We start from the raw sequence: 461,373 nt of genomic DNA, 5'->3' as shown, positions 1-461,373 counted from the left end.
CGGCAGTATGAACACGTTGCCATCCTGGCTTTGGTTTAATACCACGGTTTCGGTTTTGCTTGCATCATCCCATTTATAAGTAATGCCCAAAATAGGGTTGCCGGCACCAAAGTACCATTGATTAAAGAACCAGGTAAGATCGCGGCCACTGGCTTCTTCCAAAGCTAAACGCAGTTGGTGGGCCTCACCGTTTTTAAAGGCATTTGTTTTAAGGTAGATGTTCAATCCTTTGTAGAAAGCATCGTTACCTAAATAATTACGCAGCATGTAAAGTATGCTGCCACCTTTTTGGTAGGTAACGGCATCAAACATGTCTTCTTTATCATGGTAATGGAAACGTACAAGATCTTTACTGCGCAGGTTTGGCTGGCTCAGGTAGTTTTCGCGATCGTCCTGAATATGGGCATCACCGGCATCTTTACCATATTTGTGTTCGGCCCATAGGGTTTCGCTGAAATCGGCGAATGACTCGTTAACAGTCAGGTTGCTCCAGCTTTCGGCGGTAACGTAATCTCCAAACCACTGGTGGAACAGTTCGTGAACGATGGTACTGCGGCCTTGCCCATAGTAATCGTCGAGCAATTCGCGTTTAGTAGCTTGCACATAATCACCATGTAAGGTTGCAGATGTATTTTCCATTGCACCGCTCACATAATCGCGCACTACGATTTGCGAATATTTATTCCATGGGTAATCAACCCCCAATGTTTTTGAGTAAAAATCTATTACCTCCGGCGTAAAGCCGAAAATATCCCTTGCATAAGGCGCATATTTAGGTTCAAGATAGTAGCTAACCTCTTTACCTTTCCAGGTGTCCTTAGTGATCTTAAAATCACCCACAGCCATCATAAATAAATATGGCGAGTGCGGCAACTCCATCTTCCAGGTATCGGTACGGGTGCCGTCTCCGTTAACCTTTTGCGAAGCCAGACGACCGTTTGATAAAGTAACGTACTTGGCCGGCACCGTCATGCTGATCTCATCAGTAGTTTTTTGGTTGGGTTTATCGATTGTTGGGAACCAAACGGACGAACCTTCGGTTTCGCCCTGTGTCCATATCTGTGTTGGTTTGTCTTTCTCGGTACCGTCTGGATTAATAAAATATAAACCTTTGGCATCGGTTATTGCCGCGCTGCCTTGTACTTTAAGTTCGTTAGGTTTGGCAGTGTAATCTATATAAACGGTGTAACTCTCATTATTGCGGTAGGTGCGGTCAAGCTTTATCTTAACCACCATGCTATCATAGGTAAATTTTAACGGCACGTTCTTACCATTCTTTACTATGGCAATGGTTTTAAGGTCCATGCCCTTTGCATCAAGCGATAATGAATCGGTAGGATAGAAGTGCGGTTTTAAGGTAACCCATTCTTTGCCGTACATGTAGCGCTTTTTGTAATCAAAACGCACGTCAAGCTTGGTGTGTACAAGGTCGCTGTATTTGGTAGGCGTTTCCCGGTAAATTTTTAATGCAGGGTCATCCTGCTTTGGTGCAGCTTGCTGTGCAGATGCGTTTAGGGCAAACGCGCCCAAACTGCCAATGAGAGCGGCAGCATAAATAATTTTCATATAGTTAATGGTTTAAATAATATGCATGCATATTAAGGCTAAGATAGCTTTATGCAATGAATTTAAGACGACAAATTTAAACTAATGTTACAGCTAAAACAGCTTTAAATAGTGTGTAATATTGGTGGTAACAAACCTGTTATATTTTAACTTAATATGCAGTTTTAATATGTAAGTGCTATTTTAGCCTTAACCAATTGTGTGCTCAACATTTACCTTGTTTAACCTGGAAACGGTGATGCCAAAATTAAACTACCTGTAATATATGAAAAACTTAAAAGCTTACCTATTGGCGGCTGCTGTTATGGCCGGTGTACATACTGCCAATGCGCAAGGCGGTTACACCAACCTGTTTGACGGCAAAACACTTAACGGCTGGAAAATATTAGCCGGTAAGGCCGAGTACAAAGTGGAGAATGGCGGCATCACCGGTACTGCGGTGCTTAACAGCGGCAACACCTTTCTGGTGACTGAAAAAGAATATGGCGATTTTATTTTAGAGATAGATGTAAAAACCGAAAGTACCATCACCAACTCGGGAGTGCAGGTACGCAGCCATTTTGACCCCGCCGGGCACGAAGGCAAAGGCCTTGTTTATGGTAAACAATGCGAAGTAGACCCCAGCGACCGCAAATGGACCGGCGGTATCTATGACGAAGGCCGACGCGACTGGCTGTACCCGATGGAACTAAACGCCAAAGCTAAAGATGCCTGGAAGAACGGCCAGTTTAACCACATCAAAGTGGAATGCATTGGCAACAGTATGAAAACCTGGATAAACGGCATTGCTACCGCTTATGTGGTAGATACGCTTGATGCCCGCGGCTTTATAGGCTTACAGGTACATGCTATTGATAACGAGGCACAGGCCGGTAAAAAGGTATACTTTAAAAACATCAAAATAAAAACTACAGGCTTAAGGCCGGAGCCATTTAGTAAGGGCGTTTACGTAGTCAACCTGCAATCGAACAGTTTAACGCCGTATGAGAAAACTGATGGCTGGAAGTTGTTATTTGACGGCAAAAGCAGCGCCGGCTGGAGAAGTGCATCTGCTGCAACCTTCCCGGCTAAGGGCTGGAAAATAGCTGATGGCAAATTATCGGTAATTGGAGCCAACGGTGGTGAAGCAACTAACGGTGGCGATATTGTTACCGATAAAATCTATGGTGCCTTTGATATGTCGTTCGAGTTCAGGATGAGTAAGGGGGCAAACAGCGGTGTTAAGTATTTTGTAACGCTTGATGAGAAAACCAAAGGCTCGGCGATAGGGTTGGAGTACCAGGTGCTTGATGATGCCGTACACCCCGATGCCAAGCTGGGCCGCGACGGCGACCGCACACTTGCCTCGTTGTATGACCTCATAACTGCCAAAAAGCAGCCGCGTTTTGTACACCCTATCGGTGCCTGGAACACCGGCCGAATCATTGTTTATCCAAACAACCACGTAGAGCACTACCTCAACGGCATAAAAGTGCTTGAATATGAGCGCGGCTCAAAAGAGTTCCGCGACCTGGTAGCCATCAGCAAATACAAGATCTGGAAAGATTTCGGCGAAGCCAAAGAAGGCCACATCCTGCTGCAGGATCACGGCTTTGATGTGGATTTCAGGAGTGTGAAGATAAAGGAGTTGAAGTAGGAACAATAACTCTTAAGCTGGCGCCAGCTTTCAGCTTGTGCCTAACCATAACGTCAGCTTTCAGCTGATGGAAGCTGAAAGCTTTATTCCTGCATGTCACGGGATACGCTAATCCCGCGACGGCAACAAAAAAAGGGATAAGGCCTAAAAACCATATCCCTTTTTATTTATCCTGACTCTAAAAGTTTCGAATCGCTTAGTAACGGTAGTATTCCGGTTTAAATGGACCTTCTACGGTTACACCGATATACTCAGCCTGATCCTGGTCTAAAACTTCCAGTTCAACACCAATTTTTGCAAGGTGTAAACGGGCAACTTTTTCATCAAGGTGTTTTGGCAGGGTGTAAACTTTGTTTTCGTAAGCATCGCCGTTGGTCCAAAGCTCTAATTGAGCCAAAGTTTGGTTGGTGAAGCTGTTGCTCATTACAAAGCTTGGGTGACCGGTTGCACAACCTAAGTTAACCAGGCGGCCTTCTGCTAACACGATAACATCGTTACCATTGATGGTATATTTGTCAACCTGTGGCTTAATTTCAACTTTGGTATCGCCGTAAGCACCGTTTAACCACGCCATATCGATCTCGTTATCAAAGTGACCAATGTTACAAACGATAGCTTTGTCTTTTAATGCACGGAAATGCTCTTCGCGAACAATGTTTTTGTTACCGGTTGCAGTAACTACAATATCAGCCTCGGCAATAGCGGTAGAAAGTTTTTTCACTTCAAAACCTTCCATTGCAGCTTGCAAAGCGCAGATAGGGTCAATTTCGGTAACAATAACGCGGACACCTGCATTACGCAATGAATCTGCAGAACCTTTACCTACGTCGCCGTAACCACAAACCACACCAACTTTACCGGCCATCATTACGTCGGTAGCACGGCGGATAGCGTCTACCAATGACTCGCGGCAACCGTATTTGTTATCAAACTTTGATTTGGTAACAGAGTCGTTGATGTTGATAGCAGGCATTGGCAAAGTACCGTTCTTCATACGCTCGTACAAGCGGTGAACACCGGTAGTGGTTTCTTCAGAAAGGCCTTTAATGTTAGCAATCAGCTCAGGATATTTATCCAAAACCATATTGGTTAAGTCGCCACCATCATCCAAGATCATATTCAATGGCTTGCGATCTTCGCCAAAGAATAAAGTTTGCTCAATACACCAGTCAAACTCTTCAGCATTCATGCCTTTTTTAGCATAAACCGAAGTGCCCGCAGCTGCAATAGCAGCAGCAGCATGGTCCTGCGTTGAGAAGATGTTACATGACGACCAGGTAACCTCAGCGCCAAGCTCGATCAAAGTTTCGATCAAAACAGCGGTTTGAATGGTCATGTGTAAACAGCCGGCGATGCGTGCACCAGCCAGAGGCTTGCTTGCGCCATACTCGGCACGAAGAGCCATTAAGCCCGGCATTTCTGCCTCAGCCAGTTCAATTTCTTTGCGACCCCAATCGGCCAGCTCAATATCTTTTACCCAATACTTGGTGTAAGCAGTCTCTACTGATGACATAGTGTTTAATTTTTTGTTGCAAAGGTAAGTAATTGAGGCGAAAGGCGAAAGTGGTTGGTTAGTGATTGGTGATTGTAATAATAGATACCAAGAGATATTACTTCCATGTGAAGATCATTAATAAAAAAGGCGATGAATTAATCATCGCCCTTATATATCAGGAGTTTCAACTAATCTCCAACCTCCGGTAACTAATCTCTAAACTACAAATTCAAGCTCAAATATAAAAAAGGCGATGAATTAATCATCGCCCTTATATATCAGGAGTTTCAACTAATCTCCAACCTCCGGTAACTAATCTCTAAACTACAAATTCAAGCTCAAATATTGCTTAGGGTTAACGGGCTGTCCGTTCTTGCGGATCTCATAATGCAGGTGCGGCCCGGTTGAGCGGCCCGTTGAACCTACTTTGCCTATCAGCTGACCAACATCAACCCTTTGACCTTCCTTTACGTTTATCTTTGAAAGATGCCCGTACCAGGTCTCGATATTGTTGTTATGGCGGATCTTTACACAATTACCATAACCACCGGCCCTGCCTGCAAAAATAACCCTGCCGCTGGCAGTACATTTTACGGGGTCGCCTTTATGCCCGCTAAAATCGATACCCGGATGAAACTCGCTCCCACCAAAATCAAAGGGATTGCCGCGCGAACCAAAAAATGACGTGAACGAACTTAGACGCGGGTAACCCATAGGAGTATAGGCTATGGTAGTAACCAGCCTGTCAAGGTAATTGTTAAAATCAGCATACAGTTTGGTCTCGCTTTTAGGCTTCTCGTCGATGTTAAGTTTGCGGAAGGAGATATTGCGCAAACCGCGTTTGCTCATATACTCGTTAATGCGTTTTAGCTTTGACTGTATATCTGCCAGGTATGATACCGCTTTACTTCGCTGGCCGTCTTTTTGTGCCGTTTCAAGCAGAGCGTTCTGCTCAGTCTTGTCAATTTCACCTTGTAATGTAGCTATTTGCGATTGCAACCTGCTGTTCTCATGGCGTTGCTGTTCTGTTTGCGTGCTTAAGCGAATGATCGCTGTCATGAGCACCATTACCACAATAAGTACAGCAGCTACCGTAAATTTTAGCGAATTTACATGCTTGGCCTTAACCTGTACAATGCGTGGCTGGGCCTCATTTCTGTTAAAAAGAAATCCCATACCTAAATGTTCTGTTTTAAGTTTAATTCAATAGTTTTATTAGGGTTAAAAACTACAGATTGCAATATAGTAATACCGGCAAAAAAATATACCACACTTACCCTCGCCATCCATCTTTCAATATTTTATAACCGAAACGTCAATTAATACGGTTTATTCTGATTACGGGTTGTTTTTATTTTGAATTTGGTACTTTTGCACTGAATATTAGCGAAGTAAAAATTATGATGTACCCAGAATATTTAGTTGCGCCAATGCGCGAAGAATTAACCCGCGTTGGTTTTGAAGAATTGAAAGATGCAGAGCAGGTTAATGCTGCTATTAAAAGCGAAGGTACCACTTTTGTAATGGTGAATTCGGTTTGTGGTTGTGCCGCTGCTAACGCACGCCCTGCTGCACGTATGGCTGCTGCCAATGCAAAACATCCGGATAAACTGGTAACTGTATTTGCCGGCATGGAGCGTGAAGCTGTTGATGCAGCCCGTAACCTGATGTTGCCTTATCCACCATCATCGCCATCAATGGCTTTGTTTAAAGATGGTAAATTGGTACACATTATAGAGCGCCATCAGATAGAAGGCCGCCCTGCACAAATGATCGCCGATAACCTGATCGACGCGTTTGAGCAATACTGTTAGTTAGTGATTGGAGATTAGTGATCAGAGATCAGTAATTTTGTAATACATAATATAAAAGCCCGGTGCAATGCATCGGGCTTTTTTAATGAGTTATTTCTTGTCGGTTATTTTAAGGTTCTTCCAGTCGCCAGGGGAGCCGAAGCCTACCCAATAGGCAATTTTTGTACCACCGGTATGAGTGAGCGGAGTAATTACAAGAGCGGGCGTAGCGGAATTATTTACATACACGCTTACCTTATCCGCCATTACATCTATTTTGGCGTGGAACCAGCCATTAGGGTCTGGTGCCGGCGTTACAGCTAACTCGTATTTGTTGGGATATTTCTCGCGCAGTATTGGCCAATCAAACAGCGGAGGGGCAATGTATTGTACACCATGGCTTCGCCTTATAGCGTCATCAGCCTTAAAATTAAACGGACGGAAATAGATTGATTCATAAGTACTATCGTTTAAACCATGGAAGGCCACACCTACAAAACTGCCCTGTAATTTATCGTTGCCTTTTACATCAAACTCAATAGTGCCGTATGTAAACCGGCGATTATTAAGCCATACAAAGCCGGCGTTATCTACGCCGTTCACCTGCACGGTGCCATCGTCTTTAATGTTGAGCTGACGGTTTACCACAGTAAAGTCTGAAGCTTTGGGTTTAACCTGCGCAAAGCAATTACTTGCACCAAAATATAAAGCCAGAAAGAGAAGTTTTCTATTCAAATGCATAAAACAAAAGGTGATAGTGAAATACTTTTAATGACCCAATGACCCAATGACCCTACTACTCCGTTTTTAAACTTTTCACCGGGTTTATCATAGCAGCTTTAATGCTCTGATAGCTTACAGTAAGTAAGGTAATTGCCAACGCTCCCACGGCTGTTGCAGCAAATATCCACCATGATAGATCCGTTCGGTATTTATAATCCTGTAGCCAGCCTTGCATAAAATAGTAGGCCGTTGGTATGGCCAGCATTAAGGAAATGGTTATCAGTACCACAAAATCAACAGACATTAAGCGCCATAATGTAAATACAGATGCACCTAATACCTTGCGAACGCCAATTTCTTTGGTGCGCTGTTCTGCCATAAAAGATGCCATGCCAAATAAGCCAAGGCAGCTTATAAATATAGCCAATATGGTAAAGAAACCGGCCAGTTTACCTACGCGTTCTTCAGTAGCAAATTTTTTGGCATATTCTTCATCAGTAAATTTGTAATCAAACGGACTGGCCGGGTCGTACTTTTTAATTACGGCCTCTATCTTTGCCAATGCTTCATGCGTGCCGACTTTAGGGTTCAGCCTAATATTCAATACATCGCCTTTCTCTTTAGACATACCAAAAATGGTGGTCTTAACGGGTTCGTAAGGAGATGTCATCACCAGATCCTTAACAACGCCGATGATTTTAAATTCAGTATCCCATTTTACAATTTCTCCTATCGGATTTTTGAAACCCAAGAATTTAGCGGTAGCTTCGTTGATAATAATGGCAGTAGAGTCTGATTTGTAATTTTCGTTAAAATCACGTCCCTGGATAATTTTCCAGCCTGCGGTTCTGCCAAAAGTTGGACTTACGGGTATAGTACCAAAATCATCCTGCTGGCCCGGCGCTTTTCCGCGCCACTGCATACCGCTGTTGTTTGACCAAACCGCTGTTAACGGACTGCCGGATTCTGCCGCGTCTATCACGGTACCGGTTTGTATCAGGTCGTTCCTTACGGCGGCAAAGCTTTTGTGTATGGCATCAGTACGCATATCGGCCTGTAACAGACCGGTACGGTTGTAGCCAACCGGCCTGTTCTTGGTATGCTGTACCTGCAGAAACACCACAATGGTGCCAATAATAAGTGTTACCGAAACGGTGAACTGCAACACCACCAGCATCTTACGCGGCAACGCGGCAAGCTTGCCGGCTTTAAAGGTTCCCTTTAGCACTTTAACCGGTTGGAAAGATGATAAGTAAAATGCAGGATAGCTACCTGCTATAATACCAGTGAGTAAAGTAAAGCCTATGCCAGTTACCCAAAACAGCGGTTTATCCCAAAGTACCGACATGGTTTTGTTGGCAACCTGGTTAAACCAGGGCAATGCCAGCACCACCAATAATATGCTTACCGCAAAGGCAAATGCCGCTACCAATAACGATTCGCTGAAGAACTGGGCTACCAATTGCGCACGCAATGAACCTACGGTTTTGCGAATGCCTACCTCTTTAGCACGTTTTTCTGAACGGGCAGTGCTTAGGTTCATGAAATTGATACAGGCCAGCAGTAATACAAACGCACCGATAATACCAAACATGACAACGAATTGGATGCCACCGCCTGTATTTACGCCATTTTTGAACTCGCTATGTAAATGCCATTTGTCCATAGGGTGCAGAAAAACGGCCGGCTTAAATGCCGCACCAACATCATCGCCCTGCAAAATGATGTTCTTAAGCTTCAGGTCTTTAATGCGTGCCGAAACTTTGTTGATATCGGCCCCCGGCTGCAACTGTGCAAAAATCTGGAACGAGTTATTGCCCCAGCGGGTTGAAGCCCTTTTTAACCATGGTTGCGAAGCAACGTATCTATCCCATGGTGCTATCAGCTCCATATCGCTGAAGGTGGTATTTGCAGGTAAGTCTTCGTAAACACCGGTTACCTTGTGGTCGTACTGGTTGTTTATGCGTACTACCTTGTCCATAGGGTCGGTGTTACCAAACAGAGCTTTTGCCAGTTTTTGGGAGATAAGGATAGAGGTAGGTTCTTTCAGGTTATCCCGGCTGCCCTTGATCATTTTTAGGCTCAACATATCGGGCGCTTCTGGCTGCATGTAGTTGCCATGGGTTACCAGCTTTTGTTCGCCATACGATATACCGAGCGAGAACGTCCAGCTTGATAGCGAAACATATTTAAAATCGCTCTTGTACTCATCTCGCAGCATTGTGCCTAAAGGTATAGGCATAGAGTTGCTGGTTAACACTTCGCCGTTGATGGTCTGGTTTTGCATTACTCGTACAATGCGGTCATGATTTTTGAAGTATTTGTCGTATGATAATTCATCAAATACCCAAAGACCTATAAGTATGGCTACCGCCATGCCGACAGATAGACCGGCAACGTTAATAAACGTGTGCGTTTTATTTTTGATAAGATTGCGCCAGGCAATTTTCAGGTAATTCTTTAGCATGATAAATAAAGTTTAATAGGTACGTTGCAAACAAGCTTGCTTTAAGTACCAATGCAATAATGTGCCAAACAAGTAAATATTTGATTACAAGTTAATTGCGAGATTTATAAATACAAAAATTGTTCGTAATCGAACACCGGTTGTTCGATAGTGCGCAAAATTTTTTGCCTTGTTTATCAGGTAGTTAAATGCATCTTTTTGTAACGGTTATGCATTGGATAGGATGTTTTTAAAGATATCCGAATGCGATAAAGTTAAAGCTTATTTTTACCGGCAAAATATATATTGATGAATTTTTCTGAAAGCACGGTGCAGCTGCAACACCAGGGCGTAAAGTTTTCAATTAGCGTTTTGGAAGCAACCAACCCAAAATCGTTAGTGGTTTTTGCAGCGGGGCGCGGAGGCAGTCCAACGAGGCATCTTCCGTTGCTTGGCGCTATTGCCGACCAAGGATGTACAGTTATAGCCCCGCATTTTGACATGATACCAGGGCAAACACCTACTAAGGAACAACTGGATTCGCGCATTGGTAAGCTTGAAATTGCCTTGACTAAACATATTACACCCGCAGCAATACCTATTATAGGCATCGGGCATTCTATCGGGGCAACATTGTTGCTTGCACTGGCGGGGGCAAAAGCGATGACCTTTTCAGGAGATATTGTTGAGACTAAATTCAAGAGCCAATTTAATGGGTTGGTGCTTCTTGCGCCGGCTGTAGATTTCTATTTGCATCCGGGAGCATTACACACGTTAAACACCGGGGTATATCTGCGAACAGGTGCTAAGGATACTGTCACACCGCCCGAAAGAACAATTTTGTTTAAGCAGATGCTTGAAAAGAGGCACGAAGTAAGGTTTATTTTGGACGAAAATGCAGGTCATTTTAGCTACATGGATCAATTGCCACCTAATGTGGAGGACATCCAACCCGAACGCGAGATTTTTTTATCTGCTTTAGCCAGCGATGTAACGGAATATATCGTAACCCTAAATTGAGATAAGCCATTGTTAATTCAAGCTACTTTAACGGCTTATCTATTTAAACAATTTATCCTAACTTAACGCCGTGTTTTACTAAACCAATAGCAATTAACATGAAAGTATTAAGCAAGGCAATTTTAGCCTTATCGGTAGCTGCAGTATTTGGCCAGCAAAGCATGGCACAGAACAGCATCCCCAAAGATTATTTATCAAAGGAATTTCATGCAGGAAGACGCGATGCTTTACGCAAGCTGATGCCGGCAAATTCGGTAGCGGTGATCTTCGCATATCCCGAGCGCGTTTTTTCCAACGATGTAAACTATGTTTACCATGCAAATCCCGATCTGTATTATTTCTCGGGCTATAAAGAACCCGATGCTGCATTATTGGTGTTTAAAGACCTGCAGGGAACCGGTGATACAGCCTTTAATGAAATATTATATGTGCGCAAACGCGACCCACAACAGGAGCAATGGACCGGCCGCCGTTTAGGTGTTGATGGCTCTAAATCACAACTGGGTTTCAAACGAGTTTACAACAGTAACGAATTCAGCAAGATGCCGGTTGATCTTAAAAAGTTCACAACCGTTGTTTACGATAATTTGCCTGATGCTGCCGGTGGTGGTTTGCAGGCGATGATAAAGTCGTTTAAAACCAAAGCCGGTGTAAAAGACATTGATAAAGGTTTAATCACCGATGTTAAGGTGGTAATGTCTTACGCCAATACACATAATCTGGAGCAGATAATAAAATACCTGAAGCCGCGGATGCAGGATGACGCTCACAAGAATGAACCGTTGCTGCAGCAAATCTCTGTAGGGATGGATTCTGTTGCGCTTGAGGGTGTAAAAGCGAAATTGAAGGCACAATACGGTACATCAAATGTTTTTACAGAATACACCACTGCGCTTCGCGGTATCAAACAGCCGGAAGAAATTGCCCTGATGAGCAAAAGCGCACAGCTATCGGCCATTGCGCATGCAGAAGTGATGAAAGCCATTAAGCCGAGCATGAGCGAGCGCGAACTGGAAGGTATATTGCTGTATGTACACAAAAAGTATGGTGCAGAGGATGAAGGCTATCCGCCGATAATAGGCGTAGGTGCTAATGCCTGCATTTTGCACTACGAAGAAAACAATGAGACCGTTTTAAACAACCAAATGGTGTTATTAGATGTAGGATCTGAGTACCATGGCTATTCTGCCGATGTTACCCGTACAGTACCACCAACAGGCAAATTTACCGAGGAGCAAAAAGCAATTTACCAGGTTGTTTATGATGCACAGGAACAGGTTATCAATATGTGCAAAGCCGGGATTAAATACAGCGATCTGGAGAAAAAAACAGGTGAGGTGTTAGCAGCCGGTTTGATCAAGTTAGGGATCATCAATGATGCTAAAGAACTGCGTACCTATTACCCGCACGGTGTATCGCACCATGTTGGTTTAGATGTGCATGATAAAGGGCCATACGCTGGTAACTTGGAAGCAGGCATGATCATCACGGTTGAACCGGGTATTTACATCCCGGCAGGCAGCAAATGTGACAAGAAATGGTGGAACATTGGTGTGCGTATTGAAGACGACATCCTGATAGGCAAGGATAAATTTACCAACCTGTCCGCCGATGCACCACGTACATGGCAGGCGGTTGAAAAGATGGCCGCACAAAGTAGTATATTTGACGGTGCGAAATTCCCGCCGCTTAAATAGGAAGATTTAATTATATATGAAAACCGCCCCCAAAAGGGCGGTTTTTTTGTTGCTATTAAACTGCGCAAGGTCCATTTTCCACTAAACTTTTCTTTATTTACAGGTATCTGATCGGTTGGCCCGTTATTAAAAATTAAATTATTGTGTAACCTTAACAGGAATAGGCATTACATAGTAAAATGCGCTGCGATCAACATCGGTTATTTTAACTTCCATAGGGGAGGCAACCTTATTGATATTTACGTTGATGCTGCCGTCGGGGTTCACAGGCAGGGTTACAAATTTTTTTGAATCAGCTAAGGCTGGTGTAATAGTGGCTTTAAACAAGTTGGCTGTTAGCACAACTGCAATAATAGTAAGGACGGTTTTGGTGTAAAGGTCGGTTTTCATGTTGCTAAAGTTTTGAGTTTAAATATACTCTCAAATAGCTGAAAACGAAAAAGCCTTCCGGGTTTGGGAAGGCTTTTGAGCGAAAGACGAGATTCGAACTCGCGACCCCGACCTTGGCAAGGTCGTGCTCTACCAACTGAGCTACTTTCGCGTTGGGGTGGCAAAAGTATAATTTTAGATTTAATAGCAAAAAAATATTTTAAAATTTTTCGGATCCGGGCGGAATGTTGGGTGTTCACGTTCACGCGCATGAACACCGTGAACACTCGTGAACATCTGATGTTCAATTTTTTGCGACTGACATTATTCCGTTAGTGTTTTCTTAATCATTGATAATCAGTGGTTTGCGACTGGCGTGATTTTGTCAGTGTTAAAACATTATACCGTCTGCAAGTAGCAGGCCGTTGTTGGTGTTGTCATCAACAACAGTGGGCTTGGGTTAAGTTATTGCTTTGATTAGTGTCAGTCTGCTCATTGCCGCAGGGGCTACTTGTTTTTCGCGGTTGTTTATTTTTAAGGGGCGCTCAAGAGGGCTTCGCCGTTTTGTATTGATACAAAAGAAGTAAAAGATCAAGTCAGCAAATAGGCTTCGTTGCCGCACAAGCCATTGCCCTGCAAGCGCGAAGAACCACGGGCTGCAAAATCTTGCCGCCACTTCGTTCACTAATGGCCATCTCTTCTGGCAAGTATTGCTATGCCCTTGCCGTCGCACGAGGCCAGTTTGTTCTGCAGGCTTTGGCCCGAAGCTTTTTTGCTGACAGGGTAGCGGTATTAATACCCGCGTCAATTGTGAGGAACGAGGCAATCTCTTTAGGACAAGCGGCTCTGTAAGTAGGGGATTGCTTCGTTTCTCGTAATGACGCGTTGGTCGAAGCGCCCCTAAACCCGATTGCAGCGGATACCGGCCCCGCGCTTAAGGCCTGTGCCGTATGAGCGCAAAGCGGGGCTGGCTGAAAATAGTAGTACTGGTTTTGCTTTGCTATACTTAATTATCGCTTTCATAACACACCCTAACCCCTCTCAAGAGGGGGAATTAGCAGGCGCCCCGCTCTCGCTCCAATCTCTCGCTCCCCATCAACCAAAAACTTTTTTACTCAAGCGCTTGAAAATCAAAAAATAGTGCCTACCTTTGCAGTCCTTAAAATAAGGATAAAACTGTAAAAACAAAAAGCAAAGAATGCCTACTATTCAGCAATTAGTTAGAAAAGGTAGAGTAGCTCTGGAAGACAAGAGTAAGTCTCCGGCGTTGGACAGCTGTCCACAGCGAAGAGGAGTGTGCACACGCGTGTATACCACTACCCCTAAAAAACCAAACTCAGCAATGCGTAAAGTTGCACGTGTGCGCCTTACAAATGGTAAAGAAGTTAACGCCTACATCCCTGGTGAAGGCCACAACTTACAAGAACACTCAATTGTTTTGATCCGTGGTGGTCGTGTTAAAGACTTACCTGGTGTACGTTACCACATTATCCGTGGTGCATTAGATACATCTGGTGTAGCAGGCCGTAACCAGCGTCGTTCTAAATACGGAACTAAACGCCCTAAACCAGGACAAGCTGCTGCAGCCCCTGCAAAAGGTAAAAAGAAATAATTAAGGAGGATAGAATACAATGAGAAAGTCAAAACCAAAAAAGAGAATTATCCTTCCTGACCCAAGATTTAACGATACTTTGGTTACAAGGTTTGTAAACAACATGATGTATGATGGTAAAAAATCTACCGCATACGCTATATTTTATAATGCAGTTGACATAGTTGAGAAAAAAACCAGCGAAAGCGGTTTAGATACCTGGAAAAAGGCGCTTAACAACGTTATGCCTGCTGTAGAGGTTAAAAGCCGCCGTGTAGGTGGTGCTAACTTCCAGGTTCCTACCGAGGTTCGTCCGGAGCGTAAAATCGCTTTAGGTATGAAATGGTTAATTAGCTATGCACGCAAACGTGGCGAAAAAACCATGATGGAGAAACTTGCCGGCGAGATCATCTCTGCTGCTAAAGGCGAGGGTGCTGCTGTTAAGAAGAAAGAAGATACGCACAAAATGGCTGAGGCTAACAAAGCGTTCTCACACTTTAGATTCTAATGAATGAATTAGTGAATGATTGAATGAGTGATTTATTGAAAAGGTAACAATAACCTAATCAGTAAATTGCTTATTCGCAAATTCACTCTATCACTCATTCACTCATTTAAAAAAAAGACATGTCAAGAGATCTTAAATACACAAGAAATATTGGTATTGCCGCTCACATTGATGCGGGTAAAACCACTACTACAGAGCGTATATTATACTACGCCGGTGTTAGCCACAAAATTGGCGAGGTGCACGAAGGTGCAGCTACAATGGACTGGATGGCGCAAGAGCAGGAGCGTGGTATTACAATTACATCTGCAGCTACTACTGTAAACTGGAAATACCGTAACCATAACTATCACATGAACATCATTGATACGCCGGGCCACGTGGATTTCACCGTAGAGGTGAACCGCTCGCTGCGTGTATTAGATGGTTTGGTGTTCTTATTTAGTGCGGTTGATGGTGTTGAGCCACAGTCAGAAACTAACTGGCGTTTGGCTAACAACTACAACGTACCACGTATTGGTTTTGTTAACAAAATGGACCGTAGCGGTGCCGATTTCCTTAACGTTGTAAAACAAGTTAAAGAAATGCTGGGCAGCGTTGCTATCCCTTTGCAATTGCCAATTGGTGCCGAAGACCAGTTTAAAGGCGTGGTTGACCTGATCAACTTCCGTGGTATTGTTTGGAATGAGCACGATAAAGGTATGACCTTTACTGAAGTGCCTATCCCTGACGATATGATAGATGAGGCAACTGAGTGGAGAGAGAAATTATTAGAAGCGGTAGCTGAGTTTGATGATTCATTAATGGAGAAATTCTTTGATGATCCAACCACTATCACTGAGCGTGAAGTATTAGACGCGTTACGCCAGGCTACTTTGGCTGGTAAGATCGTTCCGATGACTTGTGGTTCATCTTTCAAAAACAAAGGTGTACAAACCATGCTTGATTACGTGATGGAGTTAATGCCTTCACCTTTGGATTCTAAGGGTGTTGTCGGTACTAACCCTGATACTGGTGCAGAAATATTGGTTAAACCGGATGTTAAAGAGCCATTTGCCGCTTTAGCGTTTAAAATTGCTACCGACCCATTTGTAGGTCGTTTATGCTTTATCCGCGTTTACTCTGGTAATCTTGATGCCGGTTCATACGTGTACAATATGCGTTCAGAGTCAAAAGAGCGTATCTCCCGTATATTCCAAATGCACGCTAACAAGCAAAACCCTATCCCTAACGTAGGTGCTGGTGATATTGCTGCGGTAGTAGGTTTCAAGGATATCAAAACAGGTGATACTCTTTGTGATGAGAAAAACCAATTGGTTCTTGAGTCAATGGTGTTCCCTGAGCCGGTTATCGGTTTGGCAATCGAGCCTAAAACTCAGGCCGATGTTGATAAGTTGGGTATGGCTTTAGGTAAATTAGCTGAAGAGGATCCAACATTCCGCGTACAAACTGATGAAGATACTGGTCAAACAGTTATCTCTGGTATGGGTGAGCTTCACTTAGATATCCTGATGGACCGTCTTAAACGCGAGTTTAAGGTAGAGGTTAACCAGGGTGCTCCGCAAGTAGCTTACAAAGAGGCTATCACAGGTACTGTACAACACCGTGAAACATACAAGAAACAAACTGGTGGTCGTGGTAAATTTGCTGACATCCAGGTTGTTATTTCACCTGCTGATGACGAGAAAGAAGGCTTACAATTTGTTAACGAAATTGTGGGTGGTTCAATCCCTCGCGAGTTTATCCCATCTGTTGAAAAAGGCTTTAAATCAGCCATGGACAATGGTGTATTGGCAGGTTACCCGCTTACCAGCTTAAAAGTTCGTTTGATCGATGGTTCGTTCCACGCGGTCGATTCAGATGCATTGTCATTTGAGATCGCTGGTCGTTCAGCATTCCGCGAAGCTTTACCAAAAGCAAAACCGGTATTGTTAGAGCCTATCATGAAGATCGAGATCCTTACCCCTGAAGAAAACATGGGTGATGTTATCGGTGACATGAACCGTCGTCGTGGCCAGCTGCAAGGTATGGATACCCGTAACGGATCACAGGTTATCAAAGCAATGGTACCACTTTCTGAGATGTTTGGTTACGTAACTCAATTACGTACTATTACTTCAGGCCGTGCAACTTCAACCATGGAGTTTGACCACTACGAACCAGCTCCACGTAACGTACAAGACGAGGTTGTGGCTAAATCAAAAGGCCGCAAACAAGTTTCTGTAGAATAAGTATAGAGATTGGTTGATTGGTGATTAAAGATTAGTTGCCAATCAACTTTAATAAATAACCGATCGTTCCTAATAAATAGCTCTTAGGGATGGTTACCAAAAACAAACAAAATGAGCCAAAGAATCAGGATCAAATTAAAATCGTACGATTACAACTTGGTTGATAAATCAGCTGAGAAGATCGTAAAAACAGTAAAGCCAACAGGCGCTGTAGTTAGCGGACCACTTCCGTTACCAACCGAAAAGAAAATCTTTACTGTATTGCGTTCACCACACGTAAACAAAAAAGCTCGCGAGCAATTCCAACTATGTTCTTACAAACGTTTATTGGATATCTACAGCTCTAACTCGAAAACTGTAGATGCTTTAATGAAGCTTGAATTGCCAAGCGGTGTTGAAGTTGAGATCAAAGTGTGATAGTTCCGGAAGATCTGAATAAAAAAGCCATCAGTTGATAAGACTGATGGCTTTTTTATTAAAATACTTTACCATTCTTAGCGACAGGAAAGAATCTAACAAATTGCGTGATCTTGGAAAGATGCTTCACTACGTTCAGCATGACAAATGTATTTATTGCTGCTCAGGCATGCCATTTGGGTCCATCCACATAAATTCCCAGTGGTGGCCATCGAGGTCGGCTACGCTGTGTTGGTACATAAAGCCGTAGTCTGTTGCAGGGTTAGGGATCTTGCCGCCAGCCGCTTCTGCTTTGGCAACCATTTCATCAACCGCTTCTTTGCTTTCTAATGAAATACATATCGAGCACTCTACCTCATTGTGCGCATCAATAATGCGTTTCTCAGTAAAGGTCTGGAAGAACGTGCGGGTCAATAACATTACGTAGATGGTATCGCTGATGATCATACAGGTTGCTTTCTCATCAGTGAATTTTGGATTAAAGGTGTAGCCCAGCTTGGTAAAAAATTCAATTGATCTGTTAAGGTCGTTAACCGGAAGGTTTAAAAAGATTTGAGTTGCCATCAGTTTCCTGATTTAGTTTATTCAAAGGTAGGGTGTTACCTAAAACAAGCCAATGTGCAAAAACGACAAGTTAAGGGGCTGATTGCGACGTTTCTTTACATAACCCCGAACTTAGGGTGTTCGCCAAGGAAATCTAACCAAACACCTTCTAATTCCTCTACCAGTTGCGGGCGGATGGATATGCCTGATGCCTGCGGCGTCCAGTTCTGATCGGCAAGCGCGCCGGTCTTTAAGATGTTTAAGTTTAATATAGGTTCTTTATCAGGATTCAGCAAAACATCAAACTCAATATTGATGCGGTGATAAATGCGCCCCTTGCGCGATGCCAGGAAAGGCTCAGATGAAACATACCCGGAGGCGAAGATGCCCTTCGGCTCAACACCCACGCGTACCACATAAGCACGATCGCCAGGCTTAATGGACTTGTGGCTGGCAACACTCCAATTATCTTCCACCTTTTCGCCTGCTGCAAGTCGGGCGATGTCATTGTCAAGATTGGCCCATTCGAATTTATAGGGGTTCCAGCCAAAGAGGTAGGCAGCGACGCCTGATCTCCTAAAGGGGGACTTATAAGTAATAGTTGATGTTTTATCTGTCATCATATCCTACTCCGCCTTCAGGGGGCTGGGGGCTAACCTTTACCGGTTAATTCATCCAGCTTATTACGCTCGGTTTGCAGTTCGCGGGCAAGTTTCTTTTCCTTTTCGTTGGCTTTGGCTTTGTAATTTTTATATTCTTCGTCCAGCTCGTTATAAAGCTTAACCCGATATTTCGCTTCGCGGCTATGCGCGCCGGATCTGGCTATCACAATGGCAGCAATGGCACCAAACACAATTACCAAGCCCCACATGATCAGGTTGTAAGTGCCTTTTTCAATAGGTATGCCCAATAGGCTTACTTCATTCACTTTGGCTTGCGAGGCCGCTAATGATTGATCTTTATTACTTGATGATCTTTTTAGCGTATCAATGGTTTTAGCCTGCGCTGTTGCAGTTTCCTGTGCATCTTTCAATTGCTTGCGGGTTGCCTTAAGCGTATCGTTATAATTTTTTACCAATGCACCTACAAGCGGCTGCTGGTAGTTGTATATTTTGGTTAGCAGATAGGCATACTGGCCGTGCAGACTTTTATCTACCGGTTTTTGCGGTTGCGGCGTTGTACTTACTGGCGATGCAACAGGAGTTTGGGCAGTAGTTGCTGGTCTTTTATACGGATTTGGCTTTAAAACAGCATTGGCCTTTTTGGTAGTATCCTGTGCATGCGCGGCATTGCCAAGGTTAAATATCAGGGTCAATAACAGTAATATACGCAAGTTAGAAAGCTTCATCTTTTAAAATTTGATTTGGGGATATGATCTATTATTTTCAAACGTAAAAATTTAATTTAAAGTTTCTGTTATCTGCAACCAATAAAATGCCTCATCATTGGCGAATGATGCACAATTAAGGGATGATAAATGCAAAGCATTATATTAGCCCTCTCAAAGTTATGCTATGCAGATAGGAATGATAGGTTTGGGCGATATGGGTAAACTATACGCTAAAGCTTTTGCCGCAGCCGGATACAAGGTAGTAGGATGTGATATGCCTGCCAATCGCCAAAGGCTGGAAGACGAACTTGATCCGTTGGGTATAACCCTGATGGATAACGGTAAAGATGTAGCACGCATAAGCGATCTTATCATCTATTCTGTAGAGGCCGATAAGCTGGCACAGGTAGTTGCCGAATATGGCCCGGCCACCAAATATGGCGCCATTGTAGCAGGGCAAACTTCTGTTAAACATCCGGAGATAGCGGTTTTTGAGAAACACCTGCCTGCAGATGCCCGCATTGTTACCTTTCATGCTATGCACGGTGCCGGATTTGAACCTAAAGGGCAGAAGCTGATCCTGATACCTCACCGTACTGACAAGACCGGCTATGAAGATATGCTGGCCCTTTTTAACGCTGTGGGTAGTGATGTGGTTGAAATGAAAGACTACCATGAGCACGACCAGATAGTTGCCGATACGCAGGCGGTTACCCACGTAGGTTTCGAAAGCATGGGTACTGCATGGAAATCAGCCGGGTTTTTCCCTTGGGAGAATGCTTCTTATGTAGGGGGAATCGATAATGTAAAGATCCTGACCACGCTGCGTATATTCAGTTACAAAGCGCACGTTTACGCAGGATTAGCGCTGCTTAACCCGTACGCTAAACAACAGGTAAGGCAATACGCCATGTCAGAATCTGAGCTATTTAAGCTGATGATAAAAGAGGAGGAGGCCGAATTCAGGCAGCGCCTTTACAAAGCCCGCGACTTTGTATTTCATGAAAGTCGCAAACCCATTATGCTGAACGATGCCGTAATGCGCGAGTTCTCCCTTTCAGATAATTCGCACAAGCAAAAGCCAAACTCACACCTTAGTATATTAAGCATGGTTGATGCCTGGTATCACTTGGGCGTAAACCCTTACGATAACCTCATCTGCCAAACGCCGCCATTCCGTTTAAGACTGGGTATTGCGGAATACTTGTTTAAGAACGAGGATCTGCTGGAAGAATCAATCGAAACTGCATTATACGATAAAACCATTCGTGGTGATGACTTGGAATTTCACTCGGCTGTGCGTGAATGGAGCTCCATAATTGGCTATGGGGACATGGAAGGTTATAAGAAGCACTTTAATGATGTGCAATCTTTTTTTACCGGCAGGCTGGAGGAGGGAAACAGGCAAAGCGCTGAACTGATTAAGCGGCTGATGACATAGTAAGCAATGTCCTTATTTATCATAATGAAAAGCCATCACTTCTAAATAGACTTGCTTGTCAGGATCTTGGGGTAAACGAAAGATATAGCTAAATGAACTTTCGCCTCTACGACCGTTATCTTTAACATAATAAGGGTGATTTCGAGTTTCTGTTGAAATGTTCTTCATGACGCTTGTAAAATCATTGTTTTTGACGAACATCATTATCGCAACTTTGGAATCTCTCCACGAAAGATAACGATCAAATAATTGAGATATCGTCTCTAGAAAAGCTTTAAATCCATGCCAAAATTTACATTCCGCAACAAATAGGTTGGAGCCATCTTTTGCATATTTCAATATAATATCAGTTTTACCACTTCTATTAAAGGTTTCACCTGACACTGAAATAGAATCGTATCTAGTTTCTAGCAATAAAAGAAATATATCTCTTAAAGCTTCTTCATCTTTTCCGATATATAATGATGGCTTTCTTTCCATCCCTTTACCTGTATCATAAACTATTTTGAGAATATCTTCATACATAACAGTGCTTACTAAAGGCTCAGAAGAGTATTCCTTTTTTGGGTCGACTTTAGGTTGAGGTATATCTCTTTTCCTTATTGTTGGGGCTGTGAAAACTGAACTGGTATTTTGATTGATTGGTATATTGATTGCAGCGTAAAAATCATTTTCTTTCTGATACTTTGTCTTTCTGTCGTCAAAGTAGGTCTTTACCAAGTTTGGTAAAACGGAGTTCCATTGACGAGCCTCGTAATTTACATTGTCCAAATTCACAAAGGCATTTTTTCTACCTTCATTTTTTTCTCTAAGAAATTCTTCAGGATTTTGGCTGGTCATTTTGAAGCTAAACGATACGTTTTGCTGGGATTCATCTACCGTTATTTCATTTGATGTTAAGTGCCTTGTCGACGGAGCTATCGAGAAAAGCTTAGATGAGCCGGTAAACGGATATGTAATTTTGAATTTATACGATTCAACTTCATGTTTTTCTCCAAAAAACCTATCCTCTACCCACTCTTTGGAAACAACAGGGATATCAATTATTTCTTTTTGGAAATCTATCGCCAAAGGCTCCAAAACATATTTATCTATTAAATAGTCTTGAAATTGCTTTTCGTCTACACCTAAAATATATTCTTTGCTTTTTCCCTCAATTTCGGTCTTGATGCTGACTTTCAATCTATCACAGTAATCGAAGATGCTAATTTCACTAAATGATCTCATAAATCTTAAGGCGATTAATTAAGCTATAAAATTAATAATCATAGCTTTCATATTTAGCCATTTGCAAGCGCAAGACGTCTTCAATAAATATTGAAAAATAATTCAGTAACTATTTGACAGTTAATACAAAATTTCTATCTTTGCCGTCCCTTAAGAGGGACAAATTTGCCTTGAACGAAGCCCTACTGCTTCGATGGGCACAAATAAAATAAATAAAATGTCAGGAATTATTGGTAAAAAAGTAGGAATGACCAGCATTTTCGACGAAACAGGCAAGAATATTCCTTGTACTGTGATCGAAGCTGGCCCTTGCGTAGTAACCCAGGTAAAATCTGTAGAAACAGACGGTTACGCCGCTGTACAATTAGCGTACGGCGAGAAAAAAGAGAAGAACACCTCTGCTCCCCTTAAAGGCCATTTTGAAAAAGCCGGCACTACTCCAAAACGTAAACTTGTTGAATTTAAAACATTCGAAGATGAAAAAGCTCTTGGTGACACTGTTACCGTTGAGATATTTTCAGCAGGTGATTTTGTTGATGTAGTTGGTACTTCAAAAGGTAAAGGTTTCCAGGGTGTTGTTAAACGCCACGGTTTTGGTGGTGTAGGTATGCAAACACACGGTCAGCACAACCGTTTACGCGCTCCAGGTTCACTGGGTGCGTCATCATGGCCATCACGCGTATTTAAAGGTATGCGCATGGCCGGCCAAACCGGTAACGCTCGTGTTAAAGTACAAAACTTACAAGTAGTTAAAGTTTTTGCTGAGCAAAACCTAATAGTAGTTAAAGGTTCCATACCTGGAGCTAAAGGTTCATTCGTTATAGTGGATAAGTAAGATGGAAGTTAACGTATTAAACGTATCAGGTAAAGAAACAGGTGCCAAGGTGCAGCTTCCTGAGTCCGTATTCGGTGTTGAGCCAAACGATCATGCTATTTACTTAGATGTAAAGCAGTTCTTAGCAAACCAGCGCCAGGGTACGCACAAAGCAAAACAACGTAATGAAATTGCAGGTAGTACCCGCAAATTACATAAACAAAAAGGTACAGGTGGTGCACGTGCAGGTAGCATCAAATCACCTCTATTTAACGGTGGTGGCCGTGTATTTGGCCCGCAACCGCGTGATTATAGCTTTAAATTGAACAAAAAACTTAAAGCATTAGCACGTAAATCAGCTTTAACTTACAAAGCACAGGATAGTAATATCGTGGTTTTGGAAGATTTTAATTTTGACTCTGTTAAAACTAAAAACTATGTTAAACTGGTAGAGGACCTTAACCTTACCAATGAGAAAATTTTATTGGTATTGCCTGCTGCAAATAACAATGTGTATTTATCAAGCAGAAACCTGAAAAGAGCAAAGGTTGTTACTGCCGATCAGTTAAACACTTATGATGTGTTAAACGCAGGCAAACTTTTGTTAACAACCGGTTCTGTAAAAACTTTGGAGGAAGCATTCGCTAAGTAATTATGGAAATTTTAAAGAAACCTCTACTTACTGAAAAGGTAACTCAATTAACTGAGAAGCTTAACCGTTATGCATTCAAAGTTGATCACAGAGCTAACAAAATTCAGATCAAGAGCGCAATTGAAACTATGTATGGTGTTAACATTACAGCAGTTAACACAATGAAATATGTAGGAAAACTGAAAACCCGCAACACAAAAGCAGGTGCAGTACAAGGCCGCTCTGCCACTTACAAAAAAGCCATCATTACACTGAAGGATGGTGAAACAATTGATTTTTACAGCAATATATAATAAGACATGGCAGTAAAGAGATTTAGACCGGTTACACCGGGTACCCGCTTCAGGATTGATGTATCTAACTCAGATATTACAACAAACGTTCCTGAAAAATCTTTGGTTGTTGCAAACAACAAAAGATCAGGCGGCCGTAACCATAGCGGTAAAATGACTATGCGCTACCTGGGTGGTGGCCATAAACAAGCATATAGGTTAATTGATTTCAAACGTAACAAGTTTGATATCCCTGCAAAAGTTGCAACTATTGAGTACGATCCAAATCGCTCAGCACGTATAGCATTGCTACACTACGCTGATGGCGAGAAACGTTACATGATTGCACCAGAAGGCTTAACAGTTGGTATGACAGTAGTATCTGGCGAAGGTTCTGCACCAGAGGTTGGTAACACCATGCCTTTAAAGAACATCCCATTAGGTTCTATCATTCACAACATTGAGCTTAACCCTGGTCAGGGTGGTACTATTGCACGCAGTGCAGGTACTTACGCACAGTTGTCAGCACGTGATGGCAAATACGCTATCATCAAATTGCCTTCAGGCGAAACACGTATGATCTTGTCAACTTGTTTGGCAACTATCGGTACCGTGTCAAACGGTGAAAAAGCTAACGCAGTGTTAGGTAAAGCCGGACGTAAACGTTGGTTAGGTCGTCGTCCTCGCGTTCGTGGTGTTGCTATGAACCCGGTAGATCACCCTATGGGTGGTGGTGAAGGCCGTGCATCAGGTGGTCACCCACGCTCACGCAAAGGTTTATTAGCTAAAGGCTACAAAACCCGCGATAAGAAAAAAGGATCAGATCGTTACATCATTGAAAGAAGGAAGAAATAACAATGGCACGTTCAATTAAAAAAGGGCCTTATATTGATCATAACCTCGACAAAAAAGTGTTGGTGTTAAATGAATCAAATAAAAAATCGGTTGTAAAAACATGGTCACGTCGTAGCATGATTTCTCCTGATTTCGTTGGTCATACATTCGCAGTACACAACGGTAACAAATTTATACCTGTGTATGTAACAGAAAACATGGTGGGTCACAAGCTGGGAGAGTTTGCCCCAACCCGTACATTCCGTGGTCACGCAGAAAAGAAAAAATAACACGCAATGGAAGCAACAACAAAAATCAAAAAGTCTGTTCTGATCAGGCAACAAAAAGAAGCTGCTAAAGCTCAAACAGGTGGCGCTTCTGTTGCAAAGTTACAGGACTGCCCAACCTCGCCACGTAAAATGCGCCTGGTTGTTGACCTGGTTCGTGGTGTAGAAGTTAACAAAGCTTTAAGCATCTTAAAATTTACTAACAAGGAAGCTGCAATACGCGTAGAGAAACTTTTGTTATCAGCTATCAAAAACTGGGAAGCTAAAAACGAAGGTGTACGTTTAGAAGATACTACCCTTTATGTAAAAGAAGTATCAGTAGGTGGTGGCCGTCAGCTAAAAAGATTGCGCCCTGCACCACAAGGTAGAGGTTTCCGTATCCGCAAACGCTCTAACCACGTAACACTTGTAGTGGATAGTAAAAACGATAACAACTAATTTAAGATGGGACAAAAAGCACATCCAATAGGTAACAGGTTAGGCATTATCCGTGGTTGGGATTCTAATTGGTTCGGTGGAAATAACTACTCCGATAAATTAGTTGAAGACGAAAAAATCCGCAAATACTTATCAGCCCGTATCAATAAAGGCGGCGTTTCTAAAGTAGTTATCGAACGTACTTTAAAACGTATTACTGTAACTATACACACTGCCCGTCCGGGGATTGTGATAGGTAAAGGTGGCCAGGAGGTTGACAAGATCAAAGAAGAGTTAAAGAAATTAACAAAAAAAGATGTTCAGATCAACATCTTCGAGATCAAACGCCCTGAGCTTGATGCTCAGTTAGTTGCCGAAGGTGTAGCTAAACAACTTGAAGCACGTATCTCTTTCCGTCGTGCCATGAAAACTACAATTGCTTCAACCATGAGAATGGGTGCTGAAGGGATTAAAGTGATGACATCAGGCCGCTTAGGTGGTGCTGAGATGGCCCGTACCGAACAATATAAAGAAGGAAGGATTCCGTTACATACCTTCCGCGCTGATATTGATTACGCTTTGGCAGAAGCATTAACTACCTACGGTAAAATAGGTGTTAAAGTATGGATCTGCAAAGGCGAGGTATATGGAAAACGCGACTTGTCTCCGAATATCGGAAGCACAAGCAACCCAAGTGGTAAAGGTGGACGCCCTGAAGGCGCAGCAGGCTTTGGTGGCCGCGACAATGCTCGTGGTGGCGAAAGAGGCGGCGAACGCAGAGGTAGCGACCGTAAGCCAGGTGGCGACCGCAGAGGCGGTGGCCAGGGTGGTAACAACCGCGGTGGACAAGGCGGCAATCGCCCGGGTGGTCCAAGGAGATAATTTCATTAACAAAAGTAGAATGTATATCCGTGAGGATATAAAAGCTTAACAAAATGCTACAGCCAAAAAGAACTAAGTTCAGAAAGATGCAAAAAGGCAGGATGAAAGGTTTAGCCACCCGTGGTGCTGAACTTTCATTCGGATCTTTCGGTATAAAATCACTCGAAGCGGCATGGATCACCAGCCGTCAGATCGAGGCTGCACGTATTGCTGTTACACGTTACATGAAACGTGAAGGCCAGGTTTGGATCAGGATTTTCCCTGACAAACCTGTAACCAAAAAACCAGCAGAGGTACGTATGGGTAAAGGTAAGGGTGCACCTGAATATTGGGTTGCCGTTGTACGCCCAGGCCGCATGATTTTTGAAGCCGAAGGTGTGCCTTTGGAAATTGCTAAAGAGGCGTTACGCCTTGCAGCACAAAAATTACCAGTGCAAACCAGATTTGTAACACGTAGAGACTACGTAGAAGCGTAAACAGTAGGTTGAAAAGTTGTAAATGTTAAAGGTTGTAAAGAGTTGATTGCAGCCGCTATTAGGTAACACTAAAACATTTGAACTTTTAAACATTACAACAACTAATTTAAAAAAATGAAGAACTCAGAAATTATAGAGCTTTCAACCGAAGAATTGGCAGCGAAACTGGGCGAAGAGAAACAAACTCTTACCAAGCTTAAATTCGCTCATGCGGTTTCAGCTATCGAGAATCCTTCACGTATCACTAAAGTACGTAAAGACATTGCTCGTTTAACTACTGAATTAACAAAACGCAAAGCGGCAGCAGCCACTGCTAAAAATTAATTTTAAGCGTCGGAAAAAATGGAAAGAAATTTAAGAAAAACACGTACCGGCCTTGTAGTTAGCAATAAGATGGAAAAATCTATTGTTGTTGCCGTAGAACGTAAGGTGAAACACCCTATCTATGGTAAGTTCGTAAAGAAAACTACCAAATTTATGGCTCATGACGAAACAAATACCTGTGGTATTGGCGATACCGTATTGATTATGGAAACCCGCCCGTTGAGCAAAAACAAAAACTGGAGGTTAGTTCAAATTATAGAGAGGGCTAAATAACATGGTACAACAGGAATCAAGATTAAATGTAGCTGATAACAGCGGCGCTAAAGAAGTTTTAGTTATCCGCGTATTAGGTGGTACCGGTAAAAGATATGCCTCTATTGGCGATAAGATAGTGGTTACCGTAAAAAGCGCTTTACCATCAGGTAACGTTAAAAAAGGTACTGTATCTAAAGCCGTAGTAGTTAGAACCAAGAAAGAGATACGCAGGAAAGATGGTTCTTACATCCGCTTTGACGATAACGCAGCAGTTTTGTTAAACAACCAGGATGAGCCAAGAGGTACACGTATCTTTGGCCCAGTTGCAAGAGAACTGCGTGAGAAACAGTTTATGAAAATTGTATCATTAGCACCGGAGGTATTGTAATATGGAAAGCAAAAAGAACACAAAGCCAGCCAAATTAAAGATCCGTAAAGGTGATTTGGTACAGGTTATTGCCGGTGATGCTAAAGGCTCACAAGGTAAGGTAACTGAAGTTATCATAGACAAAAACAGGGCAGTGGTTGAAGGTGTGAACATGATTTCAAAACACACTAAACCAAATGCAGCCAACCCTAACGGTGGGATTGTAAAGCAGGAAGCTGCTATACACATTTCAAACCTGGCGCTGGTTGAGCCTAAAACAGGTAAACCAACCCGCGTTGGCCGTAAAACAAACGATGCCGGCAAATTAGTAAGGGTATCAAAAAAATCAGGGGAGGAAATTAAGTAATGACTTACACACCAAGATTAAAATCAAAGTATAAAGAAGAGATCCGCACTGCGCTGAAAGATAAGTTTCAGTACAAAAGCGTAATGCAGGTTCCTAAATTGCAGAAAATTGCCATTAACCAGGGTGTTGGCGGTGCCTCTACAGATAAAAAACTTATCGAGAACACCATCACTGAGTTAACTACCATCACCGGTCAGCAGGCAGTTGCTTCAAGATCAAAAAAGGATATCTCTAACTTTAAATTGCGTAAAGGTATGCCAATTGGTGTACGCGTTACTTTACGTGATAACACAATGTATGAGTTTTTGGACCGTTTAATTGCTGTTGCCCTGCCACGTATACGTGACTTTAAAGGCATCAACGATAAAGGTTTTGATGGCCGCGGTAACTATACTTTAGGTATTACAGAGCAGATCATCTTCCCTGAGATCAACATTGACAAGATCAACAAGATCCAAGGTATGGATATCACTTTTGTAACCTCTGCTACCAACGACGTTGAAGCATTGGAGTTACTTAAACAATTTGGATTACCATTTAAAAATCAAAATAGCAATGGCTAAAGAAGGCGTAAAGGCTCGTGAAGTAAAACGTGCCAAATTAGTAGCAAAATTTGCTGAAAAAAGAGCAGCTTTAAAAGAGGCTGGTGATTACGAAGCATTAGACAAATTGCCTAAAGCAGCTTCTCCGGTAAAACTGCACAACCGTTGCAAATTAACCGGCCGCCCTCGTGGTTATATGCGCCAGTTTGGTATTTCGCGTGTTACATTCCGCGAAATGGCATTAGCTGGTAAAATACCGGGAGTTAAGAAAGCAAGCTGGTAATATAAGCTTGAAGGTGAGAGGTGAAAGGCCAAAGGATGAAACAATCCTTTTACCTTTAACTTTTCACCTTTTAACTAAAATAGGATACGCAAATGCATTCAAAATATACATTCGTATGTTTTGAATTTTTTTGTAATTTTGCGGCTCCAAATTTTTACGAATTAACCGGTAGAAGGTCGGCAGGGATGTTACCTGCAGGAAACCACTACCATAAACAACAATAATGAATACAGATCCAATCGCAGATTATCTTACAAGAGTAAGGAATGCTATTAAAGCCAACCATCGGGTTGTTGAAATTCCTGCATCAAATCTGAAAAAGGAAATCACTAAAGTGCTTTTCGAAAAAGGTTACATTGCTAACTACAAGTTTGAGGAAAATGGCCCGCAAGGAACCATTAAAGTGGCGTTAAAATACCACCCGATAACTAAAGTTCCTGCTATCCGCAGCATTAACCGTATCAGTAAACCAGGTTTGAGAAAATACGCAGGTATGGACACCATGCCACGTGTATTAAATGGTTTAGGTATCGCTATCCTATCAACTTCTAAAGGTGTTATGACCGATAAAGAAGCACGTCAGCAAAACGTGGGTGGCGAAGTTTTATGCTACGTATATTAATAGGAGGAAATTAGAAAATGTCAAGAGTAGGAAAAGCACCTATAGCACTTGCAAGTGGCGTAACAGTTAGCGTATCTGATGATAACGTAGTAACGGTTAAAGGCCCTAAAGGCGAGTTGCAACAGGCAATTGATAGAGATATCACTATCGAGCAAGAAGGCAGCCAGTTATTGGTTAAACGCCCTTCAGACCAAAAGCGTCACAAAGCGTTACACGGTTTATACCGCGCGCTTTTAAATAACATGGTAATAGGTGTAACTAACGGTTATACAGTAACGCAAGAGTTAGTGGGGGTGGGTTACCGCGCTACCAACCAAGGCAATACCTTAGACTTAGTGTTGGGTTTCTCTCACCACTATGTATTTGAGTTACCAAAAGAAATTAAAGTTTCAACCACTGCTGAGAAGGGTAAAAACCCAACCATCATCCTGGAATCTATTGACAAACAATTGATTGGCCAAGTAGCTGCGAAGATCCGCTCGTTACGTAAGCCAGAGCCTTACAAAGGTAAAGGTATCAAGTTTGCTGGCGAAATATTGAGAAGAAAAGCAGGTAAATCAGCATCTAAAAAATAATCGTCATGAAATTATCAAGAAGAGACAGAATTAAAAAAGGTATCAGAAAGCGTCTTTCTGGTTCAGCAGCCCGCCCACGTTTATCTGTATTCAGAAGCAACAAAGGCATCTATGCACAAATTATTGACGATGTAACAGGTAAAACTTTAGTATCGGCTTCATCTCAATCAAAAGAGTTTTCAGCCAATGGTACTAAATCAGACCAATCAGTAGCTGTAGGCAAACTTGTAGCTGAGAAAGCTAAAGCTGCCGGTATTACTGATGTAGTGTTTGACAGAAATGGTTACCTGTACCACGGCCGTATCAAATCACTGGCTGAAGGTGCACGTGAAGGTGGTTTAAACTTTTAATAAGAAAGAGAAATGTCAACAATCAACATAAAAAGAGTAAAATCAAGCGAGATCGAATTAAAAGACCGCTTGGTAAGCATACAGCGTGTTGCCAAAGTAACCAAAGGTGGCCGTACTTTCAGCTTCTCTGCCATTGTGGTAGTAGGTGATGAGAACGGCGTAGTAGGTTACGGCTTGGGTAAAGCTAAAGAGGTAACTGAAGCTATTGCTAAAGGTATTGATGATGCTAAAAAGAACCTGGTAAAAGTTCCTATCATCAACAACACTATCCCTCATGATCAGATCGGTAAATTCAGCGGTGGTTTCGTATACATCAAACCGGCTGCTAACGGTACCGGTGTAATTGCTGGTGGTGCGATGCGTGCGGTATTAGAATCTGCAGGTGTACACAACGTACTTGCAAAATCAAAAGGTTCATCAAACCCGCACAACGTGGTTAAAGCAACCGTATCTGCATTGGCTCAATTGCGCGATGCACACACTGTAGCACAACAACGCGGTATTAGTTTAGGTAAAGTATTTAACGGATAATCAGTTATGTCGAAAATTAAAATAACACAAATAAAAAGCGTTATCGACAGAAGCGAGCGCCAAAAGAAAACCGTTGAGGCCTTAGGCCTTAAGAGAATTAACCACAGTGTGGAAGTTGAAGCTACTGCAGCTATAATAGGTATGGTTAGAAAAGTTAACCACCTGGTAGCCGTAGAAAATATCTAATATCATGAATTTAAGTAATCTGAAACCTGCAGAAGGTTCTACTAAAAATAGGAAAAGAATTGGCCGTGGTACCGGTTCTGGCCGTGGCGGTACATCAACCCGTGGTCATAAAGGTGCCGGTTCACGTTCAGGCACATCTACCAAGGTGGGTTTTGAAGGTGGCCAGATGCCATTACAACGCCGCGTACCTAAGGTAGGTTTTAAAAACCCTAACCGTGTAGAGTATGTTGGTGTAAATCTTGACGTGTTGCAATCATTAACTGAAAAATTCTCATTATCTTCAGTTGATTTTGATACGCTAAAACAACATGGTTTGGTTTCACGTAACGACGTAGTTAAAATCTTGGGTCGTGGTGAGTTAAAAGCCAAATTAGAAGTTAAGGCACATGCATTTACTGCTACTGCTCAAAAAGCAATTGAAGCAGCAGGTGGTACCATCGTTAAGTTGTAATTTCAATGAAGAAATTTTTCACCACATTATCCAATATCTGGAAAATTGAGGATCTAAGAGTGCGTATAACAAACACACTCTTATTTCTCTTGATCTATCGTGTTGGTTCATTTATAGTGTTGCCGGGTGTAAACGCGGCATCGCTTAACTCATCACAAAACAAAGAAGGCCTGGTTGGCTTGCTTAACATGTTTGCAGGAGGTTCGTTTTCACGTTCCTCTATTTTTGCATTGGGTGTTATGCCTTACATCTCGGCTTCAATCGTGGTGCAATTGTTAGGTATTGCGGTACCTTACTTTATTAAGTTACAAAAAGAAGGTGAAAGCGGTCGTAACAAGATCAACCAGTGGACACGTTATCTAACTATCCTTATCACAGGCTTACAAGCTATCGGGTACCTGAAATCACAGGTAAGTGCTGATGCTATGCTTATTTCAAACCCTTACTTTACTATACTAAATACTTGCGTTTTGACTGCAGGTACCCTGTTTGTAATGTGGCTGGGCGAGAAGATTACTGATAAAGGTATTGGTAATGGTATATCATTAATTATAATGGTGGGTATTATTGCCCAGTTACCTGGAGCGTTTGTTACAGAGTTTAACAACCGTACTACTGGTGCAGGTGGTTTAATTACCTTCATTGTAGAGATTGTTGCTTTGTTAGGCGTAATTATGTTCACTATACTTATAGTACAGGGTACACGCAAAATTGCGGTACAGTATGCTAAGCGTATTGTGGGTAACAAACAATATGGTGGCGTTCGTCAGTACATACCTTTAAAGGTAAATGCTGCGGGTGTTATGCCTATCATTTTTGCCCAGGCATTAATGTTTATACCAGCTACGGTTGCACAGTTTTTCCCTAACGCAGCTTCAAACGGTATCCTTATCGCTTTATCAAACTACAACTCTTGGGAGCATAACTTGGTATTTGCGATATTGATCATCCTGTTCACTTACTTTTATACTGCTATTACCATTAACCCTAAGCAAATGTCTGATGACATGAAGAAGAATGGTGGCTTTATACCAGGTGTTGCACCAGGTAACCCAACTACCAGCTTCATTGATGATGTTATCTCAAAGATCACTTTGCCGGGTTCTATCTTCCTTGCTATTGTTGCCATTATACCGGCACTTGCAAGCATGATAGGTGTGAGCAGCATTTTTGCAAGATTTTTCGGCGGTACTTCACTGATCATTTTGGTTGGTGTAGTATTAGATACCTTACAGCAGATTGAAAGCCACCTGTTGATGCGCCATTACGATGGTTTGATGAAAACAGGCAGGATCAAAGGACGCACTGCCGTTCCTGCTGCTTCTGGTGCAACGCCGCCTGTTATTTAATATAATACATGTCAAAGATCCATTATAAGTCTATCGAAGAGATAGAACTCATAAGAGAAAGTTCTTTACTTGTTTCTAAAACACTCGGGGAGATAGCTAAGGTTATTGCCCCGGGTGTTACTACTTTAGAGCTAAACACATTGGCCGAAACGTTTATACGTGACAATGGAGGTGTGCCGGCTTTTCTCAATTACAACGGCTTTCCTTTCTCTTTATGTATTTCGCTTAATGACCAGGTAGTGCATGGTTTTCCAAGCAAACATGCACTTGTTGAAGGCGATGTAGTATCTGTTGATTGCGGTGTGGTGCTGAATAAGTATTATGGCGACTCGGCATATACCTTTCCTATCGGCGAGATACCTGAAGCTACCGCTACACTTTTACGTGTAACTAAAGAATGCCTTTACAAAGGTATTGAAAAGGCGACCACAGGAATGCGTGTAGGCGATATTGGTTTTGCGGTGCAGGAGCATGCAGAGAACCATTGCTTTGGTGTAGTTAAAGAACTGGTGGGCCATGGTGTAGGTACACATCTGCACGAAAAGCCCGAAGTGCCTAATTATGGCAAGCGCGGCGCTGGTATTAAACTGGAAGAAGGCATGGTGATCGCTATTGAACCAATGATAAACGCTGGCCGCGCTGGTGTTAAGTTCTGGAGCGATGGCTGGACGGTATCAACCGTTGATAAAAAACCATCAGCACATTATGAGCATACGGTGGCTGTAAAAAAGGGCCAGGCTGATGTTCTTTCAACCTTTTCATATATCGAAAAAGTTTTGGAAGAAAAAAATAAATAATCAAAAATTTTTATTAATTTTGCGTCCCGCTTTGGTGGGCGGATAAACAAGTAATAATCAATAAAATATGGCAAAACAATCCTCGATTGAGCAAGACGGTACAATTCGCGAAGCATTATCTAATGCGATGTTTAGAGTTGAACTTGAAAACGGCCACGAGATTATTGCGCACATATCCGGCAAAATGCGTATGCACTACATCAAAATTTTACCTGGCGACAGAGTAAAATTGGAGATGAGCCCATACGATTTAACAAAGGGTAGAATAACCTATAGATATAAATAAGCAACGAGATGAAAGTTAGAGCATCCATTAAAAAACGCAGCGCTGATTGCAAGATCATCCGCCGTAACGGGAAACTTTATGTTATCAACAAAAAGAATCCTAAGTTCAAACAGCGTCAGGGGTAATTAAAAACAAATTGGAACAAGTCCGTACAACGGTAGCCGCCGTTCGGTTGTTCACTCAAAACACAAATTAGAAATATGGCAAGGATCTCAGGTATTGATTTACCAAAGAACAAAAGAGGCGAGATAGGCTTAACCTACATTTACGGTATCGGCCGTACAACAGCCCAAAACATTTTAACCCAGGCAGGTATTGATTTCAATACTAAAGTTCAAGATTGGTCTGATGATCAACTTACTGCCATCCGTACTATCATCAACGATCAGGTAAAAGTTGAAGGTGCTTTACGTTCAGAAGTTCAATTGAACATCAAACGTTTAATGGATATAGGTTGCTACCGTGGTACCCGTCACCGTAAAGGTTTACCTCTACGTGGTCAGCGTACTAAAAACAACTCACGTACCCGTAAAGGTAAACGTAAGACAGTTGCTAACAAGAAAAAAGCTACTAAATAATAAGTGATTAGTGATTGGAGAGTAGAGATTAGTTCCTTACTCTCTGATCATTAGGAATATAATTAAACGAAAAGACTGATGAGTCCGAGTTATTCGATAATTCAGTAATTCATCAGATCAATAATTAAGAAAATGGCTAAAACTAAAAAAGTTACCAAAAAACGTATCGTTGTTATCGAGCCTGTTGGCGAAGCGCATATCAACGCTACTTTTAACAACATCATCATCACCCTTACCAACAAAAACGGCCAGGCTATTTCTTGGTCATCAGCTGGTAAAATGGGTTTCAAAGGTTCTAAAAAGAACACTCCTTACGCTGCCGGTCAGGCTGCTGCAGATTGCGGTAAAGTTGCTTATGACCTGGGTTTACGTAAAGTAGAGGTGTTTGTTAAAGGCCCTGGTTCAGGCCGCGAGTCTGCTATCCGCACCTTACAAACAACCGGTATCGAGGTAACTACTATTAAGGACATCACCCCGCTTCCGCACAACGGTTGCCGTCCATCAAAACGCAGAAGAGTTTAATTCACTAATTTTTAAAGCTAAGATTCAACAGCTGCGGGCTGTTTGATACTTTAAAACACACATATAATGGCAAGATATACAGGCCCAAAATCAAAGATCGCTCGTCGTTTCCGTGAACCAATCTTCGGTCCGGATAAGGCGTTAGAAAGAAAAAACTATGGCCCAGGTATGCATGGCGCTTCTAAAAGAAGAGGCAAGCAATCTGAGTACGCAGTACAATTGATGGAAAAACAAAAAGTGAAATACACTTATGGTGTATTAGAGCGTCAGTTCGAAAACTTATTCCACACTGCGTCTGCTAAAGAAGGTATTACCGGTGAGAACTTGTTAAAGTTCTTAGAAGCACGTTTAGATAACGCTGTTTACCGTTTAGGTATCGCTCCTACACGTTCTGGCGCACGCCAGTTGGTAGGCCACAAACACATTACTGTTAACGGTAATGTAGTAAACATTGCTTCTTACCAGGTTAAGCCGGGCGATATTATTGCCGTACGCGAAAAATCAAAATCTCTTGAAGCTATCACTACTTCAGTGGCAGGCCGCAAGATCAACAGATATAGCTGGTTAGAGTGGGATGCTGCCGAATTATCAGGTAAATTCCTTAACTATCCAAACCGTGATGAGATTCCTGAGAACATCAAAGAGAACCTTATCGTCGAGTTATATTCAAAGTAATAACGATATTTTCCAGGAGAATGATTGGCATATTCTGTCAATCATTTTCGTGGTTAAATCCAACCCAAGTAGTAACATAAACCCAAGATATAAATGGCAATTTTAGCATTTCAAAAACCAGACAAGGTTATCATGCAGAAATCGAACGATTTTGACGGCACATTTGAATTTCGCCCGTTAGAACCAGGCTTCGGTGTAACCATTGGTAATGCTCTGCGTCGTATCTTACTTTCTTCATTAGAAGGTTATGCTATTACATCTGTACGTATTTCAGGTGTAACGCATGAGTTTTCAACCATCAAAGGTGTTGTTGAAGACGTAACCGAGATCATCCTGAACCTGAAACAAGTTCGTTTCAAGAAAACAGGTGATTCTGGCGATAATGAGAAGGTATTTGTGATCATTAATGGTCAGGATGCCTTTACTGCAGGTGACATCACTAAATTCTCAAATAACTTTACTGTTTTGAACCCTGATCTTGTTGTTTGCAACATGGATTCATCAGTAACGCTTGAGGTTGAATTAACTGTTGCTAAAGGCCGCGGTTACATCTCAAACGAAGAGAACAAAAACCCTGATGCAGCAGTAGGTGTGATAGCTATCGATTCTATCTTTACGCCTATCAAAAACGTTAAATACACTTTAGAGAACTATCGTGTAGAACAAAAAACCGATTACGAGAAACTTATCCTTGATATTTCTACAGATGGTTCAATCCACCCGGAGGATGCATTGAAACAAGCTGCTAAGATCCTTATCCAGCACTTTATGCTGTTCTCTGATGAGAACATGATGCTTGAAGCGCAGGCTAAAGAAGAAACCAAAGAGGTTGATGAGGAGATCCTGCACATGCGTAAGATCCTTAAAACCGAACTGGTTGACCTTGATCTTTCAGTACGTGCGCTTAACTGCTTAAAAGCTGCTGATATCCGTAGCCTTGCAGACTTAGTTTCTTACGATGTTGCTGATATGTTGAAATTCAGAAACTTCGGTAAAAAATCATTAACTGAAATTCAGGACCTGGTTAAATCAAAAGGCTTATCTTTTGGCATGAACCTGTCTAAATTTAAGTTAGACGAAGAGTAATAGAGATTGGTGATTAGAGAAAAGAGATTTGGTCTCGTCTTTGATCACCAATTTTTTTTATAACAGATCAGAGAGGATACAGTGACTAATCTCTGATCACTAATTAACCAGTCACTAACAACGCGTAATTCCGAGGGCTTGACGATAACCCGCCGCCCAACGGTATGCACGTGCCACAAACAACAAAAAAATGAGACACGGAAAAAAAGTTAACCACTTAGGCCGCACCGACAGCCACCGCAAAGCAATGATGTCTAACATGGCGTCATCACTTATCCTGCACAAACGTATCACCACTACTTTAGCTAAAGCGAAAGCTTTACGTGTGTATGTTGAGCCTTTGTTAACAAAATCAAAAAACGATACTACCCACTCTCGCCGTACAGTGTTTAGCTATTTACAAGACAAAGACACTGTGAACATCCTGTTCCGTGAAATTGCTGAGAAAATTGCTAACCGCCCGGGTGGTTACACTCGTATCGTTAAGTTAGAAAACCGTTTGGGTGACAACGCTGAAATGGCGATCATCGAGCTGGTTGACTATAACACTGTTTACGGTAAAGACGTAGCTGCCAAAACCGAGAAAAAATCACGTCGTCGTGGTGGTTCTGGTAAAGGTAAAGCTGCTGCCGCAACTACTGAGGCTGCACCTGCTGCAACCGAAGAAACTGCAGTTGAAACTGCGCCTGTAGCCGAAGCTGCTCCGGCAGTTGAGGAAGCCCCTGAAGCGGAAGCTCCTAAAGCATCTGACAAAGAAGAGAACGCTGAAAAAGGCAAGTAATTGATATTACTTCTTTAAGTTAAAAAGCCCTGGTGAATTTTCATCAGGGCTTTTTTGTTTTAATCGAGCATCTCTTCATATACTGCTTTTCATAATATTTAAAACCCCTGCGGCTATATTAGGTTTGTACTATATCAAATCTAAGAATATGGCAAATGTTGCAGATCAACTGGTAGAGATGTTGGTGAACGCGGGTATCAAACGTATATACGCCGTAACCGGCGATAGTTTGAATGAGGTGAATGATGCAGTGCGCAGAGAAGGCAGCATCCAGTGGATACATGTTCGCCATGAGGAGGCCGGTGCATACGCAGCCGGTGCTGAGGCACAGCTTACCGGTAACCTTGCCTGTTGTGCAGGCAGCAGCGGCCCGGGGCACGTGCATTTGATAAATGGCTTATACGATGCCCACCGGTCTGAAGCGCCGGTTATCGCCATTGCATCAACCGTTGCCAGTTTTGAATATGGTACCGAATATTTCCAGGAAACCAATACTATTAAATTGTTTGATGATTGTAGCCATTACAATCAGGTTGCTACTACACCCAAGCAGTTCCCAAGGATGATGCAGTCGGCCATACAGGCTGCCCTGCACCGTAAGGGTGTTGCAGTGGTTGGCCTGCCGGGCGATGTTACCAGTATGGACACCGAGGAGATTACATCATCAACAGTGAATTATAATCCTGTCCCGGTAATACGCCCATCTGATGAAGATATACAGAAACTCGCCGAACTGCTGAACAGCTATAAAAAGATCACCATTTTCTGCGGTATTGGCGCCGGCGAAGCTCATGACGAGATTGTTGCTTTATCCAAAAGGTTGCATGCCCCGGTTGCTTACTCCTTCCGTTCAAAAATGGAAATTCAGTATGATAACCCTTACGAAGTTGGGATGACCGGACTATTAGGTTTACCATCTGCTTACCACGCCATGCACCAGAGCGAATTGCTGGTTTTGTTGGGTACAGATTTTCCTTATACACCTTTTATGCCTACCGATTGCAAAATAGTGCAGGTAGATATCAAACCAGAACGCATTGGCCGCAGGGCTAAGGTAGATGTTGGGTTAAATGGTGATATCAAGGATACGCTTACCGCATTACTGCCACTTGTTAAACAAAACGAAGACGATAGTTTTGTTAAAGAGCAAATGGAGTTTTATGGAGATGTGAAGAAGAACATGAAGATATATGTGGAGGATAAAGGCCGAAAGGATAATATTCATCCCGAGTATATCGCCAGTCTGCTAGATGAGATAGCAGCTACCGATGCTATATTTACTGTAGATACGGGCATGTCATGCGTGTGGGGATCACGTTACATTAATGCTACCGGTAAGCGCAAGATGATAGGGTCGTTTAATCACGGCTCAATGGCTAACGCAATGCCGCAGGCTATTGGTGCAGCATTGGCTTTTCCTAACAGGCAGGTGGTTGCGCTGTGCGGCGATGGCGGCCTTTCAATGCTGTTGGGCGATCTTGCTACTATAACGCAGTATAACCTGCCGATTAAGATTGTCGTTTTTAACAACCGTTCGTTAGGTATGGTTAAATTGGAGATGCAGGTGGCTGGCTTACCAGACTGGCAAACCGATATGCATAACCCTGACTTTGCCATGGTGGCAAAAGCTATGGGTATCCGAGGCATCACTATTAACGATCCTGATGAAGCCAAACATGAACTTCGTGAAGCATTCCTGTACAACGGCCCGGCAGTGATCAATATCATGACCGATCCTGCAGCTCTGGCAATGCCGCCTAAGATAGAATTAAGCCAGGTAAAGGGTATGGCATTATCCATGACCAAACTGATGTTGAATGGTCGCACTGATGAGGTGGTAGATACCATCAGATCTAACTATAAACATTTCAAAGACCTGATCTAACCGCATGAACCAACGCCGGCAGCGCATTTTGCTTTTTGTACTTTTATTGATCACTGTCGGTTTTGTGGCGTTATCGGTGGTTGTGCACATCTATCCTGATCTTTCAATCGATGTCCGGTTCTCACGTGATATACAGGAACATCAGAACGAAACGATCGATGGCTTAATGTATGCCATTAGCACACCTGGTTACATGCCAGAGTCTGTGATAATGGTGTTAGGTACAGCTTTAATATTTTTTTTATTTAAGTATAAAAAAGCAGCGGGCTTTGTGCTGCTCACCAGTTTAAGCGGATTGGTAAGCACCATTGTTAAGGCCGTTGTGAACAGGCCACGACCATCTGATACACTCGTGCGGATTGTAAAGAAAACGGCGCAGCAGAGTTTCCCCAGCGGGCATGTGCTATTCTACGTGGTATTCTTTGGTTTTATGATCTTGCTGATGCTGCAGTTGGAGAAAGTGCCCAAATGGATTAGGTATCCGGTAATTGTTGTGAGTACATTTTTAATTTTCACCATACCGATATCGCGCATCTATCTCGGAGCTCACTGGTTTACAGATGTAGTAGGCGGGTTCCTGTTGGGCTTGCCGTGCCTGTATGTATTGGCTTATTATTACCTGCGCAAACCGGCCGACAGGCAGGAGGCCCCGGTTGCCGAAACCAAATAAATTATTTATTTTCAGGCAACTAAATCCTGAAAGCAATGACCAGTACTTTACCTGTAAAGCAGCGTATCCAATCCATTGATATTCTGCGCGGCGTTATCATGCTAATAATGGCGTTAGACCATGTCCGTGATTTTCTGCATCAGGGCGGTGCCTTTTCCGATCCTACCAACCTAAAAACCACTACGCCCTTCCTTTTCTTTACCAGGTTTATCACCCATTTTTGTGCGCCTATATTTGTTTTCTTAAGCGGCGTATCGGTTTACCTGGTAAGCACTCGTCGTAGCAAAAGCGAATTGATCAGCTTTTTGATAAAGCGCGGGATATGGCTTGTTTTCGTAGAACTTGTATTGATATCGTTTGCTTTTTCGCTTAACCCGCTATTTAATAGCTTTGCCTTGCAGGTGATATGGGTTATCGGTATCAGCATGATATTGTTGGGTTTATTGATCTGGCTTCCGGTACGGGTTATAGGCGCTTTAGGAATACTGCTGATTGTAGGACATGATATAATCACTACAATGACGGTGGCACCCAACACCACCGAAGACGTGTTATTAAAAGTATTTTTTACCGCCAGAGGAACCCTATTCTTCTTAGATAAAACCCATATCGTATTTGACCTGTACGCAATACTGCCTTGGACAGGGGTGATGTTCCTTGGATATTTATTTGGAACGCTTTACAAAAACGGTTACAATCCGGCAAACCGAAAGCGTTTTTTGCTTGTTAGCTCGGCCTCTTTGTTTGCATTGTTCATCGTATTAAGGATAGTAAACGGATATGGCGATCCTGCGCCCTGGTCAGTACAGAAAAATACGGTATTCACAGTAATATCTTTCCTTAATATAAGTAAATATCCGCCATCGTTGATGTACTGTTGCCTAACCCTATCAGTAGGATTGCTGGTACTGGCCCTTACAGAAAATGTTTCAGGAAAGGTATCGGAATTCTTTAAAACTTATGGCAGTGTGCCATTTTTCTATTATATCCTGCACTTTTACCTTATACGTATTATCACAATTATCGTGTTCTTTTTGCAAGGGTTTAAAACATCGCAGATCATTACGCCTAATGACCCTTTCCTGTTTACGCCACCTGGCTTAGGCTTTAGCCTCAGTGTTGTTTATCTGTTTTGGTTAGGTGTTATATTAATACTTTACTACCCGTGCAAGTGGTTTTCAAAATACAAGAAAACACATCGGCAGTGGTGGCTTAGCTATTTGTAAAACTATAGATATTGGCTAAGCACCTGCTGCAGTTGCCCTGCCTGCATTACACCGCTTTGGCGCCACTTGGTTTGGCCTTTTTGGAACACCATCAAAGTAGGAACACTTTGCACGTGATATGCATTGGCTGCCGCGGGGTTTTTATCGATATCTATTTTGATAATGGTCACCTTATCACCTAATGCATCTTTTACCTGTTTCAAAATAGGTGGCATCATCTTACAAGGGCCGCACCACTCCGCCGAAAAATCTACAAGTACCGGTTTTTCTGATGCGATGATATCATTAAAGTTTGCCATTGGTTATTCTCTTTTTTTAATTACAACGTATGCATAAATAATACGTTTGCTAAAGTGTATATTTTCTGGCAAAAAAGATATGTTAAATAATGTCACTAAGTGGTGACTTTATTTTTATATTTGTTACAACGTTATCGTTTAAATGCTTAAATGACAATCACGGCCAATTTGGTCGAAAGAAATAACCTCCTAAATCTTGTGCAATCAAAGGCTTTCTCTATATCGAGAGGCCTTTTTAGTTTAAGCTATCTTACTTAACCGTTGTTGCTCATAAACCGCTTCCACCATTTAGAGTTGAACGTACTTACCTCCGTCGGTTGGCCGGGTTCAGGTAAAAAGAGTTCGATGTTCTTTTGCTCAGCAAATTTCTCTAACAACTCAGCAGGCTCATACCAGGCATGCAGGGCAAGGTTAAATGTAGCCCAATGGATTGGCATCATCACTTTTCCTTTTAGTGCTAAATGAGCGTTCGAAGCGTTATTGGGCCCCATGTGAATGTCCGGCCAGTATTTGCCATAGGCACCTATCTCGAGTATGGTAAGATCGAATGGACCATAAGCTTCACCTATCTTCTCAAAATCAGGAGACCAGCCTGAATCGGCGCCGAAATAGATATTATGTTTTGGGCCTTTGATAACAAAGGAGGCCCAAAGTGTTTCGTTACGATGTGTTATGCCGCGACCGGAAAAATGCCTGGTAGGGCAGGATGTAATACTTAAGTCTTTGATGTTAAATGTATCGCCCCAGTCCATTTCCTTTACCAATTCCGGTTTTACGCCCCATGCCGTGAGGTATTTACCCACGCCAAGGGATGTGATAAAAGGAATATTTTTATCAGCCAGGAAACGGATAGTAGCTTCGTCCAAATGATCGTAATGGTCATGAGAGCATATTACCAGGTCAATAGGAGGCAGATTGGCTAATGCAAGCGGCGGCTGGAAAAATCTTTTAGGACCCATCAGTTGCGTAAAGGATACACGCTGACTCCAAACCGGATCTGTTAAAATACGGATGCCATCAATTTCAATGATAAGGCTGGAGTGTCCTATCCAGGTAATGCGCAACCCTTCTGACGGAGGTGTTTGATAAATGCTCATGTCAGTTTTAAAAGGGCCCAAAGTTTTTTTGGGAACGGTTTCGGCTTTGTTATTAATATATTCCCTCATCATGGGAAACATGATATTGAAACCGCCCTCGGTGGTTGAAATTGTATTTTGGTATTTGGCGCCTTCTTTACGCGACCGTGCTAAACTCATCCAACAAGTATAGGGTGTTTGACTATTAAACAAAATGGTCAGTATTGTTTTTACTTTCAGATGTAAAAAGGCTACTGTCTAAAGAAAGTGATCACAGCATCTGCAACCTGCTTAAGTTGCAACGTAAGAACATCCTTTAAATACGGTTGTGAAACGTTGAAGACATGATCTGCACCATGGATCACAAGCAACTCGGCATTAGGATTGGCAGCTTTAAGCAGTTCTGCATGTTTAAGTGGCACACTTGCGTCAGCATCACCATGTATAATGAGCCATGGCTGAGTTATCTCTGCAGCACGGTGCTGAATGTTTAACCTAACCGGATTTTTATCCAGGTCTTCGAGCATGGTTACACGATAAGGCATATCCTGACCTGTACGTGCATTTTTCATGTATATAACACCCTGCAACCTCCATTGATCTTCGATTTGTTTGGGCCACAGTTTATCGAAATGGGCAATTGCTGCCAATGTCGCCAAGTTTTTTATACGGTTATCCTCCGCTGTTTTCACGATACTTACACCACCGCCAAGACTATGCCCTATCAGGAAAACGCCATCCGCAACAGGTATAGCTGCGCCGCTGCAGGCAAAATCTATAACATTATTCAGATCATCAAGTTCGATAGAAAAGGTGTTATCGCCAAAAGCTATCAAGTCGGCAAATTCAGTCAAATGCTCCGGTGTGGTACCGTTGTGTGAAAAATTAAATTTCAGGTACCGAAAGCCATTTTCAGCAAATCGGCGAGCCACTAAATGATGTGCCCCCCAATCTTTAAAACCGCGGATCCCATGGGCAAATATCACCAACGGAGCCTTGGGATCAAGATCATCGTAAGTGAGATCGGCCGTGATAGGCCTGCCTTTAGCGCCGGGTATAGTATATTGCTCGGTGAGAATCATAGCGTAAAGCTAAACTTTCTTCCCGTTAAATGTAATCCCGTAAAGATCGGTACGACGGTCTTTCAGGTTTTGTACGCTGCCGTATTCATGCAGTTCGCCCAATATGGATAAGTCTACATCTGCTATCACGATCATTTCGCTGTTCGGTGTCGCTTCAGACTGGATACCATTGGTAGGAAAACCAAAATCAGACGGCGTAAACACCGCCGACTGCGCGTAAGAGATATCCATGTTGTTTACATTAGGCAGGTTGCCTACGCAGCCTGCAATGGCTACATAACATTCGTTCTCCACGGCACGGGCCTGCGCGCAAAACTTAACGCGGTTATAGCCGTTTTGGGTATCGGTTAAGAAAGGTACAAACAGTATCTGCATATCCTGGCTGGCCAAAATACGCGATAGCTCCGGGAATTCTACATCGTAGCAGATCAATATCCCTATCTTGCCGGAATCGGTATCAAACACCCGCAGATCGTTACCACCACGCATACCCCATGAGCTTATCTCTGAAGGGGTGGGATGTATTTTTACAGTCTCTTCCATACTGCCGTTGCGGCGGAAGAGATAGGAAACGTTATACAAATGCTCACCTTCTACCTTAGGCATGCTTCCGGCTACAATATTTACATTATAAGAAACAGCGAGCTTTGAAAACGCTTCGGTTATAGGGTCTGTAGACTTTGCCAGCTCGCGCATTGCTTTAGCCGCATCCATATGGTTGTACTCGGCCATTAATGGCGTGTTAAAAAGCTCTGGGAAAAGGATAAAATCAGACTGGTAATCACTCACCGCGTCAATAAAGTACTCGGCATGTTTCATCAGCTCGCTGATGTTGTTGTAAGGGCGCATCTGCCATTGCACCAGCCCGATACGCACAACTGTTTTATTATTGATAACTGAGCTTACCTCCTCATAATAAACATTGTTCCATTCTATTAATGTGGCAAAGCCTTTTGAGCGGGCATCCTCAGGCAGGTAATTGCGTAATATTTTGCGAACGTGAAAATCATTAGCCAATTGGAACGATAGGGTAGGGTCGTATATTTCCTTATACTTTACCTTATCGATATACTGGCGAGGCGTAAGATCGTTCTGAAATTTTTGATAGTTTGGTATACGGCCACCAGCGATGATGCTCTTCAGGTTCAGCTTTTCGCACAAAGCTTTGCGCGCTTCGTATAAGCGGCGTGCAAGGCGCAAACCACGATATTTTGGGTGTACAAATATCTCAATGCCGTAAAGTACATCACCCTTGTCATCATGCGTTTTAAAGGAGCCACCAGCGGTTATCTGCTTATAGGTATGTGCATCGCCATACTTTTTATAATCTACAATGATACTCAACGCACAACCTACCACTTCGCCGTTTACGGTAACGCAAACCTGCCCTTCGGGAAAAAGCTTGATCAATTTTTTGATTGATGCGGAGTCCCAATAGTCCTCATCCATATCCAGGTAGGCCGACTTCATTGATTTTTTCAGCTCCTGGTAATCCTGTGCTTCCAGGTTGCGCAATTCAATACTTTGCAGATCCATAGTGCCTTTTTAACCCATTTTTAAGCTGATTGTTTTATTGACTCAAAACCTCAGATAATTAGGAACCCATCCAATACCTTATTTTCTGTGCCACCATGCCCAAAGCATTAACACCGGCTGTAACAACAGTCTTATCCATGCAATTACCGGTGTTACCATCAATGCGCCAACCTGTAACGGAGCATCAATAAGCATGCTGATATGTACCGGCAAAAAAGCGGCTAAAAGTAATATTAAACCCCATGAGGCAACCTTACGGGTTTTAGGCCGTATCATTAACAACGCTAATAAAATTTCAAATGCACCGGCCAAATAATTGGCGATAACCGGCAATGGAATGTATGGCGGAATGATACGTATGTAGCCCTCCGGATGGATGAAATGATTGAGCCCGGCAAGAAGGTACAAAAGCACCAAAATGCTAAGACTGATTTTTTTAATTATTCGCATTTTATGTTGTTCAATCGATTGATTAATAACCGATTTTATAAAAATACGCAATTTTATTGCGGAAAATACATTATTTATAACCATTCTAAATACGCCTGTTTGACAAATAATTGACATTGCAACCAATAGGGTGTGTTACTTTTGTTGGGCTTAAAAATAAACTGCTTTGGAGTATCTTAAGGTAATTGCGTTTACACATAAACAGATCGAACTGAAAGAACTCGGTAAATTGGTTATCTGCCAGGAGAACCTTACCGATAAACTCAGAGCAGTTAAAGCGCACTTCGGTATTGATGAGATCTTTTACTTATCCACCTGTAACCGTGTAGAGTTCGTTTTTTCTACGGCTGTGCAGGTTAACAGAGAATTTGCTGAGTCTTTTATATCAGAAATGCGCATAGGGCTTTGTCCGCATGCTACACAAACCTTTTTAGATGCGGCTTCTATCTACGAAGGTAAAGAGGCATTAAATCACCTATTGCGCACCTCGTGTTCATTGGAAAGCCTGGTTATAGGTGAAAAAGAAATTTTAGCGCAACTGCGTAAAGCTTACGAAGATTGCCGCGAAGAAGGCCTTACCGGTGATAAACTTCGTTTGGTAATGGAATGTGTGGTTAAAACAGCTAAAGAGGTTTATACCAATACTAATATCTCTAAAAATCCTATTTCAGTTGTATCATTAGCTTACCGTAAGTTAAAGGACCTTAAGCTTTGTTCAAACGCGCGGGTGCTTATTATAGGTGCAGGCGAAACCAATCGTAATTTATCCAAGTACCTGCAAAAGCATAAATTCAGCAATTTTGCGGTATTTAACCGTACGCTTGAAAAAGCACAGCAGTTAGCTGCCGATCTTAACGGTGAAGCATTTGAACTGGCAGAACTGGTAAATTACAAAAAAGGTTTTGACGCCATTATCACCTGCACATCAGCGGTAGAGCCCATCATCACCCCGGAAATTTATACTTCACTGCTTAACGGTGAAGCCGGCAAAAAAACTATTGTTGACCTTGCCATCCCTAACGATACCGCCCCCGAAGTATTAGAGCAGTTTGATGTTAACTTTATCGAGGTCCACTCGCTTAACGAAGTTGCCAAAAAGAACCTGCAGGAACGCTACCACGAACTTGTTCATGCAGAAGCTATCATAGAACAAAACATCACCGAATACTTTGTAATGCTTAAACAGCGCAAAGTAGAACTGGCTATGCGCCAGGTTCCCCAAAAGATCAAAGAGATACGCCACAATGCGGTTAATACCGTTTTTGCTGATGAGGTGCAAAGCCTGGATGATGAATCCCGCGCCATCCTGGAAAAGGTGATCAACTACATGGAAAAGAAATATATCAGTGTGCCTATGATCATGGCAAAGGATATATTGATCAATCACTAAGATTTTCGAGAGCTTAAAGCTGTTATTGGAAGTCTCAGGGGTAGAAATCTAAAAACATGTAATTTATTTCTACATTGCCAATGTAAGTTTTATCGCAAAGTAACTCTTGATAAGCATAAGGTAAGTTTTCATCTTACTCATCACTCCGTCAGCATACTCTCATATCCTTATTTAATACATAATTACTGCCTCTAAAAAATTAAATTTGCATTGTAAAAATTTAACCTTTTGGACAGAACAGTAATTATCGGCACACGCGGAAGCGAACTTGCACTATGGCAGGCAAATTTTGTTAAGGACCAACTTGCAGCATTGCACATCCCTGCAGAACTTAAGATCATTAAAACACAGGGAGACCGTATCCTTAACCTTAGCCTGGATAAACTGGAAGGCAAAGGCTTTTTTACCAAAGAATTAGAAGAAGAACTACTGGCAGGCACCATAGATATTGCCGTGCATTCGCATAAAGACCTGCCTACAGAAAATCCGCCGGGACTTATCATTGCAGCAGTTTCAGAACGGGAAAACCCGGCTGAACTGCTGATGATATTAAAGGACTGCGTTGATGTACGCCAAAAGCTGTCGGTAAAATATGGTGGCATTGTGGGTACGTCATCCAATCGCCGTAAAGCACAACTGCTTGCCCTGCGCCCCGATCTGGAAATAACAGACCTGCGTGGCAATGTGCCTACCCGCATTGGCAAATTACGCGATGAGAAATATGACGCCATAATGCTGGCAAAAGCCGGTGTTAGTCGTTTAGGTATCGATCTGAGCGAGTTTCATGTAGAGGAGTTAACCCCGACGGAGTTCATCCCTGCACCTGCACAGGGTGTGCTGGCCATACAGATACGTGATAACAATAAAATCCTTTTTGATGCGCTGCAGGAATTAAACCATCCAGAAGTTGCCGAGCAGCTTGCATTAGAGCGTGGTGTATTAAAACAATTTGGTGGCGGGTGTCACCTGCCATTGGGTGTTTACTGCCGTAAAGAGAACGGACAATACCAGGTATTTACTTCAAAATCTGATGATGAAGAGGAATTTCCTGATCGCCTATTTATAGAAACACCAACGCTTGAAGGTGTTACCGAACGTATTTTAGCCAAGTTTGCTAAAGACAGAAAGTTCCCTGCAAAGGTGTTTATCTCAAGGGATATTTCAGCAAACAGCTACTTCCGCCGTGCGTTGCAAAAGCATAAGATCACTATCGAAGACCGCTCGCTGATCCGTACAGTTCCGGTTATCACCCGTTTCGATTCTTATATTCTTAAGAATATCGACTGGGTGTTTTTCACCAGTAAAAATGCAGTTGAATATTTCTTTAAACTGCAGCCGCAATTTCCAAAAAAAGTAAAATTTGGGGTAATGGGTGCGGGTAGCGAAGATATGCTTCGTCGCAATGGTCACTTTGCTGATTTTGTTGGAGAAGGTACCGATACCGCTGATGTAGCTGCCGATTTTGCTGTGTTGGCAAATGGTAGCACAGTTTTATTCCCGGGAGCAGATAACCCAATGAGGAGTATTCATCAGGGATTATCCGCAGATACCAAGATCATTGATCTGCCGGTTTATGAAACCGTTTTAGAAGAAGATATAGAGGCCAGTGGTGCCGACGTGATGATATTTACCAGCCCAAGCAATGTTGACGCATACTTTGCCGATAACCTGCTTGAGCCCGGCCAGAATGTGATAGCCATAGGCAAATCAACCGGTAAAAAGTTTGATGAGATGGGTGTTAAATACGTGCTGCCATTCTCTCCGGATGAGGTAGGATTAGCCGAGGCAGTGTTTGGGATTTAAATGTTCACTGGTTCATTTGCTCATTAGTTCATTGGTGACGCTTTAAAGTCCGCCTGCAACTAATAAACTAATGAATCACTGAACTAATGAACTAAAAAGATGCTACAACGACCAAGAAGAAACCGCAAAAGTGAAGTTATCCGCCAAATGGTGCAGGAAACTCATGTAAGTGCGGCCAATTTGATATTTCCGCTTTTTATTGTTGATGGTGAGAACCAGAAAACTGAGGTAGCTTCGATGCCGGGTATTTACCGTTATTCTATCGATAACATGCTGCGCGAGGTGGAGAGCTGCCTTAAGCTTGGCTTAAACTCTTTCGACTTGTTCCCGAATATCGATGAGGCGCTGAAAGATAAGTTTGCTACTGAAAGTCACCGCGACGAAAGCCTGTACCTGCGCGCTATCCGTGCGGTAAAAAAGGAATTTCCTGAGGCTTGCGTGATTACCGATGTAGCTATGGATCCATATAGCAGCGATGGCCATGATGGTATTGTAGAGAACGGCGAAATAATAAACGATGCCACTTTAGAGGTGTTAGGTAAAATGGCTTTGGCACATGCACGCAGCGGTGCTGATATCATTGCGCCTTCAGATATGATGGATGGTCGCGTAGGCTACATCCGCAAGGTGTTGGATGAAAACGGCTTCACCAATGTGTCGATCATGTCGTATTCGGCAAAATATGCAAGTGCGTTCTATGGTCCGTTCAGGGATGCATTAAACTCTGCGCCTAAGTTTGGCGATAAGAAAACCTATCAAATGAATCCCGCTAATCAGCAGGAGGCTTTGATTGAAGCCCGTTTAGACGAAGCAGAAGGTGCTGATTTCCTGATGGTGAAACCCGGTTTGCCTTATCTGGATGTAATCAAACTTTTAAAAGATAATACCCAATTACCTATTGCAGCCTACAATGTAAGCGGCGAATACGCTATGATCAAAGCTGCCATACAAAAAGGCTGGCTAAACAATCAGCGTGCCATAACCGAAGTGCTGACGAGCCTTCGCCGTGCAGGTGCAAGCGCGATATTGACCTATCACGCTAAGGAAGTGTTGGAGAATAAGTGGCTGTAGAAAAGCCCCACCTAAGCCCTCCCCGAAAGGGAGGGCTTAATGAAAATGTTAAAATGTTATTCCAAAAGTCTCCCCTTTTGGGGGAGATTTAGAGGGGGCTATATAAAATGAGTATACCTGATATCAGCAGAGCCAACTCTGCCGAATTGTACGAGAAAGCGAAAACGTATTTCCCTGGAGGTGTAAATTCACCGGTGAGGGCATTTAAATCTGTTTACGGTACGCCGCTGTTTATCGAAAAAGGTAATGGCAGCCATATTTGGGATGCGGATGGTAACGAGTTTATCGATTTCTGCTGCTCTTGGGGGCCGCTTATCTTGGGTCACGCAAATCCTAACATACTTGAAAAGGTTACCGAGGTGATGCAAAAGGGTATGTCATTTGGTGCGCCAACTGCACTGGAGAATGAACTGGCAGAATTGATCCTGAACAATAATAGGTTTATTGAGAAGATCCGTTTCACAAGCTCGGGTACCGAGGCGGTAATGTCGGCCATCAGGCTGGCGCGCGGTTATACCAAGCGCGATAAGATCTTAAAGTTTGAAGGCTGCTACCACGGTCACTCAGATAGTCTGTTGGTTAAAGCAGGTTCGGGTTTGGTTACCTTTGGCGAAACCTCATCTGCAGGTGTTCCAAATGCGTTTGCCAACGAGACTATCGTTGTAGCATTAGATGATACCAAAGCTTTAGAGGGCGCATTTGCCGAGTTTAAAGGCGAGATAGCTGCGGTGATCATTGAGCCTATCCCTGCTAATAACGGTCTGTTGCTGCAAAGCCAGGAGTACCTGCAATACCTGCGCGACATCTGCACCCAAAACGGTACTATGCTGATATTTGATGAGGTGATCTCCGGCTTCCGTGTAGGTTTTGAAGGCGCTGCAGGCGTTTACGGTATTCAACCGGATATTATTACTTACGGCAAGATCATTGGCGGCGGTTTGCCAGTTGGTGCTTACGGTGCATCTGCAGAAGTAATGGATCATATATCTCCTGTAGGTTCAGTTTATCAGGCCGGTACATTATCGGGCAATCCAGTTGCTATGGCAGCAGGTATTGCACAGTTGAGCCAATTATTAAAACCAGGCTTTTACCAGGAACTGAATGATAAAACGGCAACGTTTGTGAACGATATACTGGATTTCGTAAACGGCAAAGGTTATCCCGTTAAGTTATTTAATATCGGGTCTATATTCTGGTTTGCATTTACAGATCAGGAGAGCATTAGCACTGCAGAGCAGATTGACCCTAACAGCATGGTTAAGTTCAAAGAAATGCACCGCGAATTGCTTAACCGCGGCGTTTACATGGGCCCATCAGGTTACGAAGTTGGCTTCATATCATCGGCCCATACAACGGCTGACTTGGAAACAACAAAAACAGCTATATTTGATAGTTTAGATATTGTATTTAAATAGTAGTAAGCAATAGGTAGTGAGCAGTTTGCAGCAAAGCAATCTGTAAACAAAAGACTGCAAACTGAGAACTGAAAACTTCAAACTAATATGAAGAAGACGCTGGTAATATTTTATGCAATTATCATTTACGCCGTTGCCGAGTTGATATGGTGGGGCTACATGCTGGTTAACCTGAACCCAAGCCGCAAAGGCATGATAACGGGTGAGGGGATGATGTTTATCATGGTGTTTTTGGTGGGTGCTTACTTCCTGCACAAATCACTGAATAAAGAAGTGAAGCTGCAGGAACAAAAGAAGAATTTCTTGTTGTCAGTAACCCATGAACTTAAATCACCACTGGCATCTATCAAGATATTGCTGCAAACTATCCAGAAGCGCGATCTTTATCGTGAGCAGATCTTAAACTTTATTGATAAATCGCTTTTGGATGTAGAGCGGTTGGATGATATGGTTGAGAATATGCTGCTGGCAGCCAAGATCGAGAACCGTTCTTACAGTTTCCCTAAAGCGGAATTTAACCTATCCGTATTGGTAGATAGTATTGTTAACCGCTTACAGATAAGCAAGTGCGATTGTAACCAGCAAATAATTGCAGCGGAAATAGAACCGAAGGTGATGATTACCGGCGACAAGTTTGCCTTAACATCTGTAGTGACCAACCTTATTGAAAACGCGGTGAAATATTCAAGCCCCTGCGAAACGGTATTTGTAAAGTTGTTTGAAAAAGATGACCGTATCATATTCCAGGTAGCCGACCACGGTATCGGGATAGCGGATAGCGAGAAAAATCGCATCTTTGAAAGGTTCTATCGTGTGGGTAGCGAAGATACCCGTAACACAAAAGGTACAGGTTTGGGCTTATACATAGTTAAAGAGGTGTTAGATAAGCATCAGGCCAGTATTAAGGTAAAAGATAACCGCCCTGCGGGTAGTGTATTTGAAGTAGTATTTGCATAAACATAAACCTAAGCATACATGAGCATGCCAAACAGAAAAAGAATATTGTTAGCCGAAGATGAAGAGCATTTGTTAGAGGCCATTAAGTTAAACCTGGAGCTGGAAGGTTATAAAGTTTCTACAGCAAACAATGGGAAAAAAGCGCTTCAGATTTTTAAGGAAGAGCGTTTTAACCTGGTAATATTAGATGTGATGATGCCCGAGATAGACGGCTTTGTGGTTGCTGAAACCATCAGGTTAGAGAACTCTGAGGTGCCTATCATGTTCCTTACCGCAAAAAACACCAACGAGGATAAAATATCAGGCCTTAAAAAAGGTGCGGATGATTACCTTACGAAGCCTTTTAACCTGGAAGAGTTGATCCTGCGTGTTAACAATCTTATCAAGCGCAGCCTCAAAGGTGATGATCTGAAAGAGTTTAACAGCTACAAGATAGGTGATAAAACTATCCACTTTAACTCATTTGAGTTGATCAACGAGGATGGCAGCATCACGGCTTTAACCAAAAAGGAAACCATGCTGCTGAAGCTGTTGATAGAGCGCCGAAATGAAGCTGTGTCGCGAGAGCAGATCCTGGAAACGGTTTGGAACTATGATGTTTACCCATCAACCCGTACCATCGATAACTTTATCCTTACGTTCCGTAAGTACTTTGAACCAGATCCAAAGAACCCGGTTTATTTCCACTCTATACGTGGTGTAGGTTATAAGTTTACTGATAATCACTAATAGTACTGCATGTTTACAAACAGGGCAAGGATATTAGTTATAGGGATGTTTGTGATACTGATGGTAGTTGCCATTAAGTACCAGGTATATCAACTGGCGGCGGCAGCCGCCATGTTTGTTGTAGTACTGATATATGGATATTTTAAGCAGGGCACAATTGTGCTGGCTGCAAAAGCTTTCCATAACAAGGAATATGACAAGGCCGAAGAATTATTAAAGCAGGTGTACAAACCCGAAGTGCTTAGCAAAAAGCGCCGTGGTTTTTATGAGTTTATTTACGGCGGGGTTTGTCTGCAAAAGCAGGATTTTGACGCGGCCGAACAACATTATGAACTTGCAGCACTGTTTCCGCTGCGTAACGCTAATGACCATGTAGCCGCCTTGGTGCACGTGGCCAACATTAATGTGCGTAAAGGCAATTGGGACAAAGCGAAGGCTTACCTGCAATTAACAGAAAAATACAAAGACAATATAACTGCCAAAATGAAGGATGTGATCCAGAAAGTAAGGCAGGAAGTACAGAAGCATTAAGAATTGACAAAGGATTTGTAGATGAAAGACAAAGGATAAAAGACGTCCTTGTTCCTTTATCTCCATGTCCTTACTCTCCAAAGAAATGAAAGATTCCTTATTTATAAAAGCCGCATTTTCAGAAAAGACAGAACGACCACCCGTGTGGATGATGCGCCAGGCAGGCCGTTTTATGCCGGAGTATTGGGAAATTAAAAACAAATACTCGTTTTTGGAGATGTGCAAAACACCGGAGATCGCTGCGGATGTTACCATGCTGCCGGTTGATCTGTTAGGTATTGATGCGGCCATATTGTTCTCGGATATTCTGGTTACAGGCGAGGCCATGGGTGGCGACCTAAGCTTCACCGCAGGTGTAGGCCCGAAGTTTGCCAACCCGGTGCGTACCCAAGCAGATGTTGATGCTTTAGAAACAAACGTGGGCGACAAGTTACATTATGTTGCCGATGCTATCAAAGTTATTCAGCAGCGTTTAAATGGGAGCATCCCGCTGATAGGTTTTGCTGGTGCGCCGTTCACCGTAATGAGCTACCTGGTTGAAGGTGGATCATCAAAAGATTTTAAACTAACCAAACTGATGCTGCATAACCAGCCCGAGCTGGCGCACCAGTTACTTTCAAAAATCGCTATGGTTACTGCCGATTACCTCAACCTGCAGATTGCTGCCGGTGTAAACGCTGTACAGATATTCGATAGTTGGGCGCAGGCTTTATCGTGGGATGATTACACCGAATTTTCTCATCGCTATATCCAGGAGATCATCAGTAAGTTGAACCGGAAGGATATACCGGTGATTTCGTTTTGTAAAGGCAGTTCAGTATTTGCACCGCTAATGGCTAAGGCAAATCCGGATGTGATCTCTATTGACTGGAACGTGGACCTGTTAGATATGAAGAACAGGTTGCCACAAGGCATAGCCGTACAAGGTAACCTTGATCCACATATACTTTATGCTGATAAATCGGTGATCAAAGACCGTATCCATCGCCTGTTTGAGCGTATGCGCGGGCAGGAGGGCTTTATCTTCAACCTGGGTCACGGCATTATGCCTGATATTCCATTTGATAATGTAAAGTATGCGATTGAGGTAGTAAAAGAGTTTAGATATTAAATCATAATAAATAATTATGTCATTGCGAGCGACAGCGTGGCAATCTCTTCACGTTCAATACTCATGCGACGAGATTGCCACGTCGCTACGCTCCTCGCAATGACACGGTTTGCTAATAGGCATCATGTACCAATACGTTTTAGCCATACATATCATATTTGTAGTCTGCTGGATGGCGGGGCTTTTTTACATGGTACGCCTTTTTATCTATCACACTGAGGCACAAGAAAAACCTGAGCCTGCCCGCACCATTCTTTCAGAGCAATTTGAATTGATGGAACGCAAGTTATGGTGGATAATCACCACGCCGAGTATGTATCTGGTGGTTATTGCCGGTGCTTTAATGATACACCTCCACAAGTGGTACATGATATGGCCGGGCTGGCTTATCATTAAGCTATTGTTTGTTGTCGGTCTGCTGGTTTATCACTTCATCTGCCAAAACAAAATGAAGGCCATGGCCAGTGGCAAATTCACTTGGACATCCACCCAGCTCCGTTTATGGAACGAACTGGCTACCATAATTCTCTTTGCAATTGTTTTCCTGGTTGTACTTAAAAATTCTTTAAACTGGATCTTCGGTGTTGTAGGCATTATCGCTTTCAGCGTTATCCTGATGATGGCTGTGAAGATCTATAAGCGTTTTAGGGAAAGGAAGTAAATATCCATTCGTGTTTCTTATTATCTTAGACTAACTTAAACTTCTAACTTTTAGAAGTTTTATTTTTTTATCACCACATGCAACCAAAACATCAACACTAACATCTTACTAATAAATAAATGATGTTTTTGGAACCTAAGCACACGATTAACGAACTGGTAAGCCGATGTATAGCCGGGCAGCGCAAAGCTCAGGAGCAGCTGTACAAACAGTTTGCCTCAAAAATGCTGGGCGTTTGCATGCGCTATGCTACCGACCGTATGGAGGCCGAAGATATGCTTCAAAATGGTTTTGTGAGGGTGTTTGCTAAAATTGCGGACTATCGTGGCGACGGCTCTTTTGAGGGCTGGGTGAGGCGCATTATGGTGCACAGCTCGATAGAATACTATCGTAAGCATCATAAAATGATGCAGGTGGTAGAGTTAGGTGAAACGGTGCAGGAACCGTCGGCAGAGGCAGCAGCAGCAAGTAGTTTGGAGGCCAAAGACCTGCTGGAGCTTATTAAAGCACTATCGCCGGGTTATCGGATGGTATTTAATATGTACGCCATTGACGGCTATTCGCATAAAGAAATAGCGGATATCATGTGCATTAGCGAGGGGGCATCAAAGTCGCAATTGTCAAGGGCAAGGGCGATACTTAAAGAACAGGTTTTAAAGTTGGACAACAAAAAATATAACTATGCAGGATAAAGATCTCGACCGTTTGTTCAGCGATAAGCTGAGCGATCTGGAAGTTGAACCATCGCGCCATGTATGGAAAGGCATTTCTGCTGATTTAGATAAAAACAAGCGCAAACCTTTGGGTATTTACCTAAGCATTGCCGCAAGTTTACTGGCAATGTTAACGGTTGGTATCTATTTTTTGGGTAACAAAGTGCATGTAAATCAAAACCAGCAGGTAGCGGCAGTAAAAGGTGTAAAGAAACCGGAACCGGCTGGAGAAAGAACTAACGACATTAAAGATGTTAAAGTAATTGAACCCCTTATTGCAAACGTGGTTAAAGAACCGGTAAATAAGGTTAAGCCAACATCGAAGGTAAGAGCTGTTGTTGACAGGGATTTCCGACAACCGGAGCGTGAGTTGTTGCCGGTAAAGGCAAAACCACTGGAAGTTACTGAACCGCAGGAACAGCTTGCACAGTTGCCTTCGCAAAAGCCTTTAGGCATTAAATTTACGGTGCCCGATAAAGATGTGCCGCTTGCAGAGAAGATAGATGAACATTTAGCGCCATCAACATTGGCTGCCGATAAGGAATCGGCTAAAACAGAACTTGCTGCTGCACCGGTACGCAAACACAAAATACGCGGCATCGGCGACCTTTTAAACGCAGTTGTAAGTAAGATTGATAAACGAAAAGATAAGCTGATAGAATTTTCAAGCAAAGACGAAGATGAACCGAATGTTACAGGCCTTAACCTCGGTTTCATCAAAATAAAAAAACAAAGTAGATAATTTTAAAGTACATTACAGAACATGAAACGCCTTCTCTTTACCATCATTATAGGCTTGGCCGCTACATCGCTTTTTGCCCAAACCACCACTATTGATTCCGTTAAAACTGATACCACCAAAAGCAGGCGCACACGCATCCGACTTGGCTTCGGCGACGATGTAGCGCAGGTGAATATCAACGATACCACCCGCCGCGCGTCAAAAGCGCCGGGTTTTTCATTCGGGCTTACCTTTACCCGTTTTGACATCGGTTTAACAACATTGAATGATAATGGCAGCTTTACGCTATCACCAACTAACAGTTTCTTAAATTATCGCTCATGGCGCAGCAGTAGTATCGGTTTTGATGTGCTGCAGTTAGGTTACCGCTTCAGCAGTTCGTTCAGGTTCTATGTAGCCGGTGGTTTTGACTGGACTAATTTACGCCTGCGCAACAACATCACCATACAACGCGGCGGTAATGCGCTTACTTACACCCAGGATGATGTGCAGTACAGCAAGAACCGTTTATCCGCTACATACATCCGCATACCTATCTCGTTTGATTTCCGTACGCATGATGATGCCGACGGCCGCAGGTTCCATTTTGTGGTTGGTCCGGACCTGGGCATTCGTATCAGCAATAGCCTAAAACAGGAAAGCAGCCAGGGTGATACCAAACTGAGCGGCGATTATCATTTTGCTAAATTCCGCTATGGTGCGGCAGCGCGCATAGGTTACGGAGCTATTGGCATATTCGCTAAATACTATTTCAACAACATGTTTGATAACAGCCCGGCGCAGGACGGCCTAAAACAATTTAATTTCGGTATGAGCGTGGGTTGGTAAGCAGCGCATTATAGAATCTTTTAAGGGATGTTCATTATAATGAATATCCTTTTTTTATGTCTGCAAATTGCCTCTCCGCGGAAGTGCCTTTAATATTTATCTTTGGCCTTTATGGCTAACGAAACTTTTTTACGGGCAGATGGCGTAAGCAGATCATATGGCGGGGCAGTACAATCAGGAGTAAGCAATATCTCACTGGATGTAACGCCTGGTAAAATTACGGCCATTATAGGCGAAAGCGGTAGCGGGAAAAGTACGTTGCTACGCCTGCTATACGGTTTGCTCTCTCCTGATAGCGGCACCGTATCTTTTAACGGTGAACGGATTTGGGGGCCTGAAGAAAAACTTATCCCCGGCCATGATGCCATGAAAATGGTTACCCAGCATACTGATGACCTTAATTTATTCGCCCGGGTATGGGACAATGTTTCGGCTATGCTGCCCAATACCAATGTGCAGGCCAAAGAGGAAAAAACGGAGCAGGTATTGCGACAGTTGAATATGATGCACCTGGCTCTAAAACGTGTTTCCGACCTCAGCGGCGGCGAAAAACAACGCGTAGCGATTGCAAGAGCCATTATCACGCGCCCGCAGATTTTATTGCTTGATGAACCATTTAACCAGGTTGATACATCTTTTAGAGAAGGCCTGCAACACGATATCAGGCAGATAGTGAAGGAAACTGGCATTACCGTGATCATGGTGTCTCACGATCCTGCTGAAGTGCTTTCCATGGCCGATGAACTAATAGTGCTTAAGAATGGAGAAATTGTTGAAACCGGGCATCCAAAGGAGCTTTATAACAATCCGAGGAATTTATATACTGCTGAATTACTAACCAACTGCAATGTACTTACTGCCGATGAAGCTAAACAATGCGACATTAATATTGATAAACAAACCGTTGTAATTTACCCTGAGTGGATACGCATTGCCACCATGCTTAAAACCAACGAATGGCAGGTTAAAGAAGTGCTTTTTAAAGGTTTTTATGAAGATCTGATATTGGAAAGTAACGACGTTATTCTCCGTGCTGTAAATAATGAGCCTGATGCTTACAGGGAAGGTGATGTGGTAGGTATAAAAGTGAAGAAGTGGTTAGAGTATTAATGGATGTGCAAATGTGCAGATTACAGATGTGCAGATGCCATTAAATCTAATTTCATGTATACTGCAAAAGAATGGTGCAGATCACAGATATACGCAGTTTTAATTTGCATATCTGCACATCTGTAATCTGCACATCTAAATGGCTTATATCTCGAAAGATGCCAGGCTAACAAACTGCTGTACGCGTGCGTTAACTTCTTCCTGGCTTAAGTTCTTGATTTTCTCGGGGCCAAATTTCTCAACGCAGAATGATGCCAGTGCAGATCCGAAGATGATGGCGTTTTTCATGTTGTTGAAATTTACCGTACCTACTTTAGCCATATAACCGATAAAACCACCGGCAAAGGTATCACCGGCGCCGGTTGGGTCAAATACTTCGGCAAGTGGAAGGGCAGGGGCCGAGAAAACGTGATCTTCATGGAATAACAATGCCCCGTGTTCACCTTTTTTAATGATGAGGTATTTTGGGCCAAGCGTTAAAATTTTGCGCGCAGCTTTCACCAATGAGTATTCGCCTGATAACTGGCGTGCTTCCGCATCGTTGATAATTAATACGTCAACCATTTTAATGGTTTCCAGCAGGTCGTCCATTGCAATATCCATCCAAAAGTTCATGGTGTCCATCGCAATTAGTTTAGGGCGGTTTTTAAGGCGGTTGATAACCGTTTGCTGTACCTGCGGGGTTAAATTACCTAAGAACAAATATTCGCAGTCCTGGTAGCTTTCCGGGATGATAGGGTCAAAGTCGGCCAGTACGTTAAGGTCGGTCACCAGGGTATCGCGGCTGTTCATATCGTTGTGGTACTTGCCGCTCCAGAAAAATGACTTTTCGCCCTGCTTTATCTGTAAGCCTTCGGTATCTATGTGGTGGTCATTAAAGCCTTTTATCTCTTCCTGGGGGAAGTCGTCGCCTACTACGGCAACAATTTTTATCTGGTCATAAAAGTAAGAAGCGGCCAAACTTGCGTAGGTAGCAGAGCCTCCAATGATTTTATCGGTTTTGCCGAAAGGGGTCTCGATTGCGTCAAACGCCACAGTACCAATGGTTAACAAACTCATGTAAAATATTTTTAAAATTTTTTTGTGCAAATATTGTGAAATATCATCAGAAAACATACTTTTGCACTCTCCAAACCGGAAAACACTCCTGAATAGCTCAGCCGGTTAGAGCATCTGACTGTTAATCAGAGGGTCGCTGGTTCGAGTCCAGCTTCAGGAGCCAAAAGCCTCACAGCAATGTGAGGCTTTTTTATTTGCCGCTTGCCCCGTCATTTTTTGCTATTTTTATATCGCTTTTGCTTTATCATCCCCCAATGGAAAAAGAAAATCCCGGCGCTATGCGCAATAAAGAGCAAACACGCCAAAAGTTTTTGGCTGCGGTTGAGGAGATTCTCACTACCAAAGGGTTTGCTGCGCTTAAGGTGAACGATATCGCCAGGGCCGCCGGTTTAGATAAAAAGCTTATCTATAAATATTTCGGGGGTAAAGACCAGCTCATAGACGAGTACATCAGGCTTAAGGATTTCTGGAGTAACGTAAAGGGTGATGAAGTGCCCGATCTTAGCGGTGGCGGTGCCAAGTTTGTTGAAGCAATGGTGCAATCGCAGTTTGATTATGTTTACAAGGACGAAGCATTTCAAAAGATCTTATTGTGGACATTGACTGAAGAACGGGACTCACTCAGAAAACTGATAGACGCCCAGGAGGCCAATGGCGAAATGCTAATGCAATATATCACCGACCCGCATTTTGGCGAGCGTTCAGCGCAGTTTCGGGCTATAATGGCAGTCATCATATCCGGTACTTATTACCTCGACCTTTTTTCAAAGGTAAACGGCAGTAAGTTTTGTGGCATCGACGTGAATGATAAAGCTGGCAGGGAAGAGGTGAAAAAGGGTTTATCATTTCTCATCAGATCGGTCTACAAATATTTATAGGGGATATTCTGTGCGCTTTTTTAACTAAAAGATACCAAATAATGTTGTTAAGCTTATCTTAGCGGCCATAACTGATCAGCTATGAAGATTACAGCCTGCCGTTTGCTACTCCTTTTTCTCTTAATTCCTTTCTTATCAAAAGCCCAGACAGAAACTGAACTGAACAGCGGCTGGCGATGCATCAAAGCCGACGAGCTAAAAGCCAATGGCAGCCAGGTAAGCGCGACTGACTACAACGTTAACCAGTGGATGCCCGCCACGGTGCCGGGAACAGTACTTACAACACTGGTGAACAACCGTAAAATGCCCGATCCATTTTATGGAATGAACAATAAACAGATTCCCGATATTTATTACAAAGGCAATGCGTACTATACCTATTGGTTTGTTACCAACTTTACCCATAAAAAGCCTGCAGCAGGACGGACAGTCTTCCTTAACCTGCGGGGCATAAATTATACCTGCGAGATCTTCATCAACGGGCAAAAGTTAAAGGCTGATGATGCCCAGGGAATGTTCCTCCGTCAATCGCATAATATTACGCAGTACCTTAAAGCAGATGGCAAAAACAGGCTGGCTATTTTGGTACACCCCGCGCCGGTTGCCGGTAAACCAAATGGCGGCCAGGGTGGCGACGGTACCATTGCACGCAACGTAGGTATGCAATACACAGCAGGTTGGGATTGGATACAACCCACTGCCGACCGTAATACTGGTATTTGGGATAAGGTGACGATACAGGAAACAGGCAACGTGCGCATCAATGCGCCGCACGTGGTAACGCTTGTGCCCGGTGTACGCTTGCCCGGCGCTAAGCAGGATGCAGCTATCATCAAAACCTCAGCAGAGTTACAGAACAATACGGCTAAACCGGTATCAGGCTTATTGAACTATACTATTAACGGTCAAACGGTAAGCAAACAAGTTACTCTGTCGGCAAATACAACTACCGAAATTGCCTTGCCGGCGCTTACCATGAATAATCCTAAACTTTGGTGGCCTAACGGTTATGGCGAACAGTATCTGTATCCATCAAACTTTGAGTTTACAGAGGGTGGAAAAGTTCTCTCTGATAAACAAGAGATGCAGGTAGGCATCCGCCAGATTGATACCAAATGGAACGAGATCACCAATAGCAGGCAGATTGCTGTTAACGGGCAAAAGATATTTATTAAGGGTGGTAACTGGATCATCTCTGACGCTATGCTGCGCTTCAGCGATGCCCGTTATGATGCCGAAGTACGTTATCACCGCGATATGAACCTTAACCTCATCAGGATATGGGGTGGGGCAATGATAGAGCGCCCGGAGTTTTATGCCGCCTGCGATAAATATGGTATGCTGGTGTTTCAAGATTTTTGGATGTCTGGTGATTGTAACGGTCGTTGGATAGACCCGGCCAAAACTGATGACCAATGGACACGCCGTAAATACCCGGACGATCATTCGCTGTTTTTGCGTTCGGCAGAAGACCAGATCAAAATGGTACGTAACCACGCATCGCTGGCAATATGGTGTGGTGGCAACGAGATCCCTCCGCCTGATGATATTTTAGTGCCGCTGCGCGATCAGTTGTTACCCAAACTGGATGGTACACGCTGGTTCATAGATTATTCAAATTCGGCAGAGATGTCTTACAACACCGACGGTGGCAACGGTGATGGCCCTTACGGTATACAAAATATCAACACTTTTTGGCAGCATAAAACCTTTCCGTTTAACTCAGAGGTAGGGTCTGTTGGTGTAGGCGATTACGAATCATTACAGCGTTTTATTCCGGCTGCAAATTTAAAGGCGCCAAAGTTTGATGGTAAAAAGGAAAGTGTAGACTCTGTATGGGATTATCACAAATACATAGGGTACGAGAATTCGATAAAGCCTTACGGTGAAGCTAAAGACGCCCGTGATTTTGCAATGAAGGCGCAACTGGTAAACTACGACCAATATCGTGCTTTGATGGAAGGCTTTAGTTCTCATATGTGGGAATGGTATACCGGTTCAATCATCTGGAAAACCCAAAACCCATGGACCGCGCTGCGCGGACAGATGTACGATTACTACCTGGATGCTAACGCTTGTTTATATGGTTTACGTAGCGGGTCAGAGCCTGTGCACGTAGCCTATAATCCTGTAGATGGAAACATTATTGCGATCAACAACGGGTTCAAGAATTTGAATAACCACATGCTGGTAGTTAAAACCTATGACATGGCCGGCCGCGACTCGCTTCTGACGCAGGTATTTATTTCTATCGGCGCGTCATCATACCAAAAGGTTCTGTCGTTGAAATCACAGGTAGATGCCTTGCGCAAAAAAGACGGCGTTTTCCTGAGCGTTCAATTGCTTGATGAACGCAAGCAAGTTCAAAGTAATAACTTTTACTGGCTACCCAATATGGATGGCGAATATTCCGGTTTGCAGTATATCAAGAAAGCAAAGCTGAATGTTTTTGCAAAGCAATTAGCTAATGGCAAGGTTGAAATAAGCCTAACTAACCCCAAAGGTGGTCCGGTTGCATTCTTTAATCGCCTTGCGCTGATCAATAGCACTACAAAACAGCGCGTATTACCGGCATTTACTGCAGATAACTACTTGTCTGTAATGCCCGGCGAAAGCAAAAAGGTTGTAATAGAATACCCTCAAACCGTAAAAGATAGACTTCAGTTACAGTTGTACGGCTGGAATGTTGATGAGCAGATCCTTGACATAAATTAGTGATCTGTTATATTTAGTTAACGGTCAGGTCAGTAGTGATGGTTCCTGCGGTGTAATTACCATTAGCAATTTGCGACGCTGTGATGGTAGTTTTGCCGGCTTTCTTTACAGTGACTATGTTGCCGTTTATAGAGGCTATGGTAGGGTCGGCGATAGTGTACAGAATGGAGCCGCTGCTATTGCTGGTGGGCGCCGTAAGCGCAAATGCTGCGTCAGATACAAGTTTTGTAACCGCCGGGAAATTATTGATGGTAGGAGCAATCCTGTTCACCTTAAAATCTGCGGCAATGGCCAGTTGAGTAAACTTGTCAGATTCTTTTTGAGTGGCAGTAATAGTTGTAATGCCGGCACCTTTAATTGATACGGTTGAGCCATTAATAGTCGCCACATTGGTGTTGCTACTGATGTAAGTAAAGGGCTCAGGGCTGTTTGTTGTGGGCGGTGTTATATCAAAATCGGCGTCGCCATAATTTTTATCGGCAAATGCAAAATCAGATTGTGTGGTTTGCTGGCGTTTGTAATCAACGGTTTTTTTGCAGGCAGAAGAAATAGTTGCTATCAGGATTACCGCTATCGTAGCTTTTAGGATGGTTTTCATTTTTTAGTGATGGGATTTTAGCTTAAACTGGCCTGTTCTACGAAAAAGGCGGCATAAAGGTTTGAGTACATGCCTGCCATTCTTTCGATATCAATAATTACCTTTACTATTATGAAATACCTTATCCTGATCATCACTATTTTAAGTTTAAACGTTTCCGCCCAAACTTATAAACAGCGTTTGGCTGCACATCGCGAGCGCTACAAAGCAGATTTTTTGAGCGATGCCCATTCGCCGCTTAAACAGGAAGATCTAAATAATTTAAATTTCTATGATGCCGATAGCACCTACAAAGTATCAGCAGATGTACAGTTAACTCCCGGCGAGATTCCTTTTCAAATGCCTACGTTTAGCGGCACCGCGCAAACTTATGTACGATTTGCCAAAGCGAAATTCAACTTGCAGGGCAAAGCCTGTGAGCTCAATCTTTACCGAAGTATAGCTCTTATGCAAACGCCGGCATTGGCCAACTATCTGTTTTTACCATTTACGGATGATACCAACGGCAGCGAAACATATCATGGTGGGCGCTATATTGATATGCAGACCACGGACATCAGGAATGGTAAAATGGAGATAGATTTCAACAAAGCTTACAACCCGTATTGCGCTTACAGTGCCGGCTACCAATGCCCAATACCCCCACGCGAAAACTATTTGCCGCTAAAGATAACAGCAGGCGAAAAGCTTTACACCGGCGAGAAAAAACACCGTTAACTGCTTATGAGTTTACCCGCGCGTTGCCTGCCAAATAAACCAAACGTTTAATAAAACATAGGCACCCAGGATGATCCTGCTGCTAACGAAGTCAAATCTTTTAGCACGTTTGAACTCATCTCTTTTAACAAGTAACAGGGAATATGAAGTACAAACTATCGTTACAAGTATAGACATGAGCGTAAGGCCGTGCAGCATATCAACCAACGTAAAACTGCTTGTTTCGGGTAAGGATGCATCCACAATGTATTTATTACCCACAACAGCGAACAGCGCACCTACGCCAAGCCCGAATCGTGAATCTATACTATCCGAGTGGATGTAAAACGAGATAAACGAAATAAGGAAGGCCACATACATTCCAAGGAACAATTTCCAGAAAAGCCCCATAGCATCACGACTGATAGTGAGTACAACCTTAAAGTTGCTGTATTCGGTATGGGGTTTAGCAGCGCTCTCATCGCCGAAGGCGGTCTCATATTTTTTAATGCCCGTAGTTATATCAATGCTGTCAATGTTCCATCCCCGTAAGGTAAAACGCGGGTCAAAGTGCTGGCCAATGGTATCAGCCTTAAAAACCAATGATTTTGATTCAAATTGAGAGTTTTCTATGGAAAAGCGGAGTTTCTGCTTATCAAAAGGGAAATTGTTGGTAGCCCATGAATCCTTCATGGTGGCCTGCAATTTCATCAGCATGTAGATACGGTTGTTACTTGAGTCGACTGTAGAAAAGGCCGTTGAGACTGACTTGGCCTGTGGTACCTCCAGGTTGTGCAAAAAATCAAAGCCTTTGTTTTTGTATTTAAGCCAAAGCCACATATTGATGTTGTACTCTTTGTCTTTAAAGTTAATGTCATGAATGCTGGTGATGTAGACGCCCGTTTTAACCGTATCCGGCTTTTTTATTTGCGCATTTGCTGTAAGGCAAAGCACGAAGTATATGATAAAACTTGCTGTAATATATTTAAAGGCATTTAGCATAAGCATATAAACATCAAAGAGGCAAAAAGTTGAGGCTCTTTCGCATTTTTTTATTCTAAAACGCTCTGTTATCTAACTGGTTAAAACATTTTATCATGGCGATAGTTGAAGTATTATTTGTGGATAACGGGAGTAAAACAACCACTAATTATAATAGCCGTTTAAGGCAACTTATAATTACCGAATGATTTAAGATAAAAGTAAATCCGTTGGTTGTTTATTCTCGTTAGTTGATGAAGATACCAATACTAAATTAATGAAAAATAATATCAAAAACAGGGTAAGCGAGATCATTACTAATATCAGGCTCGCCCGCGAGAGACTTAATTACACGCAGGATTACCTGGCTATGCGTATGAATGTTTCACAAAATGCCTATTCTAAAATAGAATTGGGTTACTCTAAACTCACCTTGGCCAGGTTAATGGAAATATGTAATATCCTTGAAATACCATTAAGCGATATGATAGAACCAGAAAAAAAGCAGGTTAATTACCGCCTGGTGTATAACCCGGCCTTGCAGGCGCAGGCAGTGTAAAGTACATTATCTATTCAATTATATAAATAAACGGCCCGGCTTTTTGCGGGCCGTTTTCGTTTTAATATAAGGGCTTAGTTACCGGCTTAAGATTTTTAATGCTAAATTAGCTAATTAGTTACTTACCCTATTAATGTCAAAAAACAAGTTACCTACCATTAAGGAGATAGCCAAGCGGCTCAATGTGTCTGCATCTACCGTATCACGGGCGCTGCATGATCATCCAAGTATCGGTTTGGTAACTACCATGCGGGTACGCAAAGTAGCGCAAGAGTTAGGGTACGAGGCCAACAAGATGGCCATCTACTTTAAAGAGCGCAAAACCTACACTATCGGGGTGATCATCCCCGATCTTTCCGAGCCATTTTTTTCCGCCGCGCTTACCGGTATCGAGGATGCCGCCGAAGCCAGTAATTACAACGTTATTATAGGCCAGTCATTAGACAATTTTGAACGTGAGAAAAAAATAGTGGAGAATATGAAAGACCATAGGGTAGATGGTATACTGGTATCACTTACCAAAGAAACCTCTACTTATGAACATTTCGACGGGCTTAAAAAGTATAACATCCCGGTGGTTTTCTTTGATCGCGTACCCAACCGCAAGGATATCAATTACGTTGCCTGTAATCTGGTAGCCGGTATGTTGCAAGCTGTCTCCAAGTTAGTTGCCATGGGGCATTCGCGAATAGGGTTAATTAATGGGCCTGCTAAACTGGCTGCTACCCTGCAACGGCTGGAAATTTACTTCAGGTGTTTGAAGGAAAATAACCTGCCAATGGATCAGGATATCATTGTATCAACAACGCTGGCAAAAAGTGATAATTTAAAAGCCATCAATAAACTGATCAATTTAGAGGAGCCGCCAACGGCAGTGATTGTTTTTAACGATTATGTACTGCTGGATTGCATTGCTGCCGTTAAAACCGCCGGGCTGAAAGTAAATAAAGACATCAGTTTTATCAGTTTTGCCAACCTGCCCATTTGGGAATATATGGATAGTGTGCCACTTGCCTCTATTGAACAATTCGCCAATAAACAATCATCTATGGCTGCGGGTTTTTTATTTAAGCTTATTAACAACGCCGCTTCGCCCAACCCGGTAGAGCTTCCGCTATTACAACATATCATCGACTCTGAGATGGTAGAGTACAATCGTTCAAAATAAATCAACGTAATTTTCGATCTGCAACAAATTATTTAGGGTTTAAGCTCCTAAATCGCTAATAATAATTTGTTTACAACGCGCCTTATGCAAATTACGCAAACGGTTGCGTTGAGTTTGCGCAAACGGTTGCGTAATCTATGCAAACGTTTGCGCAATTGTCAGGGCGGGGTCACGGGCTTTTGTTAACAGTAATTTTACGTCACTTTTACAAATAAGCAACTAACCATTCTGTACTAAACAAACTAATCGTCACAATATGATCAGAAAACTTCTACTCATCTTTTGTTGCGTTCTGTTGATTTCTTCGCAGGGCTATGCCCAATCTGCCAAGGTCACCGGGCGCGTTGTATCCGCAAAGGATAACCAGCCGCTGCCCGGTGTAAGTGTAGCAGTAAAAGGAACCTCAAACGGAGCCATGACCAATGTTAACGGCGACTTTACCGTTAATGTGCCTCCCGGAAAATCAACCCTTGTTGTCAGCTTTATCGGTTACACCCCAAAGCAGGTTGAGGTAACCGCAGGCCAAACCGGTGTACAGGTATCACTTGCAGAAGACATACAGCAACTTAATGATGTTGTTGTTGTGGGTTACAGCAGCAAAAAGCAAAGCGAGTTAACGAGTGCTGTAACCGTGGTGAACGCTAATAAACTTAAAGACGTTACTGCAAACAACGTAGGAACGATGCTGCAAGGTAAGGTAGCCGGTTTGCAGGTAATTAACAGCAGCGGTGTGCCGGGTGCCAATCCAGAGATAAGGCTACGCGGTGTGTCGTCCGTTAATGCCAATCAAAGCCCGCTATTTGTGGTTGATGGTATTATTGGCGGTAACTACGACCCTAATGATGTTGAAAGCATTACAGTATTGAAAGATGCGGCATCAACCGCATTGTATGGTTCGCAGGCAAATGCCGGTGTTATCATCGTTACAACCAAAAAAGCCAAAAGCGGCCAAACCAGGTTTGAGGCAAAAGCATCTTCAGGTTTCCGCACCGCAGATTTTGGTAAGCTTAATGTGATGAACAGCAACGAGCTTTATGATTACCAGAAAGAATTTTATCGCGATTACATTGTAGGCGCTACAGATAACAGCTACAAAATTGACCTGGCTAAATTTTATTCAGAACGCCCGCTATCTCTGCGCAACCAGGATTATAACTGGCCGAAACAATCTTTCAAGGCAGCGCCGATGTACAACTTCTACTTATCGGCAAGCGGTAAAACAGAAAAAAATGATTACTACGTAGGTGCATCATACTACAATGAGAAGGGTACTTTCTTAAATACCAATTACCAGCGTATCAACTTACGTGCAAACTCAACCTACCATTTCTCTAAAAAGCTTGATATCACCAATAATATCAACTTAAGTGGTAATATGGGCAAGAGTTATGATTACATGGATGTATATTATTCTTTCCTGAATATGCCATGGGATAACCCATATGATGCAAACGGAAATGCAATTTACGTTGATGGTAATTCTACATTTAAATGGTGGTCGAGAGATAAGATCAACCCAATTAATACCATAAAAAACTCAGACCATAGCTACAAAGGTTTCGATCTGAACTATGACCTGGGGATTAATTACCGCATCACAAACTGGTTAACATTTGCCAGCACCAACAGGGTAGCTGCTGGTTTCAACAAGGGCATAAATTACGTGTCGCCTACTGCGGCCGGTACTTACCATGGAACCGGTTACCTGGATGAGTTGAATACACTTAACTATGGCATAGTATCAAACCAGTTATTAAAATTTGATTTTAAACTGGGTGACCATAACCTGAGCGGTTTTGCCGGTGCAGCATTTGAAGGCAGCAATACCGAATATTCAGGCGCATCAGGCAAAGGCTTGCCTGAGGGCTTGCGCGTGCTTAACGTAGTATCAAACAACCAGTTGGTTAATGGCTACAACGCCAAGGCTTACCTGCAATCATTACTATCACAGGTTAACTACAATTACAAGGAGAAATATTTCTTATCTGCATCAGTACGTTATGATGGTTCATCAGCATTTGCGCCTACCAAGCAGTATGGAACCTTCCCATCGGTATCCGGCGCATGGCTGGTTAGCAACGAGGATTTCCTGGCAGGCAATTCAATACTTAATAATCTTAAAATACGAGGTAGTTATGGTGTAACCGGTACGCAGGATATTGGCGCATCAAGATACCTTGGTTTGTTCTCGCTTACTACGCAATACAATGGCCTGGTAGGTGCGGTGCCTTATCAGTTGGCCAGCCCTAACTTAACCTGGGAGAGCAAACACCAAGTTAACCTTGGTGCCGATATCGGTCTATTTAACCGCTTAACCTTAACGGTTGATGTTTACCGCAACAACACCAAAAACCTGCTGCTGCAAGTATCGCAGCCGCTATCTGTTGGGTTTGAGACCAAATGGGAAAATGCGGGTAACGTGATCAATAAGGGTATTGAGGTTGGCATTAGCTCTACCAATATCCGCAACAAGGATTTTGAGTGGAACACTGATTTCAACATCAACTTTAATAATAATAAGATCTACGGCTTGCCTGCACCGATCGTTAAAACCGGCTCATGGAGCATCTCGCAGATCTACCGCAACGGTGGCAACCTGTATGAGTTTTACATGCCAAAATGGTTAGGCGTTGATGCGCAAACAGGTGCGCCAGTGTGGGAGAAAATTGTTTATGATAACAATGGCAAAGCTGTTGCCAGCGAAAGAACATCAGATTACTCGCAGGCTACCATACAGGAAGTTGGTTCTGCACTGCCTAAGTTCCAGGGTGGGTTTAACAACAGCTTGCGTTACAAGAACTTTAACTTGAGAGTAAGCACTTACTTTAATTATGGTAACAAAGTGTTCAGTAATAACCTTAGGTTTATGATGAACGACGGACATGAGCCATACTACAACCAGATAAAATTACCTTCAGGTGCAAAAGTATGGAGCGGCCCGGGCGACACACAGGCAACAGAGCCAAGTCCGCAAAACTCAGCTAACTCAACTGAAACATCTACCCGTTACTTAAAAGATGGCAGCTATTTTACCATCCGTAACATTGCGTTGTCTTACACGCTGCCGAAGCAATGGGCAAAAAGCATCAACATGGATGGCATAACAGTGGGCTTCACTGCTGATAATGTGGCTACATTCTCCAACTTCCTGGGGCAGGATCCGCAAACAACCATACAACCGGGCAGCTTTGCAACCCCCGGCGTGTCTGACTTTAAGTATCCTAACAATCGCCAGTATTTGTTTACAGTTAACTTTAATTTTTAAGCAGGTATATCCTGATAAGATCATATAGTATGAAAAATAAATTTTTCGCCCTGCTAACGCTCGCTATGGTTGCTGCAAGCAGCTGTAAAAACTTAAACGTTAACCCCAGCGATGCCATAAGTACAGGTACCATTACCACCACATCAGACGGCCTCACCAATGCCCTTAATGGTGCTTATGCGTTATTGAAAGACCACATAGAGTTTAATGGTACCATAGATAACAATAATATGTACCTGCGCCAGTTTTATCACCTGAGCGATTTTGCCAGTGATGATATCGTTTGCGGCCAGGTAACAACCGACCCTTTGTATTACAGCTTTAGCTTAGGCCACTCGCCGTCGCAAGGCAACACACGTTATTACTGGTATGTATCTTACAAGATCATCACTGGTGTAAATACGGTGATAGATGCCATCGAAAAATCCGGAAAAACTGATGCTACCACCAACCAGCTTTTGGGTGAGTGTTATTTTCTGCGGGCATTTTGCCACTTTAACCTCGTAAGATTATTTGGTAAACCATACAGCGTTGATCCAAACTCGCCGGGTATTATCCTGCGCACCAATTTGACAGACGAAGCGCAAAAAGCCCGCTCAACCGTAAAAGAAGTTTATGATTCAGTTACCGCCGATACCGAAAAGGCAGCAGGGTTAATGACCCAGAGCCGCGGCGTGCAATATGCATCACAAGAGGCTGCATGGTCGTTACTGGCGCGTGTTAACCTTTACAAAGAAGATAACGCAAAGGCAATTGAATGGGCCAACAAAGTGATCAATTCGGGTAAATTTACTTTAACTACTAAGGCTACTTATCCAAGCCTGTTCGCAAACGCTAAAACCGGTTCTGAAACCATCTTCTGTATCGCCTTTACACAAGTTGATGATTACGGCAAATTCGGTTCTATCGCATCCATGATCTATTCAGACGGTAACTCGGGCTGGGGCGAGGAATACGCCTCATCATCCCTGCGCGACCTGATGAGCGCCCACCCGGAAGATGTGCGCTGGTCGTACATTGTTCCTTCGAAGGATGCATCGGGCAACGTTCAAAAGAAGAATGGTATCGAGATGTATTACATCAGTAAATTCTCTTTCCAGGATGGTTTACCTAACCTGAGCTCGCCAATTATGTTCAGGCTGGCAGAGATGTACCTTATACGTGCTGAAGCTGAAGCCAAAACCAACGCTACAGCCGCCGCTTTGGATGATGTGAATACTATCCGCAAAAACCGCGGCTTAGAAGGCTCATTGTATACCAGTGTGCCTGCAGGCAAAACAGCGCTTGATGTGGTGTTGGATGAGAAACGTATTGAGATGGCATTTGAAGGCCACCGTACTTATGATGTGTTCCGCAACAAACGCACCCTGGATAAAACTTATTGGGGATATCACATCACCAGCTTAAAGGAAACGGATATAGATCTGTTTAAAAAGCCGAGCGGATATCCAAACCTAACGGTGCCTTACACCAGCCCGCGCACTATCTATTTCATCCCTATTGATGAGATACTGAGCAACAATAAGGCAACCCAAAATCCATAATCAACAGCAAGGTATCACTAAGTAAATAACTGTTCTGATATGAAAAAAATTAAAGCAACCGCCCTGTTTTGCATAGTACTGCTGGGCATCAGCATAAGTTCCTGCAAAAAAGACAGCTACGTGCCCCAAACCGACCTCGCTTATGATGTTGCGGTTGATGGTGCTACGGCCACATTTAAGGTAACAACAACCGGCGTTACCAATTATCAATGGGATTTTGGCGATGGCACCAAATCAACCGATGCATCACCAACACATACTTATCCGGGCAAGGGTAAATATGTGCCTACACTTGTTGCATCGGTAAACGGCAAAACCACCGAGTCGTCTACCGTATTGCGAATTGCTAAAGTATCGCCGGTTAAATTAAACGACAACTCACTTGCTGATTGGGATGCTATTACGCAAAACGTAATTCCGTTGGGCCCGAACAGGGGCGTTGTTAACGCGGTAAAATTAGATTACGATGGCAACTATGTATATATCTATATGGAGATGGCCCGCAAAAAGGCAGACGCTGATATCTTCGATTTTTACATCGACTCTGATAACAACCCTGCTACCGGTTTGCTGACAGGCACTTTCACAGGTGGTGGATATGATATATTGCTGGAAGGACAATTACTGACATCCGGAATAGATATTTTCTACCATAACAGTACAGATCAAACAGCGTTCTCCTTCGCTCAGCAATCTATTGCCGATGCTATTAAAGTGGGAACCGTGCAGGAAGCGAACGGCGTAACTAAGTTTGAAATGAGCATAGCGCGCGGTAAACTGAAAGGCCTCACCGGCACAGGAGCTCGTTTTGGTATACAGGTTACCAAGAATGATTACTCGGTACTGTTCGGCAGTGCACCGGATCCGGGAAGTTCAAGCTTCTTTTTGGATATGAGTGAATAGTGCTTAAAGCAACACGATAAATAATATACATCGCGCACTTTATGGTAAAAGCTAATTCTGCAGATCAACTGGCCTCAGGCCGCCTCGTATCACTTGACGTGATGCGTGGTCTGATCATGATACTGCTTTGCGGCGAAAGCTGTGCAGTTTATGAGTCTATCAGGCATCTGAATGAGACAGAGCCTGCCGGCGGACTGATCATGCAGTTTTTTCACCATCCGTGGCATGGGCTGCGTTTCTGGGATTTAGTGCAGCCAGCGTTTATGTTTATGGCAGGTGCCGCCATGTATATTTCATATAGCCGTAAGTTGGCTAAAGGCAGCGGTTGGGGCAATAATTTAAAGCATATCCTCATCCGCAGCCTTAAATTGTTCATTTGCGGTGTTGCACTGCATTGCGTTTACGCAGGCAAACCGGTTTGGGAGCTTTGGAACGTATTAACGCAGTTGGCATTCACAACCATAGTGGCTTATCTGATAATCGATCGTTCTTATGCTTTTCAGATCGCCATTGGTGTAGGCCTGCTGGTTATAACAGAAGTGCTTTACCGCACCATACTTGTTCCGGGCTTTGACCAGCCTTTTGTGGAGGGCCACAATTTCGGTTCTTATACCGATACCTTGTTGATGGGTAAAATAAATAGCGATGGCTGGGTAACTATCAACTGCATCCCAACAGCGGCGCACACCATCTGGGGTGTGCTTGCGGGGAGATTGCTCGTATCCGGCAAAACATCGGCACAAAAAATAAGCACGTTGGTCATTGCCGGCATAATTGCTTTAATAATCGGCTTCGGGTTAGATTGGACAGGTATAACACCTATCATCAAGCGCATCAGCACCAGTTCTTTTGCATTTGCATCGGTAGGGTGGGTACTGTTGATGCTGGCTGCGGTGTACTGGTTTGTTGATGTAAAGCAAAACAAGCGCTACGCATGGATAGCCACTGTTGTGGGTATGAACGCCATATTCATTTACCTGTTTTTTGAGACAGTAGGCGCCCAATGGGTAAACCACACCGTTAGCATATTTAGTGGCCAGATGCTCAACCTGTTTTTAGGAGTGCCTGCACAGGTTGCTGCAGTTGTATCGGCGTTAACTACGCTGGTATTAGAGTGGGGGTTATGCTATTGGCTGTACAAACGCAGCATCTTTTTTAAACTTTAAAACATTACCGTAATGATAAAGATATTAACAGGATATTGCCTTGGGCTGGTGTTAGCCTTTACCTTGTTGTCCTCGTCATGCAAAGACAAAGAGGCTAACCTGGTTAAGGTGGAAAAGGTAAATGTAGCGTATACGGAAAGCAATGAAGATTTCCCTAACCCCGAGCGCGGTTTTTACCGCTATTCAGAGGTGCACGCCAGCAATTACACCGTACTTTCTGTAGATGAGCTGAAAAGCTATCGCTCGTTACAGTCTATTCAGAGTGCAAATTACAGCGTTTTAAGCACGCTTGTATTCAGGTATTATATTTTAGATGATGTTGTAAACCAACCTATAAAATCATCATTCCTGGATAACCTAAAAAAAGATTTTGCCGCAGCACGCGAGGCCGGAGTTAAACTGATACCACGTTTTGTTTACACAGCAACGGCCAAACCGGGCAATTGCCCCGAGGGATTTATTTGCCCGCTTTATGGCGATGCTCCCAAGAACATTATCCTAAACCACATTGCTCAATTAAAACCGGTATTGCATGATAACGCCGATATAATTGCCTGCGTGCAATTAGGATTTATAGGCGTATGGGGCGAGCAATATTACACCGACTTTTTTGGCGATGCATCACAGAATGCAACGCAAGGCAAACTGCTTGATGCCAACTGGCGAGATAGAATAGAAGTGATAAAAGCCATGCTTGATGCTGTACCTGCCGATAGGATGGTGCAGCTGCGCTATCCGCAGATAAAACAGCGTTACATTTACGGCATAAACGCCTTGATCACATCCGCACCGTTGACTGATGCGCAAGCCTTTAGCGAGAATGACATAGCCCGCTTAGGTTACCATAACGATTGCTTTTTGGCCAGTTCAAACGATTTTGGCACTTACGAAGATTATGGTAATAGCTTAACTCCGCGTACATCTGATGGGGCCGTGCTTAACACTTTGAAAGACTATTTTAAAGCAGACAGTAAATTTGTGGTTGTTGGTGGTGAAACCTGTTCTGATGGTTACAGCCCAACTAATGATTGCGAACCAGGCGGCCAGGCACAGGCGGAGTTTTCATCGCTGCATTACAGCTTTATTAATGCGCACTATAATACCGAGGTGAATAACGACTGGCAGGATGGCGGTTGTATGGATAATATTAAACGCAACCTGGGTTATCGTTTTGTGCTGCAAAGCGCTTGCCTGCCTGATAATGCAGTACGTAATGCAGCAATGCAAATTACTTTTAACATTAAAAACAAGGGTTACTCCTCGCCGTATAACAAACGTACCGTTAAGCTGCTATTGCGAAATAAGGCTACCAAAGAAATCCGTTCGATAGATCTGGCTACAGACATCCGCCGGTGGTATAGCGGCGACAACCAGGTGAGTGAATCGGTAAACATTCCGGCAGACCTGCCCGCTGGTGATTATGAAATGCTGTTGAATATGCCCGACGCTTATGCAAGCATCGCCACAAAGCCGGAGTTTAGTATCCGTTTGGCTAATAACGATGTATGGGAATCTACTACTGGTTACAATAATTTAAACCATACGCTAAAAGTAAACTGATCTTGAGTAAGGCTATCAAAATAATATTATCAGCTATATTTGTAGGCTTGGCGGCATCGCTTAGCGCGCAAACCATTGCCATTAAACCCGGCGAAAAATGGTTTGGCGGTGCAGTGAATGACGCACATTCAATGCCTTTTACAGATGGTTATAAACTTAACCTGTACGGCGATACCCGCGGAAACCAGGCATCGCCCTTATTGGTATCAACCAAAGGCCGGTTTATTTGGAGTGAAGAACCTTTCAAGTTTACGTTTGACAACGGTAAGTTGATTATCAGCGAAATCCACGCTGCATTGGTTGTTGACTCTTCGGCCAACAATTTGCAGAGTGCGTTTAAGCTTGCAGCTAAACGATATTTCCCATCGAAAGGTAAACTGCCCGACACGTTGTTGTTTGCCAAACCGCAATACAACACCTGGATAGAACTGGTTTACAACCAAAACCAAAAGGATATCATCAAATATGCAAAGGCAATTATCGACAACGGTTTCCCACCGGGGGTATTAATGATAGATGATAATTGGGCTGATTATTACGGCAGGTTTGATTTTCGTGCAGATAGATTCAGAAACGCTGCTGCAATGGTTGATTCACTGCATGATATGGGTTTTAAAGTGATGCTTTGGGTTAGTCCGTTTGTGTCACCCGATACAGAGGTTTATCGCGAATTGTTGGCGAAGCGCGTACTGCTTTTTGATAATGGCGGTAACACTGGTTTAACCTGGGATAAGGCTGATAAACCGGCCATCATTTCCTGGTGGAACGGTTATAGCTCGGTGCTTGATTTTACAAATCCGCAGGCAAAGGAGTGGTTTACCGGCAGGCTGAATTACATGATGAAAACGTATCACCTGGATGGCTTTAAGCTGGATGCTGGCGATGCAGATTTTTATCCGGCCAGCGCCGTTTCCTACAAAAAAGCAACGCCTAATGAACATAGCCGTTTATGGGGTGAGATTGGTTTAAGTTTTCCACTCAATGAATATCGCGCCATGTGGAAAATGGGCGGCGAGCCCCTCGTTGAACGCTTGCGCGACAAACAACATACCTGGACTGATCTGCAAAAACTGATACCACATATTACTACCGCCGGTTTATTAGGTTACCAATTTACCTGCCCGGATATGATCGGCGGTGGTGAATTTGGTTCCTTCATCGGTAAGGATAAACTGGATGAGCAACTCATAGTCCGCTCTGCACAATGCTCGGCGCTAATGCCGATGATGCAGTTTTCGGTTGCGCCATGGCGTGTTTTATCTCAGCAAAATCTGTCGGCGGTAAAAAAGGCAGTTGCTTTAAGGGCAAGATATACGCCTTATATATTGCAACTGGCAAAAACATCGGCGCAAACCGGCGAACCCATTGTGCGCAGCATGGAATACCAGTTCCCTAACCAGGGCCTTGTTGATGTAAAAGGCCAGTTTATGTTAGGCAGCAAATACCTCGTGGCTCCTGTAACAACTAAAGACAACAGCAAAATAGTTTACCTGCCCAAAGGCACCTGGATAAGCGATGATGGCAAAAAGATAAAGGGGCCGCTTAAGTATAACATCATGGTAGCAGCAGATAGGTTGCCTGTGTTCGAATTGATCAAGAATTGAAATTACAAAATTACTAAATAGTGCAAAGTTTTAAATACATAGCCGAAGTTGTACCGCACTTTAAATGTACTGCAGATGCCGGTTCCTATAAACCTTATGGGTCTGGCCATATCAATGATACCTTCTTTTTGAAGAATTTAGCCGAGGGGTCTGACTATTTACTGCAACGTATTAATCACCATATTTTCACCAACGTTGAAAAGCTTACAGAAAATATGCAAAAGGTGACCGAGCATTTAAAACTCAAGGTAATCAGCAACGGCGGCGACCCGATGACCGAAGTAATGACGCTTATCCCAACAAATAGCGGTAAGTATTTTTATCAGGATAGCGATGGCAACTATTGGCGCATGTTCTTTTTCCTGGGTAACACCAAAAGTTATGACCTGGTGAAGCTCCCTAAACAGGCTTATGAGGGTGGAAAAGCATTCGGAAAGTTCCAGGCAATGTTGTCTGATATCCCGGCAGGAGAGATGTTTGAGGTGATACCCGATTTCCATAACATACAGCATCGTTTAAGGCAACTAAACGATGCTATTTCGAAAGATATGGCAGGTCGCGTTTCTTCTGTTAAACCCGAATTAGATATTGTACGAAAGTATGCTGAGCCTATGCAGTACTTTCAGCAGCCTGATAAGGTAAATGCTTTGCCTAAACGGGTTATCCATAACGATACTAAATTTAATAACGTGCTGCTCAACCAAAACGACGAAGCGCAATGCGTTATTGACCTGGAGACGGTAATGGATGGCTACGTAGCCTATGACTTTGGCGACGCCATACGTACCATTATCAATACGTCTACTGAGGACGAGGCCGACCTGAGCAAAATACAGTTGAATATGCCTTTGTTTGATGCCTATGTACAAGGTTATCTGCGGGAAGCTTCGAAGTTTTTAACAGACGCTGAAGTGAGATCCCTGATGAAGGGTGCACTGCTACTGCCGTATATGCAAGCCGTTCGTTTTCTTACAGACCATATTAATGGCGATGTATATTTTAAAACCAAGTTTGAAGGGCATAATTTGCAAAGGGCCCGGGCGCAGTTCCAACTGCTTAAAATGCTTGATGCCAATGCCGAAGCAATGAACGCTACTATTTTAAACGAGATGGCCGGTTATAAAACGGCTCATTATTAATGATTACTGAAAGCAACATATTATACCTGGAAGTGAATGAGCAACCTCATCGTATTGAGGATGTTTCTGCGCTGATGGATCTGGTTGAACGGATGCAAATATCTTTTGCACCATGGCATGGAGAAATGGCTATGCCAAAGGTTGATTTTTGCATTACTTACAATGAAAACCATATTTTTCTTAAATTTTTTGTAACAGAAGCTGCAATTAAGGCCGAATATGTTAATTTTAACGATCCGGTTTACGAGGATAGCTGTGTTGAGTTCTTTATAGCCTTTAACGGCGATAGCAGCTACTATAACCTCGAGTTTAATTGCATGGGCACCGGCAGGGTACAATATGGCAGCGGTAAGTATAACCGCGCATTTATACCTGCGGGCTTAATTAAAACAATACAACATCAAACTACGCTAAAGAATACCAGCCGCGGAGATATTTATTGGGAGCTTACTTTGGTGGTCCCCAAAACTGTATTTATGTTCCATCCGCAATTAAACTTAGAAAACAACCGGGCAAAAGTTAATTTTTTCAAGTGCGGCGACGGCTTGCCACAGCCACACTACTTATGCTGGAACAACATCGTTCATCACGAACCGGAGTTCCATCTTACAGATTTTTTCAAACAAGTAACATTTAGTCCACAGGTAGTTTAAAATTTAAAAGCATGGCACAACAAGCAGTATCATTACAGTCAGAGAACAAGAAAAGCGCAATGAGTCCCATTTTCATCATTGGGATGCTGTTCTTTATTTTTGGTTTTATCACATGGTTAAACTCGGTTCTGATACCGTATTTAAAACTGGCTTGCGAGCTTAACAATGTTGAAGCCTACTTGGTAACAACTGCTTTTTATATCTCTTACTTCGTACTGGCTATCCCGTCGGCCCGCATCTTAAATGCAACCGGTTTCAAAAAAGGGATGTCGGTTGGTTTGGCGGTAATGGCCGTAGGTGCATTGATCTTCATACCCGCGGCATTAACACGCTTTTACGGCCTTTTCCTGTTAGGCTTGTTCATACAAGGGTCCGGATTGGCCTTATTGCAAACCGCATCAAACCCGTATATCACCATACTTGGTCCGCCGGAGAGCGCTGCAAGGCGTATCAGTATTATGGGCATCTGTAATAAAGTGGCCGGTGCAATTGCGCCGATAGTGTTAGGAGCAATTGCTCTTAAAGATGTGGACGGTTTAAAAGCCCGCATTGCAACCATGGCTGTTGAAGCAAAAAAGTTAGAGTTAGATGCATTAGCATCACGTGTAATATTACCTTATGTGGTTATTTTTGTAGTATTGGTGATATTGTCTGTTGTTATTTACAATTCAAGCCTGCCCGAGATAGATACCGACCAGGAAGACGAAACCACCGCGTTAACCAATACCGGTAAAACCAGCGTTTTGCAGTTTCCGCATTTACTGTTAGGTGTACTTACGCTGTTTTGTTATGTTGGCGTTGAGGTTATAGCAGGCGATACAATTATAAACTATGCCAACACGCAGGGCATTGCTATGGAGAGTGCCAAATTCTTTACCTCGTTTACCTTAGGCTGTATGCTTGTTGGCTATGGAATAGGGGTGGTGTGCATTCCAAAATATCTTACACAGGAAAAAGCTATGAAGCTTTCTGCGGGCTTAGGTGTGATCTTATCTAATCTGGTAATTTTTACACATGGCTATGTTTCTGTTTTGGGTGTAGCCCTGCTTGGCTTAGCTAATTCATTAGTGTGGCCGGCTATATGGCCAATGGCTTTGGCGGGTTTGGGCAGGTTTACCAAAATTGGCTCATCGCTTATGATCATGGGGATAGCCGGTGGTGCAATTGTGCCGCTAGGCTACGGTGCATTGGCCGATGCTATTAACCCTACACACGCTTACGTTATTTTGATACCATCATACCTTATCATTTTATATTACGCTTTCAGCGGGCACAAAGTAGGCCGGCCTAAGGCAATTTGAAAGAACAATTATAAAATCAACAATCAATAAATTTGAAAATTATGGACCGCAGAGAATTTGTTAAGAACACCGCTGTAGGAATTGCAGGATTAACCATTTTGCCCTCGGGGTTGTTATTTGCAAAAAATGCAGATAAGGTAAGATTGGGTTACATAGGGGTTGGGCTACGTGGCCGTAACCACATTAGCGAGGGTTTGCTGCGCGATGACGTAGAGATAGTAGCCATTTGCGATATACAGGAAAGTTCGCTAAAATACTGCCGCGAGCAATTTGTTAAGGCAAAAAAGAAACTCCCAACTGAATATACCGGCGGGTTAGATGCTTATAAAAAACTGCTGGCCCGTAAGGATGTTGATGCTGTAATTATCGCCACACCGTGGCAGTTCCATAAAAGCCAGGCTATTGATGCCATGCGCGCGGGCAAATACGTAGGTTGCGAGGTTATTGCCGGTATTTCGGTTGAAGACCACTGGGATATCCTGAAAGTACACGAAGAAACCAAAATGCCTTACATGACGCTGGAGAACGTTTGTTACCGCCGTGATGTGATGGCTGTTTTAAACATGGTACGCCAGAACCTGTTTGGCGAATTGGTGCACTGCGAGGGCGGTTACCAGCACGATCTGCGCGGTATCCTCTTTAACGATGGTAAAAGCTTTTACGGCAAGGGCGGCGAGTTTGGCCCGGGCACGATGGGCGAATCGGCATGGCGTACGCAGTGGAACATTGACCGTGATGGCGATATATATCCTACCCACGGTGCCGGCCCTGTAATGCACTACCTGGATATCAATGCAGGTAACCGTTTTACTAACCTGGTATCATTCTCAAGCAAGTCGGTTGGGTTGAATCATTATATCGAGAAGGTATCGCCGGGAAATAAAAATGCCAAGATCAAATTCAAAAATGGCGATGTTACCACCACCATGATCAATTGTGCTAATGGTGAAACCGTTACCTTAAGCCATGACGTGCATTTGCCTCGCCCTTACTCATTGGGTTTCCGCGTGCAAGGCACTGAGGGTATCTGGATGGATGTGGCTAACTCGATCTATATTGAAGGGAAATCGGCCAAGGATGATGTATGGGACAAAGCTGATGCATGGCTTGAAAAATATGACCACCCGCTTTGGAAAAAGAACGAGCACCTGGCAGAAGGTGCAGGCCACGGTGGTATGGACTGGTTTGTGTTTAACGCTTTTGTAATGGCTGTAAAAGAGCGCAAGCAAACCCCAATTGATGTTTATGATTCATTAACCATGAGCGTGATAACACCGCTTTCAGAAAAATCATTAAAAGAAGGCAACGCACCACAACAATTCCCTGATTTTACCAAAGGCAAATGGAAAGAGCGCAAAAATACTTTCGCTTTGGATGATAGCGGGTTTTAAATAGGGTTGCAGGCACAGTTATGCCGTTTTAAACATGTCATTACGAGTCTTCGATGAAATAGAAGGTGCGGAAATCTTGTAACAATTTTGATTTTCCTGCCTATGAGATTGCTTCGTTCCTCGCAATGACATGTTTTTTATGTCTTATTTGATATCCTTGCTGATATACGGTAGTGCAAATCGTTACATTTGCTTTACCCATGAAAGACATCCCACTACATCAACTGAAAGAGCGGGCTACTACCGGCCTGGAGATGTGGCGTTATTATGCCGGCGATATGGACGACGACGACCAGGCGCCGCTGGGAGCTCACCGGGATGATCATTATATATTTTTTTTGATCGAGGAAGGTTCGGCATCACTGATGATCGATTTTACTGAAGTCGTGTTTCATCACCAAACGCTGTATTATGTTTTGCCCGGCCAGGTACATCAGAGTTTAGGCTACAACGAGGCTCGTGGATGGTTCATAGCGGTAGACACCATGCTTGTGCCGCCAGATTACCGAAAAGTTTTTGAGGGCAGCCTTGCTTTACAGCAGCCTCATGCACTCAACAATGATCAGATGCAACAGTGCCGTAGTTTGCTTGAAGTATTGCTGCAGCGTTGTCAGGAAAAGGACAGTGTTCCTTTTAATCTTTCGGTGACGCATTCTTTGCTCCAGGCATTTATAGGAATGGTTGCCGGTTGTTATAGCTGTGCTGCTAACCCAATTGTACAGTCAACGCGACCCATGGAAATTGTGCAACAGTTTAAGCGTGTATTGATAGATAATATCCATACAATAAAAAGCCCGTCTGCATATGCCGATATGCTGCGCGTATCTGAAAGTTACCTTAACGAATCTTTAAAGAAGGTTACCGGCATGTCTGTTAGTTACTGGATTTTGAACGAGGTTGTACTGGAAGCTAAGCGTTTATTATACTATAGCGAATTAAATGTTAAGGAAATAGCCCATAAATTGGGCTATGATGATCATACCTATTTCTCTCGTATCTTTAAAAAATCGGAAAACATTACACCATTATCGTTCAGGGCTTCTTACCGTAAATAATCCAATCATTACCGCGGGTTTGCCATTGATGACGACTGCTTTTACACGTTTCTTTGTATCAAAGCAAAACACCCACGTTATGGAAACGTCTACTTTTCAAAAATTTAAGCAGAAGGCGGGCAGTCTGCTTGAGCCACGCATATTACAAACTGGCCGGGTGCTGGAGGTAAGGCCATGGTCACCTTCAACCATGATAGAGATAGACCTTCATCTTCCATTTACCGATATGGAAAATTGGCAGCAGGTACCATACATCAAATTTAAGGTTGATTCGCTGACCTATCGCGATTACACGCCATCCGGGTGGGATGCAGAAACAAGTACCTGCACCATTTTTGTTGATGCACTTCACAATGGCCCCGGCGCAAAATGGGCCCGGGGGTTAAAGGCTAACGATACGGTAAATTATTTTAAAAAGATAGGATACACGCAGCACCAACCAGATCAAACCTCAGCGGTTATTGCCCTTGGCGACGAAAGCAGCGTTGGCCATTTGCTGGCGTTACAAAAGATGGTATTACCGCATACCCGTTTTTCAGGCGGTATAGTGATGGGTAATGAGGAACACCGGAAACAATTCCACGAATATTTTTGGACGCCGATAGAGCCTGTTGAGCGCCGGGATATTTACGGTCATCACAGTTTGATGGAATGGGTATTAAGGCAAAAGTATAGCCTGGAAAATACCATTTTTTACCTCGCCGGAAATAATACCATGGTAGGGCAATTGCGTAAATTGCTTAAACAGCAAGGCTATCCATCATCTCAAATTAAGACACAAGGTTTTTGGTCTTAAAAGAACATACGTTAAGCAGGTTATTTCTGCTTAACGTATGTTTCAATTATTTCGTGGTTGATGTTGAGGCTGTCAATTTTTTCGATGCCTTTTTGTATCAGCGTATCACCTTTAAATTTTACCGTGAAGTCAAAATCCTTACCCTCCCAGTCGCGGGCATTCAGGTAGGCTAAATGTTCGGTATATTTATCGCCCTTAAAATCATAAGTACCGCCGCCCGCTGTGTAAGTGGCGTCTTTTCCCTTGCCTTTGCTAAGATCATGGCGCATAAAAGCAAAATGAGTATCATTTAAAACTTTGATCATTTCCTGGTTGGCTACCGGGTAATCTTTAACGGTATCACCCTTGGTAACTGTAATGGCCGATACAAGTTTCCAGGTGCCCAACATTGGCGACGCCGATTTTATTTCTTTATCAGCAGAGTCAGCAGGTTTTTGCGTGCATGATGCTAATGCCAGGGCAGCCAGCGGTAGCAGGTTTTTAACTTTCATGAGATTGAGGTTTTGTTGATTTAGCACTAATATAGGTGCAACAATAGTAAATGCAAGCATGTTAACCTTTAGTATGCAAAATAGCGTTTACCAATTACCAGACAATTTTTACTCAGGGACAAGCGGACTGGTGTTGCCCGTGCCCAATAAGCAGGCTTACCCTCCCGAGTTTCGGGATAGCTCGCGCTTAACTTACTACGGCTCTCTGTTCAATAGCCTCGAGATCAACAGTTCATTCTACAAATTGCCAATGGTATCAACCGTAAAGAAATGGACGGAAGAAGTCCCTGCTGATTTCAGGTTTACTTACAAGTTGCTGCGCGACATTACACACAACAAAGAGTTGTTGTTTGAACCAGATGTTGTGTCCCGGTTTCTGCAGGTAGTGGATGCCGCCGGTGATAAAAAAGGGAGCTTGCTGATCCAGTTTCCGGGGAAAACGGATATTGGCTCTCTAAGGCAACTGCAGAAATTGCTGGTCAATATTGGAGATGCGGAATGGGATTTAGCTGTTGAATTCCGCAACAAGAGTTGGTTTCATGAAGATGTTTACCGACTGCTTGATGAGTACAAAGCCGCAATGGTGATACAGGACATGCCGAAGGCCATAACACCAATGATAGATTCGCCGGCTGATTTTGTTTACCTGCGGTTCCATGGGCCAAACGGCGGTTATCGCGGCAGTTACAGCGAGGCGTTTCTACAGGAACATGCCCAACTGATCGCCGAATGGTTAAGTGATGGTAAACGCGTTTACTGTTACTTTAACAACACGGCCGGAGAAGCAGTGCATAATCTGATCACGCTTAACAGCATGGTTGCAGAAGCAACCGGATGAAAAAGCAATGCCCGGTGCAACTTACACCGGGCAAAGCAATCAACATATCTTATATAATTACCATGGCAGTTGTTCGCCCAAATGGTAGAAACCACCATTAGGGCCATCTTCGCCGATAAGTGCTAATTCCACGCTTGTTTTGGCGCCGTCGACAATTTCCATAGGTGCTACATCAGTACCACCGAGTTCGGTTTTTACCCAACCCGGGTGTGCAGAGTTCACATTGATGTTGGTATCTGCCAGTTCAATAGCTAAGTGGTTGGTAAACATATTTAAAGCGGCCTTAGATGCATCGTACGATAATACCTTGATCGCTTCTATCGGGCTATTTGGTTGAGAATGCATTGTTAACGATCCTAAAATGCTTGATAGGTTTACAATACGGCCTGCATCACTCTTTTTAAGCAGCGGCAATAACGCATTGGTTAAATAAACCTGAGCGAAGAAGTTGGTTTGAAAAATGTATTCAAATTCTTCTTCGGTAGTTTCTACAGTTGTTTTTACAAACAACGAACGTTTTGGTGCAACACCTGCATTATTGATAAGGATATCCAGCTTGCCGAATTTATCTTCTATATAAGCGGCTAAAGCTTTTCTATCGTCTGCACTGGTCACTTCAAGTTTGGCCCCGTAAGCGTCTATTCCTTGTTGCTTTAATTTCTCGGCCGATTCGTTTGCCACATCAAGGTTGCGGGCGGTAAGGATAACGGTTATGCCCTTCTCGCCAAGTTGTTTTGCAGTTTCAAAGCCTATGCCTCTGTTTGCACCTGTTATAAGTGCTACTTTTTGATTTTTCATTGTTGTATGGAGTTTTATTTAAGTTTATCTTTTTTAGACCGTTCGGTCTTTTTTATTTGAAAAAAAATTAAATGGTATGAGCAGTTATCTCATCTTTGAGCATTTTACTTATCTTTTTCATTGCCATGTTATCGTCTGCAACCTTGGCCATTAGCATCCCACCCTCAAGCATGGCAAACATCTTTACAGCAAAATCCTCTATTTGCCAATCGCTTTTAAATTCATTGTTGGCTTGCCCGCAGGCTAATATGCTACTGAGCAATGCCTGCGAATCTTTGATACCCTTGTTTACCCGTTCTTTAATTGCGGGGTTGGTATCATCAGCCTCCGAACCAAAGTTAAGCATCGGGCAGCCGCCTTCTATAATAGGCTTATCAACCCTGGCAAAGTGATCTATAAAATAGAACAGCTTTTCTCTTGCTGTTTTCTTTCTGTTTAAGCCGGAGGAAATACTATCGCTCATTGTTTTTAAGCAGTAGTCAACAACCGCGCATGAAAGCTCTTCCTTACTTTCAAAGTGGCCGTACAAACCGCCCTTTGCCATCTTGGTGACCTGCATAACATCGCTCATGGCTGTTCCAGCCACCCCTTTGGTATTAAATACCGGGGCCGATTGCTCGATAATGAATTGCCTTGTGCGTTCTGCCTTTGTCACTGATGATTTATTTGCTGGTTCAAATGTAGACCGTTCGGTCTATTTTGGCAAGAGCTGTTTTTACAAATGTTAATGTAATGACAATTGTTACAAACTGCGACTTAAACCATTGGCGCAGTTGTGGGGTCATATCACCAAAAAAACAGAAAAAAGATGAAAAAGATATTTTTAATGTTAGCGTTTGTTGCCGGCATAGGTGTTGCGGCAAATGCACAGACCAAAGTAACCAAGACCCCAGAACAGCGCGCACAACACAGGGCTGCAGCATTATCTAAAAAGCTTAATCTTACGGCAGATCAATCTGCTAAAGTAAACGCCATATTTGCCAAGCAGGCATCGCAAATGGATAGCCTTAAAGCCAATAAAACAGGCGACCGCAAGGCTAATTTTGCAGCCCGCAAAGCAATATTTGCCAATACCGATACCAATTTGAAAAGCGTTTTGACCCCAGATCAGCAAAATGCTTATGCTAATTTAAAAACTGAGATGAAGGGCAAATTTGCCGGCAGGCACCATGGCGCTAAAACACCCGGCGAAAAAGCTCAGCGTTTAACAGGTGTATTAACTAAAAAGTTATCGCTAAGTGCAGACCAATCTGCTAAAGTGAATACCATTTTGTTGCAAAGCGCCACACAAATGGATAGCCTTAAAGCTAACAAACCTGCAGACTACAAAGCAGCAAGGGCCTCACGTAAAGCAATATTGACTAATGCTGATGCTCAGTTAAAAACAGTATTTACTGCAGAACAGCAAAAAAACTATGCTGACCTGAAAGCAAAGATGATAGAAAAAATGAAAGCAAAAAGAGGTGCTAAAGCTGCAACTCCAAACGCAGGATAATTTTGATTGACGGATAAGTGAGTGGGTAGGCAGCGATAAGCTGCCTGCCCTTTTTTATAATCCTTTCACCTTCATATCGTAATGTTCGCGAACGGCATTTTGTGAAGGCATCTCGTTATAAGCGGAGTAAACAATATAGGGGCTATTCTTTTCCACACCCGGTAAAAGTGTATTTATCGTTTTCCTGATCTCGGCATTTTCCCATTCAACAGCATTTACATCTTTTAGATTCTTTTTAGTGATGTAGCAAATATTGGGGAAAGTACCATCATTAAAGGTAGTGTGATACAAGCGGATAATGGTTGGAGCCCCATCTACAGATGTTAATTTCAAAGGGAATTTATAACCTTCATTTACTTTGTTAATCACTTCACCTGCAAAACTGTACATTTCTGCTTCGCTATCATATTGCCAGGCGTTATTGGGCCTTGAGCAGCTTTGCAGTAATTGTAAGGTATTTGCAGCGGCAAAAAGGTTTTGTGCACGGTATGCCAATTTAGCTTGCTGATACAACTCGGGTGCTGTTTTGCCATTGATGGTATAAGGGGCAACATCAACATCTTTTATTTTCCATCCATAATTATAGTGGCCGTAAATAAGCGTTATCATGGATTGATTAGGCGTTCTGCTCTTGGGCAGAAAGGTAGCTATGTACATCTCCTGCGGGTCGCCGTTGTAGATCAATTTATATGAATTGATGCCATTTGCCACTTTAATTGTATCGCTATCAATATATTTATTGATCACGTAAAAATCATCGGCAAGTTTAAAACTATCTTTACGGGTGGTGCCGTAAAGTTGGGAAAACAACTTGTTGCTGTAGTTATCCTTCAGCAGTTCATTTGTAAGATAACTGCCAAATTTCTTGACGTCGTTTTCGCTGACAGTTTTAAAAACTGCGTCGTTTAATTCGTGCAGTTCTTCGCGCTCGCTCTTGGCAATTTTATCGTTTTTCCAAACGCCTATCTCCTGGCTGCAGCTCTGCAAAACTAATATTGAGGCAATGCTTAATAGTTTAAAAAGGTTTAGGGTACTTTTCATACAACGAATATAATAAAAGTAAACCTATGGTTACATCGAGCATAAACCTTAAGCTATTTTATATCTTTGGCGGTTATGGTATCAAAAGAAAGCATATTTAAACTGTTTGCATCCGTTGTAGTGGTAACCGTTATTGCAGCTTGCAGTAACGAAGAAAAGAAAAAGCCTGCGGCCGACAGCACAGCCATGGCTAAATCAAATACCGTGGTAACCATGCACGCAGATACCGGCCACCTGGTAGGAGCCTGGCACGATGAAGCCATTAAAACTGAGGACGGTAAAGACATTGCCTACGAAGTGATAAGCAAAGGCAATAAAGTATATATCCAGGCGATAACATTTACAGGTAAGAGCCTTACCCTTAATGATGCGCCGCCTATCACGTCGTCGGCATCTGAAATTAAAAAAGATGGTGATAAATACGTAGGTGTAAACTCACCAACCGAAGTTTACAAGGTAGATAAAACCGGCAACCTGCTCATCTACGATGGCGAAACGTTAGTAGCGGTTTGTAAAAAGATATTGTAAGCAGAAAGCTTACTTATGATTCTTATTCCAGCCGATTTTTATTTTGCCGTCTTCTTCATGAGCTCGTACGTGTACTACAATACCTTTAAAGCGTTTCTTACGGCGTTCTTCAGAGTCGGTTATTTTAAAGTCGTCTTTTGGGTTGCGTAATGGGATATCAAGCGCAATATTAGTGCCGCGCGTTAAACCGTAAACACCCTCCACATCCACATTCAGTACGCTTGAGCTTACTTCCATCGGTTTAATGGTTATCATATCACCGTTTACAATAAAATGCGCGTCAAGTTTTGGTATCTGGATATTCTTCAGATCACGGAAAGGAAATACAAACTTACCTACACCCTGCAAAGGTTGAAAGTTTAGCAAAGCAGCATCGCGCAGGCTCACATCCAGATTGCCATTTAAAGAGCGGGGCACCAGGTTACCTGCATCGGTAACACTGCCGCTGATATTTGTTTTCGCCGATAAATATCCTTTCAAGTTATCGGCGGTGAAATCTTTGAGTGCAAAATTATTAAAGGCTCTAAAAAACTCAGGCATATTCACATTGCTTACCACGGTGTTAACGGCGAAGCGGTTAAGTTTATCGCCCTGGGTCACCCTGCCGTTCATTTTTAGTGTTCCACCGGCATGTTTAACACCCACGTTTTGTATCAGTATGCCATTCTCTGTCGTCAGCAGATCTGCGTGAGCATCGGTAGCCATAAATTTTTTGTAGTATACTTTGTTGATCTGCATGTGCATTTCGGCCCTGCCTTTTTCCAGTACATTGCCCAATTGATCGATAAAGTTGCCGCTATTGCCCCGGCTTTTTGTTTTAGGCGCAGTCTTACGCTCGCTAAGGAAACCCATAAACTCACCCAGATACAAGGCTGGGCTATGTATTTGCCATGTAAGCAATATTTTCTCGGGAGCGTCATAATACAGATTCAGAAAGTTATTTACCCTACCCTCCATATTCACTACGCTTTTACCGCTTTGCAGGTGAATATTCTTTAAGATCAGATCATCTTTTACAAAGTTCAGCGAGAAAGATGTATTAGTAAGCTTAAGCCCTCGTGGCAAATAATACAGATCGGTATTTTTAAGATTGATAGAACCGTTTACAAAGGGCTTGTTGATTTTATAGTCAACCACATCAGCACGGTAACGCAGATTGATATCTGCAGTGCCACCGCTAAACTTAGCCACATTATCTTCCAGGAACCAGTTAAGGTCTGCTGCAGGGAAATTAGAGCGGAAATTACCGGTAGCCACCGGCTTTTCAAGATTAAGCACACTACCGGTATCGATAGTAAAAGGCAGGTGATTGTAAGTCCCCGTGAATTTGGTTAGCTTAATTACAGAGTTGGCATCACTAATTTCTTTGTTTTTGGCATATTGGTTAGTAAATACACCGCTGAAGTTACAGTTATCAATGATCCCTCCGGGGATGGTAAGCTTGTTATCTTTAACCTTAGCTGTTACATACAATAGGGGATCGGACCCGCCACCAAAGCTGCCGTTTATTGCTGCTGTAACATCAATGGGCTTATCCAGGTTGAACATGTTAAGTGAGGTTTGAATGTTGGCTGCCAATAAGTTTGAGGCGTGTTTCCACAAGAGCTGGTTGGCTACAAGATTGATGGTAAATGTTGTAGGCTCTTTTTTGGTACGGAATACGGCATTTACAATAAACGGATCTCCGCCGATATTTAAAGGCGTTACCTTAACACTGATGATCCCTTTATCCTCATTATATCCGGCAGAGAAATTTCCGTTAAGCTTTTTATTTTTGATGAAGCTGCCCTTTTTAGTATTGAAAGCCATGCTTTTTGCCAGAACGTCCAGGTGGAAATTGGCTCGCCAGCCGCTATCCGGGTAGGCCATGTTGCCTTTCAGATCATTAATGCTGAAATTGAAAAGCTTGTTGTCTTTACGGTTATCAACGGTAAAGTTAACATCATCAAAGCTGAAGTTTTTCAGCTGCGTAGCCGAACTGCTTTCGCTCTTGTTATCTTTTACTTGTTTATTATCTTTTTTAAATACCGCTGTATTACTGTAGCCTGTACTGTCGGTAAAAAGGTCTATGTCTGCATCGCTTATGGCGATATGGTTAATATCGATGGTGCCTTTAAAAAGCGATAGCGTATTCAGCGATACGTTAAAACTTTTAGCATTAAGCAGCGTGTGTTTATGCTTTTCAAATTGTTTATCGCGTACCAATACATTTTGCAGGGTGATGGAAACATTAGGCAATCCGCGAAAGAAATTAGGTTTCATATCGCCAATAACCAGCGTGCCGTCAACGCTTTTGCTTAGCTGCTCATTCACCATTTTTAACACCTTGGCCTTATTGAACGAGATGTAAACAGTAGCACCAACAATGATCAGCACAAACAGCAATACCACGCCCCCTACAATCTTAAGCGATATTTTTAACCATTTTGGCATATGAGGAATTTACTGATAAAGCTTAAATACATGATTTTGTTTGTTTTGAGTGATTGTGCTTAATAGCAGATGAGAATAAAAACTGTTAAATGAGTTAAAACTATTAAGTTTGAGCCGTGAAATTTCTGTGCATCTTGTTTTCAGTCATTGTTTTGTTTTTATCAGTACGGCCATGCTGCGCAGATAAAGACTGTGACTTTAAAGCTGACAGCAAAACAGAACGTTCGGCCGGCAAGGATAAATGCCCCGGATGTTCACCATTTTTTTCCTGTAGTAATTGTGCCGGGTTTGTTGTTGGCAAAAGGATGTTCATGCCATATTTTTCTTTGCAACAACATTTAAAAAAGGATTATCTGCCCTATAAACAGCCGGCAGTTAAAGAAGTAACCCTTGCCATTTGGCAGCCTCCTCAATTAGGTTAGTTTACATTGAGCCCGCACCGGGCAATTCTTTACTAACTTAATCATCAAATTTCATGAAAAAATCACTTGCGTTGCTTGTAGCATTGTTATGCCATTATGCCGCGTTTTCTCAAAATACATATACCGTTTTTATTAAAGATGCAGAAACTAAAAAGCCTTTGCCGGGCGCTGCAGTCGCCATTGTTGGAACAACAATAGGTGCAATGGCTGATACTTCCGGAAAAGCCTATCTCAGTAACATATCAAGTGGACTGCAAATTGTTCAGTATAGTTACGTAGGATATATCACCCGCCGTGATACGCTTACTTTTCCTTTAGACATCAGTAAAACCTTTACAGTATTACTTAAACAAAACGATGAAGGTAATGAATTGGAAGAGGTAACCGTAGCTGCCACGCGCAGCAGCCGCACCATTGCAAATATACCCACCAGGGTTGAAGTGATAAGTGGAGAGGAACTGGACGAAAAAGGAAATATGAAACCGGGCGATATTAGAATGTTGCTGGCAGAAAGTACCGGTATACAAACCCAGCAAACCTCTGCCACCAGCGGTAATTCCAGCATTCGCATACAGGGTTTGGATGGTAAATACACCCAGATCATCCGCGATGGTTTCCCCCTATACTCCGGTTTTGCCGGAGGTTTGGGCCTGCTGCAAATTGCACCATTGGATCTTAAGCAGGTAGAGGTGATTAAAGGATCGGCGTCTACCTTGTATGGCGGCGGCGCTATAGCAGGCTTAGTGAACCTGGTGTCAAAAACACCAACAGATAAACGGCAACTTAACTTTCTATTGAATGGGACATCAGCCGGAGGTTTGGATCTAAGCGGCTTTTACGGGCAAAAGTTTCTAAAAACGGGGGTTACCGTTTATGCAGCTTACAACCACGGCTCCCCTTATGATCCTGCGGGGATAGATCTTTCGGCAATTCCTAAGTTTAACCGGTATACGCTTAATCCTAAAATCTATTTCTACCTAACGCCTAAAGCAACATTGGATTTTGGCGTTAATGCCACCGTTGAAAAACGAATAGGTGGGGATATGCACTATATTGAAGGTAATGGAAGTACGCAGCATTCTTATTTCGAAGCAAACAATACCGAACGTTACGCAACTACTGCAAAGTACGCGCTGCAGATAGATAGCACACACAAATTTACGGTGAAAAACAGTGTGGGATTGTTTAACCGTAAAATACAATTGCCCGATTATATATTTTCCGGCAAGCAGTTATCTACTTACAGCGAGGCCAATTACCTTATCAATCATTCCAAAACCGAATGGATCTTTGGGCTAAACTATATCACAGATAAGTTTGAAGAAAATAGGGAGACATCGTTCCCGCTACGTAATTACGATCATCAGATAATTGGCGGTTTCGTGCAAAATACATGGGATATCAGCCCCCGTGTAATTTTAGAAACGGGTTTGCGAGGCGATCATCACAATCAATATGGCTTTATGTTTTTACCGAGGATCTCTGCGTTATGGAAAATATCAGACAAGATATCTACCCGTTTAGGCGGAGGTTTGGGTTACAAGGCACCAAATGTATTTACCGAAGATGCAGAGCGCATACAATTCAGGAACGTATTGCCTATGGATGCATCCCTGGCAAAGGCCGAGCGTTCGCTTGGGGTAAATCTTGACGCTAATTATCGGACCGGTATATTTGACGAGCAGGTAAGTTTTAGCATCAATCAACTGTTTTTTTACACACGAATAAATAACCCTATTCTTTTAGCATCACTGCCCAACGGCAACCTGCAATATCAGCAACCGCGCGGAGACCTGAATACCAAGGGTACAGAAACCAATCTGAAATTTGGCTACCGTAATTTTAAGCTCTACATCGGTTACACTTACGCAGATGTAACCCAGCATACTTTAAATACTGTTAGCGTGTACCCATTGGTGAGTAAACACCGGTTAAACAATGTGCTTTTTTACGAAATTGAAGATAGTTGGAAAATAGGCGCCGAGGCTTATTATTTTAGTCCGCAAAGGCTTAATGATGGCACAACAGGGCGGGCCTATTGGACCACCGGACTCATGGTCGAAAAAATATGGAAACGTTTATCCGTTTTTGTAAATTTTGAAAATCTTACCGATACGCGGCAAACCAAATTTGGGCCTATTTACACCGGCAGTATAACTAATCCGGTATTTAAAGACATCTATGCGCCACTTGATGGCTTTGTAGCCAATGGAGGTATTAAATTGAAGTTGTAAAGACTCTTTATATTGCCGCTTAGGAGCGGAGAGGGGTGAGTAACCAAACATTTTATATCTTAGTCATCACAAAATATGGGCATAACACCACCAGAATTACGAACCGTTAATGTAACCCGCTACGTAACGCCTTTGCGGGAGGGTGGTTCGCTGCCCGCCATCGCTGAAGCGGATGACGACTTTTTGTATGTGCTTAAGTTTAGAGGGGCCGGACAGGGGCCAAAAGCACTTATAGCCGAATTGATAGGCGGGGAGATCGCCCGTAAATTAGGTTTCCGCATCCCGGAGCTGGTTTTTGTAAACCTGGACGAAGCGTTCGGGCGTACCGAGGCAGACGAGGAGATCCAGGACCTGCTTAAATTTAGCGTTGGCTTAAATCTGGCCTTGCATTACTTATCTGGCGCTATAACCTTTGATCCAACGGTTACGGTGGTGGATGAACTATTGGCCTCGCAAATAGTTTGGCTGGATGCGTTGCTAACCAATGTAGACCGCACCGCACGCAATACCAATATGCTGATATGGCATAAAGAACTTTGGCTGATAGACCATGGTGCTGCACTGTATTTTCATCATAGTATGGATAATTGGGAGGAGCAATCACTGCGCCCATTTGTACAGATAAAAGACCATGTATTGATAAAACGCGCAAGTAAACTGGAAGAGGTAGATAAAGCCTTCAGGGAAATTTTGACGCCGGAAGTGATCGACGCCATTACATCCATCATTCCCGATGCCTGGCTTACCGATCGTTCTTTTGAAACCGAGGACGACCAACGGCAGATCTATTCCAGGTTCTTAAACAACCGCGTAGCAAACTCAGAAATATTTGTAAAGGAAGCACAAAATGCAAGACAGACACTTATTTGAGTATGCCGTTGTACGCGTTATGCCCAGGGTAGAGCGCGAGGAGTTTATTAACGTAGGCGTTGTAGTTTACTGTGCCAAACAAAAATTCCTGAAAATGACCTACCAACTTGATCGTGAGCGTTTGCTGGCCCTGTCAAAGGATGCCGATATTGAGATGATCGAACAAAATCTGCAATCGTTTCAGCGGATAGCTGCTGGTGGCAAAGATGCTGGTCCGATAGGTGAACTGGATGCACCATCACGTTTCAGGTGGTTAACTGCAACCCGAAGCACGGTTCTGCAAACCTCAAAAGTGCACCCCGGCTTTTGTGTTGATGGGGAAGATGTGATAGGCAAGTTATATACGCAACTGGTATTGCAGGAGTAAGTCAAACCCTTTATTTCCACGCTTCATTCCGAGGTACGAAGCAATCTCCAGACCTTATCAGGCGTCTTGTCCTGTATAGAGATTGCTTCGTACCTCGCAATGACGCGATTTATAAACCTTAATAATTCAGTTACAGTTTACGTATTTGTACTACATATCTTACATTAGCTTTCCAAAACCAATTTGAAAACTGCCTTTATGCTCATCAAACTAAAAACTGTATTACTTGGCTTTTTCTGCCTTGGTTTTCTGCAATCGGTAAGCGCACAAAAAAATACTGCTAAGCCTTTGTTCAAAGTGATTGGCTTTTACACCGGAAAGGAAGATCAGGCACATATCAGTTTCCTGCATGAGGCTACCAAATGGTTCCCGGCGATGGCTAAAAAGTACAATTTCACTTTCGACTCAACAGCCAACTGGAGCAACCTTAACGATGAGTTTTTAACACAGTATCAGGTAGTGATATTCTTGGATACCCGTCCTGAAGATGCTGCACAGCGTGCATCTTTCGAGCGTTACATGAAAAACGGAGGCGGTTGGATGGGTTTCCATTTTTCGGCCTTCGAATTAAATAAATCTGCTGTACCCGCCAATTGGGATTGGTATCACAACGAGTTCCTGGGCTCAGGCCAGTACGGCAGCAATACCTGGAGACCAACATCTGCCATACTCAAGGTTGAAGACAGAACACATCCGGCAACTACAAACCTGCCTGCCAAATTTAAGGCACAGCCTAACGAATGGTACCGCTGGGAAAAAGATCTTACCCAAAATCCAAATATCCGCATACTGGCTTCAATAGATCCGGCGAGTTTCCCGCTGGGGACGGGGCCAAAACCAAATGAGATATGGCATAGCGGCTATTACCCGGTGGTGTGGACCAACAAAAATTATAAGATGATCTACTTCAACATGGGCCATAACGATATCGATTACGAACATCACACCAATAAAGATCTGTCGCATACGTTCGGCAATCCCGTGGAAGACAGGTTAATAATTGATGCCCTAATGTGGCTTGGCACATACAAAAACTAATTAATATGTCTAAAAGAAAACGGCTAATCCTCAGCGGCTTGTTTTACATTACATTTATGTTTGTAACAATGGGGTTGCTTTGGCCATGGCTGAACAACGAACCGATTAACACTCGTACCATATTAGCAAGTTTAGTAAGCGGCCTTGGCGGCGGATTTGTTTTTATTTGTGTGGTTTATTACCAACTCAGGAAAAATGAGGCCGGGCTTAAAGCAGACGGCGATAAGCTTTCTACTCCATAATTGAGTTTTTCACTCTATTTAGTTGTTATAATTAAATTATTAGTAAAATAAATCAACTATTTCGGTAGGGTGTGTGTTGGATGTGTATAACACTATGAAAAACAACATGAAAACTAATTTATTATTACTAGCCGCAGGCGTATGCATGTCTGTAGCAGCTTGTACAAGTAACGGCTCAAAAAAAGCAGCAGATAGCTCTGCCAAAGGCGACACAGCCGCAATGGCAGCAACTGATACAACAAAAGCTTTAAAGCCGGCCGGACCAGCACCAAGCTGGGCGCCAACCATGAAACCTGAAATGCAGGTAGTGATTGAAAAATTAGCCAGCTATGGCGACAAACCAATACCTGAGTTAACGGCGGTTGAAGCACGCAAAAATCATACACCTACCGATGCTGTAATGGATGTGATGAAAGAGCACGGTATTGCTAAACCAGTATTTAACGTAGACACTATGGGTAAAGACATCCCTGTTGATGGCGGTACCATTCACCTGCGTGTTTATACACCTAAAACCAATGCTTCATCGTACCCCGTAATTGTATATTATCACGGCGGCGGTTTTGTAATAGCTAATTTGGATGTTTATGACGCTTCAGCAAATGTATTGGCTGATAAAACCGGTGCAATTGTGGTGTCTGTTGCTTACCGTTTAGCACCGGAGCATAAATTCCCTGTTGCACATAACGATGCTTACGCAGCTTACAAATGGGTAGTCAATAACGCAGCATCAATTAAAGGCGATGCTAAGAAAATTGCAGTTGCAGGCGAAAGCGCCGGCGGCAACCTGGCTATAGCAACTGCCATTAAAGCACGCGATAGCAAGACCATGGTTCCAACAGCTATTTTAGCGGTTTACCCGGTTGCACAATCAGATATGAATACAACTTCATACATTAAGTATGGCAATGCCAAACCACTTGATAAAGCTATGATGGGTTGGTTTGTGAAAAACTATTTGAATAGCATGGCCGAGGCAAAAGATCCGCGCATTAGCCTGGTAACGGCTAACTTAAAAGGATTGCCACCGACTACTGTGATAAATGCAGAGATCGATCCGTTGCAAAGCGATGGAATGATGATTGTGGATAAATTAAAAGCCGCAGGCGTAACCGTTGATAGCAAAAAATATGACGGCGTTACGCACGAGTTCTTTGGTATGGGAGCAGTAGTTCCTGAAGCGAAGGACGCTGAAGAGTACGCTGTAGCACAACTTAAAAAGGCTTTCGGGATGTAATCCCTGAAATGTGAATGCGAGGAAAACGCCGGGCTGTTAAAGTTCCGGCGTTTTTTATGGAGTAAATTGTCGATCCAAGCCTGCCGAAGACCTTGCAGCGCAACGAGTAGTTCTACAAGCTCACCATGGCATCTTGATTTTGGTTATAAAACCTGATATTTGGCCTACCACCAATTGCACACCATTATGAAAATCCGTATCCTGGCAATCGTGTTCGTTCTATCTGCATTGTATGCTTCTGCTCAAACCAGGCGGCTAACCTATTGTAATCCGCTTAATCTCGATTACGGTTACACCCCATTTGCCAATTTTGCAGCCTGGGGTAAGCACCGCGCAACCGCCGACCCAACCATGACGCTATTTAAGGGCAACTATTACCTCTTTAGCACCAACCAGTTTGGTTACTGGTGGAGCCCTGATATGCTGAACTGGAAATTTGTATCGCGCAAATTTGTGCGACCATACAACGAGGTAAAGGGTGATGAACTCTGCGCACCAGGTACTTTGGTTTTGGGTGATACCTTGCTGGTGATCGGCTCAACCTACAACAAAGATTTTACCCTTTGGATGAGCACCGACCCGCGTACTGATACCTGGAAAGCTGCTAAAGATTACTTCAAAGTAGGGGCATGGGACCCGGGGTTATTTGCTGATGATGACGGCAGAGTATATATCTACCATGGCAGTAGCAATACCTTACCCATGTATGGGCAGGAAATAGACCGAAAAACGTTCGACCCGATCGGCCCTAAAAAGGAAATGATAAAGCTTAACTGGGAGCAGCACGGCTGGGAACGCTTTGGCGAAAATAATGATAACGTATTCCTCACCGGGTTTATGGAAGGCGGATGGATGAATAAGCATAACGGTAAATATTATCTGCAATATGCCGCCCCCGGTACTGAAGGCCGCGGTTACGGCGATGGCGTTTACGTAGGGGATAAACCGCTTGGTCCGTTCACTTATCAAAAGCACAATCCGTTCAGCTACAAACCGGGGGGCTTTGCCAAAGGCGCTGGCCACGGCGCAACCTGGGCTGATAAATTTGGCAATTACTGGCATATCTCAACCATGGTGATAGATGTGAAAAATAACTTTGAACGCCGTATCGGTTTTTGGCCGGCTGGTTTTGATCCAGATGGTACACTATTCACAAATACATCTTATGGAGACTATCCGCATTACTTGCCAAACGGAAAAGAAGACCATGTAAACAACGACAATTTTACCGGCTGGATGCTGCTGAACTATAACAAACCGGTGCAGGTATCGTCCACCCTCGGCGCTTACGTACCGAACCTCGCCGTTGATGAGGATATCAAAACCTACTGGAGCGCTAAAACCGCCAACCCCGGCGAATGGTTGCAAACCGATCTGGGCGATGTGAGCACCGTACGCGCTATCCAGATCAATTATGCTGATCAGGATGCTACCTTTATGGGTAAATCATTAGGCGTTTACCACCAGTATAAAATAACGGCCTCAAACGATGGCAAAACCTGGCGAACCATTGTAGACAAAAGCAACAACAAAACCGATGTTCCGCATGATTATGTGGAGTTAAAAACTCCTGTTAAAGCACGATATCTTAAGATCACCAACCTTCACATGCCTACGGGTAAGTTTGCGTTATCAGGTTTCAGGGTGTTTGGCAAGGGTGCGGGAGTGGTGCCGGATACGGTGAAGAACTTTATCGTTTTGCGCGGCAAGGCCGAAAACCGTAACTCGTGGTTGCGCTGGCAGCAAACCGATGGCGCGGTAGGTTACACCATTTATATGGGTATAGCGCCTGATAAGTTGTACAATAACATTCTGGTGTATAACGCAAACGAGTACTACTTTAACGGGATGGAGAAAGATACGCCGTATTATTTCCAAATAGAAGCCTTTAATGAAAATGGCATAAGCAAGCGTACTAAGGTGATGAAGGTGGAGTGATCATTCGCTAAAACCTTATAGTTTATTGCCGGTTTAAACACGGTAAGTGTTTCAAAAATTCATAATTAAATAATATGCCGATTGAATTTTTTAATTTAGCGGCGGGAAAATTGTATGAAGATCACATTTGACTTTGAGAAACCTCTTGCCGAGATAGAGGGACAGATTGAAAAGGTTAGGCAGGTTGAAGAAAAAAACAAGCTTGATATGTCTGCCACTGTAGCTGAATTAGAGGCTAAATTACAAGAGGCACAGAAAGAAATATATCATAACCTTACCGGTTGGCAAAAAGTGCAGATATCGCGCCACCCTGAGCGCCCTTATACGCTGCAGTATCTGGAGCTGATGTGCGATGATTTCATAGAACTGCATGGCGACCGTACAGTAGGTGACGATAAGGCCATCATTGGTGGTTTTGGTACCATTAACGGCCAAACGGCTATGTTCATTGGCCACCAGAAGGGCCGTAACACCAAAGAGCGCCAGTACCGTAACTTTGGTATGGCTAACCCTGAGGGTTACCGTAAGGCCTTAAGGCTGATGAAAATGGCTGAGAAGTTTAACAAGCCTATCATTACACTAATAGATACCCCCGGAGCTTTCCCCGGCCTTGAAGCTGAAGAACGCGGACAAGGCGAGGCTATCGCCCGTAACCTGTTGGAGATGGCAGTACTTAAAGTGCCCATTATCTGCGTTATCATAGGCGAAGGTGCATCTGGTGGTGCATTGGGTATTGGCATTGGCGACAAAGTGATGATGCTGGATAACTCCTGGTATTCGGTTATTTCGCCGGAGAACTGTTCAACCATCCTGTTCAAAACATGGGAGCAGAAAGAGCGTGCTGCAGAGATGCTGAAGCTCACCTCATCTGAGATGTTGAAGAACAAGTTGATCGATGGTGTTATTAAAGAACCACTTGGCGGTGCGCATCAGGATCCGGTTGCTATGGCAGCCATCCTTAAAAAGCAATTGCTAAAAGACCTTAAAACCCTGGGCGAGAAAAATATCGACGAACTGGTTACCGAACGTATCGATAAGTTCTGCAACATGGGGGTTGTAGAGGAATAATCTTTAAGATAAAAGATTTAGGACAATAAACAAAGGCCCGGAAGCAGCTTACTATGGCCTTACTTTGGCTTACTTTTTCTGCTCACTTCTAAGTATTCACCCCTCACCACACGTGTTCACGTTCACGGCATGAACACTTGTGAACACCGTGAACGCTGACATGAATTTGTCAGTTGTTCTAAACATTACTATTATAATCCGAAATAAAAGGATAACAAAAAAAAACGGCCATTAGCCGCTTTTTTTTTGAGCCCATACGTCATTTCGAGGAAGGCGTAGCCGACGTGGCAATCCTCGATTTAAAGAGTAGCACTGTATATCGAGGATTGCCACGTTATCGCTCGCAATGAAGAGTTTAAGTGCCTACTTCTTCTCCAAGCCCTCAATTATCTTCTTACCCATTTCGTTAGTAGAGTCTAAAGCAACGGAGCGTTTATAGTTAAGCAGGGCTTTCTCTTTATCACCTTTGGCATTGTAGGCATCGCCCAAGCTGTCAAAAACATTGCCTGATTGCGGGAATAGCTGAGTATTATAATCAAACACCGTAATGGCATCATCAATGCGGTTTTTCCCTTGTAGTAGTAACCTATCATGTTCAATGACGATTCATTCTCGAAGCCATACTCAGCAGCGTATTTACTTTTAAGATTGTTATACCACGGGATGATCTCGTTGCCTTTGAGGCTGTCCAGTTGTTTGGCAAAATCATTTAGTACTGATCGCTTTGGCTGTTGGTATGGTTTGCCATCCAGTATGGCTTCAATGGCATGGTCGACATCGTAAAGCGTGTTTTGCTTGTTATTGGTGAGCAGGATGATGGTGCGGCCTTGAGCGGGGTAAGCCGTTAACAATGCCTGGTAGTTTAACGCGGTACCATCATGCTGATGATAGGTTAACTTATCGCCATCCATAACGCCGCCACCCAGTCCGCATTGCTTGCCTGGTGCGAAGGGGGTAAGTATTTCGCGGGTTGATTGCGGGCCGATGAGCTTGAAACTCTCTAACGCTTTTTCCCATTTGTAAAAATCATCAAGGGTAACTGCCGTCCAGCCGGTGATGGGGTATTGCATGGGAGATTGTACCTTATCGTTATTGTATGATTTTGCTACCAGCGGTTCGTCAGTAGGATCAACAATGGAGTTGGTCATGCCGCAGGGTTTCAGCATCTTCTCTTTCACAAAATCCGCGAAGCTGCGGCCCGTTATTTTGGCTATGATCTGCCTCTGCAATAAAGTATTGCTATTGTTGTAAGCGTATCGTGTGCCCGGCTCAAAATCGAGCTTATTGAAAGCGTTAAGGGCGGCCATAGCTTCTGCATCAGACGTTAATTCGCCCCATTTTAGGTTGGGCAACCCGCTGGTGTATTGTAGTAGGTTTTTAATGCTTATCTTATCTGCCCAAGCCGGTAATCCCGTGATGTATTTGGATACTTTATCATCGGTATTTAGTTTACCCTGTTCTTTCAGCATCATAATTGCCATCGCGTTAAACTCCTTGGCTATAGAGCCGATGTGGAAGCGGTAGGCGTTGGTTACCGCTTGCTTCTCTGTAGCATCGGTATAACCAATAGCAGCTTTGTACACCACCTTGTCTTTATCCATTACCAGAACATTTCCTTTGAACACACCAATGCGGTTACTGCGGCGTATCAATGAATCGATAGTGGCGGTTTTATTTTGCGCTGTGGCAACAAGCGAAGCTGCAGCAAGCAGGAGGGTAAGGCAGGTGTTTTTCATGAGGATTAGAGAGGCTGACGGGTGTGATTGTTACAGATGCCATACCAATACTATGTGATGCCGTCCGTCGGTTGACGGTTCGGCATCACATACGAAATTAAATCAAACAAAAAAAGCGGCCATTAGCCGCTTTTCTCTATTTAAGACAATTTACTGCCCTTGCTGTTGCTGCTGTTGTTGCTGCAGGAAGCCTCCAAACTTGGTGCTGTAATCTTTCAGCTGAGCTTCAAGTTTATTGGCAAGTGCCGTTTGATGATGCTCCTTAGCTGCCTGCGTCAGGCTGTTCAGTATCGACATATTGAACTGAACGTCCCTGCTGTTAACCGAGCCATCATTGCTTTGATAAACGCTGTAATTGTATTTTAAACCGTCAACCGCGTATTCAGACAGATCATTTACCCACTTGTTGGCAGTTGTTACATCGCCGAGGCGATAGAGCGTTTCGGTCATGAAATATTTGCGGAGCGCCACTTCAGATGAGTTGATGGTAGATGGCATCTCCTTATCATACTTTTGCATCGCTTTTTTAGCAAGATCTAAATGCCCTTCAGCAACCAGGTTGTCGGCAAGGGTATTATACAAACGTGCAATAAGCGGGTAAAACAAATTAATAGATTCGTGGTCCAGGTATTTGGCGTGTTTAAAATTGCCGTATTTGTACTTGTTCACCATGTTGTTATACATGATCAGCGTGTTGCTGTTCTCCTGCGGGCCGCGGGTGGTATCCGCCTTGTAAGGCATCAAGCGGTAAGCGAAACCTTCGCTATATAGGTAACGGTCTAAGCCCATCATGTTATCACTTGGTACTGTTGTAGCAAAATAGATAGGGCGTTTCCAGTTGTTGTGAGCAATAATATCCATCATGGCAAGGTTATCCTTGGTAACATATTTACCGGGGTAGGTCCAATCCATCTCAGGAATTATTTTGTCTTTCTTATCCGCAGGTACAGTGCCCGATTTTAGCACATCCTCTGCATTAACCGTAAGCTTAAAACTTTTAGTAGGCATGTAATTGCTGTTATCGCCATTTTGGTAGGTAAGCATTGATTTTGGGTCATCAGAGGTAAGGAAATCAAATACATCCTTCAGCTCAACCGAGCCTGCAATTTTTGCATCATTATAATAAAGCACATCGCGCACACCGGCTTCAAATTTCTTATTGTCCATGGTGATAGGCAGCGGTGCCGAATCATTCATCTTGGTTTTCATCTGGCGGATATACCAATCGGTACCCAGCAAGCTTAAGTTTACAATGCGCACATCCGGGCGTACACCTTCAACTTCCTGTATGTACCAAAGCGGATAGGTATCGTTATCAGCATAAGTGAACAGGATGGCGTTTGGCGCGCATGAGTTTAGGTAATCATAAGCCATGTCATGCGGCGTAAGCTTGGTTGAGCGGTCATGGTCGTCCCATTCCTGGCTGGCCATCAATACCGGTGCAGCTAATAAACAAACAACGGTTGCTATTATGGCGCCTGTTTTTGCGTTGATCTTTTTACTCAACAGGTCTGCTATCATTAACACACCTAAGCCAATCCATATGGCAAAAGCATAGAACGATCCTGCATAAGCGTAATCACGCTCGCGCGGTTGCAGCGGGTCCTGGTTAAGGTAAAGTACAATGGCCAAACCGGTAAAGAAGAATAACACGGTTACCACGCCCGCATCGCGCTGGTTGCGTTTAAAGTGATAGAACAAACCGCATATCCCTATTATCAGCGGTAAAAAGAATAAACGATTGTATGATTTGCTATCAGTGATACTTTTAGGCAGTTGTTTGCTAAAACCGAATCCGCTTATCCAGCTGCCATCCGGTCCCTGCGCGGTTTGTCCATCCTGGTCGTTAGCACGGCCAACAAAGTTCCACAGAAAATAGCGTGTGTACATCTGCGTAACCTGCCAACTGGCAAAAAAGCCAATATTGGTAGCCATAGTAGGCTTCTCGTCGGGGCTTAGGTTGCTCCACATCCTGTAAAACTCTGGGTGGCTTGGCTTTTGGCTAAACATACGCGGAAACAGCGTATTGTGGTCATATATGGTGGTTAGTTTTTTACCGGCCTCTTCATATTTGGTTTCGCCACGGCGATACAGGGTAGCGCCTTCTTTTTGGTCGATAGGTTGGGCGTCAAAGAAATTGCCATATAACAGCGGCGTTTCTCCGTACTGGTCGCGGTTAAGGTAGCTGTTAAGGGCAAATGCGTCCTCAGGATCGCTGTTGTTCAAATTCGTACCCGCTTTAGCGCGAATAACGATCATCACAAAAGAGCTGTAACCAAAAAGGATGAACACTGCACAGGTGAGCACCTGGTTTAAAATGGCACGGTGTGTACGTACTTTTAAAACATACTCTAACAGTGCCAGTATGGCAATACCCGCTACCAGGCCAATAATGCTGGCGCTAAAACCTAACAACAATATAAAGCAAACAATTGCCAGCCACAGGTAGGTTTTGTTTGCGTTGATGGTATAAACTATACCGAAAGCCAGTGCACCTGTTACCAACAGGTAAAAGATGATAGCACCGGTATTAAAGCTCATGCCCAGGGTGTTCACAAAAAACAAGTCTGAGAAAGCAGCACCTTTAACCGTAAATTGTATAACACCCCAAAGGATACCTGCAACTGTGATACAACCTAAAATGAAATAACCAATGGTACCTTTTGTAGAAACGTTTTTTGCCCTGCGGAAATAAATAACCAAAGCAATGGCAGGTATAACCAACAGGTTTAACAGGTGGATACCTATTGATAAACCCATAATGTAGGCTATAAAAATGATCCATTTATCGGCGCGAGGCTCATCGGCATGGGCATCCCATTTCAAAATAGCCCAGAATACGATAGCCGTACAAAGTGATGATTGCGCATAAACCTCAGACTCAACTGCAGAGAACCAGAAAGTATCAGACCAGGTATAAGCCAATGCACCAACCAAACCGCCACCCATTATAAGGATGGTTTTGGTTACATCAATTTCCTCCCCGGCTTTGGCTACCAGCTTTTTGGCAAGCGCGGTAATGGTCCAGAAAAGGAAAAGAATGGTTGCGCCACTTGCCAGGGCCGAAGCCATATTGGTAAAGTAGGCTACTTTGGTATTATCGCCCATTGAAAGGAGCGAAAAAACTTTGCCTATCATGGTAAATAAAGGTGCTCCCGGTTGGTGAGCCACCTGCAGGCGGTAGATACAAGCTATAAATTCGCCGCAATCCCAGAAACTGGTAGAGGGTTCAAGCGTTAAGATGTAGGTAATTGAAGCAATAATGCCGGCTGCCCAGCCAACGATATTGTTAATTTTATTGTAGTTCATCACTGATTATTACAGATACAACTGGTGTTAAGCAGCCGAAATTAGTAAAAACATTATGTAATCCCCTGTAAAAGCTAAAACCTTAACAATTTTTAACGGATTATGAGGCACTTACAAACCGGCATAATATTTTTTTAAATTTTGCTTTTGACTTTTCAAAAATCGACCTATATTTGCATTCCATTTCGGGGAGGTTTCAAACCGGGGGAGATTGCCTGATAGTATAATGGTAGTACGACGGTTTTTGGTACCGTTTGTCTAGGTTCGAATCCTGGTCGGGCAACTTAAGAATAATCGGATTTCTGATTTTCATGTTTCGGTAAAACGAACTGAAAGTAAGAAATCCGAAGTTTTTTATAGGGGTTGATATACTAAGCGATTAAAGACAGAACTATTTAGGAAACTATCTTAATCTAATAATCAAAATGCCTTTACAGTTTAATACAGTTAAGTTATTTGCAGGATCGGGATCAACCGCTATTGCTAAAAACATTGCCGCATCATACGGTAAAGATCTGGGTAGCGTAACCATTTCGCGTTTCAGCGATGGCGAATACCAGCCGCATTTTGATGAATCTATTCGCGGTTGTGATGTATTCCTTATCCAATCAACCAACCCACCTGCCGATAATTTAATGGAACTGTTAATGATGGTTGATGCCGCACGCCGTGCATCAGCACACTACATCACTGCGGTTATCCCTTATTTTGGTTTGGCAAGGCAGGACAGGAAGGATAAGCCACGTGTAGCGATCGGTTCAAAACTGGTAGCCAACCTGTTGGTTGCTGCGGGTATCCACCGTATCATGACCATGGACCTGCACGCAGCGCAGATACAGGCATTTTTTGATGTACCGGTAGATCACCTTGATGCTTCTATCATTTTTGTGCCTTACATCAAAAGCCTTGGTTTAGAAAACCTCACCATTGCATCGCCTGATATGGGCGGATCATACAGGGCACGTAACTTTGCCAAGTATTTTAATGCAGAGGTAGTAATTTGCGATAAACGCCGTAAACGCGCTAACGAGATAGAAAGCATGACCGTTATTGGTGATGTTACCGACCAGGATATTGTGTTGATCGATGATATTTGTGATACGGCAGGTACTTTGGCAAAAGCTGCAGGTTTGATCATGGAGCGTGGCGCACGTTCTGTAAGGGCAGTTTGTACGCACCCGGTGTTATCAGGCAAAGCGTATGAAACTATCGAGAACTCGGCTTTAACAGAGCTGATCGTTACCGATACCATCCCGCTTAAACAACAAAGCAGTAAGATAAGGGTATTATCAACTGCCGAACTGTTTGCTAAAGCGATAATGAACGTGAATGAACATGGCTCGATAAGCCAGTTGTTTAAGGTGGAGTAGAAAAGGTTATAGTTCATGGCTAATGTTTCATAGCCGGACGCCTGAATTAAAGTAAATAAAAATATTCGTGAGAATTAGACCATGAACTATGATCTATGAACCACGGACTTAACAAATAAATTAAATAAATAAATGAAATCAATTGCTATTAGCGGTTCTCCAAGAGAGAACGTAGGGAAAAGAGACGCTAAAGAACTGCGTTACCAAGGCTTAGTGCCTGCAGTACTTTACGGTGGTGCTACCCAGACCCACTTTGCAGTGTCCGCAGCTGATTTGAGAACCGTAATTTACACTCCGGTTGTTCATTTCATCGACATTGAAGTTGCAGGAAAAAAAACTCAGGCTATTATTAAGGATGCACAATATCATCCGTTAACTGAGCAACTTATCCACATCGACTTTTTAGAGCTGGATCAAAACAAACCGGTAACTATCGAGATCCCTGTTAAATTAACCGGTACATCTCCGGGTGTTAAAGTGGGTGGTAAATTAGTTCAGAAATTACGCAAACTGCGTGTTAAAGCCCTTCCGAAAGATCACTTGGATAACATCGAAGTTAGCATCGAGTCGTTAGAGGTAGGTAAATCAGTACGTGTTAGCGACATCAAAGTTCCTAACCTTACTATCACCAACGCACAAGAAGATACTGTAGTTTCAGTAACTACTTCACGTGCGCTACGTCAGGCAGAACAAGAAAACAGAGGCAAGTAATTTGCCTTGTTCTCTAAAGGGAAATGAAAGAAAAAGCGGTGGCATTTGTCACCGCTTTTTTTGTTTAGCCCCCTTTAAATCTCCCCCGAAAGGGGAGACTTTAGAAAGAATTGTTCTAAAGCCCCTCTCCCTTGGAGAGGGGTTTGGGGAGAGGCTTTCTTTCACAATCTTTGCGGAGCAGAGCGGGTCGCGCATCCCGATAGCAATCGGGACGGGGTGAGTAAAATTCGTCGCTGTTGACTCACCCGGTCATTGCTACGCTCGACGACCCTCTCTTCGCTACGCGAAAAGAGGGTTACAAGAATCCCCTCTTTAGAGGGGGTAGGGGTGTGTTGTGTAATTTAAAGATATTATCATCCTCTTTGCGCAGAAGAAAGAATCGCGCACGTAGCGTTCCTGTTTTTTACTACTTTTGCGCACAATTATGGGTATAAAACCCTATTTCAGTAAATATTTAAAAAAGGTTCCCCCTTCAGGGGGCGGAGGGGGTATGAAATATCTGATCGTAGGTCTCGGTAACATTGGGCCCGAATATGCCGATACACGCCATAATATAGGTTTCATGGTTTTGGATGAGTATGCTAAGCAGGAGAATGCAAAATTCTATAACATGCGTTTGGCTTACTACACCGAGGTTAATTACAAAGGCCGCAGCCTGCATCTGATAAAACCCACCACCTACATGAATTTAAGCGGTAAGGCGCTAAACCATTGGATGAAAGAGTTAAAAATACCGGTGCAAAATGTACTGGTAATTGTTGATGACCTTGCCTTGCCTTTGGGTACGCTTCGCTTAAAACCCAAGGGCAGCGCTGCCGGGCATAACGGCTTAAAAAACATTGAGGCAATTTTAGGCAACAACGAATACGCCCGGCTTCGTTTTGGTATCAGCGATAATTTCCCAAAGGGCCGCCAGGTTGACTATGTACTAAGCGGCTTTGATGATGATGAAAAACCGGAGCTTCCGGCACTGATAGACAGATCGATAGAGATGATCAAAAGCTTTGTGACTATTGGTACCGAGCTAACCATGACCAAGTTTAACAAGTAGCATTTTTGTTACACAATATTTGATAAAAAAGTGAGTTTTTGGGTGCAACGGACGTGTATCTTCGCGCGTCTTATATACCTAAATCACTACATGAAAAAATCCTTTCTGGCAGCTTTGTTATGCTGCTTTTGTGTAACCTTATCACTCGCACAGTCTGCTACCCAAATTATTTCTATAAAAGGCCTTGTAATTGATTCTGCGGTTAATAAACCGCTCGGCTATGTTACCGTTGCATTAACCGATGCTGCAACTAATGCACCTGTCAAAAGTATGCTTAGTAAGGATGACGGCACCTTTGAATTGACCGGTATTGCCCCGAAGGCCTATAAGCTTAACCTGGTTTATATAGGTTATGCAACTAAGATCATCAATATTACTGCGGATAAAAAAGCTCTTGATCTGGGCAGGATCCTGATCGCGCCAACCCATAATCAGCTTAAGGAAGTTTCGGTAGTTGCCACCAAACCCTTGATGAAGCAAGAGGTTGACCGTCTGAGCTACGACGTGCAGGCAGACCCGGAAGCAAAGTCGGTTACCGCGTTGGATATGATCCGTAAAGTGCCTTTGCTTTCTGTGGATGGTAATGATAACATTAAACTGCGCGGAAGCGGTAACTACAAAATATTGCTGAATGGTAAAGAGTCGGCGCTGATGGCGCGCAACCCATCTGATATTTTGAAGGCCATGCCGGGTACCAACATCGTAAAGATAGAGGTGATAACCACCCCTCCTGCTAAATATGATGCGGAGGGTTTGGCAGGTATCATCAACATCATCACTCAAAAGAAAGGCGATGAGGGTTACAATGGTTCTGTCAACCTTAATTACAACTCTATATGGGGGCCACGGGCAAACTTAAACCTTACCGTTAAGAAGGGGAAGTTTGGTATTAACGCTTACGGAGGTACCGGCCACAGGCCAAAACGCCCTACTGATTTCTTTAACCAGACAGACTTTTTATTACAGCCATCATCAGTTGTGCAAAACGGAAGCAGATATGGTACCGGCAATAATAACTACGCAAGCGCCGAGGTAAGCTTTGAGGCAGATACTTTAAACCTTTTCACCGGTACGTTTAACTACTACCGCGGCAGTAATGAAAATGGTTCTACGCAATACACTACCGAAACCAACAATAATGTAGCAGATAGTTACACTACCACCAACAACGGTAACGGCGTATACCGCGGCGCTGATGCGGGGTTAAACTACCAGTTGGGCTTTAAAGGCAACAAAGAACGTTTGCTAACCGCATCTTATAAATACAGCGATAACAGGAATAACTCATTAAACTATGTATCGCCGGGCAATACAACAGATTTCAGGCAGTTGAATGATGCAGGCGCTAAGGAACATACTGCCCAGCTTGATTATGTACACCCGCTTACAAAACTAAATGTGGAAGTTGGTGGTAAAATGATTAGCCGCCAAAACTTTAGCAGGTTCCATACCGATCTTAAGGATGCAACCGGGAACTACATGGACAACAGCGGCCAGGCCAATGATTTTGATTACCATCAGAATGTTTACAGCGCATACAATTCCTACACGCTTAAATTAACCAAGTGGACCTTCAAAGCAGGTGCACGTTATGAACGTACGGAGATCAATGCGAACTTCATTTCTAACGGTACCAATTTAGATCAGTCTTATACCAATGTGGTGCCGTCGTTCTCTATGCAGCGCTCGCTAAAGAATGCCAGCGTTAACTTTGGTTTTACGCAGCGCATCCAACGCCCGGGCATTTTTCAGTTAAACCCTTTTGTGGATAGCACCAATACGAAATTTATCAGCAGAGGTAACCCGGCGCTTCGCCCGGCAGTTAACAACAATTTTGAATTGAGCTATGGCAACTTTGCAAAGGGATCATTAAATATTAGCCTGAGTTATTCCTTTGCCAATAACACCATACAGAATTTAACCAGTGTAGATGGTACTGTTACCACCACTACCTTTGCCAACGTGGGCAAAAACAAGAACCTGGCGCTCGACCTTAACTGGCAGTATCCTATAACATCGAAATTCAACGTTAACGTAAACGCCGAGCTAATGCGCGTTTGGCTTAAAGGTACTTTTGATAACGAATTTTATACCAACAGCGGCTACCAGGGCCATGTGTTCACCAATGGCAGCTACAAGTTTGAAAAAGGTTACAGGGTAGGGGTTAACGTAGGCTTCGACAGCCGCTATGTGTTGTTACAGGGCGTGGATAACTATTACCTGGGTTACGGCTTTAACGCATCAAAAGAATTCCTGAATAAAAAAGCCACACTGTCACTTTATGCCAATGGGCCATTCAGCAAATTTATTAAGCTTGATTTTTATACCCGCACCAATACCTTTAACACCACAACCTTTAATTACCAGAACTTCAGATCAATTGGTATCGGCTTTAATTACAAGTTTGGTGCATTAAGTTCATCCATCAAGAAAAACCAACGCGGAATAAACAACGATGATTCATCGGGCGGTGCTAAAAATTAATATTTTAGCCGCATGAAAGTATACGGTATAACCAATTGCAATACGGTAAAAAAAGCGCTGGATTGGCTTAAGGCTAATCATGTTTCCTACGAGTTTCATGATTTTAAAAAACTGGGCATCAGCAAAGAGAAGCTGGAGGAGTGGGACGCAAAGGCAGGCTATGAAAAGTTTTTAAATAAGCAGGGCCTCACCTGGAAACAGCTTGCCCCGCCAGTTAAAGAAAGTATTAAAACAAAAGATGATGCATTAAAACTGCTGCAGGAGAAAACCAGCATGATCAAACGCCCGGTTATAGAAAAGGACGATTTCCTGTTTTTCGGTTTTGACGAAGCCGTTTATGAGCGCGAATTGAAGTAAAGGCCTTCTTAAGATCTCTTCTATTAAATTATAGGTAATTTACTTATTACACAAGTATTTGATAAGTATACACAAATGTTTATTTGTGTATACTTGCTCTTTGTTTTTACTAAATCATTACTAAACATTATGAAACTTAAATTGATTGCCGGCAGCATACTGGCTGTTATGGCTGTTAGTGGTGTTGCCCAGGCCCAGCAGGCCCCTGCAAGCAACTATAATTATCACGATGCGTTCGCGCCATTTTTCTATACCAAAAACGGATCGGATTTTCGTGCGGCAGACGGACAGCCGGGGCCAAAGTACTGGCAAAACCGTGCCGACTATCAATTGTCAGCAAAATTGAACGACCAAACCAACGAGGTTGTCGGTTCTGAAGTTTTAAGTTATACCAACAACAGCCCGCAGAAGCTTGATTTTTTGTGGATGCAGTTAGATCAAAATCTTTTCAAAAAAGACTCACGCGGCCAAGCTATCATCCCGCCGGCAGGTAGCCGTAATGGCGGTCGTGGCGATCTTACGCAAGGTGGATATAACATTAAATCGGTGAAACTTGTAGGCGCAAAAGGCGGCGCAGGTACCGAACTTAAATACACCATCAACGATACCCGTATGCAGATAATGCTGCCGCAGGCAGTAGCAGCAAACGGCGGCCAGGTTAAGCTGGCTATCGAATATTCTTTTGTGGTGCCTAACTATGGTTCAGATCGTACAGGTATTCAGGATACTAAGAACGGTAAGATCTACACCGTTGCGCAATGGTATCCACGCATGTATGTTTATGATGATGTACAAGGCTGGAACATGCTGCCATACACTGGCCCAAGTGAGTTTTACCTGGAGTACGGCGATTTTGACCTGAGCATTACCGCACCTGCCAATCACATTGTGGTAGCATCAGGTGAGTTGCAAAACCCACAGGAGGTTTACACACCAGAGCAAATTAAGCGTTGGGGTGCTGCAGAAAAAAGCGAACAAACTGTTGTTATCCGTTCGGCATCTGAGGTAACTAACCCTGCTTCGCGCCCTGCAGGTAAAAAAGAATTAACCTGGCACTTTAAAATAAAAAATGCACGTGATGCTTCATGGGCTTCATCAGCATCATTTATTATCGATGCCGCTAAGATGGACCTGCCAAGTGGTAAAAAATCTACTGCAATATCTGCTTACCCTGTTGAGAGCGATGGCAACAACGCATGGGGGCGCTCAACCGAGTACGTAAAAAAATCTATAGAGTATAACTCAAAAAAATGGTTTGAATACCCTTACCCTGCTGCCACCGCAGTAGCCGGTGTAGTTGGTGGTATGGAGTATCCTGGGATTGTTTTCTGTAGCTGGAAAGCAACTAAAGGTTCTTTATGGGGTGTAAACGATCACGAGTTTGGCCATACATGGTTCCCGATGATAGTTGGCTCAAACGAACGCCTTTATGGTTGGATGGATGAGGGTTTCAATACCTTTATCAATACGCTTAGCACTGCAGATTTTAATAACGGCGAGTACGCAAGCAAAGGGCGTGATATGCAAAAAATTGGCGCGTATTTAACACGCCCTGAGTTGGAGCCGGTGATGAGCAATCCTGAAAACCTTAAAGAAATGAACAATGGCATATTGTTATACTTTAAGCCGGGTATGGGTTTAACCATGCTGCGCGAAACCATTTTAGGCCCTGAGCGCTTTGATTATGCCTTCCGCACCTATGTTGCACGCTGGGCGTTTAAGCACCCAACACCTGATGACTTTTTCCGTACTATGGAAAACGTTGGCGGCGAAAGCTTGCAGTGGTTCTGGAGAGGCTGGTTTGTAAATAACTGGAGACTGGACGTTGGCGTGCGCGATGTTAAGTACGTTGATAACGATCCATCAAAAGGTGCACTGATCACCTTGGATAACCTGGATAAAATGGCTTTCCCTACTACGCTTGAGGTGAAAACTGTAAGTGGCAAGGTTGAGCGCGTTAAGCTGCCTGTTGAAATATGGGAGCGTAACACCACCTTCACCACCAAATTCCCGTCAACAGAAGAGATCAAATCTGTAACGGTAGATCCGGACAAAACATCTCCTGATTACAACTCTGACAACAACGTTTGGAAGAAATAATTACAAAAACCCGGTTAAAGCCGGGTTTTTTTGTGTTACGGCGGTTTATTGGCAAACCTTTACAACCTTTAGCAGGTTTATATGATAAGCTATTATTTAAAGCCATGAAGAAGATATTATTCCTTGCCGCAGCTCTTATTGTATTTGTGCAGATGGCTAAAGCCCAAAACACCCTTAAAGGAACTGTTTATGAAGCAGGCCGTGGTACCCGTCTTGATAACGTTTTTATCAGGGACAACAATACCAAACAGGTGAGTATCACAGATAAGAACGGGAATTTCGATATCAAGACAGCAACAGGCCATACCCTGATCTTTAATTCTCCCGGATATACTGCCGATACATTGTATGTGATAGATATGAGGCCAAAACGCATTGAGATGGCTTCTCAGATGATAAGATTGAGCGAGGTTAATGTAACCGCTACACGTGCACCATTTAATCCGAGGCTTGAGTACCCGGAGGTTTACGAGAAAAGTAAGGTATATGTGTTATCGCCCTCAACATGGTTTAGCGGCGAGGGCAAGCGCGCCCGCAGGCTTAAAAAATATTTCCAGACCGAAGCCGAACAACGTGCCATCGACGATGCTTTTAGTCCGGCTTACGTGGGTAGCATAGTGCCGCTTAAAGGTGTTGAACTTGAAAACTTCATGACCATGTTCCGCCCAAGTTATAAGTTCCTGCGCAGCAACGATAGACAGTCAATGGCTGTTTACATTAATGATAGCTACAAGAAATTTATGGCAATGCCGGCTGACAAGCGTGCACCACAAGGCCTTAAGACCACGGCGGCTGATTGATTTAAGTCTGTCATGGTGAGCTTGTCGAACCACTTTTCGCTTCAATAGGTCTTCGACGGGCTCAGACTGACACTTTGATTATTTATTGTCATGGTGAGCCTGTCGAACCACTCTTCGCTTCAACAGGTCTTCAACAGGCTCAGACTGACACTCTACTTGAGTCATGGTGAGCTTGTCGAACCACTTTTTGCTTCAATAGCTCTTCGACAAGATAACACTGACACTTTGATCATTTTTGTTATTGTCATGGTGAGCTTGTCGAACCACTTTTCGCTTTTATACGTTTCAAAAAGCTCAGACTGATAATCCATTTGAGTCATGGTAAGCCTGTCGAACCACACTCTTCACTTGATGAAGTCTTCGACAAGCTCAGACTGACAGCGGGATTATTTTGCTTCCGTCAAAAAATATAAAATATTGTATTTCAATATTAAAAACATTTTTCTACCTTTGACGTCCCTGAAAGGAGGTATTTGGGATTATGATCATTATCAACGTAAAAGACGGAGAATCATTAGATAAAGCATTAAAACGCTTTAAAAAGAAATTTGAGAAAACTGGTGTCTTAAGAGAACTACGCAGTCGTCAGGCTTTCGAAAAGAAATCTGTTACTCGCAGGCACGTGGTTAAACACGCTATCTACAAACAAGGTTTAAACCAAGAAACTGTTTAATTCTTTTCATTAGATAAAGAATTTTATAAATTTCTTGTCAGCATAAAAAAACTATTTGTACATTCAATTTACTTGGGTGTTCAAATAGTTTTTATGTTTTTAGCCGATTTCATACAATATATCCGTAACGAAAAAAGGTACTCACCGCATACCGTTACCGCGTATGAAGGCGATCTTCAGCAATTTTTCCAATTTTTGCATCCCGGCGAAGATCTTGCCACCAAACACCCGGCAGAAATAACTTATCATGACATTCGTAACTGGATGGTTAAGCAAATGGACGAAGGTATCAGCCCGCGTTCGGTTAACCGTAAACTGGCTACGCTGCGTAAGTATTTTAAATTTTTACTGCAACGCGGGAAGGTAACTGCAAACCCTACCGCTAAAGTTACAGCGCCTAAAGTAACTAAGAGTTTACCTGTAGTTGTTGAAGCCGATAAAATGACAGCTTTGCTTGATGGCAGGATGGATGATGGCACCGCACCCATATTTAGTAATGACTTTGCCGGTTTACGAGATAAAATGATCATTGAAATGTTGTTTGGTACCGGCATGCGCCTTGCCGAACTTTTAGGGTTAAAGGACGGGGACATAGATACCCGCGAAAAGACCATTAAAGTTTTAGGTAAACGCAACAAACAGAGGATAATACCCCTTAATACCGAACTATTGGCACTTATTGAACGGTATAGAGAGGTTAAGAAAAGTGAAATTTTTAATAACAATTCCTTAACCTTTATCGTTACAAATAAAGGAGCCGCCGCATATCCGGCGTTTATTTATTTAACCGTGCAAAAGTATCTTTCCTACATATCAACACAAGATAAAAAGAGCCCGCACGTGCTTAGGCACACTTTTGCAACCAGCCTTTTAAATAAAGGTGCCGACCTTAATGCAATAAAAGAACTGCTCGGCCATGCAAACTTAAGCGCAACGCAGGTTTACACGCACAATTCTGTTGAGAGACTCAAATCTATTTATAAACAAGCCCATCCAAAGGCATAAAAAGGAGGAAAAATGAAAATTACAGTGCAATCAATTCATTTCACCGCAGATCAGAAATTACTGGACTTTATACAGAAAAAGGCAGATAAGCTGGAGACGTTTTTTGACAAGATAGTAAGCGGAGAAGTTTATTTAAAACTGGAAAATGTAGATGATGAGGCCAACAAGATATCGGAAATAAAGCTGACGCTGCCGGGCTTGCAGATGTTTGCTAAGGAGCAGTGCAAAACCTTTGAAGAGGCTACCGACCTGGCGGTTGAGAGCCTGAGGAAGCAAATTGAGAAATACAAAACAAAAAAATCTATTGCTGCCGAAGCTGCTAAAAAAGCAGCGCTTGTTTCGGAAGAGGATGATTTTTAAGCATATACAGAAACGAAAAATTCGTTATGATCGGCAGGCCAAAAGCCTGCCGATTTTTTTTGTAAAAATATTTTGCAGGGGTTTAATTTTTTGTAGATTTGCAATCCCTTTCGGAGAGGTCTTAAACACACCGCACAAAGCCCAAGGGTGGTTCTTTTAAAAGAGAAATAAAAACATCGCAAATTAATTTGCGCTTCGGTTATTCCGGTAAAACAGGGTAACGGAAATAATAAGCCTCCTTAGCTCAGCTGGTAGAGCAACTGACTTGTAATCAGTAGGTCATTGGTTCGATTCCGATAGGGGGCTCAGTTTATTTCGGAAGTGTGATACTTAGCTTCCAATTGAGTATTGTTATTTCCGAAATTAAACGATGGGGAGGTACCAGAGCGGTCAAATGGGACGGACTGTAAATCCGTTGCTTCGGCTACGAAGGTTCGAATCCTTCTCTCCCCACACAATTCAGTATGCAGTTTTCGGTTTGCAGTAAGCAGTTTATCTGCCAACTGTTAACGGGGAACTGCTAACTGATTTAAAAGCGGAAGTAGCTCAGTTGGTAGAGCGATAGCCTTCCAAGCTATAGGTCGCGAGTTCGAACCTCGTCTTCCGCTCTTTTTAGGTGAGCAGTAGGCAATTAGCAGTTGGCAGTCGATACTTGAAACTGCAAACTGTATACTACAAACTGCAAACTGGAAATAAAAGCCGACGTAGCTCAGGGGTAGAGCACTTCCTTGGTAAGGAAGAGGTCATGGGTTCAAATCCCATTGTTGGCTCAAGTACTTTAAATAGTATTTTATTAAAGAATAAATTAACCTACAAACAAAAATAGATCATGGCAAAAGAAAAATTTGACCGCAGTAAACCGCACTTAAACATCGGTACAATCGGTCACGTTGACCACGGTAAAACAACCCTTACCGCAGCTATCACTAAAGTATTAGCTGACGCTGGTTTATCAGAAGCGCGTTCATTCGATTCAATTGACTCAGCTCCTGAAGAAAAAGAACGTGGTATTACTATCAATACTGCACACGTTGAGTATTCAACTGCTAACCGTCACTACGCACACGTTGACTGTCCGGGTCACGCTGACTATGTGAAAAACATGGTTACAGGTGCTGCTCAGATGGATGGAGCTATCATCGTGGTTGCTGCTACTGATGGTCCTATGCCACAAACTCGCGAGCACATCCTTTTGGCTCGTCAGGTAGGTGTACCTGCACTTGTAGTATTCATGAACAAAGTTGACATGGTTGACGACCCAGAGTTGTTAGAACTTGTTGAGATGGAAGTTCGTGAGTTATTATCATTCTACGAGTTCCCGGGTGATGATATCCCAGTTATCCAAGGTTCTGCTCTTGGTGGCTTAAATGCTGATCCAAAATGGGTTGGTAAAATTATGGAGTTGATGGATGCTGTAGATAGCTACATCCCAATCCCTCCACGTTTGACAGAGCTTCCATTCTTGATGCCAGTTGAGGACGTGTTCTCAATCACTGGTCGTGGTACAGTAGCAACTGGCCGTATCGAGCGTGGTGTAATCAACTCTGGTGATCCTGTAGATATCTTAGGTATGGGTGCTGAGAACTTGAAATCAACCGTAACTGGTGTTGAGATGTTCCGCAAGATCCTTGACCGTGGTGAAGCAGGTGACAACGTAGGTTTATTGTTACGTGGTATTGAGAAAACTGATATCCGCCGTGGTATGGTTATCTGTAAACCAGGTTCAGTAACTCCTCACACAGATTTCAAAGCAGAAGTTTACGTATTATCAAAAGCAGAAGGTGGCCGTCACACTCCATTCTTCAACAAATACCGTCCGCAATTCTATTTCCGTACCACAGACGTAACAGGTGAGATTTCACTTGCTGAAGGTGTAGAAATGGTTATGCCAGGTGATAACGTTACCATCACTGTAAAATTGATTAACGCTATCGCTATGGAAAAAGGTCTTCGTTTCGCTATCCGTGAGGGTGGTAGAACCGTAGGTGCTGGTCAGGTAACTGAAATATTAGCATAATCCAAATACCCTTAAACGGGTAGCTAACGGTTAATTTTTGTGTAAAGTACCGGGGCTATTGTCTCGGTACTTTATTCACAATAAGCAAAACATATAAATTTCTGGTAACACAGAGGTTTACATACACGGGAATAGTTCAATGGTAGAATAGAGGTCTCCAAAACCTTTGATCAGGGTTCGAATCCTTGTTCCCGTGCTTTAAGCGAACAGATAAAATGGCAGGCGTAGCTGAATATATTAAAGAATCATACATCGAGTTGACCGAGAAAGTAACCTGGCCAACCTGGAGAGAACTGCAAAACAGTGCTGTATTGGTATTGGTTGCGGCCTTAATTATTGCCATGGTTATTTTTGGTATGGATCAAATAATCGGCTATTTGCTTAATCAGTTTTATACTTCACTAACCTAATTATAAGTAAATAGATGAGTGATCAATTAAAATGGTACGTAGTTAGGGCTATTAGTGGTAAAGAGAAGAAGGTAAAACAATATATAGATGCGGAAGTAAGCAGGTTGGGTATTACTCATCTTGTACCGCAGGTTTTAATACCTACTGAGAAATATTACCAGATGCGTGATGGAAAGAAGATCGCCAAAGAGCGTAACTACTTTCCGGGTTATGTACTGATGGAAGCAGCGTTGGATGGTGAGCTTGAGCACGTTATCAAGAACATCAATAGCGTTATTGGCTTTTTGGGCGATAAGGCAGGTAATGCCATTCCATTGCGCCAGGCAGAAGTTAACCGCATTTTAGGTAAGGTTGACGAGATGACAACCCAGGCCGAAACAATGAACGTGCCTTATTACGTTGGCGAGAATGTTAAAGTAATGGATGGCCCTTTCAACGGTTTCAGCGGTGTTATTGAAGAGGTTAACGAAGAGAAAAAGAAACTGAAAGTAATGGTGAAGATATTCGGGCGCCGTACGCCGCTTGAATTGAATTACATGCAGGTAGAGAAAGAGTAGACCGAGATACGAGATTTTAGATGTCAGACATCTAAAAGTCATAATGATCCGGTTTAACAATAATATAAAAATATACAGGTTTGTATAGATGGTTAGGAGAGTCTCAAATCTCATGTCTAACATCTCAAATCTAAAGATCTTAAATGTTACTTAGCTTCCACTTACTAACATTGAGTTATAATAAAGTAAATTAAAAATGGCAAAAGAAGTCGGTGCGTTAGTAAAACTACAAGTAAAAGGCGGCGCTGCAAATCCATCTCCACCAATTGGCCCTGCATTGGGTGCAAAAGGTGTAAACATCATGGAGTTTTGCAAGCAGTTTAATGCACGTACCCAGGATCGTCCTGGTAAGGTGTTACCTGTGGTTATTACTGTATACGTAGACAAGTCATTCGATTTTATCATCAAAACCCCACCGGTTGCAATACAACTGTTGGAAGCAACTGGTTTAAAAAGCGGTTCGGCCGAGCCAAACCGTAAAAAAGTTGCCAATGTAAATTGGGAACAAGTTGAAACCATTGCAAAAGATAAAATGACTGATTTGAATGCTTTTACAGTAGAATCAGCCATGAAAATGGTGGCAGGTACTGCCCGCAGTATGGGGATTACCGTTAGCGGTACAGCACCCTGGAACAATTAATTTATACAAATCAGTTTAAGACAGTGGCAAGATTAACAAAAAATCAAAAAGCGGCACTCTCCAAAATTGAGGCGAACAAAACTTACACATTACAAGATGCGTCTGCTTTGGTTAAGGAACTTACCAATACCAAGTTTGATTCATCAGTAGATATTGATGTACGTTTAGGTGTTGACCCACGTAAAGCCAATCAAATGGTACGTGGTATTGCAACCCTTCCTCATGGAACCGGTAAAACTGTACGCGTTTTGGTGCTTTGTACTCCAGATAAGGAACAAGAAGCAAAAGACGCAGGCGCAGATTACGTAGGTTTGGATGATTATATTGCCAAGATTGAAGGCGGTTGGACTGATGTTGATATTATCATCACTATGCCAAGTGTTATGGCTAAAGTAGGACGTTTGGGCCGTGTTTTAGGTCCGCGTAACTTAATGCCTAACCCTAAATCAGGTACAGTTACTCCAGAAGTGGGTAAAGCTGTAACTGAGGTTAAAGGTGGTAAGATCGATTTCAAGGTTGATAAAACCGGTATCATCCACACTTCAATAGGAAAAGCATCTTTCTCTGCTGAGAAAATTTATGAGAATGCATTAGAAGTATTGCAGGTTATCTCTAAATTAAAACCATCAGCAGCAAAGGGCACATATTTCAAGAGTATTCATATATCTTCAACAATGTCGCCAGGAATTACAATTGAAACTAAATCAGTAGCGGGGATCTAATCATGAATAAAGAAGAAAAACACGACCTTGTTCTTGCCCTTACTGAGCAGATTAAAGAGTACGGTAATTTTTACATTACTGATACTGCTGATCTTACGGTTGCAAAAGTAAATTCGATCCGCCGTCAGTGCTTTGAAAACGAGATCACCATGCAGGTTGCTAAAAACAGCTTGATCAAAAAAGCTATGGAAGCTGCAGGTGGCGAGTTTGATGCGATATACGATGTATTAAAAGGTTCATCATCGATCCTTTTCTCTAAATCAGCAACAGCCCCGGCTAAGCTCATCAAGAAGCTGAGAAAAACAGGTGACAAACCGCTTTTAAAAGCAGCTTATATCGACTCAGCAATTTTCATCGGCGACAATCAGTTAGATACCTTAACTAAGCTTAAATCTAAGGAACAACTGATAGGCGAGATCATTGGCTTACTGCAATCACCGGCTAAGAACGTTGTTTCTGCTCTACAATCAGGCGGAAGCATTATTGCAGGTGTTGTAAAAACATTACAAGAAAGAGGTTAATCCAAACACCTTTAAAAGTTTGGACATTAAAAAACAAAGTATTTAAAAGTAAAAATTTAAAATAAAATGGCAGATTTAAAAGCCTTTGCTGAACAGTTGGTTAACTTAACAGTAAAAGAAGTAAACGAGTTAGCTCAAATCTTAAAAGACGAGTATGGCATTGAGCCAGCTGCTGCAGCTGTTGCTGTTGCTGCTCCTGCAGGTGATGGTGGCGATGCTGCTCCTGCTGCTGCTGAGCAAACTGCATTTGACGTGATCCTGAAAGAAGCTGGTGGTCAAAAATTAGCAGTTGTTAAATTAGTAAAAGACTTAACTGGTCTTGGTCTTAAAGAAGCTAAAGATTTAGTAGACGGCGCTCCAAAAGAATTGAAAGCTGGCGTTTCTAAAGAAGAAGCTGAGTCTCTGAAAAAACAATTAGAGGAAGCCGGAGCAGTAGTTGAGGTTAAATAATTTAACCCTCCGCACAAAATAGCATCAGACTCCGACCATTTTTGGTCGGGGTCTATTGCTGTTTATATACGTCGTTATATAAGAGGGTTGTGGTTTGTGGTTCATCCCATCCCTTAAATTACAGTAGCACAGGCTTCTGAGTTACTAAAAGCCGCATACAAAACAGGTTTAATAAATTAAAATTATAACACCTTGGCAAACGATAATAACCAAAGAGTAAACTTTGCAACCAGCAGAAAGGTACTTGAATACCCGGATTTCCTGGATGTACAGTTACAATCTTTCCAGGAATTTTTTCAATTAGAAACTACTTCAGACAACCGCCACAAAGAGGGCTTGTTTAAAGTATTTGCAGAAAACTTTCCTATCTCAGATTCAAGAAACATCTTCGTTTTAGAGTTTCTTGATTATTTTATTGACCCGCCTCGTTATGATATACGCGAGTGTATTGAGCGTGGGTTAACTTACAGTGTGCCATTAAAAGCAAAACTTCGCCTTAGCTGTAACGATGCTGAGCACGAAGATTTTGAAACAATTGTGCAAGACGTATACTTGGGTACCATCCCATATATGACGCCTAAAGGTACATTTGTTATCAATGGTGCCGAGCGTGTGATCGTATCACAGCTGCACCGCTCACCAGGTGTGTTCTTTGGCCAAAGCCGCCACACCAACGGTACAAAATTATACTCTGCCCGTGTTATCCCTTTCAAAGGTTCATGGATAGAGTTTGCTACAGACGTTAACAACGTGATGTATGCATACATTGACCGTAAAAAGAAATTCCCGGTTACAACGCTGCTTCGTGCAATTGGTTATGACTCTGATAAAGATATCCTGGAGTTATTTGAACTTGCAGACGAAGTTAAAGTAAGCAAATCTGGCCTTAAGAAATTTATTGGCCGTAAGCTTGCCGCAAGGGTACTTAAGAAATGGGTTGAAGACTTCGTAGATGAAGATACCGGTGAGGTAGTTTCTATCGACCGTAACGAGATCATCCTTGAGCGCGAGACCGTATTGGAAGATGACCATATCGATATGATCATCGATGCTGGTGTTAAAACCATCATCCTTAACAAGGAAGATGCCTCTACCAGTGGTGATTATACCATTATATACAATACTTTACAAAAAGATACTTCAAACTCAGAGAAAGAAGCGGTTGAGCACATCTACCGCCAGCTGCGTAACGCAGAACCACCTGATGAGGAAACCGCACGCGGTATCATTGACAGGTTATTCTTCTCTGATAAACGATATGACCTGGGTGATGTGGGCCGTTACCGCATTAACCGTAAATTGAAACTGGATACTTCTGACGAGATCAAAGTATTAACCAAGCAGGATATCATCGCGATTGTTAAGTATTTGATCAAACTCATCAACTCAAAAGCTGAGGTGGATGATATTGACCACTTATCAAACCGTCGTGTGCGTACCGTTGGTGAGCAGCTTTACGCTCAGTTTGGTGTAGGTTTAGCGCGTATGGCACGTACCATCCGCGAGCGTATGAACATTCGTGACAACGAGGTGTTCACACCTACCGACCTGATCAACGCGCGTACACTGTCATCAGTTATCAACTCGTTCTTCGGTACCAACCAGCTTTCACAGTTCATGGACCAAACCAATCCACTGGCAGAGATCACGCACAAGCGTCGTCTGTCAGCCCTTGGGCCAGGTGGTCTGTCACGTGAGCGTGCAGGTTTCGAGGTTCGTGACGTTCACTATACCCACTATGGTAGGTTGTGTACCATTGAAACACCGGAAGGGCCGAACATCGGTTTGATCTCTTCTTTGTGTGTACACGCTAAGATCAACAACTTAGGCTTTATCGAAACACCGTACAAACGTGTTGTTGATGGCAAAGTACAAGTTGATGAGCCGGTTATTTACCTGTCTGCAGAAGATGAAGATGGTAAAACCATTGGCCAGGCAAACGCAGTATATGATGATAAAGGTGAATTTGCTACTCCGCGTGTAAAAGCACGTTACGAGGGCGACTTCCCGGTAATTGAGCCGGAAAGACTGGATCTGATGGACATTGCTCCAAACCAGATCACGTCTATCGCTGCATCTTTAATTCCGTTCTTAGAGCATGATGACGCAAACCGTGCATTGATGGGATCAAACATGCAACGCCAGGCCGTGCCGCTTTTACGCCCTGAGGCGCCAATTGTAGGTACTGGTTTGGAAGGCCGTGTAGCAAAAGACTCTCGTACCCTTATCAATGCCGAAGGCAATGGTGTGGTTGAGTATGTTGATGCTAACCAGATCACTATTAAATATGACCGTAATGAGCTTGACCGTTTAATATCATTTGACGGTGATAGCAAAACTTACTTGCTAACCAAGTTTAAGAAAACCAACCAAAGCACTACCATCAACCTTAAGCCAATTGTTAAAAAAGGCCAGCGGGTTGAAAAAGGACAGGTACTTTGTGAAGGTTATGCAACGCAGAATGGTGAGCTTGCTCTTGGCCGTAACCTTAAAGTGGCATTCATGCCTTGGCAAGGTTATAACTTTGAGGATGCTATCGTTATATCTGAGCGCGTAGTGTCTCAGGATATATTCACTTCAATTCACGTTGAAGAGTTTGAACTTGAAGTACGTGATACTAAACGCGGTGAAGAGGAACTGACACCTGATATCCCTAACGTATCTGAAGAAGCTACAAAAGACCTTGATGAGAACGGTATCATCCGTATCGGTGCCGAGGTTAAAGAAGGCGATATCCTTATCGGTAAGATTACCCCTAAAGGTGAGTCAGATCCTTCACCGGAAGAGAAACTGTTACGTGCCATATTTGGTGACAAAGCAGGCGACGTTAAGGATGCATCATTAAAAACTCCGCCTTCAATTGCGGGTGTTGTTATTGATACCAAACTTTTCAGCCGTGCTAAAAAGACCACCAAATCTGAAGAGAAAGCACAAATTGAGAAACTTGATGCTAAACACGAAAAAGCGATCAGAGAACTTAAAGCTACTTTAGTTGATAAGTTGTTTGAGATAGTTAACGGTAAAACATCACAAGGTGTTTACAACGTTTACAAAGAGCTTTACGTAGCTAAAGGTGTTAAGTTCACTCAAAAAATACTTGCCGAATTAAACTACGAGAACATCAATCCAACTAAATGGACAACTGATGACGACAAGAACGACCAGATAAAAACGTTACTTCATAACTACGGTATTAAAGTTAACGAAGAACTGGGTGCTTACCGTCGTGATAAGTTTGCTATCAGCGTGGGTGATGAGCTGCCATCAGGTATTGTACAGATGGCTAAGGTTTACATCGCTAAGAAACGTAAACTTAAAGTAGGTGATAAGATGGCGGGCCGCCACGGTAACAAAGGTATTGTTGCACGTATTGTACGTGACGAGGATATGCCTTTCTTAGAAGATGGTACCCCGGTTGATATTGTGTTGAACCCACTTGGTGTACCTTCACGTATGAACCTTGGTCAGATCTATGAGACCGTATTAGGTTGGGCCGGTAAAGAGCTGGGTATGAAATTCGCTACGCCTATTTTCGATGGTGCAAGCCACAGCGAGGTAGAAGAGTGGATAAGCAAAGCTAAATTACCGGAATCTGGCCGTACTTACTTGTACAACGGCTTAACCGGCGATCGTTTTGACCAGCAAACTACTGTAGGTATTATCTACATGCTTAAACTGGGCCACATGGTTGATGATAAGATGCACGCCCGTTCTATCGGTCCGTACTCGCTTATCACACAACAGCCGCTGGGTGGTAAAGCTCAGTTCGGTGGTCAGCGTTTTGGTGAGATGGAGGTTTGGGCATTGGAGGCATTCGGTGCAGCAAACATTCTACAGGAGATACTTACCGTTAAGTCGGATGATGTCATCGGCCGTGCCAAAACATACGAAGCTATTGTTAAAGGCGAGAACCTGCCAACACCATCAGTGCCAGAATCATTCAACGTATTGGTTCACGAGCTAAGAGGTTTAGGTTTGGATATCACCTTGGAATAAGGTAAAAGGGTAAAGGTGAAAGGTATAAGCTTTAGCTACACTTTTCACCATTTACAAAACATTATAAAAAAGGAAGAGGATATAGGGTGATAGGTTTTAAAAGCCTTTCGCCTTTTACCTTTCACCTTTCACCTTCAAAAAAAGAGCTATGTCTTACAAAAAGGATAATAAAATCAAAAGTAACTTCACCACCATTACCATCAGTTTGGCCTCTCCGGAGTCTATCCTGGAGCGTTCGAGCGGTGAGGTTTTAAAGCCGGAGACCATTAACTACCGTACTTACAAACCTGAGCGTGATGGTTTGTTCTGCGAGCGTATTTTTGGTCCGGTTAAAGATTATGAATGTCATTGCGGTAAATACAAACGTATCCGTTACAAGGGTATAGTGTGTGACCGTTGTGGTGTTGAAGTAACTGAGAAAAAGGTTCGTCGCGAGCGTATGGGCCACATCAATCTGGTGGTTCCGGTTGCGCACATCTGGTATTTCCGCTCGTTGCCAAACAAAATTGGTTACCTGCTGGGCTTACCAACCAAAAAGCTCGACCTGATCATTTATTATGAAAGATATGTAGTTATACAGCCGGGTGTTAAAGAATCTGACGGGATCTCTAAAATGGATTTCCTTACAGAAGAAGAATACCTGGATATCCTGGATACTTTACCAAAAGAAAACCAGTACCTGGATGACAAAGACCCACAAAAATTTGTGGCTAAAATGGGTGCCGAAGCGCTTGAGGAATTGTTAAGACGCATCAATTTAGATGAGCTTTCATACAACCTGCGCCACCAGGCAGCTAACGAAACTTCGCAGCAACGTAAAAACGAGGCGTTAAAACGTCTTCAGGTTGTTGAGGCTTTCCGTGGTTCAAAAACACGTATCGAGAATAACCCTGAGTGGATGATCGTTAAGATCGTTCCGGTTATACCTCCTGAGTTACGCCCGTTAGTACCATTGGAAGGTGGCCGTTTCGCTACTTCCGATCTAAACGACCTTTACCGCCGTGTAATTATTCGTAACAACCGTTTAAAACGTTTGATCGAGATAAAAGCACCGGAAGTAATTTTACGTAACGAGAAACGTATGCTGCAGGAAGCTGTAGATTCGTTATTTGATAACTCACGTAAAGTTAACGCAGTTAAAACTGAAGGTAACCGTGCTTTGAAATCACTTTCAGATATCCTGAAAGGTAAACAAGGCCGTTTCCGTCAGAACCTTTTGGGTAAACGTGTTGACTACTCTGCACGTTCGGTAATTGTTGTAGGTCCTAACCTTAAACTGCACGAGTGTGGTTTACCAAAGGATATGGCTGCCGAGCTGTTTAAACCGTTTATCATCCGCAAAATGATTGAGCGCGGTGTGGTTAAAACAGTAAAATCTGCCAAAAAGATAGTTGACCGTAAAGACCCATTAGTTTGGGATATTTTGGAGAACGTACTTAAAGGCCACCCTGTATTGCTAAACCGTGCGCCTACGCTGCACAGGTTAGGTATCCAGGCGTTTCAGCCTAAACTGGTTGAAGGTAAGGCTATCCAGCTGCACCCATTAACCTGTACCGCGTTCAACGCCGACTTTGACGGTGACCAGATGGCTGTGCACGTACCGCTTGGTAACGCAGCAATTTTGGAAGCCCAGGTATTAATGCTTGCATCGCACAACATCCTTAACCCGGCAAATGGTACACCAATTACGGTACCATCTCAGGACATGGTGCTTGGTTTGTACTACATAACCAAAGGCCGTAAAACTGATGAGACCCGTGTTGTTAAAGGTCAGGATCTGTCTTTCTACTCTGCAGAAGAGGTGATCATCGCTTACAACGAGAAGAAAATTGACCTGCACGCCTTTATTAAAGTAAAAGGCCGTGTTAAAGAGCGCGATGGCAGCATCGTTACTAAATTGATTGAAACTACCGTAGGCCGAGTGTTATTTAACCAGCACGTACCAGAAGAGGTAGGTTATATAAATGAGTTGTTAACCAAAAAATCACTACGTGATATTATTGGTGAGGTAGTGAAAACTACCGGTATGGCACGCGCAGCACAGTTCCTGGATGATATCAAGGAATTAGGCTTCCAGATGGCATTCCGTGGTGGTCTTTCATTTAACCTTAAAGACATCAACATCCCGGAACAAAAAGTTAAACTGATCGACCAGGCTTCAAAAGAAGTTGAGGAAGTGATGAATAACTATAACATGGGTTTCATTACCAACAATGAGCGTTACAACCAGATCATCGATATCTGGACACGTATCAACAATCGCTTAACTGCGAATGTAATGGATATCCTGAGCAACGATAACCAGGGCTTCAACTCTGTTTACATGATGCTTGACTCTGGTGCACGTGGTTCTAAAGAGCAGATCCGTCAGCTTGCAGGTATGCGTGGTTTGATGGCTAAGCCGCAAAAATCAGGTTCAGGTGGTGAGATCATTGAAAACCCTATCCTTTCAAACTTTAAAGAAGGTTTGTCGGTATTGGAGTACTTTATTTCTACCCACGGTGCGCGTAAAGGTTTGGCGGATACGGCGTTGAAGACAGCGGATGCTGGTTACTTAACCCGTCGTTTACATGACGTAGCACAGGATATGATCGTAGGTGAGGTTGATTGTGGTACACTACGTGGTATCTACACAACTGCACTAAAAGATAACGAGGATATTGTTGAGCCATTATACGATCGTATTTTGGGCCGTACAACCCTGCATGATGTTCATGACCCTATCACCAATGAGCTTTTAGTAGCTGCCGGTGAAGATATCACTGAAGAGATCGCTAAGAAAATAGAGAACTCTCCGCTTGAGGGTGTTGAAATACGTTCAGTGTTAACTTGCGAAAGCAAGCGTGGTGTGTGTTCATTATGTTATGGCCGTAACCTTGCAAGCGGTAAACGCGTGCAAATGGGCGAGGCTGTAGGTGTAATTGCTGCACAGTCTATCGGTGAGCCGGGTACACAGTTAACACTTCGTACCTTCCACGTGGGTGGTACTGCATCAAACATCGCGGCTGAATCACAGATCAACGCTAAATTTGATGGTGTTATCGAGTTTGAAAACGTACGTACCGTTAGTTACGAAACTGCCGAAGATGGCGCTGTTGATGTGGTATTAGGCCGTTCTGGCGAGTTCCGTATCATTGAGGCAGGTACCAACAAGGTAATTGTAACCAACAACATACCTTACGGTTCATACCTGTACATTAAAGACGGTGCAACCGTTACCAAAGGCGACCGTATCTGTTCATGGGATCCGTACAACGCGGTAATTATATCTGAGTTTGCAGGTATCGCTCAGTTTGAGTCGGTATTAGAAGGTGTTACTTTCCGTGAGGAAAGCGACGAGCAAACAGGTCACCGCGAAAAAGTAATTATAGATACACGCGACAAAACCAAGAACCCTGCTATCCAGATAGTAGATAATAAAGGTAATGTTGTTAAAGGCTACAACATCCCGGTAGGTGCCCACATTTCTGTAGATGAAGGCGACAAACTGCAAACCGGACAAGTTATTGCTAAAATTCCTCGTTCAACCGGTAAAACGCGAGATATTACGGGTGGTCTTCCACGTGTAACCGAGTTATTTGAAGCACGTAACCCATCTAACCCTGCAGTTGTAACTGAGATCGATGGTGTGGTAACTTTAGGTGGTGTTAAACGTGGTAACCGCGAGATAACCATTGAAAGTAAAGACGGACAGGTTAAAAAATACCTTGTACCATTGTCTAAACACATCCTTGTACAGGATAATGACTTTGTTAAAGCTGGTATGCCATTATCTGATGGTTCTATCTCTCCGGCAGATATCCTTGCAATTAAAGGCCCTGCTGCCGTGCAAGAGTACCTGGTAAACGGTATACAAGAGGTTTACCGCTTACAGGGTGTGAAGATCAACGATAAACACTTTGAGGTTATCGTTCACCAGATGATGCAGAAAGTAGCTATTGAGGATGCAGGTGATACCCGTTTCCTTGAAAGAGAAGCTGTTGACAGCTGGGATTTCATGATGGAGAACGACGACATCTACGACAAGAAAGTTGTTGTTGAGCCTGGTGATTCTACAAACCTGAAAGCTGGTCAGATCATTTCATTGCGTAAACTGAGAGACGAAAACTCAATGTTGAAACGCCGTGATATGAAACTGGTTGAGGTAAGGGACGCAATCCCTGCAACTTCAAGCCCAATGCTTCAAGGTATCACAAGGGCATCGTTAGGTACCAAATCGTTCATCTCTGCGGCATCGTTCCAGGAAACTACAAAAGTACTGAACGAAGCAGCTATCGCCGGTAAACGCGATAACATGCTTGGCCTGAAAGAGAACGTTATTGTAGGTCACTTGATCCCGTCAGGAACCGGTATGCGCGATTATGAAAATATCCGCGTAGGTTCTCAGGAAGAGTTTGACCGCTTAATGGCCTCTAAAACTGAGGAAGTAGAAGCTTAATCAGATTTTTTAAATACTTTAGCAAAGCCTTCTGTGCAAACGGAAGGCTTTGCTTTTTTTAACTACTTTTGCGCTATGGAAGAACAGAACGAAAACCAAATCAGCATTGAACTAAGCGAAGAAATGGCCGAGGGTATCTACTCAAACCTGGCTATTATTACGCACTCAAGCTCAGAGTTTGTTGTCGATTTTATCCGTGTAATGCCGGGTGTTCCAAAAGCCAAGGTTAAATCGCGCGTGGTACTAACTCCAGAACATGCAAAAAGATTAGTTGGAGCATTGCAAGATAACATAGACCGCTTTGAAGAGGCCCACGGCCGTATCAAGATCCAAAATGATCCGCCGGCATTCCCCATGAATTTCGGCGGCACAATGGGGCAGGCATAATAGTTCATTAGTTAACTTATTCAATGGTTTATTAAGGTAAAGTTAGAGATATAGCACTTGCCATTATGCCACCAACGAACTAATGAGCTAATGAACCAATGAACTTTAAAAATGAACAAAGATTCTAAAATATTTATAGCGGGCCATCGTGGTATGGTGGGTTCTGCAATCATGCGTAAACTGCAGCACGAAGGTTTTACTGATCTGATAACGCGCACTTCATCGGAACTTGATCTCCGTAACCAACAGGCAGTAGCTGATTTTTTCGCCACCGAAAAGCCGAAGTATGTATTCTTGGCAGCTGCTAAAGTGGGAGGTATAGTAGCCAATAACACTTACCGTGCAGAATTTCTTTATGATAACCTGCAGATCCAAAATAATATCATCAACTCGTCGCATGTTAATGGCGTTAAAAAACTGATGTTTTTGGGTTCGAGCTGTATCTACCCTAAGATGGCGCCACAACCGCTGCACGAGGATGCATTGCTTACGGGTTTGTTAGAACCAACTAACGAGCCCTATGCCATTGCCAAGATCTCTGGCATTAAAATGTGCGATGCCTACCGTGCGCAGTATGGCTGTAATTTTATCTCGGTAATGCCTACTAACCTTTACGGTTATAATGATAATTACCATCCGCAAAACTCGCATGTGCTGCCGGCGTTGATCCGCCGTTTTCATGAAGCGAAGGAGCAAGGCGCCCCAAGTGTTACCATATGGGGCAGCGGTTCGCCTTTAAGGGAATTTTTATTTGCTGATGATTTGGCAGAGGCCTGCTACTATTTAATGCAAAATTATGATGAAGCAGGATTCATCAACATCGGTAGTGGTAAAGAGATCTCCATAAAAGACCTCGCTATGTTAATAAAAGATATTGTGGGCTATAACGGCACACTTGAATTTGATACCACTAAACCGGATGGTACTCCACGTAAATTAATGGATGTTTCTAAGCTGGCCGAAAAAGGCTGGTCCTATAAAACCGAACTGGCTGATGGTATTAAATTGGCCTACGCTGATTTTTTGAATAAATACAAAGGTTAAAGCTTCTTTAGAAACTTTATGAAAAAGATTTTAGTTTTTGGTGCATCGGGGCAGTTAGGTAACTGCCTGAAAGAGGTAGTTGAAGACAAGGCGCTTGAAGGCTACGTCTTTCCTGATGAATCGGAGGCAAATATTCTTGATGTAAATTCATTGGAAAAGCTATTCGCTAAGCATGATCCAACTCACTGTATCAATTGCGCAGCTTACACCGCGGTTGACAAAGCTGAAAACGACCGGGAAACCGCGTATGCTGTTAACAAAACAGGTGTAGAAAACCTTTCAGATCTTTGCAATTCCTATGATACGGTCCTCATCCATATTTCAACGGACTTTGTATTTGGTGGTGACGGGAACACACCCTTGAACGAAGAAGACAGCACGGCACCGGTAAGCGTATATGGCCAATCTAAATTAGATGGCGAACTTATTATTCCAACTGTTTTAAACAAGTATTTCATTATCCGTACCGGTTGGTTGTATTCAGAGCACGGCAACAATTTTGTGAAAACCATTTTGCGCATCGGCAAAGAACGCGGTGAGATAAAAGTGATCAGTGATCAAACAGGTACGCCAACCTACGGCATTGACCTCGCAAAGACCGTAACCGAAATCATCAGCTCAGGCATAACCAAATATGGCCTGTATCATTACGCTAATGATGGTAGTACCACTTGGTATGGCTTTGCAAAGCAGATACACGAGCTTGCAGGTACCGGCGTAAAAGTATTACCTATCCCTACAACTGAATACCCAACGCCGGCCAAAAGACCGGTGTATTCTGTGATGGATAAGTCAAAAATCAAACAAACATTCAATCTTGATATTCCACAATGGGAGGATAGTTTAAAGGTTTGCATCGGTAAACTGGAAAATTAGATAAGCAATTCTACATTCACTAAATCACACATTCATTATACTATGAAAGGTATCATTTTAGCTGGTGGCTCGGGCACAAGGCTTTATCCAATAACAAAGGCTATAAGCAAACAATTGATGCCTATTTATGATAAACCGATGATCTATTATCCACTGTCGGTATTAATGCTTGCAGGGATAAACGAAATTTTGATCATCACTACGCCTGAAGACAACGCTGGTTTTAAACGCCTTTTGGGCACGGGTGAGGAGTTAGGCTGTAAATTTGAGTACGCAGTGCAGGAGAAACCAAATGGCCTTGCACAAGCCTTTGTGATAGGTGCCGAGTTTGTGGGTAAAGATAAAGTGGCCCTGGTGCTGGGCGATAATATCTTTTATGGATCGGGCTTCAGTAAGTTGTTGCAAAGCTTTAGCAATATAGATGGCGCAGCTATCTTTGCCTACCCGGTTGCCGACCCTGAGCGTTATGGCGTTGTTGAATTTGATGCCGATAATAAAGCCATATCTATTGAAGAAAAACCTCAGCAGCCAAAATCGAAATTCGCTGTACCGGGTTTGTATTTTTATGACAACAGCGTAGTTGAAATAGCTAAACATATCGCACCTTCCCCTCGCGGCGAGTACGAAATAACCGACGTAAATAAAGAATACCTTAAGCAAGGTAACCTGCATGTTGGTGTAATGGACCGCGGTACGGCTTGGTTAGATACCGGTACTTTCGACTCATTGAGTGATGCTACCGAATTTGTACGCGTGATTGAAAAACGCCAGTCTAAAAAAATAGGCTGTATTGAAGAAGTGGCGTATTTAATGGGCTATATAGATGCTGACAGATTAAAGGAATTGGCGCAAAAATATGCTAAAAGCGGTTACGGGGCATATCTGCAATCGGTTTTAGACAATAGTTAAAAGATTTTAAACAGAAAGAGCAGGCTAACAGCCTGCTCTTTTTATGATGAAGGCAGTAGCCTGTCAATGGTGGCAATGATATTTTCGGTAAGATTGATATCACTGGTATCTAACCAAATAATATCCTTATCCTTTCTGAACCAGGTGAGTTGCCGCTTTGCAAAACGGCGGGTATTCTGCTTTATTTGTTCAATAGCGTCATCAAGACTTACCTTTCCTGCCAGGTAATCAAATAGCTCTGCGTAGCCTACCGTGTTCAAGGCATTGTAGTGTTTGTATTTAACCAAGGCTTCTACCTCGGCCAACAAGCCGTTTTGCATCATCAGATCAACGCGTTTATTGATACGGTCATACAATGTTTCGCGGGGCATATCTAATGCCAGTTTGATGATATTGAAAGGGCGGGAATTACCTTTAGCCGTGAGGTAAGCGGAGAACGGCTTACCTGTTGCTTCAAACACCTCTAAGGCACGTATAACACGCTGTGGATTGTTCACGTCTACGAGTTGATAGTAATCCGGGTCAACACTTTTCAGGCGCTCCTGAAGCGCGTGAATGCCGTTTATGGCCATTTCTGTATTCAGTCGGTCTCTTATATCCGGGTCGGCAGCAGGGATATCGTCAAAGCCTTCCGTTACGGCTTTGATGTAAAGGCCCGATCCGCCGGCCATAACTACAGTTTTATTGGCTTTAAAAAGCTCATCCAATAAGTGCAGGCATTCACGTTCGTAATCGCCAACAGAAAACGGTTCTGTTACGCTATGTGAATTAATAAAGTAATGAGGAACGGCTGCTAATTCGGCATCGCTTGGTTTAGCCGTACCTATAGACATTTCGCGGAAAAACTGTCTCGAATCGGCAGATACGATAACTGTATCTAAATGCTGCGCCAGTTGGATGGCTGCGGCTGTTTTACCAGAAGCTGTAGGACCGGCTATTACTATTAATGTGGGGCTTGTATTGTTCATAGGCAGAGAATGGTTTATAGTTCATGGTTCATAGGTTCTTTGCCATGAACTATGAACCACCAACTACCTTCTAATTAATAATCATCGTTACGGCCACTGCGGCGGTCGTCCTCTTCAAAATTATCATCGTCTCCAAAGCCAAATTCGTCTTCTTCACTTTCCTCTTCTTCGTCGTGTTCTTCTTCATCTATACCGTGAGCCTTCTGCGGACTTACTGAATCGGTATCGGTAACTTCAGAGAAGTCTTCTGCATCCTCCGGGTTAAATTGCATCTCATTAAGAAAATCAAAATCCTCGTCAGCTGAAGAAATTACCGTAGGATTAAAAACGTTTCCGAATTGTTTAGGCGCTTCACCAACGCTTCGTACAACGCTTGGGTAAGTTACAGCTGGATTTTCATCCAAAATGATCTTCATCAGTTCCACATGAAAATCAAAGGGCTTATCAAAGTTGAAAGTGTAGTAAAATTTTTGGTGAGGATCGTCAATGTAGCTGCTTAATTTTGCTTTTTCCATCAAAGGTATCTTTCTATCGATCCTTTTTTGGTTGGGCATATAGGTAATTTCATCACCCTTGGTCCATTGATCGTTGCTCACGTAAAAAGACGAAGGGTAATCGGCTTTGTAGCCGGTAGATTGGTGGATTGCATTGTGAAGATCTTCGAAGGTTTGGTTCGATTTGATATCAATATCGCGCGAAACATCATCGTAATCTTCAAAGGTGATCCTGAACCTGTATAGTGCCATTTTATTTAAGTGAGTTTTTTGTCAAAAATAGATAGTTAAATTCAAATTCAGTTTTCCACAACTTTCAAGCCAATTTCTTTGCCTTTTTCAATTGTGAAGCTGATTGCTGCATCTCTGTCATTAGGAATTTCGCCCTCAAGTATGGCTTCGCGTATTTTATTTTTAATGATGCCCACTTCGCGCCCTTCGCTAATGCCAAATAGCTGCATGATATCAAGCCCTGTTACAGGCGGCTGCCAGTTGCGTATGCTATCGCGTTCTTCAACGTCTTTTAGTTTCTGCTGAACCAGCTCAAAATTCTGCCGGTATTTTTTTACCTTATATTCGTTCTTTGTAGTTACGTCTGCTTTACACAACAGCATTAGCGCCTCAATATCCTCGCCTGCATCAAAAAGCAAACGCCTCACGGCAGAATCAGTAACGATAGATTGCGACAAAACGATCGGCCTCAAGTGCAATTGCACCAGCTTTTGTACAAACTTCATCTTATCGTTTAAAGGCAACTTAAGCTGCGTAAATATCTTAGGTACCATGCGGGCACCCTTATCCTCGTGACCGTGAAACGTCCAGCCGTGGCCCTGTTCAAAACGTTTGGTTGCCGGCTTGGCTATATCATGCAAAATGGCAGCCCAGCGTAACCAAAGGTCGCCGGTAGCTTCGCAGATATTATCCAGAACCTGCAGGGTGTGGTAAAAATTGTCCTTATGGCCCTTGCCATTAATTATCTCTACACCGTACAGCCCAGCCATTTGAGGGAAGATGATGTGCAGCAAACCGGTATCAAACAGGTAATTAAACCCAATAGAAGGAACAGGTGACAGGATGATCTTATTTAACTCATCGGTAATACGCTCCTGCGATACGATCTTAATGCGCTGCAGGTTGCTTTTGATGGCAGCAATAGCCACCGGATCAATGGTAAAGCTCAGTTGCGAAGCAAAGCGGATGGCCCGCATCATGCGCAGCGGGTCATCAGAAAAAGTTTCTACCGGGTTAAGCGGTGTGCGGATCAACTTATTATTCAGATCGACTATACCACCGAAAGGATCTATCAATTCACCGTAATTATCAGGGTGCAAAGAGACAGCCAGCGCGTTTATGGTAAAATCACGGCGCTTTTGATCATCATCCAGCGTGCCGTTTTCTACAATAGGTTTACGCGAATCAGACCGGTAGCTTTCTTTACGTGCGCCAACAAACTCTACTTCTACATCCTGGTAGCGCAGCATGGCAGTACCAAAGTTTTTAAATACGGATAGTTTTACGTTGAGTTGGGCAGCAACAGCTTCGGCGAAATCAATACCGTTGCCTAAAATCACCACATCGATATCTTTTGAGGGACGATTAAGGAAAATATCACGCACGTAACCACCAATTGCGTAAGCCTGTACATTTTTTTCGGCAGCAAATTTAGAAATAACAGAAAATACCGGATGTTGCAGGTGTTGTTTCATGGTGGGTTAAGCTGCGAACAGGCTTGTATTTGCAGCAAAAATAGTATTTTACTTCTTAACGGCGAATAAATTCAAAAGTGCCGTTAGGAGCTATCCGCATAATGGTTGATGGCTTTTTAACCTCGGTTAAATACTGGTCAACATCAACCACGTAATCAACGCCATCAATAATTTCCTGCGAGATCTTGCCAAAATACTCAGGAGAAGGTTCTCCGCTGATGTTGGCAGATGTACTAACCAAAGGCTTACGCAGGCGCTGTATCAGCTGCTGGCAAAAGGGATGGGTTGAAACGCGTACGCCAACGCTGCTATCTTCAGCAATAAGGGCAGGAGAGATGTTTTTCGCACCCGGCATAACCAGTGTAAGCGGGTTTTCGGCGTATTCTATCAATGTGTAGGCAATATCCGGAACATCCCGTATGTAGCTTTGTAGTTTGTTATCCACATCAACCAGTATGATCATGCTCTTGCTCTCTTCGCGTTGTTTAAGCGCAAATATGCGTTTAACGGCATCGGTATTAGTGGCATCACAACCAATGCCCCAAATGGTATCGGTAGGGTAAAGGATAATGCCACCGTCCTGTACTATTTTAAGCGCCTTGTTAACTTCGTCTTTAAGCATAATTAAGGCACAAACTTAAGGCTTTTAAAATTCTTTTCTCATCTAATAACTGCATGCATTTAGGAAAACAATACAATTTGCACGTGTTACGCACGCAGGGCTCACACTCCAGTTGCCCGTAACGTATTACCTGCAGGTTATCCTTGTTGTAAGGTGCAGTGTTATTCTCATCCCCGGCGCCAAATAAAACTATGGTAGGTACACCCAGCGCGTTGGCGAGGTGAGCAGGGCCGGAGTCTGTTGTCAATACCGCCTTACTGCCTGCCATAAGTTCTGCCAAGCCTTTTAAATTAGTTTTGCCCGCTAAATTTTGCAATCGAAGCTGGTTATCTAAGCCTGTAAGTATTTCATCTATAAAAGCTGCTTCTTTAGGTGAACCTACAAAAGCGAAATTCAACTCTGCAAAATGAGTTGTAAGTGTATTGATGATATTCCTGCCTTTATCAACCGGCATACGACGGGATGAAGCTTCGGAATTAAAGTTGATGATAACAGTATTGGAAATATTAGCAGGATTGGCTTTTAACTCAACTTTTCTGTTGGTAGAGGCTTTTCCTGTAAAAGCTTCGAGGAGATGGATATATTCATCCACCCGGTGCACACCGGCAGGCTTTTTAACAGATCTGGTAAGCAGGAAAATACCGCCATCTTTACGGAAACCAATGCGTTGCTTAGCGCCGGTTGCCCACGCCATCACAAATGATGAAAGCGAATGGGGCAGGTTAAAAACGATATCGTACCGCTCAGGCCGTAATGCTTTACCAAACCGGTAAACACCTCCTAAGCCGGGATGATCTTGTTTAGAAAAGAGATGAAGTTTATTGATGCCCGGTATGAGTTCGCCAATGCCACTCAACTCTTTTTTGATGATCACATCAATAGTGGCATCGGTGTACTGGTTTTTTACAGCATTAACAAATGCGGTAGCCATCACCACATCGCCAAGCCAGTTGGGAAGCCGAATAAGTATTCGGAAATTTGAGATTTGAGATTTGAGATTTGAGACAGTCTGCATCATCTAAATTTTACAAGACATGCGGTAGCTTATCTCACATCTCAAATCCAACATCTCATATCTATTTAAACCGCAACGTTATTATCTCTCAGCGCATCGTTAAGAGATGTTTTTTTGTCGGTTGATTCTTTACGTTTACCAATGATCAAAGCGCATGGCACCTGGTATTCGCCGGCAGCAAATTGTTTAGTATAAGAACCCGGAATAACAACCGAACGGGCAGGAACGCGGCCTTTGTATTCAACCGGGGTTGATCCTGTAACGTCAATGATCTTGGTTGATGCTGTTAAAACTACGTTAGCGCCTAATACAGCTTCAGATTCAACGTGTACACCTTCCACAACTATGGCGCGCGAACCAAGGAAACAGTTATCCTCAATAATTACAGGAGAAGCTTGAACAGGCTCCAGCACGCCACCAATGCCCACACCACCACTAAGGTGAACATGTTTGCCAATTTGCGCGCATGAGCCTACTGTTGCCCAGGTATCAACCATAGTGCCTTCATCTACGTAAGCGCCAATGTTTACATAAGATGGCATCATGATAACGCCCTTGGCCAGGTAAGCACCGTAACGGGCAATACCATGCGGTACCACGCGTACGCCAAGCTCCTTATAGTTTGTTTTTAGTTTCATTTTATCATGAAAAACAAACGGGCCTGTTTTAATTTCTTCCATTGCGCGGGTAGGGAAGTATAGTATAACTGCCTTCTTTACCCAATCGTTAGTGTGCCAACGAGAGCCGATAAGTTCAGCAACGCGTATCTCGCCTTTGTCTAAACGGTCAATAACAGACTCAATGGCGTTAGTATATTCACCAAAGTTTAAAAGGTTGCGGTCTTCCCAGGCATCCTCAATAAGTTTCTTCAGGTTAAGCATTCGTACAAAAAATAAATTTTGCCAAATTAAAGGATTTTTGGGGACATTTGTTAGCTTCATTAAGCTAAAAGACAGCGCACCTGAATGCGATTTTTGAAAATTGAACAATTTAATTGTGACAACGCAGTTTATTTGGGTGTCAGCATGAGCAGCACTGATCGATGTTAAGATATGCCGGAGAAAGACAAATTAAGAATAGACAAATACCTATGGGCAATAAGGATATTTAAAACCCGTACGCTTGCTGCTGACGCTTGCAAAGCCGGCAGGGTGAAATTGGATGGCAATAATACCAAACCCTCTCACGAAGTAAAAATAGGTGAGGTATACACGGTATCAAAAGGCCCGGAGAAGCGAGTGATAAAAATAACCGGCTTACTGGAGAACAGGGTAGATGCCAAAACTGCCGTCAACTTTTATGAAGATATAACGCCTGTAGAACAAACTACCGCTTTTAAATCAATGTTTCATGCACCCGTTTTAACACGCGACAGAGGCGCAGGCAGGCCTACAAAACGCGACAGGCGGGAGATTGACGACCTTAAAGATGATTTTTTTAATTAGGTTAAAACAATTACCTTGCACGCGTTTTTGTATGAGCACTTCCTTATACCCCCATTAGGAAATTTACATAGGCGATGCGCAAATAGTTGATAAAATTAAAATTTTGCAACTTGATTCTTTTGCATTATTTTCAATATCTCAATTAGGAGTTATTGGCATACATGACTTTACGTTAGTTTATTCGATAAAAAAATCTAATTTTGCGCCCGTAATACCACAACCTATGAAAAAAAGGCTCTACCTTAAAGTACTTTTCTTTGCTTTCATAATAGCGTCGTTATCATCATGCGTTAGCCAGAAACAAATAGCTTACTTTCAAAAAGATATTAATGGTAAAGATACCATTAGAGTTGCAGAAGCTTATGTGCCTAAAATTCAATCGGGCGATATACTATCAATTTACGTAAGTTCGTTAAACCCTGTTGCCAGCAGTTTTTTCAATCCATACGCTCCTTCACCCGGCTTAGCTTCTGAAACAGCAGGCACGGGCAGTTCAACGCCTTCAGTGGGGCAGCAGTCACCTGCAAGCAGTTCAGCCCCGGGTTTTCTGGTAGATCCGCAAGGCAGGATCGAGTTACCTTTGGTTGGTGAAATTACAGCTGCCGGCCGTACCACATCTGAGCTGCGGGATACTATTAAAAACAGACTTAAAACTTACTTGAAGGAACCGACCGTTAACGTTCGTTTTCTAAATTATAAAATATCGGTAATGGGTGAGGTTGCCAGGCCTTCTGTTTATGTGATCCCAAATGAGAAAGTGACCTTGCCTGAAGCATTAAGTATGGCTGGAGATATCACAATCTTTGGTAAACGTGACAACGTGCTGATCGTAAGGGACAATAACGGAAAGAAGGAGTTTGGGCGGATAAACCTGAACACGAGGGAAGTATATTCATCTCCGTACTACTATTTGCATTCAAATGATATTGTTTACGTTGAACCGGGTAAAGGAAAGATTGCTCAAACCGATAAAACTTATCAAATACTTCCGATAATTTTAAGTGCCCTATCTTTCCTATCTATCATATTTGTTTACAGTAAAAGATAACCGATCCAAGTTCTTAAAATGCAAAATAACGATAGTTTAACTACTGATTTCGAAAACGACGTTCATGAGCAGAGCGTACGCGAAATACTTTTCAAATACATTAGATATTGGAAGTGGTTCTTGTTGTCATTTGTAGTTGCGATGGCGCTGGCCGTTGTTTACCTTAAATTCAGCACACCTGTTTATAAAATTGAAACCGACCTTTTAATAAAAGATAACAAGAGCAATTTAGGCGGCTCTAATGATCTGTTGAAAGACCTCGACATGTTCTCATCTGATAAGATCATCGATAATGAGATGAATATCATTAAATCGAGAACATTGATAGAGAAAGTTGCAAAAAAGCTAAACCTAACCACCTCATACTTCACAAATAAAAGTATCAGAAGGCAGGAGCTTTACTCGGGTCTTCCGTTTAAGATCGAATTGTTGAAGCCGGGTGGCGATGAGGATGATTATAAGACGATATACAACGTCAATATGATCAATCCTACTCAAATTCAAATAGATGGCAAAACTTATCCGGTAAATACCCCTGTAACTATTAAATCAGGTTTGGTATTAATAACCCCTAACGCTGACGTTCCTCCATCTGTTTTTAAGGATAAATATCAAGTTAAGTTTACTGATATAAGATACATTATTGAAAGTTACAACGCCAAGATAAACGTATCGCCAGTAAGCAAGCAAGCTACTGTTTTGATCATAACACTTGAAGATGCTATACCTGCAAGAGGTAAAGACATCCTAAACAGTTTAGTAGCTGAATACAATAAAGCTGCCATAGAGGATAAAAACCAGGTTACCGCTGCAACCTTATCTTTTATAACAGATAGGTTAAACAAGTTACAAGAGGAATTAGGGGTTGCTGAAAAGAAAGTTGAAAACTTCAAGTCGGGTAATAAAATTACCGATATAAGCGCCCAATCGCAGATATTTTTACAGGGAGTACAAGGGAATGATTCTGATCTGAGCAAGATCAATATACAACTGAACGTGTTGGATAACATGCAGAAGTATATTTCTAATTCAGGTACCGAGGATACCCAGGTACCGGCAATGTTCGGTATTGACGACCCTGCCTTCACTGCGCTTGTTAATCAATTGGGAGAATTGGTGCTAAAAAAACAAAGCCTGCTTCAAACTATACCGGAAACAAACCCGGTTATCACCTCGCTTAACGAACAAATTAAAACCGTTAAAACAGGCATAAACCAATCGCTACAAAGCTTACGTAATGGTTTATTAACCACAAAAAGGCAATTGCAGAGCAAAAGTAATATGTTTAATAACATCATTAGCCAGGTGCCAAGCAAAGAGCGCGGTTTAATTGATGTAATGCGACAACAGGAGATCAAGAACACGTTGTTCACCTACTTATTGCAAAAAAGAGAAGAAACGGAGATATCACTTGCATCAACAGCTTCTGATAGTAGAATAATTGATGCTGCCACCAGCACAAGGGCTCCTGTTAAGCCGGTTAGGCAGGTTATTTTCCTCTTGTTCATGCTAATAGGTTTTGCGGTGCCCGCAGCTATAATTTATTTTGCAGATCTGCTAAATTTCAAAGTAACCAAAAAGGCTGATATTGAGCGGAATACCCGCGTGCCTATCATATCAGAAATTTCGCACTCAACGGATCGTTCACCATTACTGGTATCTGCAAAGCCAAGATCAATGGTATCAGAACAGATAAGGGCCTTAAGAACCAACCTTAATTTTATTATACCTAAGCCGGACCAAAAGGTGATCTTATTTACATCAAGCATTAGCGGCGAAGGTAAATCGTTCATATCCCTAAACCTGGGGGCCAGTTTGGCAATGTCCGGGAAGAAGGTAGTAATATTAGAGCTTGACTTAAGAAAGCCTAAGCTGCATGGCGGTTTAGAAATGAGTAATGATAGAGGTCTGTCAAATTATTTGATAGGGGAAGTTGCTGTAAAGGACATTGTAAGGCCTATACCACACCAGGAAAATTACTATCTTATTTCAAGCGGTCCCATCCCTCCAAATCCGGCAGAGTTGCTTGTTAACGGTAGGATAGGCGACCTGATATCAGATCTTAAAAATGATTTTGATTACGTTATACTTGACGCACCTCCGGTGGGTTTGGTAACGGATGCACAAATACTTGGTCAGTTTGCTGACACAACGCTATTTGTTGTAAGGCATAATTACACTGCCAAAATACACATCCCGATAATAGAGCAATTTAACAAGCAAAAGAAATTCAAAAATCTTAACCTGGTTATGAACTCAATTGATACCAAAGGCGGATATGGCTATGGTTACGGCTACGGTTATGGTTACGGCTATGGTGGCTACTATGAATAATATTCATACAAACTAAATCCTGTATCATCACTTAAATATTTACATCTCTTATAAATGGATACCACAAATAATCCTTCTTTTAAAATTGCAATCATTGGTTTAGGCTATGTAGGTTTGCCTTTAGCCGTTGAATTTAGTAAGCAATATGATGTGTTAGGTTTTGACATCAATGAAAGCAGGGTTGCTGAATTGAGTGCCGGCAAAGACAGGACCCAGGAAGCCAATTTAGATGAACTGAATTCGGTTATTGCGGCAAAAGCTAATGGGTTGGAATACGGACTCAGCTTCTCTTACGATACAAATGCTCTTGCAAATTATAATGTATTTATTGTAACGGTGCCAACACCAATAGATCAGTTTAAATCACCTGATCTAACGCCTTTGTTAAAGGCTTCAGAAATGCTTGGCAAAATATTAAAACCTGGCGACTTTGTTATCTATGAATCTACTGTATATCCGGGCTGCACAGAAGAAGATTGTGTGCCGGTTTTAGAAAAATTCTCAGGTTTAAAGTTTAATAAGGACTTTTTTGTGGGCTACTCTCCCGAAAGGATAAATCCGGGTGATAAACTGAATACATTAACCAAAATTAAAAAGGTTACCAGCGGTTCCACGCCCGAAGCTGCAGAAATTGTTGACCAGTTGTACAAATCAATTATTGTTGCCGGCACTCACAAGGCGCCAAGCTTAAAGGTAGCAGAAGCTTCAAAGGCCATTGAGAATGCGCAGCGCGACGTTAACATCTCTTTCGTAAATGAGCTGTCTTTGATATTCGATAGAATAGGTATTGATACCAACGATGTTATAGAAGCAGCAAGTACAAAGTGGAATTTTTTAAAGTACAAACCCGGTTTGGTTGGCGGTCACTGTATAGGTGTAGACCCTTATTATCTTGCCCATAAAGCTCAGGCTTTAGGTTATCATCCGCAGGTTATATTATCCGGCAGGCGCGTTAACGATCAGATGGGTGCTTTTGTGGCTGACAAGGTTGTTAAGCTGATGATACAAAAGGACATGAAAATCAAAAACTCGGATGCTATTATCATGGGTATCACATTCAAAGAGAATTGCCCTGACGTAAGAAACACACGTGTTGTTGATATTTACCATGAACTTAAAAACTTTGGTTTAAACGTTTTGATATATGACCCGTTAGCAGATGCCAAAGAGGTTGAACACGAGTACAATGTGAAAGTGCTTAATAAGTTGCCTGAAAACATGCGTTTTGATGCTATAGTTGTAGCTGTTGCTCATACGGAATTCTTAAATTTTGATTACTCGTCTATCAGAAAACCTAATAGTGTTATTTACGATACCAAAGCTTGCCTGGATAGAGAAAGCGTAGATGGCAGGTTGTAACTGCCCGTGTATCTGTTTTAATTATAGCCGCAATGCCAGATAATAGCACTAACAAAAAAATAGCTAAAAACACATTAGTGCTTTATGTGAGGATGTTGCTATCAATGCTGGTAACATTGTTTACATCAAGGGTGGTTTTAAACGCTTTGGGTGTGCAGGATTTTGGCATTTACAACGTTGTTGGCGGTATAATTGTGATGCTCGGTTTTTTTAATAGCGCCATGACCGCTTCTACGCAAAGGTTTTTAACCTTTGAATTGGGTAAAAATGATATTACGCAGTTAAGAAAAACCTTTAACATGAGCAGTACAGTGCATGCTATTATAGCAGTAATTGTATTGATATTAGCAGAAACGGTTGGGCTGTACTTTTTGAACCACTACCTACATATCCCGGCGCAGCGCATGTACGCGGCAAATTGGGTTTATCAATTTACCATCTTTGCTTTTATAGTTACGGTAATCAGTGTTCCTTACAACGCGGCAATAATAGCTAACGAGCGTATGAATTTGTACGCTTTTGTAGGGCTGTTTGAGGTTTTTGCAAAACTTGCTATCGCTTTCATATTAACATATGGTCATTTTGATAAACTAATAGTTTATGCAATATTGCTTTTTCTGGTTGCAGTGATCATAAGGATAATTGAGGGCATATACTGCAAAAAACATTTTGTTGAGTGTAGCGAGTACAAGCTTATCTGGGATAAGGAAATGTTTAACAGACTTGGAAGCTTCGCAAGCTGGAACCTGCTTGGTGTTAGTGCGGGTATCGGTTACAACCAGGGCGTTAACATTTTACTGAACATATTTTTTGGCCCAACGGTAAATGCTGCGCGCGGGATAGCATACCAGGTACAAGGGGCGTTAACCAATTTTGTAACCAATTTCCAGGTTGCGGTAAACCCCGCCATCACTAAAGCCTACGCACAGGATAAAATATCAGAAACATTAAATCTTGTATTTGCCGCCTCTAAGTTTTCGTTTTATCTATTGTTGTTTTTGTCGCTTCCGATCATAGTTGAAGCACAATTTATTTTGCAGTTGTGGTTAAAAACGGTTCCGTCATACACCGTGACATTTACACAACTTGTGTTGCTCGATGTATTGATTGGCTCTATTTCAGGAGCATTACAAAGCTTAGCGCAGGCCACCGGTAATATCAGGAGATATCAATTAGTTATAAGCGGCATCCTGCTCTTAAACTTGCCTACATCTTACGTATTGCTTAAAATGGGGTTTTCGCCGCAAGTTACGGTATTGGTCTCCATCAGTTTTACGATCGTTGCCCTGATAGCCAGATTAGGCATTCTTAAAGATATTGCTTCGTTACCTGTGTTTCGTTTTACCAAAACAGTTTTATTACAAGCTGTAATGGTGGCAATTCTTGCTTTTATGGCAACCTGGTATACGCGCTCATTACTCACGAACCAGGGTTGGCAATTTATTTTTACTTGTGTAGTTTCGTCATTCTCAATCATTATACTGATCGTGTTTTTGGGGCTTAATAGTTTTGAAAAACAGGCGATAAAGAATTTATATTATAAAAAAATACTTAAAAAAACCTAAGCGATGTTTAAAGACAAAGTGCTTCTGATAACAGGAGGAACAGGCTCATTTGGTAATGCTGTTCTTAAAAGATTTTTAAATTCTGATTTAAAAGAAATAAGAATATTTAGTCGTGATGAGAAAAAGCAAGACGATATGCGTCATGAGCTTAAATCATCGCGTGTTAAATTCTATATAGGTGATGTGAGGGAAAGAAGCAGCGTTGATAACGCTATGGATGGTGTTGACTACGTTTTTCACGCAGCAGCATTAAAGCAAGTACCATCATGCGAATTCTTTCCGCTTGAAGCTGTTAGGACAAACGTTCTTGGTACCGAGAATGTGCTTCAGTCTGCCATTGCAAATAAGGTTAAGAATGTAATTGTGTTAAGTACTGATAAAGCCTGTTACCCCATAAATGCAATGGGTATAAGCAAAGCAATGATGGAAAAAGTTGCGATAGCTAAAGGGCGGTCAATAAGTGAAGATAGTGGAACAGTAATTTGCTGTACCAGGTACGGTAACGTTATGGGTAGCAGGGGGTCTGTTATCCCGCTTTGGCTTGATCAGATAAAGGCAGGTAAAAAGATAACGATAACCGATCCTAACATGACGCGCTTTATGATGACCCTTGAAGATGCGGTTGATCTGGTACTGTTTGCTTTCAACAATGGTAAAAACGGTGACCTGTTTATTCAGAAAGCGCCTGCGGCAACCTTAGAGGTTTTGTCTAAAGCTTTACATGAGCTTTGTGATAAACAGGAAGCAATAGAAATAATAGGTACAAGGCATGGTGAAAAATTTTATGAGTCGCTGGTTACCCGTGAGGAGTTGGCGAAGTCTCATGATCTTGGAGATTATTATCGCATCCCTTGTGATGGCCGTGATCTAAATTACGACAAGTATTTTGTTGAGGGAGAAGAGAAAGTTGCCGAATTTGATGATTATCACTCGCACAACACCCGCAGGCTTAATGTGGAAGAAATGAAAGAAATGCTGTTGAAGTTAGACATTATTAAAGCGCTGTAAATAATAGCATATGTTGAAGGTAATGACAATAGTGGGCACACGCCCCGAAATTATAAAGCTAAGCAGGGTTATAGCAGAGTTAGATAAGTTTGTTGAACATATTATTGTTCATACAGGCCAAAACTTTGATTATGAGCTTAACGAGATATTTTTCAGCGACCTGGGTATCAGAAAGCCCGACTATTTCCTGAACGCAGCCGGTGAAAATGCGGCTTTAACTATAGCAAATGTTATCAGCAAGTCTGACGAGCTGTTTGACAAGGTTAAGCCTGATGCCCTTTTGTTATACGGTGATACCAACAGTTGTTTAGCAGTAATTTCAGCAAAACGGAAAAAGATCCCTATTTTCCATATGGAAGCTGGTAACAGGTGTTTTGATCAACGCGTGCCCGAGGAGATAAATCGCAAAATTGTTGATCACTTGAGTGATATTAACATGCCGCTGTCTGAGCATGCGCGAAATTATTTAATTGCTGAGGGCCTGAAACCTGAAACAGTTATTAAAACCGGCTCTCCAATGCGCGAAGTGCTTGATCATCATGCTGAATCTATTGAGGCAAGTGATGTTTTACAGAGAGAGAATTTAAAGGCGGGTGAGTATTTCATCGTTAGCACACATAGAGAAGAGAATGTTGACAATGAGAAAAACTTTCAGGATCTGTTAGCTTCCCTTAATGCGATATCTGATAAATACGGAAAAAAGATAATCGTATCTACCCATCCCAGAACCAGAAAAAAATTAGAGCATTTAAATATTGTTAATACTAATCCTAATATCAGCTTCTTAAAACCCTTCGGGTTTATAGATTATATTAAGCTGCAGCGAAATGCATTTTGCGTAATCTCTGACAGTGGTACCATAACCGAAGAATCGTCTATCTTAAATTTCCCGGCTATTACCATCAGGCAAGCGCACGAACGCCCGGAAGGTATGGATGAAGGAACGCTGATCATGTCTGGTTTAAATGCCGAACGTATCATAGATTCAATTAATGTTGTTACCAGCCAGTTTGCTGAAAATAACAATGCGATACGCATGGTTAAAGACTATGAAACAGACAACGTTTCAAAGAAAGTTTTGAGAATAATACTCTCTTATACAGATTACATCAACAGAACCGTTTGGAAAAAACCTACACATGAATAAGCAGAGGATATTGGTACTTGGGGCTACTGGTATGGCCGGACACATGGTATATTACCACTTGATAAAAGACCAAGGTTACGATGTGATACCCGTTTCATACAGAACAAAGCTTACCGACGATACCTTGATCGTTGATGTGACAGACAAAAAAGCGCTCAAAGATCTCATCGATGATGTTAAACCAAATTATGTGGTTAACTGCGTGGGGGTTTTGATAAAAGGCTCGGCCAATAATCCCGCAAATGCTATTTACATAAACGCCTTTATGCCACATTACCTTAAACAACTTTGTGAGGATGTAGAGGCTACGCTGATACATATCAGTACAGATTGTGTTTTTTCAGGAAAGAAGGGGAACTACGGTGAGTCTGAATTTAAAGATGCAGATGATACTTACGGGCGAAGCAAGGCATTGGGTGAAATAGAAGATGCAAGGCACTTGACGCTTAGAACATCTATAATTGGGCCGGAGCTTAAAGATAAAGGAGAAGGCCTGTTTGATTGGTTTATGCACCAAAAGGGCGAGATCAATGGATTTACTGCCGCAATTTGGGGGGGGATAACAACCCTGCAGTTAGCTAAAGCAATAAAGCAAGCTATAGAACACAAATTAACCGGCTTGTTGCATGTAACCAACGGCGCAAAGATCAATAAATATGATCTGTTAGCGCTATTTCAGAAAATTTGGAACTTGCCGCACCTAAAGGTTAATAAGGTTGAGGGTAAAAAAGTAGATAAATCTTTACAGGTTTCATCCGTGTTTGATTTTGCAGTACCATCTTATGAAGATATGTTATTGGAGCAAAAGCAATGGATAGATAGCAACAGTAGCTTATACCCCAATTATAACAAGTAGTTATCACGATGAAGATTTTGATCATTACCATGAATGTAGGCCGTACAGCACCAGGAATAGTGTTTGAACGACTTATTTACGGATTGTCAAAACATCATACGATAGATGTAATTACTTCAGACTATGACCCGGGTGTAGACCTTTCAGATGTAAAGAACATCATTGATCTGCGGCTTACACATTTAAATAGCAAAATATCAAAATTGCTGCTAACCTTATTTGCAGTTGATGTATCAGCTAAAATTTGGGCAAAAAAAACTGCAGCAGAGGTTAGGCGCCGTAATTTGAATGACTACGACCTTGTGTTTAGCTTTGCTTCTTACGGGCATTATGCAGCTGCAATGGCAGGGAATATAATATCCTCGCAGCTTGGTATCCGACATTTTGTTTATTCGGTAGATGCTATCCCGCCACCTGTAGGTTGGTTAAAGAACGACATGTTTTACAGGAGTATTAAAAAGCTTACTGCAAATCTTTTTAGATCTGTGGATGGCATTTTTAGTGCGAACCATAAAATGTTGAAATATCAGACAACTACATTTAAGCCAAAAAAGAATATTATTAAAGGAGTAATATATAATCCGAGTTTTGGTGAAGTTCAACAATATCCTGAATTAGGCGACGAAAGTAATATGTTTTTATATACAGGTGGAATATATGGCCCCCGTAAGATAGATTACATTTTAGCTGCTTTCAGAAATGTTTTTAAAGAGTACCCTAATGTAGTAATTGAGTTTGTTGGAACTAAATTAAATGAAGAGGCTTTAAGCAACTTTACTGCTGAAGAAAGGAAAGCTATTGTTGTGCATCCTTTTGCAAAGGACCTGACACCGTTCTACAAAAGAGCAACTGCTTTATTGGATATAGACGCAGAGCTTGAAGATGACATATTCCTGTCAAGTAAAATAACCAACTACATCAACATAAACAGAGTTATAATATCAGAAACAGGAACCAATAGTCCTTCACATCAGATATTTAAAAACATAGGATCGATACTGCAATGCGGGCATAATGTTGAGGAAATCACTAATGCAATGCGCAGAGCCATTAATACTAAGAATAAAGTTGATTTTTCTGATAGGGAAGAGGTTATCAATTTATTTAAATTGGAAAATGTTGTTGCCGAAATAAATAAGGTTATTGATAATGAAAATTAAAGGCAGAGAAATTGAGGCGTCACGGTTTTTATGTATAATCATATACTACGCTATTTTAAAGCACTTGCCTGCAAGCACAACACCTGTTGTTGGTAAGTTAGCCAAAAAACTGAGGTATAGCTGTTGTCGCCGTATTTTTAAGGAGTGTGGTAAAAATGTAAACATCGAGCATGGCGCAGTTTTCGGCAGCGGGTTGGATATTTGTATTGGCGATAACTCAGGTATAGGTATAGATTGCGTTGTATCCGGGCAAATTACGATAGGAAGAGATGTAATGATGGGGCCGCAATGTTATATATTAGATGCCAACCACGATTTTAGCCGTACCGATATTCCGATGATACAACAAGGTCATAGCAAAAAAATGCCTACCGTAATTGAGGATGACGTATGGATAGGAAGACAGGTAATATTTACTCCGGGTCGTACGGTGAAAAAGGGGTCGATAGTTGGCGCCGGTTGTGTGTTAAGTAAGGATTTTCCTGAATATAGTATAATTGGGGGGAACCCGTCTAAATTGATCAGAAATAGAATAAGTATAGAAAAGTGAGTAGAAATTGTGTTGTGTTTGATTTTCTACAGGTAAATATCAAATAGGTTATAGCATGAAAATATTTAATATTAGATATTTACCATTATCCATTGTAATAGGCTTTAATTTGTTTACGCTGTTTATTTTTTATACAGCGCCAATGGATTGGAAGACAGATAATTTACTTGCGTTTTTCTTTTTTTCGATGTTATGCCAATTAATGGTGTATGTGGGATACAAGCAGGGCTTTAAAAAAATAGCAAAAAAGCGTTTTAAGGCTAAATCCTTAAGGGCGTTAACGGCCAAACAGTTAAATTTTTTATTTGGCTTTTACGCAGTTACAGTACTCATCAAATATGCCTATATATTAAGATTTCAGATCTTGGATATCAAAGGCATGTTTTATTTCCTTTCTATAGGGCTCTATGATTCTCACTTAGGGTATCAGCTATCATTAGATAGTACAAGGCCCTACACGGTTAGCTGGTCTCTTTATTTTATTACGGCTGTAATAAATCAGGGGTTCTTCATCGTTGGATTCACACATTGGAGCAAGCTCAATAAAATAAAAAAGATTCTTTTCTTGTTTTTTGTGGCAGCCGAAATGTTTTTTTGGTTGGGTAGAGGTACTAATTTCGGTGTTATCATTATGATAACAACCTTTGTTTTCTCTGTGATCTATAAATTATCTACCGTTAAATTTGACTTGAAAAGACAAGTTTTCTTTATATTCTTAGTAATCGTAATGCTTGTTACAAGTGTTTCTGTTTTCTCCTACATTATGGGTAACAGACGTGATAATTCCACTTTCAATGATTACTCACAATTTCAGTTAGGCCTTGCTACTGTAAACGAATATTCTCCTGTTTTTGCAGTTATTCCTCAACCTTTGCATGATACTTACATGTACATGGTATCATACCTAACACAAGGATACTATCATACTTGTTTAGCGTTTGACCTGGATTACCGGTCAACCTTTTTTATGGGCAACAACCCCGCTATCATAGAGTTCGCCAAAATTTTCAATGTAGATGTGTGGCCCAATACTTACATGTTCAGGCTACGAGAGAAGGGTGTGGACCCTTTAGTAAACTGGCATTCGGCCTACACTTGGTTTGCATCTGATTTTACATTTGTGGGGGTTCCTTTTATTATGCTTTTTCTGGGCTATTGCTTCGGCGCAAGCTGGAGTTATACCATTATCCATAATGACTTTCTATCTAAAATAATTTTCATTGCGGTAGGAAACATACTCCTGTTAACTTTCGCTAACAACACCTATCTATCGAGTATATTTTACATGATCATGTGGGTTGGGCCATTGTGGTATTTCACAAGGATTAAAACGTTTAAAGCTTCATGATGGTTGATTTGCTTGATTATTTGTATTCATCCACAGCGAACAAAGTACCGTTTTTTAAAAAGATCAGGCTTTATTCGGCGTTAAGGTTTATAATCAGAACAGTTGCCAACAACTTTATTCCCGTTTATTTTAAATTAACAAAAGGCAACAAAAAATATTCTTTAAAAAATTATCCGGAGAAAAGTAACGGAGTAATTGTTTCTCTAACATCCTTTCCTAAAAGGATCAATAGGTTGTGGATCGTAATTGAAACTATTTTACGCCAAACACTACCGCCTAAAAAAATTATTTTATGGCTTTCCGCAGATCAATTTTCTGATATGAAACAGCTCCCGGCCAGTTTGTTAGCACAACAAGAACGGGGGCTCGAGATCAGGATCATGCCAAACGACCTCCGGTCGCACAAAAAATATTATTACGCCCTTACCGAATATCCGGATCATGATATTGTGTTAATAGATGACGATATCTTTTATCGGTCTACCATGATAGAAGATATGCGGAAATATGCCGACGTAAACCCGCAATGTGTGATAGCACAATTTGGTAAAACAATGTTGTGGAACGACCTGGATAAATTGAAGCCCTATGTATCGTGGCCTTTGGTTATTACTGAAACAAAACCGCGCGATGATATTTTTTTTGGTACGGGAGGTGGCGTTTTGATCAATAAAAGGCATTTAAGTGGTGATGCGTTAAACAAAGACCTTTTTATAGAGTTGGCACCAACAGCAGATGATGTTTGGATCAACGCAATGTGCCGGTTACAAGGCACTAAAGTTGTTAAAACCAAGTATTACTCGTACCATTTGCCGGTTTTAAGCCCTAACGATTCTACTTTATTTGATGTAAATGAGTCTTTAAATGACATTACCATCACTGCGGTAAATGCACATTATGTTAGTAACAATGCGGGAGTATTTGATAAAAAATAAGCTGCTGTAGAACTAAAAATTTTTGGGCGTGCCTGATAACGCGCATTGGAAAAACTTAAATAATAATAACTTAATAAAAAGCGTATCGCCGGCTTACATGGATAAACACAGCAATCATAAAAAAGTAGCAATAATTTCTAACTGTTTTCCAGTTTACAGGCAGCCAATTTATAATATGCTTTCTGCCGCAGCACAGCATGATTACACTGTAATAACGGGCATAAACATGAATATCCCACTTAAGCTGGCTGATGTAAGCTTAAAAGATAAACTGATAAGTGAGGGCGGGGTAAGGTGGGTTCAGTTAAAAAATATTTGGTTTTTTAACAGATTTATGTGGCAAAAAGGTTTGTTACAGCATTTAAAGGAAAAAAACTACGATACCATAATCTTACTTGGTACAGTTTACTACTTATCTACATGGATAGCTGCAATATTGTGGAGGCTGCGTGGTAAAAAAATCATTTTTTGGACACATGGCTTTTTGAAGAATGAGCCTGGTATAATGGGCTTTTTAAGGTCGACTTTTTACAATCTTGCTAATGAGTATCTTGTATATGGCCATAGGGGTAAGAATATAATGATCGATAAGGGTTTTAAGGAAGCCGAGATAACGGTTGTTTATAATTCTTTAGATTATGATAAGCAACGAACCATCAGAGAGCAAAAGGTTGACAGGATTTTTGAGTTTGAGAATAAAAGCCTGCCGGTGATAGGTTACATAGGGCGGGTTTTAAAGCAAAAACGACTTGATATCTTGATTGATGCGGCAAAGTCTTTTCCGTGCAACGTTATCATTATTGGCGATGGGGATACTCTGCCTCAACTTAAAGAAATGGTGGCCAAACTGGGTTTAAGTGATCGCTTTTATTTTCACGGGCCAAGTTACATGGAGGAGGAAATATTCAACCTGCTGTCGCAAACAGATGTTATCGTATCTCCCGGAGAAGTGGGCCTCACTGCAATACACGCCATGACCTATGGCATACCCGTAATAACGCATAATAATTTTGACAAACAGGGGCCTGAGCATGAATGCATTGTGCCGGGTGTTACAGGCGATTTTTTTGATCTGGATAACCCCGTGAATAGTTTGGTAGAGACATTGAACCGTTGGTTTAGCAATTACGATAAAAGTGAAATCAAAAAAAATTGTTACGCAGTTATCGATAAATATTACAACCCGTACGCGCAGCTTCAAATTATAAACTCGGTGGTTTAAATTTAATCTTTCATGATCGATACAACAGGCAACAACAAAACTTTGATTTTTTTCGGCGAATTACCTCCAAAAACCAATCATGGCGTAAGTATTTCAAATCAAATTAATCTTACATTTTTAAAGGAAAAGTTTAATGTTGTTGTAGTTGAGGAGTTTAGTGATCTTAAATTTCATGACAGATTTTCTGTGCAAAAAATGTTCACCTTTTTAAGATCATGCGTAAAGTTTAATCGCGAGGTATCACACAGTCCGCATATAGACATTTTTTACACTATACTGTACCAATCGCTATTTGGGATATTAAAAAACGCCATCAGTATCTTTCTATTCCGAAGAAAATTTAAAAGCTCAAAGGTGATCCTACACGTTCACAGGAGTGATTTTAATTCTTTTTACAGCAGCCGTATCAACAAGCTCTTGTTTGATTATGTATCAAAAAACACTGATAAATTTTTGCTTTTAGCTCGCGGTCAAATGTCAGTTTTTCCGGTTGCGGATGCCAAAAAAAGCGTTATATATAATACAATTGAATACGAAGTTGATACACCGGTCTATGGCCTTAAAACTGCTCCTTACAAGCTCATAAATATTTCAAACTATATCCCTCAAAAGGGGTTAGCGGAGTTACTTGATGCACTGAAGTTGCTTCCTCAAACACAGTTTAGCCTTGATGCTTACGGCAATATATCTGATCCTGATTTTTATAACAGCATCGTAGCTAAAGCCAAAGAAACATCAAACGTTCAAATTCATGAGGCCATCAATGGAGCCGTTAAGTTTGAAAGATTAAAACAAGCACAGCTTTTTATATGCCCATCTCATAACGAGGGCTTTCCCCTGGTATTACTTGAAGCAATGAGCGTAGGTTTACCAATTGTTACAACAAAGGTTGGATTTATCGAAGAAATGCTTGGCAGTGACTATCCTTTATATTGTGAACCCAATAGCGCTACATCCTTGGCACAGGCCATTAACCAATTTTTTGAATTGGAAAACAAGCAAGAACTCTCTGAAAGGATCAAACATTTATACCATGCAAAGTTTTCCCGCCTGGTGCATAAGCAAGTTTTAAATCAGATCTTTGATATTGAAAACTAATTAGCTTTTAATAAAAAGCGGTTTCCCTTAGTATTAATGGTGTTTTTATCAAATTTATTCAGGATCATAAAATCCTGTGAACTTGAAGGCCTGTAAAAGGTGTTATTTGTTATTGTGCTGTTCCTGAAAAGCGTACCCGGATTATTTTTAGTCGGATCTGCATTATCTCCCTGGATATTAAACACTTTATCAGAATTGCAATAAAACTTATTGTTGCTTATAGTGATACTGTCTCCTGTAACTATGCGCTTGTACTTTTCAACATTAAAATAGTTAAAAGCGGGCAGCCCGGTGTAGTAAAAAGCACCCAACACGGCATACTCACCAATATTTTTGATGGTGTTGCCTGTAATACTGTTAAAACTGGTGTTTAGAATATACAAACCAGACTTTTTAACCCCATCAATAATGTTGTTGGTTATATTAGTGTTATAACTTTGGCTTATTGCAATTCCAAATTTTTGCGAGTTGAGTATGCTATTGTCTTTTACCAAAGAACTGATACATCCATTTAATGATATAGCGCCGGGAGGCAAAATGTTACTATTATCGGTATTGAGCAAAGTATTACTTACCGTGTTGCCGATGACCTTTGAATAATGTGATTGCATCAAATAAATACCCATTCCCCAGGGTTCGGAGCTGTTTACATTCCCGATATTACTTACCTTATTATACAAAATAGAAGTACTTTGGAGAGTCATTGTGGTATAAACATGGTTGTAAGCTATGATACCATAGCGCAGGCAGTTTTTTATAACATTGTTTTTAAACGTGTTATTTTTACCATGCCCTATAATTCCCACACCTATCGCTAAAACACCATTTCCATCAACTGTATTCCCTTCTACAACATTGTAAGTGTGAAAGTAATTATCGCCCGAGTAACCAAGCATTATACCTCCCGCGTCAATGTTTTTCAACCTGCTATATGCAGGATTGATCAATGTGTTGTTTTTTATTAAGTTATAAGAACTACCCTGGGTGTTATTGTGGTATACTGCAATGTTGTTGCCGCTTACCTTATCGAAGGTTGTGTTAACAATTTTGCAATGCGAAGCGCCAAATAACATCACACCAAAACCATGGTTAGGGTCATTATCTGCGGTTTGCCCATTGCCTTCAATATAGCCGTTTCTAACATCGCAATAGTCATTGGCAATTTTAATTCCTCCGTTCAAATTTCCGGCTATCACCAACCTTGCACCTTTATCAAAAGTAAACACAGTACCGGGATAAGTAGTTGTCAGCGTCCTGGTAATGCGGTACCTTCCTGCGGGGAAATACATTTTTAACGGACCCTGGTTTGTTTTTAAAACCTTATTTATAGCATCAAAATCATCAGTTGCTCCGTCACCTTTGGCGCCGGCTGTTTTTACGTTTACAGTTACAGTATCCTGAGTATTGTTTTTAAAACCATTGGCTAACGCTGCACCGCTATACAGGCACAAAATTGATAATGTTAAAGCCCGAATTTGTTTGATAAGCATTTTTGAAAATTTAAGGGGTACATATAATTAATAATCATTAGGTTTGCAATCGCCTAATTGATTTATTTTACACCAAAACGCGTTCTCGCATATTTTGTTATCCAACTCCTTCAAAGAAATATTAATTAAAAGATCAAATACTTAAACCCCTATGAAGATTGCCCTAATTACGGGAATAACCGGCCAAGACGGCGCTTATTTAGCTGAGCTTTTACTTAACAAAGGTTATCACGTTCACGGAATAAAAAGAAGAAGCTCTTTATTTAATACTGAGCGTATTGATGGCCTGTATCAAGATCCTCATGAACAGAACATAAGATTTACTTTACATTACGGAGACCTGTCTGATTCGACAAATCTTATTCGTATCATACAGCAGGTACAACCTGATGAGATATATAACCTTGGTGCTATGTCTCATGTTAAAGTTAGTTTTGATACACCAGAATATACGGCTAATGCAGACGGAATTGGCACACTTAGGCTATTAGAGGCGATACGTATTTTAGGTCTTACTAAAAAAACTAAAATTTATCAGGCATCTACATCTGAACTTTATGGCTTGGTACAAGCTGTTCCTCAATCAGAAACCACACCGTTCTACCCCCGCTCACCATACGCTGTTGCCAAGCTTTATGCTTATTGGATAACTGTAAACTACCGTGAAGCTTATGGTATGTTTGCCTGCAACGGAATTTTGTTTAACCATGAAAGTCCACTAAGGGGAGAAACCTTTGTTACCCGTAAAATTACCCGTGGTGCTACTAAAATAGCAATGGGTTTACAAGACAAGCTATTTTTAGGAAATCTTGATGCAAGGCGCGACTGGGGACATGCCAAAGATTACGTAGAGGCAATGTATCTGATTTTACAGCAAGAGAAGCCCGAGGATTTTGTTATTGCCACAGGTGTAACAACCACTGTAAGGGATTTTGTTAGGCTTGCCTTTTTGGAAATGGGCATTACGGTGAAATTTACCGGCGAGGGTGCAAACGAAAAAGGAGTTGTTGAAGCTTGCAACAATCCTCACTATCAAATTGAAATCGGTAAAATTATTATAGAGGTAGATCCGAAGTACTTTAGGCCAACAGAAGTGGAATTGCTTATAGGCGACCCAACCAAGGCTCAAACTCAATTGAACTGGAAACCTAAATACGATCTTAACGGATTGGTGAAAGAGATGATTGCCAGTGATTTGCAAAGCTTTAAAAAGCAGAAGTTGCTGAAAGATGCCGGTTACGATATATTAAATCAATTTGAGTAATTTGTATTAATGTACCCTGCAGGGATACTACATAATCAATAAATTTTTCATGTCTCAGAAAGTACAGCCCACTGTTAGTATAATAACTGTGTGCTACAATAGTGCGGCAACAATTGAGGATAGCATAAAATCTGTGCTCTCTCAAAATTACGCGAACATTGAATACATAATCATCGATGGTAATTCCAAGGATGATACACTACAAATAGTTCAAAGATATAGTGATAAAATCAATGTAATAGTGTCAGAACCAGACAAAGGTTTGTATGATGCTATGAACAAAGGAATCAAGCTTGCAACCGGGGACATTATTGGGATACTAAATTCTGATGACATATATTGCTCTAATACCATTATTACAGAAATAGCTCAGGAATTTGTTGAGCGAAATGTCGATCTTTTGTATGGTAACATCACTTACTTTAAAGATGATCCTGAAATAAAGGTAAGAACGTGGTTAGCGAAGCCTTACTACGATAGTTTTTTTGATAATGGAGATGTAGCGCCACATCCGTCTTTGTTTGTAAAAAAGCATGTTTATGATAAGATAGGGGTGTATTTCCCCGACTTCAAAATCACTTCTGATTACGAGTTCATGATGCGCGCATTAAAAATAAACAAATACAAATCTTATCATTTGAACAAGTTTATAGTTAACATGCGCATGGGTGGCGAGAGTACTAAAAGTTTCAAGAACATTGTAAGGGGTAATAAAGAAATTATCTTATCATGGAAGATGAATGGCGTAAAGCCACCGCTGTATTTTTGGCCTTTAAGGATCTTTAAGAAAGTAGTACAGTATCTAAGATGATGAATGCTGATAAGATATTATTGACCGGCGGATCTGGATTTTTAGGAAGAATTGTAAAAACCTATCTCGAATCTTCGATAAATGCAAAGATTATAACAATTGGGCGGGGCAGTGATAATGATATTCAGTTCGATATATCTGACTCAAGTTCCACCATTAAGCTGCCGGAAGGTATCAATACAGTAATACACGCTGCCGGCAAAGCTCATGTTGTGCCAAAGACAGATAAAGAAGCTAAGGATTTTTTTGATGTTAACTTCTTGGGCACTAAGAATCTTTGTAATCAACTCAATAGATTATCAATTTTACCTAAGTATTTCGTCTTTATAAGCACGGTAGCTGTTTACGGCGTTGATGAGGGAGAAATGATCACGGAAGACCATGCTCTGATTGGTAACACTCCTTACGCTAAATCAAAGATTCTCGCAGAAGAGTATTTGTTAACCTGGGCAAAATCTAATAACATGACTTTAACTATACTGCGTTTACCGCTTGTTGCCGGTCCCGGCGCGCCGGGTAACCTTGGGGCAATGGTGAACAGCATAAAAAAAGGCAGATACTTTAGCATAGGTAAGGCCAATGCGCGTAAAAGCGTAATATGGGCAGAGGATGTGGCTAAGGTTATTCCGTTAGTTGCTCCTGTTGGTGGGGTATATAATATTACCGATGGGTTTCATCCAAGTTTTAAAGAACTTGAAACTATTATAGCTGATGGTTTAAAGGTTAAAATGCCTTTTGCCATACCTTCATTTGTAGCCACATTAATGGCCGGTGTTGGAGATTTGGTAGGTAAACGTTCACCTATAAACTCAAGCAAACTGCGAAAAATAAAATCAACTTTAACTTTTAACGACAGCAAACTCCATCAAGTAATCAATTGGACGCCATCGCCTGTAGTTGAAAAGCTCAAACAAAATTTATGATTTATTTCTATCCAGCTGTAGCAATCGTTTTTTTTGCCATAATGTTGGTGTATTTTCGTATTGCTGCGCGCTACAATATCGTTGACAGACCGAACGAACGTAGTTCACATACCAGTCTTACAATAAGGGGAGGAGGAGTTATCTTTCCGATAGCTTGCATCCTTATATTCTTTTTATATCCTGCCTACCAACTTCCGGCTGCTGGTGCTGTTGCCATCGGAATCATCAGTTTTATTGATGACAGGGTCACTTTGTCATCTAAAATACGCCTTGTAGTCCATTTCACTGCTGTAACAATGATGTTCGTAGCACTTGGCATCATGAAACTGCCGGTGCTATTAATTATCGTTAGTTATTTTTTTGCGATAGGGATCATTAATGTCTACAATTTTATGGATGGCATCAATGGCATAACCGGCGGTTATACGCTTGCAGTGCTTGCGGGGCTGCAATACGTTAATAACAGTGTTGTTAGCTTTATCGAGCCCGATCTAATATGGCTCCCAATGCTTGCTAACGTGGTGTTTTTGTTTTTTAACTTCAGGAAAAAAGCAAAATGTTTTGCAGGCGATGTGGGCAGCATAACCATAGCGTTTTGGATCGTGTTCCTTATTTTCAAGCTGATTCTTCAGACACATGATTTCACGTACATCCTGTTTTTAGCAATATATGGCGTTGAGTCTGTATTAACCATTGTTCAAAGATTAATGCTGCGGCAAAATATTTTTGAAGCTCATAGGCTTCATTTTTATCAAATTTTAGCTAATGAGTACAAGGTTCCGCATCTGCTTGTTTCCACTTGCTACGCTATAGCACAGGTTATTGTAATTATTGTTGTAATAGCAATTCCATTGCATCCATTATGGAAATTTATTGTCATTCTTGCTCCATTGGCCGTTAGCTACGTTATTGTTAAGCGATATCTGATAACAAAACATTCGATGCTTAAGCTTTCTCAAAACAAATAAAACACAACATTGGCAAACGCTGTTAGTCATCTGCTTTAACTACGTTATGCTTTAGGGTTGGCAGCTTAATATTAAATAATTAAGTTATTGCAGTAATATTTAAAAATTTATTAATTTTGCATCCGCCCCCATTATAACCCTATGAAAAAATATTTGCTTTTTAATAAGGTAATACCCAGGTGGATAATAATGCTTGCAGACTTTGTTATCGTAACATGGTCTTTTGCTTCGTCCTATCTTATTGTAAATCGCTTCGAGTTCTCCAATATCTTAAGGGGCTATTTTTTTATATACACTGCCGTTTATGCCGTTGTGGCTGCATTGGTAATGTTTACCATGCGTATACATACAGGATTGATAAGGTACTCTAACACCAGAGATGTGTTGAGGATTTTCGGATCGGTATTCATAAGCAGTATAATTTATCTGGCTGTTATTACCCTTTGGATAAAAAAATACCTTCACGTAAGTTCTTCTACAATTGATTTTGTGTTACTTGTCAACTTTTCGGTATCAAGTACCTTGCTTATATTGCTTAGAAGCGCAGTTAAAAGCGCCTTCAATTATTTAAATAATTATTCTGCAGGAAACAAATCTGTAGTATTGATATACGGGTCTGATAACAGTGCTGTATTGGTAAAGCAGGCGCTCGAAACCAGCGCAACTAACTTTGTGGTTGCCGGCTTCGTAGATAACGATCCGAATAAGATCAACAAAGAGATACAAGCGGTAAAGGTTTATGACATCAGTAAACTTGCTAAGATCAAAGAGAAGCGCTCTGTTGATAAGATGATCATCATGAATCATCATTTGGATGAGCAGGAAAAGAGAACTGCGCTTGAGAACTGCCTTGCTTTAGGTATACAGGTTTTAACCGTACCTCCATCAGACCAGTGGATCTATGGTAAACTTAACCTGCAACAAATAAAGGATCTAAAGATCGAGGATCTTTTGCAACGCAAAACTATCCAGATCGATACTACACGTATCTCACAAGATTTAAAAGATAAAAGAGTATTGGTTACCGGCGCCGCCGGTTCTATTGGGTCTGAGATTGTACAGCAGGTGCTGCAATACGGCCCCGCAATGGTAATCCTATGCGACCAGGCCGAGTCACCTCTGCACGAGGTAAGATTAGAGATCGAAGAGAAATTCCCGCATATACCTGTGGTGATTTTTATCGGCGATATACGTAATTATTACCGCATGCATAAACTGTTCTCAGATCATAGGCCTGAGGTAGTTTATCACGCTGCTGCTTACAAGCATGTACCGATGATGGAAGAAAACCCCTCAGAGGCTATTCGTGCGAACGTTTTAGGAACAAAGAATATTGCAGACCTGTGCCTCGCCTTTAGAGCAGATAAGTTTGTGATGGTATCAACTGATAAAGCGGTTAACCCTACAAACGTAATGGGCGCAAGCAAACGTATCGCCGAGATCTACATACAATCGCTTAAAGATAGCCCGGCTAATAAAGGCACTTGCTTTATCACTACGCGATTTGGTAATGTGTTAGGTTCTAACGGGTCGGTTATTCCGCGTTTCCGTGCTCAGATACAAAAGGGCGGGCCTATTACGGTAACCCACCCGGAGATCACCCGTTACTTTATGACTATACCTGAGGCCGTGCATTTGGTGCTTGAGGCAGGTACAATGGGTAGCGGAGGAGAGATATTTATATTTGATATGGGCGAGCCTGTGAAAATAGTTGATTTGGCCCTGAAGATGATAAAACTTGCAGGCTTGCAGCCTGATAGAGATATCAAAATAGTATATTCTGGCTTACGCCCTGGTGAGAAGCTGTACGAAGAGTTGCTTAACAGCGGTGAAAACACCATGCCTACGCATCACGAAAAGATAAAGATCTCCCGTGTGATAACCTATCCGCATGAACAGGTAGCCAATGATATCAATGAATTGATATCATTGAACAAACAAGGTGATGAAATGGCAACTGTAGGCAAGATGAAGGATATTGTTCCGGAATTCCTGAGCAAGAACTCTAAGTTTGAGCATCTTGATAATAACAAACAGCCTCGTATCGTAACCACCGAAGCGCCTAAGCTTAGTGTAGTATTTGATTAAGGCTTTCCTACCGCGCTGTATAAACGGCTTATCTGAATTTTATTGAGTAATATTGCAATGCTAAATAAAGTGGATACTGTTTAATGAAGAGCATTGCCCAAAAAGTTTTCGACATCGAGATAGCATCTCTTAATGAGGTGGCAGCAAGATTAGACAATACCTTTGAAGATGCAGTAAATGCTATTTTAAAATCGCAAGGTAAATTAATAGTTTGCGGTATGGGTAAATCGGGCCATGTTGCCCGCAAGATCTCGGCTACTTTTACCAGCACCGGCACACCAAGTTTTTTTCTCCATCCGGCTGAAGCTTTTCATGGTGATTTGGGTATGATAAGCGACGAAGATATTGTGTTGCTGATATCTTACTCAGGCGAAACTGAAGAGATCCTCAAGCTTATCCCTTATTTGCGCCATAACAGAAATAAGTTTATTGCTATAACAGGTAATCCGGCATCTACTCTGGCTACACACGCACAGATTCACTTAAATGTTAAGGTATCACAGGAGGCTTGTCCGCTTGAGCTTGCACCAACATCGTCAACAACGGCAACTTTGGTAATGGGCGATGCCCTTGCTATAGCGTTGATGACGGCCCGTGATTTTACCCCGGCAGACTTTGCCCGTTTCCATCCGGGTGGTAGCCTTGGGCGTAAGTTATTGGTGAAGGTAAAAGATCTGATGCGTACAGATAGGCTTCCCTTTATAAACGCTGATGCATCATTTACGCAACTGGTGATCAAAATGTCTGAAGGTAAATTAGGTATGGTTATAGTTGGTAACCAGGATAACGTAGAGGGCGTTATTACCGATGGTGATCTTCGTAGGGGTTTGGTTAAGTACGAGGATATCCATCATATGCCCATAACTGATTTTATGAATGCCAACCCAATTTTTGTTGATGAAGATGAGATGGTATTTGATGCTGAAGAATTGATGTTGGAGCGGAAGATAACCACCTTGCTTGTTAAAAATTCTACCGCTGCAGTAACCGGTGTTTACCAGATATTTAACCAGATATAAGCTTGAAGACCGCTATTGTTATACCTGCTCGTCTTAACTCAACGCGCTTACCGCGAAAGGTTTTGCTTGACCTTGGCGGCAAACCTGTTATTCAACGTGTATATGAAGCTTGCGCAAAGGCTAAGCTCCATCATGGTATCTGGATAGCTGCCGATAGCCAGGAGGTAATGGATGCTTGTAAAAAATTTACAGACCATGTGTTAATGACCAGCCCTGAGCATCCCAGCGGAACCGACCGTATTGCTGAAGTGATAAAAACCATTGAGTGCGACTTGGTAATAAACGTACAAGGTGACGAACCTTTTTTTTATCCCGGTATTGTTGACAGGCTCATTACTGCCATGCGACAAAGTGATGCTGCAATGGCCAGCGTTTGTGCACCGGTAGAAAATTTGGATGAGTTGAATAATCCTAACCTGGTAAAGGTGATAACCGATGTAAACGGATATGCGATCTATTTCTCACGCTTTGCCATACCGTTCTCAAGGGATAAAGAGGTGGCAGATGTGAGCGTTTATCGTAAGCACATGGGTATATATGCGTACCGTACTAATTTTTTAAAGGAATTTATAACCATGCCGGTTTCGTTCCTGGAGCAAACAGAGAAGTTGGAGCAGCTAAGGGCAATTGAGAACGGCTATAAAATAAAAATGATAGAAGTGAAAAGTATTGAGAAGGGGATAGACACACCTGAAGACTTGGAACTTGCACGAAAAAAACTTAAACAGAATGGCACTATATAACGATATAACTTCGGAACCATTTTTTATTGTTGGCCCATGTGTAATGGAGAACCAGGACCTGCTTTATACTGTTGCAGAAAAGGTTGCAGAAATAGGCAGCAAATATCCTGTTACAGTAGTGTTCAAATCGTCATTTGATAAAGCCAACAGAACCAGTATACACAGCTATCGCGGTCCCGGTCTTACAAAAGGCATGGAGATGCTAAACAATGTGAAGGAAAAGTTCGGTTTGCCGGTTACTACCGATATTCATGAACCATCCCAGGCCGCGGCCTGTGCTGAGGTGGTAGATATTTTGCAAATACCTGCCTTCCTTTGCCGCCAAACAGATTTGCTGGTAGCAGCGGCAGAGACGGGCAAGATAGTGAACATTAAAAAAGCGCAGTTCCTTTCCGGTCAGGATATGTTTTATCCTGCACAAAAAGTAAAGGAAGCAGGTAACGAACAAGTGATCCTAACCGAACGCGGTAACTCTTTCGGTTACAACAATTTGGTGGTAGATTTCAGGAACGTGGCTGATATGGCCGAGTTTGGATACCCGGTTTGTATGGATTGTACCCATTCGGTACAGCGCCCGGGAGGTGCCGGTGGTAAAACCGGTGGTGATCGTAAATTTGTACCATCAATGGCGCGCGCTGCAAAAGCTTTTGGGGCTAGCGGCTACTTCATTGAAACCCATCCCGATCCCGACCATGCCTTAAGTGATGGCCCGAATATGCTATATCTCCGTGATCTGGAAGAATTGATAAAATCACTGATAGCCTAATTGCCGCATGGGCAATCACGAATTTCTAAGTATAATGCGGACTGTAGTTCACTACAGTCTGCACTTTTTAGCGCCGGGTTTACTGGCGTTTTTATTTTTTAGAAAGGAATGGAAAAAAGCCTGGTTGATTATGATAGCCACCATGCTGGTAGATACCGACCATCTGTTAGCTGATCCCATTTTCGATCCCAATCGTTGCAGCATTGGCAACCATCCCTTGCATTCTTACTATGCAATTTGCGTCTACTTTGTACTGCTATTTTTCCCCCGCACACGCATTATTGCGGTAGGGTTGCTGTTCCACATGCTTACAGATTGGCAGGATTGCCAGTGGCTGCATTGGCTGCACTAATAATCAGTTTTATTTTCCGTCCGTTGCCATTGCTTAAACACCTGCAACGCATCATCATGCATTAATTGCTCAAAGGGTAATTTGCGGTTGGCCATGGGCAGTTCCAACTCATCGTAAATAAAATGATCATCGAAGCCTATGTCTGCAGCATCTTTCTTGGTGTTAGCATAATAAACCTTGCCTATGCGCGCCCAATAAATAGCACCAAGGCACATAGGGCAAGGCTCGCAACTGGTGTATATCACACAACCTTCAAGATTGTAGGTTCCAAGCTCTTTGCAGGCCAGCCTTATGGCAGCAACTTCGGCATGGGCGGTTGGATCATTAGTGGGCACAACGCGGTTGGCACTACGGGCTATAACATCGCCATCTTTTATGATCACTGCACCAAATGGCCCGCCTTGTTCATTATCAACATTATATTGCGACAGCTCGATAGCCATCTGCATAAATTTTTTGTGGTCTTGTTCCATAACTTATTCCATTAAAAAACCCCAACCAATGGCCGGGGTTTTAAATTTTTTTTATCCTTCACATTGTATCCCAATGCTTGTCAGGATAACAACTTTAGAATTATTTTTTGTCTTTAGCGTAAGCGTCGTTCAGGCCTTTTACCACGTCAGCAGTAATATCAAGGCTTGGGTCGCCGTACATCATGGTAGGGTCGCCTTTTTTGTAGGTTAACACCAATTTGTAACCATGCTCTTTAGCGTAAGTTTTAACAAAGTCGCTTAACTTTTCGTAAAGCTTGGTTTGCTCGTTCATCTGGTCGTTCTGTACTGCAGCACCTGCGTTTTGCTGATATTGCTGAAACTCCTGGCCTTTACGTTGCAAACGTTGCTCAGTTGCAGCACGCTGGTCAGCGCTCATGGTAGCTGCATTTTTTTGATAGTCAGCAATTTCTCGCTGAATGGCTTGCTGGCGGGAACCTACATCACTTTGTGCAGCCTTACCTTTTGCCTCTAACCTTTTGTCCATGTCTTTGATGTAATTGTATTGAGACACTACAGAATCCTGGTTAAAGTAAACGATCTCAGGTTTATCGCCGGTTGTTGATGCAGCGGTAGCAGGAGTTGATGAAGCAGCAGCCGGTTTATCAGCTGTTTTATTTTGGTTGCAGGCAACAACGCTGGCAGCGATGCCTATTGCTAATATTGATTTAGTAACTAAAGATGCCGTAAATTTCATTGTATTGGTCTATAAAAATTTTGACAAATATAATTTTTTAACTCAAGTTTCCTATTCATTAATTACATGTTTATGAGCATTCTTAGTTATCAACAATGCAATTATTCTTGCACAAGCCTGAACTATTTCCGGGTTTAAAATCGTATTTTTGAAGGTTACTGTTTAAGAAAAATATGAGCGAAGAAAATCAGGATAGATCAAATTATTCAGCGGATAATATACAGGTTTTAGAGGGGTTAGAAGCGGTTCGTAAACGCCCTTCCATGTACATTGGTGATACAGGTGTAAAAGGCCTTCACCACCTGGTTTACGAAGTAGTTGATAACTCCATAGATGAGGCACTTGCAGGCTATTGCGATACCATCAATGTTACCATACATCCGGGCAATTCAGTCACCGTTAAAGATAACGGTCGTGGTATCCCAACGGGAATCAACACAAAAGAACAAAAATCGGCACTCGAGATCGTAATGACCGTGTTGCACGCCGGTGGTAAATTCGATAAAGATACTTACAAGGTATCCGGCGGTTTGCACGGTGTGGGTGTTAGCTGTGTTAACGCACTATCTACCCATGTAAAAACCGTGGTACACCGCGAGGGTAAGATATTTACCCAGGAGTACGAGCGCGGCAAGCCAATGTTTGATGTTAAAACTATCGGCGAGTCTGACCTCACCGGTACCATACAAACATTCCAGCCAGACCCGGAGATATTTACCACTACACTTGAGTATAAGTTTGAAACACTGGCTACCCGTTTACGCGAGCTGGCGTTCTTGAATAAAGGCATCAGGCTAACCCTTACAGACGAACGCCAGACCAATGATGACGGTAGTTTTGTTTCTGAAGAATATTTTTCAGAAGGTGGCTTAAAGGAGTTTGTTAAATACCTGGATGGTACCCGTGTTGCTATAATTCCTGAACCGATTTACGTTGAAGGTATAAAGCAAGGCGTGCCTGTTGAACTGGCATTGCAGTATAACGATACTTACTCAGAGAACGTTCACTCTTACGTAAACAACATTAATACCATTGAAGGCGGTACACACGTAGCAGGTTTCAGGATGGGATTGACCCGTACTTTAAAAGCATATGCCGATAAAGAGGGTTTGTTGAAGAACGTTAAGGTTGATGTTACCGGTGATGACTTCCGCGAGGGTTTAACCGCTGTTATATCAGTAAAGGTACAGGAGCCTCAGTTTGAGGGCCAAACCAAAACCAAACTGGGTAACAGCGAGGTGAGTGGTGCGGTTAACGTTGCCGTTGGTGAGATATTGGGTAACTACCTTGAGGAAAACCCGAAAGAGGCGCGTATGATAGTGCAGAAGGTTATCCTTGCTGCTACTGCCCGTGCCGCGGCACGCAAAGCCCGCGAAATGGTGCAGCGCAAGAGCGTAATGAGCGGCTCGGGCTTACCGGGTAAATTGGCTGATTGTGCTAATAGCGATCCAACCCTATGTGAGATCTACCTGGTTGAGGGTGACTCGGCGGGTGGCACGGCCAAACAAGGCCGCGACCGCGAGTTCCAGGCGATACTGCCACTGCGTGGTAAGATCCTGAACGTGGAGAAAGCCATGGAGCATAAGATCTACGAGAATGAGGAGATCAAGAACATGTTTACCGGTTTAGGTGTAAGCATTGGCACACCTGAGGATGCAAAAGCATTGAACATTACCAAGCTTCGTTACCACAAAATTGTGATCATGACGGATGCCGACGTTGACGGTTCGCACATTACTACCCTTATACTTACCTTCTTCTTCCGTTATATGAAGGAGCTGATAGAATACGGATATGTTTATGTTGCATCGCCACCACTTTACCTGGTTAAGAAAGGTAAAGAACAGGAATATTGCTGGAACGATGAGCAGCGTGATGTGGCTATACAACGCCTCAAAGGCGCGGGTAAAGAAGACAGCGTGCACGTACAGCGTTATAAAGGTTTGGGTGAGATGAACGCAGAGCAACTTTGGGACACCACCATGAACCCTGCCAACCGCACCTTAAAACAAGTAAGCATTGATAACGCTGCAGAGTGTGACCATACCTTCTCTATGTTAATGGGAGATGAGGTTGCGCCACGTCGCGAGTTTATAGAGAAGAATGCGCGTTACGCACGCATCGATACTTAAGATGGATATGCAAATGTGCAGATGCTAAATGTACAGATGTTTTAAAATACCTGAGCCCCGCCTAAAGCGGGGCTTTTTGTTTTAGCGTTAATTTTTTCCTGCCGAAATCTACAACACCTTTATATTTCATCATGATATCGCTTCCTATAACACCCAATATTTCGGGATGGCCCATTTCTCGGTAAGCATAATTAATAGTTGACAGATCGAGCACAGCAACCTCTATTTCAGGAATCAAAAAATCGCTGATATAAAGCTTTTTGATAACCGCAGTGGCCGATTCCATTGTGGTTGTTCCTAAGCCTGTAGATAACCTTTCGCTGGCGATTATATCGGCTTCTGCGTTGGCCGCCGTTAATACCTCACGATCGAAAGCCGTGCGGGATGCACCTGTATCAAGCACAGCCTTAAATGGCTTTCCAAAAACGGTAATGTCTAACAGCGGATGAAAGCCATCATCATGTAAATTGATAATTTGCAGCGGGATAGTAGATGATATGAAAGGCATGTTTATAACAAAGGCGGCAATATAGTAATAAAGCCGCCTTTGTAAATGTTTGTATTTGCTGTTGGTTAGAATGGATAACCGATAGCGATGTTTAAAATAGCATTTTTAAAGCTTGGGCTTATTGATCTCGTTCCGTTTACCGGCGTGTAAGGGCGCATCAGCGGGAAACCCAAATCGGTGCGGAGTACCAATATGGTAGCATCAAACCTTAAACCAAAACCTGCATCTACTGCTAACTGGCTTAGGAAATTAGGCCCGAATGTACCGCCTTCCTGGTGTGGTTTCGCGTTCCAGATATTACCGGCATCAGCAAATAAAGCACCGTAAACTATGCTGAAAAGTTTCTGCCTAAGCTCTACGTTAGCTTCCAGTTTGATATCACCAGACTGGTCTGCAATAAAAGAGTTGCCATCAGGGTTAGGATTAACCGTGCCCGGGCCAATAGATCTCGGCCTGAAACCTCTTAAACTGTTTGGGCCGCCAATAAAGAATTGCTGGTTGTAAGGAAGTATGGTTGAGTTGCCATAAGGTAAGCCCACACCGGCAATTAAACGTGTAGCTATCTTTGTTTCAGAGCTTAGCTTGTGGAAGAAACGTATCTCGCTTTCTACCTTAACATACTGGTTAAAGGTTGTGCCAAACAATTTTTTATCCTTACCAGCCAAAGTATCAGCACCTGTTATTAAGCCATAAAGATTATTTGATAAACTTAATTTACTACGGAAATACAAGCTATTGGTGCGGTAGTCTTCTGTTGTGTTATCATAAGTATACGCATAGCTTGGCCCTAACGTGAACTGCGGATCAATTACGTGTTTAAGCGCAGGGTTGGTGTTCTGAGGATTGTTAATACTATCCCTGTAAAGGTCCGTAACGTTACGCGGCTTTACAAAAGCGGCTTCCAACACGTTTAGCTCATGCATTTTATGCTCGTCACTCTTAAACTGATAACCGAATGAACCGGTGAACGAATTAAGCGAGTAAAGCTTTTGCCTTACAACCGATGAGTAACCCAGTTGTAATACGGTACGAGGTATGTAAGCATTAGATGATGAAACACGCCACGGCGTAATCAAACGCGGCCATGATAAGCTGGTTTGCACACCATATTGGTAAACATTATACCCACTGTTTTGTCCACCCACCTGCACGTCTGTACTTCCAAAAAGGGTTACAGTAAGTAATTCGCCGCCTTTAAAAGCGTTGCGGTTTTTCCAGCTTAGGTTGATCTGCGAACCTGTGTAATTAGCAGATGTGGTGCGGCCAAGTAACTCCAACTGCAGCGACTTTTTCTTATACGGCGTAAGGAAGTAGTAGACATCCAATTTAGGTGAATCCGGCGTTACATCCTCAAACCTGTTTTTTACATATCGATATGGGCCTAAATTAATGAACCTGTTTAACGAATTGTTGTGCGTAGTGCGGCTGTAAGTATCGTTAGGGTGTAACAGCACGGTATTGGCAAACAAGTAGGGGCGGGCAGTATTGCGCGGGTCAACAATGTTGTACCAGCGGTAAGGCTTAGCCTGGTCAAGCTTTAAAGAAGTATCGCGCAGCGAGTAATTTGGATATACATAGATGTTGCGTATAGTGTATATCTCACGTGCCCTATCAGGCGTTTCCGGCTTTATCTGTAATACAACATCTACCTGGTGGTTGCCAACGGTACTGTCAACTTTTGCTAACAACTGCTCTGGTGCAAAGTAAAAAAAGCCTTCCTCCTTTAAACGTGCATCAATACGTAAACGCTCATTTTTGATCACATCCAGATTGTACTTGTCACCCTTTTTAAGCAGGGTTTGCTTCATGGTTCCTTTAACCGCGGTATCCAGGCTGTTATCCGTAGCATTAGGGAAGGTAAGGTTGCGGATGGTATAAGAAGGCCCGGTGTAAGCAGTGAACAATGCTTTAGCTGTTTTTTGTTTGCCAATGGTATCGCCTTTTACCGTTGCCTGGAAATAGCTGATGTTCTGCAAACGGTTCTGCATGATATCGCTGTTTTTCTGCAGGTCAACCTGGCTTGCCAGCACGGGTGGTTCACCATATTTGCTAAGGAACTTTTTAATAAAACCTTTACGGCTTTTGGTTTTGTAATATAACCATAATTTAATGCGCATGCCCAAAAGCGAAGAGTTGGGTTTTGGCCTGATATAGCTTTTTAATTCTGATTCCAGCGCCTTTGCATCTTTTTTAGGAATGTTCTTATCTTCAACCTTCACATCGCCACCTGTGTATAGTTTCTCGCCGGGTGGGAGATACTTGGTGGTGCTGCAGGCAGTTAAGGCTACCGTAAGAAACAGAAAATATATTATACGTTTGATCATATTGTTGTGGTCTGTGTTTTTTCCCTCATCTCCTTATCCTTCTGCTGCTGTTGTTTCTCCTTCTCTTCACGTTCCTTCTCTTCTTGTTTATAGCGGCGTTGTTGTTCGCGCTCCTGCTGCGTACGTTTTCTGCCGAATATCTCGCGGAACCGGTTATAATCTACCGTTAAGGCAAAGCCAACACCTGTTTCAATGATCTGGCCCTGTATCACCACAAACTCATCTTTGCGGTAAGCGCGCAGACTATAGCGGCCATCCTTGCTCAGTTTGTAGTTTACTGAGACGTTACCTGCAATATTGGATGTTTTTTGCCCGGCCTGTGCACCTTCAAGGTTAAAGTTATTACCTACGCTCACCGTCAGCCTGTCGTTAAGGAAACGTTTGGACAGACCAATGTTAAGATCCGTTCGGTTAGTTGCCGTACCGGATGAGTAATCTTCACCGGATGTAACGCCAAAGTCGAGGTCGACACCCTGTATCAGGTCGCCGGCCAGGCTGTTCAACTGATTAGTAAGTAAGCTGCTTACACTATTGCGTATGGCACCCTCAACACCTGCACTGCCGCCCTGGCTTTGTAATGGATTATCACCAATAAAGTGGCCTAATATTAAAACGCCTAAAACCTGCTTGTTCAACTCATTAGGGTCAGAACGTACCTGCGCCAGGCGGGTGTTAACCGTATTGGTTACATCAGAAGATACATTTAAATTGCTATCAGGTAATGTGATATCAAAGCTGATCTGCGGTTTCATTAACTCGTTCTTCAAGTTAAGGTCCACGTTAAAAGGGAGTTTTTGCTTGTACTGAGTCGAATTCTCATCAGTTTGCTGTGCAACCAAATCTATCGGCGGAACATTAGCCACATAGGTAGCCGTTAGGTCTATGTTGGCACTTGTCGGGTCGCCCGTCCACGTTATGGTGCTACCGCGCTTAAAGTTAAACTTGCGGTTTACAGTAGCATACGATAAATTGTAAGATCCCTCGTTAACGGTGTAAGTACCTGTTAAACTGGTTTTACCGCTTGGATCGATACCGCCGCTTAAGTGCGCTTCACCTTTAATATTCACCACATCGCCGTTGCGCTCATCTACCACAATGGTAAAGTTGGCATTCTTATCAATATTCACGGTGGCATTAACATCCAGGCCGGTAATTTCAGATTGCTTCAGCGAATCTAATTGCCGCGCCACTAAGATCGAGTCGAGATTTTTTGCGTCGGCATCATAAAATTCTACTACACCTTTCCGGTCTTCAACACCGGGGTCGGTTGTTGGTAAAACAATTGCAAGGTCGGTTTTATCATTAACAGTCAAGTTAGCATCAACCACAGGTTTAGCCATGTCACCACGGATCTTGATGTCGCTGTTCAGGAATAGCTTTCCGTAGAACAGTTTGTTATCTGCTTTGGTAGAATTGATCACCCGGAAGTTCCTGGTTTGGATATTAATCCCGAATTTAAAATCTGTATACGTTTTGGTATAAATGGAGCCGGTGATGACCGCCTTGTTATTGGTTGAGTCGACCAGTGTGAAATCGTTAAACCTTATGCCCTCGTCATTAAAGGTAATACTCTCTTTAGGCATAGTGAAGTAAGAGTTGAGCATGGCCACGTTGAAAGCAACCTTATTAAGGTTGATATCACCCCGTACTGCCGGTGCCGCCGTTGTGCCCGTTATTTTTAAAGCACCGGTAATGTTACCACTGGATTTACGGATAGCCCCGAAACTAAAGCCCTGTATACTCTTCATGCTCAGGTTTACGATATTCAAGTTCATGTCAAACCTGCTTGATGGGGCAGTATAGTACATCCCTGTAAGATCAACCTGATTGCCCTTGCCTGTAATGCTAACGTTGGCAGCAAAAGCGTTAGCAGTTTTATTATCAACCTTTAAGGCAATGTTACCTACGGTATCGCCTTTAAAGTTAAAGTCGCTGATGTTAATGGCCGATTCAACCGTGGGCGATTTCTGAAAGTTGCTCACTATGGCATTACCATTAATAGTACCACCAATTAATAGCGAATCCTGCTTAGCCAGTTTGGTTAAGGTTTCTATTTTGAAATTGCGGAAATCAACGGTGATAGGAGAGTTCATGCCGCCGGAACTGTTGGCACTTAACACCTGGTTGCTATTGGTAATGCTGAAATTGCGCGCCAACACACCCTTGCTGCCAAATTGCAAAGCATTATCTGGGTTAACGGCCCATGCGGTGTAATCCAATAGTAGTCCATCACGCACAAAGCTAAACTGGTATTCGTTAGGCATGGCGCTAAATTCGCCGGCTACACGGTAACGCTCTTTGCGTTCTTTATCCCTAACCTGCAGTTTGATGCCCAGTTGGTTATTTTGGGCGGCACCGGTAATGCTGGTATAAAGCAGGTCTAAAGATGAGCCTACTTTTATCTCATCAACGTTTAAACCATAATTAAGTGCGCTGTTACCGGTATTTACATCCAGTTTAAGGTTTTTAACTGTGTTGGTACCGTAAATGATGTTGGGTGCAGACCCTTTAACGATCAACTCGCCTGATGTGCTGTTGAAACTGCCGTTAAATAATACCGGATCAAGCTGTTTAAGATCAGGCACAAATTTTTGAACCAGCGGAGTTTTTACAAAACGGGCGTCAAAAGTAAATTGCTGCGGCGAGTATTTTACCTTCGGTGCAGCTTTACTACCACTGGCCAGGTTCATGTCGTAATATTTATTGATCACATCCTGTATGGCAGGCGCTATTTGGGTAAGCTTGTACTTGCCGTTCATGTGGGCATAAAACATTGGCGTTTTAAGGCGTAAAGTGCTGCTGTCTGCGCTTGCTGTAGAGATCAAGCTAACGGTATCCAATGCAATGCGCTCTCCTTTATTTACTACCAGAAGGTTGGTTGCTAATATATTTGCATTTAGGTAGTCAGGGTCAGCAGTTGGGACATCGGCCTGGATCTTTCCATGGAAACGCATAGGATCTTTAACAAAATGAAGCTTTTGCAGGTCTATGCTATCCACGTTCAACGTTGCATTCACAGCCGGGTATTTTTTGTTCAGATTAGCTTTTGCATCAAGTGTAAAGTTGATGTTTGGATCGCGCATGGTGGCTTTAGCGGTGTAAGCACCATTGCGGGCCGTTCCGTTCATTACCAAATTGCGGTAGGTGTAGCCTTTAACATTGGCACTTGTTACATCCCCGTTAAATTTAAGGTTGGCTGATTTAGGGTCTAAACCTGCACCGCTGATGTTTGCGCGCATGGTTACATAACCAACCATTTGCGGTTGTTTAGTTAGCGCACCTACGTTGAGGTTATTAGCTTTAACATTAGCAGTGTAAGTTTCGCTGCCTTTGCGTGCGCCGCTTTTCATCTGCGCGGTAAGATCAACAGCGCCATAGCTGCTGCGCAACGCCATTTGAGTATTAAAGTTTTTCATGCTTCCCTTAAATGTGCCTTTAAGGTTCATGTTCTCGGGTATGCTCACATTTGGCGGAATGGTGCCCTTAGGTACTAAACGGGCAATATCGTTTCGCGTGGTGCGGAAGTCTGCAATAGTAAGATCAAAATAGGCCTTGTTTACATCCGGCAGGCCGCGCATGGTGGCCGATGCTTTTACGTAAGTATTGCCAAAGCCGCTTATCTCTAAACTTGGTATGCCCAGGTTATTCACTGTACCATTTACACGGCCATTAATTTTGATGGTTGAGTTTGGCGACGACTTGAACGGTTCCATCGAAGCCATGGTTGGCATAAGCAACAGCACATCGCGCAAGCCCAGTTTACTGCCATCCAAGTTAGCGTTGATGCTTAACTTGCCAATATCCTTTGTAAGCGATTCGATAGAAGGGTAACCCACCTGCAGATCTTTTTGAATTACCGAGCGTGGGGTTATCAATAGCAAATCTTTCAGATAAGCGCTCTTAGGGCCGTAAAGGAAGGATGTTTGAAACTTGTTAACCTCAAAACCGCTTTTATCGCTAAAAGTGAAAGAGTTTACTTTACCGGCTATAGTATCGGGCGAGTAAGCCAGTTTCTCTATATCAGCATTAAGGTTTTTGATATCCATGTGGCCAAAGTCCAAACCACGTTGCAGTGCCTTTTGCGCATCATTATCAAACTTAACGTTGTTGTTGCTTAATACTATCTTATCTAAAGAAGCTCTCCAGCCCTTGGCTTGCGTCCGGGAAGCAAGGGTATCTATTTTTTTAACTGTCTTGTCAACCGCTTTAGCTACGGTTTGTGGTTTAGCTAATATCAGCCCCGCATTAGTACCATCTAAGGTGATGGATTTGATTCGTACGTTCTGGTTCTTCATGTCTATCTTATCCATGCTCACCAGGAATTTGCCCAGATCTACCTTTGCCTTCATCTCGGCACTCTGGTAATCCACCTTTACCTTTTGGATATCTATATCGCCAAGGTTAAGGTCCATGTTCAATGGCTTAGTTGCTGTATCAATAGTAGCCGCCTGTTTAATAGAAGAACCAACAGGTGTCTGAATGATCCGTGCATTCACATTACTGAGGTTGATCTTCGGGATGCTGAACTTCATTTTGTCCAGGTCAAAATCTTCCACGCGGGTATCAAAATGGCCCAGCAAGAATTTTACATCATTACCGGTAGTAACGTCTTTGTAAGAAAGATTGATCTTATCAAGGATGATCTTACCCAGCGATATTTTCATTGTCGAGGTAGTATCTTCCGGCTTTGGCTCTTTTTTGTTTTCGCCGGCAAAAGCCTTAATAATGTAGTCAAAATTAAAGGCGCTATCAGCACCCCTGCTAACTTTGGCTGTAATGCCCTGCAAGTTGATCTCGTTGATCTCTACCTGGTTTTTCAGCAGCTTAAGCATAGAGATATCAACCTTAAGTTTATCACCAGCTATAAGGGTGTCTTTTTTCTGGTCCTCAAAATAAACATCTTCAAGCACCAGCATTTTGGGCAGGCCAAGGCTGATGTGCCCTATCTCTACCTTAGTGCCTATTTTTTTCTCTAAAAAGGTAACAGCTTTATCTTTTGCAAAATTTTGTACGGCCGGTACTTGTATAAGAATTACGATTAGCAGCACCAGGAGTATGACACTTGCTATTATCCAAAGTATAGTTTTGAGGGCGATACGTCCAAATCGTTCCAAATTATTAAAGGTTAGGATTGATCATAAGATTGTTAATTAATACCTGCAGTAAGGCTTAGTTTGGGGTACTCATCCGTTAACATTTTGCTTTACTTTTTGTTTTTATTGGTTAACCAGTAAATGAATTAATACAGTATTGAAAGGGAGTTTTTGCTTATTATCATAACCTTTGTGAATAAATTAATTTACAGGAAATATCATTATTAAATTATTATTAAATCGCTTTAAATCAGTTGCTAAAGTAAGGTCCCAAATGTATCTTCGTGCGCTCAAAAAAAGAGCCGTTTAATACCCCCATAATGAATAAGTTATTTCTTGCTGTCATGGCATTGTGCCTTGTCATGTCCTCTTGTAGAAAAGGACAAATCGTAAAACCAACAGAACCAGTAAAAACTGTTGATCAACCTAAAACCGGACAATCAGTAGATAATCCACAACCAACAAACCCTACAACATTTTCCACTCTTGACCTTAATAGTATAGAGTTCACACCAAGCACAAATAGAATTCCTCTTAATGCGTTTGCTTTTTCCTGCAAAAACAACACGGTGCCTATTACTATGCAACTTTTGGGAATTGGCTGGACTCACCCGTCTGTATTACATTTTCCGGTTAAATGGAATGGTTATTTTTATTGGATGGCTATAACCCCTTACCCAAATGGGGACAATCAATGGGAAAACCCAACTTCATTTTGTTCAAATGATGGCATAAACTGGAGGGAGCCCGATGAAAAAACGGCCGTCATCAATCTTCCCCCTACCGGTGGTGCTTACAATTCAGATCCATCTCTTTTTTACAACGCTGCTGATAACAGCATATACTGTTTTTGGCGTCAGAACGGCGTAGAAAAAGGCCGTGCATTATTTTTTGAAAAAACCAGTGATGGTGTTAACTGGTCAGAGAAAAAATTGGTTTGCTCATGGCCGGCTAAGTCAGTAGACGTAATTGCACCTTCTATAATACAAGACGAAGGTAAGTTTTATTGTTACGGCGTAAGTACAGATGAAGCTGCCAAAGGTAGTTACTTTACAGAAAGGGCTATCAGACGGATGAGTTCAGACAACTTAACCACCGGCTTTAAACCAGATAAAGCCAATGGATACGAATTGGTGAAGATTGCCAACAGGCCATGGGGAGATACTCAGGAGCCATGGCACTTAGAGGTGCGTAAGGTAAATAAAGTATGGATCATGTTAGTGGCAACTACCAATAACGGACTCTATGGTGCCGGCGGCAGATTGTTTATGGGTTACTCAACAGATGGGTTGGACTTTACCTTCGGCGAACGCCCGATAGCGGATATTAAAGCCACCTATAAAAGTTCGTTTATACCTACATATGACCCTAAAAATCAAGTTTTAAACGTAGAGTTATGGAGGGCTATGTCTGATACCTGGACGGTGTACCACGATTATTTCTCGATAAAAGTTAAATAAAACAGTAACTTATAAAATCCAGTTTGAGTAACTTTGTACTCCACTGGATTTTTGTTGCTATGCCCGATTTTTCTCACTTACACGTACATACCCAATTCTCGTTACTTGATGGCGCTGCAGACATCAGCAAGCTTTACAAAAAAGCCGCTGCAGATGGCATGAAGGCGCTTGCCATTACCGACCACGGTAATATGTTCGGTGTGTTTAAGTTTGTAGCCGAGGCGGGTAAACACAACGTGAAGCCCATTGTTGGCTGCGAATTTTACGTGGTTGATGACAGGCACGTAAAGCAATTTACCAAAGAGAAAAAAGACAAGCGCTACCACCAACTTTTCCTGGCAAAAAACCCTGAGGGCTACAAGAACCTGGTAAAACTGTGTTCATTAGGCTACATGGAGGGACTTTACAGCAAATGGCCGCGTATTGATAAAGAACTGATATTAAAATACCATAAAGGCCTTATTGCTACTACCTGTTGTATTGGAGCATCAGTGCCGCAGGCCATTTTGCGGGATGGGGAAGAAGCCGCCGAAAAAGAATTTAAATGGTGGTTAGACCTGTTCGGTGAGGATTATTACATCGAACTGCAACGCCACGAGATCCACGAGCAGGAGATCATCAATAACACCCTGTTAAAGTTTGCCAAAAAATATGGCGTTAAAGTTATTTGCTCTAATGATTCGCACTATGTAGATCAACAAGACTCAAACGCCCACGATATTTTGCTTTGTGTAAACACAGGTGATATGCAAAGCACACCTATTGCTACTGACGAAGAAGGTGGTAAAGGTTATCGTTTTGGTTTCCCTAACGATCAGTTCTATTTTAAAACGCAGGCCGAAATGGGCAAGCTTTTTCATGATGTCCCTGAATCGTTAGATAACACCAACGAAATAGTTGACAAAGTAGAGACCCTTAAACTGAAAAGGGATATCCTGCTGCCCAACTACGTTATACCGCAGGAATTTAAGATACATAGCGAAAGCACGCCGGACGCCGACACGCTAAACCAGTGGGAATACCTTAAGCACCTTACTTTTATGGGTGCAAAGGAGCGTTATAAAGATATCAGCCCGGAGGCCGAGGAACGTATAAACTTTGAGTTATTCACAATCCGTACCATGGGTTTTGCGGGCTACTTCCTCATCGTTGCCGACTTCATTAGGGCAGGTCGCGATATGGGCGTATTCATTGGTCCGGGTCGTGGCTCTGCGGCAGGGTCTGTAGTGGCCTATTGTATTGGTATCACCAACATCGATCCGCTAAAGTACAACCTCCTGTTTGAGCGTTTCCTGAACCCGGATCGTAAATCAATGCCCGATATTGATACGGACTTTGACGATGCAGGTCGCCAAAAGGTTATTGATTACGTGGTTGATAAATATGGTAAGAACCAGGTAGCGCAGATCATTACCTACGGTTCGATGGCCGCGCGTACCAGTATACAGGATGTGGGCCGTGTATTGGATATGCCGCTTAGCGATGTTACTGCACTAAAGAAGCTTGTGCCCGAAACATTGGGTATCAACTTAAAAACGGCTATTGAGCAGGTGCCTGAGTTGCAGGAGATCTACAAATCAAATGATCTGAAAGGGATTGTACTTCGCGAGGCTGAAAAGCTGGAAGGATCAGTACGTAATACCGGTGTACACGCTGCGGGTATCATCATTGCGCCTTATGACTTAACGGAAATTGTACCGGTAGCAACGGCCAAGGACTCCGACCTGTTGGTTACCCAGTATGATGGTCGCGTTATTGAGGATGCAGGCGTTATCAAGATGGACTTTTTGGGTTTGAAGACCCTTACTATTATCAAGGATGCCTTACGCCTCATCAAGCAGAACCACAATGTGGAGATTGATATAGATTACATCCCGCTGGACGACGAGACCACTTACGCGCTCTACCAACGTGGTGATACCAACGGTACGTTCCAGTTTGAGAGCGACGGTATGCAAATGTACCTGCGCGATCTTAAGCCCGATAAGTTTGAGGACTTAATTGCCATGAATGCACTTTACCGACCGGGCCCGATAGAGTACATACCAAACTTTATCAAACGTAAGCACGGGCAGGAAGAGATCGTATTCGACTTGCCGGACATGGAAGAGTACCTGGGTGAAACCTACGGTATTACCGTGTACCAGGAGCAGGTAATGCTTTTATCGCAAAAACTTGCAGGCTTTAGTAAAGGTGATGCCGACGTGCTGCGTAAGGCAATGGGTAAGAAGCAGATTGAGGTGCTTAATAAAATGGAAGCCCAGTTTATGGATGGCGCAATGGCAAAAGGCCATCCCAAAGATAAATTGACGAAGATATGGACAGACTGGAAAGCATTTGCGCAATACGCCTTTAATAAGTCTCACTCTACATGTTACGCCTTTGTTGCTTACCAAACTGCTTATCTTAAAGCACATTATCCTGCTGAGTACATGGCAGCGGTATTGAATAACCAGAACAGCATGGAGAAGATCACCTTTTTCATGGAAGAGTGCCGCCGCATGGGCATTGAGGTTTTGGGGCCTGATATTAATGAAAGTTACATGTCGTTCACTGCCAATGCAAAAGGCGTTATCCGTTTCGGTTTGGCCGGGGTTAAAGGGGTAGGCGAAAAGGCAGTAGAAAGCATTATCGAAGAACGTATTGAGCGTGGTCCCTACAAATCTGTTTATGACTTTGCCCAGCGATCAAACACGCGTAACGTTAACCGTAAATCATACGAAAACCTGGTGTACGGCGGCGCATTTGACGAGTTTGGTTTAAAGCGTGCTCAGTTTTTTGCCAAAACAGAAAATGGCCTGCTTACCGGGGTAGAGCGACTTATTAAATACTCCAACGATTATCAGAATACCCAGAACACTTCACAAGCATCTCTATTTGGCGGTGCCGTTGCTTCATACATTCCGGAACCCACCATGCCCGAATGTGAGGAGTGGGGCCTGATCGAAAAGTTAAAATATGAGAAGGACGTTATAGGTATTTACCTAACCGGTCACCCTTTAGATAATTACAAGTTGGAACTGGAGAAATTCTGCAACGCCAACCTGACGGATTTGAAGACAGTTCAGAAAGCCAGAACGGGAGAGGGTGGGGAGGAAACCATGTTGAAATTTGCAGATCTTCGAAAAAAAGGCGAATTGAGAATAGGTGGATTAGTTTCCAATGTACAACACCGTTTCACAAAAATGGGTAAGCCTTTTGGAGCAATGGTTTTAGAGGACTACGGAGAATCTTACGAATTTGCATTTTTTGGTGATGACTATGTTAATTTTCGTAATAAAATGGTCGAAGGATACTTTCTTCAAGTACGAGGTACAATCGAAGAAAAATTTCGTCAAAAAGATAATTGGGACTTGAAAATAACGTCTATAGATATGTTATCCGAAATAAGAGATAAGTTGAGTAAAGCACTTTTGGTACAATTAGAAACCTTCACAGTTAACGAAGAATTTTTGAAAGGTTTAGATAGAGTTATCAAAAGTAACCATGACAATTATCCTAATAGAAACTGTTTTTTAAAATTTTTTATTAGGGATAATGAAGATGAAATATCAACAAATCTTTCATCAAACATCAAAGTGAATCCTTGCGATGAAATTATTGAAGATTTGCAACTGTTGAGTAAAGTTAAACCAGACCTTATATTAAAATGAGCAAGATCAATGTTAAGGGTACAATAATAACAATTAGCACTCAGAATAATGACGATTATATCTGTTTAACTGAAATGGTCGCTAACATCGAAGATGGTGGTAGACTAATTGAAAGATGGTTAAATAGTAAAACTACCGTGGATTTTTTAGGCGTTTGGGAGCAATTAAATAACCCAAATTTTAAAACCCCGGAATTCCGGGGAATTAAAGAGAACGTGGGTTCAAGTAATTATTTTTTATCTATAAAAAAATGGGTTGAACAGACCGGAGCTGTTGGAGTTTATGCTAAAGCTGGACGTCACGGAAGCGGTACTTGGGCACAGGTAGATATCGCATTCGAATTTTGTAGCTACATAAGCCCTGAATTTAAGCTGCTGCTTATAACTGAATTTAAAAATTTAAAGAAAAGAGAAGCACAAGGGGTTGAACAGGTCTGGGATTTTAGACGATTTTTAACAAAAGCAAATTGGCGTATACAAACAGATGCAATTCAAGAAGTTTTAATACCATTGCGCAATCTTCCAAAGCATAAAGAAGGAATAATTTATGCAGAAGAAGCTGAAGTTCTAAATAAAGTAGTTTTCAATAAAACAGCTAAAGAATGGAATGGCGAAAATCCACAATTAGTAAAGAAGGGGCATAATATTCGAGATTATGGTAGTACTCATCAATTGATAGTGATAGCGAATTTAGAGCCATTGAACGCTGAACTAATCAGAAATGGCATAGCTCAATATGATCGAATTTTAATGCTACGTCAAGCTGCTATTGAACAATTAAAATCTTTGTCTAAAAGTAACGCTATCCAAGACGTTTATATAGATAGTCCTAATATTGATAAATACAAAAATATTGACATAAACAATATCGATACAAGTAAAATTAGTCCAGATTTAAGTGAACCAAAAAATGAAAAAGAAGAAGATAATAAAGATCCGAACATTTTATTTTGAATGCATTGGATTTCCATCTACTTTTTCTCCATCATCTTCATCGCTTCCTTAGCTGCTATCTGCCCAGATATTAACGCTGGTGGCACGCCTGGTCCGGGTACGGTTAACTGACCGGTATGCAGCAGATTTTTAACGTGCTTGGCGCGCATCGCCGGTTTAAAGAAAGCGGTTTGCGCAAGCGTGTTTGCCAATCCGTAAGCGTTTCCCTTAAAAGAATGATAATTGGCTTTAAAATCATCAAGTGCATAGCTTCTTTTTACAACAATGTTGTTTCGGATATCCTGACCGGTAATGCGTGCAAATCTATCCAGCAGCAAATCAAAATAACGATTGCGCGTGGCTTCATCATCTTTCAGATCCGGTGCAATCGGCATCAGGAAGAAAAGGTTTTCGCCACCTTCAGGAGCACAAGCGGTATCTGTTTTTGAAGTACAGCAAACGTAGAATAACGGTTCGCTTGGCCATTGTGGTTGTTTGTAGATCTCGTTTGCGTGGCGGTCAAAATCTTCATCAAAGAAAAGGTTATGATGCTGTATGCCCTCAACCTTTTTATTAGTACCGATGTAAAATAACAAACTTGAAGGCGACATGGTACGTGTATCCCAATACTTGGCAGTATAATTGGCAGCCTGCTTTGGCAACAGGTGCTGATCGGTATATTCATAATCAGCTCCTGATATTACCATATCAGCCTTATACGTGCCATTCGTTGTTTGTATGGTGCTTACTTTATCGTTGCTTACCACTAAGCGGGTAACTTCGGTATTCAACTTGATGTCAACACCTAAATCAGTAGCAATACGTACAATTGCTTTAACGATCTCGTTCATGCCTCCCATAGGGTACCAGGTGCCTAATGCAAGGTCGGCATAGTTCATCATGCTGTACATGGCCGGGGTATCTTTTGGGGTGGCTCCCAAAAACAGCACCGGGAACTCCAGCATTTTTATCAGCTTAGGGTTTTTAAAATATTTACGTACATGGCTGCTCATACTGGTTAGCAGTTGCATGCTAAAGCTCTTGCGTATCAGCTGAAGATCTATAAACTCGGTAATGGAATGCGACGGGCGAAAAACATAATCGCTCATGCTTACCCTGTACTTGTATTCGGCCTGTTTCATAAACTCGCGCAGGCCTTTGCTGCTGCCCGGTTCAATCGACTCAAAAAGTTGCTCAAGCTCCTGCATGTTTGCGGGTACATCAAGTACATCATCTTTGCCGTAGTAAATACGATAGCCGGGGTCAAGCCGTTTCAGGTCGTAAAAGTCACTTGCCTTTTTGCCAAACAAAGCAAAAAAATTATCAAAAACATCTGGCATCCAGTACCAGCTTGGGCCCATGTCAAATGTAAATCCGTCTTTCTCCCAAACACGGGCACGGCCACCGGGCTGGTCGTTCTTTTCTAAAACGGTAACCTTATAGCCCTTTTTAGCCAATACACATGCCGAAGCAAGGCCGGCAAAGCCAGCGCCTATTACCACTACCCGCTCTGTTTTGTTCATCGTAGCCAAATTAAAACAATTACATTCACCTTGCTCAAAAACAATACACCTTTCATTTTGTACATTTGGGTAATGAACTTATTTGACGAAACCTGTTTTGAGTGCAGTAAAGTTATAACTAAAAAATACAGTACGTCTTTTAGTACCGGTATACGCGCCTTTAACAAACGTTTTCGTTATCCTGTTTACGCTATTTATGGTTTTGTTAGATATGCTGATGAAATTGTTGACACTTTTTACGGCCATAACCAGCGGGAACTCATAGATGATTTCCAGGCGGAAACCTTTAAGGCTATCGATAGGGGCATCAGCACCAATCCGGTACTGCAGGCTTTCCAGCAAGTGGTTAATCAGTATGGCATCGAAAAAGATCTTATTGAGGCGTTTCTACTGTCCATGCGTATGGATCTTGACAAGACTGCCTATAATGATGATGGTTACAAAACATACATATACGGTTCTGCAGAAGTAGTTGGCCTTATGTGCCTGCGTATTTTTTGCGAGAACGATTCAGCATTGTATGACAGGCTGGTGCCAAGCGCCCGCAGTTTGGGTTCGGCATTTCAGAAAATAAACTTTTTGCGTGATATTAAGTCTGACTATGAAGACCGTGGACGTACTTATTTTCCCGAGGTAGATTTTAGCAATTTTACCGAGGAAGATAAAAAATTGATTGAGAAAGATATAAAGCAGGATTTCGACGATGCCTTAGTTGGCATTAAGCAACTGCCGGCAGGCAGCCGGTTAGGTGTTTACGTAGCTTACATCTACTACCTACAGCTTTTTAAAAAAATAAGTGCAACTTCGGCCAATACAATTATTGAGAAACGCATTAGGGTTTCTGATACGCAAAAGATAGGCCTGTATTGCAAGGCCCTGCTGCACCGGAAGCTCAACTTTATTTAACTGATACCCATGAGTGGCGTAGTTGTTATACCTCGTAAAATTTGGTTGTGGGTTTCCGTCCTTGCCGTTACAGTTATGTTCACCACCTCAGCATTCACTTTTGATCATGTAGCCGATACCGAAGTTCATAAAATAAGAAAGCTGCTGGTGACCGCGTTGGACAGTAAAAAAACAACCGATTCTCTGTACACGCATTTATCGGGAATAAAAGACCGGTCGGCATTGTTAAATGCCTACATGGGCACGCTTGAAGCATTGAAAGCCAAACACGCCTGGAATCCTTATTATAAGATCAAATACCTCAACGACAGCGAAAAAACCTTCAAGGGTGCCGTACAAGCTGACCCGCATAATATCGAGATCCGTTTTATGCGATTTTCAATTGAGCATAATGTGCCAAAGTTTTTAGGCATCAACAAAAACCTTACGGCTGATAGGGAAGAGATCATCAAACAGATTGACCGTAAGTATTATTCATCGGCAGATAAGGCACTGGTTAAAACCATTATCAACTTTCTGCTCGAGTCTAAGCGCTGCACACCTGCGGAAAACGCCAATCTTAAAGAACACTTAGCCGCATTGTAGTGAAGCCATACACCTACCTTATCATCAACATACTTACCATATTTTTTCCGGTGGTGCTGTCTTTTGATAAAAGGGTGGCCTTTGCAAAAACATGGCGCTACATCTGGCCGGGAATGGCCATCACAGGCGTGGTCTTTTTGTTTTGGGATGTATTGTTCACCATTTACGGCGTATGGTCGTTCAATGACAAATATATTATCGGCCTTCGTTTTTTCGGCTTACCGTTAGAAGAGATACTATTCTTCCTTACCGTACCATTTGCCTGTATATTTATTTATGCCTGCTTAAATTACTATATAAAGTGGCAGTTACCGCAGAACGCCGGTAAAGGCATATCTATTACGCTGATAATAGTTTCTCTGGTGCTATTGGCAATTTACCATGGCAGGCTTTACACCGCAGTAACCTTTGCGTTGTTGCCGGTGGTTTTACTGGTTACCTTTAAAAAAAATTGGCTGCCGAGATTTTATCTGGCCTACTTAGTTTCTCTTTTACCATTTTATATTGTAAATGGTTTACTTACCTCGATACCGGTTGTATTGTATAATAATGCGCAGAACATGGCTATAAGGGTAACAACCATACCGTTTGAAGATCATTTTTACAGCATGGCATTGTTGCTGATGAACATAGCTTTTTACGAATATTACAAAAATCGCAAAGCAACGATCTGATGAACGATCTCCCTGTTTATTCACGTTCACAACTGGCGCTCAGAAACGGGCAGGATAAACCGCAGATATGGGTGGCCTTTAAAGGCATGATCTATGATGTTACCGAAAGCCGCTTATGGCGCAATGGTAAACACTATGAACACTGGGCCGGGCAAGACCTTACCGAAGAGTTAGCTGATGCACCACATACAGAAGGTGTGTTTGAAAAGTTTGTAGCTATAGGGAAGTTAGGCTAATCATATTTGTCATGCTGAACGTAGTGAAGTATCTAATGGGCAACTTGCATAAGGTGTAACAGATGCTTCGCTATCGCTCAGAATGACATGAGTTAGTGTGCAACAAAAAAAGCCCGTTTTACAACGAGCTTCTTGCTATATATATTGAGTTTATTTTATAATTAATCGATCTCAGCGTAAACCGGTTTTGCTACACCGTTATCATAAGCTTTCAAATTCTTTTTAAGCAATTTGCGTGCTACGTGGATACGGGTTTTTACAGTTCCGATAGGAATATCTAAATGGTCAGCTATCTCGTGATATTTGTGGCCTTCAAAATACATGGTGAAAGGCACATAGTAATCAGATGGTAAACGGTCTAAAGCGCGTTTAATATCGTCCATTACAAATTTAGCTTCGCCTTGGTTTTTAGTTGAACTGAATACCAGGTTTGGAGATGATATCTCATCGCTTTTGGTTACAAAAGTGCTCATCTTAACAAAACGACGGTAGTTGTTGATGAAGGTATTTTTCATGATGGTGTACAACCAACCTTTAAGGTTAGTACCTTCTTTAAACTTATTGTAATAAGTTATCGCTTTCAACATCGTATCCTGAACAAGGTCGTTAGCATCGTCGGCGTCATGAGTGAAGTGCAAGGCATAAGACCTTAATGAACTTGCTTGACGTAATACCAGGGTGTTAAACTCAATCTTTGTCATTCTGTTAATGTTTTGTATCAAGGTTTATACAAACACGATACCAGTAATGAAAATTGAATGAAAATGGAGAAGAGACTAATACGCTTACCTAAATTGAAGGAAATTTCTTTTATATCTAAAAAGAAATTTAAGCTACTGAAAACAAGTGGTTTACAATACTATGACAACTGTAATTAAGGTTATTTTCAACCTAAAACTAACAACACATAATTGCTGCATTAAGTTTTTGTAAATGAATTAAATTTGAAGAAAATTGATTTCAGGAAACGCTTTACCGTACGATATTTACTTCACGCTGTAGTAAAACGCCAAATTTATCGTACACACTGTCTATAATTTGCGACGAAAAATTGTACACTTCTTCGCCCGTAGCGCCGCCATGGTTTACCAATACTAATGCCTGGTTCTTCCATGTGCCGGTATGGCCTACCTGTTTTCCCTTCCAACCGCATTGCTCAATCAGCCAGCCGGCAGCGAGTTTCACCATGTTATCAGGCGCGGGATAATTTACAACATCGGGATGTTTGGACATCAGGGCTTCAAAATTAGCGCGACTGATGACCGGATTTTTAAAGAAACTGCCCGCATTGCCAATGGTAGATGGATCTGGCAGTTTAGATACACGGATGTGTGATACCACCTGCGATACATCCTTAATGCTAGGGTTCTCTATGTTTCTATTAGCAAGCTCCTGCTCAATGGCGCCATATTTTAAATTAAGGTGTGGCTCCAGTGACAATTTAAACTTTACCGAAGTGATAATGAACCGCCCGGCAAGCTCCGCTTTAAACACACTTTCGCGATAGCCGAATTTACAATCATCCTTACTGAACGTACGAAACTCGCCGGTAGCTATTTCAAAAGCGTGGCAGCTTTCAAATACATCCTTCAATTCTACACCGTATGCACCAATGTTTTGGATAGGCGAGGCACCAACCGAACCCGGGATGAGGCTTAAATTTTCCATACCGGCAAAGCCGTGGGCAACACAATAATTAACGAGGTCGTTCCAAACCTCACCGGCACCAGCATCTACATGAACATCATCATGACTAATGCGGTGCTGAATGCCGCGAATATTTAACCGGATAACTAACCCATCAAAATCATTCACTAAAAGCATGTTGCTGCCGCCGCCCATTACAAGGCGCTGCACTTTGTGCCACTGCGGGTCGGCAAAAAGCTCAACCAGGTCTGCTTCGTGGTTTATTTCAGCGAAGTAACGTGCGTTTACATCAATACCAAAGGTGTTAAAGTTTTTGAGGGATACGTTTTCCTGTATTTGCAGCATGAGGACGAATTTCGGGAAATTTGTTGGATTTGATAAGAATCTTTTGTCATGCTGAGGGACGAAGCGTCTTTAGCGTCCATGTATGCTATCCATCAGATTCTTCACTATCGCTCAGAATGACAAATAGAAGTCAATTCCTAAACCACTTCTTACTCGCCACCAACAACCCAAACTCTTCTGAAGGGTTTTTCTCTGTGGATTTGTGGTGGATCTTGTGTGCCCTCCGGATGCCTAACAGGTAGCGGTTAGTGCTCTTAAAGGCTTTAAAGCGGTTATGGATGAACCAATCGTGGAAGATAAAGTAAATGATGCCGTAAACGCTGATGCCTGCACCTATCCAAAAATGATAATCAAATGTCTTGCGGCCTATCCACATCAGCCATAATGAAACTGCCGCAAAGCCAATACTGAACAGGTCATTTAATTCAAACCAGCCGTGGCGCTGCTGATGGTGCGTTTTATGGATAAACCAAAGCGGCCCATGAAACAGATATTTATGCATAGCCCAGGAGAGGAGTTCCATCGTGGCGATAGTACCCAGTAATATTGATATATTTATCAGTATTTGCATGTGTAATTAACCGCTAAATGCTAAAGCTGTTTTATGTATTGATGCCGTACGTTAAGTGTTCGATTTCGAACGTTCATTTCTTAATTTTTTATTATAAATAATTGATAATCAATCAAATGAACTATTGGCACAAGCTTTATCATATATTAAGTAATATCGCTTACCGCTATGATCAAAAACTATTTCAAGATTGCCTGGCGCAATTTATGGAAAAACAAGGTGTTTTCCTTTATCAATATAGTCGGCCTTGCCACAGGTATGTGCGGCGCCATTTTGATATTTACCTGGGTGCAAAATGAGTTGAGCTTTGATAGGTTCCATCAAAATGCAGATAATCTCTACAAGGTTTGGAATCGTTCATACAAGGATGCAACCGGCAATATTTACACGTGGGACGTAAGTTCGGCCCCGGTTGCAACTGAGCTGAAACAGAAATATCCGGAAGTGAAAGCGGTGGCAAGGGTGTATTGGCCTACCGACCGCCTTTTCAATTACAAAGATAAGAGCATAATGGGCAATGGCCTTGATGTTGATCCGGAGTTTTTAAGCATGTTCAGCTTCCCGATGATCAACGGCAGCAAACAGGCTCTTAACGATCCTAAAAGCATTGTATTGACTCAGACTTTTGCAAAGCGAATATTTGGTAGTGACGATCCTACAGATAAGATACTTCGTATCAACGATAATGGCAATTATAAAGTTGCGGGTGTAGTTAAGGATCCTCCAGTAAATACACAGTTCCAATTTGACTACCTGGTATCTATAGTGCCACTGGTAGGTACTTCCGAAGCAAATAACTGGAGCAATAGCAGTTTCAATACCTACGTACAGCTGAAGCCCGGAACTAATGTTAATGCTTTCGACAAAAAAATAAAGGGCATGATCACTCAACATGATCCCAATCTTAAATTCGGCATATTCTTGCACCCGTCAAAAAAATGGCACCTCAACTCAAGGTTCGAGAATGGCGTAGCGGTGGGCGGTGCGATAGAAACGGTAAGGCTTTTATTGGGCATAGCGGTATTGATATTGCTAATAGCCTGCATCAATTTTATGAACCTTACTACTGCCCAAAGCGAAAAGCGTGGAAAAGAGGTGGGCGTACGTAAAGTAATTGGCGCGGGCAGGCTGTCTATTATCAAACAATTTTTAACAGAGTCCATACTGATAACCGCGATAGCAGGTGTTATAGCCATTGCATTGGTGCAATTGGTGCTGCCTTACTTCCAGGAGCTAACGGGCGTTAAATTGTTCATTAACTATACCGATCCTTACTTATGGTTGGCTGGTTGTGCTTTTGTATTACTAACAGGCCTGCTGGCGGGCAGCTACCCTGCATTTTATCTGTCATCATTCAGGCCGGTTAAGGTGCTTAAAGGTTTGTTTAAAACGAAGGCGCAGGTTATCAATCCGCGTAAGTTTTTAGTGGTTACCCAATTCACCGTTGCCATTGTATTGATCATTGCAACTATAGTTATTTATCAGCAGATCAATTATGTTCAAAGTCGTGATACGGGTTATGTGCGCAATAACCTGATAGAGCATCCGGTTACCGGCACGATAGGGAAGAACTTCGAAGCTTTAAAAAATGACTTGATAAACAGCGGTACCGCCGTGGCAGTAAGTAAAACAAGCATGCCGGTTACGCTTGATGCCAGTAACGGCACAGGTTTTAATTGGGGCGATATGGACCCGGCTCACAAAAATTTAAACTTCACCAGGTTTGGCACCACCGGAGATTTTGTTAAGACATTTGGTTTTAAACTTATTGCCGGGCGGGATATTGATTTCAATAAATACCCGTCAGACTCAAGCGCGGTTATGATGAATGAAGCAGCGCTGAAAGTAATGGGGTTAAAGGACCCGATAGGGCAAACCATACTAAGCGGAACCAACAAGCTTAGAATTGTTGGTGTTATTAAAGATTTTATTATCGGCTCTCCATCTCAGGATATTAACCCCATGCTGGTTTTTGGTAACAAATACTGGTCAAACTCTTTAACCTTTAGGCTTGATGCCCATAAATCTGTTTCGGCGAGCCTTAAACAGGCGGAAGCTATTTTCAAAAAATACAACCCGGCATATCCCTTCCAATATCATTTTGTTGATCAGGCTTATGCCCAAAAATTTAAGAACGAACAACGAACCGGCAAAATTGCCTTTACGTTCTCCTGCTTAACCATCATCATATCTTGCCTTGGCTTATTTGGCCTTGCCGCTTACATGGCCGAAAGCCGTGCAAAGGAGATAGGCATCCGTAAGGTATTAGGTGCTGGGGTAGCCAACCTTATGCAATTATTAACGCGCGATTTTGTAGCTCTTGTGCTGGTATCAGTTGCAATAGCCGCGCCGATAGGTTGGTGGTTTATGAATAAATGGCTGCAGGATTTCAATTACCGCATCCACATCAGCTGGACTATCTTCCTGTATTCGGGATTGGCAGCAGTAGTGATATCGGTCGTAACGGTAAGCTACCAGGCAGCCAAAGCAGCTTTGGCTAATCCGATAAAGAGTATTAAAACAGAGTAGGAGATGTTTGTTAGAATGTTGTAAGTTTCGAAAGTTTCTATTGCTTCAGCAAGGCTAATAGTCACTGATCAAACATCGAAGAGTTGACTCACCCGGTATACGCTACGCTTGACCATCCTCTCTGCTGCAAGCAGCAAAGAGGGTTAAGAATAAAAGCTTTTTGATACCCTCTTTTCGCGCAGCGAAGAGAGGGGCGGCGAGCGTAGCGATGTCGGGGTGAGTTGATTGTTTGAGCGATACTTACCCCCTGTCAAATTACATGCTATTAAACCCATAAGCGGAACGCTTTGGGTAGCAGCAGAAATAAATAAAAAGGCGTACCATTTGGTACGCCTTTTTATTTATTCGGTCAAAAGAAGGATTAATTAATTGAACTTTTCAACATTACAACCTTCCAACAACAGCATTAAATATGAATAGCGCGATTTTCTGTCGCCGCTAAACAAGCTTCACGCATTGCTTCGGTATAAGTTGGGTGGGCATGGCTTGCACGGGTTACATCCTCTGCAGAGGCACGGAACTCCATGGCAATAACTGCCTCAGCTATCATATCTGCAGCGCGCGGACCTATCATGTGTACACCAAGGATCTCGTCGGTAGTAGCATCAGCCAGTACTTTGACAAAACCATCCAAATCGCCGCTTGCACGTGCACGGCCGCTGGCTTTGAACGGGAATGAGCCTACTTTATATTTTGTACCGGCTTCCTTCAATTGCTCCTCGGTGAAGCCAACTGCAGCAACCTCCGGCCAGGTATAAACAACGCCGGGTATCAGGTTATAGTTAATGTGTGGTTTTTGTCCGGCTATTATCTCGGCAACAAAAGTACCTTCGTCTTCCGCCTTGTGGGCAAGCATAGCACCTTTAATTACATCGCCAATAGCATAAACACCTTTAACACTGGTTTCCAGGTGATCGTTAACTGGTATTTTGCGGCCACGCTCTTCAACGGTAATGCCGATTTTATCTAAGCCCAAACCATCGGTGTAAGCCACACGGCCAACGGCTACCATACAGTAGTCGCCTTTAAGTTCTTGCTTTTCGCCTTTGGCGTTATCAAAAGTAACAGTTACCTCTTTGCCTTTAACGGTAGCGCCTGTTACCTTGTGGTTAAGGTAAAAATCCATGCCCAGTTTCTTAAGCACTTTTTGCAGTTCGCGGCCAAGGGCCTTATCCATGGTTGGGATAATGCCATCCATAAACTCAATCACAGATACCTTTGCGCCCAAACGGGCATACACCGAACCCAATTCCAAACCAATAACACCGCCACCTATCAATATCAGGTGTTTAGGTATTTCGGTAAGCTTTAAAGCTTCCGTTGAAGTGATGATGCGTTTTTTATCGATCTTCAGGAAAGGCAGGCTCGATGGTTTTGAACCCGTAGCGATTATTACATTTTTACCGGTAATTTCGGTAGCTGTACCATCAGCTTTAGTAACTGTAATGGTGTTTTTATCTTTAAAAGAACCTACACCCTGGTGTACGTCTATCTTATTTTTTTTCATCAGGAAACTGATACCGCTGGTGTTGGCATCAACCACTTCCTGTTTGCGTTTTATCATCTGGCCAAAATCAATACCCAGGTTATCCAGCTTAATGCCATGTGTTGAAAAAGTATGTGCGGCATTATGGTAATGCTCAGAAGAATCAAGCAGGGCTTTTGATGGGATACAGCCCACGTTAAGGCAGGTACCGCCAAGGGTATTATATTTTTCGACTATTGCGGTTTTTAACCCCAATTGGGCACAGCGAATGGCAGCCACATAACCACCAGGACCAGACCCTACAACGATAACATCATATTGCATAGTAGTGTAATTTGGAGGCCAAAGTTACGCAATGTTTACAGCCTTATAAATAGCTATTTAATTAAAATGTGAAGGGTTTGACAGAGATTTATCTGTATAGGTTCTTTATTAGATATGTTGCGAGATTTTTAACTAAAATCTAAACAATCAATCACTAATCTCTAACTAAAGGCGTTTCCCCGACGTATATCGGGGTCGGGCTTTACGTTCATACGCCTGCAGGCCTTAGGCACAAGGGCATGTATCCACTTCAATCCCTAACGCGTTTTCTGGATCAGCATTTAGAATTGTAAAATTAACAGAATTCAATATTCCCTTTTTTCCCGGAAAGGAAAGTTTATCACCCTCTTTTCGCGTAGCGAAGAGAGGGTCGACAAGCGTAGCGATGTCGGGGTGAGTAAATTTGCGAGATGACTCATCCCCGTCCCGATTGCTATCGGGATGCGCGACCCTCTCTGCTTTGCAAAGCGGGTGAAAAGTCATTTCTAACGCCCTTTTTTTCGCGCAGCGAAGAGAGGGCCGACAAGCGTAGCGATGCCGGTGTGAGTCATGCTTTAATGGCCTAATGACATTTTTCTGTCAGCGTTCATAAGCGTTCACGGTGTTCACGTGCGTGAACGTGAACACTATCTCAAGTAATATTCTGTAAATGAAACAATGTTGCTTTTGTAACATCATTGTAACTATGTAGTTAATTAGCAATTTACTTAGTAAATTACACCCGTTAACACTATTACTGACCCACATCATGAAAAAACTCTCCGCATTATTGCTGCTAATGGCTATTGCCTGCAACTCGATGCTTGCCCAAAGCAGTTACGTAAAAGAGCACTACATCAAAAAGGACGTTTACATCACCATGCGCGATGGCGTAAAGCTTTTTACTTCCATCTACACGCCTAACGACGCTGCTAAGGATAAAAAGTACCCGATCATTATGCAGCGTACCTGTTACAGTATCGCCCCTTACGGCGAAACCAAATATCCCAACCAGGTTGGTCCCTCAAAATACATGATGCAGGAAGGTTATATCTACGTTTACCAGGATGTACGCGGCCGATACAAAAGCGAAGGCACCTGGACCAACATGACCCCGGTTATCGATAACAAGAAAACCAAAAAAGATGTTGATGAAGGTTCTGATACCTATGATACTATAGACTGGCTGGTAAAGAACGTCGCAAACAACAATGGTAAAGTTGGTCAGTGGGGTATAAGCTACCCCGGATTTTACACCGCTGCGGGTATCTTGAGTAATCACCCTGCGTTAAAAGCCTCATCGCCGCAGGCACCTATTTCCGATTTCTTTTTTGATGATTTTCACCATAACGGAGCATTTATAGAAGGCTACTTCTTTACTTTCCCTGTATTTGGTGTGCAAAAAACAGATACCACCTCAAAAGCATGGTACCAGAACACCATGTTTAATCCCGGTACACGCGATGGCTACCAGTTTCTGTTAGATCTTGGTCCGCTAAGTAATGCCGATAAATATTACAAAGACAATTTCTTTTGGCAGGAAACCGTCAACCATCCCAACTACGATGAGTTTTGGCAAAAACGCGGTTTGTTAAAACACTACAACAAAGTGAAACCAGCCGTTATGCTGGTTGGTGGCTGGTTTGATGCCGAAGACTTAACCGGTCCGTTGGCAATTTTCAAAACCATAGAAAAGAAAGATCCGTCCGCTTATAACACTATCGTGATGGGCCCGTTTGGTCATGGTCGCTGGTCGCGCGAGACGGGGCATACCATGCATAGTAACATCTACTTTGGCGATAGTATTGCTACCTTCTACCAAAAAGAGATGGAGCAAAAATTCTTTCATCACTTCCTAAAGGAGAATGGTGATAAGAACTCAGGCCTGCCTAAGGCTTACATGTTCAACACCGGTAAAAATGAGTGGCGCAAGTTTGATAAATGGCCTTCTCCGGCTGCCAGCCATGTTAAATTTTACCTGAATAACGATGGTAAGCTTACCGAAACCGCACAAAACGGTGGCGCCGGTACCAGTTTTGTAAGCGACCCGCTAAAACCTGTTCCTTACACCGAGGATAATACCACTACCATGGGCTTTACCCCGCACAATTACATGAGCGAGGATCAACGCTTTGCCGGCAGGCGTACAGATGTGCTGGTTTTCCAAACGGATGTTCTGACTGATGACGTTACCCTTGGCGGTGAGATAATGGCTAATCTAAAAGTTGCTACCACAGGTACCGATGCCGACTGGATAGTAAAACTGATCGACGTTTATCCTCCGGACGAGCCGAACAATCCTTACATGCCGAACAAGAACGTCATCCTGAGCAACTACTGGCAAATGGTACGTTCGCAAATTATGCCGGCACGTTTCCGCAATAGCTTTGAAAAACCCGAGGCAATGGTGCCAAACCAGAAAACCCCGGTAAACTTCCACCTGAATGATGTACTTCATACCTTTAAAAAAGGCCATCGCATTATGATACAGGTGCAAAGCACATCGTTCCCGCTTTACGCTCGTAACCCGCAAAAGTTTGTTGAGAACCCATACAAAGCAACAGCAAGCGACTATCAGAAAGCTACCCACACGGTGTTTAATGATAGCTTTATTGATGTGGAGGTGTTGAAGTAATTTATTAGAGATAAGAGAGTATTTTCACATTGTCATTGCGAGGAGCAAGAAGGGCTTTGTGAAAGGGCGTGACGTGGCAATCTCATCGGCTGATCGAATACGCTTGTCCTTTAAGATTGCCGCGCTACGCTCGCAATGACATAGTTTTATATCGTTATTATGAAAATTAGAAACTCAATATATGCCGGCATCCTGATAGCCGGTTTTCTTTCTTCAAATGCCCACGCCCAACTTGGTGTTAGCAAAGAAACTTTTACCCGTGCTGATACGTTGCGCGGCTCGCTCACTACGCCATTGCGTACCTGTTATGATATCAATTATTATCACCTGGATGTGAAGTTTGATATCGATAACAAATTCATCAGCGGCAATGTACTTTTTAAATACACCGCCACGCAGGATTTTACTAAGCTGCAGTTTGATCTGTTCTCTAACCTTAAGGTAGAGAAAGTGCTTTATAAGGGCAAGGAAGTACCATACACCCGCGAGTACAATGCGGTGTTTATAACCTTCCCGCAGACCATAAAAAGTGGCAGTAAGGAGCAGTTCACTGTGTATTATTCGGGTAACCCTACTATTGCTAAGCGCGCCCCCTGGGACGGTGGGGTAGAATACAATGTAGATTCACTTGGGCATAAATGGGTATCAACAGCATGCCAGGGTATGGGTGCCAGCGTTTGGTGGCCTACCAAAGATCAGCAGGCCGACGAAGTTGATAGCGCATTGATCAGCATAAGTGTACCCAATGGTTTAAAGGATGTAAGCAACGGGCGTTTGCGTAAAGTTACCAAACTTAAAGACGGCTATACCCGCTTTGATTGGTTTGTAGCCAACCCCATCAATAATTATGACATTGAAGCCAACATAGGCGACTATGCGCACTACAGCGATGTTTACCAGGGCGAAGATGGCAAGCTTACACTTGATTTTTGGCCCTTAAGCTACAACCTGGAGAAAGCTAAGAAACATTGGGGCGCAAACGTTAAACCGATGCTAAAGGCTTTTGAGCATTGGTTTGGCCCCTATCCGTTTTACAAAGACGGTTACAAAATGGTAGAAACGCATCATTTAGGCATGGAGCACCAAAGCGGTACCGCTTATGGCAACCATTACCAGAACGGCTACCTTGGCCGCGATCTTTCCGGTACCGGCTGGGGTTTGAAATGGGATTTCATCGTAGTGCACGAAAGCGGCCACGAGTGGTTTGGTAACAACATCACCTCAAAAGATTTGGCCGATATGTGGATCCATGAAAGCTTTACCAATTACAGCGAATCATTATTTGTTGAGGATAACTGGGGCAAGCAAGCCGGCCAGGAGTATGTGCATGGCACCCGGTTAGGCATACAGAACGACGGGCCTATTGTTGGTCCGTACAATGTTAACAAGGAAGGCTCCGGCGATATGTATCCTAAAGGTGGCAACATGCTCAATATGATACGCACCATTATTAATGATGATGAAAAATGGCGTGGTATTTTACGCGGACTTAACAAGACCTTTTACCATCAAACCGTTACCTACAATGATGTGGTAAATTACATAAACCAGCAAAGCGGCATTAACCTTTCACCTGTTTTTGAGCAGTATTTGAGGCATACCGTTATACCTACCCTGGAGTTTGATACCATTAATGGCAAACTAATGTGCAGGTGGATTGCCGATGTGCACGGTTTTAACATGCCGGTTAAAGTGAGGGTAAAAGGTGGCGAATACCAGTTTATCAAACCAACGCAGCGCTTTTCACCTTTAAATATCCAGGGCGCTACAAAAGACAATATCGAGGTTGATCTGTTTAATTATTACATAGGGGTGTTGGTAGATTAAGGTTCTTTAGTTCATCTATAAAAAATGTCATTTTGAACGAACGTCAGTGAGGAGAAATCTTCTGCGTGCGACAAGTAACGTGTAGAAGATTTCTCACTATCGTTCGAAATGACATTTTTATTTACTGGCCTTTATAGCTTCCCGCCAATATTTATTTTCTGTTCAGTGCAACTTTTTGGTTACGTACTGCATCTAATAGTTAAACACTCGAACTAACATGAACACACTTAAAACCTTTTTACTGGCAGCTACCATGGTTGCCACAGCAAGCCTGGTTAAGGCAGATACGCAGGACAGGAACCTTAGCGGCTTCCATGCAGTAGAAGTTTCGGGCTCCTATGATGTATTTATTACTCAAGGCTCAAGTGAGTCGGTAAAAGTTGATGCACCATCTGAAGTGATCAATAAGATCATTACTGAAGTTAACGGCGGTGTACTTAAGATCTATAACAAGGATAACGTCAGTTGGAATTGGAACGGCAACAAAAAAATGATCGTTTATGTGAACATTAAAGATGTGAACGCAGTAAGCCTTGCAGGCAGTGGTGATGTAATGTTTAAGAATGGATTGAAGGCACCTGCATTAAAATTGAAATTAACCGGCAGCGGCGATATTACCGGCAGGGTTGAGGTAAAAGACCTGGAGAGCAGCATTGGCGGTTCAGGAGATATCACTATCTCTGGCCGTGCAGATAACTCTGTTGTTAAAGTAGTAGGTTCAGGCGATTTTACCGGTCAAAACCTTACTACCAACAATACGCAGGTAAAAGTTGCAGGTAGTGGTGATGCGCGCGTTAACGTAGGTGAAAAATTAGATGCATCTGTAGTTGGTAGCGGCGATGTTCATTACACTGGTGCTGTCAGAAATATCTCGACATCAAAAGCAGGCAGCGGTAGCGTTAGCAGGATGTGATTTATTCTGAAAAAGGATTTTTAAAATAAAGACGAAGGACAAAATTCCTCCAAAAAAAGAAAGCCTCTGAATGTTTTTCAGAGGCTTTCTTTTTATATCTTTCAGCTCAATTATGCTAATTGTTTAGCTAATTTATCGGCAAGGATAGATTTTGGTACTGCACCAATTTGCTTGTCAACAATTTCGCCGCCTTTAAAGTATAATAAAGCCGGGATGTTACGGATGCCATACTTCATAGATATACCAGGGTTGTTATCAACATTTACTTTACCTACAACGGCCTGGCCTTCGTAGTCTTTAGCAAGTTCTTCAACAACAGGGCCTACCATTCTACACGGACCACACCACTCTGCCCAAAAGTCGATCAATACCGGTTTATCTGATTTAAGAACAAGTTCTTCAAAGTTTGCATCAGTTATTTCTAAAGCCATGATTTCTATATTTTAAATAATGTTATACAAATATATACTAATCAAAACGCTTGCCACAACACCCACCCTGACATTGTGACAATAAGATTATCAACAACTACGATCCTGACAATGGCTTTGTTTTATCCCGTGCCCGACAAGGTATTTTGACTGTGGATAACGTAACGTATAATGAGTAACCCGTAAAAAAAGCCGCCCGACAATGAGCAGCTTTCAGCAAATTCTTTTATTCTTCTGATCCGTATTCAGACCAAATATTCAAACAACGTAGCATCCTTGTTGATCTCGATCACCTCGAAACGGTTCTCCTGCATACGTTGGAGCAGGGCAGGGTAGTCGCCGGCATTTTTTAATTCGATGCCTACCAGGGCTGGGCCGTTTTCTTTTGATGTTTTTTTAATGAATTCGAAACGGGTTATATCATCACCAGGGCCTAATACTTCGGTAACAAATAATTTTAAAGCACCCGGGCGTTGTGGGAAACGAACGATGAAGTAATGTTTAAGGCCCTCGTACAATAACGATTTTTCTTTAATCTCGGCCATACGGTCGATATCGTTATTGCCACCGCTGATGATGCAGACCACGTTTTTACCTCTTATCTGGTCTTTAACCGCATCAAGCGCCGTTACAGAAAGGGCACCCGCGGGTTCAACCACAATAGCGTCCTCATTGTAAAGCCTTAAAATAGTGGTACAAACCTTACCCTCAGGTACAGTAAGCATGTCATCCAGTATTTCGCGGCAGATGTTAAAAGTTTTTTCGCCAACGCGTTTTACAGCAGCGCCATCAACAAACCTATCTATGTCGCCAAGTGTGGTGTTCTCGCCGTTTTGCATAGAGGTAAGCATTGATGGTGCTCCCTCAGGCTCAACCCCAATCAATTTGATACCGGGTATGGTTTGTTTTAGATAAGTACCCATGCCCGCGGCCAAACCACCACCGCCGATAGGCATAATGGCAACCTCGGGGTTAGGAAGGTCTTGTAAGATCTCAACACCAACAGTTCCCTGGCCTTCAATGGTGCGATAATCATCAAACGGCGGGATGAAGGTCATGCCGTGTTCTGCGGTGTAGGCCAAAGCTTCGCGCAGGCAATCGTCAAAAGTATCGCCGGTTAAAACCAGCTCTACATTGCCGTTACCGAACATCTCGGTTTGGTTAACCTTTTGTTTCGGAGTGATCTCAGGCATAAAAATTACGCCTTTAACACCCATCTTTTTGCAGGAATAAGCCACTCCCTGTGCATGGTTGCCCGCACTGGCGCAAACCACACCGCTACTCAGTTCATCCGCACTTAGCTGACTGATCATGTTATAGGCGCCTCTTAACTTATAAGAGCGCACTATCTGCATGTCTTCGCGCTTTAAATATATGTTGCACTCGTATTTTTCGGACAGGCGCTGGTTGTACTCCAATGGGGTACGTTTAACCACGTCTTTTAGCCTTGCGTAGGCCGCGTCAAAATCCAAATGCAATGCTGTATCTGTATCCATTAGTTAGTTCTTTACCAGCTTATCTGCTATAAGGCTTTGCAGGTCGTCGTCGTTTATATCCAGTTTGCTATCAGCAAGAGTTAAAAAGCGCTGATAGGCTTCATAAAGCTCATCTTTATCCAGTTTATAGCCCAATCTTTCCAGGTGGAATTTCAAAGCATGGCGGCCGCTGCGGGCAGTCAAAACAATGCTTGCACTTGGGAAACCTACATCTTCTGGTTTAATGATCTCGTAATTTTCACGGTTTTTAAGGAAACCATCCTGGTGGATACCTGAGCTGTGTGCGAAAGCGTTAGCACCTACAATAGCCTTATTTGGCTGCACTGGCATACGCATCTGCGAGCTTACCATACGGCTCATCTCATAGAAATTTTTGCTGTTTACGTTGGTGTACAAGCCAAGTGCTGCGTGTGTTTTCAGCACCATCACCACCTCCTCGATAGAGGTGTTACCTGCACGCTCGCCGATACCGTTGATTGTACCTTCTACCTGTCGGGCACCGTTCTGTAAACCGGCTATGGAGTTAGCGGTTGCTAAACCCAGATCGTTATGGCAATGCACAGAGATAATGGCCTTATCGATGTTTTTAACGTTTTCTTTCAGGAACTTGATCTTAGCACCATACTGGTCTGGTAAACAGTAACCGTTTGTATCCGGGATATTAACCACCGTAGCACCGGCAGCTATCACAGCCTCAACCATTTGCGCCAGGAAAACCACATCTGCACGGCCTGCATCTTCGGCATAAAACTCAATATCTTCTACTGCCTTTTTGGCGTATTTTACAGCATCAACCGCACGTTCTAATATTTCCTCGCGGGTGCTGTTGAATTTATGTTTAATGTGCTGGTCTGATGAGCCAATACCTGTATGAATACGCGGGTGTTTGGCGTATTTTAAAGCTTCGATAGCTGAATCGATATCACCTTTGTTGGCGCGTGTGAGTGCACAAACAGTGGGAGCAGATACAGCCTTGGATATCTCTACAACGCTCTGGAAATCGCCCGGACTTGATACCGGGAAACCTGCCTCAATAATATCCACGCCAAGCGTTTCCAGCTCGCGGGCTATCTCTATCTTTTCCGGGGTTGTTAGCTGGCAACCCGGTACCTGCTCGCCATCGCGAAGCGTGGTATCAAAAACGTAAACGCGGTTTGGATCGTGTAACATATTTCTTCGTTTTGTATTAGTTTTAGTATCGGGTAGTTAGTATCAAGTATCAAGTATTTATTCAAGCTCTACTTGATACGATATACTTGCTACTCTTTAACAGCTGTAAATCTTAATCTTACGTAGTCTGCGTACCATTGGCCGTTCTCGTTGTAATGCGGCTCAAGCAGTTCGGTAACTTCTGTAAGCATTTGTTTTTTCTCTTCTTCGGGGATGTCAACCAAATAAAGGGGCGCAAACATGGTGATCCATTTAGCTACGCCCTGATCGCCGTCCTGCAGCGGTGTTTTACGGTCAAAATGGGCTGCAAACGTTACCCGGAAGCCTTGCGCTTCTAACCGTGCGGTATATTCTGCCAGCGACGGGAAATACCACACCTCGGTTTTGGATTGCTTGTGATAACCGTGGTTAATTAATACCTGCTTAGTCGCTGCAATTAGTTTGCCTACGTTTCCTTTGCCACCCATTTCAGCTACAAAGCGGCCGCCCGGTTTAAGTGAGTCATATACGCTCTTGATAACCGCATCGGCATTGCGGATCCAATGCAGGGTAGCGTTTGAAAACACTGCATCAAACTTTTCATCGAAATGAAAATCGGCACCATCAGCCACAAAGAAATCCACGTTGTTGTAGGTTTCTCTTGCTTTCTTTACCATTTCCGGCGACGAATCTATGCCCGTTGCAATAGCGCCCAACTTCTGGATCTCGTTGGTCAAATGGCCGGTACCACACCCCAGGTCAAGGATGTGCTCGCCCGGTTTAACATCAAGCATCTCCAACACGCTCTCGCCGTATTCAAATACGAAAGCATGTTTGTTATCATATAATTCAGCGTTCCACTTCATTTTTAGCATTGGGTCATTAGTCATTGAGTCATTATTTTGACTTTTGACTTTTTAATTTTGACTTATAAATACTCCAGCACTTTTTGGCCCATGGCTTTGGTGCCTAATATTTTTGCTTTGTAGGTATTACCATCGGCAATGTCGCCGGTGCGGTAACCTTCTTTTAATGTTTTGTCGATAGCGTCGGTAATCTTTTTAGCTTCGTCTTTCAGGCCGAAACTGATTTCCAGCATCAGCGCAACCGATAGGATAGAGGCCAGTGGGTTTGCTTTGTCCTGACCGGCAATATCATGTGCCGAACCATGGATAGGCTCAAAGAACCCAGTACCGTCACCAACTGAAGCTGATGCCAGCATGCCCATGGAGCCCGCTATCTGCGACGCCTCGTCAGTTAAGATATCACCGAAAAGGTTGGCGGTTAATACCACGTCAAACTTCTTGGGGTTTTTAACCAGTTGCATGGCTGCGTTATCAATAAACATGTGCTCGGTCTCTACATCAGGGTATTGTTTGGCAATTTCCTGAACCACTTCGCGCCACAGGCGTGAAGCTTCCAATACGTTAGCTTTATCTACCGAACATAATCTTTTACCGCGTACGCGCGCTGCTTCGTAGGCTTTGATGGCGATACGCTCAACTTCGTAACGCGAATAGATCATCAGGTCAGACGCAGTATTGCGGTCTTCGCTGCGTTTTTTCTCACCGAAATAAACATCACCGGTCAGTTCACGGAAGAACAGGATATCAGTACCGCGCAGTATCTCCGGTTTAAGGCTCGATGCATCCAGTAGTTCATCAAACAGCATAATAGGACGCAGGTTGGCGTACAAGCCCAGTTCTTTACGGATCTTTAATAAACCCTGCTCAGGGCGAACCTTTGCAGATGGATCGTTATCGTATTTGATATGACCGATTGCGCCAAACAGGATGGCATCACTGGCCTTTGCTTTTTCAAGCGTTTCATCTGGCAGCGGATTACCCGTAGCTTCTATGCCGGCGTGGCCCATCAGCGCCTCGTCAAACGTAAACTCATGGCCAAAATCAGCACCAATTTTTTCTAAAACTGCTTTACCCCAGGTCGTCACCTCGGGGCCAATACCATCGCCCGGTATTACTAATACGTGTTTTTTAATTCCCATGCCCCCATACCCCCATAAAGGGGGATTTTTGTTGTGTTAATTTTTATTAATTCCGCGCACTTCTTTAAGTTTCATTACCATTTGTTGTGCGTGGGTTGGTATCCAGTTATTGTACTCTTCAATTGCTTTAAGGCGGTCTGCATCGCTGATGTATCCTTCATCAACTATCTGGTTCATTTGCGCAACAGACGACCAAATGCCCACTTTATGCTCAAAGTTCGCATCACCTTTTGTGTAAACCTCATTAGCTTCAAGCACCTCAATACCCTGCAAACCGGCTTCTTTAAAAAGCTCAGGCAAGCTATCAGCCATCATGTTATCCATGCCGGCCTCTGAGCGCCATCTCAGGAAGGTGGCATAGAACTGCCTCATACTTGCAGGCGGTTCGGGCAGCCATTCCAGTGCCTCGTGGTTATAGTCGAGGATGGACAGAATGCCGTTGGGCTTTAACAAACTTTTCAGCTTGTTCACCGCTTTCTGCGGATCACTTAGCCATTGTAATGTTCTTGCACTTATGATCAGGTCGAACTTCTCTTCCGGTTTGTAAGTGTAAAGATCAGCGTGATAAAGTTCAAGGTTTTCTATATCAGCGTAAGTTTCCCTGCCGCTTTCAATAAAATATTGAGTGTTATCAATTCCAGTAACCCTGCCGGTTGGCCCAACCAGTTTGGCAATATCTTTCGATATAGCACCGGTACCGCAGCCCACATCAAGCACGCGCAGCCCCTGTTTTAACAGCGGCTGTAAAGTGGCATAGTCGGCAGCTAAACTGCGTTCATCGAACAGTTTTGCAGTGCCTCTGCCTTCGCGTTTTATCTCTTTTTGTTCTACGGTCATTGGGTCATTGAATCATTAGGTCATTGCCTTTAAGCTTTAACCTTTCGCCTTTTACCTTACTTCTTCAAACTCTTCTATTTTATTTTTTTGGCTCAGGATGTAATCGATATCATCGTAGCCGTTTATCATACAGGCTTTTTTATAAGCATTAACTTCAAAGCTTTCCTGCTCGCCGGTTGCGGAGATCTTAATGAACTGGTTTTCCAGGTCTATCTCTACTTCGGCTGTGTGATCGGCAGCAACTGCATCGAAGATCTTTTGCAGGAAATCGTCGCTTACCTGCACCGGTAACAAGCCATTGTTTAGGGCGTTGCCTTTAAAAATATCAGCGAAAAAGCTGCTTACTACGGCATCAAAGCCGTAATCGGCAATGGCCCAGGCAGCGTGCTCGCGGCTGCTTCCGCAACCGAAGTTTTTACCTGCTACCAATACCTTACCGCTGTATGTAGGGTTGTTCAGCACAAAATCAGGTTTGGGCTGGTCGTTCTCATCAAAACGCCAGTCGCGAAACAAGTTGTTGCCAAAACCATCGCGTGTAGTGGCCTTTAAGAAACGGGCCGGGATGATCTGGTCGGTATCGATGTTTTCGATAGCCAACGGTACCACCGGTGTTTGTATGTGTTTGAATATTTTAGTCATACTCTGTTTTCCTTTTCTATGTCATTGCGAGCGATAGCGTGGCAATCTCATCGCGTTTATTACCAATGAGGAGATTGCTTCGTCGTTACTTCTCGCAATGACAAATAGGTTATACCAATTCCTCCTCTTTCAAAAACTCCCTTATATCCGTAACCTTACCGGTTATTGCACTTGCTGCTGCGGTGAGCGGACTGGCCAGGAAGGTACGGCTGTTAGGGCCTTGTCTTCCTTCAAAATTGCGGTTTGAGGTTGATACACAGTATTTACCTGCGGGTATTTTATCCTCGTTCATACCTAAACATGCGCTGCAACCCGGTTCGCGCAGCGGGAAACCTGCTGCGTCGAATATCTTGTCCAGGCCTTCGCGGATGGCTTGTTCCTGTACTTGTTTTGAACCGGGTACTACCCATACGGTAACATTATCTGCTTTGTGTTTGCCCTTTACAAATTCGGCAACCTGGCGCAGGTCTTCAATACGCGAGTTGGTACAGCTGCCGATAAATACGTAGTCGATAGGTTTGCCTAACAATTGCTCATCATCATGCAGGCCCATGTAGTCAAGGGCTTTTTTGTATGATACCTGCTCTTTTACATCAAAAGAAGCAGTCTCAGGTACGTATTGTGTAACACCGATGCCCATACCCGGGTTGGTACCGTAAGTGATCATCGGTTCAATATCTTCTGCGCGGAAGGTTAAAACGCTGTCAAACGCTGCATCATCGTCAGAGTAAAGCGTTTGCCAGTAAGCAACTGCTTTGTCCCACTCTTCGCCTTTAGGAGCAAATTCGCGGCCTTTAACGTAGTTAATGGTGGTTTCGTCAGGCGCTATCAGACCGCAACGGGCACCCATCTCGATGCTCATGTTACAAATGGTCATGCGGCCTTCCATGCTTAATGAGCGGATGGTATCGCCGGCGTACTCAACTGCGTAGCCGGTACCGCCTGCGGCAGAGATCTGGGCAATGATGTAAAGGATAATATCCTTTGCGCCAACGCCGTTCTGAAGTTTGCCGTTCACTTCAATCTTCATACGTTTAGGGCGCGATTGAAGCAGGCACTGGGTAGCCAAAACCTGCTCAACCTGCGATGTGCCTATACCAAATGCTATGGCGCCAAAAGCGCCGTGCGTTGAGGTATGGCTGTCGCCGCAAACGTAAGTACCGCCGGGGCGGGTGATGCCCAGTTCAGGGCCTATAACGTGGACGATACCCTGGTACGGATGCCCCAAACCGTAAAGCTCAATGCCGAACTCTTTACAGTTTTTGGTAAGCATATCTACCTGGTATCGGGAAAGTTCTTCTTTAATGGGGAGGTGCTGGTCCCAGGTCGGGACGTTGTGGTCGGCTGTGGCAACGGTTTGTTGCGGCCTGAAAACCGGTAACCCTCTCTGACGCAAACCATCAAATGCCTGCGGACTGGTTACCTCGTGAATAAAATGCGTGTCGATGTACAAGATATCCGGGAAGCCTTCAGCGCTACTGACGACGTGCGCGTCCCATATCTTATCAAATAATGTTTGTCCCATATTAGTATCAAGTAGTGAGTATCAGGTATCAAGGAAACTTTCAATCGATACAAGTATTCTTTTATGAAAAGTAGCAAGTATAAGCATCCGTATCAAAAAATCCTGATACTTGATACTAAATACTTGCTACTTAAAGAAAATTACGCTTCTACAGCCTGGTTCTCAGGGCGTAAGCTGCGTACGGTTTTACCCGCTTGCCACATTTCGCTTTCGCGAAGTTCGCGTAATTCTTCGTTTAATTTTTCGCGGTAATCCGGCTGGCTGTTTGAGTCGATAGAACGTTGAGATTCTTTACCGGTAGCAACGCTATCGTAAAGTTTTTCAAATACCGGTTTAGTAGCATCGCGGAACTCTTTCCACCAGTCTAACGCACCGCGTTGTGCAGTGGTTGAACAGTTTGCGTACATCCAGTCCATACCGTTCTCAGCTACCAATGGCATCAAAGATTGGGTTAATTCTTCAACAGTTTCGTTGAAAGCCTCAGAAGGTGAGTGGCCTTTGCTGCGCAATACATCGTACTGTGCCGCGAAGATACCTTGCACACAACCCATTAAAGTACCACGCTCGCCGGTAAGGTCGCTGAATACTTCTTTTTTGAAATCGGTTTCGAACAGGTAACCGCTACCTACTGCAATCCCTAATGCAATAACGCGCTCCTGTGCTTTACCGGTTGCATCCTGGAATATAGCGAAGCTTGAGTTTAAGCCACGGCCTTGCAGGAACATGCGGCGTAATGAAGTACCTGAACCTTTTGGTGCAACCAGGAATACGTCCACATCAGCAGGTGGAACGATTCCAGTTTGCTCTTTAAAAGTGATACCGAAACCGTGAGAGAAGTAAAGCGCTTTACCAGGGGTTAAGTGCTTTTTAACAGTTGGCCAAAGTTCAATCTGGGCAGCATCGCTAAGCAGGTAGCAAATGATGGTACCGCGCTCTAAAGCCTCTTCGATCTCAAAAAGGGTTTCGCCCGGAACAAAGCCATCACTTACAGCTTTATCCCATGATTTTGAATCTTTACGCTGACCAACAATAACGTTGATGCCGTTATCTTTTTGGTTTAGCGCCTGGCCCGGGCCTTGTACACCATAACCAATTACAGCTACGGTTTCATTTTTTAATACTTCCTGAGCTTTTGCTAAAGGAAACTCCTCGCGGGTTACTACATTCTCTTCAGTACCGCCGAAATTTAGTTTTGCCATTGTTTTTGTTTTTACTTGATTACACCGATGTGATTTGATGATTACACCGATTGTTATTTGTATAGTTCTTGTAAATAGTTACTTAATTGTTTCTGAATCAGAATTTTCAGAATTAATGGATTTACAGAATTCTAAAATTATGAAGCTTTTTCATTTTTCAGCCATGCAGGATTCTGTGAATTTTTAAATCCTGTAAATTCTGATCCTTACATCGTAAACACCTTTTGCCCTTTATTCAGGTATTCGTTCTCAATTACCTCTTCGCCCGGTTCAAGGCGTTCAAACTCGCGCAGTTTGCTGTTGAAGCCCTCGCTGTCTTTAATGATTGCTACACGGGCGCTGCGTACAAATTCGATCAAGCCATAAGGCTGAAGGATCTTGATCAGGTTATCGGTCTCCTCGCGGTGGCCGGTTGCCTCAAACACGGTATAATCCTTACGGATGGTTACCGCACGCGCACCATTTTCGCGCAACAAACGCTCTACGCTTACTTTCTCGGCAATCACATCTGTCGATACCTTGTAAAGTGCCATTTCCTGCCAAACTACATCAGCATTGGTATGGTAGTATACTTTTAATACCTCTACCTGCTTCTCAATCTGGCGGGTAAGTTTGCGCACCACCTCTTCCGACTCAGTGATCACAATATTAAAACGGTGAATACTATCGATCTCTGATGGAGATGTATTCAAACTGTCGATATTTATTTTTCGACGGGTAAATATAATAGCTATCCGGTTTAGTAAACCTATCTGGTTCTCGGTATAAACCGTGATGTTAAATTCCTGTTTATCAGTTTCCTGGATTTCCATTGTCTTAAGTTTATGGATTACTTATTTTAACCTGATCTCTGCTACGCTGCAACCTTGCGGTACCATCGGGAATACGTTATTCTCTTTGGTAACGAAAACTTCTAAAAGGAATGAGCCTTCGTGAGCCAGCATTTCTTTCAGTGAACTTTCCAGTTCGCCACGGTCTGATATTGATTTACCCGCTATGCCGTATCCTTTAGCAACGGTTACAAAATCTGGGCTTTGGATATCCACGAACGAGTAGCGACGCTGATTGAATAATTCCTGCCATTGGCGCACCATACCCAGGAAACGGTTGTTAAGTATAACAATCTTAACATTGATGCCAGATTGCATAATGGTACCCAACTCCTGCAAGGTCATCTGGAAACCGCCATCGCCAATGATGGCAACCACTTCGCGATCTTGCGCACCGAATTTAGCGCCGATAGCAGCCGGCAAAGCGAAGCCCATTGTACCTAAACCACCACTGGTAACGTTGCTACGGGTTTTGTTGAACTTGGCATAACGGCAAGCCACCATCTGGTGCTGACCAACGTCGGTTACGATAACAGCATCGCCGTTGGTTAACTCATTAAGTTGTTTGATCACCTCACCCATAGTCATTTCCTCAGTAGAAGGATTTAACTCTTCATGGATAACCTGCTCAATTTCCTGGCGGGTATATTCATTAAAAGTGTTTAACCAATCGGTATGTTCGCGTTTGTCAATAAGCTGCGTAAGCATTGGGATGGTTTCTTTGCAGTCGCCCCATACCGGTACAGTCGATTTTACGTTTTTGTCTATCTCGGCAGGGTCAATATCCAAATGAATAACCTTGGCCTGTTTAGCATATTTATCCAAACGGCCGGTTACACGATCATCAAAGCGCATCCCAATAGCGATCAATACGTCACACTCGTTGGTTAAAACGTTAGGGCCGTAGTTGCCGTGCATGCCCAGCATACCTACATTTTGCGGATGATCTGTAGGGATGGCACCCGCGCCAAGGATGGTCCATGCTGCAGGGATACCGCTTTTTTCAACAAAGGCTTTGAATTCTTTTTCGGCCTCTCCCAAAATAACGCCTTGGCCCCAAATGATAAATGGTTTTTGGGCACTGTTGATCAGCTCTGCAGCCTGCTGTATATATTGCGGCCTTACAATAGGTTTTGGCCTGTAGCTGCGGATATGGTTACAAGGTGTATAACCCTCGTAGTTGAATTTCTGGATCTGTGCATTCTTAGTAATATCTATCAACACCGGGCCTGGCCTTCCGCTGCGCGCGATATAGAAGGCTTTGGCAAGCACTTCAGGAATCTCCGTAGCATCAGTTACCTGGTAGTTCCATTTGGTAATAGGGGTGGTGATATTGATCACATCGGTTTCCTGGAAGGCATCGGTACCTAAAAGGTGCGCAAATACCTGCCCGGTTATACAAACCAATGGAGTGCTGTCTATCTGTGCATCGGCAAGGCCGGTAACCAGGTTGGTAGCACCGGGGCCACTGGTAGCAAACACAACGCCTACTTTACCGGAGCTGCGCGCATAGCCCTGGCCGGCGTGGATACCGCCCTGTTCATGACGGACCAGGATATGGTTCAGTTTTTCGCTGTAGTCATAAAGTGCATCATAGATAGGCATAATTGCACCACCCGGATAACCAAAAATGGTATCCACACCTTCAACTATCAGTGCCTCTAATAAAGCTTCTGAGCCTGATAATTCTACCGCCTGCGCTTTAGCCGTTTCGGCCTTAGCATCGCTGATCTCCTGTGTGATTGTTTGTGTTTCCATAAAGCCCCCCGTCCCCCCTAAAGGGGGAGTGTTTGTTTAATTGTTTATCGTTAATGCCCTTTTATTTCCCCTTTAGAGGGTAGGGGGCATTCTAAAATTCATCCGTTACGCAACCTTCGGCTGCATTGCTTACCGTTTTGGCATAGCGGTATAAAAGCCCTTTGCTTACTTTTAATGCAGGCTGTGTCCAGGCAGCTTTGCGGGCTGCCAATTCTTCGTCAGATATTTTAAGGTTGATGCTATTTGTGGTAGCGTCGATCTCTATCAGATCGTTATCCTGTACTAAACCAATAACACCACCTTTGTAAGCCTCAGGTGTAATGTGGCCTACCACAAAACCATGTGTACCACCGCTGAAACGGCCATCGGTAATTAACGCTACCGACGCACCTAAACCGGCCCCATAAATGGCCGAGGTCGGTTTCAGCATCTCGGGCATACCCGGTGCGCCAACAGGGCCAACGTTGCGAATAACCACAACATCACCTGCTTTAACACGACCATTAGTAATACCATCTATCAGATCAAACTCGCCATCAAATGTGCGGGCAGGGCCTGAGAAACGCTCGCCTTCTTTACCACTTATTTTGGCTACGCTGCCGCCTTCTGCAAGGTTTCCGTACAAGATCTGTAAGTGACCGGTAGCTTTTACTGGTTTTTCAACCGGCCAGATGATATCCTGCTTGCTGAAATCCAATCCCGGTACTTCGGCTAAGTTCTCTGCCATGGTTTTACCGGTAACCGTTAAACAATCGCCATGTAGCATGCCTTGTTCAAGCAGGTATTTCATAACTGCTGGCACGCCGCCAACAGCGTGAAGGTCGGTCATCATGTATTTGCCGCTTGGCTTCATATCAGCCAGTACCGGTATACGATCACTGATGGTCTGGAAATCATCCTGCGTTACTTTTACGCCGATGCTTTTTGCCATCGCTATCATGTGCAATACCGCGTTGGTACTGCCGCCTAATACCATGATAACCACCATTGCATTCTCAAATGCTTTGCGGGTCATGATATCGCTTGGTTTGATGTCTTTCTCTAACAACACACGAATAGCTTTACCCGCTGCTAAACACTCAGCTTTTTTCTCATCGCTCAATGCAGGGTTGCTTGATGAATACGGCAAGCTCATGCCTAAAGCCTCGATAGCTGCAGCCATGGTATTGGCGGTGTAAACACCACCACATGCGCCCGCACTCGGACAAGCATTTTTGATCACACCCAGAAAATCCTCAGGGGTGATAGTACCGGCAATCTTTTTACCCAATGCCTCAAAAGCCGATACAATGTTCAGATCTTCGCCTTTCCAATGGCCCGGGTGGATAGTACCACCATATACCATTATAGAAGGGCGGTTTAAGCGTCCCATAGCTATAATTGAGCCCGGCATGTTCTTATCACAGCCCGGCAAGGCTATCAGGCCATCATAATATTGTGCACCGGTAATAGCCTCAATAGAATCGGCAATAACATCACGACTAATTAATGAGTAGCGCATACCCGGTGTACCATTACCCATGCCATCGCTAACGCCAATGGTGTTAAAGATAAGGCCTACCATATCGCTGTCCCAAACGCCTTGTTTAACCAGCTGTGCCAGATCATTAAGGTGCATATTACAGGTATTGCCATCATAACCCATGCTGGCAACACCTACTTGTGCCTTCTTCATGTCATCATCAGTTAAGCCAATGCCGTAGAGCATAGCTTGTGCTGCGGGTTGAGTAGCGTCTTGCGTAAAAGTTTTGCTGTATTTGTTTATTTCTACAGCGTTTAAGGTATCCTGTTGCAAACTCATATCATGTAATGGCAATGTGCCTTAAGCGTTTAATTTAGTCCCCGGCTTAGCGGGTTGTTTTTCATTTCTGTAAGTTAGGGATCGGCGTTTTTAAACACAATAGCAAGCAACTGATTTTTTTATTTAGAACATTATTCTATATAAATCTTATTTTATTATTTATATTCTTATTTATATAATTTATACAGAATATAATTCTTTAACTACTATACCAAAATTCAAAACGGTATTCGGTACAAATTTTATGCGTGCATAGTAAGTTTTGAAAATTCGGCGTGAAATGGGGAATATTGGGATGATCGTTGATGTGTTGGAGTAAAACAACGATTAATAATATTGGGCTGTTTGAGTCATAGCTGAGAGAACTAAACTACTGGTCATTGTAAGTAAGGAAGCAATGACATACAAAAAGATATCACGATACGCGGACGGATAGTTCACTATCGTTCAGCCACAAAAGGAAAAAAGAGACGCAGCAAAAAAGCCCGGACAAAATGCCCGGGCTTTTTATATCGAAAAGTTTTTTGATTACTTGTGTGTAATGCCTTCAGCTAAAACGGTTACCTTATTGTTTAAAGCTTCAACTACACCACCTTTGATAAAAAATACTTCTTCGGTAGCTCCTCTTACAGTCAGCTTGCCGTCGTTTAAAGTTGAGATGATAGGTGCGTGGTTATTTAATATTTCAAAAAAACCTAAAGTGCCCGGCAGGGTAACCGATTTGGCTTCGCCTTCAAATACTTTTTTATCGGGTGTAAGAATTTCTAAAGTCATGCTTGTAGTATCAAGTAGTTAGTATCGAGTATCAAGTAATTATTTTGATATCAAGTAGCCAGAAAAGATCTTGCTACTTGATACTGTATACTTGCTACTTAGCTATTAGCTTCAGCTAATAATTTTTTACCTTTTTCAATAGCGTCTTCAATGCTACCTACAAGGTTGAATGCTGATTCAGGGTATTCGTCAACTTCACCGTCCATGATCATGTTGAAACCTTTGATGGTATCTTTGATATCAACCAATACACCTTTTAAACCGGTGAACTGCTCGGCAACGTGGAACGGCTGAGAAAGGAAACGCTGAACACGACGAGCGCGGGTTACAGTCAGTTTATCTTCTTCAGAAAGCTCGTCCATACCCAAGATAGCGATGATATCCTGAAGTTCTTTGTAGCGCTGAAGGATCTCTTTAACACGTTGTGCAGTGTTGTAGTGCTCGTCACCTAAAACGGCTGGGCTAAGGATACGTGAAGTTGAATCCAGAGGGTCAACCGCAGGATAGATACCTAACTCGGCAATTTTACGTGAAAGTACTGTAGTAGCATCCAGGTGGGCGAAGGTTGTAGCCGGCGCAGGGTCGGTCAAGTCATCCGCAGGTACGTATACCGCTTGTACCGAAGTGATTGAACCACGTTTGGTAGAAGTGATACGCTCTTGCATGGTACCCATCTCTGTTGCCAAAGTTGGCTGGTAACCCACCGCTGATGGCATACGGCCTAATAGTGCCGATACCTCAGAACCTGCCTGGGTAAAGCGGAAAATGTTATCGATAAAGAATAATATATCGCGGCCTTTACCATCTTCATCACCATCGCGGAAATATTCTGCAATAGTTAAACCTGATAACGCCACACGTGCACGTGCACCAGGAGGCTCGTTCATCTGGCCAAAAACGAAGGTTGCTTTTGAATCTTTAAGGGCTTCGGTATCAATTTTAGATAGATCCCAACCACCTTCTTCCATAGAGTGCATAAAAGCATCACCGTATTTGATAATGCCCGATTCAAGCATCTCGCGAAGTAAGTCGTTACCTTCACGGGTACGCTCACCTACACCTGCAAATACTGATAAACCGGCATAAGCTTTTGCGATGTTGTTGATCAGCTCCTGGATCAATACGGTTTTACCTACACCAGCACCACCAAACAAACCAATTTTACCACCTTTAGCATAAGGCTCTAAAAGGTCGATAACTTTGATACCGGTGAACAATACCTCGGTTTCTGTAGAAAGATCTTCGAAACGCGGAGGGTTTGCGTGGATAGGGCGACCATTGGTTTTCTCAAGGTTAGGGATACCATCGATAGCATCACCAACCACGTTGAATACGCGGCCTTTGATGTTATCGCCGATAGGCATTTTAATCGCAGCTTCGGTATCTAAAACCGGCATTCCGCGTAATAAACCATCAGTTGAGTCCATCGCGATAGCACGTACACGATCTTCACCTAAGTGTTGTTGTACTTCTAAAACAACTTTCTGACCGTTCTCTTTTGTGATCTCAAGAGCGTCATAAATTTTAGGAAGATGTGCCTCATCAGCGAAGCTAACGTCCACTACCGGACCAATGATCCTTGATATTTTTCCAATGTTTGGCATATATAACCTGGTATTTTAAAGAATTTAAAATGAAACAGATAGTGTTTATACAAAGCACTGCTATTTCAGAGGCGCAAAGTTAAGCTTTATTACTAAAATATTAAACACTTGTGTCAACTTTTTATCGGCTTACAACCAGCACGTTGCGCAATCAGTTGTAACACGTATTTTACAGGCTATCCGTACTGTAGCGCTACCAGCTTAAAACTATTTTGCCCATGTGTGTACTGTCTTCCATCAGTTGATGGGCAGCGGAAGCTTCTGCCGCTTGGAAGATTTTGTAAATAACAGGCTTGATCTTTCCGGAAGCGATCAATGGCCAGGCGTACTTTTCAAGGTTGGCTGCGATAGCAGCTTTAAAAGCCACATCGCGGTTGCGGAGGGTTGATCCAGTAATAGTCAGCCGTTTGCGCATAATGAGGGAGAGGTCTATGGCAACGTCTTTACCTTTCATGGTATTGATCAATACCAGGCGACCATCTTCAGCCAGTATTTGCAGGTTTTGCTGAGTATAATCGCCTCCAACCATATCCAATATCACGTTTACGCCTTTACCATTGGTGAGCTCTTTTATTTGCTCGCTAAAATTTTCTTTTTTGTAATTGATGGCTTTTAGTGCGCCTAATTCCTCGCAAAACCGGCATTTATCTTCACTACCTGCTGTAACGTAAACTGTGCTGCCGAGCGCAACGCCCATTTGGATTGCTGTAACGCCGATGCCGCTGCTGCCACCATGCACTAACAACGATTCGCCGGGTTGTAGTTTGCCGCGGTCAAAAACATTGCTCCAAACGGTAAAGAAGGTTTCCGGCAGCGAAGCCGCCTCCCCAAAGGTAAGGTTACCTGGGATAGGCAAACATTGACCTTCCGGCGCGGCGCAGAATTCCGCATAGCCACCACCACTTACAAGGGCGCAAACCTTGTCCCCAATTTTAAAGCGGGTAACCTCTTTTCCTATTTGCGTTATTTCACCGGCAATTTCCAACCCTGGTATATCCGGCGATGCGCCTTCAGGTGGCGGGTAATTTCCCTTGCGCTGCGCAACATCGGGCCGGTTAACGCCTGATGCTTTCACTTTGATCAGCACCTCATTATGTTTAATGACGGGTAAAGGCCGCTCTTGCAATTGCAAAACATCCGGCGCGCCGGGTTGGGTAATAACGATGGCTTTCATGTTATGGTAAACTTTGAAAGTCACCTATGGTTTTATTCATTAATTACAATCTCAAATAGAAACTTTGGATCTCTTTCAAGTAAAAACCGAATCGCATAGTCGTAAATATTAATCTCTTTAAAGTTTAAGATGTTTTGTGCCGTAAAATCAACACTATCATCCATGCTTGGTTGAATGCCTTTAGCAGATGTGAATAAAGCATCTATACCTAATATTTTTATGTTATACTGTTTACATGTTTTTACAAACTCAATTGCAACGTCTTTTGAATAGATATAGATTCCGTGCCTTAATACACTTCTGTCCTGAAATAAATCTTTAATTTTCATTGGTCATTTTTATTCACTCTTCAAACTCTCCGCCGGATTAGCCACTGCGGCTTTAAATGATTGGGTACTGATAGTTGCAAAGGCAATAACCAAAGACCCTGCGCCAGCCACGGCAACAACCCACCATTGTATACTTTGGCGATAGGCGAAACCATCCAGCCATTTGTGCATCACCAGCCAGGCGAGCGGTGCAGCTATCAGGAATGACAGCATAACAAGTTTTATAAAATCTTTAGATAGCATACTTACAATGGATGATACGCTTGCACCCAGTACCTTGCGTATGCCTATCTCCTTGTTGCGTTGCTCTGCAGCATAAGCGGCCAGGCTAAACAAGCCTAACCCTGCAATAACAATGGCTAAGGTAGCGAAGACCAGAAAAAGCTGACCTGTGCGCTGCTCGGTGCGGTAGGCGGCGTTAAAATCCTCGCCCATAAAAGAATATTCAAATTGCTGATTTGGAGATGCTTTGTTCCATTTTGCCTCAATTAGTGGCAGAAAGTGTTTTACATCAGCACCCTGTAGTTTAACGCTTAATGCGTTGTTATTGCTTTGCAGCATCATCACTACCGGAGTAATGTTATCTCGCAGAGATTTAAAGTTAAAATCTTTGATCACACCTATTACTTTAAGCTCTCTTACAGCGGTATCGCGCTCGCCGCGCTCCGGCTCGTAGTAAAGGCTTTTACCTATGGGATTAGCCGCGTAACCCAGTGCACGGGCGGCGGTTTCATTGATGATCACTTTGGAAGAATCGGAAATGTTGCCTTCTTCAAAATTTCGGCCCTGCGATAGCTTCATGCTCATGGTAGGCAGATAATCCTCATCAACCGGCCATATCTCTGTAAAAACCGCATTTTTAGGTACTGGTGTGCGGCTTTTAAATACAGAGTTAGGCTGCCTCAGGGTTCCGGTGGGTAGAAAACCACTTAGCGATGCGTTGTTTACACCTGCAATTTGCTTTAACTCGTTTTTAAGTGCCCTGGCGTTTTCTACCCCTAAAGTGTTTTTTATAACCAGCACATGGCTTCGGTCATAACCGAGATCTTTTTGCTGTATATAATTTAACTGGTTGTAGATCACAATGGTGCCGATGATCAAAAAGATAGATACTGAGAATTGCAGCACCACCAGGCTATTGCGTAACAAACTGCCCTTAAAGCCGTTTGATAACTTGCCTTTTAAAACGGCAATAGGTTGAAAAGCTGACAGATAAAAAGCAGGATAAGCACCTGCTAATACGCCCACAGTTAACACTATTATAAACAGGGCAGGTAACAACCATTTAATGGTTTGTGTATTTATGCTTAATGCTTTACCCGCTATGTTATTAAATGCAGGTAACAACGCCCAGGCCGCAAGCACAGCAATTGTCGCTGCAGCCAGCGTTATCAATGTAGATTCCGTAAGGAATTGAAAGATCAGCATTTTGCGTGGCGAGCCCAGTACTTTACGTACACCTACCTCACGGGCACGGTTAGCCGAGCGGGCAGTAGAAATGTTCATGAAATTGATACAAGCTAGCAACAATATAAATAATGCAATACTTGAGAATATGTACACATAGGTAACATCGCTGTTGGTGCCCAATTCGTATTGCCTGTTAGAGCGTAAGTGTATATCAGTAAGCGGTGTTAAGTTTACGCGCACATAATTACCGTTTTTGGCAAAGGCCTGTTTATTAAAGCCCGGCTGTTTTTCAAAATGCGATTGAAAAAGTGCATCCAGGTTTTTGTTCAATATAGTAGCATCAGTTCCCGGGCGGGCAAGCAAGTAGGTGCTATAAATAAAGCTGTTCCAAACGTTGGCCTTGCTGCCCTCGTTGGTACTCATTGATATCAGGAAGTCATAATTAAAATGAGATTGCTCGGGCATGTTGGCTATTACACCGGTTACTTTAAAGTTCTCGTTATTGTTAGCCATAGTTAGCACGCGGCCAACAGCATCAGTGGTGTTAAAATATTTTACAGCGGCACGTTCTGTCAACACAATACTATGCGGCTCTGCAAGTGCCTTATGCGGATCGCCGTGAAGTATAGGAAAGGTGAATACATCAAAAAAGGTAGAATCAACATTGGCCACCTTTGGCTCACTGATGTTTTCCACACCTTTTTTAAAGCGTACTTCGGTGGCAGTTGTTATGCGCACAGCCTTTTCTACTTGTGGCAGTTTGTTAACTGCTTCGGCAGCGAGTGGAGGTGGGCCGATAGCGTAAGAACTTGCGTTGCCGCCGTAGCTGATATCAGTATTAACGCGATAAATACGGTTGGCGTTGGTATTAAACTTGTCAAAACTTAATTCGTCGACCACGTAAAACACAATCAGCAGGCAGCTTGCCAGCCCCAGGGCTAATCCAAATATGTTAATGAGGGTTACGCCTCTGTTTTTGAGCAGATTTTTGAACGCAATTTTTACAAGGTTTTTGAACATGACAGATGGTGTTAGGTGTTGCAGGCGATGCTTATAGCTGATTATTTACGTTTTATAAAAGTAGTATTCACACAAACATCAAGATGTTAAATAAAGTTAAACTAAAATTTTAGTTATAACAAACATTTTCTAAAATATATTTTAGAAAATGTTACCGAAATATGCGTCTAACACTTTCTTTTGCATAAAAAACAGCAACATGGCAATACAGATAGGAGAGGCAGCCCCTCAGTTTACATTAGTTTCAACGGAGTTGAAAGAAGTATCGTTGGCGGATTTTAAAGGACAAAAGGTGGTGCTTCATTTTTTCCCGATGGCTTTTACCGGAGTATGTACTACGCAGCTTTGTACTATGCGCGATGATTTTGGCTTTTACGAAGGCATTAACGCACAAGTGTTGGGTATCTCGGTTGATTCGCCTTTCACGCTTGCTAAGTTTAAAGAGGAGCAAAAATACCAATTCCCGTTGCTGTCTGATTTTAATAAAGAAGCCTCTTCAGCCTATGGAGCGCTGTATGATGAGTTCTTTTTTGGAATGAAAGGCGTTTCTAAACGTGCTGCTTTTGTTATCGATGAAGACCAGCAAGTGGTTTACGCTGAGGTGCTTGAGGATGCTAACAACTTACCGAACTTTGAGGCTATCAAAGAAAAATTAAAGTAATTGATAAAAAAGTTTGCAGTAGATATAAGAAAATTCTATTTTTGCAGTCCGTAAAAAACGGGACGTTATTGGTAACAATAACGGTTTTACATAGTACAGCGCACTTGTAGCTCAATTGGATAGAGCATCTCACTACGGATGAGAAGGTTTGGGGTTCGAATCCCTACAAGTGCACTCAAATTTTAAGCCTTTCCGTATAACAACAGAAAGGCTTTTAACTTTAATCTCAAAGGGATGCTTAACTTAGTACTGTTTGGTCCGCCCGGTGCCGGGAAGGGTACGCAATCACAAAAACTTATCGAAAAATTTGGCCTTATTCACCTTTCAACCGGTGACTTGCTACGCGGCGAAATTGCACAGGGTACCACACTTGGCCTTGAAGCAAAAAAGCTGATGGATGAGGGCCAGTTAGTACCAGATGCGGTTGTTATTGGCATGATAAGCAATAAGCTTGATGCTAATAAAGATGCGCAGGGGTTTATTTTTGATGGTTTCCCACGAACGGTAGCGCAAGCAGAGGCTTTAGATGAGCTTTTAGCATCAAAGGATTCGGCTATATCCGGCATGATCGCTTTAGAAGTTAATGACCAGGAACTGGAGCAGCGTTTGTTAAAACGCGGTGAAACATCTGGTCGCCCGGATGACGCTAACCCGGAAGTTATCCGCAAGCGAATTAAAGAATATAATGATAAAACCGCACCTGTTGCGGGCTTTTATCAAAAGCAAAATAAGTTTACCAGCATTAACGGTATAGGTTCGATAGATGATATTTTTGATTCTATTGACAGCGTTATTGCTAAGTATTAAATAACTGTCCGAAAGTCGGCAAGACGGTAAAGTCCGGGAGTGGGGAGCTGCAAATCTCTCTACTTTCGGACTTTACTAACTTTCGGACTTTCCTTTTAAAAAGTAATACCATGTCTCAGGGATCTAACTTTGTTGATTACGTAAAAATTTGCTGTCGCTCGGGCCATGGTGGGCCGGGCTCTGCGCATTTACATCGTGATGTTTTTACAGCAAAGGGCGGCCCCGATGGTGGTGATGGTGGCCGTGGCGGGCATGTTATTGTAAAAGGTAATGCGCAGTTGTGGACATTGCTACATCTTAAATATCGTAAACACGTTATTGCTGGTGACGGCGAATCCGGAGGCAGTTCTCAGCGCTCAGGTAAAACCGGCCGCGATGAAATATTAGAAGTGCCGCTGGGTACTATTGCCCGCAATGCAGAGACAGGTGAGGTACTTTTTGAGATAAACGCTGACGGCGAGACCAAAATAATTACCCCTGGCGGTCGTGGTGGTTTAGGTAACTGGCACTTTAAAACACCAACCCAGCAAACGCCCCGTTTTGCGCAACCTGGCGAAGATGGCCGTGAGGATTGGAACGTGTTAGAGCTTAAACTACTTGCTGATGTAGGTTTGGTGGGTTTCCCAAATGCAGGTAAATCAACTTTGCTTTCGGTAGTATCTGCCGCTAAGCCGGAGATAGCTGACTATGCCTTTACCACATTAGTTCCTAACCTGGGCATTGTAAGCTATCGCGATAACCGCTCATTTGTAATGGCCGATATTCCGGGGATTATTGAAGGTGCTTCACAGGGAAAAGGATTAGGTATCCGTTTCCTTCGCCATATCGAGCGTAACTCTACGCTGCTGTTTATGGTACCTGCCGATACTAACCGCACTATTAAACAAGAGTATGATATCCTGTTAAATGAGCTTAACGAGTATAACCCGGAACTGATGCACAAGCCCCGTGTTTTGGCCATCACCAAAGCTGATATGCTTGACCAGGAATTGCAGGAAGAAATGGAAAAAGAATTGCCGAAGAATGTACCGCACATCTTTATATCGGCGGTGGCTCAGAAAGGGATCACCGAGCTTAAGGACCTGCTCTGGAGAGAGATCAATAAATAGTTACCTGGCTTCTGTTGCGTAGTAAAGCACGTAATCGTCGCTTAGCTCCTTAAGAGAAAAACCTTTGTAGCCGGGGAAGCATTTGAGTAGAACATTAGCGCGTATGCCAATGTAATTATGTGGCATCAGAATGTAAACCGGGCCTCCATGTCCTTTGTAGGTATAATCATCCATATTGATACTAATATCCCTACCGAGCGGATCTAAGGTGATGCTGCGGTTATGGTTGATCTCTAACCCCATATCCGGGCTAAAAAATACGAATACTGCATTGTTGTTATGGTTATCCAGCATTCGCAGATAATCCATAGTTTCCTTATCAGCAAACTGTTGCGCTATGCCGCTGGTGCTGTGAACTGCTTCTGTTCTTAGTGCTATGTGCGATAAAATATAGAACTTTAAACCAAAGAAAGCTGTAATGGCTACCATTAAGCCAAATGCTATACGGTAGACTTTTGCAGCGCGGCTAAACAGGTAAACGGCGCCGGGGATTGTAAGCAAGCCTACCGTACGGAAGTGCCTGGCCTCAAAAGATATATCCAGTTTACGTAAAAAAGCCGAGCCGAAGAATAATACTGCCGCAGCATAAAATATTGCCAGTAATACCGCGTACCGCTTATTCGGCACCTTTTTACAGATGAAGTAAATAAGTAACAGGCTTACGATAGCTAAAATGGCAATTATAGCTACCGCTTGCCCCGGGCTGAAGATCACCGCATCATTGTGGAATATAAAGCCATTGGCTATATCATCAAATGAAAAGCCAGCCAATAGTGGCGAAGCCAAAGGAAAGGCAAATACTTTTAAACTGAAATCCAAACCACCCGATGCGGATGATGGATTAACCCCTCTGGAAATGTATGTAAGGTAAATTACAGCGAATGAAATTACCGCCGGCACGCCTATCCATAAGCCATTGACAAGCCACGTTTTTATCTCTCTTGTATGTTTTGACAGTTTTATCCAAATAAATAATAATCCGGCACCGTACATCCATAAAAAAGATGATTTAGCAAAAAAGCCGATCCACCCCGATAGCAGAACGAAAACTACCAACACGATGCCCGGCTTTGTAAATGACAAGCATCCGTACAAAAACCAGCCTATAAACCCAAATAGCAAAACTTCCCCGCCGTTATAAAATATGAAAGGTGTTAAGAACGACTGCTGCAGGGCGATGATGAGGATAGACAAAGCACTGATGATTTTGCTGAAGCCTGCCTTTTTAAAGAAAGCATAAAGGCCTGCCAGGCCGGAGAACTGGCAAATGATAGTGGTAAGTGATGATGCATGACCCAGATCGAGCCCAAAAAGTTTCTGAAATGCTCCCGGCACAAGATATTGGCCCGGCGACCACCAGGATTTAAATTCTTCCACATTAGTTGCAATATTTGTGTGGCTTACTTGTGTTATCATATTAAAGCCACTACCGTTTTGCATGCTGCGCCAGACCTGGAAACCCCAGGATGCATCAGGAAAGATAGCCGCAGGATGCAACAGTAGTAATGCACATGGTATTGCAATTAATATAAATGTGATAGAAAGTATGATCTTGTAAGCAGAGCCGGAACGGAGAAACATAGTTATTGTATTTGACGGGCCCGCACCTTTATGGCGGGGTTACCCTGGTAGATAGCGTAGGCGTCGAGATTTTTGGTAGTGACAGATCCACTGGTGAGTATAGCATGGCTGCCTACAACAACGCCTTTGTTGACAATGGAATTTTGACCGATCCAAGCACCATCCTCAAGGGTGATAGGGCCAATGATGAGATCGAACGTTGATTTTTTATAGTTATGGCTGCCGGTTTGTAAAACAGCACCCTGTGATAAGCATACATTGTTGCCGAGGGTAACGGTGGTTAAATTATCTATCCAAACGCCTTCACCTATCCAGCAGTTATCACCTATTTGCAAATGCCATGGATATTTAATGTTAACGCGTGGCTTTAACCTTACGACCTTGCCAATGCGAGCGCCAAAGACTTTAAGGAGCAAAATCCTAAAACCGCTTACTGGTAACCATGCACTATTGATGAAAATGATATTCACATAATACCAAAGCAAACGCTTAAAAGCATTTGCACCGGGACGGTAAGGATGGTTATTATATTTTGACAGGTCTGTTTGCTGCATTTATCGTCAAGCCTTTAATTCGTCAGGTTTGCTATCTGTTTTTTGTAACTCATACACCTTGATATCGATCATCATCCTGAACCAAAAACCTTGTAAAAAATGGAAAACAAAACCGGTTTTACCATCTAAGAACCCAAGCTTTATAAAATACCTGATCAAAAAATAAATTACCGGCCTAACAAATAAAGGAAAAGACTCGTACTTGTTTTTTAGATATCGCCTGCGTTGCATGGGATTACCCCAAAACTTTGGTTGTATCAGTTCAGTGCTATCCGGTTTATTTTTTTTGGCAAACTGATACTGTGCTTCGAGTGTGGCCCAATGGTTATGCCGTGTTACAAAAGTGTTTATAGAATCGGTAATAATGTCGATGATATCGCCCTTTAAGATCTTTGTTCTGCCATTTACGAGGAAATGCTGGTCGTAGAGTTTATCCTCGCAGCTCCCGTATCCACGCCTAAACATGTTTGCATGGTAGGTAGGGTAATGGCCGCCGTGCTTTATCCACTTATCCATAAAAATGGTGCGGCGGCTTATTAGAAAACCATTCAGATCGGCATCGGTTTGGGTAGATAAAATAGCATTTAGCTCGAGTGCAAGTTCCTCGCTTATGCGGTGGTCTGCATCAACATTAAATATCCAGGTGCCTTGCAAAGGCAGGTTAGCAAGCGCCCAGTTACGCTGTGCCGCATAGTTTTCAAACGGGTGATCAAAAATATTGCCTGTAAATTTCCTGCAAATCGCCAGCGTGTTATCTGTTGAGCCGGAGTCTACGATATAGATGTTGGAATTAAGAGGCAACGTGCTTTTAAGGCAAGCCTCAATGTTTTTTTCCTCGTTATAGGTTAGTATGATAATGTCTAAACTTTCAGCCAAAGTTATTATGCTATTTCTTGAATTACAGGTGCCGTTGCTATGTTATTGTACATACTTAGATATTCAGATACCAGCTTATCAATATTGAAATCATCTCTGATAATATCAGGAGCTTTGGAACTGATAACGTCAAACTTACTTTTATACAAAGCACATATATCGTTAAGCTTATCGCTTAAATTGTCGGTGTTAATCTTGAATATCCATCCCATATCCTTGTCTGCAACATAATCCGCTAAGCCAACCTTGTCGCTTATCAACACAGGTGTGCCAACGCTTAAACTTTCAATGACCACGTTACCAAAATTCTCGTCATACGAAGGGAGGATTAACAAATCATGATCATTTAACACATCAAACTTATCATCAGTAACAAAACCAAGCCAGCTTATTTGTTGGCCAATATTGTTGTCGGAAATAAGACTTTTAAGGGATTTGATGTACTCTGGATCGCCGGTGCCAGCGATGGTTAAACTAAATTGAAAATTTAGCTTGGGAAGTGCCTTTAGCAGTAGATCCAATCCTTTTTTTTCTTCGATACGAGAGAAAAACAGAAGTTTAATGGGCGATGCTTCATCGAAGGTTCGTTTAAAAGTCAGCTGACATGGCAGTTTCACAAAGTTAGGGATAACCGTACTGCTTAGCGGCTTTATGAGTTTGTTTACAGTAAAAGCTTCACTTTGAGCCGTGGCGTGAATGTGACAGTTGCGAAGCAACTTTTTGCCAAGGAGATGATGTATTAGCCTCTTTTTAAAGCTATTTCGATTTAAAAAACTATAATAGCTTAAAGTTCCTCGCGGTGATAATATAACCGGCATATTATTTCTTGTGGCTATAAGTGCTGCAAATACCGAGACCAGATTCCACCAGGCATGGATGTGGACTACATCATAATCTTTAACCTTTGCACGCAGGTTTTTTAAAAGAGAAGGTGAGAAGTGAGTATGATCTTTAGTGATGCGTTTGAAGTAAGTAACCCGCACGCCATTTACCATTTCGGGCGTCCCCGGTGTTACTGATAATTCCTGTCTACCATTTGCTGTTGTAGTAAAAACTTCAACGTCGATATCGTTTTCGACCAATGCCTCGCAAAGCGCACTTACCGACATGATAGGGCCGCCATAGATATACGCCGGTTTGTAAGATGCGGTTACGTGCAGTATTTTCAATGGTTTTTATATCGTATCAACAAAGTTTTTCTCAACCTTATTATAAATTATTACTCCTACTAATAATGTAATAACGGTGGCTATTGTACAATAGGCCAGCAGACCGATATCAAAACTGCCCTTCCCAAGTAAACCGTATCTGAAAGTTTCTATGATCGTTGTTATCGGGTTGTATTTAATTACCCAACTATAACGTGGAAATTTCGCCTCTGCTTCCGATAACGGGTAAATAACTGTAGTAGCGTACATTAACAATGGCACACCAAAGGTTACTACAAACGCAAGGTCTCGATATTTTGTGGTTACCGCTGAAATGATCATCCCTAACCCCAGCCCTTGTGCGGCAATTAATACCACCAGGAAAGGGAAAAGCAACGCGTAGATATTTACTTCGATATTTGCACCTTTTATAAAATAGAATACTGCGACGGCGATGAATAACACTAATTGCACTGCAAAACGTATCAGGTTTGATGCTACCACACTTAGTGGCATTATCAGACGCGGGAAATAAACTTTGCTCATCAAAGCAGAATTATCTTTGAATACGGTTGATGTTTTGGTGAGGCAATCTGCAAAGTAATTCCAAAGGATGGTACCAGCCAAGTAAAAAAGAGGTTTAGGAACACCATCTGTTGGTATGCCTGCAAGATTCCCGAAAACGAATGTGTAAAAAACAACTGTGATAACCGGCTGTATAAAAAACCAAATGGGGCCTAATATGGTCTGCTTATAGAATGCTACAAAGTCGCGGCGGACAAGCAGCACCAGCAGGTCTCGGTATTGCCAAACATCTTTGAGCTTAAGATCGAGAAGGCTGCCGCGAGGTTCAATTATGGTGTCCCAATGTTCGTTTTCAATATCAGTCATTGCTCAACATACTTTCAATTTTCTTACTGTAATTTCTTTCGTTAAAGTGTGTAAGACATTCTTGCTGCAGATCCCTTCGTTTAGCATTGGTAAGCGGTTTGTCCAGATAATCTGCTATAGCATGCTCCAGTTCTTTCTCATTGTCCGGGTCGATTGCAATGCCCAGTTCTCCGTCTCTTACAGCATCAACGCTTCCGTCTGCGTTGCCGCAAATAACCGGTAACCCGCACGCAAGTGCTTCAATAAACACGATCCCAAAACCTTCTTTTTTGCTTGGCAGTACAAACAGATCTGCAATTAAGAAATGATCAGATATTTCTTTGTCGTCAATAAAGCCTGTAAGTATTACCCGGTCCTGGATGTTATATTTTAAAGCAAGCTGTTTGATCCTTTCTTCTTCCAGTTCATCGTATCTGCCGGCTAATATGTATTTAAGATTTTGATATTTTTCTTTCAGCTTAGCAACGGCTTTAATTACCTTTTCATGCCCTTTGTATTGTTCAAATGACGAGAGGCGTGTAAGGCTTAACATAACCTGGTCGGTTTCTTTTATACCATAGCGATGCAACAAATAATCTGGTTTAACTAAATCTGCTGGCAGTTGCATAAAAGGATCAAGCACATTATTCAGTACTTCACATTTATCCGTTGTTAAATGGTGGCGGTTTGTTATTTGCGAAAGCGTGAATCTGCTCACGCACAATATCTTGTCACTTTTTTCTAATAATTTCCGCTTTAACGGAGATAAAGGGCACCATATTTCAATGCCATGTGCTACAAGCCAAATTTTTGTTTTAGGACTAAAAAACTTTATTAAAACGCCGACAGCAGCCAGATTTATATGGCTTAATATCACAACGTCAGGTTTTTCGGCGAATAACACGCCTTGAAGCATAAACCTGATCTTCTTTCGGGCAAAGCCCTTAAAACTGCCTGCGGGGATATACTGATCCATCAGATCAGCATCCTTATCGTACAACGACACGAATTTAAAATCCCAATGCTTCCGGCTGCAAATATTATGTAATGAATGCGATAGGGTGCGGGTCATTTTTTGAATACCGCCGGTATCGCTAAAAGTCTGTAAAGAAAAGAGAACTATCTTTTTAGACATGTTTTTGTGTGTGATATAAGGCGAAGGCTCTTGCCCAATGCAGCTTTCCCGCTTTAAAATCAGCGATTTTTTTATTGGCGAAGCTGCTATTATAATTATCAGCGTTGCAAATATCTTTATTTGCTGCCATCCATTTTTGTAAAGGGAAGGTAAAGCCCATTTTTGGCCTTTGCCAAACGGCAGCCGGTAACAGTTTATTAAAGCTATTTATCAGGAGCTGCTTATTACCATCTGCGAACCTAACATGCGGATCGATCGACTCTACGTAAGCAGCGAAATCCTCATCAAGGAACGGCACCCTAACCTCAAGGCCGTGTTGCATGCTCATCATATCCGTATCGCGCAGTAATTGATTTTGCATGTAAAGCCCTGTTTCCAGCTTGGCGGCTTTAAGTTTATCGTAAGGTAAATTTTCGCTATTTCCTTCACCGGCTAAAATGTCTTCAATTTCTTTTTGGTCCGCATTCAATAACCGGGATATCTCGTTCAGTGAGAATAGTCCCCTAAGCGCAAGATAATCAGCATTATCACCTTCGAGCGAAAGGTAAGATAGCCGCTTCAATCCCGGTGAACCGGCTAAATTGAATAATTGCATTATACCCGCAGGTATTTTTCTTAAATATGAGAGGTATTTGATCCTATCAAACGATGGATAACCGCCAAAAAGTTCATCGCCACCTATACCCGATAATACTGTTTTTAAACCTGCTTCCCTGGCGTACTTGCTAATGAACCAGCTATTAATGCCATCAGTGGTTGGCATATCCATAGCCTTTACGATCGGTGCAAAGTTTTGTTCAAACTCTTCTTGCTTTACCAGGTAGGTAAAGTTATCGCCTTTAGTTTTATCTAAAACTGCTTGTTGATAAGCGCGCTCATCATATTGCTTCTCGTTAAAAAAGATGGAGACTGTTTTAAGCTGTTCCACTTCCTTAGCGGCAAGTAAGGTAATAAGACTTGAATCTACCCCACCACTGAGGAATACGCCAATAGGCGCGTCAGCTATCAGTTGGCGCTTTATGGCACTTCTGAAAGTAGCATTGATACCATTTTTTGCTTCTTCTTTATCGTTCACCCGATTATAACTTTTATCGGTGGTATAACCTTTAATACTATAGGCTCCACTTTGCTGCCAATGCAGGTAATGTCCGTTAGGTAAGCTGTAAACGTTTTGTAAGGTTGTATACGGCTCCGGCAAATGCCCATAAGCCAACAGATATACCGGCCAGTTATGATTATTTGCATGAGCAATGTCGCCCGCTTTAAAAGCCTTCACTTCCGAAGCGAATGCCAATTGCTTATCTTCGATATGATAATACAAAGGTTTTATACCGGCTGTGTCTCTTACGAGATAAACATCACCGCTTATCACATCATGTAATGCAAAAGCGAACATTCCCCTTAATTTCCCAAAAGCCGAGGTGTTCCACTTAAGATAGGCCTGCAATATTACTTCGGTGTCACTGTTGGTTTTAAATGTTGCACCTGCAGTAAGCAACTCTTGTTTTAGATCGATGTAATTATAAATCTCTCCATTGAACGTGATAACTGCCCTGTCATGAGTATCACTCATAGGTTGATGACCGTTGGCGCTGAGGTCAATAATAGATAGCCTGCGATGGCCAAAGATGACACCGCCATCATTACTTGCATAGATACCCTCATCATCGGGGCCGCCATGCCGTAGAGCATCGCACATAGCTTTAACCTTGTATTTTTCGGTTCCGGTACTTAGGGGATTTACCAGCCCTGCTATCCTGCACATATCTTAGGGGTTGAACACAGCTTCGCTCCGTAAGTCACATTTTTGGCGAGACTTATCAATAACAAAGCTATCTATCAGGTTGTCAAAACCTGTTTATCAAAGCAGCGGGAGCATTTACCAAGATGGATTGTCCCATGCTTTCAAGTCGTACCAATAATTGCTTTTGCGAACGATGGGCAACAATTTCGCCCGTTATGCCTTTAAGCGGTCCGCCCTTAATGGTTATTTTTTCGCCCGGCTGCAGGTCTTCTTCAGTCACTTCCATTTCCAGCGAGCTTGCCATTAAAAGTTTAAGCTCTTCTATCTGATTATCTGGCATAGTAGCCACCTTACCGGAGAAGTACACAAAGCGGGCTATACCCTTGGTCATTAATACTTCTGCCTGGCTGTTTGCAGGTATACGTACAAAAAGGTAAGAGGTTATCAAAGGCTCTTCCACCCATTTTTTCCTGTCGCTCCATTGTTTTAGTTTACGCTGGAGGGGCAAATAAGCCTCGATCCCCTTGGCAATCAAGGCGGCGAATGCTTTTTTTTCGGCACGTGGGTTTGTGTAAACGGGATACCATTTCAGGCCGCCTTCACCCGCAGTATCTTTCATTATTGCCTTGATAGTGTAAATATGATCAATGCTGTATTAAGCAATAATAAAGCGGGTTGTGCCCATGTGTTAAAATTTTGCAGGTTTTCCGTACGTATAGCCCGTTTGTTTTGCGCTACGTAAATAATGTCGCCGTTTTGCATAACCGTGCGAGGGTCTGATATCGAGTTTAAATCGCTTAGGTCTATGAGGTGAACTTTTTGCCCTTTCCCTTTGCCACGTATGATCTTTACATCTTTTTCGCTTGCTGCTGGCGTTAATCCGCCTGCCTGGCCAATTATCTCAACCAGTGTTGTATTATCTTTTAGCAGCGGGATATTACCCGGTGATTTAACCTCGCCTAAAAGGGTAACCTTTAAATTTGTTACTTTAAGTTCAATAAGCGGGTCTTTTAGTAAATTTTTTCGGTACAGGTCTTCAATCATTTTGGCTGCCTGGGTACGTGTTAGGCCAGCCACCTGCACATGGCCTATAGCCGGTAATGTTATGGTTCCATCATCCTCAACCTGGTAGGTTTGCCCGCTGCCTGCAATGTTGCCACCAGCAGATGTTCCTCCATTTCCTGAAGACATAGGAACTTCATCAACAATATATTTCAAGTTTTGAAGGTTGCGTATCTGCAAGGCATCCTGCGGTTGTATGCGGTAAGGCGTAACCGGCGCTTGTTGTGCGGTATCAGTTAATGCCGAAACCCTGTTTTGAAATAAAAGCTGGTTTTGTTTGTAAGAGCAGGAAGTAGCAATAACAACAAATGCTACAATTAATAAGGGGTGTAAAAAACGCATATATATAACCGCTTAATGTTGTCAATTAAATTAGGCAGCGCTTTCAAAAATACATAATTTGCGCTTATTAAAGCGGCCCTTAAGCTTGGAATATCCTAAAATATCAATCATAACCGTTTGTTATAACGCTGTTAACACCATAGAGCGTTGCATAAGGTCTGTAATAAACCAAAATTATCCTAACGTTGAATATATAATTATCGATGGAGGCTCAACAGACGGTACCGTCGACATTATATCGAAGTTTTACGAGCACATTGCCATAAGTGTTTCAGAAAAAGACCAAGGAATATACGATGCTTTAAATAAAGGTTTAAAATTATCATCAGGAGAAATTGTAGGCGCGCTTAACGCTGATGATTTTCTTTCGAATGAAAATATTTTAACTGTTGTGTATGAAACCTTTTCTATCCACCACCCGTATATTGTGTACGGTGACCTTGATTACCTTGATGGCACCGGTAAAATAATCCGTAAGTGGCGCAGCGGCAAATACAAGAAAGGTTCATTCAATTTCGGTTGGATGCCTCCGCACCCTACATTTTACTGTAAAAGGGAGTTATTTGAAAATCTGGGTAATTATAGTTTAGCATATGGATCTGCAGCAGATTATGAACTGATGACAAGATTTATACATAAACATAAACTTGCTGTTCACTACATACCGGTTGTTATGGTTAAAATGATGACTGGGGGTGTAAGTAACAGCAGTATGGGCAACCGATTAAAGGCTCTGGCCTATGATTTTAAAGCTATGTATAAAAACAGGATTATTTTTCCACCTATGGCGTTGTTGCTCAAACCTTTAAGAAAAATAAAACAATTTTTTTAATCCGAATACAATAAAGTAGATTTGCGAGAAGATAATACCCCTAATAATTTATCTAATGCAAGAGTATCTAGGTACTTACTACTTTGTTTACTACTTATTTATTGCTACGTTTTCTGTCCTGATAACGTTATTGGCAATCCCGTCAATTTTACACGTTGCCCGTACTCGCCATTTATACGACGATGTTGGCCACTTTCGTAAACAGCATGACCATGGCATCCCACGCTTAGGAGGCGTGGCTATCTTTGTAAGTTTTACTATTACGCTGCTATTATTCAGCATAGTTGATAAAAGTATACCTGTAAGCTACATACTGGCGGCCAGTATCGTGCTTTTTATTATGGGTATCAAGGACGATCTTTCGGGCGTTAATCCCAGTACTAAGTTTTTGATACAGTTGGTTGTGGCAATATTGCTGGTTACCGTTGGTAAAATAAGGTTTACAAGCATGTATGGTGTATTTGGCTATCATGAAATACCCTATCTGGTAAGTGCTGTGCTGTCATCACTATTCATTATCCTTATTATCAATGCCTTTAACCTAATAGATGGTATAGACGGCCTTGCCGGTACAACCTGTATCATCGTTAACGGAACCTTTGCTGCACTATTTATTTACATGGGGCATTATGAGCTTGCAACGGTTGCACTGGCCATTGTTGGTGCTGTGTTAGGATTTTTGCGCTACAATTTAACACCTGCTAAAATTTTTATGGGAGATGCCGGTTCGTTGCTCATCGGGTTGATATCTGCCATACTTGCGGTAAAGCTGGTGGAGCTTAACAGGTTCACTGCAACAGGCGCAGCGCCAGCTATCATTTCGGCACCGGCGTTAACCTTTGCTATTTTAATAGGGCCAATCTTTGATACTTTGAGGGTGTTTGTACTCCGGGTTTTTACAGGCAAATCTCCGTTCCTGGCAGACCGTAATCATATCCATCACCGCATACTGGGGTTAGGTTTTACCCACCTGCAAACCGTGTTATTATTAGCCATAGTTAACATTGGGCTGATATTTATTGCCTACTTCTTTTCCTATCTGGGCAATTTTACGTTGATGATGATCATTGTAGCACTATCTATGTTTTGTAATTGGATGGTAACCTTTGCTTTGCGTAACCGCCAGCGCGAAAAGTTATCGCTGCGTAACTTGTTCATATAACCCGGCGGGGCTTTTTTTATTTAAGTAAATTTGCATCCTAATTTGTTACTGAATGAGGATCGCGATAAATGGATTTGGCCGCATAGGCCGAATTTTTCTCAGAACTATATTGAATAAGCAAGGTGTTGAGGTTGTTGCCATCAATGATCTTACAGACACTGCTACCCTTGCTCACCTATTTAAATACGACTCTGTCCACCGAGGCTTTAAGGGTACGGTCAGCGTAAGCGGTGATGCCATAATTGTTAACGGGCAAAGCATTAAAGTACTGCGCCAGGCCGATCCCTCATTATTGCCCTGGGCCGATATGGGCATAGACCTGGTTATCGAATCAACCGGAAAATATACTTCTCTTGATGGTGCCCAAAAACATCTTGCAGCCGGTGCCAGGCAGGTTATTATTTCTGCTCCGTCGGCAGATAAAGCCATACCTACGGTTGTATTAGGTGTAAATGATGATACGGTTAATATTCATGCACCTATATTGTCTAACGCATCATGCACTACCAACAACGTAGCAGCCATGGTGAAAATATTGGATGATAACTGGCACATAAAGGATGGTTATATCACAACGGTACACTCCATGACAGGCGACCAAAACCTGCACGATGCTCCGCATAAAGATCTCCGCAGGGCTCGTGCCGCATCATCATCTATCATCCCAACAACAACCGGGGCGGCTAAGGCCATCACTAACATATTCCCGCATCTTGAGGGTAAACTGGGAGGGGCGGGTATTAGGGTTCCGGTTTTAAATGGCTCACTTACCGATTTTACCTGTAGCCTGGCTCATTTGCCAACCGTTGAAGAGATCAATAATGCCTTTAAAGCTGCTGCTGATGGCCCGATGAAAAATGTTTTAGAATATACAGAAGACCCAATTGTGTCTGTTGATATTTTAGATAACCCGCACAGCTGCATTTTTGATGCTCAGCTTACCTCTATTGTAGGCGGTTTGGTTAAAGTAGTGGGCTGGTATGATAACGAGATGGGTTACTCCAGCCGCCTGGCAGACCTGGTTGAAAAAATAAGCCTGAGCAAGCATGATTAAGTTTATTACAGCCGAAGAGGTACTGCCCATCCGCAACGAAGTTTTAAGAGAAGGTAAGTTAACCCTTGATGAATGCCGGTTTGTGAATGATGAAATGGAGAGTAGCTTTCATCTTGGTTATTTTGTAGGGGAAGAGATGGCATGTATTGCATCCTTTCATGAGCAGGGCTATAAAGATTTCCAGGGCAGCGCTTATCAGTTAAGAGGCATGGCCACGCTTGAAAAATACAGGGGGCAGGGTTACGGCGCCATGCTGATTAATTTTGCTATCACTTATCTGCGCGGCCGGCAGGTTAACTACATGTGGTGCAATGCGCGTAAAAGGGCAGTGCCATTTTATCTAAGCGTAGGATTCGAGATCGTTTCGCCTGAATTTGACATACCGGGCATCGGTCTGCACCATGTGATGTATGTTAAGATAAGGTGAAATTTTGATAAAATACAAACACCTTTTTTACTTTGGCGTTGCTCATTAGAATAAATTTCGGCATTTTGCGCCGTTATATCAATTATATATTATTTAAATGAAGACAATTGATCAGATAAGTTTCAATGGTAAACGTGCCCTCATTCGTGTGGACTTTAACGTTCCGTTGGATGAGAATTATAACATCACCGACGATAACCGCATGACAGCGGCCCTGCCTACCATCAAAAAAATTCTTAAGGATGGTGGTGCAGTTATCCTGATGTCGCACCTGGGCAGACCAAAAGATGGCCCGACCGAAAAATATAGCTTAAAGCACGTGGTTCCGCACCTGTCTGATCTGCTTGGTCAGCAAGTAGAATTTGCCAATGATTGCATAGGCGAGGAAGCTGTACAAAAATCAAAAGAGATTGAAAAAGGCGAAGTTTTATTATTAGAAAACCTTCGTTTTTACAAAGAAGAAGAAAAAGGCGATGTAGCTTTTGCAGAAAAGTTATCTAAGCTTGGCGATATCTACGTTAACGATGCATTTGGTACAGCGCACCGTGCACATGCTTCAACTGCAGTTATAGCGCAATTTTTCCCGGATGCAAAGGTATTCGGTTACCTGATGGCGGCTGAACTGAATAATGCTGAAAAGATCTTGAACGGTGCTGCAAAGCCTTTCACTGCCATTATGGGCGGATCAAAGGTTTCTGATAAGATCCAATTGATCGAACGTTTGCTTGATAAGGTTGATAACCTGATCATTGGTGGTGGTATGGCTTATACCTTTGCCAAAGCAGATGGCGGTAACATTGGCACATCGTTGTTAGAGGCCGATAAGCTTGAGCTTGCCCTTAGCCTTAAGCAAAAAGCAAAGGAAAAAGGCGTTAACCTGCTGTTACCGGTTGATACCGTTATTGCCGATAAATTTGCCAACGATGCTAACCGCGATGTTGCTAAAACCGGCGAGATACCTGACAACTGGATGGGTCTGGATATTGGCCCTGAAACCATTAAATTGTTCAGCAAAACTGTTGAAGAATCAAAAACTATCCTTTGGAACGGCCCTATGGGTGTTTTTGAGATGGATAACTTTATGGCAGGTACCAAAGCAATTGCTGATGCAGTGGCCAAAGCAACCGATAACGGTGCTTTCTCTCTGATAGGTGGCGGCGACTCAGCTGCTGCTGTCGCTAAGTTTGATATGATAGGTGATGTTAGCTACGTATCAACAGGCGGTGGTGCATTGTTAGAGTACATGGAGGGTAAAGAACTTCCGGGTGTTAAAGCAATTAACGAATAAGAACGAATTTGTTTATATAAAGAAAGGCAACCAATTTGGTTGCCTTTCTGCTTTTATTATCTCTCCGTTTTATTACGGATTATAAGTAGTTGATTTGCCGTAAAGCGCATTTGATATACTGCTTAAATATGTATGCACATCCGTATTAGGCAGGTTGTAATACAAATAAATACCATAGGCATTACTAACCGTGCGGGTAGCCAAAGATGCAGCAGTAGATGAACTCGTCGATTGTATGTCGATAGCTGCCGGGCCGAGGTTACTTTTGGCAAGGCCGGGCACATTTGGTACCGAATAGGTGCCGTAAACTGCATTCCAGCTGTAATTTACCTTTGAACCTACGGTAACGCCGTTGTAGCTTAACCGTGATGCAGCAGGACCGTAAAAGTAGAAAGAGATGATCTTGTTAGGCATTAACTGGCGCAATGCACTTACCAGGTAAACAAACGAACTTGAGTTTGGCTGGCCTGTTCCGTTTGTGCCGTAATCAGCGTATTCATCGTCAAAATCAATACCGTCAAGTCCGTAAGTATTAACGGCATCGCTCAATTGCTGTGCAAATGCCTGCGCAGCAGCCTGGTTAGGAAAATTAGAGATACCGGCACCCTGGTGGTTGCCGAGGATAGATAACAGCACTTTGATACCCTTAGCCTGCAGCGTTTGTATATAAGTTGCCTTGTTGTTTAAAACATTGCTCACTTGCGGGTTAAAGTAAAGCACGGCTTTTTGGGTGCTTGTATCGTAATTGATGTTAGCTGCAAATATGATGGCAATATCAAACAATTGCTGGCCGGTAGATAATTTGTAACTGCCTACATTGCGAATGTCGTTATTGTTCACCTCAACATAACAAACTCCTTTTGGCCCCGTAACGCCAATGGCATCAGTACTTAACCGGCTGCTGCTTTTCGGTGTTTCAGCAGGTGTTGGTTGTGTAGTAACGTCTTTTCGGCAAGCCGTAAAAATCAGCGGCAGACTGAGGAGTGTAACAAGAGTTTTGCTTAACTGTGATTTAAAAACTGTTCTCATAACTATTACTATTGGTTTATAAAATGGCAAATGCAGAACAGGTCATCCTTCAATAAAAATAAATGAATAGCAAAAGCATTCGGCTTTAATTGCCGTTTAGAAAAGCAGAAAAGGAGAACCTGATTAAATGGTTTGTTTGGTTTATAATTACTCTAACGTATTTAACCACGGCGGGGTTTCGTTAACCTTAGAGAAAATTGGAGTGCGAGCGATAAAGTTGATTGTTGTTGTGTTAAGATGGAAATTTGCTGATATTCACCGTATGAAAAGATCCCTCGTTATCGCTTTAAGCTTTGTGCTTTTGGCGTTCAACAGCTTTGCGCAAAATGATGCTGCTTACATCAAAGACAACTACACCAAGTACGAGTACCAGATACCGATGCGAGATGGCAAAAAGTTGTTCACCTCGGTTTATGTGCCTAAAGATCAGGCTAAAAAATATCCTGTTATGATGGATAGAACGCCCTATAGTGTTGGCCCTTACGGGGCCGATAAATACAAGGGCAGTTTAGGCCCATCATCGCTTTTTGTGCATGACGGTTACATTTTTGTTTACCAGGATGTACGCGGCCGCTGGATGAGCGAGGGTATTTACGAGGAAATGACCCCTGAACTGGAACAGCACAAAACCAACAAAGATGTTGATGAGGGTACCGATACCTATGATACCATTGACTGGCTTATCAAAAACTTGCCGAATAACAATGGCAAAGTAGGGGTATGGGGCATATCCTATCCGGGCTTTTACAGCACAACCGCTTTGTTAAGCCGTCACCCGGCTTTGGCTGCTGTATCGCCTCAGGCACCAATTGCCGACTTGTATCGCGATGATGCTTTCCATAACGGAGCTTTTATGCTGGTGGCAAACTTTGGCTTTTATCCGGGTTTTACCAATCGACAGGATGACAAACCTACCCAACGCAGGGCAAAGGGCTTTGATCCGGGCACTAACGATGGTTACAAGTTCTTTATGGATATGGGCAGCATGCGCAACTCTAACGTAAAGTATTATAAAGATACTATCCGCTTGTGGAACGAGATGATGGACCATCCTAACTACGACCAGCATTGGAAAGACCGCAACGTTTTGCTGCACCTGCATGATATCAAAACGCCTACCCTGGTAACCGGTGGTTGGTACGATGCCGAAGACCTATACGGAGCGATCAATACCTATAAAGTTTTAGTAAAAAATAACCCTGCAACACCGGTTTACTTTGCCATGGGGCCGTGGGTGCATGGCGGTTGGGCACGCGGTAACGGTGATCATCTGGGCGATGTAAGCTTCGGCGGACCCACCGGGCCAATGTACCGCGAAAAAATTGAGTTTGCGTTCTTTAGTCATTATCTGAAAGGTACACCTATGGATGTTGCTAAGGTTAATACATTTGAAACCGGCGTAAACCAATGGAAAAGTTACAAGCAATGGCCACCTGTGGAAGCGCAGGAAAAGAACCTATACCTTTTACCGGGCGGTAAACTTTCCTTTACCGCGCCAACAACCACCAGGAACGATTATAAAGAGTTTGTTTCAGACCCGATGAACCCGGTGCCTTTTATCGATGGGATAGATTTTGACATGACCCGCGAGTATATGACCGCCGACCAGCGCTTTGCGGAAAAACGACCGGATGTGTTAACCTACCAAACCGATGTATTGGATAAGGATATCACTTTAGCAGGTAACATTTGGGCAAACCTAAAGGTGAGCACCACAGGGACTGATGCCGATTGGATAGTGAAGGTACTGGACGTTTACCCAGATACTGCATCAGCTAATAAGTTCACCAAAAAAGGCGTTAACATGGCCGGCTACGAGCAAATGGTACGCAGCGAGGCTATGCGTGGCAAATTCCGCAACAGCTTTAGCAAGCCAGAGGCATTTGTGCCTGGCAAGATAACACCTGTAAACTTTGAACTGCAGGATGTGCTGCATACCTTTAAAAAAGGGCACCGCATTATGGTGCAGATCCAAAGCACATGGTTCCCGCTTATTGACAGAAATACGCAGCAGTTTCAGGATATAATGAAAGCCAAGGACACTGACTTTAAGAAAGCAACACACCGCGTTTATAGTTCAAAGACAGCCCCAAGCTATTTAAAGGTGAGGGTGTTGTAAGTAATAACCGGAGATTTTGCGTTAGTTACAGATTATATCTGTTGAATAGCTTGCAAAGCATTAACGGATAGGATAATACCAACAACCTGTAAGAATAGGTTGAACTGATGATAATCAAACAAATAAACACCTTTTTCATTTAAAGGATTATGATAAATATTGTTAACATAACAGCCATACAGCACATTGGCATACCGGTTACCAATATCGGAGACTCACAAACGTTTTATGAACGGTTGGGTTTTAAACGCGCAATGCTGGCGGGTTTTATGCACAAAGGGCATCCGGGCTCTTGTGTAATGATGAAGCGCGGAGATATGCTGATAGAGCTTTATCAATTACCCGAGCCTGATCTTAATGAGATACGTGGCCGGGGCAATGGCCATATCGACCATGTGGCATTCAACGTGCCTGATATTGACGTAGCCTTTAAGGAGATCAAAGAATCTGGTTTTACCATTATAGAGCCTGAGCCCGTTTTTTTGCAGTTCTGGAAAAATGGCTGTAAATTCTTTAACATCACCGGCCCTGATGGCGAGCGGCTGGAGTTTAACCAGATACTATAAGCTATGAAAAAGCTTTGCTTATTTGTATTACCCATACTACTCTTTGCTACATCATGTAGTAAAAGCGTTAACAGCGGATGTCCCACAAACCAGATCTGTACAGAAATATTTGCTTCCGTAGGTACCCAGTTTGTTGATGCAAATGGAAAATCTATTAGCGTAACCGATCTTAAAGTGTATAATCTCCGCACAAAAAAATATATAGAGCCTAAGGGTATCATTGATCCGGGTTTCTCACCTATGCATTATACCATTGTTACCGACTCTAACCGCAAGGAATTATCCTCCGAAGGGGACGACATCAGAGTGACAGCCATGTACGGCACCAAGCGTGTAGAAAGCATCTTCAAAATCTCCGGCGGTTGTAATTGCCACGTAGAAAAATTATCAGGCCCGGATAAAATAGTAATAAAGTAAACCTTAAGGTTGTGAAATTTGTTATGTTTGCATAGTATTTCGCTATGCGTTTAAATCAATTTAAATATCTGGTTGTTTTTATCTGCCTTTTCTCTTTGTTAGAGAGCACTGGCATCTCTATGATCAGGATGATCGTAAAAGCTAGCATAACGCATGTCCAAAAAAGCGCACTGGCTGATGATGACGCGACCGAGCGCAGCGATCGTGAAGTGAACTTGAAGGAGATACTGGCTGTGGAGGCTTTTTGTACTTTGCCGTCTGTTGCTTTACATGTACAAACTTATAATTATTCCACAGAAGCTTTTGTGCCCCATTTGGGTTGGATATCTCCCGTTCCAACACCGCCGCCCGATTTCGTGATATAATACTATCTGTCTTTTTAAGCCGCTTTGCGGCACAATCATTTATTTACTTAAAATTTATATCATGAAAATTCGTGTTCAATTCATATTATCATTTATGTTGATTTTAGTTGGTTTTGGTATCAAAGCATCAGCACAAACCATCAGCGATAAAGAAATTAAAACCAGCACCATGCCTTTAACCAATTCGCTTAATTATATAGCGCAGCTAAAGCCTATCAGTTACAGTTATGACCAGCAGCAGTTTAAGCAGTTACATTTGCCTGGTGGTACGCAATACGGATTCATAGCTGCAGATGTTAAGCAGGTGCTTCCATCAGTAGTAGGTGCTAAAAACAGCTGGTACCCGGCAGGTAAAGGAAACCAGCGCGCGGTAACCACCCCTGAGGTTGATCTGCAAAAACTTGTACCGCTTTTAGTAAGCGCCATACAAGAACAGCAAGCCCAGATAGAACAACTAAAGCAGGAAGTGCAGCAACTAAAAAGTACTAAATAATTTATAAAAGCGGCGAGAGCCGCTTTTTTTGTAGCGTTAACCCATCAACGTGCGTAATGATATAAACCAAAACCAAAATGATTATGAAAAGATTATGTACGCTATTACTTGTACTCGTTTGTGGATTAAGCGCATGTAAGAAGAATAAAGGAGGTTGCGCCGCCCAGGTTTGCACGGATGAATTTGCTTCTGTAGGCATCGTGTTTACCAATAGTGACGGATCTGCGGTCGCTGTATCAGATATCGAGGTCATAAATCTGCGTACCAATAAGCCTGTGCAGCGCCCTCCAATGCCACCTAATGTTGATTATGTAGCAGGCTTTGTACTCTTGGCAAATGATAATACCAAGGCAGAGTTCTCTTCTGCCGGAGATGATGTCAGGGTAAGTGTTAAAAGCAATAAAACCGGTCAGGTTAAATCGGCAACGTTAAAAATAGCAGGCGGCTGCAACTGCCATGTCAGTAAAGTATCAGGGCCGGATAATGTAGCCTTTGATTAACTTTTTATACAATTCTTGTTATTCAGGGTTTATTGGTAACTTGATAAACCCTTATTTAATAACCTGAATTGTATAAATATGAGCTTAAAGCGCTTACTCATCGGCAGTTTGTTTATAGCTGCCGCAACAATTTCACAAGCACAAAAGACTACGGCTTATCATGAGCCATACCGCCCGCAGGCGCATTTTTCCCCTAAAAAATGGTGGATGAATGACCCTAACGGCATGGTGTACTATAAAGGTACATATCACCTGTTTTTTCAACATTATCCTAAGGCTACAATCTGGGGGCCAATGCATTGGGGCCACGCCACCAGTACCGATCTGGTGCACTGGACGGAACAACCTATCGCACTTTACCCCGACAAATTGGGCTACATTTTCTCCGGTAGTGCAGTGGTTGATAAAGATAATACATCGGGTTTGGGTGCAAACGGCAAAGCGCCTATGGTGGCCATATTCACCAGCCACGATCCGAAGGGAGAAAAGGCCGGAAGTTCCAAGTTTCAAAACCAGAGCATAGCCTACAGTTTGGACGAAGGCCGCACCTGGACGAAGTATAAAGGCAACCCTGTTATTAAAAATCCGGGTATTAAAGATTTTCGAGATCCCAAGGTTTTTTGGTACGACGAAGGTAAAAAATGGGTAATGAGCCTGGCTACTAAAAACCGAATCACATTTTATTCGTCAGCCAACTTAAAGGACTGGACAAAGCAAAGTGAGTTTGGCCAAACCTTGGGTGCACACGGCGGCGTTTGGGAATGCCCTGATCTGTTTCCGCTTAAATTGAATGGTAAAGAGTACTGGGTTTTGCTGGTTAGTATCAATCCGGGAGGGCCAAATCAGGGATCGGCTACACAATATTTTGTGGGCCATTTTGATGGTAAAACCTTCACACCTGTAAGTACTAATACCAAGTGGATAGACTTCGGTCCAGATGATTACGCAGGAGTTACCTGGGGAAATACAGGTAAGCGAAAAATATTTTTGGGCTGGATGAGCAACTGGCGCTACGCTAACCAAACACCCACCAAAGTTTGGCGAAATGCCATGACCATCCCGCGCGAGCTATCACTGCAGCTTACGGCCGGCGATATTTATCTGAGATCAGAACCTGTTGAAGAGGTAGAAAAAATAGTTTCAAAAACTATCAAAGTTGATCCTGAATTGTTAGCCAAGAACAACAACATCTTTTCAGTAATAAAACAAACGCCCACACAATACGTGTTGAAATTTGATACCAAAGCTGCAAACAATTTTTCTGTAGTATTATCAAACGCAGGCGGCGAGCAGCTGATCGTTGGTTATGATGCCAAAAGCATGCGTTATTATATAGACCGAACCAAAGCCGGGCAAACCAAATTCGATAAAGGCTTTGCACAGATCGCATACGCGCCACGCCTAACAACAACTTTAGAAACTGATATGCAACTGGTGGTTGATGCATCGTCTGTAGAAGTATTTGCTGATAAAGGCCATAGCGTTTTAACGTCGCAATTTTTCCCTAAAAAGCCTTATACAAAATTAAGTATCGTTAACCATGGTTTAGAGATAGAGCATTTGGAAATACAGCCGTTGAAAAGTATTTGGTAGGTCACTGGTCTAAGTTTAGCGTAGCCTAACTTAGACCTTTAAAATGCGTTAAGCTTTCAGCTTAACAAACAAGGAGATTCCTTGCTTTATCACTCCAGCACCACCGTCTTGTTTTTATACACAAACACACGATCGTCAAAAACCAGTTTAAGGGCTTTTGCTAAAACAGCGGTTTCAATTTCTTTGCCCGCCTTTACCATATCCTGCACGGTGTGGCTGTGGTTAGCAGGGATAATTTGCTGGGCAATGATAGGGCCTTCGTCCAGCTCGTTGGTGACATAATGAGCCGTTGCGCCAATGAGCTTAACACCACGCTCGTGCGCCTGGCGGTATGGACTTGCACCAGCAAAGGCCGGTAAAAATGAATGGTGGATGTTGATGATGCGCATCGGGAAGCGCAATACAAAATCGGGGGAGAGAATACGCATAAACTTTGCCAGCACCAGGTAATCAAATTCGTATTGATTGACGGTTCCTACAAGCTTTTCTTCAAAGGCTTCCTTATCGGCACCGGCCTGCACTTGGTAAAAAGGAACATCAAAACGGCTGCAGATATCCTGCAGGGTAGTATGATTGCCTATAACGCACTGCACGGTTGCACCAAGAGTTTTAAAGTAGTTGCGCACCAATATATCGGCCAGACAGTGGTACTCTTTTGTAACCAGCACCACAATCTTTTTCTCTGGTACTGGATTTACTTTAACAATGGCACCCTCAGGTAATATTTGTCGCAGGTCCTTTTCAATTTCCGCCGCACCATCGGTTTGGTCAACATCCAGGCGCATAAAGAACAGGTCTTCGTCGTTGTCTACAAACTCCTGCATGCCATTTATGTTAAGGCCTTTGTCGGCCATAAGGCGGGAGATAGCAGCTACAAGACCGATCCGGTCGGCGCATTGGATAACAATGATCATGGTTGGGGTATTACTTATTCTCTTTAACTAAAGCTATTTTCAGTTTCTGCCTGATGGGTATATCAAGCAATCTCATCACAAGGTAAGCAAAGCCAATTAATAATACGGTGCCCACGGCTGTAACAATGGTCATCTCACCCATGGTTGGCTTTTTTGCCTCCACCCAGCTCATAAACCACCAAATAAAAGGGTAGTGCACCATATATAGCGGATAAGAAATTTCCCCTAAAAAGTCTGAGATCTTTTTTGATGTGCCTTCTTGTTGAATACCTGCACCAAGCGCCAATATAAAGGGGAAATAAAAAACAACGCTTATGGGCTCAAACCATTTGTTAAAGCCGTCCCTGTACGGAACAATGAATATTACAAATAGCATCACGCTGATCACTGCAAAGTTGATCTTGGATCTGATGATCCACTGCGCACGGTAAACCAGCATTCCGGCTAAAAAGGAAAAACTCATCCGTGCAAGCCCGCCGCGCATAGTGTCGCCGCTCCATCCCAGGCTTAGGTTGCCTGATACCTGCGCCTCCCAAAACAGTGCAATTGCAGCAATGATGGTAAGCACCCAAAGCAACGGTTTCTTTATCCTGACCAGCACCAGCGCGTAAATAATATTAGCGATGTACTCAAAAAAAAGCGACCACGTAGGCGGGTTAAGGTGGAACAGGTTAAAATAACGTTCTCGAACAAGCGGATACGGGATCATTACGCATGATGCCACAAACATCAGCAGCAAATTGCCGGCATATTTCTGGTAAAGGTCACTCCACGGGTCAAATACAAAGCAAACCAATCCCAATACCGACCCAATGATAACCAGCGGGTGCAAGCGTATCAAACGCAGCTTTAAAAAATTACCAATGCCCAATTTTACCAACCGTTGATCGTAAGCATAGGCGATCACAAATCCCGAAAGGCAAAAAAAGAAATCGACAGCCAGGTAAGCATGGGCTATAAAGCTTTTGGTATAATCTGGTTGTACCAATTCCATAAAGTGGAACACCACAACAGATATGGCGGCAACGCCCCTTAACCCGTCCAAAACGGCAAAGTGCGGTTTAGTGGCGGTGATGCTCGCGGCAGCGGTTTGGTCACTCATAATAATTGGATTGGTAGATAATGGTTTACGATCAATTGGCATTTTTCTTAAGCCATTCTAAACGGCGCTGATCCGGCAGATGTTTAACCTTAAAGTTTTCAAATTTTGCTTCAAAGCCTTGCCCGTCCGGCGATGCTGCCATAAGCCCAACCATTACGGGTTTGTTATCCTGGATGGGTGCATTACGAGTCATGATATAGGTGACATCATCTAAAGAGTAAAACACTTCAACCGCATCCAGTCGCCGCACTATCTTTATCCAAATAAAAGGAGGTACTTTATTTAAGGTAGTAACCGCCCAATCGCTGGTGTGGTGGGTAACCACGCTGCTTACATTAAACTTGCTGTCAACAAATTCAACGCCTGCCTTAATATAATTTTCGTGATCGGTACGTACCATTAAACCCATTTGATCAAACCGTGCTTTGTATGCACCGGTAAGTTTCACCTTGGCTTCAAACTCGCCGCCGTAGGTAGTGTAATAAAAGGGTGCATCATCAACCGTGAAGCCATAATGCGAAATGCGCCAGTAATCACTTTGAGGTGTTACTGCCATAATTAAGGCGTTATTCTTTATTTCCCACTTTTCGGGTTCATTGAACCATTGCATTTTTTCGAGGCTTTGAGCCATGTTCTTCTCGGTAGCGCATAACGCCATAATAGACAGCAGGAGTCCTTTAAATTTAGTCATGAAGGTTGGAAATTGTAGTGCTTGTTGTTTGTAATGGCAAGTATAATAATTACCACCGGCGATTAAGGCATTTAATGTTTCCCATTTCTACCACCAACGCACATATGGCAGATTTTAAATGCTGCTAAGTGGTGAGTAAGGAGTTAAACCTTAATTATTTACGCTTCAATCAACATGATTATCCGTCTTGCTTGATGTTTGATTTTTCGGCGCTTGGAACAAAACAAGACCCCTTAAAAATTGTTGAAAACTTTTAAGTGGTAAAAGGTGGTAAAAAGTGGTAGAAGTGTTTTACTTTTACGTTACAAAAATTGCCGACAATCTAAAATGTCCTATTTAACCGGAGAATTTGAATGTAAACTTGATGCCAAGGGGCGGATGATGATCCCTGCTGGCCTAAAGAAACAGCTTCCAGAAGCTGATACTGAAGGGCTTGTGATCAACCGCGGCCTCGAAAAGTATCTTGTTATTTACACAAAAACCGAGTGGGACAAAAAGCTTGATGAGCTGAGCAAACTTAACGAATACGACAGGAAAGTTAACCAGTTTGTGAGATATTTTACCGGTGGTGCTACTACAGTAGAGCCGGATGCGGCCGGTAGGATAAACCTGCCGAAAGGTTTGATGGAGTACGCAGGTATTACCGGCGAAGTGGTTTTAACTTGTATGTTAAATAAGGTAGAGATCTGGGATAAAAAAGCGCATCAGCAAATGTTGAGCGATGAGCCCGAAAACTTTGCCGACCTGGCCGAAGAGGTGATGGTGAAAAGAGGAAAGGGTGGCAATGAGTAATTACCACGTACCCGTTATGCTGCAGGAGTGTATTGAGGCATTAAATATCAAGCCAAATGGCACTTATGTAGATGTAACCTTTGGTGGTGGTGGCCACTCGCGCGAAATAATGAAACACCTGGGCGATGGCGGCAGGTTGCTGGCTTTTGACCAGGACGAAGATGCGCAGCGCAACACGATAGACGACGGGCGTTTTGAGTTTATTGACCAGAACTTCCGTTTTCTGAAAAACTTTGTGCGTTTGCATGATGCTATGCCGGTTGATGGGATACTGGCTGATCTGGGTGTATCATCGCACCAGTTTGATGAAGCCGATCGCGGTTTCTCTATTCGTTTTGATGCGGAACTGGATATGCGCATGAACCAGGCATCTGACCTGAGTGCTAAAGAAGTGGTAAACACTTACAGCGAAGCGGATCTGCACCGTATTTTTGGCGTTTATGGCGAAATCAAAAATGCCAAAACGCTGGCAAAAACCATTGTTACCGCAAGATTAAACGGTCCGCTGAATGCGATAGCAGACCTAAAGAATGCGATGAATGGTTTGATCCCCCGCGGTAAAGAAAACAAATATCTTGCGCAGGTTTTCCAGGCGCTGAGGATAGAAGTTAACCAGGAACTGGAGGCTTTAAAAGATTTCTTAGAGCAATCAGCAGATGTGTTAGCACCTGGCGGCAGGTTGGTGGTAATGTCTTACCACTCGCTTGAAGACAGGCTGGTAAAGAATTTTATCGCCAAAGGTAAATTTAGCGGCGAGGTAGAGAAAGACATTTACGGTAATGATAGCAGGCCTTTGGATGCTGTTAGTCGCGGGGCGATAACCGCAACCGAAGAAGAGATAAAAGAAAATAACAGGGCACGCAGTGCAAAACTTAGAATAGCTGTAAAAAGATGAGTAACCGTTTACGTACAGAAATTCTGGAAGAAGAGGAGGAAGCAGCAAAACAGCTTGTTGTTGAGGAGAAGCCGCGCAAAAAAGAGCTTCCGGACAATTTGCTAACGCGTTTCCTTACCAAAGGTGTCATCAGTACTGATGATGCCACCCGCGCGCTGCCTTTTATACTATATCTGGCTATGCTGGGTATGTTCTACATCGCCAACAGGCACTTATCAGAAAACAACATACGCGAGCTGGATAAAGTGAGTAAGGAAGTTAAAGAGCTAAGCTGGGAATACAAAAGCACTAAGGCTGATCTGGCTTTTAAAAGCACACTTACCGAAGTGGCTAAACGCGCAGACACACTTGGCCTGAGAGAGAGTAACGAACCACCACAAAAAATAACAGTAAAGGAGGATGCGCAGTAATGGGTATCAGAACTAACATACTATTAAGGGTTTACCTCGCATTTGGGTTGATTCTTTTATTTGCAGGCGCTGTTTTGTTTCAGCTTTGCCGGGTGCAGTTATCGCAGGGCGAAAAGTGGAAGGCTATGGCCCGCAACCTGTCAACCCGTTACCGCAACATTGAAGCGGCGAGGGGTAACATATTTTCTAACGACGGCAGTTTGCTGGCTACATCGGTACCTGAGTACGAGGTGCGTATGGACATGCTGGCCGTATCAGATGACAAGCTGTTTGATGAAAAAGTAGATTCGCTTGCACAAAAGCTTTCTGCATTTTTTGGCGATAAATCGGCACGCGAGTATTCAAGGATGTTCCGCGATGCACGCAAAGACAGCTCGCGCTACCAATTGGTTAGGCGCAGGGTTACTTATAATGAATTGAAAGAGATGCGCACCTTCCCCATCTTTAAAATGGGTAAGAATAAAGGCGGCTTAATCGCCGTGCAGCAAAATAAACGCATTTTGCCATTCCGCGCGTTGGCGGCACGTACCATTGGTTACAAAAATGAAAACGTAAAGAACCCGGTAGGCCTTGAGGGTGCCTATGCGGATTATATAAACGGAGAAAGCGGTAAACGCCTGGAGAGCCGTATGGCAGGCGGCGTTTGGATGCCGGTTAATGATGACGATGAAGTTGCGCCAAAAGATGGTGCAGACATTATATCTACCATTGATGTAAACATGCAGGACCTGGTGCAGAATGCTTTGCAAAAGCAATTGATATACACCAAAGCAGACCACGGCACCGCCATCCTGATGGAAGTTGCTACTGGTGAGGTAAGGGCGGTGGCCAACTATACCCGCATGCCCGATGGTTCATTTAAAGAGAAATTTAACTACGCCATTGCAGGCAACCAGGATCCCGGTTCAACCTTTAAGCTGGCATCATACATGGCGCTTATTGAGGACCATAAGGTAGACACCAGCACTATGGTTAACACCGGTGAATATCCTATCCCGGGCCATACCATTAAAGATTCGCACGGTAGTATAGGCAGGGTATCTGTTAAAAAGGCATTTGAAAAATCATCAAATGCCGCGGTGGCTTATCTGGTAAATACAAGTTACAGGGACAACCAGGCTAAGTTTACAGATCATCTTTATGATTGGCACCTGAACGAAAAAATGAACTTGCAGATACCAGGTGAGGCACGCCCGGTAGTTAAAAACCCAAGCAACCGCAGTTGGAACAAGAACATGACCCTGCCGCAGATGGCATACGGTTACGAGATGCAGCTTACCCCGTTAAAGATGCTCACCTTTTACAACGCAGTGGCTAACGATGGTAAATTGATAACGCCTGTTTTTGTTAAGGAGATAAGAAGGTTAGGCAACACGGTTGAGCGTTTCCAAACCCGCGTAGTGAACGATAAGATATGTTCTGACGTGACCCTTAAAAAGATGCGCGAGATGCTTGAGGGCGTGGTGCTGGAAGGTAGCGGCCGCGAATACGTTTACAATCCGCTTTACAAAATAGCAGGTAAAACCGGTACAGCGCAGGTGGCTGATGCCAACAAAGGTTACAAAGCCAAAAAGCAGTACCAGGCATCGTTTTGTGGGTACTTCCCGGCAGACAGACCTAAGTATTCATTGATCGTGGTTATCAATGACCCTAAAAATGGTTACTACGCTGCTTCGGTGGCAGGGCCGGCTTTCAGGGAAATTGCAGATAAGGTTTACGCCGGTGATATGGAACTGAACCAGTCGCCGATAAGATATGTGGGCAACACCACCTTGCCAAAATACAAGCAGGGCAATGTTAAAGCACTTAAAAAGGTTTACGAAAAACTGAGCCTTAAGCCGCTTTATGCTTCAGCAAATTTAAACTCTGTGGATACCAGCAACGGTATCGGCTTTGAAGATAACAAGTACAAAACAGGCACCGTGCCAAACGTAACCGGCATGGGTTTAAGCGATGCATTGTTTGCATTAGGTAATGCCGGCTACAAAGTATCAGTAAAGGGAAGTGGATCGGTAATAAATCAATCTGTTACCGGGGGGAGTACAATACCTAAAGGATCAAAAATTTTAATTGAACTGCAATGAGATACCTGAGCGATATAGTAGAAGGAGTAGCCTTTACCGAACTGCAGGGCAGCGCGGATGTAGAGATAACCGCCATTGTTTTTGATTCGCGCAAGGTTGTGCCGGGCTGTATGTTTGTAGCTGTTAAAGGCACGGCTGTAGACGGCCACGACTATATTGACCAGGCTATAAAAGACGGTGCGGTTGCCATTGTATGTGAAGAATTACCTGCACATACCGCAGCAGAGGTTGACTTTTTAATGGTTGCCAACTCAGCAAAAGCTTTGGGCACCATGGCAGCCAATTTCTATGAGAATCCATCTACCAACTTAAAGCTGGTTGGGGTAACGGGCACCAATGGTAAAACTACTATTGCCACGTTGCTTTATAAGCTTTTCCGCGATATGGGTTATAAGTGCGGTTTGCTTTCAACGGTAGAGAACCAGATAAACGGTAATATTATTCCTTCAACGCATACCACGCCTGATCCGGTGGCGCTGAATAAGCTATTATCAGACATGGTTGATGAGGGTTGCGACTACTGCTTTATGGAAGTTAGCTCTCATGCAGTAGCACAGCACCGTATCGAGGGTTTGAAATTTTCAGGGGCGATATTCTCGAACCTTACGCATGACCATTTAGACTATCACAAAACTTTCGACAGCTATCTGAAAGCTAAAAAGGCATTCTTTGATAACCTGCCTAAAAACGCTTTTGCATTAACCAATACCGACGATAAGAATGGTAATGTAATGCTGCAAAATACCGCGGCGCACAAAAAGAGCTATGGCCTTAAAAGCATGGCAGATTATCGCGCACGTATCATAGAAAACCAGTTCAGCGGCTTGTTACTGAACATTGAGAACGAAGAAGTGTGGTTTAAACTGGTAGGTACATTCAATGCTTACAATCTGCTTGCGGTTTATGCAGCGGCTATGTTATTAGAGCAGGATAAAGCCAAAGTATTGGTAAGCTTAAGCAAATTAACCGGTGCCGAAGGTCGTTTTGAATATTTTACTGCGCCTAATAAAGTAATAGGCATTGTAGATTATGCCCATACGCCTGATGCCGTGCAGAATGTGTTGAGCACTATCCACGACATTCGTAAGGGTAATGAGAAAGTGATAACCGTTATCGGTTGCGGCGGAGACAGGGACAAAACCAAACGCCCGGTGATGGCAAAGGTAGCCTGCGAATGGAGCGATAAGGTGATCCTTACTTCAGATAATCCACGTACGGAAGATCCTGCGCAGATCATTAAAGACATGGAAGAGGGTGTTGATCCAGCCTTTAAGCGTCATACGCTAAGCATTGCAGATAGAAAAGAGGCTATTAAAACAGCCTGCATGCTGTCACAGCCCGGAGATATCATTTTATTAGCCGGTAAGGGGCACGAGAAATATCAGGAGATCAATGGCGTAAAAAACCATTTTGATGATATGGAAGAATTGGAAGAACAATTTAAACACATGGTTTAATGCTATACTACCTGTTTAACTACCTGAACAAGAATTACACCATTCCCGGCACGGGCGTGTTCCAGTATATCACGTTCCGAATGGCTATGGCGGTAATTGTATCGTTATTGGTAACAACGGTTTTCGGCCGTAGGCTGATCGATTATCTGCGTTTTAAACAGGTAGGTGAAACAGTACGCAACCTTGGCTTAGAGGGCCAGATGCAAAAGTCAGGCACGCCAACAATGGGCGGTATCATCATTATCCTGGGAATACTTATCCCAACCTTGTTGTTTGCTAAACTGGATAACATCTACGTGATCATGATGCTGATAACAACCGTATGGTTGGGTTTGATAGGGTTCCTTGATGATTATATTAAAGTATTTAAAAAGAATAAAGAAGGCCTTGCAGGCAAGTTTAAAATAACCGGCCAGGTAGGTTTGGCGCTCATTATCGGGTGGACGATGTATTCAAACACATCCATTACCATTCGCCAGGAAGTAAAACTTCCGGTTAAGTATGATGCCCCGGTTGATTTTCACATGCGTGGCGATAAACCGGTTTACACGCAGGATGTAAAATCAACCAAAACAACCATGCCGTTCTACAAAAACAATGAGTTTGATTACGGTAAGGTGCTTAAATTTTTGGGAAAAGGTTATGAGCAATATGCGCTGCTGGTGTTCATGGTGTTTGTTATCGTCATCATTACGGCGGTATCCAACGGGGCAAATATAACCGATGGTATTGATGGCTTGGCAACGGGTACATCGGCAATTATCGGCCTTACGCTGGCTATACTGGCCTATGTATCGGGTAACATCATCACTGCCGATTACCTGAACATTATGTACATACCCAACTCGGGCGAGCTGGTGATCTTTGCAGGTGCCTTTGTGGGTGCATGTGTTGGTTTTTTATGGTACAACTCATATCCGGCCCAGGTATTTATGGGCGATACAGGTAGTTTGGCAATCGGTGGCATCATCGCAGTGTTTGCCATCATCATCCGTAAGGAATTATTGGTACCGGTGCTTTGCGGCATTTTCCTGGTAGAGAACGTATCCGTAATGATGCAGGTAGGCTGGTTTAAATTCACCAAAAAGAGATATGGCGAAGGCCGCAGGATCTTCCTGATGGCACCATTACATCACCATTACCAGAAAAAGGGATTTCACGAAGCCAAGATCGTTACGCGCTTTTGGATCATCTGTATTTTCCTGGCGATACTAACGGTGATAACGTTGAAGCTCCGTTAGTGATTGGTGATTAAAGAATAGAGATTAGTTAAATGAACGAAAATAAAAACATATCATCCCAAACAGCTACCTCTCCTTCGGAGAGGGCTGGGCAGAGGCTTTGCATCCTCGGTGCCGGCGAAAGCGGTGTTGGTGCGGCCTACCTGGCACAGCAGCAGGGGTATGATGTTTTTGTTTCTGACTTTGGCGCTATAGCAGATAAGTATAAAGAACAACTACAGCAATGGAATATTTGCTTTGAAGAAAGCGGACATACCGAGGCTGAGATCCTCAGCGCTGTAGAAGTAGTAAAAAGCCCGGGTATACCTGAGAAGGCACCCATTATCAAAAAGCTGCGCGAGGCAGGCATCCCTGTAATATCTGAGATAGAGTTTGCAGGCCGCTACACCGATGCAAAAATGATATGCATAACCGGCTCTAATGGTAAAACTACTACCACCAGCCTTACTTATCATATTCTTAAAAATGCCGGGCTTAATGTAGGCCTTGCAGGCAACATCGGTAAAAGCTTTGCCTACCAGGTGGCTACAGAAAAGTTCGACTGGTATGTGCTGGAGATAAGCAGCTTTATGCTTGATGATATGTACCGCTTTAAGGCTGATGTAGCAGTGCTATTGAACATCACGCCAGACCATTTGGACAGGTATGAGTACAAGCTGGAGAATTATGCGGCATCAAAATACCGTATTACCCAGAACCAGACCGAAGCCGATTACTTTATCTACTGTGCAGATGATGCAGAAACGATAAAGGTACTTGACGGTAAAGAAATTGCAGCGCAACAGCTGCCGTTTTCGATAGAAAAACAACTGGTGCCGGGAGCATATCTCGATGCCGACAACCTAATTATAAACGTTAATAAACAACATTTTCAAATGTCAATCAACGAACTGGCCTTGCAGGGAAAGCACAACATCTACAATTCTATGGCTTCGGGTATCGTAGCCAAGGTGCTTGAGCTACGTAACGATACGATGAGAGAGAGCATGGGTAACTTCCGCAATATTGAGCACAGACTCGAGTCGGTTGGCAAGATATCTGGCATCAGTTTCATAAATGATTCAAAAGCAACCAACGTAAACTCTACCTGGTACGCTTTAGAAAGCATGACAACCGATGTTGTTTTGATACTGGGCGGTGTTGATAAAGGTAATGATTATAGTATGCTGCGGGATCTGGTTAAGCAAAAGGTGAAAGCCATAGTTTGCCTTGGGAAAGATAATAAGCGCATACACGATGCCTTTGAAGATGAGGTAGAGGTAATAGTAAACACCAATTCGGCACAGGAAGCAACACAGGTGGCTTACCATCTGGCTTCAAAAGGCGATACGGTTTTACTATCGCCGGCCTGCGCAAGTTTTGATCTTTTTAAAAATTACGAAGACCGCGGCAACCAGTTTAAAGCGGCGGTAAGAGAGCTTTAGACGGCCTCCTAAAGGGAAGAACCGAAGTTTAAGATTAAATTAAGTAACAAAGAAAAATAAAGATAATGAGCACGACGGCAGCAGACCAAGCTACTCAAAAACTTCCCTTTCAGGGGATTGGGGCGCTCTTGAACAACGTTAAAGGCGACCGTTGGATATGGCTGATCGTGATATTGCTGTCGGTGATATCATTACTGGCGGTATACAGCTCTACAGGTACGCTGGCTTATAAAAGAGGGCAAGCTAATGAGTTCATCCTCATGAAACACCTGTTTATGATAGTAGGTGGTTTGGCGCTGATGTATTTTTCGCACCTGTTAGATTACCGTTATTATGCAGGTATATCTAAACTGCTAATGGTTATTACTATTCCATTGCTATTATACACGCTTTTATTTGGTAATCACGTTAATGATGCCAGCCGCTGGATCTCTATCCCTGGTACCGGTTTAACGTTCCAGACATCCGATTTGGCTAAACTTGCGCTTATTACCTACCTGGCCCGTACGCTATCGCGCAAGCAAGAAAACATTAAAGACGTGAAGCAATCATTCATTCCAATTATGGGGTCGGTTTGTGTTGTCTTTATATTAATTGCATTGGCAAACTTGTCAACAGCTTTGATGTTGTTCGGTGTAAGCATTTTGTTATTGATCATCGGGCGTATCAGCATTAAGCAAATAAGCGTGGTTTGTGCAGCAGGCGCAATCTTATTGTTGGGCGTTGTGTTTTTAGGCCCTCGCCGTACCACTTACATTTCGCGTGTACATGCATTTATGCATCCCGAAACTGCTAACCCGGATAAGTCATTCCAATCAGACCATGCCAAGATAGCTATTGCTACCGGTGGTGTTTTTGGAAAGGGTCCCGGCAACAGTACAGAACGTAACTATTTGCCTCACCCATATTCAGATTTTATATACGCAACTATCATAGAAGAGTATGGTTTGCTTGGCGGGTTCGCTCTGGTGGCTATCTACCTTTTTCTGTTGTACCGGTGTATAAAAATTGTAACGGCAGCACCCAAGGCTTTTGGCGCATTGCTGGCTTGTGGTTTAAGCTTTAGCCTTACCATACAAGCATTTGCAAACATGGCAGTAGCAGTTGGTTTAGGCCCGGTAACAGGGGTACCGCTGCCACTGGTAAGTATGGGTGGTACATCAATACTGTTCACCAGCGTGGCGTTTGGTATCATCCTTTCGGTTAGCAGGGATATAGATGAACCAAAGAAAGTGGTAGTAGGTGAGATAAGGGAAGTGGCGGCGTAACCCGCAGTGATTAGAGATCGGTGATTTGAGATTAGTGATAAGGGCTCTCTTTTAGGATTTAGTTTTTAGGATTTAGAGTTTAGAATATAAAATATGAGTAAAAGGATCATCATAAGCGGCGGCGGTACAGGGGGGCACATATTCCCGGCTGTATCTATTGCCAACGCGCTGAAAAAGCTTGATCCGGATACCGAGATACTGTTTGTAGGAGCCAATGGCCGCATGGAAATGGAAAAGGTTCCGGCGGCCGGCTATAAAATTATCGGGTTAGATATTACCGGCATCCAGCGTAAATCGCTCTGGAAAAATGTAATGTTCCCCATAAAACTGTTACGCAGTGTGCGCAAGGCCCTGCAAATTATAAAAGATTTTAAGCCCGATGCCGCAGTTGGTGTAGGTGGTTTTGCTTCGGGGCCGCTGCTTTATGCAGCATCGTTACGTGGGATACCAACGCTTATACAAGAGCAAAACTCTTATGCAGGTATTACCAACAAGTGGCTTGGTGCGAAGGCACGAAAGATATGTGTGGCTTTTGATGGTATGGAAAAATTCTTCCCGTTTGAGAAGATCATCAAAACCGGTAACCCTATCCGTAAGGAGTCGGTAAATATTGCCGGTAAGCATATGCAGGCGCTGGAGTTGTACAAGCTGTCGTCATTCAAGAAAACCATCCTGATAACGGGTGGCAGCCTTGGTGCGCGCACATTGAACAACAGCATTATGGCCGGTATAGAAAAGCTGATAGCGGCTGATGTACAGGTGATATGGCAAACAGGTAAATTTTATTACCAAAGCATATTTCAGCAATTGGGGCCTGATAAACACCCCGATATTTGCGTGGTAGAGTTTCTAAACCGTATGGATCTGGCTTATGCCGCAGCTGACGTAATTATTTCACGTGCGGGCGCAGGAACAATTGCCGAGTTATGTGTGGTTAAAAAGCCGGTAATATTGGTGCCTTCGCCAAATGTTGCCGAAGACCACCAAACTAAAAATGCGCTGGCACTGGTTGAAGAGCGGGCGGCAATTTTCATTGCTGATAGGGATGCCGAAGCAAAACTGGTTGACAGGGCACTTGAGTTACTAAAAGACAACGATTTACAAAAAACATTAGGCAATAACATTGGCAAACTGGCCCTGCCGGATGCCGATGAGGTAATTGCAAAAGAAGTTATCCAAATAACAAACAACAATTAAAGTAAAAGCCTCCCGCTTAGGGCGGGAGGTCTTTTTAAAAATTAGTTAGTTAGTTTCCCGGTATTATCGGGAAGAGATTAGGAGTAAAAAACTAAAAATGGAATTAAACAACATAAAACGAGTATACCTGATTGGGATCGGCGGCATAGGCATGAGTGGCCTTGCACGCTATTTCTATCACCTGGGTTGTGTTGTTTGTGGTTACGATAAAACGCATACGTCACTTACAGAGGCGTTGCATAACGAAGGTATTTGCATTGTATACGAAGATCTGAAGGACAGCATACCAATGAGTTTTCAGTCTCCTGATGAAGGAACGCTGATCATTTACACACCTGCTATCCCTAAAGATTCGGCGATACTCAATTATTTCCGTGAAAGCGGGTTTGAGCTGTACAAACGCTCGCAGGTGTTAGGCATCATCAGCAAGGGCATGTTTACCATTGCCGTTGCAGGTACGCATGGTAAAACTACCACCTCGTGCATGATAGCGCACATCTTGAAAGATTCGGGTAAAGATTGCTCGGCTTTTCTGGGTGGTATATTATCAAACTATCAAACCAATGTGCTGTATGGGCAAAACGATATTGTAGTTGTTGAGGCTGATGAGTATGACCGATCGTTCTTAACACTTCATCCAAATATCGCTATTATCACATCGATGGATGCCGATCATTTGGATATATACGGCGACCATTCAAAACTGGAAGAATCTTTCCTCCTGTTTGCTTCACAGCTTAAGCAGGGAGGTACTTTAATATACAGGCAGGGTTTGCCGTTAAACAACGGCTTTACCTACGCCATGAATGATAATGCGCAGGCTATGGCCACAAACGTACGCATTGAAGAGGGTAGCTTCTTTTTCGACTTTAACGATGGAAAGGTAAGCATACCGAACATACGTATGGGTATTGCCGGTCTGCACAATGTTGAGAATGCTACTGCAGCTATTGAAGCAGCCCTGCATGTTGATGTTGACCCTGATGCCATCCGCGAAGCGTTGGGCTCTTTCAAAGGAGTTAAGCGCCGTTTTGAGTATATTATTAAAACCTCGGAAACTATTTTTATTGATGACTATGCACACCATCCCGAGGAGTTGCGTGCTGCGATATCATCGGTAAGGAAGCTGTATCCGGAGAAAAAGCTGACGGTTATATTTCAACCCCACTTGTTCACCCGCACCCGTGATTTTGCCGATGGTTTTGCAGAGGTATTGAGCATGGCTGATGAGACTATCTTACTGGATATTTATCCGGCACGAGAACTGCCGATTGAAGGTGTTACCAGCGAGATGATCCTTAATAAGATGACGCTTGCAAACAAACGTAAGCTGGGCAAACAGGAATGTATTGATACAATACGTAATGAAAAACCGGAGCTGCTGCTTACGGTAGGTGCAGGCGATATTGATGCAATGGTGCAACCATTAAAAAGTGCTTTAGAAAATGTTTAAGAAACGCATTTGGAAACCACTCTTAATTAGTTTGGGTTGGCTGATAAGCCTCTCGGGCCTGGTGGTGCTCATGAGTTTCATTGAAGTGAAAAAGGCAGAGTTGGTTTGCAAAAAGGTAAAGGTATTTATTCCTGGCAACCAGTACTTTATCGACAGGCAGGAGATAGACAACATTTTGGGCGCAAGTGGTAAAAACCTGGTTGGCCGCAGGCTGGAGAATATTGACATCCATGCTTTGGAAAATAAGCTAAAGCATAACCCATTTGTGGAATATGCCCGCGTTTACGAGGATATGGATGGCACTTTGCAGGTAGAGGTAGTACAACGCAAGCCTATGCTGCGTGTAATGAACCGCTTTGACCAGGATTTTTATGTAGACGAACATGGCATGAAAATGCCGCTATCGCAAAACTTTACCGCAAGGGTATTGGTTGCTAATGGTTTTATTGATGAGTTATTTGCCAACAAGGTAGATTCATTACACACCGTTTTAGCAAAGGATATTTACAAAACTGCAGATTTCATCAGGAAGGATTCACTGTGGGAAGCGCAGATAGCGCAGATCTACGTGAATGAGAACCATGAGATAGAGCTGATACCGCGGGTAGGCAACCAGCGCATATTGCTGGGTAATGCCGATTCGTTAAGTACACGTTTCAATAACTTGAAAGTGTTTTACAAGCAGGCACTGCCAACTGTTGGCTGGGAAGCTTATAAAGTTATCAATATAAAATACCTTAACCAGGTAGTGGGGGTTAAGAACGAAACGCTTTTAGACTCGCTTAAACGCCGCAAGGCATTTGAGGCAGATTCAATAAAGCGTGCACAAATTAAACTGGACACGGCGAAGGCAGACAATGCGCCGGTTATAGAAAGTACGGATAAAAAGACATCTATTAAAAATTAAAAGTATGGACAAAAGTTCGACACAAGAGAAAAGCTCGCCAATTGTAGTAGGCCTTGATATTGGTACTACTAAAATTTGTGCAATTGTTGGCCGCAGGAGCAAGAATGGCAAGATCGAGATTTTAGGGATAGGAAAGGCGGAGTCGGCGGGTGTCACGCGTGGTATGGTATCAAATATTGATAAAACCGTGCAGGGCATAGTACAGGCAGTAGATGTGGCCGGTTCGCAGTCGAACGTTGAGATAAGGATCGTAAATGTTGGTATTGCCGGCCAGCACATTAAAAGTTTACAGCATAGGGGCTTAATTACCCGCCGCGACCTGTCGCAGGAGATAGGCCGTAAGGATATCGATAAACTGGTTGAAGATATGTACAACCTGGTAATGCCTCCGGGCGAGGAGATCATCCATGTGCTGCCACAGGAATTCACCGTTGATAACGAGCCGGGTATCAAAGATCCTATCGGTATGGCAGGAGTGCGTTTGGAGGCTAACTTTCATATCATATCAGGCCAGGTAACTGCCATTAAGAATATTGTAAAATGTGTTAACAAAGCACAGTTGGAAAGCCAGGAACTGATCCTTGAACCACTTGCCTCATCAGAATCCGTACTGAGCGAGGAAGAAAAAGAAGCAGGCGTTGTGCTGGTAGATATAGGTGGCGGTACAACAGACGTGGCTATTTTCCACGAAGGTATTATACGCCACACTGCAGTTATTCCGTTTGGTGGTAATAGTGTAACTGAAGATATCCGCGAAGGTTGTTCAGTTATGCGCAACATTGCTGAGCAATTGAAAGTAAGGTTTGGTTCTGCTTTGGCCGAGGAGAATAAAGAGAACGAGATCGTTTGTGTTCCTGGTCTGCGTGGCCGCGAACCAAAAGAGATTTCTGTTAAAAATCTTGCCTTTGTGATACAAGCCCGTATGGAGGAGATCATAGAGCATGTTTACTACGAAATAAAATCATCAGGCTACGAGAAAAAGCTGATAGCAGGTATAGTAGTAACCGGTGGTGGTGCTCAGTTAAAGCATTTAACCCAGCTGATAGAGTACGTAACCGGTTTAGATTGCCGTGTAGGTTACCCTAACGAGCACCTGGCCAAAAACGAAGTATTGCCTAAAGCTACATATGAGGATATGCAAAGCCCTACCTACGCAACCGGTATTGGCTTACTGATAAAAGGTATCCAAAAGATGGAGTATGATGGGGTAACGGCAACACCTGCAGCTTCAACGGTTAAACAGGAAAAGGTAAAATATACTGATGACCGCAAGTTTGGCTTGCTGACCAAAATTTTAGAATCGGGTAAGAAATTTATTAAGGACGATATAAAAGATGAGGATTTCTTGAAATAGACTCACCACCAACCCCTCTTGCGAAGCAAAGAAAGGAGCAAAACCCTCTTTCCGCGCAGCGAAGAGAGGGTCGACGAGCGAAGCAACGTCGGGGTGAGTAAAAACTCGCGAGGAGTTGAGACAAGGACTTTTTCCACAAACAATAACTTTTCCACATTATAAACGATTGTGGAAAAACCCTGTGGAAAAACTGTTATCATTACATTAAGTAAATCTATCTAATCGTCGAAATACATATAGCTGAAAATAAGGATTATGCAGTTTGAGATGTTAAAGGAAAAATCGTCTATCATCAAAGTTATTGGTGTTGGCGGTGGCGGCGGCAACGCAGTAAACCATATGTACAGGCAGGGAATCACCGGTGTTGATTTCATTATTTGTAACACCGATGCCCAGGCGCTCGAACTGAGCCCTATTCCAAACAAGGTGCAGTTGGGTGCCAGCTTAACTGAAGGTATGGGCGCCGGCTCTATCCCCGAAGTTGGTAAAAACTCTGCCATAGAAAACATTGATGACATTAAGGAAATGCTGGGCAGCAATACAAAAATGCTTTTCATCACTGCTGGCATGGGCGGTGGTACCGGTACCGGTGCAAGCCCTATCATAGCGAAGGCTGCCCGCGAACTGGATATCCTTACCGTAGGCATTATTACTACTCCGTTCTCTTTTGAAGGCAAGCGCCGTAAAATGCAGGCTGAGGAGGGTATGGAAGAACTTAAAAAGTATGTAGACTCATACCTGGTTATTTCAAATGACAGGCTTCGCCAGATATTTGGTAACTTAACCATGAGCTCTGCATTTGCACAGGCCGATAACATTTTAACAACTGCCGCTAAAGGTATTGCTGAGATCATTACCCTGCCCGGCTATATCAACGTTGACTTTAAAGATGTACGCACCGTTATGAAAGATAGCGGCGTATCTATAATGGGCAGCAGTAGCGCCGAAGGCGAACACCGTGCATTAAAGGCGGTTGAGGGTGCATTGGCATCTCCGCTGCTGAAAGATAATGAAATTGAAGGTGCACGTTACATCCTCCTGAACATAAGCTCTGGTGACAGCGAAGTTACTATGGATGAGGTAAGCATTATTACTGATTACATACAGGAAGAAGCCGGCCTTGCTGCAGACCTTATCTGGGGTAACTGTAAGGACGAGAACTTAGGCGATAAGTTATCGGTAACCATTATTGCAACCGGTTTCCAAACCAAAGACGAGCGCGAGAAAGAGAACAACAATAAGAAAGTAGTATCAATGCTGGTGCCTGAGAATGAGCCACTGGTAAAACCTGTAAATGAATTTATCACCCCGGTTAAAGATGATACCGACCTGGTTGCGCAGCCTTACATGAAAAGCACTGTTAAGGAAGAGCCGAAACAAACCGGTTTGTTTGATCTGTTTGCCCGTGCCGAAGAGCAGGACAAACATGAAGGCAATGTTGTTAGATATAACCTTACTGAGGAGGCACCTGCAGCACCGGAAGAAACCGATGCTACGGAGTTTACTTTTAAGGTGACTGAAACAGTTATGAACTTTGAGCCGGTTGCAGCGCCGATACAACAGCCCGAGCCGGAACCAGAACCGGAACCACAGGCACTTAGCGCTGATGACGGCAAAACGGATGAGTCTATAGAGGAGCAACTGCGTAAATCGCGTGAGCGTATTATGCGCCTTAAGGATCTGAGCATGAAACTGCGTAACGGTAACATCCAGGAACTGGAAAATGTACCGGCTTACAAACGCAAAGAGATTGCATTACAACAAACGCCGGCATCTGATGAAAGCCAGGTGTCAAGGTTCTCGTTACTGCCTGATAGCGATGGCAAAACCGAGATCAGGAACAACAATTCGTTCCTGCATGACAATGTCGACTAATTGATTAAACCCGATCCCAAGCCTTTCAAATTAACTTTGGAAGGCTTTTTACTTTCCTAAACCTTTCTAAAAAAGCTGGTTCAAACAAATTGGCTATAAGTTAGTTTTGCAACAAAGCGCCCATTTGTGGTTTAATCAGCCTGCCTTAGGCTATATTTGATGTGTTATTTTTTAGAGAGAAACTATTTTGGATTTATTTGACAAGATCAATAAGAACGTTGGGGGGCCGATAGGGCAGCACCAAAAGTGGTCGCACGGATATTTTTCGTTCCCAAAGTTAGAAGGTGAGATAGCACCTCACATGCAATTTAATGGCAAAACCCACCTGGTGTGGAGCCTTAATAATTACCTGGGTTTAGCCAATCACCCCGAAGTGCGCGAGGCCGATGCTAAAGCGGCGGCTGATTACGGAATGGCTTACCCCATGGGTGCCAGGATGATGTCTGGCAACACAAAACATCACGAAGAACTGGAGAACGATCTTGCTAAGTTTGTAGGCAAAGAAGCAGCCTTTTTATTGAACTACGGCTATCAGGGTATGGTATCTATTATAGATGCATTGGTTGACCGTAACGACGTTATTGTGTACGATGCTGAATCGCACGCCTGCATCATTGATGGCGTTCGCCTGCATATGGGTAAACGCTTTGTTTACAAGCATAACCATGTGGATAGCTTTGAAAAGCAATTACAACGCGCAGAGCGTATCACTATGCAAACCGGTGGCGGCATCCTGGTAATTACCGAAGGTGTGTTTGGTATGTCTGGTGCGCAGGGTAAGCTAAAAGAAATAGTTGCGCTTAAAGACAGGTATAAGTTCCGAATACTGGTTGATGATGCGCACGGCTTTGGCACTATGGGTAAAACCGGTGCGGGTACCCACGAGGCGCAGGATTGCGTTGAGGAGATCGATATCTTTTTTGGAACCTTTGCCAAATCTATGGCAGGCATAGGCGCTTTTGTGGCAGCCGATAGCCAGATCATCAGTTACCTGCGCTATAATATGCGTTCTCAAACCTTCGCCAAGGCATTACCTATGCCAATGGTGATAGGTTTAAAAAAACGCTTCGAGCTTCTTAAATCAAAACCAGAGCTGCGCGAAAAATTATGGACGGTAGCTACAACCCTGCAAAAAGGTTTAGTGGAACATGGCTTTGACATTGGTGTAACCAACAGTATGGTAACCCCGGTGTTTTTAAAAGGAGACCTGATGGAAGCAACAAGCCTTACCCGCGATCTGCGAGAAAACCATGATATATTCTGTTCTATTGTGGTGTATCCGGTTATCCCTAAGGGCTTAATTATGCTTAGGCTGATACCAACCGCCTTGCACACCCTTGATGACGTACACAAGACGCTAACAGCCTTTGCCGCCGTAGCAGCAAAACTTACCGACGGACACTATAAGGAAGCTATCGCATCATAGATTTTTAAAAAAACTTTATTATCCTGCGCAAAACACGCAGGATTTTTTTGTTTATGCCATTTAAAGCAAATGGATGCGGTTTTTATAACTAGAAAGGCGTTTGGTTAAATGTTAAATAAAAAAATTATGAGTTAGTAAATAAAAACACAATAAATGTCAAACTGGCCTTTAAACAGTTGTTGCAGTATACTTCAAAAAGCTTTAAAAACTGCTTGTTTATAGCTAAAAATGTGGAAAAAAACCGCGTAGATGCCCTTTTATTATGCCTAAAAAAATTTTTAATTTAGATAAAAGCAATTAGCTTAGCTTTAATTAAACAGTAAACCTCAAATTTAAAGGAGTAGTCACAATGAAAAAATTCGAAGAAGTAAAACAACTGGTTGCATCATTAGAGGCAGATGCTGACAAATTTTACAACAAAGGTAACAGCGCTGCTGGTACCCGCGTTCGTAAAGGTATGCAGGATCTTAAGAACTTAGCACAAGCTATCCGTCTTGAGGTTCAGGATACCAAAAACAAAGAATAATTTGCCCGCATAAGGTTAATTTACTTTTAAAATAAAAAATCCGGCAGCTGAGAAGTTACCGGATTTTTTATTTGATTATTATTCTATATGTCATTGCGAGCGATAGAGCGGCAATCTCCTCGCGTTAATGTAAGCGAGGAGATTGCTACGTCGCTCACGATCCTCGCAATGACATGGGTATGCAAAAGACGGGGCTCTTACTTCACCACCTTCAACTGCTCGCCGATCTTAGCATCAGCAGCGGCGCTAATATTAACCAGCGGAAGGCGTATGGTATCTTCGCAAACGCCTAATTGCCTCAGTGCTGATTTTACACCTGCCGGGCTGCCTTCGGCAAACATAAGGCGTGTAAACTCTATCATACTATAATGCGAAGCGTGTGCGCCTTTAAAATCGCCCGCAAGGCATTTTCTGATCATGTCTGAAAACTGGCGCGGCAAAGCGTTACCAACTACAGATATCACACCAACGCCGCCCATTGCAACCATTTGTAACGAGATGGGATCATCGCCGGATATCACCAAAAAATCTTCCGGTTTATCGCGGAACAGTTGGTTCAGCAGATCGAAATTCCCGGATGCTTCCTTTATACCGATGATGTTCTTAAATTCTTTGGCTAAACGCACGGTAGTTTCTGCAGCCACAGAAGAGCCTGTGCGGCTTGGTACGTTGTACAGGATGATCGGTAGTTTTGCAGCTTCGGCGATAGCCTTGTAGTGCTGGTAAATACCTTCTTGCGTAGGCTTATTATAATGCGGACTTGCCGAAAGGATTGCATCATAGCCATCGATATTAAATTCAGCAATTTCGGCAACAGTTTCGCGTGTGTTGTTGCCGCCAATACCGGCAACAAGCGCAACACGTTTATTCACGGTCTTAGCAGTAAACTCCCACACCTTCTTCTTCTCTTCCTTAGTCAATGTGGCGCTTTCGCCGGTTGTACCTAATGATACGAGGTACTCCACCCCGCCATCAATCAGGTGGCCTATCAGCTTACTTAAAGCCGGGTAGTCCACCTCTCCGTCTGCCTGAAAAGGAGTAACCATTGCCACTCCTGTTCCGTGAAATCTGTTCATGTTCAAATATTAAAGGTCGCTAAGATAATAATTAGAGATTAGAGGCCGGAGATTAGTGACCAGTTTTTTACAGAACGGCTTTGATTTGGGCGTTTACCGCCGTTAGGCAGGCCGGGCTTTTCGTTCATACGCCGCCGGGCATTAGGCACATGGCCTGTATCCACTGCAATCCCTAACGCAAAGGTTGTCTGAATCAGGATTCACGGGATTAATGAATTATCAGGATTAAAGTTTTGGGATAGTAAATAGCAAGAAATTTTCCTATCCTCTTTTCGCGAAGCGAAGAGAGATGCGACGATCCGCCGGTAGGCTGAGATGTCGGGGTGAGTAAATTTGCGAGGTAACTCACCCCGCGACACTTCGTGCGCGACCCTCTCTGCTTCGCAAAGAGGGTGAAAAGTAAATGCGCGATGTGTTGTAGTTTTACTGACAAATATGGGTCAGCGTTCACGGTGTTCACGAGTGTTCATGCCGTGAACGTGAACACTTTCGCTTTTGATCTGAGCTTGTCGCTGTCAGTCTGAACTTTTCGAACACCCTTTCGCCTAATGAGCTGTTAGTCCACCTCACCATCAAATCTTTGTTTAAATTATCCCATGCAACACACCGCCTTTGGCACCCATAGCATCAACGGTTTTCTCAACTGCAGGGTCGCGTTCCAATACAGGGGCATGGTGCGGTTTTATACGTGCATCAATGATCAGCGGGCCTCGGCAGCCCCAGTGTTTGTTCTCGGTAAAGCTGTTGATACCGTAAATATCATGACTTGGATTGCTACGGGTAAACGTTACCCAAACCAGGTTATTGATACTGGCGGCAGTAAATGCAGCATCGTCGCAAAGGACTATTAAAGGCAACCCATTTAAATCAGCATCGCCTAAATGTTCCTGTAGAAACTCCAGTATCAGCGGCAGATCGCTTTGGCGGATGTTCTTTGGCACTTCTACGGCCAGTACGCCCGGCATAGCCATTTTGTAATTCACAATAGGGCGCGGCAGATCGAAACTGGCGGGCAGCTCCGTCCATAACTCACGTTTGATGGCACCAGCAACGGTAACCGCCACTTTACTGCCGCTGTTAAGGCCTTCGCCGCTGTAATCCAGCGTATCGATAGTGGTACGGGTATGAAAATGCAGGTCGCGGGTTAGGTCCACGCGTTGCAGAATATGTTTCAGGAATGCACCAATGTCATTAACATTCAATTGAGGGTTATCTTCCTTCGCCGCAATGAAAAGATACTTGGCAAGGCTCAATTGCCCTTTACCCAAAATATGGTTGGCAATGGTTATCAGTTCTGCAGGGTGGCGTTCTTGTACATAAGGCGTGTAACGCTCGCTGCCGATGGCAAAAAGCAGAGGGTGAACACCTGCAGCATCCACAGCGTTAACGGCGTGCAGGCCGGGTATTTCTTTTGGAATAGCACTACCAGTTATCTCATGTATGAGTGCGCCAAAACTTGTATCCTCCTGCGGAGGTCTGCCCACTACCGTAAAAGACCAAACAGCATCCTTGCGATGATAAACATTATGCACCTTCATCAGCGGGAAAGGGTGGGTGAGGCTGTAATAACCCAAATGGTCGCCAAACGGGCCTTCGGGTTTGTTTTCCATCGGCATAACCGTGCCGGTGATCACAAAATCAGCATCAGCGGAGATACAGAAACCCTCAGCATCATAAAAATAACGGAAGCGACGGTTACCCAACGCCCCTGCGAAAGTCATCTCGCTTAATCCCTCGGGCAGCGGCATAACCGCGGCAACAGGGTGCGACGGCGGGCCGCCAACAAATATGCTCACCTTTAATGGTTGCCCTTTAGCGTTGGCCTTGGTTTGGTGAACGCCGATACCGCGGTGCAACTGGTAATGTAAACCTATCTCTTTATCTTGCACGTAATCATTACCGCCAAGCTGGATACGGTACATACCCAGGTTGGCATTCATAATGCCCGGCCTATCAATGTCTTCAGTATAAACCTGCGGCATGGTTACAAATGGGCCGCCATCCATGGGCCAGTTAACCACTTGCGGTAGTTCGCTTATCTGCGTACGGCCAAATGCCACCGGTGCATTTTTGCCTACACGCATCGGCAAAGCCGATAAAGCTGTTAAGGCAGTATTGGCATATTTAAAAGGATTTTTAATGGCTTTAATAGGGTCGTTTTTGATTTCGACCAGGGTTTTTATCTTCTCCAATGTATCCCTAAAGATAAATTTCGACCTATCCAGCGTACCAAAAAGGTTAGATATAGCCGGGAACTTACTGCCTTTTACATTCTCAAAAAGTATGGCAGGGCCCTCATTCTCAAACACGCGCAAATGTATCGCCGCCATTTGCAGATAAGGGTCAACTTCCTGTTTTATGCGTACGAGGTGACCATGTTTCTCAAGATCGGCTATGCAGGCTTGTAAGCTTTTGTATCCCATTTGGTGCCAAAGATATTCAAGATTTAATGTATAAGGTTAAATTTGTACATTTACATATGCTTCAGGATTCACCGATATTTCAATCGCAGGAGTTTATTAACTTGTGTGAAGTACATAAGATAAAAGAACTTTATGCTTTTGGCTCGTTAGCAAAAGGTACGGCCACCGATGATAGTGACGTTGACCTTATAGTTGAGCTATACGAAACAGACCCCGTTTTTAAGGGTAAGTTACTGCTGAGTCTATACAGCAAGCTGGAAAGCTATTTTAAAAAAAAGGTCGATCTTCTAACTTTTGATTCTATAAAAAATCCTATCCTTGAAGAGTACATAGGAACATCAAAACAGATAGTTTATGCGAGAGAACTACAGGAAAGCTAAACTATATAACGACATAGTAAGTAGCATAAATCTTATAGAGGAATTCCTCGGACCGATAAATCTTTTTGAAGAATATACAGTTGATCGAAAAACTAAAAGCGCCATTGAAAGACAGTTAGGAATAGTTGGCGAGGCTGTCAAGAAAATAAAAGATATCGACCCAAAAGAATTAATTGAATTTCATAGTGACATTATTGGGTTTAGAAATATTCTTATTCACAATTATGACGGTATCGATGATTCTATTGTTTGGTCAATAATTCAAGACGACCTTTCCAAATTGAAAGACGTAGTCGCGCAAAAATTGAATATTGAATAATCAACGCAATGGCATAACCTTAAAATCTTAATTTACCTTTACCGCAATCAATTATACCAACTCATGTCGGTACTTGTTTTTACAGCTATTATTCTTGTAGGTGCATATTTCGCCGGGTTGTTAGGCTCTTTAACAGGGCTGGGCGGCGGTGTTGTTATCATTCCTTTACTTACTATTTTACTGGGTGTAAACATCCATTATGCTATCGGCGCTTCTTTAATATCGGTAATTGCAACCTCATCGGGTTCGGCAGCAGCATATGTAAAAGAGGGCATAACCAATATTCGGCTGGGGATGTTCCTGGAAATAGCTACTACCATAGGTGCGCTGGTTGGCGCATTAATAGCGGTTTATATACCAACGCAATTTATTGCCATCCTTTTTGGCCTTATTCTGATCTTCTCAGCTTTGATGTCGCTACGTAAGAAGGCGGAGACAATTATAGCTAAACCAACTTACCTGGCAGCCAAACTTAAACTATACGGCAGCTATCCAAATGGTAAAGGCGAGCAGATAGATTACGGGGTAACCCATGTAAGCGGCGGCTTTTTTATGATGCTGTTTGCCGGCGTTATATCTGGTTTGTTAGGCATTGGTTCTGGTGCGCTTAAGGTTATTGCTATGGATACCATTATGCGTATCCCGTTCAAAGTATCAACCACCACCAGTAATTTCATGATAGGGGTAACGGCTGCGGCAAGCGCCGTGGTATACCTGCAGCGTGGCTATATCGATCCGGGCATTTCGATGCCGGTGGTTATTGGCGTATTGCTTGGCGCCATGACGGGTTCAAAAATTTTGGTACACACCAAATCATCAGGCTGGCTAAGATGGGTGTTTGCCATTGTGGTAACCTTCCTCGCCGGGCAAATGATCTATAATGGGGTGATGGGAAGGATTTAATTGGTGAGTAGAGATTAGTGAATGATTTCTAAAACACTATATTTAACACTCTGCATAACCACTAATTAACCAATCTCTGATCAACTAATCTCTAACCATGAAACGCCTGCTTTCCAATCTTACTTTCCAGGTTATTGTTGCTATCCTGCTGGGGGTATTGGTAGGCTTGTACTTTAAAGATTTTGCACCCACGGCGCAATTGATCAGCAAGACTTTCATCAGCCTGATCACCATGCTGATAGCGCCGATCATCTTTTTTACGATAGTGCTGGGTATTGCAGGTATGAGCGATATGAAAAAGGTTGGCCGGGTTGGGGGGAAGGCTTTGCTTTATTTTGAATTGGTAACAACCCTTGCTTTGGTGATAGGCGTTGCTGTTGCAAATATCATTAAGCCTGGTTCAAACTTTATCAATAACCACGTAAAGGTAGATTCGTCTAAACTGGCAGAATATGAAAAGGGCGCCGCTAACATGAAATGGGGCGAATTTTTCGCCCACATCGTTCCGGGGAACCTGTTCAAAGCTTTTGCTGATGGCGATATCCTCCAAATATTGTTCTTCGCTATTTTGTTTGGTTTTGGCTTGAGCCGCATGGGAAAGGCAGGCGAATCGCTGATACAAACGTTTGATAAACTATCCAAGGTGTTCTTTAATATCATGAAGATAGTGATGAAGGTTGCCCCGCTTGGCGCCTTTGGCGGGATGGCTTACACCATCAGTACCTACGGAATAAAAACGCTGCAGCCATTGGCCATGCTGATGGGCTCGGTTTACCTGACCATGTTTCTGTTCATCTTCGTGGTGCTCAACATTATTGCTGCGTTGTTCAAATTCAGCTTGTGGCAGTATTTAAAACACATCAAAGAGGAAATACTGATCGTTTTGGGTACGTCCTCATCAGAATCGGCATTGCCGGGGATGATGGAAAAACTGGAAAAGTTTGGCTGTTCAAGATCTGTGGTAGGCTTGGTTATTCCGGCCGGTTATTCCTTTAACCTGGATGGCACTACCATCTATCTTTCAATGGCTACCATATTTTTAGCACAGGTTTTTAAGATCGATCTTTCATTGGAGCAACAGCTTACCATCATCGGGATATTAATGCTTACCTCAAAAGGTGCAGCAGGCGTAACAGGGAGCGGCTTTATCGTACTTACCTCAACGTTGGCCGCCATTAAGGTTATCCCGGTAGAGGGTGTGGCTATTTTGCTGGGAGTAGATCGTTTTATGAGCGAGGCTCGTGCTATCACTAACGTTATAGGCAATGGTGTGGCTACTATTGTGATCGCGAAAAGTGAGGGGGAGTTTAGCTCAAGCCACACAGCCTCCTGAAGGGGGCGTACTAATTTAAAACCCCTTTCTTAAAATCAACTTGTGTGGGCGCATCCTTTCCTCTAAGATTTTTGTAGCGCGTATAATTCTCTTTGATGTACTGCATCAGGTTGTAATCCGTCATGCCGTCTATAAGGTATTGAGGCGGCTGATAGTTGGCCATAAAAGTATCTAAAGAATCGCCTTTCATGCCTGTTACTTTGGTTACCAAACCCCGGTTAAAACGCAGGGCAACGTGATTATCATGTTCAAGCCTTAACATCGCTTGCTGCAACCTGTATTGCTTCGTTTTCTTTTTAAAGATGGTTTTATAAAGTGATAGCAGGTCAACGTTTACAAAGGCAAAAGGGGCATCTGTGCTGCTATGGTGCATCACATCTGTAAGCGCCGGACCTTTAAACGCAAACTGTTTTGCAAATATTCGCCGGTTATCCAACGAATCCTGCAGGTAGCGTTTATAAGCAGAGATGGTTACACCGCGCAAACGGTAGGTCTCGGGTATGAGTTCTATTAATTTTAATTGTCCGCTGAAAGGCGTTACCGGGATCACTACAGGTTTATAACCCATGGTTTTTATTTTAATGGTATCGCTTATCTGCCTTACGCGTACGGTAAAGCCGCCGGCCTCATTAGTGAATACATTTGTTCCGCTTGTTGATACAAGGATAAAAGGCATCGGTTTTTTGGTGTCTTTTTCTACCACAAAACCGCTCACGTTTTGCGCCGATACTTTTAAACTGAAAACAACAAGTATTAAAAAGGCAAGGTTTTTCATGGCGGGCGCTTTGCAACTAAATTAAGTAGTCAAAAAGTTAATTAAAAGATATTTAACAGTTTTTAACCGCTTAAACCAATCGGTTTCTTGTTCTATTGGGCGTTTTTACAATGAGAGATCCGGCATAAAAATTAAAAACTGATTAAGGTTAACATCTTTTAAACCTGCCGGCCGGGGTACCGCCAACAATTGCGAAAATATTTTGACGTAAAAATGCCATCAAGGCTAAAAATAAGTTTGACTTTAAGGGCAATAACTTTAGCTTTGCCATACAAAAATCAAAAGCCGATGAGCGTTCTCGTAAATAAAGATTCAAAAGTTATCGTACAAGGTTTCACAGGTAAAGAAGGTTCATACCATGCTGAGCAAATGATAGCCTATGGTACACAGGTTGTTGGTGGTGTTACGCCGGGCAAAGGTGGCCAAAGCCATTTAGACCGCCCTGTGTTTAACACAGTGAAAGATGCAGTTGACCAGACCGGTGCCGACGTATCTATCATTTTTGTTCCGCCTGCGTTTGGTGCTGATGCTATTATGGAAGCTGCCGAAGCAGGTATTAAAGTTATAGTATGTATCACCGAGGGTATCCCAACAAAGGATATGATCGAGGTTAAAGAATATATCAGTGATAAAAACACCCGTTTAATTGGCCCTAACTGCCCTGGTATCATCACTGCTGATGAAGCTAAAATTGGTATTATGCCTGGGTTTATCTTCAAAAAAGGTAATGTGGGTGTGGTATCAAAATCTGGTACCTTAACTTATGAAGCTGTTGACCAGGTTGTTAAAGCCGGTTTAGGTATCACTACTGCTATTGGTATCGGTGGCGACCCTATTATTGGTACACCAACCAAAGAAGCTGTTGAATTGTTAATGAATGATCCTGACACACACGGTATCATCATGATCGGTGAAATCGGTGGTGGTATGGAAGCAGAAGCTGCCCGTTGGATAAAAGAGCATGGCACTAAACCTGTTGTAGGCTTTATTGCCGGCCAAACTGCGCCTCCGGGCCGCCGTATGGGCCACGCGGGTGCTATTGTTGGTGGCGCTGATGATACTGCTGCTGCAAAAATGAAGATCATGGCAGAGTGTGGTATCCGCGTTGTAGAATCTCCTGCTGAAATTGGCGCTGCTATGGCAGAAGAATTAGCAAAAAAATAGATTCAGGACTTTTAGAGTCAGGACTCAAGATATAGGTCCCGGTCAATTTTTGACCGGGATTTTTTTTTGTTTTTAGAAGATTGATAATTGAAGAATTTTTAAAATTCTTTTAATTCCGGGTCAGATCATTAAATTAGATGTAAAGCCTCATCTATGCGCAAATATTTTTACCTGCCGCTTTTTGTTTCGTCGGGCGCTTTCGCTCAATACAAGCCAGCCACTTTTACTGACCCCGACCGGTTAAAGAAAATTGAAGCTACTTACAGCGTTATCGACAGTGTTTATAAACACCAGGCAGAAGCAATGCATATACCAGGCCTTGCTTACGGCATTGTGGTTGATGGTAAGCTGGTGCATACCGGCAATGTAGGTTATACTGATATTGCCACTAAAACACCGGTTTCTTCGCAATCTGATTTCCGCATTGCATCCATGAGTAAAAGCTTCACCGCCATGGTAATTTTAAAGCTGCGCGACGAGGGCAGGCTTAAACTTGATGATCCGGCGTATTTCTATATACCGGAGATGAAGAACAACAAGTATCTCACCAAGGATGCTGCGCCGGTAACCATCCGCCACCTGTTAACTCATTCGGCAGGTTACCCGGAAGACAATCCGTGGGGCGACAGGCAGCTTGCCGTAAGCGATGCGGACCTGATCAATATTTATAAAAAAGGTGTCTCGTTTTCTCATAATCCTGGTCAGGGTTATGAGTACAGTAACCTGGGGTTTGCCACTTTAGGATATATCATTAAAAAGGTTAGTGGCAAAACCTATGAACAATATATCAACGAGAATATCCTTAAGCCACTCGGTATGACCCATACTTACTGGGAGTATAATAATGTACCCCAAGATAAACTTGCGCATGGTTACCGCTGGTTGGATGGGCAGTGGGTGGAGCAACCTTTGCTGCATGATGGCGCTTACGGGGCCATGGGCGGTTTAATCACTACTATTGAAGATTTTAGCAAGTACATGGCCCTGCATATGGATGCCTGGCCGCCTCGGGATGATGCGGAAAAAGGTCCGGTAAAGCGTAGTTCCATCCGCGAGATGCATTACCCATGGGATGTTAATTATATTAATCAATATTCGCTTAATCCGTCTAAACCTTGCGCTTCTGTTTCGGCATATGCTTACGGATTGCGATGGGCTAAAGACTGCGAAGGACGAGTTTTTGTCGGCCACACCGGCGGCTTGCCCGGCTTTGGCAGCCAATGGAATATCATGCCCGAGTATGGCATTGGCGTTATGTGTTTTGCCAACCTTACTTATTCAAGTGCCGGCAAACTAAACAACATGGTGTTAGATACATTGCTTCAATTATCTAAAATCCAACCCCGTAAATTGCCTTCGTCAAAAGTGCTTACCCAACGACGTGACGAGTTGGTGAAGCTACTACCCGGTTGGAGTAACGCACAAGCAACCGGCATTTTTGCCGATAACTTTTTCCTTGATTACTTCCCTGATAAATTACAAGCCGAGGCAACTGCAATATTTGCCAAAGCCGGTAAGATCGTTAGCGTGGGGGATGTGGTACCTGAAAATAATCTACGTGGCTATTTTATCCTTACAGGTGAAAAAGCTAATATTAAAGTATCATTTACGCTTACACCGGAGAACCCTCCGTTGATACAGGAGTATCACATTGGGTTGGTGGAGTAAACTACAGTTGTGAGGTAACATTATTCGCGTCATTGCGAGGAACGAAGCAATCTCCGAACTTTACAGTTCGCTTGTCCTGTGTAGAGATTGCTTCGTTCCTCGCAATGACGTTTACGTAAAATAACCCTCCGTCAACCCTTTGTAAACATCCTTTTACGAAACAATCTTAGCGGAGCATTTGTCGTATATTTATGTGTGAGCGAGGGTAGTAAAATCGCTCATTCACTCACTCCATAATTCAGTAACTAAAAATGTCATATAATCAATTAACCCCCGAAGAAGAATACGTAATACTGCATAAAGGCACCGAGCGCCCATTTACCGGCGACCTGCTTAATAATAAAGCACAAGGCGTATATGTGTGCAAACGTTGCGATACGCCACTTTACCAGTCAGAAGATAAATTTGAATCTTTTTGCGGTTGGCCAAGTTTTGATGATGAGATACCGGGCGCGGTAAAACGCGTACGCGATGCTGATGGCAGAAGAGTAGAGATCGTATGCGCTAATTGCGGTGCCCACCTGGGCCACGTTTTTGAGGGAGAGTACATGACCCCTAAAAACACCCGCCATTGTGTAAACTCTATCTCCATGAAATTTGTGCCGATAGAACAATTAAAGAAATAATCACATCACCGGGACATTAATATCATCCCCACGGTTGTAAAAACCGGTGGGGATTTTTCTTTTTCCACATTAATTGTTGTTAAGAAAACGGAAAAAAAATTGGTGCAGATAAGTGCTTGAAAAAGCGCGTTTTTAGAGCCTTTTACCTTTGAGTTTTAGGGTTGTTTATAACGTGTGGAAATCGCACAAATGCCGATGTATTTTTGTTTTGATAAACAATATTTTTTGTTGTGGTAGGCTATAATAAGTTGATGGTTAGATGCTTAAAATTTTAAAGCACTTACAATAATCTCAATGTCATCTTGCCGATTGTGGACAACTTATAGGTGATGTTAAGAACTTAGACTATCTCGGAATTGCCTGATGCCCTATCTTTGAATTACAAGTTCTTTCAAGTACTATCTATGATGCCGGTTACCTACTGGCAAATTTGAAAAATGAACCATATTGTATGTGGTTTAGAACGTGCAACTAATAACAAGTTGAAGAAGGCAAGAGGGGTTTGAAATTGAGTGAGTAATATGCGCAAGTCGATGTCGACTGCTAATTTTTTATAACTCGCCATGGTAAACCTGTCTGCTGTTGTCACGTAGGTAAATTGAAAATGAACGCGTAACGGAGCTATTAAAATAATATAAAGAGGCAATGCAAGAGGAAACCGAATTACTGTTAAAAGAGAACAAAGACCGCTTTGTTATCCTGCCGATAAAGTACCCGGCAATATGGGAAATGTACAAAAAGTCTGAAGCCAGTTTCTGGACAGCAGAAGAGATAGATCTTTCTGATGACCTTAAACACTGGGAAAGCCTAAACTCGGGCGAAAGACACTTTATATCACACGTACTTGCCTTTTTTGCTGCCAGCGATGGTATTGTAAATGAAAACCTTGCAGTGAACTTCATGAGCGAAGTGCAATTGCCGGAGGCGCGTTGTTTCTATGGTTTCCAGATCATGATGGAAAATATCCATTCAGAAACCTACGCATTGCTGATAGATACTTACATCAAAGATCCGGTTGAGAAAGACCGCTTGTTCCACGCTATTGAAACCGTGCCTTGCGTAGGTAAAAAAGCAGAGTGGGCGCTGCGTTGGATAAACAACGGTTCGTTTGCAGAGCGTTTGGTAGCATTTGCCGCTGTTGAAGGTATCTTCTTCTCAGGTAGTTTCTGCTCTATCTTCTGGTTAAAGAAACGCGGTTTAATGCCGGGCTTAACCTTTAGTAATGAGCTGATCTCTCGTGACGAAGGTTCGCACTGTGAGTTTGCTTGTTTGCTTTACAGCATGCTGGAGAACAAGCTGAGTAAAGAAGCTGCAACAGCTATTATCACTGATGCTGTAGAAATTGAAAAAGAGTTTGTTACCGATGCATTGCCCGTAAACCTGATAGGTATGAACGCTAAACTGATGCAGCAATACATCGAGTTTGTTGCCGATAGATGGTTGGTAGAGCTGGGTTACGATAGAGTGTATAACGCAACCAATCCGTTCGACTTTATGGAGATGATAAGCTTGCAGGGTAAAACCAACTTCTTTGAAAAACGTGTTGGTGATTATCAAAAAAGCGGTGTAATGAATAGTGCCGAAAGCAAATCATTCTCGTTAGACGAGGATTTTTAAGGGTAGAGACCAGAGATTTGTGATTAGAGATTAGGAAAAGAAAATCATGAAATCCACTAATCAGGCAGATCAAGGTTCAGAAAAAAGAGAACAAGAATAATTAATATATAAACTTAAACCATCCGGCGGGCGGCCGGGTAAATAAGGAGGCGGTAAAAAAATGTTTGTAGTAAAAAGAGACGGCAGAAAAGAGTCGGTTAAGTTCGACAAGATCACAGCTCGTATTGAGAAGCTGTGCTACGGGTTCAAGCTGGTTGATCCAATTGATGTAGCGAAAAAAGTAATTGAAGGTTTGTTTGATGGGGTTACCACATCAGAGTTGGATAACCTTGCAGCAGAAACAGCAGCATCATTAACCACCAAACACCCTGATTATGCTTTGCTTGCATCGCGTATTGCGGTATCAAACCTGCACAAAAATACCACGAAGTCGTTCTCTGAGACCATGAAACGCCTTTATGAGTACATTGACCCTAAGACAGGCAAAAGCGCTGCTTTATTGGCTGATGATGTACACGAGATTATCCAAAAAAATGCAGATATCCTGGATAGCAGCATTATCTACGACCGCGACTTCGGTTTTGATTACTTCGGCTTTAAAACGCTTGAGAAATCATACCTGTTAAAATTGGACGGTAAAATTGCCGAGCGCCCTCAGCATTTGTTTATGCGTGTATCTGTTGGTATCCACAAAGAGGATATCGAAAGCGCAATCAAAACATACAACCTGATGAGCGAGCGCTGGTTTACGCACGCAACGCCTACTTTATTTAACGCCGGTACACCAAAACCTCAAATGTCATCATGCTTCCTGTTAACCATGAAGGATGACAGTATTGAGGGTATTTATGATACATTGAAACAAACCGCCAAAATATCGCAAAGCGCGGGTGGTATTGGCCTAAGCATCCACAATGTGCGTGCAACAGGATCATATATCAGCGGTACAAACGGTACGAGCAACGGTATTATCCCAATGCTGCGCGTGTTTAACGATACTGCCCGCTACGTTGACCAGGGTGGTGGCAAGCGTAAAGGCGCTTTCGCTATCTATCTTGAACCTTGGCATGCAGATATCTTTGAATTCCTGGATCTGCGTAAGAACCACGGTAAAGAGGAAATGCGTGCACGTGACCTGTTCTATGCCCTTTGGGTATCAGACCTGTTCATGAAGCGTGTTGAGGCAAACGAGGACTGGAGCCTGTTTTGCCCGCATGAAGCACCTGGTTTAGCTGATTGCTTTGGTGCCGAGTTTGAAGCTTTGTATACTAAATATGAAAGAGAAGGACGCGCACGTAAAACCATCAAAGCACAAGAGCTTTGGTTTGCCGTGTTAGATTCACAAGTTGAAACCGGTACGCCTTACTTGCTGTACAAAGATGCTGCTAACAGCAAATCAAACCAGCAAAACCTGGGTACTATAAAAAGCTCAAACCTTTGTACCGAAATTATCGAGTACACTTCTGCCGATGAGGTAGCGGTTTGTAACCTTGCTTCTTTAGCATTGCCACGCTTTGTTATCGATGGTAAGTTTGATCATCAGAAATTATATGATGTTACCTACCAGGCAACGTTAAACCTTAACAAGATCATTGATCATAATTTTTACCCGGTAGTAGAGGCAGAGCGTTCAAACCTGCGCCACCGCCCGGTTGGTTTAGGTGTACAGGGTTTGGCTGATGCTTTTATCCTGTTACGTTTACCTTTCGAGAGCGAAGAAGCAAAACAATTGAACAAAGAGATCTTTGAGACCATTTACTTTGCCTCAATGACGGCTTCTAAAGACCTGGCTATAAAAGACGGTGCTTATGAAACTTTCAAAGGTTCACCTTTATCAGAAGGTAAATTCCAGTTTGATCTGTGGGATGTTAAACCGGCAAGTGATCGTTGGGATTGGGAGAACCTGCGCCTGGATGTAATGAACCACGGTGTACGTAACTCATTATTAGTTGCGCCGATGCCTACAGCTTCAACATCACAAATTTTGGGTAATAACGAGTGTTTTGAACCATATACTTCAAACATATACACCCGCCGTGTATTAAGCGGAGAGTTTGTGATCGTTAACAAACACTTGTTAAGAGACCTGGTTGACCTTGGCTTATGGAACAACACCATGAAAGACAGGATCATCAGCGCAAATGGTTCTATTCAGGATATTGCCGAAATACCTGCCGATATCAAAGAACTGTACAAAACAGTATGGGAAATTAAAATGCGTAACATCATTGATATGGCAGCCGATAGGGGTGCTTATATCTGCCAGTCGCAGTCGCTTAACTTGTTCATTAATTCGCCAAATGCATCTAAACTAACTTCAATGCACTTCTATGCATGGAAGAAAGGCCTTAAAACAGGTATGTACTACCTGCGTACGCAAGCTGCATCACAAGCGGTTAAATTTACAGTTGAGAACCAGGGTGGTAAAAATATGGAAGCCGTTATACCGGAAGTTGTTGGTAATACCAGCGAAGAGGAAATGCCGGCCGGCCCAACCTGTTCAATGGAAGAAGGCTGTGTTACCTGTTCTGCATAATTTCGCCTAATATCAATATAAATAAAATTAAGTAGTCGGAAAGTCAGAAAGTCCGCACAAGTCCGAAAGTTAAAAGATGTTTTCTCATCTTTGCTTTCGGACTTTTTTATTGATCGATTTTCCGGCTTTTTGGACTTTCGGTCTTCCCAACTTCCGGCTAAAAATATGCTCACCTCCGCCAAACACGAAATACTCCATTGCGAACGCTGCAGCAAGCCGTTTGAGTGTAAGGCCAACGCCTACACCAAATGCCAGTGCAGTACTGTGCAGTTAAGTATAAATGAGGTACAGTACGTAAGCGAGCTGTATGATGGCTGCTTGTGCGCTGGTTGTTTATTGGAGTTGCAGAAGGAGTATCAGGAGAGTTTGTAATTCTTAATCCTGTGTTTCACAGTCTCAACGTTTTCATTATCTTAGGGCAACATTTAAACTATTCTTTATCACAACATGTACCCTAATTCCCCAAGGAAAACTGCACTGCGGGCCTCTTTCATTATCTTAATGTTAAGCACCTTTTTCTTATTGCCGGCTAACGCACAACGCCGGGGACTTGGCCTGAATGCTGACGGCGACCTGCTTGGCGGTAGCAATAGCAGCAGTGGTGGCGGCTCTACCGTTGATAGGGAGAACGGTTGGGGTGTAGCCATTAACCTTGGTTACGAAAGTCCTGATAAGGATCTCAGGGATTATTACAAAGCTGCACCTACTTTCGGCTTAACAGTTATAAAGCGCTTAAACAACTGGCGTTTCTCCGGCAGTGCCGATTATCGTTCGTATAAACCCAAACAAGACGTTTTTGTAACCGAGAGTGATTATGGTAATGCATATACGGCTTTCAGTAATTTCCGCGGAATAGGGTTATATGCGGGTATAGCTTATAGTTTGCCAATTACCGATGCGGTTGAAATTTATGGCGGTATCAATGCCGGGTCGGTATTTATAAGCCAGTCTTTTTACACTGAAGATGATGCCGGAAACCAGTTTTCATTTTCGGGCAATTCATCTTTAAACTACCTGGGTCCAAAACTTGGGTTTAATTTTGCAAGCGCCGGTAATATCACCATCGGTATTGAAGGTAGGTATGGCTTAAACCTTACCGGCTTTAACTCAAATACACAAACCGGTACAGAGGTTTACAAGGGGTTCAGTGCGGTATCGGCCAATTTAATGCTTACGTATAACTTCTAAGTCTGGCTGGTGTGCCAGTTGGGCTTGCAGTCTTCAAGGTTGGCTTCGATGATATCGTAAATCTCTTTCGCTTCCCCATTGACCCAGTTCAGTCGAGTCCAGACGCTATCATGAGAACCATTTGGCCCCTTAAAATAAAAGTACAGCGCGGTAACTGATCTGCCTTGTGATAGCTTGATATCTGTTATATCACCCCATTCAATAATAAAATTTTGCGAATGGTCTACAACGCCTATTTGATTTATCTCGAAAGCTATTTTTCCTCTCAACATAGGAATAGTGTACCTTATAGTTATATATAAAAAGATAGTGATGAGTGTAAGCACTGCTGTACCATAATATAATTCATCTACAATATTTTTTGAAAGTGCTTTAGAAAACGGACTGCTTATGAGATATAAAGCCCATGCTAAAAGTCCATAATTAATTAAGCAATAACTCCAACTATAGCGGTACGTTATTTTGTCCTCCATTAGGTAAAAGATAGCTTTATGTTGCGTGGTGTTGCCATTTGAAGTTGCGTTCTTCTAAATTGGCTTCAATAATACCAAAAACATCCTCGTCGTCGCAATCTACCCAGGTTAGCGACATTTTGATGCAAGTTTCGCGGCCATTAAAAAGGTTGTAATAACAATGCAGGGTAGAGAAACCTTGCGTATTATTGGCAAGCCTCAGGTCGGTAATGTCAGTCCACTCTATAATTACGTTTTGCGGGTAATAAATAATGCCTTGCTGGTTTATCTCTAAGGCAGTACTTTTCTTAAACGCCGGTATAACGTATTTGTAGGTGGTAAAAGCTGCGTAAACCATGAAGAGCGCAAAAAATATGCTCATCACAAATACGCCGCTAACGCTGCCAACGCTAAAGTAATCATAAAGGTCTATCCCCAGCCAAACCACAGGGATAGCAAAAAAAGAAGCGTATAGCAGGCTGTTGATCAAGCTATAGCGAAAACTGATCTTTTCTTCACGTGCCATAAGGGTGATAATTGGTTAAACCTAATATACATAAATTTATTTGCAAGAAGTTCACAGTTTTTTGGGTTTCATATAGATTGCCTATCTTCACGCACTCATAAAAAGCATACTTAAATTATGAAATTGTTAGAAGGAAAAACCGCACTGGTTACCGGTGCTTCAAAAGGGATAGGCCGCAAAATTGCCGAAAAATTTGCTGAACATGGTGCCAATGTAGCTTTTACTTATTTGTCATCTGTTGAAAAGGGACAAACCTTAGAGCAGGAACTGCAAAGCTTTGGTACTAAAGTAAAAGGTTACCGCAGCGATGCATCTAAGTTTGATGAAGCAGACAAGCTTATAAATGATATTGTTGCCGATTTCGGTGGTTTAGATATTGTGGTAAATAACGCCGGTATCACTAAAGATGGCTTGCTGATGCGCATGACCGAAGACCAGTGGGACGAAGTATTAGATGTAAACCTTAAATCGATATTCAACGTTACCAAAGCCGCTTCAAAAATTATGATGAAAGCACGCAAAGGTGTGTTCATTAATATGAGCTCGGTAGTTGGTGTGCAGGGTAATGCTGGTCAGGCTAATTACGCGGCATCAAAGGCGGGTATCATTGGTTTCTCAAAATCGGTTGCAAAAGAATTAGGTTCGCGCAACATCCGCACCAACGTGGTTGCACCGGGCTTTATTCGTACCGAAATGACCGACGTATTAGACCCTAAAGTGGTTGAAGGCTGGGAAGCAAACATTCCATTAAAACGTGCCGGCGAGGTTGACGATGTAGCCAATGCCTGCGTTTTTCTGGCATCAGATATGGCGGCATACATCACCGGGCAGGTTATCCCTGTTGATGGTGGTATGTTGTAGTTTTAAGTCAAAATTCAAAATTAAAAAGTCAAAAGTTGCGGAGTGCGGCTTTTGGCTTTTTTTGTTTGGATATCTTATCCCAAGATCCGCTGATACAGCTTAAAATAATCCTCAGCCATTTTCTCTTTTGAGAATTTTGAAGCCGCCCAATCATGGCAGTATTGCCGGTTGATAGATGGGATGCTGTTGATCATCTCAACTGCCTCATCTATAGTATCCACTAAAAAGCCTGTTTGCTCATGTTGAATAAGTTCCGGCATTGATCCTTTGTTAAAGGCAATTACAGGCGTGCCACACAACATAGATTCTGCCACGCTCATGCCGAATGGTTCGGCAAAATTGATAGGATGGAGAAGGGCAAGGGCATTACCTAAAAGTTCGTTACGTTTTTCGGGGCCCGCTGAGCCTACATAAACTATCTGCTCATTTAAGTGTGGCTCAACCTTTTCGCGCCAGTAGTTCTCATCTTGCTTGATACCAGCTATGAGTAATCGCTTGTTTGCCTTCTTAGCTATTTCTATGGCTTCTGCAGCGCCTTTATCATGATGAATACGACCAAAGTACAGCAGGTAATCCTGCGGTGCCTCAGTGAATTTAAAATCAGCTGTATCTAAACCGTTGTAAACCGTAGCCAGATATTCCAACTCCGGGCTGCGGTCTGCATCGCTTATAGATACATAATGCCCGCGCTTATTATACTTTTTATAAACGGGTATTATTCTCTGCGAAGAAAAGCCATGTATAGTGGTAATAACCGGCGTAGCGATAAGCCCGGTATAAGTTAGCGGCAAAAAATCAAAGTTGTTATGAATGATATCAAACTCGCCCGCTTTTTCCATCAGGTTGCTGATGTGCAAACACTCGAGCACCTTAGCATCCTGCGTTCGGTCTTCCTCGTAGCCTTGTTCGCAAATTGCATCCAGTTTGCCTGCAGTAATGGAGTCGCCGGTAGCAAAAAGGGTAACGTCAACTCCAAGCTTTATCAAACCTTCGGCAATGTTAGAAGCAACCTGCTCCCACGGCCCGTAATGCCTGGGCGGTGTGCGCCAGGCAACGGGAGCTAAAATCGCTGCTTTCATTTTTGTTAGCAGATCTTAACTTTTTGTTCCAATTTATTGTACTCGTACTCCAGTTCAAAAGCTTTAAGCACTGTAAGGTGCGATATCATGTAGGCAAGCGTACTTTCTGCGCCCTGGTTACGGTTGATACCGGTAGGCAACAAGCCATCGCAGCAGCCTTTTGTTTCGTGATCATAGAGCGGTGCCCGCAACGTATTCTCACCCAGGAACCATTTGTAGCTCAGGAACATTTTCTCAATGTACTCAGGCTTACGGAATGTTTGGTATGCCTGGAAGTGCATTAACACCATGGCCATAGTTTCGATAGCTTGCTGATCGAAAGTAGGGAATGTACCGCCGCGGTAGTACCAGCCATCGTTACCAACTGGGCTTAAGTAACCGTTTGATAATGTCAACTGATCAAGGAAAGCCATGGTTTTCATTGCTACTTCCTTAGCTTTAGGGCTGCCCGTAATTTCATAAGAATGTAGGAGCGCTAAAGGCAATATAGCGTTATCATAGGTCATGCTTTCTTCAAACCATTCCCAGTCATCAGAACGGGTATTGTCATAAGCATCCAATAACGGTTGGGTTAGGCGTATCAACTCAGCAACCATACCTTCGTCGGTTGGATAAACCTGCAGGTACAAAGCAATACCGATAATGGTATTTGCCTGGCCGCGGATATGTTTAAGTGCTTTAAAGTGAGTGTATGATTTATGAAAAAGCTCTAAAGCAAATTCGCGGTAAGAGTTGCTTGCAGCACAGCTGATCAAATGACCTAAAGCCCAGATGGTGCGGCCAAATGAGTCCTCTGAACCTATCTCATCCAGGTAACGCCTATCAAAGCTTAGGAAGTTACGGAAGTTACCGTCATCCGTTTGCATGTAGTGAATATAGCTCAGGTAGATAGGGAGCAGGCGATAAGCTTCGCTGCTTTTGTTACGCTGGTAGGCCATTAAAGCCATTATCAGCGCACGGGCGTTATCATCAAGGCAGTAACCCTCTTTTAAGTTAGGGATACCGTATTTGGCATGCTGAACGATACCGGTATCGTCAGTTAAACGCAGTACGTGCGCTAAACTGAACTTTGGTAATATCTCAGGATCAACGATGCTGTTTTTTAATATCTTGTCGCTAAAGTCGTGCCTTGCAGAAGCCTCTTGTGCTACTTTGATGAACTCGGCACCAATTACCGGCCAGCGTAGATGCAAGCCGTACTCATAGGCGTTTTGTTTTAATTCTTTCAGTTGTGCATCATCGCCCAATAACTCGTTAATTGTGTCAGCTAAAGCATCTGAGTTTTTAAAATCAAACAGACGACCACGGTCATCAGCCAACAATTCAGTTGCGTGCCAGTATGGGGTTGAAACTACCGCTGCACCTGCACCAACGGCGTATGATAATGTACCGCTGGTAATTTGCGCTTCGTTGAGGTAAGGCGTTACGTATACCTCTGCTGCGGTAAGGTAATTGATCAATTCATCTTCGGCAACAAACTTGTTGATGAATGCCAGGTGTTGCGATACTTTCAATTGAGCAGCTAAACTTTTAAGGTGGTCGCGGTATTCCTCGCCCGAGCTTTTAATAACGCCCGGGTGGGTGTTACCCAATACCACATACATCACATCCGGGTGTTTCTCTACAATTTTGGGTAGTGCCTTAACAACCGTTTCTAAACCTTTGTTACGGCTTAACAAACCGAATGTTAACATCACACGGCGGTTCTTAAACTGGCTCAAGCTTTTAACCGGGTTTGGTTCTGGTGCTTCAACATCAGGTACGCCGTGCTCAATTATTTGTATCTTCTCTGCAGGTATATCGTATATGGTGGTTAAAAACTCCACTGCGCGTTTGCTCATTACAATGATCTTTGATGACTGCTCGGCAATCTCGCGGATAACGATACGCTGTACGTAGCTTGGGTCTTTTAAAACCGTATGCAGTATAGAGATAAGTGGTTTCTCTAAACGGTTTATCAACGGTAATACATATATGCCGCTCTCTCCACCGTAAATGCCAAACTCGTGTTCCAATATCACTGCTTCTACGTTACTGGTGTTGATGTAAGATGCTGCGCGGATATAATCCTTTTGATGATTTTGACGGATAACGAATTTAACGTGCGATGGGTATTCGTACTCTTGCAGATCCTCAGAATCATTTAGTGCAACTACATAACCACCATCAAGCGGGTCCTTCCTGTCCGGGAAGTTAGCATTAATGGCGTTCATTAAGTTGTGGTTAAAGGTAGCAATACCACATTCTCGCGGCGGATAGGTTGATATATAAGCGATTTTCATAGTGTATGTAGAGGTCCGTTATTTATTGCTTAGTTGTCAAGATGCGTTAAAAACACTAATTGACCCGAAAACTGTGCACTGCTGACCTTAAATAAGGCTATTATAGCCATACAGCGGATCAATTTACGCAGGCATTAACCTATATGCATAAAGTATACCATAAACATCAATAAAAGCCCTTTACAGCATTTATTGAAGCATTTTTGATAGCGTAAAGGTAAAACTAATAGTTGTTAAGGCGATAACTGCTTAATCTTCTGTATGTTGGGCGATGGCCTGCACAATGATCTGGCAAGCTTTAACAAGCTCTTCTATCGTAATAATTAAAGGCGGTGCAAGGCGCATGGAGTTGCTACAGTGCAAAAACCAGTCTGTAATTACACCATTTTGTATACAGGTGTCGATGATTTTCTTATTAGTATCAAAACTTTCAAATTCCACAGCCAGCATAAGGCCCTTGCCGCGTATCTCTTCTATAGCCGGGTGCTGCAATTCGCGGCGGATAATTGCTTCTTTCTCCGCAACATCATCTATCAGGTTCTCCTCAAGCAAAACATCTAAAGCTGCCAGCCCCGCAGCACATGATACCGGGTGACCGCCAAAAGTAGTGATGTGCCCGAGGATAGGATTCTCTTTAAATGCCGACATGATCTCTACCGATGACACAAACGCACCTACGGGCATGCCGCCGCCCAAGGCTTTAGCCATCAGCAAAATATCCGGAACGATATCGAAATGCTCAAAGGCGAACAATTTCCCCGTACGACCAAGTGCAGCCTGTATCTCATCTAATATAAGCAACGTACCTGTTTCAGAACAGCACTTGCGCAGCGCTTGCATCCACTCGTAGTCCGGAAGCCTGATACCCGCCTCGCCCTGTATGGTTTCGAGGATAACGCAGGCAGTTTGATGAGTGATGAGTTCCAGATCATCATGGTTATTCAATCGTATAAAGCCGATGCCGGGCAGCAGCGGGCGGTAGGCTTGTTTAAACTCCTCGTTACCCATAACACTGAGTGCACCATGTGTGCTGCCATGGTACGAGTTATTAAACGCTAATACATTTGGACTGCCGGTGTAGCGCTTAGCAAGTTTGATAGCTCCTTCAACAGCTTCGGCGCCTGAGTTGGTGAAGTAGACGGAGTTTAACGATTCCGGTAGAATACTCACCAGTTTTTCAGCAAAGCGCACCTGCGGGGTTTGTACATATTCTCCATATACCATCAGGTGCATGTATTTCTCTGCCTGGTCTTTCACAGCCTGCACAACTTTAGGATGGCTGTGGCCCAGGTTACTTACGCCAATGCCGGAGATAAGATCCATATAACCTTTGCCGCCTTCTTCATAGATATACACACCTTCGGCACGGTCAAATTCCAGCAGTAGCGGGAAGTGAGTGGTTTGGGCGTTGTTGTTAAGAAAAAGTTGGCGAAGGGTGAGCATATTCTTTAGTTGTAATTTGCAAAGATAGATAAGTTGTAAAGTTTAGGGCTGCGGTATAAACAAAAAAGCAGCGCTTGTGCACTGCTTTTTTGTTTTGTTCAAGTTAGTAACCTTTCAAACGTTACAACTTTCCAACCTTCTAACAATTTAATTTCCCGCCCTGATGCTGCGTTCGCTTAGTTGTTTAATCAGTTCATCTGTAAACTCGCGTTCGCTTTTGTATAAAAGACTCACCTTTTCGGGAGGCAGGATCTTCATAAACTCATCGCGGTAGCGCTGGCGTATCTCAACCAGTTGTTTTTCGTAAGCTATTTCTTTATCTACCTGTTCGGTACCGTTTGCAGCAGCGGTAGAGTTGTTTGCACGCTTTAATATCCGTACTGCAGTAAGGTCTTGTTGGTATTGGTTATACACGGGCCAAAACTTACGCGCTTCGTCACCGGTAAGGTTTAACTGCTGCCCTATAAAGTTATTTCGGGCAGCCAATATTTTCTGGCCTTTACCAGTACGCGGGCGGTTAAACTGTGCGTTAGGTGCCGCCTGGCTGCGGAAACCCGCACGCAGACTGTTCACCTGTGCAAAAGCATCAACCCCGGCTACTGCCAGTACACCAATAAATATGTATTTTAAAAGCTTACTCATGTTAGTTAACATCCAAATAGTCCTGTAAATCTTGCGACAGGGCATCTGTATTTATTTGTTCTTCGTTGGCATTCTCCAACAGCTGGCGATTATCGCTTGCGTCTATATGCAGCTCTAAATAGTCCTTTATCTCATCTGCCGGTATTTGCGACAGTTGCGAATGCAGGTAGCTTCTTTGATGCTCAACCGGTTGTGGTACTTGTGCATTCCTTAAAAAAGCACCGGCGCCAATTATCAAAGCTAAACAAGCAGCTGTTGCATACTTAAAGGTATTTGAAGCCCAAAGTTTACGTACAATGGTTTTACGGATAACCTCTTCGCGGCCAACGCCCGTAGTTTTAGCCAGTATATTTTTATTCAGTGTTTCAAAGTAGTTTTCAGGTACTTCAAACACCGGTTCTTTTTGTAAAATTTCTACCGCTATACGGCTGTTTATCTGTTGTTGCAGGTTATCAAAATATCCGGCAGGCACAGTAAAGCCAATATCTTCTTTGTTTGCTGCATCCTCAATGGCAATGCGGCTTTGTATGTTAGCGCTAAGCTGGTCAAAATATCCCTGCGGAACAGCAAAAGACGGCTCGTTTGGATCTGCCGCCGCCTCAATATTTATCCTGCTTTGGATATTGTTAGTTAAATTCTCAAAATAATCTGCAGGCACGGCAAAGCCTTGTGCCGTATCATCAGTTTTTAAACCCTCAATGTTCACCAGGGATAATATGCGCTGACCGGCCTCTTCAAAATAGCCGGCTGGCACTGCAAACGGCGTTTCTTTCGAAAACCGTTGAAGTGACATTTCTTCACCTGCCCATTCCTTATTCTCCATATCGCTTTTCATACATCCTTATAGATGACTTTACTTTCAAAAGGTTTAATACTAAATTAAAAATTAATCATTTGATAGTATAAAGCTCTCTATCTTTTTCACTGCGAGGTGATATGACGCTTTTAGTGCACCAACGCTTGTGCCTAAAACCTCGCTCATTTCTTCGTACTTCATATCATCAAAGTACTTCATGTTAAAAACCAGGCGTTGCTTGTCGGGCAGTGTTAGAATGGCCTGTTGTAACTTCATTTGTATTTTATCGCCGCTGAACTGATCAGAGCTTGATAAAGTATCAGACAGTTCATAGTCCACATCGTCAAGTGAGACGTTATTTTTTTGTTTCTTTTTATTTAAGAAGGTGATGCACTCGTTGGTAGCTATACGGTACATCCAGGTGTACAATTGTGCATCATTACGGAAACCGGGCAGGTTTTTCCAGATCTTTATAAAAACATCCTGCGTAATGTCATCGGCATCATCATGGTCTATCACCATGCGCCGCACGTGCCAATATATTTTCTGCTGATATTTTTTCAGCAATATATTAAAAGCCTCGTTGCGGGTTTTCTCGTCCCTAAACTTGCTTAAAATTTCTTCGTCTTCTGCCTGTATGGCCATTTATTGAATTTTAATCTACTTTAATAAGTATAAAGCGTTTTTGTTTGAGATATGTTTTAACTACGGTTATTTGCCCAGCAGTTCAAGCACCTGCTGTGATGATGCTTTGGTATCAACCTTTTCAATAATATGGGTAATTATGCCATCGCCATCTATCACAAAAGTTGTGCGGGCAGTACCCATATATTTTTTTCCGTACATATTTTTCTCAACCCAAACGCCATAAGCCTCAACTATGCTGTGTTCAGTATCGGCTATCAGCGTAAATGGCAATTGATATTTGGTTTCAAACTTTTTGTGCGATTTTTCATCGTCAACACTTACACCTATCACCTCAAAGCCTTTACCTGCAAGCGATTGATAGTTGTCTCTAAAATCGCATGATTCGGCCGTACAGCCAGGGGTATCATCCTTTGGATAAAAATAGAGTATAACGTTTTTACCCTTGTAATCAGACAATGAAACAGGGTTGCCATTCTGGTCGTTTGCGGTAAAATCCGGGGCTTTGTCGCCGGCTTTAAGTTGGGTTGCCATGTTTTCTATCGGTTAAAATCTGCCTTAAATGTAGATGTGTTGTTTTTAGCATCAATAACAGTAAACTCAAAAGTGTGTTTGCCCGGGGAAATGCTACCGTCAAATGTATAACTTAATATCTTGGTTTTAAAGTTACGTTCAACCAGTACCCATTTTCCATCTATTTTACCGGCATAACTTTTAATGCCCGATAGGTTATCGCTCATTCTAAGCTTGATCGCCTTGATAGCACCTAAGTTTGCGCCGTTGCGGATATTAATAGGTGTAATGATTGGCGCTACCGTGTCTATTTTTATATAATAATCGCCAAAGGCACGTGCCGAACCTTTTACCCAGCCGTTCTCCCAGGTGCTTGGGATAGCGCCCGTTGCGGCGTTTACTATCACAGCCTTTTCAGCATTGGCACCCAGGTCTGCATCTGGTTTTATCCAAATATCAAAGCTATCGTGTATAGGTGTAAGCTTGTTGTGCAGGCGGTGAGTAGCAGAAAATGCGCCCGGTTTAGCGGGTAGTTCTGAGTAAATAAAGTCCAGATCATCATATAGGTTACCCGCCGGAATAATCACCTTAACCTTATTGTTGACAAATTTACTCTCTCTATCGTAATGCAGCAATGTTCCCTCCGGTTTAGCCGGAGCAAGATTGGCCGACGAGGTGTTAGACTGCACCTTCAGGTTCAATGTAGAAGTATTACCTGCCACATCTTTAACCACAAACTCAACGTCGTGCAGTTTATCATCGTTAAACGCTAAGATACCCCGGTTAATGGATTGAGGATAAAGCGTGATGCGACTGCCCGGCAGGATAAAGCATTTCTGCATCCAGCGGCGGGAGGTGAGAAAGGCCGGATAATCGATGTAGGCGTTTATAGCATGGGTTTGATCAAAGGCGAAACGCTCTACCGAGAAAGTGTACATGGTTGTGCCATCCAGCTTCATCTCAATTGAATAAATGCCGTTTTTATTGGCTGATGCACTATTCCTGTCCGTAACCGAGATACCGAAACCTGTGTTGCCGCTAAGGGTTAACACCTGCGGTTTCAGCAAATGATAGCTGTTGCCTGCGCCACCAACGGCCAAAAATTCTTTAGGCGTTTTATCGCTGAAGGGGTTGCCGTTAAGATGATATATGCCCAGTGCCGTAATGGTTGGCGGTATCTCATCAGGGATGGTTAGGCCAAAGAGCTGCGGATTGATGGTCTCTTGTGTTGTAGTGTCTCGTAATTCAAAGTGTACGTGTGGGCCTGCAGATGCGCCCTCGTTACCTGATATGGCAACTACATCGCTTTTTTTAACAGGGAATACACCAGCTGGTATGGCGATATCGGCCTCGTAACTTTGATTTTTGTACTGCCAGTCGTGGATGTATTTCTCCACCTCGGGCATAAAGTTGTTGATGTGGCCGTAAACCGAGGTGTATCCGTTTGGATGGGTGATATAAAGGGCTTTGCCAAAGCCACCGAACTGGATGCGCACCCGCGATATGTATCCGTCATAAACCGCATGCACAGGATAGCCTATACGCTGGTTGGTGCGAAAATCTAACCCGGAGTGAAAATGATTCGGCCTCAATTCGCCGAAAGAACCTGCGGTAGATGGTGGCAGGTCAAGCGGGTAACGGAACTGGTCTTTAGGGTATTGCCTGGTTTGGATAATATCCTGCGCACTGGCGCTTATTGATGCAATAAGCACCATTATACCAAGGACTAAAGTTTTACTTCGATTTTTAATGATCGTAATGCTGTCATTTCGAATGAGCGCCAGCGAGGAGAAATCTTCTATTTCGTAAGTGTCGTGTGTAGAAGATTTCTCCTCGTTCCTCGTTCGAAATGACATCTTTTTAATAGTTGTGTTCTTATTTAACATAAAAATCTAAAAGCTTTTCGCCCTCTAAAATACCTTCGAGCCTGTCGCCAATGGCAACTTTACCAACACCTTCCGGCGTGCCGGTAAATATCAGGTCGCCTTTTTTTAGCGTGATGTATTGGGATACAAAGGCAATGATTCGCTCGAACGAGAAAAGCAGATCTTTGGTGTTGCCTTGCTGGCGCGTTTCGCCGTTAATGTTTAAGCTGAAGTTGATGTTATAGATATCGGCAAAGTTTGCCTTTGGTACAAAATTACTCACCGGTGCCGAACCATCAAAAGCTTTGGCAAGCTCCCATGGCAGGCCTTTTTCTTTGTGTTTAGATTGAATATCACGTGCGGTAAAATCAACCCCAAGGGCTATCTCCTCAAAATAATTGCCCGCAAATTTTTCACTGATGTGTTTGCCTTCTTTGCTCACCTTTAATACCAGTTCTATCTCGTGATGTACATCCTGCGAAAACTCGGGGTGGTAGAATGGTTTGTTATCCTTTAAAAGCGCTGTATCCGGTTTCATAAATATCACCGGGGTAGTTGGTACCGGGTTGTTCAGCTCTTTTGCATGCTCTGCATAGTTGCGGCCAATGGCAATTATTTTCATAGGCACGCAAATTATAAACTATGCGAGGTAAATCCTAAGATTGAAACAGAAAAAGAATAAGGGAAGAATTGGGTGATTAGTAAACTACAGAAATACGCCTGTTCACTGTTTCGTTACCAACAACAATGCGCAAAAAGTAAAAGCCCTTTTGTAGTTTATTAGCAACACTAAAGGTAAAGTTTTGATCGCCGGTCTCAACACGCTGCGAAGTAAGCGTAAGCACATCATTACCTAAAACATCCATTATCTTAACATTTACGGTAGCGTTGCGCGATAGCGTATATTTTAGGTTGATAACATCGGTTACCAGTGTAGTTACCTGCACGTTGGTTAACAGTTTATCATCTGCGCGCGGCAGATTGATCTTCGCACTTGATGTAGCGGCAGGCTTAAGCGGCGGTAATGCAAGATGTAAACCTGTTTTTAGAATTGACTTGTTTTGGCGTGCACGAACCGCCCGCAAATATGATGAATCGCTCTTTTGTGCATTAACTCCTCTTGCAATCGCAAAGTTAACCGCTATTGCAAGCACAATTACAGTTAACCAGGAATTAATATAAGTAGACCTTTTCACCATATGTATGATACACGTTTCGCAAAAGTATAAATAAACTTAGTACCAACTTAAAATCGATACAGATAAATAATACTTTTAACAAATTTTAACAAAAAGTAGTTTTAATAGTTACTACTTGCAATAGACTTATACGCTTTATTATAGTTTAAGTTGTAATTGTTTTTTTAAGTAGTTTTGCATCGATTTTAAAACAACTGTGTCAAGTCATAAAGATCTACAACGTCTATCCGCCGCCGGTCTGCTTATTAGTTTAGGGATAATCTACGGCGATATAGGTACATCCCCGCTGTATGTGTTTAAGGCCATAGTAGGGTTAGAGCATTCAACCAATTCGCAGCCGCTTACGCAGGCACTTGTATTGGGCGGTGTATCACTTATATTTTGGACGCTTACGCTGCAAACAACACTCAAATATGTAGTTATAACCTTACGGGCTGACAACAAAGGCGAGGGTGGTATTTTCTCACTCTTCTCTTTGGTGCGGCGTAAGGCAAAGTGGCTTATTGTGCCCGCGGTTGTAGGTGGTTGCGCTTTGCTGGCCGATGGTATTATTACCCCGCCAATTACCATATCATCTGCTATTGAAGGGCTTACCGCGTATTATCCGCGCCTGCCAACGGTACAGATCGTTATTGGTATTATAGCCATATTATTTATTATCCAGCAGTTTGGTACCTCTTTAGTAGGAAAGGCCTTTGGGCCGCTAATGTTCTTATGGTTCACCATGATGGGTGTTTTGGGGATTAGTTACATTGTGCAAATGCCGGTGATTTTTAAAGCGCTTAATCCTTATTATGCCTTCCAGCTATTAACATCAAGCACCTATGATGCGTTCATCATACTGGGTGCGGTTTTCCTGTGTACTACAGGCGCCGAGGCCTTATATTCAGACCTGGGCCATTGCGGGCGCGATAACATCCGTATCAGCTGGATATATGTAAAATCCTGTCTGGTATTAAACTACCTGGGTCAGGCGGTTTGGTTACTGCAGCGAGAGGGTAAAGTGATAGACCTTAGCGTTAACAACCCTTTTTACAAAATAATGCCCGACTGGTTCCTGATATATGGTATCGGTATCGCCACAATTGCGGCGGTTATTGCCAGCCAGGCGCTTATATCAGGTTCGTTTACGCTTATTGCTGAGGCCGTGCGGTTAAACCTTTGGCCAAAGGTTAAGATCAATTATCCGTCCGATCAGAAAGGACAATTATATGTGCCAAGCGTTAACTGGTTGCTTTGTGCAGGTTGTATTGGCGTAGTGTTACTGTTTCAGCACTCCAGTAAAATGGAAGCGGCTTATGGGTTGAGTATTACCGTAGCCATGTTGATGACCACCATATTGGTTTCTAAATTCTTACAGCGTAAAAAAGTACCAACGTATATCATCATATCGTTTTTTGCGGTTTATGTGATCATCGAGGGTATCTTCCTGTTAGGTAACCTGGTGAAGTTTATACACGGTGGCTGGTTCACTTTATCAATTGGCCTAATACTGTTCATCATCATGTGGACCTGGCACATTGCCCGCAGGATCAAAAACCGCTATGTTAAGTTTATTGAGATTGACGATTATTTCAACATTATAAAAGAAATGAGTGAAGATGAGAGCGTACCCAAGTATGCTTCTCAACTTGTTTACCTAACAAGTGCCAATTTCAACTCAGAAATAGAATCAAAGATCATTTACTCTATTCTACAAAAACAGCCAAAACGTGCCGATGTGTACTGGCTGGTACACGTTGATGTGGTTGATGAACCTTATAAACGGGAGTATGAGGTGGATTTTTTGGTGCCCGGTAAACTGATCCGTATCGATTTTAAATTAGGTTTCAGAGTTGAACAGCAAATTAACCTGTTGTTCCGAAAGGTAGTTGAAGACTTGGTTAAGAATGGGGAGGTTGATATTACCAGTAAGTATAGATCCCTTAATAAGCACAAAATTGTTGGCGACTTCCGCTTTGTGGTTATCGAAAAAGTAATTTCACGCTCTCATAATCTGTCGTTGTATGAGAAAGCCGTTATGTTCATTTATGGGCAGCTTAAGCGGGTGAGCCTTTCAGAAGAGCGCAACTTTGGCCTCGATCTGAGTTTCGTAACGGTTGAAAAAGTACCGCTAATGCTTACCTCGCCGGATTCGGTAAATATAACAAGGGTTAAACCGTAACTGATTTCTCTTAAAGCCCCAGCGGAGGCGTAGTATCGTTATAAGAAAGGGCAATCCAACCAGATTGCCCTTTCTTTATTTTATTGTTGACGAACTAAGTCAGCCATCCTGATGCGCCTTTATAAACCGAAAAGCGTTCACGAGCGTTCACGGTGTTCACGATGTTCATGTGCGTGAACGTGAACATCTGGTATTTGAAAACTTTATTGGTGCATTAAATTCAAGGTCAGCCCTTACTCTTTCTTATCAGAAAACGCTGTTTCAGATTTCTGTTTGCCCAATACGCTATGTTTATACCCGTAGCTAAAATATATCACTAAGCCAATAATCAGCCAGGCAAGGAAACGGATCCAGCTTTCATACTCCAACTCGGCCATCAGGTAAAAACAGCTCAATAAGCCTAAAACAGGTATAAGTGACAATTTTTTAATAAACGCAAACACGGTAAGCGTGAATGATAATATCAGGAATAAGAAATAAGGGAACTTATGGTGTAAAGCTTCGCCTTCAAATAGATTAGCAATCCAATGGCGGCCAAAGAACACACCGATGATGAACATTACAGGTACGATGAATTGCGAATTAATGTAAGGCAAATGGAACTTACCTTTAACCGCTGCTTCGCGAGGTAATAGTAATACGCCGCCACAAACAAGTACAAATGCAAATAGGGTTCCTATGCTTGTTAAATTAGTAACCTCGGTAAGGTTTAGGAACAATGCCGGTACAGCCACAACAAACCCGGTTACTATAGTAGCAAATGATGGTGTATGAAACTTAGGGTGAATGCGAGAAAATGCCTTCGGTAACAAACCATCGCGGCTCATGCTCATCCATATACGGGGCTGACCCAACTGGAATATCAGTAACACACTTGCGGTAGCTATTACTGCGCTTACAGAGATCACATAGCTGATGTTTTTTAAGCCGACTTTTGAAAATACAAACGCCAGTGGATCACCTACCTGAAGGTCTTTATAGTTAACCATACCGGTTAGCACCAAAGCTATCAGAATGTACAAAATGGTACAAATCACCAACGAGTAGATCATGCCCTTCGGCAGGTCGCGCTGGGGGTTCTGACATTCCTCAGCGGTGGTAGATATAGCATCAAAACCAATATAGGCAAAGAATACGCCCGAAACACCTTTCATAACGCCACCGAAACCGTTAGGCAAAAACGGGTGCCAGTTGGCCGGTGTAACGTAAAAGAAACCAATGACAATAACGGCCAGTACCACCGCAATTTTAAGATAAACCATGGCATTGGTAGCCTTTTTGGTTTCGCGGATGCCTATATAAACTAAATAGGTGATAATGATAACAATAAGCAATGCGGGGATATTGGCGATAAGCCTGAAATTGCCGGAACCCGGAGCTGTAGACCATGCCTCAGCAGCGTGTCGCAGTCGTTCGGTAATATCTGCGGTATGGCCGCTTGCTGTTAATTGCTGTATCTGTTCATGTGCTTTAAAAGCGGAGAAGTAATCTAATGTAACCCATGCCGGTAAATGGATGTGGAAACCCTCTAACAGGTTAACGAAGTATTCGCTCCAGGAGATAGCCACTGCGATGTTACCGATGGCATATTCCATCAACAAGTCCCAACCTATGATCCAGGCGATAAGCTCACCGAAAGATGCGTAGGCATAAGTGTACGCACTGCCCGCAACCGGTATGCGCGATGCAAATTCAGCGTAACACATGGCAGAAAAACCACAGGTTATAGCCGTTAAAACGAACAAAAGCGTAACGCCCGGCCCGCCGTTAAATGAAGCTTCGCCGATGGTTGAAAATATACCTGCACCAACAACGGCTGCAATACCCATTAGGGTTAGATCTTTGGTAGTAAGTGCTTTTTGGAGGTGCGATGCCGTGCCGGGATGCTCGCTGTCGCTAAATCCGCTGGCAACATCGGCCAGTATTTTAGATACGGACTTTTTTCGAAATATACTTTTCGACATGTATTGAGGTCAGTTTTCTTTTAAAATCAAACATAGCCATTTTTTTGCATTGAAGAAGTATATACCTTACTTTGTGCCGATGAACACCGGCGCTAAAGACGTTTTGCACAGGGCACGCTCCCTTTTTATTCCTTATATTATCCTGCTTTGCGTCTGTTTGATCATCAAGCTGCTTTATACCCGTTCTGAGATATACTTCGCGGTAAATAAACACTATTCGGACTTCCTGGACGCGGTTGAGCCATACATAACCCACCTGGGCGACGGCTGGACTATGCTGGCGCTTGCTGCTGTAATGCTGCTGTTTAGTTATCGTGCAGCGTTACTTACTGCCAGTAGTTACGCAATTACAGCGCTTACGGCACAAGCCTTAAAATATGCTTTTGATTTTCCCAGGCCGCGCATCTACTTCCAGGATCAACTTTATAAAATTCACTTTGTAAAAGGTTTGTACATACTTGCGGTACACAGTTTTCCGTCGGGGCACACAGTTACTGCCTTTTCTATGGCAATGGTAGTTGCTTACTTAGTTAAGAATAAGAATTGGGGATTTGCTATGCTGGTATTCGCCATGATGGTTGGCTATTCGCGCATGTATCTAAGCCAGCATTTTTTTGAAGATGTAATGGCCGGTTCGGCAATAGGCGTATTTATTACGGTGGTTTGGCTTACCTTTTTAGATAGCCGAAGGTTTATAAACAGCCCCCGTTGGTGCCGGGGGCTGTTAACTAAATAGCTGTTTAAGCTACAGCTTTTTTCCTGCGAATAACCAATATGGTAGCGATGATCAATATCAATGCTGCGCCACCAAAAATACCCACTTTGGCTATGGTAGACATTCCCTTGGCATTGCTCAAATATTGATCGGTGCGTTGTAACTCCGGAGATACCTTCAATGATGCAGAATACTCTTTGTATTCGTTTTTCGCAAGGTCTTTGCTTAGTGCTTCATAGTAATACTCAATGGTGTAAGTAACATCTTGTGTGTATAAGACAATGAAGTTCCTTGATTTTACACCGGCACCTTCGTCAACCTCAAGCGTAAATGTCTTGGCTTTAAGGTGGCCTACGGTAGTATCACGCAGGTTCATCACGTCGCCGTTACTTTGGCCTTTAATGCCGGCCACGTAATCTTTAAGAACCTTGTTCAGGTCTTTCTCTTTCTGCAAAGGCTTTTTGTCCTGGTTAGGTGCACGTATAACGGTCATGTAACCATAAGCACCGTTTGCATTGTATATAGACTGACCAAGGGTATCCTTTTTTGTGTACTTAGCCGGTAACGAGATGGTGATCAAGCTATCAATCTTAACCGGCTTTAATGGTACTTGTGCCTGTCCAAAACTTGTGGCGGCCATAAGTACCAAACCTAAAAATGCAATTAACTTTTTCATGCTATAATTAACCTGAAAAACACTTATAGGTTTTAAAATATCTCAAATTAGATGCCTTTATAGATATTTAAACGATAGATTATTAGATATTTATATAGTATTATTACTTATGTTGTCGTAACGAAATTTTGTAATAATAAACAAAAAACCCTCTCGTTTTTCGAGAGGGTCTTTGTAGCAAGTGTGTTAAATCTTATCCATTTCAGCTTTAACAAATTCTGCCAGTTCTTTGACGTACCCGGCACTAAAATCAAATTTTATACCGGCTGTTTCATATATCTCCTTAATGGTTTTTGTGTAACCCAATTTTAATGCATCAAGGTATTGCTGCAACCCCTTCTCGGGGTTTTCCTTGTAGTTTTTCCAAACAGCTATTGCACCAAGCTGTGCCATGCCATACTCGATGTAGTAAAACGGCACTTCAAAAATGTGAAGCTGTTTTTGCCAAAGGTTTTCTTCTGCAGTTTTAAGTCCGCTCCAATTGGCAAAGCCTGCACCAAAAGGCTCATAAATTTTCAACCAGGCTTCGGTGCGCTCGGCATCGGTATGATCCGGGTTTGTGTAGATCCAGTGCTGAAATTGATCTACCACGGCTACCCATGGCAGTGTTTTTAATACATCGTATAACTGATCGCGTTTGGCGCGCTTGAGATCTTCCTCATTCTCAAAGTAAACATTCCAGTTATCCATCGAGATCAACTCCATTGACATGGAAGCCAGTTCCGCTACCTCGCTTGGGCAATGTTTAAAATCATTCAGCTCAAGGTCGGCAGTAAGGAAAGTATGTACGGCGTGGCCACCTTCATGTACCATGGTAGTAAGATCGCGGAAGGTGTTAGCCGAATTCATGAAAATAAATGGGGCACCTGTTTCTGACAGCGGATAGTTGTAACCACCCGGTGCTTTGCCTTTGCGGCTCTCCACATCAAACAGGTTATTCTCTTTCATGATCTCCAGGCGTTCACCTAAATAGCGGTTGATGTTTGAGAAACACTGAATGGATTTCTCGATCAATTCGCCGCCATTGTTAAAGGGTTTCAAGGCGGCTCGACCGTAAGGGTCTACATCCATATCCCATGGTTTAAGGATTTCAATGCCTAAAGCCTCACGGCGTTGTTCTGCAAATTCACGAAGCAAAGGTACAACCTCGGTTTCTATCGCTGAGTGGAAGGCATAACAGTCCTGAGGTGTGTAATCAAATCTGCCTAAAGCCTGGAACATGTAATTGCGGAAGTTTTCGAAACCGGCATTTACGGCTACTTCGTGGCGCAAGCCACGCAGGTGATCAAACAGTTCGTCCAATTTTTCTTTATCCTGCAGGCGGCGGGCAGTGATCTTTTCCCAAACTTCCTGGCGTTTAGCACGGTCGGTATCTTTTAAAAATACTGATGCTTGTTCAAGCGTATATTCTTTATCGCCAATATGTACCGACATAGAACCGGTTATCGACTGGTATTTCTGCTGCTCAACCTGTATCTGCGTTTGCAGCGGGATATTCTCTTCACGGAAAAGTTCTAACTGCTTGCGGGTGCTGCGCAGCATGATGAAGTATTTTTCATCATTTAGCTGATCTACAAACTGACTATTAATTAATTTCTTATTTAGCTCATTGTTATATGGAGCTGTTTTTGGCTCTATTTCGGTGGCAAAGTATTGAAAGCTTTCCAGTAATTCTTCGTTAGTGGTATCGCAGGTCATGCGGATATAACGCCATGCAAAATCCTCTTCTAAAGCAGCTTGCAGCTCGCTGCCATCCTTAAGCCATTGCTCCAGTTCTTCAACAGAATTAATGGGGCGCTCTAATAATTCTTTGTATATCGGTTCCAGTGTTTCCCATTTTATTTCAAGGTTCTCCGGAATGTAGGTACGTGTTTTCTTGTGGATCATATAACAAATATGCAGATAAGTGTGTAAAGTCTGAATTTTATGTCATAAGCACAAAGTCAAAAAAAAGTTTGGTTTACTTATCCCGTTCCTATTGCTATCGGGATGCGCTTGTCGACCCTCTCTTCGCTACACGAATCGAGGGCGTTAAATAAAAGAACCCCTCTTTGCGTAGCAGAGAGGGGCAGCTAAACTTATAGACCGTGTCATTGCTGTAAAGGTCAATTAATTCGGTAACAGAATTACCTAACCCTTACAATTGCGATCGATAGCGCGGCAATCTCAGAGGATAAGCACGCTAATCAGCCTATGAGATTGCCACGTCGTCCCGATAGCCATCGGGACTCCTCGCAATGACATGGTTTTGAAATAGTTTATTCTGGCTTGTATATCGTCCTTGCTACTTCTCTTATTCCATCTTCGTAACTTGTAGGTTTAAAGTTAAAGGCACGTTCAAACTTGTCGCTGTTAAAATTATAGTCGTGGTCGGTTTGATAATACATTTCTACCGTGCCGGCTATCAGTTTATTAAATAAACCAAGCGCCCACAGCATAAATTTATTAATACGCATAAACTTTGGTTTAACGCCATAAATGGTTGCTGCTAACTGCAAAAATTGATGACCGGTCATTACAGGGGCGGTGGGCAGATGCCAAATTTGATTATCACTCTCGGGCGATTGCCCAAGCAGGTACATTGCACGCCCGGCATCAGGAATGTAAATAAAGTTGTGCAGCTTACTTGGGTCGCCCATCCATTGGGCACTTTGTTTCTTGGCATATTTGGCAAGCACCATCAGGTCTAAAAAGGCGTTGGTGCTGGTAGTGCCGTAAAAATCAGGTGCGCGGGCTATAGTCGCGTTAAGCTTTCCCGCTTTAACCTCATTCATCACCATTGCAGCAATCTCGGCGCGTACCTCTCCTTTTTTGCTAACGGGTTTGTAAGGCGTTTCCTCTGTTATAGGGCCGTTAACCAAGCCATACATGTAAATGTTATCAAAGAAGATCATACGGGCATTATACTCTTGAGTTACTTTGATAACGTTACGTATAATAACCGGCCACTGCTGGCGCCAGATATCGGCATCATAAACCAGCCCAGCACACAGGTAGATCACATCAGAACCTTTTGTAGCTTGCCTTAGTTGTTCGAGCTCCAGCAGATCTGCCTTTTGCCAGCTTACATTTTCAGCTTTAACATCCACCGGGCGGCGACTAACCAGGCGTACTTTTTTTTTGTTTTTTATGAGTTCATCTGTAAGGGCATTAGCCACCGGGCCACCTGCACCTAAAATGGTATGTATCATGTTTTTTCTATTTTGGTATGATACAAAGTTGCGAAAGCGCTGGCCTTGAAAACGTTATCTTAAGATAAGAAATTAGTGAAGTAGGGTTGGAGATTAGAGATTAGGTTTTGTCTCTTTTTTTAATTTAGGTCTTAGAATTTAGCTTTTAGATTTTAGGATTTCTAAACCAATATCCTTTTCCTTATCCGCGATAGCGAAACAGGGGTTATACCCAAAAAATTGGCTATGTAATGCTGCGGCATCCTGCGGATGATATCTTTCCCGCTTTCTAAAAGTTTAAGGTAGCGTTCCTCCGGGGTTTGGGTGATGAAGGCTGTAACACGGTCTTCGTAGCAAATAAGATAATATTCGGCAAGCAAGCGGCCAAAGCGTTCTATTTTGTAAGCCAGCATAGGGTTGTTTAGCATGGCATCCCAGTTTTTTTTGCTTACGGTGAGTATGGTAGTTGGCTCAAGCGCCTGTATATAACTTATGGAAGGTTCGCCGGTGAGGAAGCTTTTGTAAGAGCTCACATAATCATTCTCAAAGCTGAAGTAGTTGGTAATATCTTTACCATCGATAATGTGATAGTACCTCACTGATCCGGATAGTACAAAGCCCAGCGTTTTGCAAACCTGGCCCGGCTCGATGAAATGCTCTTTCTTTTTTAATTTAAGTATCGAGAGATGTTGTATGCAAACGATCCACTCCGCCTCGTTGAATTCAACGTAAGCGGCCGCATGTTCGCGAAATTGGTTAAGTTGTTGATTGCTTAACGCATCCATACCCTGTCTAATAAAAAGAAGGCGGCAAATACAACACTGGCAATGCCATTTGTAGTCATGAAGGCAAGGTTAACACGGCTGAGATCGTTAGGTTTAACCAACAGGTGCTGGTAAATAAGCATACTGCAGAAAAATACAATACCTATGTAGTATAATAACCCAACATGCGTATAAATCACCGGCATAACAATAAACGCTGCTGAGAAGACATGCAGCACGGTTGACAGCCTTAATGCATTCACTTTACCTAACCACGCGGGAATGGAGTGTAGTTTTTGGTCACGGTCAAAATCTTCATCCTGCAGGGCATAAATAATATCGAAACCGCTTACCCAGCATAGTACCGATAGTGAGAAGAATATTGGCGTAAGCGCAAATGCACCTGTAACTACCAGGTAGGCCCCAATAGGCGCTAACGATAAGCCCAAGCCGAGTACCATATGGCAAAGTGCGGTAAAACGTTTGGTGGCACTGTAACCTAACACCACTAGCAACGCCACCGGCGAAAGGTAAAAACACAAAGGGTTAATAAACCAGGTGGTTACTATAAATAAAGCGCAATTAGTTAAGGTAAATGTTAACGCCGCTGCGGGACTGATACGCCCTGCCGGGATATCGCGCTGTTTGGTACGGGGGTTTTTGGCATCAATGTTCCTGTCCAGATAGCGATTAAATGCCATGGCCGAGTTACGGGCGAACACCATACATAAAAGCATCATCACCAGTTTTTGCCACTCAAATTTATGGTCGGTGGTAGTAACAGCCAAAAAGAAGCCTATAAAGGCAAACGGCATGGCAAAAATGGTATGCGAAAACGTAACGAGCGAGAAATATTTTTTCATTGTCTTAATTCCTCTCTCAAGAGGGGTAAGGGTATGTGCTTATTGCAAAACTACTACTTATAGTGTTCATCGTCAAACACTGGCTTCTCAAATCCCTGGTTGATGGAATCGATAAAGTTCAATACTTCATCACGACCTAAAAGGTTTTCTGCCGAGGTAATGAAAAACTGTGGTGCTTCTTCAAACGATGCCAGCAACGCCTTACGAAACTTTGCTATATTCTGGTCGGTTTTAATATTGCTCTGTTTATCAGCTTTTGTAAATATGGTAATAAAAGGCAGGCCTTTCTCTCCAAGCCAGTTGCAAAACTCCAGGTCGATCTTTTGCGGCTCAAGGCGGCTATCGATCAAAACCATTACGCATTGGAGGCTTTCACGCTTATCCAGGTAACTGCGAATAAATTTGTTCCAGTCTTCTTTTTTGCTTTTAGAGATACGTGCATAGCCATAACCGGGCAGATCGACGATATACCAGTTCTCATTGATCAAAAAATGATTGATCAGCTGGGTTTTACCCGGCGTTTGCGAAGTCTTGGCCAGCCCTTTTTTCTGCGTTAGCATGTTAATAAGCGAAGACTTACCCACGTTTGACCGACCAATGAAAGCATACTCAGGCTTTAACGGTGGCGGCAGCTTGGAGATCTGCGTATTGCTGCAAATGAAATCAGCGGTTTTAATGACCATAGCACAAAGGTACGGTTTATTATTTTGTTGGGGTGATGTTGTAAAGTTGGAAGGTTTGTAAGTTGAAATGTTACTAATCTCGAATAAATGTTTAAACATTTATTTTACAATAAGTCGACACATACCTTTTAGATATTCCCTTAACTTTACAACATTCCAACGCTACGTTTCATTATTCCAACAATGGAAAACTACAAAATACCTGCCCAAACACGCATCGGTCACGTTCATTTAAAGGTGAGCGATTTGCAGAAGTCTTTAGCATTTTACCAGGATCTGTTAGGTTTCGAGTTGGTGACCATGTACGGCAACCAGGCCGCTTTTATATCGGCAGGAGGTTACCACCATCATATAGGGTTAAACACCTGGCAAAGCAAAGGTGCTCCACGTGCGCCCGAATATGCACCCGGTTTGTTCCATACTGCAATCCTTTATCCGGAAAGGAAAGACCTTGCCGCCATTTTCAAAAGATTGATGGATAATGGCTACCCGCTAACCGGCGCATCAGACCATGGTGTTTCTGAAGCCCTTTACCTGGACGACCCCGACGGTAATGGCGTCGAGCTTTATTGGGACCGACCGAGAGAAGAATGGCCCTTGGATTCGGAAGGAAACCTCACTATGTTCACCCGACAACTGGATGTGTGTGGTTTATTGGCAGAACTGGACTAACTATTCGTTAAGCATAAATTTATCCACGCCGGCAGCGGGTTTCCAATTGCTTTGCGGCTCAAAATAACGCCATAATAATGCAGACACGTTTTTGATAAGTATCCCGGCCTCGTTTTCGGGCGTCCAGCTTTGATCTTTATTATTTTTAGTGATGATGGAGAAAACATAGTCGCCGTGCGGGGCATTTACCAGCACAGTTTCTGAACGCGAAGCATCTACTGCACCCTGTTTGGAGATTGCCTGTACATAGGGCGGTATTTGCGAAAGGGCATGCTCATCCCAATAAATGCGGTTAAGCGTGCGATACATGCGCTCGCTTGCAGCAGGACTTACGGCCTTACCATCTCTAACCAGCGTAAACAGCTTACACATTTCATAAGGAGTAGTTACGCCCCAGCCGTAGATGTTACGCATAGCTTCCCGCCCTGGTGTGCGCGAATTTACCCGCATCACCTTAAAGCCATTTGCTGCAAGCCAGTTATTAATGTATTCCCCGCCAACAAGTTTTTGCAGCCACAGGCTTGCCGTATTATCACTCATGGTGATCATCAGCATGGTCACTTTGCTTAGCTGGATGGTGTCGCCATTTTTGAAAGAACCTAAAATGTCTTCGCCGGCGTAAAGCAAACTATCCCGGTAAACCAGTTTCTGATTGTATTTAAGTTCGCCCTTTTCAATTTTGTCCATCACACCGTTCAGGATGCTCACTTTTATCATACTGGCGGTAGGGAATAGTGTATCGGCGTTGATGGCAGCCGTTTTCCCGGTTTTCAGATTATGCACATATACACCAGCCGTACCGTTAAAGTTTTTTAATAAACCCTGCAATTGAGAAGTAAGTTTTGCATCTGTTTGGGCAAAGGTGCTTAGGGTTATGATGGAAAGGAAAAAGGTAAGGGTGCGTTTCATGTTGTAAGGTAAATATTTTCTTTTGATGAGAAGTTCTTGATTTCAAATAACGTTTGGATTATGTGCGTCTGTCTGCTCATTGCCGCAGGGGCTACTTCTTTTGTGTTGATATAAAAGAAGCAAAAGATCAACGTTTAGCGATTAACTTAACGCCACCGAACCTATGCGGCATAAGCAAAAGGCTGCAATCACAGGCATTGCTAAAGCAGAAACTTAAAAGTATTTTGCGGGAGCCGCGAGTTTTCTTTTTGGTACTTTTTTGCGGAAAAAGAAAAAGTACATCCAGAAATGATTCATGATTCACTGCCTTTCTTAATGAAATACTAACCATGCTAACCATACTTCATAAACGTTGTTACAGAAGCATGCCCAGCAACATCTCTCAAACCATCCTAAAAATGGCTTCCCAACGAGCACCCGATAAAACCGTTTGCCCGAGCGAGATAGCGAGAGCCCTGTTCCCGGATGATTGGCGCAAACACATGGCCGATGTCAGAAATGAAGCCATTAAGCTGCAGGAAGCGGGCGAGGTGCAAATAACCCAAAAGGGTAAGGCAGTGAATCTTGAGCACCTTAAAGGGCCTGTACGTATCAAATTTATCTCCCCGCAATCCTAATAATTTTGCATTTTGCAGGCATGTCATTAACCTGGGGTACTGTTTCCGGCTGGTGGTTGCCGCTTTGCGTAGTGCTTGGGCTGTTGTATGCATGGCTCATGTACCGCAAGCCGCTGCAATTGCAAAGGGGCCTAAGGTACGGTTTGTTTGCACTCAAGGCAGTGGTGGTAAGTGTATTGGCTTTATTGTTGTTATCGCCGCTGGTACGCACGGTAAGTTATCAGCCGCAGAAACCCCTGATATTGATAGCGCAGGATAATTCACAATCGATAAAGTTATTCAATAGAAAAGGTAATAACACTCTCCGAAGCGGCTGGGATAGCGAACTTCAAAAGCAACTTGGTGACAATTATGAAGTCCATGCCTTTCATTTCGATAAAGACTTAAGAGACGGCCTGTCGCAAACCTTTAACGGCAAACAAACCAACATCGCAGCGGCGCTTAAACAACTTAACGACCTATTTGTAAACCAGAATATCGGCGCTATTGTGCTTGCTACAGATGGTTTATACAATACCGGTGCAAATCCCTCATATGAGTCGCGCAATATCAAGTCGGCTATTTACACCGTTGCTTTAGGCGATACCACGGCGCGTAAGGATGTATTGATCAGCAATGTTAACTATAACAAAACCGCTTTCTTAGCTAACGATTTTGAGATAGAAGTTGCTGTAGAGGCTTACCAAAGTAAAGGCCAGCAAACGCAGCTTAGTATCACCGAGGATGGAATGGTTGTACATCAGCAAAGTATCGGCATTACTTCTGATGTATTTAAAAAAACGATCCCAGTAAAACTCAATGCAGACAAAAAGGGCCTGCGCAAGTTTGTGATATCCTTGTCGCGGTTAAATAATGAGCTGTCATACGATAACAACACCGAAACCATTTACATGGAGGTACTGGATGCCCGTCAAAAAGTATTGTTGATGTACGATGCCCCGCATCCCGATATTGCCGTAATAAAACAAGCAATCGAAAGCAACCGGAACTTTGAAGTGAAAACAAGCTTAGTCGCCGATGCGTCAAGCTTAAAACCTGCTGATTATACCTTAGCTATATTATATCAATTGCGGGCAGGTAGTTATGCTAGGCTACGTTCCATCATGCAGACCAAAGTTCCGTTATGGTTTATCGGCGGTACGCAAACAGACCTTAACGGCTTTAATGACCAGCAAAAGATCCTGAATGTTGATGCCTCCCGCTCGGAGAGCCAGGAAGTATTTGGTATGGCGGTACCGGGTTTTTCTGCCTTTACATTAAGCGACTCCACACAGAAAAAATTAGAAACGCTGCCGCCGCTGCTTGTTCCGTATGGTAATTACAAAACGGGCAACGCTGCACAGGTTTTGTTGAAACAGAAGATAGGCAATGTGGTTACCAATTATCCACTTATAGCTTTAGGCGACGACGGCGGCCGCAAAGTAGCGGTACTTGCGGGTGAAGGACTGTGGCGCTGGCAACTGGCAGAATATAAGGCTTACGAAAACCACCACGCTACGGATGAACTGTTGAGCCAAACCGTGCAATACCTAACCGCCAATGCCAACAGGCAGCGTTTTAGGGTTTATGCTTCAAAAAATGTTTTCGACGAGGGCGAGAATGTGCTGTTGAATGCAGAGCTTTATAATGACGCCCTGGAATTAGTGAACACGCCGGATGTGAAGATCAACTTAAAAGATCAACAAGGAAAAAACTTTAGTTTCCTATTTACGCGCAATGGGCAAAGTTACCAACTAAATGCGGGCACGATGCCGGTTGGCACGTATAGTTATAATGCTTCAACAACGCTGGGTAAACAAACCTTTAAAGCAGAAGGACAGCTTACGGTTAAACAGCTTAACCTGGAGGCAGGCCAAAGTGCGGCAGATCATCAATTACTCCGTGAAATGGCCCAACAGTCAGGCGGTAAAATGATTTATCCATCCCAGATAGATCAACTGGCTGACTTGATCAAAAAGAATGAGAACATCAAAACCATTGTATACGAAGATAAGCGGTATAATGATCTTGTAGATCTAAAGTGGGTATTTTTTCTGCTTTTGGTCCTGCTAAGTACAGAGTGGTTTTTGAGGAAAAGAGCGGGGGAGGTGTAAGTTAAGCGTTTTATGGACTTGCACATTTTACTCTTGTTATGCTGAACATATGTGGAGGATCTGATCTACTACTTGTAAAGCTTACATCGGATTTTTCGCTGTCGCTCAGAATGACAAATCGTTTTCAAAATATTATACTTGCAACACTATGAAAAAGACATTAACACTTCTTTTCGCAATCTCACTTTTCGTAAGTTTTAGCTATGCGCAGCAGCGCCAGTTGAACATTGGAACCTACAATCTTCGTAACGCCAACCGTGGCGACTCTACCGCCGGAAACGGCTGGGGACAGCGCTTCCCCTGGGCAGCCAAGCTTATCCTGTTTCAGGACTTCGATATTTTTGGTACGCAGGAATTGAAATATCATCAGATAACTGACCTTACTGATAGTCTGCCTGGCTATAAATGGCTGGGAGCAGGCAGGGATGATGGTAAACTCGGTGGAGAGTTTTCTGCCATATTTTATAAATCAACCCGTTTCCAGGCATTAAAGCATGGCGATTTTTGGATGTCGACTGTTACTGGTAGGCCAAATAAAGGCTGGGACGCAGCTTTGCCGCGGATATGCAGTTGGGCGCAGTTCAAGGAAATTAAAACCGGTTTTACCTTCTACTTCTTTAACCTGCACATGGATCACATAGGCGTGGTTGCACGCCGCGAAAGCGCCAAACTTATTCTTAAAAAAATACAGGAAATGGCCGGTGATACAGCAACTATCCTAACCGGCGATTTCAACGTAGACCAAACATCAGACAGCTATGCAGTTATCAATAATTCGGGCGTATTGAAAGATACCTATGTGTTGTCGCCCATGAAAATGGCACCGAACGATACCTTTAATGATTTTAACGCCAATACTGCAGGCGATAAACGCATAGACCATATCTTCGTTACCAAAAACTTTAAGGTGCTGCGCTACGGTATCTTAACCAATACCTACCATGGCCGTACACCATCAGATCATTATCCGGTTGAGGCGGTGATCACTTATTAGGTTATAGATCATGGTTGATAGTTCATGGTTAATAGGTAAGTGCTGATAGACCATACTTCAATTTATAAGATCAACAGAGAGCCGGGATCTATGAACTATCAACCACAAACTATTAACTAAAACATCTATCTTCGTTTCATGTCGCCCACTGAAGCAAAAGACCGTATACAGGCGCTTACTGCCGAACTTAAAAAGCACAATTACAACTATTACGTGCTGGCTATGCCAACCATTTCTGATTATGATTTTGACCAGAAACTGAAGGAACTGGATAAGCTGGAAAAAGAATTCCCTGATTTAGCAGACCCTGAGTCGCCTACGCAGCGCGTAGGGGGCGAGGTAACCAAGGAGTTTGTTACCGTTAAGCATCGCTGGCCAATGCTCTCGTTAGGGAATACCTACAACGAGCAGGAACTGATAGATTTTGACCAGCGCATCCGCAAAGCCATCGGCGATAACTTTGAGTATGTGTGCGAACTGAAGTTTGATGGACTATCCATGAGTCTTACCTACCAGGATGGTAAACTGGCGCGTGCCGTAACCCGTGGCGATGGTACGCAAGGTGATGAGGTAACTACCAATGTGCGCACGATCAATACCATCCCAAAGAAACTGGTGTCCGGTAATTATCCTGAGCTGTTTGAAATACGTGGCGAGGTATTTATGCACCTTAAAGCCTTTGAGCGTTTAAATAAGGAACGGTTAGATAATGGCGAAGTTCCTTACGCTAATCCCCGCAATTTTGCATCGGGTACTATTAAATTACAAGATTCTGCAGAAGTCGCCCGCCGCCCGCTTGACTGTTTCCTGTATGGCTTATATACCGAAAAACAACTCTTTAAAACCCATTGGGAAAGCCTGCAGGCGGTAAAGGAATGGGGTTTTCATGTAGATGATCACAGTCGTTTATGTTCTGATATAAAAGGCGTGCTCGATTTTATCAATCATTGGGACACAGAGCGCTATCATTTAAGTTATGATATTGATGGTATCGTTATTAAAGTAAACAATTACTCGCAGCAGCAGGAGTTGGGCTTTACCGCCAAATCTCCACGCTGGGCCATATCTTATAAATTTAAAGCCGAGCGCGTAGAGACCGAATTACTCGCAGTTACCTACCAGGTTGGCCGTACGGGTGCCGTTACGCCTGTAGCTAATTTGAAGCCGGTATTATTGGCCGGTACTACCGTTAAACGCGCTACTCTGCATAACGCCGATGAAATTACTGAACGTCTTAAACTGCATGAGCATGATACGGTTTTTGTGGAAAAAGGGGGCGAGATCATCCCTAAGATCATCAGTGTAAATTTGGATAAACGTAAAACAGGTGCAGAGGCTATCAAATATGTTACCCGTTGTCCTGCGTGTGACACACCACTACTGCGTACAGAAGGGGAAGCCGCGTGGTACTGTCCTAATGACGAAGGCTGCCCGCCGCAGATAGTTGGCAAGATACAGCACTACATCGGCCGTAAGGCCATGAATATAGATGGCCTGGGCGACGAAACCATCTTGACTTTCTACAACCAGGGTTTTGTTCGCCATATCAGCGACCTTTATGATCTGGAACAGCATGCGTCCGAGTTAAAGCAAATGGGTAGGTTCGGCGAAAAGTCGATCAATAATATGCTGGAGGGTATTGAGAAATCTAAACAACAGCCATTTGAGAAGGTACTGTTTGGACTGGGTATACGTTACGTTGGCGAAACCGTTGCCCGTAAACTGGTAGCACATTTTAAAACCATCGATAGGTTAATGGCTGCTACCGTTGAGGAGTTGACTGCGGCCGAAGAGATAGGTGGACGAATTGCGGAAAGCATAACCGAGTATTTTGCCGACCCTGTACACAAGCAGGAGATTGAAAAATTGCGCGAAAAGGGGTTACAATTTGTAGCCGAAGAGAAAGAGGTGATATTAGATAGTGATAAGTTAGCCGGTAAAAACTTCATCATCTCGGGCACGTTTGAGAAATACTCGCGTGATGAGCTTAAAGATATCATTGAGCAAAACGGCGGTAAGATACTAAGCAGCATTTCCGCCAAATTAAATTACTTGGTAGCCGGGGAAAATATGGGCCCATCCAAATTAGAAAAGGCTACCAAGTTGAACATACCTATCATCAGCGATGAAGAGCTGATGGCTTTGTTAAAATAGACATCTACCAAAAACATGACTGCCATTAAGTGGGGTATCATAGGCTGCGGTGCCGTTACCGAAAAGAAAAGCGGGCAAGCCTACAATAAAATTGATGATAGTAAACTGGTTGCTGTAATGCGCCGCGATGCCGAAAAGGCCGCAGATTACGCACAGCGTCACCATGTTGACCGCTGGTACAGCGATGCTGATGGTTTACTGAATGATCCGGAAGTTAACGCGGTTTCTATCGCTACCCCACCAGATTCGCACCTGGAATATGCAAAGCGCGCCATTGCTAAAGGATTGAATGTTTACGTAGAAAAACCGGTTACCCGCAACGCTGCTGAGGCACAAGCCATGGCCGATGCTGTGCATGCCGCAAACGCTAAGCTTACCGTAGCGCATTACCGAAGAGCTTTACCCATGTTTTTGCATGTCAAAAAACTAATAGATACTAATACAATAGGTGATATCCGAACAGTGCAGATAAGGATGTGGCAATCCCAAAGACCAATATTGGTTGAGCAAAATGCCCCCAACTGGCGCTTGCAACCAGAGGTATCGGGTGGAGGTTACTTTCATGACCTGGCCCCTCATCAGCTGGACCTGATGCTGTATTTCTTTGGCGAACCCGCAGTTTACAGCGGCTACAGCTTAAATCAAGGTGAATTTAGTCCGGCGGATGATCACGTAACCGGGCAGATCATCTTTAAGAACAAAATTGTGGTTGATGGATCCTGGTGTTTCAATGTTGCTAAAACCGAGATCACAGACAGGTGTGAGATAGTAGGCACAAATGGCAAAATTACCTTCCCGTTCTTCGGTAATTTTGTAACCTGTAAAATAGGCGAGGAAGAAGAAACCGTAGACTTTGTACAGCCCGAGCATATTCAACAGCCGATGATCACCAAAATAGTATCCTATTTTAAGGGAGAAGGGCCAAACCCCTGCACCATAGATGAGGCGATTGTACTGATGAAAATTATGGATGCTTTTACCAATTCTAATGATTTAGGATTATCTTAGCGTATAAACTTCAAATGAAAAGGATAATCGGCATCATCATTTTTGCTGCTTGTTTAAGTATAAAGGCATCTGCTCAAACATTTGATGTGCCGGTAAATTATCGCTTTGATAAACAGACCAATTACCATCTTTACGAACAGGATATTGTAAAGGCTGCAGACTGGCTGCAGAAAACACATTGGGGAACCGAAACTAAAAAGACAGAAGCTATTACCCAATTTGTTTTAAAGTGGGCACAGGGCGTGCCTTACATTACGGTAGAGCTGAAACCAGCCATTATGGATCTGGCCGACGCTAACCCGCAGCTGGGATTTATTTACATGGCACAATATTGTAAGTACGCCATACAACATCCAGACAATTTTAATACTGTCGATGCAAACGTAGATGCGCTTAAGGCAGTTATTGCAAAATACCAGGCCGAGCCTACTCATAAACGCGATACACAGGTTGAGCGTTTAATTGAGATAGAAAAAGCCAACCAGCTTGACGAATGGATCAAGAACGATTTTACACTTTAACAAAAAAGCCCTCTCGGGCTATTCATAACAATATTAACTTTTTTGCTTTGGCACTTTTGCGCCTTGTTTTCGCGCTTCAGACAGGCCTATCGCAATAGCTTGTTTTTTACTGGTAACTTTTTTACCTGATCCGCTTTTAAGCTTACCTTCTTTCATCTCATGCAGGGTCTCACCAACCTTTTCACTTGCTTTTTCTGAATACTTTGCCATGATGTTTTGATTTTAATGCTACCCTTTAATTGAGCAAAGTATCTGCCAAACATTAATGATCTCTGAAAATCGCATTAATGTTCAAACAACTATTAAGTGTTACAAACACATCTAAAATAAAAACATTAGCCTGCAAAACCTGTTCACAACTTAAAGTAAATTAATACCCCATGCCCGAAAAAAAAATAATTGCTCCGTTTTATGAACGCCTCGCGCTCATCCTTATTGGTTTATGCGTGTTGGGCTATTTAGTAATAGTCGCTAAAGAACTTTTAGATCCGCTTATCTTCGGCTTCCTGTTCGCCATTTTGCTACTGCCTGTATCAAACTTTTTTGAGCGTAAGTGTAAGCTGCCACGCAGTGCCAGTTCATTTCTTTCGATAATACTATTAATAAGTTTTGTTGGCGGCATACTATACCTGGTAGGTAACCAGATATCCGGTATTGCCAACGACTGGCCGATGCTTAAAAACCAGATCAACCAGTCGGTTAACGATCTTCACAAATGGGTCGAAAACACATTTCACGTAAATACTGACGCACAAATGGGGTACGTGAATGATACTGCCAAGAAATTAATGTCATCTGGTGGTGCAGTGCTTGGTACTACCTTTGGCGCGGTATCGTCGTTAGCGTTGTTCTATATCTTCATCCTCATCTTTACCTTCTTTATTTTGTTTTACCGCAGGCTGCTTATCAAATTTATCACCTGGGTATTCAACGATAACAATAAGGCTACGGTTATGGATATCGTCGAGAACATCCAAAAGATCTTACGCCAATACATATTCGGCCTGGTTATCGAAATGGTGATCGTTGCAACCATGGCAATAGCTGTGTTTTGGATCATCGGTATCAAGTATGCGGTTTTGTTAGGTTTGATCGTTGGTCTCTTTAATATAATTCCATACATCGGCATATTTACCGCATTGCTGCTAAGCACGCTGGTAACTTTCGCTACCGGTACCGTTAGCCAAACGCTTACTACCGCAGCTGCTGTTATTGGCATACACGCAATTGATGCCAACTTCCTGTTGCCTGCAATAGTAGGTTCCAAAGTAAGATTGAACGCCTTAATTTCCTTTATCGGGATAATCATTGGTGAGATGATATGGGGCTTATCGGGTATGTTTTTATCCATACCGGTGATGGCTATTATGAAGATCATTTTTGATCGTATAGAAGACCTTAAGCCATGGGGATATCTACTTGGCGGAGATTATGAGTATAAAGAATCTGCCAAGGAAAAAATGAAAACAGAATAGATCAGCGAACCTGGTTTATCATATCGTGAATGCGAATAAATAGGGTGATGCCGTAGGCCATCAATACAACAGTATTTACAACCAGCAGCCAGTTCATATCCGGTTTGCTGTATTTTTGCCGGACGCATATAACAAGTAAGGTAATAAAACCTAAGATGAGCAATATGGGTGGAACAAACGCCCATATTTGCTTTCCGTCAAGATATACATGGTCAAGCTTGTTATTCTCATTCAGTAAGAAGGCCAGGGCTGCCATCAACAGCACAAGAAACAACTTGGTAACAATTTTGGCAGCAAGTTTACTCGTTTTCATGCCGGCCAAATTACTAATTTTGCTATAATGAACCGTCTGCCTAAAATCATACTTGTTTTATTGTTGCTGATGCCTGCCACGTTGTTTGCGCAGGTTGCAAAGCCATCTTTTAAAATTGTGCCATTGGGTGTACTGGGCGGGATAGATGAAAGTAATCTATCTGCTTACATGATAGCACCAATTGGCTCAAATAATTACGCATGCCTTGATGCCGGCACTATTCACTACGGACTTGAGATAGCTGTTAAGAATAAGGTATTTAGATCACCTGCAGAAGAGGTGATGAAGCATAATATCAAAGGCTACTTTATTTCTCATGGGCATTTAGATCATTTGGCCGGTATGGTGATCAACTCGCCGGAAGATACTGTAAAGAATGTCTACGGCCTGGCATCAACTATAGAAACGCTGAAGACCCATTATTTTACCTGGGAAAGTTGGGCAAACTTTGCAGACGATGGCGGGGCACCGCAATTAAAGAAATATCATTACAAAATACTTACACCAGGAGAACAGCAATCTGTTGGAAACACCGAAATGATGGTAACGGCTTTTCCGCTTAGCCATTCTAATCTTACCAGCACGGCATTTTTAATGAAAAGCGGCGACAACTATGTGTTATACCTGGGTGATACAGGGGCGGACGCGATTGAAAAAAGCCAGAACCTCAACAAACTTTGGGCCGCGGTAGGTCCGTTGCTTAAAATGGGCCGGTTAAAAGCACTGATGATAGAAGTGTCTTTCTCTAATGAGCAGCCCGATAAAAGTTTGTTTGGCCACCTTACGCCTAAATTATTGATGGCAGAGTTAGGGCAGTTGCAGAAAATAGCTGGTGCATCAGTAAAAGGACTGAACGTTGTTGTGACCCACTTAAAACCGCCATACAAAAGCATTTTTAAAATAAAGCAGCAGCTAAAAGCGGGCAACACGCTTGGCGTAAAACTCACCTATCCCGAGCAGGGAAAAATGCTGCTTTTCTAATTTTTATCATCCAGCAGGTCTACGCAGGTTTTAGAAAGTTTCTTTAGTCGCTCATTTAGCGTTGCCAACCCTGTTTTATCATTGATATTGTTGTAGTACAATTTGATGAGCTTAAGCGTATCATCGTCAGGGTCGCAGGCCTGCGCTTTTTCCAAATGGGGGAGTGCTTTGCGGACAGCAGCGATGTAAGCTGCACCGCCCGATGCCTTTAGCGCTTCAGCTTGTTTGGCGTATTGATAGCCTAATCCTCTTTGCGCTACATAATAATCCGGAACGGCTGCCACTACCTTTTGGTAATATTCGATGGCTTTAACAGACTGATCGTTGTTTTCGTAAAGGTTGGCAATGCTATAATAGAAGTTATTGCGTGCACCCGGCTTCAGCTTGTCAATATTAGGAATGAGATCTGCTCCCAGGTCTAAAGCCTTTTCGGTTTCGCCTTGCATGCGGGCAAGGTTATAGTCAAGGTATTTGTTATAAACTTCTTCGGCTGTTTGGGCTTTGCAACAATAAATAGCAGATACAAAACTTATGGTGAAAAGCAGTTTTTTAAGCATGGTTATTTGGTATGACTTGTTTGATGAAAAGAAGTAAATTCAGATAATTTATTTCCTCATAGCGAATTGATCCAATATTTTTCCAAGAATTACCCGAGTGTATTTTACAATTGAGTTCTGCATTACTACAATCATAAGTTAAGATCTTATCTTTAAAAGTGATCTGCCAAAAGTCAGATGTAAAGTTCGATTCGACTTCTATTTTTTCGTTCAACTCAAGCAAGCAAAGATTGTAAAGAAAAACAGGCCAATCATTAGATAATTGTTTTTGGATGTCAAAAGCAAATTCTTTGGCCCTTTTTAAGCTTTCATCAAACGAACCAATAACCTCTGCTTTATTACCGTATTGGTTTGTTAAAACAAATTTGAAACAGCCGTTAGATACTTCATCAAAATTTAAATTCCAACCAGGCAAAGATTTCAAAGTATTCATTTCAACTCATTCAATAATCTGAACATCTTCTCCCTTATGGCGCTGCCAGTTCCGCTGTAATTGTTTACCATGATAGAGAAACACAGTTGGCGGCCTTCATGCGTTTGGAAACCGGCATAGGCTTGTACGCTGTTGATGCTGCCGCTTTTCATCTTCATATCATTGTACACGGGCAGGCTCTCATAAAAATCATCAAACCAGGTAGCTGCACGCGCAGACTGTAAGATACGCGCCATGGTTGAGGTGGTGATATGGTCTTCCGGCGATAAGCCGCTGCCATCAAAAATATTCATCGATCGTTTGTCGATGCTCTTTTGCTCCCAGAATGCTTTTAAAACGTTCACACCATCGGCAGCAGTTGCCGTTTTACCAGACTTAAGCGAAATGGTTGCCAGCAATTGTTCGGCATACAGGTTAACGCTTTTCTGGTTTAGCCAATATATTATCTTACTCAACTCCGGCGAAAGGATAGTGGTTAACGCAGTTGATGCCGCCGGTACCGGTTGGTTTTTCTCCGCAAGCATGTTGGTCGACTGCGGGTCGCCATTTATGGTTATGCCTATGCGCTTAAGCGTATCTGACAAGCGCAGTGCTGCGTCAAAAGCAGGGTCTGGTATGGCGGCAGAAACACGCTTTTTGGTTTGATCTACCGCGTATGTTCCCCGTAGGTACATCACTTTACTCCCAAATGAAGGCAGATATGGGTAAGCCTGGTCGCCGGTTTTTGCGGCACCATTGGTAAGCTCGCTTTTGTACTGCAGATAGTTGGTCTCCGGGTTTGTACCTGCTACGGCTATGGGGTTCCCAACAGCGCCCGTTCGTAGCAAAATATCAAACTGGTTCTCGCGCCAGCATAATCCGGCAATGCCTGCACCGTAATAGGTGCCTAAGTCCTGCCAGATCCACCCGTCGGGAATAGACTGCTTGTTGTAGGCGCCGTTATCACCTATGACCCGACCATTTATTTTTTTGATACCTGCCTTTTTCAAAGCAACAACCATGGTGTTTAAAACTACGTTCTCTTTGGTATTGGCATACCGCCAGCTACCCAATGTAGGGTCGCCGCCGCCTTTGATGATCACGTCACCGGTAAGCGTACCATCTGCAGCCAAAGTGCCGGTATATCCTAACTGCGTTTGAAATTGAAAATCCTTACCCAAAACATTGAATGCAGTAATGCTGGTCACTGTTTTTAGCGTAGAACCCGGCGCTAAGCCCATATCCGGGTTACCGCCGAAGATCATCTCGCCTGTTTTTGCATCAAGTACAGTTAATGATACCGCACCGTACTTGCACTGCTCATCAGTTTGTAAGCGGATAAAGGCGGTTTGCAGCCGCTTTTGTAAAGTAGATTGAGCGCAAAGGCTGTTGGTGATAAATAAAAGACTAACTAACCAGGTCCGCTGTATCGTCATTCTTGATGTTACTTTTTGAGATATAATAAATAGGGATGCCTATAAGCACAATGCCTAATCCATATTTAACGTAATCGCTTTTGTAAACGCATAACAAAATGCAAAAAGCCACACCCATTAAAATATAAATGGCAGGCAGGATCGGGTAACCAATGGCTTTATAAGGCCTTTCGGCATCAGGGCGTTTAACGCGGAGGATGTAGATACCGATGATGGTAAGCACGTAAAATACAACCACCACAAAGGATATCATATCCAGCAGGTCGCCGTATTTGCCGCTCAAACAAAGCACTGAGGCTACAACTGCCTGTATCCACAACCCGAATTCGGGTACAGCATTTTTGTTCAGTTCGGCTGTCTTTTTAAAGAACAGGCCATCTTTAGCCATGGTATAGTAAACGCGCGCGCCGGAGAGTATCAGCCCGTTGTTGCAACCAAAGGTGGATATCATGATCATGAGGGCGATAACATACGTGCCAATGTTGCCGAATATCACATGCGAGGCCGCAACGGCCACACGGTCTTTATCAGCGGTAGCAATATCATGTAATGAAAGCACACCGGTGTAAACCACATTCGCCGAAACGTAGATGACCGTAACGATCAATGTACCGAACATCATGCTCAGGGCCACATCGCGCTTAGGGTTCTTCATTTCGCCTGCTACAAAGGTTACGCTGTTCCAGGCATCGCTGCTGAAGATAGAACCCACCATAGCTGCAGCAATAGCGCCTAATGCCGTGCTTAAAGTTAAAGCGGTTACACTGCCATCTTTATTCAGGTTGTGTAAGTCCCAGGCGTTTGCCCAGTTGGCTTGCCATATATCGCCTTTAAAAGCTAAAAAGCCAAAACCTATTAACCCGAAAAGACTTAAAAGCTTTGTTAATGTAAACGTGGTTTGTATCAGCTTGCCACCCTTAACACCTTTTGTATTGATAAAAGTGAGGAAGAATATAAGCACGATGGAAACTATCTGCGCCGCACTGATCTTTAATGAACCGATGCTGACTAAAATGTTATCCTCGCTAACGGCAGGGATAAGATAGGCCGTAAACTTGGAGAAAGCTACGCCCACCGCAGCAATGGTACCGGTTTGTATCACCGCAAAAAAACTCCATCCGTACAGGAAAGCTATCAGTTTGTTATAAGATTCCTTAAGATAAACGTATTGTCCGCCTGCTTTAGGGAACATAGCACTTAGTTCGCCATAGCTTAGGGCAGCTGTAAGCGTCATAAAGCCGGTAATGATCCAAACAGCTATAAGCCAGCCAGATGAGCCTACATTGCGAATGATATCGGCGCTTACGATGAATATTCCTGAACCGATCATGGAGCCTGCTACCAGCATGGTGCCATCAAGCAAGCTCAGCTCGTGTTTCATTTTCGAGGAAGACGAAGAATTGTCAGCCATTTAAGATTTAGTTTAAGAGGCTTAAGTTAGGAATAAATATGCTTTTAAAGCAAGAAGGAACAAGTTGATGTGAAAAGAAAGCTTTAATATTGAGAGTGAAATATACCGAACTGAATGTTAACTGGGATGCAGATCCTAATGCGCCCGAAGAAAGAATATTTATCAACGGAGATACTGTACTTATCGAATTTTATCTCAATTACTTTATTTACACTCAGTTTAATGAGGGTGATTGGGGAAGATTGATATTTACTGGCTGTCATAAATATTCTACCCATGGTACCAATGATGAAGGATATTACATGGGGCAGCACCGCTATAAATATACTGAGCTTCCCTGGGGCGGCTTTTATGAATTGGATACTGATTGGACTATTGATTTTGCACCCAAAGCCATCATTTTATCGCCAATTGATAGCCACAAGCCTTTAAATCATTACATATTCTTTTTTAAAGATAACAGCTTTGAGTGCGTTGCCGCTGATTTCGAAATTGAGTTTATCCGGGCCGAAAAATAATTAAAGATAAATTGTCATCCTATTGTATAGTAAATTAATTTACTATTTTGCAGCAACCAATTATAATAAGCCTCAGGCTTTTAGTTCGCACACTTCATAAACTAATCTAATTATATGGATCTTTTGAACACTTACTTAATTTATTTGATCCCTGTTATGGGCGTTATAGGTTTGCTTGTTATGGCAAGCAAATCTGCCTGGGTAACTAAACAGGAAACTGGCGATGCATCAATGAACCAGCTGGCCGGTTACATTGCCGACGGCGCAATGGCATTCCTTCGTGCAGAGTGGAAGATACTGAGCTATTTTGTGGTATTAGCCGGCATATTACTGGCATGGAGCGGAACCACCGTTGGTGAAAGATCAAGCCCGGTAATTGCCATCTCTTTCCTGATAGGGGCTTTCCTTTCTGCATTTGCGGGTTATATTGGGATGCGCATTGCAACCAAGGCTAACGTGCGCACTACACAGGCCGCCAAAACCAGCCTGGCAAAAGCATTAAAAGTTTCGTTTACTGGTGGTACCGTAATGGGCCTGGGGGTAGCCGGTTTAGCTATCATAGGTTTAGGTTCGTTATTCATTGTTTTTTACACCATTTATGTAAAAAGCAAAGGTTTAGATGTTAACGGCGAAGCTATGGAGAAAGCTCTTGAGGTTTTGGCCGGTTTCTCTTTAGGTGCTGAATCTATTGCGCTTTTTGCGCGCGTTGGCGGTGGTATTTACACCAAGGCGGCAGACGTAGGTGCCGATCTTGTGGGTAAAGTAGAAGCCGGTATTCCTGAAGATGATGTGCGTAACCCTGCAACCATTGCTGATAACGTTGGCGATAACGTAGGCGACGTAGCGGGTATGGGTGCCGACTTATTTGGTTCTTATGTAGCTACAATGCTGGCTACCATGGTGCTGGGCCGCGAAATTGTGTCTGCCGATAACTTTGGCGGGATTGCCCCGGTTTTATTACCCATGGTTATTGCCGGTTTAGGTTTAATATTCTCTATAGTAGGAGCATCCTTTGTTAAGATCAAGAATGAAACAGACAGTGTACAAAGTGCTTTAAACATGGGCAACTGGGCATCGATTGTGCTAACCGCTATTGCCACTTATTTTTTAGTACAATGGATGCTGCCTGCCGGCGACATGCACCTTAAACGCGACCTTGATGCAAGCGGTGCTATCAAAGCAGGTTCATTGGTTTTTACCAAGAATGGTGTGTTCGGCTCTATCCTGGTAGGTTTGGTTGTGGGTACGCTAATGTCTATCATCACCGAATACTATACAGCAATGGGTAAACGCCCTGTGCTAAGCATTATCAAGCAATCATCAACAGGCCACGCTACTAACATTATTGGTGGTTTGGCAATCGGTATGGAATCAACCGTATTGCCTATACTTGTTTTAGCTGCCGGTATTTATGGTTCATATTTCTTTGCGGGATTATATGGTGTGGCTATCGCTGCTGCCGGCATGATGGCTACCACTGCTATGCAATTGGCCATTGATGCATTTGGCCCGATTGCCGATAATGCAGGTGGTATTGCAGAAATGAGCCAGTTGCCACCGGAAGTTCGTCATCGTACAGATAACCTGGATGCCGTAGGTAACACCACTGCAGCCACCGGAAAGGGGTTTGCTATTGCTTCGGCTGCTTTAACTTCACTGGCACTGTTTGCAGCATTTGTAGGCGTGGCAGGCATCGAGCATATTGACATTTACAAGGCCAACGTTTTGGCCGGTTTATTCGTGGGCGGCATGATTCCGTTCATCTTCTCGGCTTTGGCAATTTCGGCAGTGGGCCGTGCGGCAATGGCAATGGTAGAAGAAGTTCGCCGCCAGTTCCGCGAGATCCCTGGCATTATGGAATATAAAGCAAAACCTGAGTATGAAAAATGCGTGGCTATCTCAACCCAGGCATCCATCCGTGAGATGATCGCGCCAGGTTTGATCGCTTTGGTAACCCCGCTGATCATCGGTTTCGCCTTTGGCCCCGAAGTGTTGGGCGGTTTGTTAGCCGGTGTAACCGTATCAGGTGTATTGATGGGAATTTTCCAGAGCAACGCAGGTGGTGCATGGGACAATGCAAAAAAATCTTTCGAAAAAGGTGTAGAGATCAACGGCGAAATGTATTATAAAAAATCGGAGCCGCACAAAGCTTCCGTAACAGGTGACACCGTAGGTGATCCGTTCAAAGATACCTCAGGGCCATCAATGAACATCCTGATCAAACTGATGTCTATCGTATCGCTGGTAATTGCCCCACACTTAAATAGTGAGATCAACAATAGCGAGCACATCCAAAAGCAGCTAAAGATACAGTCGATGAATACTACAACTCATGTTATCAAGGCTGATAAAAAGATCTGATAAAGTTTTATATACAGAAAGCCTTCGCTAACCAGCGAGGGCTTTTGTGTATATTGGCACTGATGAAGAAATCCATTCTTTATATACTTTGCCTTTATAATATCTACCTGTATCTGGATGATATCTTCGATTTTGAAGATAGACATTGAGCCACCTACATTTGATAGCCTCATGTATTTTGATGCTGCTGTGGTGCTATTTGGCGGGTTGGTGTTTGGTTATCTGCTCCGCAGGCAAGGCGATAAAAAATTAGGCTGGGTGATGACGATCTTGAATCTTGTTTTAACACCTTGGTTTATTTGGAGGGCTTTGCCATGAGAACGTTATGTCTCACTTTAAAAAAACGTCTTTTTACAACTTTTGTCAGTCTGAGCTTGTCGAAGACCTTGCGCGATGAGTGGTTCGACGTGGTCACCATGACATGAACGTTCACAAAATATTATTTAGCCCACTTTTATTCTGTTAACAACTCCTATACCCTTGTTACATTCTGTTCTTTAAGTTTTCAATTAAATTAACTACGTTTGGGCTAAGTGTTTTTAAAGTTTTACTAAACTGATCTATTAATTTAAAATGAAGGTATTTGTAAAAAAATCTATTGAACAATTAACTTCCTCTGCAGATGGAGAGGGTAGCCTAAAGCGAACGCTTGGTGCGGGCAGCCTGGTTGCATTGGGTATTGGTGCAATTATCGGTGCCGGTTTGTTCGTAAGGACTGCTGCTGCTGCCGGTGAACACGCTGGTCCGGCGGTAACCTTATCATTCATTGTAGCGGCTATTGGCTGTGCTTTCGCCGGTTTGTGCTACGCTGAATTTGCTTCTATCATTCCTATTGCCGGTAGTGCCTATACGTATGCGTATGCTACTATGGGCGAGATCGTTGCCTGGATCATAGGCTGGGCCTTAATATTAGAATATGCGCTGGGCGCCGCCACAGTATCCATAAGCTGGAGCGAGTATCTTAACAAGCTCCTAGGGGGTGGGATACCCTATGAGTGGTGTCACTCGCCAATGGAATCGGTAATGATCAACGGACATAGCGTACACGGTATCGCTAACTTACCTGCATTGCTTATCCTGGTGATTTTATCCTTACTTTTAATAAAAGGTACACAAGAATCGGCTACGGTAAACGGTATAATCGTTTTCATTAAAGTAGCTATCGTATTGGTATTTATCGCTATTGGCTGGCAGTACATCAACCCTGCTAACCACCATCCATACATTATCCCTGCTAATGCACCTGATGTTATGCAGGAGAACGGAAAAGCCTATTCTTATGCGCCGTTCTTTAACCACGGCTGGGGCGGTATCATCAGCGGTGCCGGTGTGGTATTCTTCGCCTTTATTGGTTTTGATGCGGTATCAACTGCAGCACAGGAAGCTAAAAACCCGAGCCGCGATATGCCTATCGGTATCTTAGGTTCATTAGTGGTTTGTACTATCCTTTATATACTGTTCTCATGGGTATTAACCGGTGTGGCTCCTTATACCGATTTCATGAAATCTGGTAAAGAAGCTTCAGTAGCATTTGCTATCAGCAATTACATGCACGGTTATGGCTGGTTATCAACCTTGGTTACAGTAGCTATTCTGGCTGGTTTCTCTTCGGTTATCCTGGTGATGCTGATGGGCCAATCAAGGGTATTTTACACCATGTCTACCGATGGTTTATTGCCAAAAGTATTCTCAGATCTTCACCCTAAATTCAGAACGCCATACAAAAGCAACATGATCCTGTTCATATTTGTAGGAGCATTTGCGGCATTTGTGCCGGGCAGCGTAGCAGGCGATCTAACCTCTATCGGTACCCTGTTTGCATTTATCCTGGTGTGCGTGGGCGTCATCTTGTTACGTAAAACCGACCCAGACCTGCCTCGTCCGTTCAAAACCCCGTTGGTGCCATTGGTACCTATATTGGGTATGATCGTTTGTGCCGGTATGATTGTTGGTCTACCGAGCGAAACACAAATAAGTGCATTAGTTTGGATGATATTAGGTTTGCTGATCTATTTCGGTTACAGCAAAAAACATAGCAAACTTGGCACAGCAGGCGACATACTGCCCAAAGCTGCCGATTTTGAAAAACAGTGATTTTTTGATCACGACATATAAAAAGGTTCTGCATTGCAGAACCTTTTTTGTTTTCATGGCTTTTGTAAGGGCATGAAGGTGAACAAGATGATTTGGGTGCTGGTATTAATAGCCGTAATAAATTCAATGGGATTCGGCATTATTATACCCCTGCTTTATCCTTACGGCAAAAAATTTGGTGTTACCGAGCACACCATCGGCCTGTTGACTGCAGCCTTCTCCATGGCACAATTCGTAGCTACGCCTATCCTTGGTTCCTTATCAGACAAATGGGGTCGTAAGCCCATTCTCATCATCAGTTTGATAGGGACGGCTATCTCTTTCGTTTTATTTGGCCTGGCCAACAGCGTTTTGGTGCTCTTTGCTGCCAGGATCCTTGACGGGTTAACCGGCGGAAACATCTCTGTTGCCCAAGCCATGATCTCTGATATTTCATCGCCAAAAGACCGGGCCAAAAACTTCGGGATATTAAGCTCCGCTTTTGGATTTGGTTTTGTTATTGGCCCGGCTGTGGGTGGCTTGTTGAGCAAGTTTGGGATGCATGTGCCTTTCTTTTTTGCCGCAGGAATAGCGGTGTTGGGCGTAATACTGTCCTTTATTTTCCTGAAAGAGACCAACCAAAACAAAAATGCAAAAAAGCAGGGCGGGGGTTTTAAGATCTCTTCATTGATAACTGTTTTAAAAAAGCCCGTGATCGGTACGGCAATATTTACCGGTTTTTTGCTGACCATGGCCCAATTCGCCATGATCATCGGTTTTCAAACCTTTAGCGTTGATGATCTAAAATTAAGCACGTCACAAACCGGGTTATTCTATGCTGGATTTGGTATCACGGGCATTTTGATGCAATTGCTTGTGCCCGCTATAAAAAAGTTGATCCCTTTGCAATCGGTTATTTTGCTGATCTCAACAATATTTTGTTTTGGGATGATGATGCTCACAGGATTTTCTACTGCTTTGGTATTGTTTGCCATTTCCATAGGTGTCTACGGATTATTCAACGGCTTACGTAACCCAATGCTCAATGCCATCATCGCCGACCATAATGACGAAAAGGAACGCGGCGAGGTAATGGGGGTAAACCAAGCTTATATATCGATAGGGCAAACATTGGGGCCTATTACCGCCGGATTAATAACGGTAATTTCGGTACATAGTGTTTTCTTTTTATCGGCTTTCTATATTTTAATTGCACTTTTGTTTAGCATTCGGTTAATAACAAAAGAAAAGCAATCCTAAGCTATGCATCCATTCATTTTTAAAGAGATATTATCTGTTACGATGATTCTCTTTGCTATCATTGATATAATGGGCACCATCCCTATTATTATACAGATGCGCCAAAAGGTTGGGCATATCCAATCGGAGAAAGCAAGTATAGCGGCCCTGGTACTGATGATAGCCTTTTTATTTGTAGGCGACGAACTGCTTGCCATCATCGGTTTGGATATATCTTCGTTTGCAATAGCCGGTTCTATTGTGATCTTTATCATCGCACTGGAGATGATACTGGGTGTTACTTTCTTTAAGGAAGAAGTGCCGGAAGCTGCATCAATTGTTCCCATAGCGTTCCCGCTTATAGCCGGTGCCGGTACCATGACAACCCTGCTTTCCCTAAAGTCTCAATATCAAACACAAAATATAGTGGTAGGTATTTTACTGAATACCCTGGTTGTTTACCTGGTGCTTAAGAACGTAAAATGGCTGGAAAAACTTTTGGGTAAAACCGGCTTGCACATATTACGTAAAGCCTTTGGGGTGATATTGTTGGCAATAGCTATAAAATTGTTCAGGAGTAACTCCGGATTATAAAAAGAAATAGCCGCTTAACGCGGCTATTTCTTTTTATATTTTTTTACCGGCTCCTGCCAACTTCAATGGCTTGTTTAATAGCCTTGGCATCAGCTTTTGAAAAGCCGTGTGCCTCTACCTTGTTGCCGTTATGATAAAAGCGAATGGTTGAGAAACCGATAAGCGGTGTATCTATCTCAACTGCCGATATGCTGTTATAAGCTACAGTGGTTTCATCACCGCTAAAAAAGCCGGGGATCCTAACCGTAATGCCGGTTGGCTCTACAATAACCTGAGCCGGGAAAATCTTGTTACCTTCCGAAAGGCGTGATGCAGTATATTTCATTTTGTGCAGGGATAATTTTAAAAAACGTTTATAATGTAAAGGTATTGTTCACACGCTACAGAACCTAACGAAAGTAGATGATCAAGATAATCTTAACTGCATGTGTTGATGCTGAACACCCAAAAGGAATATCTCATTTATTACTTTAAAACCTAACCGTTCGTAAAGGCGCTTAGCCTGCGGGCGGCTAACTAAAAGGCCTACCGTATCATGCCCTTCTTCTTTTATTTTATAGCACATGGCCTTTATTAACTTACTGCCTAAGCTGTGGCCCTGCCATTGGGGTAACACAGCCAGGCAATCTATATAATATTCGCCGGTTTGGGTCTCGTCTTCGGGTTCACCCGCAAAACCGTTTTCCTGTTTTATATGATCGAGGAATGGTTTGCGTAACTCCTGCAGCTTTGCACCATCATAGGCCATTATCATGCCCGCAATGTTTCCGTTCTCCTCTCTAACCAATATGTTTTGATAACTATATTGATTGTCCTTTGCAGTCACAAATTGGCTAAACAGATCTGTTTGTACTTGCAGATCATCACTATTGGCGAATTTGGTGGCAAGCGGGCCCATAGCCAGCAGTATTAAAGGTACTATTGATTTTGCATCGTTCGGATTGGCGTCCCTTATCATATGGTAAAATTGCTTAATATTTTGTTAAACAGCGTTTATAAATAAAATAATAAGGTTATTTAATACTTAATTTATTAAGCTAAGTTTGATAAGCCAACACCTGTTTAATGATCGTTATTAAAAAGCACGACCTACTAAGGAAGGAGCTTATCAAACAATTTTACTATAACAAACGCCTTACCCTAACCCAATTAAGTAAACTAACGCATAAAAGTTTGCCGCTGGTTACCACAACAGTAAATAACCTGGTTGAGGAGGGTTATATACTGGAACACGGGTTGGCACCGTCAACAGGTGGCAGGAGGGCATTATCATTTTTGCTGAACCGCCATCTAAAGCGCTACATAGTGGCGGTAGCAATAGATCAGTTTGTTACGCAGATAGTGATGTATGATATGCATAACAACGCAAAGATTGCCCCGGAAATTATCGAAATATTGATCACTAAAGATGATCCCTCGACGTTGGGAAAACTTACCGGGTTTATCAGGAGTTATATCCGGCGGTCAGGAATACCGGCAGAGCAAATATTAGGTGTAGGAATTGGCATGCCGGGTTTTGTCAACGCTGATGAAGGTGTAAACCACAGCTATTTTAAACCGGTGGGAGGCACCAGTCTTAAAGAATATTTAGCTAACGAAATAGAACTATCGGTTTACATTGATAACGATTCCAGCCTTATTGCACTTGCCGAACTAAAATTTGGCGCAGGGAAAAAGCACAAGGATGTATTAGTTGTTAACGTAGGCTGGGGCATTGGTTTGGGCATGATAGTAAACGGTCAGCTGTTTAGAGGCCACACAGGCTATGCCGGCGAGTTTAGCCATATACCACTTTCGCAAACTAACAAGATGTGCTCCTGTGGTAAACGTGGCTGTCTGGAAGTTGACGCCTCATTACTGGTGATGATAGAAAGGGCAAAGCATGAAATTGACAGCGGCGCCAGCTCAAGTATGGAAAAGATATATAAAAGCAGTAAGGAGTTGCCGGTAGAAGATTTTTTAAAAGCTGCCCGTGCAGGCGATCCGTTGGCTGTATCGATATTATCTGATGCAGCATTTTTGATAGGGAAGGGGATATCAACCCTGATACATATCATGAACCCGGGCCTTATTGTACTTAGTGGAAAAGGGGCCACGGCGGGTAAGATCTTAATGGCACCTATACAGCAGGCCATTAATGAGTTTTGCATACCATGGCTGGCCGAGCAAACAGAGATAGACGTATCGCAGTTGGCGGCCAATGCCAAGCTGTTAGGTGCCGCAACACTGGTAATAGAAAGTTGCGATTTTAAATAAAAAGATAGCCCGGCTTAGCTGGTGCAACAAAGATTTAAATATTTGATTGAGGTTAGTTAAAGCTGACCCGGTTCGCCGGGGCAGCTTTTTTTGTTTGCTTGAGAAACAAGGATATTCAGTATACAACATCTTTTGCGATTGTACACACATTAAAGGCCAGGCGATAGAAGGAACCTTGCAAATTTATAAGTAGGCGACAAAAATGCTGATAACCGCTAATGCGCTATGTAACAATATTATTGCGACTTAATGGATATGAGAATGTTTAGTACTTGTACTATATTAGGCTGTTATTCTTACGCCAATTATGAGAAGTTCCCTAATTAAACCAGGCGTGTTGCTGGCAGCTATTTTTATGCTTGTGAGTAATGCCTTTGCCCAAAAAGACCAATCAGGTGCCGATCCTGCATTTTTGCACAATCTCGCTACAGAATGGCAGGCTCATTGGATACAGATAGGATATCCGGAGGATAGTTTAAATCACCCCTCACAATACTTTAGCAAACAATTTAACTCATTAGGGAAAGTCAAGCAGGCCAGGTTATTTATAACCAGTCGTGGCTTGTACGAGGCTCAAATTAATGGCAAGCGGGTAGGGAACGCATATCTTACTCCAGGTTGGACAAGCTACAATAAACGTATTGCTTACCAAGCCTGGGATGTGACTGATCTTGTTAAAAAAGGCGATAATATTCTGCAGGTAACTTTGGGAGATGGCTGGTATCGCGGTGCCTTGGCGTTTGAGAACAGGCGTAATTATTTTGGTACTAAGTTATCCCTTATCTGCCAGCTTGAACTTACCTATACTAACGGCCATAAAGAGATCATTAGCTCTGATGATTCCTGGAAAAGCGGAGAAGGGCCGATCAGGCAATCTTCCATTAATAACGGAGAAACTATCGATCATAACCGTTTGCTGCAAGTAGATAAGCCAGTTAAAATTGTCGACGATTATGCAGGTAAATTAGTGCCAACAGAAAGTTACCCGGCAACCAAACATGAAGTATTTAAACCAATAAATGTTATGACCACTCCCAAAGGAGAAAAGGTACTGGATTTTGGCCAGAACCTGGTTGGCTGGGTAATGCTGAAAGTTAAAGGTAAGCAAGGTGATACCATTACCATACAGCACGCCGAGGTATTAGACAAAGCAGGTAATTTTTACATCGCAAACTTGCGGGGAGCACAAGCTACATCCACCTATATTTTAAAAGGGCAGGGAGAGGAGTTTTTTGAACCTCATTTTACTTATTTCGGTTTCAGGTACATTCAGATAAAAGGGCTTAGGGCAGATCCTGATCCTGAAGACTTTACTGCAGTTGCTGTTTACGCAGATATGCAACCGAGCGGCACGTTTGAGTGCTCTAACCCTATGCTGAATAAACTTCAGCATAATATTCAATGGGGGCAAAAAGGTAATTTTCTTTACGTACCTACAGACTGCCCTCAGCGCGATGAGCGCTTGGGTTGGACGGGTGATGCACAAGTGTTTGCCCGCACAGCAGCGTATAATTTTGATGTGCAGTATTTTTTTAAGCAATGGATGGTTGATGTGGCGTTAGACCAGCGGAAAGATGGGGCAGTCACTTTTGTGGTGCCCGATATTCTGGATGGTGCAGCAGGCAGCGCCGGTTGGGGCGATGTATCAACTGTTGTGCCCTGGACCATGTACCAGGTTTACGGCGATAAAGAAATATTGCAGCAACAGTATGAATCGATGAAAAAATGGGTTGGTTTTATGACCCAAAACAGCACAAATGATCTATGGAACAAAGGCGACCATTTTGGAGATTGGCTAAGCTACCATTCGCCTACCGATGATGGCAGCGATGCCATAACAGATAAGTATGAAATAGCGCAGTGCTTTTACGCATACAGCACACAACTGGTTATCAACGCTGCACGTGTTTTAGGTAAAACAGAAGATGTAAATTACTATTCAGCATTGCTTAACCGGATTAAAGATGCTTATCGTAAAGAGTATACAACTTATAGCGGTCGCATACTAAGCAATACTCAATCGTCTTATGTGCTTGCCCTGCAATTTGATATGCTGTTAGAAAAAGACCGCCCAACGGCGGCATCTTACCTGGTGAGTAAAATAAGGGCTTACGACCATCACCTCACTACCGGTTTCTTGGGAACGCCATACCTTTGCCATGTGCTTTCGCGATTCGGGCATACAAAGGAAGCTTACCGGCTCTTGCTACAGGATACATATCCAAGCTGGCTGTACCCCATTAAAATGGGTGCTACAACCATTTGGGAGCGATGGGATGGTATAAAACCCGACGGTAGCTTTCAAACTACGGCCATGAACAGCTTTAACCATTATGCTTATGGCGCCATAGGCGATTGGATGTACCAGCATATAGCAGGTATACAGGCAGGCAGCCCGGGTTATCAACAAGTGATCATTCGCCCTGATCTTGGGGGCGGGTTAACCTGGTGCAAGGCATCATATATCTGTCCTCAAGGTAAGATAATTGTTAGCTGGAAAATAGCCGATGGAAAGTTTACACTTGATGCAACCATTCCTAAAGGAAGTACCGCTGTTGTTTATTTACCGAATGCTGAAGGAAAAAATATTCAGCAGAAAAATATCCCCGCCGGGAATTACCACTTCAGCAATTAACAAAAAAGCTCCCGATTGTGCCGGGAGCTTTCTGTTTTTATCTTTCTTTTAAGGCTTCACCTTCAAAAGAGATGCCCGGCCAGCCGTTCAATATAAATTGCCTTATGTTTTGATGATCAGTACCGGTAGGATTATTCAATACCGATTGGTAATGCTCTGCAAATAGATACAGGGTATCTTCCTGGCTTAAGCCGTTTAACTCCGCAAACGCAAAAACCTTTGCGCTGCCCTGGTTTTGTGTTGCCTCGTTATAAGCCTCGCCATTTTTAAATGCCGTAGGCTGGTGTTCATAATCGGTTTCTATAAACTTCAGTACATCGCTAAAGGATAATGCACTTTGTTTGATATCGTTTAGCAAGGTTTTTATTTGTTCTTTCATGTTGCTCATGTTAGCAAGTACGTTACCACAAATATTCACAAAGTTGGGCAACTTGCCTAAAGCAATTTTAACATGACCAGATTTAATAAGAATAAGAGCCTATTTATTTGGGAATTTCTTTCTTAACAAATTTCTTGTAAAGATATTCTGCATAGCCCACACTTACGTAATCAGGGAACTTCCAGGTAGGGTAATATTTTCTTTGGATGTATTTAACTATGGTGAAGAATATAACGCCTAAAGCAAGCAAAGCAGCGAGGCCGAAAACAATTAATCCAAATATTGAAATAAGGTTCATTTTGTGGGGTTGTAATATTAAACGAATATATGATTTATAGCTGATTCAATAAAGCCGTAAACTACTAAATATCGATCTACCAGAACTGAAAATTTGGCAGTTGAAACCTATGGAAATGCGGATCCGATTATATCACGTAAACCAAAATCAGTTCCGCGCGTTGTTGATTTAAATTAAACGTTATGAAAAACCCATTCAAAAAAGAAGACAATCACGGTATACTAATATCAGGTCTCCTTATAGGAGCCATGTTTGCAGGTGCGATTACTTACTTATATATTAAAAAGAAAAGTGAGTTACAAGAAGCCGGCGAAGATATTAAAGAACATGCAAAAGACTATCTAAAGAAAAAGGCCGGTAAATTAAAGAAACACAAAAGCGACATTAGCGATCTGGTATAGATGAATTATCGCTGCTTTGGACAATGCGCTTGTTGAATAACTGAAACAAAAAAGCCTTTAATCTTTCGACTAAAGGCTTTTGCTTTTTTGGTGGTGCCAGCTGGAATCGAACCAGCGACACAAGGATTTTCAGTCCTTTGCTCTACCAACTGAGCTATGGCACCATCATCCCGTTTGGGGTCTGCAAATGTAGCGTTTTTTTCAGTTTTTAAAATTTTTTTTTCAAAATAGGGCAACAGTGGCATATCTGCTATTGATTATCAGTGCATTAATTTTAAAAAAGCTTTTTATCAAGCTAAATCATCTGCATCTAAAACATTTCATACCTTGTGACATTAAAACAAATAACTATTTTCGCTATTAAATACTATGCATGCATAATAAATTATGATCGGACAAGCTATCTTTTTTATCATATTGGCCGCTGCAGTTTACCTCTTCTGGAAAAATGCAGCTAAGATCCGTCGTAATATTTTATTGGGAAGGGATGCAGATTTTAGTGATCGTCCGGCTGAACGCTGGGCAACCATGGCGCGTGTAGCTCTCGGTCAAAGTAAAATGACCAAGCGCCCCGTAGCGGCCATCCTTCACTTATTTGTGTATGTAGGCTTTGTGATAATCAATATAGAGGTATTGGAGATATTGATCGATGGGCTATTTGGTTCGCACCGGGTATTTTCCAAACCGTTGGGAAGCTTTTATGGCTTGCTTATAGGCAGCTTTGAGGTTTTGGCGTTATTGGTACTGCTAGCATGCTTGATTTTCCTGGTGAGGCGTAATGTATTAAAGTTAAAGCGTTTCACCGGGCAGGAAATGACCGCGTGGCCAAAATCTGATGCAAACTATATCCTGATTACGGAAGTATTGTTAATGGCGGCTTTTCTAACCATGAATGCTGCCGATTATAAGTTACAGGCTTTGCATTACGGCCATTATTTACAAGCCGGCAATTTCCCTGTAAGTGAGTTTATAGCGCCTTTGCTGCCATCACAAGCAAGTGCGTTGGTTGTTGCAGAGCGTGTTTGCTGGTGGTTTCACATTGTAGGCATATTGGCTTTTTTAAATTACCTGCCTTATTCTAAGCATTTCCACATTTTGCTGGCTTTCCCAAATACGTATTATTCCAGGCTTAAGCCTAAAGGACAGTTCACTAATATGGCTTCGGTAACCAACGAGGTAAAGGCCATGCTTGATCCGTCTTTTGTACCCGAGCCTGCTGATGTAAGCCGCTTTGGCGCAAAGGACGTGACCGACCTTACCTGGAAAAACCTGATGGATGCCTACACCTGTACCGAGTGCGGGCGTTGCACATCGGTTTGCCCGGCAAATATCACTGGTAAAAAGCTGTCGCCCCGTAAGATCATGATGGATACCCGCGATAGGGTCACCGAAGTTGGTAACAACATAGACAAGCACGGAAAGGATTTTACCAACGAAAATACTTTGCTGGATAACTACATTACCCGCGAGGAATTATGGGCCTGTACAACCTGTAATGCATGCGTAGAGGCTTGTCCGGTTAACATTAACCCGCTGGAAATTATAACAGAGATGCGCCGATATGTGGTAATGGAAGAGTCACAGGCGCCTGCAAGTTTAAATAACATGTTTGGCAATATGGAAAACAATGGTGCACCTTGGAAGTACAGCCAGGCAGATAGATTGAACTGGGCGGAAAAAAGTTAGATAATGATCCAGATTTGATGGATCACAAAAAGGAATTTAATGGATCAAGAAACAGAGGCTTTTAAAGCCGTATATAAAACATTTGTAGAAAAGGCTGCAGCCAACCGGTCGGTATGGGGATTGAAAGGAAAAGGCGGTTGGGCAAATGCAGATGCAAGTGGCGAAGCAGATGCTGTTATCCCGTTTTGGAATGACCGGGCCCAGGCTAAAGCTTGTGCACGTGATGACTGGAAAGGTTTTCTGCCGACAGAGATATTTTTAGCAGATTTTTTGGAGAATTGGTGCATGGAAATGGCAGAAAATGATACGCAGGCAGGGATCAATTGGAATGCACAAATGCAGGGAGTAGAAGTTGATGCTATTGACCTGGCGATGGATATTTTAAATCGGTTGAATGAAGTTAATTCGGGCATTACATTTTCCGGCTACAGCAGCATTAAAGACTTTATAAGCAACATCAGCGAAGAATAAGAGCTTATGGAACAAAAGATACCTACAATGGCCGAAATGGCTGCCGAAGGCAAACAACCGGAAATACTGTTTTGGGTTGGTTGTGCCGGTAGTTTTGATGAACGTGCGCAACGCATAACCCGCGACATTTGTAAGATACTACAGCATGTAGACATAAGTTTCGCGGTTTTGGGTACAGAAGAAGGCTGCACCGGCGACCCTGCCAAACGTGCCGGGAATGAGTTTTTGTTCCAGATGCAGGCCATGACCAACATACAGGTGCTGGATGGCTACAACATTAAAAAGATTGTTACCGGTTGCCCGCACTGTTTCAATACCATCCGCAATGAGTATCCTGCCCTGGGCGGCAATTATGAAGTGATACATCACTCGCAATTGATACAGCAACTCATAGACGATGGCAAGTTAAAAGCCGAAGGCGGCGAGAGCTTTAGAGGCCGTAAGATCACTTTTCATGATCCCTGTTACCTTGGTAGGGGCAATGATGTTTACGAGGCCCCCCGCCGCGCATTGGAAATTTTAGATGCCGACCTGGTTGAAATGAAACGTTGCAAAAGCAACGGACTTTGCTGTGGTGCTGGTGGTGCCCAAATGTTTAAAGAACCTGAGCCGGGTAAAAAGGACATCAACGACGAGCGCATGCAGGATGTTCTGGAAGCAAAAGCGGATGTCATCGCATCAGGCTGCCCTTTCTGCATGACCATGCTTACCGATGGCATAAAACACATGGAAAAGGAGCAGGAAATAAAAGTGCTCGATATTGCAGAAATTACGGTTAAGGCGAACGGCCTGTAAGCTATTTGATCCAAACGGTAACAATGCCGTTTTTGGCATTTGGGCCGTACAGTTCTTGCGGCACCGGATGTTTGCTATAATAAATGTCTGTTATATTTTCCGGTTTAACCGCTGATAACCTCGTAAAACAATCTGTTTGAAGAACTGGTTGCCCGTTAATTAAAAGTATCGGTTCTTTGGAGACAATTCCGTTTTTAGCGGCTTCAGGCTTTGTATATTTAGCTAATGCTGTTTTCAAAGTTGATTGTTTTATAAATTTGTTCTGCTCACCTTTTTTTAAAATCAATACCGTAATTTTTCCAGGGTTATTTGTAGAAGGCATTAGTTCTTCATTCCAAAAAGGATCGATAGTTAGCAGGTCAGTGCCTTTGATCAATGCCAGGTCGCTGTTTAATTTTATAGAGTCTTTAGGCTCATACATTATTTTATTAAATGCGTAGCCTGATATCTTTCCGGGCTTATAAGCAGTATTACATTTTAATAACCAGCTATCAATTTGTTGCTTGGTTATATTTTGTGCTTCAGTAACTGTTGCAAAACAAATGAGAAAGACAATCAAAATATATCTCATGGATTTTTTCCTTTAAGAAATGTCAACGCTTCTTTTAAACTGTCCAGCCTTTTTGGCGACAGTTTCTTCACGGGTAGATCCCACTGGGTAACCATGGAGTCGAGGTCGCCGGCAGGGTCTTCAAAGGTTTGATAGATAATATCGTCGGTAACGGTTTTAAATTCTAAAGTATCAGTATTCGCTGTTCCCGGCTTAAAGTTAAGGGCATCCATGCGGTTTATCCTGAATGAGAAATATTCCTGTTTACCCTGTTGATAAGTTTTTCTTAAGCGGATAAAATGATCTGGTGTAAGATTGATCTCAAACTTTTTGATGTTAGCGTCAACTGAAGGGTCATAAGTCTCGTTGAGGAAGCGATTACCCCAGGCAGTCCATTCCAGGTCGTCCATAAAACCTTTAAAGCTGCATAATAACAGGCAAATAATCAGTAACGCAATACCTGAGCGAATTTTTAAAACAGGTTTTACAATTGATGCTCGCATGACAACTTAAACTATTCTTAAGTTAAAAAATCAAGTAAATTTGTTCCATGGAATTTTCTTCACATTCAAGGGTTTGGATCTACCAATCGGACAGGGAATTAACAGCATTAGAGGCGCAGGAAGCGCAGGTTTTGTTAGACAACTTTACCCGCAGCTGGACAGCACACAATAACAAGTTATTAGCCAAGGCCGAAATTAGATACAACCGTTTTTTGATTTTGTTTGTGGATGAAAGCCAGGCAGGTGCAAGTGGCTGTTCAATAGATAAATCTGTTCATTTTATAAAGCAGTTGGAACAGCACTTCGGCATTAATTTATTTGATCGATTTAATTTGGCTTACCGTGATGGCGATGTCATCAGATCAGTTCCGAGGCAACAATTTGAGAACTTGATTAAAGAAGCAAAGATCAAGGACGACACCATCGTATTTAATAATCTTGTGCAAACCCTTGCAGACCTGCGCACAAAATGGGAAGTTCCATTTAACGAAAGCTGGCATGTGCAGCTATTTGGAAGCTTGTCGTAAATTTAACCATTGGTTTACGTTTTCATAAATGGCAAATAAAAGTTAATGATTAGATAATATCTATAGCAATTAATTAGTGTGTAGGATGTTATCTTTAATCAATTATTAACCTTTAATCTTTTTTATCATGAAAAAAGCCATTTTATTATGCAGTGTGATGTTTCTGTTTTGCTTTACGGTTAAAGCGCAAATAGTTTCGGCCGACGTTCAAACTAAAGAAGCTTTTGCGCCAAACACAGTAACGAAAGCCATGCCAGCTGATGTAAATGCTGTTAAACCCGTTATGTATAGTTTGACCGTACAAAACAACACCGGTAGCGGCACGTTCCAATTTCAGCTTGTTCCACAATTTTCCGGCGGTACTAACGCGTCGTTTAACTTTACCTCTTCACAAACCATTAGCGTAGTAGGTGGGGTGTATAACATATATTTACGCGGGCCGGGCCAAAACTATAGATTTGCTTATCAAATTTGTGCTACCTCTGGCAACAGTACCGGGCCGTATGCTACATTTAGTAACGTTAATATTTGCTCAGATAATGGTGTCATCTCTGTAAACTAATTCAATTAGTATCAAATAAAACAAAACGTCCCCGCGTGACCTTATGATCCGCGGGGATTTTTATTTAACCGTTTGTTGTATTAAGGCGGTGGCTTTTGCGAACTTTCGCTATAGTTCAGTGTTTAAAGATCATGTTTATTATTGATTTACATTATACTGCGCCTCTGGAGGAATTAGATAATTATATGGCTGCGCACGTTAGTTACCTCGACAAATATTACAAAGCCGACGTGTTTTTAATGAGTGGAAGGAAAGTGCCACGTACTGGTGGTGTAATTATAGCCCAGGCAGACTCAAAAGAAATTTTAGAAAAGATAATTGCTGAAGATCCGTTTCACAAACACAATCTTGCGGAATTTTCGATAACAGAATTTAACGCGTCTAAAAGCCATCCGGCCATAAACGGTATAATCAGGTAATGTTCTTTTAAAACTCCAGCGGTCCTAACCTTCGCATGTTTTTTAATATCAGGTACTGCCGGTGTTTTAGATAGCGGGTAGGGTTGGTGGCGCTCCAACGCAGCGGGCTTGGGAATATAACTGCAATAGCAGCTGCCTGCCGTTTGGTTAACTGTGATGCTGGCTTATGAAAGTAGGATTGAGATGCTGCATCCACACCATATATACCATCGCCCATTTCAATAACATTGAGATATACTTCCATAATCCGCTTCTTGCCCCAAAAAGCCTCTATCAACACGGTAAACCATGCCTCAAGTCCCTTGCGCACAAAAGAGCGCCCCGGCCAAAGGAAAACATTCTTGGCTGTTTGTTGCGTTATGGTGCTGCCACCAATCAGCTTTTTACTTTTAGAGTTTTTCTCTATCGCCTTTTCTATCGCATGAAAATCAAAACCATGGTTCTCTAAAAACGTCTGATCTTCGGCAGCAACGGCAGCGCGTTTCATAGGGTCAGCAATTTGGTCAAAGTCCACCCATTTTTTGTCTACCTTCCACTCAAGACCGCGGCCTTTGCGTTCAAAGCCCCGCTGTATCATTAACCAGGTAACCGGAGGGTTCACAAAACGGTACAAAATCACAAAAAAAAGGCTTGAGCCCACAAACAAAATAAAAACAAGTTTAACAACACGTAACACCAGTTTTAAGATGCCATTACGGTGAATGCCTGTGGTGTTGCCTTTTTTGCGGGATTGCGCTTTTTTAGCCATTTAAGATGCATATGTAAGGTAAATAAAAAAGGAGCAGGGCAAATGCCAAACTCCTTTTTTAAAATTCTAAATCCTAAGTTCTAAACTCTAAAAGAGTAGGAACGGGGATATTATAATTATTCAGCTACTACTTCAAAAGGTACCTGAACTTTTACTTCTTTGTGCAGGTTTACGTTAGCAACGTACTCGCCCAATACTTTTGGCTCCTGGTCAAAAGTGATACGGCGACGATCAACGTCAAAACCTTCTTTTTTCAATGCATCAGCAACCTGGATGGTATTGATAGCACCGAAGATTTTACCACTTTCGCCTGCTTTAGCGCCGATAGTAAGTTTTACACCTTCTAATTTAGCAGCAATAGCATCAGCATCTTTGCGGATCTTTTCTTGTTTAAACTGAGCTTGTTTGATGTTCTCAGCCAAAACTTTACGTGCACTTTCAGTAGCTAATATAGCATAACCCTTAGGGATAAGAAAGTTGCGGCCGTAACCCGGCTTTACATTCACTACATCGTCTTTATCGCCGAGGTTCTTTACGTCTTGTTTTAAAATAACTTCCATTTGTTTACCTCCTTGATTATTTTAATGAGTCTGTAACATAAGGTAATAAACCGATGTGGCGCGCGCGTTTAACAGCCTGTGCCACTTTACGCTGAAACTTCAATGAAGTACCTGTTAAACGGCGAGGTAATACTTTACCCTGGTCGTTAACAAATTTTAAAAGGAAGTTAGCGTCTTTGTAATCGATGTATTTGATACCGTTCTTTTTAAAACGGCAGTATTTTTTACGGTTATCCTCCACTTTTGGAGCAGTAACGTATTTAATTTGGTCGTTTGCCATTAGTTGTTCTCCTCCGCTTTAGCTGCAGGTTTTTTGTTGAAAGCACCGCTGCGTTTTTTCTCGTTGTAAGCAATGGCATGTTTATCCAAAGCAATAGTTAAGAAACGCAGAACGCGCTCATCACGTCTGAATTCAACCTCCAATTTGTTAATTAAATCACCCGGAGCCTTGTATTCAGTTAAGTGATAGTACCCTGTAGTTTTCTTTTGAATTGGGTACGCTAATTTTCTCAAACCCCAATTGTCTTCTTGGACAATTTCGGCTCCGCCATCAGTTAAGATCTTTGTGAATTTGGCAATTGCCTCTTTCGCAACGTCTTCTGAAAGCAACGGGGTTAGAACGATCACGGTTTCGTACTGTTGCATTATAAATTGATTTTTAATTATTTACCCAGTATATCGGGGCTGCAAATGTAGAAAGAATAAATTTATTTTCAAAGACAAATATCCATATTTTCAGCCCTTTAAACTATTGATCAATTAGATGAAAAAACTTTTACTAACGCTTATCGCAGGTGCTACGTTTTTAATTGCCAATGGCCAAACTTCTTTAGGCCTAAAGAAAAGCCATGACCGATAGCGTTTGCAATTGCTTAACCAGGGTTGACCTGCAAACTGTTAAAGGCAAAGCTGATGCTACCGCCATCTTTACAAACTGTTTCGTAAAGCATGCCAACCTGTTATTCGAAGTTGCCGAGGAAAAGCATGTAGATACGGGTGATAAAGCTGGCATGAGACAGATTGGTATTGATATAGGTAAAAACCTGTTTAGGCAAAATTGCCAGGCCTTTTCAGAAATATCTATAAAAATGGCATCAAAGGAATTAGAAGAACGAGATGACGATGCTGATATTAGCAACAAAAGCATTGGAACATTTAAACGGATAGATAACAAAGGCTTTAATTATGTTGTAATTTTAAGCGGCGGTAAAGAGAAATCATTTTTGTGGTTTGGACAGTTTCAAGGCTATGATAAATTTACCGGTCCGATAACTGGGTTGGTTGGAAAGAAATTAAAGATATGCTGGAAGCAAACGGAAGCCTATTTGCCTGGTGCTAAAGGATATTTTCAGCTAAAAGAGATCACCGCGATCGAAATTTTAAAATAGGCTTATCAATTGGTTACATGGCATGTTATTTGTCGTTCTCAAATCAAATAACATCGCCATGAATTACTGCTATCAACCCCATGCGTTCAACGCTTTAGAATATGCAATTTTATTAATGCAAGCCCCAGGCGCCGATGACGACGGCGATGGTTCTGATAACCTTGCCGACGAGTTAAATCTGAATACCCCCGACGAAAGCCTGCCAAAAGAGGGAAGTTGGGATGATGAAGAAGACGAGGATTTTGAAGACCAAACCGAGTGGCGTAACGATTTGAAGGAGATACGCGTTGGAGACGATGTGAATGAGCCTGACCCTGAAGATGCTGATCATTTACCGGATGACGACCTGCAATAAGCTTCAGTTTGCCGGCCTTTAAATACTGATTTAGCCTTTCAGCTTAGCCATTTTCTTGCTACCTTAGTGGCTGTGGATAATTTTATTGTTTCGGCACGTAAGTATCGCCCGGCAACGTTTGAAACCGTTGTTGGTCAGCAACATATAACCAATACGTTAAAAAACGCTATCAAAAATAATCAGCTGGCACAGGCATTTTTATTCTGCGGGCCACGTGGGGTGGGTAAAACAACATGCGCGCGTATCCTGGCAAAAACCATCAACTGTACCAATTTACAGCCAAATGGTGAAGCTTGTGGCGAGTGCGATAGCTGCCGTGCTTTCCAGAACGGCAATTCTTTTAACGTACACGAGCTTGATGCTGCATCAAATAACTCGGTTGACGATATTCGCAGCCTGATCGATCAAGTGCGTATACCGCCGCAGGCAGCACGCTACAAGGTTTATATTATCGATGAGGTGCACATGCTATCTCAGGCTGCATTCAATGCTTTCCTGAAAACGCTTGAGGAACCACCTAACTATGCCATATTTATATTAGCTACAACAGAGAAGCATAAAATACTGCCAACCATACTTTCCCGATGCCAGATCTTTGATTTTAACCGCATCAGGGTAGAGGATATGTCGGGGCACCTTGCCAATATCGCCAAAAAAGAAAACATCTCTTACGAGGATGACGGCTTACACATCATCGCCCAAAAAGCGGATGGCGGTTTAAGGGATGCGTTATCGATGTTCGATCAGATAGTTAGCTTCTCCGGTGCCAATGTTACTTATAAAGCCGTAATAGATAATCTTAACATCCTCGATTACGATTACTACTTTAACATAACCGATAGATTATTACAAGAAGACAGCGCTCAAACGCTATTGCTTTTTGATGAGATATTATCAAAGGGCTTTGACGGAGCCCATTTCATTTCAGGTCTGTCAGAACACCTTCGGAATTTGTTAGTGGGTAAAGATACCTCTACTATTAAATTGCTCGAGGTAAGCGAAACCATCAAGGCGCGTTATCTGCAGCAATCTCAGGCGGCGTCGGCATCGTTTCTGTTATCGGCCATGAATATTGCCAACCAATGCGAGATAGGTTATAAGCAGAGTAAGAATCAGCGGCTACAGGTTGAGCTGGCGTTGCTGAAAATGAGCAACCTGCAATCCGTGTTTAACCTGGCAAGTATGCCGGCCGGTAATGCAGCTGCTCCCAACGGAGAGTTAAAAAAAAAACCTGATACCTCAGTAAATCAGTCACCGCCGCAATCCAAAATAAATGACGATGTTGCTATAGTTCGCGATACTCCTGTAAGTTACAATACAGGTAAAATATCGCAGTCGGCGCCTGTCACTTCTGCTCCGGTAAGCGCTACACTGTCATTAAGCGCCAAACCTGTTGCAGTCAAAGAACCTGCTGCAGAGAAAGTAAACAGCTTTGTGCCAAACATAAATATTCCGACTTCTTCCATTAAGATACCCAAGTTTAATGAATTGGGTAAAATAGTAGAAGAGGAAGCTAAGGAAGAAGAAGATCCGTATCTAAAGGGTGAGGACAAAGAAGCCTTTACGCAAGATCAGTTTCTGCAAAGCTGGAGTAATTATGCGGCCAAGATAAAAGCCGATGGTAAAGCCATGAGCCTGGTGACCATATTTACAGCTAACGCTCCAAAACATATCAACAAGGAAATTTACGAGATAGTTGTATCAAACAAAGTACAGGAGGCAGCCTTTAAAGAAGAGCGCCCATATTTGCTCAATTACCTGCGTACCACCCTTAGAAATTTTGATATTGAAGTAAATGTACGGGTGGAGGAAACTACTGCTGTGCGTAAACCTTATACCTCGTTAGAAAAATTTCAGTATCTGGCTGCAAAGAACCCTCAATTGTTGGAATTAAGGAGCAGGTTTAACCTCGATTTCGATTGATCAAGTGTAGATTGAGTAAACAAGTATAGACTAAATAAAAAGGACGGCTTATCGGGCCGTCCTTTTTACTTGGTATTGATTATTTCTCTGGTGTATCATTTTTAGGATAGCCTTCCTCGTCCAGGTCATCCCTGTCATCTTCGGGCGTGTGAGCTAATGCTTCGTCGCGCGGGTTTAGCTCAACTATCTTACCACTGTCAATATGCATCCCTAATGATTCTGCATCCGTTTCTAACGAACGGTCGGCATCGTATTCACCTTTGGTATCATACGGGTTAGCTTCGTCATATGTAGAATCGATATCCTCACCATTATTGGCGGTAGTATCGTACGGGTCCGGGTGATCGTAATCTTCGTTATCGCCCTTTATATCGTATTCGTAACTGTTAGCTTCTTCATCGTAGTTAAGGTTCTCATCATCTACAATGTCATCATTTTCACCTTCAAGGGGTGTGTTCCTATCTTCAGGGTCGGTTACAAAATCGTCATTTGGCTCGGTGGTATTCATAGGTTTAAATGTTTATAAAACAGTAACCAAAATCTTGCCAAAAACGGTTCTTATAAAGTTTTACGATATGAGGTTACGCCGCCAAGCGCAAATTTTAGGTTGATACTGATCTGCGACCACACATCCTTGCTTTTGCCAGCTGTGAAGCCATCCAAATTATCGGTAAGGTCAAAATTTAGTTGATAACCAACGTCTATCTTAAATGAAGGCTGGCTGTATTGGTTAAAGAATTTAAACTCGTAACCTATGCGGGCGGGTATATACAGCTCGTTGCTTTTATTGAGACCGCCAGAATAAAACGGGTCGCCGTTGGGATATTGAAGTTTCTGCGAAACGCGATTGATGTCTTTCATGTTGTTAAGCACGTAACCCACACCAGTAGAAAGGTAAAGGTTTTTCAATCCCGCCATGATGCCGCCGCCACTGTAATCTATAATTTCGCCAGCTTGCAGCTGCCCTCTAAAAACCAAAGCTGTGTAAGAGTTTTTAAAATATCTGCCCGTGGTAGATAGTTTATCGCCACCTTCTAAAGTACCTGCCTGAACTTCAAAAATGTAATTGGCATAAGGTGTTTGATTAAAATTGAAACTAACGGCAGCAGAAGGAGTGCCTTTGGTTGTTTGTGCATCGCCGTAAACAGTGTTGTAAGCTCCACCCAAGCCTAAATCATACTGGGCATAATCATAACCTATCTGGGCTTTAGCAGCCAAAGAGATAACCGCAAATGCCAGTGTTAAAAAAGTACCTTTAATGAACAATTTGGTCATAATGAACAATAAACTGCATTAGGGAGCACAGATTGAATGTAAAGGTAACAGCCTCATTTTAAAAAACAACTTTTTGTAATTAGTTGAGGGTATAAATCTTTGCAAATAAAAAAATATGTATGTTTGAAACCGTTAAAATAAAATCATAACAAGCGATGTCGAAAATTAAAGTAGCAAATCCGGTTGTTGAACTGGACGGTGATGAAATGACCCGCATCATCTGGAAGTTTATAAAAGACAAATTAATAATACCATATCTTGACGTTGATATTAAGTACTATGACCTTGGTATCGAGTATCGCGACGAAACAGATGACCAGGTAACCGTAGATGCTGCTAACGCTATACTGCAATATGGTGTGGGTATCAAATGTGCTACCATTACGCCTGATGAGCAACGCGTACAAGAGTTTGGCTTAAAACAAATGTGGAAGTCACCTAATGGTACTATCCGTAATATATTGGACGGTACCGTTTTCCGTGAGCCTATTGTAATGAGCAATGTACCACGTTTGGTTCCAAACTGGACAGCGCCTATCTGCATTGGCCGCCACGCTTTTGGCGACCAGTACCGCGCTACCGATTTCCTGACTAAAGGCAAAGGCAAACTTACCGTAACCTTTACACCAGAGGATGGCGGCGAACCACAATCTTTTGAGGTATTTAACTTTAAAGGCGATGGCGTTGCTTTAACTATGTACAACACCGACGAATCCATCAAAGGTTTTGCGCACGCATGTTTTAACCAGGCTTTAATGAAAGGCTGGCCTTTATACTTGTCTACCAAAAACACCATCCTTAAAAAATACGATGGCCGTTTTAAAGACATTTTTGAAGAGATCTACCAAAACGATTACAAAGCTAAATTTGACGCTGCCGGCATTACTTACGAGCACCGCTTAATTGATGACATGGTTGCATCGGCCCTTAAATGGAACGGTAACTTTGTTTGGGCTTGTAAAAACTACGATGGCGACGTACAGTCTGACACCGTAGCCCAAGGCTTTGGTTCATTAGGTTTAATGACCTCTACTTTGGTTACACCAAACGGCGAAGTTATGGAAGCAGAAGCAGCACACGGTACAGTTACCCGTCACTACCGCGAGCACCAGGCAGGCCGCCCAACTTCAACCAACCCAATTGCATCTATATTTGCTTGGACACGTGGTTTAGAGTTCCGTGGTAAACTGGATGGTAACCAGGAGCTGATAGATTTTTGCCACGCTTTAGAGCAGGTTTGTATTGAAACTGTTGAGAGCGGTAAAATGACGAAAGACCTTGCTATTACCATTAAACCAAAGGTTGAGCATGGAACAGATTACCTGTACACCGAAGAGTTTTTAGAAGCTATTGACGAAAACCTGAAAAAGAAATTGGGTAAGTAATTACCTGATGCTTTCTTAAATACAAAGCCCGGTTTGTACTGCAAACCGGGCTTTTTTATTGTTATTATTGTAAGTTAATTTATAATTCGGCCTCATTTCCGGCTGGAACTTCCGGGGCAATTAATCTTGCAACAAACATGGTATCTGCCTTGCGGTTGTAGCCATTTAAAACCTGTTGTTCTTCCAGTCGCAGGCCAAGCTCTTTGGTTAAATAATTAACGGCATCTTCGTTCTCGGCTTTTAAAGCAGAGCAGGTAATGTATATCAGCGGTTTGCCGGGTTTAAGGTGTTTGGCAACGTTTTTAGCAATACCCTGCTGCAATCGTTTAAAAAAATCTGCCTTGTGTAGCTCAAACTGGCTGATCATTTCCGGCGTACGGCCCCACGTGCCCGAACCGCTGCAAGGGGCATCGAGGATGATACCGTCAAAAGCGTAATTGTACAATAGCTGTTCGTTGTTTTGCATTAGGTCCATTACCTTTTTCTGGTATTTCATCAATCCCGCTTGCTGGAAACGTTCGTCGAGATTGGAAAGGATAGATTCCCTGATATCAGATACTACCAGCTTTATATCTGGCTGCAGGCTGTGGAGTAAGAGCGATTTGCCGCCCGATGCCGCACAGGCATCCCACCAGCTATCCCATTTGTTAGGCTTAAAGAAATGCGCCGTTTGTTGCGATGACAAGTCCTGTATCTCAAACCAATGCTGCTTAGGAAATATCACATCCAGGCGTGTACCGTTTGGCAACGATAGGCAATTGTCGCCTTCATCCTTAAACTTCACGTCGGCTTTGGTCAGCTCAGCCTTTACCTGTTGCTCAAAGCCTTTGGTTAAACGGATAAAAAGATCCGGCTGTACAAAAAAAGACTTCAGAAAGGCTTGTTTGTCAATCCCATCTGATAGTTCTTTACTCCACGGGAAAACATCTTCCAGCTTAAAATCAGGGTACGTAGTTTTAACCAGTGCTATCTTTTCGTCTATATTAAATGCTATACACGCTGCCCAATCGGGTTTAAAATGCTGCAGAAAAGAGTTGGTTTGTGTGTTGCACAAAAACTCGGCAACCATCAGTCTGTCTTCAGGCGGCAGTTTTGGCAACGCGCGGCCCAGCCTGAAATAATTATAGACCAACCGGCCTGCAACCTTGCGGTCAGTAGAGCCCATTTGCTTGTTCTGGCGATAGAAACCCGGTAAAAACTTACTTAAAGGCGTATCTGCCGGATACTCACTCATTATCCGCTGAAACGTCTTTAGTTGATTTACCGCTTTCATTTAACCTTTTTCAGATAAAAATTTTCGTATCGTAGTATATCGACATGCGTATTTACCCAACCCTGGCCCGGAATATTTTTAAAGTGGAAGCTGTTGTGCAATCCGGTGAAATCTTCAAGATCTGGTTTGCGCATATCTTCTCCTTCTGCCAGCATGCGTGCAAAATACAGGCCCTCATCAAACCCTTTTATGGCAAAGTCTGTGGGCTCTGCATGGTAAGCATGGCGATAGCTACGTAGAAAAGCGCTTGTTTCGCCACTTTTATAATCAACCTTGTCTGATGATGTAATGTGCGTATGCAAGCGCTGCAAAAGTGCTGGTTTTAAAAATGCAAATTTTTCCCAGTTGGGATGACCGATAACTGTAACAGGAAACTTTTTCGAAAGTGTATCTAATGAGCGCAGCGTTACCATCAAAAAAGCCTGTTTGGTAGATGGTACTAAAAAGATGTTTTGCTCAGCTGCCGAAAGGTTTTTAACTATCGGCGTTAAGTTGCCCCTGCTAATGGTTGTAGTTATAACTTGTATCTTGCGCTTGCTTAAGCTATCGATGGTGCGTTTAAAAGGCGAACTATAAGCCTTTTCATCACTGAAACCCGAAGTTAAAATAAATACCTTTTTTGGCTTTAGCTGCTTTGCTACGTACTCCGCAGCACCTTTTGCATGGTACTCAAGCGGCGGCGTCATAGTAACCAGATTTTGATTTCTGAACGTTTCCGGTGCAGCAGGCGAAAGTGGAGATACAATTGCTTTACCCGGTGCCGTTAACGATGAACTGAAAGCTTTGATATCCTCCGGAAAAACGGGGCCTACTATCAGGTCGCTTGCTTTAACCTGCGGGTTTAAGCCCAGGCTGTGTGCCTGTGCCATATCGTCCTTAGTATCAAATACCTGGAGTTTGAAATTTGCACCTTCAGAGGCTGCAGAATCGAGGGCCAGCTTAAAGCCCTGGTAGTATTCTACAGACATGTTGGCCGACCGCAATTTAACCGCTGTGTAGCTTTGCCCTGCGGCTGCATAATTAAGCCCTAAAGGCAATATGAGCGAAATAACGGAAGCTTTTGCCGCAGGCGGTTTGGCCTGCGGCTGCTCCGGAGCTTTTTCGGTTTTATCCTGGGGTTGTTCAGTTCCTGTTTTGGCGGGTTTAGATACAGGGTTCACCTTGGGCGAACATGCACCAATTACCACAGCTAAAACAAATAATAACCACTTATTCCCACTCAATAGTGGCCGGTGGTTTCGAACTGATGTCATATACTACCCGGTTTATTCCTTTTACGTTGTTGATAATCTCGTTTGAGATCTTGGCCAGCAGGTCATAAGGCAAATGACACCAATCGGCCGTCATACCATCTAATGATTCTACTGCGCGCAGGCATATCACGTTCTCGTAGGTACGTTCATCACCCATAACACCTACCGATTGTACCGGTAAGTAAATGGCGCCTGCTTGCCAAACTTTATCATAAACACCCGCTGAGCGTAAATTGTTGATATAAATCGCATCAGCTTGCTGCAAAATGTCAACCTTCTCCGGCGTAATGTCGCCCAATATCCTGATAGCCAAGCCAGGGCCCGGGAAAGGATGGCGGCCTAATATATTCTGATCGATACCTAAAGCGGCACCTACCTTGCGTACTTCGTCTTTAAATAGGGTATTAAGCGGTTCAACTACCTTCAGCTTCATAAAATCAGGCAGGCCGCCTACATTATGGTGCGATTTAATAGTAGCCGATGGGCCTTTAACAGAAACAGACTCGATAACATCAGGGTAAATAGTACCCTGGCCCAGCCAGCTTACGCCTTGTATCTCGTGCGCAGCATCGTCAAATACTTCGATAAATACTCGGCCAATGGCTTTACGTTTCTTTTCAGGATCGGTTAAACCGGCCAGCGCATCGTAAAAACGTTGCTTGGCATCAATACCTTTAACGTTGAGACCCATGTGCTGGTAAGAGTCTAACACCGATTGAAACTCATCTTTACGCAGCAAGCCGTTATCAACAAATATACAGTGCAGGTTAGCGCCAATAGCCTGGTGCAGTAACACTGCAGCAACAGATGAATCTACACCGCCTGACAGGCCTAATACTACTTTATCATCGCCCAGTTTTGCTTTTAGCTCGGCAATGGTGGTTTCTATAAAAGAATCTGGCGTCCAATCCTGTGCGCAACCACAAATATCTACCAAAAAGTTTTGGAGAATTTGTTTGCCATCACTGCTGTGGGTAACCTCCGGGTGAAACTGGATACCGTAAGTTTTTGTATCGGTAATATGGTAAGCCGCAACCTTCACACTATCGGTGCTGGCAATAATTTCAAAATCAGTTGCAATGCGCGCAATGGTATCTCCGTGCGACATCCAAACCTGTGAGCCTTGCGGTACATCTTTAAACAGTACAGTATCCGGCTTGATGTAATCCAAATTGGCTCTGCCGTATTCGCGGGTGCTTGATGCTAACACTTCGCCGCCGTTGAAATGGGCAACGTACTGTGCACCATAGCAAACGCCTAAAATCGGAAGGTTTTTGTGATGCTTAGCAAACTCAAAATGAGGCGCATCGTCCTGGCGAACAGAATAAGGGCTGCCCGAAAGGATGATACCTTTTACGCTGCCGTCTACTTCAGGAAATTTATTGAAAGGGTGGATCTCACAGTAAATATTGAGCTCCCTGACACGGCGCGCGATGAGTTGGGTAAATTGCGAGCCAAAGTCAAGAATAAGGATTTTTTCTTGCATGGGCAAAGATACCCTTGCAAAGTCAAAATTCAAAAGTAAAAAGTCAAAAGGTTTTCAGCGTGCTATATCGTCATAAAAGGTAAAGCAGATATTAGCCAGTTTAGCTATTTAAAGCTCTTACACCCGTATACTCACATATTTTTTGGGTTATCTCGTCGGGGCTAAGCACATAGTCGGGATGGTCATTGGCTATAAGTGTTTTTGGTAACGATGGAAATTCCGCGGTTATCGGGTCTTGAACGATCACCAAACCTTTCTGGTCTTCAATAGCTTTAGCACCCTGCAGGCCGTCGGTACCGGTGCCCGATAGGATAACTCCAACACTTTTATCAGCAACTACTTTGGCCAGGCTAAAGAAAAGTGTATCGATGGTGTGATTGATCTTGTCGCTAACGTTTCGATCCTCAACCTGCAAAAAGCGGCCATCTAATTTATATTGCATGCCGCTTGCCATTACGTAGAGGTTGCCCGGCTCAATGTATTCAATGGTTTCAACTACAACAACCTTCATTTTGGTATTGCGCTCAACCAGTTTGCCAAGGTTGCTTGGCGTACCCGCAGGTAAATGCTGGTTTAGGATGACTGCCGCGTTGGTACCTGCCGGTATGCTGCTTACAACTTTCACTAATGGGTCAAGCCCACCTGCCGAAGCACCAATGCCGATCACATAAAAGTCGTAGTAGTTCATAAAATGGGCGTTTTATGATAATAACCAAAGCGCTGGAAAATTGTTAAGAAATTAAAAATTTAATCCCACTCTCAACCCGTTCTTCACGTTTCCTTCGCCTGTGTTAAATGATGTGCCGTACATTACCCTTAAACCAAAATTGGTTTGGAAGCCGAAGCCCAGTTCCGTATAGTTTTTAAGTGCGGGGGTGGTTAAATAGTTTACATCCACAATCTCCTGTAATTTGAGTTTGCGCAACAGCGGTACTTTGTTAATGAAAAGTCCTGTGAAATTTTGTTCCACATGTGCTTCCAGGTATTTGTCACTTGTACTGTAACCATAATAGTTTAGCAGCATAAATTTATCTATCCCAACTCTGTAAGCGGTTATCTGGCTTCCTGAGAATTGGCGCGCATCCATATAATAAATGTTTTTTACATCAAAGAACTTACCGGCACCTACCCAAAACGAGAATTTACCATAGTAACCAACAGGGATATCGCTTTTGGTAACATCTGCGGAAATAAGGCTGTAATCGGCATCAGAACCGATAGCGTTTTTAATTGCTTTGGTGAAGCTCACACCAATGGTTGGGTACTTTGATGGCAGGTAACGCCTGCCGGTTGGGTAGGTTTCGTACTGGTTGCTGAAATCATAGGTGCTGCGCAAGGTAACCTTAAACGACTGGTTGTTATCGAACAACGGAACATCGGCATCCGGTACAAATGGATTATTCGATGTGAAATCGTTACCCTTAGGATGGAACAAACTATAATTCTCTGTATTATTCAACCACTTGCGATTAGCCCACTCTGCGGATGCACTGGCCTGCCAGCCACCGTATATTCTGGTGCTAAGCGTCGCCGAAGCAAACTGTTTCTGGTAAAGTTTCTTATAGTTTTGGCGATACAGAAGGCTATGTATCGTATTCACAAAAGCCGACATAGGTTCGCGGTCGTTGAGGTCGGCTATGGTAGAGCCTCCTGATAAATTTAAAGTAGCCTGGCCAACAGGAACCACCAAACCGCCATACGCATTAAATAACTTGTTTGAAAAACCATAGCGCACGTTACCATACACTGCAAAACGGCGATTATTAAGACTGTCTATCAACTTGCTGAATGTAACGCCGTAATTAAGGGATAAGCCTTCTACCGTGTTATACTGGACCGCGCTCAACAAAGAGTTGGTAGTGAAGTACTCGTGTTTAAAACGGTTGCGGTGAAAATAGCCACGCAGCACCAGCCGGGTTATGTTAACCTTGTTGTTCTCCTTGTCTATCGAATCCAGGTATTCCTTTGATTCGCGTTTGGCGGCAAGCACCTCTTTCTTTTTGTAGTCGGTCCGCTCCTCATCGGTAAGCGGGATAGGGCGTTGCTGCTGCCAGTAAACCGAATCGAGTTTATTAATTCCTTTGCTTATGCGCAAGACCTCTTTAAACTGGCTTTTATCTAACTTCGGGTTTACTTCGTAATCCTTGTATAACGATACAAAGTAACCCGCAAATTTAAAGCCCATAAAACCGCCGTTAAACTCAAATTTCATGGACGCCGGCATCCAAACTTTATTGGTTACAGGCACGTATTGCTCATCCACCCGCAGGGTATCAACAAAGTTAATGTTAGCTTTTTTGGTGATGTAAAGCGATAAACTTTGCAGGCGCCAGCTGTCTTCCAAAATGTAAATGTACCCGCTAAAGCAAGGGTTGTTAAGGTTACGCGGGGTTACCTGTATCTTGTTAATGGTCTCGCCATTTTCTATTGTAGCGCCAATCAGTTTGTATTTATAATAACTCAGGGCGTTATCTGCAATGGGCGAGATGACGGGGCGGTTGCTAAGTCCTTCCCAATTTTGCAGGTTCTCATAAAAATTCACCCTTATATCACCGGCGCGGTTAAAACTAAATGCCTGGTTACGCCCCGATACTTTTGATGAGATCATTTCCTCGTGCACCTTATCAGGCTTCATAAAGCTTAATTTTGACTGCGACTCTGATAGATAAATGATACCCCTTCGGTTGGAGTCGAGTCCGTTCTGGAGGGCAAACTTTTGTACATCAAACCCAAGGAATTTTTTCGGGGCATCCAGCAAACGCTGCAAACCTTTTATGTATACCTCGCAGGTGTAGGCGTTCACTTCGTTAAGATAGGTCTTGCGTTTTTTGATCGCCTTACGGATGATGTCGTAAGCAGGGTCTTCCCCGCCGGCTTTTATCGATACCTCATTTAGTTGATACTGCTCTGTTTTTAAACTGACATCGATCTTCGCGTCTGCCAGCAGGTTAACGCTGCGGCTTTCCTGTTTGTAACCTACAGCTTTAAATAATACTTCGTATTGGCCTTTAGTTAAGTTCAGGGTATATCCTCCGTCACTATTGGCAGAGGTGCCTTTTGTTGTATTGCGAACATAAACCGATGCGAAGGGGATAGGTTTCCCGGCATCATCCGTTACTTTGCCACTAAGCACAAGCGTTTGTGCTAAACCCGGAAGTGTAAGGAACGATAATATGAAGATCAGGTATTTTCTCATGAAAGAGTTTAAGCAGCGCTAATTTGGGCTTTATTGTTTGTAACGTTTAGACGCCGCCTGTTAATATTTGTTAAAAAATAAGGCGTACTTTTTAGTACGCCTTAATGTCTCAATACGTTATTACCATTTATCCTAATAACTATCGGGTCTTCCCGCAACTACTCGTCTGTTAGAACATGTTAATTAAGAATCTTTTCTATCCGTTCCAATTCCTCTCCCGAGAAATTAATATTATCCAGGGCCTTCAGCGAATCTGCTAACTGCTCGGGTTTGCTGGCGCCGATGAGTACCGATGTTACGCGCTCATCCTTAAGCAGCCAGGCCAGCGCCATTTGGGCAAGGGTTTGTCCGCGTTCGGTTGCTAAAGTGTTCAGCTGTTTTACTTTGGCAACTACTTCCTCTGTAACTTGTCCTTCCTGTAAAAAGCCGGTTGACTTTGCTGCCCGCGAATCTTCAGGAATGCCGTGCAGGTATTTATTGGTCAGTAGGCCTTGAGCTAATGGTGAGAATGGTATGCAGCCAACACCATTTTCGCCTAAAACATCCAGCAAACCTTCTTCAGATTCACGAACAAACATGGAGTATTTAGGCTGATGAATTAAACAAGGTGTCCCCATATCCTTCAGCATCGCAATGGCTTTTGCAGCTTCCGCAGCAGGATAATTAGATATACCTGCGTACAGTGCCTTACCCTGCCTAACGATCAGATCAAGCGCAGCCATGGTTTCTTCCAGTGGTGTTTCAGGATCAGGGCGGTGGTGGTAGAAAATGTCTACATAATCCAGACCCATACGCTTAAGACTTTGGTCCAGACTGGCAACAAGGTATTTCTTTGAACCCCAATCGCCGTAAGGGCCATCCCACATCGTATAGCCTGCTTTGCTGCTGATGATCATCTCATCCCGGTAGCCGCGAAAATCAGCTTTCAATATCCTGCCGAAATTCTCCTCGGCGCTGCCCGGCGGCGGACCGTAATTGTTAGCTAAGTCAAAGTGGGTTATGCCGCTATCAAAAGCGAGATGCAATATCTTGCGGAAGTTTTCCATCACATCCACATGGCCGAAATTATGCCACAGACCTAATGAAATTTCGGGCAGTTTAATACCGCTTTTGCCGCAACGGCGGTAACGCATTTGGTTATATCGTTCTGATGATGGTTGGTAGATCATGAGTTTTGGTTTTAGGCTAAATTAAGATTTTGAAATGGGATACAAAAGCTGTCAGTCTGAGCTTGTCGAAGACCTGTAAAAGCGATGAGTGGTTCGACAGGCTCACCATGACAGCTCCTTTTTGCCATGCTGAAGAACGAAGCATCTTTCAGCTCTTATAACTATTGAAAGATTCTTCGCTGTCCATCAGAATCACAAGTTAGAAGAGTTCAGACAACCTCCGCCACCACAAAAGTACTACCGCCTATAAATACCAGATCGTTTTTATCGGCTGCCGATTGAGCAGACTTATAGGCGGCTTTTACAGACGGATGGATTTCTCCACGAAGATCAAATGCTGCGGCTTGTTCTTGTAAAGTTTCAGCGTCCAGTCCGCGGGGGATATCTGGTTTGCAAAAATAGTAGGTAGCATCTTTTGGAAGCATGCTGAGTACTTTGCTGCTGTCCTTATCGTTTACCATGCCTATTACAAAATGCAGGTGGTTGTATTGCACAGCTGCTATATTTTTCATCACCTCCTGTATGCCATCGGGGTTGTGCCCGGTGTCGCAAATGGTAAGTGGATAGGTGCTTAGCGTTTCCCAACGGCCATGCAGGCCGGTAAGCGTTTTTACTTGTTTTAGCGCTGTAGCAATATGCTCATCAGTAATGTTAAACCCTTGCTTGCGAAGTTCATCAACAGCGGTTAAAACCGTTTTAACGTTTTTAAGCTGGTAGGTGCCGGTGAGATCAAGCTGGAAGTTGAAAGGCTGGAGTTCCGGGTCGGACGTTTCCAAAGACACTTCAAGCAGGGCACTATCTTCTGACTTTTTACTTTTTACTTTTGGCTTAGCCTCGGATGCGAAAGAGATCTTGCTTCCTTCTTTACGAGCTTTCTCGATGAACACGTCTGCAACTTCAGGCTGATGTTCGCCGATAATCACGGGTATCCCTGGTTTGATAATCCCTGCTTTTTCCCCTGCGATCAATTCAAGGGTATTACCCAGCATATTCATATGGTCCCAGCCTATATTCGTTATCACCGACAGGAGGGGAGTAATGATGTTGGTAGAGTCTAACCTGCCGCCCAGTCCAACTTCCACAACTGCTATATCAACCTTCTCTTTCGCGAAAACATCAAAGGCCAAAGCAACGGTCATCTCGAAAAAGGAAGGCTGTATATGCTTAAACGCTTCCTGGTTGGCCGCCACAAAATCAATAACGGTTTGCTCGCTTATCATTTGCCCGTTTACACGGATGCGTTCCCTAAAATCGCGCAGGTGAGGTGATGTGTAAAGACCTGTTTTGTAACCTGCAACCTGCAGAATTGCGGCAAGCATGTGGGATGTTGAGCCCTTGCCGTTTGTGCCGCCAATATGAACGCTTTTAAATTTGTGTTGAGGGTTATCGAGCAGTTCGCAAAGTGCTATAGTGTTCGTCAGGTCCTTTTTAAAAGCAGATGCACCGTCGCGCGTAAACATTGGCAACTGGGTGTACAGGTAATCGAGTGTCTCGGTGTAGTTCATGGTCGATGATCCATAGCTATGGATGACGATGCAAACTTAAGATAAAATCAGGATGATTACTGGCGTTTAAATACGAAGGTTTGGCGATAAGTTTGCGTTTCACTTACGTTGGCCGATGGACTAACTTTGGCGTTCTTAACCGCTTGGATACACTTGTCAACAACGTCGCCATCTATAATGGTTGAGCCACGGCCAACGCCTGCATATACAACATTTCCATCTCCGTCTATCCTGAACTCGATAACTACTTTACCTTCGGTATTGGTTACATTGGGTTTGGCGGGCGGGCGTAAAAAGTTTCGTGCCGTTAATGAGTTACCGCCGTTACCGGATCCCGTTCCGTTGTAGTTATCAGTAAGTGTGGTACCGGTTGTTTTTCCCTGGTTCCCTGGCGTGCTTCCTGTACCATCACCTTCGCCTGTACCGTTGTTGGTTTTGCCCTTGTACAAAGCATTTTGGTTAACGGCAGGTTTGGCTTCGGTTTTAGTGGGGGTTGTGGCAACTGTTTTACTTGGCGCCTTTGAATTGGCGGTTACTTCGGGTGCATCTTCGTTATTTTGAGTAACAACGTTCTTATCGCTTTGGTCTGCCTCAACCTTTTGTTCAGTAGGTGGGGCAGGAGTAACTTTATCAGGTTGGCTTTTGTTGGCCTTTTCAGCTACAGATGGTTCTTCAGTACTGGTGTAGTCACTGCCCATTCCTTCATCAACGGTACCGTAGTTTACAAGGATGCCACCCGTGCCATCTTCTTCCTTAACCGGCATCTGGAAAACAATGAAATAGCATAATGCCATTACAATGCCCAGTATTATGCCTGTTGCAGCAAATGCCTTCGGATAATTATTTTCTTCCCTGTATTGCATTGGTTTTTAGTAGTTAGTATTTAGTATCAAGTATCAAGTATCAAGACTAACTTGTGTCTAAATACTCGATACTAAATACTTGGCTCTTATTACGCTTTGGGCTCGGTGGCCAGTACCATTTTAATATTTAACTTTTGAGCTATGTCCATCACAGCTACCACATCTTGTATAGCCACAGTGCGGTCAACGTACAATACAATTGTCAGCTCTGATGCCAGGCTCTTGTATGATTGCAAGGTAGGCTGCAACTGATCTACCGGCACCTGTTTTTTATCAATGGTATAAACCAGGTTTTTATCGATAGATACGTTGATGGTTTTTTTAGATACCGATTGCCCGCTTGATGATTTCGGCAGCATCAGTTTCACTACGTTAGGATTAGTAACGGTTGATGCAATAAGGAAAAACAACAGCAGGAAGAACATAATATCGTTCATGGCCGAGGTGTGTACCTCTGCTGATGCGCCCCTGTTTCTTTTTCTTAAATTCATTTGCTTGGCTCTTCTAACAGATCAATAAACTCAATGGCATCGGTCTCCAGTTTCAATATCACCTTATCTACCATCATGTTAAGGATATGGTAGCATACATAAGCGATGATACCAACAAAAAGGCCGGCTGCCGATGTTACCATTTTTACATATAAACCACCCGAGATAACACCCATGGAGATGTTGTCTGTTTTGGATATATCGTAAAAGATCTTGATTACACCGGCAATGGTACCCAGGAACCCGAACATGGGCGCAATACCGGCAACTATACCGATGATACCAATGTTCTTTTCCAGTTTTGATACCTCAAGCTTGCCAACGTTTTCAATTGCGCCTTCAATATCCTTAATCGGGCGACCGATACGCAACAGACCTTTCTCCAGCATGCGGCCAAGCGGCGAGTTGCTGTTACGGCAAATAGCAATAGCTGATTGTAAATTGCCAGACATTACGCTGCTGCGCACCTGCTGCATCACATGCGATTCGTCTTTTGATGCCTTGCGGATGGTAAAGTAACGTTCAAAAAATATTACAAGGCCCAAAACAGCCAGGATACCAATTGGTATCATTACCCAACCCCCTTTTATCAGCAGGTCGCCAAATCGTAATTCTTCATCAGGTATTTTAGCTACTTGCTGTGCTGCAGCCTGGTGTGCGGTATCAATCAATTTAGAGGCAGTATCCGTAACCTGCATTAATAACGTCATAGTTTTGGTTTAATTTCTAAAGTGTAAATGTCTTTATTAACCTTCTTGTTAGCTATCATCGACTTACGGACCTCTTCGGCCTCTTTACGTGTTTTGTAAGTCCCGAGGCTAACTTTTTTGCGTTTGCCCGGTGCGTCGCTAACAATGTGGGCTTCTATTCCCAATCTTTTGTAATTGGCAATTGCCGTATTGGCTTCTTTGTCATCTTTAAACGAGCCACCCATTATCTCATAACGTGGTCCTGTTGTAGATTCTTTTGTTTCAATTGCGTTATTTTCGGCAGGTTCTTCTTTATTTACAACCGTGCTATCAGCTTTTTTCGGTAGCCCTGTTTCTATATCAGGATGCACAGCGCGCTTTATGGTATCGGCAGATGATTCAGAAGTAGTATCTTCCGGGCTAACCGCCACAACTTTAGCATTGATAACAGTATCCTTTGTTTTTGATCTAACTGCTGTTTTTACTGATGCAAAATTGAAGACGTTTGGATTGAACCGGTAAACCAGGAATACGGCCAGCGCAAAAAATAGTAATATGCTAATGATAAATATCCAATTTCCTCTTCGCTTGCGGCTGCGTTCCTCACGTGCCATTTGGGCTTCGTACTCTTCGTCGCTTTGATATTGTAGCTCTTCAGCATTATCAGGGTAACCTTCAGGTGCTACCGCAAAGGTCTCGGGTTCAGTGTAAGCAACAGGAGCGGCGGTTTCTACAGGTGTTGCTGTTGGCGCAAAAACATTTTCGTGTTTTGGTGCGCTGCCTATCCTGTTTAAAGCAACGGGCTCATAACCAAAAAAATTTGGATCGGTACCTTGCTCGTTGTTGGCACTAAAAAACAAACGGCCCTGCTCTATGTAAAACCAACCCAAATCGGCCAATGCAGCTTCTTCTGTTTGAGCTTGCAGTTTAAGGCCGTTGATGTATTTTTCAGTAAAATATTTAGCAGAAGCTACCGATATCTTCTTTTTATCGGCAATATGCTGCGCCAGCGAATCATCATCAATAATCTGAGGATCAAACTGTACGCTGTAAGTAGGCGGGTAAAATTTACCATCAGCCTCATTATAATAACCGTTAACCCGGGTATGCGCAAAATATCCCAAACCTGGTACGCTTACCTCGCCTTTTTGCGCCAGCAGTTCGCTTATATAATTGCCTACATCCATTCGCTAAAAGTACGTATAATTATAAAACCTCAAAACGACTAAAATGCATAGCCTACACCACCAAATATGTTAAATCCGTAAGCAGGATAGTACACCCACGATTTGTTACCTGCATTTAAGATATTGTTGGCTTGTACAAATACCGATAGTTGCTTGTTTACTTTATAAGTTGCGCCGCCACTCAGATCAGTAAAGGATGGTATTTGTGTGTAAAGCGGATTAGTTGCTGTGCTTCCTGTTAACTGCAACGGATCTTGCGTGCTACCACGGAACATCAACGAGCCATTGATATCAACTTTATCATTTATATGGATAGTTGTACCTGCAGTTAGTACAAACTTAGGCAGGTTCCATGGTTGCGCTTCGCTGGCCATTTTGTAATCTTTAACCTCAATACGCCCATACAGGTTAAAATCGTCGCTTGCTTTGTAATCCAGTTCGCCGTTAAAGCCGCTAACGCGTGCATCTCCATTATCATATATCACCTGGAACTTGTTTCCCTCTGCAGCAAAGTTGTTAACAAACAGTGGCAGGTTCTTGATACTGTTGCGGAAAATTGCCGCTTTAAACGCGAGGCCGGGCGCAAGAGTACCTTTTAAGCCCAGTGTAATATCAAGCTTATCAACAGAGTTAACAAGATTAATATTTTGGCCCAGGAACGGGTTGATGTTGATGTAATCAAGCAACGATGCTTTGTTGACGTCACCTTTAGCCTCTGCAAACAAACGCACGTATTTTGGTACTACCTGTACTTCTAACTTTGCTGCAGGGAAGATGTAAAAACGAGATGAAAAACCAAACTCCTTGGCAAGGTTTACACCGGCTTCTATCTTGTAATTATCTCCCTGGAACTTAATATAAGGGTTTGCCCTTAAGATGCTGTTGTTGTTAGAGTACAAGCTATCTTTTTGAGTACCTACATCTATTGATGCTGCCAGGCCTGCATAAAATTGCTTAACCGTTTTGTTAAGGAAACCGCTTAACACAATGTTGTTTTCACGCGCGTTAAAGGCATTGCTAAATACGTAACCTTTAATTTTTGCTGCATAGGTAAGCGGGTTTTCCTCATCCTTAAAGTTTTTTGAGATCTCGCCCTCGCCACCAAATGTGTTGAAAGTCTGTTTTTGAGGATCAAAATCAGGGCGCGGATTATTATCATCAAACCCGTAAAAATAAGTAGCGTGGCGCTTGTAGTTAAGCCTGCCGCTAAGCGTTATGTCTTCCGTAACGCTTTTGCCAAATACGCCGACTTCCTGGTGCGCATCGCTTTGTTTCTCTATGCTGCCCGATTGTGCAAAGTGTTTTACAAAACCACCTACCTGCAAAGCTTCATCGCGGCCATTGCTAAAGTAACCTTCGGCAATACTGGTTTTCATGCTTCCCAAACCTGCTTTAACATAATTGTTCAGCAGCATAGAATCCTGCTCTGCAGGCCTTTTCATAGCATCCAGTTGGCGGATATTGTTGTCCTGAGATAGTTTTCTATCTATTGGGGCATAAGCAAGCGGCGCCTTGTAGGGCTGCTTGTCTTCCAGGTCCGGGTTACGACGGATCTTTACGGCCTCGGCCAATACTGGCTTGTAAGATGTTGTTACTACAATTTCCTCTGCAAGGCTGGCTTCGTTGTTAGGGTTATCGGTGTTACCTGCCTTTTTAGTGGTGTCGGCACTAATTTTTGATGCAGCATCGCCAAGGTTTTTTGCATTGGCTTTTTGTTGTACCGCTGTTTTGGTTGATGGCTTTGGTGTGGCTGCTTTTTTTACCGGCTGTTTAACCACCGTTTTTTTAGTGGTGGTCTTGGTGGTTTTTTTCTCCATCTTTTTCTTTGTTTGCGCATTGGCAGAGGCAAAGAAAAATACCGTTAATAAGGTAAGCAGTGTAATTTTATATCCTGATCTCATTGCTTGTCTCTCCGTTTATTGTTCTTTGGTCTCTTGTTGTTTTTGTTCAGTAGCTGGCTCTGTTGCCGGTTTTTCCTCGGCAGGTTTGGCTTCTGCAGGTTTTTCTTCAGCAGGGGTGCCTTGTTGGGTGGTATCCGGCTGCGTTTCTATCTGCTGCCCGCCCTTGCCCGGTGCCAGTTTGTTTAATTTGGCCTTAGCTGTTGGCAGCACATCATCATTGCCCTTATAGTTGTCTATGATGCTCTGTAAGGTTGCCTTTGCCTGGAAGTTGTCTTTCAAAGCCACATAATCATCAGCTAATAAGATGTAGGTTTTAGCTACCCAATAATCATAGTTTGATAACTCTTTAACCAATTCAAACGCTGTTTTTTGTGATGCCTTGTATTTGCCTTGCAGATACTCGATGTTAGCGATGTTGTACTTAGCTTCGGCAGCAGCAACGGTTTTGGTATTGCTAATGGTGTAGTTAAACTCTTTTATGGCCGCGGCAGTATCTGCAAGTTGTAGTTGTGCCCTACCTGCATACAAACCTGTACGGAATTTATCTTCCTGTGCTGATTTCTCGTAACCACGCACCAACTGCACATACTTCAACACATCGTTTGGTTGATTGATCTGCGCGTAACAAACCAATAGGTTGTTTATGGCAAAGCTGTAATCGGCTTTGTATTCTGAATTGGTTTCCAGTCTCTTCAGGAACACGATAGCATCGTTATACTTCTTCTGGTTCATGTACAACTTAGCCATGCTGATAAGCGATTTTTCGCTGTAAGCACTTGTCCAGTCGTTAAGGATCACATTGTAATCGGTAACGGCCTCATCGGTTTTGCCTAAGTTGGCTAAGCCCTGCGCACGTATAAAGCGCGCCTGTTTCTCGTAGATCTGTTTTTTAGGGAACTTATCAAAATACGCATTAACCGCATTAACGGTTCCTTGCCAGTCGCCCTTCATGTAAAGGTTGTTAGCAGCAGTTATCATGATGCTCTCCTGCTCGGCACTGGTGTAATTACCAATAGAGGTTGAATTAGCATAGTTAAGGAAAGAAGAAGCGTCGCCTTTATCGGTGTAGATCTTCTCAACCTGTTTTAATGATTGTTTTGCCTCGTCTGATGATGAGTAATCTGATACCACTTTCTTAAACGCATCAATAGCTGCATCATCATGGTTTGCATTATACTCTATCAAACCAATGGTAGTATAAGCACGCGGAACATAGCTGCTGTGCGGATACTTTTGTATCATCGCATTCAGATCGGCTTTGGCGCGCTCACCATCATTTTTAAGGAAGTAGGCGTAAGCGATCTCAAACGCTGCATCATCTGCATAGTCAGAATTAGGGAACTGCGTTAAGAGACTGTTAAGCGTACTGATACGTGCGTCATAGTTGCCCTGTAAGCCCTGAATGATACCGCGCTGAAACAAGGCATATTCCTGGCCCTGGCTGTGGCGTGCGATGATCTTATCATAATACGTAAGCGCCTGCCCATAGCTCTTCATACCGAAATAGCTGTCACCTAAACGGCTTATCGCATCGTTCTCGGTATTTTGATCGGTAGGGCCGCCATCTAAAAATTTCTCAAAATAAGTGGCCGCCTTGCGGTATTGCTCATCATAAAATGCAGAGTAGGCAAGGGCATAGTAAGCATAATTGGTCAAGCCTGTTTCTTTGGATTCAGGCATGCTTAAGAATTGCTCAAAATTCTCAACCGATTCTGTGTACTTGCGCACCTCAAACATCGATTCGGCCATCCAGTAGTGGGTAAGTGCTTCTATCTTTGTATCGATGGGGTTTTTTAGCGAACGCAGGAAAACACCGATAGCATTTTCAAAGGCACGTTCATTGTAAAATTCCAAACCGCGATAGTAGGTAACCTTTTGGTAGGCTATCAGCGCGCTTTCAGATTTATTTGGAATAGGCTCCAGAATATCAATAGCCTCTTTGTAATTCTTAGAGTTTAACAATGCTTCGCCTAATAACACCTTTACCTCATCGCGGCGTACCGAGCGTGGGTAGTTTTTTAAGTACTGGCGGGTTGCCACCAATGCATCGTTATTAAAATCCAACTCGTAAGACAGCTTGGCATATTGGTACAACGCATCTTCCTGCAACTGACCATCAAAGTTTAACCTCGATGCTGTGAAGAACGCATTGCGGGCGCCTTGCTTGTTATTCATTTTCAGGTAAACATCTCCTAAAGTATAGCTTCCGCTTTGGCTGTAGTTATCGTTTTGCGCAACCAGGTTGGTTAGTACCGATGCTGCTTTGCCGTAATTGCCCACTTTATAATAAGCATAACCTATCTGGTAGCTGTCCTGCGTGTTTTGGCTTTGGCCTTTGTCCTGCTCCTCAAAACGGCTGTAGTATTCAACTGCTTTATCATAGTTACCCTTAGCAAAATACGATGCACCGATGATGCGAAGCATCTCCGTTTCATGCTGTTGCTTGGTGCTGTTAATGATAGGGATGGCGTAGTTGAGCACATCGTTATAGCGTTTATCTAAAAAGTAAACGGCTGTGATGTAATATGGATAGCTGGCCTCATATTTCTTAGAGTTTTTTAAACGCTCAAAATTAGCCAGTGCCAGGTGATAATCTTTGTTAAGATAGGCAATGTAGGCAAAGTAATAAACGGCGTCGTCTGTGTAGGCTGATCTTTTGTTCTTTACCTCGCTAAACAGCAATTGCGCGTTCTTATAATCATTGATAACAAAGTAAGCGTAACCCTTACGGAACTTATACTCTGTATTTTGAGAACCGGTAAGGTCGCCGGCATCTACTTTATTAAACCATGTTAACGCTTCGGTGTACTTGCCTTGCTTAAAGTACGATTTACCCACCTGGAAATATGCTGCCTTAGCCAGCGGGTTCTCCGGGTGCTCTTTTATAAAGCGGGCAAACATGCTTTGGGCGTCATCATTATCCAGTTCAAGTGCACAAAGCGCCTCGTAATATTGGGCGTTCTCTTTTAGCAGCGATATCTCCGATTCGAATTTTGACTGTGATGTAGTAGTTATCTTGGTTTGCTCAACAAGGCGGTATTGCTCTGCCGCAGAAGCATACTTGCCCATGGCCATCAAATTGTTCGCGGTTTGATAAGTGCGATTAATATGAAAAGAAGGACTTTGCTGTGCGAGCGCTGGCAGGGCTAAAAATACCGGGGCAATGAAGGCGACGTATTTAAGTTTTATCATAGAGCGCAATTATAGTGGTGCTAAATTAGCGTAATCGCAAAAATGCAATCCACATAAGTAATTAACAAGTGTGGAAAAGCACTTTTTTTAAACGATGCTTGTTGTACTGATGGTATGCCTGTTGAAAACTTTAATGTAAATGCCTGTAGATAAGGGTTTAGAGGCTAAGATCGGCTTATGTCATTACCACGTAATAGCAAAATTTAGGCAGTAATAATGGCCAAATATATAACGTTTAATTAAGCCATGATAAAAAAGTTATCAATACTTATTGGCTTTACAATAATTTCTATGCCCGTATTGCGCTGTTTTGCACAGCAACAAAACACAGCATTGATCAATCTGAAAGCCAATCCTTCAATCGTAAAACCAAATCAATTTTACGTTAAGGAGGTTATAGACAGCCGTAAAAACAAAACTGCTTTAGGGAAAGTACAACCCTATAAAGGCGGAACAATCACACTTCCCTACAATACCAATTTAAAGGGCGGTAGTGCTGTACTTTCTGCTTTTGTTGCCAACAGCGTGTATGCCGATAAAGAGCGAAGACCAATCATCGTTACCATTAATGAACTATCCGTAAATGAAGAACCATTAACTGCGGGAGCTGTAAAGGGAAATATCAAGATATCATTGTCTTTTGCGTTGCAGGGTAGATATTCAGCCATTGATCTATCCAGTTATACGTCATCTACAACATTTCAACGGCCTGCCGGATCGCCGCAGCAAATTGAGCCGATCTTAAGCAAAACTATCACCAACGGACTGATCTTCTTTGATAACTGGATGAACACTAACGCAGGTAATAATATTAAATTGGCAACGGCCGTAAAACTGTCTTTTGCCAACTATCAGGACAAAACAGAGGGAGATACGATCTTTTACAGACCTGATAGACCTTTAACTTGGGATGATTTTACAGGCCAGCCATCCAAAAGTTTAAAGCATGCCGCAGAGATTTTCTCTTACATTGGCTATGACCAGGATGTTGATCTGAAAAATGGTGTAGTGTATGTTAAGATAAGTCTTAAACCCTGGGTGGCTAAAAGCGCATCGTGGGTGCAGGCCGGGCAACAAAATAATTATGCGCTAAACCACGAGCAAAGGCATTTTGACCTCACCCGTTTGGTAGCTGAGCATTTCAAAAAAAGATTATATGATTTAAAACTGGCACCCGACACTTTTGAGGGTGAAATAAATATGGCTTATTTAGACGCCTTGAGGGAACTGAATACTATACAAAAGCAATACGATACTGAAACGGCACATGCAAGAAATACAGGTGAACAACAGCGTTGGAATGACCGCATAGATAAAGAATTGATATCAGCAGGGATAAAATCCTAACTTGTTAAGCAGCTCTTAAACTAAGCTGTTTTTCTATGGTTCCAAGCAGATCATTAATGTCAAATGGCTTAGCCACAAACTCGTCAGGTCCATCTTCTCCGTTTATGGTGTTACCGGAATTATGGCTGGCAGATATCATCACAACAGGTATGTTATGGGTTTGCTCAAGCTTTTTTAATTGCTTACAAAGGTCGCGGCCATCGCAATTACCTAACATTACATCAAGTAAAATTAAATCCGGATTATTTTCATTTACGGCATCCATAAATTTATTACCGTCTGATAAAGTGTCTACTTTATAGCCCGAATCTTCCAGAATAAACTGCAAAATGTCTAAAATATCGTTATCATCATCAACGGCCAAAATACGCCACATAACTGTGCTAATTAAATATCTGATAGTATCTTACTAATACATAACAACTATGTCAATAGTTGTACCAAATAATTTAATTTAGATTAGTCTTTACGTTTAATAATATAACGTGCCTTTTTACAATTGGCGCAAAAATACTTTTTAACCGGAAGAAAAAACAGCAGATTTTTAACGATCCAGCTTCTGTGGAGCTGATGATGGAACAGGTTGCCGCACTTTGGGCAATAGGTACTGGGGGATTTAGCAGTATGGCTCAAGTTCTAAAAAATATGTAAATAAAACGGTCACCGTAACTTACGGTGTTGATCAGCAAATAGTTTTTAATAACAAATTTTAACAGTTGAATGTATCACAATAATTGGTTTGCTAAAGGCAATAAATTCAAAGGTTCAAAGTTACATTTTGTTAATAATTAGTAAATGTAAAGATGTTGTTATAAAGTAAAAGCAGGGCAATTTGTACTTTGCCGCTGCTTTTAACTTATTAATAAACAGTTAGTAACCAAATATTTGTTTTATATCTGGCTTATTTAACTCTCCGTATTTCTTCAGGTCGTCATCAGATATGCGTTTATCTGACGCTACCACGCAGTAAGTATAGGGCTTGCCTTTTAATTCGGCATCATGGAAGGCATTTAGCTCCGCGAAGCCTAATTTACCGGCAGTTTCAAAAGTGGTTTTGCGGATATCGTAGTCAAGGCCTTTGCGTTGTGCGGCAAGGTATGAGAACAAGATTCCTTCCTGAGTGATACGTTCCGTTTCAATAGACTTCACAATATTCTCGCGGGCTGCTTTAAACGCCTCGCCAGACTCAGGCATGGTGTTCAGAAGCTCGTTCATTGCTGCGATGGCTTCGTTCATTTTATCTGCTTGTGTACCTACATAACCTACAAAAATATCGTTATCTTCTTTTTTTTGTGCTTGTGCATAGTTGGCGTAAGTGGAGTAAGCTAATGCTTTTGACTCGCGGATATTCTGGAATACAATGGAACTTATGCCTCCACCAAAATAACCGTTAAATAACTCAATAGTTGGGGTTTTAGCAGGTGAGTATGTTGCCTCGTTACGCACCCACTGTATCTCGGCCTGCACCATATCAAAATTGGCAAACAGTACCATATTCTTACTTTGGTTTACACGGGTAAACTGTTTTTTCACCGGGTAAGCAGTGAACGATGCAGGCGTTTTATGCAATTGCGATAAAGTAGTGCCTGCCTGCGTAGCGGTTTGCGGCCCGTAGTATAGAATTGTGTGCTTATAACCGGTAAGGCTATGCAATATATTTACAAGCTGATCGGCCGTAACCGCATCTATTTCCTCATCTGATAACGTGTAATTGAAGGGATTGTCAGCGCCGTATTGTGCGTAACTAACAAGGCCCTGCATTATGGCGCTTTTGTTTAGCTTAAAGTTTTCGCGTGATTTTTTCATCCTCGCCTTTAAGCTGGTTAATGCCGCCTCATTAGGCTTGCAATTGGCCAGTACGTTCTCAACCAAAGTTACAGACGGATTAAAGTTTTCCTGCAAACCGCTAATGATAACATGCGACAGATCTGTGCTGGTATTTACGCTGAATGACGTAGCCAGTTTATAGAAAGACTTGCTTACTTCCTCGGCACTCATTTTATCGGTACCCAAAAACTGCAGGTATTGTGCAGCCATTGGCAGCAACTTATTGGTCCAGCTGCCCATATCAAAGCGGTAATAAAGGCGGAAAATGCTGTTGTCTTTATTTTGTACGGCCAGCACATCAACGTTCCCAGACTTGGCGCGTTGTATATCGCGGTCAAAATCCAACCAAACTGGTTTTACCGGGTTTGCAGGCATGGCGTTTATCATCTGCACGTAAGGCGATTGTTTGCCGGCATTAACCTCAACCGGGGTAATAGGTGGTTTATCAACCTTGATCACGTTTTTATCGGCACCCTGGCGTTTGTAAACTACTACGTAGTTGTTATCATGCAAATATTTGTTCGCAAAAGCCATAATATCAGCTTTGGTGATCTTTGATAATTCGGCAATGGTTGCAACATCTGTTCTCCAATCAACCCCTGATGTAAAATCGTCCATTAAGTTGCTGGCTCGTTGTACGTAGCTTTCATCCTGCTCAATTTTGCTTTTCTTGTAATTGTTGGTGATGGATGGGATAAGATCATCAGAGAAATCACCTTTTTTCAGCTTATCAATTTCGCCCAGCATCAGTGTTTTTACATCATCTAATGACTGGCCTTTGGCAGGTGTTGCGCGTAGGGTAAGTACGCTATAGTCTTTCAGGATATCGGCAGAAGCAGAGCCGCTCAACAATTTTTGTTTTTTAGTAAGATCAAGATCTATTAAGCCAGCCTTTCCATTAGCTAATATGCTGCCTACCAAGTTAAGAATGCGTGCATCACGTGTGCTGGCACCAGGGAAACGGAAAGCAATGGTAAGATTCTCCGGATTTGGGCCGTAAACCTCGCGTGTGATAGGGCTGGTGATAGGCGCCTCTGGTGCAAATTTGTATGGCGGTACCGGTTTGTTCTTCATGTAAGCGAAGTTTTTAGCCACTTTGGCTATCATCACATCCGGGTTAAAATCTCCTGAAAGAATAACGCCCATGTTGTTTGGTACATAGTAATCGTAATAATATTTACGAATGGCTTTTAGCGATGGGTTTTTTAAATGCTCTATGGTGCCGATGGTAGTTTGCTTACCGTAATTATTGTTGGGGAACATAGCAGCAAACAAAGCTTCCTGCACTTTGCGCGGATCACTGTCAAGCCCGCGGTTTTTCTCTTCGTAAACTGCCTCTAACTCGGTATGAAAGATGCGCAGCACCGGTGCGCGGAAACGCTCGGCCTGCATGGTTAAAAACTTATCTATCGATGAACTTGGGATATCTTCGGTATAAACAGTTTGTTCAAATGAGGTAAAAGCGTTACTGTTTTGTCCGCCCATACCGGTCATCATTTTATCGTACTCATTGGCGATAGCAAATTTTGCCGCCTCGCCTGATGTTTTGTCTATCTGTTTGTAGATCTCTTTGCGTTTAGCTTCATCCTTTGTAGAGTTGTATTGCTCGTACAGGTCGTCGATCTTATTTAACAAAGGCTTTTCTTTTGTCCAGTCCAGCGTTCCGTATTTGTCGGTACCCTTAAACATCATGTGTTCCAGGTAGTGGGCAAGGCCTGTATGGTCTGCAGGGTCGGTCTTGCTGCCCGCCTTAACTGCAATGTAGGCTTGTATTCGTGGTTGTTTTTCGGTTGGACTTAAGATAACTGTAAGGCCATTTTTTAAGGTGTAAAAACGTGAGTGGGTTGGGTCGCCGGTTACGTATTTATAGTTGTATGCGCCGGATTTGCCGGTTTTCCAAACGTACGGGCCCTGCGCTTTTAACGTACTTGCCGAAAGGCCCGTTAAAAGCAGCATGATTGAAAGTTTAATTTTCATTTTAAGAGTTTAGGTAATAAATATAGGAAAGCAATAGCTGTAAATGCAAAGTATATAAAACAAAAGAGCATTGCAGTAATGCAAGGCTCTTCTATAAATTATTTCTTAATGATTTAGCTCCAGAGATTAGCAGGGTAAGTGCCGTTCTCAACCAGTTCAGAAATACTGGCCTGCACAATAGGCTTATCTTCTTTATAAGTTACGCCAAACCATTTATTTGAAGTGGGTATCACTTTGAATGATGCAACGCCGTTTTTGATCAAATCATCTGCAACAAGCGGAATAAAGAATTCTGCTTTAGGATTGCTCTTGTTAGCTTCAACAAATTTTCTGAATAACTCTTCGCTTTGTTTGAAAACAGCAGGAGTAAAGCCCCAAAAATTCATTGACACGCGAGTATCGTTACTTAGCGGATGCTCGCCGGTAGCATCTTTATAAGCAACAGAACCATCTTCTTTAAAGTATACTTCGGTACGTTCATTAACTTCGGTCATATTGCCGTTTTCGTCAACGGCACACACGCCGCGAGATACGGTACCATAGTCAGATAGCGTTTTATCAATTTGATAACCCATCAGAGAGTATTTGTCATCAGCTACCTCAGTGGTAAGGAACTTAGCCATTTTTTCAAATGCTTCGTAACCATAAAAATCGTCGGCATTGATTACGCAAAACGGCTCATGTACTTGTTTATGGGCTGCTAACACCGCATGTGCAGTACCCCATGGTTTAGCGCGCTCAATTTGTTCGGTAATGCCAAATGGTGTTAGGTCGAAGTTTTGAAACACGTAGTCGATCTCCACACGGCCTTTCAGTTTAGGCTCAAATATGGCTTTGAATGAATCGGCAAATTCTTCGCGAATAATGAAGCTCACCTTACCGAAACCAGCTTTAATGGCATCGTATATTGAATAATCGATGATGGTTTCGCCATTAGGGCCAAAGCCGTCAACTTGTTTCATGCTGCCATAACGGCTGGCCATACCTGCGGCCAAAATTAATAATGTTGGTTTCATTGTAAAATGTAGGGTATAAGTGTTTTGCAAATACACAAAGTTGATTTGTGTACAAATGTTTTTAATTATTTGATATACCTGAAATCCTGTCCGTTCTGTATGTTAAGCAGTGATTCGTAAATAAGACGGATCACGTTATCTACGTCATCTTTATGGATCATTTCAACAGTAGTATGCATGTAGCGCAATGGTAACGATATCAATGCCGATGGCACACCATCATTTGAGTAAGCAAATGCATCCGTATCGGTACCTGTTGAGCGTGATGAAGCCTGGCGCTGGAAAGGTATGTTAGCTTTTTGCGCCGACTCGATCAGTAATTTATTTAAGTTATTTTGCACAGCAGGTGCGTAGGAGATCACAGGGCCCTTACCACAACTAAGGTCGCCCTGAACGATCTTGTTGATCATCGGGGTACCGGTGTCATGGGTAACATCTGTTACGATGGCCACATTAGGTTTAATGCGGTGAGCGATCATTTCGGCACCACGCAAACCAATCTCTTCCTGTACGGCATTTACAATGTATAAGCCGAAAGGTAGTTTTATGTTGTTCTCTTTCAGCAAACGGGCAACCTCGGCTATCATAAAACCACCTGCGCGGTTGTCCAGTGCGCGGCCAACATAATAGCGGTTGTTCAACACCATAAACTCATCCTCGTAAGTAATTACACAACCTACATGGATGCCTAAGGCTTCTACTTCTTCTTTACTGGTGCAGCCGCAATCAAGAAATATGTTTTTAAGGGTTGGCGCTTCTTCCTTTTCGCCGCCCAAACGGGTGTGGATAGCCGGCCAGCCAAATACTGCTTTTACGATGCCGTTATCAGTGTGGATGTCAACACGTTTTGATGGTGCTATCTGGTGATCTGAACCACCATTGCGGATAACGTAAATTAAACCATCACTGGTAATATAGTTAACGAACCAGGATATCTCGTCGGCGTGTGCCTCAATCACTACCTTGTATTCAGCCTCGGGATTGATAATACCAACGGCTGTACCGTAGTTATCAACGTAATGGTCGTCTATGTAAGGTTTTATATAATCTAACCAGATCTCCTGACCTTTCCACTCAAAGCCGGTAGGTGAGGGGTTGTTTATGTATTTCTCAAAAAATGCTAATGATGCTTCGTTTACAACAACGGGTTTTTGTTGTTCAACTTCAGTTTTCTTTTTTGCCATGGGCTGGAAAATTCTATAATTAAAAGCTATCGGGGGAATAGCGTGGGGCAAATATATAACAATGCAAATGATATGCAAGAAATGTTATTTTGACAGTTTTAAAGTTTATCTTTTATTTAACATACACTTCATATTGATACATCACCTTTGCAGCGTTAATTTTAAGATAATTAGTTAGTCAGTTTAGTATTAAAAGGTCAGTTTGCGCAAGGCAGGCTGACTTTTTGTTTTTGATCAACTTTGCAGCAATTTTTCCATTACTACATAGTCGACACCCTTTTTGCTGAATTGTGCACCCGTTTGCGTGAAATTATATTTTTCGTAAAAGCCAATGGCCGAGGTACGTGCATTGCACCAAAGGCGTTCGGCATGCTCTTCAGTAGCAAAGCCCGTGATGTAATTTAATAATTCTTTACCAATGCCTTTACCCTGATAAGCCTCATCAACCGCCAGTTTGCGGAATTGCCAGTCGTTGAGGTTTTTGAAAAGCGATACCACACCCACCAGTTTATTATCTGTAAATGCCCCAAAGTGATAACCGTGTTCATCCTCGGGCATTTCCATGTTAAACTTGTATTCGCCGGGGTACAAAACATCGCGGCGTAACTGCCAGGTTAGGTGCGGGGTTATTTGTTCGATGGAGATCATTCTTTAGAGGTAAAAGCTGAAAGGATAAAGGTAAAATGTTTTTTCCAATTCCCTCCCTCGGGAGGTTTGTGCAAGACTTGTGTATAGTAGCAGGGAGGGGTTTATTGAAGCGTTTAAAAATGTCGCAAAAACCCCTCCCTGCACCCTCCCAAGGGAGGGAATCGCACAGGCCTGAACCTCAAAGTAACATTTTAGGTTTATAACTCCTCCAAAGGAAACTCAGGTGGCAATTTAAGTGACGGGTTCTTTTTTACAATATTTATAATACAACTTTCAATCGTTCGAATAACATTAACCATATTATCTTTGACTTCCGCTTCTGCAAATCTAATCACCTTAATGCCCAGATGTTCTAAGCGCTGCTGTCGAACATTATCCTTTTCGAATGCTTCCTCAAAGTTATGAGACTTACCGTCGATCTCAATCGCCAGTTTTAGTTCTTTACAATAAAAGTCGACAATATAATTATCGATACATCGCTGCCTGTCAAAATCAAAACCCCAAAGTTTATCCTCTTTAAGTTCATTCCAAAGTAAAGTTTCCCCAAAGGTCATATCCTTGCGGAGTTTTCATGCTAATGCTTTTAGTTTAGGATTGTATGGGATGATCTTAGACATCAATTTTTTCAATTCCCTCCCTTGGGAGGGGTGTGTAAGACTTATGTGTAGTGGCAGGGAGGGGTTTATTGAAGCGATTTTAAAATGTCGCATAAACCCCTCCCTGCACCCTCCCAAGGGAGGAAATCGCACAGGCCTGAATGCTTTTACCTTTCGCCTTTAACCTTTCAACCTCATAAAGGTATATTCCCATGCTTTTTCCTCGGGTTATTCGCTACCTTATTTTCCAGCATTTTAAAGGCCTGGATAAGTTTACTACGCGTTTCTGATGGTTCAATTACCTCATCAATAAAGCCACGTTCGGCAGCGCGGTAGGGGTTGGCGAAGATATTTGCGTATTGCTCTTCCTTTTCGCGCCATTTGGCTTCGGGGTCTTCGGCAGAAGTTATTTCGCGTTTAAAAATAATCTCGGCAGCACCCTTGGCACCCATTACGGCTATCTCGGCAGTAGGCCAGGCGAAGTTCATGTCCGCGCCAATGTGTTTTGAGTTCATTACATCATAAGCGCCGCCGTATGCCTTGCGAGTGATCACCGTAATGCGTGGTACTGTTGCCTCGCAGAAGGCGTAAAGAAGTTTGGCTCCGTTGGTAATAATGGCGTTCCATTCCTGGTCGGTGCCCGGTAAAAATCCCGGCACATCCTCAAATACAAGTAATGGGATATTGAAGCTATCGCAGAAGCGCACAAAACGTGCGCCCTTCGTTGATGAGTTGATATCCAGCACGCCCGCCAGAAACATAGGCTGATTAGCCACAATGCCAATGCTCCGACCAGCCAATCGCGCAAAACCCACCACAATGTTCTCGGCAAAGTCTTTGTGCACTTCGAGGAATGAGCCGCCGTCGATCACCTGCTCGATCACTTCACGTATATCATAAGGCTGCGAAGCATTTTCAGGCAGTGCATCATTTAATGAAGCGCGGGTTTCATCCTTAGCATCATAAGGTAGGGATGGTGCGCGGTCTTCGCAGTTCTGCGGCATGTAGCTTAGCAGTTGTTTGATATGTTGTATGGCGGCTATTTCGTTGGCGCAGGCAAAATGCGTTACGCCACTTTTGGTAGCGTGGGTATGTGCTCCGCCCAATTCTTCAGAGGTTACCTGCTCATGTGTTACGGTCTTAACAACGTTAGGGCCGGTAACAAACATATAAGAAGTGTTCTCTACCATTAAAATAAAATCGGTAATAGCAGGAGAGTACACCGCGCCGCCTGCACAGGGGCCCATAATAGCCGATATTTGCGGCACTACGCCGCTTGCCATGGTATTACGGTAAAATATATCGGCATAACCGCCTAAGGATACCACGCCTTCCTGGATGCGTGCACCGCCGGAATCATTAAGGCCCACAACCGGCGCACCGTTCTTCATGGCCAGGTCCATTATCTTGCAGATCTTTTCGGCATGTGTTTCAGAAAGCGATCCTCCAAAAACGGTAAAATCCTGCGAGAAAACATAAACTAACCGGCCGTTTATATTACCATAGCCGGTTACCACGCCATCGCCCGGATACTTTTCTTTTTCCATCCCAAAATCAGTAGAACGGTGCGATACAAACATGCCTATCTCCTGGAAACTGCCTTCATCCAGTAAAAAATGAAGCCGTTCGCGGGCGGTAAGTTTGCCCTTTTTGTGCTGCGCTTCAATGCGGGTTGCGCCGCCGCCTTCCAGTGCCTGTTTGCGTTTTTGTTGTAATGTATCCAGCTTTTTGTTCACGATGATGTAATTGGTGATGGCTAAAATTAGGTATTTAAATATAAAATAAAGTTGATTGGTATTGTATGTTTTGGCATTGCCAAATAATGTTATATTTGTGAAGCATGAAACGCAGGACATCTAAACACGCAGTTGCGGCATTGTTCCTTGGCATCTTTGTAGTAAAGATGTTCATATCAATTGCGCCTGTGTATTTATCTCTTGATTATAAGCATGTAAGGGCGGTTATTATGCAATTAGAGCATGAAACCAAGAACGATAAAGAAGACCCCGAAAAGGACGCCTTTAAAGAAAAGAAGGCCTTTGACGAGAACTTTGTGTATTTCAATATCTACCGCCCGATTGTTTTAGAGAACAATATCCTGCATAGCCAGGAGCGGTCTCTTTATCAGCAGGTTTATCATCCTGTTGTGCCAACGCCACCACCCAACGCTTAATCTTTTTTAGCCGGATAACACAGTATCCGGTGATTGGCCGCATAAGCTTTTTTGCTTTTGTTGCTGCGCTCTTTTGCTGTATTTCTGCAGCAGGTATTAATCATCACAGTTGAACTTTTTATTTGATCTATTATGCAAACTAAGCAAGGTGGCACCCCTGTGGGCGATCTTAATTTTAGAAAATACTTTTTGGCTAAAAACCTTAAAAAAGATATGCCTGCCGGGATAGTAGTGTTTTTGGTTGCGCTGCCCTTGTGTTTGGGTATTGCACTCGCATCCGGTGCACCATTGTTCTCAGGGCTTTTAGCCGGCATAATAGGCGGTATAGTGGTAGGTATTTTAAGCGGTTCGCAGTTAAGTGTTGCAGGCCCGGCCGCGGGTTTAACGGTTATCGTTTTAAACTCCATAGCAAAATTAGGTTCGTTTGAGGCCTTTTTGCTGGCCATTATGTTGGCCGGTGCTATGCAGATCATATTAGGATTGGTAAAAGCCGGCACCATAGCTAACTATTTCCCATCGTCGGTGATAGAGGGAATGTTGGCAGCCATCGGGGTCATTCTGATCATGAAGCAGTTTCCGCATGCTGTTGGTTATGATAAGGATTTTGAAGGAGATGAAGGTTTTAGCTAGGTGGATAGAGAGAATACCTTTTCGGGGATCCTGTTCGCCTTAAGGAAAATAAATTATGGGGCGGTTATTATCGCTGCGGTATCGTTGGCGATAATGATCTACTGGCCCCGCATAAAAAAAATTGCTGTTATTCCTGCACCGCTGCTGGTTGTAGTTGTGGGTACTACGCTGGCGGCGGCTTTTGCAGGGACCGGTTTTGCGCTTTTAGATAAGCAATATGTACAGATACCGGTAGTGGGCAGCACTACTGAATTTTTCGGCCTGTTTAAGTCGCCAAATTTTGATGGAATAAAGGACAAGGAAGTTTGGATTGTAGCGGCAACCATTGCCATTGTAGCCAGCCTAGAAACATTGCTCAGTTTGGAGGCCGTGGATAAGATAGACCCTATTAAAAGAGTATCGCCTACAAACCGCGAACTGATTGCCCAGGGTGCCGGCAACTTAGTGAGCGGTTTTTTGGGCGGTTTACCCATGACAGCCGTAATTGTACGCTCGTCTGCCAACGTAGGTGCCGGTGCGCGCACCAAAATGAGCGCCATCTTCCACGGCTTTTTGTTACTGGTATGCCTGCTTGCTATTCCATCGTTACTTAATAAAATACCTTTGTCATGCCTTGCGGCGATATTGCTTACTGTTGGATACAAGCTTGCGCGTGTAAGCCTGTTTAAACATATCTGGCATAAGGGTTTGGATCAGTTTATACCGTTTGTGGTAACAATTGTAGCCGTAATTCTTACCGACCTGCTTAAAGGCGTAGGTATCGGCATGCTGGTAGGTGTGTTCTACATATTGCGCACCAATATGCGTAACCCCTATTTTTATACCATTGGGCGCAACGGCGGAAAAGAGGCTATCACCATAAAGCTCGCCGAAGAGGTGTCGTTTCTTAACAAAGCTGCTATACAGGTAACCTTAACCAATTTACCTGCCGGCACTGATGTGATCATAGACGGATCGAACTCAAGATATATTGATCCTGATGTACTGGAGATAATCCATAACTATCGCCATAACGCCTATACAAAGGGCATTGTAGTTCAACTTAAAGATATCAAGGAGCGTTACGATGTGCCGCCTTTAAAAGACCTGGTTTATAAGCCGGAACCAATTGCGCAAACAGTAAACTAACATATCCTGCATCTATCAAAAAAGGCCGATCCGGAAACGGATTGGCCTTTTGTTTTTTGTGTCAATTTAGGCTTTTCGAACACTTGCACGCGCGCAGAGTGGTTCGACAGGCTCACCATGACACAATGAAATGAAATTAGATGGCTTCAGGTCGTGTCAGTCTGAGCTTGTCGAAGACCGTCCGCGTTATTAGTGGTTCGACAGGCTCACCATGACAGGTGGGAACAAAAGAGCCGATCCATATGGATCGGCTCTCTGCTTGTATCTTGATTCTTGACTCTTGTTTCTTGAATCTATTTCGATAAAAATGGATACCTGTAATCCTTTGGTGGATCAAATGTTTCTTTTATGGTACGCGGAGATACCCAACGTAACAGGTTGATCATTGAACCGGCTTTATCATTTGTACCGGAGCCTCTTGCACCGCCAAATGGCTGCTGACCAACAACGGCACCTGTAGGTTTATCGTTGATGTAAAAGTTACCTGCAGCGTTGCGTAAACGTTGTGTTGCCTGTGCAATGGCGTAACGGTCTTGTGAGATGATTGAACCGGTAAGCGCGTAAATTGATGTTGCATCAATCACATTCATTATTTGTTCAAACTGGTCGTCCTCATAAACATAAACCGTAAGTACCGGGCCAAAAAGCTCCTCGCACATGGTTACATATTTAGGATCATCAACCCTTAACAAGGTTGGTTGCACAAACCAGCCTTTGCTTTTATCACAATTACCACCGGCAACCACTTCAACACCTGCATCTGTTTTAGCGGCGTCGATGTATTTAGCCAGTTTATCAAACGATACTTCGCTGATAACGGCATTTACGAAATTTTCAAAATCTTCGGTAGGGCCCATTTTAAAAGTAGCCATTTCGCGTACCATGTGCTCTTTTACAGCAGGCCATAAGCTTGAAGGTACATAAGCACGGGATGCTGCCGAACATTTTTGTCCCTGGTACTCATAAGCACCACGGAGCATCGCAACGGCAACTACATCAGCATCGGCACTTGGATGTGCAAGTACAAAATCTTTACCCCCCGTTTCGCCAACAATGCGTGGGTAGGTTTTGTATTTGTGGATGTTTGCACCTATCTCGCCCCAGATGTGTTGGAACACTTTGGTAGAGCCGGTGAAGTGAATACCAGCAAAGTCAGGGTGGCTGAATACTACATCACCAACTTCCGGGCCATCAGCATAGATCAGGTTGATAACACCGGCAGGTAAACCTGCTTCTTTAAATATCTGCATGATAACATTCGCCGCATAAACCTGCGTATCGGCAGGTTTCCAAACAACTACGTTACCCATCATGGCAGCAGATGCCGGTAAGTTGCCTGCAATTGCTGTAAAGTTGAAAGGTGTAAGCGCAAAAACGAAACCTTCGAGCGGGCGTTGCTCAAGGCGGTTCCAGATACCTTTACCGGAGATAGGTGGCTGTTGCTCGTATATCTCGGTCATGTACTGCACGTTAAAGCGCAGGAAATCGATCAGCTCGCACGCAGAGTCGATCTCGGCCTGGTAAGCATTTTTGCTTTGGCCAAGCATGGTAGCTGCATTAATAATGTAGCGGTAAGGGCCTGCAATTAATTCGGCTGCTTTTAAGAAAATTGCCGCACGTTGTTCCCATGGCAGGTTCTCCCAATCGGCTTTGGCAGCTAACGCAGCATCAATGGCGGCAGTAACATGGCTTTTATCACCATAATGGAAAGTACCTAAAAGGTGCTGATGATCATGTGGCGGGCGAAGCTCCTTTAAATTACCGGTGCGTACTTCCTGGTCACCAATATACATAGGTATATCAACTTGTTGGGCGCGAGCTTTTTCAAGCGCAGCTTTTAGCGCGGCACGTTCGGGACTGTTTGGGCCATAGTTTAAAACAGGCTCGTTAACAGGTGCAGGAACGTTAAAAAATCCTTTTAACATAGACGAATTATTTGAGACCGCAAAGATAGGGCTTTTGAAGGGGAAGTGGTAATTAGCTGCTACGCAAATTAAGATTGTGACGGCAGAGTGATGTGGCCAACATAGAATAGCAATAATGAAGGATTACTTAATTTAGCTTGTTATAAAAATCGAATATTTTTTTTACATCTTGCTCATTATCATATTTAAGCTGCTCATTATCGGCGTAAGCGCTAATTTCGGCATGCTTATCTGCCAATGCAGCAAGTATGTCCGTTTTATCCAGTTTTATTTTAGATATCTTCTGATCCTTAAAAAGATAGTAGTGTTTAATTGATGTGTACTCTCCGCCCGTTGAGGCCCTGTCTTCTTGCACTACTTTTAGGTATTGACGGTGATGTTCAAGCAACATAGTCTTACCGCCTGCTATTACCTCATAATAAGTTTTTTGATTGGAACCATCAAATTTTGGAAACCCGTTTGCAAAAACACGTTCTCTTCCTCCGTTTACCATAAAAACCTTCACGTTATCTTTAAATTTCTGTGGTTCATCAGTTCTGTTGTAAGCAAAAGTGAGCAGATTGTCTTTTAGATTGAACTTAAGGAAAAGATTTTTGTAGGTTTCGCCATTATCAAAGGTAACCTGCCCCGGCATCCAATCGTCGTAAATCTCAGTTGTTCCTTTAATTTTGGTAATATCATTATTACTTATAGGCCTTCCCAACGGATCAATAACAGGGGTGGCCGAGTTTGATCCGTAGCGAGCAGTGCTGGTCCACGCCTGCGCCGATACAAGTTTGCAGATGAACAATAACGTTAAAGTGATAATCGATTTTTTCATGAAAGGTATATCTTCATACTAAGTTAGTAAATGTTTATTTTATTATATGTTAAAGTAGTAATTAAGGCAACTAACCAATACCATAAGCTAAAAGTGCAGTAATTGATTGTCCATGGAGTTTTTTAGTATTCAATCGAACCGCCAAAACTGTCAGCGTTCACGAGCGTTCATGCGTGAACGTAAACACTTGCATATCACTTTGCCAAAAATGTTTATACTTGCAGCATGTCTGATGATGCTGTTGTAAAACGACTGAAGGTTATTGTTAAAGAACATGGCGGGCAACTGGCCCTTGCCAACGCTATAGGCGTGGATCAGGGTTTCATCAGCAAAGTGATCAACAGAAAGCAGGATGTAAGTTATTACCTCATCCGCAAGCTGTGCTTCCAGTTAAAATACTCGCCCGAGTGGCTGATACTGGGTACAGGCGATAAAATGATCCACAAACAAGACTCGGCCAAACTGATCACCGAGATACAAATGCTGCGCACCGAGGTGGATATTCTGCATGCCCGTATGCGCGCTTATGAGCTTGAATTAGAAGAAATAAAGGGTGCAACACCTAATTCGCGGCAACAAGCTGGCTAACAAAAACTTTTGCCCGGGTATTAACACAGGCTTAATATTAAGTGTCTTTTTTGGTAACAAACCAATAACATTCAACTAACATCGCGGTAATAGTTTTGCGGTATTAAATTAATACACGTGAAAAAAATAATTTACGCTATTAGCACGCTAATGGTTGTTGCATTATTGTTTGGTGACGCCTATGCCCAAACAACCGGTAAGATCACCGGCAAGGTGATCGATCAGAAAACGAGCGAGACCCTTATCGGTGCTACCGTTAGTATTGAAGGCACAACAACCGGTGCCGCAACCGATGTGGATGGTAAATACACCATCGCCGGCCTTAAACCGGGCAAGTACACTATCCTGGTACGTTACATTGGTTACCAAACCAAATCAATCTCTGATGTTGAGGTAAAAGCAGGGGATGTAACCAATCTTGACATTGCCGCCGCGGCATCTCAATCAACCGCGTTAAAAGAGGTAGTTGTAAAAGCAACTTACAGGCAAGCCTCCGTCGCATCATTGTATGCAGTACAAAAGAACAGCATATCTATTTCAGATGGTATCTCATCAGAGATCATTAAACGTTCACCAGACCGTAACACTGCCGATGTTTTAAAACGCGTAAGTGGTGCTACCGTACAGGATAACAAATTTGTGGTTATCCGTGGTTTAAGTGACCGTTATAATTCTGCTCTTTTAGATGGTGCTCCACTGCCAAGCACAGAGAATAACCGTAAGGCTTTCTCATTTGACATTGTGCCATCAAATCTGGTTGAGAACCTTACCATCACCAAAACGGCTACGCCTGATAATCCGGGTGATTTTGCAGGTGGTTTGATCCATATCCAAACCAAAGATTTGCCAGATCAGAACTTTATCACGTTTGGTATCGCAGGAGGCTACAACACAGCTTCAACCGGTAAAAACTTCATCAGTGGCCCGCGTAATGCTTCTGATTACTTTGGTTTTGATAACGGTAAACGCCAGTTACCAAACGGATTTGCTTCAACTGAACAAATATCTAACGGTTTATCAGACCAGGTTAACAACGCCAACCTGCGCGCGTTACCAAACGACTGGAACCGCTATGTAAATACCGCATTGCCTACTCAGAATTACCAATTCTCCATCGGCCGCGTGCATGATGGTAAAGAAAGCGGTAACCGTTTCGGTGCGATACTTGCGCTTACTTACCGTAACCAGCAAAACATTTACAGCGATATCAAACGCGAATTTTACGGCTACGACTATACTGATAACAATTACAAATTCAGCACAAATATTGGTGCGTTGTTAAACCTTGGTTACACTTTTGGTAAGAATAAGATCACTTTTAAGAACGTTTACAACAGGATTTATGACGATCAGTATCTTGGCCGTACCGGTCACAACAACTCTGGTTTTGATGTTAACTATTATGCCTTTGACCTTCAGCAAAAAGCTTTACTAAAATCAAGCCTTGAAGGTAACCACCCAATTGGTGAGAAAGGTGCTAAGCTAAACTGGGAATTGAGCTATGGCAACATCCTTAACGACCAGCCGGGTCAGCGTAAGGCGCTTTACACCAGGGCAGAGGGTACAAACGACCCTTTCCTGGCGCAGCTAACCTCACTTACCAAGGAAAACTCAACGCTTTTTGGTAAGCTAAAAGAGGACTCTTACTCAGCTGCTGTAAACTACAGCATGCCGGTTAAGTTATTCAACCAGTCTACATTTAAGGCAGGTGCATTAACACTTTACCGCACCAGGACCTATGATGTTCGCTTTGTTGGTCCGCTGTTTAGCCAGGCTGTTCAAAGTGACCCGGATAGGTTGAACGAGATCGCAAGCCGCCCGCTTAGCACTTTGTTCTCGACTGACCTGATCAACCAGGGTGTATATAGATTGAATGAGGTTGCATTGATCCCTTCGGATTCATACTCTGCCAATGCGCGTACTAACGCTGGTTATTTGATGCTTGACAACAAGCTTACAGCCAAATTGCGCTTTGTGTGGGGTGCACGTGTTGAGCAGTTTAATACCAATGTAACACCAAACAGCTACCAAAACCCGGGCGACAACGTTCACCAGGACTACACAGATGTGTTACCATCAGCAAATCTTACTTACAACCTTACCGAAAAGATCAATTTGCGTGCATCATACTCACGAACATTGGCAAGGCCGGAGTTTAGGGAGTTGGCAACATCATCCTATTTCGATTATGAGTTGTTGGCATTCCAGCAGGGTACTCCCACGCTTAAACGTACCAAGATCGATAACTTCGATGTTCGTTTTGAGTTGTTCCCATCTGCCGGTCAAATATTATCGGTATCAGGTTTCTACAAAAAGTTCCATAATGCAATTGAGGCATTTAATAATGATGCAACATCAACCCGTATCATCACTTACTTTAACAGTGATAAAGCAAATGTTTACGGTGTGGAGTTAGAAGCACGCAAATCGCTTGACTTTATTTCGCCAACAAATGCTTTAAAGAACACTACGGTTTATGCTAACGTGTCTATTGCCAAATCAACTGCGAAGAACCCGGTAAACTCGGGCTTAAACCTGAAGTTTGACGAGCGCCCGCTGATCGGCCAGGCTCCCTACGTAATTAATGCTGGCTTAACACACGCATTCCTTAATAACAAGATGACGTTTAATGCATTGTACAACCGCGTAGGCCCAAGACTCAACTTGGCAGCAGGCGGTCAGTATGCAAACGTGTATGATGTTCCGCGTAATGTGATCGATGCGCAATTAGGCCTAAAAGTACTTAAAGGTAAAGGCGAAGTGAAGATAAACGCAGGTGATATCCTCAACCAGCGCTATACTTTCTTCTTCGATCAAAACAACAATAAAAAGTACGATGCCGGCGATTATACGCAAAGCAGCTACCGCGTGGGTGCTACGTATACCGCATCATTTACCTACACCCTGTAATGTTAATACAGGGTTAATAATCACCAATGTTATTTAACACAGGTTTAAACAGTAGGTAATCTTCAGTTCAAACCATTGGGGTTACTTTGAATATTAAATTAAATTAAATCGAGCATGAAAAAAGTTTTATTACTTGCCATACTAAGCGCGAGTATCTTTGTAACCAGCTGTTCTAAGAATACAGTTGATACCACCGGCGGTGGTGGCGGCGGTACAACCCAGCCAACTGACGGTGTTGTTACTGTTTCTGGCGACATCACTGCAAACACTACCTGGACAAAAGACAAAATTTACCTTCTAAAAGGTAACGTGTTTGTAACCAACAACGCAACCTTAAAAATTGATGCCGGTACCATTATTAAAGGTGATAAAGCTACCAAAGGTGCTTTGATCATTACCCGTGGTGCAAAGATAGATGCACAAGGTACTGCTGATGCGCCTATCGTATTCACATCAAATGCTGCTGCCGGTGGCCGTTCACAAGGCGACTGGGGTGGTGTAATTTTGTTAGGTAAAGCACCTAACAACCTGGGTACTTCAATCGCTATTGAAGGTATATCTGATGCTACCGATAAAGGTAAACACGGCGGTACAGATGCTGCTGACAACTCTGGTATCATGAAGTATGTGCGTATAGAGTACGCAGGTATCCCATTGAGCCCGGATAACGAGATCAACGGTTTAACTTTTGGTAGCGTTGGTTCTGGTACTACTATCGACTACATCGAAGTTTACCGTTCTGGCGACGATGCTTACGAGTGGTTTGGTGGTACTGTTAATGCTAAACACCTTTTGGCTATCGATACCTGGGATGATGATTTTGATACAGACAATGGTTTCTCTGGTAAAGTACAATTCGGTTTAGCTCAGCGTTTAGCTGCCACTGCAGACGTATCGGGTTCAAACGGTTTCGAATCTGATAACAACAGCACCGGCACTAACGATGCCCCGCAAACAAATGCTACATTCTCTAACATGACCATCTTAGGTCCAAAAGAGACTTCTTCTTTCAGCTCTATTAATGCTAATTTCCAGCATGGTGCTCAGATCCGCCGTAACTCAGCGATAAGCATCTTCAATTCTGTAATTGTTGGTTACACAGAGGGTGTATTCTATGATGATGCACTGCCTTCTGGTGGTACAGCTAATTCATCTGCTAACTTAGCTGCGGGTCGTTCAGTATTTGCTTACAACATTGTTGCCGGTAGCAACAGTAAAGGCAATCAGATCAAAGCTACTGGTAGCGCTTTAGCCGCAGTTACCGCGTTATTAAACCCTGCTCAAGGATCATTAAATACGTTTGATGCTAACCTTTACGGTGCAGGTATCTATGCTGATCCTTACAAGTTTTCATCGGATCTTGCTCCCTCTGCAAGAGCCGGCGTACCTAACTTTACACAAATCGCTAATTCCCCGGCTTTAACTGGCGCTAACTTCGCTAATGCAAAACTTTCAGGTTTTGAACAAGTAAGTTACAAAGGTGCATTTGGTACTACAGATTGGACATCTGGTTGGGCAAGCTACAACCCACAAGTGTTACCTTACACTACACCAGGTGCTGTTAAATAATTAATACTTACATTTACATTTCATATAAAATCGCCCTTGCATTGCAAGGGCGATTTTGCTTTAAATCAATCTGGCTACCTGTTATAAGGATATTCGTTTATCCAGTTAAAGTCCCTGTTGATAAGCCTGAATTTCTTAAGGTCTATCTTTTTCAGCCTTATCTCTAACGAATCTGAGCGCTTAAGTCCTTTAAGCAAAAGGTCGTCTTTCTTAGGTATGCTGTAGGTGAATATGCCTTTGTTTAAACTATCGGTATAAGGGGCCATGAGAACGGTATGCTTGACGGTATCCAGTTTCCAATCATAACGCCTGACGGTATCGTCCATAAATTTTACTCTTGCCCCGCCGCTGTAAGATAGGATTAACTTATTCCATCTCATGGTGTCGGTTGCAAGTGGCGGTATGGTATCATGGTTGCGTATAAAGGTCTCTACCTGGTAAATGCCGTACAACGGTGGTTTGGGAGCACTATCCCCATATTGGCTCATCGCCTGTATGTCGCTAACCAAATTACCTGCAAGTACATATACTATCAGCAAATATTTTATTACAGTGGTGCAAATGTTAACCCAGCGTTTCTTAAAGGTGTGAGGGGTAAGATTAGCGGGTGCGGCGGGTTTATTGAGGATAAAGAAATTGATGAGCCTAACAGCATCCTTAAATAGCAAAAACAAACACATCACCGTTAACATGGTTGATAACAGCTTCACAGGCACATCAAAAGCATAGTTGATAGCCATGATATTACCTGCAACAACCAGCCCCAGCAAAGCACCAAGGGTTGAAGTACGCCTGAAAAATAATAGCATACCGCAGGTGATCTCGCCTAGCCCGGTAAAAATATTGAAGCCGTACGAGTAACCCATATAGGTCCAGGCTAAGCCCATTGGCGACATATCGCCAACAGGTTCCAGCAAACGGTTAAGATCTGGCGATGGAAATTGTAATTTGATAACTTTTACAAACCCGTAAGTGAGCATGGTGATGGCCACGTAATAACGCACAACCACAGTGAGCCAGTAAAAAAGCTTGTTGTAGTTTCGCACCTTGCGATCGGCTACGCTCCAAATAATGGTGGCCACCAAGGCTAATACAAAAATGAGCAGCATGATCACGTAATCATAAGTAGTATCTCCGCTGCCATTGGTAAAAACTGTAATTGGCTTCGCGAGGTGAAGGATGTTTTTTCCTATCCAAACCACCAGGCTATGAAATGGTGTGATATATTGCTCAAACAATACATTGATGTAAGGCAACACACCGTTGGGGTTAAAAAAAATATACAAAAGAAAGAACACCAGGAAAAAGCGCAGGGCAATTTTACGGGCAGCCGACCAGTAAACAGGTTCGTCAGTGGTTGTCATAAATAGTGGGTTTGGTTATTCTAAAATAGTATTTATCCATTTAAAAGGAAATCGATTTGTATTGCATTTGCAATGGATTATTCAAATTAACGAGTAATGACAGATCGTTTTCCGAGTCTTGATGATGGAAGTAATCCTCAAGATCATCCTATTGCCTCTTGGGCAAGTAAGAATTTTGCATTTTTTGGCAAATGCTTAACTTACGTTCACCAATTTAAAGCTATGGCGAACGTTAATTTCAACAAACTATCTGATAATACCTTTGATGCCATTGTAATTGGCTCTGGTATAAGCGGTGGCTGGGCTGCTAAAGAGCTGTGCGAACATGGCCTTAAAACGCTTGTTTTGGAGCGCGGTAAGGATGTAGTACATTTAAAGGACTACCCAACGGCAACTAAAAACCCATGGGACTTTCCGCACCGCGGGCGTTTGCCATTGGAAGTTAAAAAAGAAAATCCGGTTGTAGACCGTTGCTATGCTTTTAGCGAAGCCACCGAGCATTTCTTTGTGAAAGATAAGGAGCACCCCTACGTGCAAGATAAGCCATTTGATTGGATCCGCGGTTACCAGGTTGGCGGTAAATCATTGTTGTGGGCCAGGCAAACGCAACGCTGGAGCAAATTTGATTTTGAAGGGCCTGCCCGCGATGGTTTTGCTGTTGACTGGCCGATAAGGTATGATGACCTTGCCCCTTGGTATAGCCACGTTGAGCGTTTTGCCGGTATCAGCGGTAATCACGATGGACTGGAAACCCTGCCCGATGGTGAGTTTTTACCTGCCTGGACAATGAACGTTGTTGAAAAAGAGATACAGAAGCGCATTATGGCCAACTACAAAGACCGTAATGTAATCATTGGCCGATGTGCGCATCTAACCCAGCCTAAAGAGATACATCTGCAGCAGGGCAGAGGCCAATGCCAGGCGCGCAGTTTATGCGAGCGTGGATGTCCGTTTGGGGGGTATTTTAGCTCCAATTCATCCACCATTCCCTGGGCGGCTAAAACCGGTAATCTAACCTTGCGGCCTGATTCTGTTGTACATTCTATCATTTATGATGAACACAAGCAAAAGGCAATAGGCGTGCGTGTGGTAGATGCTCACACGGGCAAGGCTGTAGAATATTTTGCGCGCATCATATTTGTAAACGGTGCAACCTTAAACAGTAACCTTATTTTGCTCAATTCTACCTCAAACCGTTTCGCTAACGGCTTGGGTAATGATCACGATCAGTTAGGTAAATACATTGCGTTTCATAATTACCGCGGCTCTTTAACTGCTGGTTTTGACGGGCCGATGGATAGCTACTATTACGGCCGAAGGCCAACTGCGGTAATGATGCCTAACTTCAGAAACGTGCATAGACAGGAGACCGATTTTTTACGGGGTTATATGGTTTTCTATACCGCTACACGCGCAGGTTGGGGCCACCAAACGGACGACGCTCAAATAGGTGCAGACTTCAAGCAAAATATCAGCGAGGCTGGTCCGTGGGGAATTTATATGATGATGCAGGGCGAGACCATCCCTAAGGCCAGCAACTTTGTGCAACTAAGCAAAACGCTTAAGGATAAATGGGGCGTGCCGCAACTACAGATCTCTGTGGATTACGATGATAACGACATTAAGTCGCTCAAAGACTTTTTACAGCAAGGTGCCGAAATGTTAGATAAGGCAGGTTGTAAAAATATTGCCACCAACGACAGCAAACAGGCGCCTGGATTGGACATCCATGAAGTGGGCGGCGTACGCATGGGGCATGATCCTAAAACATCTATGCTCAACAAATGGAACCAGTTACATGCATGCAAAAATGTGTTTGTAACCGATGGCGCCTGCATGACCTCGACCGGCACCCAAAACCCGTCGCTTACCTTCATGGCGCTTACTGCCCGTGCTACAGATTATGCGGTTAAAGCGTTGAAGAAAGGCGAAGTATAAGCACGTAGATAGCCCTTCGACAAGCTCAGGGTGACAGTAACTGTTCAGCTCCCTCCTTCGGGAGGGGTGCGATAGATAGTGCGCAAAGGCGGGGAGGGGTTTATGTAAGCTTGGTTACTTCCACTCATTCACCGCTTCACCCAGGTCATAAACCGGCACTTCTGATATAGCAGCGCTGATAATGCCCAACGCCGCCGCAGAACGGTAACCCGCTGCGCAGTGAACCAATACCGGCTTATCGGTAGGTATCTCACTCACGCGTTCCCTAAGTTCCGGTAGCGGAATGGTCAAAGCATTGGCAAATAGCTTTCCTGATTTTATCTCGGCCCAGTTGCGAACGTCAATAATGGTGTAGGCATTAGGATTGGTCCTAAATTCTTCCAAATTAAGTATGGTGGATTTTTCGGTAGCAGTTGGAGGTGTTAACACAGCGGCTTTAATATTATGCTCGTAACCAATTTTTGCTGCCTTAGCAATAGCGGTATCTAAAGCGGCATCATCACTTCCTATCAGATAAAATTGTTCTTCCGGGCCCACAATAGAACCCAGCCAGGTTTCAAACTTTTCTGCATCCTGCAAATTATATGAGCCTTTAACATGGCCATTGCGATAAGCCTCGCGGTTGCGTGTATCTATGATAATAGCATCACTTATATCGGCAGGTTGTTGTCTGTTTACTTTAGCAACACTTTCTGCGTAGGCCGCGGCGCCGATCTTATTCAGTTCAACATCATAGCCAAAGTATTTTGGCATAAATGGCTGGTCGGCCATTAAGGTTTGCACAAATGCGAGTTCGTCCATCAACTGCAGTGCATAATTCTCGCGCAATTCTTTCCCTATGGTACTGTGCAGATCGGGGCTCATGCTTTTACCGCAAAGTGAGCCCGGGCCATGAGCGGGATAAACCTTTACATCGGCAGGCAGGGTCATTAATTTTTCGCGGGTACTGTGATACATCTGGCGGGCCAGTTCTTCTTTCTTGGCGGTGATGTTGCCAACTGATTCGCGCAGATCGGGTCTGCCAACATCGCCTGCAAAAAGCGTATCGCCTGTAAATATGGCGCATTCTTTACCATTCTCGTTCTCAACCAAAATACAAATAGAATCTGGTGAGTGTCCCGGTGTGTTTATTGCTTTAAGATTGATGTCTTCCAGTTTTATTTCGTCGCCCTCGTCAAAAGTTTGATGTGGGTAACCTGCACCGGCAAGTTTGCTCACGTAAATATCAGCACCAGTTGTGTGGTGTATCTCCAGATGTGAGCTCACAAAATCAGCGTGTGGATGCGTCTCGATAACACCAACTATTTCTGACTCATGCAGGTTAGCGAAATCATAATATGGTTGTGGATTACGAGCAGGATCAATAACGATCATTTTTCCGCTGCGAACAATGGCGTACGAGGCATGTGCCAGGCCTTTATCGTAAAACTGGTGAATTATCATAATGAAATCAGTGCCGCAAAGATAGGGTTTTACTAATAAGTGAAACTGCCCAATTGTTGTGAAGCGGTAAGATTATTGATGTGTAAATTTTAATTTAGCGAAATATTGTTAAGTATGGCGAACGTACCATTTGTTAGAGGAAAAATTGTTTGGTGGTATACCATCCCGCAGATATTGTTAATGCTGTTGCTGCTTTGGGGCTTCTCGCAATTTGCAACAGACGGACTTGATTTTATATACGCCTTTATAGCTTATTGGGCGATCCTTTATTTACTGAGATGGATTATTGCTACTGAACATCGAAAGGGCATCGCAGCACTTAAGAAAAATAAATACGAGAGGGCCTTGGATCACTTTAATAAAAGCGTTGCCTATTTTGAGCATAATGCCTGGATAGATAAGTACCGGTATATTACGATGTTCAGCTCGTCAAGAATGGGTTATCGTGAAATGGGGCTTTGCAACATTGCTTTCACGCTTAGTCAAATAGGCCGCGGGGCAGAGGCAAAGGAACTGTACAGAAAGATTCTTTCAGAATATCCGGACAATGGCATTGCCATTGCGTCCCTAAAAATGATGGCAGCAATTTAAAAGAGCAAACCGTGGTATTTGTGCCGGATGAGTGTTGAGGTTTTTGTTAACAAAGTCTTCAAAGTTTTATATCACCAGGGTAGCGTTATCCAAATATTTATTATTGTTACAATTTAAAACGAATGTAAGCTAAAGCTATATATCCGAACTGTATTCTATATTCTTGACTGATAAACCTGCAATATCAATTTTTGCTGTACTGCGTTTACTTGTGTTCTCAATTTTATCAGTGTAGAATATACATGCATAAATGGTGAATCTATTTTTGCCTGATCCTGACATAGTGGTGAAGCCTGTATTGAAATATTTGAAGTCTCCGTGGCTGAATAACCCTGGACATTTATAATTCACATAAATGCAGCCCTTTGATTCCAATAGTGGTTTGATATAACATTTTATTGCCTTATTGATTAATAAATGAATCAACAGGATATTTCCTGCAACGACAAAGGCAAACATAAGCAAGACCATGATGACAAAAGTTATAATATTATCAGGAGGCATGATTCTGAAATTCTCTTAATCAGACTGAAATTTGGAAAATATTTTTAAAAAAGCAAAGCCCGGCGTATGCCGGGCTTTGCAAGACTAATCTCTAACCTTCAGTCTCTAATCTCTAAAACTTACCACACCTTTATCCTGTCTTCAGGCTTCTTGTACATTTTATCGCCCGGTTTAACATCAAATGCTGCGTACCATGCATCCATATTGGTAATAGGTGCATTGGTGCGGAACTGCTCCGGCGAGTGCGGGTCTGTCAAAATGCGTTGTGCAGCAGCCTCTGGGCGTTGTGAACCTCTCCAAACCTGTGCCCATGATAAGAAGAAGCGCTGATCCGGCGTAAAGCCATCGATTTTAGTACTTGACTGGCCTTGCTTTGTTTTTTTGAATGCTTCGTAAGCGATGTTTAAACCACCAAGGTCGGCAAGGTTTTCACCAAGGGTAAGTTTACCATTCACGTGCATGGTATCTAATACCGTAAATGCATTGTACTGGTTCTCAACCTGTGTAGCGCGTACTTTAAATTTATCGGCATCCTCTTTGGTCCACCAATCGCGCAGTGTACCGTCAGCATCATACTGGCGTCCCTGGTCGTCAAAACCGTGGGTCATTTCATGGCCGATAACTGCACCGATACCCCCGTAGTTAACCGCGTCATCCGCCTTAAAATCAAAAAACGGGAACTGCAGTATACCTGCCGGGAATGCGATCTCATTTGTGGTTGGGTTGTAATATGCATTAACCGTAGGTGGTGTCATACCCCAACGGGTTTTATCAACCGGTTTGCCCAGGCGGGTTACGTTAAAATTATAGCGCCACATAGAAAGGCGTTTAAGGTTGCCCGCATAATCATTACGGTTGATCACTACGCCATCGTAAGTTTCCCATTTATCAGGGTAACCTATTTTAACGGTGAAAGCATTAAGTTTGGTTAACGCTTTGGCTTTAGTAGCATCACTCATCCAGTCGAGGCGTTTAATGCGGTCGCCAAGGGTTATCTTCAAATTATTTACCAGGTCAAGCATGTACTTCTTGGCAGCAGGTGTAAAGTATTTCTCTACGTAAAGCTGGCCAAGCAATTCGCCCAGGCTACCATCAACAAGGCCGCTCATGCGCTCGTTGCGAGGGGTTTCTACTTTTTGGCCGCTTAGCGCGCTACTGTAAGCAAAGCTTGCTTTTACAAAGGGCGAGCTTAATGATGAAGCCGCACCTTTAAGTACATTCCATTTTAAATAGGTTTTCCAGTCTTCAACAGAAGTTGAAGCCAGCATGCCATCAATATCTTTAAAGAATGCGGGTTGACCAACCAGTATGGTATCCTGCCCGGTCACCTTCATCATTGGTAATAATTTAACCCAATTAAGGTGCGGGGTTGTTTTGCTGAAATCGGCAACCGAAAATTTGTTGTAGGTAACGTTAGGGTCGCGCATGGCAACACGGCTCAACTGAGATGCAGCCAGTTTTTTCTCGATATCAAAAACTGTTGCAGCATTTTTGGCCGCCGTTTCCTGCGGAGTGCCTGTTAAGGCAAATAAGGTAGTTATGTAAGTTTTTAGCGCGTCCTGGATCTTTTTTGAACGTGCATCGTCCTTTAAGTAGTTATCCCTATCCGGCAGGCTGGTGCCGCCCTGGCGTAATTGGGTAATGTAATTATCTACATGTTTGGAGTCTTGGCCAACGCCAAAACCAAACAACGGACTGCCCACACCATTCACACGCTCGTAAACTAATTCATTGATAACGCCATTTAAATCGCTGATCTTATCTATTCTTTGCAGATCGGCTTTTATTGGCGAGTATCCTTTTTTCTCAATAGCCAGGCTATCCATGCCACTGGCATAAAGGTCTCCAACACGTTGTTTTAAGCTGCCTTTAGGCTGCTTAGGGTTCTTACTCACTTCGGAAAGTAAGCTTAGCAGTCGGTCGGTATTGTCTTGTCTTAAGATATTAAAACTTCCCCAGCGGGTTTCCTTTGCAGGTATTGCATTCTGTTTTAGCCATCCGCCGTTGGCGTACTCAAAAAAATCGTCGCCCGGCTTAACAGACGGGTCCATGTTGGCTGGATCAATAAATTTCTTAGGCGGTTCGGCTGTTGTTTTGCCTTTTAAAGGTTTATCACCGTTTGATGCATATACGCTGGCCGAAATGCATAGCGCGCCTGCCAGCATCAATTTTGAAAACTTTAACTTCATAATTAAATCAGTAAAAAGCTAAAGTTAAAAATTTAATGCGCGCAAAGGCAACTACAAAGCGGACGGGGGGCTTTATCGATTAAACCAGTTGATTACCACTGATAATCGTGACATCTTGATAATAGCTGCCAGAAAGCGGTTTACAGGCAAAGTTCTCATTTTTTGATGTGCTTATAAGGCTATAAACGCCCGTATGTAAAATTATTGTTGCGAAAATTTATTTATAACGGTTCTAATATAGTGAGTGGGAATTGAGAATGATGGGTAGTGTTTATCTCAACTTTTAGAATGGACGGCAATGATGTTTTTAAATAAAATTATTCCCGTTGGCGGCTGCCAACGGATTTGTTATTTTTGCGGGCTATGAGTATTGCAAAGACCTATTCACCTGCAGAAGCCGAAGAAAAATGGTACCAGTATTGGTTAGATAAAAAATTCTTCCGTTCGGTACCAGACGAGCGCGAGCCGTACACCATTGTTATCCCACCGCCAAACGTTACCGGCGTGCTGCACATGGGTCACATGCTTAACAATACCATACAGGACGTGCTGATACGCCGTGCCCGCATGAAAGGTAAGAATGCCTGCTGGGTACCAGGTACCGACCATGCCAGCATCGCTACTGAAGCAAAAGTAGTAGCCATGCTTAAGGAACAGGGAATCAGCAAAAAAGACCTTACCCGCGAGCAGTTCCTTGCCTATGCCTACGATTGGAAGAATAAATACGGCGGTATCATATTGGAGCAACTTAAAAAATTAGGTGCCTCATGCGATTGGGACCGCACCAAATTTACCATGGACGAGGATATGAGTGAAGCAGTTATCGACTACTTTGTTCACCTGCACAAACAGGGCCTTATCTATCGCGGCGTACGTATGATCAACTGGGATCCGCAAGGCAAAACCGCCGTAAGCGACGAAGAGGTTCAGCGTAAAGAAGTAAATCAGAAACTTTATTATATCAAGTATCAAGTAGCAAGTATCGAGAATCAAGACGAAAATCAGTCCAACGACTCGATACTTGATACTAAATACTTAACCATTGCCACCACCCGCCCTGAAACTATAATGGCTGATGCTGCAATATGTATCAATCCTAATGATGAGCGTTATACCCATCTTCATGGCAAAACGGTTTTCATCCCGCTTATTAACCGCGAGATACCAGTCATATTAGATGAATATGTGACTATGGATTTTGGTACCGGTTGTTTGAAAGTTACACCGGCACATGACTTAAATGACTACGAGCTTGGCCAACGCCATAACCTGCCCGTTATAGATATTCTGAATGATGATGGCTCGCTGAACGAGAAAGCACAGATATTAGTTGGCGAAGACCGCTTTGCTGCCCGCAAGAAAATTGCGGTAATGCTTGAGGAAGCCGGCGCACTGGTAAAAACCGAAGACAATGTTTCGCAGATTGGCGTATCAGAACGTACCTCGGCAGTTATTGAGCCAAAGCTTTCTATGCAGTGGTTCTGTAAAATGAAAGAGTTGGCACAGCCTGCTTTAGAGTATGTTTTGAATGGCGATGTAAAACTTATCCCGGAGAAATTCATCAACACCTACCGCCACTGGATGGAGAATGTGCGCGACTGGAATATCAGTCGCCAGTTGTGGTGGGGGCAACAGATACCGGCTTACTACCTGCCAACCGGTGAGTATGTGGTAGCTAAAACCAAAGAATTGGCTTTGGCAGAAGCGCAAAAGCTGAATGCCTTATATACCATAGATGACCTTACCCAGGATGAGGACGTATTGGATACCTGGTTCTCATCAGGCTTGTGGCCAATCTCGGTTTTTGATGGTGTACGTAACCCTGATAACCCCGAGATAAACTATTACTACCCAACAAACGACCTGGTTACAGCACCGGAGATACTGTTCTTTTGGGTGGCACGTATGATAATGGCAGGCCATGAGCTACGCCAGCAAAAGCCGTTTAATAACGTTTATCTCACCGGTATCGTGCGCGATAAGCTGGGCCGCAAAATGTCAAAATCATTAGGTAACTCACCTGATCCGCTTGATCTGATGGCTAAGTACAGTGCCGATGGTGTGCGTGTTGGCATGCTGCTGTGCTCGCCTGCAGGTAACGATCTGATGTTTGACGAGAAATATTGTGAACAGGGTAGTGCCTTCGGCAACAAAATATGGAATGCCTTTAAACTGGTAAAAGGATGGGAGGCTGATAATAGCATCCAGGCGGATAATTCGGTAGCTATCGAATGGTTCCAGAGCCGCTTTAACCAGGCGTTGGTAGAGATCGAGGAGAACTTTAGCCAGTACCGCTTATCAGAAGCTTTAATGGCTTCTTACAAATTGGTTTGGGACGACTTCTGTTCATCGTACCTGGAGATGGTTAAACCCCCATACCAAACGGATGTTGAAAGGCAAAAAATTGACACAGCATCGTACAACGCAACTGTTAGTTTTTTTGAAAATATCCTTAAGGTGCTTCATCCATACATGCCGTTCCTGACCGAGGAATTATGGCACGATGAGATCTTTGGTAAGCGCGATGAGCTTGAATGTTGCATTGTTGCCCAACTTCCATCAATCGGGGAGATTAATACCCAACTGGTAGGCGAGATGGACGTGGTGCAGCAGGCAATTGCGCAGGTTAGGAATATTCGTAATAGCAAAGGTTTATCACCAAAAGAAACATTGCCGCTTGCTGTTAAGGTAAATTCGGCCATTGATTATCAGCAATATAGCGCCATTATTAAACACATAGCGAATATAACTGAGCTTGGTTTTGTGAACGAGGCTATTGCCGGAGCTGCAAATTTTGTAGCCGGCACCGATGAGTTCTTTGTTACGTTGAATATTGAGATAGACGTAGAGGCCGAAAAAGAGCGATTGGAGAAGGAGAGAGAGTATTTAACAGGTTTCTTAAGATCGGTAGATGCCAAGCTGGCTAATGAGCGCTTTGTGTCAAATGCAAAGCCGGAAGTAGTTGAAAATGAGCGTAAGAAGAAAGCTGATGCTGAGGCTAAGCTTAAAATTGTTGAAGAAAACTTAAAAGGATTGGCAAATTAATTGTAATGTTTAGCCGCACAGGTAACCTATAGCAGCTTATTGCGTATTAGGCTTTATTTGTTATATTAGTTTTCTTAACCGCGGCCAGGCCTTGAATTTTTTTAATCTTTCAATAAATAAGATCATAACGGACGAGATGTCGTTTCTCGACAAGGCTCGCATCCGTATGCTATACTACGGGTTTTTATTATCCATAGTAGGTCTTGGTGCACTCTTCCTTAGCGTTTATCTGCAGAACCTTAAGGTGATGACAGCTACTTGTGGCGGTGTGCTCATTGCAGTTGTAGCCTTATTTAAATATTTAACTTTCAAGCCTCACTGGCGTATTATATCCCATTTAACATTAATTATTGGTACGCTGATAAACTTGTCCAGCGTTTTTGTTATCCTCCAGGATGTAAACGTTATCACCATCCAGATCATCATTCTCATTATAGTATTCAGCTTTTACATGCTCGGGCAAAACTGGGGGATGTTTTACTCGCTGCTTAACCTGCTGCCGGTGTTGCTGTTTATGGTGATGAAGTATGACCACAATTACTACATAGCCTGGAAACCCGAACGTGCCGATGAAGCCACGGATATTATAGCAGCCTGCGTAAACTTCATTCTTATCATCTTTATCAATAGCCACTTTTACAATACTTTTATAGCCAATATTAAGCAGCTAAAGGATACCGGCGAACAGCAGGCCGCTTTAAACGTGAAATTTGAAAAGGCGATAGAAAAGGCAGAAAAATCATCACAGGCGCAGTCGGAGTTTTTGTCTACCATGTCACATGAGATACGTACGCCGTTGAATGCGGTGATAGGTATGAGCAACCTGCTGTTGATGAATAATCCGCGTGCAGATCAAAGTGAAAACCTGGAGATATTAAAGTTCTCGGCCAATAATCTGCTCGCCATTGTGAATGATGTGCTTGATTTTAACAAGATAGAATCGGGAAAGATCGTATTTGAACAGATCAAATTTAACCTGGTTGATCTGATGCAAAACATCTGCGGCGGGCAAAGCATTAAGGCGCAGGAGAAGGGATTGCTTTTTAAACTTGATGTTGATAGTACGTTGCGCCGCAAGCTTGTTTTTGGCGACCCTACGCGCTTGACGCAGATAATCTTTAACCTGGTTAGTAACGCTATTAAATTTACGGCACAAGGCAATATCTGGGTGAGGGTAACCTGCGTTGAAGACAGGCATAACAATATCACAGTAAGGTTTTCTGTAAAGGATACCGGCATTGGAATTAAACCTGATAATTTAGAGAACATATTTGAACCCTTCACTCAGGAATCGGTAACTACTACCCGCCAATACGGAGGTACCGGTTTAGGTTTAGCGATAGTAAAGCGCCTGTTAGAGTTGCAGAACCTGCAGATGAGCGTAAACAGTGTATTTGGGCAGGGATCTGAATTTTCATTCAATATGGAATTTCCCGTATCTACAGAAGCCTATAATCCACCGAGGGAGTCGGCGACGAGTGCCAGAACGACTGAGGTTTCTGCAGAAAGGCAATCATATAATGAACAGACATCTGTTCCGGAACCTGTCTCATTACCATCGGAGCCTACAGGTTTACGTGTTTTAGTTGCCGAAGACAATCCGGTTAACGTAATGCTAATGAAAAAGCTTTTCTCAAAGTGGAATATTATACCAACCATTGCTGAAAATGGCGAACGTGCGGTAGAGATAGTTCAATACGGTAATTTTGATGTGATCTTGATGGACTTGCAAATGCCGATTATGAACGGATTTGATGCTTCAAGGGAGATCCGTAAGATGACCGATCCCGCTAAGTCAGGCATTCCTATTATTGCCCTTACAGCATCGGCTTTATTTGATATAAGAGAACAGGTTACCGCCGCCGGCATGAACGATTATGTGGCCAAGCCGTTCAAACCGGATGACCTGATGGAGAAGATCCAAAACCTGGTGGCTATAACAGTTAAATAGAATTGTATACCGGTAATTCTGCTAAAAATCTATAACTGTCTGTCTCGTGCTCAATTTTGCAGTAATAATGCTGCAAACCATTACTTACAGCCATTAAAGCAACCTTATGCACCATGTTGTAACGGGCAGCCTGGTCAAATGTAGCTTGCGTAATGTTTACCGATGGAGCTTTGCATTCTACAAGCAGCACCCTTTCTCCGGCAGAGTTGAAAACTACGATGTCCGTACGTTTGGACAGGCCGTTGAGTTTTAAGCCGCCTTCCAGTTTTATTAAGCTTTTTGGATAACCTTTTTCTTTAATAAGGTACTGTACAAAGTGCTGCCTCACCCATTCTTCGGGTGTAAGAATGATCTGTTTTTTACGCAACTCATCAAAAATGCTCAGCTTGCCATTGTCATCGGTTAGCTTAAAAGGGTATGGCGGAAGGTTGAGCGGAATTAACATCGAGTCAAAAGTAAAAAGTTAAAAGTCAAAAGTTCCTGGCTTTTATCCACAATGTAATGCCTTTTTACTATTTACTTTTTACTTTTGACATACCCATGGCTACAGCGCAGGATATCATCAAAGATCTTAAGAACAGTAAATTTAAGCCGCTATACCTGCTCCATGGCGAAGAACCGTATTATATAGACCTGATAGGTAACTATATTGAACGGAATGTACTTTCTGATGCCGAAAAAGGGTTTAATCAAACCATTTTGTACGGCAAAGATACCGACGTGATGACGGCCATAAACGCTGCCAAGCGTTACCCCATGATGAGCGATTATCAGGTGGTAATTGTTAAAGAGGCCCAGGATATGAAATGGGGCCGCGATGATGACGACAAGAAAAGCATCAACCCGTTATTGGCATATCTTGAGGCGCCACTACCCAGCACCATTTTGGTTTTTTGCTACAAATACGGAAAGTTTGATAAACGGAAGAAAACGTTTAAGGCAATAGAAAAGAATGGGTTGGTATTTGAATCAGCAGGTTTGTATGACAATAAGATCCCCGGTTGGATTGAGGAATACTCGAACGATAAAAAATACAAAATCGCCCCGCAGGCAAGTGCTATACTGGCGGAGTATTTAGGTAATGACCTTTCTAAGATCGCTAATGAGCTTGACAAACTGATGCTCAATATCCCCCGGGGGCAAGAGATCTCGTTAAAAGAAGTACAGGATAACATCGGCATCAGCAAAGAATACAATGTATTTGAACTACAGTCAGCTCTTATTAAGAAAGATGCTTACAAGGCTAACCAGATCGTAAATTATTTTGAAGCCAACCCTAAAGCCAACCCAATAGTGCTGGTATTGGGGAACCTCAATAACTTTTTCAGTAAGGTATTGGCCTACCACTATGTGAGAGATAAAGCTAATGCGGCTAAAGAATTAGGCGTAAGTCCGTACTTTTTAAAAGATTACGAACAGGCCGCCAGGGGTTACAACCTCGCCAAAACCTTCCAGGTGATCAGCTGCCTCCGCGAGTACGACCTCAAAAGCAAAGGCCTCGATTCAAACACAGACCACGGCGGCTTAATGAAAGAGCTGGTTTACAAAATAATGCACTGAGGTATTATCCTCAGTACGGATGCACAGGTAGCGTAAAGTAAAAGCGGCTACCTTCATTGATCTTGCTTTTTACCCCTATCTCACCATTTTGCGCAGTAATGAAATCCTTTGCTATTGCAAGCCCCAACCCGGTACCTGATATCCTCGATTCGTCGCCCGGAACTTTGAAATAGCGCTCAAATAAGCGGGATAAATAATTTTCTTTAATACCCTCTCCATGGTCTCTTACAGAAAATTCAAGCACGTACTCAGCAGTTTTTGCAACGGCTAATTCTACCGTACTTTTGTTTGGACTATACTTTATAGCGTTGGTTAACAGGTTAATAAGCACCCACGCCGTTTTGTCCGGATCGGCCCAAACTTGTGGTAGATCTTGCGAACAGTCTATCTTCCAGGCAATGTCCTTTTGCTCTGCCAACAACCTTACGCTTTTTTGAGCATAGTTAACAATACTGATAGGATCGGTAGCAGTAAAGTTTAGCAACAACTTGCCGGTTTGCACCTGCCCCATGTCCAGCAGTTCAGAAGTTATTTTAAGCAGCCTGTCACTATCCTCCTCTATGTTATCTATTAATTCTTTCTGAAATTCGGTGATTGCCCCATACCTGTCGTTCTGCAGTAGCGCAGTACTCATTTTAATAGAGCCTATCGGGGTTTTCAATTCGTGGGATATAGTTGCTATGAAATTGGTCTTCGCTTCGTCCAGGTGATAAAAGCGTGTGATATTTTTAAGGAGTACAAAGTGGCCTATTTTGCTTTGTCCGTTCTTGTTTGCCGGCAGGTGTATCTCAAAAAACTCGCGTGTAAAGTAAGTTTGCTCTCCATCCAGTTCAAGCTTAAGGTCATAGATAGCGTTTTCTGAGTGAATGAGTTTAGATATAACCTCGTTCCATTGTGCTATCTCTCTTAAGTGCTTTCCTTTTATTTGTTCTTCCGTGACCGCTAAAAGTTTAATTGCCATAGGGTTGGCAAATATGATCCGTTCTTGCTCATCAAATCCTATGATCGCGTCGGTAACATTTTGCACAAGGGTTTCCACGCGTAGTTGTTCAAATTTTATGCTTTGCAGGTTGCCATCCTCGTAATCGCGCAGTTTGGTGACCATTTCATTGAATGACCGGCCCAGGCTTTGGAACTCGCTATTATCAGGGAAATGAATGTTCACCTCATAGTTTTTTCGGGAGATCTCACTAAATGCATTTATAAACCTGTTGATTGGCTGGCTGATATAGTTGGGAAACCTGTAAAGGAATAGAATCGTGATCAGCAAACTTACTGCTCCCAGTATACTCATGTTAAGCATCGCATTGTTGGCATCGATATTGGCTTTAGCGTTACGCTGGTATATAGCTTTCAAATTTACCGTGGAAATATGATAGACGGCCGCTTTCATCCTCGCCCTGTAAACAGCTTTTTTTAAGGGATCGTAGCTATACTTTTTAAACCCAATAAAGTTTGCAAACAGCGAGTCGGCGTATTCCTGTTCGTGCGGTTCTGTTATATTATTGTTCTCGTTGATGATGTTTTGCTGAATTATTTCCTGTTGTACATCATTTGGTATATCTGGCAGATCAAGGGCTTCATTGATATTCTTTACGAAAATGAGCGACTCGTAATTATCGCGTAGTATCGCTTTGTCATCCTCAGCAATTTTTTTCAAATTCAGTACTGAAAGTATCGAGATAAGGGCAGTAAGTGTAAAGATCACCCCAAACCCTATGCGAAGTAGATTTTTAATTGTCATTTACCCGGAACTTGTGATAGGCGGGCTTTACAATGCCAGTGCCAGAGCTTTCGCGTTAGGCTCACAGACCGGATTACGGCCTGCGAATGCAGAATAAGAAATTTTTTACTGTTTTGGCCGAGTTGCTTAGTGCAGCATCTTTTTCATTTTGACAAAGTATTTTCCCAAAATGATAAGGTGACGCTGTTGGCCAACTTTGCTAAAAAGGTTAAATCATACGCTAACAGCCTGTTTATGCCGTCTTACAAAACAAGGCATATTTTTAGCTGCGCGCGAGGGCGATGGCAGATAATATCTTAATAATAGAAGACGAGGGCAAGTTTAGAGACCTGCTTGCGCGTATCATAGAGAATGAAGGGTTTAATGTTTATAAAGCGCCAAATGCTGCGGCTGGGTTAAAGGTGCTTGGCGAGAATGAGGTATCGGTGGTGATAAGTGACGTGAAACTGCCTGATGCAAGCGGCGTTGAACTGGTGAAAAAAATAAAAGACCGGTTTGAAAGGGTGGAAGTTGTTGTGCTAACTGCCTTTGGTTCTATAAAGGACTGCGTTAAGGCGGTTAAAAACGGCGCTTTCGATTACATCATGAAAGGTGACGATAACGCACGTATAGTACCTATTGTTAAAAGTGCAGCAGAAAAATCAAGGCTGGTTGTGCAGGCCAAGCCGCTAAAAAAGCAGATATCACAAGAGTATACCTTCGATTACATTATTGGCAACTCTCCTGCAACAAAACAAGCCGTAGCCATGGCCCAACAGGTAGCGACAACCACCACTACGGTATTACTTTTGGGCGAGACAGGCACCGGCAAAGAGGTATTTGCCCAGGCCCTGCACAAAGCCAGCCCGCGGTTTGATAAACCCTTTGTGGCAGTCAACTGCAGCTCGTTCTCCGGCGACCTTTTGAAGAGCGAACTTTTTGGCCATGTAGCTGGCTCTTTCACGGGCGCATTAAAAGATAAGAAAGGGCTTTTTGAGGAGGCTGATGGGGGCACACTTTTCCTGGATGAAATAGGGGAAATGAACCTGGAACTGCAAGCTCAATTGCTACGTGTATTGGAGAATGGAGTTTTTAATCGTGTTGGCGAGGCGCGTACCACCAAAGTTAACACCCGTATTATTGCGGCTACTAACAGGAAACTTAAGAATGAGGCCATCAACGGTAAGTTCCGGCTCGACCTGTATTACCGGCTTGCGGTTTACACTATACAGCTGCCGCCACTACGCCAACGGGGTGAAGACATTAAAGCCCTTACCGAATATTTTGCGAACCAATTTGCCGTATTGTTTAATAAGCCTGTTCCGCAGATCAACTCTAATTTGTTGAAATGTTTAAGTGAATATATCTGGCCCGGTAACATACGCGAGCTAAGAAATCTGATGGAACGTTTAATGATCATCAACAGCGGGGAGGAACTGACAACCGCATCATTACCGTCAGATTTTTTTGAGGAAACTTTAGCAGAGCAGAGTGATTCGTTTGATTTAAACGACCTTGAGACACGATACATTCGTAAGGCCCTTTATCAAACCAATGGTAATAAAAAAGAGGCTGCTCAATTGCTTGGCATAAGCCTTTCTACCCTCTATCGCAAAATGGAAGAATACCATATCTAAGATTCTCAATCTGATAAATATTTTCTCATTCTAAAAAATTTAAAGCGATAAATTAGAATTTTATAATTGTTATTTTACTGAAAATCAGTTTAATAGTATATCGCTTAAAGTTTGGCATCTGCGTAGCATAGCCCCCATCAGATAGTTGATCTATCGCTACTAACAGATTTAAAATTTAAGCGATTAAACATGAAAAAATTTTTTACCGCACTTACAATTGCGCTTACTTGTGCTTCTATTAACACGATGGCTCAAACGGCCAGTGAAACAAAACCAGAGCAAAAAGACTCGACGAAAAAGAAACCTGAGATCCCTGCAGATGCGGAACCTTTAAACTATGCCGATTTCTCCTGGATCAACGGCCAAAACCGCCAGAAATCAAAGTTACTGGATAATAAATATTTCACGGGCGACTTTACCTTCGACATGAACTATACCCGCTCTAACCATAACCCTATTGATAATACGGTTACCGGTTCTACAGCACTTGCCAGGAATGGTGAAGCAGAGGTATCGTTCGTAGGCATAGGTGGTGATTTTCATTACGACAATGTACGCGGCCGTATCATGACGCAGTTTGGTACCCGTTCAACCGTTGTGCCACGCAACGACTACAGTGGTTACCGTGGCCAGTATGACCTGCCTGATGCTTACAGATACTTAAGCGAGGCTTATGGTGGTTACCACTTTAATTCATGGCATGGTATTAACGTAGATATGGGTATCTTCATGTCGTACATTGGTATGTACTCCTACAATAACTTTGAAAACTGGAGTTATCAGCCTTCTTACACGTCAGACAACACGCCATGGTTTTTTAACGGTATTAGGGTTCAGGCTTTCCCATCGGTAACTACCAAGGTTGAGTTATGGATCATCAACGGATGGCAATCTTATGGCATGTTTAATAAAATGCCGGGCATTGGATTCTCGGTTAATACAAGGCCAAGCCCTACTTTCTCATTTGTGAGCAACAACTACTTTGGTACGGATGTGGCCGGTGCACCCGGTGTTAAACGTTATCACACAGATAACTCTATTCAGCATTTATATTTTGATGCAGCAAATAAAAGTACATCAGGTATAAAACGTGCTGCATTTACCCTCACAGCCGATTTTGGTTTCCAGAATGGTACAGCTCCGGGCGGCGTAGTTTACTCTGCTTTTGGTAAAAATGCCTCAAACTTTATCAGCGCTATGGCATACAACCGCTTATGGTTTGGTAAGGATATGAAATGGGGATGGACACTTGGCGGCGGCTTTATGAGTAACCCAAGTCGCTACCTGGCGTTAGTACCTCCGGGGCAGGCTACAGATTCTTTCCTTGCGGCATCAACCCCGGGTTCTAAAATGGCCGGCTGGGATGCATCATCTTGTATAGATTATAACCCTAACCAGTTCCTTACCGTGCGTTTCGAACTTGTACACAGGTTCATGAATGTTCCTTATTTTAATGGCCATGGTGGCGTCACCAGTCCTTCGGGCTACCAAACAAATCCGGCCACATCGTTCAACCCAAACTCTTACATCCCTGCCGATGCATCTTTTACGCCTGACCTTGTTAAATCAGAGAACAGGTTTATCATCGCATTAATGACACGTTTTTAATCACAATTTTTAAAGATCATGAAAAATTTACAGAATGTATTTTGCAGCATGATGCTCATAGTTGCATGCACGCTGATGTCTACAAAAGTCAAAGCCCAGTCAACATCCGGCATTTACCTGTCGGCAGATGATTTCGTTAACCATAAATTGAGCTATACCACGGAAGCAGAGACGCATCACATCAGGTTCAACGGATTATTTGACTGGTCAACCATCAAGATAGATGAAAACGGGAAGCCTGTGCACCTCCGTAAAAACGAAATTTTTGGTTACAGGCTAAACGGCACCGATTACCGATTTTTCAAGAACACCGCTTACAAAATAATTGCCGACAAGGGTATTTATCTATATGCCGCTTATCAACTGGAGCCGGGCACACGTGGAATGAAAAGAGTTGAAGATTTTTACTTTAGCCAAAAGCCGGACACCACTATAAGGCCGTTAACCATGACTAATTTGGAAACATGCTTCCAAAATGATACGCAGTTTTTGTACGCGCTTGAGGGCTTCTTCAGATCGGATAAACAACTCGCCGATTACGACAACAAGTTGCACGAGTATAAATTAGAGTATATATACGGGCAAACTGTTAAGTAAAAGGTGTAATGTATTACATTAAGAGCTGATCTGTTTAAACTGATCAGCTCTTTTAAGTTAAAGACCGTTTTAACTGTTTCATGATATTGCTTATTTTGCCGCCGCATTCATAGGATGCCATGAATGTATTTATTAAGGGATATACATGAATCATTGGTTAGTAAAATCAGAACCGTTTAAATATAGCTGGGAGAAATTTAATAAGGAAGGCCGTACTTTTTGGGATGGCGTACGTAATTACCAGGCGCGTAACAACCTGCGCGGTATGAAGGAGGGTGACTTAGTTTTTTGGTACCATAGCAACGAGGGTAAAGAAATAGTTGGTATTGCACGTGTGGTAAAAGAAGCGTACCAGGACCCCACAACTGATGATACCAACTGGGTGGTTGTTGATCTTGAACCTGTACAAAGCCTAAAAAAGCCGGTTACGCTTGAACAAATTAAAGCTGACGAACAGCTTAAAGATATTGGCCTGGTAAGGCAGGGACGCCTTTCGGTAATGGCTGTAACCCGCGAGGAATTTGACAGGATATTGGAATTGGCAGGGGAATAATTAAAAAGGGCATATCGGTAGATATGCCTTAGTGTTTTATAAAAGCCTCTTTAAAATCCTCTTTATCAAACCCGGCCCCTCATAAATAAAACCGGTATATAACTGTACCAATGATGCGCCTGCATTAAGTTTTTCTAACGCATCTTCGGCAGAATGGATTCCACCTACGCCAATAATAGGGAAAGCTCCATTTGATGCTTTGTGTAAATAGCTGATAACCTCTGTAGAACGCTTGGTAACAGGTTTGCCGCTTAGTCCGCCGGTTTCATCTTTATGCGCAGAAACTAAACCATCGCGACTGATGGTAGTGTTGGTCGCAATAATGCCAGCAATACCTGTTTGCTTTACAATGTCTGCGATATCATCTAATTGCGAATCGGTGAGGTCAGGGGCTATCTTTAATAAGATGGGCCTGCTGATGCCATTTTTGCTGTTACGTTGCTGCAGTGTGTTCAGGATGTTCATCAGCGGTTCTTTCTCCTGCAATTCGCGTAGTCCGGGAGTATTTGGGGAGCTTACATTCACTACAAAATAGTCAACCACATCAAAAAGCCTGTCGAAGCATTTAATGTAATCGTTAACGGCTTCCTCATTAGGCGTTACTTTGTTTTTGCCGATGTTGCCACCGATGATCAACGCTTGCTCGCCCTTTTTTAGATTTTTGCGATAGGCAGCTATGCGTTGTGCTGCTACATCAACGCCAAGGTTATTAAAGCCCATCCGGTTGATAAGCGCGCTATCCGCCGGCAGGCGAAACATGCGTGGCTTGGGGTTGCCGGGCTGAGGCAGGGGAGTAACGGTACCAACCTCAATAAAGCCGAAACCAAGGTTTCCCATTTCGGCTATCATTTCGGCATTTTTATCAAAACCGGCTGCCAAACCCACAGGGTTTTTAAACTTCAGTCCGAACACTTCGCGTTCCAGGCGCTTGTCATCCATCGTCCAGATGGCTTTGCTTAGCGCTTTGCCTCCGGGAAATTTATTAAAGCGTTTAAGGTTGCGGGTAACAAAGTAGTGGATGTTCTCAGGGTCGAACTTAAATAACAGCGGTTTGATCAGTTGATACATGCCGCGAAGTTAGTTATTTAGCTTTTAGGGTTAAAGGTAAAAGGTTAAGGGTTTTAAATGAATGCTTTATATCAAGGCCTTCCGCATTTTACTTTTAAGCTTTCGCCTTTGGCCTTTTACCTTTATCCTTTCACCTCTCCCCCCAAAACCGTATCTTTGCGCCCGAAATGATAGCTATAAATAACCTTACGTTTGAGATTGGTGCGCGCGCCCTTTATGATGAAGCTAACTGGCATATAAAACCAGGCGAAAAGATCGGGTTGATAGGTGCAAACGGGACCGGTAAAACCACCCTGCTAAAGATCATAGTAGGCGATTACAAGCCAACATCGGGCACTATATCAATGGCCAAGGACCTTACCATGGGTTACCTTAACCAGGACCTGCTATCATACTCGTCTGATAAAAATATTGTGCATGTTGCCATGGAAGCGTTCGAGCGCCAAAACCAACTGCATGATGAAATAGAGAACCTGCTTAAAAAGCTTGAGACCGATTACAGCGAGGATCTGTTAAACAAACTGAGTGACAAGCAGCACGAGTTTGAACTGCTTGATGGTTATAATATTGAATACAAGGCCCACGAGATATTGGCCGGTTTAGGTTTTAGCGAGGCAGATTGCCAGCGTAAGCTAAGCACTTTTTCGGGCGGGTGGCGTATGCGGGTAATGCTGGCTAAGATACTTTTACAGGCACCTGATATCCTGCTGCTGGATGAGCCTACCAACCACCTGGACTTACCTTCGATTCAATGGTTGGAGGATTACCTGAAATCGTTTGAAGGTGCCATCGTTATCGTATCTCACGATAGGTGGTTCTTGGATAAGGTGATTAACCGCACGGTTGAATCGCGCAAAGGTAAGCTTACGGTTTATGCCGGTAATTATAGCTTCTACCTGGAAGAAAAGGAAATGCGCTCGGAAATACAGCGCGGCGAGTTTAAGAATCAACAAGCCAAAATACGCCAGGAAGAACGTTTGATAGAACGTTTCCGCGCTAAGGCTTCCAAAGCAAAAATGGCACAGTCTCGCATTAAAATGCTTGATAAAATGGAGCGTGTTGAGGATGTGGATGATGATAATCCTGAGGTAAACTTCAGCTTTAAATTCAGTAAGCAATCTGGAAGGCATGTGGTAACTTTAGAACATATCACAAAAAAATATCCGGGTATTGATATTCTTGACGATGCCGAGGCTATTATTGAAAAAGGCGATAAAATTGCCTTGATCGGTGCTAACGGTAAAGGTAAATCTACCTTATTGCGCATAGTAGCAGGTGCCGATCAAGATTTTACCGGTACAGCACAAACCGGCCATAACGTTACCCAGACTTTCTTTGCGCAGCACCAGTTAGAGAGCTTGCACCTGGAGAACCAGATATTGCAGGAGCTGCAATCTTTTGCACCAAAACATACGGATACCGAGCTTCGGTCAATATTGGGTTCGTTCCTGTTTACAGGCGATGATGTTTTCAAGAAGATCAAAGTACTATCGGGAGGAGAGAAATCGCGTGTGGCGCTTGCAAAGGCGCTTACTGCCGATGCTAACTTCCTAGTATTGGATGAGCCTACCAACCACTTGGATATGGCATCGGTTAACATACTTATACAAGCCCTGCAGCAATATGAAGGTACAGTGATCGTGGTATCGCACGATAGGTATTTCCTGGATAATGTTGCCAACAAGATCTGGTTTATTGAAGATCAAAAGATAAAACAATATCCGGGCACTTACCAGGAATATGATGAGTGGAACGCAAAGCGCAAACTGGAGCCAAAAGCAGCACCTTTACCTCAACCTAAAAAAGAAGAAAAAAAGCCTGAACCGGTTAAGCAACCAACCGACAATAAAGCTCAGCAACTAAAAAAAATGAATCAGGACCTGTCTAAATTGGAAGAGCGGGTTAGTGCATTGGAGAAAGAAGTGAAAAGCCTGGAAACGCAATTAGCAAACAACGACGTGTACAATCAGGTAGATAAACTTCAGCAACTTACTGATAAGTATCAGCTGAAGAAGCTGGAGATGCGAGAGCAGCAGGCCCGTTGGGAGGCACTTGCCGAGCAGATAATGGAACTGGAAGGTTAATCAAAAATATGATAAAGGGCGGTTGCATAGCAACTGCCTTTTGTTTTTAGTAGTATGAAGATACACATCATGGGCGCATCATGTGCCGGCTCAACTACCCTGGGGAAAGCTTTAGCCAGCCGTTTAGCATATCCTTACTTTGATACAGACGATTACTTTTGGCTGCCTTCTGATATTCCATACACTCAAAAGCGTGAACCGGCAGAAAGAAAGGTCATGCTGCTTGCAGATTTTGAGGCAAACGCAAATGCCATAGTTGGCGGTTCGTTGGTAAGTTGGGATGATAGCTGGCTAACAAAGTTTGATCTGGTGGTTTTTCTCCGCATTCCACACGGTGTACGTATGCAGCGCCTGGATGCACGAGAAGTGGAACGTTACGGCGATCAAATTTACACCAACCCGGTGCGGGTGCAACTTTACAAAGACTTTAGGGAATGGGCAAAAGGCTATGATGATAATACCACCAATGGCCGCAACTTAAATGTGCACCTGCAATGGCTTGATCGTTTCCAATGCCCGATATTAAAGATAGAGGGTGATACCACTGTTGAGGAGCGGATCGATAGGGTTTTAAAGGCGATTAAACAGTTGCGATAAATTATTTAGACATGTCGGTCTCAGCTTGTAGAAGACTTTACAAGCGATCAATCGTTCGGTAAGTTTACAATGACTATATTACTACAGTAGCGCTCGTCCAAATTAATTCCGCTCCACGGCGTTTTGTTCCTATCTTGCAATAATGAAAAGTTTGTTAAGCGGTATTCTCGTCTTTTTTTGTTTGGCGGCTAATGCCCAAACTCCTCCATTCGAGAACAACGTGTACCGGCACGAGATAAAAAGTGTGGAGTTTTATAATTCAAAAAAAGCTTCATCATTTCCTATTATAACGTTAGGCAGCGATGAAACGGTAACCTTAGGATTCGATGACCTTAGCGGCGGAACGCGCACATTTAATTATACCCTGCAGCATTGCGACGCTAACTGGCAGCCATCAAAAATTACAAGCGCAGAATACCTGGAAAGCTACACGGATGACCGGATCACCGATTACATCTATTCGTCTGCCACCTACCAAAAATACACGCACTATCAACTTAAATTACCCAATCAGAACATTATCCCTAAAGTATCGGGCAACTACATCCTAAAGGTTTACGAGGATGGCGATCAGCAAAAGATGATACTAACCCGCAGGCTATATGTAGTTGCGCAAAAGGTTGCTGTTGCTGCCACGGTTCAATCATCGAACAAAGTCTTGCTTAGGCGTACCAACCAAAAGGTGAATTTTACCGTTGATTGCTCGGGCTTGCAGGTGCAAAACCCGCGTACAGAAGTAAGGGTACTGTTGATGCAAAATGCACGGCCGGGAACGGCGTTGTTGAACAACACACCTACTTACATCCGCGGTACGCAATTGGTTTACAACGATGTTGACATCAACGATTTTGCCGGCCGTAACGAGTTCAGGCATTTTGATACCCGCACGCTTAAGCTTAACTCAGAACGGATATCAAAGATTTACAAGGACACTGCAAACACGGTTATGCTTTTAGGAGACCCTAATCGCAACTTGCCGGATTATACACTGCTTTACGATAACGATGGCAAGTTCTTTATCCTGAACCAGGATGGTACCGACCCTCGCCGTGACGCTGATTACGCCTACATGTATTTCAACCTTGCTGCAAATAAAACCGCCGCCGATGGCACGGCTTACATAGTAGGCCAGTTTAACGATTATCAACTTGATGATAGGAGCAGATTGCAATATGACGATAGCGGCCGTTGGTACACACACCTGCAATTAAAACAGGGCGTGTACGATTATGAGTATGTTTGGGTTGATAACGCTACTCAAAAACCGGATGATACAACGCTTGAGGGTAACTACTTTGAAACAGAGAACGAATACCAGATGCTGGTGTATTACCGCCAGGTTGGGTCGCGATATGAGCAGTTAGTTGGGTACGGTCAACTAAACAGCGCTAAACAGTAGTTGCTATGTTAGCATAGGTTTTTGCTGGTTAAAGCCTATCTTTGCGGCATGAAAGGAAAATCGCCGAAAGATTCGCATACCATTATGAATGAGCTGGTATTGCCCAATGATACCAATACGCTTAATAATTTAATGGGTGGGCGCTTGCTACATTTCATGGATATTGCAGCCGCCATTTCTGCGCAAAAACACTGCAACCGTATTGTGGTAACCGCATCGGTTGATAATGTATCCTTTCATCATCCCATCAAATTAGGTGATGTAATTACTATCGAAGCCCGTGTTTCGCGCGCTTTTACTACGTCTGTAGAGGTTAGGCTTGATGTGTATGCCGAGAATATTCCATCAGGCACTAAAGTTAAAAGCAATGATGCCTACTATACTTTTGTAGCTTTAGATCAAAATGGCCGCGCTATACCGGTGCCTGCGCTGATACCCGAAAGTCCTGAAGAAACGGAGCTTTTTGAAGGCGCATTGCGCCGCCGCCAGTTGCGTTTGGTTTTGGCCGGTAAAATGAAAGCCGACGATGCCACAGAACTTAAGGCACTATTCTTTGCGACAGAAAAGAAATAGACCTCAAACATCCCCGTCTTTTACACGGTTATCTTTTTATGGATAGGCGCATAACTGTTAAGCAGAGCGATATTACCAAATTACAGGTTGATGCCATTGTAAACGCCGCCAATACCAGCTTGCTGGGCGGTGGTGGTGTTGATGGTGCCATACACCGCGCAGGCGGCAAACAAATACTGGATGAGTGTATAGCCATCAGGAACAAACAAGGTGGCTGCCCAACCGGCGAAGCTGTGATAACTACTGGCGGTAAACTGCCTGCTAAATATGTGATACACACCGTTGGCCCGGTTTGGAACGGCGGCAATCGTAATGAACAGCAATTACTGGCTAATTGTTATCTAAACAGTTTAGCTATTGCTGTAGATAAAAATATTAAAACCATTGCCTTCCCCAATATAAGTACCGGTATCTATCATTTTCCTAAACCAGAGGCTGCGGAGATAGCCGTTAAAACGGTTGATGATTTCCTGCAGGCTAACCAAAGCATTGAAGAAATAATATTCATCTGCTTTGATGACGAGAATTACCGGTTGTATGAAAATTTGCTGGCATAAAAAAAAGCGTACTGATGTTTCAGCACGCTTTAAGCTTTTCTTTGAGAAAGAAGGTTAGTTTGCAGCAGCAGCTTTAGCTAAAACCTCATTGTTTTTATCAATTTGGTTGCCTTTTTTCTGTGCAGAACGGCTGCCTAACTCAATGTTGGTAGCCAGTTTTAAAAACTGAACTTCTAAGCGAGAAGTAGTTTTGTTTCTTCTATCTTTTCTTTTTAAACGAGTAACGCCCATGACTTTAATTTTAAATATTTTGTAAACCTTGAGGTCGGAAGCGGATTCGAACCGCTGTACGAGGTTTTGCAGACCTCTGCCTAGCCACTCGGCCATCCGACCATTTTTCAGGACTGCAAAAATAGTAATTATTTACTTCTAATCAATTTTATTTAAAGGTTTTTGCAGCAAGTTGTGAACAACATATCGCTGCAGCTATGGCAACATTCAAAGATTCGGCCTGGCCAATGCGTGGAATCGTAATGGCTTTTGTGATTAGCGCCTGTATATCAGGCCTTATGCCGTTGCCTTCATTCCCTAACAATACCAAACCTTCGCCACCAAATTGCGTGGTATAAATGTTATCGCCGTTTAATAATGTTCCAAAAACCGGCAGATCTGCGTACGTTATAAACTTTTTCAGATCAGTATAAGTAACATTAACGCGGGCCAGCGAACCCATAGTAGCCTGTACCACCTTAGGGTTGTAAACATCAACGGTATCTTCCGAACAAATAATATCAGTAATACCAAACCAGTCTGCCGTGCGTATAATGGTGCCCATATTACCGGGGTCCTGCACACCGTCCAGTACAAGGCTAAATTTGCTTTTTAATGCGGATGCATCAACAACATCATTAACCGGCATTTTTACAGTGGCCAGCGCATCTGCAGGCGTTTTTAAAGCACTTATTTTCCCGAGTTCTGTCAAAGAAATCTCATGAGAGTTTATTTTTCGGGATAAATTGAGCAATTTTGAAGCTACATCAGCCGTATGATAAATGGTTTGGATCTGGTAGCCGGATTGTGCAAATTCTACAATGGATTTGTAGCCTTCTACAATGAACAAACCATGTTCTCTACGAAACTTTTTTTGTTGTAACGAGTTTAGTAAACTGATTTGAGATTTTGAAAGCATATACCCCTGTAACTTTACGTTTTGCAATATTAAATATTTTAGTGCTGATAATTGCGTCGGGATGCAGCGTTACGCGCGGTATTCGCCAGGATCAGGCTATCGTACGCAAAGTTGTTATTAAGGGTGTTGATAAGGAGTTCAAAGATCTTGCCTTTAACTATGTTGATAAAGAGCAGCAGCCTAATAACTGGTTAAACCTGCAGATCTATTACACCTTTAGTAAAAAAGGCAAGCGCAACATTGGTGAAGCACCAGCCATTTTAGATTCTAATCTTGTAGAGTTTTCGCGCGACCAGATCCAGAAGTTCCTGGTGAACAAAGGCTATCTGAAAGCCAAGGTTGTTGACTCTATTGCCATCAAAAAACGCAAGGCCACGCTTTATTTTACTGCCCAGGAAGGCCCTTTGTTTCACGTCCGCAATTATCGTGACAGCATTTTTGATCCTAAAGTACAGCAGATATACCGCGATACCCGGAAAAATTACACGCACGTAAAGCCCGGCAGTCGTTATGATACGGATAGTCTGGCTTATGACCGCGACCAGTTTTTCCAGGTGATGAAACAGCACGGTTATTTTGATTTCTATCGGCAGTACATTACCTACCTACCCGATACCAGTTGGGGTAAAAGCGTTGCTGATGTGGTGATCATGATAGATAATCCGCCGGGTAAAAAAGAACATCCTATCTACACGATGAACAATACGCTGATAACGATTGCCAGGAGCAATGGGCGTATCAACGGTAAAGCCGATACGATCCAGGTTGATTCGCAGTTCAGGTTTGTTGATTTCTCAGGCAGGTTTAAGCCTCGCACAGTAACGGATTATGTTTTCCAAAAAAAGGGGGATAAGTACAGCCTGGAGACACAGATGCTTACTACATCGAGGCTATCAGAATTAAACGTTTTCCGGAACGTACCCAACCCAACATACGAGAAGCTGCCAGATAGCACCAACAGGCTTAACAGTAAAATAGATATTGTACCGCTAAAGCGAATGACCGACCGACTGGAGGCGGAGTTTTTGTTTAACGGTGGCCGATATGGTTATAACCTGGGCAATACCTTCACCAACCGGAATATATTTAAGCAGGCGGCAGCTTTGCAGCTGAAACTGAACTGGAGTATATTGTTCGACAATGGATCCGGCACTAAAGGTATCCAAAATCAGGATTTTAGGGTAGGTGCAAGCGTTATCTATCCGCGGTTATTGCTGCCATTCAGCTTCCCTAACCTGGCTAAGTTTGGGGTGCCGCATACTACGTTCTCGTCAAACTTCCAGTTATTCTACCAGAAAGATCTGGTGGAGCGCCGCAGTTTTATCAACTCGGTTACTTACGACTTTTTTGAGACCTTCCGTAAGCAGCACTCTATTACGCCTATCAGCATCGAGTTCTCTAACGGAACTATAGATCCGCTTGCCCGCAACCTGCTGCTGAGCCAAAACAGGTATTCATACGTTTATTTGATTGGCCGTACAACATTTACATCTGCAACACAATACACTTTCCAGTACAACGCCATTGAGCTTAACTCGTTCAAGAATTTCATCTACTTTAGAGGCAACCTGGATATTGGTGGTAACTTTTTATCACTGCTAAGTAACCTTGCAGGTACCAAGTGCGATAGTTTGGGCCAGCGTACCATATTTGGATATACATTCTCCCAATATGCCAAAACAGAGGTAGATCTGCGTATTTACCGTAGTCTGGGTGGCGAAAAGCAGTTCATCTTCCGCATTAACCCAGGAGTAGGGGTGCCTTATGGCAACAGTAATCAACTGATTTTTGAGAAGAACTTTTATGCCGGTGGGGCTAACGATATGCGGGCGTGGTTGCCACGTAACCTTGGCCCGGGCCAGTTTAACCGTGCAAGCTATGGCACAGGCGCCGTGGCAGATACCACGCGTGCCAGATTGAAATTCCTTGATCAGTTTGGTGAGGTTAAAATAGTTGCCAATGCCGAATACCGCTATAAATTGGCCGACAATTTCTTTGGCTCTAAACTAAAAGGCGCATTTTTTATGGATGCCGGTAACGTTTGGCGCTTACACAAAGAGGCTGATAACCCTAATGGGGAATTCAGATTTAACAATATATGGCAGGGTACGGCAATAGGCATAGGTACAGGCCTTCGTTTCGACCTTGGTTTCTTTATCTTCAGGCTGGATGCCGCGTTTAAATTTAAAGACCCACAATTCCAGGGCTCAGATCAATGGGTATTTATTAAGCACTTTGATGAGGTATTTGGCAACGGACCATTTAAGCAAAAATACCTGCTGGATAATAAAACCGGCGTAGACCCGAGCAGCGGAAAGATCATTGGCGACGGCTATTCATTTATGCAGCTCAATTTCGGTATCGGGTTACCGTTCTAAGTTAATTAATGAAGGATGTAATGAGTGAATGAGTGATTTCGAATTATCGATTCATTTGTTAAATGGATGAAACAACAATAATATTAACGTGTTTTTGACCACTGACCACTGACCACTGACCACTGACCACTGACCACTGACCACTGACCACTCACGAAAACATTCCTTTTAATCCATCTAAAATGCTCTGGAAAAATGTTGGGACACTTAGGCCGCTGCTGTGGTTGAAATAAAGGAATACGCAGAATACTACAATTGCGATAATGATAAGGCGCTTAAACATATAGCCAATAAGTACCAGGGCCAGCGGTATGGCAAGTAATACTATCCAGCTTATTTTTACAAGTGATAGTTTACCATCGTGCCGGTAAACGTAATAAAGCGTTGAGTGGGTGCCATCATCATTTTGATGGCGAGCGTACACAAAGCTCGATTTCTCTATCTTATGGCGATAAAAAGCGGTGCCTTTATCAAACTTAAGCTCCTCTGTAAAACCGTTGATAGTAAAAGTAAAGATGCCGTTCACGTTTTCCTGGATAACGCCTGCAGTGTCTACTGCAACAAAAGCGATCTCATCTGTAGCAAAGGGATTTTCTTTTACCACAAAATTATCAATGGCAATTTTATCGGCGTAGCAGAAGCCGGTGACACATAATAGCAAACAGATAAGCAGCAGTTTTTTCATTGCACAACAAAATTATCGTCGGCAATAAATGTAAGTCGTTTTTCTATTTGTTAAAAATATAAATACTGAGGTTAAGCAAAGTAGCAAAGCTTACCCAAAGGAAGTAAGGAATAAGTAAGTATGCGGCAGGCTTACTAAAGCGGTTAAACCAGCTTATGTTTAGGATTATAATGACCAACAGCGCTATAATAACAAGAAGGCCCCCCAATATTTGATGAAACTCAAAGAATACTATAGACCATGAAAAATTAAAGAGTAATTGCAAAGCATAGATAACCGCGGCTGTTTTGTAAGTAACAGATCTATCGCGCTTTTTCCATACCAGGTAAGCAGCTATCGCTATCAGGATATATAACAACGTCCACGCTATCGGGAAAACGAAATTGGGTGGTGTAAATGTGGGTTTTTTTAAAGTTTGGTACCATCCCTCTATCTCCGGGCGGGTAAAAAATGAAGCTGTAAAGCCTATAGCAAGCGTAATGATCAGGCTGATCAAAAGCGGAATAAATTGAAATTTGCCTGATGGTTTTTCTTCAACCATGTTTTTAGTGGGGGTATTACGTTAAGCTAAGTTAGCAGCTTAACTTATTTGTGCAAAATGGTATAACGCAAAAAGCCGGATGTTGTGTCCGGCTTTTTACGTTATTTGCTATTTTTATAGGTTACCCCTTGCTTCCTGTTCACGTTCAATGGCTTCAAACAGTGCTTTAAAGTTCCCGGCTCCGAATGATTTTGCACCTTTGCGCTGTATGATCTCAAAGAAAAGCGTTGGCCGGTCTTCAACAGGTTTGGTGAATATCTGTAGCAGATAACCTTCATCATCACGGTCAACCAGGATGCCCAGTTGTTTCAATGGCCCAAGGTCCTCGTCAATATGGCCTACCCGGTCAATCAGGTCATCGTAATAAGTAGTTGGTACAGTCAGGAATTCTATACCGCGACTTTGCAGATCGGTTACAGTTTTAACAATATCCTGCGTAGCCAACGCCAGGTGCTGTACACCCTCACCTTCGTAAAACTCAAGATATTCTTCTATCTGGCTTTTCTTTTTGCCCTCAGCCGGTTCATTGATCGGGAATTTAACGTAACCGTTTCCGTTGCTCATTACCTTGCTCATCAATGCGGAATATTCGGTGGAGATCATCTTATCATCGAAAGTAAGAATGTTACGGAAGCCCATTACATCTTCATAAAAGTTTACCCATTGGTTCATTTTATGCCAGCCAACGTTGCCTACACAATGGTCCACATAGAGTAGGCCGGTTTCGGTAGGATGGTAATTGGTTTTAAGTTCCACATAGCCGGGTAAAAATGCGCCTTTGTAATTCTTGCGTTCTACAAAAAGGTGAACAGTATCGCCATATAATTTGATGCCGCTGGTGCGCACTTCGCCAAATTCATCTTTAGTGGTTTGTGGTTGCAGGTAGGCTTCCGCACCACGACTTGTAGTTTGCTCAAAAGCATCAAAAGCATCATCCACCCAAAGTGCAAGGGCCTTTACACCATCGCCATGCTTTTTAATATGCTCGCTGATAGGATGGTCTGAATGCAGGGGAGTAGTTAGCATCAGACGGATCTTCCCTTGTTGCAGAACATAGGAGGCACGGTCGCGCATGCCTGTCTCGGGGCCGGCATACGCCAGGTCCTGAAAGCCGAATGCGGTTTTATAAAAGTGAGCAGCCTGTTTTGCATTACCCACGTAAAACTCAACATAGTCGGTACCGTTAAGCGGCAGAAAATCTGTTGAGGTAGTTTTTTTATCTATTGTTAGTGTTTCCATTGTTTTTAATGAGTGAATTAGTGAAGGATCGAATGAATGGCCATAATGCTGAATTATGGAGTTATTGAATCTGTTCTAAATGATATATTTTAGCTTTAAGCTTTTACCTTTTACCTCAAAAAATCCAGCTTTTATAATAATCTCCGTCTTCAATATTTACAGCATCTTCCGTTAGCATCAACGGGCGGAAAGGGTCTATCATCACGGCCAGTTCTTCGGTTGATTCTTTGCCGATAGATTTGTCAACTGAGCCTGGTGCCGGCCCGTGCGGGATGCCACCGGGATGGAGGGTGATCTGCCCTTTAACCACATGCTTGCGGCTCATAAAGTCGCCGTCAACATAGTAGAGTACCTCGTCGCTGTCTACATTGCTGTGATTGTATGGAGCAGGGATTGATAACGGGTGATAATCAAACTTGCGCGGCACAAATGAGCAGATCACAAAGTTGTGTCCCTCAAAGGTTTGATGCACGGGCGGTGGTTGATGCACGCGGCCGGTTATCGGTTCAAAATCATGTATTGAGAAAGCCCACGGGTAGTGAAAGCCATCCCATCCCACAAAATCAAAAGGATGCGTGCCGTAAATGTAAGGGTAAATAAGGCCTTGCTTTTTTATAAGGATCTTAAAGTCGCCTTTTTCATCGTGCGTTTCCAGGTCGGTAGGGCGTTTAATATCGCGCTCGCAGTAGGGGGCATGCTCCATTAGCTGGCCGTACTGGTTGCGGTAACGTTTAGGCGTGCGGATAGGGCTGAAGCTCTCCACAATAAACAAGCGGTTCTGCTCGCCATCAAACTGCATCTGGTAAATAGTGCCGCGCGGTATCACCAGGTAGTCACCATATTCAAATTTAAGCTTACCGAAACCTGTTTTTAGCGTGCCGGTACCCTCATGTATAAAGATCACCTCGTCAGCCTGGCTGTTCTTGTAAAAATAATCAGTCATGCTTTTGCGCGGTGCGGCAAGGGAAATATGCAGATCACTGTTCACCAGCACAGGTTTGCGGCTTTGCAGGTAATCATCTTCCGTCTTAATGTTAAAACCTATCAGGCTGGTATGCTTCAGGTGCTTCTCGCGGGCAATCTTCGGCTCAACAGAGTAGGGCTCGCCCAGTTCTTTCACAATTGTAGGCGGGTAGGCATGGTAAACCAGCGAGTACAAGCTCGAAAAGCCTTCCGTTGAAACCAGTTCTTCGGCATATAAAGTACCGTCGGGTTTACGGAATTGGGTATGCCGCTTATGCGGGATGTTCCCTAATGTATGGTAAATTGGCATTATAAATTGGTTTAAATGTTGGAATGTTGAAAGGTTATAAAGTTGTAAAGCTTTACCCTAACAAATTAGTAATCAAACATTTGAAATTAGAGATGGTTTTTGACAGAAAGCCGGAATAACATTCCAACCTTTCAACGTTAAAACCTTACAACAGCGGCGTTAGAATTGCGCCAAAACAATTTTCGCAAGCACAGCATCCCTAAACATGGCAGACCTGCTCATTGAGGTGAGGCCAAGGGAAAAATAGAATTGTTTGCTGATGCTCATCATAAGATAAACGAAATTAAGCCGAATATATTTAATATGCAAGCATAGTTTTTTATCCAACAAAAACAAAAATCATTAGTTTTGGCGCATACCAATTAGCCACCTTATGAAATTAGTATCCTATAAAACCGAAGACAGAGAACATCTTGGTGTTTATGTAAACGGACATATTTATAACCTTAACTCGTGCGACAAGCTTATTCCTGACAACATGAACGAGTTTTTATGGGGTGGCGAGGAATTAATGGAACATGCTAAACGTGTTAACGAGGATATCAAAAGTGGCAAGTTAGAAGCCAAAGAAGAGCTTTTTTACGAGCTGCAGGCACCTGTGCCCCACCCAACATCATGCCGCGACGGGTACGCCTTTAGGCAGCACGTAGCCGCCGCACGCCGCAACCGTAAGGTGGAGATGATAGCTGAGTTTGACCAGTACCCCATCTTTTATTTCACTAACCACAATGCTGTACAAGGCCCAGGCGAAATAGAATGTATGCCAGATCATTTCGAGAAGCTTGATTTTGAACTGGAAGTTGCCGTTGTGCTGAACAAAAAAGGCCGCAACATTACCGCTGCAGAGGCAGATAGCTACATAGCAGGTTACATGATCATGAATGATATGAGCGCCCGCACCTTGCAAATGGAAGAAATGCTGTTGAACCTCGGCCCGGCTAAGGGTAAGGATTTTTCTACCGTGATTGGCCCCTGGTTAGTAACGCCTGATGAATTAGGGCGATACAAAGTACCAGCAAAAGAAGGCCATACCGGCGCCAGGTATGACCTGGAGATGAAATGCCATGTAAACGGCGAGCAGGTAAGCCTCGGTAACATGAAAGATATGGACTGGACGTTTGCCGAGATCATAGAACGCTGCGCCTACGGCTGCGACGTTTTGCCCGGCGATGTTATCGGCTCGGGTACGGTAGGTACCGGCTGTTTTCTGGAACTGAACGGCACCGGCCTGTTAAACGATGCCAATTATCAAACGCAATGGCTGCAACCTAACGACTTGGTTGAAATGGAAATTACCGGATTGGGAGTGCTGGGGAATATTATTAAAAAGGCTGATAGTGAGTTTTCGATTTTAAAGTTGAAGAAGTAATTAGGATAATATAAACCCATGTCATTGCGAGCGATAGCGCGGCAATCTCATCGCGTTTGTATGAACGCGATGAGATTGCCACGTCGCTACGCTTCTCGCAATGACATGACTTGAATATAAGTGCTGTCCATGCTAACCCTCGAAACAAAAGATCTCACCCCGCTCCAGATCCAAAGCTACCTTAACCATGCGGTGGCGCCACGGCCCATTTGCCTGGCATCAACCGTGGATAAGGATGGCAATGTGAATTTGAGTCCGTTTAGCTTTTTTAATCTGTTTAGCGTGAACCCGCCGGTGTGCGTGTTCTCAGCATCGCGAAGGGTGAGGGATAACACCACCAAACACACGCTGGAAAATATAAAAGAAGTGCCTGAGTGCGTGATCAATATCGTTAGTTACGATATGGTACAGCAAGTGTCGCTTTCAAGTGTGGAATATCCTGCCGGGGTAAATGAGTTTACCAAAGCAGGGTTAACAGAACAACCCTCGCAACTGGTAAAGCCGCCATGCGTGGCCGAATCTCCGGTACAATTGGAGTGTGTAATTAAAGATGTTATCGCCTTAGGTGATGGCCCAGGCGCGGGCAATCTTATTATTGCCGAAGTGAAAATGATCCACATTAAAGAGGAGATATTGAACGAGGCCGGTACCACTATCGACCAAACCAAAACTGACCTGGTAGCCCGCCTTGGTGCCGACTGGTATTGCCGCGTTAACGCTGCTAATCTTTTTGAAGTGGCCAAACCTGTGCGTACTATCGGGATAGGGGTAGATAACATCCCATCGTCTATCAGAAATTCGAGAGTACTTACAGGTAACAACCTTGGTCAACTGGGGAATGTGGAAGCACTGCCTGATGACGAAGCCATAGATGAATACACCCAGCGCGACGAGATCAAAGAGATATTTGACGCCACTATTGGCGACAACCGTACCCGCGAATTACAGTTACACTTGCATGCCAAAGCATTGCTTGAGGATGGACGGGTAGCGGAGGCATGGATGGTGTTACTGGCAGAGTAGTTATTGGGATTCTTTTGCTTCCCAGTTATTGTAATTCATCCACAATTCCTCGTTTTTATGAGATTTGATGATCTTGCGTTTTTTTGCTTTTATCCACTGCTTAATCTTTTTGTCAAATATGTATGATTTAATATTGTCATACGTTATTATGCCCTTTTTATCACAAGTTTCAATTATCTGAACTTTTAACAAAAAATCCTTTACATTTTTTGCAATCACAATTCCTTTAGCGCTGCACTTGTCATTGTCCGCATCATCTTCCTGCTTAGTTGTTACATAACCGTAGGGGTATTTGTAAACAACCGTGTCGTTTAAATGGTACTCTGAAAACTCTTTTGTTTTAACATTTAACTCGTCTTTTTGTGCTTTAGCCAAGTAGTCTTTAGAAAATTGTATTTGTTCAGCGAGTTTTATGGGGTTTTGAAGTAATTGTCGGTGATAACTTGTGAGGATTACTCCAGACATATCTTCAGGATTATTTATTCCCAAGTCAATGAAATATTTTGATAAGCGCGAACCACCCCAAAGGCCCCAATTGTTTCTTAGCCACAGCCCTAAACCAAAATGATAGCGTGCTGTAAACTCATTTTCAGATAATTGTTTCGCCTGCAAACGTACTGAATCTTTAAAAAACGTATTTAACTGACGTAGAGCGTCATCAAGATCTTTAGGAATGTACACTCCACGAAGCGAATCGGTGGTGGAACGTAATTTATCTTCATTTGCCCATTTTAGTTCGATGCGTTGATAGGGTTTTATTATTGCCTTATAGTCTGACTTTTTATTATTAAGATATTGCTTAAAAGCAACTAACGTTATCGTTTGCTTATGATCAAGATATGTAATCCCATGCTTGATCAGGTATCTGTTTAAGCCGGTAGGTTTATCATTGTTTTGAAACCAATCGTAAATAATCTTTAGCCCGGTCTTATTAATAGCCGCCCAAGGATAGCATAATCTAATTAAGTTACTTTCTTCAGTGTTTTTGACTATAAGTTTTAAGCTATCAGATAGTTCAAATTGCAGAATAGAAATGGCCTGCTTGATATTACTCGGAGATTTTCTCTCTTGTGAATAAGCGATTGTTATCGCAAAAACAAAAAGTATTAAGGTAAGGAAGGTGGCTTTCATACCGATATGATGCTACACCCGTTCATATTCCATAAAATATTTCCTGAAATTTTATATCCCCAACACCTGCTTCAACTTCACATAGCCTGTTTTACTTACCGGGATCTTAGCGCCCGATTTTAGGATGGCCAGGTGACTGTCTTTCTCGTATGGATCCAGGCGGGTTATTTGTGAGATGGCTACGATGTAGGAGCGGTGCACGCGCACAAATTGCCTTGGGTCGAGGGTTTTCTCGAAGAAGGCCATTGTTTTGTTTTTGAGGAAAGCGCCCTCGGGGGTTATCACACTTACGTAGTCGTCATCGGCTTGCAGGTATTCAACATCCTGTACGGCAATGATCTTAACCTTGGTTCCGGTTTTAACCACGATACGCTCGTTTTGTGCCGGCGATTGCGCGGCTGCTTCTAACAAGGTCTCCGTATTTTTAGCAATGTTATTATTTGCTGGTGTTATGGCTAAAAATTTCTCTATCGCTTTATTGAAACGTTCTTTACTGAAAGGTTTTAACAGGTAATCTACTGCATGTGCTTCAAAGGCTTTAATAGCGTACTCATCAAAAGCGGTAGCGAAAATTACCGCAGGCGGGTTATCAACCAGTTCCAGCATCTCAAAGCCGTTTATCTTGGGCATTTGTACATCCAGGAACACCAGATCCGGTTGCAGTTGTTGTATGGCTTTTAGGCCTTCAAAACCATCACCGCACTCTTGTAGTACCTCAATCTGGCCTTTAAATTCCTGCAAATATTCTAATACAACCATCCGTGCCAATGGCTCGTCGTCAATAATTAAAGCGCGTGTCATAACTGCGGTACTTTTATAATGGTTGTAAATATATTATCATTTGCGTGAGTTTCCATCAGATCGTTACGTGCAAATATCAAATAAAGCCTGCGCTGTACCCCGCTTAACCCAAAACCGGTACCCTTCCGCGGTCGTGAAGTTTTTGGATCATAAGGGTTTTGTATCATAATAATGAGGTATTGTTCCTCAACCTCTGCACGTACGCTAATAGTAACCGCATCAGTAGTATCGTATAAACCGAATTTGATGGCATTCTCTACCAAGGGTTGCAAAAGTAACGATGGTAATTTGGCTTCGCCGCAAGCCTTATCGCAGCTTATCTCCGTTTGCAAACGGTGACCGAAACGTACTTTCTCAATCTCCAGGTACAAATTTAAGTGAGAGAGTTCGTCGCTAAGCGGAACAAGTAACTGATCGTCTTTCTTTAGCGTACCACGTAAAAAGTCTGATAATTGGTGTATCATGGTACGCGCCAGTTCGGGCTTAAAGCCGATAAGCGCGCTGATAGAGTTTAAGCTGTTAAATAAAAAATGCGGCTGTAATTGCTGGCGAAGGTTGTAAAGCTCGGCATCGCGGGCAAGTTTTTCGGCCTCGGTTTTACGTAGCTCGGTGCGTTTGTTATCTAACTGGGTATAGAATAATGCGCTTATCATGGCCATCCAGCCCAGAGCCAAAAACGTAGTGAAGAAGCGGATAACCAGCGATTGCTGCAGGAAGTTGAAATAAACCTGCCCCATATCAAACAGAGGCAAAATATAGCGGCAACCTGCAACACAGGCAATTGAAAGGGCGGCACACCATATGAACAGGTAAAAGTAGCTTTCTTTGTCCGGCTGATAGTAACGCAGGTTATTATTGATAAGCCAGCAGGCTATGGCAAGCAGTACCGCGCTTAGCAAGGCATCTACTGCCGATGGCATCCATAAAAAACCGAAACTGTGGATGATGTAACCTTGCAAAGCAGCCCAAACCACCCCGCATATAGCAAAGGCAATTACTAATTTTGATTGTGATATTGGTGATGTAGCCAAAACCTTGATTTTAAAAGTTTAGTTGCGTACGCCTAATAAAGCGCTTTTATGATGTGCCCATTTAATGTACAGATCAGGATCGGGCGTTTCATGTATATTGTAATATAATTCTGCTCCGTCTGTTGGGCTGCCTATTGCGTTAAGTTCGGCCACATCAATGAATTGCCACTTAACAGTTTGCTTTTGCATGTTCAAAAAACTGTCCTGATTGGCATGACCTATACTACTGGCTTTCTCAAAGGCCTGCAGTTCATTATCGGCATTTATCAGCCTTAGCTGTTCATCAAACTGCGCGCTGTGATCGCCGCCGCCACTTATTACCCTGAAGATCAGTTTTGCTACGTACCAGTTCATGTTGATTGTATTTTAATTTTTGTTAAGCCCCCTCTAAATCTCCCCCGGAAGAGAGACTTTTAATAAAAGCCCCTCTCCCTCGAAGAGGGTTGGGGAGAGGCCTTTTACTTAGTAACTCCTGATGTCAATACCGGCGAATAGCGATACGCCTTTTAGTATCAATACTTTATCCATATTTGGTTGGCCGGTTTTAACGCGTTTGTCGTCAACGCCTGCAAAAACGGCTGCCAAGTCTGGAATCACATGCCAATTAGCCGGCACGATCAGTTTTGTGCCACCGAAAACCTGGGTAATATCAACCACTACCCGGCCATTGATGTCGGCCTGGGTAAAATCTATCTCTGTGCCCCCAAAAATGTTGGTTATATCGCCACCTCTAAAATTTTTCGACAGTACAGTTTTGTTTACACCGCCAAAAATTGAGGTAGAATCCAGGTAGTCGTCATGTGATGGCGGGGGCATTGTGCCTACAGGATCAACCGGCGGTACGTTTGTATCAGCACTGGTAAATTGTGTGCCGGTAAAATCTGCAAGCGGTTTTTCAGAGTTGTCTGTAGTTATATCAGTGCGGTATTTTTTGTCCCAGTAGTCAGTATCATTCTTTAAAGTATTCTTGTTGCTTTTCTTAGACATTATCCAGAAACCTAAACCTATTATAGCTAAAGGCCATACAAAGCCATCCGCATTGTGAATGTTCTCGGTGACGAGAAATATAACACCAAGACCCATTAAGATTACGCCAGATGATTTTTGGTAGTTGTTGCGGGCACCAATTACCAGCCCCCAAAATATTAACCACAGCGGCCACAGGTCGATGTAGTCGGGGATGAAGAAAATACCTAATTGCCTTAGCAAAAGGTATGCACCTACAATAAGCAGGATGGCTCCAAGCATCACTTTGCTTTTAGAGCGGTCGGGTGAATTATTTATATTGTTGAACATGGCTGTCTTTCTTTTAAATCTTAACCAAATCTAAACTAACCATACAGATTAGCAAACTCAATATTGGCAACATCATTAAAGATGTCGGTAAAAGCGGATGAATTGTCGGTGAAAAATTAGGCGGTGTGAATTTTGTAAATTTTCTATCTTCGGGATACCTAATTAATCACATGGAAAAGGAGTATAAACTCAATCTTTTTGCTAAAATATTTTACGGAGCAATAACGGGAGGCTTTGCTGCCTTTCTCATTATTTTAAATATTGCCAGTCCTCCAAACGAAGCTGTGGTTTACGTAATAATTGGGATACCTGTAATCATATGTACTCTCATTTTTGTAAACCTTTTCAAAAGCAAAGTTATCGTTACTGAAACAAGTATAACCCGGCAGAGAATATTCTACGATAGGACGTTACATTTTGACGATATAAAAGGCGTAAGAATAGAGTCGAAGATAATTGTTATAGAACCTAAGCATGATACAGAAAAGAATTTTAGAGTAAGTAACTACAGTGATTTGGCAGGTTCTGATGATTTGGTTAGTTGGTTAAGGGAATCATTCCCGGATTTAGATAAACAAGATCTGGAAGCAGAAACTGAGATTTTATTGGATGATGCTTCGTTGGGTTATACCATTGAAGAACGTAAGGCGAAACTTTCAAAAACGCGGGGTATAGCAATAGCTTATTCTATTTTGGGTTTTATCGTTCCAATGATACTCGTCTTCTTTAGCAATCCTAAATTGATTTTTTACGTGGGGCTTTTCTTCGTTTTATCAGGGCTTATCATTATTAAGTTTAGTAACGGCTTAACAAAATTTGTTACTAATTCTAAACGAAGTGCTTATTCAGGTATCGCTATAGGTTTTATGATGCCGGTTATTATTATGATGGTAGCAGCAATTAAAAGCTTCGAGATTCTATCATTTAAAGAATCACTCAAAATAACTCCGATTTTCGGATTAATTTTATTTATTCCGTTGTTTATAATAGGGCGAAATAAGACAACGGAAGCAGTAAAAGGCCAGGTGCTTATTATGATTATAGTAAGCGTTCTATTTGGTTTTAGCGTTACAATATTGGCCAACTGCTTATTTGATGACTCCAAGCCTTTAAAATTCACAACTCATATAACAGAAGCCTATACCACAAGCGGCAAAGGCACTCATTATCATTTTAAATTAAATCCTTGGAAACGAGGGCGTAATGAATTTTCAATAGACGTATCACAAAACACATACGAGAAAACACTGGTCGGAAACAGTGTTGCCATTTTTGAGAAAAAAGGGTTCCTCGGGATTCCCTGGTTTGATTATGAAATAAACACTACACCGCCGGCTCCTGCTGACTTAAACAATGAAAACTCCCCAAACCCCAGATAATATCTGTTGAATCGATGCCTACTACTTTCCTGTTGGAGAAGCAGCTTTGGATGATATCGAGTGCCTTGTCATCGTTCTTTGAGCGGAACGTTGGTACCACTACAGATTTATTGGCGATGTAAAAGTTAGCATAAGATGCCGGCAAACGCTGGTCTTCGTAAATAACGGGATCCGGCATTGGCAGCTCAACAATGTTTAATTGTTTGCCGTTTAGCAAACGCATGGTTTTAAGGGTTTGTAGGTTCTCCTGCAGTATGTGGTAGTTCTCGTCGTTCTTGTTTTCTTCGATAACGGTAACTACGGTATCGGTATTTACAAAACGGGTAATATCATCAATGTGGCCGTCGGTATCGTCGCCTATAATACCATCACCCAGCCAAAGTACCTGTTCAACACCGTAGTATTTTTGCAGATAAACTTCAATTTGCTGCTGGTTGAGGTGCGGGTTACGGTTCTTATTCAGCAAACATGCAGTAGTAGTTAAAACCGTGCCAGCGCCATTAAAATCAACCGAACCACCTTCCATTACAATACCGGGATGGTACACCGGCAGGTTAAAATGCTGCGCAATTTTGGTAGGGATAACATCATCCAGATCATAGGGAGGATATTTATCGCCCCAGGCATTGTAACCCCAGTCCACGATCACTTTTTTCTTCTCCTCGTAGTTCACTAAAAACGCCGGACCGTGGTCGCGGCACCAGGCATCATTGGTAGGGAAGTGGTAAAACTCAACCTTGCTCAAATCGGCACCAACTTCTTGCAGTTGCGCTTTGGCGAAAGCTTCCATCTGTGCATCGGCTACGTTGATGCGAACAAGCTGACCTTCTGCCACTACTTTAATAAACTCGCAGTATTTAGGGTATATCAAGTAAATTTTGCCCGGCCACGAAGCCTCTTTATGCGGCCAGCTAAGCCACATGGCGGTTTGCGGTGCCCATTCGGCAGGGAAGTGGAAGTTACGTAAGTCCGTAAAGTTCATGGTTGATAGTTCATTGTTCATGGCAGGGCAATATAAAAATATGTCATTGCGAGAAGCGTAGCGACGTGGCAATCTCGTCGTGTTCAATATGCAAGCGACGAGATTGCCACGCTATCGCTCGCAATGACATGATAAACAAATTAGTCGTTATCCAAAAGTCTCTTCGTAATAGGCTGATAAGAATCTATACGACGGTCACGCAAAAACGGCCAATGGCTGCGGTAGTAGTCTGACTTATTCAAGTCAAGCTCTTTCACGATCACTTCTTCCTCTTCAACTGTGGTCTGGTGCATGATCTCGCCGAACGGATCGGCAAAGAAAGAACCGCCCCAGAATTTAACACCGGCTTCTTCGCCCACACGGTTAACGCTTACTACGTGCACGCCATTGGCAACTGCGTGGCTGCGCTGTATGGTTTGCCATGCGTTGTACTGTTTGCTGTTGGTAGCTTCATCCTGCGTTGTAGCCCAACCAATTGCGGTAGGGTAAAATAAGATCTCGGCACCCATCAATGCGGTGATGCGGGCCGCTTCCGGGTACCACTGATCCCAGCAGATCAATACCCCTATTGTAGCAAATTTGGTTTTGAAAACTTTGTAACCCAGGTCGCCCGGCGTAAAGTAAAATTTCTCGTAAAAACCCGGATCATCAGGAATGTGCATTTTACGGTACTTGCCAAGGTAGGCACCATCTGCATCTAAAACAGCGGTAGTGTTATGGTAAACACCCTGCGCGCGTTTCTCAAACAATGAGGCAATGATCACCACACCTAATTCGGCTGCTACCGCCGACAAAGCATCTGTTGACGGGCCGGGAATAGCCTCGGCCAGCGCAAAGTTGTCGTAATCCTCAACATCGCAAAAATAAAGCGACGTAAACAGTTCCTGTAAACAAACTATCTGGGCACCTTTGGCAGCAGCCTCGCGTACTTTAACAATAGCTTTATCAAGGTTTTCCTGTTTGTTTGCGGTGCAGCTCATCTGCACAATACCTACTTGTACCTTACCCATAGCGTTTATGAAATTTGGCGCAAAAATACGTATTTCTTTAGGGATTTCACCGATTATGTACGATGATTACACCGACTTTAAGTAATGATTACATTAGGTTGATTTTTAAGTTATCAGCCTTAACTGAATTACAAAACCGTTAAAATCTGTGAAATCATTCCAAACCAATCCGTGGAATTTAAAATAAACTATAGCTTTGCATCCGCATGAAAGACTTAGCACAAGCCGAGGAAGAAGAAGCACAGGAACTAGTTGCCCCCAAAACGTGGAAGCAGCGTTTGTGGAGCATCACCAAAGTGTTGCTCAAATTCATTGTAACAGGCCTTCTGTTGTACTTTGTGTTCAGAAAGGTGCCTTTGGAGAAAGTTAAACTACGCCTGCTGCATGCCAATTACTGGTGGATGCTGGCGGCATTGGTAAGCTTTTTCGCATCGATGGTTATTTCTTCATGGCGGTTATCAAGCTTCTTTAAATCCATCAAATTGAAGCTCGATCCGAGGTTTAACTTCCGCTTATACCTTTTAGGTTTGTTCTATAACTTCCTGTTACCGGGCGGTATCGGCGGCGATGGTTACAAGATCTATCTGCTTCATAAAAACTATAAACTACCGGCTAAAAAGGTATTTTGGGCCATTATGTTTGATAGGCTCAGCGGATTGTGGGCGATCGGTCTGATCATTATCGCGCTGATATTTTTGATCCCGCAGATCGATATCCATATCGGTATTCCACTAAGCATCTTTGTTGTAGCATCAGCAATATATTATTTTATTGCCTACAAATTCTTTAGAGAGTACACCCGGTACTTTTGGCAGGCGCACTTAAAGGCTATTGGTGTACAAAGTTTGCAGGTAATTGCCATTGTATTTGTGATGATAGGGCAGGATTTCACCGGCAAATATTCTCCGTATTTGCTGTCTTTCCTCATTTCGGCTTTGGCCACCATTATCCCTATCAGTATAGGTGGCGCAGGTATCCGCGAAACTGTTTTCTTGCAATTGACCAAGATTTTCCCAATGGACGAGAGCCTTGCTACTTTTCTGCCAGGTACGTTTTACATCATTTCGTTGCTTGTAGCACTATTGGGTGTGTATTATGTTATCCGCCCAAGCCGATTAGAAGAGGGTTTGCCAAAAATGGAAGAACCGATGGATAGCGAAATTGAAAATTCAAAATAAAATTCCTTAAATAGATTCTAAAATAGAATTATAATCGGTTTGTTGGCTCTCCGCCAACCTATTGCTTAATTTTACGTTTTGTTAGTAACCAGTAAAACCAAAATGAGCCGATTTAATGATTTTAACAATCCGCAGGTTGCTGCGCTGCCTGCTCATTTGAAGCAGTTCATAGTAGATCAGCATTATGAGCATTATACGCCGGTAGACCATGCCGTATGGCGCTACGTAATGCGCCAGAACTACAGCTACCTAAAGGACGTAGCTTACTACCCATACATCCCCGGGTTGCAAAAAGCAGGTTTAACCATTGAGAAGATACCAAGCCTGCAGGAAATGAATGATGCTTTGGGTAAAATTGGCTGGGGCGCTGTTACGGTGGATGGCTTTATTCCGCCGGCGGCATTTATGGAATACCAGGCTTACCGTGTGCTGGTTATTGCCGCAGATATACGCCAGCTAAATCATATAGAATATACGCCAGCTCCGGATATCATACACGAATCGGCGGGGCATGCACCGATAATTGCCGATAAAGATTACCACGACTATTTAAGTTATTTTGGATCCATAGGAGCTAAGGCTATGTTCAGCGCGCAGGATTTTGAGTTATATGAGGCTATCCGCGCATTGTCCATTCTTAAAGAAATGCCCAACGCCGATGCCGAAGCCATTAAAAAAGCAGAGGAACGTGTTGACTGGCAACAAGCCAACATGGGCGAACCATCTGAGATGGCACTGCTTAGTCGCCTGCACTGGTGGACGGTTGAGTACGGCCTGATAGGCACGCTGGATGATCCAAAAATTTATGGCGCCGGCTTGCTGTCATCCATCGGCGAAAGTGCAAGTTGCATGAAGGATAATGTGACCAAACTGCCTTATACCATTGATGCGGTTAAATATCCTTACGATATTACCAAAACGCAGCCGCAACTTTTTGTAACGCCAACTTTCCAAAACCTGATAGATGTGCTGGAGCAATTTGCCGATAGCATGTCTTTCCGCAGGGGCGGTATTTATGGCATGCAAAAAGCTATCGATAGTAAAAATACCTGTACGGCTGTTTATAGTTCTGGATTGCAGGTTTCGGGTACCTTTACCGATGTGATGATCGAAAACGGTTCGCCGGCTTTTATTAAAACAACAGGTCCATCTGCGTTGGCTTTTGATAATAAACAATTAAAAGGCCACGGCAGGGATTATCATAAAGATGGTTTCAGTTCGCCGGTTGGCTTGTTTAAAGGGTATGATAAACCTTTAGAAGATCTTTCTACCGATGAACTTACCACTGCAGGTATAGAAAAAGGCAGAGAAGCGAAGCTGGAGTATAAAAGCGGCATTACCGTGTCCGGGAAGATCAAGAATATTCATACTGATGGTGGCAAAACCCAGCTCATCACTTTTACTAACTGTACAGTGATTGATGAGAAGGGCGCAATACTTTTTGACCCTGCATGGGGCGAATATGATATGGCTGTTGGCGAGCGCATTGTTTCTGTATTCTGCGGTGCGGCAGACAAGGATGCCTTTTTAGAGATACCGCTTAAATCGCAGACGAATACGCACCATGCCGAGTATGATTCCCGCATTCGTGAGTTGCATAAGCTTTACCAACAGGTGCGCAACCGCAGGCAAACCGGGGGCGATCTGGGATTTTTAGGAAACGTGTGGATGATGCTTCAAAAATATCACCATGACGACTGGCTGTGTGCGCTGGAAATATTGGAATTACTGGAACACGAGAACGCCGAACCGGCACTTGCTGCGGAGATTCGGCAATTTTTAATTGCAAAGGCAGCCAGCCAACCCGAGTACAGAAAATTGATTGACGACGGCCTGTATCTGATAGCCAACCCGATAGAAGAGAAGTTGGTGGTTTAGGATATTTGTGCTAATTTAGAGTTATGACAACGCTGATTGTGAAAGTAGATGATGAACGTACCGAGTCTCTCAAAAAAATATTGAGTGAAATACCGTATGTGCATGAGGTTGAAGAAGAGCGAAGCCAAGACCAGTTTCAAGAACCATCTGAACAATATCAGCGTGTAAAAGCAATTTTAGACAAGGCGAAAGGCAAAAACCTTTTCAACGACATAAAAGATCCGTCCGAATGGCAGCGTGAAATCAGAAAGGAATGGGATCGTGATTTTTGATACAAATATTCTTATTTATTTATCGAATTACACTTTATCCCCCGAAAAACTCTTTCTTAAACACGCATCAATTTCTGTTATCACCAAAATAGAAGCTTTGGGCTTTGCCTTCAAAAATGCGGAAGAGCATGACTTAATTGTAAAACTTTGCAACGAGCTTTCAATTATCCACTTGAACGATGCCATTGTAGAGGCCACCATTAATATCCGCCGCGCTAATCGAATCAAGTTACCAGATGCAGTCATCTACGCTACTGCATTGGTTCAACAGCAACCTTTGTTAACACACAATGTTGCCGATTTTAAATCTATAGATAATAAAGTTGAATTAATTGATCCTTTTGCTCTATGAACATTATAATTACCGGAGCCAGCAGTGGTGTTGGGTTTGAAGCCGTTATTGAATTGATCACATCCGGAAAGCATAAGGTTATCGCCCTGGCTCGTTCTCAGGATAAGCTTACCCGGCTAATGGAGATTTCCCAAAGCATCAACCCCGACTGCCAGCTGTTTGCCATAGCTTTTGATATTGTACACGATGAATATGCCGGGCTGCAGCAGTTTATCAACCAAAATTTTGATGGTAAAATAGATGCACTTATCAATAACGCCGGTGTTTTGATTAACAAGCCATTTATGGAGTTGCAGGAAACGGACTTTGTAGAGATGCTGCAAAGCAATTACTTAGGCCATGTTCGTGTGATACAAAACCTGCTGCAGTTTATGGGGCAAGGCTCGCACATTCTAAACATCGGCAGCATGGGCGGTTTCCAGGGAAGTTCAAAGTTCAATGGGTTATCGGCTTACTCAGCATCTAAATCGGCCCTGCATACCCTTACCGAATGCCTGGCGCAGGAGTTTGCAGATAAAGGCATCAAAGTAAACTGTCTTGCCTTAGGCTCGGCTCAAACGGAAATGTTAGAGCAGGCTTTTCCGGGGTACGAGTCGCCGGTGATGGCTTTTGAAATGGGTAAGTACATTGCTGATTTCGCTATTGGCGGGCATAAATTCTTCAACGGCAAGATATTGCCTGTAGCCTTAACCACGCCTTAAACGGGCACTCCGTTAAAGAGTAGTCCTGTGAAAACAAGCCCCGTTGTTCATTTGTAAGTAAATATGCCTTTGCGTTACGGTTTATGACAAACCACTGAACGCGGGGCGTGTTATGTTGACCATATTTGGCAAAAAACAAAAGAACAATGGCTAATCTATTTTCGCCCCTCAAAATAAAAAATATCGAGTTAAAGAACCGCGTAGTGGTATCGCCTATGTGCCAGTACAGTAGTACTGATGGTTTTGCCAATAACTGGCACCTGGTGCATTTAGGCAGTTTTGCTACCGGAGGCGCAAGTTTGATCATTACAGAGGCTACCGCTGTATCTCCGGAAGGGCGCATCTCCTTTGCCGACTTAGGTATCTGGAAGGATGAACACATCGATAAGCTTAAAGAGATCACTTCTTTTATTGAAGAACACGGTGCATTTGCAGGAGTACAATTGGCACATGCAGGTCGTAAAGCCAGTCATGAACAGCCATGGAACGGTGACAAACAAATTTTACCTGACCATGCAAATGGTTGGGAAACTGTTGCGCCGAGTTCTATTCCCTTTAAAACTGAAGAAGTTGCGCCGAAGGAACTGGATAAAGCAGGGATCGAAAAAGTGATCGCTGATTTTAAATCGGCTGCTGAACGGTCCCTGAAAGCTGGTTTCAAGGTAATAGAGATCCATGCGGCGCATGGTTATCTCATCAACCAATTTTTATCGCCTTTAAGTAATCAACGTACTGATGAGTACGGTGGTTCATTGGAAAACCGCTCAAGGCTTTTGCTGCAGGTAGTTGACGCTATTAACGGAGTTTGGCCTGCCGATCTTCCTCTATTCGTTCGCATATCCGCGTCTGAATGGGTTGATGGCGGGTGGACAATCGACGATTCTATTGCTTTGGCAAAACTCCTAAAGCCTAAAAATGTTGATTTGATAGACTGCTCAAGCGGTGGTAATACAGCCGGTGCGCGCATAGCTGTTAAGCCTGGTTACCAGGTTGAATTTGCTGAAGAGGTAAAAGAGAACGCCGATATACTAACCGGTGCAGTTGGCTTAATAACAGAACCAAAGCAAGCAGACGAGATCATCAAGAACGGTCAGGCTGACGTGGTGTTATTAGCGCGTGAAATGCTGCGTGATCCGCATTTTGCTTTAAGGGCAGCGCATCAGTTGGGCTATGAAGTAAAATGGCCTGTACAATATGAAAGGGCGAAATGGTAACATCGCAGAGGTGACTCACCCGGTCATTGCTTCGCTTGACCACCCTCTCTTCGCTGCGCGAAAAGAGGACTTTTCTAAACCCTCTTTGCGAAGCAGAGAGGGTCGACCAGCGCAGAAAAGTCGAGGTGAGTAAAACGGTAACAGTTTATTTATTTTGAATATCAATACAACACATTATTTTAGTATAAACTCATAAAAAACAAATCAAATGAAACGTACAGCAAATGCACACTGGAATGGCAATTTAAAAAGCGGTAAAGGTGAAATAACAACTCAAAGCACAACTTTAAACAATACTCAATATTCCTTTAAAACACGCTTTGAAGAAGGCGTTGGTACCAACCCGGAAGAGCTGATAGCGGCTGCCCATGCAGGCTGTTTTACCATGGCGGTAAGTGCAGCGCTTACGCAAAAAGGTATTGAAGCCGGCGACCTGGCAACGGAAGCCACACTTGATCTGGATATGCAGGCACTTGAGATAAAAGGTATTCACCTGGAGCTTAAAGCATCAAAAATTGAAGGTGTTGATGAAGCGCAGTTTAAAGAAGTTGCAGAAGGTGCTAAAGCCGGCTGTATCGTTTCTAAAGCGCTTAGCGTGCCAATCACTTTAAACGTTACTTACGCGTAATTAAAGCGTGTTAATATTTTAGACAGCGATGGCCAAAACCATCGCTGTCTTGTTTTGTAAGTATTTGTAAATAGATTTCTATGTTTAACTCATCCCGCTCGCGGTTTTCGCTTACTTTGTTTTTTGCGCTGGTAATAACCGGATTTTTGATCTTCCTGTTCTTTTATATCAAGCATGAATTTAACACAACGCGAACCGAGATCACTGAAGATGCCATGGTATCTAAAATAGTAAATATGGGCAAGCTTGAGCTGGTTAAATACGCCATGAAGGATGTTGTTGAAAAGAAAGAACTGCATATGATACTGCCCGATTCGCGGGTGCTGTTTGTAGCGGTAGGTGAGGTAACCGCTTGCATCGACCTGACCAAGGCGCGCAAGGATGATATCGTACAAACCAAAGACACCGTTACGGTAAGCCTGCCACAACCGGAGATCTGCTATGTGAAACTGGATCACCAGAAATCACGAGTATATGATGTATCGGGAGTTTGGTTTGCCGATAAAAGCAAAACTATGGTTGAGGACGTGTATAAAATTGCCGAAAAGAAAATGCTGGCCACCGCAACCGAGATGAACCTTTTAGGTAAGGCACGCGAGAACGCAGGTACTATTTTTAAGCCGTTCCTGGAAAATGTATCAGGCAAAGCGGTTGTGATCAGGTTTAAATAGTATTCGTTTAACTAAAAATTTAATTTAAGGGTTAATTGTAATAAATTAGGGGCATCAACATCTAAATGTTATCATTTAAATTTTTATGACCTCTAAAATTACTAAACTATTAACCCTTGCTGCTGCGGGCTTGTTCGGCTCGTTTTGCGCAGTTGCCCAGCCAAGGTTTCCCGAAGGTTACTTCTGGAAAAAGCTACCCAACGGACTGGAAGTTGTTGTGATAGAAAACAGCAAAGTGCCGCTTACAACCATTGAAATGGCTGTTAAGAACGGTGCATACACAGAAGGCCCCGAGTACAGTGGCCTTTCGCACCTCTTTGAGCACATGTTCTTCAAAGCCAACAAAGATTATCCTACACAGGAAAAATTTTTGAAACGCACACAGGAACTCGGTGCAATCTGGAATGGCACCACCAGTGTTGAGCGTGTGAACTATTATTTCACCGTCGGTAAGGACAGCCTCAACGCCGGCCTAAAACTGATGAACGCCTCTATCCGTTTCCCAATCTATCGTGAAGAGGATATGCAGAAAGAACGCCCTGTAGTTGATGGCGAATTTCAGCGTAACGAGAGCAGCCCGGGTTTTCAGTTGTATTACGATGTAAATAAAAATCTTTGGGGCGATCTCATCACCCGCAAAATGCCTATCGGTATACACGAGGTTATCAACTCTGCTACGCCGGAGAAAATGATGATCATCAAAAATAAATACTACTTCCCTAACAATAGCTTACTTACTATTTGTGGTGATGTAAAGCACGAAGACGCCTTTAAAAAAGCAGAGCAGATCTTTGGCGACTGGCAAAGCAGCGGTTTCGATCCGCATGTAAAATATCCTATTCCGCCGTTTAAGCCGCTGGATAAGAGCGTAGCGTTTGTTAAGGAAATGTCTATTGCCCGCACGCCAATGATCATGATTGATTGGCAAGGCCCGGCGTACATGACTGATTCAGCATCAACCGTTGCTGCCGATGTGTTTTCAACCATTATCGGTTTAAACTCATCAAAATTGCAACAAGCTTTGGTTGATAAAGGACTGGCATCGTCAGTAAGCTTTAGCTACAATACGTCTCACTATACCGGTCCTATCTCTTTGTTTGTGGTGCCAAACCCAACCAAGCTTAAAGAATGTTACGAGGAGATCAAGAATCAGATGAGTATTTGGGGCAGGCCAGATTATTACACAGATGAACAACTGGCTGATGCAAAGGCTATCCTGCTGCGCGATCATAGTCGCGCTATGGAAAAACCATCATCAATTCCATCTCAACTAAGTTACCAGTGGTGCAGCACGTCGTTAAATTACTATACCGATCTAACAGATAACTACCAGAAAATTACCCGTGCTGACATCGCCAAATACATGAACACTTATGTAGTTGGTAAGCCTATGGTTGCCGGTATCATTTTAACGCCTGAAATCAGCAAGGCTGCCAATGTGCAATCATTTTTTGTGGTTAAATAATCTAAACTGAACATCAAGATGAAAAAAAATATATACCTGTTATTGCTTGCCGCTGCCACAACCGGCGCAAGCCCGGCCTTTGCCCAGCAAAAGGCTTATGAAATGACGGTTGACGGCGTAAAGGTTATTGTACAACCCAGCGGTAACGATATTGTAGAGATACAAACCGTTATTAAAGGTGGTGTACAAAACTACCCTGCCGATAAGGCCGGTATTGAGGCGATGGCCATGAATGCCCTTAGCGAGTGCGGTACACTTAAGCGTGATAAAAACGATTTTAAGAACCAACTGGATAAAATTAGCGCTGCCGTGTATGGTATGGCAGTTAAAAATTATTCGGTGATAAAAGTTAACTGCATTAAGAGCGATCTTCCTAAAGCATGGCCGCTTTATGTAGAGGCTATTACTATGCCTAAGTTTGATGTTAAAGAATTTGAACGCATCAAGCAAGACCAGATCAACAACCTTAAATCGCAGGATTCGGACCCGGATTATGCTATCGATCAATACGCTGATAAAGTAGCTTTCGCCGGCAGGGACTATGCAAAAAATCCTAACGGTACGCCCGAAACAATAAAGGCACTTACCGCTGAGGAAACCAAGAAATATTACCAGTCAATTTTAACCAGGTCTCGCATGGTTATCGTGGTGGTAGCTGATCTTAACCGTGCCGACATAGAAGCAAAAATTAAAGGATTGCTTAGCTCCATTAAACAGGGAGCACCTTACGAGATGAAAAAATCATTTTTCAGGGTGTATAAAAACACATTTTCGGCAGAGAACCGCGAGCTGGCAACTAATTATGTTGAAGGTGTAACCAGCGGCCCGGCACCAGGTACGCCTGATTTTGATGCCTTTAACGTGGCCATGCGCATTTTTGCTGATAAACACTTCCTGGATGTACGCACAAATAATGGTTTATCATACGCGCCGCAATCATGGTTCAGCGTGGGATCTACTTCGGTAGCTAAATTCTCGGTATCAACCACGCAGCCCGATAAATACATAGCCGTGTTTGACAAACTGGTCGACCGTATCAAAAACAATGGCTTTGATGCTGCCGATGTAGCCAACATGAAAGTTACCTATCTTACCGGTTTCTACTATAAAAACGAGACCAATACCGCACAGGCAGGTTCATTAGTAGCTAATGAGGTGTTGCACAATAACTGGAGGCGCTCATTAACACTTGCTGATGACGTTAAGAAATTAACGCCAACACAAGTAAGCGATGCTTTCAGAAAGTACATTGGTAACATCATTTGGGTTTACCAGGGCGATACTAAAAAGGTGAATCCGATACTGTTTACCAATGGAACGCTAAAAAAAGCTGACAACCCGGTTAATCATTAATGTTCTGATAAAAGACATTGGACGAAAGAGAAATGACTCGACAAAGCAAAGGCCTCAACTTAATGTTGAGGCCTTTGCTTTATTACTGTAATTTGAAATCTTTTTATCTTTTGTCCCTGATCTTTTTATCCTTTGTCTTTCACCCCTGATACTATTGCAGCTTTTCTCCTGCTTCGCCATATCTCTACCACTTGTTTGGTTGGCACATTATCGCCAAGCAATTTGCCCCAGGGCTTAAGAGGTTCTATACGATCAAATACAATTTTTAATACGGCAACAAAAGGGATGGATAAGAACATGCCTGAAATGCCCCATAACTGATTACCTAATAGCACCACCACGATAGACATTAATGCGTTTATCTGCACTTTTGAAGATACAATACGCGGCACCAGGATATTATTATCGATAAACTGTATAACGATGTATGCTATAACTACTCCTAATTGGGTCGAGTATCCATCTTTAGTAATTGTAGCCATTAACACAGGCAGCGCTATGGCAATAATGCCACCTAAATAGGGGATAAGGTTAAGGATAGCGCCGATACAGCCGATCAAGATACCATACTTAACGCCAAGCAGCATTAAGGCAGCAGAATTCATGGCCGCTACTATGATCATCTCTATTAACAAACCAACAATATAGCTTTGTATAGCGGTTTTAGTTTCGGTAAGTACTTCGCTTACTTTTTTAGAGTTTTCTTCGGCAAAAACCTCGTACAGGAAGTTGAGGATGAGCGTTTTGTAAAAAAGCATCAAAAATATATAAACGGGTAACAGGAAAACTACAGATAGTATGCCCAGCACGCTATTGAGCGTTTTGCCCACCATGGCCTGGCTGCTGTTCAAAGCATCCTTGATCATTTGTTCCTGCTTAGCAAGCGTAACGCCAAATGAGCTCTGTATCCAGTTTTTAAGATCAGCGGTAATACTCTCAAACTTTTTTTGAAGCATAGGCAGTGAATCACCAAATTGTACGATCTGAGTAGACAGGAAATAAAATACCAGCAACACTGATAAGATCATGATAAGCATGGCTATGACAATGGAAAGCACCTTAGGTACTTTCAACTGCTGCAATTTGTTGCAAAGCGGATTAAGCAGTATAGAGAGGAAAACAGCAAAAGCAAGCGGCACCAGTATCTCGCCCAAGATATTCAGTGCATAAACCACCAATATTAAACCGAATAATACGGCAGTGGCCTGGATGTAAAAAGGTTGATCTTTAATTTTTATGGACATGTAGAGGTAGATATACCCAGAAAAGAAGTTAAAGACCTTAAATGTTTGATATATAATCAACTTTTAAATAACCGCCAATTTGTAACTTTACCGTTTTAATACATATCCCTTATAAAAAGTGCTTAGCATCCTTAAGAAAGAAATTACAACTTACCTCAGTTCGTTAGTAGCGTATATTACCATTGGCGTGTTCTTACTGGTGCTTGGCTTGTTCCTTTGGGTATTTCCGGACACCAGCATTCTGGCCTATGGCTACGCCGGTTTAGATAGTTTGTTCAGCACTGCGCCTTACCTTTTTATGTTCCTGGTGCCGGCCATAACCATGCGCTCGTTAGCAGAAGAACGTAAGGAGGGTACTTTTGAACTGCTGCTTACCCGCCCGCTCACCAATTTTCAGATCGTGTTAGGTAAGTACCTGGCAGGGGTGGTCATCGTTCTGTTCGCATTGGTACCTACATTGGTTTATTATTTCAGTGTGTCAACATTGGGCACGCCGCAGGGGAATATTGATACTGGTGCGGTTATAGGCTCTTACATCGGTTTGTTTTTATTAGGCGCTGTTTTCACGGCGATAGGCGTTTTTGCCTCATCGGTAAGTAAAACGCAGGTAATAGCCTTTACCATTGCTGTTTTCCTATGCTTCTTCTTTTATAGCGGCTTCGATTCGTTAAGTACCATCCTTTCATTGCAAAACCTCGGCCTGCAAAATTTAGGCATTACCGAGCATTATAATTCCATCAGTCGGGGTGTGTTAGATACGCGCGATCTGATGTATTTTCTGGTACTGATAGCCCTTTTCATCTGGCTTACACTTTACGTACTGCACCGCCAGCTAAAAAGGAAATTTGTGAATACGGCATTTCTAACTGTATTTGGAGGAGTGCTTGCACTTACCTTATTATCTACAAAGTATTTTAGCCGGTTTGATTTCACTAAGGAGAAACGTTTCACTATATCGCCTATCAGCCGCAACATCATGCAAAAATTGCCCGGCACGGTTAAGGTAACAGTGTTTTTGCAAGGTGATAACTTTCCTGGTGGGATGAAGCGTCTTCAAACTTCGGTAAAAGATATGCTGAGCGATCTGCAAGCGTATAGCAATAATAACGATCTGCAATTTGAATTTATCGAACCGTTAAGCGGCCTTAACCAGGAGCAGCAAAACCAAAAACTTGATGAGTTGCAGCGAAAAGGTATAGAGCCCCAAAACCTGAGCGTTAAAACAGATGATGGCGTATCTCAAAAACTGATCATACCATTTGCGTTGGTGAGCTATAGCAACAAAAGCGTACCCGTTAAGCTGTTGGAAACGCAAAGCAATGTAAATCTGAGCCCGGATGAGGTGCTGAACAATTCTATTCAAAATTTGGAGTACGCATTTACATCGGCTATAAAAAAAGTAACCAATGGCGGCATGCAACGCATTGGTTTTACCGAGGGCCACAACGAATTGAAAGACCGTGAGCTAAACGGTGCCATGCAAAGCTTGAGTGACGGCTATTTGGTAGGCCGTGTAAACCTGGCAACTATACCTTTTGATAGTTTAACCAAGATAAGTTTGCTGGTTATCCCCAAACCCGACAAAGCATTTACCGAAGCAGAAAAATTTAAGCTCGATCAGTTTATTATGCGCGGCGGTCGCGTGCTATGGGCAATTGACCAGGTGAGCGCCGAATTGGATAGCCTGCGCAATAAAGGCGAAGACCAATTGGCATTTAACAAGCAACTGAATTTAGACGATCAGCTTTTTAATTATGGCGTGCGCATCAATTATGACCTGCTGGCCGATATGAATTGCTCGCAGATACCCGTGACCACCGGCAACGCAGGTGGGCAGCCGCAGATACAAATGCTGCCATGGTTGTTTAACCCGGTTTTTTTGCCATTTGCAAAGCATCCTATCGTAAAAAACCTGGATGGCATCAGCAGCCAGTTTGCAAGCACCATTGATGTGGTGGGTGCTAAAAATATAAAGGCGACGGTGCTATTGACCTCTTCGCCTTATAATAAAAAATTGAACGCACCTCACATGTTGTCGCTACGGTCTTTAGAGCAGGAGCCTGATCCTAAAGAGTTTCAAAGTCAGCCGAAAATAACGGGCGTTTTACTTGAAGGTGAGTTTATTTCTGATTTCAGGAACCGCCCGGTGCCGGAGGGGATCACCGATAAGGTACAACCATTGCAGCAAAGTAAACCCACCAAAATGATCGTTCTAAGCGACGGCGATATCCTGCGTAATCAGGTAAGTGCCGATGGCTCGCCATTTCCGCTGGATTATGACCGTTACACCCGCCAAACTTATGGTAATAAAAACCTGCTGCTTAACATAGCCGATTACATGACGGACGACTCCGGCCTTATTACTTTAAGGTCTAAAGAGATACAGATGCGGCTTCTGAACCGTGCCCGCATTCGCCAGGAAAAGTTGTTCTGGCAGTTGGTTAATAACATAGTGCCGATAGCCTTAGTGTTGATATTTGCTATTTTTCAACATTATCTGCGCAGGCGAAAGTATGCTCATTAAATTTTTTACTTTTGGTAGCACCTTACACCTCAAGTCACCCTGTCAAATTAAGGGTTGATGACAGGCACGAGAGGCCAAGATACTTTAGAAAGAATAAGATAAACGTTATATCATATGAGATTTATTGTTTCCACATCAACACTACTCAAACAGTTACAGTCGGTAAGCGGCGCGCTGAGCAACAGTACCGTATTGCCTATACTGGAGAACTTTTTGTTTGAGATCAAAGACGGGAACTTGACTATTTCTGCTACCGACCTGCAAACCAGCATGACCACGTCGCTTGCGGTAGAAGCGAAAGAGAACGGCCGTATTGCAATTCCATCACGCATACTGTTAGATACGCTTAAATCTTTACCGGAGCAGCCTGTAGCTTTTTCGGTTGATGACAGCACTTTTGCTATCGAGATAAGCGCTGGTGACGGTAAATATAAACTCAGCGGAGAAAACGGCGAAGATTTCCCGAAGATCCCGGTTGTTGAAAATGCCTCATCGGTAAACCTGCCGGCTTCTGTTTTAGGCGAGGCTATTAACAAAACCATATTTGCGGTAAGTAACGATGAACTGCGCCCAGCCATGACGGGTGTATTTTGCCAGTTAACCACATCATCACTAACATTTGTGGCTACCGATGCGCACAAACTGGTGCGCTACCGCCGTAAAGATGCCAAAGCAGAAAGCACAACGTCTTTCATCCTGCCTAAAAAGGCTTTAACATTGTTAAAATCAGCTTTACCGGCCGATGATGTTAACGTTTCAGTAGAATATAACAATACCAGTGCCTTCTTCAAATTTGGCAATATCAACCTGGTTTGTCGTTTAATCGATGAGCGTTACCCTGATTATGAAGCGGTTATTCCTAAGGAAAACCCAAATAAGTTGGCTATAGATCGGTTGGCTTTCCTGGGCTCGTTGAGCCGTGTGGCTATTTATGCCAACAAAACCACTCACCAGGTGCGTTTAAAGATAAGTGGCAGTGAGTTGAATATTTCATCAGAAGATATCGATTTCGCTAACGAAGCCCATGAGCGTTTGTCTTGCCAATATGAAGGCGACGACTTGGAAATCGGCTTTAACGCCCGTTTCCTGATAGAGATGCTTAAGAACTTAAATTGTGAGGAAGTATCGCTTGAAATGTCAACCCCTAACCGTGCCGGTTTATTACTGCCACAAGGCGGCGACGAGAATGAAGATATATTAATGCTGGTGATGCCGGTTATGCTGAATAGCTATGCGTAGTTAGTTAATTGGTTAATCAGAGATTAGTGATTAGGTATTTGATTCGACAAGAAAATTGATCTCTAATCACTAAAAAAAGTCCGGCTCCAACCGGACTTTTTTGTAACCACCATATAACATTTGTTGCTATTATTGAGTTATATAGCATCTGCTTTTGATGATGAAATTAAACCGGACACTTATTGCTGTAATTGTTGCCATAAGCGCTTTTATTACTGCCTGTAAAAAGGGGGATGATAGCACAGGTATAAGACAAACAACAACCGTTAACCTGGTAAATGCTACGGTGGACACGGTAAATGTTTACGTGAACGGCAGCAGGGTTAATACCACAAACTTTTTGTATCCATTAGGTTCTTCCGGGCCTATCAATACATTGGTTGGCCTGCAAAATTACCAGGCACGCAAGGCTGGCCGGCCCGATGTGCTTTTTAATGTACCCTTAGCTTTAGATAGTGGCAAACGCTATTCTTTTTATATAGCCGGTAATTCGGCCGAACAGGCTTTTGCATTTGTAGATACATTAAGCAGTGCTGCAAAAGACACCTTATTGGTACGCGTTGCGCATACCTCTCCAAGTGTGGGGAATGTAGACGTTACTGTGGGTGATACCCTGGCTTTCACAAATATCAGCTTTAAATCTATTTCCCCTTATTTCGCAACAGGATCGGGCAGTCGCAGGCATATACGAATTTATAAAGCAGGTATCGCGCATAGCGCGGCTTCGTTGATAAGTGACGACATTTGGCTTTTAACGCCAAGGCGGGCATATACAATATTCCTGAGAAGTAATTTAACTACCAGCCCAACAACTAACGCAACTGGGCTTACCCTTAACGATAACTAACAGGCATGGCAAATAAAAACAAAAGCAGTTTAATGGTTTACCTGCTCCTATGTGTGGTAGGTGTTATGGTGCTTCCGTTGCTAAGCTCGTGCGGTAAAGAAAACGGTGTTTCAAGTTCAAATAACAATGCACGGTTTATCATTGCTAACCTAAGTCCGGATGTACAACCGATAAAATTATATACACGGTTTACTCCACAAAGTAGCGCCGTTTACAGTTATCCAAGCATTTCAAGTTATAGCTTAATAAATGTGGCTGATACGCCACTTCAAATACGTAATGTACAATCTGCTACCAACCTTAATCCCACCAACCTGCTTACTTTAAACCGTAGTTTAGTAAGAGGCGTCCCATTTACCCTGTTTATAATGGGTTTAAAGGTTGATAGTTCACTAACGTATGTTCTGACTGCTGACACTACCTCAGAGCCGGCAAATGGCAGGGGGAAAATAAGGTTTGTTAATGGCATCTTCAATATACCATCAGGACTTAACCTCACACTGAATGATACGGCTGCATTTAAACAGATCCCATTTAAGGGCACAACTAAGTTTGTTGAGGTAACGGCCGGCAGTTACAACATCAATATCGTGGCAAGTAACAATCCCACACAAGCTATCAGGACGCTTACAAATTTTACCATCCTTGATGGTAAGTCGTATACTATTTTTAGCTACGGCCGCTCAAGCAGCACGTCTGATACCGCTTCCTACGGTATCAATACCATTTTAAACACGTTGCCGGTAAATACAACTTATTAATTGGCTTACAGCTTTATCTTTATATTTTTGCACCAAAATTTTAAGCTTTGGAAGTAATACACAGCATCATCGATTTTATCCTGCATATTGATAAACATCTCTCGCAGATCATCAGCCAATACCAAAGCTGGACCTACCTCATCCTCTTTGTAATTATATTTGCAGAGACTGGTTTTGTGGTAACCCCATTCCTTCCCGGCGATTCGTTGCTGTTTGCTGCAGGTGCTTTAATAGCCGGTGGCGCAACAGGCATGGATGTTAATCTGCTTTGCATTATTTTAATAATTGCCGCAGTTTTAGGCAATACTGTTAATTATTTGTTAGGTAAATACCTGGGTGCCCGTGTGTTTAAAGAAGAAAACAAAATACTTAAGCTAAGCTACTATTTAAAAACCAAGGCCTTCTTTGATAAGCATGGTGGCAAGGCCGTTATTTTTAGCCGTTTTGTGCCGATCATACGCACCATTGCACCGTTTGTTGCAGGGGTAGGGCATATGCCATTTGGCCGTTACACCGTTTACAATATTGCGGGAGGCGTTTGCTGGGTAATCATCTTCTTGTATGGTGGTTACCTGTTTGGTAATGTAGATATCATCAAAAAGAATTTCTCGCTGGTGGCTATCATCATCATCCTGGTATCATTGCTTCCGCCGATATTTGCTTACATCAAAAGCAGGGTTAGCAAACCGGAGAAAGTGAATGCGGAATAAGCACTAAGGTTTGATGGCCACCTTACCTGCTTTATACAAAGCTTCCTCATTGTCAATTTTCAGCCTTTCATCTTTGCTTAGAGGCTTTTGAATTAATTTATTCAAGTCTGGTTGGCCTGCATCAACCCAGGCTGAAAACCAAAAGCTGCCAACGCTGAGTATGGATGCCCTCATCTGCCGCTGCACCATTCCGCGTAACAATTTGTGATAGGCCCTGCTGTAAGCAACCGAGTAAACTTTTACTTTTCTGTTGCCGCGCTGCTCTATTACATACTTCTGCAACGGCGGGAAGGTTTTATTCAGCATGCGCTCCACGCGCAGTACCGTATCAACTTTTTTGTACGAATTGATGCAGATCCTGAAGGCTTCTGCCAGTGGGTTACTGATGTATTTGGCCTTGCCCACATTGTAATGGTATCCATTGGCAAAAAGTTCGGGCAAGCGGCTTTCCCATAACCCGTGAATACCTTGCTGATTAGTTAGCTGCCCATCGTAATTTTCCGTTAAATGTAAGGGTGTATGCGCGTCTGAAAGGTAATGTGCCAGGTTAGCCGAGGTGATCAATATGCCGGTGGTATCATGTGCCTTAAAAGCTTTTACCAGCCAGTAATAATTACTGGTGATGGTCCAGGGAACGGTGCCATATTTATTCAGGGTATCTGATGAGTATTTGGCTGCGGCATCTATCCAATGCTGTGGCATTACTTTGAAAGGTTGCTTACCATAATGGTCGGCGTCAAAGAAATGATGGGGTATTTCCGATGAATCTACATACCGCTTTCTATCGGCGCTGACAGCATGCTCGGTTATAAATTCGATGTTCGCTTTATAGAAGCCAGCCATTCCCTTTGGTAGCGTAAAAACAGCCAACCGGTTAATGCGATAATGAGCAAAAAATCCCCATGAGCAGCAGGTAGTAATAATTAGGATGCAGGAGAGGAAGGTTAAAATAAGGCGCCTCATGTTTGGGTGAAAATAGGGCATTTTAATTTAATGAGAGAAGTAAGCGGACGAGATTAATTCAATGGCGCACTAATCATTGCTCACGGGCTATGCTAAGGTGCTTTCAAAGCCGGTCAATTCGCCAATTCTTTAAATTCCAGTTCAGATATTCGCATAACGCTTACATGCACTAATTCTTAATTCAATGTTAAAAACTATCCAATAAAATCCATAAAAACTATTGCATATAAAAAAATCTGTGAGTATATTTGCAGCCTTAAAAAGAATAACAAGCTACAATGGCAAATCATAAATCATCAATTAAAAGAATCAGGGCAAATGCTGCGAAGCGTCTGCGTAACAGGTATCAGGCTAAAACAACCAGAAACGCTGTTAAGAAATTAAGAAGTGCAACTACTAAAGCTGATGCTACTCCGCTTTTGTCTAAAGTAATTTCTATGCTTGACCGTTTGGCTAAAAAGAACGTTATTCACAAAAACAAAGCTTCAAACAATAAATCGAAGCTTACTAAATTTGTAAACGGCTTAAGCTAATAGCTTAATAAACAATATTAAGAAGGGATGGTACGCAAGTGCTATCCCTTTTTTGTTTACTCACCCCGACATCGCTGACGCTTGTCGACCCTCTCTACGCCGCGCGCAAAGAGGGTAAAAAAGAAGATATCGATGTAGCTCACCCTATTTGCGCAGCAGAGAGGGTCGCGAACTAAGTGTCACGGGGTGAGTCATCTTTTAAATATTTCTCTTACTTTAGTCTTCTAACCTTTACCCACTTGCAAGACTATCAAAACAAAATAAGCATAAAATCCTGGGCCGAAGAAGACCGCCCGCGCGAGAAACTGAGCGGGCAAGGCCGCCGTGCGCTTACCGATGCAGAGCTCATTGCAATCCTGATAGGTAGCGGAAGTCGTACTGAAACGGCTGTGGAGCTAAGCAAACGCATACTGCTCCATTACAATAACGATCTTAATAAACTTGGTAAGGCTTCCATAAACGAACTGTGCAAATTTAAAGGTATCGGCGAAGCAAAAGCTATCTCTATCATTGCGGCGCTTGAGCTTGGCCGCAGGCGCGACAATAGCGAAACGCCCGTGCCCGATGAAGTTAAATGCAGCCGGGATGGTTATAACATCATGCGCCGCCACCTGCGCGATCTTAACCACGAGGAGTTTTGGCTGATGCTTATCGGGCGGTCATCTAAAGTTATTGCTAAAGAACTGGTTAGCAAAGGCGGCCTTAGCGGTACCGTTGCCGACCCAAAGATAATCTTCCACATGGCTTTGCAGCACCAGGCCAGTGCTATCATTATGGTTCATAACCATCCATCTGGAAATTTAAAGCCGAGTCAGGAAGACCTGAAATTAACTAAGAAAATCGTAGAAGCAGGTCGGTTGCTGGATATAAATGTGCTGGATCATTTGATCCTGACAGATAACGGTTACTTCAGTTTTGGGGATGAGGGGCTGATCTAAGTCAAAAAGAAACTTCTTAAGAGGATAGGTCTCCAATATTATTGGTTATAGTTGGTTCGATATCAAAGGTTATCATTTGGTTTTTGCTTTGAATATTAGTGCCTTTTAAAAAGTTGTTCTCTGTTACTATTACACTGGATCTGAACCAGCAATCAAAAAAATCAACGCGATCATTAAATACATTTCCTTTGATAATAACTGGGTAGTTTGGTTGATTATGTCCTCCGGATTCAAAGCTTAAATTTTGGTCGAATACGCAGTTTTCAATTGTCAGTCCGTTTAAAAAATATGCGTATCGAAATTGGCATGATTTGAAATGAGTGTTTATAAGTTTCATCGGCGCCGCAAATTCAACACCTTCCGCTAAAAATGATTCTACAATACAATTAAAGAAGCTTAGTTCCTTAACAGAGTTTACAAATGAAATATCTATATTTCCCTGTACATATGTATCAACTATAGGGATACCCTCATTTATCAAATCGATAGCCCGCAAAGCGGAAATGTTGTGCGTAGGTTGAGCATTTAACATACCTTCTAAAATAGGAAGTAAATTCAAACAACGCCATACTCCTTCGCGTTCTATTCGTGTAAACTAAAACAAACTACCATGACAACTCAACCGGAAGAACAAGACGATATGCTGCAACAGGATGATCAGTTAAGCCAAACTGAGAATGAAGAGCAAATGAGCCAGCAGGATATTCATAGCAATGGCTTTGATGATACCAATGAAGATATCGGCGAAATAGACGAAACCGACCAGGCCAATCAGGCTTATGATGCTTCTGAGCCATCTTACACGTTGAATGTGGATGGTGATGATAAGCTTTAAGTATTTCCAACAAAATAGTCCACGCGTCATTGCGAGGTACGAAGCAATCTCTACATAGGTAGGTACGCCCTGTAAAGTCTGGAGATAGCATCGTACCTCGCAATGGCGCTTTTTGTTTATATACGGTTCAATACAAAGTTCTATCTTTGCCCTTGCAATGAAAATTTCATACAACTGGCTTAAAGAGTTTATTGATACTGAAAAATCTCCGGAGGAGATATCAAAAATATTAACCGGCACGGGGCTTGAGGTTGAAAGCCTTGAGAAGGTGCAGGCCATAGCCGGGGGCTTAGAGGGCCTGGTGATAGGCTACGTTAAAGAAACTACCCAACACCCCAATGCCGATAGGCTAAAGGTTACCAAAGTTGATGTTGGTACAGGCGAAGACCTCCAAATTGTTTGCGGAGCAAGCAATGTTGCTGCAGGTCAAAAGGTGGTTGTAGCAACCGTAGGTACCATGGTACACCCAACAACTGGCGAACCTTTTAAGATCAACAAATCAAAAATACGCGGAGAAGTATCTGAAGGCATGATATGTGCTGAAGATGAAATTGGCCTTGGCCACAGCCATGAAGGCATTATGGTGCTTGATGCCGATGTGCCTGTGGGCAAACTTGCCAAAGAGCACTTCAACGTTCAGGACGATTATATGTACGAGATAGGCCTCACGCCTAACCGTGCAGATGCAGCATCGCACCTGGGTACTGCACGCGATATAGCAGCCTTCCTTAAAATTGCCGTTAAAAAGCCCGATGTATCTGCATTTAAAGTTGATAATAACAACCTGAATATTGAAGTGGTGGTAGAGAACGAACAGGCAATTCCGCGTTACTCTGGGGTTACCATTTCAGGTATAGAGGTTAAAGAATCTCCGGATTGGTTAAAGCAGCGTTTAGCGGTTATCGGCGTGCGTTCCATAAATAATGTAGTGGATGTTACTAACTACGTACTGCACGAGTTAGGGCAGCCGCTGCACGCATTTGATGCCGCTACTATTGCAGGCGGCAAAGTGATCGTTAAAAACGTTGCTGAAGGGACAGTTTTTAAAACGTTGGATGATGTGGACAGGAAATTATCGGCCGATGACCTGATGATCTGCAATGCTGATGAGCCGATGTGCATAGCCGGTGTTTTTGGTGGTGCAAAGTCGGGCGTTACAGAGAGTACAAAAGCCATTTTCCTGGAGAGTGCTTATTTCAATTCGGTATCGGTACGTAAAACCGCCAAACGTCACGGGTTAAAAACCGATGCATCTTTCCGTTTTGAACGTGGTACCGACCCCGATATGACAGTGTTTGCATTAAAACGCGCAGCATTGCTGATACAGCAAGTGGCAGGCGGACAGGTATCATCAGAAATTTTTGACCATTACCCGGCACCGGTTGCACCGTTTGATGTTGAGGTAACTTACAAAAATATCGACCGTTTGATCGGCAAAGCTATCGGTAACGATACTATCAAAAGCATTTTGACCTCGCTTGATATCGAGATCGTTAACGAAACAGCGGAAGGCTTATCGCTTAAAGTACCGCCTTACCGCGTGGACGTTACCCGCGAGGTAGACGTGATAGAGGAGATATTGCGCCTTTATGGCTATAACAATATTGAGATCCCAACGCAGATCCGTGCGTCGTTAAATACCTCGCAGCGCCCTGAAAAAGATACCGTACAAAACGCTATCTCAGACATGCTGAGCGCCAATGGCTTCAACGAGATGCTGGCCAACTCCCTAACCAAACTGGCATATTCTGATAAACCGGAGAGTGCCGTTAAAATAGTGAACCCGCTAAGCAGCGATCTGGATGCTATGCGCCAAACACTGCTTTTCTCTGGTCTGGAAGCTATCGCCTACAACCAAAACCGCAAAAGCCCCGACTTAAAGTTCTACGAGTTTGGAAAGGTTTATTCAATCAAAGAGGATAAATACGTTGAGAACCAGCGTTTTTCAATATTTATTACAGGTAACGATACCGCCGAGCAGTGGAACCAAAAGCAAACGCAGGTATCGTTTTATAACCTTAAGGCTATTGTTGATGGTATTTTGCAACGCCTAAAGATCACTGATTACTCGGTTGAAGATGCTACCTGCAGCAAGCTGGCTTATGGCCTCCAATATACGCTTAATGGCAAACAACTGGTTAAATTTGGTGCGGTTGCAAAAGATGCGCTGAAGAAAGTTGACCTGGATAAAGAAGTTTTCTACGCCGATTTCAACTTCGATGTTGTATTGAATGCGGTGCGCAAGAACGTTATAGTTTACCAGGAAGTATCTAAATTTCCTGCCGTGCGCCGCGATCTAAGCATGTTGGTTGATACAGCAGTAACGTTTGGTCAATTAAAACAGATCGCCCAACGTGCGGATAAAAAGCTCCTGAAAGAGATCAGTGTGTTCGACGTTTACCAGGGCGACAAGTTACCGGCCGGTAAAAAATCTTATGCGTTAAGCTTTATTCTGCAAGACACTGAAAAAACTTTGACTGACAAAGCCATCGACGCCATCATGCAGAAAATTATTTATAATTTAGGCAAAGAAGTAGGAGCGGAGATAAGGAAATAGAGGTTAGAGATTGGCGATTAGAGATTAGTTAATTTAATTGTTAATAGCTATGAAGTCATTCACCGACCTTGAAGTCTGGAAAAAATCGAGAATGTTAAGGAATAACGTTTCAGTATTAACCAAGTCTTTTCCCTCGGAAGAAAAATATAGATTGACTGATCAGATTGTTAGATCTTCGAGGTCGATAGGTAATAATATCGCTGAGGGCCATGGTAGGTATCATTTTGCAGATTCATCTAAATTTTTGCTTAATGCCCGTGGCTCAGCGATAGAAACCATAGACCATTTAGTGATAGCGCTCGATGAAAATTATATTAAGGAAGAAACGTTTAATAAGTACAAAGAAGATTGTGAGGAGTGCATAAAGATGATAAATGGTTATATCAAATATTTGAGAAATCAATCATTATTATCAAAAGCAAATTAACCAGGCAACTAATCTCTAATCTTTGATCTCTAATCTTTAATGAACATAGCTGACCAACTAAGTAACGTAGTAGAAAAAACTGAAAGGCTGATAGAGCTTTGCGCTGCCTTGCAGGAGGAGAATGATCTCCTTAAGCTGGAGAGCGAAGCGTTGAATGTTGCCCTTAAGGCCAGTACCAACAAGACCAAAGAACTGGAGGAGAAGCTTCGTGTATTGAAGTTGGCAAAGTCGTTTTCAGAAACAAATGAAAAAAGTGTTGACATTAAGCAAAAAATTAACGACTTTGTGCAGGAAATAGATAAGTGTATTGTGTTGCTTAAAAAGTAATACAGAAAGTGAAAAGCTCAAATGGGAGAAATCTCAATAAAAATAAATATTGCTGACAGAGTTTACCCGCTAAAGGTAAACATGGAAGAGGAAGAGATTATTAGAAGGGCAGCAAAGCTGATTAACGACCGTATAAAAGAATACCAGGAAAATTATGCGGTAAGGGATAAACAGGATCTTTTATCAATGTGTGTGCTGCATTACGCAACATCATCGTTAAAAGCAGATAAAAAGGTAAGCACGGAAGATACCGAGGTTGCCGAAAAGGTTTATCAGTTAGATCATTTGCTAAACAACTTTTTTTCTAAACAATAACGTTCTTTTTTTAAGTTAAGAGTATAGAGTTTAAAGTCAAAAGCCACGCAGGCTTTGAATTTTTACTTTTGATTTTTGACTTAGCATACGAGCATTTTAAGATTTAACCGCAGTTAAATTTTAAGTTTTCACTATTAAAAACTTAACGCTTCAATATCTCCGGATCAAAAAGGAGGCATGCGTTGATCGTGTATTTTAACGGTAACCCGTGATCCGACACATCCGACAAGAAGTTTTAACAATACATGAACACTTAGAAGTTTAGTTGCGGTTTTTTTATTTTATAACCTTAAAAAAGAATGAACAGTGTATTATATGTAATTATAGGGGTGCTGTGCGGTGTCCCCACAGGGATCGTCATAGGGCGTTTCCTGCTGCGCAAATTGTTTAAAGACCAGGAAGTAGCAGCCCAAAATAAGGTAAAGAAAATATTGAAGGATGCTGAGAACAATGCGGAGATCTTGAAAAAGAACCGTTTGTTAGAAGCAAAAGAGAAGTTCCTGCAGTTGAAAGCCGAGCACGAACAGGAAGTGAATGCCAAAAACAATACGCTTAACCAGCGCGAGAATGGCATCAAACAAAAAGAACAATCGTACAACCAAAAACTGGAAAACCTTAATCGTAAGGAGACTGAGTTGGATGGTATTCGCAAAAAGTTGGAAACCCAAACTGATATTGTTGTAAAGAAGCAGGAAGAGGTTGAACATCTTAAGAATCAGCACGTAGCTCAATTGGAAACCATTGCAGGTTTAAGCGCGGAAGATGCCAAAAACCAATTGGTTGATAACCTGCGCGAGGAAGCGCGCAGCAAGGCAATGGCGCAGATTAAAGATATTGTTGACGAAGCTAAACTTACTGCTAATAAAGAGGCTAAAAAGATAGTAATTCAAACCATACAGCGTACAGCTACGGAGGCCGCCATCGAGAATACGGTATCTATCTTCAACATCGAGAATGATGAGATAAAAGGCCGTATCATAGGTCGCGAGGGTAGAAACATTCGTGCGCTTGAGGCTGCTACCGGTATTGAGATCATTGTTGACGATACACCTGAGGCTATTATCCTTTCGGGCTTTGATCCGGTTCGTCGCGAGATTGCCCGTTTGGCTATGCACCGTTTGGTGACGGACGGACGTATCCACCCGGCACGTATTGAGGAAGTGGTTGCCAAAACCAAAAAGCAAATAGAAGAAGAAATTGTAGAGATCGGCGAGCGTACTGTTATCGACTTAGGTATTAACGGCCTTCACCCTGAGCTGATCCGTATGGTTGGCCGTATGCGTTACCGTTCATCATACGGGCAAAACCTGTTGCAGCATTCGCGCGAGGTGGCTAACTTCTGTGCTACCATGGCGGCAGAATTAGGCCTTAACGTGAAACTGGCAAAACGCGCTGGTTTGTTACACGATATTGGTAAAGTGCCGGATGACAATCCTGAACTTCCTCACGCAATTTTGGGTATGCAGTTGGCCGAAAAATATAAAGAACACCCTGAAGTTTGCAACGCCATTGGTGCTCACCATGATGAGGTAGAGATGACGTCTATGTTATCACCTATCATTCAGGTTTGTGACGCTATCTCAGGCGCAAGGCCGGGTGCACGCCGCGAGGTGGTAGAAAGTTACATCAAGCGCTTAAAGGAGCTTGAGGACTTAGCTTTATCATACCCTGGTGTAGAAAAAACATTTGCTATACAGGCAGGCCGCGAGCTGCGCGTTGTGGTAGAGAGCGAGAAGATATCAGATGCACAGTCAGAAGTATTGGCAGCTGATATTTCAAACCGCATCCAAACCGAAATGACCTACCCAGGTCAGATAAAGGTTACCGTTATCCGCGAGACCCGTTCAGTGGCATTCGCAAAATAATTTTAATAGCTTTGCACAAGCCCTCTCTGTAAACGGGGAGGGCTTTTTTGTTTTTAAAACATGGGTAAACAGCACCACAAATATTCTACCCCCGCCAAACCAAAGCAGGAAGACCTGCGCCCCGTTGAACTCATTTTTGCCCGATTGGATGCCAGTCATCAAAACCCTACCAACCTGCTGCTGCATTATATTTGCGTTCCGCTGATGGTGTTAGGGATATTGGGTATGGCATGGGCAATGCCTTTTCCTGAGATCGGCTTTTTAAAGGCGTACCAGGGTTACTTTAATTGGGCGTCTTTTGTTATCGCCGTTGCGGTTTATTACTACCTTAAGCAGTCGCCAATGCTATCGTATCTGATGCTGTTCCTGATGTTTGGATTTAGCTATCTCATTATTCAGTTTGAGACTTGGGAAAAAGCCGGTGGTCCGCCTTTAGGCTTAATAAGCGTAGGGGTTTTGATGTTATCGTTAGTGGGCCAGTACATAGGCGGCAAAATAGAAGGCAAAGAGCAATCTTTTAACGATGATAGTAAGCTGTTTTATGTTACTCCGCTATGGGTGATGTACCGTTTAGCAAGGAAGATCAAGCTGAAGTATTAAAAAAAATATTACAGCCTGCGCAATTGCCTCCAAAAGGAGGGAGTTTTTAATCTTTAAAACCCAAACTTCTCCTTCATCCCCAGCAAACCCCAAACACCACCGGTGTGGATAGTCAATATTTTGCTGCCCGGAGAAAAGTAGTCTTTAGATGCCAGATCATATAAAGCGTAAAGCATTTTGCCTGTGTACACAGGGTCTATCAGGATGCCGGTCTCTGCAATAAATTTTTTGATGAATTCGATCAGTTCCGGCGTGGTTTTGCCGTAGCCGCCAAAATGGTAATCGGTATGCATGAGGTAATCAGCAAAAGAGGTTAGCATCCTGTCGATATCTTCTTTTAAGAAATCGCCGCCTTTTAAGGCCGGTACGCCATTGAAAATTGTTGGCAGCCTATGAGTGGTTAAGCCATTTATAATGCCTGCTGCGGTTGTTCCTGTACCGCAGGCGCAAAAAATATGGTGGTAGGTTTCAGGTAACTCGTCTATCAGTTCGGCAACGCCCTGGGCACCTTCTGTTGAGGCTCCACCTTCATCTATGAAGAAAGCATCGAGATCATCCATAAAATGTTTACCAAACAAAGCCTGCTTACCGCGGTAGCTGTCTCTATCAGTAAAAATGAGTTCCATGCCGTGCAGGCGGCACATAAAAAGAGTATCGTTACTCACTTCTTCACCTCTTACAAAGCCCGTGGCTTTAAAGCCAAACTTAGCGGCGGCGGTTGCCGTAGCCATTAAATGGTTCGAATAAGCCCCGCCAAATGTGACCAGATGGCTTTTACACTGCCTGTTCGCCTCTTGTAGGGTGTATTTAAGCTTGCGCCACTTATTGCCGGATATGATTGGGTGTATCAGATCATCCCGTTTGATATAAACCTGCAGCCCCTTATCCGCAAAAAGCTGGTTATGCAGTGGCTGCACGGGGCTATATATATCCAGGCTGATATCCATACTGCAAACTTATAAAGTTATCCTGATTTACCTTACTTTTGCCGCATGACGGACGATAACCTGATTATTGATAGTGAGGAGCAGGACCTGTACGAACACCTGCGTATTGTGGTTGATAAAGGGCAATCGTTACTGCGTATTGATAAATTTTTGATGCACCGTGTTGAAAATGCATCGCGCAACCGTATACAAACCGCTATTGAGGCTGATAACGTGTTGGTTAATGATAAACCAATCAAAGCCAGCTATAAGGTAAAACCCGGCGATATAATTTCCGTGGTATTACCACATCCGCCCCGCGATACGGAAGTTTATCCGGAGAATATTCCTTTAGATATTATTTACGAGGATGACGATGTACTGGTTGTAAATAAACCTGCCGGGTTAGTGGTGCATCCTGGGTATAACAACTACACCGGTACGTTGGTAAACGGTTTGGTCTACCACTTTCAGCAACTGCCTACTTTACCGGGTAATGATGGCCGCCCCGGGCTGGTACACCGCATTGATAAAGATACCAGCGGCTTGCTGCTCATCAGCAAGAACGAGCGCAGTATGAACTACCTGGCCAAGCAGTTTTTTGACCATACCATCAACCGCCGCTACCTGGCGCTGGTATGGGGCGACATTGCCGAAGACGGCACAGTAACCGGTTATATTGGCCGCAGCATTAACGATAGGCGCGTAATGTCTATCTATGATGATCCTGAGAAAGGTAAATGGGCAGTAACGCATTACAAGGTTTTAGAGCGTATGGGGTATGTTACGCTGATAGAATGCAAACTGGAAACCGGCCGCACCCACCAGATCCGTGCGCATATGAAACACATTGGCCACCCGCTGTTTAGTGATGCCATGTATGGCGGCGACAAAATACTGAAAGGAACAGTGTTTAATAAATACCGCCAGTTTGTAGACAACTGTTTTGAGGTAATGCCGAGGCAGGCATTGCACGCGCAGTCGCTTGGGTTTGTGCATCCGTCGAAAAAAACGAACATCTATTTTGAAGCACCCCTACCTGCCGATTTTGAGGGTGTGCTGGAGAAATGGCGCAAATATGCAGGTGCTGAAAAAGAAGTTTAACACGGTGCGAACAAAAGATAAAATCAGCCGTTTCTGAAAGCAAATATTCCCACGAGAAGTAATTTTTTCTGTTAAAAAGTGTTCATATAAATAAAGTTGTCAAACAGTTCTAATTCCGCAACCCGAGTACCTATGCCGGTTTTGATAAATTTTAACGGAGAATTGATACCCGAGGACAGTAAGTTGTTTACAGTTGCTAACCGCTCTTTTAGATACGGCGACGGTCTTTTCGAAAGTATGCGTGTCATGAAGGGTAAGCTCAACTTCCCTGAGCTGCATGCAGATCGTTTACAAAAGGGCATGAAGGCCCTAAAAATAGATGGCTATTCGCAAGCGGACACCTGGTTCTTGAAAGAGAAAGTACATGAGCTCGCGCGCCGTAATAAGATAAAACATGGTCGTGCACGTTTAACAGTTTTCCGTGATGCTGAAGGCTTGTATACGCCATCGCAAAACAAAATGGCCTATTGCCTGGAGATCCAACCTCTGGATGAGCCACGCTATTACTTAAACGATAAAGGCCTGATAATGGATGTTTACAGCGAGTTGAAGAAGCCTTTTAACTACTTGTCTAACATCAAAACATGTAATTCGCTGCTCTACGTAATGGCCGGGCTATTTAAACAACAGAACCGTTTGGATGATATTTTTCTGCTTAACGATAGTAGCAATTTATGCGAGGCTGGCAGCTCAAACATATTTGTATGGTATCAAAGCCACTTATACACACCCGCTTTAAGCGAAGGCTGCGTTGAGGGCGTAATGCGCCGGGTAGTGATACAACTTGCGCGGGACAATAACATCCCGGTAATGGAAGCACAGATCAATGCAGAGATATTGAACGAGGCTGACGAAGTTTTCCTAACCAATGCAACCAAAGGGATACAATGGGTAATGGGCTACGGCGTTAAACGCTATTTTAACCGCATCAGTAAAGCGCTGATTGATGAATTGAATAAGTTGTAAGAAAGAAGGGGCGGAAATCGTCATGCCGAATTTATTTCGGCATCTCACACGCTAAGATTGTGCTGTAAATTAATGTCAGTCTGCTCATCGCCGCAGAGGCTACTTCTTTTGTCTTGATACAAAAGAAGCAAAAGATCAAGTCAGCAAAGATGCTTCTTTGCGCTCACAGCCTCTCCCGCGCAAATCGGGCAGAACCACGGGCTGCAAAATCTTCCCGCCACTTCGTTCGCACATAGCCATAGCTTCAGGCAAGTATTGCTATGCCCTTACCGCGCACAGGCCACCATCTTTCTGCCCGATTTCGCCCGAAGCTTTTTTGCTGACGGAGTGGAGAAAAGAAATAGGGTTAAGATTATTCTTTTAGTTTAGATAGTTTCCACAACACTGGCTTTTATACCTTCCAGTATGCCATTCCAAAGGTTAATGCGGGCTTGCAGGGCCTGCTCAACAGCAATGGTTGCTTCCTGCCATTTGGTGTCGTCGGTACCGCAAAGTTCGGCGGTCATTTCATAGGCAAGGTTAGAGTGATGGTCGCCGTCAACCTCAATGTGGCGCTCCAGGTAGTACACAAAAATATCAAGCTTGCCTGCGGTTTCACTATTCAGCTTTTTTACAATGCTGGTGAATATACCCGGGATCAGGTCTTCCCTGCCGAAAGTAAATACGGCAGCCTGTAAATAACTTTGGGCATTGTTTACCACGTCAAAAGTATGTTCAATAAACATTCGCGCAGCTTCCGGCATATCAGCACTTTTCAACGCTTTTTTAATATCGGCCTGCATGCTTAATTCCTTAAACAACGATACGATGCCAGCTGCATTTGAGCCGGCTTGCTGCATGGCATTCAGGTACAGCTCAAAATGGCTGGTACGGTTGCCGTGCTGGTCAACATCGCTTTCTTCGCCGGTGACAATTTCGTTGATGAGGTAACGTGTATTGGCGTTACCAACCGGCATCCAGGGCAGGGTAGTGCAGGTAAGGTTACGTTGCAGAACTTTTAACAACGACATAAAATCCCAAACCGCAAAAACGTGGTGCTGCATAAAAAGATGCAATTCATCAAGCGTGTTAATGTGGTCATACAACGGGTGATTGATCAATTGCTGGCGTAGCGGCGCTATCTGTTGCTTTAATGCTGAAATGCGTTGATTTTGTTCTGTCATTGCCTTATTACTGGAATGTAAAAGTACGGTTATTAATATTTTATCGCCGAACAGTTTGTACTTTATGACGTTAAATTGATAACCATAACAGTTGTAAAATGCCCATGCAAATACACCCGCCGGATGGAGGATTGATATATACCGAGACCGATCTCCACCACTTTTTCCCGGAACCTTTTAACATGGTATCGTCAGCCCTGTTTTTAATACCGGGTATTTATTGGTTGATAAAATTGAAAGGATTTGACAGGCGATATGCTTTTTTAAGTGTGGCTACCTGGTTACTTCTCATTGGCTGCATTGGAAGTACCACCTACCATGGCTTGCGGCGCTGGCCGGTTTTCATTATGATGGATTGGCTACCGATTGCCATACTGTGTCTTATCTCAAGCGTATATTTTTGGATAAAATTCAGCGGGAAAAATTATATAGGCATAATAGCACTCGTGGTTTTTCTTGGGCTAACCTTCGGTATCAGGCGGTTTTTACCAAAATACGATATTCAGTTAACGATCAGCCTAAACTACACCATTATGGTGCTCATGATAGTTTTACCACTGATGTTGTTGCTTTGGAAAACGCGCTGGCAAAACAGTTGGCTGGTTTTTGCCGCGCTCATATCATTTGGTTTCGCAATAGGTTTCAGAGTGTATGACAAATACACCTCGTTAAGCATTGGTACCCACTTTTTGTGGCATACGTTTGGGGCAATAGCCACATCACTTATGTTTGTGTTTATTTATAGGGTGAGTAAGTTGCTCGTTAAGCCATAGCAGCTGTTGGATAGTCCCTACGGGACAAAAAAAGCTTGGTTGTTTGTAGCAACAAAGCCGTTGTCCCTATGGGATAGGGACTGTCTTTTTCAAAATTTAGAATTTCAGGGTTGTCTCGTTATTGATTACCCTTTTGTAGAAAATTACAAAGCGGTTATCACTATGGGACAGGGACTTTGTCTTTTTCAGCCACGTCGCTGATGTTTGTGTTTATTTACAGGGTGAGTAAGTTGAAAGTTAAGGCATAGCCATCGTTGGGTAGTCCCTACGGGACAAAAAAATATTTTACTTATGATTCTACAAAGCGGTAGTCCCTATGGGACAGGGACTTTCGTCTTTTTCAAGTCAATGTAGAATTTCAGGGTTGTCTCGTTATTGAATACCCTTTTGTAGAAAATCATAAAGCGGTTGTTCCTAAGGGATGGGGACTTTCGTCTTTTCAAATCAATATAAAATTTCCGGGTTGCCTCGTTATTGATTATCCTTTTGTAGAAATTACAAAGCTGTTGTTCCTATGGGTTGGTAACTTTTATATTCAAATCAATATAGCGTTTCGTGAATGCCTCGTTAGAGGCTACCGCTTTGTAGAGAAATACCGAAGTGAATTTTTGCTCCATAGGAGCTACCCCTAAAGAATTAAATAGGCTCCTTAAAGATATATCGCTCATCGTAAGATACACCAAAGTTGTCAAGCAGCTTAATGTATTCCTCTAAGAAAGTAACCTTTTTATGATGTTCCTGCTGATTGATAATGTATTTAACTACATTGTCTATTTGTGATTTACTATAGCTGAAAGCGCCGTAGCCTTCCTGCCATTGAAACTTAGAAGATGTCAATCTTTCTTTGTTGATCCATTCGGACGAATCACCTTTTACCAATCGCATCAAATCAGAAATTGATTGCGCCGGATTTAGACCGATAAGCATGTGAACATGATCTGGCATGTGATTGATGCAAAGCATTTTATGCCCGTTATTCTGTACTGTTGCAGTAATGTACAATCTTAAACGTTCTGCCCATGCATCGCTTAATAGAGCATGTCGATTTTTAACGGCAAATACGATATGGATGTAAAGCTGTGAGTAAGTATTACTCATAACCTACAACCTCACACCACGTAAAAACTCCTCAATGCTCATTCGCTTTTTGCCCTCGAGTTGTACATCGGTTACGCTGATGAAACCATCTTTGGTGGCAAATTTTAAGTTGTTTTTATGATTGGTGACAAAGCCGCCTGCCGATATACCCGGCTCACCTTGTTCATAGCTGGCATTGTAGATCTTCAGCACTTTATCGTTTAACATGGTATATGCTACCGGCGATGGACTTAAGCCACGGATAAGATTATACACCTGCTCTGCCGGTTGGTTAAAATCTATCCGGCAATCATCTTTGAAAATCTTAGGGGCATGTTTCAGATCAATACCTGCCGCCAATTGCTCTTGTGGATGCTCGTTGTACTTGTTACTTTCAACCGCTTTAACAGTTTTTACCAATAAGCCTGCGCCTTTATTCATGAGCCGATCATGCAGTTCGCCTGCTGTTTCAGAGCCGGTAAGCGTTACCTTTTCGGTAAATAGCACATCACCGGTATCTATGTCATGTTTCAGAAAAAAAGTAGTTACCCCGGTTTCTTTTTCGCCGTTGATGATTACCCAGTTGATTGGTGCCGCACCTCGGTATTGCGGTAACAATGAAGCGTGCAGATTTATGGTGCCTTTAGGCGGCATATTCCAAACCACCTCTGGCAGCATCCTAAAGGCTACTACTACCTGCAAGTCAGCTTTCAGTGTTTTTAAGTCTGCAATAAATTCAGAGCTTTTCAGTTTTTCGGGCTGCAACACTTTTAAGCCGTTGGCTACCGCATATTGTTTCACAGCAGATTCGCTTACCTTTTGTCCGCGGCCTGCAGGTTTATCTGGAGCTGTAACCACGCCAACAAGATCACAGCCAGCGGTAAGTAAAGCATCTAAGGAAGCAACGGCGAAGGCAGGTGTGCCCATAAAAACAATTCTCATATCAAGTAGTGTTTGGCTTAGTTGTATAGTAAGTATTTACTGCGTGTAGCTTTAAATTTAATTAAACCAGGCTCCCAGGTTTGGCGTATCTC

The 461,373-nt window shown here is 43.0% G+C and carries 425 protein-coding genes, 11 tRNA genes and 2 pseudogenes (2 of these 438 only partly in view); 271 read left to right on the top strand and 167 right to left on the bottom strand.

What is annotated here, in order from left to right:
- Nucleotides 1–1,566: the 5' portion of a M1 family metallopeptidase gene (locus tag FPZ42_RS02725; protein WP_146268940.1), read on the bottom strand. The gene continues 930 nt to the left of window position 1, outside the view; only the first 1,566 of its 2,496 coding nucleotides appear in the window; its start codon is at nucleotides 1,564–1,566; the stop codon falls past the left edge of the window.
- A gap of 265 nt (nucleotides 1,567–1,831) precedes the next feature.
- Here FPZ42_RS02725 and FPZ42_RS02720 point away from each other — a divergent pair, with 265 nt between their 5' ends.
- On the top strand, nucleotides 1,832–3,202 hold the full coding sequence (locus FPZ42_RS02720) for a 3-keto-disaccharide hydrolase (RefSeq protein ID WP_146268939.1): 1,371 nt from the start codon (nucleotides 1,832–1,834) through the stop codon (nucleotides 3,200–3,202).
- Nucleotides 3,203–3,398: 196 nt separating this feature from the next.
- Here FPZ42_RS02720 and ahcY read toward each other — a convergent pair whose 3' ends face one another.
- Together ahcY and FPZ42_RS19430 are read right to left on the bottom strand one after the other, a co-directional pair.
- Nucleotides 3,399–4,715, bottom strand: coding sequence for an adenosylhomocysteinase (gene ahcY, locus FPZ42_RS02715; protein WP_146268938.1), 1,317 nt, complete (start codon nucleotides 4,713–4,715; stop codon nucleotides 3,399–3,401).
- 306 nt (nucleotides 4,716–5,021) lie between these two features.
- Nucleotides 5,022–5,873 (bottom strand): M23 family metallopeptidase, encoded by an 852-nt coding sequence (locus FPZ42_RS19430; protein WP_222431532.1) that lies wholly within the window; start codon nucleotides 5,871–5,873, stop codon nucleotides 5,022–5,024.
- A gap of 227 nt (nucleotides 5,874–6,100) precedes the next feature.
- Between FPZ42_RS19430 and FPZ42_RS02705 the strand changes: the two genes are divergently transcribed.
- Entirely contained in the window at nucleotides 6,101–6,511 is a 411-nt protein-coding gene (locus FPZ42_RS02705) for a BrxA/BrxB family bacilliredoxin (protein ID WP_146269547.1), read from the top strand.
- Nucleotides 6,512–6,601: 90 nt separating this feature from the next.
- On the opposite strand, the gene FPZ42_RS02700 is transcribed toward FPZ42_RS02705, so the two are convergent.
- Together FPZ42_RS02700 and FPZ42_RS02695 are read right to left on the bottom strand one after the other, a co-directional pair.
- On the bottom strand, nucleotides 6,602–7,231 hold the full coding sequence (locus FPZ42_RS02700; protein WP_146268937.1) for a hypothetical protein: 630 nt from the start codon (nucleotides 7,229–7,231) through the stop codon (nucleotides 6,602–6,604).
- A 55-nt stretch (nucleotides 7,232–7,286) separates the two neighbouring features.
- Complete coding sequence (locus FPZ42_RS02695; protein WP_146268936.1) at nucleotides 7,287–9,680, bottom strand: ABC transporter permease; 2,394 nt, start codon at nucleotides 9,678–9,680, stop codon at nucleotides 7,287–7,289.
- Between the two features lie 288 nt (nucleotides 9,681–9,968).
- Here FPZ42_RS02695 and FPZ42_RS02690 point away from each other — a divergent pair, with 288 nt between their 5' ends.
- Together FPZ42_RS02690 and FPZ42_RS02685 are read left to right on the top strand one after the other, a co-directional pair.
- Nucleotides 9,969–10,679 carry an alpha/beta fold hydrolase gene (locus FPZ42_RS02690; RefSeq protein WP_146268935.1) on the top strand — a complete coding sequence of 237 codons (711 nt, stop codon included), beginning with the start codon at nucleotides 9,969–9,971 and terminating at the stop codon, nucleotides 10,677–10,679.
- 98 nt (nucleotides 10,680–10,777) lie between these two features.
- The gene (locus FPZ42_RS02685; protein ID WP_186458668.1) at nucleotides 10,778–12,376 is read left to right on the top strand and encodes an aminopeptidase P family protein; all 1,599 of its coding nucleotides are present in this window, start codon (nucleotides 10,778–10,780) and stop codon (nucleotides 12,374–12,376) included.
- Between the two features lie 138 nt (nucleotides 12,377–12,514).
- On the opposite strand, the gene FPZ42_RS02680 is transcribed toward FPZ42_RS02685, so the two are convergent.
- Complete coding sequence (locus FPZ42_RS02680; protein WP_146268934.1) at nucleotides 12,515–12,766, bottom strand: hypothetical protein; 252 nt, start codon at nucleotides 12,764–12,766, stop codon at nucleotides 12,515–12,517.
- Between the two features lie 78 nt (nucleotides 12,767–12,844).
- Nucleotides 12,845–12,917, bottom strand: a tRNA-Gly gene (locus FPZ42_RS02675).
- Nucleotides 12,918–13,943: 1,026 nt separating this feature from the next.
- On the opposite strand from FPZ42_RS02675, the gene rpsL reads away from it, so the two are divergent.
- From rpsL to rpsJ, 4 genes are all read left to right on the top strand, one after another.
- Nucleotides 13,944–14,357 carry a 30S ribosomal protein S12 gene (rpsL, locus tag FPZ42_RS02670; RefSeq protein ID WP_079717716.1) on the top strand — a complete coding sequence of 138 codons (414 nt, stop codon included), beginning with the start codon at nucleotides 13,944–13,946 and terminating at the stop codon, nucleotides 14,355–14,357.
- Nucleotides 14,358–14,376: 19 nt separating this feature from the next.
- The gene (rpsG, locus tag FPZ42_RS02665; RefSeq protein ID WP_095703447.1) at nucleotides 14,377–14,844 is read left to right on the top strand and encodes a 30S ribosomal protein S7; all 468 of its coding nucleotides are present in this window, start codon (nucleotides 14,377–14,379) and stop codon (nucleotides 14,842–14,844) included.
- 119 nt (nucleotides 14,845–14,963) lie between these two features.
- Nucleotides 14,964–17,075, top strand: coding sequence for an elongation factor G (gene fusA, locus FPZ42_RS02660; RefSeq protein ID WP_146268933.1), 2,112 nt, complete (start codon nucleotides 14,964–14,966; stop codon nucleotides 17,073–17,075).
- Between the two features lie 111 nt (nucleotides 17,076–17,186).
- Entirely contained in the window at nucleotides 17,187–17,492 is a 306-nt protein-coding gene (gene rpsJ, locus FPZ42_RS02655) for a 30S ribosomal protein S10 (RefSeq protein ID WP_022830652.1), read from the top strand.
- 153 nt (nucleotides 17,493–17,645) lie between these two features.
- On the opposite strand, the gene FPZ42_RS02650 is transcribed toward rpsJ, so the two are convergent.
- The 3 genes from FPZ42_RS02650 to FPZ42_RS02640 all read right to left on the bottom strand — a co-directional run bounded on the left by FPZ42_RS02650 (nucleotide 17,646) and on the right by FPZ42_RS02640 (nucleotide 19,383).
- Nucleotides 17,646–18,056, bottom strand: a complete 411-nt coding sequence (locus FPZ42_RS02650; RefSeq protein WP_146268932.1) for a VOC family protein — start codon at nucleotides 18,054–18,056, stop codon at nucleotides 17,646–17,648.
- Between the two features lie 95 nt (nucleotides 18,057–18,151).
- Nucleotides 18,152–18,658, bottom strand: coding sequence for a hypothetical protein (locus FPZ42_RS02645; protein WP_146268931.1), 507 nt, complete (start codon nucleotides 18,656–18,658; stop codon nucleotides 18,152–18,154).
- Nucleotides 18,659–18,687: 29 nt separating this feature from the next.
- Complete coding sequence (locus tag FPZ42_RS02640; RefSeq protein ID WP_146268930.1) at nucleotides 18,688–19,383, bottom strand: hypothetical protein; 696 nt, start codon at nucleotides 19,381–19,383, stop codon at nucleotides 18,688–18,690.
- A 166-nt stretch (nucleotides 19,384–19,549) separates the two neighbouring features.
- Between FPZ42_RS02640 and FPZ42_RS02635 the strand changes: the two genes are divergently transcribed.
- Complete coding sequence (locus tag FPZ42_RS02635; RefSeq protein WP_146268929.1) at nucleotides 19,550–20,806, top strand: prephenate dehydrogenase; 1,257 nt, start codon at nucleotides 19,550–19,552, stop codon at nucleotides 20,804–20,806.
- 12 nt (nucleotides 20,807–20,818) lie between these two features.
- Here the strand turns inward: FPZ42_RS02635 and FPZ42_RS02630 are convergent, their stop codons facing one another.
- Complete coding sequence (locus FPZ42_RS02630) at nucleotides 20,819–22,033, bottom strand: hypothetical protein (RefSeq protein WP_146268928.1); 1,215 nt, start codon at nucleotides 22,031–22,033, stop codon at nucleotides 20,819–20,821.
- A 217-nt stretch (nucleotides 22,034–22,250) separates the two neighbouring features.
- On the opposite strand from FPZ42_RS02630, the gene rplC reads away from it, so the two are divergent.
- The 32 genes from rplC (at nucleotide 22,251) to FPZ42_RS02470 (ending at nucleotide 41,375) form a co-directional block, all read left to right on the top strand.
- Entirely contained in the window at nucleotides 22,251–22,868 is a 618-nt protein-coding gene (rplC, locus tag FPZ42_RS02625) for a 50S ribosomal protein L3 (protein WP_146268927.1), read from the top strand.
- A 1-nt stretch (nucleotide 22,869) separates the two neighbouring features.
- Nucleotides 22,870–23,499, top strand: a complete 630-nt coding sequence (gene rplD / locus FPZ42_RS02620) for a 50S ribosomal protein L4 (RefSeq protein ID WP_146268926.1) — start codon at nucleotides 22,870–22,872, stop codon at nucleotides 23,497–23,499.
- A 2-nt stretch (nucleotides 23,500–23,501) separates the two neighbouring features.
- Complete coding sequence (gene rplW, locus FPZ42_RS02615) at nucleotides 23,502–23,792, top strand: 50S ribosomal protein L23 (RefSeq protein ID WP_146268925.1); 291 nt, start codon at nucleotides 23,502–23,504, stop codon at nucleotides 23,790–23,792.
- A 6-nt stretch (nucleotides 23,793–23,798) separates the two neighbouring features.
- On the top strand, nucleotides 23,799–24,626 hold the full coding sequence (gene rplB, locus FPZ42_RS02610) for a 50S ribosomal protein L2 (protein ID WP_146268924.1): 828 nt from the start codon (nucleotides 23,799–23,801) through the stop codon (nucleotides 24,624–24,626).
- 2 nt (nucleotides 24,627–24,628) lie between these two features.
- Nucleotides 24,629–24,895, top strand: a complete 267-nt coding sequence (gene rpsS, locus FPZ42_RS02605) for a 30S ribosomal protein S19 (RefSeq protein WP_095703461.1) — start codon at nucleotides 24,629–24,631, stop codon at nucleotides 24,893–24,895.
- A 6-nt stretch (nucleotides 24,896–24,901) separates the two neighbouring features.
- Nucleotides 24,902–25,330 (top strand): 50S ribosomal protein L22, encoded by a 429-nt coding sequence (gene rplV / locus FPZ42_RS02600; RefSeq protein WP_095703462.1) that lies wholly within the window; start codon nucleotides 24,902–24,904, stop codon nucleotides 25,328–25,330.
- Between the two features lie 6 nt (nucleotides 25,331–25,336).
- Entirely contained in the window at nucleotides 25,337–26,191 is an 855-nt protein-coding gene (rpsC, locus tag FPZ42_RS02595) for a 30S ribosomal protein S3 (protein WP_146268923.1), read from the top strand.
- 53 nt (nucleotides 26,192–26,244) lie between these two features.
- Complete coding sequence (rplP, locus tag FPZ42_RS02590; protein ID WP_146268922.1) at nucleotides 26,245–26,667, top strand: 50S ribosomal protein L16; 423 nt, start codon at nucleotides 26,245–26,247, stop codon at nucleotides 26,665–26,667.
- 114 nt (nucleotides 26,668–26,781) lie between these two features.
- Complete coding sequence (gene rpmC, locus FPZ42_RS02585) at nucleotides 26,782–26,991, top strand: 50S ribosomal protein L29 (protein ID WP_095703465.1); 210 nt, start codon at nucleotides 26,782–26,784, stop codon at nucleotides 26,989–26,991.
- Nucleotides 26,992–27,009: 18 nt separating this feature from the next.
- Entirely contained in the window at nucleotides 27,010–27,264 is a 255-nt protein-coding gene (gene rpsQ, locus FPZ42_RS02580; RefSeq protein WP_146268921.1) for a 30S ribosomal protein S17, read from the top strand.
- A 1-nt stretch (nucleotide 27,265) separates the two neighbouring features.
- Complete coding sequence (rplN, locus tag FPZ42_RS02575) at nucleotides 27,266–27,634, top strand: 50S ribosomal protein L14 (RefSeq protein WP_073405786.1); 369 nt, start codon at nucleotides 27,266–27,268, stop codon at nucleotides 27,632–27,634.
- Nucleotide 27,635: 1 nt separating this feature from the next.
- A complete protein-coding gene (gene rplX, locus FPZ42_RS02570) occupies nucleotides 27,636–27,980 on the top strand; it encodes a 50S ribosomal protein L24 (RefSeq protein WP_146268920.1) in 345 nt (114 codons plus the stop codon).
- Entirely contained in the window at nucleotides 27,980–28,543 is a 564-nt protein-coding gene (gene rplE, locus FPZ42_RS02565; protein WP_146268919.1) for a 50S ribosomal protein L5, read from the top strand. Before rplX ends, rplE begins: the two co-directional genes overlap by 1 nt.
- Complete coding sequence (gene rpsN, locus FPZ42_RS02560) at nucleotides 28,536–28,805, top strand: 30S ribosomal protein S14 (RefSeq protein WP_146268918.1); 270 nt, start codon at nucleotides 28,536–28,538, stop codon at nucleotides 28,803–28,805. Before rplE ends, rpsN begins: the two co-directional genes overlap by 8 nt.
- A 223-nt stretch (nucleotides 28,806–29,028) precedes the next feature.
- Nucleotides 29,029–29,427, top strand: a complete 399-nt coding sequence (gene rpsH / locus FPZ42_RS02555) for a 30S ribosomal protein S8 (RefSeq protein ID WP_095703470.1) — start codon at nucleotides 29,029–29,031, stop codon at nucleotides 29,425–29,427.
- A 17-nt stretch (nucleotides 29,428–29,444) separates the two neighbouring features.
- Entirely contained in the window at nucleotides 29,445–30,002 is a 558-nt protein-coding gene (gene rplF, locus FPZ42_RS02550; protein ID WP_146268917.1) for a 50S ribosomal protein L6, read from the top strand.
- A gap of 5 nt (nucleotides 30,003–30,007) precedes the next feature.
- Nucleotides 30,008–30,352, top strand: coding sequence for a 50S ribosomal protein L18 (gene rplR, locus FPZ42_RS02545; RefSeq protein WP_146268916.1), 345 nt, complete (start codon nucleotides 30,008–30,010; stop codon nucleotides 30,350–30,352).
- Nucleotides 30,353–30,364: 12 nt separating this feature from the next.
- The gene (gene rpsE / locus FPZ42_RS02540; RefSeq protein WP_146268915.1) at nucleotides 30,365–30,883 is read left to right on the top strand and encodes a 30S ribosomal protein S5; all 519 of its coding nucleotides are present in this window, start codon (nucleotides 30,365–30,367) and stop codon (nucleotides 30,881–30,883) included.
- A gap of 6 nt (nucleotides 30,884–30,889) precedes the next feature.
- Nucleotides 30,890–31,069 (top strand): 50S ribosomal protein L30, encoded by a 180-nt coding sequence (rpmD, locus tag FPZ42_RS02535; RefSeq protein WP_095703474.1) that lies wholly within the window; start codon nucleotides 30,890–30,892, stop codon nucleotides 31,067–31,069.
- A 4-nt stretch (nucleotides 31,070–31,073) separates the two neighbouring features.
- On the top strand, nucleotides 31,074–31,520 hold the full coding sequence (gene rplO / locus FPZ42_RS02530; protein ID WP_146268914.1) for a 50S ribosomal protein L15: 447 nt from the start codon (nucleotides 31,074–31,076) through the stop codon (nucleotides 31,518–31,520).
- A gap of 5 nt (nucleotides 31,521–31,525) precedes the next feature.
- Nucleotides 31,526–32,869, top strand: a complete 1,344-nt coding sequence (gene secY / locus FPZ42_RS02525; RefSeq protein WP_146268913.1) for a preprotein translocase subunit SecY — start codon at nucleotides 31,526–31,528, stop codon at nucleotides 32,867–32,869.
- A gap of 8 nt (nucleotides 32,870–32,877) precedes the next feature.
- Nucleotides 32,878–33,666 carry a type I methionyl aminopeptidase gene (map, locus tag FPZ42_RS02520; protein ID WP_146268912.1) on the top strand — a complete coding sequence of 263 codons (789 nt, stop codon included), beginning with the start codon at nucleotides 32,878–32,880 and terminating at the stop codon, nucleotides 33,664–33,666.
- Between the two features lie 67 nt (nucleotides 33,667–33,733).
- Nucleotides 33,734–33,952 carry a translation initiation factor IF-1 gene (gene infA, locus FPZ42_RS02515; protein ID WP_022833270.1) on the top strand — a complete coding sequence of 73 codons (219 nt, stop codon included), beginning with the start codon at nucleotides 33,734–33,736 and terminating at the stop codon, nucleotides 33,950–33,952.
- A gap of 8 nt (nucleotides 33,953–33,960) precedes the next feature.
- Nucleotides 33,961–34,077: a type B 50S ribosomal protein L36 gene (gene ykgO / locus FPZ42_RS02510; RefSeq protein ID WP_022833269.1), complete on the top strand. Its 117-nt coding sequence runs from the start codon at nucleotides 33,961–33,963 to the stop codon at nucleotides 34,075–34,077.
- 75 nt (nucleotides 34,078–34,152) lie between these two features.
- On the top strand, nucleotides 34,153–34,530 hold the full coding sequence (gene rpsM, locus FPZ42_RS02505; RefSeq protein ID WP_146268911.1) for a 30S ribosomal protein S13: 378 nt from the start codon (nucleotides 34,153–34,155) through the stop codon (nucleotides 34,528–34,530).
- A gap of 132 nt (nucleotides 34,531–34,662) precedes the next feature.
- Nucleotides 34,663–35,052 carry a 30S ribosomal protein S11 gene (gene rpsK, locus FPZ42_RS02500; protein ID WP_095703479.1) on the top strand — a complete coding sequence of 130 codons (390 nt, stop codon included), beginning with the start codon at nucleotides 34,663–34,665 and terminating at the stop codon, nucleotides 35,050–35,052.
- 66 nt (nucleotides 35,053–35,118) lie between these two features.
- Nucleotides 35,119–35,727, top strand: coding sequence for a 30S ribosomal protein S4 (rpsD, locus tag FPZ42_RS02495; protein ID WP_146268910.1), 609 nt, complete (start codon nucleotides 35,119–35,121; stop codon nucleotides 35,725–35,727).
- 93 nt (nucleotides 35,728–35,820) lie between these two features.
- Nucleotides 35,821–36,813, top strand: coding sequence for a DNA-directed RNA polymerase subunit alpha (locus tag FPZ42_RS02490; protein WP_146268909.1), 993 nt, complete (start codon nucleotides 35,821–35,823; stop codon nucleotides 36,811–36,813).
- Between the two features lie 190 nt (nucleotides 36,814–37,003).
- Nucleotides 37,004–37,594 carry a 50S ribosomal protein L17 gene (gene rplQ / locus FPZ42_RS02485; protein ID WP_146268908.1) on the top strand — a complete coding sequence of 197 codons (591 nt, stop codon included), beginning with the start codon at nucleotides 37,004–37,006 and terminating at the stop codon, nucleotides 37,592–37,594.
- Between the two features lie 148 nt (nucleotides 37,595–37,742).
- Nucleotides 37,743–39,479 (top strand): thiamine pyrophosphate-dependent enzyme, encoded by a 1,737-nt coding sequence (locus tag FPZ42_RS02480; RefSeq protein WP_146268907.1) that lies wholly within the window; start codon nucleotides 37,743–37,745, stop codon nucleotides 39,477–39,479.
- Nucleotides 39,480–39,483: 4 nt separating this feature from the next.
- Nucleotides 39,484–40,149 (top strand): phosphatase PAP2 family protein, encoded by a 666-nt coding sequence (locus FPZ42_RS02475; protein ID WP_146268906.1) that lies wholly within the window; start codon nucleotides 39,484–39,486, stop codon nucleotides 40,147–40,149.
- Nucleotides 40,150–40,184: 35 nt separating this feature from the next.
- Nucleotides 40,185–41,375 (top strand): DUF1624 domain-containing protein, encoded by a 1,191-nt coding sequence (locus tag FPZ42_RS02470; protein ID WP_146268905.1) that lies wholly within the window; start codon nucleotides 40,185–40,187, stop codon nucleotides 41,373–41,375.
- Nucleotides 41,376–41,377: 2 nt separating this feature from the next.
- On the opposite strand, the gene trxA (FPZ42_RS02465) is transcribed toward FPZ42_RS02470, so the two are convergent.
- The 5 genes from trxA (FPZ42_RS02465) to FPZ42_RS02445 form a co-directional block, all read right to left on the bottom strand.
- A complete protein-coding gene (gene trxA / locus FPZ42_RS02465) occupies nucleotides 41,378–41,674 on the bottom strand; it encodes a thioredoxin (RefSeq protein ID WP_146268904.1) in 297 nt (98 codons plus the stop codon).
- Nucleotides 41,675–41,928: 254 nt separating this feature from the next.
- Nucleotides 41,929–42,930 (bottom strand): MBL fold metallo-hydrolase, encoded by a 1,002-nt coding sequence (locus FPZ42_RS02460; protein WP_146268903.1) that lies wholly within the window; start codon nucleotides 42,928–42,930, stop codon nucleotides 41,929–41,931.
- A 71-nt stretch (nucleotides 42,931–43,001) separates the two neighbouring features.
- Nucleotides 43,002–43,832 carry an alpha/beta hydrolase gene (locus FPZ42_RS02455; protein ID WP_146268902.1) on the bottom strand — a complete coding sequence of 277 codons (831 nt, stop codon included), beginning with the start codon at nucleotides 43,830–43,832 and terminating at the stop codon, nucleotides 43,002–43,004.
- 9 nt (nucleotides 43,833–43,841) lie between these two features.
- The gene (locus FPZ42_RS02450) at nucleotides 43,842–45,368 is read right to left on the bottom strand and encodes a bifunctional GNAT family N-acetyltransferase/carbon-nitrogen hydrolase family protein (RefSeq protein ID WP_146268901.1); all 1,527 of its coding nucleotides are present in this window, start codon (nucleotides 45,366–45,368) and stop codon (nucleotides 43,842–43,844) included.
- A 78-nt stretch (nucleotides 45,369–45,446) separates the two neighbouring features.
- Nucleotides 45,447–45,818: a DoxX family protein gene (locus FPZ42_RS02445; protein ID WP_146268900.1), complete on the bottom strand. Its 372-nt coding sequence runs from the start codon at nucleotides 45,816–45,818 to the stop codon at nucleotides 45,447–45,449.
- 166 nt (nucleotides 45,819–45,984) lie between these two features.
- Between FPZ42_RS02445 and hemA the strand changes: the two genes are divergently transcribed.
- The 13 genes from hemA to FPZ42_RS02380 all read left to right on the top strand — a co-directional run bounded on the left by hemA (nucleotide 45,985) and on the right by FPZ42_RS02380 (nucleotide 58,879).
- Nucleotides 45,985–47,208, top strand: coding sequence for a glutamyl-tRNA reductase (gene hemA / locus FPZ42_RS02440; protein ID WP_146268899.1), 1,224 nt, complete (start codon nucleotides 45,985–45,987; stop codon nucleotides 47,206–47,208).
- 228 nt (nucleotides 47,209–47,436) lie between these two features.
- Complete coding sequence (gene hemC / locus FPZ42_RS02435; RefSeq protein ID WP_146268898.1) at nucleotides 47,437–49,011, top strand: hydroxymethylbilane synthase; 1,575 nt, start codon at nucleotides 47,437–47,439, stop codon at nucleotides 49,009–49,011.
- Nucleotides 49,012–49,110: 99 nt separating this feature from the next.
- The gene (gene hemB, locus FPZ42_RS02430; RefSeq protein ID WP_146268897.1) at nucleotides 49,111–50,082 is read left to right on the top strand and encodes a porphobilinogen synthase; all 972 of its coding nucleotides are present in this window, start codon (nucleotides 49,111–49,113) and stop codon (nucleotides 50,080–50,082) included.
- Between the two features lie 107 nt (nucleotides 50,083–50,189).
- Nucleotides 50,190–51,497 carry a glutamate-1-semialdehyde 2,1-aminomutase gene (gene hemL / locus FPZ42_RS02425; protein ID WP_146268896.1) on the top strand — a complete coding sequence of 436 codons (1,308 nt, stop codon included), beginning with the start codon at nucleotides 50,190–50,192 and terminating at the stop codon, nucleotides 51,495–51,497.
- Nucleotides 51,498–51,584: 87 nt separating this feature from the next.
- On the top strand, nucleotides 51,585–52,454 hold the full coding sequence (locus FPZ42_RS02420; RefSeq protein WP_146268895.1) for a sensor histidine kinase: 870 nt from the start codon (nucleotides 51,585–51,587) through the stop codon (nucleotides 52,452–52,454).
- 24 nt (nucleotides 52,455–52,478) lie between these two features.
- Entirely contained in the window at nucleotides 52,479–53,183 is a 705-nt protein-coding gene (locus tag FPZ42_RS02415) for a response regulator transcription factor (protein WP_117391405.1), read from the top strand.
- 9 nt (nucleotides 53,184–53,192) lie between these two features.
- Entirely contained in the window at nucleotides 53,193–53,714 is a 522-nt protein-coding gene (locus FPZ42_RS02410) for a tetratricopeptide repeat protein (protein WP_146268894.1), read from the top strand.
- A gap of 85 nt (nucleotides 53,715–53,799) precedes the next feature.
- Nucleotides 53,800–54,825 carry a uroporphyrinogen decarboxylase gene (gene hemE / locus FPZ42_RS02405; RefSeq protein ID WP_146268893.1) on the top strand — a complete coding sequence of 342 codons (1,026 nt, stop codon included), beginning with the start codon at nucleotides 53,800–53,802 and terminating at the stop codon, nucleotides 54,823–54,825.
- 124 nt (nucleotides 54,826–54,949) lie between these two features.
- Complete coding sequence (locus FPZ42_RS02400) at nucleotides 54,950–55,486, top strand: CopD family protein (RefSeq protein ID WP_186458667.1); 537 nt, start codon at nucleotides 54,950–54,952, stop codon at nucleotides 55,484–55,486.
- Between the two features lie 119 nt (nucleotides 55,487–55,605).
- Nucleotides 55,606–56,178: an RNA polymerase sigma factor gene (locus tag FPZ42_RS02395; protein WP_315898385.1), complete on the top strand. Its 573-nt coding sequence runs from the start codon at nucleotides 55,606–55,608 to the stop codon at nucleotides 56,176–56,178.
- Nucleotides 56,168–56,941 carry a hypothetical protein gene (locus FPZ42_RS02390; RefSeq protein ID WP_146268892.1) on the top strand — a complete coding sequence of 258 codons (774 nt, stop codon included), beginning with the start codon at nucleotides 56,168–56,170 and terminating at the stop codon, nucleotides 56,939–56,941. Before FPZ42_RS02395 ends, FPZ42_RS02390 begins: the two co-directional genes overlap by 11 nt.
- 21 nt (nucleotides 56,942–56,962) lie before the next feature.
- Nucleotides 56,963–57,769 (top strand): outer membrane beta-barrel protein, encoded by an 807-nt coding sequence (locus FPZ42_RS02385; RefSeq protein WP_146268891.1) that lies wholly within the window; start codon nucleotides 56,963–56,965, stop codon nucleotides 57,767–57,769.
- Between the two features lie 111 nt (nucleotides 57,770–57,880).
- Nucleotides 57,881–58,879: an ABC transporter ATP-binding protein gene (locus FPZ42_RS02380; RefSeq protein ID WP_146268890.1), complete on the top strand. Its 999-nt coding sequence runs from the start codon at nucleotides 57,881–57,883 to the stop codon at nucleotides 58,877–58,879.
- A gap of 144 nt (nucleotides 58,880–59,023) precedes the next feature.
- Here the strand turns inward: FPZ42_RS02380 and FPZ42_RS02375 are convergent, their stop codons facing one another.
- Nucleotides 59,024–59,938, bottom strand: a complete 915-nt coding sequence (locus FPZ42_RS02375) for a PfkB family carbohydrate kinase (RefSeq protein WP_146268889.1) — start codon at nucleotides 59,936–59,938, stop codon at nucleotides 59,024–59,026.
- Between the two features lie 86 nt (nucleotides 59,939–60,024).
- Between FPZ42_RS02375 and FPZ42_RS02370 the strand changes: the two genes are divergently transcribed.
- From FPZ42_RS02370 to FPZ42_RS02360, 3 genes are all read left to right on the top strand, one after another.
- Nucleotides 60,025–60,101 (top strand) — tRNA-Asn (locus FPZ42_RS02370).
- A gap of 91 nt (nucleotides 60,102–60,192) precedes the next feature.
- Nucleotides 60,193–60,816, top strand: a complete 624-nt coding sequence (locus tag FPZ42_RS02365; RefSeq protein WP_146268888.1) for a TetR/AcrR family transcriptional regulator — start codon at nucleotides 60,193–60,195, stop codon at nucleotides 60,814–60,816.
- An 81-nt stretch (nucleotides 60,817–60,897) separates the two neighbouring features.
- Nucleotides 60,898–63,531 carry a glycoside hydrolase family 2 protein gene (locus FPZ42_RS02360; protein ID WP_146268887.1) on the top strand — a complete coding sequence of 878 codons (2,634 nt, stop codon included), beginning with the start codon at nucleotides 60,898–60,900 and terminating at the stop codon, nucleotides 63,529–63,531.
- A 13-nt stretch (nucleotides 63,532–63,544) separates the two neighbouring features.
- On the opposite strand, the gene FPZ42_RS02355 is transcribed toward FPZ42_RS02360, so the two are convergent.
- Nucleotides 63,545–64,129: an Ig-like domain-containing protein gene (locus FPZ42_RS02355; RefSeq protein WP_146268886.1), complete on the bottom strand. Its 585-nt coding sequence runs from the start codon at nucleotides 64,127–64,129 to the stop codon at nucleotides 63,545–63,547.
- 111 nt (nucleotides 64,130–64,240) lie between these two features.
- Here FPZ42_RS02355 and FPZ42_RS02350 point away from each other — a divergent pair, with 111 nt between their 5' ends.
- Nucleotides 64,241–64,846, top strand: coding sequence for a DUF1684 domain-containing protein (locus FPZ42_RS02350; RefSeq protein WP_146268885.1), 606 nt, complete (start codon nucleotides 64,241–64,243; stop codon nucleotides 64,844–64,846).
- Between the two features lie 12 nt (nucleotides 64,847–64,858).
- Here the strand turns inward: FPZ42_RS02350 and FPZ42_RS02345 are convergent, their stop codons facing one another.
- Complete coding sequence (locus tag FPZ42_RS02345; RefSeq protein WP_146268884.1) at nucleotides 64,859–65,827, bottom strand: hypothetical protein; 969 nt, start codon at nucleotides 65,825–65,827, stop codon at nucleotides 64,859–64,861.
- A 256-nt stretch (nucleotides 65,828–66,083) separates the two neighbouring features.
- Here FPZ42_RS02345 and FPZ42_RS02340 point away from each other — a divergent pair, with 256 nt between their 5' ends.
- The 14 genes from FPZ42_RS02340 to FPZ42_RS02275 all read left to right on the top strand — a co-directional run bounded on the left by FPZ42_RS02340 (nucleotide 66,084) and on the right by FPZ42_RS02275 (nucleotide 83,910).
- A complete protein-coding gene (locus FPZ42_RS02340) occupies nucleotides 66,084–66,365 on the top strand; it encodes a helix-turn-helix domain-containing protein (RefSeq protein ID WP_146268883.1) in 282 nt (93 codons plus the stop codon).
- A 133-nt stretch (nucleotides 66,366–66,498) separates the two neighbouring features.
- Nucleotides 66,499–67,533 (top strand): LacI family DNA-binding transcriptional regulator, encoded by a 1,035-nt coding sequence (locus FPZ42_RS02335; RefSeq protein ID WP_146268882.1) that lies wholly within the window; start codon nucleotides 66,499–66,501, stop codon nucleotides 67,531–67,533.
- 256 nt (nucleotides 67,534–67,789) lie between these two features.
- Nucleotides 67,790–70,798 carry a SusC/RagA family TonB-linked outer membrane protein gene (locus FPZ42_RS02330; RefSeq protein WP_146268881.1) on the top strand — a complete coding sequence of 1,003 codons (3,009 nt, stop codon included), beginning with the start codon at nucleotides 67,790–67,792 and terminating at the stop codon, nucleotides 70,796–70,798.
- Nucleotides 70,799–70,827: 29 nt separating this feature from the next.
- Nucleotides 70,828–72,342 carry a RagB/SusD family nutrient uptake outer membrane protein gene (locus FPZ42_RS02325; protein ID WP_146268880.1) on the top strand — a complete coding sequence of 505 codons (1,515 nt, stop codon included), beginning with the start codon at nucleotides 70,828–70,830 and terminating at the stop codon, nucleotides 72,340–72,342.
- A gap of 39 nt (nucleotides 72,343–72,381) precedes the next feature.
- Entirely contained in the window at nucleotides 72,382–73,245 is an 864-nt protein-coding gene (locus FPZ42_RS02320) for a PKD domain-containing protein (protein ID WP_146268879.1), read from the top strand.
- Nucleotides 73,246–73,286: 41 nt separating this feature from the next.
- Nucleotides 73,287–74,411, top strand: a complete 1,125-nt coding sequence (locus tag FPZ42_RS02315) for an acyltransferase family protein (RefSeq protein ID WP_146268878.1) — start codon at nucleotides 73,287–73,289, stop codon at nucleotides 74,409–74,411.
- Nucleotides 74,412–74,423: 12 nt separating this feature from the next.
- On the top strand, nucleotides 74,424–75,971 hold the full coding sequence (locus FPZ42_RS02310; protein WP_146268877.1) for a DUF4832 domain-containing protein: 1,548 nt from the start codon (nucleotides 74,424–74,426) through the stop codon (nucleotides 75,969–75,971).
- 2 nt (nucleotides 75,972–75,973) lie between these two features.
- The gene (locus FPZ42_RS02305; RefSeq protein WP_261382209.1) at nucleotides 75,974–77,575 is read left to right on the top strand and encodes a glycoside hydrolase family 31 protein; all 1,602 of its coding nucleotides are present in this window, start codon (nucleotides 75,974–75,976) and stop codon (nucleotides 77,573–77,575) included.
- A 20-nt stretch (nucleotides 77,576–77,595) separates the two neighbouring features.
- Complete coding sequence (locus FPZ42_RS02300; RefSeq protein ID WP_146268875.1) at nucleotides 77,596–78,714, top strand: phosphotransferase enzyme family protein; 1,119 nt, start codon at nucleotides 77,596–77,598, stop codon at nucleotides 78,712–78,714.
- Nucleotides 78,714–79,367, top strand: coding sequence for a carbohydrate-binding family 9-like protein (locus tag FPZ42_RS02295; protein WP_146268874.1), 654 nt, complete (start codon nucleotides 78,714–78,716; stop codon nucleotides 79,365–79,367). The genes FPZ42_RS02300 and FPZ42_RS02295 overlap by 1 nt, the downstream gene beginning before the upstream one ends.
- An 11-nt stretch (nucleotides 79,368–79,378) precedes the next feature.
- Nucleotides 79,379–80,668, top strand: coding sequence for a sugar MFS transporter (locus FPZ42_RS02290; RefSeq protein ID WP_146268873.1), 1,290 nt, complete (start codon nucleotides 79,379–79,381; stop codon nucleotides 80,666–80,668).
- A gap of 41 nt (nucleotides 80,669–80,709) precedes the next feature.
- Nucleotides 80,710–82,059, top strand: a complete 1,350-nt coding sequence (locus tag FPZ42_RS02285; protein ID WP_146268872.1) for a Gfo/Idh/MocA family protein — start codon at nucleotides 80,710–80,712, stop codon at nucleotides 82,057–82,059.
- Nucleotides 82,060–82,259: 200 nt separating this feature from the next.
- Complete coding sequence (locus tag FPZ42_RS02280) at nucleotides 82,260–83,114, top strand: helix-turn-helix domain-containing protein (RefSeq protein WP_146268871.1); 855 nt, start codon at nucleotides 82,260–82,262, stop codon at nucleotides 83,112–83,114.
- A 79-nt stretch (nucleotides 83,115–83,193) separates the two neighbouring features.
- A complete protein-coding gene (locus tag FPZ42_RS02275) occupies nucleotides 83,194–83,910 on the top strand; it encodes an SIP domain-containing protein (RefSeq protein WP_146268870.1) in 717 nt (238 codons plus the stop codon).
- Between the two features lie 20 nt (nucleotides 83,911–83,930).
- Here FPZ42_RS02275 and FPZ42_RS02270 read toward each other — a convergent pair whose 3' ends face one another.
- Nucleotides 83,931–84,401: a hypothetical protein gene (locus FPZ42_RS02270; RefSeq protein WP_146268869.1), complete on the bottom strand. Its 471-nt coding sequence runs from the start codon at nucleotides 84,399–84,401 to the stop codon at nucleotides 83,931–83,933.
- A gap of 58 nt (nucleotides 84,402–84,459) precedes the next feature.
- Between FPZ42_RS02270 and FPZ42_RS02265 the strand changes: the two genes are divergently transcribed.
- A complete protein-coding gene (locus tag FPZ42_RS02265; protein ID WP_261382208.1) occupies nucleotides 84,460–85,239 on the top strand; it encodes a DUF72 domain-containing protein in 780 nt (259 codons plus the stop codon).
- Nucleotides 85,240–85,296: 57 nt separating this feature from the next.
- On the opposite strand, the gene FPZ42_RS02260 is transcribed toward FPZ42_RS02265, so the two are convergent.
- A complete protein-coding gene (locus tag FPZ42_RS02260) occupies nucleotides 85,297–86,037 on the bottom strand; it encodes an SDR family oxidoreductase (protein ID WP_146268867.1) in 741 nt (246 codons plus the stop codon).
- 67 nt (nucleotides 86,038–86,104) lie between these two features.
- Complete coding sequence (locus FPZ42_RS02255) at nucleotides 86,105–86,692, bottom strand: TetR/AcrR family transcriptional regulator (protein WP_146268866.1); 588 nt, start codon at nucleotides 86,690–86,692, stop codon at nucleotides 86,105–86,107.
- A gap of 153 nt (nucleotides 86,693–86,845) precedes the next feature.
- Here FPZ42_RS02255 and FPZ42_RS02250 point away from each other — a divergent pair, with 153 nt between their 5' ends.
- Nucleotides 86,846–87,532: a hypothetical protein gene (locus tag FPZ42_RS02250; RefSeq protein WP_146268865.1), complete on the top strand. Its 687-nt coding sequence runs from the start codon at nucleotides 86,846–86,848 to the stop codon at nucleotides 87,530–87,532.
- 54 nt (nucleotides 87,533–87,586) lie between these two features.
- Here FPZ42_RS02250 and FPZ42_RS02245 read toward each other — a convergent pair whose 3' ends face one another.
- Entirely contained in the window at nucleotides 87,587–88,573 is a 987-nt protein-coding gene (locus tag FPZ42_RS02245) for a hypothetical protein (protein ID WP_146268864.1), read from the bottom strand.
- Nucleotides 88,574–88,648: 75 nt separating this feature from the next.
- Here FPZ42_RS02245 and FPZ42_RS02240 point away from each other — a divergent pair, with 75 nt between their 5' ends.
- Nucleotides 88,649–89,101 carry a hypothetical protein gene (locus tag FPZ42_RS02240; RefSeq protein ID WP_146268863.1) on the top strand — a complete coding sequence of 151 codons (453 nt, stop codon included), beginning with the start codon at nucleotides 88,649–88,651 and terminating at the stop codon, nucleotides 89,099–89,101.
- A 9-nt stretch (nucleotides 89,102–89,110) separates the two neighbouring features.
- Here FPZ42_RS02240 and FPZ42_RS02235 read toward each other — a convergent pair whose 3' ends face one another.
- On the bottom strand, nucleotides 89,111–91,534 hold the full coding sequence (locus FPZ42_RS02235) for an AsmA family protein (RefSeq protein ID WP_146268862.1): 2,424 nt from the start codon (nucleotides 91,532–91,534) through the stop codon (nucleotides 89,111–89,113).
- Between the two features lie 103 nt (nucleotides 91,535–91,637).
- Nucleotides 91,638–91,847, bottom strand: coding sequence for a hypothetical protein (locus tag FPZ42_RS02230; RefSeq protein ID WP_146268861.1), 210 nt, complete (start codon nucleotides 91,845–91,847; stop codon nucleotides 91,638–91,640).
- A gap of 162 nt (nucleotides 91,848–92,009) precedes the next feature.
- Here FPZ42_RS02230 and FPZ42_RS02225 point away from each other — a divergent pair, with 162 nt between their 5' ends.
- The 8 genes from FPZ42_RS02225 (at nucleotide 92,010) to FPZ42_RS02190 (ending at nucleotide 100,950) form a co-directional block, all read left to right on the top strand.
- On the top strand, nucleotides 92,010–94,190 hold the full coding sequence (locus tag FPZ42_RS02225; protein ID WP_146268860.1) for a TonB-dependent receptor: 2,181 nt from the start codon (nucleotides 92,010–92,012) through the stop codon (nucleotides 94,188–94,190).
- 75 nt (nucleotides 94,191–94,265) lie between these two features.
- Nucleotides 94,266–95,060, top strand: a complete 795-nt coding sequence (locus FPZ42_RS02220) for a HipA family kinase (protein WP_146268859.1) — start codon at nucleotides 94,266–94,268, stop codon at nucleotides 95,058–95,060.
- Nucleotides 95,038–95,427 carry a DUF3037 domain-containing protein gene (locus FPZ42_RS02215; RefSeq protein ID WP_146268858.1) on the top strand — a complete coding sequence of 130 codons (390 nt, stop codon included), beginning with the start codon at nucleotides 95,038–95,040 and terminating at the stop codon, nucleotides 95,425–95,427. Before FPZ42_RS02220 ends, FPZ42_RS02215 begins: the two co-directional genes overlap by 23 nt.
- 198 nt (nucleotides 95,428–95,625) lie before the next feature.
- Nucleotides 95,626–96,465 (top strand): ThuA domain-containing protein, encoded by an 840-nt coding sequence (locus tag FPZ42_RS02210; RefSeq protein ID WP_146268857.1) that lies wholly within the window; start codon nucleotides 95,626–95,628, stop codon nucleotides 96,463–96,465.
- A 5-nt stretch (nucleotides 96,466–96,470) separates the two neighbouring features.
- Nucleotides 96,471–96,707, top strand: coding sequence for a hypothetical protein (locus FPZ42_RS02205; RefSeq protein WP_146268856.1), 237 nt, complete (start codon nucleotides 96,471–96,473; stop codon nucleotides 96,705–96,707).
- Nucleotides 96,708–96,813: 106 nt separating this feature from the next.
- Nucleotides 96,814–97,944 (top strand): alpha/beta hydrolase, encoded by a 1,131-nt coding sequence (locus FPZ42_RS02200; RefSeq protein WP_146268855.1) that lies wholly within the window; start codon nucleotides 96,814–96,816, stop codon nucleotides 97,942–97,944.
- A gap of 186 nt (nucleotides 97,945–98,130) precedes the next feature.
- Nucleotides 98,131–99,882: a family 43 glycosylhydrolase gene (locus FPZ42_RS02195; RefSeq protein WP_146268854.1), complete on the top strand. Its 1,752-nt coding sequence runs from the start codon at nucleotides 98,131–98,133 to the stop codon at nucleotides 99,880–99,882.
- 114 nt (nucleotides 99,883–99,996) lie between these two features.
- Nucleotides 99,997–100,950, top strand: coding sequence for an acetyl-CoA carboxylase carboxyltransferase subunit alpha (locus FPZ42_RS02190; RefSeq protein ID WP_146268853.1), 954 nt, complete (start codon nucleotides 99,997–99,999; stop codon nucleotides 100,948–100,950).
- Nucleotides 100,951–101,366: 416 nt separating this feature from the next.
- Here FPZ42_RS02190 and FPZ42_RS02185 read toward each other — a convergent pair whose 3' ends face one another.
- Together FPZ42_RS02185 and FPZ42_RS02180 are read right to left on the bottom strand one after the other, a co-directional pair.
- Nucleotides 101,367–102,686: a serine hydrolase domain-containing protein gene (locus tag FPZ42_RS02185; protein ID WP_146268852.1), complete on the bottom strand. Its 1,320-nt coding sequence runs from the start codon at nucleotides 102,684–102,686 to the stop codon at nucleotides 101,367–101,369.
- 150 nt (nucleotides 102,687–102,836) lie between these two features.
- The gene (locus tag FPZ42_RS02180; protein WP_146268851.1) at nucleotides 102,837–105,995 is read right to left on the bottom strand and encodes a DUF2723 domain-containing protein; all 3,159 of its coding nucleotides are present in this window, start codon (nucleotides 105,993–105,995) and stop codon (nucleotides 102,837–102,839) included.
- Between the two features lie 212 nt (nucleotides 105,996–106,207).
- Between FPZ42_RS02180 and FPZ42_RS02175 the strand changes: the two genes are divergently transcribed.
- The 29 genes from FPZ42_RS02175 to rfbA all read left to right on the top strand — a co-directional run bounded on the left by FPZ42_RS02175 (nucleotide 106,208) and on the right by rfbA (nucleotide 133,873).
- Nucleotides 106,208–106,278, top strand: a tRNA-Gln gene (locus FPZ42_RS02175).
- A 142-nt stretch (nucleotides 106,279–106,420) separates the two neighbouring features.
- Nucleotides 106,421–107,365 (top strand): ribose-phosphate pyrophosphokinase, encoded by a 945-nt coding sequence (locus FPZ42_RS02170; protein ID WP_146268850.1) that lies wholly within the window; start codon nucleotides 106,421–106,423, stop codon nucleotides 107,363–107,365.
- A gap of 132 nt (nucleotides 107,366–107,497) precedes the next feature.
- Nucleotides 107,498–108,076 (top strand): 50S ribosomal protein L25/general stress protein Ctc, encoded by a 579-nt coding sequence (locus FPZ42_RS02165; RefSeq protein ID WP_146268849.1) that lies wholly within the window; start codon nucleotides 107,498–107,500, stop codon nucleotides 108,074–108,076.
- A 490-nt stretch (nucleotides 108,077–108,566) separates the two neighbouring features.
- Complete coding sequence (gene pth / locus FPZ42_RS02160; protein WP_146268848.1) at nucleotides 108,567–109,127, top strand: aminoacyl-tRNA hydrolase; 561 nt, start codon at nucleotides 108,567–108,569, stop codon at nucleotides 109,125–109,127.
- A gap of 90 nt (nucleotides 109,128–109,217) precedes the next feature.
- Nucleotides 109,218–111,611: an outer membrane beta-barrel family protein gene (locus FPZ42_RS02155; protein WP_146268847.1), complete on the top strand. Its 2,394-nt coding sequence runs from the start codon at nucleotides 109,218–109,220 to the stop codon at nucleotides 111,609–111,611.
- 12 nt (nucleotides 111,612–111,623) lie between these two features.
- Nucleotides 111,624–111,968, top strand: coding sequence for a Spx/MgsR family RNA polymerase-binding regulatory protein (locus FPZ42_RS02150; RefSeq protein ID WP_146268846.1), 345 nt, complete (start codon nucleotides 111,624–111,626; stop codon nucleotides 111,966–111,968).
- Between the two features lie 129 nt (nucleotides 111,969–112,097).
- Complete coding sequence (locus FPZ42_RS02145) at nucleotides 112,098–114,068, top strand: M1 family metallopeptidase (protein WP_146268845.1); 1,971 nt, start codon at nucleotides 112,098–112,100, stop codon at nucleotides 114,066–114,068.
- Nucleotides 114,069–114,172: 104 nt separating this feature from the next.
- Nucleotides 114,173–114,868, top strand: coding sequence for a carboxypeptidase-like regulatory domain-containing protein (locus tag FPZ42_RS02140; protein ID WP_146268844.1), 696 nt, complete (start codon nucleotides 114,173–114,175; stop codon nucleotides 114,866–114,868).
- 481 nt (nucleotides 114,869–115,349) lie between these two features.
- Nucleotides 115,350–115,541 (top strand): 30S ribosomal protein S21, encoded by a 192-nt coding sequence (rpsU, locus tag FPZ42_RS02135; protein ID WP_022833144.1) that lies wholly within the window; start codon nucleotides 115,350–115,352, stop codon nucleotides 115,539–115,541.
- Between the two features lie 93 nt (nucleotides 115,542–115,634).
- Complete coding sequence (locus FPZ42_RS02130; protein ID WP_146268843.1) at nucleotides 115,635–116,546, top strand: tyrosine-type recombinase/integrase; 912 nt, start codon at nucleotides 115,635–115,637, stop codon at nucleotides 116,544–116,546.
- A gap of 12 nt (nucleotides 116,547–116,558) precedes the next feature.
- Nucleotides 116,559–116,906, top strand: a complete 348-nt coding sequence (gene hpf, locus FPZ42_RS02125; RefSeq protein WP_146268842.1) for a ribosome hibernation-promoting factor, HPF/YfiA family — start codon at nucleotides 116,559–116,561, stop codon at nucleotides 116,904–116,906.
- A gap of 233 nt (nucleotides 116,907–117,139) precedes the next feature.
- A tRNA-Thr gene (locus tag FPZ42_RS02120) sits at nucleotides 117,140–117,212 on the top strand.
- 66 nt (nucleotides 117,213–117,278) lie between these two features.
- A tRNA-Tyr gene (locus tag FPZ42_RS02115) sits at nucleotides 117,279–117,359 on the top strand.
- A gap of 82 nt (nucleotides 117,360–117,441) precedes the next feature.
- Nucleotides 117,442–117,514 (top strand) — tRNA-Gly (locus tag FPZ42_RS02110).
- A 90-nt stretch (nucleotides 117,515–117,604) separates the two neighbouring features.
- Nucleotides 117,605–117,676: transfer RNA gene (locus FPZ42_RS02105), tRNA-Thr, on the top strand.
- A gap of 59 nt (nucleotides 117,677–117,735) precedes the next feature.
- Nucleotides 117,736–118,923 (top strand): elongation factor Tu, encoded by a 1,188-nt coding sequence (gene tuf / locus FPZ42_RS02100; protein ID WP_146268841.1) that lies wholly within the window; start codon nucleotides 117,736–117,738, stop codon nucleotides 118,921–118,923.
- Nucleotides 118,924–119,048: 125 nt separating this feature from the next.
- A tRNA-Trp gene (locus FPZ42_RS02095) sits at nucleotides 119,049–119,119 on the top strand.
- 19 nt (nucleotides 119,120–119,138) lie between these two features.
- Entirely contained in the window at nucleotides 119,139–119,333 is a 195-nt protein-coding gene (gene secE, locus FPZ42_RS02090) for a preprotein translocase subunit SecE (protein ID WP_146268840.1), read from the top strand.
- 14 nt (nucleotides 119,334–119,347) lie between these two features.
- Nucleotides 119,348–119,890 carry a transcription termination/antitermination protein NusG gene (gene nusG / locus FPZ42_RS02085; protein WP_117390962.1) on the top strand — a complete coding sequence of 181 codons (543 nt, stop codon included), beginning with the start codon at nucleotides 119,348–119,350 and terminating at the stop codon, nucleotides 119,888–119,890.
- A gap of 196 nt (nucleotides 119,891–120,086) precedes the next feature.
- Nucleotides 120,087–120,530, top strand: a complete 444-nt coding sequence (gene rplK / locus FPZ42_RS02080) for a 50S ribosomal protein L11 (RefSeq protein WP_146268839.1) — start codon at nucleotides 120,087–120,089, stop codon at nucleotides 120,528–120,530.
- 23 nt (nucleotides 120,531–120,553) lie between these two features.
- A complete protein-coding gene (gene rplA / locus FPZ42_RS02075; RefSeq protein WP_146268838.1) occupies nucleotides 120,554–121,252 on the top strand; it encodes a 50S ribosomal protein L1 in 699 nt (232 codons plus the stop codon).
- Between the two features lie 2 nt (nucleotides 121,253–121,254).
- Complete coding sequence (gene rplJ, locus FPZ42_RS02070) at nucleotides 121,255–121,773, top strand: 50S ribosomal protein L10 (protein WP_146268837.1); 519 nt, start codon at nucleotides 121,255–121,257, stop codon at nucleotides 121,771–121,773.
- A 66-nt stretch (nucleotides 121,774–121,839) separates the two neighbouring features.
- Nucleotides 121,840–122,223 carry a 50S ribosomal protein L7/L12 gene (gene rplL / locus FPZ42_RS02065; protein ID WP_095703543.1) on the top strand — a complete coding sequence of 128 codons (384 nt, stop codon included), beginning with the start codon at nucleotides 121,840–121,842 and terminating at the stop codon, nucleotides 122,221–122,223.
- Nucleotides 122,224–122,415: 192 nt separating this feature from the next.
- Nucleotides 122,416–126,219 carry a DNA-directed RNA polymerase subunit beta gene (gene rpoB / locus FPZ42_RS02060; protein ID WP_146268836.1) on the top strand — a complete coding sequence of 1,268 codons (3,804 nt, stop codon included), beginning with the start codon at nucleotides 122,416–122,418 and terminating at the stop codon, nucleotides 126,217–126,219.
- Between the two features lie 148 nt (nucleotides 126,220–126,367).
- The gene (gene rpoC, locus FPZ42_RS02055; RefSeq protein ID WP_146268835.1) at nucleotides 126,368–130,657 is read left to right on the top strand and encodes a DNA-directed RNA polymerase subunit beta'; all 4,290 of its coding nucleotides are present in this window, start codon (nucleotides 126,368–126,370) and stop codon (nucleotides 130,655–130,657) included.
- Nucleotides 130,658–130,732: 75 nt separating this feature from the next.
- Nucleotides 130,733–131,044, top strand: a complete 312-nt coding sequence (locus FPZ42_RS02050; RefSeq protein ID WP_146268834.1) for a DUF3467 domain-containing protein — start codon at nucleotides 130,733–130,735, stop codon at nucleotides 131,042–131,044.
- A 111-nt stretch (nucleotides 131,045–131,155) separates the two neighbouring features.
- Entirely contained in the window at nucleotides 131,156–132,088 is a 933-nt protein-coding gene (gene fcl, locus FPZ42_RS02045) for a GDP-L-fucose synthase (RefSeq protein ID WP_146268833.1), read from the top strand.
- A gap of 18 nt (nucleotides 132,089–132,106) precedes the next feature.
- Nucleotides 132,107–132,964, top strand: a complete 858-nt coding sequence (rfbD, locus tag FPZ42_RS02040; RefSeq protein WP_146268832.1) for a dTDP-4-dehydrorhamnose reductase — start codon at nucleotides 132,107–132,109, stop codon at nucleotides 132,962–132,964.
- Between the two features lie 42 nt (nucleotides 132,965–133,006).
- Complete coding sequence (gene rfbA, locus FPZ42_RS02035) at nucleotides 133,007–133,873, top strand: glucose-1-phosphate thymidylyltransferase RfbA (RefSeq protein WP_146268831.1); 867 nt, start codon at nucleotides 133,007–133,009, stop codon at nucleotides 133,871–133,873.
- A 41-nt stretch (nucleotides 133,874–133,914) separates the two neighbouring features.
- On the opposite strand, the gene miaA is transcribed toward rfbA, so the two are convergent.
- The 6 genes from miaA to FPZ42_RS02005 all read right to left on the bottom strand — a co-directional run bounded on the left by miaA (nucleotide 133,915) and on the right by FPZ42_RS02005 (nucleotide 139,559).
- On the bottom strand, nucleotides 133,915–134,841 hold the full coding sequence (gene miaA, locus FPZ42_RS02030; RefSeq protein WP_146268830.1) for a tRNA (adenosine(37)-N6)-dimethylallyltransferase MiaA: 927 nt from the start codon (nucleotides 134,839–134,841) through the stop codon (nucleotides 133,915–133,917).
- Between the two features lie 74 nt (nucleotides 134,842–134,915).
- Nucleotides 134,916–135,587, bottom strand: coding sequence for an IS1096 element passenger TnpR family protein (locus tag FPZ42_RS02025; protein WP_146268829.1), 672 nt, complete (start codon nucleotides 135,585–135,587; stop codon nucleotides 134,916–134,918).
- A gap of 47 nt (nucleotides 135,588–135,634) precedes the next feature.
- A complete protein-coding gene (locus FPZ42_RS02020) occupies nucleotides 135,635–137,041 on the bottom strand; it encodes a CCA tRNA nucleotidyltransferase (protein WP_146268828.1) in 1,407 nt (468 codons plus the stop codon).
- A 55-nt stretch (nucleotides 137,042–137,096) separates the two neighbouring features.
- Complete coding sequence (locus tag FPZ42_RS02015; RefSeq protein WP_146268827.1) at nucleotides 137,097–137,663, bottom strand: L-threonylcarbamoyladenylate synthase; 567 nt, start codon at nucleotides 137,661–137,663, stop codon at nucleotides 137,097–137,099.
- Nucleotides 137,656–138,681 (bottom strand): glycosyltransferase family 9 protein, encoded by a 1,026-nt coding sequence (locus tag FPZ42_RS02010; protein ID WP_146268826.1) that lies wholly within the window; start codon nucleotides 138,679–138,681, stop codon nucleotides 137,656–137,658. The genes FPZ42_RS02015 and FPZ42_RS02010 overlap by 8 nt, the downstream gene beginning before the upstream one ends.
- Before the next feature lie 62 nt (nucleotides 138,682–138,743).
- The gene (locus FPZ42_RS02005; protein WP_146269543.1) at nucleotides 138,744–139,559 is read right to left on the bottom strand and encodes a 2,3,4,5-tetrahydropyridine-2,6-dicarboxylate N-succinyltransferase; all 816 of its coding nucleotides are present in this window, start codon (nucleotides 139,557–139,559) and stop codon (nucleotides 138,744–138,746) included.
- A 171-nt stretch (nucleotides 139,560–139,730) separates the two neighbouring features.
- On the opposite strand from FPZ42_RS02005, the gene FPZ42_RS02000 reads away from it, so the two are divergent.
- The 14 genes from FPZ42_RS02000 (at nucleotide 139,731) to FPZ42_RS19095 (ending at nucleotide 155,753) form a co-directional block, all read left to right on the top strand.
- Entirely contained in the window at nucleotides 139,731–140,123 is a 393-nt protein-coding gene (locus FPZ42_RS02000; protein WP_146268825.1) for an RNA-binding S4 domain-containing protein, read from the top strand.
- A gap of 223 nt (nucleotides 140,124–140,346) precedes the next feature.
- A complete protein-coding gene (locus FPZ42_RS01995; RefSeq protein WP_146268824.1) occupies nucleotides 140,347–141,171 on the top strand; it encodes a polysaccharide biosynthesis/export family protein in 825 nt (274 codons plus the stop codon).
- Nucleotides 141,172–141,189: 18 nt separating this feature from the next.
- Complete coding sequence (locus FPZ42_RS01990; RefSeq protein WP_146268823.1) at nucleotides 141,190–143,505, top strand: GumC family protein; 2,316 nt, start codon at nucleotides 141,190–141,192, stop codon at nucleotides 143,503–143,505.
- Nucleotides 143,506–143,559: 54 nt separating this feature from the next.
- Nucleotides 143,560–144,864 (top strand): nucleotide sugar dehydrogenase, encoded by a 1,305-nt coding sequence (locus FPZ42_RS01985; RefSeq protein WP_146268822.1) that lies wholly within the window; start codon nucleotides 143,560–143,562, stop codon nucleotides 144,862–144,864.
- Between the two features lie 32 nt (nucleotides 144,865–144,896).
- On the top strand, nucleotides 144,897–146,429 hold the full coding sequence (locus tag FPZ42_RS01980; protein WP_146268821.1) for a lipopolysaccharide biosynthesis protein: 1,533 nt from the start codon (nucleotides 144,897–144,899) through the stop codon (nucleotides 146,427–146,429).
- Between the two features lie 3 nt (nucleotides 146,430–146,432).
- Nucleotides 146,433–147,437 (top strand): polysaccharide biosynthesis protein, encoded by a 1,005-nt coding sequence (locus tag FPZ42_RS01975; RefSeq protein WP_146268820.1) that lies wholly within the window; start codon nucleotides 146,433–146,435, stop codon nucleotides 147,435–147,437.
- 10 nt (nucleotides 147,438–147,447) lie between these two features.
- Entirely contained in the window at nucleotides 147,448–148,584 is a 1,137-nt protein-coding gene (gene wecB / locus FPZ42_RS01970; protein WP_146268819.1) for a non-hydrolyzing UDP-N-acetylglucosamine 2-epimerase, read from the top strand.
- On the top strand, nucleotides 148,577–149,440 hold the full coding sequence (locus tag FPZ42_RS01965) for a dTDP-4-dehydrorhamnose reductase family protein (protein WP_146268818.1): 864 nt from the start codon (nucleotides 148,577–148,579) through the stop codon (nucleotides 149,438–149,440). Before wecB ends, FPZ42_RS01965 begins: the two co-directional genes overlap by 8 nt.
- An 8-nt stretch (nucleotides 149,441–149,448) precedes the next feature.
- Nucleotides 149,449–150,600, top strand: a complete 1,152-nt coding sequence (locus FPZ42_RS01960) for a glycosyltransferase family 4 protein (RefSeq protein ID WP_146268817.1) — start codon at nucleotides 149,449–149,451, stop codon at nucleotides 150,598–150,600.
- Nucleotides 150,601–150,664: 64 nt separating this feature from the next.
- Nucleotides 150,665–151,150, top strand: coding sequence for an acyltransferase (locus tag FPZ42_RS01955; RefSeq protein ID WP_222431531.1), 486 nt, complete (start codon nucleotides 150,665–150,667; stop codon nucleotides 151,148–151,150).
- A 763-nt stretch (nucleotides 151,151–151,913) separates the two neighbouring features.
- Complete coding sequence (locus FPZ42_RS01950; RefSeq protein WP_146268815.1) at nucleotides 151,914–152,498, top strand: hypothetical protein; 585 nt, start codon at nucleotides 151,914–151,916, stop codon at nucleotides 152,496–152,498.
- 320 nt (nucleotides 152,499–152,818) lie between these two features.
- Nucleotides 152,819–153,433, top strand: a complete 615-nt coding sequence (locus FPZ42_RS01945) for a hypothetical protein (RefSeq protein WP_146268814.1) — start codon at nucleotides 152,819–152,821, stop codon at nucleotides 153,431–153,433.
- Between the two features lie 226 nt (nucleotides 153,434–153,659).
- The gene (locus tag FPZ42_RS01940; RefSeq protein WP_186458666.1) at nucleotides 153,660–154,655 is read left to right on the top strand and encodes a glycosyltransferase; all 996 of its coding nucleotides are present in this window, start codon (nucleotides 153,660–153,662) and stop codon (nucleotides 154,653–154,655) included.
- A 417-nt stretch (nucleotides 154,656–155,072) separates the two neighbouring features.
- Nucleotides 155,073–155,753 carry a glycosyltransferase gene (locus tag FPZ42_RS19095; RefSeq protein ID WP_186458665.1) on the top strand — a complete coding sequence of 227 codons (681 nt, stop codon included), beginning with the start codon at nucleotides 155,073–155,075 and terminating at the stop codon, nucleotides 155,751–155,753.
- Here FPZ42_RS19095 and FPZ42_RS01930 read toward each other — a convergent pair.
- The gene (locus tag FPZ42_RS01930) at nucleotides 155,750–157,243 is read right to left on the bottom strand and encodes a right-handed parallel beta-helix repeat-containing protein (RefSeq protein WP_146268811.1); all 1,494 of its coding nucleotides are present in this window, start codon (nucleotides 157,241–157,243) and stop codon (nucleotides 155,750–155,752) included. The genes FPZ42_RS19095 and FPZ42_RS01930 overlap by 4 nt on opposite strands.
- Before the next feature lie 151 nt (nucleotides 157,244–157,394).
- On the opposite strand from FPZ42_RS01930, the gene gmd reads away from it, so the two are divergent.
- The 9 genes from gmd to FPZ42_RS01885 all read left to right on the top strand — a co-directional run bounded on the left by gmd (nucleotide 157,395) and on the right by FPZ42_RS01885 (nucleotide 166,177).
- Complete coding sequence (gmd, locus tag FPZ42_RS01925; RefSeq protein WP_146268810.1) at nucleotides 157,395–158,507, top strand: GDP-mannose 4,6-dehydratase; 1,113 nt, start codon at nucleotides 157,395–157,397, stop codon at nucleotides 158,505–158,507.
- A 49-nt stretch (nucleotides 158,508–158,556) separates the two neighbouring features.
- Nucleotides 158,557–159,318 carry a glycosyltransferase family 2 protein gene (locus FPZ42_RS01920; protein ID WP_146268809.1) on the top strand — a complete coding sequence of 254 codons (762 nt, stop codon included), beginning with the start codon at nucleotides 158,557–158,559 and terminating at the stop codon, nucleotides 159,316–159,318.
- Nucleotides 159,318–160,241 carry an NAD-dependent epimerase/dehydratase family protein gene (locus FPZ42_RS01915; protein WP_146268808.1) on the top strand — a complete coding sequence of 308 codons (924 nt, stop codon included), beginning with the start codon at nucleotides 159,318–159,320 and terminating at the stop codon, nucleotides 160,239–160,241. Before FPZ42_RS01920 ends, FPZ42_RS01915 begins: the two co-directional genes overlap by 1 nt.
- Entirely contained in the window at nucleotides 160,238–161,209 is a 972-nt protein-coding gene (locus FPZ42_RS01910; RefSeq protein WP_146268807.1) for an MraY family glycosyltransferase, read from the top strand. The genes FPZ42_RS01915 and FPZ42_RS01910 overlap by 4 nt, the downstream gene beginning before the upstream one ends.
- Before the next feature lie 141 nt (nucleotides 161,210–161,350).
- On the top strand, nucleotides 161,351–163,297 hold the full coding sequence (locus FPZ42_RS01905; RefSeq protein WP_146268806.1) for a polysaccharide biosynthesis protein: 1,947 nt from the start codon (nucleotides 161,351–161,353) through the stop codon (nucleotides 163,295–163,297).
- An 83-nt stretch (nucleotides 163,298–163,380) separates the two neighbouring features.
- Nucleotides 163,381–164,316, top strand: a complete 936-nt coding sequence (locus FPZ42_RS01900) for a KpsF/GutQ family sugar-phosphate isomerase (protein ID WP_146268805.1) — start codon at nucleotides 163,381–163,383, stop codon at nucleotides 164,314–164,316.
- Nucleotides 164,317–164,318: 2 nt separating this feature from the next.
- Nucleotides 164,319–165,059 carry a 3-deoxy-manno-octulosonate cytidylyltransferase gene (gene kdsB / locus FPZ42_RS01895; protein WP_146268804.1) on the top strand — a complete coding sequence of 247 codons (741 nt, stop codon included), beginning with the start codon at nucleotides 164,319–164,321 and terminating at the stop codon, nucleotides 165,057–165,059.
- Nucleotides 165,046–165,825, top strand: coding sequence for a 3-deoxy-8-phosphooctulonate synthase (gene kdsA / locus FPZ42_RS01890; RefSeq protein ID WP_146268803.1), 780 nt, complete (start codon nucleotides 165,046–165,048; stop codon nucleotides 165,823–165,825). The genes kdsB and kdsA overlap by 14 nt, the downstream gene beginning before the upstream one ends.
- Nucleotides 165,826–165,832: 7 nt before the next feature.
- Nucleotides 165,833–166,177 (top strand): DUF6122 family protein, encoded by a 345-nt coding sequence (locus tag FPZ42_RS01885; RefSeq protein ID WP_146268802.1) that lies wholly within the window; start codon nucleotides 165,833–165,835, stop codon nucleotides 166,175–166,177.
- Here FPZ42_RS01885 and FPZ42_RS01880 read toward each other — a convergent pair.
- Both FPZ42_RS01880 and FPZ42_RS01875 read right to left on the bottom strand, forming a co-directional pair.
- A complete protein-coding gene (locus FPZ42_RS01880) occupies nucleotides 166,174–166,650 on the bottom strand; it encodes a nucleoside deaminase (RefSeq protein ID WP_146268801.1) in 477 nt (158 codons plus the stop codon). The two genes, FPZ42_RS01885 and FPZ42_RS01880, sit on opposite strands and share 4 nt — an antisense overlap.
- A gap of 100 nt (nucleotides 166,651–166,750) precedes the next feature.
- Nucleotides 166,751–167,365, bottom strand: a complete 615-nt coding sequence (locus FPZ42_RS01875; RefSeq protein WP_146268800.1) for an OmpH family outer membrane protein — start codon at nucleotides 167,363–167,365, stop codon at nucleotides 166,751–166,753.
- 173 nt (nucleotides 167,366–167,538) lie between these two features.
- On the opposite strand from FPZ42_RS01875, the gene gyrB reads away from it, so the two are divergent.
- A complete protein-coding gene (gyrB, locus tag FPZ42_RS01870; protein WP_146268799.1) occupies nucleotides 167,539–169,497 on the top strand; it encodes a DNA topoisomerase (ATP-hydrolyzing) subunit B in 1,959 nt (652 codons plus the stop codon).
- A 61-nt stretch (nucleotides 169,498–169,558) separates the two neighbouring features.
- On the opposite strand, the gene FPZ42_RS01865 is transcribed toward gyrB, so the two are convergent.
- The 3 genes from FPZ42_RS01865 to FPZ42_RS01855 all read right to left on the bottom strand — a co-directional run bounded on the left by FPZ42_RS01865 (nucleotide 169,559) and on the right by FPZ42_RS01855 (nucleotide 177,443).
- A complete protein-coding gene (locus FPZ42_RS01865; RefSeq protein WP_146268798.1) occupies nucleotides 169,559–170,005 on the bottom strand; it encodes a retropepsin-like aspartic protease in 447 nt (148 codons plus the stop codon).
- A 65-nt stretch (nucleotides 170,006–170,070) separates the two neighbouring features.
- The gene (gene tamL / locus FPZ42_RS01860) at nucleotides 170,071–172,329 is read right to left on the bottom strand and encodes a translocation and assembly module lipoprotein TamL (protein ID WP_146268797.1); all 2,259 of its coding nucleotides are present in this window, start codon (nucleotides 172,327–172,329) and stop codon (nucleotides 170,071–170,073) included.
- Nucleotides 172,326–177,443, bottom strand: coding sequence for a translocation/assembly module TamB domain-containing protein (locus tag FPZ42_RS01855; protein WP_146268796.1), 5,118 nt, complete (start codon nucleotides 177,441–177,443; stop codon nucleotides 172,326–172,328). Before FPZ42_RS01855 ends, tamL (FPZ42_RS01860) begins: the two co-directional genes overlap by 4 nt.
- Nucleotides 177,444–178,003: 560 nt before the next feature.
- On the opposite strand from FPZ42_RS01855, the gene FPZ42_RS01850 reads away from it, so the two are divergent.
- Genes FPZ42_RS01850 through FPZ42_RS01840 form a run of 3 tightly spaced genes read left to right on the top strand, consistent with a single transcriptional unit; the run spans nucleotide 178,004 to nucleotide 183,488 of the window.
- Nucleotides 178,004–178,882 (top strand): hypothetical protein, encoded by an 879-nt coding sequence (locus FPZ42_RS01850; RefSeq protein WP_146268795.1) that lies wholly within the window; start codon nucleotides 178,004–178,006, stop codon nucleotides 178,880–178,882.
- A 59-nt stretch (nucleotides 178,883–178,941) separates the two neighbouring features.
- A complete protein-coding gene (dnaE, locus tag FPZ42_RS01845) occupies nucleotides 178,942–182,535 on the top strand; it encodes a DNA polymerase III subunit alpha (protein WP_146268794.1) in 3,594 nt (1,197 codons plus the stop codon).
- Nucleotides 182,532–183,488: a KilA-N domain-containing protein gene (locus FPZ42_RS01840; protein ID WP_146268793.1), complete on the top strand. Its 957-nt coding sequence runs from the start codon at nucleotides 182,532–182,534 to the stop codon at nucleotides 183,486–183,488. Before dnaE ends, FPZ42_RS01840 begins: the two co-directional genes overlap by 4 nt.
- A gap of 17 nt (nucleotides 183,489–183,505) precedes the next feature.
- On the opposite strand, the gene FPZ42_RS01835 is transcribed toward FPZ42_RS01840, so the two are convergent.
- Nucleotides 183,506–185,035, bottom strand: a complete 1,530-nt coding sequence (locus tag FPZ42_RS01835; protein WP_391561001.1) for a phytoene desaturase family protein — start codon at nucleotides 185,033–185,035, stop codon at nucleotides 183,506–183,508.
- 27 nt (nucleotides 185,036–185,062) lie between these two features.
- Between FPZ42_RS01835 and FPZ42_RS01830 the strand changes: the two genes are divergently transcribed.
- Genes FPZ42_RS01830 through FPZ42_RS01815 form a run of 4 tightly spaced genes read left to right on the top strand, consistent with a single transcriptional unit; the run spans nucleotide 185,063 to nucleotide 187,391 of the window.
- On the top strand, nucleotides 185,063–185,896 hold the full coding sequence (locus tag FPZ42_RS01830; protein WP_146268791.1) for a phytoene/squalene synthase family protein: 834 nt from the start codon (nucleotides 185,063–185,065) through the stop codon (nucleotides 185,894–185,896).
- A 9-nt stretch (nucleotides 185,897–185,905) separates the two neighbouring features.
- Nucleotides 185,906–186,481, top strand: coding sequence for a hypothetical protein (locus FPZ42_RS01825; protein ID WP_146268790.1), 576 nt, complete (start codon nucleotides 185,906–185,908; stop codon nucleotides 186,479–186,481).
- Nucleotides 186,481–187,155 (top strand): lycopene cyclase domain-containing protein, encoded by a 675-nt coding sequence (locus FPZ42_RS01820; protein ID WP_261382207.1) that lies wholly within the window; start codon nucleotides 186,481–186,483, stop codon nucleotides 187,153–187,155. Before FPZ42_RS01825 ends, FPZ42_RS01820 begins: the two co-directional genes overlap by 1 nt.
- Nucleotides 187,155–187,391, top strand: coding sequence for a cytochrome b5 domain-containing protein (locus FPZ42_RS01815; protein WP_146268788.1), 237 nt, complete (start codon nucleotides 187,155–187,157; stop codon nucleotides 187,389–187,391). The genes FPZ42_RS01820 and FPZ42_RS01815 overlap by 1 nt, the downstream gene beginning before the upstream one ends.
- A 161-nt stretch (nucleotides 187,392–187,552) precedes the next feature.
- Here FPZ42_RS01815 and FPZ42_RS01810 read toward each other — a convergent pair whose 3' ends face one another.
- From FPZ42_RS01810 to FPZ42_RS01800, 3 genes are all read right to left on the bottom strand, one after another.
- Nucleotides 187,553–188,092, bottom strand: a complete 540-nt coding sequence (locus tag FPZ42_RS01810; RefSeq protein WP_146268787.1) for an RNA polymerase sigma factor — start codon at nucleotides 188,090–188,092, stop codon at nucleotides 187,553–187,555.
- Nucleotides 188,093–188,363: 271 nt separating this feature from the next.
- Complete coding sequence (gene murB, locus FPZ42_RS01805) at nucleotides 188,364–189,383, bottom strand: UDP-N-acetylmuramate dehydrogenase (RefSeq protein ID WP_146268786.1); 1,020 nt, start codon at nucleotides 189,381–189,383, stop codon at nucleotides 188,364–188,366.
- A 130-nt stretch (nucleotides 189,384–189,513) separates the two neighbouring features.
- Complete coding sequence (locus tag FPZ42_RS01800; RefSeq protein ID WP_146268785.1) at nucleotides 189,514–189,954, bottom strand: sterol desaturase family protein; 441 nt, start codon at nucleotides 189,952–189,954, stop codon at nucleotides 189,514–189,516.
- Between the two features lie 168 nt (nucleotides 189,955–190,122).
- On the opposite strand from FPZ42_RS01800, the gene FPZ42_RS01795 reads away from it, so the two are divergent.
- Nucleotides 190,123–192,483, top strand: a complete 2,361-nt coding sequence (locus FPZ42_RS01795) for an ABC transporter permease (protein WP_146268784.1) — start codon at nucleotides 190,123–190,125, stop codon at nucleotides 192,481–192,483.
- 406 nt (nucleotides 192,484–192,889) lie between these two features.
- On the opposite strand, the gene lpdA is transcribed toward FPZ42_RS01795, so the two are convergent.
- Entirely contained in the window at nucleotides 192,890–194,293 is a 1,404-nt protein-coding gene (gene lpdA / locus FPZ42_RS01790) for a dihydrolipoyl dehydrogenase (protein ID WP_146268783.1), read from the bottom strand.
- 748 nt (nucleotides 194,294–195,041) lie between these two features.
- Between lpdA and FPZ42_RS01785 the strand changes: the two genes are divergently transcribed.
- The 3 genes from FPZ42_RS01785 (at nucleotide 195,042) to FPZ42_RS01775 (ending at nucleotide 199,647) form a co-directional block, all read left to right on the top strand.
- Nucleotides 195,042–196,907, top strand: a complete 1,866-nt coding sequence (locus tag FPZ42_RS01785) for a CocE/NonD family hydrolase (protein ID WP_146268782.1) — start codon at nucleotides 195,042–195,044, stop codon at nucleotides 196,905–196,907.
- 159 nt (nucleotides 196,908–197,066) lie between these two features.
- Nucleotides 197,067–198,734, top strand: coding sequence for a M1 family metallopeptidase (locus tag FPZ42_RS01780; protein ID WP_146268781.1), 1,668 nt, complete (start codon nucleotides 197,067–197,069; stop codon nucleotides 198,732–198,734).
- Between the two features lie 217 nt (nucleotides 198,735–198,951).
- The gene (locus tag FPZ42_RS01775; protein ID WP_146268780.1) at nucleotides 198,952–199,647 is read left to right on the top strand and encodes a head GIN domain-containing protein; all 696 of its coding nucleotides are present in this window, start codon (nucleotides 198,952–198,954) and stop codon (nucleotides 199,645–199,647) included.
- A gap of 110 nt (nucleotides 199,648–199,757) precedes the next feature.
- On the opposite strand, the gene trxA (FPZ42_RS01770) is transcribed toward FPZ42_RS01775, so the two are convergent.
- The 17 genes from trxA (FPZ42_RS01770) to FPZ42_RS01690 form a co-directional block, all read right to left on the bottom strand.
- Nucleotides 199,758–200,078, bottom strand: coding sequence for a thioredoxin (gene trxA, locus FPZ42_RS01770; RefSeq protein ID WP_146268779.1), 321 nt, complete (start codon nucleotides 200,076–200,078; stop codon nucleotides 199,758–199,760).
- A gap of 245 nt (nucleotides 200,079–200,323) precedes the next feature.
- Entirely contained in the window at nucleotides 200,324–201,574 is a 1,251-nt protein-coding gene (gene ilvA, locus FPZ42_RS01765) for a threonine ammonia-lyase IlvA (RefSeq protein WP_146268778.1), read from the bottom strand.
- A 3-nt stretch (nucleotides 201,575–201,577) separates the two neighbouring features.
- Nucleotides 201,578–202,744 (bottom strand): 2-isopropylmalate synthase, encoded by a 1,167-nt coding sequence (locus FPZ42_RS01760; RefSeq protein ID WP_146268777.1) that lies wholly within the window; start codon nucleotides 202,742–202,744, stop codon nucleotides 201,578–201,580.
- An 89-nt stretch (nucleotides 202,745–202,833) separates the two neighbouring features.
- Nucleotides 202,834–203,589: a class I SAM-dependent methyltransferase gene (locus FPZ42_RS01755; RefSeq protein WP_146269542.1), complete on the bottom strand. Its 756-nt coding sequence runs from the start codon at nucleotides 203,587–203,589 to the stop codon at nucleotides 202,834–202,836.
- Nucleotides 203,590–203,651: 62 nt separating this feature from the next.
- On the bottom strand, nucleotides 203,652–204,722 hold the full coding sequence (gene leuB / locus FPZ42_RS01750; RefSeq protein ID WP_146269541.1) for a 3-isopropylmalate dehydrogenase: 1,071 nt from the start codon (nucleotides 204,720–204,722) through the stop codon (nucleotides 203,652–203,654).
- 42 nt (nucleotides 204,723–204,764) lie between these two features.
- On the bottom strand, nucleotides 204,765–205,565 hold the full coding sequence (locus FPZ42_RS01745; RefSeq protein WP_146268776.1) for a methyltransferase domain-containing protein: 801 nt from the start codon (nucleotides 205,563–205,565) through the stop codon (nucleotides 204,765–204,767).
- Nucleotides 205,566–205,616: 51 nt separating this feature from the next.
- The gene (leuD, locus tag FPZ42_RS01740) at nucleotides 205,617–206,204 is read right to left on the bottom strand and encodes a 3-isopropylmalate dehydratase small subunit (protein ID WP_146268775.1); all 588 of its coding nucleotides are present in this window, start codon (nucleotides 206,202–206,204) and stop codon (nucleotides 205,617–205,619) included.
- Between the two features lie 109 nt (nucleotides 206,205–206,313).
- Nucleotides 206,314–207,729: a 3-isopropylmalate dehydratase large subunit gene (gene leuC, locus FPZ42_RS01735; protein WP_146268774.1), complete on the bottom strand. Its 1,416-nt coding sequence runs from the start codon at nucleotides 207,727–207,729 to the stop codon at nucleotides 206,314–206,316.
- Between the two features lie 140 nt (nucleotides 207,730–207,869).
- Nucleotides 207,870–208,928 carry a ketol-acid reductoisomerase gene (gene ilvC, locus FPZ42_RS01730; RefSeq protein WP_146268773.1) on the bottom strand — a complete coding sequence of 353 codons (1,059 nt, stop codon included), beginning with the start codon at nucleotides 208,926–208,928 and terminating at the stop codon, nucleotides 207,870–207,872.
- A gap of 206 nt (nucleotides 208,929–209,134) precedes the next feature.
- Nucleotides 209,135–209,740, bottom strand: coding sequence for an acetolactate synthase small subunit (ilvN, locus tag FPZ42_RS01725; protein ID WP_117390892.1), 606 nt, complete (start codon nucleotides 209,738–209,740; stop codon nucleotides 209,135–209,137).
- 21 nt (nucleotides 209,741–209,761) lie between these two features.
- Entirely contained in the window at nucleotides 209,762–211,516 is a 1,755-nt protein-coding gene (gene ilvB, locus FPZ42_RS01720; RefSeq protein ID WP_146268772.1) for a biosynthetic-type acetolactate synthase large subunit, read from the bottom strand.
- A 91-nt stretch (nucleotides 211,517–211,607) separates the two neighbouring features.
- On the bottom strand, nucleotides 211,608–213,317 hold the full coding sequence (gene ilvD / locus FPZ42_RS01715) for a dihydroxy-acid dehydratase (RefSeq protein WP_146268771.1): 1,710 nt from the start codon (nucleotides 213,315–213,317) through the stop codon (nucleotides 211,608–211,610).
- Between the two features lie 528 nt (nucleotides 213,318–213,845).
- Nucleotides 213,846–214,091, bottom strand: coding sequence for an ATP synthase F1 subunit epsilon (gene atpC / locus FPZ42_RS01710; RefSeq protein WP_117390887.1), 246 nt, complete (start codon nucleotides 214,089–214,091; stop codon nucleotides 213,846–213,848).
- A gap of 98 nt (nucleotides 214,092–214,189) precedes the next feature.
- A complete protein-coding gene (gene atpD / locus FPZ42_RS01705; protein ID WP_146268770.1) occupies nucleotides 214,190–215,695 on the bottom strand; it encodes a F0F1 ATP synthase subunit beta in 1,506 nt (501 codons plus the stop codon).
- 193 nt (nucleotides 215,696–215,888) lie between these two features.
- The gene (locus FPZ42_RS01700; RefSeq protein ID WP_146268769.1) at nucleotides 215,889–216,869 is read right to left on the bottom strand and encodes an NAD(P)H-quinone oxidoreductase; all 981 of its coding nucleotides are present in this window, start codon (nucleotides 216,867–216,869) and stop codon (nucleotides 215,889–215,891) included.
- Nucleotides 216,870–216,901: 32 nt separating this feature from the next.
- Nucleotides 216,902–217,198 carry a hypothetical protein gene (locus FPZ42_RS01695; RefSeq protein ID WP_146268768.1) on the bottom strand — a complete coding sequence of 99 codons (297 nt, stop codon included), beginning with the start codon at nucleotides 217,196–217,198 and terminating at the stop codon, nucleotides 216,902–216,904.
- Nucleotides 217,199–217,207: 9 nt separating this feature from the next.
- Nucleotides 217,208–219,628 (bottom strand): ABC transporter permease, encoded by a 2,421-nt coding sequence (locus tag FPZ42_RS01690; RefSeq protein ID WP_146268767.1) that lies wholly within the window; start codon nucleotides 219,626–219,628, stop codon nucleotides 217,208–217,210.
- Nucleotides 219,629–219,827: 199 nt separating this feature from the next.
- On the opposite strand from FPZ42_RS01690, the gene FPZ42_RS01685 reads away from it, so the two are divergent.
- The 4 genes from FPZ42_RS01685 (at nucleotide 219,828) to obgE (ending at nucleotide 222,205) form a co-directional block, all read left to right on the top strand.
- Complete coding sequence (locus FPZ42_RS01685) at nucleotides 219,828–220,289, top strand: redoxin domain-containing protein (RefSeq protein WP_146268766.1); 462 nt, start codon at nucleotides 219,828–219,830, stop codon at nucleotides 220,287–220,289.
- 100 nt (nucleotides 220,290–220,389) lie between these two features.
- Nucleotides 220,390–220,463 (top strand) — tRNA-Arg (locus FPZ42_RS01680).
- A gap of 60 nt (nucleotides 220,464–220,523) precedes the next feature.
- Nucleotides 220,524–221,096: an adenylate kinase gene (locus FPZ42_RS01675; protein ID WP_146268765.1), complete on the top strand. Its 573-nt coding sequence runs from the start codon at nucleotides 220,524–220,526 to the stop codon at nucleotides 221,094–221,096.
- Between the two features lie 110 nt (nucleotides 221,097–221,206).
- Nucleotides 221,207–222,205 carry a GTPase ObgE gene (gene obgE / locus FPZ42_RS01670; RefSeq protein ID WP_146268764.1) on the top strand — a complete coding sequence of 333 codons (999 nt, stop codon included), beginning with the start codon at nucleotides 221,207–221,209 and terminating at the stop codon, nucleotides 222,203–222,205.
- Here the strand turns inward: obgE and FPZ42_RS01665 are convergent, their stop codons facing one another.
- The 9 genes from FPZ42_RS01665 to FPZ42_RS01625 all read right to left on the bottom strand — a co-directional run bounded on the left by FPZ42_RS01665 (nucleotide 222,206) and on the right by FPZ42_RS01625 (nucleotide 231,517).
- A complete protein-coding gene (locus tag FPZ42_RS01665) occupies nucleotides 222,206–223,786 on the bottom strand; it encodes a hypothetical protein (protein ID WP_146268763.1) in 1,581 nt (526 codons plus the stop codon).
- Nucleotides 223,787–223,788: 2 nt separating this feature from the next.
- Nucleotides 223,789–224,340 carry a WcaF family extracellular polysaccharide biosynthesis acetyltransferase gene (locus FPZ42_RS01660; protein WP_146268762.1) on the bottom strand — a complete coding sequence of 184 codons (552 nt, stop codon included), beginning with the start codon at nucleotides 224,338–224,340 and terminating at the stop codon, nucleotides 223,789–223,791.
- A 6-nt stretch (nucleotides 224,341–224,346) separates the two neighbouring features.
- The gene (locus FPZ42_RS01655) at nucleotides 224,347–225,216 is read right to left on the bottom strand and encodes a glycosyltransferase family 2 protein (RefSeq protein ID WP_146268761.1); all 870 of its coding nucleotides are present in this window, start codon (nucleotides 225,214–225,216) and stop codon (nucleotides 224,347–224,349) included.
- 5 nt (nucleotides 225,217–225,221) lie between these two features.
- Nucleotides 225,222–226,385, bottom strand: a complete 1,164-nt coding sequence (locus FPZ42_RS01650) for an XrtY-associated glycosyltransferase XYAG1 (protein ID WP_391561000.1) — start codon at nucleotides 226,383–226,385, stop codon at nucleotides 225,222–225,224.
- Between the two features lie 6 nt (nucleotides 226,386–226,391).
- Nucleotides 226,392–227,255, bottom strand: a complete 864-nt coding sequence (locus tag FPZ42_RS01645) for an ABC transporter permease (protein ID WP_146268759.1) — start codon at nucleotides 227,253–227,255, stop codon at nucleotides 226,392–226,394.
- Nucleotides 227,248–228,369, bottom strand: a complete 1,122-nt coding sequence (locus FPZ42_RS01640; RefSeq protein WP_146268758.1) for a glycosyltransferase family 4 protein — start codon at nucleotides 228,367–228,369, stop codon at nucleotides 227,248–227,250. Before FPZ42_RS01640 ends, FPZ42_RS01645 begins: the two co-directional genes overlap by 8 nt.
- On the bottom strand, nucleotides 228,362–230,134 hold the full coding sequence (asnB, locus tag FPZ42_RS01635) for an asparagine synthase (glutamine-hydrolyzing) (RefSeq protein ID WP_146268757.1): 1,773 nt from the start codon (nucleotides 230,132–230,134) through the stop codon (nucleotides 228,362–228,364). Before asnB ends, FPZ42_RS01640 begins: the two co-directional genes overlap by 8 nt.
- An 82-nt stretch (nucleotides 230,135–230,216) precedes the next feature.
- Nucleotides 230,217–230,732, bottom strand: a complete 516-nt coding sequence (locus tag FPZ42_RS01630; protein ID WP_146268756.1) for a UpxY family transcription antiterminator — start codon at nucleotides 230,730–230,732, stop codon at nucleotides 230,217–230,219.
- Complete coding sequence (locus FPZ42_RS01625) at nucleotides 230,732–231,517, bottom strand: polysaccharide biosynthesis/export family protein (RefSeq protein ID WP_146268755.1); 786 nt, start codon at nucleotides 231,515–231,517, stop codon at nucleotides 230,732–230,734. Before FPZ42_RS01625 ends, FPZ42_RS01630 begins: the two co-directional genes overlap by 1 nt.
- Nucleotides 231,518–231,602: 85 nt before the next feature.
- Here FPZ42_RS01625 and FPZ42_RS01620 point away from each other — a divergent pair, with 85 nt between their 5' ends.
- The 5 genes from FPZ42_RS01620 (at nucleotide 231,603) to FPZ42_RS01600 (ending at nucleotide 236,280) form a co-directional block, all read left to right on the top strand.
- Nucleotides 231,603–232,349, top strand: a complete 747-nt coding sequence (locus FPZ42_RS01620; RefSeq protein WP_146268754.1) for a glycosyltransferase family 2 protein — start codon at nucleotides 231,603–231,605, stop codon at nucleotides 232,347–232,349.
- Nucleotides 232,350–232,404: 55 nt separating this feature from the next.
- Complete coding sequence (locus tag FPZ42_RS01615; RefSeq protein ID WP_146268753.1) at nucleotides 232,405–233,511, top strand: MraY family glycosyltransferase; 1,107 nt, start codon at nucleotides 232,405–232,407, stop codon at nucleotides 233,509–233,511.
- A 52-nt stretch (nucleotides 233,512–233,563) separates the two neighbouring features.
- Nucleotides 233,564–234,565 carry a type I glyceraldehyde-3-phosphate dehydrogenase gene (gap, locus tag FPZ42_RS01610; RefSeq protein WP_146268752.1) on the top strand — a complete coding sequence of 334 codons (1,002 nt, stop codon included), beginning with the start codon at nucleotides 233,564–233,566 and terminating at the stop codon, nucleotides 234,563–234,565.
- Entirely contained in the window at nucleotides 234,558–234,992 is a 435-nt protein-coding gene (locus FPZ42_RS01605; RefSeq protein WP_146268751.1) for a GNAT family N-acetyltransferase, read from the top strand. Before gap ends, FPZ42_RS01605 begins: the two co-directional genes overlap by 8 nt.
- Before the next feature lie 97 nt (nucleotides 234,993–235,089).
- Entirely contained in the window at nucleotides 235,090–236,280 is a 1,191-nt protein-coding gene (locus FPZ42_RS01600; protein ID WP_146268750.1) for a phosphoglycerate kinase, read from the top strand.
- 72 nt (nucleotides 236,281–236,352) lie between these two features.
- On the opposite strand, the gene FPZ42_RS01595 is transcribed toward FPZ42_RS01600, so the two are convergent.
- A complete protein-coding gene (locus FPZ42_RS01595; protein WP_146268749.1) occupies nucleotides 236,353–237,309 on the bottom strand; it encodes an endo-beta-N-acetylglucosaminidase H in 957 nt (318 codons plus the stop codon).
- Nucleotides 237,310–237,571: 262 nt separating this feature from the next.
- Here FPZ42_RS01595 and FPZ42_RS01590 point away from each other — a divergent pair, with 262 nt between their 5' ends.
- The 7 genes from FPZ42_RS01590 to FPZ42_RS01560 all read left to right on the top strand — a co-directional run bounded on the left by FPZ42_RS01590 (nucleotide 237,572) and on the right by FPZ42_RS01560 (nucleotide 243,362).
- A complete protein-coding gene (locus FPZ42_RS01590; RefSeq protein WP_146268748.1) occupies nucleotides 237,572–239,428 on the top strand; it encodes a CocE/NonD family hydrolase in 1,857 nt (618 codons plus the stop codon).
- Nucleotides 239,429–239,577: 149 nt separating this feature from the next.
- Nucleotides 239,578–239,994, top strand: a complete 417-nt coding sequence (locus tag FPZ42_RS01585) for a VOC family protein (protein WP_146268747.1) — start codon at nucleotides 239,578–239,580, stop codon at nucleotides 239,992–239,994.
- 3 nt (nucleotides 239,995–239,997) lie between these two features.
- Nucleotides 239,998–240,411: a hypothetical protein gene (locus FPZ42_RS01580; RefSeq protein WP_146268746.1), complete on the top strand. Its 414-nt coding sequence runs from the start codon at nucleotides 239,998–240,000 to the stop codon at nucleotides 240,409–240,411.
- 128 nt (nucleotides 240,412–240,539) lie between these two features.
- Nucleotides 240,540–240,776, top strand: a complete 237-nt coding sequence (locus FPZ42_RS01575) for a hypothetical protein (protein ID WP_146268745.1) — start codon at nucleotides 240,540–240,542, stop codon at nucleotides 240,774–240,776.
- Nucleotides 240,777–240,837: 61 nt separating this feature from the next.
- Entirely contained in the window at nucleotides 240,838–241,269 is a 432-nt protein-coding gene (locus FPZ42_RS01570; RefSeq protein ID WP_146268744.1) for a tail fiber domain-containing protein, read from the top strand.
- Nucleotides 241,270–241,352: 83 nt separating this feature from the next.
- Nucleotides 241,353–241,769 carry a hypothetical protein gene (locus tag FPZ42_RS01565; RefSeq protein WP_146268743.1) on the top strand — a complete coding sequence of 139 codons (417 nt, stop codon included), beginning with the start codon at nucleotides 241,353–241,355 and terminating at the stop codon, nucleotides 241,767–241,769.
- A gap of 78 nt (nucleotides 241,770–241,847) precedes the next feature.
- Nucleotides 241,848–243,362: a glycoside hydrolase family 32 protein gene (locus FPZ42_RS01560; protein WP_146268742.1), complete on the top strand. Its 1,515-nt coding sequence runs from the start codon at nucleotides 241,848–241,850 to the stop codon at nucleotides 243,360–243,362.
- Between the two features lie 89 nt (nucleotides 243,363–243,451).
- On the opposite strand, the gene purU is transcribed toward FPZ42_RS01560, so the two are convergent.
- Genes purU through FPZ42_RS01545 form a run of 3 tightly spaced genes read right to left on the bottom strand, consistent with a single transcriptional unit; the run spans nucleotide 243,452 to nucleotide 246,069 of the window.
- Complete coding sequence (gene purU, locus FPZ42_RS01555; protein WP_146268741.1) at nucleotides 243,452–244,276, bottom strand: formyltetrahydrofolate deformylase; 825 nt, start codon at nucleotides 244,274–244,276, stop codon at nucleotides 243,452–243,454.
- Between the two features lie 10 nt (nucleotides 244,277–244,286).
- Nucleotides 244,287–245,378 (bottom strand): acyltransferase family protein, encoded by a 1,092-nt coding sequence (locus tag FPZ42_RS01550; protein ID WP_146268740.1) that lies wholly within the window; start codon nucleotides 245,376–245,378, stop codon nucleotides 244,287–244,289.
- A gap of 31 nt (nucleotides 245,379–245,409) precedes the next feature.
- Nucleotides 245,410–246,069 (bottom strand): DUF1349 domain-containing protein, encoded by a 660-nt coding sequence (locus FPZ42_RS01545; protein WP_261382205.1) that lies wholly within the window; start codon nucleotides 246,067–246,069, stop codon nucleotides 245,410–245,412.
- A gap of 327 nt (nucleotides 246,070–246,396) precedes the next feature.
- Here FPZ42_RS01545 and mraZ point away from each other — a divergent pair, with 327 nt between their 5' ends.
- From mraZ to FPZ42_RS01470, 15 genes are all read left to right on the top strand, one after another.
- Entirely contained in the window at nucleotides 246,397–246,861 is a 465-nt protein-coding gene (gene mraZ / locus FPZ42_RS01540; RefSeq protein ID WP_146268739.1) for a division/cell wall cluster transcriptional repressor MraZ, read from the top strand.
- On the top strand, nucleotides 246,854–247,756 hold the full coding sequence (gene rsmH / locus FPZ42_RS01535; protein WP_146268738.1) for a 16S rRNA (cytosine(1402)-N(4))-methyltransferase RsmH: 903 nt from the start codon (nucleotides 246,854–246,856) through the stop codon (nucleotides 247,754–247,756). The genes mraZ and rsmH overlap by 8 nt, the downstream gene beginning before the upstream one ends.
- Nucleotides 247,753–248,166 carry an FtsL-like putative cell division protein gene (locus FPZ42_RS01530; protein ID WP_146268737.1) on the top strand — a complete coding sequence of 138 codons (414 nt, stop codon included), beginning with the start codon at nucleotides 247,753–247,755 and terminating at the stop codon, nucleotides 248,164–248,166. The genes rsmH and FPZ42_RS01530 overlap by 4 nt, the downstream gene beginning before the upstream one ends.
- Nucleotides 248,166–250,250 carry a penicillin-binding protein gene (locus FPZ42_RS01525; protein ID WP_146268736.1) on the top strand — a complete coding sequence of 695 codons (2,085 nt, stop codon included), beginning with the start codon at nucleotides 248,166–248,168 and terminating at the stop codon, nucleotides 250,248–250,250. The genes FPZ42_RS01530 and FPZ42_RS01525 overlap by 1 nt, the downstream gene beginning before the upstream one ends.
- The gene (locus FPZ42_RS01520) at nucleotides 250,247–251,707 is read left to right on the top strand and encodes a UDP-N-acetylmuramoyl-L-alanyl-D-glutamate--2,6-diaminopimelate ligase (RefSeq protein WP_146268735.1); all 1,461 of its coding nucleotides are present in this window, start codon (nucleotides 250,247–250,249) and stop codon (nucleotides 251,705–251,707) included. Before FPZ42_RS01525 ends, FPZ42_RS01520 begins: the two co-directional genes overlap by 4 nt.
- Nucleotides 251,707–252,948, top strand: coding sequence for a phospho-N-acetylmuramoyl-pentapeptide-transferase (gene mraY, locus FPZ42_RS01515; protein WP_146268734.1), 1,242 nt, complete (start codon nucleotides 251,707–251,709; stop codon nucleotides 252,946–252,948). Before FPZ42_RS01520 ends, mraY begins: the two co-directional genes overlap by 1 nt.
- Nucleotides 252,949–252,980: 32 nt before the next feature.
- Nucleotides 252,981–254,372 carry a UDP-N-acetylmuramoyl-L-alanine--D-glutamate ligase gene (gene murD, locus FPZ42_RS01510; RefSeq protein WP_146268733.1) on the top strand — a complete coding sequence of 464 codons (1,392 nt, stop codon included), beginning with the start codon at nucleotides 252,981–252,983 and terminating at the stop codon, nucleotides 254,370–254,372.
- A 65-nt stretch (nucleotides 254,373–254,437) separates the two neighbouring features.
- Nucleotides 254,438–255,640 (top strand): FtsW/RodA/SpoVE family cell cycle protein, encoded by a 1,203-nt coding sequence (locus tag FPZ42_RS01505; protein WP_146268732.1) that lies wholly within the window; start codon nucleotides 254,438–254,440, stop codon nucleotides 255,638–255,640.
- Nucleotides 255,641–255,733: 93 nt separating this feature from the next.
- Nucleotides 255,734–256,837: an undecaprenyldiphospho-muramoylpentapeptide beta-N-acetylglucosaminyltransferase gene (gene murG / locus FPZ42_RS01500; RefSeq protein WP_146268731.1), complete on the top strand. Its 1,104-nt coding sequence runs from the start codon at nucleotides 255,734–255,736 to the stop codon at nucleotides 256,835–256,837.
- A gap of 97 nt (nucleotides 256,838–256,934) precedes the next feature.
- Entirely contained in the window at nucleotides 256,935–258,290 is a 1,356-nt protein-coding gene (gene murC, locus FPZ42_RS01495) for a UDP-N-acetylmuramate--L-alanine ligase (protein WP_146268730.1), read from the top strand.
- Nucleotides 258,291–258,321: 31 nt separating this feature from the next.
- Entirely contained in the window at nucleotides 258,322–259,197 is an 876-nt protein-coding gene (locus FPZ42_RS01490; RefSeq protein ID WP_186458664.1) for a cell division protein FtsQ/DivIB, read from the top strand.
- 4 nt (nucleotides 259,198–259,201) lie between these two features.
- Entirely contained in the window at nucleotides 259,202–260,551 is a 1,350-nt protein-coding gene (gene ftsA, locus FPZ42_RS01485; protein WP_146268729.1) for a cell division protein FtsA, read from the top strand.
- Nucleotides 260,552–260,806: 255 nt separating this feature from the next.
- Nucleotides 260,807–262,426 carry a cell division protein FtsZ gene (gene ftsZ / locus FPZ42_RS01480; protein ID WP_146268728.1) on the top strand — a complete coding sequence of 540 codons (1,620 nt, stop codon included), beginning with the start codon at nucleotides 260,807–260,809 and terminating at the stop codon, nucleotides 262,424–262,426.
- 187 nt (nucleotides 262,427–262,613) lie between these two features.
- A complete protein-coding gene (locus FPZ42_RS01475) occupies nucleotides 262,614–263,852 on the top strand; it encodes an aminotransferase class I/II-fold pyridoxal phosphate-dependent enzyme (protein WP_146268727.1) in 1,239 nt (412 codons plus the stop codon).
- A 349-nt stretch (nucleotides 263,853–264,201) separates the two neighbouring features.
- Nucleotides 264,202–264,378 (top strand): histone H1, encoded by a 177-nt coding sequence (locus tag FPZ42_RS01470; RefSeq protein WP_146268726.1) that lies wholly within the window; start codon nucleotides 264,202–264,204, stop codon nucleotides 264,376–264,378.
- Nucleotides 264,379–264,575: 197 nt separating this feature from the next.
- Here FPZ42_RS01470 and dapA read toward each other — a convergent pair whose 3' ends face one another.
- The 3 genes from dapA to FPZ42_RS01460 form a co-directional block, all read right to left on the bottom strand.
- Nucleotides 264,576–265,454, bottom strand: coding sequence for a 4-hydroxy-tetrahydrodipicolinate synthase (gene dapA / locus FPZ42_RS01465; protein WP_146268725.1), 879 nt, complete (start codon nucleotides 265,452–265,454; stop codon nucleotides 264,576–264,578).
- Between the two features lie 38 nt (nucleotides 265,455–265,492).
- Nucleotides 265,493–265,618, bottom strand: a complete 126-nt coding sequence (locus FPZ42_RS19305) for a hypothetical protein (protein ID WP_261382204.1) — start codon at nucleotides 265,616–265,618, stop codon at nucleotides 265,493–265,495.
- Between the two features lie 420 nt (nucleotides 265,619–266,038).
- A complete protein-coding gene (locus tag FPZ42_RS01460; RefSeq protein WP_146268724.1) occupies nucleotides 266,039–267,877 on the bottom strand; it encodes a UbiD family decarboxylase in 1,839 nt (612 codons plus the stop codon).
- A gap of 56 nt (nucleotides 267,878–267,933) precedes the next feature.
- Here FPZ42_RS01460 and FPZ42_RS01455 point away from each other — a divergent pair, with 56 nt between their 5' ends.
- From FPZ42_RS01455 to dctA, 4 genes are all read left to right on the top strand, one after another.
- Nucleotides 267,934–268,257 (top strand): nucleotidyltransferase family protein, encoded by a 324-nt coding sequence (locus FPZ42_RS01455; RefSeq protein WP_146268723.1) that lies wholly within the window; start codon nucleotides 267,934–267,936, stop codon nucleotides 268,255–268,257.
- The gene (locus tag FPZ42_RS01450) at nucleotides 268,232–268,576 is read left to right on the top strand and encodes a HepT-like ribonuclease domain-containing protein (RefSeq protein WP_146268722.1); all 345 of its coding nucleotides are present in this window, start codon (nucleotides 268,232–268,234) and stop codon (nucleotides 268,574–268,576) included. The genes FPZ42_RS01455 and FPZ42_RS01450 overlap by 26 nt, the downstream gene beginning before the upstream one ends.
- 63 nt (nucleotides 268,577–268,639) lie before the next feature.
- Nucleotides 268,640–269,479 (top strand): sulfite exporter TauE/SafE family protein, encoded by an 840-nt coding sequence (locus FPZ42_RS01445; RefSeq protein WP_146268721.1) that lies wholly within the window; start codon nucleotides 268,640–268,642, stop codon nucleotides 269,477–269,479.
- A 97-nt stretch (nucleotides 269,480–269,576) separates the two neighbouring features.
- The gene (gene dctA, locus FPZ42_RS01440) at nucleotides 269,577–270,812 is read left to right on the top strand and encodes a C4-dicarboxylate transporter DctA (protein WP_146268720.1); all 1,236 of its coding nucleotides are present in this window, start codon (nucleotides 269,577–269,579) and stop codon (nucleotides 270,810–270,812) included.
- 10 nt (nucleotides 270,813–270,822) lie between these two features.
- Here dctA and FPZ42_RS01435 read toward each other — a convergent pair whose 3' ends face one another.
- Nucleotides 270,823–271,587 carry a carboxypeptidase-like regulatory domain-containing protein gene (locus tag FPZ42_RS01435; RefSeq protein WP_146268719.1) on the bottom strand — a complete coding sequence of 255 codons (765 nt, stop codon included), beginning with the start codon at nucleotides 271,585–271,587 and terminating at the stop codon, nucleotides 270,823–270,825.
- Between the two features lie 288 nt (nucleotides 271,588–271,875).
- On the opposite strand from FPZ42_RS01435, the gene sucD reads away from it, so the two are divergent.
- From sucD to FPZ42_RS01400, 7 genes are all read left to right on the top strand, one after another.
- On the top strand, nucleotides 271,876–272,751 hold the full coding sequence (sucD, locus tag FPZ42_RS01430) for a succinate--CoA ligase subunit alpha (protein WP_146268718.1): 876 nt from the start codon (nucleotides 271,876–271,878) through the stop codon (nucleotides 272,749–272,751).
- 153 nt (nucleotides 272,752–272,904) lie between these two features.
- On the top strand, nucleotides 272,905–274,419 hold the full coding sequence (locus FPZ42_RS01425; RefSeq protein WP_146268717.1) for a serine hydrolase domain-containing protein: 1,515 nt from the start codon (nucleotides 272,905–272,907) through the stop codon (nucleotides 274,417–274,419).
- Nucleotides 274,420–274,670: 251 nt separating this feature from the next.
- Nucleotides 274,671–275,045 (top strand): methionine-R-sulfoxide reductase, encoded by a 375-nt coding sequence (locus FPZ42_RS01420; RefSeq protein WP_146268716.1) that lies wholly within the window; start codon nucleotides 274,671–274,673, stop codon nucleotides 275,043–275,045.
- Nucleotides 275,046–275,690: 645 nt separating this feature from the next.
- Entirely contained in the window at nucleotides 275,691–276,662 is a 972-nt protein-coding gene (locus tag FPZ42_RS01415; protein WP_146268715.1) for a ribonucleoside-diphosphate reductase small subunit, read from the top strand.
- 160 nt (nucleotides 276,663–276,822) lie between these two features.
- Nucleotides 276,823–279,198 (top strand): ribonucleoside-diphosphate reductase subunit alpha, encoded by a 2,376-nt coding sequence (locus FPZ42_RS01410; RefSeq protein ID WP_146268714.1) that lies wholly within the window; start codon nucleotides 276,823–276,825, stop codon nucleotides 279,196–279,198.
- A gap of 165 nt (nucleotides 279,199–279,363) precedes the next feature.
- Nucleotides 279,364–279,570 (top strand): cysteine-rich CWC family protein, encoded by a 207-nt coding sequence (locus tag FPZ42_RS01405; protein WP_146268713.1) that lies wholly within the window; start codon nucleotides 279,364–279,366, stop codon nucleotides 279,568–279,570.
- A 129-nt stretch (nucleotides 279,571–279,699) separates the two neighbouring features.
- Entirely contained in the window at nucleotides 279,700–280,386 is a 687-nt protein-coding gene (locus FPZ42_RS01400; protein WP_146268712.1) for a hypothetical protein, read from the top strand.
- Here the strand turns inward: FPZ42_RS01400 and FPZ42_RS01395 are convergent.
- Nucleotides 280,383–280,859 carry a hypothetical protein gene (locus tag FPZ42_RS01395; protein WP_146268711.1) on the bottom strand — a complete coding sequence of 159 codons (477 nt, stop codon included), beginning with the start codon at nucleotides 280,857–280,859 and terminating at the stop codon, nucleotides 280,383–280,385. The two genes, FPZ42_RS01400 and FPZ42_RS01395, sit on opposite strands and share 4 nt — an antisense overlap.
- A 16-nt stretch (nucleotides 280,860–280,875) precedes the next feature.
- Complete coding sequence (locus FPZ42_RS01390; RefSeq protein WP_146268710.1) at nucleotides 280,876–281,364, bottom strand: hypothetical protein; 489 nt, start codon at nucleotides 281,362–281,364, stop codon at nucleotides 280,876–280,878.
- Nucleotides 281,365–281,481: 117 nt separating this feature from the next.
- Between FPZ42_RS01390 and fabG the strand changes: the two genes are divergently transcribed.
- The gene (gene fabG, locus FPZ42_RS01385; protein ID WP_146268709.1) at nucleotides 281,482–282,225 is read left to right on the top strand and encodes a 3-oxoacyl-[acyl-carrier-protein] reductase; all 744 of its coding nucleotides are present in this window, start codon (nucleotides 281,482–281,484) and stop codon (nucleotides 282,223–282,225) included.
- Nucleotides 282,226–282,299: 74 nt separating this feature from the next.
- On the opposite strand, the gene FPZ42_RS01380 is transcribed toward fabG, so the two are convergent.
- The 10 genes from FPZ42_RS01380 to FPZ42_RS01335 all read right to left on the bottom strand — a co-directional run bounded on the left by FPZ42_RS01380 (nucleotide 282,300) and on the right by FPZ42_RS01335 (nucleotide 292,689).
- Nucleotides 282,300–283,304: a glycosyltransferase family 4 protein gene (locus FPZ42_RS01380; RefSeq protein WP_146268708.1), complete on the bottom strand. Its 1,005-nt coding sequence runs from the start codon at nucleotides 283,302–283,304 to the stop codon at nucleotides 282,300–282,302.
- 5 nt (nucleotides 283,305–283,309) lie between these two features.
- Nucleotides 283,310–285,586: a glycosyltransferase family 4 protein gene (locus FPZ42_RS01375; protein ID WP_146268707.1), complete on the bottom strand. Its 2,277-nt coding sequence runs from the start codon at nucleotides 285,584–285,586 to the stop codon at nucleotides 283,310–283,312.
- A gap of 249 nt (nucleotides 285,587–285,835) precedes the next feature.
- Nucleotides 285,836–287,029: an aspartate aminotransferase family protein gene (locus FPZ42_RS01370; protein ID WP_146268706.1), complete on the bottom strand. Its 1,194-nt coding sequence runs from the start codon at nucleotides 287,027–287,029 to the stop codon at nucleotides 285,836–285,838.
- Nucleotides 287,030–287,176: 147 nt separating this feature from the next.
- Nucleotides 287,177–287,671: a hypothetical protein gene (locus FPZ42_RS01365; protein ID WP_146268705.1), complete on the bottom strand. Its 495-nt coding sequence runs from the start codon at nucleotides 287,669–287,671 to the stop codon at nucleotides 287,177–287,179.
- 1 nt (nucleotide 287,672) lies between these two features.
- Entirely contained in the window at nucleotides 287,673–288,494 is an 822-nt protein-coding gene (locus FPZ42_RS01360; protein WP_146268704.1) for a hypothetical protein, read from the bottom strand.
- A gap of 63 nt (nucleotides 288,495–288,557) precedes the next feature.
- Complete coding sequence (locus tag FPZ42_RS01355; protein WP_146268703.1) at nucleotides 288,558–289,112, bottom strand: RNA polymerase sigma factor; 555 nt, start codon at nucleotides 289,110–289,112, stop codon at nucleotides 288,558–288,560.
- Nucleotides 289,113–289,178: 66 nt separating this feature from the next.
- Nucleotides 289,179–289,646, bottom strand: a complete 468-nt coding sequence (bcp, locus tag FPZ42_RS01350) for a thioredoxin-dependent thiol peroxidase (RefSeq protein WP_146268702.1) — start codon at nucleotides 289,644–289,646, stop codon at nucleotides 289,179–289,181.
- A gap of 5 nt (nucleotides 289,647–289,651) precedes the next feature.
- A complete protein-coding gene (locus FPZ42_RS01345) occupies nucleotides 289,652–291,481 on the bottom strand; it encodes a M23 family metallopeptidase (RefSeq protein WP_146268701.1) in 1,830 nt (609 codons plus the stop codon).
- 19 nt (nucleotides 291,482–291,500) lie between these two features.
- On the bottom strand, nucleotides 291,501–292,112 hold the full coding sequence (locus FPZ42_RS01340) for a fumarylacetoacetate hydrolase family protein (protein ID WP_146268700.1): 612 nt from the start codon (nucleotides 292,110–292,112) through the stop codon (nucleotides 291,501–291,503).
- 76 nt (nucleotides 292,113–292,188) lie between these two features.
- Nucleotides 292,189–292,689: a T9SS type A sorting domain-containing protein gene (locus FPZ42_RS01335; RefSeq protein WP_146268699.1), complete on the bottom strand. Its 501-nt coding sequence runs from the start codon at nucleotides 292,687–292,689 to the stop codon at nucleotides 292,189–292,191.
- 196 nt (nucleotides 292,690–292,885) lie between these two features.
- Here FPZ42_RS01335 and FPZ42_RS01330 point away from each other — a divergent pair, with 196 nt between their 5' ends.
- Entirely contained in the window at nucleotides 292,886–294,853 is a 1,968-nt protein-coding gene (locus tag FPZ42_RS01330) for a KUP/HAK/KT family potassium transporter (protein WP_146268698.1), read from the top strand.
- Between the two features lie 233 nt (nucleotides 294,854–295,086).
- Here the strand turns inward: FPZ42_RS01330 and FPZ42_RS01325 are convergent, their stop codons facing one another.
- On the bottom strand, nucleotides 295,087–296,817 hold the full coding sequence (locus FPZ42_RS01325; RefSeq protein WP_146268697.1) for an amino acid permease: 1,731 nt from the start codon (nucleotides 296,815–296,817) through the stop codon (nucleotides 295,087–295,089).
- 49 nt (nucleotides 296,818–296,866) lie between these two features.
- Between FPZ42_RS01325 and FPZ42_RS01320 the strand changes: the two genes are divergently transcribed.
- Nucleotides 296,867–297,553 carry a phosphatase PAP2 family protein gene (locus FPZ42_RS01320; RefSeq protein WP_146268696.1) on the top strand — a complete coding sequence of 229 codons (687 nt, stop codon included), beginning with the start codon at nucleotides 296,867–296,869 and terminating at the stop codon, nucleotides 297,551–297,553.
- 4 nt (nucleotides 297,554–297,557) lie between these two features.
- Here FPZ42_RS01320 and FPZ42_RS01315 read toward each other — a convergent pair whose 3' ends face one another.
- From FPZ42_RS01315 to yihA, 6 genes are all read right to left on the bottom strand, one after another.
- The gene (locus FPZ42_RS01315) at nucleotides 297,558–298,208 is read right to left on the bottom strand and encodes a hypothetical protein (RefSeq protein ID WP_146268695.1); all 651 of its coding nucleotides are present in this window, start codon (nucleotides 298,206–298,208) and stop codon (nucleotides 297,558–297,560) included.
- A 186-nt stretch (nucleotides 298,209–298,394) separates the two neighbouring features.
- Complete coding sequence (locus tag FPZ42_RS01310; protein ID WP_146268694.1) at nucleotides 298,395–300,095, bottom strand: M3 family oligoendopeptidase; 1,701 nt, start codon at nucleotides 300,093–300,095, stop codon at nucleotides 298,395–298,397.
- A 371-nt stretch (nucleotides 300,096–300,466) separates the two neighbouring features.
- A complete protein-coding gene (locus FPZ42_RS01305; protein WP_146268693.1) occupies nucleotides 300,467–301,399 on the bottom strand; it encodes an NAD-dependent epimerase/dehydratase family protein in 933 nt (310 codons plus the stop codon).
- A 161-nt stretch (nucleotides 301,400–301,560) separates the two neighbouring features.
- Nucleotides 301,561–302,163, bottom strand: coding sequence for a Crp/Fnr family transcriptional regulator (locus FPZ42_RS01300; RefSeq protein ID WP_146268692.1), 603 nt, complete (start codon nucleotides 302,161–302,163; stop codon nucleotides 301,561–301,563).
- Nucleotides 302,151–303,005 (bottom strand): UbiA-like polyprenyltransferase, encoded by an 855-nt coding sequence (locus FPZ42_RS01295; RefSeq protein ID WP_146268691.1) that lies wholly within the window; start codon nucleotides 303,003–303,005, stop codon nucleotides 302,151–302,153. Before FPZ42_RS01295 ends, FPZ42_RS01300 begins: the two co-directional genes overlap by 13 nt.
- A gap of 53 nt (nucleotides 303,006–303,058) precedes the next feature.
- Nucleotides 303,059–303,688, bottom strand: coding sequence for a ribosome biogenesis GTP-binding protein YihA/YsxC (yihA, locus tag FPZ42_RS01290; protein ID WP_146268690.1), 630 nt, complete (start codon nucleotides 303,686–303,688; stop codon nucleotides 303,059–303,061).
- Nucleotides 303,689–303,871: 183 nt separating this feature from the next.
- Between yihA and FPZ42_RS01285 the strand changes: the two genes are divergently transcribed.
- Nucleotides 303,872–304,360 carry a VOC family protein gene (locus FPZ42_RS01285; protein ID WP_146268689.1) on the top strand — a complete coding sequence of 163 codons (489 nt, stop codon included), beginning with the start codon at nucleotides 303,872–303,874 and terminating at the stop codon, nucleotides 304,358–304,360.
- On the opposite strand, the gene FPZ42_RS01280 is transcribed toward FPZ42_RS01285, so the two are convergent.
- The gene (locus tag FPZ42_RS01280; RefSeq protein ID WP_146268688.1) at nucleotides 304,361–305,269 is read right to left on the bottom strand and encodes a serine hydrolase; all 909 of its coding nucleotides are present in this window, start codon (nucleotides 305,267–305,269) and stop codon (nucleotides 304,361–304,363) included.
- A 365-nt stretch (nucleotides 305,270–305,634) separates the two neighbouring features.
- Between FPZ42_RS01280 and FPZ42_RS01275 the strand changes: the two genes are divergently transcribed.
- From FPZ42_RS01275 to FPZ42_RS01250, 6 genes are all read left to right on the top strand, one after another.
- Nucleotides 305,635–305,886, top strand: a complete 252-nt coding sequence (locus FPZ42_RS01275; RefSeq protein WP_146268687.1) for a DUF3253 domain-containing protein — start codon at nucleotides 305,635–305,637, stop codon at nucleotides 305,884–305,886.
- Between the two features lie 20 nt (nucleotides 305,887–305,906).
- Nucleotides 305,907–307,979, top strand: coding sequence for a hypothetical protein (locus tag FPZ42_RS01270; RefSeq protein ID WP_146268686.1), 2,073 nt, complete (start codon nucleotides 305,907–305,909; stop codon nucleotides 307,977–307,979).
- 148 nt (nucleotides 307,980–308,127) lie between these two features.
- Nucleotides 308,128–308,973 carry an endonuclease/exonuclease/phosphatase family protein gene (locus FPZ42_RS01265; RefSeq protein ID WP_146268685.1) on the top strand — a complete coding sequence of 282 codons (846 nt, stop codon included), beginning with the start codon at nucleotides 308,128–308,130 and terminating at the stop codon, nucleotides 308,971–308,973.
- Between the two features lie 138 nt (nucleotides 308,974–309,111).
- The gene (ligA, locus tag FPZ42_RS01260; RefSeq protein WP_146268684.1) at nucleotides 309,112–311,127 is read left to right on the top strand and encodes an NAD-dependent DNA ligase LigA; all 2,016 of its coding nucleotides are present in this window, start codon (nucleotides 309,112–309,114) and stop codon (nucleotides 311,125–311,127) included.
- 15 nt (nucleotides 311,128–311,142) lie between these two features.
- Complete coding sequence (locus FPZ42_RS01255) at nucleotides 311,143–312,135, top strand: Gfo/Idh/MocA family protein (protein WP_146268683.1); 993 nt, start codon at nucleotides 311,143–311,145, stop codon at nucleotides 312,133–312,135.
- Between the two features lie 14 nt (nucleotides 312,136–312,149).
- Nucleotides 312,150–312,656, top strand: coding sequence for a hypothetical protein (locus tag FPZ42_RS01250; protein WP_146268682.1), 507 nt, complete (start codon nucleotides 312,150–312,152; stop codon nucleotides 312,654–312,656).
- A gap of 33 nt (nucleotides 312,657–312,689) precedes the next feature.
- On the opposite strand, the gene FPZ42_RS19090 is transcribed toward FPZ42_RS01250, so the two are convergent.
- On the bottom strand, nucleotides 312,690–312,866 hold the full coding sequence (locus tag FPZ42_RS19090) for a DUF6496 domain-containing protein (RefSeq protein WP_186458663.1): 177 nt from the start codon (nucleotides 312,864–312,866) through the stop codon (nucleotides 312,690–312,692).
- 170 nt (nucleotides 312,867–313,036) lie between these two features.
- On the opposite strand from FPZ42_RS19090, the gene FPZ42_RS01245 reads away from it, so the two are divergent.
- Nucleotides 313,037–314,131, top strand: a complete 1,095-nt coding sequence (locus tag FPZ42_RS01245) for an AI-2E family transporter (RefSeq protein ID WP_146268681.1) — start codon at nucleotides 313,037–313,039, stop codon at nucleotides 314,129–314,131.
- Between the two features lies 1 nt (nucleotide 314,132).
- On the opposite strand, the gene FPZ42_RS01240 is transcribed toward FPZ42_RS01245, so the two are convergent.
- Nucleotides 314,133–314,444: a hypothetical protein gene (locus tag FPZ42_RS01240; protein ID WP_146268680.1), complete on the bottom strand. Its 312-nt coding sequence runs from the start codon at nucleotides 314,442–314,444 to the stop codon at nucleotides 314,133–314,135.
- Between the two features lie 27 nt (nucleotides 314,445–314,471).
- Between FPZ42_RS01240 and FPZ42_RS01235 the strand changes: the two genes are divergently transcribed.
- Nucleotides 314,472–315,425, top strand: a complete 954-nt coding sequence (locus tag FPZ42_RS01235) for an MBL fold metallo-hydrolase (protein WP_146268679.1) — start codon at nucleotides 314,472–314,474, stop codon at nucleotides 315,423–315,425.
- Here the strand turns inward: FPZ42_RS01235 and FPZ42_RS01230 are convergent.
- From FPZ42_RS01230 to FPZ42_RS01215, 4 genes are read right to left on the bottom strand one after another with little or no spacing between them, the layout of a single operon-like run.
- Entirely contained in the window at nucleotides 315,422–315,982 is a 561-nt protein-coding gene (locus FPZ42_RS01230; protein WP_146268678.1) for a hypothetical protein, read from the bottom strand. The two genes, FPZ42_RS01235 and FPZ42_RS01230, sit on opposite strands and share 4 nt — an antisense overlap.
- Entirely contained in the window at nucleotides 315,975–316,415 is a 441-nt protein-coding gene (locus FPZ42_RS01225) for a hypothetical protein (RefSeq protein WP_146268677.1), read from the bottom strand. Before FPZ42_RS01225 ends, FPZ42_RS01230 begins: the two co-directional genes overlap by 8 nt.
- The gene (dacB, locus tag FPZ42_RS01220; protein ID WP_146268676.1) at nucleotides 316,412–317,830 is read right to left on the bottom strand and encodes a D-alanyl-D-alanine carboxypeptidase/D-alanyl-D-alanine endopeptidase; all 1,419 of its coding nucleotides are present in this window, start codon (nucleotides 317,828–317,830) and stop codon (nucleotides 316,412–316,414) included. Before dacB ends, FPZ42_RS01225 begins: the two co-directional genes overlap by 4 nt.
- Nucleotides 317,802–319,241 carry an APC family permease gene (locus FPZ42_RS01215; RefSeq protein ID WP_146268675.1) on the bottom strand — a complete coding sequence of 480 codons (1,440 nt, stop codon included), beginning with the start codon at nucleotides 319,239–319,241 and terminating at the stop codon, nucleotides 317,802–317,804. The genes dacB and FPZ42_RS01215 overlap by 29 nt, the downstream gene beginning before the upstream one ends.
- A 95-nt stretch (nucleotides 319,242–319,336) precedes the next feature.
- On the opposite strand from FPZ42_RS01215, the gene FPZ42_RS01210 reads away from it, so the two are divergent.
- The 6 genes from FPZ42_RS01210 (at nucleotide 319,337) to FPZ42_RS01185 (ending at nucleotide 326,026) form a co-directional block, all read left to right on the top strand.
- Nucleotides 319,337–319,759 (top strand): hypothetical protein, encoded by a 423-nt coding sequence (locus FPZ42_RS01210; RefSeq protein WP_146268674.1) that lies wholly within the window; start codon nucleotides 319,337–319,339, stop codon nucleotides 319,757–319,759.
- 114 nt (nucleotides 319,760–319,873) lie between these two features.
- Nucleotides 319,874–322,120: a sodium-translocating pyrophosphatase gene (locus tag FPZ42_RS01205; protein ID WP_146268673.1), complete on the top strand. Its 2,247-nt coding sequence runs from the start codon at nucleotides 319,874–319,876 to the stop codon at nucleotides 322,118–322,120.
- Between the two features lie 117 nt (nucleotides 322,121–322,237).
- Nucleotides 322,238–322,438: a hypothetical protein gene (locus FPZ42_RS01200; protein ID WP_146268672.1), complete on the top strand. Its 201-nt coding sequence runs from the start codon at nucleotides 322,238–322,240 to the stop codon at nucleotides 322,436–322,438.
- Nucleotides 322,439–322,693: 255 nt separating this feature from the next.
- On the top strand, nucleotides 322,694–324,214 hold the full coding sequence (locus tag FPZ42_RS01195; protein ID WP_146268671.1) for an amino acid permease: 1,521 nt from the start codon (nucleotides 322,694–322,696) through the stop codon (nucleotides 324,212–324,214).
- An 87-nt stretch (nucleotides 324,215–324,301) separates the two neighbouring features.
- Nucleotides 324,302–325,453: an MFS transporter gene (locus FPZ42_RS01190; protein WP_261382232.1), complete on the top strand. Its 1,152-nt coding sequence runs from the start codon at nucleotides 324,302–324,304 to the stop codon at nucleotides 325,451–325,453.
- 3 nt (nucleotides 325,454–325,456) lie between these two features.
- The gene (locus FPZ42_RS01185; RefSeq protein ID WP_146268669.1) at nucleotides 325,457–326,026 is read left to right on the top strand and encodes a MarC family protein; all 570 of its coding nucleotides are present in this window, start codon (nucleotides 325,457–325,459) and stop codon (nucleotides 326,024–326,026) included.
- Between the two features lie 43 nt (nucleotides 326,027–326,069).
- On the opposite strand, the gene FPZ42_RS01180 is transcribed toward FPZ42_RS01185, so the two are convergent.
- Both FPZ42_RS01180 and FPZ42_RS01175 read right to left on the bottom strand, forming a co-directional pair.
- A complete protein-coding gene (locus FPZ42_RS01180; RefSeq protein WP_146268668.1) occupies nucleotides 326,070–326,351 on the bottom strand; it encodes a hypothetical protein in 282 nt (93 codons plus the stop codon).
- Nucleotides 326,352–326,432: 81 nt separating this feature from the next.
- Nucleotides 326,433–326,984 (bottom strand): GNAT family N-acetyltransferase, encoded by a 552-nt coding sequence (locus FPZ42_RS01175; RefSeq protein WP_146268667.1) that lies wholly within the window; start codon nucleotides 326,982–326,984, stop codon nucleotides 326,433–326,435.
- Between the two features lie 107 nt (nucleotides 326,985–327,091).
- Between FPZ42_RS01175 and FPZ42_RS01170 the strand changes: the two genes are divergently transcribed.
- The gene (locus FPZ42_RS01170; RefSeq protein ID WP_146268666.1) at nucleotides 327,092–328,282 is read left to right on the top strand and encodes an ROK family transcriptional regulator; all 1,191 of its coding nucleotides are present in this window, start codon (nucleotides 327,092–327,094) and stop codon (nucleotides 328,280–328,282) included.
- A gap of 307 nt (nucleotides 328,283–328,589) precedes the next feature.
- Nucleotides 328,590–330,917 carry a family 78 glycoside hydrolase catalytic domain gene (locus FPZ42_RS01165; RefSeq protein ID WP_146268665.1) on the top strand — a complete coding sequence of 776 codons (2,328 nt, stop codon included), beginning with the start codon at nucleotides 328,590–328,592 and terminating at the stop codon, nucleotides 330,915–330,917.
- Nucleotides 330,918–330,954: 37 nt separating this feature from the next.
- Here the strand turns inward: FPZ42_RS01165 and FPZ42_RS01160 are convergent, their stop codons facing one another.
- Entirely contained in the window at nucleotides 330,955–331,305 is a 351-nt protein-coding gene (locus tag FPZ42_RS01160; protein ID WP_261382203.1) for a HopJ type III effector protein, read from the bottom strand.
- 94 nt (nucleotides 331,306–331,399) lie between these two features.
- On the bottom strand, nucleotides 331,400–331,594 hold the full coding sequence (locus tag FPZ42_RS01155) for a hypothetical protein (protein WP_146268664.1): 195 nt from the start codon (nucleotides 331,592–331,594) through the stop codon (nucleotides 331,400–331,402).
- Nucleotides 331,595–331,776: 182 nt separating this feature from the next.
- Here FPZ42_RS01155 and FPZ42_RS01150 point away from each other — a divergent pair, with 182 nt between their 5' ends.
- Nucleotides 331,777–331,995, top strand: coding sequence for a hypothetical protein (locus tag FPZ42_RS01150; protein WP_146268663.1), 219 nt, complete (start codon nucleotides 331,777–331,779; stop codon nucleotides 331,993–331,995).
- 88 nt (nucleotides 331,996–332,083) lie between these two features.
- Here the strand turns inward: FPZ42_RS01150 and FPZ42_RS01145 are convergent.
- Nucleotides 332,084–332,159, bottom strand: a tRNA-Phe gene (locus FPZ42_RS01145).
- A gap of 223 nt (nucleotides 332,160–332,382) precedes the next feature.
- On the opposite strand from FPZ42_RS01145, the gene FPZ42_RS01140 reads away from it, so the two are divergent.
- The 3 genes from FPZ42_RS01140 to FPZ42_RS01130 are packed head-to-tail and all read left to right on the top strand — an operon-like array spanning nucleotide 332,383 to nucleotide 334,947.
- Nucleotides 332,383–333,681, top strand: coding sequence for a (Fe-S)-binding protein (locus FPZ42_RS01140; protein WP_146268662.1), 1,299 nt, complete (start codon nucleotides 332,383–332,385; stop codon nucleotides 333,679–333,681).
- Nucleotides 333,682–333,720: 39 nt separating this feature from the next.
- The gene (locus tag FPZ42_RS01135; RefSeq protein WP_146268661.1) at nucleotides 333,721–334,152 is read left to right on the top strand and encodes a DUF2750 domain-containing protein; all 432 of its coding nucleotides are present in this window, start codon (nucleotides 333,721–333,723) and stop codon (nucleotides 334,150–334,152) included.
- A gap of 6 nt (nucleotides 334,153–334,158) precedes the next feature.
- Nucleotides 334,159–334,947: a (Fe-S)-binding protein gene (locus tag FPZ42_RS01130; RefSeq protein WP_146268660.1), complete on the top strand. Its 789-nt coding sequence runs from the start codon at nucleotides 334,159–334,161 to the stop codon at nucleotides 334,945–334,947.
- 1 nt (nucleotide 334,948) lies between these two features.
- On the opposite strand, the gene FPZ42_RS01125 is transcribed toward FPZ42_RS01130, so the two are convergent.
- Nucleotides 334,949–335,518 carry a hypothetical protein gene (locus tag FPZ42_RS01125; protein ID WP_146268659.1) on the bottom strand — a complete coding sequence of 190 codons (570 nt, stop codon included), beginning with the start codon at nucleotides 335,516–335,518 and terminating at the stop codon, nucleotides 334,949–334,951.
- A complete protein-coding gene (locus FPZ42_RS01120) occupies nucleotides 335,515–336,000 on the bottom strand; it encodes a hypothetical protein (RefSeq protein WP_146268658.1) in 486 nt (161 codons plus the stop codon). The genes FPZ42_RS01125 and FPZ42_RS01120 overlap by 4 nt, the downstream gene beginning before the upstream one ends.
- 47 nt (nucleotides 336,001–336,047) lie before the next feature.
- On the opposite strand from FPZ42_RS01120, the gene FPZ42_RS01115 reads away from it, so the two are divergent.
- The 3 genes from FPZ42_RS01115 to FPZ42_RS01105 all read left to right on the top strand — a co-directional run bounded on the left by FPZ42_RS01115 (nucleotide 336,048) and on the right by FPZ42_RS01105 (nucleotide 337,508).
- Nucleotides 336,048–336,527: an ABC transporter ATPase gene (locus tag FPZ42_RS01115; protein ID WP_146268657.1), complete on the top strand. Its 480-nt coding sequence runs from the start codon at nucleotides 336,048–336,050 to the stop codon at nucleotides 336,525–336,527.
- Between the two features lie 127 nt (nucleotides 336,528–336,654).
- Nucleotides 336,655–337,089 carry a hypothetical protein gene (locus tag FPZ42_RS01110; RefSeq protein WP_146268656.1) on the top strand — a complete coding sequence of 145 codons (435 nt, stop codon included), beginning with the start codon at nucleotides 336,655–336,657 and terminating at the stop codon, nucleotides 337,087–337,089.
- A gap of 131 nt (nucleotides 337,090–337,220) precedes the next feature.
- A complete protein-coding gene (locus FPZ42_RS01105) occupies nucleotides 337,221–337,508 on the top strand; it encodes a YciI family protein (RefSeq protein ID WP_146268655.1) in 288 nt (95 codons plus the stop codon).
- Nucleotides 337,509–337,515: 7 nt separating this feature from the next.
- On the opposite strand, the gene mtgA is transcribed toward FPZ42_RS01105, so the two are convergent.
- From mtgA to rpsF, 4 genes are all read right to left on the bottom strand, one after another.
- Nucleotides 337,516–338,256, bottom strand: coding sequence for a monofunctional biosynthetic peptidoglycan transglycosylase (mtgA, locus tag FPZ42_RS01100; protein WP_146268654.1), 741 nt, complete (start codon nucleotides 338,254–338,256; stop codon nucleotides 337,516–337,518).
- Between the two features lie 116 nt (nucleotides 338,257–338,372).
- Nucleotides 338,373–338,816: a 50S ribosomal protein L9 gene (rplI, locus tag FPZ42_RS01095; protein ID WP_146268653.1), complete on the bottom strand. Its 444-nt coding sequence runs from the start codon at nucleotides 338,814–338,816 to the stop codon at nucleotides 338,373–338,375.
- 16 nt (nucleotides 338,817–338,832) lie between these two features.
- Entirely contained in the window at nucleotides 338,833–339,096 is a 264-nt protein-coding gene (gene rpsR, locus FPZ42_RS01090) for a 30S ribosomal protein S18 (protein ID WP_095705209.1), read from the bottom strand.
- On the bottom strand, nucleotides 339,096–339,461 hold the full coding sequence (gene rpsF, locus FPZ42_RS01085; RefSeq protein ID WP_117393838.1) for a 30S ribosomal protein S6: 366 nt from the start codon (nucleotides 339,459–339,461) through the stop codon (nucleotides 339,096–339,098). The genes rpsR and rpsF overlap by 1 nt, the downstream gene beginning before the upstream one ends.
- A 203-nt stretch (nucleotides 339,462–339,664) precedes the next feature.
- Between rpsF and FPZ42_RS01080 the strand changes: the two genes are divergently transcribed.
- The 3 genes from FPZ42_RS01080 (at nucleotide 339,665) to FPZ42_RS01070 (ending at nucleotide 342,482) form a co-directional block, all read left to right on the top strand.
- Entirely contained in the window at nucleotides 339,665–340,204 is a 540-nt protein-coding gene (locus FPZ42_RS01080; protein WP_146268652.1) for a hypothetical protein, read from the top strand.
- A 58-nt stretch (nucleotides 340,205–340,262) separates the two neighbouring features.
- On the top strand, nucleotides 340,263–340,559 hold the full coding sequence (locus FPZ42_RS01075) for a hypothetical protein (protein WP_146268651.1): 297 nt from the start codon (nucleotides 340,263–340,265) through the stop codon (nucleotides 340,557–340,559).
- Nucleotides 340,560–340,631: 72 nt separating this feature from the next.
- On the top strand, nucleotides 340,632–342,482 hold the full coding sequence (locus FPZ42_RS01070; RefSeq protein WP_146268650.1) for a DNA polymerase III subunit gamma/tau: 1,851 nt from the start codon (nucleotides 340,632–340,634) through the stop codon (nucleotides 342,480–342,482).
- Between the two features lie 79 nt (nucleotides 342,483–342,561).
- Here FPZ42_RS01070 and FPZ42_RS01065 read toward each other — a convergent pair whose 3' ends face one another.
- Together FPZ42_RS01065 and FPZ42_RS01060 are read right to left on the bottom strand one after the other, a co-directional pair.
- Nucleotides 342,562–342,990 (bottom strand): hypothetical protein, encoded by a 429-nt coding sequence (locus tag FPZ42_RS01065; protein ID WP_261382202.1) that lies wholly within the window; start codon nucleotides 342,988–342,990, stop codon nucleotides 342,562–342,564.
- A gap of 50 nt (nucleotides 342,991–343,040) precedes the next feature.
- The gene (locus tag FPZ42_RS01060) at nucleotides 343,041–343,757 is read right to left on the bottom strand and encodes a hypothetical protein (protein WP_146268649.1); all 717 of its coding nucleotides are present in this window, start codon (nucleotides 343,755–343,757) and stop codon (nucleotides 343,041–343,043) included.
- 155 nt (nucleotides 343,758–343,912) lie between these two features.
- Here FPZ42_RS01060 and FPZ42_RS01055 point away from each other — a divergent pair, with 155 nt between their 5' ends.
- Complete coding sequence (locus FPZ42_RS01055; RefSeq protein ID WP_146268648.1) at nucleotides 343,913–345,142, top strand: NADP-dependent isocitrate dehydrogenase; 1,230 nt, start codon at nucleotides 343,913–343,915, stop codon at nucleotides 345,140–345,142.
- 79 nt (nucleotides 345,143–345,221) lie between these two features.
- Here FPZ42_RS01055 and FPZ42_RS01050 read toward each other — a convergent pair whose 3' ends face one another.
- The 13 genes from FPZ42_RS01050 to FPZ42_RS00990 all read right to left on the bottom strand — a co-directional run bounded on the left by FPZ42_RS01050 (nucleotide 345,222) and on the right by FPZ42_RS00990 (nucleotide 363,347).
- Nucleotides 345,222–346,415, bottom strand: coding sequence for an RsmB/NOP family class I SAM-dependent RNA methyltransferase (locus FPZ42_RS01050; RefSeq protein ID WP_146268647.1), 1,194 nt, complete (start codon nucleotides 346,413–346,415; stop codon nucleotides 345,222–345,224).
- A complete protein-coding gene (locus FPZ42_RS01045) occupies nucleotides 346,412–347,668 on the bottom strand; it encodes an ABC transporter substrate-binding protein (RefSeq protein WP_146268646.1) in 1,257 nt (418 codons plus the stop codon). Before FPZ42_RS01045 ends, FPZ42_RS01050 begins: the two co-directional genes overlap by 4 nt.
- Nucleotides 347,625–349,154, bottom strand: a complete 1,530-nt coding sequence (guaA, locus tag FPZ42_RS01040) for a glutamine-hydrolyzing GMP synthase (protein WP_146268645.1) — start codon at nucleotides 349,152–349,154, stop codon at nucleotides 347,625–347,627. The genes FPZ42_RS01045 and guaA overlap by 44 nt, the downstream gene beginning before the upstream one ends.
- Before the next feature lie 100 nt (nucleotides 349,155–349,254).
- Complete coding sequence (locus FPZ42_RS01035; protein ID WP_146268644.1) at nucleotides 349,255–349,842, bottom strand: chemotaxis protein CheB; 588 nt, start codon at nucleotides 349,840–349,842, stop codon at nucleotides 349,255–349,257.
- Nucleotides 349,843–349,893: 51 nt separating this feature from the next.
- Complete coding sequence (locus FPZ42_RS01030) at nucleotides 349,894–352,350, bottom strand: DUF5686 and carboxypeptidase regulatory-like domain-containing protein (RefSeq protein WP_146268643.1); 2,457 nt, start codon at nucleotides 352,348–352,350, stop codon at nucleotides 349,894–349,896.
- Nucleotides 352,351–352,529: 179 nt separating this feature from the next.
- Complete coding sequence (gene mgrA / locus FPZ42_RS01025) at nucleotides 352,530–353,519, bottom strand: L-glyceraldehyde 3-phosphate reductase (protein ID WP_146268642.1); 990 nt, start codon at nucleotides 353,517–353,519, stop codon at nucleotides 352,530–352,532.
- A 209-nt stretch (nucleotides 353,520–353,728) separates the two neighbouring features.
- The gene (locus tag FPZ42_RS01020; protein ID WP_146268641.1) at nucleotides 353,729–355,024 is read right to left on the bottom strand and encodes a bifunctional folylpolyglutamate synthase/dihydrofolate synthase; all 1,296 of its coding nucleotides are present in this window, start codon (nucleotides 355,022–355,024) and stop codon (nucleotides 353,729–353,731) included.
- A 56-nt stretch (nucleotides 355,025–355,080) separates the two neighbouring features.
- A complete protein-coding gene (locus tag FPZ42_RS01015; protein ID WP_146268640.1) occupies nucleotides 355,081–355,887 on the bottom strand; it encodes an energy transducer TonB family protein in 807 nt (268 codons plus the stop codon).
- Between the two features lie 89 nt (nucleotides 355,888–355,976).
- Nucleotides 355,977–356,378 carry an ExbD/TolR family protein gene (locus FPZ42_RS01010; RefSeq protein WP_146268639.1) on the bottom strand — a complete coding sequence of 134 codons (402 nt, stop codon included), beginning with the start codon at nucleotides 356,376–356,378 and terminating at the stop codon, nucleotides 355,977–355,979.
- A complete protein-coding gene (locus tag FPZ42_RS01005) occupies nucleotides 356,375–357,088 on the bottom strand; it encodes a MotA/TolQ/ExbB proton channel family protein (RefSeq protein ID WP_146268638.1) in 714 nt (237 codons plus the stop codon). The genes FPZ42_RS01010 and FPZ42_RS01005 overlap by 4 nt, the downstream gene beginning before the upstream one ends.
- Nucleotides 357,085–358,254: an HU domain-containing protein gene (locus tag FPZ42_RS01000; RefSeq protein WP_146268637.1), complete on the bottom strand. Its 1,170-nt coding sequence runs from the start codon at nucleotides 358,252–358,254 to the stop codon at nucleotides 357,085–357,087. Before FPZ42_RS01000 ends, FPZ42_RS01005 begins: the two co-directional genes overlap by 4 nt.
- A gap of 38 nt (nucleotides 358,255–358,292) precedes the next feature.
- On the bottom strand, nucleotides 358,293–360,155 hold the full coding sequence (locus tag FPZ42_RS00995; RefSeq protein WP_146268636.1) for a TonB-dependent receptor: 1,863 nt from the start codon (nucleotides 360,153–360,155) through the stop codon (nucleotides 358,293–358,295).
- A gap of 15 nt (nucleotides 360,156–360,170) precedes the next feature.
- Entirely contained in the window at nucleotides 360,171–363,347 is a 3,177-nt protein-coding gene (locus FPZ42_RS00990) for a tetratricopeptide repeat protein (RefSeq protein WP_146268635.1), read from the bottom strand.
- 246 nt (nucleotides 363,348–363,593) lie between these two features.
- Here FPZ42_RS00990 and FPZ42_RS00985 point away from each other — a divergent pair, with 246 nt between their 5' ends.
- Nucleotides 363,594–364,694 (top strand): hypothetical protein, encoded by a 1,101-nt coding sequence (locus FPZ42_RS00985; protein WP_146268634.1) that lies wholly within the window; start codon nucleotides 363,594–363,596, stop codon nucleotides 364,692–364,694.
- A gap of 4 nt (nucleotides 364,695–364,698) precedes the next feature.
- Here the strand turns inward: FPZ42_RS00985 and FPZ42_RS00980 are convergent, their stop codons facing one another.
- The 7 genes and pseudogenes from FPZ42_RS00980 to FPZ42_RS00950 form a co-directional block, all read right to left on the bottom strand.
- A complete protein-coding gene (locus tag FPZ42_RS00980) occupies nucleotides 364,699–365,070 on the bottom strand; it encodes a response regulator (protein ID WP_146268633.1) in 372 nt (123 codons plus the stop codon).
- A gap of 494 nt (nucleotides 365,071–365,564) precedes the next feature.
- Entirely contained in the window at nucleotides 365,565–368,498 is a 2,934-nt protein-coding gene (locus FPZ42_RS00975) for a M16 family metallopeptidase (RefSeq protein WP_146268632.1), read from the bottom strand.
- 113 nt (nucleotides 368,499–368,611) lie between these two features.
- Nucleotides 368,612–369,514, bottom strand: a complete 903-nt coding sequence (locus FPZ42_RS00970; protein ID WP_146268631.1) for a nucleotidyltransferase family protein — start codon at nucleotides 369,512–369,514, stop codon at nucleotides 368,612–368,614.
- A 65-nt stretch (nucleotides 369,515–369,579) separates the two neighbouring features.
- Nucleotides 369,580–370,698: a M42 family metallopeptidase gene (locus FPZ42_RS00965; protein WP_146268630.1), complete on the bottom strand. Its 1,119-nt coding sequence runs from the start codon at nucleotides 370,696–370,698 to the stop codon at nucleotides 369,580–369,582.
- Between the two features lie 234 nt (nucleotides 370,699–370,932).
- On the bottom strand, nucleotides 370,933–371,346 hold the full coding sequence (locus FPZ42_RS00960) for a GNAT family N-acetyltransferase (protein WP_146268629.1): 414 nt from the start codon (nucleotides 371,344–371,346) through the stop codon (nucleotides 370,933–370,935).
- A 197-nt stretch (nucleotides 371,347–371,543) separates the two neighbouring features.
- Nucleotides 371,544–371,903: pseudogene (locus FPZ42_RS00955) on the bottom strand (endonuclease domain-containing protein); the annotation flags it as partial.
- A 233-nt stretch (nucleotides 371,904–372,136) separates the two neighbouring features.
- Nucleotides 372,137–373,678 carry an acyl-CoA carboxylase subunit beta gene (locus FPZ42_RS00950; RefSeq protein ID WP_222431529.1) on the bottom strand — a complete coding sequence of 514 codons (1,542 nt, stop codon included), beginning with the start codon at nucleotides 373,676–373,678 and terminating at the stop codon, nucleotides 372,137–372,139.
- Nucleotides 373,679–373,782: 104 nt separating this feature from the next.
- Here FPZ42_RS00950 and FPZ42_RS00945 point away from each other — a divergent pair, with 104 nt between their 5' ends.
- A complete protein-coding gene (locus FPZ42_RS00945) occupies nucleotides 373,783–374,115 on the top strand; it encodes a hypothetical protein (RefSeq protein WP_146268627.1) in 333 nt (110 codons plus the stop codon).
- 132 nt (nucleotides 374,116–374,247) lie between these two features.
- Nucleotides 374,248–375,873: pseudogene (locus tag FPZ42_RS00940) on the top strand (SulP family inorganic anion transporter).
- 293 nt (nucleotides 375,874–376,166) lie between these two features.
- On the opposite strand, the gene pruA reads toward FPZ42_RS00940, so the two are convergent.
- Together pruA and FPZ42_RS00930 are read right to left on the bottom strand one after the other, a co-directional pair.
- A complete protein-coding gene (pruA, locus tag FPZ42_RS00935) occupies nucleotides 376,167–377,798 on the bottom strand; it encodes an L-glutamate gamma-semialdehyde dehydrogenase (RefSeq protein ID WP_146268626.1) in 1,632 nt (543 codons plus the stop codon).
- 127 nt (nucleotides 377,799–377,925) lie between these two features.
- The gene (locus FPZ42_RS00930) at nucleotides 377,926–378,618 is read right to left on the bottom strand and encodes a hypothetical protein (RefSeq protein WP_146268625.1); all 693 of its coding nucleotides are present in this window, start codon (nucleotides 378,616–378,618) and stop codon (nucleotides 377,926–377,928) included.
- Between the two features lie 225 nt (nucleotides 378,619–378,843).
- Between FPZ42_RS00930 and FPZ42_RS00925 the strand changes: the two genes are divergently transcribed.
- From FPZ42_RS00925 to FPZ42_RS00915, 3 genes are all read left to right on the top strand, one after another.
- Complete coding sequence (locus tag FPZ42_RS00925) at nucleotides 378,844–379,206, top strand: helix-turn-helix domain-containing protein (protein ID WP_146268624.1); 363 nt, start codon at nucleotides 378,844–378,846, stop codon at nucleotides 379,204–379,206.
- 117 nt (nucleotides 379,207–379,323) lie between these two features.
- A complete protein-coding gene (locus FPZ42_RS00920; protein ID WP_261382201.1) occupies nucleotides 379,324–382,116 on the top strand; it encodes a TonB-dependent receptor in 2,793 nt (930 codons plus the stop codon).
- 114 nt (nucleotides 382,117–382,230) lie between these two features.
- The gene (locus tag FPZ42_RS00915) at nucleotides 382,231–383,685 is read left to right on the top strand and encodes a hypothetical protein (RefSeq protein ID WP_146268622.1); all 1,455 of its coding nucleotides are present in this window, start codon (nucleotides 382,231–382,233) and stop codon (nucleotides 383,683–383,685) included.
- 74 nt (nucleotides 383,686–383,759) lie between these two features.
- On the opposite strand, the gene FPZ42_RS00910 is transcribed toward FPZ42_RS00915, so the two are convergent.
- Nucleotides 383,760–385,049: a hypothetical protein gene (locus tag FPZ42_RS00910; protein ID WP_146268621.1), complete on the bottom strand. Its 1,290-nt coding sequence runs from the start codon at nucleotides 385,047–385,049 to the stop codon at nucleotides 383,760–383,762.
- A 222-nt stretch (nucleotides 385,050–385,271) separates the two neighbouring features.
- Between FPZ42_RS00910 and FPZ42_RS00905 the strand changes: the two genes are divergently transcribed.
- The gene (locus FPZ42_RS00905; RefSeq protein WP_146269537.1) at nucleotides 385,272–386,987 is read left to right on the top strand and encodes a GMC oxidoreductase; all 1,716 of its coding nucleotides are present in this window, start codon (nucleotides 385,272–385,274) and stop codon (nucleotides 386,985–386,987) included.
- 114 nt (nucleotides 386,988–387,101) lie between these two features.
- Here the strand turns inward: FPZ42_RS00905 and FPZ42_RS00900 are convergent, their stop codons facing one another.
- The gene (locus FPZ42_RS00900) at nucleotides 387,102–388,430 is read right to left on the bottom strand and encodes an MBL fold metallo-hydrolase (RefSeq protein WP_146268620.1); all 1,329 of its coding nucleotides are present in this window, start codon (nucleotides 388,428–388,430) and stop codon (nucleotides 387,102–387,104) included.
- A gap of 114 nt (nucleotides 388,431–388,544) precedes the next feature.
- Here FPZ42_RS00900 and FPZ42_RS00895 point away from each other — a divergent pair, with 114 nt between their 5' ends.
- The gene (locus FPZ42_RS00895; protein WP_146268619.1) at nucleotides 388,545–389,021 is read left to right on the top strand and encodes a tetratricopeptide repeat protein; all 477 of its coding nucleotides are present in this window, start codon (nucleotides 388,545–388,547) and stop codon (nucleotides 389,019–389,021) included.
- Nucleotides 389,022–389,644: 623 nt separating this feature from the next.
- Here the strand turns inward: FPZ42_RS00895 and FPZ42_RS00890 are convergent.
- On the bottom strand, nucleotides 389,645–391,714 hold the full coding sequence (locus tag FPZ42_RS00890; protein WP_146268618.1) for a M13 family metallopeptidase: 2,070 nt from the start codon (nucleotides 391,712–391,714) through the stop codon (nucleotides 389,645–389,647).
- A gap of 363 nt (nucleotides 391,715–392,077) precedes the next feature.
- On the opposite strand from FPZ42_RS00890, the gene FPZ42_RS00885 reads away from it, so the two are divergent.
- Both FPZ42_RS00885 and FPZ42_RS00880 read left to right on the top strand, forming a co-directional pair.
- Nucleotides 392,078–394,759, top strand: coding sequence for a valine--tRNA ligase (locus FPZ42_RS00885; RefSeq protein ID WP_146268617.1), 2,682 nt, complete (start codon nucleotides 392,078–392,080; stop codon nucleotides 394,757–394,759).
- Between the two features lie 136 nt (nucleotides 394,760–394,895).
- On the top strand, nucleotides 394,896–396,710 hold the full coding sequence (locus tag FPZ42_RS00880) for an ATP-binding protein (RefSeq protein WP_146268616.1): 1,815 nt from the start codon (nucleotides 394,896–394,898) through the stop codon (nucleotides 396,708–396,710).
- On the opposite strand, the gene FPZ42_RS00875 is transcribed toward FPZ42_RS00880, so the two are convergent.
- The gene (locus FPZ42_RS00875) at nucleotides 396,703–397,155 is read right to left on the bottom strand and encodes a type I restriction enzyme HsdR N-terminal domain-containing protein (RefSeq protein WP_146268615.1); all 453 of its coding nucleotides are present in this window, start codon (nucleotides 397,153–397,155) and stop codon (nucleotides 396,703–396,705) included. The genes FPZ42_RS00880 and FPZ42_RS00875 overlap by 8 nt on opposite strands.
- Nucleotides 397,156–397,211: 56 nt before the next feature.
- Here FPZ42_RS00875 and holA point away from each other — a divergent pair, with 56 nt between their 5' ends.
- A complete protein-coding gene (holA, locus tag FPZ42_RS00870) occupies nucleotides 397,212–398,270 on the top strand; it encodes a DNA polymerase III subunit delta (protein ID WP_261382200.1) in 1,059 nt (352 codons plus the stop codon).
- 10 nt (nucleotides 398,271–398,280) lie between these two features.
- Here holA and FPZ42_RS00865 read toward each other — a convergent pair whose 3' ends face one another.
- A complete protein-coding gene (locus FPZ42_RS00865; RefSeq protein ID WP_146268614.1) occupies nucleotides 398,281–400,014 on the bottom strand; it encodes a HAMP domain-containing sensor histidine kinase in 1,734 nt (577 codons plus the stop codon).
- A gap of 281 nt (nucleotides 400,015–400,295) precedes the next feature.
- On the opposite strand from FPZ42_RS00865, the gene FPZ42_RS00860 reads away from it, so the two are divergent.
- The 4 genes from FPZ42_RS00860 (at nucleotide 400,296) to FPZ42_RS00845 (ending at nucleotide 404,388) form a co-directional block, all read left to right on the top strand.
- Nucleotides 400,296–401,630 (top strand): sigma-54-dependent transcriptional regulator, encoded by a 1,335-nt coding sequence (locus FPZ42_RS00860; RefSeq protein WP_146268613.1) that lies wholly within the window; start codon nucleotides 400,296–400,298, stop codon nucleotides 401,628–401,630.
- A 189-nt stretch (nucleotides 401,631–401,819) separates the two neighbouring features.
- On the top strand, nucleotides 401,820–403,238 hold the full coding sequence (locus FPZ42_RS00855) for an outer membrane beta-barrel protein (RefSeq protein WP_146268612.1): 1,419 nt from the start codon (nucleotides 401,820–401,822) through the stop codon (nucleotides 403,236–403,238).
- Between the two features lie 18 nt (nucleotides 403,239–403,256).
- Nucleotides 403,257–403,835 (top strand): hypothetical protein, encoded by a 579-nt coding sequence (locus FPZ42_RS00850; RefSeq protein ID WP_146268611.1) that lies wholly within the window; start codon nucleotides 403,257–403,259, stop codon nucleotides 403,833–403,835.
- Nucleotides 403,836–403,980: 145 nt separating this feature from the next.
- Nucleotides 403,981–404,388 carry an EVE domain-containing protein gene (locus FPZ42_RS00845; RefSeq protein ID WP_146268610.1) on the top strand — a complete coding sequence of 136 codons (408 nt, stop codon included), beginning with the start codon at nucleotides 403,981–403,983 and terminating at the stop codon, nucleotides 404,386–404,388.
- 36 nt (nucleotides 404,389–404,424) lie between these two features.
- On the opposite strand, the gene FPZ42_RS00840 is transcribed toward FPZ42_RS00845, so the two are convergent.
- On the bottom strand, nucleotides 404,425–405,456 hold the full coding sequence (locus FPZ42_RS00840; protein WP_146268609.1) for a quinone-dependent dihydroorotate dehydrogenase: 1,032 nt from the start codon (nucleotides 405,454–405,456) through the stop codon (nucleotides 404,425–404,427).
- Nucleotides 405,457–405,623: 167 nt separating this feature from the next.
- Between FPZ42_RS00840 and abc-f the strand changes: the two genes are divergently transcribed.
- The 5 genes from abc-f to FPZ42_RS00815 all read left to right on the top strand — a co-directional run bounded on the left by abc-f (nucleotide 405,624) and on the right by FPZ42_RS00815 (nucleotide 410,666).
- Nucleotides 405,624–407,540 carry a ribosomal protection-like ABC-F family protein gene (gene abc-f, locus FPZ42_RS00835; protein WP_146268608.1) on the top strand — a complete coding sequence of 639 codons (1,917 nt, stop codon included), beginning with the start codon at nucleotides 405,624–405,626 and terminating at the stop codon, nucleotides 407,538–407,540.
- A 54-nt stretch (nucleotides 407,541–407,594) separates the two neighbouring features.
- Entirely contained in the window at nucleotides 407,595–408,137 is a 543-nt protein-coding gene (locus tag FPZ42_RS00830; protein ID WP_146268607.1) for an adenylate kinase, read from the top strand.
- A 142-nt stretch (nucleotides 408,138–408,279) separates the two neighbouring features.
- Nucleotides 408,280–409,536, top strand: a complete 1,257-nt coding sequence (locus FPZ42_RS00825; RefSeq protein WP_146268606.1) for a type IX secretion system plug protein — start codon at nucleotides 408,280–408,282, stop codon at nucleotides 409,534–409,536.
- Between the two features lie 48 nt (nucleotides 409,537–409,584).
- The gene (locus tag FPZ42_RS00820; protein ID WP_146268605.1) at nucleotides 409,585–410,109 is read left to right on the top strand and encodes an acyl-CoA thioesterase; all 525 of its coding nucleotides are present in this window, start codon (nucleotides 409,585–409,587) and stop codon (nucleotides 410,107–410,109) included.
- Between the two features lie 38 nt (nucleotides 410,110–410,147).
- Nucleotides 410,148–410,666 (top strand): O-acetyl-ADP-ribose deacetylase, encoded by a 519-nt coding sequence (locus tag FPZ42_RS00815; protein ID WP_146268604.1) that lies wholly within the window; start codon nucleotides 410,148–410,150, stop codon nucleotides 410,664–410,666.
- Nucleotides 410,667–410,720: 54 nt separating this feature from the next.
- On the opposite strand, the gene FPZ42_RS00810 is transcribed toward FPZ42_RS00815, so the two are convergent.
- From FPZ42_RS00810 to FPZ42_RS00800, 3 genes are all read right to left on the bottom strand, one after another.
- Nucleotides 410,721–410,897 (bottom strand): spore protein, encoded by a 177-nt coding sequence (locus FPZ42_RS00810; protein WP_146268603.1) that lies wholly within the window; start codon nucleotides 410,895–410,897, stop codon nucleotides 410,721–410,723.
- Nucleotides 410,898–410,928: 31 nt separating this feature from the next.
- Nucleotides 410,929–410,999: transfer RNA gene (locus FPZ42_RS00805), tRNA-Cys, on the bottom strand.
- Between the two features lie 46 nt (nucleotides 411,000–411,045).
- Nucleotides 411,046–411,795, bottom strand: coding sequence for a TrmH family RNA methyltransferase (locus FPZ42_RS00800; protein WP_146268602.1), 750 nt, complete (start codon nucleotides 411,793–411,795; stop codon nucleotides 411,046–411,048).
- Between FPZ42_RS00800 and tamL (FPZ42_RS00795) the strand changes: the two genes are divergently transcribed.
- Nucleotides 411,786–414,173, top strand: coding sequence for a translocation and assembly module lipoprotein TamL (gene tamL / locus FPZ42_RS00795; RefSeq protein WP_146268601.1), 2,388 nt, complete (start codon nucleotides 411,786–411,788; stop codon nucleotides 414,171–414,173). The two genes, FPZ42_RS00800 and tamL (FPZ42_RS00795), sit on opposite strands and share 10 nt — an antisense overlap.
- A gap of 151 nt (nucleotides 414,174–414,324) precedes the next feature.
- On the opposite strand, the gene FPZ42_RS00790 is transcribed toward tamL (FPZ42_RS00795), so the two are convergent.
- The 4 genes from FPZ42_RS00790 to FPZ42_RS00775 form a co-directional block, all read right to left on the bottom strand.
- The gene (locus FPZ42_RS00790) at nucleotides 414,325–414,858 is read right to left on the bottom strand and encodes a hypothetical protein (RefSeq protein WP_146268600.1); all 534 of its coding nucleotides are present in this window, start codon (nucleotides 414,856–414,858) and stop codon (nucleotides 414,325–414,327) included.
- 43 nt (nucleotides 414,859–414,901) lie between these two features.
- Entirely contained in the window at nucleotides 414,902–415,399 is a 498-nt protein-coding gene (locus FPZ42_RS00785) for a TspO/MBR family protein (protein ID WP_146268599.1), read from the bottom strand.
- A 114-nt stretch (nucleotides 415,400–415,513) separates the two neighbouring features.
- Nucleotides 415,514–416,638 carry a 4-hydroxyphenylpyruvate dioxygenase gene (gene hppD / locus FPZ42_RS00780; protein ID WP_146268598.1) on the bottom strand — a complete coding sequence of 375 codons (1,125 nt, stop codon included), beginning with the start codon at nucleotides 416,636–416,638 and terminating at the stop codon, nucleotides 415,514–415,516.
- 115 nt (nucleotides 416,639–416,753) lie between these two features.
- Nucleotides 416,754–417,911, bottom strand: coding sequence for a homogentisate 1,2-dioxygenase (locus tag FPZ42_RS00775; RefSeq protein WP_146268597.1), 1,158 nt, complete (start codon nucleotides 417,909–417,911; stop codon nucleotides 416,754–416,756).
- 373 nt (nucleotides 417,912–418,284) lie between these two features.
- On the opposite strand from FPZ42_RS00775, the gene FPZ42_RS00770 reads away from it, so the two are divergent.
- Entirely contained in the window at nucleotides 418,285–419,280 is a 996-nt protein-coding gene (locus FPZ42_RS00770; RefSeq protein WP_146268596.1) for a fumarylacetoacetate hydrolase family protein, read from the top strand.
- A gap of 129 nt (nucleotides 419,281–419,409) precedes the next feature.
- Nucleotides 419,410–420,303 carry a flavin reductase family protein gene (locus FPZ42_RS00765; RefSeq protein ID WP_146268595.1) on the top strand — a complete coding sequence of 298 codons (894 nt, stop codon included), beginning with the start codon at nucleotides 419,410–419,412 and terminating at the stop codon, nucleotides 420,301–420,303.
- On the opposite strand, the gene FPZ42_RS00760 is transcribed toward FPZ42_RS00765, so the two are convergent.
- The 5 genes from FPZ42_RS00760 to FPZ42_RS00740 form a co-directional block, all read right to left on the bottom strand.
- Nucleotides 420,304–421,434: a DUF6794 domain-containing protein gene (locus FPZ42_RS00760; protein WP_146268594.1), complete on the bottom strand. Its 1,131-nt coding sequence runs from the start codon at nucleotides 421,432–421,434 to the stop codon at nucleotides 420,304–420,306.
- Nucleotides 421,435–421,485: 51 nt separating this feature from the next.
- The gene (locus FPZ42_RS00755; RefSeq protein WP_146268593.1) at nucleotides 421,486–422,235 is read right to left on the bottom strand and encodes a LytR/AlgR family response regulator transcription factor; all 750 of its coding nucleotides are present in this window, start codon (nucleotides 422,233–422,235) and stop codon (nucleotides 421,486–421,488) included.
- Complete coding sequence (locus FPZ42_RS00750; RefSeq protein ID WP_255563285.1) at nucleotides 422,232–423,266, bottom strand: sensor histidine kinase; 1,035 nt, start codon at nucleotides 423,264–423,266, stop codon at nucleotides 422,232–422,234. Before FPZ42_RS00750 ends, FPZ42_RS00755 begins: the two co-directional genes overlap by 4 nt.
- An 18-nt stretch (nucleotides 423,267–423,284) precedes the next feature.
- Entirely contained in the window at nucleotides 423,285–423,620 is a 336-nt protein-coding gene (locus FPZ42_RS00745) for a DUF4288 domain-containing protein (protein ID WP_146268592.1), read from the bottom strand.
- Nucleotides 423,621–423,728: 108 nt separating this feature from the next.
- Nucleotides 423,729–424,562: a LiaF transmembrane domain-containing protein gene (locus tag FPZ42_RS00740; RefSeq protein WP_146268591.1), complete on the bottom strand. Its 834-nt coding sequence runs from the start codon at nucleotides 424,560–424,562 to the stop codon at nucleotides 423,729–423,731.
- 170 nt (nucleotides 424,563–424,732) lie between these two features.
- On the opposite strand from FPZ42_RS00740, the gene FPZ42_RS00735 reads away from it, so the two are divergent.
- The gene (locus FPZ42_RS00735) at nucleotides 424,733–425,941 is read left to right on the top strand and encodes a hypothetical protein (protein WP_146268590.1); all 1,209 of its coding nucleotides are present in this window, start codon (nucleotides 424,733–424,735) and stop codon (nucleotides 425,939–425,941) included.
- Here FPZ42_RS00735 and FPZ42_RS00730 read toward each other — a convergent pair.
- Nucleotides 425,886–426,944 carry an agmatine deiminase family protein gene (locus FPZ42_RS00730; protein ID WP_146268589.1) on the bottom strand — a complete coding sequence of 353 codons (1,059 nt, stop codon included), beginning with the start codon at nucleotides 426,942–426,944 and terminating at the stop codon, nucleotides 425,886–425,888. The genes FPZ42_RS00735 and FPZ42_RS00730 overlap by 56 nt on opposite strands.
- Before the next feature lie 119 nt (nucleotides 426,945–427,063).
- Nucleotides 427,064–427,933, bottom strand: coding sequence for a carbon-nitrogen hydrolase (locus tag FPZ42_RS00725; RefSeq protein ID WP_146268588.1), 870 nt, complete (start codon nucleotides 427,931–427,933; stop codon nucleotides 427,064–427,066).
- 206 nt (nucleotides 427,934–428,139) lie between these two features.
- On the opposite strand from FPZ42_RS00725, the gene FPZ42_RS00720 reads away from it, so the two are divergent.
- The 10 genes from FPZ42_RS00720 to FPZ42_RS00675 all read left to right on the top strand — a co-directional run bounded on the left by FPZ42_RS00720 (nucleotide 428,140) and on the right by FPZ42_RS00675 (nucleotide 437,645).
- Nucleotides 428,140–429,111 (top strand): lysylphosphatidylglycerol synthase transmembrane domain-containing protein, encoded by a 972-nt coding sequence (locus tag FPZ42_RS00720; RefSeq protein WP_146268587.1) that lies wholly within the window; start codon nucleotides 428,140–428,142, stop codon nucleotides 429,109–429,111.
- A 102-nt stretch (nucleotides 429,112–429,213) separates the two neighbouring features.
- Nucleotides 429,214–430,989 carry an aromatic amino acid hydroxylase gene (locus FPZ42_RS00715; RefSeq protein WP_146268586.1) on the top strand — a complete coding sequence of 592 codons (1,776 nt, stop codon included), beginning with the start codon at nucleotides 429,214–429,216 and terminating at the stop codon, nucleotides 430,987–430,989.
- A 23-nt stretch (nucleotides 430,990–431,012) separates the two neighbouring features.
- Nucleotides 431,013–431,261, top strand: a complete 249-nt coding sequence (locus FPZ42_RS00710) for a hypothetical protein (protein ID WP_146268585.1) — start codon at nucleotides 431,013–431,015, stop codon at nucleotides 431,259–431,261.
- Nucleotides 431,251–431,613 carry a type II toxin-antitoxin system VapC family toxin gene (locus tag FPZ42_RS00705; protein WP_186458661.1) on the top strand — a complete coding sequence of 121 codons (363 nt, stop codon included), beginning with the start codon at nucleotides 431,251–431,253 and terminating at the stop codon, nucleotides 431,611–431,613. The genes FPZ42_RS00710 and FPZ42_RS00705 overlap by 11 nt, the downstream gene beginning before the upstream one ends.
- Entirely contained in the window at nucleotides 431,610–432,314 is a 705-nt protein-coding gene (locus FPZ42_RS00700; protein WP_146268583.1) for an SDR family NAD(P)-dependent oxidoreductase, read from the top strand. Before FPZ42_RS00705 ends, FPZ42_RS00700 begins: the two co-directional genes overlap by 4 nt.
- A 146-nt stretch (nucleotides 432,315–432,460) precedes the next feature.
- Nucleotides 432,461–433,528 (top strand): NADPH dehydrogenase NamA, encoded by a 1,068-nt coding sequence (namA, locus tag FPZ42_RS00695; protein ID WP_146268582.1) that lies wholly within the window; start codon nucleotides 432,461–432,463, stop codon nucleotides 433,526–433,528.
- Nucleotides 433,529–433,736: 208 nt separating this feature from the next.
- Complete coding sequence (locus tag FPZ42_RS00690) at nucleotides 433,737–434,156, top strand: OsmC family protein (protein ID WP_146268581.1); 420 nt, start codon at nucleotides 433,737–433,739, stop codon at nucleotides 434,154–434,156.
- Nucleotides 434,157–434,236: 80 nt separating this feature from the next.
- Nucleotides 434,237–434,827, top strand: a complete 591-nt coding sequence (locus tag FPZ42_RS00685; protein ID WP_146268580.1) for a DUF4230 domain-containing protein — start codon at nucleotides 434,237–434,239, stop codon at nucleotides 434,825–434,827.
- Between the two features lie 85 nt (nucleotides 434,828–434,912).
- Nucleotides 434,913–436,292, top strand: coding sequence for a M16 family metallopeptidase (locus FPZ42_RS00680; protein ID WP_146268579.1), 1,380 nt, complete (start codon nucleotides 434,913–434,915; stop codon nucleotides 436,290–436,292).
- 18 nt (nucleotides 436,293–436,310) lie between these two features.
- Complete coding sequence (locus FPZ42_RS00675; RefSeq protein WP_146268578.1) at nucleotides 436,311–437,645, top strand: M16 family metallopeptidase; 1,335 nt, start codon at nucleotides 436,311–436,313, stop codon at nucleotides 437,643–437,645.
- 125 nt (nucleotides 437,646–437,770) lie between these two features.
- On the opposite strand, the gene FPZ42_RS00670 is transcribed toward FPZ42_RS00675, so the two are convergent.
- Nucleotides 437,771–438,889, bottom strand: a complete 1,119-nt coding sequence (locus FPZ42_RS00670) for an AI-2E family transporter (protein WP_146268577.1) — start codon at nucleotides 438,887–438,889, stop codon at nucleotides 437,771–437,773.
- 118 nt (nucleotides 438,890–439,007) lie between these two features.
- Between FPZ42_RS00670 and gldG the strand changes: the two genes are divergently transcribed.
- The 5 genes from gldG to FPZ42_RS00645 all read left to right on the top strand — a co-directional run bounded on the left by gldG (nucleotide 439,008) and on the right by FPZ42_RS00645 (nucleotide 444,970).
- Entirely contained in the window at nucleotides 439,008–441,413 is a 2,406-nt protein-coding gene (gldG, locus tag FPZ42_RS00665; protein ID WP_146268576.1) for a gliding motility-associated ABC transporter substrate-binding protein GldG, read from the top strand.
- A 114-nt stretch (nucleotides 441,414–441,527) separates the two neighbouring features.
- On the top strand, nucleotides 441,528–442,652 hold the full coding sequence (dnaN, locus tag FPZ42_RS00660) for a DNA polymerase III subunit beta (protein WP_146268575.1): 1,125 nt from the start codon (nucleotides 441,528–441,530) through the stop codon (nucleotides 442,650–442,652).
- A 157-nt stretch (nucleotides 442,653–442,809) separates the two neighbouring features.
- A complete protein-coding gene (locus FPZ42_RS00655) occupies nucleotides 442,810–443,499 on the top strand; it encodes a DUF4397 domain-containing protein (RefSeq protein ID WP_146268574.1) in 690 nt (229 codons plus the stop codon).
- Between the two features lie 5 nt (nucleotides 443,500–443,504).
- On the top strand, nucleotides 443,505–444,260 hold the full coding sequence (locus FPZ42_RS00650) for a DUF4397 domain-containing protein (protein ID WP_146268573.1): 756 nt from the start codon (nucleotides 443,505–443,507) through the stop codon (nucleotides 444,258–444,260).
- 47 nt (nucleotides 444,261–444,307) lie between these two features.
- Nucleotides 444,308–444,970, top strand: coding sequence for a DedA family protein (locus FPZ42_RS00645; protein WP_146268572.1), 663 nt, complete (start codon nucleotides 444,308–444,310; stop codon nucleotides 444,968–444,970).
- Nucleotides 444,971–444,973: 3 nt separating this feature from the next.
- Here FPZ42_RS00645 and FPZ42_RS00640 read toward each other — a convergent pair whose 3' ends face one another.
- Nucleotides 444,974–445,933: a zinc dependent phospholipase C family protein gene (locus FPZ42_RS00640; RefSeq protein WP_146268571.1), complete on the bottom strand. Its 960-nt coding sequence runs from the start codon at nucleotides 445,931–445,933 to the stop codon at nucleotides 444,974–444,976.
- Between the two features lie 278 nt (nucleotides 445,934–446,211).
- Here FPZ42_RS00640 and rpsT point away from each other — a divergent pair, with 278 nt between their 5' ends.
- A complete protein-coding gene (gene rpsT, locus FPZ42_RS00635; protein WP_146268570.1) occupies nucleotides 446,212–446,466 on the top strand; it encodes a 30S ribosomal protein S20 in 255 nt (84 codons plus the stop codon).
- A 239-nt stretch (nucleotides 446,467–446,705) separates the two neighbouring features.
- Nucleotides 446,706–447,404, top strand: coding sequence for a RadC family protein (gene radC / locus FPZ42_RS00630; protein ID WP_146268569.1), 699 nt, complete (start codon nucleotides 446,706–446,708; stop codon nucleotides 447,402–447,404).
- Nucleotides 447,405–447,420: 16 nt separating this feature from the next.
- On the opposite strand, the gene FPZ42_RS00625 is transcribed toward radC, so the two are convergent.
- On the bottom strand, nucleotides 447,421–447,963 hold the full coding sequence (locus FPZ42_RS00625) for a hypothetical protein (protein WP_146268568.1): 543 nt from the start codon (nucleotides 447,961–447,963) through the stop codon (nucleotides 447,421–447,423).
- 51 nt (nucleotides 447,964–448,014) lie between these two features.
- Between FPZ42_RS00625 and FPZ42_RS00620 the strand changes: the two genes are divergently transcribed.
- The 7 genes from FPZ42_RS00620 (at nucleotide 448,015) to FPZ42_RS00590 (ending at nucleotide 454,330) form a co-directional block, all read left to right on the top strand.
- On the top strand, nucleotides 448,015–448,239 hold the full coding sequence (locus FPZ42_RS00620; protein ID WP_146268567.1) for a hypothetical protein: 225 nt from the start codon (nucleotides 448,015–448,017) through the stop codon (nucleotides 448,237–448,239).
- 157 nt (nucleotides 448,240–448,396) lie between these two features.
- Nucleotides 448,397–450,796, top strand: coding sequence for a phenylalanine--tRNA ligase subunit beta (gene pheT / locus FPZ42_RS00615; protein WP_146268566.1), 2,400 nt, complete (start codon nucleotides 448,397–448,399; stop codon nucleotides 450,794–450,796).
- Between the two features lie 49 nt (nucleotides 450,797–450,845).
- Nucleotides 450,846–451,223, top strand: coding sequence for a four helix bundle protein (locus FPZ42_RS00610; protein ID WP_146268565.1), 378 nt, complete (start codon nucleotides 450,846–450,848; stop codon nucleotides 451,221–451,223).
- A gap of 39 nt (nucleotides 451,224–451,262) precedes the next feature.
- Nucleotides 451,263–451,550 (top strand): hypothetical protein, encoded by a 288-nt coding sequence (locus FPZ42_RS00605; RefSeq protein ID WP_146268564.1) that lies wholly within the window; start codon nucleotides 451,263–451,265, stop codon nucleotides 451,548–451,550.
- 21 nt (nucleotides 451,551–451,571) lie between these two features.
- Nucleotides 451,572–451,865, top strand: coding sequence for a cell division protein ZapA (locus tag FPZ42_RS00600; RefSeq protein WP_146268563.1), 294 nt, complete (start codon nucleotides 451,572–451,574; stop codon nucleotides 451,863–451,865).
- Nucleotides 451,866–452,164: 299 nt separating this feature from the next.
- Nucleotides 452,165–453,730: a ribonuclease Y gene (rny, locus tag FPZ42_RS00595; protein WP_146268562.1), complete on the top strand. Its 1,566-nt coding sequence runs from the start codon at nucleotides 452,165–452,167 to the stop codon at nucleotides 453,728–453,730.
- Nucleotides 453,731–453,790: 60 nt separating this feature from the next.
- Nucleotides 453,791–454,330 (top strand): Mpo1 family 2-hydroxy fatty acid dioxygenase, encoded by a 540-nt coding sequence (locus FPZ42_RS00590; RefSeq protein ID WP_146268561.1) that lies wholly within the window; start codon nucleotides 453,791–453,793, stop codon nucleotides 454,328–454,330.
- A 53-nt stretch (nucleotides 454,331–454,383) separates the two neighbouring features.
- Here the strand turns inward: FPZ42_RS00590 and FPZ42_RS00585 are convergent, their stop codons facing one another.
- Nucleotides 454,384–455,277, bottom strand: a complete 894-nt coding sequence (locus tag FPZ42_RS00585; protein WP_146268560.1) for a 1-aminocyclopropane-1-carboxylate deaminase/D-cysteine desulfhydrase — start codon at nucleotides 455,275–455,277, stop codon at nucleotides 454,384–454,386.
- Nucleotides 455,278–455,322: 45 nt separating this feature from the next.
- Here FPZ42_RS00585 and FPZ42_RS00580 point away from each other — a divergent pair, with 45 nt between their 5' ends.
- A complete protein-coding gene (locus tag FPZ42_RS00580) occupies nucleotides 455,323–456,360 on the top strand; it encodes an RluA family pseudouridine synthase (protein ID WP_146268559.1) in 1,038 nt (345 codons plus the stop codon).
- A 132-nt stretch (nucleotides 456,361–456,492) separates the two neighbouring features.
- Nucleotides 456,493–457,326 carry an aminotransferase class IV gene (locus FPZ42_RS00575; RefSeq protein ID WP_146268558.1) on the top strand — a complete coding sequence of 278 codons (834 nt, stop codon included), beginning with the start codon at nucleotides 456,493–456,495 and terminating at the stop codon, nucleotides 457,324–457,326.
- Nucleotides 457,327–457,691: 365 nt separating this feature from the next.
- Here FPZ42_RS00575 and FPZ42_RS00570 read toward each other — a convergent pair whose 3' ends face one another.
- Entirely contained in the window at nucleotides 457,692–458,489 is a 798-nt protein-coding gene (locus FPZ42_RS00570) for a DUF3050 domain-containing protein (protein ID WP_146268557.1), read from the bottom strand.
- A 98-nt stretch (nucleotides 458,490–458,587) separates the two neighbouring features.
- On the opposite strand from FPZ42_RS00570, the gene FPZ42_RS00565 reads away from it, so the two are divergent.
- On the top strand, nucleotides 458,588–459,262 hold the full coding sequence (locus FPZ42_RS00565) for a hypothetical protein (protein ID WP_146268556.1): 675 nt from the start codon (nucleotides 458,588–458,590) through the stop codon (nucleotides 459,260–459,262).
- Between the two features lie 636 nt (nucleotides 459,263–459,898).
- On the opposite strand, the gene tnpA is transcribed toward FPZ42_RS00565, so the two are convergent.
- The 3 genes in view from tnpA to FPZ42_RS00550 are tightly spaced (at most 17 nt apart) and all read right to left on the bottom strand, a layout consistent with a single transcriptional unit that may run on beyond the window.
- Nucleotides 459,899–460,360 carry an IS200/IS605 family transposase gene (gene tnpA / locus FPZ42_RS00560; protein ID WP_146268555.1) on the bottom strand — a complete coding sequence of 154 codons (462 nt, stop codon included), beginning with the start codon at nucleotides 460,358–460,360 and terminating at the stop codon, nucleotides 459,899–459,901.
- A 3-nt stretch (nucleotides 460,361–460,363) separates the two neighbouring features.
- A complete protein-coding gene (gene fmt / locus FPZ42_RS00555; RefSeq protein WP_146268554.1) occupies nucleotides 460,364–461,281 on the bottom strand; it encodes a methionyl-tRNA formyltransferase in 918 nt (305 codons plus the stop codon).
- 17 nt (nucleotides 461,282–461,298) lie between these two features.
- A protein-coding gene (locus tag FPZ42_RS00550) for an exo-beta-N-acetylmuramidase NamZ family protein (protein ID WP_146268553.1) crosses the window boundary here: on the bottom strand, nucleotides 461,299–461,373 show its 3' portion. It continues 1,167 nt past the right edge of the window; 75 of the gene's 1,242 nt are visible here — the last part of the coding sequence; the start codon falls outside the window, past its right edge; its stop codon occupies nucleotides 461,299–461,301.

Source organism: Mucilaginibacter achroorhodeus (assembly GCF_007846095.1).
In the GTDB taxonomy this organism is placed as follows: Bacteria; Bacteroidota; Bacteroidia; order Sphingobacteriales; family Sphingobacteriaceae; genus Mucilaginibacter; species Mucilaginibacter achroorhodeus.
Note: the sequence above shows the minus strand (reverse complement) of the source record. Positions and strands in the feature narration are given on the sequence as shown.

Bases quoted from the DNA above. Each gene is read 5' to 3' on its own strand.
- FPZ42_RS02720 (WP_146268939.1), top strand. From the start codon at position 1,832: ATGAAAAACTTAAAAGCTTACCTATTGGCGGCTGCTGTTATGGCCGGT.
- ahcY (WP_146268938.1), bottom strand. From the start codon at position 4,715: ATGTCATCAGTAGAGACTGCTTACACCAAGTATTGGGTAAAAGATATT.
- FPZ42_RS19430 (WP_222431532.1), bottom strand. From the start codon at position 5,873: ATGGGATTTCTTTTTAACAGAAATGAGGCCCAGCCACGCATTGTACAG.
- FPZ42_RS02705 (WP_146269547.1), top strand. From the start codon at position 6,101: ATGTACCCAGAATATTTAGTTGCGCCAATGCGCGAAGAATTAACCCGC.
- FPZ42_RS02700 (WP_146268937.1), bottom strand. From the start codon at position 7,231: ATGCATTTGAATAGAAAACTTCTCTTTCTGGCTTTATATTTTGGTGCA.
- FPZ42_RS02695 (WP_146268936.1), bottom strand. From the start codon at position 9,680: ATGCTAAAGAATTACCTGAAAATTGCCTGGCGCAATCTTATCAAAAAT.
- FPZ42_RS02690 (WP_146268935.1), top strand. From the start codon at position 9,969: ATGAATTTTTCTGAAAGCACGGTGCAGCTGCAACACCAGGGCGTAAAG.
- FPZ42_RS02685 (WP_186458668.1), top strand. From the start codon at position 10,778: ATGAAAGTATTAAGCAAGGCAATTTTAGCCTTATCGGTAGCTGCAGTA.
- FPZ42_RS02680 (WP_146268934.1), bottom strand. From the start codon at position 12,766: ATGAAAACCGACCTTTACACCAAAACCGTCCTTACTATTATTGCAGTT.
- rpsL (WP_079717716.1), top strand. From the start codon at position 13,944: ATGCCTACTATTCAGCAATTAGTTAGAAAAGGTAGAGTAGCTCTGGAA.
- rpsG (WP_095703447.1), top strand. From the start codon at position 14,377: ATGAGAAAGTCAAAACCAAAAAAGAGAATTATCCTTCCTGACCCAAGA.
- fusA (WP_146268933.1), top strand. From the start codon at position 14,964: ATGTCAAGAGATCTTAAATACACAAGAAATATTGGTATTGCCGCTCAC.
- rpsJ (WP_022830652.1), top strand. From the start codon at position 17,187: ATGAGCCAAAGAATCAGGATCAAATTAAAATCGTACGATTACAACTTG.
- FPZ42_RS02650 (WP_146268932.1), bottom strand. From the start codon at position 18,056: ATGGCAACTCAAATCTTTTTAAACCTTCCGGTTAACGACCTTAACAGA.
- FPZ42_RS02645 (WP_146268931.1), bottom strand. From the start codon at position 18,658: ATGATGACAGATAAAACATCAACTATTACTTATAAGTCCCCCTTTAGG.
- FPZ42_RS02640 (WP_146268930.1), bottom strand. From the start codon at position 19,383: ATGAAGCTTTCTAACTTGCGTATATTACTGTTATTGACCCTGATATTT.
- FPZ42_RS02635 (WP_146268929.1), top strand. From the start codon at position 19,550: ATGCAGATAGGAATGATAGGTTTGGGCGATATGGGTAAACTATACGCT.
- FPZ42_RS02630 (WP_146268928.1), bottom strand. From the start codon at position 22,033: ATGAGATCATTTAGTGAAATTAGCATCTTCGATTACTGTGATAGATTG.
- rplC (WP_146268927.1), top strand. From the start codon at position 22,251: ATGTCAGGAATTATTGGTAAAAAAGTAGGAATGACCAGCATTTTCGAC.
- rplD (WP_146268926.1), top strand. From the start codon at position 22,870: ATGGAAGTTAACGTATTAAACGTATCAGGTAAAGAAACAGGTGCCAAG.
- rplW (WP_146268925.1), top strand. From the start codon at position 23,502: ATGGAAATTTTAAAGAAACCTCTACTTACTGAAAAGGTAACTCAATTA.
- rplB (WP_146268924.1), top strand. From the start codon at position 23,799: ATGGCAGTAAAGAGATTTAGACCGGTTACACCGGGTACCCGCTTCAGG.
- rpsS (WP_095703461.1), top strand. From the start codon at position 24,629: ATGGCACGTTCAATTAAAAAAGGGCCTTATATTGATCATAACCTCGAC.
- rplV (WP_095703462.1), top strand. From the start codon at position 24,902: ATGGAAGCAACAACAAAAATCAAAAAGTCTGTTCTGATCAGGCAACAA.
- rpsC (WP_146268923.1), top strand. From the start codon at position 25,337: ATGGGACAAAAAGCACATCCAATAGGTAACAGGTTAGGCATTATCCGT.
- rplP (WP_146268922.1), top strand. From the start codon at position 26,245: ATGCTACAGCCAAAAAGAACTAAGTTCAGAAAGATGCAAAAAGGCAGG.
- rpmC (WP_095703465.1), top strand. From the start codon at position 26,782: ATGAAGAACTCAGAAATTATAGAGCTTTCAACCGAAGAATTGGCAGCG.
- rpsQ (WP_146268921.1), top strand. From the start codon at position 27,010: ATGGAAAGAAATTTAAGAAAAACACGTACCGGCCTTGTAGTTAGCAAT.
- rplN (WP_073405786.1), top strand. From the start codon at position 27,266: ATGGTACAACAGGAATCAAGATTAAATGTAGCTGATAACAGCGGCGCT.
- rplX (WP_146268920.1), top strand. From the start codon at position 27,636: ATGGAAAGCAAAAAGAACACAAAGCCAGCCAAATTAAAGATCCGTAAA.
- rplE (WP_146268919.1), top strand. From the start codon at position 27,980: ATGACTTACACACCAAGATTAAAATCAAAGTATAAAGAAGAGATCCGC.
- rpsN (WP_146268918.1), top strand. From the start codon at position 28,536: ATGGCTAAAGAAGGCGTAAAGGCTCGTGAAGTAAAACGTGCCAAATTA.
- rpsH (WP_095703470.1), top strand. From the start codon at position 29,029: ATGAATACAGATCCAATCGCAGATTATCTTACAAGAGTAAGGAATGCT.
- rplF (WP_146268917.1), top strand. From the start codon at position 29,445: ATGTCAAGAGTAGGAAAAGCACCTATAGCACTTGCAAGTGGCGTAACA.
- rplR (WP_146268916.1), top strand. From the start codon at position 30,008: ATGAAATTATCAAGAAGAGACAGAATTAAAAAAGGTATCAGAAAGCGT.
- rpsE (WP_146268915.1), top strand. From the start codon at position 30,365: ATGTCAACAATCAACATAAAAAGAGTAAAATCAAGCGAGATCGAATTA.
- rpmD (WP_095703474.1), top strand. From the start codon at position 30,890: ATGTCGAAAATTAAAATAACACAAATAAAAAGCGTTATCGACAGAAGC.
- rplO (WP_146268914.1), top strand. From the start codon at position 31,074: ATGAATTTAAGTAATCTGAAACCTGCAGAAGGTTCTACTAAAAATAGG.
- secY (WP_146268913.1), top strand. From the start codon at position 31,526: ATGAAGAAATTTTTCACCACATTATCCAATATCTGGAAAATTGAGGAT.
- map (WP_146268912.1), top strand. From the start codon at position 32,878: ATGTCAAAGATCCATTATAAGTCTATCGAAGAGATAGAACTCATAAGA.
- infA (WP_022833270.1), top strand. From the start codon at position 33,734: ATGGCAAAACAATCCTCGATTGAGCAAGACGGTACAATTCGCGAAGCA.
- ykgO (WP_022833269.1), top strand. From the start codon at position 33,961: ATGAAAGTTAGAGCATCCATTAAAAAACGCAGCGCTGATTGCAAGATC.
- rpsM (WP_146268911.1), top strand. From the start codon at position 34,153: ATGGCAAGGATCTCAGGTATTGATTTACCAAAGAACAAAAGAGGCGAG.
- rpsK (WP_095703479.1), top strand. From the start codon at position 34,663: ATGGCTAAAACTAAAAAAGTTACCAAAAAACGTATCGTTGTTATCGAG.
- rpsD (WP_146268910.1), top strand. From the start codon at position 35,119: ATGGCAAGATATACAGGCCCAAAATCAAAGATCGCTCGTCGTTTCCGT.
- FPZ42_RS02490 (WP_146268909.1), top strand. From the start codon at position 35,821: ATGGCAATTTTAGCATTTCAAAAACCAGACAAGGTTATCATGCAGAAA.
- rplQ (WP_146268908.1), top strand. From the start codon at position 37,004: ATGAGACACGGAAAAAAAGTTAACCACTTAGGCCGCACCGACAGCCAC.
- FPZ42_RS02480 (WP_146268907.1), top strand. From the start codon at position 37,743: ATGGCAAATGTTGCAGATCAACTGGTAGAGATGTTGGTGAACGCGGGT.
- FPZ42_RS02475 (WP_146268906.1), top strand. From the start codon at position 39,484: ATGAACCAACGCCGGCAGCGCATTTTGCTTTTTGTACTTTTATTGATC.
- FPZ42_RS02470 (WP_146268905.1), top strand. From the start codon at position 40,185: ATGACCAGTACTTTACCTGTAAAGCAGCGTATCCAATCCATTGATATT.
- trxA (WP_146268904.1), bottom strand. From the start codon at position 41,674: ATGGCAAACTTTAATGATATCATCGCATCAGAAAAACCGGTACTTGTA.
- FPZ42_RS02460 (WP_146268903.1), bottom strand. From the start codon at position 42,930: ATGAGTTTAGCACGGTCGCGTAAAGAAGGCGCCAAATACCAAAATACA.
- FPZ42_RS02455 (WP_146268902.1), bottom strand. From the start codon at position 43,832: ATGATTCTCACCGAGCAATATACTATACCCGGCGCTAAAGGCAGGCCT.
- FPZ42_RS02450 (WP_146268901.1), bottom strand. From the start codon at position 45,368: ATGGATCTGCAAAGTATTGAATTGCGCAACCTGGAAGCACAGGATTAC.
- FPZ42_RS02445 (WP_146268900.1), bottom strand. From the start codon at position 45,818: ATGCGAATAATTAAAAAAATCAGTCTTAGCATTTTGGTGCTTTTGTAC.
- hemB (WP_146268897.1), top strand. From the start codon at position 49,111: ATGCTACAACGACCAAGAAGAAACCGCAAAAGTGAAGTTATCCGCCAA.
- hemL (WP_146268896.1), top strand. From the start codon at position 50,190: ATGAGTATACCTGATATCAGCAGAGCCAACTCTGCCGAATTGTACGAG.
- FPZ42_RS02420 (WP_146268895.1), top strand. From the start codon at position 51,585: ATGAAGAAGACGCTGGTAATATTTTATGCAATTATCATTTACGCCGTT.
- FPZ42_RS02415 (WP_117391405.1), top strand. From the start codon at position 52,479: ATGCCAAACAGAAAAAGAATATTGTTAGCCGAAGATGAAGAGCATTTG.
- FPZ42_RS02410 (WP_146268894.1), top strand. From the start codon at position 53,193: ATGTTTACAAACAGGGCAAGGATATTAGTTATAGGGATGTTTGTGATA.
- hemE (WP_146268893.1), top strand. From the start codon at position 53,800: ATGAAAGATTCCTTATTTATAAAAGCCGCATTTTCAGAAAAGACAGAA.
- FPZ42_RS02400 (WP_186458667.1), top strand. From the start codon at position 54,950: ATGTACCAATACGTTTTAGCCATACATATCATATTTGTAGTCTGCTGG.
- FPZ42_RS02395 (WP_315898385.1), top strand. From the start codon at position 55,606: ATGATGTTTTTGGAACCTAAGCACACGATTAACGAACTGGTAAGCCGA.
- FPZ42_RS02390 (WP_146268892.1), top strand. From the start codon at position 56,168: ATGCAGGATAAAGATCTCGACCGTTTGTTCAGCGATAAGCTGAGCGAT.
- FPZ42_RS02385 (WP_146268891.1), top strand. From the start codon at position 56,963: ATGAAACGCCTTCTCTTTACCATCATTATAGGCTTGGCCGCTACATCG.
- FPZ42_RS02380 (WP_146268890.1), top strand. From the start codon at position 57,881: ATGGCTAACGAAACTTTTTTACGGGCAGATGGCGTAAGCAGATCATAT.
- FPZ42_RS02375 (WP_146268889.1), bottom strand. From the start codon at position 59,938: ATGAGTTTGTTAACCATTGGTACTGTGGCGTTTGACGCAATCGAGACC.
- FPZ42_RS02365 (WP_146268888.1), top strand. From the start codon at position 60,193: ATGGAAAAAGAAAATCCCGGCGCTATGCGCAATAAAGAGCAAACACGC.
- FPZ42_RS02360 (WP_146268887.1), top strand. From the start codon at position 60,898: ATGAAGATTACAGCCTGCCGTTTGCTACTCCTTTTTCTCTTAATTCCT.
- FPZ42_RS02355 (WP_146268886.1), bottom strand. From the start codon at position 64,129: ATGAAAACCATCCTAAAAGCTACGATAGCGGTAATCCTGATAGCAACT.
- FPZ42_RS02350 (WP_146268885.1), top strand. From the start codon at position 64,241: ATGAAATACCTTATCCTGATCATCACTATTTTAAGTTTAAACGTTTCC.
- FPZ42_RS02345 (WP_146268884.1), bottom strand. From the start codon at position 65,827: ATGCTAAATGCCTTTAAATATATTACAGCAAGTTTTATCATATACTTC.
- FPZ42_RS02340 (WP_146268883.1), top strand. From the start codon at position 66,084: ATGAAAAATAATATCAAAAACAGGGTAAGCGAGATCATTACTAATATC.
- FPZ42_RS02335 (WP_146268882.1), top strand. From the start codon at position 66,499: ATGTCAAAAAACAAGTTACCTACCATTAAGGAGATAGCCAAGCGGCTC.
- FPZ42_RS02330 (WP_146268881.1), top strand. From the start codon at position 67,790: ATGATCAGAAAACTTCTACTCATCTTTTGTTGCGTTCTGTTGATTTCT.
- FPZ42_RS02325 (WP_146268880.1), top strand. From the start codon at position 70,828: ATGAAAAATAAATTTTTCGCCCTGCTAACGCTCGCTATGGTTGCTGCA.
- FPZ42_RS02320 (WP_146268879.1), top strand. From the start codon at position 72,382: ATGAAAAAAATTAAAGCAACCGCCCTGTTTTGCATAGTACTGCTGGGC.
- FPZ42_RS02315 (WP_146268878.1), top strand. From the start codon at position 73,287: ATGGTAAAAGCTAATTCTGCAGATCAACTGGCCTCAGGCCGCCTCGTA.
- FPZ42_RS02310 (WP_146268877.1), top strand. From the start codon at position 74,424: ATGATAAAGATATTAACAGGATATTGCCTTGGGCTGGTGTTAGCCTTT.
- FPZ42_RS02295 (WP_146268874.1), top strand. From the start codon at position 78,714: ATGATTACTGAAAGCAACATATTATACCTGGAAGTGAATGAGCAACCT.
- FPZ42_RS02290 (WP_146268873.1), top strand. From the start codon at position 79,379: ATGGCACAACAAGCAGTATCATTACAGTCAGAGAACAAGAAAAGCGCA.
- FPZ42_RS02285 (WP_146268872.1), top strand. From the start codon at position 80,710: ATGGACCGCAGAGAATTTGTTAAGAACACCGCTGTAGGAATTGCAGGA.
- FPZ42_RS02280 (WP_146268871.1), top strand. From the start codon at position 82,260: ATGAAAGACATCCCACTACATCAACTGAAAGAGCGGGCTACTACCGGC.
- FPZ42_RS02275 (WP_146268870.1), top strand. From the start codon at position 83,194: ATGGAAACGTCTACTTTTCAAAAATTTAAGCAGAAGGCGGGCAGTCTG.
- FPZ42_RS02270 (WP_146268869.1), bottom strand. From the start codon at position 84,401: ATGAAAGTTAAAAACCTGCTACCGCTGGCTGCCCTGGCATTAGCATCA.
- FPZ42_RS02265 (WP_261382208.1), top strand. From the start codon at position 84,460: ATGTTAACCTTTAGTATGCAAAATAGCGTTTACCAATTACCAGACAAT.
- FPZ42_RS02260 (WP_146268867.1), bottom strand. From the start codon at position 86,037: ATGAAAAATCAAAAAGTAGCACTTATAACAGGTGCAAACAGAGGCATA.
- FPZ42_RS02250 (WP_146268865.1), top strand. From the start codon at position 86,846: ATGAAAAAGATATTTTTAATGTTAGCGTTTGTTGCCGGCATAGGTGTT.
- FPZ42_RS02245 (WP_146268864.1), bottom strand. From the start codon at position 88,573: ATGAAAAGTACCCTAAACCTTTTTAAACTATTAAGCATTGCCTCAATA.
- FPZ42_RS02240 (WP_146268863.1), top strand. From the start codon at position 88,649: ATGGTATCAAAAGAAAGCATATTTAAACTGTTTGCATCCGTTGTAGTG.
- FPZ42_RS02235 (WP_146268862.1), bottom strand. From the start codon at position 91,534: ATGCCAAAATGGTTAAAAATATCGCTTAAGATTGTAGGGGGCGTGGTA.
- FPZ42_RS02230 (WP_146268861.1), bottom strand. From the start codon at position 91,847: ATGAACATCCTTTTGCCAACAACAAACCCGGCACAATTACTACAGGAA.
- FPZ42_RS02225 (WP_146268860.1), top strand. From the start codon at position 92,010: ATGAAAAAATCACTTGCGTTGCTTGTAGCATTGTTATGCCATTATGCC.
- FPZ42_RS02220 (WP_146268859.1), top strand. From the start codon at position 94,266: ATGGGCATAACACCACCAGAATTACGAACCGTTAATGTAACCCGCTAC.
- FPZ42_RS02215 (WP_146268858.1), top strand. From the start codon at position 95,038: ATGCAAGACAGACACTTATTTGAGTATGCCGTTGTACGCGTTATGCCC.
- FPZ42_RS02210 (WP_146268857.1), top strand. From the start codon at position 95,626: ATGCTCATCAAACTAAAAACTGTATTACTTGGCTTTTTCTGCCTTGGT.
- FPZ42_RS02205 (WP_146268856.1), top strand. From the start codon at position 96,471: ATGTCTAAAAGAAAACGGCTAATCCTCAGCGGCTTGTTTTACATTACA.
- FPZ42_RS02200 (WP_146268855.1), top strand. From the start codon at position 96,814: ATGAAAACTAATTTATTATTACTAGCCGCAGGCGTATGCATGTCTGTA.
- FPZ42_RS02195 (WP_146268854.1), top strand. From the start codon at position 98,131: ATGAAAATCCGTATCCTGGCAATCGTGTTCGTTCTATCTGCATTGTAT.
- FPZ42_RS02190 (WP_146268853.1), top strand. From the start codon at position 99,997: ATGAAGATCACATTTGACTTTGAGAAACCTCTTGCCGAGATAGAGGGA.
- FPZ42_RS02185 (WP_146268852.1), bottom strand. From the start codon at position 102,686: ATGAAAAACACCTGCCTTACCCTCCTGCTTGCTGCAGCTTCGCTTGTT.
- FPZ42_RS02180 (WP_146268851.1), bottom strand. From the start codon at position 105,995: ATGAACTACAATAAAATTAACAATATCGTTGGCTGGGCAGCCGGCATT.
- FPZ42_RS02170 (WP_146268850.1), top strand. From the start codon at position 106,421: ATGCCTTTACAGTTTAATACAGTTAAGTTATTTGCAGGATCGGGATCA.
- FPZ42_RS02165 (WP_146268849.1), top strand. From the start codon at position 107,498: ATGAAATCAATTGCTATTAGCGGTTCTCCAAGAGAGAACGTAGGGAAA.
- pth (WP_146268848.1), top strand. From the start codon at position 108,567: ATGAAATATCTGATCGTAGGTCTCGGTAACATTGGGCCCGAATATGCC.
- FPZ42_RS02155 (WP_146268847.1), top strand. From the start codon at position 109,218: ATGAAAAAATCCTTTCTGGCAGCTTTGTTATGCTGCTTTTGTGTAACC.
- FPZ42_RS02150 (WP_146268846.1), top strand. From the start codon at position 111,624: ATGAAAGTATACGGTATAACCAATTGCAATACGGTAAAAAAAGCGCTG.
- FPZ42_RS02145 (WP_146268845.1), top strand. From the start codon at position 112,098: ATGAAACTTAAATTGATTGCCGGCAGCATACTGGCTGTTATGGCTGTT.
- FPZ42_RS02140 (WP_146268844.1), top strand. From the start codon at position 114,173: ATGAAGAAGATATTATTCCTTGCCGCAGCTCTTATTGTATTTGTGCAG.
- rpsU (WP_022833144.1), top strand. From the start codon at position 115,350: ATGATCATTATCAACGTAAAAGACGGAGAATCATTAGATAAAGCATTA.
- FPZ42_RS02130 (WP_146268843.1), top strand. From the start codon at position 115,635: ATGTTTTTAGCCGATTTCATACAATATATCCGTAACGAAAAAAGGTAC.
- hpf (WP_146268842.1), top strand. From the start codon at position 116,559: ATGAAAATTACAGTGCAATCAATTCATTTCACCGCAGATCAGAAATTA.
- tuf (WP_146268841.1), top strand. From the start codon at position 117,736: ATGGCAAAAGAAAAATTTGACCGCAGTAAACCGCACTTAAACATCGGT.
- secE (WP_146268840.1), top strand. From the start codon at position 119,139: ATGGCAGGCGTAGCTGAATATATTAAAGAATCATACATCGAGTTGACC.
- nusG (WP_117390962.1), top strand. From the start codon at position 119,348: ATGAGTGATCAATTAAAATGGTACGTAGTTAGGGCTATTAGTGGTAAA.
- rplK (WP_146268839.1), top strand. From the start codon at position 120,087: ATGGCAAAAGAAGTCGGTGCGTTAGTAAAACTACAAGTAAAAGGCGGC.
- rplJ (WP_146268837.1), top strand. From the start codon at position 121,255: ATGAATAAAGAAGAAAAACACGACCTTGTTCTTGCCCTTACTGAGCAG.
- rplL (WP_095703543.1), top strand. From the start codon at position 121,840: ATGGCAGATTTAAAAGCCTTTGCTGAACAGTTGGTTAACTTAACAGTA.
- rpoC (WP_146268835.1), top strand. From the start codon at position 126,368: ATGTCTTACAAAAAGGATAATAAAATCAAAAGTAACTTCACCACCATT.
- FPZ42_RS02050 (WP_146268834.1), top strand. From the start codon at position 130,733: ATGGAAGAACAGAACGAAAACCAAATCAGCATTGAACTAAGCGAAGAA.
- fcl (WP_146268833.1), top strand. From the start codon at position 131,156: ATGAACAAAGATTCTAAAATATTTATAGCGGGCCATCGTGGTATGGTG.
- rfbD (WP_146268832.1), top strand. From the start codon at position 132,107: ATGAAAAAGATTTTAGTTTTTGGTGCATCGGGGCAGTTAGGTAACTGC.
- rfbA (WP_146268831.1), top strand. From the start codon at position 133,007: ATGAAAGGTATCATTTTAGCTGGTGGCTCGGGCACAAGGCTTTATCCA.
- miaA (WP_146268830.1), bottom strand. From the start codon at position 134,841: ATGAACAATACAAGCCCCACATTAATAGTAATAGCCGGTCCTACAGCT.
- FPZ42_RS02025 (WP_146268829.1), bottom strand. From the start codon at position 135,587: ATGGCACTATACAGGTTCAGGATCACCTTTGAAGATTACGATGATGTT.
- FPZ42_RS02020 (WP_146268828.1), bottom strand. From the start codon at position 137,041: ATGAAACAACACCTGCAACATCCGGTATTTTCTGTTATTTCTAAATTT.
- FPZ42_RS02015 (WP_146268827.1), bottom strand. From the start codon at position 137,663: ATGCTTAAAGACGAAGTTAACAAGGCGCTTAAAATAGTACAGGACGGT.
- FPZ42_RS02010 (WP_146268826.1), bottom strand. From the start codon at position 138,681: ATGATGCAGACTGTCTCAAATCTCAAATCTCAAATCTCAAATTTCCGA.
- FPZ42_RS02005 (WP_146269543.1), bottom strand. From the start codon at position 139,559: ATGCTTAACCTGAAGAAACTTATTGAGGATGCCTGGGAAGACCGCAAC.
- FPZ42_RS02000 (WP_146268825.1), top strand. From the start codon at position 139,731: ATGCCGGAGAAAGACAAATTAAGAATAGACAAATACCTATGGGCAATA.
- FPZ42_RS01995 (WP_146268824.1), top strand. From the start codon at position 140,347: ATGAAAAAAAGGCTCTACCTTAAAGTACTTTTCTTTGCTTTCATAATA.
- FPZ42_RS01990 (WP_146268823.1), top strand. From the start codon at position 141,190: ATGCAAAATAACGATAGTTTAACTACTGATTTCGAAAACGACGTTCAT.
- FPZ42_RS01985 (WP_146268822.1), top strand. From the start codon at position 143,560: ATGGATACCACAAATAATCCTTCTTTTAAAATTGCAATCATTGGTTTA.
- FPZ42_RS01980 (WP_146268821.1), top strand. From the start codon at position 144,897: ATGCCAGATAATAGCACTAACAAAAAAATAGCTAAAAACACATTAGTG.
- FPZ42_RS01975 (WP_146268820.1), top strand. From the start codon at position 146,433: ATGTTTAAAGACAAAGTGCTTCTGATAACAGGAGGAACAGGCTCATTT.
- wecB (WP_146268819.1), top strand. From the start codon at position 147,448: ATGTTGAAGGTAATGACAATAGTGGGCACACGCCCCGAAATTATAAAG.
- FPZ42_RS01965 (WP_146268818.1), top strand. From the start codon at position 148,577: ATGAATAAGCAGAGGATATTGGTACTTGGGGCTACTGGTATGGCCGGA.
- FPZ42_RS01960 (WP_146268817.1), top strand. From the start codon at position 149,449: ATGAAGATTTTGATCATTACCATGAATGTAGGCCGTACAGCACCAGGA.
- FPZ42_RS01950 (WP_146268815.1), top strand. From the start codon at position 151,914: ATGGGTAACAGACGTGATAATTCCACTTTCAATGATTACTCACAATTT.
- FPZ42_RS01945 (WP_146268814.1), top strand. From the start codon at position 152,819: ATGAAACAGCTCCCGGCCAGTTTGTTAGCACAACAAGAACGGGGGCTC.
- FPZ42_RS01940 (WP_186458666.1), top strand. From the start codon at position 153,660: ATGAATATCCCACTTAAGCTGGCTGATGTAAGCTTAAAAGATAAACTG.
- FPZ42_RS01930 (WP_146268811.1), bottom strand. From the start codon at position 157,243: ATGCTTATCAAACAAATTCGGGCTTTAACATTATCAATTTTGTGCCTG.
- gmd (WP_146268810.1), top strand. From the start codon at position 157,395: ATGAAGATTGCCCTAATTACGGGAATAACCGGCCAAGACGGCGCTTAT.
- FPZ42_RS01920 (WP_146268809.1), top strand. From the start codon at position 158,557: ATGTCTCAGAAAGTACAGCCCACTGTTAGTATAATAACTGTGTGCTAC.
- FPZ42_RS01915 (WP_146268808.1), top strand. From the start codon at position 159,318: ATGAATGCTGATAAGATATTATTGACCGGCGGATCTGGATTTTTAGGA.
- FPZ42_RS01910 (WP_146268807.1), top strand. From the start codon at position 160,238: ATGATTTATTTCTATCCAGCTGTAGCAATCGTTTTTTTTGCCATAATG.
- FPZ42_RS01905 (WP_146268806.1), top strand. From the start codon at position 161,351: ATGAAAAAATATTTGCTTTTTAATAAGGTAATACCCAGGTGGATAATA.
- FPZ42_RS01900 (WP_146268805.1), top strand. From the start codon at position 163,381: ATGAAGAGCATTGCCCAAAAAGTTTTCGACATCGAGATAGCATCTCTT.
- kdsA (WP_146268803.1), top strand. From the start codon at position 165,046: ATGGCACTATATAACGATATAACTTCGGAACCATTTTTTATTGTTGGC.
- FPZ42_RS01885 (WP_146268802.1), top strand. From the start codon at position 165,833: ATGGGCAATCACGAATTTCTAAGTATAATGCGGACTGTAGTTCACTAC.
- FPZ42_RS01880 (WP_146268801.1), bottom strand. From the start codon at position 166,650: ATGGAACAAGACCACAAAAAATTTATGCAGATGGCTATCGAGCTGTCG.
- FPZ42_RS01875 (WP_146268800.1), bottom strand. From the start codon at position 167,365: ATGAAATTTACGGCATCTTTAGTTACTAAATCAATATTAGCAATAGGC.
- gyrB (WP_146268799.1), top strand. From the start codon at position 167,539: ATGAGCGAAGAAAATCAGGATAGATCAAATTATTCAGCGGATAATATA.
- FPZ42_RS01865 (WP_146268798.1), bottom strand. From the start codon at position 170,005: ATGCCTTTCATATCATCTACTATCCCGCTGCAAATTATCAATTTACAT.
- tamL (WP_146268797.1), bottom strand. From the start codon at position 172,329: ATGATCAAACGTATAATATATTTTCTGTTTCTTACGGTAGCCTTAACT.
- FPZ42_RS01850 (WP_146268795.1), top strand. From the start codon at position 178,004: ATGCAACTTTTGGGAATTGGCTGGACTCACCCGTCTGTATTACATTTT.
- dnaE (WP_146268794.1), top strand. From the start codon at position 178,942: ATGCCCGATTTTTCTCACTTACACGTACATACCCAATTCTCGTTACTT.
- FPZ42_RS01840 (WP_146268793.1), top strand. From the start codon at position 182,532: ATGAGCAAGATCAATGTTAAGGGTACAATAATAACAATTAGCACTCAG.
- FPZ42_RS01830 (WP_146268791.1), top strand. From the start codon at position 185,063: ATGAACTTATTTGACGAAACCTGTTTTGAGTGCAGTAAAGTTATAACT.
- FPZ42_RS01825 (WP_146268790.1), top strand. From the start codon at position 185,906: ATGAGTGGCGTAGTTGTTATACCTCGTAAAATTTGGTTGTGGGTTTCC.
- FPZ42_RS01815 (WP_146268788.1), top strand. From the start codon at position 187,155: ATGAACGATCTCCCTGTTTATTCACGTTCACAACTGGCGCTCAGAAAC.
- FPZ42_RS01810 (WP_146268787.1), bottom strand. From the start codon at position 188,092: ATGACAAAGATTGAGTTTAACACCCTGGTATTACGTCAAGCAAGTTCA.
- murB (WP_146268786.1), bottom strand. From the start codon at position 189,383: ATGCTGCAAATACAGGAAAACGTATCCCTCAAAAACTTTAACACCTTT.
- FPZ42_RS01800 (WP_146268785.1), bottom strand. From the start codon at position 189,954: ATGCAAATACTGATAAATATATCAATATTACTGGGTACTATCGCCACG.
- FPZ42_RS01795 (WP_146268784.1), top strand. From the start codon at position 190,123: ATGATCAAAAACTATTTCAAGATTGCCTGGCGCAATTTATGGAAAAAC.
- lpdA (WP_146268783.1), bottom strand. From the start codon at position 194,293: ATGCAATATGATGTTATCGTTGTAGGGTCTGGTCCTGGTGGTTATGTG.
- FPZ42_RS01785 (WP_146268782.1), top strand. From the start codon at position 195,042: ATGAAAAAACTCTCCGCATTATTGCTGCTAATGGCTATTGCCTGCAAC.
- FPZ42_RS01780 (WP_146268781.1), top strand. From the start codon at position 197,067: ATGAAAATTAGAAACTCAATATATGCCGGCATCCTGATAGCCGGTTTT.
- FPZ42_RS01775 (WP_146268780.1), top strand. From the start codon at position 198,952: ATGAACACACTTAAAACCTTTTTACTGGCAGCTACCATGGTTGCCACA.
- trxA (WP_146268779.1), bottom strand. From the start codon at position 200,078: ATGGCTTTAGAAATAACTGATGCAAACTTTGAAGAACTTGTTCTTAAA.
- ilvA (WP_146268778.1), bottom strand. From the start codon at position 201,574: ATGGATACAGATACAGCATTGCATTTGGATTTTGACGCGGCCTACGCA.
- FPZ42_RS01760 (WP_146268777.1), bottom strand. From the start codon at position 202,744: ATGTTACACGATCCAAACCGCGTTTACGTTTTTGATACCACGCTTCGC.
- FPZ42_RS01755 (WP_146269542.1), bottom strand. From the start codon at position 203,589: ATGAAGTGGAACGCTGAATTATATGATAACAAACATGCTTTCGTATTT.
- FPZ42_RS01745 (WP_146268776.1), bottom strand. From the start codon at position 205,565: ATGACCGTAGAACAAAAAGAGATAAAACGCGAAGGCAGAGGCACTGCA.
- leuD (WP_146268775.1), bottom strand. From the start codon at position 206,204: ATGACTAAAATATTCAAACACATACAAACACCGGTGGTACCGTTGGCT.
- leuC (WP_146268774.1), bottom strand. From the start codon at position 207,729: ATGGGACAAACATTATTTGATAAGATATGGGACGCGCACGTCGTCAGT.
- ilvC (WP_146268773.1), bottom strand. From the start codon at position 208,928: ATGGCAAAACTAAATTTCGGCGGTACTGAAGAGAATGTAGTAACCCGC.
- ilvN (WP_117390892.1), bottom strand. From the start codon at position 209,740: ATGGAAATCCAGGAAACTGATAAACAGGAATTTAACATCACGGTTTAT.
- ilvB (WP_146268772.1), bottom strand. From the start codon at position 211,516: ATGGAAACACAAACAATCACACAGGAGATCAGCGATGCTAAGGCCGAA.
- ilvD (WP_146268771.1), bottom strand. From the start codon at position 213,317: ATGAGTTTGCAACAGGATACCTTAAACGCTGTAGAAATAAACAAATAC.
- atpC (WP_117390887.1), bottom strand. From the start codon at position 214,091: ATGACTTTAGAAATTCTTACACCCGATAAAAAAGTATTTGAAGGCGAA.
- atpD (WP_146268770.1), bottom strand. From the start codon at position 215,695: ATGCCAAACATTGGAAAAATATCAAGGATCATTGGTCCGGTAGTGGAC.
- FPZ42_RS01700 (WP_146268769.1), bottom strand. From the start codon at position 216,869: ATGAAAGCCATCGTTATTACCCAACCCGGCGCGCCGGATGTTTTGCAA.
- FPZ42_RS01695 (WP_146268768.1), bottom strand. From the start codon at position 217,198: ATGAAAATTAAAGATTTATTTCAGGACAGAAGTGTATTAAGGCACGGA.
- FPZ42_RS01690 (WP_146268767.1), bottom strand. From the start codon at position 219,628: ATGTTCAAAAACCTTGTAAAAATTGCGTTCAAAAATCTGCTCAAAAAC.
- FPZ42_RS01685 (WP_146268766.1), top strand. From the start codon at position 219,828: ATGGCAATACAGATAGGAGAGGCAGCCCCTCAGTTTACATTAGTTTCA.
- FPZ42_RS01675 (WP_146268765.1), top strand. From the start codon at position 220,524: ATGCTTAACTTAGTACTGTTTGGTCCGCCCGGTGCCGGGAAGGGTACG.
- obgE (WP_146268764.1), top strand. From the start codon at position 221,207: ATGTCTCAGGGATCTAACTTTGTTGATTACGTAAAAATTTGCTGTCGC.
- FPZ42_RS01665 (WP_146268763.1), bottom strand. From the start codon at position 223,786: ATGTTTCTCCGTTCCGGCTCTGCTTACAAGATCATACTTTCTATCACA.
- FPZ42_RS01660 (WP_146268762.1), bottom strand. From the start codon at position 224,340: ATGCAGCAAACAGACCTGTCAAAATATAATAACCATCCTTACCGTCCC.
- FPZ42_RS01645 (WP_146268759.1), bottom strand. From the start codon at position 227,255: ATGACTGATATTGAAAACGAACATTGGGACACCATAATTGAACCTCGC.
- FPZ42_RS01640 (WP_146268758.1), bottom strand. From the start codon at position 228,369: ATGTCTAAAAAGATAGTTCTCTTTTCTTTACAGACTTTTAGCGATACC.
- asnB (WP_146268757.1), bottom strand. From the start codon at position 230,134: ATGTGCAGGATAGCAGGGCTGGTAAATCCCCTAAGTACCGGAACCGAA.
- FPZ42_RS01630 (WP_146268756.1), bottom strand. From the start codon at position 230,732: ATGAAAGATACTGCGGGTGAAGGCGGCCTGAAATGGTATCCCGTTTAC.
- FPZ42_RS01625 (WP_146268755.1), bottom strand. From the start codon at position 231,517: ATGCGTTTTTTACACCCCTTATTAATTGTAGCATTTGTTGTTATTGCT.
- FPZ42_RS01615 (WP_146268753.1), top strand. From the start codon at position 232,405: ATGCAAGAGTATCTAGGTACTTACTACTTTGTTTACTACTTATTTATT.
- gap (WP_146268752.1), top strand. From the start codon at position 233,564: ATGAGGATCGCGATAAATGGATTTGGCCGCATAGGCCGAATTTTTCTC.
- FPZ42_RS01605 (WP_146268751.1), top strand. From the start codon at position 234,558: ATGATTAAGTTTATTACAGCCGAAGAGGTACTGCCCATCCGCAACGAA.
- FPZ42_RS01600 (WP_146268750.1), top strand. From the start codon at position 235,090: ATGAAGACAATTGATCAGATAAGTTTCAATGGTAAACGTGCCCTCATT.
- FPZ42_RS01595 (WP_146268749.1), bottom strand. From the start codon at position 237,309: ATGAGAACAGTTTTTAAATCACAGTTAAGCAAAACTCTTGTTACACTC.
- FPZ42_RS01590 (WP_146268748.1), top strand. From the start codon at position 237,572: ATGAAAAGATCCCTCGTTATCGCTTTAAGCTTTGTGCTTTTGGCGTTC.
- FPZ42_RS01585 (WP_146268747.1), top strand. From the start codon at position 239,578: ATGATAAATATTGTTAACATAACAGCCATACAGCACATTGGCATACCG.
- FPZ42_RS01580 (WP_146268746.1), top strand. From the start codon at position 239,998: ATGAAAAAGCTTTGCTTATTTGTATTACCCATACTACTCTTTGCTACA.
- FPZ42_RS01575 (WP_146268745.1), top strand. From the start codon at position 240,540: ATGATCGTAAAAGCTAGCATAACGCATGTCCAAAAAAGCGCACTGGCT.
- FPZ42_RS01570 (WP_146268744.1), top strand. From the start codon at position 240,838: ATGAAAATTCGTGTTCAATTCATATTATCATTTATGTTGATTTTAGTT.
- FPZ42_RS01565 (WP_146268743.1), top strand. From the start codon at position 241,353: ATGAAAAGATTATGTACGCTATTACTTGTACTCGTTTGTGGATTAAGC.
- FPZ42_RS01560 (WP_146268742.1), top strand. From the start codon at position 241,848: ATGAGCTTAAAGCGCTTACTCATCGGCAGTTTGTTTATAGCTGCCGCA.
- purU (WP_146268741.1), bottom strand. From the start codon at position 244,276: ATGATCATTGTTATCCAATGCGCCGACCGGATCGGTCTTGTAGCTGCT.
- FPZ42_RS01550 (WP_146268740.1), bottom strand. From the start codon at position 245,378: ATGAGTGACCAAACCGCTGCCGCGAGCATCACCGCCACTAAACCGCAC.
- FPZ42_RS01545 (WP_261382205.1), bottom strand. From the start codon at position 246,069: ATGACTAAATTTAAAGGACTCCTGCTGTCTATTATGGCGTTATGCGCT.
- mraZ (WP_146268739.1), top strand. From the start codon at position 246,397: ATGTCCTATTTAACCGGAGAATTTGAATGTAAACTTGATGCCAAGGGG.
- rsmH (WP_146268738.1), top strand. From the start codon at position 246,854: ATGAGTAATTACCACGTACCCGTTATGCTGCAGGAGTGTATTGAGGCA.
- FPZ42_RS01530 (WP_146268737.1), top strand. From the start codon at position 247,753: ATGAGTAACCGTTTACGTACAGAAATTCTGGAAGAAGAGGAGGAAGCA.
- FPZ42_RS01525 (WP_146268736.1), top strand. From the start codon at position 248,166: ATGGGTATCAGAACTAACATACTATTAAGGGTTTACCTCGCATTTGGG.
- FPZ42_RS01520 (WP_146268735.1), top strand. From the start codon at position 250,247: ATGAGATACCTGAGCGATATAGTAGAAGGAGTAGCCTTTACCGAACTG.
- mraY (WP_146268734.1), top strand. From the start codon at position 251,707: ATGCTATACTACCTGTTTAACTACCTGAACAAGAATTACACCATTCCC.
- murD (WP_146268733.1), top strand. From the start codon at position 252,981: ATGAACGAAAATAAAAACATATCATCCCAAACAGCTACCTCTCCTTCG.
- FPZ42_RS01505 (WP_146268732.1), top strand. From the start codon at position 254,438: ATGAGCACGACGGCAGCAGACCAAGCTACTCAAAAACTTCCCTTTCAG.
- murG (WP_146268731.1), top strand. From the start codon at position 255,734: ATGAGTAAAAGGATCATCATAAGCGGCGGCGGTACAGGGGGGCACATA.
- murC (WP_146268730.1), top strand. From the start codon at position 256,935: ATGGAATTAAACAACATAAAACGAGTATACCTGATTGGGATCGGCGGC.
- ftsA (WP_146268729.1), top strand. From the start codon at position 259,202: ATGGACAAAAGTTCGACACAAGAGAAAAGCTCGCCAATTGTAGTAGGC.
- ftsZ (WP_146268728.1), top strand. From the start codon at position 260,807: ATGCAGTTTGAGATGTTAAAGGAAAAATCGTCTATCATCAAAGTTATT.
- FPZ42_RS01470 (WP_146268726.1), top strand. From the start codon at position 264,202: ATGAAAAAATTCGAAGAAGTAAAACAACTGGTTGCATCATTAGAGGCA.
- dapA (WP_146268725.1), bottom strand. From the start codon at position 265,454: ATGAACAGATTTCACGGAACAGGAGTGGCAATGGTTACTCCTTTTCAG.
- FPZ42_RS01460 (WP_146268724.1), bottom strand. From the start codon at position 267,877: ATGGGATACAAAAGCTTACAAGCCTGCATAGCCGATCTTGAGAAACAT.
- FPZ42_RS01455 (WP_146268723.1), top strand. From the start codon at position 267,934: ATGCTTCAGGATTCACCGATATTTCAATCGCAGGAGTTTATTAACTTG.
- FPZ42_RS01450 (WP_146268722.1), top strand. From the start codon at position 268,232: ATGCGAGAGAACTACAGGAAAGCTAAACTATATAACGACATAGTAAGT.
- FPZ42_RS01445 (WP_146268721.1), top strand. From the start codon at position 268,640: ATGTCGGTACTTGTTTTTACAGCTATTATTCTTGTAGGTGCATATTTC.
- dctA (WP_146268720.1), top strand. From the start codon at position 269,577: ATGAAACGCCTGCTTTCCAATCTTACTTTCCAGGTTATTGTTGCTATC.
- FPZ42_RS01435 (WP_146268719.1), bottom strand. From the start codon at position 271,587: ATGAAAAACCTTGCCTTTTTAATACTTGTTGTTTTCAGTTTAAAAGTA.
- sucD (WP_146268718.1), top strand. From the start codon at position 271,876: ATGAGCGTTCTCGTAAATAAAGATTCAAAAGTTATCGTACAAGGTTTC.
- FPZ42_RS01425 (WP_146268717.1), top strand. From the start codon at position 272,905: ATGCGCAAATATTTTTACCTGCCGCTTTTTGTTTCGTCGGGCGCTTTC.
- FPZ42_RS01420 (WP_146268716.1), top strand. From the start codon at position 274,671: ATGTCATATAATCAATTAACCCCCGAAGAAGAATACGTAATACTGCAT.
- FPZ42_RS01415 (WP_146268715.1), top strand. From the start codon at position 275,691: ATGCAAGAGGAAACCGAATTACTGTTAAAAGAGAACAAAGACCGCTTT.
- FPZ42_RS01410 (WP_146268714.1), top strand. From the start codon at position 276,823: ATGTTTGTAGTAAAAAGAGACGGCAGAAAAGAGTCGGTTAAGTTCGAC.
- FPZ42_RS01405 (WP_146268713.1), top strand. From the start codon at position 279,364: ATGCTCACCTCCGCCAAACACGAAATACTCCATTGCGAACGCTGCAGC.
- FPZ42_RS01400 (WP_146268712.1), top strand. From the start codon at position 279,700: ATGTTAAGCACCTTTTTCTTATTGCCGGCTAACGCACAACGCCGGGGA.
- FPZ42_RS01395 (WP_146268711.1), bottom strand. From the start codon at position 280,859: ATGGAGGACAAAATAACGTACCGCTATAGTTGGAGTTATTGCTTAATT.
- FPZ42_RS01390 (WP_146268710.1), bottom strand. From the start codon at position 281,364: ATGGCACGTGAAGAAAAGATCAGTTTTCGCTATAGCTTGATCAACAGC.
- fabG (WP_146268709.1), top strand. From the start codon at position 281,482: ATGAAATTGTTAGAAGGAAAAACCGCACTGGTTACCGGTGCTTCAAAA.
- FPZ42_RS01380 (WP_146268708.1), bottom strand. From the start codon at position 283,304: ATGAAAGCAGCGATTTTAGCTCCCGTTGCCTGGCGCACACCGCCCAGG.
- FPZ42_RS01375 (WP_146268707.1), bottom strand. From the start codon at position 285,586: ATGAAAATCGCTTATATATCAACCTATCCGCCGCGAGAATGTGGTATT.
- FPZ42_RS01370 (WP_146268706.1), bottom strand. From the start codon at position 287,029: ATGCTCACCCTTCGCCAACTTTTTCTTAACAACAACGCCCAAACCACT.
- FPZ42_RS01365 (WP_146268705.1), bottom strand. From the start codon at position 287,671: ATGAGTAAGCTTTTAAAATACATATTTATTGGTGTACTGGCAGTAGCC.
- FPZ42_RS01360 (WP_146268704.1), bottom strand. From the start codon at position 288,494: ATGGAGAATAAGGAATGGGCAGGTGAAGAAATGTCACTTCAACGGTTT.
- FPZ42_RS01355 (WP_146268703.1), bottom strand. From the start codon at position 289,112: ATGGCCATACAGGCAGAAGACGAAGAAATTTTAAGCAAGTTTAGGGAC.
- bcp (WP_146268702.1), bottom strand. From the start codon at position 289,646: ATGGCAACCCAACTTAAAGCCGGCGACAAAGCCCCGGATTTTACCGCA.
- FPZ42_RS01345 (WP_146268701.1), bottom strand. From the start codon at position 291,481: ATGTCATTTCGAACGAGGAACGAGGAGAAATCTTCTACACACGACACT.
- FPZ42_RS01340 (WP_146268700.1), bottom strand. From the start codon at position 292,112: ATGAAAATAATTGCCATTGGCCGCAACTATGCAGAGCATGCAAAAGAG.
- FPZ42_RS01335 (WP_146268699.1), bottom strand. From the start codon at position 292,689: ATGGTGAAAAGGTCTACTTATATTAATTCCTGGTTAACTGTAATTGTG.
- FPZ42_RS01325 (WP_146268697.1), bottom strand. From the start codon at position 296,817: ATGTCGAAAAGTATATTTCGAAAAAAGTCCGTATCTAAAATACTGGCC.
- FPZ42_RS01315 (WP_146268695.1), bottom strand. From the start codon at position 298,208: ATGAAAAAGTTAATTGCATTTTTAGGTTTGGTACTTATGGCCGCCACA.
- FPZ42_RS01310 (WP_146268694.1), bottom strand. From the start codon at position 300,095: ATGATCCACAAGAAAACACGTACCTACATTCCGGAGAACCTTGAAATA.
- FPZ42_RS01305 (WP_146268693.1), bottom strand. From the start codon at position 301,399: ATGATACATACCATTTTAGGTGCAGGTGGCCCGGTGGCTAATGCCCTT.
- FPZ42_RS01300 (WP_146268692.1), bottom strand. From the start codon at position 302,163: ATGGATGCGTTAAGCAATCAACAACTTAACCAATTTCGCGAACATGCG.
- FPZ42_RS01295 (WP_146268691.1), bottom strand. From the start codon at position 303,005: ATGAAAAAATATTTCTCGCTCGTTACGTTTTCGCATACCATTTTTGCC.
- yihA (WP_146268690.1), bottom strand. From the start codon at position 303,688: ATGGTCATTAAAACCGCTGATTTCATTTGCAGCAATACGCAGATCTCC.
- FPZ42_RS01285 (WP_146268689.1), top strand. From the start codon at position 303,872: ATGGAAAACTACAAAATACCTGCCCAAACACGCATCGGTCACGTTCAT.
- FPZ42_RS01280 (WP_146268688.1), bottom strand. From the start codon at position 305,269: ATGAAACGCACCCTTACCTTTTTCCTTTCCATCATAACCCTAAGCACC.
- FPZ42_RS01275 (WP_146268687.1), top strand. From the start codon at position 305,635: ATGCCCAGCAACATCTCTCAAACCATCCTAAAAATGGCTTCCCAACGA.
- FPZ42_RS01270 (WP_146268686.1), top strand. From the start codon at position 305,907: ATGTCATTAACCTGGGGTACTGTTTCCGGCTGGTGGTTGCCGCTTTGC.
- FPZ42_RS01265 (WP_146268685.1), top strand. From the start codon at position 308,128: ATGAAAAAGACATTAACACTTCTTTTCGCAATCTCACTTTTCGTAAGT.
- ligA (WP_146268684.1), top strand. From the start codon at position 309,112: ATGTCGCCCACTGAAGCAAAAGACCGTATACAGGCGCTTACTGCCGAA.
- FPZ42_RS01255 (WP_146268683.1), top strand. From the start codon at position 311,143: ATGACTGCCATTAAGTGGGGTATCATAGGCTGCGGTGCCGTTACCGAA.
- FPZ42_RS01250 (WP_146268682.1), top strand. From the start codon at position 312,150: ATGAAAAGGATAATCGGCATCATCATTTTTGCTGCTTGTTTAAGTATA.
- FPZ42_RS19090 (WP_186458663.1), bottom strand. From the start codon at position 312,866: ATGGCAAAGTATTCAGAAAAAGCAAGTGAAAAGGTTGGTGAGACCCTG.
- FPZ42_RS01245 (WP_146268681.1), top strand. From the start codon at position 313,037: ATGCCCGAAAAAAAAATAATTGCTCCGTTTTATGAACGCCTCGCGCTC.
- FPZ42_RS01240 (WP_146268680.1), bottom strand. From the start codon at position 314,444: ATGAAAACGAGTAAACTTGCTGCCAAAATTGTTACCAAGTTGTTTCTT.
- FPZ42_RS01235 (WP_146268679.1), top strand. From the start codon at position 314,472: ATGAACCGTCTGCCTAAAATCATACTTGTTTTATTGTTGCTGATGCCT.
- FPZ42_RS01230 (WP_146268678.1), bottom strand. From the start codon at position 315,982: ATGCTTAAAAAACTGCTTTTCACCATAAGTTTTGTATCTGCTATTTAT.
- FPZ42_RS01225 (WP_146268677.1), bottom strand. From the start codon at position 316,415: ATGAATACTTTGAAATCTTTGCCTGGTTGGAATTTAAATTTTGATGAA.
- dacB (WP_146268676.1), bottom strand. From the start codon at position 317,830: ATGACGATACAGCGGACCTGGTTAGTTAGTCTTTTATTTATCACCAAC.
- FPZ42_RS01215 (WP_146268675.1), bottom strand. From the start codon at position 319,241: ATGGCTGACAATTCTTCGTCTTCCTCGAAAATGAAACACGAGCTGAGC.
- FPZ42_RS01205 (WP_146268673.1), top strand. From the start codon at position 319,874: ATGGATCTTTTGAACACTTACTTAATTTATTTGATCCCTGTTATGGGC.
- FPZ42_RS01200 (WP_146268672.1), top strand. From the start codon at position 322,238: ATGATATCTTCGATTTTGAAGATAGACATTGAGCCACCTACATTTGAT.
- FPZ42_RS01195 (WP_146268671.1), top strand. From the start codon at position 322,694: ATGAAGGTATTTGTAAAAAAATCTATTGAACAATTAACTTCCTCTGCA.
- FPZ42_RS01190 (WP_261382232.1), top strand. From the start codon at position 324,302: ATGATTTGGGTGCTGGTATTAATAGCCGTAATAAATTCAATGGGATTC.
- FPZ42_RS01185 (WP_146268669.1), top strand. From the start codon at position 325,457: ATGCATCCATTCATTTTTAAAGAGATATTATCTGTTACGATGATTCTC.
- FPZ42_RS01180 (WP_146268668.1), bottom strand. From the start codon at position 326,351: ATGAAATATACTGCATCACGCCTTTCGGAAGGTAACAAGATTTTCCCG.
- FPZ42_RS01175 (WP_146268667.1), bottom strand. From the start codon at position 326,984: ATGATAAGGGACGCCAATCCGAACGATGCAAAATCAATAGTACCTTTA.
- FPZ42_RS01170 (WP_146268666.1), top strand. From the start codon at position 327,092: ATGATCGTTATTAAAAAGCACGACCTACTAAGGAAGGAGCTTATCAAA.
- FPZ42_RS01165 (WP_146268665.1), top strand. From the start codon at position 328,590: ATGAGAAGTTCCCTAATTAAACCAGGCGTGTTGCTGGCAGCTATTTTT.
- FPZ42_RS01160 (WP_261382203.1), bottom strand. From the start codon at position 331,305: ATGAGCAACATGAAAGAACAAATAAAAACCTTGCTAAACGATATCAAA.
- FPZ42_RS01155 (WP_146268664.1), bottom strand. From the start codon at position 331,594: ATGAACCTTATTTCAATATTTGGATTAATTGTTTTCGGCCTCGCTGCT.
- FPZ42_RS01150 (WP_146268663.1), top strand. From the start codon at position 331,777: ATGAAAAACCCATTCAAAAAAGAAGACAATCACGGTATACTAATATCA.
- FPZ42_RS01140 (WP_146268662.1), top strand. From the start codon at position 332,383: ATGATCGGACAAGCTATCTTTTTTATCATATTGGCCGCTGCAGTTTAC.
- FPZ42_RS01135 (WP_146268661.1), top strand. From the start codon at position 333,721: ATGGATCAAGAAACAGAGGCTTTTAAAGCCGTATATAAAACATTTGTA.
- FPZ42_RS01130 (WP_146268660.1), top strand. From the start codon at position 334,159: ATGGAACAAAAGATACCTACAATGGCCGAAATGGCTGCCGAAGGCAAA.
- FPZ42_RS01125 (WP_146268659.1), bottom strand. From the start codon at position 335,518: ATGAGATATATTTTGATTGTCTTTCTCATTTGTTTTGCAACAGTTACT.
- FPZ42_RS01120 (WP_146268658.1), bottom strand. From the start codon at position 336,000: ATGCGAGCATCAATTGTAAAACCTGTTTTAAAAATTCGCTCAGGTATT.
- FPZ42_RS01115 (WP_146268657.1), top strand. From the start codon at position 336,048: ATGGAATTTTCTTCACATTCAAGGGTTTGGATCTACCAATCGGACAGG.
- FPZ42_RS01110 (WP_146268656.1), top strand. From the start codon at position 336,655: ATGAAAAAAGCCATTTTATTATGCAGTGTGATGTTTCTGTTTTGCTTT.
- FPZ42_RS01105 (WP_146268655.1), top strand. From the start codon at position 337,221: ATGTTTATTATTGATTTACATTATACTGCGCCTCTGGAGGAATTAGAT.
- mtgA (WP_146268654.1), bottom strand. From the start codon at position 338,256: ATGGCTAAAAAAGCGCAATCCCGCAAAAAAGGCAACACCACAGGCATT.
- rplI (WP_146268653.1), bottom strand. From the start codon at position 338,816: ATGGAAGTTATTTTAAAACAAGACGTAAAGAACCTCGGCGATAAAGAC.
- rpsR (WP_095705209.1), bottom strand. From the start codon at position 339,096: ATGGCAAACGACCAAATTAAATACGTTACTGCTCCAAAAGTGGAGGAT.
- rpsF (WP_117393838.1), bottom strand. From the start codon at position 339,461: ATGCAACAGTACGAAACCGTGATCGTTCTAACCCCGTTGCTTTCAGAA.
- FPZ42_RS01080 (WP_146268652.1), top strand. From the start codon at position 339,665: ATGACCGATAGCGTTTGCAATTGCTTAACCAGGGTTGACCTGCAAACT.
- FPZ42_RS01075 (WP_146268651.1), top strand. From the start codon at position 340,263: ATGAATTACTGCTATCAACCCCATGCGTTCAACGCTTTAGAATATGCA.
- FPZ42_RS01065 (WP_261382202.1), bottom strand. From the start codon at position 342,990: ATGAATACCACCGAGCCAAATGACGATTTTGTAACCGACCCTGAAGAT.
- FPZ42_RS01060 (WP_146268649.1), bottom strand. From the start codon at position 343,757: ATGACCAAATTGTTCATTAAAGGTACTTTTTTAACACTGGCATTTGCG.
- FPZ42_RS01055 (WP_146268648.1), top strand. From the start codon at position 343,913: ATGTCGAAAATTAAAGTAGCAAATCCGGTTGTTGAACTGGACGGTGAT.
- FPZ42_RS01050 (WP_146268647.1), bottom strand. From the start codon at position 346,415: ATGAAAGCGGTAAATCAACTAAAGACGTTTCAGCGGATAATGAGTGAG.
- FPZ42_RS01045 (WP_146268646.1), bottom strand. From the start codon at position 347,668: ATGACATCAGTTCGAAACCACCGGCCACTATTGAGTGGGAATAAGTGG.
- guaA (WP_146268645.1), bottom strand. From the start codon at position 349,154: ATGCAAGAAAAAATCCTTATTCTTGACTTTGGCTCGCAATTTACCCAA.
- FPZ42_RS01035 (WP_146268644.1), bottom strand. From the start codon at position 349,842: ATGAACTACTACGACTTTTATGTGATCGGCATTGGTGCTTCGGCAGGT.
- FPZ42_RS01030 (WP_146268643.1), bottom strand. From the start codon at position 352,350: ATGAGAAAATACCTGATCTTCATATTATCGTTCCTTACACTTCCGGGT.
- mgrA (WP_146268642.1), bottom strand. From the start codon at position 353,519: ATGATCTACCAACCATCATCAGAACGATATAACCAAATGCGTTACCGC.
- FPZ42_RS01020 (WP_146268641.1), bottom strand. From the start codon at position 355,024: ATGAACTACACCGAGACACTCGATTACCTGTACACCCAGTTGCCAATG.
- FPZ42_RS01015 (WP_146268640.1), bottom strand. From the start codon at position 355,887: ATGCAATACAGGGAAGAAAATAATTATCCGAAGGCATTTGCTGCAACA.
- FPZ42_RS01010 (WP_146268639.1), bottom strand. From the start codon at position 356,378: ATGAATTTAAGAAAAAGAAACAGGGGCGCATCAGCAGAGGTACACACC.
- FPZ42_RS01005 (WP_146268638.1), bottom strand. From the start codon at position 357,088: ATGACGTTATTAATGCAGGTTACGGATACTGCCTCTAAATTGATTGAT.
- FPZ42_RS01000 (WP_146268637.1), bottom strand. From the start codon at position 358,254: ATGGATGTAGGCAATTATATAAGCGAACTGCTGGCGCAAAAAGGCGAG.
- FPZ42_RS00995 (WP_146268636.1), bottom strand. From the start codon at position 360,155: ATGAGATCAGGATATAAAATTACACTGCTTACCTTATTAACGGTATTT.
- FPZ42_RS00990 (WP_146268635.1), bottom strand. From the start codon at position 363,347: ATGATAAAACTTAAATACGTCGCCTTCATTGCCCCGGTATTTTTAGCC.
- FPZ42_RS00985 (WP_146268634.1), top strand. From the start codon at position 363,594: ATGATAAAAAAGTTATCAATACTTATTGGCTTTACAATAATTTCTATG.
- FPZ42_RS00980 (WP_146268633.1), bottom strand. From the start codon at position 365,070: ATGTGGCGTATTTTGGCCGTTGATGATGATAACGATATTTTAGACATT.
- FPZ42_RS00975 (WP_146268632.1), bottom strand. From the start codon at position 368,498: ATGAAAATTAAACTTTCAATCATGCTGCTTTTAACGGGCCTTTCGGCA.
- FPZ42_RS00970 (WP_146268631.1), bottom strand. From the start codon at position 369,514: ATGAAACCAACATTATTAATTTTGGCCGCAGGTATGGCCAGCCGTTAT.
- FPZ42_RS00965 (WP_146268630.1), bottom strand. From the start codon at position 370,698: ATGGCAAAAAAGAAAACTGAAGTTGAACAACAAAAACCCGTTGTTGTA.
- FPZ42_RS00960 (WP_146268629.1), bottom strand. From the start codon at position 371,346: ATGATCTCCATCGAACAAATAACCCCGCACCTAACCTGGCAGTTACGC.
- FPZ42_RS00945 (WP_146268627.1), top strand. From the start codon at position 373,783: ATGAAACGCAGGACATCTAAACACGCAGTTGCGGCATTGTTCCTTGGC.
- pruA (WP_146268626.1), bottom strand. From the start codon at position 377,798: ATGTTAAAAGGATTTTTTAACGTTCCTGCACCTGTTAACGAGCCTGTT.
- FPZ42_RS00930 (WP_146268625.1), bottom strand. From the start codon at position 378,618: ATGAAAAAATCGATTATCACTTTAACGTTATTGTTCATCTGCAAACTT.
- FPZ42_RS00925 (WP_146268624.1), top strand. From the start codon at position 378,844: ATGTCTGATGATGCTGTTGTAAAACGACTGAAGGTTATTGTTAAAGAA.
- FPZ42_RS00915 (WP_146268622.1), top strand. From the start codon at position 382,231: ATGAAAAAAGTTTTATTACTTGCCATACTAAGCGCGAGTATCTTTGTA.
- FPZ42_RS00910 (WP_146268621.1), bottom strand. From the start codon at position 385,049: ATGACAACCACTGACGAACCTGTTTACTGGTCGGCTGCCCGTAAAATT.
- FPZ42_RS00905 (WP_146269537.1), top strand. From the start codon at position 385,272: ATGGCGAACGTTAATTTCAACAAACTATCTGATAATACCTTTGATGCC.
- FPZ42_RS00900 (WP_146268620.1), bottom strand. From the start codon at position 388,430: ATGATAATTCACCAGTTTTACGATAAAGGCCTGGCACATGCCTCGTAC.
- FPZ42_RS00895 (WP_146268619.1), top strand. From the start codon at position 388,545: ATGGCGAACGTACCATTTGTTAGAGGAAAAATTGTTTGGTGGTATACC.
- FPZ42_RS00890 (WP_146268618.1), bottom strand. From the start codon at position 391,714: ATGAAGTTAAAGTTTTCAAAATTGATGCTGGCAGGCGCGCTATGCATT.
- FPZ42_RS00885 (WP_146268617.1), top strand. From the start codon at position 392,078: ATGAGTATTGCAAAGACCTATTCACCTGCAGAAGCCGAAGAAAAATGG.
- FPZ42_RS00880 (WP_146268616.1), top strand. From the start codon at position 394,896: ATGTCGTTTCTCGACAAGGCTCGCATCCGTATGCTATACTACGGGTTT.
- FPZ42_RS00875 (WP_146268615.1), bottom strand. From the start codon at position 397,155: ATGTTAATTCCGCTCAACCTTCCGCCATACCCTTTTAAGCTAACCGAT.
- holA (WP_261382200.1), top strand. From the start codon at position 397,212: ATGCCTTTTTACTATTTACTTTTTACTTTTGACATACCCATGGCTACA.
- FPZ42_RS00865 (WP_146268614.1), bottom strand. From the start codon at position 400,014: ATGACAATTAAAAATCTACTTCGCATAGGGTTTGGGGTGATCTTTACA.
- FPZ42_RS00860 (WP_146268613.1), top strand. From the start codon at position 400,296: ATGGCAGATAATATCTTAATAATAGAAGACGAGGGCAAGTTTAGAGAC.
- FPZ42_RS00855 (WP_146268612.1), top strand. From the start codon at position 401,820: ATGAAAAAATTTTTTACCGCACTTACAATTGCGCTTACTTGTGCTTCT.
- FPZ42_RS00850 (WP_146268611.1), top strand. From the start codon at position 403,257: ATGAAAAATTTACAGAATGTATTTTGCAGCATGATGCTCATAGTTGCA.
- FPZ42_RS00845 (WP_146268610.1), top strand. From the start codon at position 403,981: ATGAATCATTGGTTAGTAAAATCAGAACCGTTTAAATATAGCTGGGAG.
- FPZ42_RS00840 (WP_146268609.1), bottom strand. From the start codon at position 405,456: ATGTATCAACTGATCAAACCGCTGTTATTTAAGTTCGACCCTGAGAAC.
- abc-f (WP_146268608.1), top strand. From the start codon at position 405,624: ATGATAGCTATAAATAACCTTACGTTTGAGATTGGTGCGCGCGCCCTT.
- FPZ42_RS00830 (WP_146268607.1), top strand. From the start codon at position 407,595: ATGAAGATACACATCATGGGCGCATCATGTGCCGGCTCAACTACCCTG.
- FPZ42_RS00825 (WP_146268606.1), top strand. From the start codon at position 408,280: ATGAAAAGTTTGTTAAGCGGTATTCTCGTCTTTTTTTGTTTGGCGGCT.
- FPZ42_RS00820 (WP_146268605.1), top strand. From the start codon at position 409,585: ATGAAAGGAAAATCGCCGAAAGATTCGCATACCATTATGAATGAGCTG.
- FPZ42_RS00815 (WP_146268604.1), top strand. From the start codon at position 410,148: ATGGATAGGCGCATAACTGTTAAGCAGAGCGATATTACCAAATTACAG.
- FPZ42_RS00810 (WP_146268603.1), bottom strand. From the start codon at position 410,897: ATGGGCGTTACTCGTTTAAAAAGAAAAGATAGAAGAAACAAAACTACT.
- FPZ42_RS00800 (WP_146268602.1), bottom strand. From the start codon at position 411,795: ATGCTTTCAAAATCTCAAATCAGTTTACTAAACTCGTTACAACAAAAA.
- FPZ42_RS00790 (WP_146268600.1), bottom strand. From the start codon at position 414,858: ATGAAAAAACTGCTGCTTATCTGTTTGCTATTATGTGTCACCGGCTTC.
- FPZ42_RS00785 (WP_146268599.1), bottom strand. From the start codon at position 415,399: ATGGTTGAAGAAAAACCATCAGGCAAATTTCAATTTATTCCGCTTTTG.
- hppD (WP_146268598.1), bottom strand. From the start codon at position 416,638: ATGGAAACACTAACAATAGATAAAAAAACTACCTCAACAGATTTTCTG.
- FPZ42_RS00775 (WP_146268597.1), bottom strand. From the start codon at position 417,911: ATGCCAATTTACCATACATTAGGGAACATCCCGCATAAGCGGCATACC.
- FPZ42_RS00770 (WP_146268596.1), top strand. From the start codon at position 418,285: ATGAAATTAGTATCCTATAAAACCGAAGACAGAGAACATCTTGGTGTT.
- FPZ42_RS00765 (WP_146268595.1), top strand. From the start codon at position 419,410: ATGCTAACCCTCGAAACAAAAGATCTCACCCCGCTCCAGATCCAAAGC.
- FPZ42_RS00760 (WP_146268594.1), bottom strand. From the start codon at position 421,434: ATGAAAGCCACCTTCCTTACCTTAATACTTTTTGTTTTTGCGATAACA.
- FPZ42_RS00755 (WP_146268593.1), bottom strand. From the start codon at position 422,235: ATGACACGCGCTTTAATTATTGACGACGAGCCATTGGCACGGATGGTT.
- FPZ42_RS00745 (WP_146268592.1), bottom strand. From the start codon at position 423,620: ATGAACTGGTACGTAGCAAAACTGATCTTCAGGGTAATAAGTGGCGGC.
- FPZ42_RS00740 (WP_146268591.1), bottom strand. From the start codon at position 424,562: ATGTTCAACAATATAAATAATTCACCCGACCGCTCTAAAAGCAAAGTG.
- FPZ42_RS00735 (WP_146268590.1), top strand. From the start codon at position 424,733: ATGGAAAAGGAGTATAAACTCAATCTTTTTGCTAAAATATTTTACGGA.
- FPZ42_RS00730 (WP_146268589.1), bottom strand. From the start codon at position 426,944: ATGAACAATGAACTATCAACCATGAACTTTACGGACTTACGTAACTTC.
- FPZ42_RS00725 (WP_146268588.1), bottom strand. From the start codon at position 427,933: ATGGGTAAGGTACAAGTAGGTATTGTGCAGATGAGCTGCACCGCAAAC.
- FPZ42_RS00720 (WP_146268587.1), top strand. From the start codon at position 428,140: ATGAAAGACTTAGCACAAGCCGAGGAAGAAGAAGCACAGGAACTAGTT.
- FPZ42_RS00715 (WP_146268586.1), top strand. From the start codon at position 429,214: ATGAGCCGATTTAATGATTTTAACAATCCGCAGGTTGCTGCGCTGCCT.
- FPZ42_RS00710 (WP_146268585.1), top strand. From the start codon at position 431,013: ATGACAACGCTGATTGTGAAAGTAGATGATGAACGTACCGAGTCTCTC.
- FPZ42_RS00700 (WP_146268583.1), top strand. From the start codon at position 431,610: ATGAACATTATAATTACCGGAGCCAGCAGTGGTGTTGGGTTTGAAGCC.
- namA (WP_146268582.1), top strand. From the start codon at position 432,461: ATGGCTAATCTATTTTCGCCCCTCAAAATAAAAAATATCGAGTTAAAG.
- FPZ42_RS00690 (WP_146268581.1), top strand. From the start codon at position 433,737: ATGAAACGTACAGCAAATGCACACTGGAATGGCAATTTAAAAAGCGGT.
- FPZ42_RS00685 (WP_146268580.1), top strand. From the start codon at position 434,237: ATGTTTAACTCATCCCGCTCGCGGTTTTCGCTTACTTTGTTTTTTGCG.
- FPZ42_RS00680 (WP_146268579.1), top strand. From the start codon at position 434,913: ATGACCTCTAAAATTACTAAACTATTAACCCTTGCTGCTGCGGGCTTG.
- FPZ42_RS00675 (WP_146268578.1), top strand. From the start codon at position 436,311: ATGAAAAAAAATATATACCTGTTATTGCTTGCCGCTGCCACAACCGGC.
- FPZ42_RS00670 (WP_146268577.1), bottom strand. From the start codon at position 438,889: ATGTCCATAAAAATTAAAGATCAACCTTTTTACATCCAGGCCACTGCC.
- dnaN (WP_146268575.1), top strand. From the start codon at position 441,528: ATGAGATTTATTGTTTCCACATCAACACTACTCAAACAGTTACAGTCG.
- FPZ42_RS00655 (WP_146268574.1), top strand. From the start codon at position 442,810: ATGATGAAATTAAACCGGACACTTATTGCTGTAATTGTTGCCATAAGC.
- FPZ42_RS00650 (WP_146268573.1), top strand. From the start codon at position 443,505: ATGGCAAATAAAAACAAAAGCAGTTTAATGGTTTACCTGCTCCTATGT.
- FPZ42_RS00640 (WP_146268571.1), bottom strand. From the start codon at position 445,933: ATGAGGCGCCTTATTTTAACCTTCCTCTCCTGCATCCTAATTATTACT.
- rpsT (WP_146268570.1), top strand. From the start codon at position 446,212: ATGGCAAATCATAAATCATCAATTAAAAGAATCAGGGCAAATGCTGCG.
- FPZ42_RS00620 (WP_146268567.1), top strand. From the start codon at position 448,015: ATGACAACTCAACCGGAAGAACAAGACGATATGCTGCAACAGGATGAT.
- pheT (WP_146268566.1), top strand. From the start codon at position 448,397: ATGAAAATTTCATACAACTGGCTTAAAGAGTTTATTGATACTGAAAAA.
- FPZ42_RS00610 (WP_146268565.1), top strand. From the start codon at position 450,846: ATGAAGTCATTCACCGACCTTGAAGTCTGGAAAAAATCGAGAATGTTA.
- FPZ42_RS00605 (WP_146268564.1), top strand. From the start codon at position 451,263: ATGAACATAGCTGACCAACTAAGTAACGTAGTAGAAAAAACTGAAAGG.
- FPZ42_RS00600 (WP_146268563.1), top strand. From the start codon at position 451,572: ATGGGAGAAATCTCAATAAAAATAAATATTGCTGACAGAGTTTACCCG.
- rny (WP_146268562.1), top strand. From the start codon at position 452,165: ATGAACAGTGTATTATATGTAATTATAGGGGTGCTGTGCGGTGTCCCC.
- FPZ42_RS00590 (WP_146268561.1), top strand. From the start codon at position 453,791: ATGGGTAAACAGCACCACAAATATTCTACCCCCGCCAAACCAAAGCAG.
- FPZ42_RS00585 (WP_146268560.1), bottom strand. From the start codon at position 455,277: ATGGATATCAGCCTGGATATATATAGCCCCGTGCAGCCACTGCATAAC.
- FPZ42_RS00580 (WP_146268559.1), top strand. From the start codon at position 455,323: ATGACGGACGATAACCTGATTATTGATAGTGAGGAGCAGGACCTGTAC.
- FPZ42_RS00575 (WP_146268558.1), top strand. From the start codon at position 456,493: ATGCCGGTTTTGATAAATTTTAACGGAGAATTGATACCCGAGGACAGT.
- FPZ42_RS00570 (WP_146268557.1), bottom strand. From the start codon at position 458,489: ATGACAGAACAAAATCAACGCATTTCAGCATTAAAGCAACAGATAGCG.
- FPZ42_RS00565 (WP_146268556.1), top strand. From the start codon at position 458,588: ATGCCCATGCAAATACACCCGCCGGATGGAGGATTGATATATACCGAG.
- tnpA (WP_146268555.1), bottom strand. From the start codon at position 460,360: ATGAGTAATACTTACTCACAGCTTTACATCCATATCGTATTTGCCGTT.
- fmt (WP_146268554.1), bottom strand. From the start codon at position 461,281: ATGAGAATTGTTTTTATGGGCACACCTGCCTTCGCCGTTGCTTCCTTA.